Annotated in this window: 410 protein-coding genes, 2 tRNA genes, 3 pseudogenes and 1 riboswitch (1 of these 416 cut by a window edge); of the genes and pseudogenes, 170 read left to right on the top strand and 245 right to left on the bottom strand. The window is 41.7% G+C overall.

Annotated elements, in window-relative coordinates; genetic code table 11:
* Positions 1-55: 55 nt before the first annotated feature.
* Entirely contained in the window at positions 56-718 is a 663-nt protein-coding gene (locus VCA1004_RS13850) for a hypothetical protein (RefSeq protein ID WP_086981027.1), read from the bottom strand.
* 456 nt (positions 719-1,174) lie between these two features.
* On the opposite strand from VCA1004_RS13850, the gene VCA1004_RS13845 reads away from it, so the two are divergent.
* The 3 genes from VCA1004_RS13845 to VCA1004_RS13835 all read left to right on the top strand — a co-directional run bounded on the left by VCA1004_RS13845 (position 1,175) and on the right by VCA1004_RS13835 (position 4,810).
* On the top strand, positions 1,175-2,953 hold the full coding sequence (locus VCA1004_RS13845; protein ID WP_086981026.1) for a sodium:solute symporter family transporter: 1,779 nt from the start codon (positions 1,175-1,177) through the stop codon (positions 2,951-2,953).
* Between the two features lie 94 nt (positions 2,954-3,047).
* Positions 3,048-3,824, top strand: coding sequence for an exonuclease domain-containing protein (locus VCA1004_RS13840; protein ID WP_086981025.1), 777 nt, complete (start codon positions 3,048-3,050; stop codon positions 3,822-3,824).
* Positions 3,825-4,141: 317 nt separating this feature from the next.
* A complete protein-coding gene (locus tag VCA1004_RS13835; protein ID WP_086981024.1) occupies positions 4,142-4,810 on the top strand; it encodes a hypothetical protein in 669 nt (222 codons plus the stop codon).
* Between the two features lie 154 nt (positions 4,811-4,964).
* On the opposite strand, the gene VCA1004_RS13830 is transcribed toward VCA1004_RS13835, so the two are convergent.
* Both VCA1004_RS13830 and VCA1004_RS13825 read right to left on the bottom strand, forming a co-directional pair.
* Positions 4,965-5,558: an OmpA family protein gene (locus tag VCA1004_RS13830; protein ID WP_086981023.1), complete on the bottom strand. Its 594-nt coding sequence runs from the start codon at positions 5,556-5,558 to the stop codon at positions 4,965-4,967.
* A 9-nt stretch (positions 5,559-5,567) separates the two neighbouring features.
* A complete protein-coding gene (locus VCA1004_RS13825) occupies positions 5,568-6,881 on the bottom strand; it encodes a TolC family outer membrane protein (protein WP_086981391.1) in 1,314 nt (437 codons plus the stop codon).
* 614 nt (positions 6,882-7,495) lie between these two features.
* On the opposite strand from VCA1004_RS13825, the gene VCA1004_RS13820 reads away from it, so the two are divergent.
* Positions 7,496-8,416 (top strand): aldo/keto reductase, encoded by a 921-nt coding sequence (locus tag VCA1004_RS13820; RefSeq protein ID WP_408646926.1) that lies wholly within the window; start codon positions 7,496-7,498, stop codon positions 8,414-8,416.
* Between the two features lie 129 nt (positions 8,417-8,545).
* Here VCA1004_RS13820 and VCA1004_RS13815 read toward each other — a convergent pair whose 3' ends face one another.
* Positions 8,546-9,553: a LysR family transcriptional regulator gene (locus VCA1004_RS13815; RefSeq protein ID WP_086981022.1), complete on the bottom strand. Its 1,008-nt coding sequence runs from the start codon at positions 9,551-9,553 to the stop codon at positions 8,546-8,548.
* 109 nt (positions 9,554-9,662) lie between these two features.
* On the opposite strand from VCA1004_RS13815, the gene VCA1004_RS13810 reads away from it, so the two are divergent.
* From VCA1004_RS13810 to VCA1004_RS13780, 7 genes are all read left to right on the top strand, one after another.
* Positions 9,663-10,868, top strand: coding sequence for a multidrug effflux MFS transporter (locus VCA1004_RS13810; RefSeq protein ID WP_086981021.1), 1,206 nt, complete (start codon positions 9,663-9,665; stop codon positions 10,866-10,868).
* 233 nt (positions 10,869-11,101) lie between these two features.
* Positions 11,102-11,524: a GNAT family N-acetyltransferase gene (locus tag VCA1004_RS13805; RefSeq protein ID WP_086981020.1), complete on the top strand. Its 423-nt coding sequence runs from the start codon at positions 11,102-11,104 to the stop codon at positions 11,522-11,524.
* Positions 11,525-11,595: 71 nt separating this feature from the next.
* Positions 11,596-11,841 (top strand): DUF1294 domain-containing protein, encoded by a 246-nt coding sequence (locus VCA1004_RS13800; RefSeq protein WP_232012657.1) that lies wholly within the window; start codon positions 11,596-11,598, stop codon positions 11,839-11,841.
* A 105-nt stretch (positions 11,842-11,946) separates the two neighbouring features.
* Entirely contained in the window at positions 11,947-12,552 is a 606-nt protein-coding gene (locus tag VCA1004_RS13795; RefSeq protein ID WP_086981018.1) for a GNAT family N-acetyltransferase, read from the top strand.
* Between the two features lie 85 nt (positions 12,553-12,637).
* Entirely contained in the window at positions 12,638-13,477 is an 840-nt protein-coding gene (locus VCA1004_RS13790; protein WP_086981017.1) for a sulfurtransferase, read from the top strand.
* A gap of 147 nt (positions 13,478-13,624) precedes the next feature.
* Entirely contained in the window at positions 13,625-14,035 is a 411-nt protein-coding gene (locus tag VCA1004_RS13785; protein ID WP_086981389.1) for a GFA family protein, read from the top strand.
* A gap of 176 nt (positions 14,036-14,211) precedes the next feature.
* Positions 14,212-15,609, top strand: a complete 1,398-nt coding sequence (locus VCA1004_RS13780; RefSeq protein ID WP_086981016.1) for a class II fumarate hydratase — start codon at positions 14,212-14,214, stop codon at positions 15,607-15,609.
* A gap of 202 nt (positions 15,610-15,811) precedes the next feature.
* Here VCA1004_RS13780 and VCA1004_RS13775 read toward each other — a convergent pair whose 3' ends face one another.
* The 3 genes from VCA1004_RS13775 to clcA form a co-directional block, all read right to left on the bottom strand.
* Positions 15,812-16,837 (bottom strand): OmpA family protein, encoded by a 1,026-nt coding sequence (locus VCA1004_RS13775; RefSeq protein WP_086981015.1) that lies wholly within the window; start codon positions 16,835-16,837, stop codon positions 15,812-15,814.
* Between the two features lie 658 nt (positions 16,838-17,495).
* Complete coding sequence (locus VCA1004_RS13770; RefSeq protein ID WP_086981014.1) at positions 17,496-18,716, bottom strand: ammonium transporter; 1,221 nt, start codon at positions 18,714-18,716, stop codon at positions 17,496-17,498.
* Positions 18,717-18,989: 273 nt separating this feature from the next.
* Positions 18,990-20,435 carry a H(+)/Cl(-) exchange transporter ClcA gene (gene clcA / locus VCA1004_RS13765; protein WP_086981013.1) on the bottom strand — a complete coding sequence of 482 codons (1,446 nt, stop codon included), beginning with the start codon at positions 20,433-20,435 and terminating at the stop codon, positions 18,990-18,992.
* A gap of 606 nt (positions 20,436-21,041) precedes the next feature.
* On the opposite strand from clcA, the gene VCA1004_RS13760 reads away from it, so the two are divergent.
* Positions 21,042-22,043, top strand: a complete 1,002-nt coding sequence (locus VCA1004_RS13760) for a CobW family GTP-binding protein (RefSeq protein ID WP_086981012.1) — start codon at positions 21,042-21,044, stop codon at positions 22,041-22,043.
* 5 nt (positions 22,044-22,048) lie between these two features.
* Positions 22,049-22,444: a nitrous oxide-stimulated promoter family protein gene (locus VCA1004_RS13755; protein WP_086981011.1), complete on the top strand. Its 396-nt coding sequence runs from the start codon at positions 22,049-22,051 to the stop codon at positions 22,442-22,444.
* 187 nt (positions 22,445-22,631) lie between these two features.
* Here VCA1004_RS13755 and VCA1004_RS13750 read toward each other — a convergent pair whose 3' ends face one another.
* From VCA1004_RS13750 to VCA1004_RS13720, 7 genes are all read right to left on the bottom strand, one after another.
* Complete coding sequence (locus tag VCA1004_RS13750) at positions 22,632-23,615, bottom strand: HAD family hydrolase (RefSeq protein WP_086981010.1); 984 nt, start codon at positions 23,613-23,615, stop codon at positions 22,632-22,634.
* A gap of 145 nt (positions 23,616-23,760) precedes the next feature.
* On the bottom strand, positions 23,761-24,804 hold the full coding sequence (locus tag VCA1004_RS13745) for a tetratricopeptide repeat protein (RefSeq protein ID WP_408646908.1): 1,044 nt from the start codon (positions 24,802-24,804) through the stop codon (positions 23,761-23,763).
* Positions 24,805-24,806: 2 nt separating this feature from the next.
* The gene (locus VCA1004_RS13740) at positions 24,807-26,126 is read right to left on the bottom strand and encodes an anaerobic sulfatase maturase (protein WP_086981009.1); all 1,320 of its coding nucleotides are present in this window, start codon (positions 26,124-26,126) and stop codon (positions 24,807-24,809) included.
* A 316-nt stretch (positions 26,127-26,442) separates the two neighbouring features.
* Positions 26,443-27,927: an arylsulfatase gene (locus tag VCA1004_RS13735; RefSeq protein ID WP_408646925.1), complete on the bottom strand. Its 1,485-nt coding sequence runs from the start codon at positions 27,925-27,927 to the stop codon at positions 26,443-26,445.
* Between the two features lie 477 nt (positions 27,928-28,404).
* Positions 28,405-28,659 (bottom strand): DUF2999 family protein, encoded by a 255-nt coding sequence (locus VCA1004_RS13730; RefSeq protein ID WP_086981007.1) that lies wholly within the window; start codon positions 28,657-28,659, stop codon positions 28,405-28,407.
* Between the two features lie 105 nt (positions 28,660-28,764).
* Complete coding sequence (locus VCA1004_RS13725; protein ID WP_086981006.1) at positions 28,765-29,220, bottom strand: methylglyoxal synthase; 456 nt, start codon at positions 29,218-29,220, stop codon at positions 28,765-28,767.
* Between the two features lie 197 nt (positions 29,221-29,417).
* A complete protein-coding gene (locus tag VCA1004_RS13720; protein WP_086981005.1) occupies positions 29,418-31,787 on the bottom strand; it encodes a fatty acid cis/trans isomerase in 2,370 nt (789 codons plus the stop codon).
* Positions 31,788-32,098: 311 nt separating this feature from the next.
* On the opposite strand from VCA1004_RS13720, the gene VCA1004_RS13715 reads away from it, so the two are divergent.
* A complete protein-coding gene (locus VCA1004_RS13715; protein ID WP_086981004.1) occupies positions 32,099-32,635 on the top strand; it encodes a DUF3332 domain-containing protein in 537 nt (178 codons plus the stop codon).
* A gap of 190 nt (positions 32,636-32,825) precedes the next feature.
* Here VCA1004_RS13715 and VCA1004_RS13710 read toward each other — a convergent pair whose 3' ends face one another.
* From VCA1004_RS13710 to VCA1004_RS13700, 3 genes are read right to left on the bottom strand one after another with little or no spacing between them, the layout of a single operon-like run.
* Positions 32,826-33,176: a hypothetical protein gene (locus VCA1004_RS13710; RefSeq protein ID WP_086981003.1), complete on the bottom strand. Its 351-nt coding sequence runs from the start codon at positions 33,174-33,176 to the stop codon at positions 32,826-32,828.
* Position 33,177: 1 nt separating this feature from the next.
* Entirely contained in the window at positions 33,178-34,335 is a 1,158-nt protein-coding gene (locus VCA1004_RS13705; RefSeq protein WP_086981002.1) for a beta strand repeat-containing protein, read from the bottom strand.
* 19 nt (positions 34,336-34,354) lie between these two features.
* Positions 34,355-34,915: a hypothetical protein gene (locus VCA1004_RS13700; RefSeq protein ID WP_086981001.1), complete on the bottom strand. Its 561-nt coding sequence runs from the start codon at positions 34,913-34,915 to the stop codon at positions 34,355-34,357.
* Between the two features lie 358 nt (positions 34,916-35,273).
* On the opposite strand from VCA1004_RS13700, the gene VCA1004_RS13695 reads away from it, so the two are divergent.
* From VCA1004_RS13695 to VCA1004_RS13655, 9 genes are all read left to right on the top strand, one after another.
* Positions 35,274-35,924 carry a LuxR C-terminal-related transcriptional regulator gene (locus VCA1004_RS13695; RefSeq protein ID WP_164520887.1) on the top strand — a complete coding sequence of 217 codons (651 nt, stop codon included), beginning with the start codon at positions 35,274-35,276 and terminating at the stop codon, positions 35,922-35,924.
* Positions 35,921-36,394 (top strand): curli production assembly/transport protein CsgE, encoded by a 474-nt coding sequence (locus tag VCA1004_RS13690; RefSeq protein WP_086980999.1) that lies wholly within the window; start codon positions 35,921-35,923, stop codon positions 36,392-36,394. Before VCA1004_RS13695 ends, VCA1004_RS13690 begins: the two co-directional genes overlap by 4 nt.
* 10 nt (positions 36,395-36,404) lie before the next feature.
* On the top strand, positions 36,405-36,809 hold the full coding sequence (locus VCA1004_RS13685; RefSeq protein ID WP_086981387.1) for a curli assembly protein CsgF: 405 nt from the start codon (positions 36,405-36,407) through the stop codon (positions 36,807-36,809).
* Positions 36,810-36,825: 16 nt separating this feature from the next.
* Positions 36,826-37,659, top strand: coding sequence for a CsgG/HfaB family protein (locus VCA1004_RS13680; protein WP_086980998.1), 834 nt, complete (start codon positions 36,826-36,828; stop codon positions 37,657-37,659).
* A gap of 684 nt (positions 37,660-38,343) precedes the next feature.
* Entirely contained in the window at positions 38,344-39,636 is a 1,293-nt protein-coding gene (gene sbcD / locus VCA1004_RS13675; protein ID WP_086980997.1) for an exonuclease subunit SbcD, read from the top strand.
* Positions 39,636-43,394, top strand: a complete 3,759-nt coding sequence (locus tag VCA1004_RS13670; RefSeq protein ID WP_086980996.1) for an AAA family ATPase — start codon at positions 39,636-39,638, stop codon at positions 43,392-43,394. Before sbcD ends, VCA1004_RS13670 begins: the two co-directional genes overlap by 1 nt.
* Before the next feature lie 32 nt (positions 43,395-43,426).
* The gene (locus VCA1004_RS13665; RefSeq protein WP_086980995.1) at positions 43,427-44,041 is read left to right on the top strand and encodes a fumarylacetoacetate hydrolase family protein; all 615 of its coding nucleotides are present in this window, start codon (positions 43,427-43,429) and stop codon (positions 44,039-44,041) included.
* A gap of 238 nt (positions 44,042-44,279) precedes the next feature.
* Positions 44,280-44,468 (top strand): hypothetical protein, encoded by a 189-nt coding sequence (locus tag VCA1004_RS13660; RefSeq protein WP_086980994.1) that lies wholly within the window; start codon positions 44,280-44,282, stop codon positions 44,466-44,468.
* Positions 44,469-44,913: 445 nt separating this feature from the next.
* Entirely contained in the window at positions 44,914-46,209 is a 1,296-nt protein-coding gene (locus VCA1004_RS13655; protein ID WP_086980993.1) for an NRAMP family divalent metal transporter, read from the top strand.
* 153 nt (positions 46,210-46,362) lie between these two features.
* On the opposite strand, the gene VCA1004_RS13650 is transcribed toward VCA1004_RS13655, so the two are convergent.
* The 3 genes from VCA1004_RS13650 to VCA1004_RS13640 form a co-directional block, all read right to left on the bottom strand.
* A complete protein-coding gene (locus VCA1004_RS13650) occupies positions 46,363-49,173 on the bottom strand; it encodes an Hsp70 family protein (RefSeq protein ID WP_086980992.1) in 2,811 nt (936 codons plus the stop codon).
* Between the two features lie 114 nt (positions 49,174-49,287).
* Entirely contained in the window at positions 49,288-51,099 is a 1,812-nt protein-coding gene (locus VCA1004_RS13645; protein ID WP_086980991.1) for an Hsp70 family protein, read from the bottom strand.
* The gene (locus tag VCA1004_RS13640; RefSeq protein WP_086980990.1) at positions 51,099-51,725 is read right to left on the bottom strand and encodes a DUF2760 domain-containing protein; all 627 of its coding nucleotides are present in this window, start codon (positions 51,723-51,725) and stop codon (positions 51,099-51,101) included. Before VCA1004_RS13640 ends, VCA1004_RS13645 begins: the two co-directional genes overlap by 1 nt.
* A 309-nt stretch (positions 51,726-52,034) precedes the next feature.
* Between VCA1004_RS13640 and VCA1004_RS13635 the strand changes: the two genes are divergently transcribed.
* Positions 52,035-52,565, top strand: coding sequence for a 3'-5' exonuclease (locus VCA1004_RS13635; protein ID WP_086980989.1), 531 nt, complete (start codon positions 52,035-52,037; stop codon positions 52,563-52,565).
* A gap of 118 nt (positions 52,566-52,683) precedes the next feature.
* Here VCA1004_RS13635 and VCA1004_RS13630 read toward each other — a convergent pair whose 3' ends face one another.
* Together VCA1004_RS13630 and VCA1004_RS13625 are read right to left on the bottom strand one after the other, a co-directional pair.
* The gene (locus tag VCA1004_RS13630; protein ID WP_086980988.1) at positions 52,684-54,060 is read right to left on the bottom strand and encodes an L-cystine transporter; all 1,377 of its coding nucleotides are present in this window, start codon (positions 54,058-54,060) and stop codon (positions 52,684-52,686) included.
* 359 nt (positions 54,061-54,419) lie between these two features.
* On the bottom strand, positions 54,420-55,043 hold the full coding sequence (locus tag VCA1004_RS13625) for a LysE family translocator (protein WP_086980987.1): 624 nt from the start codon (positions 55,041-55,043) through the stop codon (positions 54,420-54,422).
* A gap of 198 nt (positions 55,044-55,241) precedes the next feature.
* On the opposite strand from VCA1004_RS13625, the gene VCA1004_RS13620 reads away from it, so the two are divergent.
* The 3 genes from VCA1004_RS13620 to queC are packed head-to-tail and all read left to right on the top strand — an operon-like array spanning position 55,242 to position 57,916.
* The gene (locus VCA1004_RS13620; RefSeq protein ID WP_086980986.1) at positions 55,242-55,721 is read left to right on the top strand and encodes a GNAT family N-acetyltransferase; all 480 of its coding nucleotides are present in this window, start codon (positions 55,242-55,244) and stop codon (positions 55,719-55,721) included.
* A 21-nt stretch (positions 55,722-55,742) separates the two neighbouring features.
* Entirely contained in the window at positions 55,743-57,224 is a 1,482-nt protein-coding gene (locus VCA1004_RS13615) for a bifunctional NUDIX hydrolase/phosphatase PAP2 family protein (RefSeq protein ID WP_126000541.1), read from the top strand.
* On the top strand, positions 57,221-57,916 hold the full coding sequence (gene queC / locus VCA1004_RS13610; RefSeq protein WP_086980984.1) for a 7-cyano-7-deazaguanine synthase QueC: 696 nt from the start codon (positions 57,221-57,223) through the stop codon (positions 57,914-57,916). Before VCA1004_RS13615 ends, queC begins: the two co-directional genes overlap by 4 nt.
* Before the next feature lie 114 nt (positions 57,917-58,030).
* On the opposite strand, the gene VCA1004_RS13605 is transcribed toward queC, so the two are convergent.
* Positions 58,031-58,381: a DUF2750 domain-containing protein gene (locus tag VCA1004_RS13605; RefSeq protein WP_086980983.1), complete on the bottom strand. Its 351-nt coding sequence runs from the start codon at positions 58,379-58,381 to the stop codon at positions 58,031-58,033.
* A gap of 179 nt (positions 58,382-58,560) precedes the next feature.
* On the bottom strand, positions 58,561-59,784 hold the full coding sequence (locus tag VCA1004_RS13600; protein ID WP_086980982.1) for a class I SAM-dependent methyltransferase: 1,224 nt from the start codon (positions 59,782-59,784) through the stop codon (positions 58,561-58,563).
* Between the two features lie 147 nt (positions 59,785-59,931).
* Here VCA1004_RS13600 and yccX point away from each other — a divergent pair, with 147 nt between their 5' ends.
* Positions 59,932-60,204, top strand: coding sequence for an acylphosphatase (yccX, locus tag VCA1004_RS13595; protein ID WP_086980981.1), 273 nt, complete (start codon positions 59,932-59,934; stop codon positions 60,202-60,204).
* Between the two features lie 5 nt (positions 60,205-60,209).
* On the opposite strand, the gene VCA1004_RS13590 is transcribed toward yccX, so the two are convergent.
* The 6 genes from VCA1004_RS13590 to VCA1004_RS13565 all read right to left on the bottom strand — a co-directional run bounded on the left by VCA1004_RS13590 (position 60,210) and on the right by VCA1004_RS13565 (position 66,322).
* A complete protein-coding gene (locus VCA1004_RS13590) occupies positions 60,210-60,539 on the bottom strand; it encodes a TusE/DsrC/DsvC family sulfur relay protein (protein ID WP_086980980.1) in 330 nt (109 codons plus the stop codon).
* 329 nt (positions 60,540-60,868) lie between these two features.
* Entirely contained in the window at positions 60,869-61,528 is a 660-nt protein-coding gene (locus tag VCA1004_RS13585) for a Bax inhibitor-1/YccA family protein (RefSeq protein WP_086980979.1), read from the bottom strand.
* 422 nt (positions 61,529-61,950) lie between these two features.
* Positions 61,951-62,700, bottom strand: coding sequence for an amino acid ABC transporter ATP-binding protein (locus VCA1004_RS13580; RefSeq protein ID WP_086980978.1), 750 nt, complete (start codon positions 62,698-62,700; stop codon positions 61,951-61,953).
* 35 nt (positions 62,701-62,735) lie between these two features.
* Positions 62,736-63,833: an amino acid ABC transporter permease gene (locus VCA1004_RS13575; protein ID WP_086980977.1), complete on the bottom strand. Its 1,098-nt coding sequence runs from the start codon at positions 63,831-63,833 to the stop codon at positions 62,736-62,738.
* A gap of 16 nt (positions 63,834-63,849) precedes the next feature.
* Positions 63,850-65,058, bottom strand: coding sequence for an amino acid ABC transporter permease (locus tag VCA1004_RS13570; RefSeq protein WP_086980976.1), 1,209 nt, complete (start codon positions 65,056-65,058; stop codon positions 63,850-63,852).
* A 241-nt stretch (positions 65,059-65,299) separates the two neighbouring features.
* Positions 65,300-66,322, bottom strand: coding sequence for an amino acid ABC transporter substrate-binding protein (locus VCA1004_RS13565; RefSeq protein WP_086980975.1), 1,023 nt, complete (start codon positions 66,320-66,322; stop codon positions 65,300-65,302).
* A 467-nt stretch (positions 66,323-66,789) separates the two neighbouring features.
* On the opposite strand from VCA1004_RS13565, the gene VCA1004_RS13560 reads away from it, so the two are divergent.
* From VCA1004_RS13560 to btuD, 4 genes are all read left to right on the top strand, one after another.
* Positions 66,790-67,725: a precorrin-2 dehydrogenase/sirohydrochlorin ferrochelatase family protein gene (locus VCA1004_RS13560; RefSeq protein WP_086980974.1), complete on the top strand. Its 936-nt coding sequence runs from the start codon at positions 66,790-66,792 to the stop codon at positions 67,723-67,725.
* Positions 67,726-67,880: 155 nt separating this feature from the next.
* Positions 67,881-68,936, top strand: a complete 1,056-nt coding sequence (locus tag VCA1004_RS13555; RefSeq protein WP_086980973.1) for a succinylglutamate desuccinylase — start codon at positions 67,881-67,883, stop codon at positions 68,934-68,936.
* Positions 68,937-69,024: 88 nt separating this feature from the next.
* Complete coding sequence (gene btuC, locus VCA1004_RS13550) at positions 69,025-70,020, top strand: vitamin B12 ABC transporter permease BtuC (protein ID WP_086980972.1); 996 nt, start codon at positions 69,025-69,027, stop codon at positions 70,018-70,020.
* Positions 70,007-70,756, top strand: coding sequence for a vitamin B12 ABC transporter ATP-binding protein BtuD (gene btuD, locus VCA1004_RS13545; RefSeq protein WP_086980971.1), 750 nt, complete (start codon positions 70,007-70,009; stop codon positions 70,754-70,756). The genes btuC and btuD overlap by 14 nt, the downstream gene beginning before the upstream one ends.
* Before the next feature lie 340 nt (positions 70,757-71,096).
* Here btuD and VCA1004_RS13540 read toward each other — a convergent pair whose 3' ends face one another.
* Both VCA1004_RS13540 and VCA1004_RS13535 read right to left on the bottom strand, forming a co-directional pair.
* Positions 71,097-71,672, bottom strand: coding sequence for a nucleoside triphosphate pyrophosphohydrolase family protein (locus tag VCA1004_RS13540; protein ID WP_086980970.1), 576 nt, complete (start codon positions 71,670-71,672; stop codon positions 71,097-71,099).
* A 69-nt stretch (positions 71,673-71,741) separates the two neighbouring features.
* Complete coding sequence (locus VCA1004_RS13535; RefSeq protein WP_232012656.1) at positions 71,742-73,025, bottom strand: MFS transporter; 1,284 nt, start codon at positions 73,023-73,025, stop codon at positions 71,742-71,744.
* A 151-nt stretch (positions 73,026-73,176) separates the two neighbouring features.
* Between VCA1004_RS13535 and VCA1004_RS13530 the strand changes: the two genes are divergently transcribed.
* On the top strand, positions 73,177-74,073 hold the full coding sequence (locus VCA1004_RS13530) for a LysR family transcriptional regulator (RefSeq protein WP_086980968.1): 897 nt from the start codon (positions 73,177-73,179) through the stop codon (positions 74,071-74,073).
* A 21-nt stretch (positions 74,074-74,094) separates the two neighbouring features.
* Here VCA1004_RS13530 and alr read toward each other — a convergent pair whose 3' ends face one another.
* Both alr and VCA1004_RS13520 read right to left on the bottom strand, forming a co-directional pair.
* Positions 74,095-75,189, bottom strand: coding sequence for an alanine racemase (alr, locus tag VCA1004_RS13525; RefSeq protein WP_086980967.1), 1,095 nt, complete (start codon positions 75,187-75,189; stop codon positions 74,095-74,097).
* Complete coding sequence (locus tag VCA1004_RS13520; protein WP_086980966.1) at positions 75,182-76,441, bottom strand: D-amino acid dehydrogenase; 1,260 nt, start codon at positions 76,439-76,441, stop codon at positions 75,182-75,184. Before VCA1004_RS13520 ends, alr begins: the two co-directional genes overlap by 8 nt.
* Positions 76,442-76,920: 479 nt before the next feature.
* Here VCA1004_RS13520 and VCA1004_RS13515 point away from each other — a divergent pair, with 479 nt between their 5' ends.
* Positions 76,921-77,253: a DMT family transporter gene (locus tag VCA1004_RS13515; protein WP_086980965.1), complete on the top strand. Its 333-nt coding sequence runs from the start codon at positions 76,921-76,923 to the stop codon at positions 77,251-77,253.
* A 163-nt stretch (positions 77,254-77,416) separates the two neighbouring features.
* Complete coding sequence (locus VCA1004_RS13510; protein ID WP_086980964.1) at positions 77,417-77,731, top strand: hypothetical protein; 315 nt, start codon at positions 77,417-77,419, stop codon at positions 77,729-77,731.
* A 233-nt stretch (positions 77,732-77,964) separates the two neighbouring features.
* On the opposite strand, the gene dbpA is transcribed toward VCA1004_RS13510, so the two are convergent.
* The 3 genes from dbpA to VCA1004_RS13495 all read right to left on the bottom strand — a co-directional run bounded on the left by dbpA (position 77,965) and on the right by VCA1004_RS13495 (position 80,301).
* Complete coding sequence (dbpA, locus tag VCA1004_RS13505; protein ID WP_086980963.1) at positions 77,965-79,356, bottom strand: ATP-dependent RNA helicase DbpA; 1,392 nt, start codon at positions 79,354-79,356, stop codon at positions 77,965-77,967.
* A 117-nt stretch (positions 79,357-79,473) separates the two neighbouring features.
* Positions 79,474-79,701, bottom strand: coding sequence for a glutaredoxin family protein (locus VCA1004_RS13500; protein ID WP_086980962.1), 228 nt, complete (start codon positions 79,699-79,701; stop codon positions 79,474-79,476).
* Between the two features lie 9 nt (positions 79,702-79,710).
* Complete coding sequence (locus VCA1004_RS13495; RefSeq protein ID WP_086980961.1) at positions 79,711-80,301, bottom strand: DUF1415 domain-containing protein; 591 nt, start codon at positions 80,299-80,301, stop codon at positions 79,711-79,713.
* A gap of 139 nt (positions 80,302-80,440) precedes the next feature.
* Between VCA1004_RS13495 and VCA1004_RS13490 the strand changes: the two genes are divergently transcribed.
* Positions 80,441-80,962, top strand: coding sequence for a DUF2058 domain-containing protein (locus VCA1004_RS13490; RefSeq protein ID WP_086980960.1), 522 nt, complete (start codon positions 80,441-80,443; stop codon positions 80,960-80,962).
* A gap of 141 nt (positions 80,963-81,103) precedes the next feature.
* On the opposite strand, the gene VCA1004_RS13485 is transcribed toward VCA1004_RS13490, so the two are convergent.
* A complete protein-coding gene (locus VCA1004_RS13485) occupies positions 81,104-81,700 on the bottom strand; it encodes a TetR/AcrR family transcriptional regulator (protein ID WP_086980959.1) in 597 nt (198 codons plus the stop codon).
* A gap of 221 nt (positions 81,701-81,921) precedes the next feature.
* Here VCA1004_RS13485 and VCA1004_RS13480 point away from each other — a divergent pair, with 221 nt between their 5' ends.
* A complete protein-coding gene (locus VCA1004_RS13480) occupies positions 81,922-82,533 on the top strand; it encodes a glutathione S-transferase family protein (protein WP_086980958.1) in 612 nt (203 codons plus the stop codon).
* A 216-nt stretch (positions 82,534-82,749) separates the two neighbouring features.
* Here the strand turns inward: VCA1004_RS13480 and VCA1004_RS13475 are convergent, their stop codons facing one another.
* Positions 82,750-83,508, bottom strand: a complete 759-nt coding sequence (locus VCA1004_RS13475) for a DUF502 domain-containing protein (protein ID WP_086980957.1) — start codon at positions 83,506-83,508, stop codon at positions 82,750-82,752.
* 157 nt (positions 83,509-83,665) lie between these two features.
* Here VCA1004_RS13475 and VCA1004_RS13470 point away from each other — a divergent pair, with 157 nt between their 5' ends.
* Entirely contained in the window at positions 83,666-84,607 is a 942-nt protein-coding gene (locus VCA1004_RS13470; RefSeq protein WP_086980956.1) for a zinc transporter ZntB, read from the top strand.
* A gap of 14 nt (positions 84,608-84,621) precedes the next feature.
* On the opposite strand, the gene VCA1004_RS13465 is transcribed toward VCA1004_RS13470, so the two are convergent.
* Positions 84,622-85,425 carry a sterol desaturase family protein gene (locus tag VCA1004_RS13465; protein ID WP_086980955.1) on the bottom strand — a complete coding sequence of 268 codons (804 nt, stop codon included), beginning with the start codon at positions 85,423-85,425 and terminating at the stop codon, positions 84,622-84,624.
* A 163-nt stretch (positions 85,426-85,588) separates the two neighbouring features.
* Positions 85,589-85,687, top strand: a riboswitch (TPP riboswitch).
* 55 nt (positions 85,688-85,742) lie between these two features.
* Between VCA1004_RS13465 and thiD the strand changes: the two genes are divergently transcribed.
* Genes thiD through thiE form a run of 3 tightly spaced genes read left to right on the top strand, consistent with a single transcriptional unit; the run spans position 85,743 to position 88,094 of the window.
* Positions 85,743-86,573 (top strand): bifunctional hydroxymethylpyrimidine kinase/phosphomethylpyrimidine kinase, encoded by an 831-nt coding sequence (thiD, locus tag VCA1004_RS13460; RefSeq protein ID WP_086980954.1) that lies wholly within the window; start codon positions 85,743-85,745, stop codon positions 86,571-86,573.
* Positions 86,574-86,611: 38 nt separating this feature from the next.
* Positions 86,612-87,412, top strand: a complete 801-nt coding sequence (gene thiM, locus VCA1004_RS13455) for a hydroxyethylthiazole kinase (RefSeq protein WP_086980953.1) — start codon at positions 86,612-86,614, stop codon at positions 87,410-87,412.
* Positions 87,402-88,094, top strand: a complete 693-nt coding sequence (thiE, locus tag VCA1004_RS13450) for a thiamine phosphate synthase (protein ID WP_086980952.1) — start codon at positions 87,402-87,404, stop codon at positions 88,092-88,094. Before thiM ends, thiE begins: the two co-directional genes overlap by 11 nt.
* Before the next feature lie 161 nt (positions 88,095-88,255).
* On the opposite strand, the gene VCA1004_RS13445 is transcribed toward thiE, so the two are convergent.
* A complete protein-coding gene (locus tag VCA1004_RS13445) occupies positions 88,256-89,137 on the bottom strand; it encodes a DMT family transporter (protein ID WP_086980951.1) in 882 nt (293 codons plus the stop codon).
* 185 nt (positions 89,138-89,322) lie between these two features.
* Positions 89,323-90,627 (bottom strand): dicarboxylate/amino acid:cation symporter, encoded by a 1,305-nt coding sequence (locus VCA1004_RS13440; RefSeq protein WP_086980950.1) that lies wholly within the window; start codon positions 90,625-90,627, stop codon positions 89,323-89,325.
* Positions 90,628-91,446: 819 nt separating this feature from the next.
* Here VCA1004_RS13440 and VCA1004_RS13435 point away from each other — a divergent pair.
* The 5 genes from VCA1004_RS13435 to VCA1004_RS13415 all read left to right on the top strand — a co-directional run bounded on the left by VCA1004_RS13435 (position 91,447) and on the right by VCA1004_RS13415 (position 94,327).
* Positions 91,447-91,947 (top strand): flavodoxin family protein, encoded by a 501-nt coding sequence (locus tag VCA1004_RS13435; RefSeq protein ID WP_025818932.1) that lies wholly within the window; start codon positions 91,447-91,449, stop codon positions 91,945-91,947.
* A gap of 149 nt (positions 91,948-92,096) precedes the next feature.
* On the top strand, positions 92,097-92,555 hold the full coding sequence (locus VCA1004_RS13430) for a GNAT family N-acetyltransferase (protein ID WP_232012683.1): 459 nt from the start codon (positions 92,097-92,099) through the stop codon (positions 92,553-92,555).
* Between the two features lie 254 nt (positions 92,556-92,809).
* Positions 92,810-93,100, top strand: coding sequence for a hypothetical protein (locus tag VCA1004_RS13425; RefSeq protein WP_086980948.1), 291 nt, complete (start codon positions 92,810-92,812; stop codon positions 93,098-93,100).
* A gap of 135 nt (positions 93,101-93,235) precedes the next feature.
* On the top strand, positions 93,236-93,868 hold the full coding sequence (locus tag VCA1004_RS15240; protein ID WP_179949587.1) for an HNH endonuclease: 633 nt from the start codon (positions 93,236-93,238) through the stop codon (positions 93,866-93,868).
* Between the two features lie 24 nt (positions 93,869-93,892).
* Positions 93,893-94,327, top strand: a complete 435-nt coding sequence (locus tag VCA1004_RS13415) for a hypothetical protein (RefSeq protein ID WP_086980947.1) — start codon at positions 93,893-93,895, stop codon at positions 94,325-94,327.
* 332 nt (positions 94,328-94,659) lie between these two features.
* On the opposite strand, the gene VCA1004_RS13410 is transcribed toward VCA1004_RS13415, so the two are convergent.
* From VCA1004_RS13410 to hxpB, 5 genes and pseudogenes are all read right to left on the bottom strand, one after another.
* Positions 94,660-94,736, bottom strand: a tRNA-Val gene (locus VCA1004_RS13410).
* A 44-nt stretch (positions 94,737-94,780) separates the two neighbouring features.
* Positions 94,781-94,857: transfer RNA gene (locus VCA1004_RS13405), tRNA-Val, on the bottom strand.
* A 146-nt stretch (positions 94,858-95,003) separates the two neighbouring features.
* Positions 95,004-95,519: pseudogene (mobB, locus tag VCA1004_RS13400) on the bottom strand (molybdopterin-guanine dinucleotide biosynthesis protein B); the annotation flags it as partial.
* A 72-nt stretch (positions 95,520-95,591) separates the two neighbouring features.
* Positions 95,592-96,173 carry a molybdenum cofactor guanylyltransferase MobA gene (mobA, locus tag VCA1004_RS13395; protein WP_086980945.1) on the bottom strand — a complete coding sequence of 194 codons (582 nt, stop codon included), beginning with the start codon at positions 96,171-96,173 and terminating at the stop codon, positions 95,592-95,594.
* A 72-nt stretch (positions 96,174-96,245) separates the two neighbouring features.
* Entirely contained in the window at positions 96,246-96,899 is a 654-nt protein-coding gene (gene hxpB / locus VCA1004_RS13390; protein WP_086980944.1) for a hexitol phosphatase HxpB, read from the bottom strand.
* A gap of 194 nt (positions 96,900-97,093) precedes the next feature.
* On the opposite strand from hxpB, the gene VCA1004_RS13385 reads away from it, so the two are divergent.
* Positions 97,094-97,978, top strand: a complete 885-nt coding sequence (locus tag VCA1004_RS13385; protein ID WP_086980943.1) for a DNA ligase — start codon at positions 97,094-97,096, stop codon at positions 97,976-97,978.
* A gap of 68 nt (positions 97,979-98,046) precedes the next feature.
* On the opposite strand, the gene VCA1004_RS13380 is transcribed toward VCA1004_RS13385, so the two are convergent.
* The 4 genes from VCA1004_RS13380 to VCA1004_RS13365 form a co-directional block, all read right to left on the bottom strand.
* A complete protein-coding gene (locus tag VCA1004_RS13380) occupies positions 98,047-99,420 on the bottom strand; it encodes an MATE family efflux transporter (protein WP_086980942.1) in 1,374 nt (457 codons plus the stop codon).
* Positions 99,421-99,556: 136 nt separating this feature from the next.
* Entirely contained in the window at positions 99,557-99,754 is a 198-nt protein-coding gene (locus VCA1004_RS13375; protein WP_086980941.1) for a CPXCG motif-containing cysteine-rich protein, read from the bottom strand.
* Positions 99,755-100,099: 345 nt separating this feature from the next.
* Entirely contained in the window at positions 100,100-100,969 is an 870-nt protein-coding gene (locus tag VCA1004_RS13370; RefSeq protein ID WP_086980940.1) for a fructosamine kinase family protein, read from the bottom strand.
* A 99-nt stretch (positions 100,970-101,068) separates the two neighbouring features.
* Positions 101,069-101,539: an NlpC/P60 family protein gene (locus VCA1004_RS13365; RefSeq protein ID WP_086980939.1), complete on the bottom strand. Its 471-nt coding sequence runs from the start codon at positions 101,537-101,539 to the stop codon at positions 101,069-101,071.
* A gap of 250 nt (positions 101,540-101,789) precedes the next feature.
* On the opposite strand from VCA1004_RS13365, the gene nagK reads away from it, so the two are divergent.
* Complete coding sequence (gene nagK / locus VCA1004_RS13360; RefSeq protein ID WP_086980938.1) at positions 101,790-102,713, top strand: N-acetylglucosamine kinase; 924 nt, start codon at positions 101,790-101,792, stop codon at positions 102,711-102,713.
* 98 nt (positions 102,714-102,811) lie between these two features.
* Here nagK and VCA1004_RS13355 read toward each other — a convergent pair whose 3' ends face one another.
* From VCA1004_RS13355 to VCA1004_RS13345, 3 genes are read right to left on the bottom strand one after another with little or no spacing between them, the layout of a single operon-like run.
* Positions 102,812-103,078, bottom strand: a complete 267-nt coding sequence (locus VCA1004_RS13355; RefSeq protein WP_086980937.1) for a DUF2960 family protein — start codon at positions 103,076-103,078, stop codon at positions 102,812-102,814.
* 15 nt (positions 103,079-103,093) lie between these two features.
* The gene (locus VCA1004_RS13350) at positions 103,094-103,981 is read right to left on the bottom strand and encodes a mechanosensitive ion channel family protein (RefSeq protein ID WP_086980936.1); all 888 of its coding nucleotides are present in this window, start codon (positions 103,979-103,981) and stop codon (positions 103,094-103,096) included.
* A gap of 1 nt (position 103,982) precedes the next feature.
* A complete protein-coding gene (locus tag VCA1004_RS13345; protein ID WP_086980935.1) occupies positions 103,983-106,334 on the bottom strand; it encodes an ATP-binding protein in 2,352 nt (783 codons plus the stop codon).
* 265 nt (positions 106,335-106,599) lie between these two features.
* On the opposite strand from VCA1004_RS13345, the gene cobB reads away from it, so the two are divergent.
* Positions 106,600-107,319, top strand: a complete 720-nt coding sequence (gene cobB / locus VCA1004_RS13340) for a Sir2 family NAD+-dependent deacetylase (protein ID WP_086980934.1) — start codon at positions 106,600-106,602, stop codon at positions 107,317-107,319.
* 72 nt (positions 107,320-107,391) lie between these two features.
* On the opposite strand, the gene VCA1004_RS13335 is transcribed toward cobB, so the two are convergent.
* The 4 genes from VCA1004_RS13335 to potA form a co-directional block, all read right to left on the bottom strand.
* Positions 107,392-108,438 carry an extracellular solute-binding protein gene (locus VCA1004_RS13335; RefSeq protein ID WP_086980933.1) on the bottom strand — a complete coding sequence of 349 codons (1,047 nt, stop codon included), beginning with the start codon at positions 108,436-108,438 and terminating at the stop codon, positions 107,392-107,394.
* Positions 108,439-108,672: 234 nt separating this feature from the next.
* Positions 108,673-109,458: a spermidine/putrescine ABC transporter permease PotC gene (gene potC, locus VCA1004_RS13330; RefSeq protein ID WP_086980932.1), complete on the bottom strand. Its 786-nt coding sequence runs from the start codon at positions 109,456-109,458 to the stop codon at positions 108,673-108,675.
* Complete coding sequence (potB, locus tag VCA1004_RS13325) at positions 109,458-110,312, bottom strand: spermidine/putrescine ABC transporter permease PotB (RefSeq protein WP_086980931.1); 855 nt, start codon at positions 110,310-110,312, stop codon at positions 109,458-109,460. Before potB ends, potC begins: the two co-directional genes overlap by 1 nt.
* A 5-nt stretch (positions 110,313-110,317) precedes the next feature.
* On the bottom strand, positions 110,318-111,475 hold the full coding sequence (potA, locus tag VCA1004_RS13320; protein WP_408646906.1) for a spermidine/putrescine ABC transporter ATP-binding protein PotA: 1,158 nt from the start codon (positions 111,473-111,475) through the stop codon (positions 110,318-110,320).
* A 258-nt stretch (positions 111,476-111,733) separates the two neighbouring features.
* On the opposite strand from potA, the gene VCA1004_RS13315 reads away from it, so the two are divergent.
* From VCA1004_RS13315 to VCA1004_RS13305, 3 genes are read left to right on the top strand one after another with little or no spacing between them, the layout of a single operon-like run.
* Entirely contained in the window at positions 111,734-112,540 is an 807-nt protein-coding gene (locus tag VCA1004_RS13315; protein WP_086980929.1) for a DUF2189 domain-containing protein, read from the top strand.
* Positions 112,537-113,328, top strand: a complete 792-nt coding sequence (locus VCA1004_RS13310; protein ID WP_086980928.1) for a glucosaminidase domain-containing protein — start codon at positions 112,537-112,539, stop codon at positions 113,326-113,328. Before VCA1004_RS13315 ends, VCA1004_RS13310 begins: the two co-directional genes overlap by 4 nt.
* Positions 113,328-113,987, top strand: a complete 660-nt coding sequence (locus VCA1004_RS13305; protein ID WP_179949595.1) for a DUF2987 domain-containing protein — start codon at positions 113,328-113,330, stop codon at positions 113,985-113,987. The genes VCA1004_RS13310 and VCA1004_RS13305 overlap by 1 nt, the downstream gene beginning before the upstream one ends.
* Before the next feature lie 115 nt (positions 113,988-114,102).
* On the opposite strand, the gene ttcA is transcribed toward VCA1004_RS13305, so the two are convergent.
* From ttcA to ccoN, 11 genes are all read right to left on the bottom strand, one after another.
* Positions 114,103-115,053: a tRNA 2-thiocytidine(32) synthetase TtcA gene (ttcA, locus tag VCA1004_RS13300; RefSeq protein WP_086980926.1), complete on the bottom strand. Its 951-nt coding sequence runs from the start codon at positions 115,051-115,053 to the stop codon at positions 114,103-114,105.
* Positions 115,054-115,212: 159 nt separating this feature from the next.
* Positions 115,213-116,151 (bottom strand): universal stress protein UspE, encoded by a 939-nt coding sequence (gene uspE, locus VCA1004_RS13295; RefSeq protein ID WP_086980925.1) that lies wholly within the window; start codon positions 116,149-116,151, stop codon positions 115,213-115,215.
* A 237-nt stretch (positions 116,152-116,388) separates the two neighbouring features.
* On the bottom strand, positions 116,389-117,135 hold the full coding sequence (locus tag VCA1004_RS13290; RefSeq protein ID WP_086980924.1) for an FNR family transcription factor: 747 nt from the start codon (positions 117,133-117,135) through the stop codon (positions 116,389-116,391).
* Between the two features lie 93 nt (positions 117,136-117,228).
* Positions 117,229-117,900, bottom strand: coding sequence for a sulfite exporter TauE/SafE family protein (locus VCA1004_RS13285; protein ID WP_086980923.1), 672 nt, complete (start codon positions 117,898-117,900; stop codon positions 117,229-117,231).
* The gene (gene ccoS, locus VCA1004_RS13280) at positions 117,890-118,084 is read right to left on the bottom strand and encodes a cbb3-type cytochrome oxidase assembly protein CcoS (RefSeq protein ID WP_086980922.1); all 195 of its coding nucleotides are present in this window, start codon (positions 118,082-118,084) and stop codon (positions 117,890-117,892) included. The genes VCA1004_RS13285 and ccoS overlap by 11 nt, the downstream gene beginning before the upstream one ends.
* Positions 118,084-120,468: a heavy metal translocating P-type ATPase gene (locus tag VCA1004_RS13275; RefSeq protein ID WP_086980921.1), complete on the bottom strand. Its 2,385-nt coding sequence runs from the start codon at positions 120,466-120,468 to the stop codon at positions 118,084-118,086. Before VCA1004_RS13275 ends, ccoS begins: the two co-directional genes overlap by 1 nt.
* A 13-nt stretch (positions 120,469-120,481) precedes the next feature.
* A complete protein-coding gene (locus tag VCA1004_RS13270) occupies positions 120,482-120,961 on the bottom strand; it encodes a FixH family protein (protein ID WP_086980920.1) in 480 nt (159 codons plus the stop codon).
* 75 nt (positions 120,962-121,036) lie between these two features.
* On the bottom strand, positions 121,037-122,029 hold the full coding sequence (gene ccoP / locus VCA1004_RS13265) for a cytochrome-c oxidase, cbb3-type subunit III (protein ID WP_086980919.1): 993 nt from the start codon (positions 122,027-122,029) through the stop codon (positions 121,037-121,039).
* Positions 122,029-122,205: a cbb3-type cytochrome oxidase subunit 3 gene (locus tag VCA1004_RS13260; protein ID WP_086980918.1), complete on the bottom strand. Its 177-nt coding sequence runs from the start codon at positions 122,203-122,205 to the stop codon at positions 122,029-122,031. The genes ccoP and VCA1004_RS13260 overlap by 1 nt, the downstream gene beginning before the upstream one ends.
* A gap of 10 nt (positions 122,206-122,215) precedes the next feature.
* On the bottom strand, positions 122,216-122,833 hold the full coding sequence (gene ccoO / locus VCA1004_RS13255) for a cytochrome-c oxidase, cbb3-type subunit II (protein ID WP_164520885.1): 618 nt from the start codon (positions 122,831-122,833) through the stop codon (positions 122,216-122,218).
* Between the two features lie 12 nt (positions 122,834-122,845).
* Entirely contained in the window at positions 122,846-124,276 is a 1,431-nt protein-coding gene (gene ccoN / locus VCA1004_RS13250) for a cytochrome-c oxidase, cbb3-type subunit I (RefSeq protein WP_086980916.1), read from the bottom strand.
* Between the two features lie 986 nt (positions 124,277-125,262).
* Between ccoN and VCA1004_RS13245 the strand changes: the two genes are divergently transcribed.
* A complete protein-coding gene (locus VCA1004_RS13245) occupies positions 125,263-125,862 on the top strand; it encodes an invasion associated locus B family protein (RefSeq protein ID WP_086980913.1) in 600 nt (199 codons plus the stop codon).
* A 471-nt stretch (positions 125,863-126,333) separates the two neighbouring features.
* On the opposite strand, the gene VCA1004_RS13240 is transcribed toward VCA1004_RS13245, so the two are convergent.
* Positions 126,334-126,606 carry a single-stranded DNA-binding protein gene (locus VCA1004_RS13240; RefSeq protein WP_086980912.1) on the bottom strand — a complete coding sequence of 91 codons (273 nt, stop codon included), beginning with the start codon at positions 126,604-126,606 and terminating at the stop codon, positions 126,334-126,336.
* A 9-nt stretch (positions 126,607-126,615) separates the two neighbouring features.
* Positions 126,616-127,932, bottom strand: coding sequence for a phage/plasmid replication protein, II/X family (locus VCA1004_RS13235; RefSeq protein ID WP_086980911.1), 1,317 nt, complete (start codon positions 127,930-127,932; stop codon positions 126,616-126,618).
* Positions 127,933-128,053: 121 nt separating this feature from the next.
* On the opposite strand from VCA1004_RS13235, the gene VCA1004_RS13230 reads away from it, so the two are divergent.
* The gene (locus VCA1004_RS13230; RefSeq protein ID WP_232012655.1) at positions 128,054-128,560 is read left to right on the top strand and encodes a helix-turn-helix domain-containing protein; all 507 of its coding nucleotides are present in this window, start codon (positions 128,054-128,056) and stop codon (positions 128,558-128,560) included.
* 504 nt (positions 128,561-129,064) lie between these two features.
* Here VCA1004_RS13230 and VCA1004_RS13225 read toward each other — a convergent pair.
* Both VCA1004_RS13225 and VCA1004_RS13220 read right to left on the bottom strand, forming a co-directional pair.
* A complete protein-coding gene (locus tag VCA1004_RS13225) occupies positions 129,065-129,337 on the bottom strand; it encodes a single-stranded DNA-binding protein (protein WP_086980912.1) in 273 nt (90 codons plus the stop codon).
* A 9-nt stretch (positions 129,338-129,346) separates the two neighbouring features.
* Entirely contained in the window at positions 129,347-130,663 is a 1,317-nt protein-coding gene (locus tag VCA1004_RS13220) for a phage/plasmid replication protein, II/X family (RefSeq protein WP_086980911.1), read from the bottom strand.
* Positions 130,664-130,784: 121 nt separating this feature from the next.
* Here VCA1004_RS13220 and VCA1004_RS13215 point away from each other — a divergent pair, with 121 nt between their 5' ends.
* Both VCA1004_RS13215 and VCA1004_RS13210 read left to right on the top strand, forming a co-directional pair.
* Positions 130,785-131,291, top strand: coding sequence for a helix-turn-helix domain-containing protein (locus VCA1004_RS13215; RefSeq protein ID WP_232012655.1), 507 nt, complete (start codon positions 130,785-130,787; stop codon positions 131,289-131,291).
* A 1,105-nt stretch (positions 131,292-132,396) separates the two neighbouring features.
* Positions 132,397-133,158, top strand: coding sequence for a DsbA family protein (locus VCA1004_RS13210; protein ID WP_086980909.1), 762 nt, complete (start codon positions 132,397-132,399; stop codon positions 133,156-133,158).
* A 365-nt stretch (positions 133,159-133,523) separates the two neighbouring features.
* Here VCA1004_RS13210 and maoP read toward each other — a convergent pair whose 3' ends face one another.
* The gene (gene maoP, locus VCA1004_RS13205; protein ID WP_086980908.1) at positions 133,524-133,868 is read right to left on the bottom strand and encodes a DUF413 domain-containing protein; all 345 of its coding nucleotides are present in this window, start codon (positions 133,866-133,868) and stop codon (positions 133,524-133,526) included.
* A gap of 172 nt (positions 133,869-134,040) precedes the next feature.
* Here maoP and hdfR point away from each other — a divergent pair, with 172 nt between their 5' ends.
* Entirely contained in the window at positions 134,041-134,904 is an 864-nt protein-coding gene (gene hdfR / locus VCA1004_RS13200) for an HTH-type transcriptional regulator HdfR (protein ID WP_086980907.1), read from the top strand.
* Between the two features lie 102 nt (positions 134,905-135,006).
* Complete coding sequence (locus tag VCA1004_RS15220) at positions 135,007-135,183, top strand: hypothetical protein (protein ID WP_164520884.1); 177 nt, start codon at positions 135,007-135,009, stop codon at positions 135,181-135,183.
* An 80-nt stretch (positions 135,184-135,263) separates the two neighbouring features.
* Here VCA1004_RS15220 and VCA1004_RS13195 read toward each other — a convergent pair whose 3' ends face one another.
* From VCA1004_RS13195 to VCA1004_RS13160, 8 genes are all read right to left on the bottom strand, one after another.
* Complete coding sequence (locus VCA1004_RS13195) at positions 135,264-135,413, bottom strand: YoaH family protein (protein ID WP_086980906.1); 150 nt, start codon at positions 135,411-135,413, stop codon at positions 135,264-135,266.
* Between the two features lie 12 nt (positions 135,414-135,425).
* Entirely contained in the window at positions 135,426-136,292 is an 867-nt protein-coding gene (locus VCA1004_RS13190) for a DUF2861 family protein (protein WP_086980905.1), read from the bottom strand.
* Between the two features lie 20 nt (positions 136,293-136,312).
* A complete protein-coding gene (locus VCA1004_RS13185; protein ID WP_086980904.1) occupies positions 136,313-136,969 on the bottom strand; it encodes a response regulator transcription factor in 657 nt (218 codons plus the stop codon).
* Positions 136,944-138,389 (bottom strand): sensor histidine kinase VxrA, encoded by a 1,446-nt coding sequence (vxrA, locus tag VCA1004_RS13180; protein ID WP_086980903.1) that lies wholly within the window; start codon positions 138,387-138,389, stop codon positions 136,944-136,946. The genes VCA1004_RS13185 and vxrA overlap by 26 nt, the downstream gene beginning before the upstream one ends.
* A 233-nt stretch (positions 138,390-138,622) precedes the next feature.
* The gene (gene pntB / locus VCA1004_RS13175; RefSeq protein ID WP_086980902.1) at positions 138,623-140,005 is read right to left on the bottom strand and encodes a Re/Si-specific NAD(P)(+) transhydrogenase subunit beta; all 1,383 of its coding nucleotides are present in this window, start codon (positions 140,003-140,005) and stop codon (positions 138,623-138,625) included.
* Positions 140,006-140,014: 9 nt separating this feature from the next.
* On the bottom strand, positions 140,015-141,568 hold the full coding sequence (pntA, locus tag VCA1004_RS13170) for a Re/Si-specific NAD(P)(+) transhydrogenase subunit alpha (RefSeq protein WP_086980901.1): 1,554 nt from the start codon (positions 141,566-141,568) through the stop codon (positions 140,015-140,017).
* Between the two features lie 342 nt (positions 141,569-141,910).
* Positions 141,911-142,192 carry an HlyU family transcriptional regulator gene (locus VCA1004_RS13165; RefSeq protein ID WP_086980900.1) on the bottom strand — a complete coding sequence of 94 codons (282 nt, stop codon included), beginning with the start codon at positions 142,190-142,192 and terminating at the stop codon, positions 141,911-141,913.
* Between the two features lie 145 nt (positions 142,193-142,337).
* Complete coding sequence (locus VCA1004_RS13160) at positions 142,338-143,321, bottom strand: Solitary outer membrane autotransporter beta-barrel domain (protein ID WP_086980899.1); 984 nt, start codon at positions 143,319-143,321, stop codon at positions 142,338-142,340.
* A gap of 134 nt (positions 143,322-143,455) precedes the next feature.
* Here VCA1004_RS13160 and VCA1004_RS13155 point away from each other — a divergent pair, with 134 nt between their 5' ends.
* Together VCA1004_RS13155 and VCA1004_RS13150 are read left to right on the top strand one after the other, a co-directional pair.
* Positions 143,456-144,907 (top strand): protein adenylyltransferase SelO, encoded by a 1,452-nt coding sequence (locus VCA1004_RS13155; RefSeq protein ID WP_086980898.1) that lies wholly within the window; start codon positions 143,456-143,458, stop codon positions 144,905-144,907.
* A gap of 61 nt (positions 144,908-144,968) precedes the next feature.
* Entirely contained in the window at positions 144,969-145,424 is a 456-nt protein-coding gene (locus VCA1004_RS13150) for a DUF3069 domain-containing protein (RefSeq protein ID WP_086980897.1), read from the top strand.
* Positions 145,425-145,591: 167 nt separating this feature from the next.
* On the opposite strand, the gene VCA1004_RS13145 is transcribed toward VCA1004_RS13150, so the two are convergent.
* The 5 genes from VCA1004_RS13145 to VCA1004_RS13125 form a co-directional block, all read right to left on the bottom strand.
* Positions 145,592-146,191: a glutathione S-transferase family protein gene (locus VCA1004_RS13145; RefSeq protein WP_086980896.1), complete on the bottom strand. Its 600-nt coding sequence runs from the start codon at positions 146,189-146,191 to the stop codon at positions 145,592-145,594.
* A gap of 37 nt (positions 146,192-146,228) precedes the next feature.
* A complete protein-coding gene (locus VCA1004_RS13140) occupies positions 146,229-146,525 on the bottom strand; it encodes a hypothetical protein (RefSeq protein ID WP_086980895.1) in 297 nt (98 codons plus the stop codon).
* 141 nt (positions 146,526-146,666) lie between these two features.
* Positions 146,667-147,200: a molybdopterin adenylyltransferase gene (gene mog / locus VCA1004_RS13135; RefSeq protein WP_086980894.1), complete on the bottom strand. Its 534-nt coding sequence runs from the start codon at positions 147,198-147,200 to the stop codon at positions 146,667-146,669.
* 99 nt (positions 147,201-147,299) lie between these two features.
* The gene (locus tag VCA1004_RS13130; RefSeq protein ID WP_086980893.1) at positions 147,300-147,584 is read right to left on the bottom strand and encodes a DUF2218 domain-containing protein; all 285 of its coding nucleotides are present in this window, start codon (positions 147,582-147,584) and stop codon (positions 147,300-147,302) included.
* 145 nt (positions 147,585-147,729) lie between these two features.
* Positions 147,730-149,667, bottom strand: coding sequence for a TonB-dependent siderophore receptor (locus VCA1004_RS13125; RefSeq protein ID WP_086981384.1), 1,938 nt, complete (start codon positions 149,665-149,667; stop codon positions 147,730-147,732).
* Positions 149,668-149,904: 237 nt separating this feature from the next.
* Between VCA1004_RS13125 and VCA1004_RS13120 the strand changes: the two genes are divergently transcribed.
* Positions 149,905-150,957, top strand: coding sequence for a helix-turn-helix transcriptional regulator (locus VCA1004_RS13120; RefSeq protein ID WP_086980892.1), 1,053 nt, complete (start codon positions 149,905-149,907; stop codon positions 150,955-150,957).
* A gap of 66 nt (positions 150,958-151,023) precedes the next feature.
* Positions 151,024-151,323 (top strand): monooxygenase, encoded by a 300-nt coding sequence (locus VCA1004_RS13115; protein ID WP_086980891.1) that lies wholly within the window; start codon positions 151,024-151,026, stop codon positions 151,321-151,323.
* A gap of 109 nt (positions 151,324-151,432) precedes the next feature.
* On the opposite strand, the gene VCA1004_RS13110 is transcribed toward VCA1004_RS13115, so the two are convergent.
* The 13 genes from VCA1004_RS13110 to nrdD all read right to left on the bottom strand — a co-directional run bounded on the left by VCA1004_RS13110 (position 151,433) and on the right by nrdD (position 165,584).
* On the bottom strand, positions 151,433-153,181 hold the full coding sequence (locus tag VCA1004_RS13110; protein ID WP_086980890.1) for a sugar phosphorylase: 1,749 nt from the start codon (positions 153,179-153,181) through the stop codon (positions 151,433-151,435).
* Positions 153,181-154,407: a glycosyltransferase family protein gene (locus VCA1004_RS13105; protein WP_086980889.1), complete on the bottom strand. Its 1,227-nt coding sequence runs from the start codon at positions 154,405-154,407 to the stop codon at positions 153,181-153,183. The genes VCA1004_RS13110 and VCA1004_RS13105 overlap by 1 nt, the downstream gene beginning before the upstream one ends.
* Before the next feature lie 43 nt (positions 154,408-154,450).
* Positions 154,451-155,287, bottom strand: a complete 837-nt coding sequence (locus VCA1004_RS13100) for an HAD-IIB family hydrolase (protein WP_164520883.1) — start codon at positions 155,285-155,287, stop codon at positions 154,451-154,453.
* On the bottom strand, positions 155,280-155,438 hold the full coding sequence (locus VCA1004_RS15215; protein WP_164520882.1) for a hypothetical protein: 159 nt from the start codon (positions 155,436-155,438) through the stop codon (positions 155,280-155,282). The genes VCA1004_RS13100 and VCA1004_RS15215 overlap by 8 nt, the downstream gene beginning before the upstream one ends.
* Positions 155,439-155,604: 166 nt before the next feature.
* The gene (modC, locus tag VCA1004_RS13095) at positions 155,605-156,711 is read right to left on the bottom strand and encodes a molybdenum ABC transporter ATP-binding protein ModC (RefSeq protein ID WP_086980887.1); all 1,107 of its coding nucleotides are present in this window, start codon (positions 156,709-156,711) and stop codon (positions 155,605-155,607) included.
* Positions 156,708-157,418, bottom strand: a complete 711-nt coding sequence (modB, locus tag VCA1004_RS13090; protein ID WP_179949594.1) for a molybdate ABC transporter permease subunit — start codon at positions 157,416-157,418, stop codon at positions 156,708-156,710. The genes modC and modB overlap by 4 nt, the downstream gene beginning before the upstream one ends.
* A gap of 50 nt (positions 157,419-157,468) precedes the next feature.
* Positions 157,469-158,233, bottom strand: a complete 765-nt coding sequence (gene modA / locus VCA1004_RS13085; RefSeq protein WP_086980885.1) for a molybdate ABC transporter substrate-binding protein — start codon at positions 158,231-158,233, stop codon at positions 157,469-157,471.
* Positions 158,234-158,322: 89 nt separating this feature from the next.
* Positions 158,323-159,114: a TOBE domain-containing protein gene (locus tag VCA1004_RS13080; protein WP_086980884.1), complete on the bottom strand. Its 792-nt coding sequence runs from the start codon at positions 159,112-159,114 to the stop codon at positions 158,323-158,325.
* Between the two features lie 47 nt (positions 159,115-159,161).
* Positions 159,162-160,637, bottom strand: coding sequence for a cobyric acid synthase (locus VCA1004_RS13075; protein WP_179949591.1), 1,476 nt, complete (start codon positions 160,635-160,637; stop codon positions 159,162-159,164).
* Between the two features lie 189 nt (positions 160,638-160,826).
* Positions 160,827-161,555: an ATP-dependent zinc protease family protein gene (locus VCA1004_RS13070; protein ID WP_086980883.1), complete on the bottom strand. Its 729-nt coding sequence runs from the start codon at positions 161,553-161,555 to the stop codon at positions 160,827-160,829.
* A gap of 22 nt (positions 161,556-161,577) precedes the next feature.
* A complete protein-coding gene (locus VCA1004_RS13065) occupies positions 161,578-162,777 on the bottom strand; it encodes an amino acid aminotransferase (RefSeq protein ID WP_086980882.1) in 1,200 nt (399 codons plus the stop codon).
* A 178-nt stretch (positions 162,778-162,955) separates the two neighbouring features.
* A complete protein-coding gene (gene nrdG / locus VCA1004_RS13060; RefSeq protein WP_086980881.1) occupies positions 162,956-163,426 on the bottom strand; it encodes an anaerobic ribonucleoside-triphosphate reductase-activating protein in 471 nt (156 codons plus the stop codon).
* Positions 163,427-163,445: 19 nt separating this feature from the next.
* Entirely contained in the window at positions 163,446-165,584 is a 2,139-nt protein-coding gene (gene nrdD, locus VCA1004_RS13055; protein ID WP_086980880.1) for an anaerobic ribonucleoside-triphosphate reductase, read from the bottom strand.
* Positions 165,585-165,846: 262 nt separating this feature from the next.
* Between nrdD and VCA1004_RS13050 the strand changes: the two genes are divergently transcribed.
* The gene (locus tag VCA1004_RS13050) at positions 165,847-166,752 is read left to right on the top strand and encodes an endonuclease/exonuclease/phosphatase family protein (protein WP_232012677.1); all 906 of its coding nucleotides are present in this window, start codon (positions 165,847-165,849) and stop codon (positions 166,750-166,752) included.
* Between the two features lie 198 nt (positions 166,753-166,950).
* On the opposite strand, the gene VCA1004_RS13045 is transcribed toward VCA1004_RS13050, so the two are convergent.
* From VCA1004_RS13045 to VCA1004_RS13035, 3 genes are all read right to left on the bottom strand, one after another.
* Positions 166,951-168,414, bottom strand: coding sequence for an FAD-dependent oxidoreductase (locus VCA1004_RS13045; RefSeq protein ID WP_086980879.1), 1,464 nt, complete (start codon positions 168,412-168,414; stop codon positions 166,951-166,953).
* A 416-nt stretch (positions 168,415-168,830) separates the two neighbouring features.
* Positions 168,831-171,311, bottom strand: coding sequence for an ABC transporter permease (locus tag VCA1004_RS13040; RefSeq protein WP_086980878.1), 2,481 nt, complete (start codon positions 171,309-171,311; stop codon positions 168,831-168,833).
* Positions 171,308-172,054, bottom strand: a complete 747-nt coding sequence (locus tag VCA1004_RS13035) for an ABC transporter ATP-binding protein (RefSeq protein WP_086980877.1) — start codon at positions 172,052-172,054, stop codon at positions 171,308-171,310. The genes VCA1004_RS13040 and VCA1004_RS13035 overlap by 4 nt, the downstream gene beginning before the upstream one ends.
* Between VCA1004_RS13035 and tesA the strand changes: the two genes are divergently transcribed.
* The 4 genes from tesA to VCA1004_RS13015 all read left to right on the top strand — a co-directional run bounded on the left by tesA (position 172,053) and on the right by VCA1004_RS13015 (position 176,629).
* Positions 172,053-172,661, top strand: a complete 609-nt coding sequence (tesA, locus tag VCA1004_RS13030; RefSeq protein WP_086980876.1) for a multifunctional acyl-CoA thioesterase I/protease I/lysophospholipase L1 — start codon at positions 172,053-172,055, stop codon at positions 172,659-172,661. The two genes, VCA1004_RS13035 and tesA, sit on opposite strands and share 2 nt — an antisense overlap.
* A gap of 226 nt (positions 172,662-172,887) precedes the next feature.
* Complete coding sequence (gene fabV, locus VCA1004_RS13025) at positions 172,888-174,087, top strand: enoyl-ACP reductase FabV (protein ID WP_086980875.1); 1,200 nt, start codon at positions 172,888-172,890, stop codon at positions 174,085-174,087.
* 175 nt (positions 174,088-174,262) lie between these two features.
* Positions 174,263-175,921, top strand: a complete 1,659-nt coding sequence (locus tag VCA1004_RS13020) for an ABC-ATPase domain-containing protein (protein WP_086980874.1) — start codon at positions 174,263-174,265, stop codon at positions 175,919-175,921.
* A 126-nt stretch (positions 175,922-176,047) separates the two neighbouring features.
* Positions 176,048-176,629, top strand: coding sequence for a M48 metallopeptidase family protein (locus tag VCA1004_RS13015; RefSeq protein ID WP_086980873.1), 582 nt, complete (start codon positions 176,048-176,050; stop codon positions 176,627-176,629).
* A gap of 108 nt (positions 176,630-176,737) precedes the next feature.
* Here the strand turns inward: VCA1004_RS13015 and VCA1004_RS13010 are convergent, their stop codons facing one another.
* Entirely contained in the window at positions 176,738-177,901 is a 1,164-nt protein-coding gene (locus VCA1004_RS13010; RefSeq protein WP_232012676.1) for a BamA/TamA family outer membrane protein, read from the bottom strand.
* A 60-nt stretch (positions 177,902-177,961) separates the two neighbouring features.
* On the bottom strand, positions 177,962-178,465 hold the full coding sequence (locus VCA1004_RS13005; protein ID WP_086980871.1) for an NUDIX domain-containing protein: 504 nt from the start codon (positions 178,463-178,465) through the stop codon (positions 177,962-177,964).
* A gap of 287 nt (positions 178,466-178,752) precedes the next feature.
* Here VCA1004_RS13005 and rbsD point away from each other — a divergent pair, with 287 nt between their 5' ends.
* The 7 genes from rbsD (at position 178,753) to rlmF (ending at position 186,002) form a co-directional block, all read left to right on the top strand.
* The gene (gene rbsD / locus VCA1004_RS13000; protein ID WP_086980870.1) at positions 178,753-179,172 is read left to right on the top strand and encodes a D-ribose pyranase; all 420 of its coding nucleotides are present in this window, start codon (positions 178,753-178,755) and stop codon (positions 179,170-179,172) included.
* Positions 179,173-179,186: 14 nt separating this feature from the next.
* Positions 179,187-180,692 carry a ribose ABC transporter ATP-binding protein RbsA gene (gene rbsA, locus VCA1004_RS12995; protein ID WP_086980869.1) on the top strand — a complete coding sequence of 502 codons (1,506 nt, stop codon included), beginning with the start codon at positions 179,187-179,189 and terminating at the stop codon, positions 180,690-180,692.
* A complete protein-coding gene (rbsC, locus tag VCA1004_RS12990; protein WP_086980868.1) occupies positions 180,689-181,675 on the top strand; it encodes a ribose ABC transporter permease in 987 nt (328 codons plus the stop codon). Before rbsA ends, rbsC begins: the two co-directional genes overlap by 4 nt.
* A gap of 75 nt (positions 181,676-181,750) precedes the next feature.
* Entirely contained in the window at positions 181,751-182,629 is an 879-nt protein-coding gene (gene rbsB / locus VCA1004_RS12985; protein WP_086981381.1) for a ribose ABC transporter substrate-binding protein RbsB, read from the top strand.
* A 155-nt stretch (positions 182,630-182,784) separates the two neighbouring features.
* On the top strand, positions 182,785-183,711 hold the full coding sequence (gene rbsK, locus VCA1004_RS12980; RefSeq protein WP_086980867.1) for a ribokinase: 927 nt from the start codon (positions 182,785-182,787) through the stop codon (positions 183,709-183,711).
* A gap of 114 nt (positions 183,712-183,825) precedes the next feature.
* Positions 183,826-184,830 carry a substrate-binding domain-containing protein gene (locus tag VCA1004_RS12975; RefSeq protein WP_086980866.1) on the top strand — a complete coding sequence of 335 codons (1,005 nt, stop codon included), beginning with the start codon at positions 183,826-183,828 and terminating at the stop codon, positions 184,828-184,830.
* A gap of 50 nt (positions 184,831-184,880) precedes the next feature.
* Entirely contained in the window at positions 184,881-186,002 is a 1,122-nt protein-coding gene (gene rlmF, locus VCA1004_RS12970) for a 23S rRNA (adenine(1618)-N(6))-methyltransferase RlmF (RefSeq protein WP_086980865.1), read from the top strand.
* A 141-nt stretch (positions 186,003-186,143) separates the two neighbouring features.
* On the opposite strand, the gene aroG is transcribed toward rlmF, so the two are convergent.
* The 3 genes from aroG to VCA1004_RS12955 all read right to left on the bottom strand — a co-directional run bounded on the left by aroG (position 186,144) and on the right by VCA1004_RS12955 (position 189,737).
* Complete coding sequence (aroG, locus tag VCA1004_RS12965) at positions 186,144-187,199, bottom strand: 3-deoxy-7-phosphoheptulonate synthase AroG (RefSeq protein ID WP_086980864.1); 1,056 nt, start codon at positions 187,197-187,199, stop codon at positions 186,144-186,146.
* Between the two features lie 990 nt (positions 187,200-188,189).
* On the bottom strand, positions 188,190-188,399 hold the full coding sequence (gene cspE / locus VCA1004_RS12960) for a transcription antiterminator/RNA stability regulator CspE (protein WP_086980863.1): 210 nt from the start codon (positions 188,397-188,399) through the stop codon (positions 188,190-188,192).
* Between the two features lie 321 nt (positions 188,400-188,720).
* A complete protein-coding gene (locus VCA1004_RS12955; protein ID WP_086980862.1) occupies positions 188,721-189,737 on the bottom strand; it encodes a lipoate--protein ligase in 1,017 nt (338 codons plus the stop codon).
* Between the two features lie 115 nt (positions 189,738-189,852).
* Between VCA1004_RS12955 and VCA1004_RS12950 the strand changes: the two genes are divergently transcribed.
* From VCA1004_RS12950 to speG, 3 genes are all read left to right on the top strand, one after another.
* Positions 189,853-191,235, top strand: coding sequence for an alpha/beta fold hydrolase (locus VCA1004_RS12950; protein WP_086980861.1), 1,383 nt, complete (start codon positions 189,853-189,855; stop codon positions 191,233-191,235).
* Positions 191,236-191,267: 32 nt separating this feature from the next.
* Positions 191,268-191,780, top strand: coding sequence for a GNAT family N-acetyltransferase (locus VCA1004_RS12945; RefSeq protein ID WP_086980860.1), 513 nt, complete (start codon positions 191,268-191,270; stop codon positions 191,778-191,780).
* Positions 191,781-192,034: 254 nt separating this feature from the next.
* On the top strand, positions 192,035-192,583 hold the full coding sequence (gene speG / locus VCA1004_RS12940) for a spermidine N1-acetyltransferase (protein ID WP_086980859.1): 549 nt from the start codon (positions 192,035-192,037) through the stop codon (positions 192,581-192,583).
* Positions 192,584-192,702: 119 nt separating this feature from the next.
* Here the strand turns inward: speG and VCA1004_RS12935 are convergent, their stop codons facing one another.
* The gene (locus VCA1004_RS12935; RefSeq protein WP_086980858.1) at positions 192,703-194,031 is read right to left on the bottom strand and encodes a glycoside hydrolase family 18 protein; all 1,329 of its coding nucleotides are present in this window, start codon (positions 194,029-194,031) and stop codon (positions 192,703-192,705) included.
* 323 nt (positions 194,032-194,354) lie between these two features.
* Between VCA1004_RS12935 and tal the strand changes: the two genes are divergently transcribed.
* A complete protein-coding gene (gene tal / locus VCA1004_RS12930) occupies positions 194,355-195,305 on the top strand; it encodes a transaldolase (protein ID WP_086980857.1) in 951 nt (316 codons plus the stop codon).
* Between the two features lie 265 nt (positions 195,306-195,570).
* Here the strand turns inward: tal and VCA1004_RS12925 are convergent, their stop codons facing one another.
* The 11 genes from VCA1004_RS12925 to VCA1004_RS12875 form a co-directional block, all read right to left on the bottom strand.
* A complete protein-coding gene (locus VCA1004_RS12925; RefSeq protein WP_086980856.1) occupies positions 195,571-197,889 on the bottom strand; it encodes a bifunctional diguanylate cyclase/phosphodiesterase in 2,319 nt (772 codons plus the stop codon).
* Positions 197,886-198,806, bottom strand: coding sequence for a transporter substrate-binding domain-containing protein (locus VCA1004_RS12920; RefSeq protein WP_086980855.1), 921 nt, complete (start codon positions 198,804-198,806; stop codon positions 197,886-197,888). The genes VCA1004_RS12925 and VCA1004_RS12920 overlap by 4 nt, the downstream gene beginning before the upstream one ends.
* A gap of 55 nt (positions 198,807-198,861) precedes the next feature.
* Positions 198,862-200,256 carry an aminotransferase class V-fold PLP-dependent enzyme gene (locus VCA1004_RS12915; protein ID WP_086980854.1) on the bottom strand — a complete coding sequence of 465 codons (1,395 nt, stop codon included), beginning with the start codon at positions 200,254-200,256 and terminating at the stop codon, positions 198,862-198,864.
* Between the two features lie 206 nt (positions 200,257-200,462).
* Entirely contained in the window at positions 200,463-202,772 is a 2,310-nt protein-coding gene (locus VCA1004_RS12910; protein WP_232012675.1) for a tetratricopeptide repeat protein, read from the bottom strand.
* 46 nt (positions 202,773-202,818) lie between these two features.
* The gene (locus tag VCA1004_RS12905) at positions 202,819-203,730 is read right to left on the bottom strand and encodes a LysR family transcriptional regulator (RefSeq protein ID WP_086980853.1); all 912 of its coding nucleotides are present in this window, start codon (positions 203,728-203,730) and stop codon (positions 202,819-202,821) included.
* Between the two features lie 236 nt (positions 203,731-203,966).
* Positions 203,967-205,238 (bottom strand): BatD family protein, encoded by a 1,272-nt coding sequence (locus VCA1004_RS12900; protein WP_086980852.1) that lies wholly within the window; start codon positions 205,236-205,238, stop codon positions 203,967-203,969.
* Positions 205,238-206,965, bottom strand: coding sequence for a VWA domain-containing protein (locus tag VCA1004_RS12895; protein ID WP_086980851.1), 1,728 nt, complete (start codon positions 206,963-206,965; stop codon positions 205,238-205,240). Before VCA1004_RS12895 ends, VCA1004_RS12900 begins: the two co-directional genes overlap by 1 nt.
* Complete coding sequence (locus VCA1004_RS12890; protein WP_086980850.1) at positions 206,958-208,013, bottom strand: vWA domain-containing protein; 1,056 nt, start codon at positions 208,011-208,013, stop codon at positions 206,958-206,960. Before VCA1004_RS12890 ends, VCA1004_RS12895 begins: the two co-directional genes overlap by 8 nt.
* Entirely contained in the window at positions 208,010-208,504 is a 495-nt protein-coding gene (locus tag VCA1004_RS12885; RefSeq protein WP_086980849.1) for a DUF4381 domain-containing protein, read from the bottom strand. Before VCA1004_RS12885 ends, VCA1004_RS12890 begins: the two co-directional genes overlap by 4 nt.
* A complete protein-coding gene (locus VCA1004_RS12880) occupies positions 208,501-209,445 on the bottom strand; it encodes a DUF58 domain-containing protein (RefSeq protein WP_086980848.1) in 945 nt (314 codons plus the stop codon). Before VCA1004_RS12880 ends, VCA1004_RS12885 begins: the two co-directional genes overlap by 4 nt.
* A gap of 10 nt (positions 209,446-209,455) precedes the next feature.
* Positions 209,456-210,442: an AAA family ATPase gene (locus VCA1004_RS12875; RefSeq protein WP_086980847.1), complete on the bottom strand. Its 987-nt coding sequence runs from the start codon at positions 210,440-210,442 to the stop codon at positions 209,456-209,458.
* 377 nt (positions 210,443-210,819) lie between these two features.
* Here VCA1004_RS12875 and VCA1004_RS12870 point away from each other — a divergent pair, with 377 nt between their 5' ends.
* The gene (locus tag VCA1004_RS12870; protein ID WP_086980846.1) at positions 210,820-212,367 is read left to right on the top strand and encodes an arylsulfatase; all 1,548 of its coding nucleotides are present in this window, start codon (positions 210,820-210,822) and stop codon (positions 212,365-212,367) included.
* A gap of 89 nt (positions 212,368-212,456) precedes the next feature.
* On the opposite strand, the gene VCA1004_RS12865 is transcribed toward VCA1004_RS12870, so the two are convergent.
* The 6 genes from VCA1004_RS12865 to norR all read right to left on the bottom strand — a co-directional run bounded on the left by VCA1004_RS12865 (position 212,457) and on the right by norR (position 220,908).
* Positions 212,457-213,521, bottom strand: coding sequence for a hybrid-cluster NAD(P)-dependent oxidoreductase (locus VCA1004_RS12865; protein ID WP_086980845.1), 1,065 nt, complete (start codon positions 213,519-213,521; stop codon positions 212,457-212,459).
* A gap of 111 nt (positions 213,522-213,632) precedes the next feature.
* Positions 213,633-215,303: a hydroxylamine reductase gene (hcp, locus tag VCA1004_RS12860; protein ID WP_086980844.1), complete on the bottom strand. Its 1,671-nt coding sequence runs from the start codon at positions 215,301-215,303 to the stop codon at positions 213,633-213,635.
* A gap of 270 nt (positions 215,304-215,573) precedes the next feature.
* On the bottom strand, positions 215,574-216,482 hold the full coding sequence (gene secF / locus VCA1004_RS12855; RefSeq protein WP_197715845.1) for a protein translocase subunit SecF: 909 nt from the start codon (positions 216,480-216,482) through the stop codon (positions 215,574-215,576).
* A 2-nt stretch (positions 216,483-216,484) separates the two neighbouring features.
* Entirely contained in the window at positions 216,485-218,347 is a 1,863-nt protein-coding gene (secD, locus tag VCA1004_RS12850) for a protein translocase subunit SecD (protein WP_086980843.1), read from the bottom strand.
* Between the two features lie 277 nt (positions 218,348-218,624).
* Entirely contained in the window at positions 218,625-219,110 is a 486-nt protein-coding gene (locus VCA1004_RS12845; RefSeq protein ID WP_126000540.1) for a hypothetical protein, read from the bottom strand.
* A gap of 301 nt (positions 219,111-219,411) precedes the next feature.
* On the bottom strand, positions 219,412-220,908 hold the full coding sequence (gene norR, locus VCA1004_RS12840; RefSeq protein WP_232012682.1) for a nitric oxide reductase transcriptional regulator NorR: 1,497 nt from the start codon (positions 220,906-220,908) through the stop codon (positions 219,412-219,414).
* A 333-nt stretch (positions 220,909-221,241) separates the two neighbouring features.
* On the opposite strand from norR, the gene VCA1004_RS12835 reads away from it, so the two are divergent.
* Positions 221,242-222,444 carry an NnrS family protein gene (locus VCA1004_RS12835; protein WP_086980840.1) on the top strand — a complete coding sequence of 401 codons (1,203 nt, stop codon included), beginning with the start codon at positions 221,242-221,244 and terminating at the stop codon, positions 222,442-222,444.
* Between the two features lie 234 nt (positions 222,445-222,678).
* Here the strand turns inward: VCA1004_RS12835 and helD are convergent, their stop codons facing one another.
* Complete coding sequence (helD, locus tag VCA1004_RS12830; RefSeq protein ID WP_086980839.1) at positions 222,679-224,826, bottom strand: DNA helicase IV; 2,148 nt, start codon at positions 224,824-224,826, stop codon at positions 222,679-222,681.
* Positions 224,827-225,104: 278 nt separating this feature from the next.
* Between helD and yccS the strand changes: the two genes are divergently transcribed.
* Entirely contained in the window at positions 225,105-227,297 is a 2,193-nt protein-coding gene (gene yccS / locus VCA1004_RS12825; protein ID WP_086980838.1) for a YccS family putative transporter, read from the top strand.
* Positions 227,298-227,416: 119 nt separating this feature from the next.
* Here yccS and VCA1004_RS12820 read toward each other — a convergent pair whose 3' ends face one another.
* Entirely contained in the window at positions 227,417-228,352 is a 936-nt protein-coding gene (locus VCA1004_RS12820) for a 5-oxoprolinase subunit C family protein (RefSeq protein ID WP_086980837.1), read from the bottom strand.
* 51 nt (positions 228,353-228,403) lie between these two features.
* A complete protein-coding gene (locus tag VCA1004_RS12815) occupies positions 228,404-229,159 on the bottom strand; it encodes a 5-oxoprolinase subunit B family protein (protein ID WP_164520881.1) in 756 nt (251 codons plus the stop codon).
* 124 nt (positions 229,160-229,283) lie between these two features.
* On the opposite strand from VCA1004_RS12815, the gene VCA1004_RS12810 reads away from it, so the two are divergent.
* A complete protein-coding gene (locus VCA1004_RS12810) occupies positions 229,284-229,943 on the top strand; it encodes a DsbA family oxidoreductase (protein ID WP_086980836.1) in 660 nt (219 codons plus the stop codon).
* Between the two features lie 185 nt (positions 229,944-230,128).
* On the opposite strand, the gene VCA1004_RS12805 is transcribed toward VCA1004_RS12810, so the two are convergent.
* Both VCA1004_RS12805 and VCA1004_RS12800 read right to left on the bottom strand, forming a co-directional pair.
* Positions 230,129-231,613: a coniferyl aldehyde dehydrogenase gene (locus VCA1004_RS12805; protein ID WP_197715844.1), complete on the bottom strand. Its 1,485-nt coding sequence runs from the start codon at positions 231,611-231,613 to the stop codon at positions 230,129-230,131.
* 85 nt (positions 231,614-231,698) lie between these two features.
* Positions 231,699-232,100 carry an ATP-binding protein gene (locus VCA1004_RS12800; RefSeq protein ID WP_086980835.1) on the bottom strand — a complete coding sequence of 134 codons (402 nt, stop codon included), beginning with the start codon at positions 232,098-232,100 and terminating at the stop codon, positions 231,699-231,701.
* Positions 232,101-232,178: 78 nt separating this feature from the next.
* Between VCA1004_RS12800 and VCA1004_RS12795 the strand changes: the two genes are divergently transcribed.
* Positions 232,179-233,027 carry an NAD-dependent epimerase/dehydratase family protein gene (locus VCA1004_RS12795; RefSeq protein ID WP_164520880.1) on the top strand — a complete coding sequence of 283 codons (849 nt, stop codon included), beginning with the start codon at positions 232,179-232,181 and terminating at the stop codon, positions 233,025-233,027.
* A gap of 17 nt (positions 233,028-233,044) precedes the next feature.
* Here VCA1004_RS12795 and VCA1004_RS12790 read toward each other — a convergent pair whose 3' ends face one another.
* From VCA1004_RS12790 to VCA1004_RS12775, 4 genes are all read right to left on the bottom strand, one after another.
* On the bottom strand, positions 233,045-234,238 hold the full coding sequence (locus VCA1004_RS12790; RefSeq protein ID WP_086980833.1) for an HPP family protein: 1,194 nt from the start codon (positions 234,236-234,238) through the stop codon (positions 233,045-233,047).
* Between the two features lie 213 nt (positions 234,239-234,451).
* Positions 234,452-235,390 (bottom strand): hypothetical protein, encoded by a 939-nt coding sequence (locus tag VCA1004_RS12785; RefSeq protein ID WP_086980832.1) that lies wholly within the window; start codon positions 235,388-235,390, stop codon positions 234,452-234,454.
* Positions 235,391-235,469: 79 nt separating this feature from the next.
* Positions 235,470-235,952, bottom strand: a complete 483-nt coding sequence (locus tag VCA1004_RS12780; protein ID WP_086980831.1) for a YehS family protein — start codon at positions 235,950-235,952, stop codon at positions 235,470-235,472.
* Between the two features lie 150 nt (positions 235,953-236,102).
* A complete protein-coding gene (locus tag VCA1004_RS12775) occupies positions 236,103-237,101 on the bottom strand; it encodes a phospholipase A (RefSeq protein ID WP_086981376.1) in 999 nt (332 codons plus the stop codon).
* A gap of 359 nt (positions 237,102-237,460) precedes the next feature.
* Here VCA1004_RS12775 and VCA1004_RS12770 point away from each other — a divergent pair, with 359 nt between their 5' ends.
* Positions 237,461-238,039, top strand: coding sequence for an outer membrane beta-barrel protein (locus VCA1004_RS12770; protein ID WP_086980830.1), 579 nt, complete (start codon positions 237,461-237,463; stop codon positions 238,037-238,039).
* Positions 238,040-238,139: 100 nt separating this feature from the next.
* Here the strand turns inward: VCA1004_RS12770 and guaD are convergent, their stop codons facing one another.
* The 11 genes from guaD to gcl all read right to left on the bottom strand — a co-directional run bounded on the left by guaD (position 238,140) and on the right by gcl (position 252,422).
* On the bottom strand, positions 238,140-239,468 hold the full coding sequence (guaD, locus tag VCA1004_RS12765; RefSeq protein WP_086980829.1) for a guanine deaminase: 1,329 nt from the start codon (positions 239,466-239,468) through the stop codon (positions 238,140-238,142).
* A 61-nt stretch (positions 239,469-239,529) separates the two neighbouring features.
* Complete coding sequence (gene xdhC, locus VCA1004_RS12760) at positions 239,530-240,387, bottom strand: xanthine dehydrogenase accessory protein XdhC (RefSeq protein WP_086980828.1); 858 nt, start codon at positions 240,385-240,387, stop codon at positions 239,530-239,532.
* A gap of 128 nt (positions 240,388-240,515) precedes the next feature.
* The gene (gene xdhB, locus VCA1004_RS12755; protein ID WP_086980827.1) at positions 240,516-242,936 is read right to left on the bottom strand and encodes a xanthine dehydrogenase molybdopterin binding subunit; all 2,421 of its coding nucleotides are present in this window, start codon (positions 242,934-242,936) and stop codon (positions 240,516-240,518) included.
* Complete coding sequence (gene xdhA, locus VCA1004_RS12750; protein WP_086980826.1) at positions 242,929-244,416, bottom strand: xanthine dehydrogenase small subunit; 1,488 nt, start codon at positions 244,414-244,416, stop codon at positions 242,929-242,931. Before xdhA ends, xdhB begins: the two co-directional genes overlap by 8 nt.
* A 318-nt stretch (positions 244,417-244,734) precedes the next feature.
* The gene (locus VCA1004_RS12745; RefSeq protein ID WP_086980825.1) at positions 244,735-245,934 is read right to left on the bottom strand and encodes an amino acid permease; all 1,200 of its coding nucleotides are present in this window, start codon (positions 245,932-245,934) and stop codon (positions 244,735-244,737) included.
* 266 nt (positions 245,935-246,200) lie between these two features.
* Positions 246,201-247,091 (bottom strand): lipid kinase YegS, encoded by an 891-nt coding sequence (yegS, locus tag VCA1004_RS12740; RefSeq protein ID WP_197715849.1) that lies wholly within the window; start codon positions 247,089-247,091, stop codon positions 246,201-246,203.
* A 13-nt stretch (positions 247,092-247,104) separates the two neighbouring features.
* Positions 247,105-247,707 carry a MarC family protein gene (locus VCA1004_RS12735; protein WP_086980823.1) on the bottom strand — a complete coding sequence of 201 codons (603 nt, stop codon included), beginning with the start codon at positions 247,705-247,707 and terminating at the stop codon, positions 247,105-247,107.
* Between the two features lie 43 nt (positions 247,708-247,750).
* Positions 247,751-248,377 carry a TetR/AcrR family transcriptional regulator gene (locus tag VCA1004_RS12730; protein WP_086980822.1) on the bottom strand — a complete coding sequence of 209 codons (627 nt, stop codon included), beginning with the start codon at positions 248,375-248,377 and terminating at the stop codon, positions 247,751-247,753.
* Between the two features lie 455 nt (positions 248,378-248,832).
* Positions 248,833-249,729: a 2-hydroxy-3-oxopropionate reductase gene (locus VCA1004_RS12725; protein WP_086980821.1), complete on the bottom strand. Its 897-nt coding sequence runs from the start codon at positions 249,727-249,729 to the stop codon at positions 248,833-248,835.
* Positions 249,730-249,785: 56 nt separating this feature from the next.
* A complete protein-coding gene (gene hyi / locus VCA1004_RS12720; protein ID WP_086980820.1) occupies positions 249,786-250,562 on the bottom strand; it encodes a hydroxypyruvate isomerase in 777 nt (258 codons plus the stop codon).
* 84 nt (positions 250,563-250,646) lie between these two features.
* Complete coding sequence (gene gcl, locus VCA1004_RS12715) at positions 250,647-252,422, bottom strand: glyoxylate carboligase (protein WP_086980819.1); 1,776 nt, start codon at positions 252,420-252,422, stop codon at positions 250,647-250,649.
* Between the two features lie 579 nt (positions 252,423-253,001).
* Here gcl and aceB point away from each other — a divergent pair.
* The 3 genes from aceB (at position 253,002) to VCA1004_RS12700 (ending at position 255,991) form a co-directional block, all read left to right on the top strand.
* Positions 253,002-254,606, top strand: a complete 1,605-nt coding sequence (gene aceB / locus VCA1004_RS12710) for a malate synthase A (RefSeq protein ID WP_408646924.1) — start codon at positions 253,002-253,004, stop codon at positions 254,604-254,606.
* A 121-nt stretch (positions 254,607-254,727) separates the two neighbouring features.
* Positions 254,728-255,159, top strand: coding sequence for a GlcG/HbpS family heme-binding protein (locus VCA1004_RS12705; protein ID WP_086981375.1), 432 nt, complete (start codon positions 254,728-254,730; stop codon positions 255,157-255,159).
* 97 nt (positions 255,160-255,256) lie between these two features.
* Positions 255,257-255,991 (top strand): GntR family transcriptional regulator, encoded by a 735-nt coding sequence (locus VCA1004_RS12700; RefSeq protein WP_086980817.1) that lies wholly within the window; start codon positions 255,257-255,259, stop codon positions 255,989-255,991.
* A gap of 151 nt (positions 255,992-256,142) precedes the next feature.
* Here the strand turns inward: VCA1004_RS12700 and VCA1004_RS12695 are convergent, their stop codons facing one another.
* The 3 genes from VCA1004_RS12695 to trhO all read right to left on the bottom strand — a co-directional run bounded on the left by VCA1004_RS12695 (position 256,143) and on the right by trhO (position 259,498).
* The gene (locus VCA1004_RS12695; protein WP_086980816.1) at positions 256,143-256,619 is read right to left on the bottom strand and encodes a GNAT family N-acetyltransferase; all 477 of its coding nucleotides are present in this window, start codon (positions 256,617-256,619) and stop codon (positions 256,143-256,145) included.
* Between the two features lie 560 nt (positions 256,620-257,179).
* The gene (gene add, locus VCA1004_RS12685) at positions 257,180-258,328 is read right to left on the bottom strand and encodes an adenosine deaminase (RefSeq protein ID WP_086980815.1); all 1,149 of its coding nucleotides are present in this window, start codon (positions 258,326-258,328) and stop codon (positions 257,180-257,182) included.
* A gap of 186 nt (positions 258,329-258,514) precedes the next feature.
* Positions 258,515-259,498, bottom strand: a complete 984-nt coding sequence (gene trhO / locus VCA1004_RS12680) for an oxygen-dependent tRNA uridine(34) hydroxylase TrhO (protein WP_086980814.1) — start codon at positions 259,496-259,498, stop codon at positions 258,515-258,517.
* Positions 259,499-259,827: 329 nt separating this feature from the next.
* On the opposite strand from trhO, the gene VCA1004_RS12675 reads away from it, so the two are divergent.
* Complete coding sequence (locus VCA1004_RS12675; protein ID WP_086980813.1) at positions 259,828-260,250, top strand: hypothetical protein; 423 nt, start codon at positions 259,828-259,830, stop codon at positions 260,248-260,250.
* Between the two features lie 253 nt (positions 260,251-260,503).
* On the opposite strand, the gene tdh is transcribed toward VCA1004_RS12675, so the two are convergent.
* Positions 260,504-261,538, bottom strand: a complete 1,035-nt coding sequence (gene tdh / locus VCA1004_RS12670) for an L-threonine 3-dehydrogenase (protein WP_086980812.1) — start codon at positions 261,536-261,538, stop codon at positions 260,504-260,506.
* A 24-nt stretch (positions 261,539-261,562) separates the two neighbouring features.
* A complete protein-coding gene (locus VCA1004_RS12665; RefSeq protein WP_086980811.1) occupies positions 261,563-262,759 on the bottom strand; it encodes a glycine C-acetyltransferase in 1,197 nt (398 codons plus the stop codon).
* A 135-nt stretch (positions 262,760-262,894) separates the two neighbouring features.
* On the opposite strand from VCA1004_RS12665, the gene VCA1004_RS12660 reads away from it, so the two are divergent.
* Positions 262,895-263,806: a LysR family transcriptional regulator gene (locus VCA1004_RS12660; RefSeq protein ID WP_086980810.1), complete on the top strand. Its 912-nt coding sequence runs from the start codon at positions 262,895-262,897 to the stop codon at positions 263,804-263,806.
* Positions 263,807-263,964: 158 nt separating this feature from the next.
* Here VCA1004_RS12660 and VCA1004_RS12655 read toward each other — a convergent pair whose 3' ends face one another.
* A complete protein-coding gene (locus VCA1004_RS12655) occupies positions 263,965-264,705 on the bottom strand; it encodes a phosphatase (RefSeq protein WP_086980809.1) in 741 nt (246 codons plus the stop codon).
* Positions 264,706-264,954: 249 nt separating this feature from the next.
* Here VCA1004_RS12655 and VCA1004_RS12650 point away from each other — a divergent pair, with 249 nt between their 5' ends.
* Positions 264,955-266,076, top strand: a complete 1,122-nt coding sequence (locus VCA1004_RS12650) for a DUF3541 domain-containing protein (RefSeq protein WP_086980808.1) — start codon at positions 264,955-264,957, stop codon at positions 266,074-266,076.
* Between the two features lie 68 nt (positions 266,077-266,144).
* On the opposite strand, the gene VCA1004_RS12645 is transcribed toward VCA1004_RS12650, so the two are convergent.
* From VCA1004_RS12645 to VCA1004_RS12595, 11 genes are all read right to left on the bottom strand, one after another.
* Positions 266,145-266,459 carry an AzlD domain-containing protein gene (locus VCA1004_RS12645; RefSeq protein WP_086980807.1) on the bottom strand — a complete coding sequence of 105 codons (315 nt, stop codon included), beginning with the start codon at positions 266,457-266,459 and terminating at the stop codon, positions 266,145-266,147.
* Entirely contained in the window at positions 266,456-267,199 is a 744-nt protein-coding gene (locus VCA1004_RS12640) for an AzlC family ABC transporter permease (protein ID WP_086980806.1), read from the bottom strand. The genes VCA1004_RS12645 and VCA1004_RS12640 overlap by 4 nt, the downstream gene beginning before the upstream one ends.
* Positions 267,200-267,349: 150 nt before the next feature.
* The gene (locus VCA1004_RS12635) at positions 267,350-268,177 is read right to left on the bottom strand and encodes a tetratricopeptide repeat protein (RefSeq protein WP_086981374.1); all 828 of its coding nucleotides are present in this window, start codon (positions 268,175-268,177) and stop codon (positions 267,350-267,352) included.
* A 128-nt stretch (positions 268,178-268,305) separates the two neighbouring features.
* The gene (locus VCA1004_RS12630) at positions 268,306-268,824 is read right to left on the bottom strand and encodes an NUDIX hydrolase (RefSeq protein WP_086980805.1); all 519 of its coding nucleotides are present in this window, start codon (positions 268,822-268,824) and stop codon (positions 268,306-268,308) included.
* A 16-nt stretch (positions 268,825-268,840) separates the two neighbouring features.
* On the bottom strand, positions 268,841-269,548 hold the full coding sequence (locus VCA1004_RS12625) for a UTRA domain-containing protein (protein WP_086980804.1): 708 nt from the start codon (positions 269,546-269,548) through the stop codon (positions 268,841-268,843).
* A 96-nt stretch (positions 269,549-269,644) separates the two neighbouring features.
* Positions 269,645-269,806, bottom strand: a complete 162-nt coding sequence (locus VCA1004_RS12620) for a YqaE/Pmp3 family membrane protein (protein ID WP_086980803.1) — start codon at positions 269,804-269,806, stop codon at positions 269,645-269,647.
* Between the two features lie 114 nt (positions 269,807-269,920).
* Positions 269,921-270,319 carry an OsmC family protein gene (locus tag VCA1004_RS12615; protein WP_086980802.1) on the bottom strand — a complete coding sequence of 133 codons (399 nt, stop codon included), beginning with the start codon at positions 270,317-270,319 and terminating at the stop codon, positions 269,921-269,923.
* Positions 270,320-270,375: 56 nt separating this feature from the next.
* Entirely contained in the window at positions 270,376-270,774 is a 399-nt protein-coding gene (locus tag VCA1004_RS12610) for a YccF domain-containing protein (RefSeq protein WP_086980801.1), read from the bottom strand.
* A 90-nt stretch (positions 270,775-270,864) separates the two neighbouring features.
* Positions 270,865-272,232 (bottom strand): TrkH family potassium uptake protein, encoded by a 1,368-nt coding sequence (locus VCA1004_RS12605; RefSeq protein WP_086980800.1) that lies wholly within the window; start codon positions 272,230-272,232, stop codon positions 270,865-270,867.
* Between the two features lie 12 nt (positions 272,233-272,244).
* Positions 272,245-272,907, bottom strand: coding sequence for a potassium channel family protein (locus VCA1004_RS12600; protein WP_086980799.1), 663 nt, complete (start codon positions 272,905-272,907; stop codon positions 272,245-272,247).
* Between the two features lie 434 nt (positions 272,908-273,341).
* Entirely contained in the window at positions 273,342-274,235 is an 894-nt protein-coding gene (locus tag VCA1004_RS12595) for a LysR family transcriptional regulator (protein ID WP_086980798.1), read from the bottom strand.
* Positions 274,236-274,546: 311 nt separating this feature from the next.
* Here VCA1004_RS12595 and VCA1004_RS12590 point away from each other — a divergent pair, with 311 nt between their 5' ends.
* Positions 274,547-274,978 carry a PACE efflux transporter gene (locus tag VCA1004_RS12590; RefSeq protein ID WP_086980797.1) on the top strand — a complete coding sequence of 144 codons (432 nt, stop codon included), beginning with the start codon at positions 274,547-274,549 and terminating at the stop codon, positions 274,976-274,978.
* A 46-nt stretch (positions 274,979-275,024) separates the two neighbouring features.
* Here the strand turns inward: VCA1004_RS12590 and VCA1004_RS12585 are convergent, their stop codons facing one another.
* Entirely contained in the window at positions 275,025-275,783 is a 759-nt protein-coding gene (locus tag VCA1004_RS12585) for a sulfite exporter TauE/SafE family protein (RefSeq protein ID WP_086980796.1), read from the bottom strand.
* 122 nt (positions 275,784-275,905) lie between these two features.
* Complete coding sequence (gene ppsR / locus VCA1004_RS12580; protein WP_086980795.1) at positions 275,906-276,739, bottom strand: posphoenolpyruvate synthetase regulatory kinase/phosphorylase PpsR; 834 nt, start codon at positions 276,737-276,739, stop codon at positions 275,906-275,908.
* A 317-nt stretch (positions 276,740-277,056) separates the two neighbouring features.
* Here ppsR and ppsA point away from each other — a divergent pair, with 317 nt between their 5' ends.
* Positions 277,057-279,429, top strand: a complete 2,373-nt coding sequence (gene ppsA, locus VCA1004_RS12575) for a phosphoenolpyruvate synthase (protein WP_086980794.1) — start codon at positions 277,057-277,059, stop codon at positions 279,427-279,429.
* 181 nt (positions 279,430-279,610) lie between these two features.
* Here the strand turns inward: ppsA and VCA1004_RS12570 are convergent, their stop codons facing one another.
* Together VCA1004_RS12570 and malQ are read right to left on the bottom strand one after the other, a co-directional pair.
* On the bottom strand, positions 279,611-281,347 hold the full coding sequence (locus tag VCA1004_RS12570; RefSeq protein WP_086980793.1) for a sodium:solute symporter family protein: 1,737 nt from the start codon (positions 281,345-281,347) through the stop codon (positions 279,611-279,613).
* A gap of 806 nt (positions 281,348-282,153) precedes the next feature.
* The gene (gene malQ, locus VCA1004_RS12565; protein WP_086980792.1) at positions 282,154-284,358 is read right to left on the bottom strand and encodes a 4-alpha-glucanotransferase; all 2,205 of its coding nucleotides are present in this window, start codon (positions 284,356-284,358) and stop codon (positions 282,154-282,156) included.
* A gap of 378 nt (positions 284,359-284,736) precedes the next feature.
* Between malQ and malT the strand changes: the two genes are divergently transcribed.
* From malT to VCA1004_RS12545, 4 genes are all read left to right on the top strand, one after another.
* Positions 284,737-287,457: an HTH-type transcriptional regulator MalT gene (gene malT / locus VCA1004_RS12560; RefSeq protein WP_086980791.1), complete on the top strand. Its 2,721-nt coding sequence runs from the start codon at positions 284,737-284,739 to the stop codon at positions 287,455-287,457.
* Between the two features lie 186 nt (positions 287,458-287,643).
* Positions 287,644-288,015 carry a hypothetical protein gene (locus tag VCA1004_RS12555; protein WP_086980790.1) on the top strand — a complete coding sequence of 124 codons (372 nt, stop codon included), beginning with the start codon at positions 287,644-287,646 and terminating at the stop codon, positions 288,013-288,015.
* 270 nt (positions 288,016-288,285) lie between these two features.
* Complete coding sequence (ggt, locus tag VCA1004_RS12550) at positions 288,286-290,091, top strand: gamma-glutamyltransferase (protein ID WP_232012673.1); 1,806 nt, start codon at positions 288,286-288,288, stop codon at positions 290,089-290,091.
* 124 nt (positions 290,092-290,215) lie between these two features.
* A complete protein-coding gene (locus VCA1004_RS12545; RefSeq protein ID WP_197715848.1) occupies positions 290,216-290,653 on the top strand; it encodes a DUF302 domain-containing protein in 438 nt (145 codons plus the stop codon).
* 124 nt (positions 290,654-290,777) lie between these two features.
* Here the strand turns inward: VCA1004_RS12545 and VCA1004_RS12540 are convergent, their stop codons facing one another.
* Positions 290,778-291,665 (bottom strand): LysR family transcriptional regulator, encoded by an 888-nt coding sequence (locus tag VCA1004_RS12540; protein WP_086980788.1) that lies wholly within the window; start codon positions 291,663-291,665, stop codon positions 290,778-290,780.
* Between the two features lie 146 nt (positions 291,666-291,811).
* Here VCA1004_RS12540 and VCA1004_RS12535 point away from each other — a divergent pair, with 146 nt between their 5' ends.
* The 6 genes from VCA1004_RS12535 to VCA1004_RS12505 all read left to right on the top strand — a co-directional run bounded on the left by VCA1004_RS12535 (position 291,812) and on the right by VCA1004_RS12505 (position 297,472).
* Positions 291,812-292,909 carry an alkene reductase gene (locus VCA1004_RS12535; RefSeq protein ID WP_086980787.1) on the top strand — a complete coding sequence of 366 codons (1,098 nt, stop codon included), beginning with the start codon at positions 291,812-291,814 and terminating at the stop codon, positions 292,907-292,909.
* A 9-nt stretch (positions 292,910-292,918) separates the two neighbouring features.
* Entirely contained in the window at positions 292,919-293,872 is a 954-nt protein-coding gene (locus tag VCA1004_RS12530; RefSeq protein ID WP_086980786.1) for an alcohol dehydrogenase catalytic domain-containing protein, read from the top strand.
* A gap of 34 nt (positions 293,873-293,906) precedes the next feature.
* A complete protein-coding gene (dkgB, locus tag VCA1004_RS12525) occupies positions 293,907-294,716 on the top strand; it encodes a 2,5-didehydrogluconate reductase DkgB (RefSeq protein ID WP_086980785.1) in 810 nt (269 codons plus the stop codon).
* Positions 294,717-295,292: 576 nt separating this feature from the next.
* Complete coding sequence (locus VCA1004_RS12520) at positions 295,293-295,784, top strand: hypothetical protein (RefSeq protein ID WP_086980784.1); 492 nt, start codon at positions 295,293-295,295, stop codon at positions 295,782-295,784.
* On the top strand, positions 295,781-296,428 hold the full coding sequence (locus tag VCA1004_RS12515) for a transglycosylase domain-containing protein (protein ID WP_086980783.1): 648 nt from the start codon (positions 295,781-295,783) through the stop codon (positions 296,426-296,428). Before VCA1004_RS12520 ends, VCA1004_RS12515 begins: the two co-directional genes overlap by 4 nt.
* Before the next feature lie 387 nt (positions 296,429-296,815).
* On the top strand, positions 296,816-297,472 hold the full coding sequence (locus VCA1004_RS12505; protein WP_086980781.1) for a DNA-methyltransferase: 657 nt from the start codon (positions 296,816-296,818) through the stop codon (positions 297,470-297,472).
* A 289-nt stretch (positions 297,473-297,761) separates the two neighbouring features.
* On the opposite strand, the gene malG is transcribed toward VCA1004_RS12505, so the two are convergent.
* From malG to malE, 3 genes are all read right to left on the bottom strand, one after another.
* A complete protein-coding gene (gene malG, locus VCA1004_RS12500) occupies positions 297,762-298,652 on the bottom strand; it encodes a maltose ABC transporter permease MalG (protein ID WP_086980780.1) in 891 nt (296 codons plus the stop codon).
* Between the two features lie 11 nt (positions 298,653-298,663).
* The gene (gene malF / locus VCA1004_RS12495; RefSeq protein ID WP_086981372.1) at positions 298,664-300,226 is read right to left on the bottom strand and encodes a maltose ABC transporter permease MalF; all 1,563 of its coding nucleotides are present in this window, start codon (positions 300,224-300,226) and stop codon (positions 298,664-298,666) included.
* Positions 300,227-300,524: 298 nt separating this feature from the next.
* Positions 300,525-301,703 (bottom strand): maltose/maltodextrin ABC transporter substrate-binding protein MalE, encoded by a 1,179-nt coding sequence (malE, locus tag VCA1004_RS12490; protein ID WP_086980779.1) that lies wholly within the window; start codon positions 301,701-301,703, stop codon positions 300,525-300,527.
* A gap of 485 nt (positions 301,704-302,188) precedes the next feature.
* On the opposite strand from malE, the gene malK reads away from it, so the two are divergent.
* Positions 302,189-303,298 carry a maltose/maltodextrin ABC transporter ATP-binding protein MalK gene (gene malK, locus VCA1004_RS12485; RefSeq protein WP_086980778.1) on the top strand — a complete coding sequence of 370 codons (1,110 nt, stop codon included), beginning with the start codon at positions 302,189-302,191 and terminating at the stop codon, positions 303,296-303,298.
* A gap of 187 nt (positions 303,299-303,485) precedes the next feature.
* On the opposite strand, the gene VCA1004_RS12480 is transcribed toward malK, so the two are convergent.
* From VCA1004_RS12480 to VCA1004_RS12470, 3 genes are all read right to left on the bottom strand, one after another.
* The gene (locus VCA1004_RS12480) at positions 303,486-303,731 is read right to left on the bottom strand and encodes an EF-hand domain-containing protein (protein WP_086980777.1); all 246 of its coding nucleotides are present in this window, start codon (positions 303,729-303,731) and stop codon (positions 303,486-303,488) included.
* A gap of 161 nt (positions 303,732-303,892) precedes the next feature.
* Positions 303,893-304,576, bottom strand: a complete 684-nt coding sequence (locus VCA1004_RS12475; protein ID WP_086980776.1) for a response regulator — start codon at positions 304,574-304,576, stop codon at positions 303,893-303,895.
* A 10-nt stretch (positions 304,577-304,586) separates the two neighbouring features.
* Positions 304,587-306,005, bottom strand: coding sequence for an ATP-binding protein (locus tag VCA1004_RS12470; RefSeq protein ID WP_086980775.1), 1,419 nt, complete (start codon positions 306,003-306,005; stop codon positions 304,587-304,589).
* A 359-nt stretch (positions 306,006-306,364) separates the two neighbouring features.
* Between VCA1004_RS12470 and VCA1004_RS12465 the strand changes: the two genes are divergently transcribed.
* The 8 genes from VCA1004_RS12465 to VCA1004_RS12430 all read left to right on the top strand — a co-directional run bounded on the left by VCA1004_RS12465 (position 306,365) and on the right by VCA1004_RS12430 (position 316,362).
* Positions 306,365-307,627, top strand: coding sequence for a ferredoxin reductase family protein (locus VCA1004_RS12465; RefSeq protein WP_164520879.1), 1,263 nt, complete (start codon positions 306,365-306,367; stop codon positions 307,625-307,627).
* Between the two features lie 31 nt (positions 307,628-307,658).
* A complete protein-coding gene (locus VCA1004_RS12460) occupies positions 307,659-307,874 on the top strand; it encodes a 4Fe-4S dicluster domain-containing protein (protein WP_086980773.1) in 216 nt (71 codons plus the stop codon).
* 1 nt (position 307,875) lies between these two features.
* Complete coding sequence (locus VCA1004_RS12455) at positions 307,876-309,648, top strand: FAD-dependent oxidoreductase (protein WP_086980772.1); 1,773 nt, start codon at positions 307,876-307,878, stop codon at positions 309,646-309,648.
* Positions 309,649-309,845: 197 nt separating this feature from the next.
* The gene (locus VCA1004_RS12450; RefSeq protein ID WP_197715843.1) at positions 309,846-310,808 is read left to right on the top strand and encodes a DMT family transporter; all 963 of its coding nucleotides are present in this window, start codon (positions 309,846-309,848) and stop codon (positions 310,806-310,808) included.
* Positions 310,809-311,210: 402 nt separating this feature from the next.
* The gene (lamB, locus tag VCA1004_RS12445; RefSeq protein ID WP_086980770.1) at positions 311,211-312,455 is read left to right on the top strand and encodes a maltoporin LamB; all 1,245 of its coding nucleotides are present in this window, start codon (positions 311,211-311,213) and stop codon (positions 312,453-312,455) included.
* A gap of 88 nt (positions 312,456-312,543) precedes the next feature.
* Positions 312,544-313,929 carry an alpha-amylase family glycosyl hydrolase gene (locus tag VCA1004_RS12440; protein ID WP_086980769.1) on the top strand — a complete coding sequence of 462 codons (1,386 nt, stop codon included), beginning with the start codon at positions 312,544-312,546 and terminating at the stop codon, positions 313,927-313,929.
* Between the two features lie 385 nt (positions 313,930-314,314).
* Entirely contained in the window at positions 314,315-315,283 is a 969-nt protein-coding gene (locus tag VCA1004_RS12435) for a DUF1852 domain-containing protein (protein WP_086980768.1), read from the top strand.
* Positions 315,284-315,330: 47 nt separating this feature from the next.
* Positions 315,331-316,362, top strand: a complete 1,032-nt coding sequence (locus VCA1004_RS12430) for a methionine synthase (RefSeq protein WP_086980767.1) — start codon at positions 315,331-315,333, stop codon at positions 316,360-316,362.
* Between the two features lie 105 nt (positions 316,363-316,467).
* On the opposite strand, the gene VCA1004_RS12425 is transcribed toward VCA1004_RS12430, so the two are convergent.
* The 3 genes from VCA1004_RS12425 to VCA1004_RS12415 form a co-directional block, all read right to left on the bottom strand.
* Entirely contained in the window at positions 316,468-316,971 is a 504-nt protein-coding gene (locus tag VCA1004_RS12425; RefSeq protein WP_086980766.1) for an RICIN domain-containing protein, read from the bottom strand.
* A 108-nt stretch (positions 316,972-317,079) separates the two neighbouring features.
* Positions 317,080-317,475, bottom strand: a complete 396-nt coding sequence (locus VCA1004_RS12420) for a DUF2391 family protein (protein WP_086981371.1) — start codon at positions 317,473-317,475, stop codon at positions 317,080-317,082.
* Positions 317,476-317,541: 66 nt separating this feature from the next.
* Positions 317,542-318,156, bottom strand: coding sequence for a LysE family translocator (locus tag VCA1004_RS12415; protein ID WP_086980765.1), 615 nt, complete (start codon positions 318,154-318,156; stop codon positions 317,542-317,544).
* A 157-nt stretch (positions 318,157-318,313) separates the two neighbouring features.
* Here VCA1004_RS12415 and VCA1004_RS12410 point away from each other — a divergent pair, with 157 nt between their 5' ends.
* Positions 318,314-319,261 carry a Gfo/Idh/MocA family protein gene (locus VCA1004_RS12410; protein WP_086980764.1) on the top strand — a complete coding sequence of 316 codons (948 nt, stop codon included), beginning with the start codon at positions 318,314-318,316 and terminating at the stop codon, positions 319,259-319,261.
* A gap of 200 nt (positions 319,262-319,461) precedes the next feature.
* On the opposite strand, the gene VCA1004_RS12405 is transcribed toward VCA1004_RS12410, so the two are convergent.
* From VCA1004_RS12405 to VCA1004_RS12395, 3 genes are all read right to left on the bottom strand, one after another.
* Positions 319,462-319,992: a GNAT family N-acetyltransferase gene (locus VCA1004_RS12405; protein WP_086980763.1), complete on the bottom strand. Its 531-nt coding sequence runs from the start codon at positions 319,990-319,992 to the stop codon at positions 319,462-319,464.
* A gap of 451 nt (positions 319,993-320,443) precedes the next feature.
* Positions 320,444-320,794, bottom strand: a complete 351-nt coding sequence (locus VCA1004_RS12400) for a hypothetical protein (protein ID WP_086981370.1) — start codon at positions 320,792-320,794, stop codon at positions 320,444-320,446.
* A gap of 713 nt (positions 320,795-321,507) precedes the next feature.
* Entirely contained in the window at positions 321,508-322,947 is a 1,440-nt protein-coding gene (locus VCA1004_RS12395; protein WP_086980762.1) for a DEAD/DEAH box helicase, read from the bottom strand.
* Between the two features lie 532 nt (positions 322,948-323,479).
* Here VCA1004_RS12395 and VCA1004_RS12390 point away from each other — a divergent pair.
* The gene (locus VCA1004_RS12390; RefSeq protein ID WP_232012680.1) at positions 323,480-324,757 is read left to right on the top strand and encodes a YjiH family protein; all 1,278 of its coding nucleotides are present in this window, start codon (positions 323,480-323,482) and stop codon (positions 324,755-324,757) included.
* Positions 324,758-324,885: 128 nt separating this feature from the next.
* Here VCA1004_RS12390 and VCA1004_RS12385 read toward each other — a convergent pair whose 3' ends face one another.
* The 8 genes and pseudogenes from VCA1004_RS12385 to VCA1004_RS12350 all read right to left on the bottom strand — a co-directional run bounded on the left by VCA1004_RS12385 (position 324,886) and on the right by VCA1004_RS12350 (position 332,669).
* Positions 324,886-325,287: a YgiW/YdeI family stress tolerance OB fold protein gene (locus VCA1004_RS12385; RefSeq protein WP_086980760.1), complete on the bottom strand. Its 402-nt coding sequence runs from the start codon at positions 325,285-325,287 to the stop codon at positions 324,886-324,888.
* Positions 325,288-325,702: 415 nt separating this feature from the next.
* A complete protein-coding gene (locus VCA1004_RS12380) occupies positions 325,703-326,941 on the bottom strand; it encodes a sensor histidine kinase (RefSeq protein WP_086980759.1) in 1,239 nt (412 codons plus the stop codon).
* Positions 326,934-327,605 (bottom strand): response regulator transcription factor, encoded by a 672-nt coding sequence (locus VCA1004_RS12375; protein ID WP_086980758.1) that lies wholly within the window; start codon positions 327,603-327,605, stop codon positions 326,934-326,936. The genes VCA1004_RS12380 and VCA1004_RS12375 overlap by 8 nt, the downstream gene beginning before the upstream one ends.
* A 97-nt stretch (positions 327,606-327,702) precedes the next feature.
* A pseudogene (locus tag VCA1004_RS12370) lies at positions 327,703-328,059 on the bottom strand (NUDIX domain-containing protein); the annotation flags it as partial.
* Positions 328,060-328,222: 163 nt separating this feature from the next.
* Positions 328,223-329,641 carry a DHA2 family efflux MFS transporter permease subunit gene (locus VCA1004_RS12365; protein WP_197715842.1) on the bottom strand — a complete coding sequence of 473 codons (1,419 nt, stop codon included), beginning with the start codon at positions 329,639-329,641 and terminating at the stop codon, positions 328,223-328,225.
* Between the two features lie 119 nt (positions 329,642-329,760).
* Positions 329,761-331,227, bottom strand: coding sequence for an amidohydrolase family protein (locus VCA1004_RS12360; protein ID WP_086980756.1), 1,467 nt, complete (start codon positions 331,225-331,227; stop codon positions 329,761-329,763).
* A gap of 202 nt (positions 331,228-331,429) precedes the next feature.
* Positions 331,430-332,263 (bottom strand): AraC family transcriptional regulator, encoded by an 834-nt coding sequence (locus VCA1004_RS12355; protein ID WP_086980755.1) that lies wholly within the window; start codon positions 332,261-332,263, stop codon positions 331,430-331,432.
* Positions 332,264-332,279: 16 nt separating this feature from the next.
* Entirely contained in the window at positions 332,280-332,669 is a 390-nt protein-coding gene (locus VCA1004_RS12350) for a hypothetical protein (protein WP_086980754.1), read from the bottom strand.
* Between the two features lie 340 nt (positions 332,670-333,009).
* Between VCA1004_RS12350 and VCA1004_RS12345 the strand changes: the two are divergent.
* A pseudogene (locus tag VCA1004_RS12345) lies at positions 333,010-333,471 on the top strand (WYL domain-containing protein); the annotation flags it as partial.
* Between the two features lie 259 nt (positions 333,472-333,730).
* A complete protein-coding gene (ylqF, locus tag VCA1004_RS12340; RefSeq protein WP_086980753.1) occupies positions 333,731-334,675 on the top strand; it encodes a ribosome biogenesis GTPase YlqF in 945 nt (314 codons plus the stop codon).
* A gap of 210 nt (positions 334,676-334,885) precedes the next feature.
* Here ylqF and VCA1004_RS12335 read toward each other — a convergent pair whose 3' ends face one another.
* The 3 genes from VCA1004_RS12335 to VCA1004_RS12325 form a co-directional block, all read right to left on the bottom strand.
* A complete protein-coding gene (locus VCA1004_RS12335) occupies positions 334,886-335,287 on the bottom strand; it encodes a DUF1090 domain-containing protein (protein ID WP_086980752.1) in 402 nt (133 codons plus the stop codon).
* A gap of 111 nt (positions 335,288-335,398) precedes the next feature.
* Complete coding sequence (locus VCA1004_RS12330) at positions 335,399-336,085, bottom strand: LrgB family protein (RefSeq protein WP_408646917.1); 687 nt, start codon at positions 336,083-336,085, stop codon at positions 335,399-335,401.
* Positions 336,086-336,098: 13 nt separating this feature from the next.
* Entirely contained in the window at positions 336,099-336,518 is a 420-nt protein-coding gene (locus tag VCA1004_RS12325) for a CidA/LrgA family protein (RefSeq protein WP_086980750.1), read from the bottom strand.
* A gap of 144 nt (positions 336,519-336,662) precedes the next feature.
* On the opposite strand from VCA1004_RS12325, the gene VCA1004_RS12320 reads away from it, so the two are divergent.
* Positions 336,663-337,553, top strand: coding sequence for a LysR family transcriptional regulator (locus VCA1004_RS12320; protein ID WP_086980749.1), 891 nt, complete (start codon positions 336,663-336,665; stop codon positions 337,551-337,553).
* A 361-nt stretch (positions 337,554-337,914) separates the two neighbouring features.
* Here VCA1004_RS12320 and arsB read toward each other — a convergent pair whose 3' ends face one another.
* The 4 genes from arsB to VCA1004_RS12300 all read right to left on the bottom strand — a co-directional run bounded on the left by arsB (position 337,915) and on the right by VCA1004_RS12300 (position 341,100).
* Positions 337,915-338,991, bottom strand: a complete 1,077-nt coding sequence (gene arsB / locus VCA1004_RS12315; RefSeq protein WP_086980748.1) for an ACR3 family arsenite efflux transporter — start codon at positions 338,989-338,991, stop codon at positions 337,915-337,917.
* Between the two features lie 29 nt (positions 338,992-339,020).
* Positions 339,021-339,356 carry a metalloregulator ArsR/SmtB family transcription factor gene (locus VCA1004_RS12310; protein ID WP_086980747.1) on the bottom strand — a complete coding sequence of 112 codons (336 nt, stop codon included), beginning with the start codon at positions 339,354-339,356 and terminating at the stop codon, positions 339,021-339,023.
* 160 nt (positions 339,357-339,516) lie between these two features.
* Positions 339,517-340,560 carry a GMP reductase gene (locus tag VCA1004_RS12305; RefSeq protein ID WP_086980746.1) on the bottom strand — a complete coding sequence of 348 codons (1,044 nt, stop codon included), beginning with the start codon at positions 340,558-340,560 and terminating at the stop codon, positions 339,517-339,519.
* A gap of 306 nt (positions 340,561-340,866) precedes the next feature.
* Positions 340,867-341,100 (bottom strand): hypothetical protein, encoded by a 234-nt coding sequence (locus VCA1004_RS12300; protein WP_086980745.1) that lies wholly within the window; start codon positions 341,098-341,100, stop codon positions 340,867-340,869.
* A gap of 652 nt (positions 341,101-341,752) precedes the next feature.
* Here VCA1004_RS12300 and VCA1004_RS12295 point away from each other — a divergent pair.
* Both VCA1004_RS12295 and VCA1004_RS12290 read left to right on the top strand, forming a co-directional pair.
* Complete coding sequence (locus VCA1004_RS12295) at positions 341,753-343,141, top strand: carbohydrate porin (protein WP_086980744.1); 1,389 nt, start codon at positions 341,753-341,755, stop codon at positions 343,139-343,141.
* Between the two features lie 68 nt (positions 343,142-343,209).
* Positions 343,210-344,094: a MalM family protein gene (locus VCA1004_RS12290; protein ID WP_086980743.1), complete on the top strand. Its 885-nt coding sequence runs from the start codon at positions 343,210-343,212 to the stop codon at positions 344,092-344,094.
* Between the two features lie 162 nt (positions 344,095-344,256).
* Here VCA1004_RS12290 and astE read toward each other — a convergent pair whose 3' ends face one another.
* The 7 genes from astE to VCA1004_RS12255 all read right to left on the bottom strand — a co-directional run bounded on the left by astE (position 344,257) and on the right by VCA1004_RS12255 (position 352,422).
* Positions 344,257-345,273 (bottom strand): succinylglutamate desuccinylase, encoded by a 1,017-nt coding sequence (gene astE / locus VCA1004_RS12285; RefSeq protein WP_197715841.1) that lies wholly within the window; start codon positions 345,271-345,273, stop codon positions 344,257-344,259.
* 9 nt (positions 345,274-345,282) lie between these two features.
* Entirely contained in the window at positions 345,283-346,626 is a 1,344-nt protein-coding gene (gene astB / locus VCA1004_RS12280) for an N-succinylarginine dihydrolase (protein ID WP_086980742.1), read from the bottom strand.
* Positions 346,627-346,785: 159 nt separating this feature from the next.
* Positions 346,786-348,258, bottom strand: coding sequence for a succinylglutamate-semialdehyde dehydrogenase (gene astD, locus VCA1004_RS12275; protein ID WP_086980741.1), 1,473 nt, complete (start codon positions 348,256-348,258; stop codon positions 346,786-346,788).
* A complete protein-coding gene (astA, locus tag VCA1004_RS12270; RefSeq protein ID WP_086980740.1) occupies positions 348,258-349,298 on the bottom strand; it encodes an arginine N-succinyltransferase in 1,041 nt (346 codons plus the stop codon). Before astA ends, astD begins: the two co-directional genes overlap by 1 nt.
* Positions 349,299-349,796: 498 nt before the next feature.
* Positions 349,797-350,828 (bottom strand): DUF2955 domain-containing protein, encoded by a 1,032-nt coding sequence (locus VCA1004_RS12265; protein WP_086980739.1) that lies wholly within the window; start codon positions 350,826-350,828, stop codon positions 349,797-349,799.
* A gap of 11 nt (positions 350,829-350,839) precedes the next feature.
* The gene (locus VCA1004_RS12260) at positions 350,840-351,898 is read right to left on the bottom strand and encodes an HlyD family secretion protein (RefSeq protein WP_086980738.1); all 1,059 of its coding nucleotides are present in this window, start codon (positions 351,896-351,898) and stop codon (positions 350,840-350,842) included.
* Between the two features lie 125 nt (positions 351,899-352,023).
* A complete protein-coding gene (locus VCA1004_RS12255) occupies positions 352,024-352,422 on the bottom strand; it encodes a MarR family transcriptional regulator (protein WP_086981367.1) in 399 nt (132 codons plus the stop codon).
* A 363-nt stretch (positions 352,423-352,785) separates the two neighbouring features.
* Here VCA1004_RS12255 and VCA1004_RS12250 point away from each other — a divergent pair, with 363 nt between their 5' ends.
* From VCA1004_RS12250 to VCA1004_RS12235, 4 genes are all read left to right on the top strand, one after another.
* Complete coding sequence (locus VCA1004_RS12250; protein WP_086980737.1) at positions 352,786-355,143, top strand: membrane-bound PQQ-dependent dehydrogenase, glucose/quinate/shikimate family; 2,358 nt, start codon at positions 352,786-352,788, stop codon at positions 355,141-355,143.
* A 308-nt stretch (positions 355,144-355,451) separates the two neighbouring features.
* Positions 355,452-356,561: an outer membrane beta-barrel protein gene (locus VCA1004_RS12245; protein ID WP_086980736.1), complete on the top strand. Its 1,110-nt coding sequence runs from the start codon at positions 355,452-355,454 to the stop codon at positions 356,559-356,561.
* 15 nt (positions 356,562-356,576) lie between these two features.
* Positions 356,577-358,832 (top strand): hypothetical protein, encoded by a 2,256-nt coding sequence (locus VCA1004_RS12240; RefSeq protein ID WP_086980735.1) that lies wholly within the window; start codon positions 356,577-356,579, stop codon positions 358,830-358,832.
* A 338-nt stretch (positions 358,833-359,170) separates the two neighbouring features.
* On the top strand, positions 359,171-359,788 hold the full coding sequence (locus tag VCA1004_RS12235) for a response regulator transcription factor (protein WP_197715840.1): 618 nt from the start codon (positions 359,171-359,173) through the stop codon (positions 359,786-359,788).
* A gap of 106 nt (positions 359,789-359,894) precedes the next feature.
* Here VCA1004_RS12235 and VCA1004_RS12230 read toward each other — a convergent pair whose 3' ends face one another.
* The 7 genes from VCA1004_RS12230 to thrS form a co-directional block, all read right to left on the bottom strand.
* Positions 359,895-361,295 (bottom strand): efflux transporter outer membrane subunit, encoded by a 1,401-nt coding sequence (locus VCA1004_RS12230; protein ID WP_086980734.1) that lies wholly within the window; start codon positions 361,293-361,295, stop codon positions 359,895-359,897.
* Positions 361,296-361,299: 4 nt separating this feature from the next.
* On the bottom strand, positions 361,300-363,309 hold the full coding sequence (locus VCA1004_RS12225) for a MacB family efflux pump subunit (RefSeq protein ID WP_086981366.1): 2,010 nt from the start codon (positions 363,307-363,309) through the stop codon (positions 361,300-361,302).
* A gap of 2 nt (positions 363,310-363,311) precedes the next feature.
* Positions 363,312-364,472, bottom strand: a complete 1,161-nt coding sequence (locus VCA1004_RS12220) for an efflux RND transporter periplasmic adaptor subunit (protein ID WP_086980733.1) — start codon at positions 364,470-364,472, stop codon at positions 363,312-363,314.
* A gap of 368 nt (positions 364,473-364,840) precedes the next feature.
* On the bottom strand, positions 364,841-365,194 hold the full coding sequence (gene rplT / locus VCA1004_RS12215; RefSeq protein WP_027695678.1) for a 50S ribosomal protein L20: 354 nt from the start codon (positions 365,192-365,194) through the stop codon (positions 364,841-364,843).
* A 37-nt stretch (positions 365,195-365,231) separates the two neighbouring features.
* Positions 365,232-365,426, bottom strand: a complete 195-nt coding sequence (rpmI, locus tag VCA1004_RS12210; RefSeq protein ID WP_086980731.1) for a 50S ribosomal protein L35 — start codon at positions 365,424-365,426, stop codon at positions 365,232-365,234.
* A gap of 128 nt (positions 365,427-365,554) precedes the next feature.
* Positions 365,555-366,106, bottom strand: coding sequence for a translation initiation factor IF-3 (gene infC, locus VCA1004_RS12205; RefSeq protein ID WP_086980730.1), 552 nt, complete (start codon positions 366,104-366,106; stop codon positions 365,555-365,557).
* Positions 366,107-366,109: 3 nt separating this feature from the next.
* A complete protein-coding gene (gene thrS, locus VCA1004_RS12200; RefSeq protein ID WP_086980729.1) occupies positions 366,110-368,035 on the bottom strand; it encodes a threonine--tRNA ligase in 1,926 nt (641 codons plus the stop codon).
* Between the two features lie 569 nt (positions 368,036-368,604).
* Between thrS and VCA1004_RS12195 the strand changes: the two genes are divergently transcribed.
* The 3 genes from VCA1004_RS12195 (at position 368,605) to VCA1004_RS12185 (ending at position 371,043) form a co-directional block, all read left to right on the top strand.
* On the top strand, positions 368,605-368,910 hold the full coding sequence (locus VCA1004_RS12195; RefSeq protein WP_086980728.1) for a hypothetical protein: 306 nt from the start codon (positions 368,605-368,607) through the stop codon (positions 368,908-368,910).
* A 126-nt stretch (positions 368,911-369,036) separates the two neighbouring features.
* Positions 369,037-369,753 carry a DUF3581 family protein gene (locus VCA1004_RS12190; protein ID WP_086980727.1) on the top strand — a complete coding sequence of 239 codons (717 nt, stop codon included), beginning with the start codon at positions 369,037-369,039 and terminating at the stop codon, positions 369,751-369,753.
* Between the two features lie 327 nt (positions 369,754-370,080).
* Entirely contained in the window at positions 370,081-371,043 is a 963-nt protein-coding gene (locus VCA1004_RS12185) for a porin (protein ID WP_086980726.1), read from the top strand.
* Between the two features lie 263 nt (positions 371,044-371,306).
* On the opposite strand, the gene ydiJ is transcribed toward VCA1004_RS12185, so the two are convergent.
* Complete coding sequence (gene ydiJ / locus VCA1004_RS12180; RefSeq protein ID WP_086981365.1) at positions 371,307-374,366, bottom strand: D-2-hydroxyglutarate dehydrogenase YdiJ; 3,060 nt, start codon at positions 374,364-374,366, stop codon at positions 371,307-371,309.
* A gap of 275 nt (positions 374,367-374,641) precedes the next feature.
* On the opposite strand from ydiJ, the gene VCA1004_RS12175 reads away from it, so the two are divergent.
* Positions 374,642-375,328 carry a DUF2786 domain-containing protein gene (locus VCA1004_RS12175; protein ID WP_086980725.1) on the top strand — a complete coding sequence of 229 codons (687 nt, stop codon included), beginning with the start codon at positions 374,642-374,644 and terminating at the stop codon, positions 375,326-375,328.
* A 168-nt stretch (positions 375,329-375,496) separates the two neighbouring features.
* Positions 375,497-375,682, top strand: a complete 186-nt coding sequence (locus tag VCA1004_RS12170; protein ID WP_086980724.1) for a hypothetical protein — start codon at positions 375,497-375,499, stop codon at positions 375,680-375,682.
* A gap of 156 nt (positions 375,683-375,838) precedes the next feature.
* Here VCA1004_RS12170 and aqpZ read toward each other — a convergent pair whose 3' ends face one another.
* Positions 375,839-376,537 carry an aquaporin Z gene (gene aqpZ, locus VCA1004_RS12165; RefSeq protein ID WP_086980723.1) on the bottom strand — a complete coding sequence of 233 codons (699 nt, stop codon included), beginning with the start codon at positions 376,535-376,537 and terminating at the stop codon, positions 375,839-375,841.
* A gap of 328 nt (positions 376,538-376,865) precedes the next feature.
* Here aqpZ and VCA1004_RS12160 point away from each other — a divergent pair, with 328 nt between their 5' ends.
* Both VCA1004_RS12160 and VCA1004_RS12155 read left to right on the top strand, forming a co-directional pair.
* On the top strand, positions 376,866-377,276 hold the full coding sequence (locus tag VCA1004_RS12160) for a hypothetical protein (protein WP_086980722.1): 411 nt from the start codon (positions 376,866-376,868) through the stop codon (positions 377,274-377,276).
* Between the two features lie 211 nt (positions 377,277-377,487).
* Entirely contained in the window at positions 377,488-378,591 is a 1,104-nt protein-coding gene (locus VCA1004_RS12155) for a phosphoribosylaminoimidazolesuccinocarboxamide synthase (protein WP_086980721.1), read from the top strand.
* A gap of 177 nt (positions 378,592-378,768) precedes the next feature.
* Here the strand turns inward: VCA1004_RS12155 and VCA1004_RS12150 are convergent, their stop codons facing one another.
* A complete protein-coding gene (locus tag VCA1004_RS12150; protein ID WP_086980720.1) occupies positions 378,769-378,984 on the bottom strand; it encodes a DUF3820 family protein in 216 nt (71 codons plus the stop codon).
* Positions 378,985-379,190: 206 nt separating this feature from the next.
* On the bottom strand, positions 379,191-379,394 hold the full coding sequence (locus tag VCA1004_RS12145) for a chromosome partitioning protein ParA (RefSeq protein WP_086980719.1): 204 nt from the start codon (positions 379,392-379,394) through the stop codon (positions 379,191-379,193).
* Between the two features lie 299 nt (positions 379,395-379,693).
* Between VCA1004_RS12145 and VCA1004_RS12140 the strand changes: the two genes are divergently transcribed.
* From VCA1004_RS12140 to VCA1004_RS12110, 7 genes are all read left to right on the top strand, one after another.
* Positions 379,694-380,650 (top strand): AAA family ATPase, encoded by a 957-nt coding sequence (locus VCA1004_RS12140; RefSeq protein WP_086980718.1) that lies wholly within the window; start codon positions 379,694-379,696, stop codon positions 380,648-380,650.
* Positions 380,650-381,636, top strand: coding sequence for a DUF58 domain-containing protein (locus VCA1004_RS12135; RefSeq protein WP_086981364.1), 987 nt, complete (start codon positions 380,650-380,652; stop codon positions 381,634-381,636). The genes VCA1004_RS12140 and VCA1004_RS12135 overlap by 1 nt, the downstream gene beginning before the upstream one ends.
* The gene (locus VCA1004_RS12130; RefSeq protein ID WP_086980717.1) at positions 381,629-382,303 is read left to right on the top strand and encodes a DUF4381 domain-containing protein; all 675 of its coding nucleotides are present in this window, start codon (positions 381,629-381,631) and stop codon (positions 382,301-382,303) included. Before VCA1004_RS12135 ends, VCA1004_RS12130 begins: the two co-directional genes overlap by 8 nt.
* Positions 382,296-383,258, top strand: coding sequence for a vWA domain-containing protein (locus tag VCA1004_RS12125; RefSeq protein ID WP_086980716.1), 963 nt, complete (start codon positions 382,296-382,298; stop codon positions 383,256-383,258). Before VCA1004_RS12130 ends, VCA1004_RS12125 begins: the two co-directional genes overlap by 8 nt.
* Entirely contained in the window at positions 383,251-385,320 is a 2,070-nt protein-coding gene (locus tag VCA1004_RS12120) for a vWA domain-containing protein (RefSeq protein ID WP_086980715.1), read from the top strand. The genes VCA1004_RS12125 and VCA1004_RS12120 overlap by 8 nt, the downstream gene beginning before the upstream one ends.
* 20 nt (positions 385,321-385,340) lie before the next feature.
* The gene (locus tag VCA1004_RS12115) at positions 385,341-387,089 is read left to right on the top strand and encodes a BatD family protein (protein ID WP_164520878.1); all 1,749 of its coding nucleotides are present in this window, start codon (positions 385,341-385,343) and stop codon (positions 387,087-387,089) included.
* Positions 387,090-387,435: 346 nt separating this feature from the next.
* Positions 387,436-388,113 carry a class I SAM-dependent methyltransferase gene (locus VCA1004_RS12110; protein WP_086980713.1) on the top strand — a complete coding sequence of 226 codons (678 nt, stop codon included), beginning with the start codon at positions 387,436-387,438 and terminating at the stop codon, positions 388,111-388,113.
* On the opposite strand, the gene VCA1004_RS12105 is transcribed toward VCA1004_RS12110, so the two are convergent.
* Positions 388,065-389,009 carry a phosphatase PAP2 family protein gene (locus VCA1004_RS12105; RefSeq protein WP_086980712.1) on the bottom strand — a complete coding sequence of 315 codons (945 nt, stop codon included), beginning with the start codon at positions 389,007-389,009 and terminating at the stop codon, positions 388,065-388,067. The genes VCA1004_RS12110 and VCA1004_RS12105 overlap by 49 nt on opposite strands.
* Before the next feature lie 247 nt (positions 389,010-389,256).
* On the opposite strand from VCA1004_RS12105, the gene VCA1004_RS12100 reads away from it, so the two are divergent.
* Positions 389,257-390,630, top strand: coding sequence for an MFS transporter (locus tag VCA1004_RS12100; protein ID WP_086980711.1), 1,374 nt, complete (start codon positions 389,257-389,259; stop codon positions 390,628-390,630).
* 152 nt (positions 390,631-390,782) lie between these two features.
* Here VCA1004_RS12100 and galM read toward each other — a convergent pair whose 3' ends face one another.
* The 6 genes from galM to VCA1004_RS12070 all read right to left on the bottom strand — a co-directional run bounded on the left by galM (position 390,783) and on the right by VCA1004_RS12070 (position 398,620).
* Positions 390,783-391,874, bottom strand: a complete 1,092-nt coding sequence (gene galM / locus VCA1004_RS12095; protein ID WP_408646916.1) for a galactose-1-epimerase — start codon at positions 391,872-391,874, stop codon at positions 390,783-390,785.
* Positions 391,871-393,037 carry a galactokinase gene (gene galK, locus VCA1004_RS12090; RefSeq protein ID WP_086980710.1) on the bottom strand — a complete coding sequence of 389 codons (1,167 nt, stop codon included), beginning with the start codon at positions 393,035-393,037 and terminating at the stop codon, positions 391,871-391,873. Before galK ends, galM begins: the two co-directional genes overlap by 4 nt.
* A 151-nt stretch (positions 393,038-393,188) precedes the next feature.
* Positions 393,189-394,253: a UDP-glucose--hexose-1-phosphate uridylyltransferase gene (locus VCA1004_RS12085; RefSeq protein WP_086981362.1), complete on the bottom strand. Its 1,065-nt coding sequence runs from the start codon at positions 394,251-394,253 to the stop codon at positions 393,189-393,191.
* Positions 394,254-394,294: 41 nt separating this feature from the next.
* On the bottom strand, positions 394,295-395,311 hold the full coding sequence (gene galE / locus VCA1004_RS12080; protein WP_086980709.1) for a UDP-glucose 4-epimerase GalE: 1,017 nt from the start codon (positions 395,309-395,311) through the stop codon (positions 394,295-394,297).
* Positions 395,312-395,693: 382 nt separating this feature from the next.
* Complete coding sequence (cpdB, locus tag VCA1004_RS12075) at positions 395,694-397,655, bottom strand: 2',3'-cyclic-nucleotide 2'-phosphodiesterase (RefSeq protein WP_086980708.1); 1,962 nt, start codon at positions 397,653-397,655, stop codon at positions 395,694-395,696.
* Positions 397,656-397,780: 125 nt separating this feature from the next.
* Positions 397,781-398,620, bottom strand: a complete 840-nt coding sequence (locus VCA1004_RS12070; RefSeq protein WP_126000537.1) for a DUF6279 family lipoprotein — start codon at positions 398,618-398,620, stop codon at positions 397,781-397,783.
* Positions 398,621-398,748: 128 nt separating this feature from the next.
* On the opposite strand from VCA1004_RS12070, the gene VCA1004_RS12065 reads away from it, so the two are divergent.
* The 4 genes from VCA1004_RS12065 (at position 398,749) to VCA1004_RS12050 (ending at position 401,385) form a co-directional block, all read left to right on the top strand.
* Positions 398,749-399,681, top strand: a complete 933-nt coding sequence (locus VCA1004_RS12065; RefSeq protein WP_086980706.1) for a M14 family metallopeptidase — start codon at positions 398,749-398,751, stop codon at positions 399,679-399,681.
* 45 nt (positions 399,682-399,726) lie between these two features.
* A complete protein-coding gene (locus VCA1004_RS12060; RefSeq protein ID WP_086980705.1) occupies positions 399,727-400,242 on the top strand; it encodes a DUF2301 domain-containing membrane protein in 516 nt (171 codons plus the stop codon).
* A gap of 81 nt (positions 400,243-400,323) precedes the next feature.
* Positions 400,324-400,770, top strand: a complete 447-nt coding sequence (locus tag VCA1004_RS12055) for a hypothetical protein (RefSeq protein WP_086980704.1) — start codon at positions 400,324-400,326, stop codon at positions 400,768-400,770.
* A gap of 78 nt (positions 400,771-400,848) precedes the next feature.
* Positions 400,849-401,385 carry a CueP family metal-binding protein gene (locus tag VCA1004_RS12050; protein WP_086980703.1) on the top strand — a complete coding sequence of 179 codons (537 nt, stop codon included), beginning with the start codon at positions 400,849-400,851 and terminating at the stop codon, positions 401,383-401,385.
* Positions 401,386-401,493: 108 nt separating this feature from the next.
* Here VCA1004_RS12050 and VCA1004_RS12045 read toward each other — a convergent pair whose 3' ends face one another.
* Positions 401,494-401,997: a methylated-DNA--[protein]-cysteine S-methyltransferase gene (locus tag VCA1004_RS12045; RefSeq protein WP_086980702.1), complete on the bottom strand. Its 504-nt coding sequence runs from the start codon at positions 401,995-401,997 to the stop codon at positions 401,494-401,496.
* Positions 401,998-402,160: 163 nt separating this feature from the next.
* Here VCA1004_RS12045 and VCA1004_RS12040 point away from each other — a divergent pair, with 163 nt between their 5' ends.
* The 3 genes from VCA1004_RS12040 (at position 402,161) to VCA1004_RS12030 (ending at position 403,429) form a co-directional block, all read left to right on the top strand.
* Positions 402,161-402,694 carry a YaeQ family protein gene (locus VCA1004_RS12040; protein WP_086981361.1) on the top strand — a complete coding sequence of 178 codons (534 nt, stop codon included), beginning with the start codon at positions 402,161-402,163 and terminating at the stop codon, positions 402,692-402,694.
* Between the two features lie 100 nt (positions 402,695-402,794).
* Positions 402,795-403,148 (top strand): hypothetical protein, encoded by a 354-nt coding sequence (locus VCA1004_RS12035; protein ID WP_086980701.1) that lies wholly within the window; start codon positions 402,795-402,797, stop codon positions 403,146-403,148.
* A gap of 23 nt (positions 403,149-403,171) precedes the next feature.
* Positions 403,172-403,429 (top strand): glutathione S-transferase N-terminal domain-containing protein, encoded by a 258-nt coding sequence (locus VCA1004_RS12030; protein WP_086980700.1) that lies wholly within the window; start codon positions 403,172-403,174, stop codon positions 403,427-403,429.
* 230 nt (positions 403,430-403,659) lie between these two features.
* Here VCA1004_RS12030 and VCA1004_RS12025 read toward each other — a convergent pair whose 3' ends face one another.
* Together VCA1004_RS12025 and VCA1004_RS12020 are read right to left on the bottom strand one after the other, a co-directional pair.
* Positions 403,660-404,481, bottom strand: coding sequence for a hypothetical protein (locus tag VCA1004_RS12025; RefSeq protein ID WP_086980699.1), 822 nt, complete (start codon positions 404,479-404,481; stop codon positions 403,660-403,662).
* A 168-nt stretch (positions 404,482-404,649) separates the two neighbouring features.
* Positions 404,650-405,558 carry a DUF808 domain-containing protein gene (locus VCA1004_RS12020; protein ID WP_086980698.1) on the bottom strand — a complete coding sequence of 303 codons (909 nt, stop codon included), beginning with the start codon at positions 405,556-405,558 and terminating at the stop codon, positions 404,650-404,652.
* A 330-nt stretch (positions 405,559-405,888) separates the two neighbouring features.
* On the opposite strand from VCA1004_RS12020, the gene nhaC reads away from it, so the two are divergent.
* Entirely contained in the window at positions 405,889-407,328 is a 1,440-nt protein-coding gene (gene nhaC, locus VCA1004_RS12015) for a Na+/H+ antiporter NhaC (RefSeq protein ID WP_086980697.1), read from the top strand.
* A 200-nt stretch (positions 407,329-407,528) separates the two neighbouring features.
* On the opposite strand, the gene VCA1004_RS12010 is transcribed toward nhaC, so the two are convergent.
* From VCA1004_RS12010 to VCA1004_RS11990, 5 genes are all read right to left on the bottom strand, one after another.
* Entirely contained in the window at positions 407,529-407,852 is a 324-nt protein-coding gene (locus VCA1004_RS12010) for a hypothetical protein (protein ID WP_086980696.1), read from the bottom strand.
* A 182-nt stretch (positions 407,853-408,034) separates the two neighbouring features.
* Entirely contained in the window at positions 408,035-408,880 is an 846-nt protein-coding gene (locus tag VCA1004_RS12005; RefSeq protein ID WP_086980695.1) for a patatin-like phospholipase family protein, read from the bottom strand.
* Positions 408,881-409,173: 293 nt separating this feature from the next.
* Positions 409,174-410,037 (bottom strand): dimethyl sulfoxide reductase anchor subunit family protein, encoded by an 864-nt coding sequence (locus VCA1004_RS12000; RefSeq protein WP_086980694.1) that lies wholly within the window; start codon positions 410,035-410,037, stop codon positions 409,174-409,176.
* Positions 410,037-410,684: a DMSO/selenate family reductase complex B subunit gene (locus tag VCA1004_RS11995; protein WP_086980693.1), complete on the bottom strand. Its 648-nt coding sequence runs from the start codon at positions 410,682-410,684 to the stop codon at positions 410,037-410,039. The genes VCA1004_RS12000 and VCA1004_RS11995 overlap by 1 nt, the downstream gene beginning before the upstream one ends.
* Positions 410,681-413,152 carry a DmsA/YnfE/YnfF family dimethyl sulfoxide reductase gene (locus VCA1004_RS11990; protein WP_086980692.1) on the bottom strand — a complete coding sequence of 824 codons (2,472 nt, stop codon included), beginning with the start codon at positions 413,150-413,152 and terminating at the stop codon, positions 410,681-410,683. Before VCA1004_RS11990 ends, VCA1004_RS11995 begins: the two co-directional genes overlap by 4 nt.
* Before the next feature lie 243 nt (positions 413,153-413,395).
* Here VCA1004_RS11990 and VCA1004_RS11985 point away from each other — a divergent pair, with 243 nt between their 5' ends.
* The 3 genes from VCA1004_RS11985 to VCA1004_RS11975 all read left to right on the top strand — a co-directional run bounded on the left by VCA1004_RS11985 (position 413,396) and on the right by VCA1004_RS11975 (position 417,978).
* Positions 413,396-414,028, top strand: a complete 633-nt coding sequence (locus VCA1004_RS11985; RefSeq protein WP_086980691.1) for a molecular chaperone TorD family protein — start codon at positions 413,396-413,398, stop codon at positions 414,026-414,028.
* Entirely contained in the window at positions 414,009-414,530 is a 522-nt protein-coding gene (gene napF, locus VCA1004_RS11980; protein WP_086980690.1) for a ferredoxin-type protein NapF, read from the top strand. Before VCA1004_RS11985 ends, napF begins: the two co-directional genes overlap by 20 nt.
* Positions 414,531-414,801: 271 nt before the next feature.
* Positions 414,802-417,978, top strand: coding sequence for a DUF748 domain-containing protein (locus tag VCA1004_RS11975; protein WP_086980689.1), 3,177 nt, complete (start codon positions 414,802-414,804; stop codon positions 417,976-417,978).
* Between the two features lie 651 nt (positions 417,979-418,629).
* On the opposite strand, the gene VCA1004_RS11970 is transcribed toward VCA1004_RS11975, so the two are convergent.
* Positions 418,630-420,999 carry a Lon protease family protein gene (locus tag VCA1004_RS11970; protein WP_232012679.1) on the bottom strand — a complete coding sequence of 790 codons (2,370 nt, stop codon included), beginning with the start codon at positions 420,997-420,999 and terminating at the stop codon, positions 418,630-418,632.
* A 338-nt stretch (positions 421,000-421,337) separates the two neighbouring features.
* Here VCA1004_RS11970 and VCA1004_RS11965 point away from each other — a divergent pair, with 338 nt between their 5' ends.
* The 3 genes from VCA1004_RS11965 to VCA1004_RS11955 all read left to right on the top strand — a co-directional run bounded on the left by VCA1004_RS11965 (position 421,338) and on the right by VCA1004_RS11955 (position 425,486).
* On the top strand, positions 421,338-421,994 hold the full coding sequence (locus VCA1004_RS11965) for a nitroreductase family protein (protein WP_086980687.1): 657 nt from the start codon (positions 421,338-421,340) through the stop codon (positions 421,992-421,994).
* A gap of 231 nt (positions 421,995-422,225) precedes the next feature.
* Complete coding sequence (locus VCA1004_RS11960; protein ID WP_086980686.1) at positions 422,226-425,072, top strand: FAD-binding and (Fe-S)-binding domain-containing protein; 2,847 nt, start codon at positions 422,226-422,228, stop codon at positions 425,070-425,072.
* A 165-nt stretch (positions 425,073-425,237) separates the two neighbouring features.
* Complete coding sequence (locus tag VCA1004_RS11955; RefSeq protein WP_179949590.1) at positions 425,238-425,486, top strand: DUF3297 family protein; 249 nt, start codon at positions 425,238-425,240, stop codon at positions 425,484-425,486.
* A 349-nt stretch (positions 425,487-425,835) separates the two neighbouring features.
* On the opposite strand, the gene VCA1004_RS11950 is transcribed toward VCA1004_RS11955, so the two are convergent.
* Genes VCA1004_RS11950 through VCA1004_RS11940 form a run of 3 tightly spaced genes read right to left on the bottom strand, consistent with a single transcriptional unit; the run spans position 425,836 to position 428,484 of the window.
* Positions 425,836-426,669 (bottom strand): ABC transporter permease, encoded by an 834-nt coding sequence (locus tag VCA1004_RS11950; RefSeq protein WP_086980684.1) that lies wholly within the window; start codon positions 426,667-426,669, stop codon positions 425,836-425,838.
* On the bottom strand, positions 426,662-427,429 hold the full coding sequence (locus tag VCA1004_RS11945) for an ABC transporter ATP-binding protein (protein ID WP_086980683.1): 768 nt from the start codon (positions 427,427-427,429) through the stop codon (positions 426,662-426,664). The genes VCA1004_RS11950 and VCA1004_RS11945 overlap by 8 nt, the downstream gene beginning before the upstream one ends.
* Before the next feature lie 11 nt (positions 427,430-427,440).
* Positions 427,441-428,484 carry an ABC transporter substrate-binding protein gene (locus tag VCA1004_RS11940; RefSeq protein WP_232012672.1) on the bottom strand — a complete coding sequence of 348 codons (1,044 nt, stop codon included), beginning with the start codon at positions 428,482-428,484 and terminating at the stop codon, positions 427,441-427,443.
* 404 nt (positions 428,485-428,888) lie between these two features.
* Between VCA1004_RS11940 and VCA1004_RS11935 the strand changes: the two genes are divergently transcribed.
* From VCA1004_RS11935 to VCA1004_RS11920, 4 genes are all read left to right on the top strand, one after another.
* Entirely contained in the window at positions 428,889-429,785 is an 897-nt protein-coding gene (locus VCA1004_RS11935) for a pirin family protein (protein ID WP_086980682.1), read from the top strand.
* 646 nt (positions 429,786-430,431) lie between these two features.
* Positions 430,432-432,378 (top strand): PTS mannitol transporter subunit IICBA, encoded by a 1,947-nt coding sequence (locus tag VCA1004_RS11930; protein WP_086980681.1) that lies wholly within the window; start codon positions 430,432-430,434, stop codon positions 432,376-432,378.
* An 84-nt stretch (positions 432,379-432,462) separates the two neighbouring features.
* Complete coding sequence (locus VCA1004_RS11925) at positions 432,463-433,611, top strand: mannitol-1-phosphate 5-dehydrogenase (RefSeq protein WP_086980680.1); 1,149 nt, start codon at positions 432,463-432,465, stop codon at positions 433,609-433,611.
* 53 nt (positions 433,612-433,664) lie between these two features.
* On the top strand, positions 433,665-434,195 hold the full coding sequence (locus VCA1004_RS11920) for an MltR family transcriptional regulator (RefSeq protein WP_086980679.1): 531 nt from the start codon (positions 433,665-433,667) through the stop codon (positions 434,193-434,195).
* A gap of 301 nt (positions 434,196-434,496) precedes the next feature.
* Here the strand turns inward: VCA1004_RS11920 and VCA1004_RS11915 are convergent, their stop codons facing one another.
* Positions 434,497-435,273, bottom strand: coding sequence for an ABC transporter substrate-binding protein (locus VCA1004_RS11915; protein WP_086980678.1), 777 nt, complete (start codon positions 435,271-435,273; stop codon positions 434,497-434,499).
* Positions 435,274-435,355: 82 nt separating this feature from the next.
* Positions 435,356-436,453 carry a histidinol-phosphate transaminase gene (gene hisC, locus VCA1004_RS11910; protein ID WP_086980677.1) on the bottom strand — a complete coding sequence of 366 codons (1,098 nt, stop codon included), beginning with the start codon at positions 436,451-436,453 and terminating at the stop codon, positions 435,356-435,358.
* A 172-nt stretch (positions 436,454-436,625) separates the two neighbouring features.
* On the opposite strand from hisC, the gene VCA1004_RS11905 reads away from it, so the two are divergent.
* Positions 436,626-437,537 carry a LysR family transcriptional regulator gene (locus tag VCA1004_RS11905; RefSeq protein ID WP_086980676.1) on the top strand — a complete coding sequence of 304 codons (912 nt, stop codon included), beginning with the start codon at positions 436,626-436,628 and terminating at the stop codon, positions 437,535-437,537.
* A gap of 43 nt (positions 437,538-437,580) precedes the next feature.
* Here VCA1004_RS11905 and VCA1004_RS11900 read toward each other — a convergent pair whose 3' ends face one another.
* Together VCA1004_RS11900 and VCA1004_RS11895 are read right to left on the bottom strand one after the other, a co-directional pair.
* Positions 437,581-438,345, bottom strand: coding sequence for a hypothetical protein (locus VCA1004_RS11900; protein ID WP_086980675.1), 765 nt, complete (start codon positions 438,343-438,345; stop codon positions 437,581-437,583).
* Between the two features lie 210 nt (positions 438,346-438,555).
* On the bottom strand, positions 438,556-438,744 hold the full coding sequence (locus VCA1004_RS11895; protein WP_086980674.1) for a hypothetical protein: 189 nt from the start codon (positions 438,742-438,744) through the stop codon (positions 438,556-438,558).
* 341 nt (positions 438,745-439,085) lie between these two features.
* On the opposite strand from VCA1004_RS11895, the gene VCA1004_RS11890 reads away from it, so the two are divergent.
* Both VCA1004_RS11890 and VCA1004_RS11885 read left to right on the top strand, forming a co-directional pair.
* The gene (locus VCA1004_RS11890) at positions 439,086-440,606 is read left to right on the top strand and encodes an EAL domain-containing protein (RefSeq protein ID WP_086980672.1); all 1,521 of its coding nucleotides are present in this window, start codon (positions 439,086-439,088) and stop codon (positions 440,604-440,606) included.
* Between the two features lie 104 nt (positions 440,607-440,710).
* Positions 440,711-441,493: a TSUP family transporter gene (locus tag VCA1004_RS11885; RefSeq protein ID WP_086980671.1), complete on the top strand. Its 783-nt coding sequence runs from the start codon at positions 440,711-440,713 to the stop codon at positions 441,491-441,493.
* Here VCA1004_RS11885 and VCA1004_RS11880 read toward each other — a convergent pair.
* Positions 441,444-442,289, bottom strand: a complete 846-nt coding sequence (locus tag VCA1004_RS11880; protein WP_086980670.1) for a LysR family transcriptional regulator — start codon at positions 442,287-442,289, stop codon at positions 441,444-441,446. The two genes, VCA1004_RS11885 and VCA1004_RS11880, sit on opposite strands and share 50 nt — an antisense overlap.
* Before the next feature lie 85 nt (positions 442,290-442,374).
* Positions 442,375-443,088 (bottom strand): UTRA domain-containing protein, encoded by a 714-nt coding sequence (locus VCA1004_RS11875; RefSeq protein WP_086981359.1) that lies wholly within the window; start codon positions 443,086-443,088, stop codon positions 442,375-442,377.
* Between the two features lie 286 nt (positions 443,089-443,374).
* Here VCA1004_RS11875 and VCA1004_RS11870 point away from each other — a divergent pair, with 286 nt between their 5' ends.
* The 8 genes from VCA1004_RS11870 to VCA1004_RS11835 all read left to right on the top strand — a co-directional run bounded on the left by VCA1004_RS11870 (position 443,375) and on the right by VCA1004_RS11835 (position 450,257).
* Positions 443,375-444,427: an ABC transporter substrate-binding protein gene (locus tag VCA1004_RS11870; protein ID WP_086980669.1), complete on the top strand. Its 1,053-nt coding sequence runs from the start codon at positions 443,375-443,377 to the stop codon at positions 444,425-444,427.
* A 13-nt stretch (positions 444,428-444,440) separates the two neighbouring features.
* Positions 444,441-445,292: an alkaline phosphatase family protein gene (locus VCA1004_RS11865; protein WP_086980668.1), complete on the top strand. Its 852-nt coding sequence runs from the start codon at positions 444,441-444,443 to the stop codon at positions 445,290-445,292.
* 104 nt (positions 445,293-445,396) lie between these two features.
* Positions 445,397-446,233 (top strand): ABC transporter permease, encoded by an 837-nt coding sequence (locus tag VCA1004_RS11860; protein WP_232012678.1) that lies wholly within the window; start codon positions 445,397-445,399, stop codon positions 446,231-446,233.
* Positions 446,234-446,237: 4 nt separating this feature from the next.
* Positions 446,238-447,056 (top strand): ABC transporter permease, encoded by an 819-nt coding sequence (locus VCA1004_RS11855; RefSeq protein WP_197715846.1) that lies wholly within the window; start codon positions 446,238-446,240, stop codon positions 447,054-447,056.
* Positions 447,047-448,093 (top strand): ABC transporter ATP-binding protein, encoded by a 1,047-nt coding sequence (locus VCA1004_RS11850; RefSeq protein WP_086980666.1) that lies wholly within the window; start codon positions 447,047-447,049, stop codon positions 448,091-448,093. The genes VCA1004_RS11855 and VCA1004_RS11850 overlap by 10 nt, the downstream gene beginning before the upstream one ends.
* Before the next feature lie 2 nt (positions 448,094-448,095).
* Positions 448,096-448,764 carry an HAD family hydrolase gene (locus tag VCA1004_RS11845; protein ID WP_086980665.1) on the top strand — a complete coding sequence of 223 codons (669 nt, stop codon included), beginning with the start codon at positions 448,096-448,098 and terminating at the stop codon, positions 448,762-448,764.
* Positions 448,765-448,905: 141 nt separating this feature from the next.
* Positions 448,906-449,415, top strand: coding sequence for a helix-turn-helix domain-containing protein (locus VCA1004_RS11840; RefSeq protein WP_086981789.1), 510 nt, complete (start codon positions 448,906-448,908; stop codon positions 449,413-449,415).
* Positions 449,412-450,257 (top strand): IS3 family transposase, encoded by an 846-nt coding sequence (locus VCA1004_RS11835; protein WP_086981067.1) that lies wholly within the window; start codon positions 449,412-449,414, stop codon positions 450,255-450,257. The genes VCA1004_RS11840 and VCA1004_RS11835 overlap by 4 nt, the downstream gene beginning before the upstream one ends.
* Before the next feature lie 106 nt (positions 450,258-450,363).
* Here the strand turns inward: VCA1004_RS11835 and VCA1004_RS11830 are convergent, their stop codons facing one another.
* The 3 genes from VCA1004_RS11830 to VCA1004_RS11820 all read right to left on the bottom strand — a co-directional run bounded on the left by VCA1004_RS11830 (position 450,364) and on the right by VCA1004_RS11820 (position 453,055).
* Positions 450,364-451,524: an aminotransferase-like domain-containing protein gene (locus VCA1004_RS11830; RefSeq protein ID WP_086981357.1), complete on the bottom strand. Its 1,161-nt coding sequence runs from the start codon at positions 451,522-451,524 to the stop codon at positions 450,364-450,366.
* Between the two features lie 158 nt (positions 451,525-451,682).
* Positions 451,683-452,123 carry a DoxX family protein gene (locus tag VCA1004_RS11825; protein ID WP_086981356.1) on the bottom strand — a complete coding sequence of 147 codons (441 nt, stop codon included), beginning with the start codon at positions 452,121-452,123 and terminating at the stop codon, positions 451,683-451,685.
* A 152-nt stretch (positions 452,124-452,275) separates the two neighbouring features.
* Complete coding sequence (locus VCA1004_RS11820) at positions 452,276-453,055, bottom strand: DODA-type extradiol aromatic ring-opening family dioxygenase (RefSeq protein ID WP_086981355.1); 780 nt, start codon at positions 453,053-453,055, stop codon at positions 452,276-452,278.
* Positions 453,056-453,317: 262 nt separating this feature from the next.
* Between VCA1004_RS11820 and VCA1004_RS11815 the strand changes: the two genes are divergently transcribed.
* Positions 453,318-454,223: a LysR family transcriptional regulator gene (locus VCA1004_RS11815; protein ID WP_086981354.1), complete on the top strand. Its 906-nt coding sequence runs from the start codon at positions 453,318-453,320 to the stop codon at positions 454,221-454,223.
* Positions 454,224-454,305: 82 nt separating this feature from the next.
* Positions 454,306-454,707, top strand: coding sequence for a ribosome recycling factor family protein (locus VCA1004_RS11810; protein WP_086981353.1), 402 nt, complete (start codon positions 454,306-454,308; stop codon positions 454,705-454,707).
* A 47-nt stretch (positions 454,708-454,754) separates the two neighbouring features.
* Here VCA1004_RS11810 and VCA1004_RS11805 read toward each other — a convergent pair whose 3' ends face one another.
* A complete protein-coding gene (locus VCA1004_RS11805; RefSeq protein WP_086981352.1) occupies positions 454,755-455,411 on the bottom strand; it encodes a nitroreductase family protein in 657 nt (218 codons plus the stop codon).
* Between the two features lie 173 nt (positions 455,412-455,584).
* Positions 455,585-456,493, bottom strand: coding sequence for a LysR family transcriptional regulator (locus VCA1004_RS11800; protein WP_086981351.1), 909 nt, complete (start codon positions 456,491-456,493; stop codon positions 455,585-455,587).
* Between the two features lie 288 nt (positions 456,494-456,781).
* Between VCA1004_RS11800 and VCA1004_RS11795 the strand changes: the two genes are divergently transcribed.
* On the top strand, positions 456,782-457,258 hold the full coding sequence (locus VCA1004_RS11795; RefSeq protein WP_086981350.1) for a GNAT family N-acetyltransferase: 477 nt from the start codon (positions 456,782-456,784) through the stop codon (positions 457,256-457,258).
* Between the two features lie 183 nt (positions 457,259-457,441).
* Here the strand turns inward: VCA1004_RS11795 and VCA1004_RS11790 are convergent, their stop codons facing one another.
* Positions 457,442-458,629 (bottom strand): DEAD/DEAH box helicase, encoded by a 1,188-nt coding sequence (locus tag VCA1004_RS11790; protein ID WP_086981349.1) that lies wholly within the window; start codon positions 458,627-458,629, stop codon positions 457,442-457,444.
* A 222-nt stretch (positions 458,630-458,851) separates the two neighbouring features.
* On the opposite strand from VCA1004_RS11790, the gene katG reads away from it, so the two are divergent.
* Positions 458,852-461,038: a catalase/peroxidase HPI gene (katG, locus tag VCA1004_RS11785; protein WP_086981348.1), complete on the top strand. Its 2,187-nt coding sequence runs from the start codon at positions 458,852-458,854 to the stop codon at positions 461,036-461,038.
* Positions 461,039-461,116: 78 nt separating this feature from the next.
* Here katG and VCA1004_RS11780 read toward each other — a convergent pair whose 3' ends face one another.
* Positions 461,117-461,373: the 3' end of an alpha-amylase family protein gene (locus VCA1004_RS11780; protein WP_086981347.1), read on the bottom strand. 1,777 nt of this gene lie beyond the right edge of the window; the window shows 257 of its 2,034 coding nt (coding positions 1,778-2,034); the start codon falls outside the window, past its right edge; its stop codon occupies positions 461,117-461,119.

Here is a 461,373-nt window from a genome sequence, read left to right as displayed (position 1 = left end):
TCCAATGGATAATCCATTGGACGCTGTACGTTAGTGTGCAGTATGACGTAGCCTATTAATGTTGAGTGATTTTAAACTCATCAATACGAACTTCGGTTTGCTTACCGATATCACCATCTTTATTAATTTGATCAGGAGCAATTATTTTTAATAGTGCAAAGAGTTCCGCAGTATTATTGCTTCCAGAATTAAAATCCAATGTTACAAGTTTAAAGCCTTTTTTGACTTCACCTTGAGGGTTGTTCATTACATCACTTACATGAATGGTTTTAGATGCAATGTCTTTTCCTGATGAATCTTTCAATCCTAACATGAGCTCACTTGGAGAATTAATCCCTTTATTATCGTAATAGTAAAAAGAAAGAGTGTAATCTGTGTTTGGCTTTAACCCAGAAATTTGTTGAGTCAATCCTGGTTGAGCCGTGAAATCATCATTAGGGCTCACAAAGCGTAATCGTGCCGATCCATCATCGCCAAATGCCGTATCTTTTGAGCTACCGACATCTCCCTGACCTGCATTTTTGTTTGCATGCTTCACCCAGTAATCACTTTTACCATTATTGCCTCTAAACTCGGTAAATTGTGGATCTTTAATTAAATCTTGGTCAGAAGTAATGGCAGAAACGGTTTGCGTTTGGGTTGATGTCGTTTGTTCTGGGGCTGATGAACAACCGGCCAGCATCGTTGCTGTAATCAAACTAAGATATATCTTTTTCATGCTTTCCTCCTTTAAATATGAATAATAAAAGTAACATCTTATTGTATTATTTAATGTGACAAAGGGGTCGCTTTTTAATTTTTTAAAGTGGAAATTTTATTCATAGGGATAAAAAATGTTCATTATTATAAATGGAATTTATTATATTAATATGTGATAGATGTATCGGTATGTATTGATTTTTGTTATATCTATGTTGTCATGTGGAGTGTTTACAGGCCGGATAATCGTAACGTGCGGTATTTTTGATCTTCTATGGGATTCTTTGTTTAGTTGGGCGTTTTTTAATCATCTGAAAATCATAAATCGCAATTTTATTGAGCTAGATCACTTGTACTACAAATTAGCTAAGCCGAAATAGGATTTGAATCACGCAATAGCAATATTGTACTACAAATAAGTTTTTCCTCGGTTATATTAGTCTGGAAATCAAAATTACAAAAAAAGGATATCACGATGGAACTTGATTTAAATACTGCCATTGTCGGAATCTACTTCCTCTTCTTAATCGCAATTGGATGGATGTTCCGCACATTTACTAGCAATACCAGTGATTACTTCCGTGGGGGCGGTAACATGCTCTGGTGGATGGTTGGTGCTACAGCCTTTATGACACAGTTTAGTGCTTGGACATTTACTGGTGCTGCAGGTAAAGCCTACAGCGATGGATTTGCTGTGGCGATTATCTTCATTGCAAACGCATTTGGTTACTTGATGAACTATGTGTATTTCGCTCCGAAATTCCGTCAATTACGTGTTATCACGGTAATTGAAGCGATTCGTATGCGTTTTGGACGTGGTAACGAGCAGGTATTCACATGGTCTAGCATGCCAACCAGCGTCATTTCTGCTGGTATTTGGTTAAACGGTTTGGCTATCATCGCTTCTGGTATCTTCGGTTTTGACATGAATACCACCATCATTCTAACGGGGATGGTTGTACTTGTGATGTCGGTAACTGGTGGTTCTTGGGCGGTTATCGCTTCTGACTTCATGCAAATGGTCATCATTATGGCGGTAACGGTGACTGCTGCAGTGGTTGCTATTGTTAAAGGTGGTGGTGTAACCAACATCGTTGAAAACTTCCCAACAGATTCATTCATTACGGGTGGCGATCTTAACTATGTAAGTATCTTCGGTATTTGGGCATTCTTTATCTTTGTGAAGCAATTTAGTATCACAAACAACATGCTTAACTCATACCGTTACCTTGCTGCAAAAGATTCAAAGAATGCGCGTAAAGCTGCACTACTTGCTTGTATTTTAATGACAATAGGTCCAATTATTTGGTTTATGCCTAGCTGGTTTATCGCTGGTCAAGGTGTCAACTTAGCGGCGCATTACCCTGATGCAGGTAGTAAAGCGGGTGACTTCGCTTACCTATACTTCGTTGAAGAGTACATGCCTGTAGGGATGGTTGGCTTGTTAATTGCAGCGATGTTTGCAGCAACCATGTCTTCAATGGACTCAGGTCTAAACCGTAACTCTGGTATCTTCGTTAAGAACTTCTATCAAGCGGTATTACGTCAAAACGCAACAGAAAAAGAATTGGTCTTCGTATCAAAAATGACTTCAACCGTATTCGGTTTGGTTATTATCTTAGTTGCCTTGTTCATTAACTCACTTAAAGGCCTAAGCTTATTCGATACAATGATGTACGTAGGTGCGTTAATTGGCTTCCCAATGACGATTCCTGCATTCCTAGGCTTCTTTATCCGTAAAACGCCGGATTGGGCTGGTTGGGGTACATTGGTTGTCGGTGGTTTCGTCTCTTACTACGTTGGTTTCGTCATCACTGCCGATCACATCTCTGCATGGTTTGGCCTAGAAGAGCTAACTAAGCGTGAGTGGGCTGACCTGAAAGTTGCTATTGGTCTGATTGGTCATATTGTCTTGACGGGTGGTTTCTTCATGCTATCAACTCTGTTCTACAAAGAGTTACCAGCACACCGTGAAAAAGATGTGGATTTGTTCTTCTCTAACTTAGCAACGCCACTTATTAATGAAAGTGATGAGCAAAAGAACCTAGACAACAAACAACGTCGCATGCTTGGTATTCTTATCAGTATCGCTGGTATCTTCGTGATGGCGATGTTCATCTTACCTAACCCATTCTGGGGACGTATGGTGTTCGTTCTATGTGGTGTGATTGTTCTAGCGGTTGGTCTATTACTGGTTAAAGCGGTAGATAACAAGGTTGAAGATGCTCAACTAGAAGCCGATTCGAAATCGTAAATATAAGACAAAGAGTGTGTATTGATTACGACTCTTGGGTATAAAATAAAAGCCAGCGGATTGATTCGCTGGCTTTTTGTCTCATTGACTCGATATGACAATGATTTTGACAAATGCAATCTATGGAGCAGAGGGCATGTTTACACATTTTAAAATACCTAAACTCACTCATCCTTTACAAAAACTGGAACAAGTCAGGCGGGATATTGTGATTCAGCAGGATTGGCCAGACAGTTTAAGGCATTTGTTATCTTACCCATTACCTAAGCCTAATAGTGCGATTAATGGTTTTCACTTTTTGGCATTAGACTTTGAAACCACAGGTATAGAAGCGAAAGATAATTCCATTTTGAGCATGGGGTGTGTCAATGTATTTGAATCGAAAATAGAATTAGACTCAGCCGAACATACTTATTTAAATACTTCCTGCGGGATCAAACCTGAAAGTGCGATTATTAATCATATCGTTCCTGAAATGTTACTTGAGGGAAATGAATTGGATTTGGCCATGGAACGCTTATTTGAAAAAATGAGGGGAAAGGCGATTTTGGTTCATGGCGCGATGATTGAAAAAAGCTTTGTCGATTTTTACGTTCATAGCCGATTTGGACTTAAAACCCTACCCATTTTATGGATCGATACTCTGAAAATTGAAAAGCATCTTGCGTTTAGACAAAACCCTGAATTTTGCCAATTACAGCTGTCTGATGTTCGTAAAAAATATCACCTTCCTGCTTATCCTTCCCATAATGCATTAATCGATTCTATTTCTTGTGCTGAATTGTTTTTAGCTCAAATGGTTAATATTTTTGGTCGTAATTGGAAACAAGAAGGTATTGGGCATCTCTATACTAAAAAAATGATCAGTTAATTTTTTGAATGTTATTTTCTAAGGTAGATAAGGCTAAGTTATGGTTTAGGACAGGACGATGGTGCTGGGCTTTTTATATTAGTATTGAGAGACGATGTTTGAAACCACTGAACGGAAGGCTTAGATTTTCTAACCAGCAAAGTGATTTATTGGGATCGGGCTTCATTTATGGCTTTTATTTAAAGATAAATCTTTCATAATTGAAGAAATTATTCTTAAACTTAGATAAGATAGAATGCATAAAATAAGAGCTAAGGTGCGCATAAGTCACTGGTGCTGTGATGCTTAATAATTTCATCGAGTTGAAGGGAAATAACATGAAAAAATTATATTTGGCTTTAGCCGTTGCTGCGGTATTGGCGGGATGTTCTTCTAATGAAGAGCGAGCCCCGGTAAACACGACTCCTGTACCTGCTATGGGCAAGGTTGCTGATGGAGCCTTTACCCGTTTCGTATTGAATAATAACAGCAGTGCAGCTTGGTTAGTTCATGCCAATCCAGAGCTAGGTGAAGGGGCTGTAGAAGCGACAGATATCACCGCGTCAGGTGACCCAGGTTCATTACGTCTTTATTATCCTTCGGTAAATGAAAGTTCGACCTTGGCAGCCATTGGCCCTGGAGTGAGCCAAATTATTCCTAATATTGAACCTGATACTGAATATGTTTTAACGGTTTATTATCGTGATGATAAGGGCGATGAATCCCCTAACGTATTAGAATTAGGCGTGAAAGACATGGGCGTCGGCTCATTAACCGGAAATGTTATTAGAGTAAAGCAATATTCAAATGAAGAGATTGACTCTGATGGCGATGAAACGAATGGATTTAGAAAAGTGACGATGGCTTTTAATTCTGGTAGTAATACCACATTAGAAGTTTATGTGATGACCCATCTTTCCAGTCTTGAAAATATTCATGTAACCGATGGTATTCCTCAACAAACGGAAGTGTTTATTGATGATATCTATTTAACTATTAATGATTAATAATGGAATATGATTAATAACAGAAAGTGATTAATAACGAGCAGCAGTTAATAAAGACAATTAATCACAGCGGGTTATTATTTAATACAAGCTTATTACTAAAAAACCACTTCAAATTGTGAAGTGGTTTTTTATCTATCAATAGCTTGGAGAATTAATCTTTTCTTTGATCGTAAATAGACCAGCTTTCTACGACATTACTTTCCATACCAACCACAGATGCCGTTACTCGACGGCTGAGTGTCATAGTTTCGGCGGTTGTTTGGGCTTGAACAGGATCGCTATCGCCATAACCTATGGTTTTAATTCGCTCTGGACTCACTCCCGCAGACACTAAAGCTTCATAGACATTAGCAGCACGACGGTTAGACAAATCGCGGTTATGCTCTGTTGGTCCAACTGGGCTTGCATAACCATTTAGCACGATATGGGTTTGTGGATATTTAGCGAGAAAAGCACTCATCTTTTTAATGTGAGCATTGTATGCAGTAGGAATAACATCAGAATCATTAGCAAAAAGTATGTGTAATTTGTTTTCTTCTTCTGAGTATTTCACAATTGGGCAGCCGTTGTTATCAATTACGGCATGTTTAGGTGTATCGGCACATAAATCTCGAGCATTAATAACACCGTCGGCATCAGAATCACTCAGATCTCGAGAATGGAATGCCGTCGGTGGTTGCTCTGTTTCTAAGCTTGAACAAGCAGTAAGAGATAACACCAATAAAGAAAATATAATACGTTTCATAATGTTTCCTTATTTAGATGATTTTGCCCATTCTTCAGGGATGGCAACACGTAGTTCATTCAATAGAAGACCTGTAGAGTTTAATAAGCGGTATTCCGCGATTAATCCTGAATAGTGTGCAGCTAAATAAGCTTTACGGGACTCAAATAATTCGTTTTCGGTATTTAAGAGATCAAGTAAGGTTCGTTTACCGATTTTGTATTGTTTCTCATAAGCAATGATTGTTTTAGCTGAAGCATCAACATGTTGCTCTAAAAATTTTTCTTGAGATTCTGCAAGCTGTTTCGCTGTCCAAGATAAACGAGTGCTTTCTTCTAAGAGACGATAAGCATTATCACGCACATTTTTAGCTTTATTAATTTGACTGGCGGCAGAGCGGCTTTCTGCGGCATCACTACCACCGTTATAGAGGTTGTAGTTCATTTTAAGCATGACTTTTAATTCATCAGTATCGCCTTCCGAACCATCAAGTTCTTCGCCGTATTTTTGTGACCCTTCAACGCTGAATGAAGGTAAAAGTGTGCCTTTGGTTTGTTCATACTGATATTTGGCAGCTTCTACGTCATGATAAGCTAAATACATGGTTGGGTTATTAGCTTTGGCTTTTTCAAGAGCATCATTCAAAGAAGTGGCAACGTAAGTGGTGTCTACTTTCGGTTTTTTCAAATCTTTTGGATAAGTACCGACTATTTTGACAAAAGCGGTAATTTTATCGTTTAAGTTGCTTTGTGCCGATAAAAGGTTGGTATTGGCTTGTGCGACACGGCCTTCAACTTGGATAAGATCGGCGGTGGAGCTTAATCCTGAATCTGTTCGTTTCTTGATGTCTTTATAAATGCGCATGTGGACATCAAAATTTGTCTGTGACAGGGTAACAATTTCTTGTGCTTGAATGACATTAATATAGGCTTCAACGGTAGACAATGCCATATCTTGAGCATCGGCGAGTAGTTGATAACGCTCCGACTCTGCTTCGGATTTTGTCCGTTGAATATCATTGTAAGTACTCGAACCATCCCATAATAATTGGCGAATACTGATTTGGGCATATCGAGGGTTAAACTCACCTTGTGTCCCTTCGCTATTATCATAGTCCTCGTAGCCAACTCCTGCTTCTAAATCGATAGAAGGTAAATATTTGCCAGTTGAAGCTCGGCTGGTTTCTTTTTGGCTAATAAACTCATTATAAGTTGATTGGATATTAGGGTTTGTTGCCAAAGCGGTGGCAATCGCTTGTTCAAGAGATTGCGCATAGCTGGGCAAAACAACCATTTGGCAACTAATGAGAATTGCTAAATGTTTTATTTTTGGAATTCTTATCATCATCATCCTCTTAATGCTACTTCCATAAGCGTCAAGGAAAAAGTAAATACATTTTGCCGAGCTATCGTTACAACACAAATGAGCGGCGAAATTTTGTTCGGTTATGGCGTTATTTTGCGTCACAATCCAGAAACGCTATTGTCAAAATTTACTGCATAGATAATGTTAATCCTAACAGGAGAATGCGTTCCATGCGAATGAATTTGTTATATTTATATTAAATTTCCTTTACTTTTATTGTGTGTATTTTAGTCAAAAAAAAACGTTTTATGTTATTTCTATCCCGTACAGTTAATAGATAGTGTTTTACTGTTGCGTATTTGTAGTTGTGTCGGTGGTTTGAGTTTTTAGTCGGTGGTTTGAGTTTTTAAATGTAAGTTTAATTTTAATAGAATGATTTTGTTGGTCTCTGTATGATTTATATCAAATAATTTTACATTTCAGCAATTTAATTATCAAAATTGATACTTGTATCAAACTGTTGGGTATCTGTATTTTATTGAGGGTGATAATTGTCTAGCAGAGTTGTGTCAGAACAAGAAAAGACCTAGTCTTCTCATAAACAAATTGAGGGTAGTGACCGATTTGAACAAAGGAAGGTATAGGTGATAAAAATTAAAGAAAAACAAGAAAAAAAGAAGGAAATAGCCCCTAATGGACCTCATTTTTCAGAATTAGTGCAAGGGTATTGGCGTTTAGGGGATTGGGGAATGTCGCCCCAACAACGGTTAACCTTTCTTAAACAGCATGTTGAGTTAGGGGTCACTACGGTTGACCATGCTGATATTTATGGTTATTACCAGTGTGAGCAATTGTTTGGTGAAGCGTTAGCATTAGATAAAAGCATGCGCGATACCATTGAAATTGTGACTAAATGCGACATTAAATTATGTGGAGAGAAAAATCCTGATTGGAAAGTGAATCACTATAACACCAGTAAAGCACATATTATTGAATCAGTTAATCGGTCTTTAGCGCGTTTGAATGTGGATAATATTGATGTTTTGCTTCTTCATCGTCCTGATGCCTTGATGGATGCCGATGAAGTCGCGGAAGCTTTTTCTGAGTTAAAACAAGCCGGCAAAGTGAATGATTTTGGCGTGTCGAATTTTACTCCTCGTCAATTTGAATTATTACAATCGCGTTTAGAAGCACCGTTAGTCACTAACCAAGTGGAAATCAACCCCATTAATTTTGAAGTAGTACACGATGGAACCTTAGATCTCTTGCAGCAGTTACGAGTGAAGCCCATGGCGTGGTCATGCTTAGCGGGAGGTTCAATCTTCCATGGTCAAGAAGCGCAATATGTGCGAGTGCGTGAAGAGTTAGAAGCCATTCGTCAAGAAGTTGGAGCAAGTACGATTGAACAAGTGATTTATGCTTGGATTCGGCGTTTACCTTCTGATCCACTACCGATTATCGGATCGGGTAAGATTGAGCGTGTACAAACGGCAGTTGAGGCATTGAGCATTGAATTGACACGTGAACAATGGTTCCGTATATGGATTGCCTCAAAGGGACATGGCGTGCCATAACGATTTGTATTTTGATAAGGCACTCGTATTTTTGATACAGCTCGTGTTTTGATAAAGAACGACACTATTTAATAAAGCCCCCAGTGTTGAATGACTCACCACGGGGGCTTTTGTTTTTCTTTATGGTGCTCATATAACGCAACGACCTCTATTTTTTGATGTTGGCAAGCTTGCTTGATAATGGGGGAGTGAGTGTTGAATGGATTGGCAGATCGTCTCTCGAATCCATTGATGCCCTTTATCTTGATTGTTTCTTTCATGCCATAACAGAACATAAGCCATTGGCATAAAATCAAAAGGTAATTCTAAGCGTGTTAGTGGGTAGAGTTTTAGTGCATGAATGGCAAAACTAGAAGGAAGCGTAAAAATAAGATCGGTGTGTGCGCATACGCTTGCTGCGCCATAAAAATCAGGAACGGTAGCATTGATTTTACGATGATGCCCCATTTCAGCCAAAAAGTAATCCAATGCCCACCATTCTTTGCCTTCACAGCGAACTTGAACATGCGATAGTTCTAAATAGCGTTCTAATGACCACTCTTGTTGTTGGATGAGCGATAGTACTGGGTGATCGTGACGGACTAAGCAAACTTGTTTATCTCGAAATAACGTTTGATGCTCTATTCCTTCAGGAAGTTTATCGATAGTTGCAGCCGATTGAAAAGGCAAATCCCGGCCGGCAATACCGAAATCAATTTGTCCTTGTTGTAAATCGTGAAAGGATTGTCCTGTCCACAAATAAGAATCGAGTTGAATGTTGGGTGCTTGATTAAGTAACGAACCAATAAACGATGGAATTAACGTTTCATAAGCACTTTCCACCATGGAAAAGCTAAATTTTCGATGACTTAATGCTGGCTCAAAAGTGGGTGGTTGAGTGATTTGATATAAGTCTTGCAATAAATTAGGGAGTTGTTTTGCCAATGCGAGAGCATGCGCTGTGGGTTTTAAGCCATGTGAGGTTCGTTGAAATAAAGGGTCTTCTAGCGTATCTCGTAAGCGATTTAAGCTTTTACTTAATGCCGATTGACTTAGATTTAAGCGGTTGGCAGCACGAGTAACACTTTGTTCTTCAATTAAAACTTGTAAGATCACTAATAAGTTCAGATCGATACGAGCCAGTTTGTCTAAATTCACTGTTATTCCTCAAAGGAAATTGTCTTTCGACATTATATCATTTCAATTCATAACATCGAAGGGTTACACTGCGCGGCATTAAAAACGCTACTTTTATCTGTGAGAATTCATGCAACGCAATTTATTACCTATGTTAATGACGATGGTTTTACTCAGTCCGTTAGCCATTGATATCTTTTTACCTTCTTTGCCAACCATGGCCCTCGAGTTTCAAGTATCAAACAGTGAAGTACAGTCGACGTTGATTTTATTTTTATTTGCGATGGGGCTTGGGCAGATCATTATTGGCCCATTAGCCGATCGATTTGGGCGTCGTCCGATTGCCTTATTTGGCATTGTGCTTTACGGCATGAGTAGTTTATTAGCGGCGGTGGCACAAGAATTTTCATTACTGCAACTTGCGAGAGTGCTACAGGGCTTTGCTGCGTGTTCTACGTCTATTGTGGTTTTTAGTGCTGTACGAGATTGTTACAGCGTGAAAGAAGGGGCCAAAATATACAGTTATCTGAATGGGGCTATTTGTGTGATTCCTGCGTTAGCACCAACGTTTGGAGGAGTATTGGCTTTGCATTTTGGCTGGCGTTCAACGTTTATTTTTATGACCCTCTATGCCTTGATGATTTTAATCATGGTGGCGTTGCGCTTTCCTGAAACACGACCAGCTAATACGGTGAATGATGGTGCCCTATACCGCTGGGGGAGATATAAACCGGTTTTAAGTGATCGTCACTTTTTATTTTATGCTTTTTGTTGCATGTTTGGTATGGGAGCCATTTTAACATATGTTTCTTATGCGCCAGTATGGCTTATTGGGCATTTAGGGTTGTCAGAATTATCCTTTAGTGGGTTATTTGGTGTAAATGCGCTTATCAATATTGCCGCGTGTTTTGCCGCACCTTGGGTGATTAAGAAGTTAGGAAATCGAACCACTGTGAAGCTGGCTTTACGCTTGTTTATTGTCTCGGCATTGTTGCAACTGCTGGTTCAAGTCGCCGATATCAGTTCACCATTGTTAGCCGGTATTGGGTTTATGTTACCTATGGCGTTGCTGTGCATCGGGTTTGCTTTATTGCTAGGGCCAGCAACCAGCATGGCATTATCTGGTTTTGGTGAAAGGGCGGGTACCGCGGCGGCCATGTTGGGCTGTATTCAAATGAGTGGTGCTTCGTTGCTGGCCGGTGTTATCCAACAAACATCATTAACTGCACCATATGCGGCGATGGTGGTCATGGCTGCTGGGGCTACGGCTTTGTTGATGGTAATGTCGATGAAAAGAATGAATGCGTGGCATATTGAACGAGTGGTTCACGATTGATGTGTCACATTTTGTTAGGTCAGCATGAAACAGGAAAGCATCCATCGACAAATAACAATGAATAGAACAATAAATAGAATATGAAGGGTGAGATCAATTTTAATACGAAAAAGTCAGTAAGTGATTGGCTTTTTTATGCTGAGTACTTATTCTGTTATTTCGTTAGGAGAACGGGTTTAGTTAAACCACATAGTTTGGTTTGGCGAAATCGCTGCACATAAGGAAGTCAGAGAATGGAATATAGAGTGAATCAGCCGATTTCAGTAGAGCAATTTATTCATTTACTTGCACAAACCAGTTTGGGTGAGCGTCGTCCGCTAAATGACCACACATTAATTCAAGGGATGCTTGATCATACCGATCTATTGGTTACCGCCTGGGATGGGGATAGCCTAGTCGGTGTTGCACGTTCTGTTACCGATTTTCATTATTGTTGCTATATGTCTGAGTTAGCGGTGTCAAAAAAAGTGCAATCACAAGGACTGGGTACGCAATTAATCATCGAAACCTTTAAACAGCTAACTCCTGGCTGTAAGTTAAATTTATTAGCAGCCCCTGATGCTGTTAAATATTATCCTCATATTGGTTTCACTCCTCATCACAGTGCTTGGATTCTAGCGGATCTGAGCCAAATTCAATCACCTCAGCATGAGTAATCTCTGCTGTATAGAAGGTCGAAAATTTAAACATGATAACGATACAACTGGGCATAATTTATTGCTTCATCATGAGTTTGATTACTTTTTTAGTTTATTGGAAAGATAAAAGGGCTGCGGTGAAAGGGGCATGGCGCACACCAGAAAAAACGCTGCATTTATTGTCACTTTTGGGTGGCTGGCCGGGGGCATTAATGGCTCAGCGGATGTTGCGTCATAAGAGCCGTAAATTTAAATTTCAATTCATATTCTGGTTGGTTGTGATTATGAATTGCATTGGCTCCGTGTTTATTTTGAATCCTGATTTTTATATCTAATGGAATGGGGGGATTGTTTATACTTTGTGCAGTGACTTTGCTATAATCAGGCTTAGATTTTCATTCATCGGTTAAGGAAGACGCAGACTATTTTAAGGTGTATCCATGTCGAATCAGCCTACTTCACAACAAATAACTCCTCCAACTCACGTTGATAACAAGTCCACTGAATATGCGACGAGCGAATTCAATATCCTATCTTTTAATGACGATACGCAAGGTGATGAGATTCCTGATCAAGCTTGGGAACAAATCGAGCAGATCCAAGATATTGCTTATCGTGATGAGCTGGCGGAAGGTATTGATATTCTCAAGATCAAAGCAGATGTGTCACCTGAGACCTGCTTTGTGTGTGTTGATGGGGAAGAGCAAGTTTTAGGCTATGTGTTAGCGCATCCATGGGAAGGTGAGCAGGTGCCTTGTATCAATCAAGACATTTCCGACAGTGAAGAACTGGTGAGCCCACAAGAGGCGTCAACGTTGTATATTCATGACCTTGCCATTACTCCAGAAGCTCGTGGTGAAGGTGTGGCTCAAGCCTTGATTGAAAACGTGATCGAACAAGCTCAATCGTTCGATATCGATAAAATATCGTTAGTTGCAGTCCAAGGAATGTCTGGCTTTTGGTCTAAATTTGGTTTTAAATCAATGAAGTCTACAAGCACCGACAGCTATGGTGATGATGCCCAATTTATGGTGAACCAACTTTAAGTTGAACTCTCCTTGTATAGCATCCTTGGCTTAGGTTGTTTGTGTTCTTTAAATGAAGATCATGTATCAACAAGGATGAATACAAATGAATTCAGCGTATCCACTGGTTTCTCCTACTTGGCTATTTGACCATTTTTCAGATGATAATGTCATCATACTCGATGCCACGACAGAACATGCCGTTGCGGGAGAGCCGTTAGTTCAACCTCGAACTTATTTACCTAACTCGCAGCTTTTCGATATTGAAAATGTTTTTGTCGACCTGACTAATCCATTACCTAATACCATGCCTACGGTTGAGCAATTTGTAGATAATGCGAGACGTTTAGGCATCAATCAACACAGTATTGTCATTTTATATGATGCGCGTGGGATGTACTCCGCCCCAAGAGCGTGGTGGATATTTAAAACAATGGGTTTTGAACAGGTTTATGTACTCGATGGCGGGGTCTCAACCTGGCAATCCATGGGATATCCTATGGCGAATACTTACACGATTAAAGATAGACCTGTTGGTAATATTCAAGCTGACTTGCAACAAGATAAGATAGGCGGTGTGAACGATGTTCTTGATGCGTTAAAAAAAGAACATTGTCTGATTTTGGATGCACGTTCGCAGGAGCGCTTTTTAGGGCAAGTCAAAGAACCTAGAGAAGGAATGCGCGCAGGTCATATCCCATCTTCCATTAATATTCCTTTCCCTGAAGTCTTAGCGGGTCATCGTTTCAAGCCGGCAGAAGAATTACAAGCGCTATTTAAACACTATGGATTGCAACATGATCAAAAAGTGATGGTGTCTTGTGGCTCTGGTTTTACCGCGTGTATTGTGATTATGGCAGCGTATCTTTGTGGTTTTAATCACTTGGCCGTTTATGATGGCTCTTGGAGCGAATGGGGGGCAAACCCTGACTTGCCAATTGAGTAATGGGCTTGTCATGCCAATCGTATTCATTACCTAGGCATCTAATTATCTTGACCATCTAATTAGTCTGATTGGCATCATTTAAGGAACTGAGTTACTAAAACGTAACTAACGGAGGGAATAATAATGGAAGAGCATCAAACCGAAGCAATAACCTACCCAGTGAAAGGGCAATGTCAATGTGGCAGTGTGTCTTTTTTATTAAAAGCGCCCCCTAAAATGGTGATTGCTTGTCACTGTAAAGAATGCCAAAAGTTATCTACCAGTGCGTTTAGTATTACTTGTATTGTCGATGCGGAAGCGATTGAAATATCGGGAGAGCTAAAAGAAACCAGCAGAGTTGCAGAGAGCGGTAATGTCAATTTAGGGAAATTCTGTCCTAATTGTGGCAATCGTATTTATCAAATCAATCCTGAAGCTCCGGAAGTGATTAAGTTTAAGGCCGCTGGCGGTTTAGACAATACCAGTATGATTGTGCCAACGACTCATGTTTGGACCAGCGAAAAGCAATCTTGGGTGATTATACCGCCAGATGTGCAACAGTTCACAAAGCAGCGTTAATTGATAAGGCAGCATAAATTTATCAAACAGAGATAATTGATTGAAGTATTATCATAGTGACGCCTTAGTGATCTGCAACTTAGGTTAGTTAGGTTTTACCTATGTATATGATTACTTGCATCTTTTATCAATAGGCTCGACACTAAAGCCATACCATCGAATCATAGGAGGATGTTATGGCTATTTCTGAGACGTTTTATCGAATTGAACAAGATAGTATGGGAGAGGTAAAAGTACCTCAAGACGCACTATACCAAGCGCAAACTCAACGAGCGGTTGATAATTTTACTATCAGTTCATTGACTCTTCCCTCATCCTTTATTCAAGCACTGGTCACAATAAAATTGGCGGCGGCTCAAGCTAATGAGCAGCTTGGTCAGTTGGAACCTATTCTTTCAAAAGCGATACAAGAGGCGTGCCTGAGCATCATTGCAGGCGAGCATTTACAACATTTCCCTATTGATGTCTTCCAGACTGGGTCAGGCACCAGTTCGAATATGAATGCCAATGAGGTCATTGCGACATTAGCTAATCAAAAACTTGAGCAGGCCGGTGAGGCTCAAAAAGTGCACCCAAATGATCATGTCAATATGGGGCAAAGCAGTAATGATGTAATTCCGACAGCAATTCAATTAAGCGCTCTTATTGCCATTGAAGATAAGTTATTGCCGGCAATGAATCATTTAAGTCAAGTATTGGATAAAAAAGCGCAGTCGTTATCTCATGTGGTCAAAACCGGTAGAACACACTTAATGGATGCGATGCCGATTACCATGGAACAAGAGTTACATGGTTGGCAAGCTCAAGTTGAGTACGCTAACACTCGAATACAACAGTTATTGCCAGAGTTTCGTCATTTAGCACAAGGCGGAACGGCAGTTGGTACGGGAATTAATACCTCTCAAGAATTTGTGCATGCATTTCTTAAAAGTATTCAGCAAATAACGGGTAAAAAGGTTATCGCCAGTGACAATTATTTCTACTCATTAAGCAGTCAAGATTCCAGTGTTGCAATGTCGGGGGCACTGAAAGCCTATGCGGCCTCATTAATGAAAATAGCCAATGATTTACGTTGGATGAACTCTGGGCCATTGACTGGAATTGCAGAGATAGAACTAGCAGCATTACAACCAGGCTCTTCTATTATGCCAGGTAAAGTGAACCCTGTTATCCCAGAAGCTGTTGCGATGGCCTCAGCGCAAGTGATCGGAAATGATTCGGCTATAACGATTGCAGGACAAAGTGGAAATTTTCAATTGAATGTCATGCTACCTGTGATCGCCCATAATTTATTACAAAGTATCGAATTAATGGCTAATAGTTCTCTGGCTTTAGCGGATAAGGCTATTGCTGATTTTCAAGTGAAAGAAACGCATATTCAACAAACGTTAAGTCAAAATCCTATTTTAGTGACGGCGCTTAACTCTATTATTGGCTATAACAAAGCGGCTGAAATCGCAAAACAAGCCTATCAAGAGCAGCGGCCAATTATTGAGGTAGCAAAAGAAAAGACGAGCTTATCACAAGTAGAGTTAGAAACGCTTCTTGATCCTAAGCACTTAATTCATAACTAACCTCAGTTGCGGATAACTAGAATTCACTCAATACCGCATTTGGGGCATCATATATCAGAAGGTTAGACTTGTTATTGTGACACTCTTATCTGCACTAAAGGTTAACTAAATGCCGATTATTGAAAGGTGAGACAGATTGAAAAGCGATAGCAATAAAAAAAGGCTGCGAGATCCGCAGCCTTTCGAGTCTTTAAAGAAGTAATTATTTATAAGTTACTTCGATACGACGGTTTTGTTCACGGCCTTCAGCAGTTGAGTTATCAGCGATAGGGTTTTCTTCGCCTTTACCTTCAACAGTGATACGTGATGAATCGATACCATTACCTGTTAGGTAATCCGCTGCTTTTTGAGCACGTTTTTCAGACAGTTTTTGGTTATAAGCTGCAGCACCTGTTGAGTCAGTGTAACCAATTACATCAACATTGACTTCAGGACGTTGCTCTAGGTAAGTCACAACAGGATCTAATGAGCTTTTCGCTTCAGTAGTCAGTTCTGTTGAGTCATGGCCGAAAGCACCTTTTGACAGTGTTGCTGCTGGTAATGGCTCTGGAGCTGGCTCAGCTTCTTGAACTGGTTCTTCTTGTAGAGAAGCTGCAGTCGCTGCTGTTGCTGCCGCCGCCGCTGCTGCCGCTGCACCATCATCTGAACTACCGAAGTAGTAGCTTAAACCAAGACTTAGGTAGTTAACGTCAGTTTGGACAAATGTTGGGTCATATTTAGAGCTACCAACATCATCAAACCATTGGTATTCAGTACGGATACGCCAGTTGTGGCTAATTTGATATTCCAAACCAGCACCTAGCATAAGTGACCAGTTGTTATCGCCTTGCTTCATATCAGCGTATTTGTGCTCGATATCGTTATAAGAAGCACCCACTTTACCAAATAGGTTCCAAGCACTGCCTAGGTTCCAGTCTAGCTTCAAGCCAGCTTCACCGTTTTGAAGGGTACTTTTTAATGAATCAGCACCGATAGTACCTTTATCGTTACCTAAATAGTTATAGCCAGCCTCGAAAGATAACCATGAGTTAAATTGATAACCACCGTAAACACTGCCACCCCATGCATCATCGTCACCTTGAGTGGTGAAGTCGGTCCAGCCTGTTTTCGCACCAAGGTAGAACTCACCTGCATTTTCAGCAGCTGCGTTTACTTGAGGCGACATTAAAAGTGAGAGTGAAATGATAGACGCAACAGTAGAGTTAAGAGAGATTTGTTTAATATTCATATAGGCACCAACCAAAATTAATTGTCCATATTAGTGAACCAGTCAACCAAAACCTTACGAACATAAAGGTTGGTCATGGTTTTGTTAGCTAGCTGTTTGAAATTTAAAAAGTTATCAAACGCTGTGTACACAATACTGCTCTAAGCGTAGTTTATCAATCTACAAGTGTGAAACTTTTGTAAATATTCATTGTCTAAAATCGATTTGATAAATGCATTAATAATCATCGGAATAGTAAGTAAGAAATAGAGGGAGACCCATTGGTATACATGCAAAGAGGGCTTTAAATATCAGTGTGTTATATATTTTTTCTTTGAGTTTTAAATCATTTGTTTTATGTATTAATTGTGAATGAGAAGTAAGTTTTGGTCAAGAATTGGACGAATAATGCTGTTTTTTTGGAATTCATTATTTTTTAAAAGTGTGACGAATATCATTATTTTTTTTCGGGTTCTGATTCCAATTTTGCATATATATTTTTTATTTCATTGGAATAAGCTGTAAGCAATATCAATAGAGGCAGTGAGTAGGGGGCAAAAGTTGAACCGCTTATTCCGATAACCACTGCGGCATGTGTTTGATTCGCAGTGGCTATTATATTCAGATCCGTGTTATAGACAAAAAATGATTATACTGTAACTGGTTGATTTGTTATCTATCAATCTTCGTTAGTCGCGCTGATTCGATGAATAGAAAGATCGGCACCGTTATATTCTTCTTCTTCACTTAAGCGTAAACCAGTAAATTTGTGAATGGCTCCGTAGACAATCAAAGAGCCGAGAACCGCGATAGTAATTCCGATCAAGGTTCCGATAATTTGTACGGTTAAGCTTACCCCGCCGATTCCACCAAGACTTGTTTGACCAAAGATACCCGCTGCAATGCCCCCCCAAGCCCCACACACACCATGTAATGGCCAGACACCTAATACATCATCAATTTTGGTTTTATTTTGCATATAGGTAAATAACGATACGAAAATGGCTGCAGCGATGATTCCGGTTAATAAGGCACCTAAAGGATGCATTAAATCAGAACCAGCACAGACGGCAACTAAACCAGCCAATGGTCCGTTATGAATAAAGCCTGGATCATTCTTGCCGATGATTATAGCTGCCAAGATCCCTCCAGCCATAGCCATTAAGGAATTCATTGCAACTAAGCCACTGATCCCATTAATTGATTGAGCGGACATGACATTAAACCCGAACCAGCCAACTGATAGAATCCATGCGCCCAATGCTAAAAATGGGATATTGGAAGGGGCAAAGTTAGTGTGTTTTCCCGCTCGGATACGGCCATTACGCATCCCTAAGAAAATGACTGCAATCAAGGCAATCCACCCACCGACACCATGTACAACGACTGAGCCTGCGAAATCATGAAAACCGACAGTAAAATGGGTTTCAAACCATGATTGTAACCCAAAATTGTTATGCCAAATCATGCCTTCAAAAATGGGATAGATAAAGCCGACAATGAAAAAAGTCGCAATTAGGACCGGATAAAACCGAGCTCTTTCCGCTATGCCGCCTGAGACAATCGCTGGAATTGCTGCGGCAAAAGTAAGAAGGAAGAAAAACTTAACTAATTCATAGCCATTGCCTGCGGCTAAGGTTGGAGCTGAGGCAAAGAAAGTATGACCGTAGGCGATCCAATATCCAAAAAAGAAATATGCGATAGTTGATACCCCAAAGTCCGATAATATTTTGACTAAAGCATTAACTTGATTTTTGTGTCTTACTGTACCTACCTCTAAAAACGCAAAGCCGGCGTGCATAAGAAAAACCATAATAGCGCCAAGCAGCAAAAAAAGCGTATCGGAGCTTTGGGTTAGCGCTTGTACTGCGCCATAAATTTGAGTACTTGACTCATCCATATTGACATCTCTCCTGTGAATAAAAATAATGTGCATTCTTTTTGGGCGGTCTTGATAACTCGGCACTAAATTGATGCATTCTAATTCTACACAGCAATTATGATGCCAAGTTTTTGGGGCTGGATTAAAAATAAATGACTAATAAAAGTAAGGGATTAGGTGGTGATGGTGGCAAGAGAGAAAAAGCGAATGCACCATATTAATGCTTGTGATTAATGATGGTGCATTGTTAATACTTAGGGTTGCTTGTATTTTGTGCAGTTTTGTTTGTGGTTAAGCATTTTCTGTTTGAGGTTTGCTTTCTTTGTCGTCTGCAGCCTTGGTGTTTTGTTGTGGAAGATCGCCTTGTTGTAGCTTGTCTTTTTTCAAGGTTCTATGTAATAACTGAGTATAGATTGGTTGACCACCAAGTAATTGTGCCACTATCGTCGCACCTAGCGTCGTAATAATTAATGGCAAAATAAGGTGGTAGTTATTGGTCATTTCAATGACTAATAAAATTCCCGTGATAGGAGCTCTTACCGTGGCCGCAAATAATGCGCCCATACCTGCAATGGCAAACATGCCTGGTGCAATATTTAGTGTTGGATCAAGGTTTAAGGCCACTTGTCCATAAAAGGTCCCAAATAGAGTACCGAGCGCTAACATTGGCGCAAAGATCCCACCGGGTGCGCCTGAGCCAAAACAAATTAGCGTAGTGGCGATTCGGGCAAGAAATAAAATGAACAATAGACTGACGCTATATTCGCCATTAGTTGCGCTTGGGATGAGTTCAATACCACCACCAGTCAATTCGGGTAAGTACAAAAGCAATAAACCAAAGATCCCACCTATGATGGTCCCTGTGATTAAATAACGTTTTTTGTCGTTACGATGAATGAGCACAAACATGTCTTGAGAGAAGGTGACTAGACGGTTAAAAATTACGCCAAATAAACCAAAAATCAAACCTAAAACAAGGAAAAGCCATAAGGTGTCTAAATCGGGGGCCGTATATTGCGGCATGGTAATTACCGCATCTTGTCCGCTGATTGAACGAAAGACAATGGTGGCGATAACCGAAGAAATAATCACCGCTTTAATAGACAATAAGTTGTATCGAAAGTGTGGTCGCATCTCTTCAACCACAAACATGATTCCGGCTAAAGGAGCATTAAAGGCTGCCGCCAAACCACCGGCGGCACCACACGCTAATAGCGAATGCCGTCCATCAGGATCTTTTAGGCGGAAAATATCAGATACCATACGTCCAATATTGCCACCCATTTGGACTGTCGGTCCTTCACGACCGAGCACCATGCCAGAACCTAAAGCGCCAAGACCACCAAAAAATTTTACTGGTAGTACTCGCCACCAACGTACAGGACGAATATCATCCATAGCCCCTTCAATTTCAGGGATACCCGAGCCGGCGGCTTCAGGGGCAAAACGGTTGACCAAGTAATAGCCAATAAAGGCTAGGGCGGCACTGACTAAAATGGCAGATAACCAAAGCGGTAGCATGGAATTTAACTCTTGTTTTAACCAGTCTGTTCGGGACTCTGAAACCCAACGGACACCGACTTCAAAAAACGTTCCCACGAGCCCTGCTAATAATCCAACGATGCTAGATAGTAGGAGGATTGAAACTGGTGTTTTATCTCTCGAGAGAATGACACCAACAAAATGTTTAGATTTGTATCGTGAGATCGAATGTCTTAAGGATTTTGTATTGGCCATTGAGTTATATTTTCCACCGTATAAATAATCAATGTGAATAAAGGAATGAATAATAAATTAGGGGGCTTGAGTTTAGGATAGGTAGCCCGGCCATAATTACATTATATGATTCAATGTGATTATTACATCAAATTGTTACGAAAAGTTATTTTACTTAGATCATGAATAGTTGAGATTAAGCGATAAACTTGAGCTTTTATTGTTTTGTGCCATGCTTATCATGAGCAGGAAAAGAAACGTTTCTATGGAGGACAAGTTTGCTGCTTGGTGTAATCTGGGGGTTCATTAATAGAGTTGAACACGATAGACATAGGATTGCATCTTTGTTTTCAGTAACACTACAATTTGGACGTACACGCAATACCATTTGAAATCCTCGACTATGATGAAAGCTAACGCAGCTTTATCCGCATACTCACGATTGAGACTCGAGGGGAAAAGCGCACTATGATTGGTGCGCTTTTTTACGTTTTAGCCTTAGAAATTTAGGCGGGATAATTTAGTTTTCAATTTAGTATCGAAACCTCAATAGCAGGTGGGTATAATCGAGCGTCATTTATAAGGCCTTTATTTTTTTAAAGGTCAGCGGTTTTTAAGGAGAAAATGATGCCACAACGAATTCCTACCAATATCATTACGGGTTTTCTGGGAACGGGAAAAACCACTACTATTCTGCATTTATTAAAGAATAAACCTGAAAATGAACAATGGGCAGTGTTGGTGAATGAATTTGGTGAAGTTGGCATTGATGGCGCAATGATGACGGAGCACGGGGCAATGATTAAAGAGATCCCAGGCGGGTGCATGTGTTGTACTGCTGGGGTTCCTATGTCGGTGGGTATCAACGCTTTATTAAGGACACAGCCTGATCGATTGATCATTGAGCCAACGGGACTGGGGCATCCTAAGGAAGTGACCGCCAAACTTTTATCCCAGCAGTTCGCCCCTTATGTTGAGTTAAAGGCCACGCTGGCTTTATTAGATCCTAAATACCTATTGAACGAAAAATATACTAAAAATCAAAATTTTAACGATCAACTTGAATCCGCTCAAGTCATTGTTGCTAATAAAGTCGACCAAGCCAGTGAGATGGAATTGGCTCAATTAGCGATTTGGTTTGAAAGCTTTAAGTACACTCACCCATTAGACGAGCATTTTTTACAATTGGTCACGGCGATTAATGGTGAAATTTCAGCCGATTTATTAGACGTTGAGCGAGCATCACAAGAGATAAGTGCGGATGCATCGGAGCCTCATCATCACCATCATGCTGATCTAGACCCTCAATTTGCTTTACCTCCGGGTGAAAAGTACGTTCGTAAAGAAAACAAAGGACAAGGGTATTTTAGTTGTGGTTGGATATTTGGTGCGGAATACCAATTTAATTTTGATCAACTGTTTTCTATGTTATCGGCTCTGACCGCCGAACGAGTCAAAGCGGTGATCAATACCGATCAAGGCTGTTATGCGTTTAATGTTTCTAATGGTGTGGTGTCGGTCAATCAAATGAGTTTAGAAGGTTTTGAATCTCGGTTGGAAGTGATTGATAGTCAATTAATGCCGTGGCAGCAATTAGAAGATGTGCTGTTGTCACTGATTATTGAGTAATAACTATGCCTGAAAACTTATTACAAGGTGCTTTGCTGACGGAGATGAAAACGGTCTCAGCAATGATTGAGCTCTATTGTCGAGCTCACCATCACAGTCGTCAGCGATTATGCACTGAGTGTGAAGAGTTAAAACATTATGCGGCGATGCGATTAGACCGTTGTCCGTATGGGGAAAGTAAACCAACGTGTAATCGTTGCCCAATTCACTGCTATAAGCCAGAACCTAAAGAAAGAATGCGGCAGGTGATGATTTATGCTGGCCCGAGAATGTTATTACCTCATCCTATTCTTGCAATTCGACATTTATTAAAAGAAAGAGCGAAACCGGTCGGAAAGCCTTCAGGCAATCAATCCAATCGAGCACAACGTTTAACGCGTGAAACAGATAAAGAAAGATAAAGAGTGAAAGAGGTAGAGAGGAAAAAAGATAAAGCAGCCATTTAATACGATGCTATGCGCGAACGTGTTCGGACGAAAGTGTTCACTTAAGCATTTAAATCAGGCCGCTTTATCGGGTTTCATTTGCTATTAATAGCGGGTTATAAAATCAATTGTTGATTAAAGAATCAATGAGTTTTTGATTCGGTTATTGCTTTGGAAAGATCTGATTCCAATCGTTTTTCATATCAATCACAGTCCATTTTTCTTGCTTTGCTAAAGGCAACGCTTTTTCTAAATGGCCGACGGCAGACTCTTTATCGTAAGCCCACTCACGCTCTGCATCGGTATGATGAACGAGTAAAGATAAGCTTGGGTAAGATGATGCTTTCGTCCATTGGAGCATTTCTAAATCACCATCTGAGTTTCCGCCCGCAATGACCGGACGAATGCCAATGTAGGTTTGAATGGTGGCGGGTTTTTGCGCTTGATCATTAAGGACGCTAATTTCAGGTAAACGCATAATTTGTGGTTTTCCATCAATGACTTTGTATTCTGTCTTCATGGAAGATCCAAAGATCTGCTCTTTAGGAATACCATAAACTTCAGGTGCCCAAGCACGCATGAAATCCACACCACCAGCTGACACGATATAAGTCTTGAATTGGTTGTCTTGTAAATAGTGCAACAACTCAATCATGGGTTGATAGACCATTTGGGTAAAAGGACGCTGGGTATCCGGATGACGTGCTGTTTTAAGCCAGTTTTTTACGGAAGCATCAAACTCTTCGCTATTCATTCCTGAATGAGTGGCATTGACTAAGGCTAAAATTCCTTTTACGCCGGACTTTTTCACTCCCTCCATATCCCCTTTTAAAACGGAAGCAAAAGGTTCAGTGTTTTTCCATTCAGGGTGTTGGCTCGCTTGGGCTTTTACTTGATCAATAGCGTAATACAGTTGGAAATACGCCGGCTTTTCAGCCCATAAAGTGCCATCATTATCAAAAGTGGCAATGCGTTCACTGACCGGAATAAACTGTTTGGAATCGGGAGAAGTGGTTTGTTGGACATATTCAATAATGCTTTTTTTGGTTTGGGTATCATTCCATGAGGGAAGGGGATCCACATTAGCCAAAACCTGGTGGCTGAGTAGCGTAATAGCAGCCAAGGTGAGAGAACGAAATATTTTCATAAGTTATCCTTAGTTTATGGGTAAATATCGTGTACTAGTGTGTGAGCTGAATAAATAATATCCTTTAGTTACTTGCAGTTAACACATTAGATAAGGGGCGTAATAAATACAAGTTACTTCATAAAAATAAGAGAGTGAGGCTGTTTTATTGTTTATTTGCTAGTTGTTTCAGCTGTTCTATCACCTGAGGAGGCGCATATTTTGCCAGCTCACTAATACATAAGCCCGTCTTAGGATTATTGTGCCGAGCATAGACCCCGCACACGGCATACAATTGCTCTGGAGCTCCTGAAATTAAATATGCTTGTTCAAATGATTTGGTTGACTCATCAACATTAAACTCTTCCTGAATAACTCCATTTAAGTACCAATAGTGGCTATTGCTTTTGGCTAATGTGGCGGCCGTTTGCATTGCTTGTGCGGCTTGCGATTTTTGTTTTAAACGTACCAAGGTCATTGCTTTTGAATAATGAATATCCGCATTGTTGGGTAGTTTCACCAGAGCCTCGTTGAGAATATCCAATGCTTTTTGATTGTGTTGTTGACGGTTTTCATTATCAGCAAGGTTGAGCCAGAGTTGTGGTTCAGTAACATCTTGGCTGAGTAGATTACGATATATCGTGTCCGCCTGTTTCCATTGATGATGCCAACGATAAGCATCGGCAAGGCGTAATTGAGAGACAGGATCGTTTTTAGGTTGTAATGTTGAGATTAACTCTTGGATTGCCGGTTCTAAAGCTTGCTGTTGAGCGTTATCAAAATGGTTATAATCTCTTAATAAATTTTCTGCAGCTACAATGCGAACATTTAAAACTTTATCTGAGAGCAACGGAGACACCATCGTCCAACGATGTTCAATTTTATAAGGCTCAGCGCCTATTAGAGCAGCCTCTCGGATCTCTGCATGGCTGTCTTTTAATGCTCTTGCGACCGCAATCAATGAGTTTTGATTTGGGTATCGTGCTAGTTGACGTAATGCTTGAGCACGTTCTTGAAGAGGCACTTTAATGTCTTGTGCAGTATAAGCTAATTGTTGGATACGCTCTTGTGTCGAGGGGGCTGACGATGATGAATTTGCTACCGGCGCTTCCACGGCGGCAGCTTGTGCAGTGATAGCCGGCATTAAAGCGATACCGGGCATTAGAATTAAGGCGGTGAATAAAGCGAGAGTGTTGTTCTTCATAATCATGCCTAAAACTTAGTTTCAAATTGTGCTCGTTGCTCGAGTTGTTGGCGCAGCACTGAATCACTGAACTTGCCATGAGCCACCGGATGACCGAGATGACGTAAAATATACGCCATGGATTGATCTACATGAGAGAAGAACTTATGCCAACCTGCGCATAAATAATTTAAACCGGGCTCACCATCTCGGGTGCTGATAAAGCGGTTTTTGGGGCATTCTCCATGACAGGCAAACTTATAGTCACATTGCTGGCATTGTGTGGTCAGGGTTCGAGATTTGGCAAATCCAAACTCTTGCTGCTTTTGGCTATAGGCCATTTCATCAATGGTGGATTCATGAATATTGCCAATTTTATAATCTGGGTAGACATAATGATCACACGCAAAGACGTCACCAGTTGGCTCCATTGCTAAGCCTTTGCCACAGATTTCACCCAAAGTACATAAGGGATTTTTACGCCCCATCCAAGCTTCGACACTGGCTTCGAAATATTGAACGAAAACCTTACCGACATCATGTAATGCCCATTCATTAAATATAGAAATCAGGAAGTTACCCCATGCAAGATCAGAAACACACCACGGTTCCATGATGGAATTTTTATTGCCCGGAATGAGTCGTTTATCCCCTTGACGTGGCTGAGTTTGCTCGCCTTTTTGTGGCGCTATCGTGCGGAAGGTTTTTTGTTCAACGATAGGAATAAATTGCATTTGTGGGGATTTCACTTCATCGCGTAAAAAGCGATATACCTCTAGAGGATTTTGACTCGTCAAATTATTCACACAAGTGAGAGTGGCAAATTTAACCTGATGTTTATGCAATAACTCAACGGCACGCATCACTTGCTTAAACGTCCCTTTACCTGCTTTATTGGTGCGGTAGGCATTATGTAAAAGCTCTGGCCCATCAATACTTAACCCCACCAAAAAGTGATTTTCTGCTAAGAATTGACACCAAGTATCATTGAGTAGGGTGCCATTGGTTTGTAAGTCATTTGAGATGGTGATTCCTTCAGGGCAGTATTGGCGTTGTAGCTCGACGACTTTGCGGAAGTAATCGACGCCTAATAAGGTGGGCTCACCCCCTTGCCAAGTGAAGATGATTTCTGGTGTATTTTGACCTTCGATATATTGGCGAATATAAGTTTCAAGATCTGAATCGTCCATTTCAGGCGAACAGCCTTTTTTATAGTCGAGTAAATCTTGTTTACTCAGGTAATAACAATAATCACAGTCGATATTGCACACCGCACCAATCGGTTTTGCCATTACATGCATACGTTTTGATGCTTTGCCGTTAAATTGAGGACCTTGAGTAATATTCATTTCAGATACCTTGTTGGTTAAATATTTCAGTCTAAACCCTGTATTACATAATATTATGTAATGACGGCAATGACTTGTTATACCTGCTATAACTGTTAGCTATGACCGCATAGGTCAAATCTTAATCAATAATAATACTGATCAGATAATTAGTACTATTGGTATAAGTTATGTTCGGGCTTTTGATTAAATAAATAAGCTAGATGATTCTGTAATCAATGAGCGTTAACTGGATAAATCTACGAGATAAATAAAAGCCTATAACATAGTATAGGCTTCGTTAGTGTCATTTCGATTTAACAATGATCAACTTAATTTATTTTGATGTTGGTGAGTCTTGTAATTTCTTCATCACGGTATCTAAGTTAAATGAAGCCGGAATTTGACTTGGTGGATATTCTTCAAATGTAGAGAGGAATTGGCCAACATAAGCTTGAGCTGGAACATATAAGTACACATGGTCCATGACCCAATCCCAGTAGGTATTTGAAGTGATATCCGCTTCTTCGTATGGATCGGAACGTAAATTAAATAATTTAGGGGTACGCAATGGCGTGAATGGGTCGGCCCAGACTTGTAACGTTCCTTTTGCTCGCTGCTCCATGAAGACAATTTTCCAATCTTCATAACGAAGGGCCACTAATTGACCATCATCGTTAAAATAGAAAAACTCTTTGCGTGGTGACTCTTTCGCTTTCCCTGTGAGATAAGGTAACTGGTTATACCCATCTAAATGAACTTTAAAGGTTTTATCGCCGACTTTTTTACCTTTAAGTAGTTCCTCTTTTACGTTGGTTTCCCCTGCTGCTGCCGCTAATGTTGGGAACCAATCAAGACCACTTACGATATCATTAGCGACACTGCCAGGCTTGATGTGTCCAGGCCAGCGGATCATTGCTGGGACGCGATAAGCCCCTTCCCAGTTAGTGACCTTTTCACTACGGAATGGGCTATTGGCCGCATCTGGCCAAGAGTTTTTATGTGGGCCATTATCGGTGGTGTAAAGCACTATGGTGTTATCGGCTACGCCTAAATCATCCAGTTTATTTAGAATGACACCAACTTGGTTATCGTGTTCGATCATCCCATCAGCATATTCAGTACGTGAGTTGAGGCCTGGTTTGTCACGGTGTTCTGCTTTGACGTGGGTTCGGAAGTGCATACGAGTAGCATTCCACCACACGAAAAATGGCTTATCTGCTTTGACTTGTTTTTCCATAAAATCCATTGCTGCAGAAGCCGTTTCTTCATCAATGGTTTCCATGCGTTTACGCGTTAGTGGACCGGTATCTTCAATTTTACCGTCAGCATAAGAGTGGATCACGCCACGCGGACCATACTTTTTCTTAAACTCTGGGTCTTGTGGGTAATTGCGTTGTTCGGGTTCTTCTTCGGCATTAAGGTGGTAAAGGTTACCAAAAAACTCATCAAAACCATGGTTGGTTGGTAAGAATTTGTCTCGATCTCCTAAATGATTTTTACCAAATTGGCCGGTTGCATAACCCAATGGCTTTAATAATTGAGCTAACGTGACATCACGATCTTGTAAACCAACGTCAGCGCCTGGCAGGCCGACTTTCGCGAGTCCTGTTCGTAAAGTGGTTTGCCCTGTAATAAAGGTTGAACGACCAGCCGTACAGCTTTGTTCTGCGTAATAGTCAGTAAAAATGACCCCATCATTGGCAATTTTATCAATATTGGGTGTGTGATAACCCACTAGGCCTTTAGTGTAAGCGGAAATATTTGATTGACCAATATCGTCACCAAAAATAACCAGAATATTGGGTTTACTCGCGGCCATCGCGGAAGCTGAGCTAACGACTAGGCCGATGCCTAAGGCAAGTTTTGTGAGCTTATCCGTCATATTGGACTCCATAGCTTTTCATTTGTAGGTTAGAGGGGAATCCCTAACTGAAGAAATATCTGTGTCAGCCTTATGTGAGTTTTACCAAAAAGGGTCAGGACTCAGTGTTTTTATTTCTGAGTAGGATGCTGTACCACGATTTAGTAAATACACGTACCCAAACTAAGTTTAAGTATTTAGGTCTGCTTCTCGATAACTGTATGGTCTGAAAGGCAAATTGTCGCTTTATAATGGATATAACTGCTGGTTATATTTTAGGGCGAATCAAGGTTACCGCCGTCACTTAAGGTGAATTATCTGACCATTTGATCGGTATAACAAAAATATGGATTCAGATTTAATAAAAAAGGCCTACAGAATATGTAGGCCATAATATGTATTTTTATTCTTAAGATGTTTGAATCAATGTCTATTTTATTGATTCTGAAGCTTTTCTTTCGCGGCTTCGACTTTTGCGTAATCTAAGCCTAATTCCTCTACCGCATCTTTAATCAGTGCTGGATTTTGCATTACTTGAGCCATCAATTGTTGTAACTGTTCTTGAGGTAAACCGAGTTGGCTGATAGTGGCCATTGCCGCTAATGGGTTAGTGGTCAGCGCTTGAAAAATCTCACGAATTTGTGCATCTTCAATATTGTTTTCTTTTAGTAATGCAAGGATTGGGTTCATAACAGGTGTACTCATAAATCTGGTTAGGTTGAACTAAATGGGTGAAACGAAAAATAAGAACGCCAAAACCATTTTGTGATTGTTTTGGCGTGAAAAGGAAAAAGATTATAGACGCTCGTTTAAATACGCTTGATAGTCAGGAATTTCAATGTCCACTTCTTGCTCTAATAGCGCGGAGTTAAACAAGAATTTTGCCGTTGCGCGGTTGGTAGCAACGGGAATATTCCAAACTGATGCAATGCGCAATAGGGCTTTCACATCTGGATCATGAGGAACGGCATTGAGCGGATCCCAAAAGAAAATCATCATGTCGATTTTACCTTCAGAAATCAATGCGCCAAGTTGTTGATCGCCACCCATTGGGCCACTGATCAAACTTTTAATCGCTAGCCCAGTTTCACGGCTAAGCATATTACCCGTTGTGCCCGTTGCGTAAAGAAAGTGACTCTGCAGTTTTTCTTTATTTTCTTGTACCCAACGCAGTAGCTCTGGTTTGTAGTGATCATGTGCCACTAGAGCAATATTTTTATGCGCAGGCATGGTACGAGTGGTTTTCTTCATTATTAGTAGTCCAAATGTTCAGTAAAATGGTTATGAATTCAAAAATTTGAAGCTCCCGACGAGGCTGTGGTGCCCGCAGGAATGGTCAACCATGTATTGTGTTCACTTTAAGTGACAGCATAATTTAATTGAAGGTAAAAAAATAGGCTTGAGATCGTATTCAAGCCTATTTTACCAAGTGTTTTTAGCTTATTGCCTTAACGGTTTTCAAAGCGATTGTAATCGAGCAAGCCAGATTCAATTGGCTGATCATTTTTATACCACTGAGAAATTTTATCACTGAATGCCCAGAAATTAGGATCACTACGGCGAACACCGTATTTATCTAAAATTGCGACATAATCTTGATTGTTTTGCATGGAAGATAAACGTTGATAAAAATCCGTGATGTCTTGTTCTTGCATCTGTAAGAAGGCAGAAGGGTAGCTACCAACAACGCCTTTAACAAAAGTGAGATCATCGTTTTCTGGATCGCGATTACTTTCCTCATCAAATAAGCTTGAAATGTTGGTATGCGAGTTATTATGGATCAAAGTAAAGACTTGCTCTTGACCTGAGTCCGTTGTGATTAACACGGTTACCAATTGAGGCAGAGACAATAATCCTTTGCCTTTAATATTATCAATTTGACGTAATACCGCTTCATAATGAGGGGCTAAACCGGTGTTTTTAATCTCATAGCGATCGCCCAGTACCGGTTGTAAGCGTTGTTTTAATAATTGATACAACTCTGCCTGTGTATTTTGAGTTTTGTATTCAATACTTGTGGGTTCTTCAAATTTTTTCACATCACGCTGAATAAAAGCACTGAGTTGTGTTGATGGATCTTGATACCAACTTTCCATCAAGCGGTGCCTATCGGCAATCGGCAGTAAGGATAAAAAGTTTTCCTCGCCTTCCATACGTAAGAAATCCATGAACATACGCGTCATCAGTTGATGGCCAAAGTTGCCATAAACATCAAAACCATCAACTAAAAGGTATTGGATTCGTTCCAGTAGCGCATAGTCAATAATCCAAGCGGTTTTAGGCGGTTGGCCAACTAAACCTTTGACAACAGAGGCACTGTCGAAATGCCTGAAGATGGTTAAAGCCGCATTATCATTTTTGCCGTTACCATCCCAGACAAGCTCAGTAGTTAAATGTTGCCCATCTTTGAACCATTGATTCATGGCTTGATTTTTTGCTTTTAGGTAGCGCGCTTGTTGTTCGGAATAGCTGACCCATTGGTAAATAGGAAGTACGTTACTTTGATGTTCGGATGGCAATTTTAAGTTGTCTGTTTGGTCATAGTAGAACTTTTTGACGCTAGGTAATTTGGATGATTTAGGATCCACAAAAAATACCCAGAAGCGATCATTGATGACATTTAATGCTAATTGACCACGACAGACCGGGCCTTTGATAAAGCTCATAATAGTGTTTTGGGCGTTATCTAGCATGAAATTGTAACGGGCTTCGACCGGTAAATCAGCAAAGGCTGTCATTGGGTTGGCTGCTACTTTTGGCGCATAGCTTGGGAGTGTCTTAACTGAATAAACCGGTTTAATGAACAGGTCTTCAATACGCGCTAACTTGTTATCATTTAATGCGTAAGGCTGGTGGGTTTTATCCACGATGGTCGCAGGATAGGCCACAAGACGGTAATACACTCGTTCAACTTTAGGGTCATCATAGGGACGACGAGTGGCAATGCGTTGCACAGGTTGTCCTGGTGGCGTTGCCGAGCGGACCAAAGCAAAAAATTGAATAGGGCTGTCTGCAGTGGCTTTTTGATGCTCGGTAAAATATAAATGGGATAAGAATAAATGTTCGTACACATAACGGCTTGTGAGTTGCTGTTTGAGCGAGTCACCATTGAAAAAAGCTTCCCATTTAGCCACTTCAGCTTGTTGTGCTGATGAAAGTGGCGCGTGGGCAGTCATGACGGCACCATCGGCCAACCAGGTCATTAAGGTGTTGTGTTCAGCAGGTGATAGCTCTGGCATTCCATAAGGCATCCCCCAAGTCGGGTAGTCTGCTTGATATTGATCTAAAGTTTCAATGGTTGGGCACTGTTGTTCACGATCGATATCAAAATCAAAACCTTCCAGCTGTTTTTGTTGTGGCAATGGGTGGGCTTGCTTTTGTGTCAGCAATCGAGCCACTAAGCCGGCCTCTAGGTTCGCTTCTGGAATTTGCGAGCGCTCATTTAAAATGGGATGAAAACCAATATCACGCCATTGTTGGGTGGTTTGTGCATCTTCAAATAGGCGAGTGGGGTTAGAAGCGGTGAGGCGAGTTCCTTGATAAACAAGGCTTTTATTAGCACCACGGTCTATGCCTTCTACTGAGGAGAGTTTCAGTTGACAAGGAGCGTCATAACACGCGTGACAAACCACACAGCGATTATCAAGAATGGGCTTTATCTCATTAACAAAGCGCTGTGCTGCTTGAGTGTTGTATTCAGGAGTACGGTCTTGAACTTCAGCTTGACCAAATAAACTGTCGTAATTTAAACCAGTATATACTGCACAACCTGAAAAAAGAGTGATAAAAAAAAGTAAGGGAAGCAGTCTTAACTTCATTGGGTTACCATAAAAATGCGAGTTAATAGAGTGATATAACAAATTTCTTTTCGATGATAAAAGAAATTATCATCGAAACCCATATTTCTTTGCTTTGAGTTTTTATTTTGTGAATGTATTGTAATTATAGGTTTTTTAGATGTTAATATCTTAATTATCGCTTTTGTCTATGAGTTTATCTGTAAAATTGATAGATCGCTGTGATCGAGTGCTAGCTTCTTAAAAAATAAGGTAAAAAATATTATTCTCTTCCTTAGTATGTGCTAGATTTATTAAGCATTTCTAAAAACATTAATAGCGAGTGATTTATTATGAAAAAGTTGAAAGTAGCAATTGTTGCAGCTCTTGGTGTAACAACATTAAGTGGTTGTATGGGACAAATGGGTGTTACTGGTTTAGTAACCAAAGTGAACTTGATGGCAGTGGATAACCGTTATGCTCGTGAAGGTCTATTCCTTCTAATGAGCCCAGTGTACGGTATTGCTTCTGTTGCTGACTTATTCATCTTTAACTCTATCGAATTCTGGACTGGCAAAAACGTCATCACTAATAAAACACCTGCTTTAGTTGATACTAGCGTTGAAGCTTGGTTGAAAGTGAACGATAAAGTAGATAGCTCTTTAACAGGCGCTCCAGTTCAAGCAAACAACGCTGATATTGAAAACACTACTATTCAGCAAATTGATAACAATACACTAGAAATGAATATTTCTTATGTTAATGGTACTCAAAAAACATTACGTGGCGTGAAAAGTGGCGATGCTGTTGCGTTTTATGCTAACAATGAGCTTATCACTACCGTTAATGTTCAAGAGTTAGAAGATTACGTAGCATCAGCACAATTGTAATTCACATTTTTAGTTTTACTGCGTTATTATCTATTATCAAAGCCACTCAATGATGAGTGGCTTTTTTGTTGGTGCTCAAATTGCGGCATTGAGAGGAAATAATCAATCTTAACTAGTTGATAGATATTTTTATCAAATATATATCAGAAGATTAGGCTTGTTATTGTGACACTTTTATCCGTAGTTGAGGCTAGTTAGAGCGTTTTGAAATCTGACAGCTTTGCTCTTTGAGTGCGATTTGATAGTGCACTTTCTGTTGGTTGGTCACGATAGTGAGGTCGAGTGGTAAATTTGATAACGAAAATTGAAATTGATTATTCGAGTGACCAGAGACTTGAGATGTCATTGTGTTGCCATTGGCACTATGGATATTGATTATCATTGATTTAGTTTGAGTGGTGCGCAAGGTAATAAAAATATTAGGCGCAGTTACTGAGCAGCTAAACTCAAAATCAGATAGAGAAACTTGATGAGTAATAGCTGAAGTGAGTGGGGGAAAAAGAGCGGCGCAAAGCGCCGCAATTATGATAAGTTTTGTCATATTAGTATTGCATTACAGTCGCTGTGTTACCCCAGCCAGATACGGTAGTACTAGAAACATTGTTATTACCGTATTGCCCAGTGAATGAAGCATTAGATAAGCCACTCACGTTGGTGTAGGCGATATTATTATCACCCATTTGTGTAGTAGTGGACACATTGCCCCAGCCAGAAGTGACTGAACCCGCGATGTTTCCGTCACCAGTTTGAGCTATTTGAGTGAAGTTATAGGCCCCTGAACCACCAATATAGGCTTCATTGCCATCACCAAGTTGGTCGATGTCAGCAACAGACATATAAGCATTTTGCATATTGATGTTAGCGGTATTTATATCGCCATTTTGATCAATGCTGGAAGAAACACCACCAGAGTTTGAGACGCTAATATTACCTGTATTCATAGAACCATCTTGATTAACAATTGATTGTATTCCACCAGATTGGTTCACATTAATAGAAGCCGAGTTTGCCACGCCATCATTGAAGTTGTTTTGGTTAATCGTCGAATTAACTAACCCTGAGCTTGTGGTCGAGATACTGGCTGAGTTATGGGCAACACTAGTGTTATGACCGTAGCCAGTTGCCGTTGCAACGGCACCTTGATTAATGCTCGCGGTGACACCCGCTGAATTACTGGTTGAAATGTTTGCGCTATTTGAGCTTATTGCGACATCCCTAAATCCTGCTACAGCAACAGCGCCTTGATTAATAGTTGAATTAACAAATGCAGAATTGGTTGTTTGAATACCGGCTGTATTTGAACTGGATGCATGACTCAAATAAGAACCTTGAGAACTCCCTGCGCCTTGGTTGATTGTTGAATTAGTTGCATAAGAACCCGCGGTGTTCACATAAGCCTGATTATCAGCACCTAAAGCTAATTGATTTACGTTGGCGTTATTATGCGCTCCACCAGTGATAGCAATACCTGAGGTACTCTTAACACCAGCTTGTGCAACACTAGCATGATTATTGAAACCACCATGAACTTGAGCATTAGACACATTACCACTGCTGTCACCAGAGCTATATTGGTATACAGTAACCGTACTACCTACACCAGAAAGCCCTACAGTTGATGTATTATCAACGACGGCGAGTGCTTGAGCACTGATTCCTGATGTTAAGATTGTTGAAATTGCGATTGCTAATTTTTTCATAATAAATTCCTTCTATTATTTATTTTAATGTCATGGTGATGTTTCGATTCATGCCATTAATTATTATCAAACCACTTTGTCCAGATTGATTAATGTTATAACCAGACATGGTTACACTGCTGTTGTCGACGATGTAGGCAAGATTGTCGTTTCCTGTCTGAGAGATAGAACCTTCTTTATTTAAACCTGACTGGCTTAACACGGCGGTATTTTCATCTCCTTCTTGCATAATCTCACCATTGTGACCTTTACCGTTTTGTAAAATAACAGCGAGATTAGCATTACCATTTTGACTAATATCGGCGCTGTTAGATGAACCTCCTTGATTTATCGATGATTTATTTGAATTTCCGTATTGCGATATGGAGGCAATGTTACTGCCTTCATGATGATTTTCTTGTTGTATATAAGCGTGATTTTTATTGCCGCTCATTAGGATACTTGCTTGGTTATTGAGCTCTGAGTATTTATTGAGCTCACTGGTTGCAAGATCTTGATTTGCATAAGCGACATTAAATGTCATGCCCATGTTAAAAATAGTTATCATGCATAAAAATTTTTTTTCTTTTATTGTAAACATTTTATGCGGTTCCCTTGTGTTTATTTAATAGAGATTATGGTGTTTAGTTATGGTTGTAGCTATAAACTTTCAGTTGATTATTGATAAATTTTATTAAACTTAAGTTATTAAACTCTTATGGTTTTGAATGTATGTTTCTAATGTTATTTATTCCGTTTAAAACAAAAGTTTATCTTATAAGTGTTTTAATTTGATATTGGTGATCTTTATTGTGCAACAAATGTTGACTATTTCTTATAAGTGAGAATGTAAAGAAACAGTTATTTTGATGAGTGGTGTAAGTGGATGTTTCAGGGTACTTGTCTACGCTTGAACATAAGTTGTTTCACTATGGATGAGGTTAATTAAGGGGGATTACATGGATGAAAAAATTTACTTGGTTACGAGTAAGACTTTACAATCATCTCTATTGAAAGAAAATTTAGAAATTAAATTTAAGAGAAAATTTGAACCCATTACATTTTCTTTTTTCATTGATTTAATTGAGGTTTACCCTTATAGAGAGTCAGTGTTTATATTAGATATGGAATATATTAAAGATGATATGGTGAATTTATATCTCAATACAGTCAATAACCATGACAGAAAAGTTAAGGAAGTATTAATTAATAATAATAGAGATATTAAGATTTCTTTTGTATTGCAGTTTTCGAATGTGGTTGGTGTGTTTTTCAAGGATGATAGTTTGGATCATATCACTGATGGTTTAAAAGGAATTCTAACGGGTAGGTTTAGCTTATCTAATGAAATAGCCCAAAAAATAATTGAATATTATAGAGAAAATGACTCTGTCTCATCGAGAGCGTATGCCGATCTTACCTCTCGAGAAGAAGAGATTTTAAAGTTGTTATTGCTTGGTTCATCTAATGGGCAAATAGCCGAAAAATTATTTGTGAGTGAAAATACCGTAAAAACTCATTTGCATCATGTGTTTAAGAAAATAAAAGTTAGGAATAGGTTGCAAGCTTTAATGTGGGCGAAGAAATATAAATTTGACGGTGCACTATGAAAATTAATCCTGTTTTATTCCTTTTGTTTTTTGTTTTTATATCTACGATTGAATTAGTTAGAGGTGAAAGTGGGAATGATGCAAAAAATATAATAGAAGAAAAAGGAAGTCTAAATGAAAGTGCAATATTACCAAGTAATGAAGGAGGGATTGATGGGATTATAATTGACCAAACCATGACAGTGCTGGGTAGGAATTTTTACTTTTACTTTAGTCAAAACTTAAATGAGCAACACGAAGATTTATCAATCAATTTAAGTGTTAAAGAAAGACCCACTGCTTTGTCTGGCAGTATTATTACTGTTTTTCATTTTAACACACCAATATATAGAACAAGTTTGTCTCCAGGGTTACAACAGGCTGAATTAAAAGCCAAACAAGCTGTTGATAATATTTCCTATTATTTATTGAAGTGGAAGTTAGAAAGGAAGTATTCCGATAAAACCGATCTCGCTCCTGATGAGCTATAAAGGTGTATTTATGAAAAGGACGATCAGAAATTTATTATTATTTAGTACGTTATCAACGATATTAAATGTCAGTGCAACAGAGCTTATCTATCAACCTGTTAATCCCAGTTTTGGGGGAAACCCTTACAATGGAACTCACCTGCTTAATATTGCGAACGCTATCAATCAATATGAGCCTGATGATGAACTTGGTTTAACTGCAGCCGATAGATTACAAACCACCTTGCAATCTCGACTACTCAACAATTTGTTAGATGATGTGAGTTCCGGAAAATCGGACGGTGGACAGCTGGAAACCGATGATTTCATTCTCAATGTAGTGGATGACGGAAATGGTGGATTGACCTTAAATATTTATGACAAAGTCACAGGTGAGTCTTCCATTATTCAAGTTAGTGACCCTTTAGGTAATTGATATGGAGTATAGAGCAATGAAAAAATTTTACTTTGCAGCCATATTGATGGTGTTGACCGCGTGTTCTAACTCTATTTCTATTCCAGATACAGAAGAAGAATCCAAACTGATGTATCGAGGGGCCGCTTATAAAGATCTGATCAGTCTTCCGAAACCCCAAGGCGTGGTGATGGTGTCGGTGTATAACTTTAGAGATCAAACCGGACAATATCGTCCGCAACCAAACAGCAACTTCTCTACCGCAGTCTCTCAAGGTGCGACATCGTTATTAACTATGTCTTTAATTGACTCTGGTTGGTTTGCGCCATTAGAGCGAGAGGGCTTACAGAATCTACTCACTGAGCGAAAAATTATTCGTGCAGCTCAATCAAAAGGGGATGCATTCAATCAGGGAAATGATCTGCCTTCATTACAGTCTGCCAATATTTTAATTGAAGGGGGGATTGTAGCTTATGATACCAATATAAAAACAGGTGGTTTAGGGGCGAGGTACCTTGGTATTGGCGCTTCAGGTCAATATAGGACAGATCAGATCACGGTAAATCTACGTTCCGTTGATGTGAGAACGGGTAAGATCCTATCGAGTGTTACAACCACAAAAACGATTCTGTCCTATGAAATGACAGCGGGAGCTTTTCGATATATTGATTATAAAGATTTGTTAGAGATTGAAATGGGTTATACCAACAATGAACCTGTTAATATTGCCTTAATGTCGGCTATTGATACCGCCGTAATTTACTTAGTGGTCAAAGGGATAAAAAATCGGTTGTGGAACCCTGCAAGTATGCAAGAGTTGGAAAATCCAGTATTTAAACGTTATGTTGATGATGCTGTTGAGGTTCTATAGCAAGCTTTTTGAGCCAGTTATGTGATGAAGTATCACCTGTATTGGATTATTTGATGAAATGCTCGCTGCGGTGGGCATTTTTATTGTATTCATTTTGTAGAAATTGACACTCACCTGTCACGAAAATGCCCCACATAATTAACGCAATTAACCTAAAGTTTTCTTTTGTGATTGATATTGTGACTGGTATCATTCCAATTAAGACAAAAATGTCATTAAATCAAAGCTATTGTCGAGTGATATCACGCTTTTGGTGACAGCTTGAGAGAGAAACGTTAGAATACTTCACGATTTTAGGGTTTATGTATGCCTATATGAATCCATAGAAATAATGAGCTGACAATGGAGTCGGCTTACCAAATGCATGAAGAGTAGAAGATAAGGCGATAATAATCCTTGGTTATTACCCTGTTTTACCCTTTATGTATGGGTAATGTAGCGCCATTAGTTACATACCTAGTGCTTGTTTAACTTTTGGTTTGGCCGCCGATCAGTTAAACCTAACAGCACACACTTACCATGGTTACGCATAGCTGGCTGTTACTTTTGTAATGGTTTTTGTAACAAGCTCAGGTTAAATTTCCTGGGCTTTTTTTATATCTTAAAATCGTCAGTGCTTGCTTTCATATTCAATTGTTTATGGCACAATCTTCCCATCTCTATTAACTGGTTTACAGGCTCGTAATGAAAATCCTGCACACTTCTGATTGGCATCTAGGTCAAAACTTTTTTACTAAAAATCGTAAAGAGGAGCATCAAGCTTTTATTGACTGGTTGTTAGACGTCGTTTTAAAACACGATATTGATGCGATAATTATTGCTGGTGACGTTTTTGATACTGGGGCACCACCTAGTTATGCCCGTGAGATGTATAACCAATTTATTGTCAAAATTAATCAACTTGGTGTGACTCTAGTGGTGCTGGGGGGAAATCACGACTCGGTCTCGATGCTTAATGAATCGAAACAGTTGCTGGCATGCTTAAATACCTATGTGATTGCTAATACCTCTGAAGAGCTAACGGATCAAGTACTGGTATTAAATGATCGTCAAGGTCAACCCGGCGTGATTATTTGCGCGGTACCGTTTATTCGTCCTCGAGATGTCGTGCAAAGTAGCGCCGGTGACAGCAGTATTGACAAGAATCAAGCACTGGGCGCGGCAATTAAACGCCATTATGAGAAATTGCATCAGTTGGCCCTGACCACACAGGCTCGTTTGCAGCAAGAAACCAATAAAACTTTACCTATTGTGGCGACGGGCCATTTGACGGCACTTGGCGTGACCAGCTCAGAATCAGTGCGCGATATTTATATTGGTAGTTTAGAAGCCTTTGATGCAAAAGCATTTCCACCGGTCGATTATATTGCGCTAGGCCATATTCATCGTCCTCAAATAGTGGCGAAGTCTGATTCTATCCGTTATAGCGGTTCACCTATTCCTCTTAGTTTTGATGAAATTAAAGGGGTGTCTATTAATGATGAATCAATGTCGAATAAACAAATTGTCTTAATAGAGTTTACCGATCAGAACAAGCGTATAGAGCCTATTTCAGTGCCGCTATTTCAGCCTATGGCGACACTCAAAGGTACGCTGGAATCATTAGAGCAACAACTACAGCAGTTTGAACATTGTCCCCAAACCGTATGGTTATGTATTCATGTTGAGCATGATGATTATTTGTCAGATTTACAATCTCGAATACAAGCAATAACAGAAGGCTATAACGTCGAAGTTTTACAACTGCGACGCAGTCGTACTCAACAGTCGCAATCTTTAACTCAACAGAGTAAAGAAACCTTAGCTGAATTAACGCCCTATGAGGTATTTAATAAGCGCCTGAGTATTGAACATTTTGAGGGTGAACAAGCCGAATTACGAAAACAAAGGATCAGCGAGCAATTTCAACAAATTGTAATGAAGCTGGAAAACGACATGACCGAAACTGAACCAAAGCCTAATGAGGATTCTAAATAATGAAAATATTGAGTGTTCGTTTTCAAAATTTGAACTCCTTAAAAGGGGAATGGAAGCTCAACTTTAGTCAATCACCCTTCATTGAAAATGGTTTATTCGCGATTACGGGCCCAACAGGAGCAGGGAAAACGACATTGCTTGATGCGATTTGTTTGGCTTTATACCATCAAACGCCACGACTTGGGCTGATTTCTACCTCATCGAACGAAATCATGACCCGAGGCACCGCGGAGTGTTTGGCGGAAGTGGAATTTGAAGTCAAAGGTATCGCTTATCGTGCATTCTGGAGCATGCGTCGTTCACGTGGAAAAGCGGATGGCAATTTGCAATCGGCGGTTGTAGAGCTTGCGGAAGTTGATTCAGGAAAAGTTCTCGCCAGCCAAGTGAAAAAGAAAGACGCCTTATTAAAAGAGATCACTGGTCTCGACTTTTCACGTTTCACTAAATCCATGATGTTATCTCAGGGGCAATTTGCTGCTTTTCTCAATGCCAAAGAATCTGAACGAGCGGAATTACTTGAAGAGTTGACCGGCACTGAAATTTACGGATTGATTTCTGAACAAGTACATGAACATTTTAGCGAAGTAAAACAAAAGCTTGCAGAGTTGGAATCGCAAGCTAAAGGCGTACAGCTTTTAAGTGATGAAGAAATACAGAACTTTGAAGACGAATTGCAACAATTGAAAACATCTATTGCGGATAATAAAACCAAGTTGCAGCACTGGGAGCAACACAGCCAATGGTGGCAACAATGTCAGGCGGCAGAGAAAGAACTCATTGACGCAAAACAGGCTTTGAATGTCGCGTTAGAACAGCAAAAGATAGCTCAGCCTAAGTTAGAACAGTTAGCGGCAAGTGAGCCAGCGGAACAATTAAAATCGGTGTTTCAACAATGGAAAGAGTCAGACGCTCAGGTTGCGGCTATTGAAAAACTCATTAGTGAGAAACGTGATGCGTTTGTTAAGGTGCAGACTGAAAAGTCAACCAAGGAACAGGTATTGGAGCAAGCCGCTCTTAGCTATCAACAGCACAAAAAATCGCACCATGATTTATTAACGTTAATTGATGACAAAGTGCAGCCTTTAGATAACCAAATTCAACATATCACAACGAAAGTGAATGAATTAACCGAGCGTTATCAACAAGCAAGCCAAGCCCATCATGATAAGCAACAAGAAGTCGTCAAGATCACGCAAACCCTTAAGCAAGAACAAACTCAAAAAGCAGACTGTGATGCGTACTTAACGGCGCATGCGAATGATGAACAATTGACGCAGCACTTAAATAGCTGGGGCTTGCAAGTCCAACAGTTAGCTCAAAAAGGTGAGTTGTTAGCTCTACAACAAAAAGCCTTGCAGCAGCAACAAACTGATAAAACTAAGTTAGAACAAACGTTTCAATCAGAAACTGCTCGTGTTAAACAACTTGATCTTGATGTTGCGACCAAGCGCAGTGTGTATGAAGCGGCACAGAAAAGTACCAACGAATTTAAAGACAGCATTGCTCACAATGAAGAAGCTTTAAATACCGCTTTAGAGCAAGCCAATACGCAGTTACACATTTGTTATCAATTAAGGCTTAAACACGATTCGTGGTTGAAATTGTCTTCTAAAATTACAGAAGAAGCGGAACTGTTAACCTCGAAAAAGCAATTACACCAAAAGCTGACCGAGCAGTGTGTATTATTGCGTCAAGCTTATAAAGCCAAAGAAGCACAAATACAAAGTTACACTAAGCTGATTGATCATGACACTCAGTTTGCTGACTTTCGGGCGCAATTGGCTCAAGGAGAGGCGTGTCCGTTGTGTGGCTCATTAGAGCACCCGATACTAGAGCAAGGTCTGCAGGTTAATCGTTCACAAATTATTGTAGACAAAGAACAAGCGCAGGCTGAAAAACAAGAGATTGAAGCTAATGGTATGAAAGCGCGTACTCAGCTTGATTCAGTGACGCGTTATCTTGAAGAGTTGAGCAAGCACCAAACGCAAGATACACAAGAGTTAGCGTTATTAAAGCAACAATGGGCACAACTTTTTAGCGACACAGGCTTAACTGTGTTTACGATTGACGATGCAGTGAGTTTGCAACAGCTTGAAGTCACACTACCAGTCACCATTGAGCGTCTTAAATTACAACGTCAACAATTGCTCACACTAGAAAAGCAATGTTATGAGGCAAAAGAAGCCTTACACGTGGCGACTAATGACAATAATAAAGCTAAAGCTGCATTAGAAATAATGACGCAGCAACTGAATGCGTTAAGTCAACAAGATCATCAACAAGCTCAGCGTTTACAAGATGAGAAAAAAGCGCTCGTGGCAAGTTATGAACAATTAGTACAACACTGGCTATCGTTAGGTTATGGCGTACCAGAATATGATGTGGAAAATCATCCTCACCAAGTAAGTCATTTACAACAATGGCTAGAACAAAGAAAGCAAGCTTTAGCACTTTGGCAGCAAAAGCAACAATTGCACACCGAGCTAAAACATAAACTAGAGCAAAACCAGCAAACATTAACACGTTTAGAAAAAGAGCTGGTCAACGTAACCGATGGGCTAACCACCACTCAAAAAGCCTTAACCAGCGAAACGGAATCTTTAGCGCGCCTAAAACAACAACGTCAAGCGCTGTTTGGCACCAGACATGTTGCTGATGAACGCATGGCTAGCCAGCAAGCATTAGAAAATCAAGAAAAGCGGCAAACCGATGCACAACAAGCGTTTTATCAATTGCAAACTTTGTTAGAGAAATTGACAGGGGAATTAGAAAGCTTCACCACACAACTTACTCAGCAAAAGCAATTACAGCAACGTTACTATCAAGCTTGGCAAGAAGCATTAGAGGCAAGCCCATTTAGCCAGCAAGAGGATTTTGAACAAGCCTTATTAGCGCCTGAAACGCGACAAGAATTATTGACTCTGAAGCAAGGGATTAATGATCAATTGCAACGAGCTCAAGCGCTAGTCGAGAAGGCACAGCAGCATGAGCAAAAAGTAGCGGCGCATCCGAATGCGGAATCTTGGCAGCGAGTGCCTTTAACTGAGGTGCAAATGCAGCAACAGCAACTGTTGAAAACCTTGGATACACAGGCTTATCGTACCGGACAGGTTGAGCATGAACTGCAATCGAATCATAGCCGCAAACAAAATCAACAGGCTTTATTTGAAAAAATCACACAGGCGCGCCTGCAATATGATGATTGGCAGTATCTACATTCACTGATAGGCTCGAAAAGTGGTGATAAATTTAGAAAGTTTGCCCAAGGTTTAACGTTAGATAACTTAGTGTATTTGGCAAATAAACAGTTAGAGCGCCTGCATGGACGATACTTATTACAACGAAGTAGCATTAACCAAAATGGCTCGCGTGACGATGTCACTTTTTATGCAGACGGTTTAGCGTTATCTGTCATTGATACCTGGCAAGGTGATGCGTTGCGTGATACGAAAACATTATCGGGTGGAGAAAGCTTCTTGGTGAGCTTAGCATTGGCCTTGGCACTCTCTGATTTAGTGAGTCACAAAACCAGCATTGATTCTTTATTTTTAGATGAAGGTTTTGGTACTTTAGATGCTGATACGTTAGATATCGCACTGAATGCATTAGATAATTTAAATGCGTCGGGTAAAATGATTGGCGTGATTAGCCATATTGAAGCCATGAAAGAACGGATCCCAGTACAAATAAAAGTACACAAACGCAATGGCTTAGGGATGAGTGAGCTTGATGCTTCATTCCGTATTTCGAAGTCTTAATAATTGAATGCAAGCGCATAGAGGGAAGAGAGATGTCAGTAATATTGGTTGATGATAAAAAAGTAAAACCATCAAAAGTGGTATGTGTTGGACGAAATTATGCCGAGCATGTTAAAGAGCTCAATAATGCCATGCCGGATCAAATGGTGGTATTTAATAAGCCAACGACCTCGATTACCAACAAATTGCATGCTTATCATCAGGAACCTCTGCATTATGAAGGTGAAATTTGTTTTACCATCAAAAATGGCGACATTGATGCGGTGGGCTTTGGCTTGGATTTGACTAAGCGTGAATTGCAATCCACGTTGAAGGCCAAGCAATTACCTTGGGAACGCGCGAAAGCCTTTGATGGATCAGCCGTATTAAGTAAATTTGTCACTTTGGTTAATGGAAACTGGCAAGGCATTTCATTGGAATTGCTGATTAACGGTGTGCGAGTGCAATCTGGTGGCGTCATGAATATGTTGTATTCACCGCAAGATATTTTAAATGAAGTGAAATCCTATACCACGCTCAATAATGGTGATGTGCTTATGACTGGAACACCCAGTGGGGTAGGCGTCGTTCATGAAGGGGATATCTTCACGGCAAGAATAAAGCAATATGATGATGTCTTAATCGAAACTCAATGGATAGCGCAATAAATAACAGAATAAAATGTTTCTTAGATGTTAATGTGGCTGGCGTTATCTTGAGTTGATGGCAGCGAATTATTTTAACTGATTGTTTTTATTTAATAATATTTTTAGAAAGTCATTACTTTTTTTACGTTATTATTGATTAGAAAAACTAATCTGAATGCAGGATATTTTTCATTTCTATAACCTCAATCTCAACGTTAATATGCACGAAAATTGAACGTTAAATAGAGTGAATACCGCGATGACACAAGCAATTTTAGAATCAGTTGCAAACCCATCAATGGAGCAAAAAACCTACTCGGTTAACGTCAAAGGATTGATTATGCACATCGTTGATGTGTTGTTTGGCACCAGCAAACAGGTTTCTAACGCCGCTTATGATGCTTCAACACTTTCTTCTCATATGAAAAAAGACTTAGGTTTATATTAAGCGCAGCCCAATGTATTCTTAATTGAGTCCATTGACTGGCATCAAAATTTCTTTCAAAGCTGGCTTAGTAAGTCAGCTTTTTTTTATGCCTTTTTTCCGCCTTTAAACAAGCCACTCCTTCTGTTGCACTGTGCATTGTAAATGATCTTACCAATATTGTTACTAATGGCAGAATATCATTCTGAATTGAAGTTTTGAACTCTTGTTTATTGGGCTTAAAGACAGCAGAATGTTCTAAAACTGAGTGTTAACGCTCTGTTATTTCTTTGTTCGTTGAGGCGGTTACTCGCGAATGATGAATCCAATATTATAAAGCCAAATTGAGCAGTTATGCTGGTTCATTTGCATCAATGAACCAAATAGAAAATAACTGACATGGAAGGCACACAATAAAAAGTTGCAGAACTTGTATTGCGATTTTCTGACAACTTAATAAGGACAGAATATGGAAAATACGGCCACACTATCACACCCTCGCTCGGGGGCATCCAATCAAAAAACGTCTTTAATGAAAGCTTTGGGACCCGGCATTATGATGGCGTCTGCGGCGGTTGGTGGTTCGCACTTAGTGTCATCTACGCAAGCTGGAGCCACTTATGGTTGGCAACTGGCTATGTTGATCCTGCTGGTTAACTTATTTAAATACCCATTTTTTAGAGCAGGTGTTCAATATACGGTAGGAACCGGTCAAAGTTTAGTTCAAGGTTACCATCAAATGGGGATTGGCTATCTTTGGTTGTTTAATGTGCTGAATTTTATTTCAGCGTTCGTCAATATTGCAGCCTTATTGATGTTTAGCGCCAGTTTGATGGGGTACTTTTTACCGGTTGCACTCTCACTACCCGTGATGGCTGGTGGAATCTTAGTGGTTTGTCTATTGATTTTAATGGCCGGGCATTTCAAAGCATTAAGCACTCTTTCTAAACTGATCATGTCAGTGTTAGTGATTACCACGGTATTGGCGGTGATGATCGCAGCCAGTAAAGGGGCTGTGGCTCCTGCTGATTATCAAAGCCCATCACCTTGGACGTTAGCGGCTTTTGGTTTTATTGTGATCATGATGGGCTGGATGCCTGCACCAATTGAAATTTCTTGTTTTAATTCTTTGTGGTTAAAGTCGCAAGCCAAAGAGCAAAAAGTGACACCACGCTCTGCGTTGTTTGATTTTAATGTTGGTTATATTGGGACGGCAGTTCTAGCCATCGTCTTTTTATCTTTAGGGGCGTTGGTATTAAACGGCAGTGGTGAAACGTTGAAAACGTCAGGAATTGGTTTTTCTCATCAATTAGTTAGCATGTACACTGCGTCAATAGGTGAATGGTCACGCTATTTAATCGCTGTTATTGCTTTCTTTTGTATCTTTGGAAGTACCATTACTTGTATCGATGGCTACTCACGTGTCTTGACCGAAAGTACCTTGTTACTTCGTGGTAAATCGGAAGATGCCCAGCCTGAGACAGCAAAATCAACATTGAATGTCTGGATGGTAGTTGTCAGTTTGTTGGCGTTTGCGGTTATTTTATTCTTCACGTCTTCATTAATGGCAATGATGCACTTTGCAATGATCCTTGCTTTTATGACGACGCCGATTTTTGCTATTTTAAATTATCGTTTAGTGACTAAAACGCATTTACCCGATGATTTGAAATTTACTGGTAAGTTAAAGGCGTTATCTTGGGTTGGTTTTGTTTACTTATTTGGTTTCTTAGCGGCCTTCATCTGGTGGAGCTGGTTGATGTAACCTGCATGCTCAATAATACCAATCATCTTGATTATCTGAGCCGCTAATAGAGTGTTCGGTATAAGATAAACATCATAAAAGCATAATTGATGAAAGCCTAAGAGATGACTCTTAGGCTTTCTTTTTACTCACAAATTGACTAACAAAGTAAGATCAGTTCAGCATCTGTAAACCAGCAGGAATGGAATCGCCAAAAATCTTTTTCGATTCATCGTCATTGAGTTGGGTAACGTCGCTGACCAATTCAATCCAACTTGCTGTTGCTCTAGAGGCTTGCAGTTTTTCAATGACTTTATTTCGTACATCTTCAGCAATATCTAAGCTGCGATCCCCGGTTTTACGAGCCATCATAACGGCGGCAAATCCAATCATAGGTTCTTGTTTCCAGTCGAGATCCAGCATTTTCAACAACCATTGATTCACTTGAGCGGCAGGAACAATATTGTGTTGGCTGCCATACATTTGCGAACGAGAGGCTAGGCGGCCTAACGCCCACCAGTGTGCTTGAACATGATCGGGCGATTTTTGCGCACGGCTTAAATACCAATTTGATAACAGCATTTTATCTTCACTGTCTAAATGCTCTAAGGAGGCCGATAAGCGGACCATGGCTTCATAACCATGTTCATTTGCTTCTTTGCTACTGCCTTTAGCACGATGTGCGCCAGGGTGAAGGTATTTAGCAATACCCGCTAAAATGGTTTCTTGCTGTTGTTGGTTTAAACCGCCCGCTATACGTCGCCAAAATACCCACCAATCAGACCAAGTTTGATGTGATGGAAATTGGATGCCTTGCTGATAAAGCGCCCAGGTTTGTTCAATGCGCCATTCATCGGTGGGATCACCAAAGCCAGGACGTAAAGCAAAACCGGCTAAACGTAGCCATTGTTTTTCATGTGCTTCTGAACGACGGCGGCGTTTTTTGCCTAAAGAGAAGGTATCAAATAATTGGCGCAGAGTTGGAAAATCCCATTGCTCACGCTTACCTAATTGCTTTTCAAGATCTTTACTTAAGGTTTTGATCAGTTGGCTATTATCGGCTTTTTTATTGGCAGAATAGGCCGAGGAAATTAATGTCTTGGCCTGTTCTAGGCGAGGGTGTGCTTGAGCTTGTTCAAATTCTTCATGTTTTCGAGTATCAAATTCTAATAACCAACGCTGATTATCCTGTTGGGTACTCACACATTCGATTTTCAGTGTACCCACTTCGGTTAATTGACACGCTAACATGACTTCTACGCGATCTTTTTGGTTGGCCTGTAAGTTCTCGCGCGTTTGACAGCCTTCCAGTGTTGCAATGTAAGGAGGCAAGGGTTTGAAGGCTGCACGCTCTAGGTTATTTTGCACATTGAGTAAGAGGCTATTTTGTGGTCCAGTTAGCGCCCCAGAGGCGTTAATAAACTGCTCTTGAGTCGAGGTGAGCAAATCAATTTGGATTGGCTCGCCTAAGGTGAGTAAGAACTGGCGTCCATTAAGGCGTATTTCTTGGCCGGTTTCGGTGCCTTTAGCTAAGACACACAAGGCTTTAGATTGAGCGGTATTTTTTTGTTTTAAGTGTAGAAAGTAAGAGCGAGCCGACCCGCCACCAATTTTCAATTGCGCTCCATGGCGAGCTTTAGCATACGCCACGGCGCCATAGGCAACTGATAAATCGGGAGTTGGGTTGTCTAATAAAGTGATAGGAGAACCGTGCCATTGGCTTAATAATTCGACCATGCGGCTTTCGACTAATTCGCTGTTAAACACACCACCATTTAATAGTAACCCAGTCGGGGTCTGTCCATCAGGAGAATGATGTTCGATAAATTGGGCTAAGTGACGACTGATAGCGGCATCGGCGGCATACGGTAAGCCAAATTCTACGACAGCGGTGCGTCGTTGTTGTGGCATTTCTGAGCGTGCTGTCAACGGGAAAAAACCATCTAACACAATTTGGTGAATTTCTTGTTTAGTTATCGGAGCACTTTTAGTTCCGCCAATTAAACGAGAGCCACTGCCTAAAATGGATATTTTAGCTTGTTCGGCCGCATCTGGGCGCAGTAGGTCTTCTTTTACTTTACGTGTTTGTTGAATTAGCTTCATCAAAGAGGCGGCATTGAGCTTCTTATTTTGGCTAAGACGTTGCTCTGCAAGGTGTGCTAAGGCTAAATCAATATTGTCTCCACCCAGCATTAAGTGATCGCCGACTCCAATACGGTTTAAAGATAATTGTTCTTCATGGTGTTGTGCGGCAATCAAACTTAAATCCGTGGTGCCGCCACCGACATCACAGACTAGAATGGACGGAATGTCTTGGAGTTGCTCGGAGGCGCTGTTTAAGTGGCGACTATACCAGTCATAACAAACAGCTTGAGGTTCTTCGAGTAAATGAATGTGTTGTAAACCAGCAAGTTCTGTTGCTTTTAAGGTCAGATTACGGGCGGTTTCATCAAAGGAAGCAGGGATGGTGACCACAACGTCTTGGTCGGCTAATTTATCGCTCGGGTGGTGGTAGTCCCAACTTTGGCGCATGTGATTAAGGTAGCTCGCACTGGCTAATAGTGGTGAGACTTTATCAACGCTTTCCGCAGCGGACCAAGGCAAAATGTCTGATTCACGATCAACGGCATCATGGGATAACCAACTCTTGGCACTCGACACTTGGCGACCTTCCACTTGAGCGCCTAATTCTCGGGCCCATTCACCGATTATCACCTGATCAATTTCTCCAGCCATTGGTTGACTTGTCCACGGCAGTGTCATATCGCTGGCTTGGAATTGGCCTTGTGCTGGATGAAAACGAAAAGAGGGTAATAAGGGCTTACGCACTACTTCACCAGGGCCCACCAATTGGTCGATGTCAAAGATCTGGACGGCACTTTGGGTTAAGTCATCTTGAATTTCACAATAGGCTAATACGCTGTTAGTGGTGCCTAAGTCGATTCCGACTAAATAGCGTGCTTTGGATGAGTGTGATGAAGTCATGAATATTCCTAATTACGAAAAAGGCATTGAACGTCATTTTAGAGTAATTCAATGCCTTGTGGTTTCGTCAGTGTTAAGCTGATTATTTATCGAGAACGAGGTCTCTCGAGTGTGTTATTGACGAACACTGAACTCAACTTGCCATTTCTGACCGTTATCTTTGGCAATAGCTTCCAGCTCTAACGTGCCAATTTCAGTAATGGTGGCGGCGAGATTGACGACCACAACTTCACCAATACTGCGACCTGATTGTGCATCTAAAGTCACTTGAATTTCTGGTAATTCTTCCAGCTCTTCGGGGGTCCAATAATCAAGATGAGTGCCGACGTTATCTTCGCGACGAGTCGTTGAGCCGTAGAATTGGAATTGTACTGGCTGGCCAATAACTAACCCAAACTCTTGGCTCGCAAGTTCAACATGGCTGCCTTCTTCCATTCCAAATGGTGCGACACAAATGGCTTCCATCGGTGGGGCCATTCCTGGAATTGCTGGCATGGCACTTTCGATCCCCACATAATAGCTGCTGGCGATACCACCACGAATACGTACTCCGCTATTACCCGTTTCCATATTATGACGAACATAACCGTAATAACTGGCGCCACGAGCTACCGCAAGGTCAAGATCCACACCTGTTAACGCTTGAGTTGGCGTGCAATATTCTTGTGTTAACCATGAGTTAATAATGCCTAGCAAACGATCTGAGATCAGAGGTGATTTTAATACACCGCCGTTAAAGAGTACTTTAGTCGGTTTAATAAAGCTGGCATCTTGCTCTTGTTTTTGACGAGATAAGAACGCCGCAATATGACGAGTAATGCCTGCATCTTGGGCATAAGGAAGGCCCAGTTGCGTTAAGGCACTGCGTGTTGATTGAACCGGATGCTCGTCAATCGTTACCGATGGGAAAAAGCCTTCGAGTAAGGTTTGTTCGACATCTTGCTGCGTCAACTCTGTTTTCAGAGTACTGCCGATAAGTTTAGAACCACGGCTCGGGACGACGATAGGAACAGACGTTAAGCTGCGATCATTGAGTAACGCTTCTTTGGCATCACGGCATAAATGGGCCATGGCTTGAACTTGCCAAGGTTGTAAGGATTTGCTTTGTTGCGCTAAGTTCATTTTTAAACGATAGGCAAGGGCGAGATCCATGTTGTCGCCGCCTAATAAAATATGTTCACCAACCGCAATACGCTCTAGTGATAAGTTGCCTTCTTGTTCGGTAACAGAAACCAAAGATAAATCGGTAGTACCACCACCAATGTCAACCACTAGCACTAAATCGCCAAGTTCAACTTGTTCACGCCAAGCTGAGTTATTGCTATCAATCCAGCTATAAAGCGCCGCTTGAGGCTCTTCTAATAAGGTCACATGCTGGAAGCCTGCATTGCGTGCAGCTTCGGCTGTCAGTTCTTTAGCGGCAGGATCGAACGAGGCTGGAATAGTAATGGTGACTTGCTGTTCGCGTAAGGGAGCATCTTGGTGTTGATGATCCCAAGCCGCCATTAAATGCTCTAAATACACTTGTGTAGCTTTTAATGGGGAGACCTTTTGCACTTCCTCATCACTGCCTTGTGGTAAGAAAGCGCTGCGACGGTCTACACCACCGTGACACAACCAACTTTTGGCACTAGCCACTAAGCGCATAGGTGTTTTATTGCCCATGTTACGTGCAATGCTACCCACTAAGGTATTGCTGGTTGAGGTTGCCCAAGGCAGTGCATTGTTACCTGAGGCGATTTCATTTTCATGTGCTTGATATAAGAATGAAGGTAATTGATCGAGAGACTGAACCTGTCCTTGGGCAATTAATTGTGAAATCGGAAAAACATTAACTTGTGGTTCGTCTGCTCCCATTGGGCAGTAAGATAAAACACAGTGGGTAGTACCTAAATCGATACCGATAAAATATTGACTGTTAGACATTAAAGCTCAACCTCTGCCGGTGCGAGTACGTTTGCATCGTAGTTTTCAGATAGTTTAGGCAAGGTAATGGAATCGGCTTTCCATCCTTTATGGATCAGCGTGCCAGTAAACGGAGCTTGACCCGATACGTTACCCGTTAAGCGAATTTCTTGTGCATTAAAGCCATCTTCAATAGTAATGCGAGACTCTTCCTCTTCTGAGCGAATTTGGCTGAGCGTGACATGATCGGCTAAAACTTTTTGACCACCAGTGTGAATCACACGAGCTGCTGCGCCTACTTCTTCATCACTAAAGCCGGTTAAGTCTTCAGATAAGAAATCAATTAAGCGGGCTTCTTGTTGGAAAATCGCCAATAATTGTAGTGCAGAATCGGTAGGCGCTGTTTTTAGTTTAGATTCCACTTCGACGATTTTTTCAACGACTTTCTCTACTTCGATGACTTTTTCGACTTCCACGATCTTTTCAACGGGCTTTTCAATTTCAACAATTTTCTCAACCGGTTTTTCGACCACTTTCTCTATGGTTTTGGTTCTTAAGCTAAGCAGTAAAAAAATAACGGTGGTGGCCGCTAAAATGACATGTAATAAGTCAAAGGTGGTTGGAAAAACCGATAGGTCAAAATTCATGGTTTAATCTCTTGGTTAAAAATCTTTTATAAGCGTCATCCTAAAAACAGGATATTAGGGCATGATAGGGGATTAACAAGGCCCAAGCGCTGAGTTTTGATGCCGATTATTTTAACATAAGCAAATGAAATTCCATTAAACAATCGTGATTTGCCGTAATTGTTGCTGGAAAAGTAGACATTTCAACGTGATTTTACGGCAATGAGGGCAATTTGAGGTCGAGAATTGAGGCGAACTTGGTTAGAATCGCAGGCTGATTTTTAATAGTTACAATGAAGAAGCGAATTAAAGCGCACAGGTAAAAGAAACATGAATTATAACAGAGTCGTCTGCTTTGATTTGGAAATGTGCTGCTGGAATGTCGATGGTGTCGGCACCACTGGTGAGATTATTGAAGTGGGTTTGGCGGAAGTCGATTTGTCGCGTGGTGAAATCGTGAAACGAGCTCAGTATTATGTGCGCCCTGAACAAGATGAAATCTCCGCTTTTTGTTATGAACTGACAGGAATAACACCTAAGAAAGTACAAAAACAAGGTCGTCCTTTAGAACAAGTGATCAAATCAATGATCAAAAACTTTGGGGGGCCGAATAAAATTTATGCTTCCTGGGGGCGAGACGATGAAATTTTGCGTAAAGAGTGTCAGCAAAAAGGACTCGAATTTCCATTTAGTGAATTTTTAAATCTTGCTACCTTATATCGCATTAAATATCGCTTAAAAGACAAGCGTATTGGGCATAAAGCAGCGCAAGAACAATTAGAAATTGAATGGGAAGGACGTCAGCATTCCGGCTATGTTGATGCCTATAACTTAGCCAAGTTAGCCATCGCCATATTGTAGAGCTCGGTTGCCTGTTAACTCTGTATTTTTGAGTTAACAAAAATTATGTGAGTTTATAAAAAATGCCCATCAACTTGAGTGATGGGCATTTTTATTAGTGTCATATTGGTATTAAGGCTTAGGCGGTGACATCATTAAATTGTTTGTTGATGTCTTTTTTATTACCCAGCAAACGTGAGGTAATCGTGCCGGCAGTCATTGAACCACTGACGTTTAATGCGGTACGAGCCATATCAATTAATGGTTCAATAGAAATCAATAATGCGGCAATAGTGACAGGCAAGCCCATGGCTGGTAACACGATTAGGGCAGCAAAAGTTGCACCACCACCGACACCGGCAATACCGAATGAACTAATGGTAATGATCGCCACTAAAGACAAAATGAAGTTCACATCCATCGGGTTAATGCCGACGGTAGGAGCGACCATCACCGCTAACATCGCTGGGTAAATACCGGCGCAACCATTCTGGCCAATGGTGGCTCCAAAGGTTGCGGCTAAGTTGGCAATAGCCGGTGGAACTTTCAGTTTGGTGATTTGCGCTTCGACGTTCAACGGAATGGTGGCGGCAGAGCTGCGTGAAGTAAAGGCAAAAGTCAGTACCGGCCAGATACGTTTAAAGTACTCTTTTGGGCTTACGCCAACAAAAGACACTAATAGACCATGAACTAGGAACATTAAGAAAATGGCAACGTATGACGCGACGATAAAGCCGATCAAACTTAAAATGTCATTGAGGCTTGAAGAGGCCACCACTTTTGTCATTAATGCTGCGATGCCATAAGGTGTTAAGGCAATGATCATTTTAACTAAACGCATCACAATCGATTGAACCGCTTCAACAAAAGTACGAATCGGCGTTTCTAGCTCTTGTTTTTCTTTCATGACATGACGAGCTGCAATACCAACCAAGATACCAAAGATCACTACGGCAATGATTGAGGTTGAACGAGCGCCAGTCAAATCAGCAAATGGGTTGGTTGGAATGAAGCTCACCAGCATTTGCGGAATCGTGAGATCAGCAACACTTCCTAGGCGATTTTCCAGTACCGTCATACGTGCGGTTTCACGAACTCCTTCCGATAATCCTTCTGCGGACAAACCGAAGCCATGAGTAACTGCAATCCCAATTAGGGCTGAAATCATGGTGGTAAATAATAGGACACCAATTGTTAAACCGCTGATTTTACCTAATGAGCCGGAATTATCGAGTTTAACCACAGCGGAGATCATTGAGATCAATACCAAAGGCATGATCACCATTTTTAATAGGCCAACATAACCACTGCCGACCACATTAACCCAATCTAGGGTCTCTTTGATGACAGGGTTTCCTTCACCATAAAAAACATGAATCAGTAGGCCATATGCGCTACCAAAGATAAGTCCTAATAAGACAAGGCGAGAGAGGGTGCTTGATTTTCTTTGTTGATTAAATAGAAAGAAAAGGATGCACACAAATATCGCTAAGTTGGCGATAACGGCAAGTGACATATTTTAATCCTTAAAATGTGTTGTATAAAAGATGGAAGGAAAAAGTTTGTGCTATTAACAAAAATACTATCAAATAATTTACAAGTAACTTTACCGTTAGGAAAGATGAATATGCTATCTATTATGATGTTTAGTTATATTCATTCAGCTGATCAATAACAAGCTCAAGTCATGCCTCTAAATAGAGGGTGAGCGCCTTGAGCTCGGCATAACTAACATAATAGGCAAGGGCGGGGCTAAGATGAAGTAGTCAATAGGCTGATAGATTGGTGGATTTATAAACTAGTGACCGAATAAAGTGGTGAGCTCATACATTGACAGAAAATGGCGGTAAGCCTAAACGAAACGCGATAGAAAAGTTAATCTAGCAAAGCTAACCATAAGCCCACTCCAATCATCAGTGTGCCGGCAATACGATTTAAAAACTTAACGTTATCCCCTTTGGATAAAAATAAGCGCAGACTTTTACCTCCTGAAGCATAAGCCATCATCGAGATAAATTCGGTGCATAAGATAATCCCAATCAAGACTAACATTTGATGAGGCACCGATTTATCGACATTGATAAAAGGTGGTAGTAACGAGACCATAAAAGCCCAACCTTTAGGATTGGCAATCGCCGTGATAAAGCCTTGGCTTATTAGCTTTAATCGATCGGATTGATGACCGGAGAGTTCAAGCTGTAATGACATTTTGCCTTTATTACGCCACATGTTAATACCTATCCAAACGAGATAAGAGCCGCCAATCCATTTTAAGGCGATAAATAAACTAGGATAATTAAGCATAATGGCCGCCACGCCAATGACCGCTAAGCTTGCCACTAAAGCAACACCTGCCAGTTCCCCAATCATCATCCACATTGTGCGTTTGATACCAATGCTCATCCCTAAAGTGAGCGCCAGTGTCATGCACATTCCGGGGGTGATGGAGACAAAAAAGAAAGTTGGGATAAACGCAGAAAGCAAAGCATAGTCAAGCATGGAGATTCCCAAAAGAAATAAATAAAGTAGTGACAAGCATTCACTCTAAAACAAAAATGAGCTTGTGGAAAGATGCCAATGGAGTAATTAACAAGGTGTTATTGTCCGCTAAAAGTCAAAAACAGCTAAATACAAGCGTACAACATTCAAGTAAAATGCAGAACGATACAATCAGACGGGTAGACCACTAATTAGACTATGAATATTCAAATCCGAGCGGCGCAAACTCAAGATCTACCCAAGTTAGATGAATTGATGTTTTGTTTGCATCAAGAGCATCATTTGGCCAGCCCCGATTTATTTAAATCGCCACAAGACATTGAACAAGAAAAAAGCGTCGCTCGTTATTTACAAGCGCCGGATTGTTTAGTGTACATCGCTCTCGATCTCTCAACTGGAGAGTTGGTCGGTTTTGTGACTGGACATTTTGCAGAATTGGTTTCAACCGTAAGTAAGCCTGTTCCTATGGGAAGTATTGATGAGCTCTATATTGTCCCTTCGTATCGACAAGCCGGTTTGGCGAGCCAATTACTGCGTAAGATTGAACAAACCTTGATAGATTATGGCGTCCAGCAATTGTTTGTTGAAGTCTGGGATTTTAACCAGGCAGCGAAAACCTTATACAACAAAATAGGTTATAACCACCATATACATTGGCTGAGAAAGTCGGTGATTTAATGATTTGGATATCGATATTACGTGAATAAATTTCTCTTTATTATACTGCTTTTGATGTTGCCACTGACTTCAATGGCGCAATCCACCTCGCAATCAAACATAACCCCAAATTCAAACATAAAAGGGGCGCTGTGTTTTATTCAGGCAGATGACCAAGTGGTTTTTGTGGATGAGATGTACACCAAGCGATTGTCATTACCGGGAGGTACGATTGAAGCGGGCGAAGACCCTGCAAAAGCCGCTGAGCGTGAAACTTGGGAAGAAACCGGTTTGGTGGTTCATGCTAAAGAGCGATTAACTCAAACTGATACGGCGGTCGTTTATCATTGTGAGCCGGCTTCGGGTGTGATTGCATTTTCAGCCAGAAATGTCAGAGGATTCCATCCATTACCTTCTTGGTTTGCTCCTAGTTTCTCCGTTGAAGTCAAACAGGTTTTTCTTGGCTACCCGGATGCTATTGATGCTCAAGAATATCGTTATCCTGAGCAGTTCTTACAACAAGTTCTCAACCATGACGTCCCGAACGCACCTATTCAATATATTCATTCGGCACAAACTGCGGCGTCGATGATGCATCAAGCACAATTTCCCTGGTTGGAACAGATTCAGCGTGTGGTGTTTTCATTGCCAGAGCCGCTGAATCAACATGTGATTCAACTACTGAGTTTTTTTAACCATGCCTTTGCGGGATTGGTTTTCATCTTTTTAATTCCCTTTTTGATGCATTTTATTGGTGGGCGATATTTCAATCGCATGATGCTGTTAATAATGGTGACAGGCTTTATTTGTTTATTGATGCAATTGGGTTTGAAATACCCTAAACCTTATATTTATCAGCCTAATTTACAAATGATAGAGTCAACGGGATTTGCGACTCCAAGTTTAAGTTCAACATTAGCGATTGTTATTATTGGGTATTTTTTCACAGCTTGGCGGCGAATCCATCAGGATGAATCCATTACTCGTCCTTTGATGTTAGGTATTGTGATCGTTTTACTTCAAGGAATGATCAGTGTTATTTTAGGTGAGCACTTTTTTACGGATGTATTGCTTGCTTATGTGCTGGGGTTATTTGCCTTATGGCATTTTGTGAGAATGGAACACGCCTTAGCGATAAGAAAAAAAGATCCTTTTGCTCATCCGATCCTGTGGTGGTTAGTGGCGCTAGGCTTAGGGGCTGGTGCGTTTGTACTGCATTCATTATCGATGACAAATATCACAGCAATGGCGCTTGCACTGGCGTTAGTGCACAAGCCTTTACTTGCCACTCAGCCTCAATCACGGGTTCTATTTGGGGTAAAATTGCTCATTTGCTGGAGTATCAGTGCCGGCCTTATCGAATTACAAGGCCAATGGTTTGAACACGTTCACTTCGGGTCGGCTAAATTAAGTTATTTTATGCAAAGTGGGCTGTGGTTTGTCCTAACTTATCTAAGCATTAAAATCAGTAGTATTCATATTAAAACATCGACGAATGTTAAAACAAAAGAGATATCGGAATGACTTCAAAAGCGGTTGTAGTATTTAGTGGTGGCCAAGATTCAACCACCTGTTTAGTAAAAGCCTTAAAAGAATATGACGAAGTCCATGCGATCACTTTTGACTATGGGCAAAGACATAAACTAGAAATTGACATTGCCCAGAAATTGGCAAAACAGTTAGGCGTAGCCGCCCACAAAGTCATGGACGTTGGCTTATTGAATGAGTTAGCGATCAGTTCATTAACTCGTGATGACATTCCGGTTTCCAATGAATTGCAAGAGAATGGTTTACCCAACTCGTTTGTACCTGGTCGAAATATTTTATTTTTAACCTTAGCAGGTATTTATGCTTATCAAATTGGCGCACAAAGCGTAATTACCGGTGTCTGCGAAACGGACTTTTCAGGTTATCCAGACTGTCGAGATGAGTTTGTAAAATCGATCAATCAATCTTTAGTGTTAGGAATGGACCGTGAGTTTAAGATTGAAACGCCATTAATGTGGTTAAATAAAGCGGAAACGTGGGCATTAGCAGATCAATATCAGGCACTTGATTTAGTCCGTAATGAAACGTTAACCTGTTATAACGGCCTTATTGGTGATGGTTGCGGAGAATGTCCTGCCTGTCAGTTACGTTCAGTGGGGCTGAAAGATTATTTAGGTAACCGAGAGTCGGTGATGGCCTCGTTGCAGGATAAACTCACTGCCGAATAAAGCTGTGCGCTTATAATCGCTAGATACATAAGATACAAATTAGCCCTCGAATATGAGGGCTAATTTTATGGCTGATCAAAAAGAATCGGCCTTTATTCATATAAATGAATACAATTAAAGATACAGCTTCGCTAAATCGCTAGGCTCGATCTCTTTGCCTTCTAATTCGGCATTCCAGTTGGTGCCAATTAACACGCCATCTTCAGCTAGTGTGATTAACCAATCTTCAACAAAAATATCCAATGGAATTTCGAGTACTTCAAAATCCGCCCATTCTTCAACATTATGCATTACGGCATCTTCTTTGGATGACCAAAATGGCATAACTTCACTATTTTCAAACTCTGAAGAATCGCAAGCTAGCCAACCATCTTCGTTTTTAAGTCCCCAAACTAATTTGGTTTCTTGAGTTTCTTGTACGAATAAATCTAAATTCGCTTGAGTGTCGGATGTTAACTTTGACATATATTTTTACTCTCTCGTGTGAGTACGAATGATTCGTTGAAACGCCTAATAGAATACTCAGCAGTATACACCTTAAGTATTTGAAAGCGCAGTGTTGTTCTTGATGAGCTAACACTGCGGCTCGTTATCAGTTCATTTCACCATTACTTAAAGTTGGTAATAAGTTAATTTGTGCGAGCTTATCGTACGTGGCAGGCAAATCCTTTAAGATAAAAACCTTCAGGGTAAGCACTATCGACTGGATGATCGGCGGCTTGGCTGAAACGCTCAACAAATTGCACCTTACGGCCCGCATCTAAGGCGGCATCGGCTAGGATTTTTTGGAATAAGTTTTGTTCCATTAGACCTGAGCATGAATAAGTCAGTAGGGTGCCACCAGGTTTTAATATTTGCATTGCAAGCATATTAATATCTTTATAGCCACGACAAGCGCCATTGAGCTGAGCTTTTGACTCGGCAAATTTAGGTGGGTCCATGATAACCACGTCAAATTGAGTGCCATTATCACGGTATTCGCGTAATAACTTAAAGACATCGGCATTCAGAAATTCAGCTTTGGTAATATCAAAGCCGTTCAGTTCAGCATTGGCTTTCGCATTATCTAAGGCTGGTTGCGAGACATCAGCGTTAACCACATGAGCAGCGTTACCTTTTAAGGCGTATAAACCAAAACCACCAGTATAAGAGAAGCAGTTTAAGACACTTTTGCCTTCGACATACTTCATGGCTTGCTGACGACTGTCTCGTTGATCAAGATAAAAGCCAGTTTTATGGCCTGATTTAATATCGACTTGAATTTTGACGCCATTTTCTTCAATGACAACGACATCAGGAGGGGTATCACCGTGTAAAACACCTTGACGTTCTTTTAAGCCTTCTTTTTTACGCACTGACACATCAGAACGTTCGTAGATACTGCAGGTCGGGAAAACTTGTTTCAAAGCGGCGATCAGCTCTTCACGTTTGGCTTCTGCTCCGGCGCTGAGTAGTTGGCACACGAGAAAATCTTGATAGCGATCGATAGTAATACCAGGAAGACCATCAGACTCACCGGCAATTAATCGGTAACCAGTCAGTCCATCACGCTTGATGATTGCTTCACGCATAGCTTGAGCATCCATCAGACGTTGAACAAAAAATGATGTATCGATGGGCTCTTGTTCAAAGCTCCACACACGTGCACGAATTTGTGATTGAGGTGAATAAGCAGCTTTGGCTAACCATTGTCCTTGATTTGAATACACATCGACAGTTTCTCCTAATTGAGGTTTTCCATCGACTTTTTGAATGCCACGAGAAAAAATCCAAGGATGGCGGCGCAATAGGGACTTTTCTCTTCCTTTAACTAGATAGATTGCAGCGGTAGGAAGGGTTGATGAAGAGTCGGTTTTTGGTGAAGACATAAGTTGAAATAGCCTGAAATGAATATAATGGGCTATTCTCATGGAATGTGAACTTGAAAGCAAATGAATCTGACAAATGTTTAATCTAATGGCCTATGTCGCTAAGATGAAGGTTACAACAATCGCTAAAGTTAAGGAGGTCGGGGAATGACGCATCATAGCCGGATGTTTATTGTCTCTGGACACGTACAAGGCGTGGGTTTTCGGTATCAAACGGCCCATCAAGCGTTAACGATGGGGTTAACTGGGCATGCCAAAAATCTTAATAGTGGGCAGGTGGAAGTGTTGGCTTGTGGTCAGCCTCATACATTGGATGAATTTTATCAGTGGTTGAAGCAAGGACCAAGAACGGCTCACGTTGAATCCGTTCTTGAAATTGAGACGACACAGTATGCGCCTAGAGATTTTGCGGTGTTATAGGCGTTTTATAAACACTTGGCGGGTTTAGGTAGCCCTGCGAGTTTGGTGGCTTGTTTGGCTGGGCCTTTTCTAAATAAAGTGAAAAGGTATTTGCTATTGCCTTTTTCTGGGCCATGCTCTTTTTCCATGGCTTTTACGAGCATGCGAACCGCAGGAGAGGTATTGAATTCCATATAAAAGTTGCGAACAAATAAGATGACTTCCCAATGCGCATCAGTCAGTTCAATTCCTTCATCTTGAGCGATAACCGGCACTAAACCTTCTTCCCATTGTGTGTGGTCTAACAGATAACCTTCTTTATCGGTTTCAATGGTGTGGTCATTAAATAAATACATGATGTTATTCCTATCAGCGAGTAGCTGAATTCATTGAGTGTTGTGGCATGTGTATCCAAAACGATGGCGTAATGATAATAGGAAATGGATGAACGATCGAATATTATCTGGGTGAGCGGCGGCCTGGTATGAGAATCTCAAGATAATAGGCGAGAGATTCATCATTTTTACGAAGTTAGACGGCCAAAGTGCGGTATTGAGTGACTTCTAGTTATCCGCAGCTGAGGTTAAATGCATAACAATAAACGTATAAATATAAGAAAAGCCTGAAAGTCTCCCTTCAGGCTTAATCATTAGGCTTAGTCATTGATCGAGAGTAATTTAAGCGATTAGTCTCGGCTTGCCCCTAAGATGCTTAGCAAGCTGATGAAGATATTGTAAATCGATACATACAAAGTGATGGTCGCTGAGATGTAATTAGTTTCACCACCACGAACAATGTTTTGTGTTGTTAGCAAAATCGCACCGGTTGAGAATAGGATAAACATGGCACTTAATGCTAGATGGAACATTGGCATTTGGATAAAGAAGCTTGCAATGATCCCGACGATTAATACGATAGCCCCTGCCATCATCACACCGTTTAAAACGGATAAATCGCGTTTTGTAGTCAAAGCATAAGCGGAAGCGGCCATGAAAGATAAGGCTGTTCCACCAAGAGCTGTCACGATGACATCGCCCATGCCTGCACCGACATACATGTTCAAAATTGGACCTAGGCTATAACCTAAGAAACCGGTAAATAAGAAGGCAAATACGAGACCTAAGCTTGAGTTACGGTTTTTTTCGGTTAAGAAAAGTAAACCGTAGAAACCGACTAGCATTAAAATGATCCCTGGACGAGGTAAGTTCATTGCCATAGACACACCGGCGACGACGGCAGACCAGAGTAGCGTCATGGAAAGTAAAAAATAAGTGTTACGTAGTACTCGGTTAGTTTGTACAACGCTTTCGCTTCTTGCGGAGCGTGATGTCAGTGGACTGTTCATAGCTTTCCTCATTAATACAAGTCACTTAAGGTCATATAAAGAGCATAAGTGTTAGTAAGTACATTTATTGTGTTTAAAGTTCCCTTTTTCAAGGGTGAGCACTTAAATTTAATAATAATTCATTGTACTGAAGTTAATGAGTATCACTAAAGCTAAGTTGTAACACGGTATTAAAAAGAGAATAAAAAGCCTTAGCAACAGAGCTAAGGCTAGGAGTGAGCAGGGCGTGTTGATGAGCCGTAGCGTCACTATAGTGATTAAAGATAAAGATAAAGATAAAGATAAAGATAAAGATAAAGATAAAGATAAAGATTAAAATCACTAGGCTTTAATTCTTCAGTTGCAATGATGATTCAACGGCAATTACTCAATGATAAGTAACTGCCTGACTATTCATTTATCGCAACCCGGTAATCTTGACATTAGTGATGCAATATCTGACTTAAGAAATTAATGGTACGGTCCGATTGCGGATTTTCGAAGAATGCTTTAGGGCTATTTTCTTCAATAATTTCACCGGCATCCATAAAGATAACTCGGTCTGCCACTTCTTTTGCAAATCCCATTTCGTGTGTGACACACAACATGGTCATGCCTTCACCGGCGAGTTCAACCATTACATCCAATACTTCACGAACCATTTCAGGGTCGAGGGCAGAAGTTGGTTCATCAAATAACATCACCTGTGGATTCATGCATAAGGAGCGAGCAATGGCGACACGTTGCTGTTGACCTCCCGATAATTGGCCTGGGTATTTGTCGGCTTGATCAGGGATTTTTACTCGTTCGAGATATTTCATAGCCACTTTTTCTGCTTCTGCTTGTGGCATTTTCTTGACCCAAATCGGCGCTAAAGTACAATTTTCTAATACAGTTAAGTGAGGGAACAAGTTAAAATGTTGGAAACACATTCCTACTTGTTTGCGGATCGCTTCTATATTTTTCAAGTCTTCAGTGAGCTCAGTGCCCGCGACATTAATACGGCCTTGCTGATGCTCCTCTAAATGGTTAATGCAGCGGATCATGGTGGACTTTCCAGAGCCTGAAGGCCCACAAATCACGATTTTCTCGCCTTTTTTTACATTCAAATTGATGTTTTTGAGTACGTGAAATTCACCATACCATTTGTTCATACCTTCAATTTGAATCATGTAATCTTGTTGTTGAGTCATAATACTTCCTTGAATTGTTATCTATCCCAATAGCGTCATCTTTTATGACCCGTGTGGAGTTTGTTTTCTAAGTAAATGGAGTAACGAGAAATCCCGAAACAAAATACCCAGAAGACCAGCCCAACAAATACATAGCTTTCGGTTGAATATCCTAACCAATCCGGGTCGTTATTGGCGGCTTGCCCGATGCCTAATACATCATACATACCGATGATGAGCACTAAACTAGTGTCTTTTAATAACGATAAAAAGTTGTTAACAATCGATGGGATAGTGATTTTTAAAGCTTGAGGCAAAACAATCAGTCCCATTTTTTGCCAATAAGACAAGCCAAGCGAATCGGCAGCTTCATATTGTCCTTTAGGAATGGCTTGCAAACCGCCACGAACGACTTCAGCCATATAAGCCGAATAGAACATGACGACCCCGATGAGTGCCCGGATTAATTTATCGGTCTGAACCCCTTCGGAAAAGAAAAGCGGCAGCATGACGGAAGCCATGAAGAGGACCGTAATTAATGGCACGCCACGCCAAATCTCAATATAGGCAATGCTGAGCTTACTGATGATCGGCATTTCAGAGCGTCGGCCTAAGGCTAAAACAATCCCAATAGGTAACGAGACCACAATACCAATCGTTGATAGGATCAATGTAACTAATAAGCCGCCCCATTGATGGGTATCAATCACGGGTAAACCAAACATCGAGCCTTCAAGTAGCCCTGCCATTAAAATAGGGTAGAGGCTGCCAAAAAAGATAAATATCCAAGTACGTTTGGGCGTTTTCTCATAAGCTAATAAGGCAACCAGAATCGCTAATGTCCAATAAAACAGTTTAGGTCGCCATAACTCTTCGGCAGGGTAGAACCCAAACATGAATTGATCCCAGCGTACGCTAATAAATACCCAACAAGCCCCTGTATCAGAACAGGCATCTCGGGTGGTGCCTACCCAGTTTGCATTGATGATCCCCCAATCTACGATTGACCAAAGAGTGGTGATCGCGATATAGGCCATAAATAAAGTCACCACACTATTTAAAGGGGTACTAAATAAGTTCTTACGTAGCCAGCCGATAACACCAACTGTGTTGGCCGGTGGCGGTAAACTTGGTTGAAATTGATGTGTTTTCATCTACATTCTCCGCCTGTTATCTTTCTACTAACGCAACTTTGCGGTTATAGATGTTCATAAGCCACGAGGTTAATAAACTTAACCCCAGATACACTCCCATCGTCATGAAAATGATTTCAATGGCTTGCCCGGTTTGGTTGAGCGTGGTGCCGGCAAACACAGAAACAAGGTCTGGATAACCGATCGCCATAGCAAGAGAGGAGTTTTTGGTGAGGTTGAGGTATTCACTAGTTAGTGGCGGAACAATGATGCGCATTGCTTGTGGAATGACTACCAACTTGAGCGTTTTTGAGCGAGAAAGCCCAAGAGCTAGCGCAGCTTCGGTTTGACCATGGCTAACCGCATTAATGCCGGAGCGCACGATTTCTGCAATAAAAGCAGCGGTAAAAATCCCTAACGCTAACCATAAAGCAAACAACTCAGGCAAAATACTGATGCCACCTTGAAAGTTGAATCCTTTAAGTTGTGGATAATCTCCTGAAATCGGCATACCAGCAGCAAAATAGGCGATAAGCGGAAGTCCCAAACATAATCCTAATACGATTCGTCCGACCGGCGTCTGCACCCCTGTAACTTTTTGTTTATTGCGTGCCCAAATATACACGCCAATGCTCAGTATTACCGCTACAATAGCGGCCAGTAAAATGATAATACTGCCGTCCTCAAATACAGGTTTTGGCATATATAAGCCACGTATATTTAAGAAAATGACTTCACCGAGACTTAAACTTTGTCGTGCAGAAGGTAGGGCTTGTAGAACGGCAAAATACCAAAACAGAATTTGAATGAGGGGCGGGACATTACGAACAATCTCAATGAAAACCGCAGCAAGGCGATTCACCATCCAGTTAGAGGATAAACGCGCGACACCAACGGCAAAACCGAGAATAGTCGCTAAAATAATACCTAAAACCGAAACCAAGATGGTATTGAGTAGACCGACGACAAAGGTTCTTCCAAAAGAATACGTTTCATCATAGTCGATTAAACTTAAACTGATCCCAAAGCCAGCTTGTCGGTCTAGAAAACCAAAACCAGTCGAGATCCCTCGGTCATTTAGGTTGGAAATCGTATTATTAATAATAACGTAAAAGAAGTAACCAAGAACTGCCACCGTAATCAGCTGAAAAGCGATGGAGCGAAATCTTGGACTATAAATTAGGCGAGAGATAGAGCTATCAGACGACGAAGGGCTGATCCTCTTCTCTGATTCATTGGGTTTCATACTTCGTAACCTCAAAATCTTTTGAAAAAGGGCAGCCGACACCGCCCCTATTTTATACCTATCTAGAGAGATTGAAGCATCGTGTGTAAATCGATAAGACACCCAGTCAATTCGTTACTATGTGTGCCGATCTTTAATAAAAGACCTTAGTAACGGTTGCTGTATTTAAGGCGCCTTACCAATTTACCATTTTCAACAATATCAATAGGTTGAGATATAGTTTACTAAGAAGTTAGATGTATTAGCGGATTGGTGGAGCATATTGGAAGCCGCCAGCATTCCAAAGTTTGTTTACACCACGGTCAACTTTTAATGGTGAACCTTGACCCACAGTGCGTTCAAACATTTCACCGTAGTTACCGACTTGTTTAACGATTTGGTAAGCCCAGTCGTCTTTTAAACCAAGACCTTCACCTTTAGGTCCGTCTAAACCTAAAATACGTTTCACATTCGGATCGTTGGATTTTTTCATTTCATCAACGTTCTTTTGGGTAATGCCGTATTCTTCTGCATTGATCATGGCAAATAATGTCCACTTCGTAATATTGAACCATTGGTCATCTCCTTGACGAACAACAGGGCCAAGTGGTTCTTTCGAAATGATTTCAGGCAATACGGTGGCTGAACTTGGATCTTTTAAGTTTAAGCGTAATCCGTAAAGTTGAGATTGGTCAGAGGTGAGGACATCACAGCGACCAGAATCAAAGCCTTTAGCGGTTTGATCCATGGTATCGAACACGACGGGTTTATAAGACATGCCTTTTAAGCGGAAGTAATCGGCAAGGTTAAGTTCGGTAGTGGTTCCTGCTTGGACACACACGGAAGCGCCGTCGAGTTCAGTTGCGCTTTTCACGCCAAGATCTTTTTTCACCATAAAACCTTGGCCGTCATAATAGGTTGTACCGACAAAGTTTAAGCCAAGTGAACCGTCACGTTGTAACGTCCAAGTAGTGTTACGTGAAAGAACATCAACTTCACCAGATTGTAAGGCAGTAAAACGTTCTTTAGCATTTAATGGAACGTATTTGATTTTGGTTTTATCACCCAGTACTGCCGCGGCAACGGCTTGGCAATATTCCACATCAAGGCCTTCCCATTGACCTTTTGAATTGGGGTTAGAGAAACCAGCGAGGCCAGTACTCACACCACACTTTAATTCACCTGCTTTTTGTACGTCTTCCAAAGTACCTGCAAAAGCAGAGTTAGCCATCATTGCCGCTGAAACTGCTAGCGCCGAGGTGAGAAGTTTTATCGATTTTTGCATATGAATCCTTCCTGTATGCGTCCATTAAATCAGTGAAAACTGAAGATAATTGTCTGTGATTATGTAACTAACTAATGTTGTTTTAATTTATATTTATAAGGCCAATAACATACTGTTGTATGCGATTGGTTATTCTTAAGAGTAGGAAAGAATATGGATTACACAACTCAATATTACGATTATGTCCTTGAGTCAGTTCACAAATCTTTCATTAAAAATAGAATGTATAAATGTCAGCCCAAAGTAAATAGTGCAATGTTGCACCAAAAAGTAGCGATTCAGTTTTTATTCTAAAAAAGTGGCTTATTGCGATATAAAGTAAATAAATTGGGTAGGCTGCTTGGCGGATAAATAAAAGCTTTCTCGATAATTCGAAGTAAAATTGTTCACGTTATTGATCTTATGTTTTCTATCTGCACAAATTTGGTAATATCAAGATTGAGTCAGACATCACAAAAAGGAATTCAATGCGCTATTTCCCCGTTTTTTTAGATTTAAGTAACAAGGCTGTTTTAGTGGTAGGTGGCGGTGAAGTGGCTTGCCGGAAAGTTGATATGTTGTTACGTGCTGGTGCGAAAGTGACCTTGGTCTCTCCTAATGTTCATCCGCATTTGCTCGATTTAGCACAACAAGAAGCTTTGCTATGGGTAAAGGCCTTTTATCATAGTGATATGCTGCAAGATTATTTCCAAGTTTGGGCGACTACAGATAACCCAGAGCTCAATCATCAAGTTCACCAAGATGCTAAACAACAAAACATCATGGTAAATGTGGTTGACGACAAACCTTATTGTGACTTTATTACTCCTTCTATGATTAACCGAGGTCGCATTCAAATTGCCATCTCAAGTGGTGGGGCGTCACCGGTTTTAATTCGTTATTTACGCGAAAAGTTAGAATCTATTTTGCCGCAAAACTTGGCGTTACTGGCCGATTTTGGTGCTTCTAAACGTAATAGTATTAAGGCTTCATTAGCAACCGTTGATGAGCGGCGTAAATTTTGGGAGCGTTTTTTCTCCTCGCCTCAATTAGCCACCATTTCTCAAAGAGAATCATTGGAAACTCTATATCACGAGATCCTGGAGCATGCCATTGACGTTGCCCCTGTTGCCACTTGGATTCAATTTGGCGATGATGTAGAAAACTTATCAATAAAAGGTTTACGTTTGATGCAAGAATCGGAGTTGGTGTTATATCCACAAGAGTGCCCATTCGAGTTTGTGGATTTATGTCGACGAGATGCCGATCGAAAATGTTATAGCGATCTTCATCATCTTTCGGTGTTAATGGATGAGGCAAAACAAGATAATTTACGAACTTGCATCTTTATTCCTAAACACGATGGTTCGCCGCAATTAAAATTATTGATTGGCAATGATCAGTATATTCCGATTGTGAATTAATACTTATCACACTCATTAAATGAGCGGATTTTTAGTACAATAGGGAACACCACAACCGAATCTAGCAACGTAGTCTAAACTGATAATAGTCTAAACTGATAAAGAGTAAGTACGATTATTCACAGTATGGGTTGTCTCTGTTTGTCGGGGGATTTATGGGGTATCAACATTTTCATAAAGAAAACCCGTTTGTTCGCGAGTTATTGGATAAAGGGTTTTCTTACACAACGCTTTATCATTTGTCTTGGCCTCAACAAACCTTGACCTTGGAAAGTGGTTTAGTGCTCCGTTTGTATCATCGAGGCATGTTGAGTATTACTCCAGCTAAGCACTCCTCGACAAATCGCAGCGCCACGGTTCTTTCTGCTGGTATTTATGGTGATGAAACCGGGCCTATCGAATTGATGGATGCATTAATTACCCGAATTTTAAAAGGCCAAGTTCAAATAAGTCATCCTTGTTTATTTATTTTTGCTAATCCTGATGCGGCCTTGAAAAAAGTGCGCTTTATTGAGCATAACTTAAATCAAATGTTTGAAATGACTCGGATGCCAGCGCGTGGTGTTGAAAGTGCGATTGCCGCAAAAATGAAAGATGTGGTGGCGTTGTTTTTTGAACGCTCCGATCCGCATTATCGCTGGCACTTAGATCTGCATCATTCTCAGCGACCGTCGCAATATCCCATTTTTGCTATTCGTCCCTTTACTCGTCATCAATCCGCTGAAGTAGATCTCGCGTTAATGGGGTTTTCTCAAGTGGCGGATATCCAAGCCTTTTTAGTCTGTCAGCATCCTGATTTCACATTTAGTTGGTATACCAGTGAATATTTTCAAGCCAAAAGCTTGGCGATAGAGCTGGGACAATGGCAAACCTTAGGTCAAAATCACTTAGCGTTGTTTGCAGGTTTTGTGAAAGGAATGGAAGACTTATTAACGAGAGACCTAACTCAAGTCTTTATCGCTAAACCTCATGCGCGAATGGCTGTTTATCAGGTGATTCAAGAAATAAGAAAGCACTCTTCAGATTTGAGTTTTATAGCCAAACAAGCTCTGATTAACTTTGAACCTTTGTATTTAAATCAAGAATATGCCATACAAGGTGGGGTGCCTATGATATGTGAATCGGGACGACATGCGCTGGTCTTTGCCAATCAGCAAGTTGAGATTGGTCAGCGTGCCGCCTTGCTAGTCGAAAAAGTCCATACTTCCTAATTCCTCGTTAAAAATCATGCAAGTTTACTTTTCAATTGCTGTGTAACTGGTTAAGGTAACCAAAACTTTCAAAGTGATATAGCCCTAGATGCAACTGCAACGATTAATCCAAGCCAAACGTCAACATTGGACCATTCCCTTTATTGTGATTTCACTGTTTTTATTGATGATAAGCCTGGTGTATTTGTCGGTAGGGGATCTCTCCATCTCCATTTTTCATCCATTGACAGAACTACAACAGCAAATCATGGTGAATTTACGCTTACCACGTTTATTGGCTGCCATCTTATTAGGTGCATCATTAGCGGTGGCCGGGGCGACATTGCAAGTTTTATTAGGTAATCCATTAGCTGAGCCAGGTATTATTGGGATTTCGGGAGGGGCAAGCCTTGCGATGGTGATCGCTTTATTTTTCTTTCCGGCCTTAATGTCGCCTTATGGTTCCATGCTGGTGGCAATTATGGGCGCGCTTATCTTTACATTAATGATTGTCGGTTTAGCGAAAGCAATGCGATTAACGACAGGAAAGCTATTGCTTATAGGGGTCGCGCTAGGCATTTTATCTAGCTCGGTTGTGACTTGGGCATTTTATTTTAGCGATAACCTTAACTTACGCATTTTAATGTATTGGTTGATGGGCAGTATTAGCGGCGTGTCTTGGATGCAAATCTCGTTAGGCTTATTGATGCTACCTTGTATTGTGTGGCTGTGTATTAAAGGTAAATCATTGGATCTATTGATGGTTGGAGAGTTGCATGCCAAACAATTAGGGCTCGATGTTCTATCTTTACGTTGGAAGTTGATTCTTTATGTGGCTATTTTAGTCGGCTGTTCCGTGGCAATTGGTGGTGTGATCAGCTTTATTGGCTTAGTGGTTCCCCATCTTATTCGTTTGACTTTAGGAAGTGAGAATCGTTATTTGTTACCTATGTCAGCATTATGCGGCGCTACGTTATTGGTGTTTGCCGATTTGTTGGCGAGGGTGGCTTTATCCAGTGCAGAATTACCACTAGGGGTGATGACCACGACAATTGGCGCTCCCGTATTTATTTGGATGCTATTACGACATCATGATCACCATTAAAGACCTTAGCGTAGCTCAGCGCTTATTACCTGTGAGTTTGCAAATTAACGCAGGTGAAAAATTGCATATTATCGGCCCAAACGGCAGTGGTAAAAGTACATTGTTATCGGCATTAGCGGGATTATTGCCATACCAAGGACAGATTGAATTAGCGGGTAGCGATTTAAAGCACTATGACTTATCTGCGCTGGCAACTCTACGAGCGTTTTTATCTCAATCAGAACGTCCAGCCTTTACTATGCCGGTATTTCATTATTTATCGTTAGCCATTCCCACTACCGCTCGTACTGAGGATGTGGAGCGCGTGGTCGAGATTATTACCACGCAGCTGTCGATTCAAAATAAATTGTCTAAGAGTATTCATCATTTGTCTGGTGGTGAATGGCAACGAGTTCGCTTGGCTGCTATTTGTTTGCAAGCTTGGCCTGAACTTAATCCACATGCGCAAGTGATGTTATTAGATGAACCCGCAGCGCCATTGGATGTTGGTCAACAAACCATCTTGTATCAAATGATCGATATGATGTCTGAACAAGGTCTTGCGGTGGTGGTGGTCAATCACGATCTTAATCGGACCTTGCGCCATTCCGATAAAGTCGTGCTGTTAAAAGGAGGCGTCATTAAAGGTTATGGGGTTACTCAGCAGGTCTTAACCGAAACACTTATTTCCCAAGTGTTTGATAGTGAAATAAAGCGAATTGAGCATCAAGGGCAACCGTATCTGATTTTTGAATAATAGCTTTTTGCATGAAAATTTGTGGATTGATAGCGTGATCGAATGTGGAGCACGTCACACCAAAGTTGTGCAAGCTGTATGAGTTTACACCATAAGTCGTATTAGCTGTTGAGAAATTGTTAGTCGCGACGGAAAGGTGGGTTAATTATTTTATTTAAATTCAACAGGTTAAGTTTATTGTTAATGGTTGGTAAAAGTTGGCACGCAATTGGCATTAGTTAGAGTGATACATTCTCGTCCTAACTTGTGTTAATTGAGAAAGTCCTTATTGAAAAATAAGCTTTACTTCTAACACACATGCCTGCCTCAATGCGCTGAGACAGGCTTTTTTTTATCTGGCTTATTGAGTCAAAGAAGCAAGATCGGCTGGACGGTAATAAACAGACTTTAACACCTTGCCTTTACGAATGGTTTTACCTTGCATTTCAACATCTTTAGCACATTTTGCAATGATGTATTCACCTTGTTGAATGGCGTCAAGTTCAACCCCTTGCTTGGCATAGAAAGCCTGAGTTTCAGTAAATTCTTGTTGATTACGGCAAACTTTGCTCATATTGCTTGAATGCACTTCATCCCAGCAAGGTAAGAAATCAATATCACGATTTTTAGCCACGTGTAGGAGTAGCTCAATCAAGTAGCTGATACCAAGATTGCTGTGTACGCTGTGATCACCACGATGAACTAGACGGCCCATTAAGACATAAATGGTATCGACGATGGCATCGGCTTGCTCGGTTTTACAATCGGCTTCAGCCAGCTCGGTCAATTCTTCAATCGCCAATGAGGTGTGTAATGTATCGGCTTTATCATCAAGAGAGCTGAGATCGGCAACAGGCAAGTCGAAAGTGGTACGAAATTCAGTGATGTCACGATAGAGGTGTTGGAATAATTGCTCAGAAAGTAGAGTCAGTTGCATGGTGAGATCCAGTGGATAATGAATAATAGCCGCGGATGATAACAAAATAATACCAGAGTTCCGAGGCTATCAAGTGCATTGATTGGTCTCGTGGCTGAGTTTGTTCACTCGCTTTAATTGCCACACCAAGCCTAACATAGCGATATACAACACGGTCCCGCCCAAAGCGACCATGTTCCAGCCACCATGTTGCCAACAATAAATTAGATAAAAACCACCTAAACTACCACCGGCATAATAATGAACAAGATATAAGGCCGTCGCACTGGCTTTGGCTTGTTGCGCTTTAGCACTCACCCAAGCATAAGCTAATGAATGAGTAAAAAACGCGCCGCCACTGATCAAAATGAGCGCTGTAAACATGGCATATAAATGCGGAATAAGCGCCACCATCATGCCGATAAAACTGACTATTGTGCCTAAAATCATGCCATTGGTAGAAGGGTAACGTAAGCTCCATTGACCGCTGAGTTTTGAGGTGAGCGTTCCGGTTAAATAACATAAGAAGATCAACGACACTAATCCGACGGGTAAAGAAAATGGCGCAGCGACTAACCGAAAGCCCATCACCGTATAGAGGTTTACAAATAAGGCAAAGTTAAGCCCGCCAATGAGCATAGCAAACCATAAATGGGGAGTTTGCAGGTGTTGCATGGCATCTTTGATGTGACGGCTCAATCGGGTATCTTTGGCTTGAAAATGTTGTTGCGGTGGCACCCACAGAGTAACCCATACTGCAACGAGTAAGCTCAATAATGTCATTCCAAGTACCGCGCTTTGCCAACCTAGCCATTCGCCAATGATCCCTCCATAAATTCGACCAGTAATGCCGCCCAATGAATTGGCGCCAATATAAGAACCAACCGCCATTAAGAAAACTTTAGGGCTAAACTCTTCTGCCATATAAGCGACGGCGACCGAGATATAACCGGAGAGGGCGATTCCCATTAAGGCGCGTGAGGCGATCAGAAGAGGCAGTTGGTCTGACACTAAAATGGCTAAACCTGCAACAGGTGAAGCGTACAAACTTAATAACATGATTTTGCGACGGCCAATTTTTTCAGAATAGATTGCCCAAGGTAACAAAGACAATGCCAACGTTAATGTGGCCGCGGCGAGCACCCAATTGACGTGAGTGGCACTAACTTGATAGTGAATGGCAATTAATGGCAATAAAGGCTGGAAAAGGTATAAATTACAAAATGAAATAAATGAACCAATAAATAAGCCAAAAGTCACTTTTTTCAGTGAAGAAACCGTTTCAATTGGCTGCTTGTGTGCCTTTGAAGGTGCAACGCTTTGTGTCACTGATTTGGAGAAAGATGACTTGGGCATAAATGGTCTTGTTAGCATGTTGTGACAACCTATGTGATTTTGTTGTCCAAATCATAACAAGTGCTCAAATATATATAAAATATATTAATTTTATAGTATGTATCTATTATTTAGATGGGGGTGGCAATCTTATAGAGCGAGCCTCTCAAAGATTTATCTAGGGAATAAAATGAATACTAAATCCTTGCATTACTTTGTTGTGGTTACTGAGATGGGGAGTTTTAGCCGTGCGGCTGAATCCTTGCATATTGCCCAATCGGCTTTGAGTGTTTCTATCAAAAAATTAGAGTCATCGGTTGGGCTGACCTTATTGCACCGGCATGAAAAAGGGGTGCAATTGACCGACGAAGGTGCGCGTTTATATCATCATGCAAAAGGCATTTTACAAAAAATAGAAGATGCAACGCTGGAAATGCAAGAGCTGAATGGTTTGATTAAAGGCGAGGTGCGTTTAGGCGTACCAAGCATGATGGGCTCGTACTTTTTTCCTGACATTCTCATGGCCTTTAAGCAGCAATACCCAAATTTGAAGCTCACTATTATCGATGCAGGTACACAATCGATTCGTAAAATGCTCTTGGATGGAGAGTTAGACCTTGGGGTGATTTTAAATGAAAATGTTCCAGATTCCCTAGAAATTGAACCATTAATTGAAGATGACATGCTGGTGGTGGTCAGCCCTGAGCATGAATTTGCTCAACGTCGCAGTGTTTCGATTCATGATTTCTTTTCACAAGAATTAATCATGTTTAAAAAAGGCTACTTTCATCGTGAAATGGTGGATAAGTTATGTGCCGAACATGGCTTAACTCCGAATATTTCGATTGAAACCAATTTAATACCGATGATTTTAAAAGTCGTGCATAAGGATTTTGCGATTGGCGCACTGTTAAGGTTGGTGACGGAGCATGAAAAAGGTATCGTCGGTATTCCTTTTGAAACCCCGATTAAGTTAAAAATAGGGATGGCGTGGCGAAAATCAGGCTATTTGTCGGTGGCAGATAAAGCTTTTATGGAATTTACCAAGCAAGCTTTACCTGCGTTAACCGGACGTAATAAGCGTTAACCGGGCGTAATCAGCGCTGAATTAAAAGTTATGGCTCTCATCTTGGTATTCTTTACGTACACGGCGGGTAATGCCTGTAAAGAGTGTATACGCAATCGTGTCGCAATAACGGGCAACTTCAGCCGCTAATAAATGTTTACCCCATAACTCTACTGTTGAACCGATTTGTGCCTCTGGAATGTCGGTAAGATCGACCATTAACATATCCATGGAAACTCGTCCCACTAAGGCCGTTCGTACGCCATCGACCATTATTGGTGTGCCATCTTTGGCATGCCGCGGGTAACCATCGGCATAACCCATGGCTACCGTGCCAATACGCATGGCTTTAGTGGCGTGAAAACGTTCACCATAGCCAATAGTTTCACCGGCTTGGACTTGCCTGATTGCGATGATTTTTGAATGTAAGCTCATGACCGGAATTAACGCTTGAGAAGCAGAATTAGCTTGTGATAAAGGATCGCTTCCATACAGCATGATACCCGGTCGAATGTAATCCAAATGGGCGCGAGAGTGGGCGAGTGTCGCAGCACTGTTGGCGAAGCTAGCAGAGGCTGGTAGAGTCGACAATACCTCTTCACTGAGGCGCAGTTGCTGGTGGGTTTTGGGCTGATCCAGCTCGTCGGCACAAGCAAAATGTGTCATGTGCACAATCTGGGCGACTTGTGGTAGTGATGATAATTGCGAAAAGGCAGCTGAATATTCTTGTGGGGAAAAGCCTAACCGATGCATGCCGGTATCTAATTTGAGCCATACTTGAAAACGAGATGACTCAGGCTGTTGCGCTATCGCATCAATTTGTTGTTGATTATGCACTGCTGTCCATAATTGATAATGCGCAATTAATGGCAGTTCCGATGTCTCAAAAAAGCCTTCTAATAGTAAAATGGGTCGCTGAATGCCCGCTTCTCGTAGTTCAATCGCTTCTTCGATGCAGGCCACACCAAAGGCATCGGCTTGATCATCTAATGCCTGAGCAAGTTGAATCGCCCCGTGACCATAACCATCGGCTTTAATAATGGCGATCGCTTGTGAATGGGGAGCAAGGGATTTTGCTAAGGCGTAATTATGTTTAAAGGCGGCAAGATCGATGCTTGCAGTTGCTGGTCTAGCCATAATAACGCTCAATCGATAAGCCTTCAGGGTCGATGTCAGGCTGTTTATTATTGATGATATCGGCGACAAACTTGGCAGATCCAAGAGACATGGTCCAACCTAATGTGCCATGGCCAGTATTCATATAGAGATTGGAATATTGGGTACCACCTAAAATTGGCGTACTATCGGGCGTCATTGGGCGTAAACCACACCAAAATTCGGCTTTCGCAACATCGGCTGCGCCAGGGAACATATCTTGAATGACAAAATCGATACTGGCTCGGCGCTTTAAAGGTATCTCTAAATTAAATGAGGCGATTTCTGCGGTGCCGCCTACACGAATACGATCCTCAAAACGAGTTACCGCGACTTTATAAGTTTCGTCCATAATTGTTGATTGGGGGGCACGGCTTTCATCTTCAATTGGAAGGGTGAGTGAATAGCCTTTGATAGGGTAAATGGGTAACTCAATCCCTAATGGTTTCATCAATTGTGGAGAATAGCTGCCTAGGGCACAGACAAAAGTATCAGCTTTAATCGGGCCTTTATCGGTTTTCACGCTCACGATCTTGCCATTAGATTGCACCAAATGTTCAATATTGGTATCGAGCATAAATTGCACGCCAAGCGCTTCACAATGTTTTGCTAACTCGGTCGTGAATTTATAACAATCGCCAGTTTCATCTCCGGGTAAACGTAACCCACCCACAAATTTATCTTTTACATGCGCTAATGCAGGTTCAAATTGTAAACAGGCCTTCATATCTAGGGCTTGATGTTCAATCCCAAGTTGCTTGAGAACGTGAATATCTTTCTGTAAAGCTTCAATTTGCTTGTGTTTGCGGAATAATTGCAATGTACCTTGTTGACGTCCATCGTAATTAAGATCAAGTTCTTTACGTAAAGCGACAAAACAATCACGACTGTATTCAGCAATGCGTAGCATCCGAGCTTTATTGGTTTGATAGCTTTTGGTATTGCAGTTCGCCAGCATTTTGGTCATCCAAGATAAGGTGTAGCCATCCAGCTCTTTCATATTGATCATAAAAGGGGAAAGGTCTTGCATCATCCAACCAATGGCTTTAAATGGCACGCCAGGTGCCGCCCAAGGTGAGCTATACCCTGGTGAAATCATTCCCGCATTGCCATAACTGGTTTCTTCTGCAACGTGAGGCTGCCTATCAATCACGGTAACTTCGTGACCAGATTTAGCCAAGTACCATGCGGTTGCCACTCCTAACACTCCACCACCTAAAATTGCTACTTTCATGATCATCCTTAATCTGATATTTAAACAATGGATATAACTAATTCTATTCTAAATTAAGGAGAATTGAGCTTTGAAATTTTGTAAACTCTAGGTTTAAATTCTGTGAAATTTGCAAAAATTGGGGTTGAAAATGATTTAATTTCAATCAATGTTTCGCCTGTTTTTTTGTTCACTGATTCAAAATGATGGCGAGAAGCTGATTTCATTTTCCTTTTATGAGAGCAAAAACTAAGCTGAAAGAATGAGAATAGGCGTAAATTAACCTTACTACTGGTGATTTCCTTATGATTTTTATCATTCTGCCACTAAAATTATAGCCATAGATACATAGATACATAGATACATAGATACATAGATACATAGATACATAGATACATAGATAAATAGCATGCGTACTTTTCCATGGTTTATTACTTTTTATGTTCTTGCTCTTTTATGTGATTGCGAGGTAAAGAAATGTGTTTAAAGATTGAGGCGTTATGAAGCACTGGGTATTTTTAGGGATCGCTATTGTTTCTGAAGTCATTGCGACTTCGGCGATGAAATCCAGCGAAGGGTTCACCAAGCTAGTGCCATCCATCGTGGTGATTAGTGGCTATGTGATAGCCTTTTATTTTTTGTCTCTCACGCTTAAAACCTTACCGGTTGGTATTGCTTATGCGATATGGGCAGGGCTAGGGATTGTGTTAATTACCGCAGTAGCCTGGTTTGTACATGGACAGAAATTGGATTTACCAGCCATGTTAGGCTTAGGTTTGATCATAGCGGGCGTAATCGTCATCAATATGTTTTCTAAGGCGGGTGGCCATTAACTCGCCAATCAACATGAAAGCTACTGCCTTGGCATGCCCAAATCAATCACACCAATAGAGAACTTTTCGTTACAACCTTATCTTGGCAAGTAGTATGAAATTGCTCGCTTAGAATGTTGAACGAAGGCTTTTGTATATAGCTAAATATTTAAAGAGAAAGTAAATGCTCCAGATAATACTTAATTATTTTTTTGGGATTCCCACTTCAAGACAATTGAAAATTGCTGAGAAAGTATCAATACATTTAGAAAAGGAAACTAATGAGTTAGTCGAAAAAAATCGTAAAGAGCGTGAGTTTATTGAGCGTTATGATTTATTGAAATTAAAGTGTGACTTAAAATATGCACGAGAGTATGCACTAGATTTTGGCCTCAGTTCAAAAGAGCTTAAAATGAAAATATCCCACATTAAAGAGGAATATTTTAAATCGCATAGTAAGCATCTTGAAAAATATTTACGTACTAAAGATTGGTATTAGAGTTGATGAATATATCGATATAAATTAAGTAGCATTTAGTACGGTATTTATTTTTTGTTTCGTAGCTGGATGACGGTTCAAACCGTCCATTAACAATACTGCATCAATTTGGTTAAGCTTCAGTTCGCTACTATCAAATACTTGTAATGATATTTTAGATTGAGTAACAAAAACCTTGCCTTAAATTTCGCCAAGGCAAGGTTTATTGTTTCAAATCTAGCGACGATTAACGTCTAGATAATACGGGCACGGAAGGTTTTGCCTTTCATTTTGCCGTTAGAAATTTTCTTCAATGCTTGTTTGGCTATGCCTTTTTCAACCGCAACATAAGCGCGCATGTCGAATAAATGGATTTTACCTACTCGTTTGCCATCTACGCCGTTATCACCGCCCGTTAATGCACCTAGAATGTCGCCCGCGCGCACTTTTTGTTTTTTACCGCCATCAATTTGAATGGTCGCCATTTTTGATTCAAAAGGTGGCTCAGATAGTACGCTGTCATCTGGTAGAGTTGATGGTGAAATGGCGATATCCATATACTCATCAATTTGCGCAACTTTGAACATTTCTTTATCTGCAAATAAGCTAAACGCCATGCCTTTACTACCAGCGCGACCAGTACGACCAATGCGGTGTACGTGAACTTCTGCATCACGAGCGAGTTGGAAGTTGATTACCGCATCTAGATTTTCAACATCAAGGCCACGAGCGGCAACATCGGTGGCAACAAGGATGGATGCGCTCTTATTGGCAAAACGAAGCAAGGCTTGGTCGCGGTCACGTTGTTCAAGATCGCCATGCAAAGCAATCACATCAAAACCTTTGTAATGCAATTCATCCGCCACTTCTTGCGTTTCACGCTTAGTGTTACAGAAGATCACTGATGATTCTGGTTTATGTTTTAACAACAAGATTTGTGTCGCTTTTAAACGGTCGTCAAACGAATCGGTTTTGTAGAAAAACTGCGAAATGCTGGAATGATTGTGTTGGCTTTCTACCTTCACAAGTTCAGGGTTGCGCATGATTCTATTAGCGATGCTCTTGATTTCTGGCGGGAAGGTTGCACTGAATAACAATGTTTGACGTTGGGTTGGGGCTTGTTCAATGATAGCATCCAATGCGTCTTGAAAGCCCATGTCTAGCATGCGGTCGGCTTCATCAAGCACTAAGGTGTTCAATTCCGATAAATCAATACGCCCTTTATCTAGGTGATCCAAAATACGCCCGGGTGTACCAACCAGAATATGCGCGCCGTGTTCTAATGAACCAATTTGTGGACCAAATGGCATGCCGCCACATAAAGTCAGCACTTTAATATTATGAATACTACGTGCTAACTTACGAATTTCTTTAGCAACTTGGTCGGCTAATTCGCGCGTTGGGCACAGCACGAGAGATTGTACCCGAAAGCGTTTTACATTTAAGTTTGCCAGTAAGCCTAGGCCAAAGGCAGCGGTTTTGCCTGAGCCGGTTTTACCTTGCCCAATCACGTCTTTACCGGCAATCATCAGCGGTAAACTGTCGGCTTGGATAGGAGTCATAGATTCATAACCTAAAGAGGTTAAGTTTTCGATCAATGCCGGATCTAAAGCAAGGCTAGAAAAGGCGGTATTGGTGTTAGTCAAAATAATGTCCTTAAAGGAAGAGCAAATGCTCGGGCAAACCTTTTGATTAGCCAGCTCGCATTGGCTTAAAAATAGTGGCTCTAGATTAGGCTAGGCCATAAATTGGGTTTAACAAGATTAGCTATTGTAGATTTTATCAAAGTTAGCGGCATTCCAGCCTGCCATCATGCGATCACCAATTTTTAGAACTGGTACACTGCGAGCGCCAATGGCTTCTAATTCTTTACGACCACGTTGCATTTTAGCATTGCACAAACGGTACTTAATGCCTTTGGAGTCGAGATACATTTTGGCCGCTTTGCAGTGAGGGCATTTATCGGCAACGTAGAGGACAACTCGTTTCATAATAATGTTCTATTTCTTTGTTTCAGTTGAGCGAAGATTAAAAAGGTAAGGAAATAGCTGTTGCTTTTCCTCTGTGGTTAAGCTTTCAACCCGAGCAATGTTGATGTCTGGAATGGCTTCTGGGTTAGGGTAATGTTTTACTGCGCGTTCCATACTTTCTTCACGAATAAGATGAAGCACAGGATATGGCGCGCGGTTGGTTAGATTTTCAGCATCTTCCGGTTGCGCACCTGCAAAGCAGTAATCTGGATGGAAGGTTGCCACTTGAAATACGCCTTCCCAGTTTTCTTGTTTGATCAGCGCATCAATCCAATCTAAGAAGAAATTATAGTTATCAAAATCTTCTAGCATGTTTGGGATCACCACCAGCGTAGTTTCAAGTTCAGAAACCGGGGTGTTCACCAAAGTAGTCAGTTCTTGAAACACATCTTCAAGTAATTGTTCTTCCACGGTTGCTTGAGAGACAAAAATCTTGATTTGTTTGTTACGTTGAGGCTTTGCAGCAAACGGACACAAGTTCAATCCGATCACCACATCAAGTAACCATTGTTCAACTTGAGATTCTATTTCAGTGATGGAAAGAAGGGAGGAAGAGGGCATTGGCATACTCATGTTAGTTATTTATCTGATAACGAATGGGTGAAATCGCAATTTGCGGCAGATTCTAGCATATATCCGTCTCGCAAATTGGATCTTTTTAAAGGTATAATTACCCCAAACTAGGCAGTAAGAGAACCTCATGGCAAAACTAACATTACAAGAACAAATGCTGAAAGCAGGACTGGTTAGCAGCAAAAAATTAGAGAAAGCGAAGAAATCGTCAAAGAAATCTCGTGTACAAGCGCGTGAAGCAAGAGAAGCGGTAGAAGCCAATAAAAAAGCACAACTTGAACGTGATAAGGCATTGAGTGCAGAGCAAAAACAACAAGTTTTGAGCAAAGAATTGAAGGCACAAGTTAAGCAATTGATTGAAATGAACCGCATTGAAATCGCCGACGGTGAGATTGGTTATAACTTTACGGATGGTTCTTTAGTCAAAAAGCTGTATGTAGATAAGCCGACTCAAGACCAACTGACCAAAGGCCGTTTGGCAATTGCCCGTTATTTAGAGGGTTATGCGATCATTCCTGCCAGTGTGGCTGATAAAATTTATCAGCGAGATGAAGACAGTATTGTATTGAATAATGTATTGACTCAAGAAGAGCAAGATGAAGACGATCCGTATGCTGACTTTGTTGTACCAGATGATTTGATGTGGTAATTCACACCATCACGATGAAGATGTAACAACACTATCAGTGTACAAACTTTAACGTACTAGTATTAATCTATAAAAAAGATAGTACGAGCAAAGAGAGTACAAACAAAGATAAGCGGTGGGGCGAGATGGCTCACCGCTTTTTTAATGGATTGAGTCTAGTTTTTGAGACTTTAATAAGCCGAACAAGGCTTGTGTGGCCGTTTCTAAATAACCATATTGCGCCGCTTTACCTAGTACACGAATGCCTTGAATGTGAGTGACAATAAGAGAGACTAAGCCACTAAGATCAGCTTGCGGATGAAGCTGTCCAAGTTTTATTGCATTGCTTAAACAATGAGTGACGCCGTCACTTAAATGCAGCATGAGTTTGTTGCCCACACCTTGTACGGATTGATCGCGTGGGCCATGTTCAAGTAAAGCGTTTTGAATAAAGCAGCCAAATTGTTGTTGTTTTTGTCGCTCAACAAAAGCTAATAAGAAGCTTTCCAGAGTATGAAGATCTGCTTCTGGATAAAATAGCATTTGAGCGGCAGGTTTGCTGGTATGTTCGAAATAATATTCTAACGCTTCTTGGTAAAGGGCGTACTTATCTCCAAAGGCGTTATAAATACTGAAGCGATTAATGCCTAAATGTGCGACGAGATCGGAAATCGAGGTATTGGCATACCCTTGTTGCCAAAAAAGCTGCATAGCTTCAATCAGTTTCTCATCTCTATCAAAATTGCTTTTTCTAGCCATATTTCTCACTTAATTGAAGTTGACCTCGGCCTTTGTCTTTGGTTTTGTTGATTATTTTATTTAACAAATCAACTTAACGGCCTGTTAATCGTTGGGAGGAGTTACCCACAGTGGTCATTCAATGTAGCAAAAACCGTTCACGACTTAAACTAATTGTTGACTGATCGTTTAGTTATTGGTTAGCTTATATCTAAACGAACGTTCAGAAAAGGAAATCAGTCATGAAAATATATGAGTTTGCTACCAACCCAAGTTCTCTTCGTGTGGGGATCTTTCTTAAAGAGATGGGGATTGAAGTGGAAAGGGTGCAGCTTAATGTCCGCGATGGTGAAAACTTAACTCCTGAATACCTTGATAAAAGTGTCAATGGTAAAGTGCCGATGCTAGAGCTAGATGATGGAACCAACATTAGTGAAAGTATTGCAATTTGCCGTTATTTTGCTGAAGCAACCAATAATAAATCTTTGTTTGGTGAAACACCGGCCGAGGCAGGTAAAGTCGAAATGTGGCAACGCATTGTGGAATTAGATGGTTTATATGCGGGCTTCCAAGCATTTCGCAATTTATCGGGCGTATATAGTGACCGTGAACGTTGTGTGCCGGAGTGGGGACAAGAGTCTAAATTACGTGTACAAGAGTTCTTACCAAAGCTCGATAAGCAGTTAAGTCGTCATGCTTTTGTGGCCGGTGACAAACTCAGCGTTGCCGATATTACTGCTTTCTTATTGGTGGGCTTTGTTTGTGAACGTGCTTTAGAGATCAAAGCGTTACAAACGTATCCAAATATTAACGCTTGGTATGAAAAACTTGCGCAGCGTCCAGCCTTTCAATAACCCCTCGATTAAGTTACGTCTGGCAGGCTATTTTTAAACGCTATGGTTAATTTAAATACTCATGGTTAATTTAAAAGCTATGGTTAATTTAAATACTCATGGTTAATTTAAAAGCTATGGTTAATTTAAAAACTATAGTCAAATAGCTTGCCGTTAATGAGCTTAGAGTCGGTTAAGCCTGAAATATGAACGGCTCTTAATAAAACAACGGCGATATTATTTGTTTTTAGATTCCTGCTTGGAGGTAGGATTAGACGCTTGTTGTTTCCATTCGGCTAAAGCTTGTTGCATTTCTTGCTCATTTTTCAAGACCTTACCTAAAGCATCATTCGGTTGTTTCGGTAAGGTTAAGCCACATGAAATCAACGTTGCAGTCAATTGTTCAACCGATAAATGCGGCACATAAAGTAAATCTTCTTGTTTTTCAAAGCGTACATAACCATTAGAAAGGTTAATCGCTTGAGGGACAAAAACCACATGATAACCTTCTTCTGGAACTGGATAAAATTGACCATCTGGCCCCATAAACTTCTCGCCATTTTGAGTTGGAATCATCCAAGTCGGCCCCAAATCAAATACTATTTCTTTCGAATTCTCGCCGGACCAAGAGCGTGCAAAAGCCGGTTTTTTAAACGGAGACTCTTCCGAGGTTAAGGCTTCCATGATTTGCTTGGTGGAGTTATGGATAATGCCAAAGCCAGGAATCCGGTTAATGGTTTTATCTGAGAGCCAAGTATAAAAACGTTGCTGTAAGTGACCATCAAAAATGATTCCGATAATGAGCATTAGCAACAAGGCAGCAAAGAGCCCAAAGCCCCAAATACCACTTAATAATTGATGCCAGCTATCTGGTAGAAAGTACGCCGCCGTTTTATCCATAAAGGTTACGATTGCATTGACCACCCAGCCAGCAAAGACCAAAGGAATGACAAATAACATCCCGATCTTAATTTTCTTGATAAGCAGTTTCTTCATTGAAGGTCATCCTTGATGGAGTGATGATAATCATCTGTTAGTGATAACTTTTTAATATTGTAACGATAATCATCATTAATCATAACTATTTCTTGAACCGTAAGGTTTCCTCTGCCTAAATAGGACGTAGTATTAATCGAAGAATAGAGTACACACTATGTCGCATAGCTTTTTGATTGAATCTTGGGATTTTTCTACCTTTCCTGCCAAAAGAGTGGAACCCACAGAGCCACTTGGTTTGCTTCAAGAGCATCATTGGTATCATTGCCAGCGTGAAGCCAAAGAATTACGCCATTGGCTGTTGGCAAATGATTTTGAAACAGGGGTAGTGGATAGCTTGCTTGCCGATGATACCCGACCTCGATTTGAGTTATTTGAAGATCAGTCATTTTTGCTCATCATGCGAGGCGTTAATCTCAATGAAGGCGCGATGCCAGATGATATGCTTAGTGTTCGTATTTTATGGCACAAAGGCATTTTAATTTCGACACGGAAGATATCTTCAAAAGCGATTACGGAAATTCGTCAAGCACTCGATGAACAACGCGGACCGAAAACCACGGCTCGGTTATTATTGGCGATCATTGATGGGTTAAATCAAAACATTGCACACTTTTTAGATACGGTGGAAGATCAGCTGTTTGAAATTGAAGAAGGCAATGGTAACCATCATGATCTGCATGTCATTCATAAGCGATTACTCAAGTTACGTCGTTTTATGAAACCACAGCGTTATGCGCATGATGATTTTTTGGAAGTCCAGCATCCAGAAATGGAAGATGTTGAATTAAAAATGCGTAACTCATTGGATACGGTGATTCGAATTAATGAATCAATCGATTTTTATCTTGAACAAATTCAACTGATTAAGGCGGACATCGAACAAGACCAAGCGGAAAAAATGAACCGTAACACCTATCTTTTTACGGTGATTGCAGCCATTTTCTTACCGGTAAGTTTTTTAACCGGGTTACTTGGCATTAATATTGGCGGCATCCCTGGGGTCGATAATCCGATGGCCTTTATGGTCTTTTGTGTCGGGCTTGTGGTGACGTTTATTTTTGAGTTTATCTTATTGCGTTGGTTGAAGTTCTTTTAGTGACACGGTCACGATTAGCGATCTCGGAACGGCTGCGTCAGCATCTTGAGCAGCCCTTGTTCTTTCAATGAACGGAATCGATTAATCCCAATTTGCATATTTTGATGTCCTGCTTTGGGTTGCGCTATGTAACTCCCAAAAACACGATCCCATAAGGAAAGACAAAAGCCGTAATTACTATCCGTTTCGTTGCGGTAGACAGAGTGATGAACTCGATGCATATCTGGCGTCACAATGACACTTCTTAACACTTTATCGAGTTGAGGAGCGATCTTGACATTACTGTGATTAAACATGGCGCAGCCATTCAAGATTATTTCAAATAAGAGTACAGCAATCACCGGGATACCTAAGCCGAAAATGATCGTTATTTTCAAAATCATGGATAACCATATCTCAATAAAATGAAAACGTGCACCTGTGGTGACATCAATATCTTGGTCTGCATGATGAACTCGATGTAAGCGCCATAATAGCGGTACTTGGTGGAAAATACGGTGCTGCCAATAAATACACATATCCAATAATATGATGGATAAAATCACTACTGGTAGTTTCGGAAGTGTAAATTGATTCAGTAGCCCGATACTTTGTGATTGAGCGATAGAGGCTGCCATAATCGCGAGGAAAGGTAAGGAGAGTGGTAACAGAAGGCTATTGATGATCACTAAACCTAAATTATTACACCAACGATACCATTTGGGCTGACTGAGCGTTTTTCTGGGGTGAACCGCTTCCCAAGTCGCCATAAGAGCAAAAATGATGAGAAAGACACTCATTCTGAGGATATGTTGAGATTCTAAGAGTAATCCATCCATGATTGTGTTGTTTCCGTAATTATACAGCCAGCCTTGATGAGAGATAAGACGTTAACATGTTCGCAGTGAAATTGCTTTTATAATGATAGAGCTAGCATTCAATAGAATAATCATATCGAATAAGGTAACGCTTTACTTTACCCAGTTTGGCCTTTAGATTAACCAATATTAGTCGGGGAGCCATTAGGCTGAGATCACCAAGGTGAGACCCGTTGAACCTGATCCAATTAACATTGGCGTAGGGAACTAATGTACGTGTCTCCTGGAGAAAGCTTTTCGCTACACGTCTATTACTTCCATGCGCATAAGGAAGTAATATGTCTCATAATAACTCATCCTCTAAGATTCCAAATATTCTTACCATTGCGGGCTCTGATTCTGGTGGTGGAGCAGGTATTCAAGCCGATATAAAAGCAATTTCTGCGACGGGGGGATATGCTTGTTCGGCTATTACCGCTTTAACGGCGCAAAATACACAAGGCGTACAGTCAATCTTTCCAGTATCACCATCATTTGTTGCTGAGCAATTAGACGCGATTTTTAGCGACATGGATATTGCTGCGGTTAAAATCGGCATGTTGAATGATAGCCAGATTATTGAAGTAATCGCACAAAAGCTAAAGCACTATAACTTAATGAATGTTGTGTTAGATCCCGTCATGGTCGCCACTAGTGGAGACCCCCTTATTCAACCCAAAGCCATTGAAACGCTTAAGCAATGTTTAATTCCTTTAGTAGATGTTCTAACTCCTAACTTACCAGAAATTGAATTGTTATTAGGCAGTCAAAAATCGCATACTGAAGCGCAAATGTCGGAGTTAATTGAGAAGGTTCAATCTTGTCCAACATTTAACGATGTCGATGTGTTGTTAAAAGGTGGGCACTTTCAAGGATCACAAAGTACCGATTGGTTGATTCGAGCGCATCAAGTTACCTCGTTTTCTCATCCTCGAATAGTCACTCCAAATACGCATGGTACGGGGTGTTCGTTATCTTCGGCCATCGCTTGTTACTTAGGGCAAGGTGAAAATTTAAATCAAGCGGTTGAAAAGGCCAAAGCCTATCTCTCACAAGCACTACAAGCTTCCGATCAATTAAGTGTTGGCAAAGGTTCTGGCCCCGTTCATCACTTTTATGCTTTTCATTAATCATGACCTTGATTATCGATTTTACCTAGGAGTTACCCATGCATGCGATCATTTCTCAGCGATTACAACAGCTCCGCTACACACAGCCTTTGATTTTGAATGTGACCAACTATGTCGTGATGAATAATACCGCGAATGCCTTACTGGCTATTGGAGCTTCACCCATCATGGCGCATAGTCGTCAAGAAATGGCTGAAATGGTGAATATTGCTAAAGCGGTAGTGATTAACCTTGGCACATTAGACTCACTTTGGGTTGAGCGTATGCGCTTTGCCATTATTCAAGCTAATTTATGCGGTAAACCAGTCATTCTCGATCCTGTCGGATGTGGTGCTAGTCAGTTAAGAACTCAGGTGGCTCAAGAGTTTAGTCAATTAGCCGATAAGCTTATCGTGCGAGCCAATGCTTCCGAAATCATGGCTTTGGCGAATGTAAAAAGCCAAGTCAAGGGTGTCGATGCTTTAGATGCCAGTGAAAAGGCGATACTTGCGGCGCAACATCTCATTGATCATTATGGTGCGCGGCAAGTGGTCATTTCTGGCCAGTTAGATTACGTAGTTACGAACCAGGGCATCCATCAGTTTAACAATGGTCATGAATGGATGCCTAAAATTACGGGGATGGGGTGTACCCATACTGCTTTAACGGGGGCCTTTGCTGCCATAGACCTTGATTGTGCAGGTTTATGCTCCACTGCGATTTTGGGCGTTTGTGGTCAATTAGCCGCTAAACACAGTCAAGGGCCGGGTTCAATGCAGGTCAATATTTTAGATAAACTTTATGGCTTAGATGCCCAAGCAATTGAATATACTTTAGAGAGTGCTATTTATGAGCTTTAATCGCGATTTTAACTACCCATTGTATTTGGTGACGGATGAAGGGACCAGCGGCGAGGCTTTGCAGCGATTAATTCATCAAGCTTTGTTGGGCGGAGTGTCTATCGTGCAAGTTCGCCACAAAAATAATAACGTTCGTCAATTTATCGAAAGGGCACAAATTGTAAAAACCCTCATTGATGCTTTTAATGCTGATTCTTTAGTGGACGTTAAGCAAGCAACGTTGAAAAACAATAAAGTTCCTTTAATTATCAACGATCGTGTCGATGTCGCATTAGCCGTCGAGGCTGATGGCGTGCATCTTGGGCAATCCGATATGCCAGTTGAAATAGCAAGGCGATTGATGGGTAATGATAAAATAGTCGGTCTTACGGTAGAAAGTCCTGAGCAATTACAGGCAGCGCAAACATTGGATGTGGATTATGTAGGCATCAGCACCATTTTTAATACCGCAACTAAACTCGATACCCAATATCAATGGGAAATAGCAGGGCTAAGTAACGCAGTGAAGCAAAGCAATAAGCCACTAGTTGCCATTGGTGGAATTACCGATACCAATATCGCTGAGATTGCTCAGACGGGCGTCCCTAGTATTGCCTTAGTGTCTGCTATTTGTCAGTCCTGCGATCCGACTAAAGCCGCTCAAGAGCTCAAACAGCTCATGCTAAGCCATAAAAGCCTTTAGCCTTTAGCCTTTAAAAGAAGTATTGACGTTCACAAAAGACAGTTAAAACAGGGCACTCAAAAAAATCGATAGTTCAAAATCGTTCCAATCCACGAAATGATGGTCAAGTTTTGTGGGTTGAATCGCCTTTATTGTGGCTTGTTGAATTAATTTTAGCTGAGTTAAGATGAGCGGAGTCGCCTTTCTAATAGTTTTGCGCCCCCTCGATAAACGAAAAGTGACCACAAAATTAAACCACAGCCAATAATCTTTCCAGCAGGCATATCATCACCATAAAATACCACACTCAATGAACTCGCCCAGACAGGTTCTAAAATCATAATAATTGCCGCATTGCCTGATGTCGTTAATTTTTGTCCAATGGTTTGCATTACGTAGCGTAAACTTGTTGCGACTACGGTACTAAGTCCTACCCACAGCCAAGTAATATTGGATATCTCTGTTGGCCATTGTTCCAAAAGTAATGAGGCGATAGAAGCCACCACACCCACTACAAAAAGCTGGATACACGCAAGAACTAAGCTTGGCACGCTTTGCGCATACTTAGCATTAAAGTTGAAATGAAAGGCCAATAACACGGCTGAAATCAGAAACCAAATCTGGCTTGGGGATTGATGGTAGCCATTAGAGAGAGATAAAAACCCTAAACCAAGAATCGCAAAAGGTAATGAAACCCAAAACATACGAATAGGTTTTTGTTTGAAAAGCAACCAGCCTACAAAAGGTGCAAATAACATCGCAAGACTGGAAATAAAAGCGCCTTCCGCCAAGGTGTCGGTAACGGAAATGGCGGTTACCCAAGTCAATAACGCACCAGACATAATAAGGCCAACGCTCGCCGCATTTAAACATTGTTTACTAGTGAGCGTGAGCAGTTGTTTATAACAAAACGGTAAAATGAAACACGAGGCAGCAATAAAGCGTATACCAATGAAAGCAAAAGGGGGAAGACCCGCTATCGATTGCTTGGAAAATATCCAACCTAGACCCGCTAAAATCGTCGTTATAATGAGGAGAATAGTGGCTTTTAATTCTTGATTCATAGTGAAAAACATCTGAATAAAAAGGAAAGGTCAGGGTAGCACGTGAGTGACGATATTGTCGCGATCTTGTTACAGGTTTAGGCGTGTGAATGTATTTTTATGAGCGTAAAAGATGAGTGAAAAAACAAGCCCCCAATGAGCATCGCAATAGAATGTCATCAGGGGCTTATGTTATTAAGAAAGTATTATGCAGAACGTTTTAGTGCTAATTCTATTTCGCCTGCATCTGGGTTATTGAAAGTCTCAATATCCAGTTCATTTTCAGATTTCGCCACAATACAAGTGACCACGCTGTCACCAGTAATATTGACCGCGGTTCGAATCATATCAAGTAAACGGTCAACGCCCATGATCAGTGCAATACCTTCTAAAGGTAGGCCAACTTGATTTAGAACCATCGCCAGCATTATCAGACCAACACCTGGAACCCCAGCTGTACCAACAGAAGCTAATGTCGCCGTTAAAATGACGGTCATGTAATCGCCAAGAGTTAAATCAACATTGAAAGCTTGAGCAATAAACGCCGTCGCAACGCCTTGCATAATGGCGGTACCATCCATGTTGATGGTCGCGCCTAGTGGAACAGTAAACGAGGCAATTTTGTTACTGACACCCAGACGATGTGTGGCTGTTTCCATCGTAATTGGAATCGTCGCATTAGACGATGCGGTAGAAAAGGCAAACATAATCGCGTCTTTCATTTTCTTCCAAAATGCAACTGGGCTTAATCCTGATAAAGCTTTTAGCAATACGCTATAAGTAACGAATGCGTGAATCAAGAGTGCCGCAACTAAAACTAAGAAGTAAGCAGCTAAGTTCGCGATGGCTTCTAATCCTAAACCGGTAAACAGTTTTGCCATTAAGAAGAAGATACCGTAAGGAGCCACTTCCATTAAAATCGTCACTAATTTCATGATGACTTCATTGACGTCAGAAAAGAAATCCGCAATACGTTGCCCCGGTTTACCAGCAAGGCTGACCGCAATACCAAATAATACAGCGAAGACAATCACTTGTAGCGTATTACCCTGAGACATTGCTGCCATTGGGTTGCTTGGGAACATGCCAACAATAACTTGTCCTAAAGATGGGGCACTTTGTGCGCTGAAAGATGCTGCAGAAGTGAGATCAGCACCAGAACCTGGCTTTAAGAAGATCCCCATTACAAGAGCAAGGGTGATCGCTATCGCGGTTGTAGTAATATAAAAGGCCAGTGTTTTACCACCTAGGCGGCCTAGGGTAGTAATGTCTTTTAATGAGCTGGTACCACAGACAAGGGATACAAACACAAGAGGGATCACTAGCATTTTTAAGCTAGCAATAAAGATTTTGCCACCTACATCAAATAAACCATTAACTAAATAGTTATTAATGAATTCATTAGTAGATAAAAAGTTTTGAATGATAAACCCGCATAAAATACCGGCAAACATACCGATAAGGATTTTACTCGTTAGTGAGCGTTTTTTCTTGTTGTTATCGTTCTTCATGAACTTATCTCCATATAAAATACTTTGTACAACCTTCAAAGTGATCAGGAGAGTAGCAGATTTAAATAAAAACGCGGCTTACTTGTAACAAACTATGATTTATTGGTGTGATGGTTGTCACATAAATGCTAACAGTTTGTCATGTTGTAAGTAATATGTTAGCCAGCTTGTATTGGTTGTGTGGCGGGTTGGTTAAAACTATTCTCCTTTATATTGCAAAGTAAATAGTATTTTTTCCTGTTTGAGGGGAGGGTTGGTAATAATTCTTCGAGAATAAATTAGGTTGGAAATGTCACTGACAATTAACAATAAAAGAAAGCCTACTTCAAATGAAGTAGGCTTTCTTTATATGGTGCGTCCGAGTGAACTCGAATCACCGACCCCTACCATGTCAAGACATATATTATTAAAGTTATAACATAAATAAATACTTGCTAACCCTTAGGATTTTATATAAATCAAATATTTACATATATCTAATGATGTCTTTTTAGATGTTAGTCGCAAATAATGAATGGAATTATTAAACAAGTTTGATCAGACATTGTTTGATAAAGTCATTTGGAAAAAATTGGCTCGTTTTTCTAGAGAAGATAACAGAAACTTGTTATATATCAGCAAGGTGTAAGCTAGGGGTGTTAAAATAACATCCCAAAGCAGCCCGAACTTTCGAGCCGGCTTGTTTTTCTGGAGGTTGGTCAATATTATTTTAATGATTATTTAAAATAAAACAGTCGGTTACAGGTTTTTGGGGTGGTAAACCTGACCAGAAAAACAAGCCGGCAGGTTATTAACAATGTTATGTAACATGGAGGTTTAGTGAATATTGCAGTCATATTAGGTACTTCTAAATCTGACGGAAATACCCGAAAATTAGCAGACTCTTTCGTTGAGCAGTCTGGTGCAAAGTTGTTTGATCTAACTAATTTCGACGTTAGTTTTTATGACTATTCGCATGAAAATAAAAACGATGATTTCCTTCCCATAATCCATGAACTACTTAGCTTTGATCATCTGGTGTTCGCTTCTCCTGTGTACTGGTACTCAATGTCAGCTCAGCTAAAAGTCTTTTTTGACCGATTATCTGACCTTTTAACGATTGAAAAGGAATTGGGACGTAAGCTAAAGGGTAAGTCTATTTCAGTTCTATCTACGGGTTACAACTTGGAACTGCCTGATTGTTTCGTACAGCCATTTGAGTTGACAGCTAAGTACATGCAACTTGAGTTCAAAGGCTGCGAATATCTTGCTATACAAACAGAGTCTGATTTAGGTAAAGTTACTGTTAGCGCAGCACAAGCCATTGAAAATGTTACATAACAAAGCGTTCAAGAGGGACAGTCAACGCGTGGCGAATTTGGCTCAAATCTTGGTATTTGTGTTTACGGTGGTAAATTGAAGTTTGGTGGTAGCGCGTTGCTGCCCCTTAACGCGGCGTTATGCCTTTTCCTCAAAAATCGACAAGGAGCGTGATTTTGAAAATAGAAAAAGTAAATAAATCGTATCTTGAAGTTGTAGCTCAACTATTTGATTCATATCGTCAGTTTTACGGGCAAGAGCCTAATTTAGCTGGTTCGAGAGCCTTTATTGAAGACAGACTAAATTGTTCGGACTCTGTCATCTTTCTTGCACTCGGTCATCAAGATAAACCGTTAGGCTTTGTTCAGCTTTATCCATCTTACTCCTCGGTTGCAATGAAGCGTATGTGGTATTTAAATGACTTATTTATCGCTGAGTCGGCAAGGCAGCAGGGGGTTGGTAAAGCGTTGCTACAGCATGTAAAAACTTATGCTTTAGAAACCGATGCCCTTACAGTTAAACTGGCTACAGCAGTTGATAATGAAAATGCCAAAAAATTATATATTTCTGAGGGTTACTCAAAGGTTGCTGCATTTGAGCATTTCACTCAGAAAGTAGTACAGGCATAACAAACGCTTCAAAACGGATTCGCCTCTTAGTTGTTGTGGTTTCAATAAGTTAAGTGAATAAGGTGCAAGCGGATGCTTGGTGATCGGGGCTCACCGTTTAAGTGGGCGTTATGTTTATGGGGCAATCATACGATTTTACCCATACATCTCTCTAAATCTGTTTCATATTGAGTTAAGTCTATGTTTTCTATGTTTTCTATGTATATGATGTGCCATGCTATAAAAATATGTCATAAGTTTAATATGGAGTGATTATGATCAAACTTAGAACAGTTCTTACAGTTTTTTCCTTAAGTGTCGTTTTGGCAGGCTGTAACGGGCAAAAGAGTGCGTCTACAGGTGTTGCGTGTATGGGGCCTGACAATGACAGTTTAGTTGAGGGATTAGGAAAGCAGTGCAAAGCTGGTGACTCGATTGCAACAAAGCATCCAGCACATTTCTGTGACTTTGATTTTGCTATTGCATACAACGATTATAATACTGCTTTTTGCATTTACTCAGGTAAACAAGCTGAAGAACGAACAGTTTTAGCTAACGCAAAATAAACATAACAAAGGATTCCCAACGAATGGTACTTCTCATTCCATCGTTGGGTTTTGTGTTTACGGTGGCATGGTTCAGTTCGGTGGTAGCGTTGCTCACTACTTAACGCGGCGTTATAACTCAGGGAGATATTGGCGATGCCGTCATGGGAACAAGACATAATTCAAGCACTTGAAAATCTAGGTGGAGTTGCCAGTTATGATGACATTTATTCAGAAGTGTCAAAACTAAGAAGTGACCTTCCCAAAACTTGGAAAGCTGTAATTCGCCGTAGAATTCAAGATTTGTCATCAGATTCTGATGGCTTTAAAAACGGTCAAGACCTTTTCTATTCGGTTAATGGCTTAGGTGCAGGAATGTGGGGGCTCAGAAACAAATTATCTTACACCCCTAAAGCAGCAGATTTACCGGCAGGTACCAAAGAACCAGAGCGGGAATATACAGCGACATACCGCGTTTTACGTGATACAAACTTAGCTAGAAAACTAAAGTTACTCCACAACAACTCATGTCAAATTTGTGGCCTTCAAATTCAGCTCCCAAATGACAGATTGTACTCGGAGGCTCACCATATAATTCCATTAGGTGATCCACACAATGGATCTGATACACCAGAAAACATAATTGTTTTATGCCCAAATCATCATGTGATGTGCGACTATGGTGCAATCGAGTTAACACTAAAAGAAATTAAGCAAGTATCAAGTCATCGTATTTCTCAAAAAAGCATCGATTATCATAACAAGGTAATCCGTGAAGCTGAGTTATAACAATGTTAGGCATCACGAGGAATTATGCCAAGATTAGACACAAGGCTTGAGGCTGAGGGCGCGGAATTTTTAGTGCTAGGGCAATTGCTATTAAATAAAATTGCGTCGTATAAAACCTATACGAATATGCCTGGTTATGATTTGGTGGCAACAAATCCCGAGTCAAATAAATCCGCAATGGTGCAGGTGAAAAGTAGGTGGCAAACAGGAGCTAGGGGGTTTCCTATCAAAAACTTTGATTGTGATTTTGTAGTGGTTGTTCTGCTAAATCGAGGCTCTAAAGATGGAAGAAAGGAGGTTTTACCTCCGGTATATTATGTATTTCCTGTCTCTATCGTAGAGCAAGCGCCTCGGACGAAAGATTGGGGAAAAGTAAATCTACGAGACATTCCTAACTATGAGTCATACGAAAATTCATGGGGTTTGGTAAGTGATTTTCTTAGAGTGAAAAATGCCTAACAAAGTTATTAACCTGACATTTTGGGCTACGCTTCGTTCTGAGCATTCGCTTCGCTCATTATTGCACAGTACTACACTCCACCCAAAATGCAGGTTATAACGGCGTTAGCAGTCAAAAATATAGTCAGCAACGAGAAAGAGAGTTTGAATTGTAAACATGGTCACCGAATGGTCACAAAATCATTAAAAATATAGTAGTCGATTTGGTCACTGGAATAATTATTCAATATAGAAACGTAGGATAACAATAAAAATGAGTAGGGTGGAAATTTAGAAAGGTCACATGTTAGAAACAACAAAACCCGCATAAGTTGCGGGTTTTGTTAGGAATATGGTGCGTCCGAGTGAACTCGAATCACCGACCCCTACCATGTCAAGGTAGTACTCTAACCAACTGAGCTACGGACGCATAATTTGTTTTCAAATGAACTTACATTCAAATCATTTTGAAAATGGTGGGTCCGGGCGAACTCGAATCGCCGACCCCTACCATGTCAAGGTAGTACTCTAACCAACTGAGCTACGGACCCAATTTGCAAAATGACTTATGTCTTGAGAACGAGGAAGATATTACCCAGCGGTTTTAAAGGTTGCAAGCATAAATTGCATAGTTTTAGATTGTTTGCTGACTTTATGCGCTGAGTGTTGTTTTTTTGCACTTAAACTCGACTTGTTACCTTAAAAAATCCATCACAAAGTCGGCAATAGCGTCTAAGTCATTAATATTGAAATAAGGTAACTCAGTTTCTGGACAAGTATCTGCGGCAATTGCAATCACACTAGAGTCTTGAGTATAGAGCCACGGCTTATTAAGTTCAGAACGATGTAACTCAATTTTAGGAAATACAATATCTTTACAGCCTTCCACTAATATAAGGTCAAGTTCTGCAGTATTAAATTGACTCAATAAGGCTGCAAAGCTTGGTTCTTGTTTTGGTGTTTCACTAATAAAAGCAAAACGTTGTGGTGAGGCGATCAGCATTTGTTCTGCACCGGCTTTACGTAAGCGAAAACTGTCTTTTCCTGGAGTATCAATATCAAAATCGTGATGGGCATGTTTAAGCATTCCGACACGGATACCTCGCTGATTAAGCCGTGGTAGTAAGGCTTCAAGTAGGGTGGTTTTACCCGTGCCACTATAAGCTGCAAAGCCGAGAACCGGAATAGGAAATGGTGTCATGTTATTCCTCATTTAATGTCAGATTTGTACAGTGGTTGTAGCAAGATCTATGGTTGTAACAAGATCTATAGTTGTAACAAGGTCTCACAACGAATGATGCTGAAGATCTTCAGGTGTATTGAGGTTAATAAACATCTGAGGATATTTTTGAAAATCAACGTATTGAACTGCACAAGATTTAAAAAATAGCTGGATTTTACGATCGCCATTATTTAAAAATGCATCAAGTTTGGGCAACACATCACGACGATAAAGTGCAAATACGGGTTGGATATGCTGGCCATCAAAAGCGACCAGTATTTCGGCATCTTCGGGATCTTGTTGTAAAAATAGATCAACAAATTCAGCGGGTAAGTTTGGGCTATCACATGGGACAACGCCAACCCATTCGTAGTCTTTAGAATGCAATAATGCTGAATGAATACCCGCTAATGGCCCCATATATCCAGTTTTTTGATCTTGGAAAGTCGGGGCATATTGTTGATAGGCCTCAATGTTTCGATTAGCAATGATCATCAAGTTTGATATTTGAGGGCGGAGTGCCTTAACAATGTGCTCAATTAACGGTTTATCATGAAACTGAATTAACCCTTTATCTTGACCACCCATGCGGCGAGCTTGACCGCCAGCTAATATCACCCAAGTTACTTTTGCTTTATCTATCACAACTATCGACCTATATCTCAATTCTCTACACAAGTGTTTACCTAGCTTGAGGCAACAATGTTGCGTTATTTATTATAACGTTTGCAGCAAGGCTTCTGAAATATGCTCTAAGGAGTCGAGTTTATAATCGGCAATCACAAAACGTGCTTGTTCACGATGACTTGCCTCTGGAATCACAATCGTTTTCATTTGTGCTGATTTTGCTGCTAATAAACCTGTAAATGAGTCTTCTAAGGCAACACAATCAAGAGGAGAAACCCCTAACGCTTGCGCCGCATTTAAGTAGACTTCTGGGTGCGGTTTACCGTACGGTAAGCCTTCAGCAGATAACACGGCTTCAAAAACATCTTCTAATTCCAGCGCTTGTAAAACCGCTTGAATTAGAACCATTGGAGAGGAAGAGGCCAGCGCAATCTTCAGTCCCGATTGTTGGCAAATTTCTAAAGCTTGATATAAGCCTGGCATCATAGGTTTATGAGTTTTAACCAGTTCAATCACGCGTTCAAGGATCAGATCGCAGACTTGTTGACAGCTGTAATTTTCCCAAGGGGTTTGGCGGTAATACTGCTCTACAATTTGATCGATGCGAATCCCTGTGGTCGCAATTGTATCTTGCAAAGTGACTGACACATTGACCTTTGGAAATACTTCTAATTGAGCTTGTTGCCAAAAAGGTTCCGAGTCAATCATTAGACCATCCATATCAAATACAGCCGCTTTAATCATGTCATTTCTCTCTTATCAATATCAAATAGAGAGTGAGTCTAACATGAGCTAAAGCCAGTGCAATCAAATATGTAATTGATGTGTTTATCACTTTATTTTTGAGTCTTTTTCCTCGCAACAACGATGTGAATAAATCCATAAACGCCGCACAATCGTTTAGCTTAATCATTTTTATTGATGACTAAGAGCTTCCAATGGCATACGAGTTAAAACCTTCATTATCAATTTGCAGCAGTTTATGCTCTGTGACGTTATTGTCTAACGCGGTACAGGCTGAACCACTCTCTGAACCAGACCTCCACGCTAATTCATCTTTAAAGGTGATGCTAGCGAATGATTATCAAGACGGAATGTCATTAAAGCATTATTGGTATAGTGAAAAACTTGATGGGATTCGTGCTATTTGGACCGGAGAGCAATTGATCTCCAGAAATGGTCATCTTATTCAGGCTCCAAAATGGTTTACTGAAGCATTACCTAAGCAAGCATTAGATGGCGAGCTATGGGCAGGAAGAGGGCAATTTCATAAAGTACAGCAAACGGTGTTAGATGCAGTACCTCGCTCTGAAGATTGGAAATTAATACGGTTTATGGTGTTTGATAAACCACAATCAACCCTGACTTTTGAACAGCGGTACCAGCAATTAACAACACTACTTCAGTCACTTAATTCAAGCTTTGTCCAGCTTGTTACCCAACAGCCGTTAAACAATGAAACCGACCTTTATCGTTTATTAACCCAAGTTGAGCAACAGCAAGGCGAAGGTATTATGTTAAAAAATAAGCTTAGCCGCTATCAAGCTGGACGAAGCGATGACTTGATCAAAGTGAAATCCTACCAAGATTCAGAAGCCGTGGTCATTGGATACAAACCGGGCAATGGTAAGTACCAAGGAAAAGTGGGGTCATTGTTAGTCAAATGGCAGGATGAGCAAGTATTCTATATTGGCTCTGGCTTAAGTGATGAAGATAGAAACAATCCACCGCCATTAGGAGCTATTATTACGTTTCGCTATAACGGGTTAACTTATCAAGGCGTTCCCAGGTTTGCGCGTTTCAGTCATGAGCGAAAAGAGTAACCAATCAGAGCATAAAAAGGGCTCTTAATTTCAAGAGCCCTGAGTCTTCATTTTAAAATTTCGAGAAACTAACGCGTTGAAAAGTTTAGCTGAACATCATCATCTTGTTTATGCAGCCAGATCAATCGTTTCGTGAGTAACACTGCCGCCGTCGTTAAACCAAGAATGATACCGATCCAAAAGCCAGTAATCCCCATCGGTTTATCCGTCACCCATGCGGTCATGCCAAGAATATAACCAATAGGCATACCCACTCCCCAATAAGAAATCAAAGTCCGGCTAAAAATAGAGGTGGTATCTTTATAACCACGAAGGGCGCCTGCGCCAACCACTTGAAGAGCATCACTACATTGATAAATTGCCGCCATGACAAGTAAGTTAAGTGCAATCAATGTCACTTCTTGGTTGTCGGTATAAAGCGCAATAATAGAATCACGGAATATGATGGTCAGTAATGCAGTGATAATGGCAGTTCCAAAGGCAAATAATAGCCCCACATGAGTAGAAATTTTAGCTCCTTCAATGCTCTGCTCACCAAGTTGATGTCCGACTCGAATACTGACCGCCGCACCAATGCTCATCGGTAACATAAAAATTAATGATGAGAAGTTGATTGCGACTTGGTGAGCGGCTACCACCAATGGTCCTAAAGGTGCCACTAATAAAGCGACAACGGCAAATAGGGTAACCTCAAAAAATAATGCAGCCGCAATAGGAAAGCCTAATCGAAATAAGCGACGTAAAGAATGTAAGTTCGGCTTGTGAAATTCACTAAATATATGAATATTTTTAAAGCGGCGTGCGACTAAAACATAACCAAGCATGGATAAAAACATTACCCAATAAACGATGGCGGTTGCCACGCCACAACCAACGGCACCAAGTTCAGGCAAACCAAACTTGCCATAAACAAATATCCAGTTAAGTGGAATGTTCAGCGCCAGCCCTATAAAGCCTAAGATCATGGCAGGTTTAGTTAACGACAAACCATCCGATAAACTGCGTAGCGTTTGGAATAATAAAAATGCCGGGACCGCAAAAATCATAGCAAACATATAACCATTGGTTTTTGAAGCCATAACCGGTTCAATATGCATGATTTCAAGAATATGTCGGGTTTGTGATAATACCAAAACGATCGGGATCGCAACCAAAAAAGACAAGTAAAAGCCCTGTTGGATTTCATGTGCGATACGAACTTGTCGGCCTGAACCATTAAGTTGCGCCACCACAGGAACGAGCGCTAGTAACAGTCCGATACCAAATAAAATAGAAGGTAACCAAATACTAGAAGCAACGGCCACCGCGGCCATATCGGTTGCACTTACACCACCAGCCATCACGGTATCGATAAAGCCCATTCCTGTTTGAGCGATAGAGGCAAGTAATACAGGGGTTGCAAGTTTAATAAGTGTTAAGCCTTCTTTACGATAACGATGCACATTACCTCCTAACTGCGTGAAAACTCGGAAAATTATTATATCCGGTTGTATACAATTAGCGACTTGTTTTTAACACTATTGAAATAAAAAGCTCCCATAGTCAGGGAGCTTTCAGTTGTCTTCTTTTGATAAGAACTTAAAAGGTAGGGTGGTCTTCAACACCAGCGGTAAGTAAGACTTTCGCATTGTCTACTTTTAGTTCTAAATGAATGGCATGATTACAAGAAGGACAATCATCATAAAATTCTTGGTTGCCTAATGTGGAATCTACCGTCATTCCTATTTGATGCCCACAATGGGGACACGACACTCTTTTTTCAGTATATTTTATCATTGCTTTCCTCATTACAACGTCCCAGTATCAAGCTAAATGAACAACAAAATAATCAGATCTAGACATTAAATCGACTTGTTGAATCTTTTTAAGGGTAATCATTAAAGTTAGTTTTTGGTTTAAAATAAGCAAGAACATTGAATTACCGCAAAATAATGTTCAAAAAAAGCCCAATACTATGATGTGACCTTGAAAAATTGAGTCTTTTTTTAATTATTGCTTTCAAGTGAATATTCTTTTCAAATAACCACTGTAATGTTAAGTACTTAGTTACATATAAATTTGATGAGTGTATAAAAATTCACTCAATGTTAATTAAGCTTATGAATTAACAATAATAAAATATTACGCGTCTTGGCTTAATACTTGAACCATATGGTAGCTTTCATCTAAAAACTCACCGCCGTATTGATTGCAATGACATAAAAGATAGTAAAGTTGATAAACGTGTTTTCTTTTTTGGTAGCCTACTTCTAAAGGGGTCACACTCTGATAACCCTCAAAGAAGCTATCGCCTAAATCACTAAACTTTTCAATAATGGCCAAATCACATTCAGGATCTCCCCAATAACTTGAAGGATCATAACAAACCGGCCCGTTAACCGAGAGGGCGTAATTATGACTACTTAAATTGCCATGCAATAAAGATGGTTTAGGGTTATGTGCACCGAGCCATTGTTTTACTTGTACCACAATTTGATCGATATCACCCAGTTCGATACCTTTTTCTTTTAGTAATTGCAATTGCCAACCAATACGGTGCTCGGAAAAGAAAATACCCCATTTTTTATGCCAAGCATTAGGTTGAAGGTTGAGGCCAACGTAGGTTTCAGCATCATAACCATATTCTTTTTGCTCTCCCCATTGATGAAGATGAGCCAATTGTTGGCCTAATACATATTTATCTTGATTTGACTCTACCGGTTTGGTGGGTAAAAAATTTAAGATTAGAAATGCTTTATCTTTTATCAAGCCAGAGGTGACAGGTTGTGGGACGGTTAAGGTACGGGTTTGTAATAACAAGGATAAATTTTCGATTTCCGATTCGAATTTATGAAGATATTCTCGATCGTTGATTTTGACAAAGTAACGCTGTTCTCCGTCAGAGATCATATAGCATTCGCTGCAATCGCCTCCGTGAATCACTTCTCGCTCTTGAATTAAAAACTCAAATGCCAGTACTTCAGATAGTTGTTGAGCAATACCATGCCACATAATGACCTCCAGTACCCAATGGTTATCAGTCTATGACATTATCTTAGTTGAAGTTTTAAAGCAGAGAGCTAAACCGCAAAAATAACCATCACTTTTTGTTTATTCAAGGGCATCCATACGACGAAATTGCCAAAATTTACTCGCCCAATAAGGATTATCTAAACGTGAAATAATAACGCCTTTCGAGGTGGAAGCATGGACAAATTGTTTATTACCGATATACATGCCCACATGACGTTGATTCCAACCGGTTTTAAAAAAAACTAAATCACCAAAAGCAGCTTTTGACTCTGGAATATAAATGCCTTGTTCACTTTGTAATTCTGTTGTTCGAGGTAAGTTGAGTTGGTAAATTGCCGCCATGGTGACTTGCATAAAAGCCGAACAATCAATACCTAATTTTGAGCTGCCACCAAATTGGTAGGGCACACCAGCCCAAGATTGATAAAGGTGATTAAATTCATTTTTTTGTGATGATGTAGCGGGTAATGGTGCTGTTGGTGGCGGTGAAGTCGAACAGCCTGAGAGCCCAAACACAGCGATACATAACAAGGAAATAACCTGCTTCATTGATACCTAACTATTTAAACGTTCATGTCTAACATTTATGTTGATGAATAATCATGCTAGTTGATTATCGTTAATGAGTAAATATTAAGCTTAGTTATCTAACGGTATGACATAAAATCGTCATAAAATGCATGAAAAATCAGCATACAGTTTCAATGTGGAAGTAAATCCATTATATATCACAGTTTGTGGAAGACCTTTGTGGATAATAACGGTATTTTTAACATTGACTATTTTGGGGAGAGTTTAAATGTTTTACGGATTTGATGTCGGAGGCACCAAAATTGAGTTTGGGGCATTCAATGAAAAATTGGAAAGGGTGGCAACTGAAAGATTACCAACGCCGGGTGAAGACTATCAAGCGTTACTTACAACTCTAGCCAGTTTAGTAAAAAAATACGATGAACAGTTTAATGTAAAAGGATTAGTTGGTCTTGGTATTCCTGGCATGGAAAGTGTGGATGATGGTTCGTTAATGACATCGAATGTCCCTGCAGCCAAAGGCAAGTTTTTACGTAAAGATTTAGAAGCATTGATTGATCGCCCGGTAAAAATAGCCAATGACGCGAATTGTTTTGCTTTATCTGAAGCTTGGGATGAAGAGCATCAAGGACAAGAAACGGTACTTGGTCTAATCCTTGGTACTGGTTTTGGTGGCGGCATTGTGGTTAACGGCCATGTGATCTCAGGGGGCAGTCACGTGGCTGGCGAATTAGGTCACATGCGTATGCCAGTAGATGCTTGGTTTTATCTCAATGAGAGTGCGGATAATAAATCTGCGCCGCTACTTGATTGCGGCTGCGATAGAAAAGGCTGTATTGATAACTACCTTTCTGGGCGCGGATTTGAGCTGCTTTACCACCATTACTATGATGAAAAAGTGAAAGCGGTCGATATCATTAAAAATTATCAAGCACAAGAACCAAAAGCGGTCGAGCACGTTAATCGTTTTATGGACTTTCTGGCGATTTGTTTGGGTAATATTTTTACGGCCTTGGACCCAAATGTAGTGGTGCTTGGTGGTGGGTTATCTAACTTTGATGCTATTTATGAAGAAATGCCAAAACGAATCCCACAGCATTTATTATCAGTAGGTAAAGTGCCTAAGATTTTAAAAGCAAAACATGGTGATTCTGGTGGGGTACGTGGTGCCGCCTTCTTAAACATTGCTTAAAATTGGTTATATAAATTAAAACGGCTTTATAAGTGCACTGAAGTGACTCCATAAAGCCGTCTTTTATTTTAATATTTGTTAAGCGATAGCAATGTGTATTACTTTTTCTTTTGACCGATTCCTATATTTTCTTTTGGCATTAATGTGATTTTGCCAAATCCTAATTTTCTAAAATGCGCATCTCGATAATTTCTAACCGTTTTGGTATCAGAAACCGCTTCAATCGCTTGTTCCATTTTTAAATATTCAGATAAATCGATGCCTTCTTGCGCGGCAACTGCTTCGTGAATAGTGTGGAAATCACGATAGCTAAACGCTAAGGTTTTTTCTTCATTTTTATAGGTATACAAAATTGTACGTGACATAACAGCCTCAAGCGTTTATTGCATTGTGGAACGAACCGCAATCATGGGTGGATTGATATTATGACGCTTAAATTCTTTCATTACACGTAAAGTAATATCGGTTTCGAAAAGTTTTTCATAAACCGTATCAACAACGTAAGCTTTACAGGTCAATTTTATCGCTAAATAATTGTCAGCGATTTCTTGATTCACCAACACGACGACGGGTTTCGGAAGATGAATATAGCGGCTAGATGATGCGGCCTCTTGAATTAAATCACGCGCGAGATTGATGTCTTGATCCATTCCAATATAAAAGGGGATGACACATTGCATATCCAAAGCCCCATAGTTACCGCTCATGGTGACTTCACTTAAGAATTTATTGTTTGGAATAGTGATAATGTCATCGGTTAAGGTTCGCATACGCACTGAGCGTAAACCAATAGTAATAATATCTCCGTAATTCCCCTCAAAAGTGACGCGGTCACCCACTTGAAAAGGACGGTCAATCATCACGGTTAACCCCGCAATGAAGGAGGCCGCCAAATCTTTTAAAGCAAAGCCGATGGATACCGCTAAAGTACCTCCGATCAAAGTAAGAATTTGATCGTTGATTCTAAAGCTCATCATAAAGACCACTATACCCGCGGTCATATACACCAAGAATTGGAAGAACGACTGCAACTTTTGCAATATCATCCGGTATTGCACGAATTGAGCACTGAAGGTTTCAACTAACTTATTGGTAAAGCGTAATAATACCCACGAACCAAAAATGATAACAAAAGAAAAGAACACGCCTCCCCAGCGGATAAGGCTAGTGAACTGTGTGATATTTTCTAAATGCTCGGCGGTCTCTTCCGTAGCAAACACAGAGGAAGAGCAGACCAATAAAAAAATAGAGAGTAATAATTTATTCATTCTATTTCACCAATAAATGCTGACGGTGTAATGCGTTGGTAATAAAGCGATACCAATGGTCTGAAATGCGGGCTTTATCTCCCGACCATTCAATGTAGTCACGACTTTCGAAATAACGTAACGTTCCGATAACTTCCGGTATCGTTAACTGAGTACACTCCGATAGTTCCTCTGGGGTCGAAATTTCAAGTTGTACAATAGAGCGTAAAATCGCGAGCATAGGTTTCGGCATTTTTTCCAGTTCATCGGAGTGTGGCGCTTGGAATAAGCGTACCACCACTTTATCGGTTTGCTGATCTTTACGTAGTGATAAACGGAAGAAGCGCAATGCTACCGTAGGGTTGCCGTCTGCATAGTGCCAAAGAATACGATAAAAGCCTTGTTTTGCTCGTTCCTCTTCGGAAATATCATCTTGATCCCATTGTTTCGGTAGATTCAAGTCATCAAAAGACACCGGATTTTCAACGTTTTGATTTAATCGAGAGTCGAGTAATTGAGTAATTTGCGTCTCTGACCAACGTGGCAAAAATGTCACTAAGTCAAATAACAAACGTTCACCACGAGCGCGATCTACAAAACGCCAACTGGACTTTTCAATCGCCAATAAAACCCGATGGTTTTTCTTTGAGCGACGAAGTAGGTTGGCAAATTTCATTAAACCAGATAACCCACCCACCATAGGTTTAACTAGGCGTTGGGCATTATCTACGGCCAATAAATAACAGGTTTCACTTTTACGTAAGTGAGCGAGCACTTGAATGTCGGTTGACTCACGGCTCAAGCCGAGCTGTTCGGCAAACTCAGCGATAAGCTCAGGATAGCCAGAATTAGGGCAGTTTAAGTAAATAGGTTGGGCATTATTGACGCGATAAAGTAGCTGATTTAAAAGCGTGGTAGTGCCAATACCACGTTCACCTGACACCACACACATGGCAGGGCTATCAGCTAACACATAGCGTGATAACTGTTTGATTTCATCAGTAGAGTAACCGATTAATTCACTATCTTCATTACCTGGTAAGACATATTGATAAATGTCATCGCCTTTTAATTTCAGTAGATTGGAATTACTGCCGCCAGTATCACCTTGTTTAGCTACTTCGATACGGAATAAATACGCAAGAGCTTGGCTGAAGAAGGCATAGTTAGATAAGCTGGAAATGATCATGTGCTTGATATTACGAGACAACAACCAAAACGTCATGATGGCAGTTGAAATGGTCGAGAGACCAAAACTGTTCTTATGATTAACCGCCCAATGCGCCCAAACTGGCAGTTCTAAACTTTCATTATTTTCACTAAAGACATAACACTTCCATTTTCTTAACACAATAATAGTAATCACAATGAACCACAAAAACATTAAGCTAGACACCCAATGATAAATGGTACCTTCACCGACGGTCGTTTCAGTTATCTGCAGTAAAACTCCTGCACCGATCACACTCCACACATAATAACGAATAGTCGATAAACGGATGGCAACAATATCTTTAGAAGTACTACGGCTATTACGGTAAACAAATTCTAAAATAAACTTCACCGCAATGGAGCCACCTAATACCCACCAGGTGAAAATATCGAGAAACTTCACATGCTGTAGACTTTGTAAGTTTGATAAAATATCTAGCGATACCGTAATGGCAATCAGCCAAGCTATCGGTTTATTAGCTTTACTGATATACCAAATCATACGGATCCAAATAGGAGGCGGGGTCGTGGTTTCTAATTTAGTTTGGCGGAAATGCTTTACCATGTCTGGGCTATTACGCAGCCACCAAGTTAATATTAAGTACACTAAAAATAGCTTAACCACCATCGCGATAACCGGTACTGGTGAAATAGCTAAATCTTCAATGAATTGTTTAAAACTTTGAATTTGAAAATAAATTAGGAACTGAGCATTGAGCTGAGTAATGTGGATTTCATTTTTAAATTGGGTAACACCAAAAGGGCCAAATCCAGTCAACTTATTGTAAACGTGACTATCAACGAGTTTTAATAGATTTTGTTTCGAACGATTAAAACTATGTAGTGTTAAATAATACTCTTGAGTCGTCATCCAGTTTTGATCATTGTTATGATGGCGATAATCTTTAAGAGCTTGTTCAAATCCTTTGGTATTAGTGTCAATTTGATACAGCGTTGCTGACAGTAATTCATCTACTTTGGCATGATCGGCAGAGGTCATAAAAAGGGGGTCTGGCAACTGGGAAACTTGCTCTGCAATTCGTTGTGCGGCATCCGATACTTTGGGCTTCTTATCTTGATGAGATGGCTCCCATTCGGCATGAGCACTAAGAGAGAGAAGCAAAAAGATTGTTGTTATCAATGTTTGGTAAAATTTACCCATAGATTTCACTTATAAATAATTGATAGGCTTAAACTTTGCCTAAGATAATTGATTACCAGACAAAATCATAGCTTATAACTTGATAGATTGTCATTAATGATGAAAACAAATGCCTTTATGTGAAAGGAAAAATAAATTTCAAATCCACATCAATGTTTCGTATATCGATGTTTTTCTTCATGACAAAAGAAAGTAAATTAACAATTGCCCGCGATGGCTTTACACTAACACCTTACTCGTCTTGTTTATTAATCAGGGAATGACTATGTATTTTCCATATCAAAAAATTGTTGTCCTTACCGGGGCGGGAATTTCAGCAGAATCCGGCATCGCTACCTTTCGAGCTCAAGATGGCTTATGGGAAAATCATAGTATTGAAGATGTTGCGACCCCTGAAGGCTATGCTGCCAATCCAAAACGGGTACAAAATTTTTATAATCAACGGCGTAAAAGTTTGCAACATCCGACCATTTCACCAAACCCTGCACATCAAGCATTGGCTGAATTAGAAGCCAAGCTTGATGGAAGTTTAACGTTAATTACTCAAAATATTGATAATTTGCATGAAAGGGCAGGAAGTCACAATATTATTCACATGCATGGAGAACTATTAAAAATCCGTTGCCCTGAATCTAATCAGGTCTTCAACTGCGAGCATGACGTGAACGTACGAGATCTTTGCCATTGTTGCCAAATTCCTAACCCACTAAGGCCTCATGTTGTTTGGTTTGGTGAGATGCCACTGCAAATGGCCGAAATCTATGCGGCGATTGAAGAAGCCGATTTATTTATTTCAATTGGAACATCAGGGGTGGTGTATCCTGCTGCTGGTTTTGTTCATGACGCCAAAATGCATGGCGCGCATACTATCGAAATTAATCTCGAACCGAGTGCTGTTGAAAGTGAATTTGCAGAAAAGCGTTATGGTAACGCCAGTGTTGAAGTTCCCAAATTGGTCGCCGAACTTCTGAATCTACAAGAGTGATAGAACATTATAATCACAACCAAAAAAACGCCGAATATCGGCGTTTTTTTGGTTTAATCAATCAGTGAAAACTTAGTTCATGTCGACTTTTAACTTTTGGAAGTACTCTTCATAAAGAACGTTAGCATCACCCACATCATCTTGCCATTCACCAGAGTCTAATACTTTTTGAGGAGGGAAGACGTTATCGTCATTAGCAAAATCTTTTGGCAATAACGGATACGCGGTTTTCACTGGAGTTGGGTAACCAATGGTCATCGCAATTTTAGCGGCATTTTCAGGGCGTAATAAGAAATCAATCATCTTATACGCCGCTTCTGTATTTTTTGCTCCAGAAGGAATAGCAAGGCTGTCCATCCAGAAAATAGTACCTTTCTCCGGCCAAATGATATGAATAGGAGCCCCTTCTTGACGCGCCATGTAAGCGGAACCATTCCAAAGCATACCTAATGAGGTTTCACCTGCTAAATATGGGTTAGCAGGGAAGTCTGAATTGAAGACTAATACATTGGGCATGAGTTTTTTCAATTCTTCGTAGGCCGCTTTAATTTGTTTTGGATCAGTCGTATTACCTGAATAACCCAATTTAGTTAAAGCAATTTGGAATAACTCACGTGGATCATCCATCATCATCAATTGGCCGACCCATTTAGGATCCCATAAATCATCCCATTTGGTTATGGTCGACTTGTCCAACATATCCGTGTTGATACCAATACCTGTCGCCCCCCAAATATAAGGAATGGAATAATCATTACCTGGATCAAAAGGTTTATTCAAATAATTAGGGTCCAAGTCAGCAAAATGTGAAAGTTTGGATTTATCCAATTTCATCAACATGCCTTCTTTACGCATTTTAGATACAAAGTAAGTAGAAGGGACGACTAAGTCATAGCCTTGGCCTTGTGTTTTTAACTTTGCGTACATGGCTTCGTTAGATTCATAGGTTGAATAGATAACTTTAATGCCAGTTTCTTTGGTAAAGTCTTGTAAAACATCACTTGGGATATATTCAGACCAGTTATAAAAATAAAGCTCTTTATCTTCAGCGTGAGCTAGACCTGTCGTAAATGACGCTGCAATGGCTGCACCGACAAGAAGCTTAGACCATGTCTTCATTGAGTTCTCCCAGAGTGAAATGGTTAGTATTTATAGATTTCGCAAGCACGTCAAAATGACGATAAGCATTCATTTTAAAACAGAGAGAGTATAGTCATATAAATTGATTTTTAAAGCATTTAAGACCATTTTCTCGATATTTCCAATTTTTCTCGATATGTCCAATAATGAGCGATCAATAGATAAAAGCCTGTGATCAACACAGGCTTTTAGAATGCTCATCTTAAGCTTGATTTACTTTACTTTGTCTCGAGCTAAGGCTTGAGAAATCATCACTAGAATTAATGACACTACCAACATTACCGTGGCGAGTGCATTCACTTCTGGAGAAATCCCCACTTTTACCATTGAGTAAATTTTAAGCGGCAAAATTTCATAACTTGGCCCGGTAACAAACGAGCTGATAATTACATCATCAAGTGATAATGTGAAACTCAATAGCCAGCCCGCCGCAACAGCAGGTTTGGCTAAAGGAAGAATGATACGCTTTAAAATAATCCACTCATTTGCGCCGAGATCTTTCGCGGCCTCGAGCATTTTGACATCAAACCCTTTTAAGCGACTATACACCGTCACTACCACAAAAGGTAAGCAAAACGTAATGTGTGAAATCAATAAAGTGATTAACCCTAGTTCAAACCCAATCACTAAGAAGAGGGCAAGTAATGAGATGGCCATAACAATATCAGGAGACATCATTACTATAAATAACAAGCCATTTACCGCGCCTTTTCCTTTGAATTGATAGCGAAAGAGGGCAACTGCGGTCAAACTACCAATAATAGTAGCAGCCGTGGCAGAAAAAACCGCCACCGTAATGGAGTGACCCGCCGCTTGGATTAAACTGTCGTTATTGAGTAATTCACTGTACCATTTTGTGGTAAAGCCTCCCCATTTAATACCGAACTTACTCGCATTAAATGAGTTCACAATTAAAACAATGATTGGTAAATACAAAAACAAATACACAAGACTTAAAAAGCTAGACTTGGCAATGTTTCCACCATAAGACTTATTCATTAGTCCAATTCCACCTTCTTATTCAGTAGTTTACCCGCACGATAATAGGCATAAAGCATTAACGCCATCACCATAGTCAGTGCAATACTGGTTGCCGCACCAAATGGCCAATCACGCGCATTTAACACTTGGCTCTTAATCACATTACCAATCAACAAGTTCTTAGCACCGCCTAATAAGTCGGAAACATAGAACATTCCAAGGGCAGGAAGTAGAACCAGCAAGCAACCGCCAATGATGCCCGGCATGGTTAAAGGTAGAACCACACGTAATAAGGTTTGAATTTTATTCGCCCCTAAGTCACGAGCAGCTTCAATGTAGGTGCGGTCTAACTTCTCAATGGCTGAATACAAAGGCAAAATCATAAATGGCAGCAGAATATACACTAAGCCGATCATGACGGCAGTTTCAGTGTACATAATGCGAATAGGGTGCTCGATCAACCCAATAGCCATTAAGCTTTTATTGAGAATACCTTGCGTGCCTAACACGATCTTTAATCCATAAGTACGAATCAAAGAGTTCGTCCAAAATGGCACTATCACCATAAAGAGCATGAAAGGGCGCACTTTTTCAGGCATTTTTGCCACAATATAAGCAAAGGGATAACCAATGATTAAACATAGGCCTGTCGCTACAATCGCCATATAAAGAGAATGCAGCATAACCTTGGCATACAGTGGATCTACCAATCGGGCGTAATTGCTTAACGTGAATGTCATATCAATCAAATTGGCTTCATCACGAGTTAAAAAGCTCGTGATGATGATCATGACATTTGGGATAAAAACAAATAGCATCAGCCAAGAAACAATCAAGAGTACAATGCTATTTTGAAGATTTAATTTCTTCATTGCGTTTACTCAGCTTGTTTTAGCGATGGGCTAACTTCAACATCTTTTGGTAAAACCACTTCCCAGCTTTCTACCCAAGTTATTGAAACTTTCTGTCCAATGGAGTGATCGACATCAGGATCATCTTCATTGAAAAACTCACTGACCATGACACGCATGCCAGATTCTAGTGCCACGACAGAATCTAAAGTCATCCCTTTATAGGTCCGCTCTGTTACGTGCCCGACAATGCCAATATCTTCAGATTCTTTAATTTCTTCGATTCGAATATCTTCAGGGCGAAGAAGAACGTTAAGATGTTGGCCAGCCGTTACAGGGCCTTTGTAATAGATAGAGCATTCTACGCCATCAATATTTGCAGAAATAGTATTGTCATCATTACGTTTAATGACTTGTGCTTCGAAGGTGTTAATTTCACCGATAAAGCTAGCTACAAATAGGTTTTTAGGCTCTTCATAGATCTCACGAGGGGAGCCATCTTGCTCAATCACACCATCGCGCATCACGATAATACGATCGGACATTGAAAGGGCTTCTTCTTGATCGTGAGTAACAAAAATGAAGGTAATACCGAGTTTGCGTTGTAACTGTTTGAGTTCCAACTGCATTTGTTTACGAAGCTTGTAATCTAAAGCAGAGAGGGATTCATCAAGTAAAAGAACTTTCGGTTTGTTGACAACAGCGCGTGCAATCGCAATACGTTGTTGTTGACCGCCGGATAATTGATGAGGATTTCGTTGGGCCATGGTTTCAAGTCGAACCATTTTCAAAGCTTCATCGACACGTGTTACTATTTCAGCTTCAGGCACTTTTTGCATTCTAAGACCAAATGCCACATTTTCGTACACTGTCATGTGAGGAAAAAGCGCATAACTTTGGAAAACCGTGTTTACATGTCTTTTTTCTGGAGCTTGATCTGTCACATTCTCATCAGCAAGAAGAATTTCACCAGAGTCCACTGATTCAAATCCAGCAATCATCCTTAATACTGTTGTTTTACCACAGCCAGAAGGCCCTAAGATGGTTAGGAATTCGCCGTGATTTACCGTTAGATCCAGGTTATCAATTATCGATTTCCCATCGAAACTTTTACTGATACCGGTAAGTTGAATAACGGTTGAGTTGTGAGTCGGTTCAACTTTCAATTTCTGTATTTCCCCCAAGTAATAACCGCAATGTAAGACACAAAAATTTAAGGGAGGATCATAGTCGCCATTAAAGGAGATTCCTAGTATTTTTTGCCTTAAAACATCGTAATTATCATATATTAAGTTTTGATGTTCAAAAATAAATGCGTACAGGGTAACAAGAAAACCAGTTACATAATGAAATGGTTAAAAAAAGAGACAAACTCGCATATTGAAACCGCATGAGTATAATGGCCCAGAATTTATAGTGTAATTATCCTGAGTACCTATTTTATGAGTGATAATGTAGAAAAAGAATTTAATGTTGGAGGCAAGCTTGAAACGGCATTGTCTGGACAGTATGAACTAAAAGCCAGCAATATCATAAAAGAAGCGTGGCACTTGACCTTGAAGAACTTTTGGTCTTTCTCGCCAACTATTGTGGTGCTCATCTTATTGCAAGTGGCTATTTTTATCATCGCACTCAAAATGCAATTAGGTGATATTAGTGTTTTGTTTGCTTTATTCGATGGCAATGCAAGTGAACTGCAGTTACAAAGTGTCATTCAATCAGTGATGGTCGCCAATTTTAGCTACGAAATCGTTAGTGCTCCACTTTATGCTGGTGTCTGTTTAATGGCGATGAGTCATGCCACAGGTTTTAAAACGCGCACCAATCATTTGTTGAAAGGCTTTCACTTTACTATTCCTGTCATGCTCGTCACGTTGATGGGATTGGTTTTACAAGGATTGTCTGGACTGTTATTGCCTTTCTTATCCATGTATTTATCCATGGCCTTCAGTAATTCGGTCTTCTTGGTTTGTGAAAAACGCATCACTCCCATAAAAGCATTATTCTTATCACTACGTGCCATCAACAAAAAATTGTTGGTGGTGACCCCAATCTATTTATTGATTGTCGTCATGTTTGTTGCTGCGGCGCTGTTTTACGGGATTGGTTTTATCTTCGTCCTGCCTTTCTTTTTCCATGTGAAAGGTATCATCTATCGTGATATGTTTGGCATCCGCATGCGAGTGGTGAATTCAGCAGGCAATTCATCGGATGATAACAATAAGAACTCACAGGTATTTGACGCATGAAGAAAAAAATCATAATGACCGCTATCATTCTTGCATTTTGGGCCGTTTATTACTTCCAAAATCATTATGATAAAAGCACCCAACCGTCTGAAGACAAAGCCAAGGTGACGCAATCAAAGCCATCATCACCAGCTGCTCCGGATCTGAATACCAAAAAGCAAAACTTTTTTAATCAGTTACGCCCAGGTATGCAACAAGAAAACAAACGAGTCCAAGCCGAACGTAAAACCCTTTTAGCTCTGCAACAACAATTTAAGAGTAAAGGAGTCATTGGTTCAGTATCGAAAAAAATTCAGCAGCTTGCGCAACAATACAATGTTGATATTCCTGCCGAAGGGATTAATCAAGAGTGGCTGGATACCATGCTTAACCGCGTTAATGTGCTTCCTCAAGCGCTAGTCTTAACTCAAGCTGCCAATGAATCAGCTTGGGGTACATCGAGATTTGCCAAACAAGGTAATAACTTTTTCGGGCAATGGTGTTACGTAGAAGGCTGCGGTCTTGTTCCTTTAAAAAGGGTCGAAGGGGCAACTCATGAAGTGGCAAAATTTGATTCACCCCAAGATTCCATCCATGCCTATTTCATGAATGTTAACCGTAATGATGCTTATAAAGCCTTAAGAGATATTCGTGCGCAATTAGCCGCTAAAGGGCAAGATTTAAAATCACAAGAAACGGCAATTGCCTTGACCAATGGTTTATTAAGTTATTCGGAAAGGGGCCAAGATTATGTTGATGACCTACAAGCTATGATTAAACATAACAGTGATTATTGGACGGTAAAATGATCAAACGTTCTTCATTGATCTATTTAGGGCTCAGCGTCATTATTGGCCTTATGTTGATTAAGCCAGCATTGGCACAACAATATCGCTTTAACTATTCAAAGCTCTATACGCAGATGAAGAATAATCTTGAAGAAGGGCACCCTGACGTCAAAGTGGCCTTTTTCTTTCAAGAACATCAAAGTTCAACCATTTGCAGAATTGATAAAGCATGGATGGAAAAAGATAAACATTATGAAGCGTTAGCTATTCCGCCTTCACAAGAGCTGATTGTGCCACTTGATGATAACTTGCGCCAAGTGGGTCCATTGGTGTATGTCGATGCAGAACAAGGCAAAGTTTGTGATTTTTCGATGGTAGTGATGACAAAAGCGCCTTTATCGAAACAAGTGTCTTATCAACAAATCGAACATTTAATGCCACAAATGAGTAAGATGCTTGATGATCTTGGTGGCATGTTTTCAAGTTGGTTCTCACCTAAAGTGATAGGTCTAACACTTGAGTTTCAAGATCTCGAACAAGGTCTGCTCACAACAAGTAAGCATCAACAAATAGAGATTGTTGCTGGCAAAGCCCGCGTGAATTTAGCGAACCTAGAACCGGATGAGCTTGTGTATTTGCCTCAGCCAACTTTCCGAGTGTTACCTTTGCTGGACAAGTAACGACCAATAAATCATACCGAAAAGAAGATGATGATAAAAAGCCGAACCATCGATGATGTGTTCGGCTTTTATTCGTTTAATATTTAACCTCAGCTGAGGTTATTTAACTCAATGCTTATAGATTGGTGACATCCAATTGTAAGCTTGGGTCAAACTCAATCGCATCTGTGGATGTTTCCATTTGAGGCATTGGCTCTTTATCAAATCCAATATCTCCACCATTAATCACACCAGACTCACGATTAATTGATTTAAAATCAAAGAGTTCATAATCAGCTAAATGACTTGGCACGACATTTTGAACAGCTTTAAACATGGTTTCTATACGGCCAGGGAAACGTTTATCCCATTCATTCAGCATTTGCTTGATGTTTTGGCGTTGTAAATTAGGTTGAGAGCCGCATAAATTACATGGAATGATAGGGTAATCGCGTATGGCGGCATATTTGATGATGTCTTTTTCGCGGCAATACGCTAATGGACGAATCACCACATGTTCACCATTGTCTGACACCAATTTAGGTGGCATCGCTTTCATTTTCCCGCCATGGAACATATTTAAGAATAGGGTTTCCAAAATATCATCACGGTGGTGACCTAATGCAATTTTCGTCGCACCCAGTTCTTTTGCCGTGCGGTATAAGATCCCACGACGTAAACGAGAACATAAAGAACAGGTGGTTTTACCTTCAGGAATTTTATCTTGAACGATAGAATAAGTATCTTCTTCCACTATCTTATACTGAATGCCTAAAGACTCTAAATAAGCGGGTAGGATATGATCAGGAAAACCTGGTTGTTTTTGATCTAAATTGACGGCGATTAATTCAAAGCTGACAGGAGCACTCTTCTGTAAACTCATTAAAATATCCAGCATCGTAAAGCTGTCTTTACCACCAGATAAACACACCATGATACGGTCACCGTCTTCAATCATATTAAAATCAGCGATCGCTTGACCTGTATTACGACGAATGCGTTTTTGTAATTTATTGAAGTTATACTGCGCAGCTTTGTTCTGTGCTTGTTCAGATTGCTCCGTAGTCGTAGTCGGATTTGAGCTCATGATTATTACCTTATTGGCCAAAAGCGGGCCGGATATGTTGCTACCCCAATGGGTGTATAACAGTGCTTGATAAATAGAGGGCGTATCATACCGTCATATAGCAAAAGAGCAACACTCGAAAAGGTTGCTCTTTGATTAGGAATGGATAGAAGTTATCGATTAATTAGGCGCTAACGGGCTAATATAACCTTCTGGTTTTAACGCCAGTACATCACAATTAAGCTTATCGATAACGTTTTCAGCCGTATTACCAATAAAGACAGCCGAAAGACCTGTGCGTCCACTGGTGCCTAAAATCACTAGCCCAGCATCCAGTTCTTTTGCGGTTTTAGGGATAACATCTTCCGGTAGTCCTTCATCGACATAAGTGTGCTCTTCATCAATACTGTATTTTTGACGTAAGGCTTTCATCGCCGTTAAATGAAACCCTCTGACAGCATCGGTATAAGAGGTCGGGTCAAACTCGGGAAGTTCTACTGTAATATTCGCAGGTGTGACAGGATAGGCATTCACTAAATACAATTCTGCATTGAGGGATTTAGAGAATTTCAAGCCTTGCTCTACCATAGAGTCATTAAGTGCTGTGTGAGTGGTATTTTCAGAACCAACATGCACCGACGCAATTATATTACCGTTAATTGGCCAATCTTGGTTTTTAACTAATAGAACCGGGCATGGGCATTTTCGTAATAAGTGCCAATCGGTTGGGGTGAAAAAGACAGATTCTAAAACATCATGCTTACGCGTGGCTTTTAATAGTAACCCATGGCCACCGGAGAAAACTTCCGAGATGATCGCTTCATAAGGACGATGATGCCAAACCACTTTCACATCAAATTGAACACCTTCTGTTAAGTAAGGTTCAGCCACTTCACGCATCCACTCTTCACGCTGTTGAATAACCCCACGACGCATAGCATCTCTTTCTTCAGAAGAAAGCATGGAGGTCATATCATAAGAAAAATCATAGATGGAAAGAAAAAAAGTGATGGGGGTTGGGTTGGGAAGATTTCGTACAATTTGGAAGGCACGCGCTAGCGCCGATTGCTCCACATTATTGACATCAGCAACCACTAAAATACTTTTGTATGAGTCCATAGCAAGCTCTCCCTTTTTGAACTTATCTAAAACCATTTCAACAAGTTAACTATACTAAAAATAATACAATCCTAATCAATACAAGCTCACAAGTTGGACAAATTATCTTTAGCACTAACTTAACTTTAGCTGAAATTACGCCGAATTATTAGTGACCTAGACGGTATTTTACAAATAAAAAAGGCCGCTATTAGTAAGCGACCTATTAATCAGTAAAAAGTAAATAAGTGAAAGAGGTTACTCCTCAGAGAAGCCTGCCAGTTTTTGTAAAGCATCATGATCGGTAATCGTGATGTATTTTCCTTTTACACTTAAAATATCACTTTTTTGGAAACGACCTAATAGTCGACTGATGGTTTCAACGGTTAAACCTAAGTAGTTGCCAATATCACCACGAGTCATTGTAAGACGAAACTCTCTTGGTGAAAAACCACGTTGAGAAAAGCGAGTCGATAGGCTGTATAAGAACGCCGCTAAACGTTCTTCGGCATTCTTCTTCGATAACAATAAGATCATGTCTTGATCGCCTTTAATCTCATTACTCATTAAACGCATAATTTGTTGACGAAGCTTAGGCATTTGCCCTGACAGTTCATCTAAAGTTTCATAAGGGATCTCACAAACCATTGACGTTTCAAGTGCTTGTGCAAAACTTGGGTGAGCATTACCATTAATGGCATCAAATCCAATTAAATCACCTGCAAGATGAAAAGCGGTAATTTGTTCATCACCTTGTTCTGTAATGGTGTAACTTTTGATCGTACCAGAACGGATGGCATACAAAGATTTTAACTCATCACCAGCTTTAAAGATTTCTTGACCTTTCTGAACGGGTTTTTTGCGCTCAATGATTTCATCTAATTGATCTAATTCAGAATCATTTAGAGTAAACGGAATGCACAATTGGCTAATACTGCAGTCTTGACAATGAATTGCACAACCACCAGATTGGACACGTTTTGTTTTTGCGTTATCAGAAATCATAAAATACCGAGCAGTTTAAATTGATATACATCAAGATTTTAGCATCTCATACCACTAAAGGACAGCATAAAATTATTCAAGCCAACCGTTATATTACAGTAGTCTGACAACTCCTTGATACAATTGAAATAACGCATAAATCATCAACAATATGGCGCCAATTTGTTTAAAAACAGGTCGTTTGACAAGCGACTTAAACTGAGAGGTGCCAACTCCCACAAGTAACATTGCAGGTAATGTGCCAACCCCAAAGGCCAACATCACGAAAGCGCCATCTAAAGATGTGCCTGCAGCGGCAGACCAGGTCAACATAGAATACACTAAACCACAAGGTAACCAGCCCCAGATAAAGCCAAATGGGATGGCGTAAAGAGGGTGTTTCAGTGGGAGTAATTTTTGCCCAAACGGAGAAAGGTATCGCCAAATATGTTGCCCGGCTTTTTCAATGACCAATAAGCCTTGCCACCATTGACCTATATATAAAGCTAGAAGCAACATGAAGATGGCCGATATCAAACGTAACCAACTCAATGACGAATTAAAACCTGAATAGGTCGCGACAGAAGCAACCGAGCCACCGATCACCGCTCCCGCAAGCATATAAGTCAGTAGACGGCCAAGATTATAAAATACAGGAATAAACCACGCTTTTTTATTATTGGCTTGGCCTAGGTTCATTAATGACGCAATGCCACCACACATTCCCATACAATGGCCGGAACCTAAAAGACCAATCAAAAAAGCCGCTAACCAATCAGGATTCATCGCCACTCTCTGTTTTAGATTGAGCTTTTTTCACTTTCACTTCATCATTATCATCAAATAAGATGCTGTGTCCTTGACGATCTAGATCATCAAATTGATCGGTTTTAACGGCCCAAATGAAAACGAAAACGGCAATGCATACAAACATGATCGCAATAGGAATTAATAAATATAAGCTAGCCATTATTTGAGCAACCTTAGAGAATTTGTCACCACAATGATTGAACTGGCTGACATTCCTATCACCGCAAAGTAGGGAGCAATAAATCCCATGACGGCTAAAGGTAAGATCAAGGCGTTATAACCCAGCGCCCACGCAAGATTTTGGTGAATGATTTTACGTGTTTGTAATGCCAGAGTTCGAGCTTCCAACACTTTATCAAGTTTATCACCTAATAACACCATATCCGCCGACGCTTTAGCAATATCAGAACCACCACCCATTGCTACAGATAAGTGCGCACCAGCTAAGGTAGGCGCATCATTGATGCCATCACCAATCATTAGTGTGACAGTGTCACTATTTAACTGTTGTAAATACGCCAATTTATCTTGAGGTTTTAGTCCGGCTTGATAATGTTCAATTCCGAGACTACGACAAACACGCTCTGCATTTAAAGGCGAATCGCCAGTTAACACAGTGACTTTAATATTGGCTTTGGTTAAATGATGAATAAAATCACGACTTTCTTTTCGGATGGGATCGGAATATTCGAAACGTGCAATTAATTGATTGTCGCATGATAAATAAACCGAGGATGGGGCAGGCTCCGTTGCATCAGCATGATCAGTAACATAAGTCAGCGTACCAATACGCCATGTTTGGGTTAAATATTCCCCAGACACCCCAGAACCAATAACATTGTTTACATTTTGCATCTTAATGTTCTGATGTTGGTGCTCTGCAAAAGCGTGAGCAATAGGGTGATTAGCATATTGCTCTAGAGCGGCTGCTATCTGTAATACCTCATTTGAAGAGTATTGCGCATCGAACAATTCAATGTCACTAATGGCAATATTTCCTTGAGTTAATGTCCCTGTTTTATCCAGTACAATATGATTCACTTTACATAAGGTTTCAAAAGCATGACCTTTACACAATAAGATGCCAAGTCCCCCTAATTTAGAGGTTGAGCAAGTGATTGCGGTGGGCGTTGCTAACGAAAGCGCACATGGACAAGTCGCGACTAATACCGATAACATAATCCAAAATGCTGATTCTGGTTGATATTGGAGCCAATACACCCAAGTTGCGGCAGCAATGACTAAAATAATAGCGACGAAGTATTTTGCAACATGATCCGCCACTTCCGCAATTTTAGGTTTAGACACCTGAGCTTCATCTTGTAAACGCACGATACTTGAAATGACCGTATCGGCTTTATGACATGCCACCTTTAATTCAAAGGATTCGCCAGAATTTATCGTTCCTGCATATACATAATCAGACACACCTTTTTCAACTGGCAGCGATTCACCGGTTAGCATCGATTCGTCAACTTGCGTATTGCCTAACACAATTTGGCCGTCAGCAGGGATATGCTCTCCAGGCAACACTCGTATGGTATCGCCAATGTTTAAGCTGCGAACTGGAACTTGTTCTCCTGTGACTTTGGTCGCCATCGCTGGCACCAATTTTAATAAATTAGCGCTGGCCGCAGCGGCTTTGCGGCGAGCACGCATTTCTAAGAAGCGCCCAACCAATAAGAAAAAGGTAAACATTGAGATGGATTCAAAGAAAACTTCACCCGTACCCGCGACAGTTGCCCATAAACTGGATAGATAAGCAAAAATGAGCGCGATAGAAACCGGGACATCCATTCCCAAGGTGCGAGCTTTGAGACTGCGCCAAGCATTAATATAAAAGGGCTGGGCAGAATAAAGCAAAACAGGAGTGGCGAAGATTAAACTAACCACACGTAAAAATTGTTTAAACTCTGGGTCAAGATCAGAAAAAACTTCAAAATATAGTGCCACCGCTAGCATCATTACTTGCATGGTAGCTAAGCCTGCTACCCCTAACCGATAGAGGTATTGCTTCATCATTTTATGATAGCTTTCTTCTTGTTGGTTGGGTTCAAAAGGGGCTGACTTATAACCAACTTGTTGAATCTGTTTAATTAGTTGGCTTAATTGAATTTGCGTATTATCCCAAACGACCTTGGCTCTTTGGGTCGTAATATTAACTTTAACTTGTTTAATGCCAGAGCAAGAGGCCAGTTGCTTTTCGATCAGCCAAGCACAAGCCGCGCAAGATACACCTTCAAGTGACAGTGTCACCTCACTTAATTCCTTATCATGACGCACAAACTCTCGTTGCACGTCTTCATTATCATAATGAATAAGTTTTTGGAGCTGCTCAGGAACTAAGTCTACTTTTTCTGCAGGCGCAGTACGGTATTGATAATAAGAAACTAGGCCACTTTCCACGATAGTTTGAGCAACCGATTGACAGCCAGGGCAACACATTGCACGAGATTGTCCAAGGATATCAACGTGAAAAACTGCATTAGTTGGAACTTCATCACCACAGTGATAACACGGATGTTCAGCCGATTTTTCCGACATCATTGCGCCTTAATTAATCAAGTAAAACAGTTGGAGTGTGGGTTGGGAAAGTCACTCGACCTTGAATTAACCATTCTTTGTTATGGGGTTCTACTTTAACGAACCATGGACCCTGTATAGGTTGTGGTAAATTAAATCGATAATTTCCATTCGCATCAGAGCTTAATGTGCGTGCAAAATCACGATCAGGAAGGGTTCTATGAGTAAACGTGATGGTTAAGGCGGGGTATAAAGATAGTTTGCCTTTATCTAAGCTGACGTTGATACCTTGTGGCGTAGAAACCACGCTCGCCTGCAACTTAAAGCCCTTTGCTACATGTATTTTCGATAAATCAACATTAATGCCTTTACCTTGCTTGTAATAATCTTCAGACACGAGATCGACGCTATTTTTAGTAAAAACACCTAATGTGACGAAACTGCCAATAACGGCACACATTGGGAGAAAAATTAAGAACCAAGGCCAAAACTGTTTATACCAAGGAGTTTGCATAGTCTTCTCACAAATAAAACGAAGTAGATACAAGAAAAAACAGCCCCAAGCTAGGGGCTGTAAACCACTTTATTATCAATCAGATGTATTAGATGGAGTTGGGTTACTTAAACTCCACACATAAGCACCAACTAATTGGATTTTATCTTCACCTAGTATGTTTTCCCAAGCGGGCATGACACCTTGGCGTCCATATTGCACGGTTTCTGTCACATCGGCGCGAGAGTCACCAAATAACCAATCGTTATCCGTTAAATCCGGTGCACCAAAAGCAGGGTTACCCTTACCATCAGTACCATGACAAGCAGCACAAGCAGCAAAGCGAACTTTACCAGCCGCCGCTTCACGTGAGTTCACTTTACGTCCAGATAAATGCAGAACATAGCTCACTACTTCTTCTACTCCATCCGCACCAAACGTTTCTCCCCAACCAGGCATAGCGCCAACGCGGCCATGCTTAATCGTCGTGAGGATTGCTTCAGGCTCACCGCCATATAACCAAGCCTGATCAGTTAAGTTAGGGAAACCTTTTTGACCACGAGCATCCGAGCCATGACATTGTGAACAGTTTTGTAAAAACAAATTCTGACCAACGCGTAAAGCCGCTGGATCTGCTGCAATTTCAGGTAACGACTTATAACCACTTCCATCGGCATGATTTGCTAACTTTTTAAACGATTGGCCGTAAAATTTCTCAGCGTCATCAAGTTCTTTAGCATATTGGTCGAGCTGCTTATTTTGTTGCGCATTTTTGATGGAGGCTTCCATTTCACCAACAGATTTAACTTGCTGAGGTGAGCTGGTCCAACCTAAAAGCCCTGGATAGTTTCCTAATCCTGGAAATAAGGCTAAATAGATGGCAGAAAAAATAAAAGTCGAGAAGAACAAATAGGTCCACCATTTGGGAAGTGGGTTATTGAGCTCACGAATACCATCGTATTCATGCCCCATATCCGCACCTTCTTCTACTCCCATTTTATCTTTAAGACACCAAATTAAAATAGCAGCGATACCAAAGATCGTTCCTAAGGTAATTACTGTTATCCATACACTCCAGAATGTCGTCATTACTTCATTCCTCCCTGATCTTTAGCTGACTTGACTGGCTCATCATCAAAGATAAGGTTTGCAGCTTCATCAAAACGAGATTTGCGGCGTTTACTGCCATAAGCCCACCATACAACTCCACAAAAGCTGATGAACAGCACAAGTGTCCAGATACTGTGAATCGTTGCGATATCCATATCTTTCTCCTTATTTCATCGCGTGGCCAAGAGATTGTAAATAGGCAACTAGAGCATCTAACTCCGTTTTTCCTTCTACATTTTTCTTAGCGTTAGCGATATCTTCATCAGTATAAGGTACGCCGAAATCGTCTCGGAATAACCTTAACTTTTGCTCCGTGTATTCACCGGTTAGCTTATTATCAGCCAACCACGGATAGCCGGGCATAATAGATTCAGGCACCACTTCTCGAGGGTCAATCAGATGGACACGATGCCATTCATCAGAATAACGGCCACCCACACGAGCAAGATCAGGGCCAGTACGTTTAGAGCCCCATAAGAATGGATGTTCCCATACCGATTCACCCGCGACAGAATAGTGACCATAACGTTCGGTTTCTGAACGGAAAGGACGGATCATTTGGCTGTGGCAAACACTACAACCTTCGCGGACGTATATATCACGACCTTCCATCTCTAGCGCAGTATAAGGTTTTAAATCCTCTACCGGCTCAGTCGTTTGCTTTTGGAAAATCAGTGGCGTGATTTCAACTAACGCGCCTAAACTGATCCCAAATGCCATCAAAATAGCCAATAAACCGACGTTCTTCTCGACTATTGAATGGCGATTCTTTTCTGAACTCATACTCATCGTCTCCTACATTGCCGGTTGAGGAATCGCTTTTAAGCTATCCTTTGGTGAAGTGACGGTCTTATAAACGTTATAAGCCATGAGCAACATGCCTGACACGATAATGACACCACCAATAAAGCGCACTAAATAGAATGGATGAGACGCTTCAACACTTTCAACAAAGCTATATGTTAACGTGCCATCGGCATTAACCGCACGCCACATCAAACCTTGCATCACACCTGAAATCCACATTGCAACTATGTATAAAACCGTACCAATGGTCGCTAACCAGAAGTGCACATTGATCAGTTTGATAGAATACATGCGCTCTTGACCAAATAATTTCGGAATTAAGTGATACATAGAGCCAATGGTCACCATCGCAACCCAACCTAATGCACCAGAATGCACGTGACCGATAGTCCAGTCGGTATAGTGAGAGAGGGCATTTACCGTTTTAATAGCCATCATAGGGCCTTCAAAAGTCGACATCCCATAGAATGACAAAGACACAATGAGGAAACGTAAAATAGGGTCATAGCGTAATTTATGCCAAGCACCGGAAAGGGTCATGATCCCGTTAATCATGCCGCCCCAAGATGGGACAAACAAGATAATAGACATCACCATACCTAATGATTGAGTCCAGTCAGGCAACGCAGTGTAATGTAGATGGTGAGGACCTGCCCAAATATACAGAGAAATCAATCCCCAAAAGTGCACAATGGATAAACGATAAGAATAAACTGGACGTTCAGCTTGTTTCGGCACGAAATAGTACATCATCCCTAAAAAGCCAGCGGTTAATAGGAAACCTACCGCATTGTGTCCGTACCACCATTGCACCATCGCATCGACGGCACCTGAATAAATAGAATAGGATTTACCCATAGAAACAGGGATAGCCATACTATTAACGATATGCAGAACCGCAACCGTTAATATAAAGCCACCAAAGAACCAGTTCGCCACATAAATATGAGACGTTGTTCTTTTTATCAAAGTTCCAAAAAAGACAATGGCGTAAGCAACCCACACAATTGCGATCGCAATATCAATAGGCCACTCTAATTCGGCGTATTCTTTACTGGTTGTATAGCCCAAAGGTAATGAGACAACTGCTGCCAAAATAATGGCTTGCCACCCCCAAAAAGTGAACGGTACTAATAAACCACCAAATAAACGTGTTTTACAGGTTCGTTGAACCACGTAATAGGAGGATGCAAATAGGGCACTAGTCCCAAATGCAAAAATAACTGCATTAGTATGCAATGGACGTAAACGACTGTACGTCAACCACGGCGTATCGAAGTTAAGCTGTGGCCAAACTAATTGAGCTGCAATTAAGACCCCCACGCTCATCCCAACAATTCCCCACAATATCGTAACCATGGCAAACTGACGGACAACCGTGTAGTTATAATTATGCTCAAGCTGATGTTCCTGGCTCATCTTGAATGCTTCCAATCTTATAATTAACTACCTAGCATCAACACTGAAATAGTGTTGTAATGTTACCCAAACGCACACCAAGACCTAAAACAGCAGGAAGTAGCAATGGTTTTAAATAAAAGTAACATTTTCGTTGCTTACTATACCTGACATACCAATAGGTTATATAAGTTAAATAGCAAAAGTTTGAAGTAAGTTACATAGGATGAAACTCAATGGCTGGAGAGAAACTCACAAAAGCGAGACTTGTACAAATTATCATCATATTCATTGTCTTATTAAGCGCATTTATCTGGAGGACAATAACACATGATAACCAACAAGATAGCACGGCTCTTTATCAATTTAATCTCCCTAATAATATAGAATCAACCAATTTAGTTTTGGACTCTTAACCAAAGAATTAATCAATCTGTTTTCATTTTAATAAGGGCTTTTGACTTAAACACATCACCTTAATAATAAGGTTTACTGACACAAAATGAATTAATGAAAAACAGCATTCGTTAACGAACAAGCTACATTTTTGACCAATGACATCCTTCATTGAGTTCGAATTAAAGTCATGAAGTGGTTTTTAGTTCATCCGAAGCTGAATTCAAGTACAAAAAATCAACCGATAGTTCACGAACCTCAATCTCCGTTTTCATGGTTCACTTCAAGCACGTTCTTAAGTATCTGTCTGGTTGGTCACATTACTCAGGCTGCTCTCGATAAGAAGAATGAATATCTAAGGAGTGAAAGGAGGCTCAAGAAAAAATACAATGAAGAAAACAAGAGCTTAATTTCAAAACAGGAACTTTGGGCTGCGCAGATTGGGAACCTTACGATGGCTCTACACAATGAACGTAGGCAGGTAAATTCAGCAAGCGAAGTAATCCAACTCCCTAAACGCGGAAGACCGCAAGATACTGAAAAATAGTGTTTGTTTATACACCAATTACAGTTTAAATTTCTGTTTATTGTTAATATTTGGGCTTAGGAAAATGAAAAAGATAATCATCGCATTTGCATTACTTGGAGCAACATCTACGAGTCAGGCTGCATTCCGCAGTAACGATTGGACTGATCAAATGACTGACACAAAAGTCTATTCTCAAATAACACATACAAAGATTGGTCGTGATTATCAGTACATTGGTTTTGAATGCAGAGTAACAGGCGGCAAACCAGACGATATTGTAATTGCTTTTAATGGAGATGATGCAATTGCAACACCTAGTTCAAGAGTATTGTTACAGATGCGAGTGGACAAAGGTAAGGTGTATGAATTGAATGGTTATACTTACAACAATTCTTACCGTGGCGGCACAGCAGGTAATGTTCCACCGTCATTACTAGATGAGATTAAAGCGGGTAACAAGCTACATCTTAATATTATACACGGTAGAGAAACAGAAGTTATGGCAACATTCAGTCTAAGTGGTTCGACAGCAGCACTAAATAAGATGGAGAAAAACTGTGGTGTAACTGTTGGCGAATCACCTGAGATGATAGCGAAGAAAAAAGAGATTAATTTCAAGTATGATAAATTAATCCGTGACTTAGAAAAAAAGCGACAATTAGAAATCCAAGCTCTTAAATAACATACTGGTTTCAGTAGACAAAAGCTAGTTCGAACATCAACGTTGACGGCATGCCAGATTGGGCGAGCTGTGCCGATACTAATAGATATGTCTACAAGCATCTTGGGATAAGTCGTTCAACGCTGGCAAAGGCTCTAGCTGGGCATGACGGCATGGTAAATGAGTCGTTATTTCAGTGATCATTTACCAGCGTTTTTAGGAAAGGTACTTTGCTGAGTAACATGTGTCACTAAGAAGCCGTGACGCACATTAAGCTATTGATAATATTTATGGTAAATCAGAATACTGTTAAATACACTTATGACCCAAGCACTAAACCTAGAACATGAGTTCATGAACTCAGCGTAAACGCAAAACAGTTTTTTTGTAAAGAGTAGAAGGCAGGGCTTAACTCATTGATTGTTGGTTTTCATGAACCTAGGAATAAAACATTGATATTTAACATAATATATATAATGCGAACTATCTGTATTACTGGTAAGTATCTAAAACCATGCCAAAACGCTTTAGTTCTAATCCTCCATAATTGTTAACGACAAAGCTTGAACTATGCGGTGTATATAAACCTGCTGCGTATGGTTCTTGTCCTTTCTCAAGTTGAACTTTCATTTCTACTGGAAACTTCCCACCTAAATGAGCGTAAGCGATTTGTTCGTAAATGGTTCGCCCTGGCTTGTCGTCTTTTGGTGCTGTCTGACGAATTTCAACTCGCTCGTTTTCTGGGAATATTTCTACTTTTAACATATTTTATCCTTATGCTATTAATCTTGGTTTTGTGTGAATTTGATTAACATCATCACGAGTAAACCCATATAGGTTTGATATATACCCAGATGACGGTTCGACATAATCAAGTGGTCTTTGGTGATTAAAATCAATATTGATTACCTGCAATAAAGGAATGACATTGTCATTCCCATACCCATGCAAATTCTGTAGTTGAGCCTTAGAAAACCCAATAACCATTAAGTCATTAAGGTGACGTGCGAATGTCGCCCTCGATGAAAATGACTCATACACAGCGGCGTATCCATCAGCAACTAATGAGCGATAAAACCTGAAAATACGATCTGCTTTTGAATAGCTGACATTACCTTTTGGTGTCATTGTAAAATGGACAGCTTTTAACTTTTCATGGATTTCATCATCACTAAAGACTCTCATCTCTTGCCCCTTCAATGCGTTTAATAGTGGTGTAAATGCTCTTTTCCAAATGTCTGTGATTAAGCAGGCGCCCTTTTTTTCATAGTCTTTTTGGTATCGTATCGCATCAAATAAATTTTTAGGGATACCCATATCATTCAAATATCGTCTGTGCGCTGAAGCTTCAAATCTAACTAAATTACGAGCAAAATTTCTTAATTTTGGGTCTGACATAACGTCTATAACTCGATCTTGCTTATGATCACCTTTCTTCTGATTTTCAACTAATCTCTTGAATTGATTGTTAAATTCAAACTCTTTTAAATAAACCTTTCTATCGACATGCCTTGAACCTTTATTGAAATAACATGTAGTTTCATGCCTTTGTTCAACAGCTGTACGCATCTGACCATTTGAGACATTTTTTAACTGTTGAATAACTTGTTTTGCCTGTAATTGATTTTCAACACGGGCTGAAAATGTACAGTCAATAAGATCCAAGGTGGTGTTAGGAAGATCTAACATTTCAAAAAAGTCTGGATAGATGTTGTATAGAGCCATAATCATTTCCATCGAACCTAGCTCAATAGATGTTGACCCATATACGTTATGTCCTTGAATAATTTTGGCTGGAGAACACTTAAGTTCGATGCACGGGTAACGATTTTTCGTGCCTTGATAAATCTTGATCGCAAGCCCAGTAAAATGAGTGGGAATACTTTCAAATTTATGTCTTAGATCAGAAACCTCATATTGCTCACTTCCCTTTTCACCAGTGCAATAAATTGAACGAGCCTCTAACTCAATGCCACGTTTTGAACACTCTTTAATATCAACATACGAAACACACTCACCAGAAGAATTCTGATGAGAATGAAACGTAAACTCCTCATTAAAAGGAATAGATATCTTGAGCAAATCTATCAACGCAAAACCCTGTCAAAACATTTTTTATACATATTTGTTTATTTACACATACATTAAAGTATGGGTTAATAATTATCAACATAAATATGGGTGTAAACTTAAACTAAAGTAAGGTTTTGATATGGAAAATGTAAACATGAGTATTGGTGAAGTCTTAAAAGAACGTCGAATTGAACTATCTATAAAACAAGAAGATCTTGCAGAAAGAATGGGAGTAACAGTTCAAACAGTGAGCAAATGGGAAAGAGGCATAACAGAACCTAAAGCGAGCCAAGTAGCCGATTTAGCTAAAGAATTAAAAATGAATGAGAAAGAAATCTGCCAAGGACAGCGTATTCTCGCAGAAGATATCGACCACCATGAATTTATAAAGACAGTGAGCTCCTGCATACACTATATGCCTGAAATCGATCTAATTCTTACCATTTATGATGAATTAGATAATCCACGACATTTTGCCCAATCTCTTTTGGAAGCAGCTAATCTGCCTGTATTTACAAAGGAAGAGGCACAAAAAGAGCAAGCAAAAAACCTTATCGCTATGTATGAAAAAGGCACACTAAAGTTTGATGATGAAGCAGAAAAAGAACAATGCTTATCCTTATGGAACTCCATCATTAACAAGTAGGACGTTTCAAAATGAAACAAGAGTACACTATTAAAGATAGTGTACTCAGGACAAAAAAGGCGCTATCGTTTGCCTCCTTTTCCATCCCTCGCCTATAAATTGTTGCCCCTGTATCGGGGGCACTCCGCACCCCCAACACAGGCTCAACAATTCAAAAAGCATTCTAGAGGATGTGAAGTTTATACGTAGCGCTTTTATGAGGGATAAAGATCAATAGACCCGCTTTGTCGCGGTTCGTGGCGGATGTCCTCCGCGAACTATGAAAATGTAATTACTATGCAGTAGCTTTAGAATTCGGATGGGCTGATAATTCGCATTATCCGACATTATGTTACGGGCTTTCATTGAAAAACGATTCTCCCTCCTATCATGTACGCAACAAGTTGCGACAATGAGAAAGTCGCTCTCCCACGTTTTACGGCTTCAAGGTCGCCAGTGCTGCGCAATGGTACTGACGACAAACCCTCAACATAATGACGTACCATATAATGCGAACTATCTGTATTACTGGTAAGTATCTAAAACCATGCCAAAACGCTTTAGTTCTAATCCTCCATAATTGTTAACGACAAAGCTTGAACTATGCGGTGTATATAAACCTGCTGCGTATGGTTCTTGTCCTTTCTCAAGTTGAACTTTCATTTCTACTGGAAACTTCCCACCTAAATGAGCGTAAGCGATTTGTTCGTAAATGGTTCGCCCTGGCTTGTCGTCTTTTGGTGCTGTCTGACGAATTTCAACTCGCTCGTTTTCTGGGAATATTTCTACTTTTAACATATTTTATCCTTATGCTATTAATCTTGGTTTTGTGTGAATTTGATTAACATCATCACGAGTAAACCCATATAGGTTTGATATATACCCAGATGACGGTTCGACATAATCAAGTGGTCTTTGGTGATTAAAATCAATATTGATTACCTGCAATAAAGGAATGACATTGTCATTCCCATACCCATGCAAATTCTGTAGTTGAGCCTTAGAAAACCCAATAACCATTAAGTCATTAAGGTGACGTGCGAATGTCGCCCTCGATGAAAATGACTCATACACAGCGGCGTATCCATCAGCAACTAATGAGCGATAAAACCTGAAAATACGATCTGCTTTTGAATAGCTGACATTACCTTTTGGTGTCATTGTAAAATGGACAGCTTTTAACTTTTCATGGATTTCATCATCACTAAAGACTCTCATCTCTTGCCCCTTCAATGCGTTTAATAGTGGTGTAAATGCTCTTTTCCAAATGTCTGTGATTAAGCAGGCGCCCTTTTTTTCATAGTCTTTTTGGTATCGTATCGCATCAAATAAATTTTTAGGGATACCCATATCATTCAAATATCGTCTGTGCGCTGAAGCTTCAAATCTAACTAAATTACGAGCAAAATTTCTTAATTTTGGGTCTGACATAACGTCTATAACTCGATCTTGCTTATGATCACCTTTCTTCTGATTTTCAACTAATCTCTTGAATTGATTGTTAAATTCAAACTCTTTTAAATAAACCTTTCTATCGACATGCCTTGAACCTTTATTGAAATAACATGTAGTTTCATGCCTTTGTTCAACAGCTGTACGCATCTGACCATTTGAGACATTTTTTAACTGTTGAATAACTTGTTTTGCCTGTAATTGATTTTCAACACGGGCTGAAAATGTACAGTCAATAAGATCCAAGGTGGTGTTAGGAAGATCTAACATTTCAAAAAAGTCTGGATAGATGTTGTATAGAGCCATAATCATTTCCATCGAACCTAGCTCAATAGATGTTGACCCATATACGTTATGTCCTTGAATAATTTTGGCTGGAGAACACTTAAGTTCGATGCACGGGTAACGATTTTTCGTGCCTTGATAAATCTTGATCGCAAGCCCAGTAAAATGAGTGGGAATACTTTCAAATTTATGTCTTAGATCAGAAACCTCATATTGCTCACTTCCCTTTTCACCAGTGCAATAAATTGAACGAGCCTCTAACTCAATGCCACGTTTTGAACACTCTTTAATATCAACATACGAAACACACTCACCAGAAGAATTCTGATGAGAATGAAACGTAAACTCCTCATTAAAAGGAATAGATATCTTGAGCAAATCTATCAACGCAAAACCCTGTCAAAACATTTTTTATACATATTTGTTTATTTACACATACATTAAAGTATGGGTTAATAATTATCAACATAAATATGGGTGTAAACTTAAACTAAAGTAAGGTTTTGATATGGAAAATGTAAACATGAGTATTGGTGAAGTCTTAAAAGAACGTCGAATTGAACTATCTATAAAACAAGAAGATCTTGCAGAAAGAATGGGAGTAACAGTTCAAACAGTGAGCAAATGGGAAAGAGGCATAACAGAACCTAAAGCGAGCCAAGTAGCCGATTTAGCTAAAGAATTAAAAATGAATGAGAAAGAAATCTGCCAAGGACAGCGTATTCTCGCAGAAGATATCGACCACCATGAATTTATAAAGACAGTGAGCTCCTGCATACACTATATGCCTGAAATCGATCTAATTCTTACCATTTATGATGAATTAGATAATCCACGACATTTTGCCCAATCTCTTTTGGAAGCAGCTAATCTGCCTGTATTTACAAAGGAAGAGGCACAAAAAGAGCAAGCAAAAAACCTTATCGCTATGTATGAAAAAGGCACACTAAAGTTTGATGATGAAGCAGAAAAAGAACAATGCTTATCCTTATGGAACTCCATCATTAACAAGTAGGACGTTTCAAAATGAAACAAGAGTACACTATTAAAGATAGTGTACTCAGGACAAAAAAGGCGCTATCGTTTGCCTCCTTTTCCATCCCTCGCCTATAAATTGTTGCCCCTGTATCGGGGGCACTCCGCACCCCCAACACAGGCTCAACAATTCAAAAAGCATTCTAGAGGATGTGAAGTTTATACGTAGCGCTTTTATGAGGGATAAAGATCAATAGACCCGCTTTGTCGCGGTTCGTGGCGGATGTCCTCCGCGAACTATGAAAATGTAATTACTATGCAGTAGCTTTAGAATTCGGATGGGCTGATAATTCGCATTATCCGACATTATGTTACGGGCTTTCATTGAAAAACGATTCTCCCTCCTATCATGTACGCAACAAGTTGCGACAATGAGAAAGTCGCTCTCCCACGTTTTACGGCTTCAAGGTCGCCAGTGCTGCGCAATGGTACTGACGACAAACCCTCAACATAATGACGTACCATATAATGCGTACTAAAATTTATGAGCAACAACACCGTTAATTGTCTGTAGATACGATGATTATCAATATTTTTTCAGGTATATCATATTTTATCTTCTTCGATTTATAGCGATTAATTTCTGATGTTGCCGCCTTGCAAACTTGATGAGTGCCTATCGTCCTAATTCGTTTTAATGTCGCATAACGCTGATCAACATGATGCATCGTTAATGTGAGTCTGCATTCGCCCTTGAACCTTTGATCACTTTTATCCAAAGCTCGTTGTACTTTCTTTTTATAAAACTGAGCTGCTTGGTATCGGCCCGCATCATCAGCCTGAATAACAAAAGATACAAATAGCAGAAATATGATGAAAATACATGGCATATAAAACCCTCTTAACTCAATAATGATGCAAACAAAAGTAGGATCCTCTTAGGTTTGTTATGTAGAATCAATATATGTCGTTACTAACATAATGGCTGTATCAATTGTGCGGCTTGCCTTGCAATGACTTCCTTAATATGTGACGGTGCACGTTGAGTTAACATCTTAATTACTAGGAAAAATACGGAACTTTTTTGTGAATTGAATTTCTTATTCTATTCACAACACATACCAATCCACAATTTTAGGATACCTATGAAAAAACTTATTCTTACGCTGGCTGTGTCCTCAATTTCAGGTCAAGTCCTAGCAAGTGACAACGTCACCTTCACACCAGAGCAAGAAGCAAAAATTGGTGAAATTGCAGCACAATATTTAGTGGACCATCCTGAGTTTTTGATTAAAGCAAGTCAAAAACTTCAGCAAAAACAATTAGAAGAACAAGCTAATGCCCAGAAAGCTGCTGTTCTAGCCAACAAGAATATTTTATTGAATGACAAAGAGACACCTTTCATCGGGCCTAAAACTGCGAAAGTCAATGTCATAGAATTCTTCGATTATCAATGCATTTACTGCTATAGAATTTCTTCAACGATCGAATCACTACAAAAGCAATACCCGAATGTGCGGTTTATATTTAAAGAAACCCCTATTTTTGGTAGCCGTTGGGAGCCATCTAAATATGCCGCTCAAGTTGGTTTAGAAGCCTTTGCTCAAAAAGGTTCTTCAGGTTATGAGCACTACCATAATGGTATTTATTCAACGGGGTTAAATGAAGGAAAACTGACCAAAGAAGTCGTTGAAGCGCAAGCCAAACAAGCTGGCGTGGATTTAAGTCAATTTAAACCAACAGAAAACTACCAACGTAATTTACAATTATTCTCTCAGCTTGGTTTTAAAGGAACGCCCGCCCTTATTGTTATGCCAACTGATGGTGCTACCACATCAAATACATATGTTATTAATGGTGCTGATGTTGCAGCGCTTACTAATGCAATCCGTACATTAAGTAAATAACTTAAATTTTATAGCGACCAAACTAAGGTCGCTTTTTTTAAATCATAAAATAGTTACAGCGTAACCTTAAAAACGAAAGGTGTCATGGAAATTTAGGTATTGTAATAAACTTACATAGCACCTAAAACACCTCGAAAGGCAAGGTAACAAAATGACGAATTGTTTATAGTATGTGGATAACTCCAATCAATAGAATAAATTGTCGGTGACCACAAAAAATCATGATTCTAACTTACTGATATTTATTAATTTAAATGATAGTTACAATTATCCAGTTTGTCACACTGTATAGCTATTCATAAAGTGACACGTACAAAAAAAGCCCATCTTATAGATGAGCTTTCAGAATATTTCGTTATTGGTTATTAATCTTCAATCAGTAAATCGTCACTATCGGAATCATCATCATAAGATGAAGCCCCTGTTTTTACTGTGCTGCATAAGGTGTAAGTTCTTTTACGTTGTGTTTTTGAAAGATACTTTTTCCAACACTGTGCGTATTTACTCACAACGCCCTCTCCTCCTTCTTGAAAAGCAGCAATAAAATTATGCTCTTCTTCCGTTTCAGGAGATAAGTGCCCTTCAAATAGACCTTGCATGGTCTTACCGTAATTTTCAAGGACTTGTGCTTCGTTAATAGTAAACTCACCAGAGCGGCTAAAGCCTCGAGCAAAGTGTTTATTATCAAAAAACTTTCCTAGATTTCTCATGTTTCAACTCTTTTACTGTGTTACTTGTATTTGTGCGAAAATAGGTGTTTATTGTCTGTCTGTACAACAAAAGATTTTGTTTATTTTAATAAAAACTTTTTATCATTTAGAGTATGATTACTTTCATATTAGTCAAAGAATATAAACAATTTCAAATCCTTTGAGGTGAGCTTTGGATACAGAACTATTAAGGACATTTTTAGAGGTTGGTAAGACTCGTCATTTTGGACGAGCCGCAGAAAGTCTTTATCTTACACAATCGGCAGTAAGCTTTCGAATTCGTCAGCTTGAGTCGCAATTAGGCAGCCCTCTATTTTCTCGTCAACGTGGCAATGTTCATTTGACCCCAGCCGGTGAAAGGTTACTTCCTTATGCCGAATCAATCTTACAAACCTGGGGGCGTGCTCGCCAAGATGTGTCTCTTAGTGAAAACTATATGGAGCAAATATCGATCGGAGCATCAGCAGGTATATGGGAGCTCAGTGGCATCTCCGATTGGATTAATGCAAGCCATAACACTCTTCCAGAAGTTGCGTTTAGAATTGAATCGGTAAGCCGTCAGGATATCGTACGTGCTTTACTTGAAAAAAGTATCGACTTGGCTTTATTAGGTGATCCCCCTAAAGTTGAAGGCTTTCGACTCAAACAAGTTGCCAGCTTTGAATTTAAACTCATCGCAACTCAACCAGATATTAAATTTTCAGAGTTACCCTCTATACCTTTAACTTATCTTGATTGGAGTACGCGTTTCTCTATCGAACATGCCAGGATCACTGAATTACAAAAAACCCCTTTATTGCACGCCTCTTCAAGCAGTGTTGTAGTCAATTTTTTAAGTGCGAATCAAGGGATGGCGTATTTGCCAGAACCTGTGGTGTCTAAACATATTGATTCCAATAAATTATTTTTGGTCGAAGATGCACCGGCAATGGAACAATCTTTGTATTTATGCTGGAATGAAGATAATGAAAAATCAAATATTATCAGCCAATTATCTGAAATCCCTTTTGAATTAAGGACCGCATCGGACGATTAATAACTTTCATCTTAACCTAAAAAAAACTTCGTTTTACTGTCACATAGTTATTACATAATCTCTGTTATGTCTCATAACAATTTAGACGTTTGGATAGGAAACATGAGTAACTGGGATAAGTGGTTAAAGAATGATGGTTCTCGTTTATCAGGTAAGAAAAATAAACGAGGTTTTGATGATTATGATGGCGAGCTAATAGAAAAAAGTAAATCGAAACGCAAGTCTCATAGAGAAAGACATAATCCACGTTCAGAGGACTTCGAAGACCGTTTATATTGATATGTTAGAGGGCACAAAACGCCCTCTTTATTTTTGTTAAAATAATTTAGTTATAGTGCCTTATGATTATAGATTAATGATCATTCAGCCTTTGATTTTTCATTACGGATTTTTTCAGCGACGATTTTAATTGCTTCTGCTGTACTGATACCTTGTTGCATAAGCTTTTGAATTTCTTCTACCGCTGCTTGTTGTTCCGCATGTGTCAGTGTTGGTAAATCATCAAACATCTTTTTTCCTATTCATTCTTCAGTAATATCATAAGCCTTGTTGATAACTTGCTTATCTTCTATCGCGATTTCACCCTGCCATCGCTTATGGGTAATGGATACCCCTAATAAATATCGATTCGCTGGCAAAGTCGTATTCGGTACTGTGGTCGGATAATCGGATTCATAACTTTGAGTCCACGCTTCTTTATAGCCACCATCTAAATTACCATATAAGGCAACGTTCATTACGGGTAAAGGACAAAACTTATTGAGTAAAGCTGTTTTATCTACCACCCACGAATCTTTTGAGTTCCAACGTACCGTTTGTTTATGGTTAGGATGAGCAAGCAATACCCAGCTTTCCCATTCTTGCCCTGCTTCTGTTGTTAACTTTATTTTGTACAAGCCGCTTTCGAGTTGAGCATTGAGATCGGATCGTTGGCTGTATTGCCAATATGTTTCTTGCTCACTCGAAACAATGTTAGTGTTTGACATCAATATATTATCTGGCCACCTTATAAACTCAAATTCCGACAACTCTACTTTTGATTGAGCATCGATCTCCAAGCGATAATTCACTCGCCCAGGACTTTGAATCACTTGCCGTTGTATGGCCAGTTTATCCAACCAAGTTGGAAATGGTGATTGATCGAAAGAGCGGCCACAGTCTTTATCTAACGACTTTAGCAAGAGTTGGTCTAAGTGATCTTTAATATGATTTTGCGGTGCTTTTTGCCAAACTTGAACCATTGAGTCAAAGCTTTGGTTTAACTCACCTTCGAGCAAAAATTTATGTGCATTGCTTAATGCTGTTTGTTCATAGAACCAGTTAGTATTGGCCGCCCACGTTTGGGCAGCTAATAGTGACGCGGTAACAAAAAGAAAATTAAACTTCAAACCAGTCGTCCTACACTAAACTAGGCTTTCATTTTATAGCCGACACCACGAAGTGTTTCTATTTTAATTGTCGGAATTTTTTGTCTTAATTGTAGAATGTGCGTATCTACCGTTCGTGTAGTCGGAAAATGATTGTAGCCCCAAACATGATCTAATAATTCATCACGCGTGAATACACGGCCTAGATTACTGGCTAAAAATACCAATAAATCAAACTCTGTCCTTGTCATTACGACCATATCTTCACCGTGTTTAACTTCACGAGTAGTTTTATCAATAACAATGTCACCAATGGTAATTAAATTCTCATTTTCTTCCGTATCAGGAGAACGTAGTTGCGCACGAATACGAGCAAACAGTTCGGCTTCTGCGAAAGGTTTGGTTAAATAATCATTTGCACCTGCATCTAAACCTGACACTTTATCTTTTACTGAGACTAATGCCGTCAGCAAAATCACAGGCACAGATTTAATATTCTTCCATTCATTTAAGAAAGTCACAGAGTCACCGTCTGGTAGTTGGCGATCTAAAATAACCAGATCAGCTTTACCCCATTCGGCGGCAACATCCGCGGCACGCTCAACATGCAAACACTCATAACCTGCTTGCTCTAAGCTGACTAATAAGCCATCAGCAAGGTTGCGATCATCTTCAACGAGTAGCAATGTCTGTTTCACAGGGAATCTCCAATTTAAATGTTGTTGGTGGGCCACTTAAGTTCATGGTACCTCCCATTCGTGCAACCATAGATTCAACAATGGTTAAGCCAAGTCCGAGGCCGCTTTTGCTTACGAATGGTTTGCGTAATTTAGCCCAATCCTTTTTAGTCAGTTGACCTTGGTCTATGATTTCAAGAACCAACTTATTTGAATACGTTGTAGCTTTTAATTTGACTGGCGCAATGCCATATTTACAGGCATTCCTGACCAAGTTATCGACACAGGTCCCAAGCCAATAAATATTTACTTTTACCGCTAGGTCTTCATTAAGTTCAATATCGATATTAAATTCTTCTTGGGTATAGCGATATTCTAACCACTCTTCGACAGAGGGGATCCATTCTGTTGCCAGTATTTTAGTATCTGATTGCAAGTAGTCTTTACTGGCTTCGGCAAGTTGCCTCAAACGTCGAGTGTCTTCACATAAACGCCGAAACTCATCATAAACCGTATCTGGCAAATGTTCGAATTCTCTGCGAAATCCTTCTACCGTCAATGACAAACTCGCGATCGGTGTCCTTAATTCATGGGTAAGTATTTGTAACACCAGCATACGACTGCGTAACTCTTTTCGCTTATTCACCCAACGCGAATAACCCCAACCACAAATTAAGATAATATTGGCAATGCCAAGCACTAATATGCTGTAAAACAAAGCATCTGAATTACTTTTTACATCCCAACACACGTTGCCACTTTTGACATAACAATGCTGAGTCGCAGTACTAGAAGTGGCGATTAACTCAACTTTATTGAGTAAGTCATCAAACGTATCTTTATCAAACACATAATATAAAAACCCTTTACGCAACCAAAATTCATTATCCGTGACAATCGTCTCTGAGCCTGAAATCAATGCTGAAATAGCATCATAAGGCATTCTTTGTAGATGTCCGAGTAATACATTTTGATCGGCAAGCGGTCTTTCTTGAATATGCATATAAGGCAATAATTGCTTATAACGCTCAGGATGAATTTCTGCATACCTCGCCGCATAAGTGCCACCGCCAGGGTGAATTAACCCTGAACGAACAAACCACTTGATTGGCAAATAAGTTTTATTACATATCGCTCGTGAAAAAACTAATGGCTCTGTGACGGTAGGACTTAACGGGTACTTTCCTTTACACGTGGTGGCTAATGTGTATAAACGTTGCATATCCTGAAGTGGATATTTGCTTGTTTGCGGAAGTAATGAATCTGGAGACAACAAACTGGTTGGAAAATCCGTTTGTATCACTCGCAAGTCATAAATACCTACAGCTTTAGAATCATCAAAGAGATTTTTAAACTCATTAATACGCTCGGGCAAGGTTGCAGCCACCGCTACCTTACCTATAAAGCACGTTAATAAAATTAAAAATCTACTCGATTTCAAAGGTTAACTACCTTAGTATTCATCATGATTGCCGCATATCATACTACAGTTAATATAATGACAAGCCACTTCCCATGTCATTTTTCGGTCATTATCATCGATTAAGTAATCAAACTGTTAATTATTTTTTAATTAACATTGACCTCGCTGATATTTCAAGCTTTTTTATACTAACAGAAAAAAACCAGTTACTTCTCAGCAACTGGTTTTTATTGATTTGATGATTGAATTAATTACAGTGCTTTTGCAATCGCATCAACACTGGCTTTCGCATCACCAAATAGCATTTGCGTATTTTCTTTAAAGAACAATGGGTTTTGCACACCGGCATAACCGGTATTCATTGAACGTTTAAAGACAATCACATTCTTAGCATTCCATACTTCCAACACAGGCATACCCGCAATTGGACTGTTTGGATCTTCTTGCGCCGCTGGGTTAACGGTGTCATTAGCACCAATGACTAATACTGTATCAGTTTCAGAGAAGTCATCATTGATTTCATCCATTTCTAATACGATGTCATAAGGTACTTTTGCTTCTGCTAACAATACGTTCATGTGGCCAGGCAGACGACCCGCAACTGGGTGAATACCAAAACGGACTTCAACACCTTGAGCACGTAACTTTTCAGTGATTTCATACACAGGATATTGAGCTTGAGCAACCGCCATGCCGTATCCTGGAGTAATGATCACTTTCTTAGAATCTTTCAGCATTTCAGCAACGTCTTCTGCCGTAGTTTCACGGTGTTCGCCTTGCTCTTCATCACTTGATGTTGATGTTGGCGCAGCGCCGAAACCACCAGCAATTACGCTGATAAAAGAACGGTTCATTGCTTTACACATGATGTAAGACAGAATCGCACCAGAAGAACCGACTAGAGCACCCGTGACGATAAGCAGATCGTTTGCCAGCATGAAACCAGCCGCCGCTGCCGCCCAACCAGAGTAAGAGTTCAGCATAGAAACCACCACTGGCATATCCGCACCACCGATAGAAGACACTAAGTGGTAACCGAATACTAAGGCAATCGCCGTCATCACAATCAAGGCTAACATGCTGCCGTCATTGTTAACGAAATAAATCATCAACAAAACAGAAGCAACGATCGCCAATAAGTTCCACTTATGTTTGTGTGGAATATTCATCGCTGATGAAGACACTAAACCGCGCAACTTACAGAATGCTACAATGGAACCACTGAAGGTAACGGCACCGATGAAGATCCCAAGGAAAACTTCAACAAGATGAATAACGTGCTCAGCATGGTTTAGAGTAAATGACCCCATATCCAAGTAGCTGTTATAACCAACTAACACGGCGGCCATACCCACAAAGCTATGTAAAATAGCCACTAATTCAGGCATTTCCGTCATTTCTACTTTCTTAGCGTAGAAAATACCAATCGCCCCACCAATCGCCATCGCTAAAATGATCCACACAAGGCCACCGGTTTCAGGGCCAAAGATCGTTGCGATCAAAGCGATCGCCATACCAGCGATACCATAATAGTTACCCGCACGAGCTGAATCTTGCTTCGATAGACCGGCAAGGCTCATGATAAAAAGAACAGCAGCAACAATGTATGCCGCTTGTACTAATCCTGCAGACATGTGTTACTCCTATTTCTTACGGAACATTTCAAGCATACGTTTGGTCACAGTAAAGCCACCAAAAATGTTAATGCTTGCAATTAATACAGCGATGAAAGACAGGAATGACACGACACCATTACCTTGTCCAATTTGGAGCAATGCCCCGACCACAATAATCCCCGAAATGGCATTAGTTACTGACATCAGTGGTGTATGAAGAGAATGTGAGACATTCCAAACCACGTAATAACCAACAACACATGCTAGTACAAATACCGTAAAGTGAGATAAGAATGCAGCTGGAGCCACACTCGCTACCCAAGCAAATGCACCTGCCGCGACTACCATGCCAATTACTTTTTTCGTTGGCGAGGCAGGCTCTTCAACTTTAGGTTCGGCTTTAGGTTGTACTTTTGGCGAAGCTTGCGGTTGTGCAGAAACTTTAATCGGTGGCGCAGGCCAAGTGATTTCACCTTCTTTAACCACGGTCACACCACGCAGCACAACATCTTCAAAATCGATATTGATGTTGCCATCTTTTTCTTTGCATAACAGTTTTAAAAGGTTAACAAGGTTCGTACCGTATAGCTGAGAAGACTGAGTCGGTAGACGGCCAACCATATCCGTATAGCCAATCACGGTGACACCATTTGGCGTAGTAATCACTTTATCCGCTTCAGTGTAAGCACAGTTACCACCATTAGCCGCGGCAAGGTCAACGATCACACTGCCCGCTTTCATGCTATCAACCATTTCTTTAGTGATAAGCTTAGGAGCTGGACGACCTGGGATCAGAGCTGTCGTAATGATGATATCAACGTCTTTTGCTTGAGCAGCATAAAGCTCCTCAGCTTTCTTGTTAAATTCATCTGACATTTCTTTTGCATAGCCATCACCAGCGCTGGTGTCTTCTTGGAAATCAACTTCTAAGAATTCAGCACCCATTGATTGCACTTGTTCTTTAACTTCAGGACGAACGTCAAAAGCTCGAACGATAGCACCTAGGCTACCTGCGGCACCAATAGCAGCCAAACCAGCAACCCCAGCGCCCGCCACTAAGACTTTCGCCGGTGGCACTTTACCTGCTGCGGTAATTTGACCGGTAAAGAAACGTCCAAATTCATGAGCTGCTTCAACAACCGCGCGATAACCCGCAATGTTAGCCATTGAGCTCAAGGCATCTAGAGACTGAGCGCGAGAAATACGCGGCACTGAATCCATCGCCATCACATTGATGTTTTTGGTCGCAAGTTTATTTAATAAGTCTTCATTTTGAGCAGGCCAAATAAAGCTCACTAAACTTGCCCCTTCTTGGATCAGGTCAAACTCATCCACACCAGTATCATCATTAACACGTGGTGCGTTGACTTTTAAAATAAGCTCCGACTTCCAAACTTCTTCGGTATTCACTACCGAAGCTCCGGCAGCTTCAAAAGCGGCATCATCAAAACTCGCAAGAGCACCTGCTCCTGATTCCACTGCGACGGTAAAGCCCAGTTTCAAAAGCTGCTCAACCGTTTTCGGCGTGGCAGCAACTCGCGTTTCACCCGCAAGTATTTCTTTAGGTACACCAATCTGCATAGCTATTCCTTGAACATTGGCACAATAAATTTGTCGTTTACTTCTGATTTCTCATTCACTGTAAGTTATTCAGTTTTCACCGTTAACAAAATGAAAAAAGAAAACAAGATAGTAACCATAAGTTGCACGTAATAAAAAAACATTTTTATATGACATATAACTCTAAGTAAGGTGATTCTCACCCTTATGCAGTAAAAAAACAACACATTGAGAGTGAAAACAGGTCATACCTGATATGACTTAAACGCATTTGTGCTCAAACTTCATACATGTCATCAATAAATGGAAAAAATTCGTTTAAAAAACCGCCTAAATGCTTATTTTTAGCGAGTATGGGCTAGGTTAAAAAATTTTACCCGATGATTGATCAATGAACATTTGCGACTTTTTAACCATTAATTCACAGGCATCGGCTTTCGAAGATAAAACATCCGAACGAATAAAACGGTGCTCTTGTAACTCACCATCAACTTCTTTCGTGATCTTACCAGCGATGCGGTATTGCCCCCCTTCCGCAATAGGGTCTGGATAAATTAGAAAACCATTATATTCGATTGGTTCAATTTCTTGTTTTGCGGTGGGTTTACTACCACCAAAACCAAACAACTTAGACAAAAAACCCACGCTCTACCTCACCTTTTATTCAACTGACTGGTTATCAAACCAACTGATTAAACTCATTATCCAACTCAATGATTTAACTTATCAATGAGCAATAGGTTCAATTCTGCTCACAACGGCCACTATTTTGACCATGAAAATATGCCGCTTATTCATTAAAAAACAGCATCAAACTTCCCCCTTTTAGGGCGCTGCCATAGTTCATATTGATACCGATGCCTATATTATCAATATAATCACGGAAAATCGGTGGCGTCAGGAGCAATCCGACAGAAAACTCATAATAATTATCCGTCCCAAGCGATTGGACCGGATCGCCACTCAGGTCAATTCGTTTAAAACTCGCATAAGCAGAGGGAATATAGCCCCCCCAGTTGACCAGGTTATAGTTCGCTTTCAACCCATTGACCATATACCAACCTTTAGGATTACCAAATTCGTACTCACGACTCTGCTCCCAAATCTTGCCGTAAAAATAATTAATCGAACTGGTGTATTTCCAATATCCCCATTTACGATACAACTCATAATTAAGTTCTAAATTTGGCTCAGCAATGTAAGCACGGCTCGAGACATTATAAATATACCCATCCAATTGAGACTGCAGCTGCTGGCTTTCCGTACTGTTGTAAGAATGACTATTTTTAAAATACATCAAATGATTACCTAGCCCATATTTGATGTTCCAGGTATCGGTAATATTAAAAATCAAACGATATTGAAAAAACGCATCAAAGACTTCATTTTCATCATTATCAGCAGGTAAATCTGGGCGGTCTTCCAAACTCACATCATTCGAAAAGTGAACGTATCCACCCCGCACAGAAAACTCATGTTGAAAATACGGACTTGGGCTATCGAGCAACCAAGAATAAGGCAGAGTCAAAACGGATACTCGATTTCGCAAATCTAATGAGGTTTCATCGCCAAGATCCCCTTCTTCCAGAAAATGAAAAGAGCTCGGATTAAAGTCTTGAATCCCAAAACTGATTGCATCACTGTCCGTCAATACAATTGAAGTCGATATACTCTCTTGAGCGCGTGAAGTTCCCTTTTTCGCAGCATAAGAAGAAAAAGAAGCCAAAAAAACAAGCACACTAACGGCAACATTTGTCGTTATTGGATATGCCATCAGTAACCCTTAATGAACAAAATAATCAAACCAAGCCTTTATATAATCGGTAAGTAAATACCCTTAGTTTCACTTGGTATTTCAATAACGGTAAGTATGCTAATTTATAGACATAAAATAAAGAGGCTTCCATTATGTCACCTTGGTTTAAAGCAAAATTTAGCCATCATTTTCACACTTTATCTCCTTTACTTCATCAAAGTGTGCAGCCAACTCCTTTAGAACATCCGCAATGGGTGCATTGGAATGATCAATTGGCGCTTGAACTCAACCTGCCAGACCAACCAAACCAAGCGATGTTGCAAGCTTTTTCAGGTCATGAATGTCCAAATCCTTTTCGCCCTATTGCCATGAAATACGCTGGGCACCAGTTTGGTTATTACAACCCTGATCTAGGAGATGGCCGCGGACTGTTATTGGCAGAAATTCATGCAATACAAGGTGAGCGTTACGATATTCATATCAAAGGTGCAGGATTGACGCCCTTTTCCCGTCAAGGGGATGGACGCGCGGTGTTGCGATCCAGTATTCGCGAGTATCTCTGTTCTGAGGCATTATTTCATTTAGGTATTCCAACCACTCGTGCTTTGGGCTTAATCAACAGCGACACTCCGGTGTATCGAGAAAAAACCGAAACAGGGGCGATTTGTATACGCCTGGCACACAGTCACATTCGCTTTGGTCACTTTGAACATTGCTTTTACACGGGTCAACATGACTTATTAAAACAGTTACTCGATTATACGGTGCAGCATCATTTTCCCGATTGCCACACTCAAGAAAAACCTTACCTCGCGATGTTGCAGCAGGTGGTATTAACAACCGCACAATTAATCGCTAAATGGAATGCTTTTGGTTTTGCACATGGCGTGCTCAATACCGATAACATGTCTATCTTAGGCGAAACCTTTGATTTCGGTCCTTTTGGTTTTCTTGATAATTACCAGCCCAACTTCATTTGTAATCACTCGGATTACCAAGGTCGATACGCTTTCGCCAATCAACCCAATATTGGCTTATGGAATCTCACCGCCTTAGCGCATGCTCTTTCACCCTTCATAGAACGTGCCGACTTAGATCAAGCATTGGCGCTCTATGAACCTACATTAAACCAAGAATTTAGCCTGTTGATGCGCCAGAAAACCGGACTGCTCAGCCAGCAAGAGGAGGATCAGGCTTTATTTTCTGATTTATTCCGTCTTTTATCGGATAACCAAGTGGATTACACACGCTTTTTCCGCCAACTCTCTCAACTGGATAATCAAGGTACTCAACCTGTGATTGACTTGATCCTAGACAGAGATGCCGCTCAAGGTTGGCTAACACGCTATCAACACCGCTTACAACAGGAAACCCAAACCGATCAACAACGTTGTCAGGCGATGCGTCAACATAATCCGAAGTACATTTTGCGCAACCACCTTGCTCAAATTGCCATCGATAAAGCAGAAGCTGGCGATTATTCTGAAGTCGCTCGCTTATTCCAAGTGTTAAAAAAACCGTTTGATGAACAGCCAGAGTTTGATCATTACGCCAATTTGCCGCCTTCTTGGGCACATGAGCTTGAGATCAGTTGCTCTTCGTAACAAGCTTATCCATAATGCAGGCTGTGTTGCACCGTTGTGCAGAATTAATTGAGGTTTCCTTATGTCAGAACAAATAGAAACAAGCGTTACCGAAGAATCAATGGAAGCCGTTGATTTAAGCACTTACTCACCAGAACTTCGTCATTTAATTGAATTTGAACAAGTTCCAGAACAAGCCATACCAATGGTGACCTCAATTCACGACGTCTCTGAAGAAGCGGTTCGTGATGTATGGGATGATTTACCCGCCAGTGCACAGAATATTTTAGATAATTTCGAACAATTCCACGCCTTAATTTCAGTCGGCCAAACTTTTGCCGCGATTGATTTTATGCAAGAGTTTGAAACGTTAAAAATGCCTGCAGATATGGATGAAGAAGCACAACAAGAATACCGTGCAAGCCTGCTTGATAAAGTGTTGCAAAACTGCATTAAAGATATGATCAAACAGCTGAAGAAGGCGCGTCGTGACCCTATCTTAAAACGTGATTTTATGGAAATTTTTGCTGAGAAGTAAGACTCAAGCAATCACCTTATAACAATACCGCGTAAGGCTCCTGAGACCTACGCGGTATTTTTTATTCAATGAAACGATTATTCAAGAAGCGATATATCAATAACACTCATTAGATGGTCACATCATTAAGAACGTATCAGTGCGAGCGCATCAGTGCGAACACATAGTCATGAACGCATCGGCACATAGCCAGTTTGCTCACTGATTCGTTTACACCATGCTTGAATTGCTGGGTAATCAGCTAAATTAAAACCCCCTTCATCGGCCACATGGGTGTAGCCATATAACGCAATATCGGCAATGGTGAGTTTTTCGCCGACCAAATAATCATTTGTTTTGAGGGCATTTTCCATAATCGATAAAGCCTTAATGCCACCTGCTTGTAATGAATGATATTCTTCCACTCGCTGTGGTGGCATCCCTTGGTATTGTTGAATAAAACGTCTTACAGCAATAAAAGGTTCATGGCTGTATTGCTCAAAGAAAAGCCATTGATACACGCTTGCTTTCAGGAAGCGATCGTCGGGGATCAAGTTCGTCCCATCAGCAACATACCCTAAAATAGCATTCGATTCGGATAAAATACGGCCATCATCCAGGAGCACTGTCGGCACTTTCCCATTTGGATTTATCGCCAAAAACTCTGGCGTTTGAGTCTCTCCGTTTAAAATATCCACGTGTTGCCATTGATGTTCAATACCAAGCAATGCCAGTATTAACTTCACTTTATAACAATTTCCCGAGAGCGTATCTCCATATACTTTCAATGTCTTACTCCTTTAAATAAACGCGGTACTGGCTAAGTTAAAGTATCCGTGCTGTCAATAATGCTAATACCCCAACAGACACTAATTTTGTTGTGACCATTATCCACAAACAATCTTTAAAATCGGCATGAGCAACCGTCTTAAGTAAATAGAACCACGCTATCAAGCCAAGAACCCAGCCGACTGTTGGTATTAAAGAAATCAACGCCACCAGCAAAGTGACCACCAGTAACGAGGTAAAATCTATCGTTAAAAATGATAACCGTGATGCGATATACATACAACAAGCAGTCACTAGCCCATCAACTATAAAGGCTAAAGCTTCTAAACCCATGATCGATACTCTTAATGAACAGGCTACATTTTACTGTACCGGTAAAAAGAAAAAACGCCAGCACGGTATTATGCCGACTGGCGTTAAAGATAAAAATGTTGCTAAGCCTGTGACTCTTTAAAGCCAACAAACACGCTCATTTTATTTTGCTTTAGGACGAAATGGTTTTATCACGTTTTCGTCACATTCAAGGAATGGCCCTTCCATCAAATCAATGCAGTATGGAATCGCAGGGAAAACCGCATCTAAACATTCACGAATTGATTTTGGCTTACCGGGTAGGTTTACAATCAAACTGCTGCCTCGTAAGCCTGCCGTTTGACGAGATAAAATCGCAGTAGGAACAAACTTGAGTGATTCAGCACGCATTAACTCACCAAATCCTGGCATCATACGATCGCATACCGCCTCAGTGGCTTCTGGCGTTACATCACGCTTCGCTGGACCAGTTCCACCGGTTGTGACGACTAAACTACACCCATCTTCATCGACCATTTTTTTCAACATGGCTTCGATTTGATCTTGTTCATCTGGAATAATTTGGTAAACCGGTTGCCATTCAGAAGTCAGATACTCATTTAAGGTATCAATGATCGCTTGCCCAGAAAGATCGTCATACACCCCTTGGCTCGCGCGATCACTAACAGTCACAATCCCGATTTTAGCTTTACTCATTCCAACAAACCTCTTTTATCTAAAAATCAATTTCTAGGCGCTAAGATACCTGTTCACACATTAAATGAACATAGTTACCGCTGAATTTGATGAAAGCTATCATGGTAACTGCTGCCATTCTAAGTTTAAATTTTCTCGATGGGTAAATTGATAAAAATGACTTTCTAATACCGCTTGTACCTTTGCAAGTTTTTCAGCAGTCTCCCCTTCACAACGAAGTTGCAGATGATGAGTTGTCACCGTTAAATACCCCATTCCAGTTGGAAAATACACACGCGCTTCATTTTCATTCCAACTCACCTCCACCTTACGTTGAAAGTGTCTTGCCATTACCGTTTGATATTTTTCCGCTTTGGTTGTCTCAACCGTTGCCACCAGCTTCATAGTTCTTTTCTCTGTTATTATGATAAATAAAGAGGTAACGAAATCTCTCGTTACCTCTTGGTTTTCAATGTATTGAGCTTTCAACGTTAGTTATTGTTCGCCATCTTTTATGTTCGCGATAACCAATATTCACAATAACCGTGCTTTAAAATTGATAAGCCGCTGAAATTTTATAATTACGCCCAGGTTCATAGTCGGTTAAATCAATGCCTCGTGCATATCCAGTCCGAGACGCATGAGAAGCATATTCTTCATTAAAGAGGTTATCGATCCCCACCGTAATGGTTAACCCATCAATATAGTTAGGAACCCATTGCGCATAGATATTATGAACATCGTAACCATCTTTAATTGGTTCGCCGTCTAACACGTTGTCTTCATCCAGTACCCATTGTGAAGTCCACCCAAACAAGGTATCGATATCCACCGCAAGGTAATCTAAATTAAGCGCAATGCTGTCGCCCATGTCAGAACTGCGTCCATTAAATAGGATTGGGGTGTCATTGGTTTTGTTTTTATTATCAGACTTCGAGTAGGATAATTTTGAATTGAACATGTCATAACCATAATTGACACTCGCTTCAAAACCTGTGATTTCAGCATCACCATCATTGGTAATTAAATAGCCTCCCGTCGATGCTTGATATTCTTGCACCAAGTAATCATCTAATTGAGTTTTAAAGACCGTAAAGTTAGATCCAACAAAATGTTTACCGGCTTGATAATGGAACTTAAAGCCACCTTGCGTGTTGATTCCGGTTTGCGGCTTAACATTGTCATCTAAGGTCGTAACATCTTGGTATTTTACAAAGGTTTCAAGTAATTCAGGCGCTTCATATAAGCTTCGAGAAGAGGCAAATAAGGTCCAGTGTTCTGTCACTGCCCATTCCGCGCCTAATCCCCAGCCCAGTTTATCGAATGAATCATCCCCGGTGAGCGCATCTCGTTGGCTATAGTCATAACGTAACCCAGCCGTTACCGAAAAGCTTGGCACTAAATACAGCTTTTCTTCGATATAGACCGCCGAAGTGGTCATCTTTTCGCTCATGCTATAGCTGCTGCCATATTCACTTTCACTTTTTTGTTGATTGTATTCGCCGCCATAAGTCAATTGGCTTTGCATACCCAACAAGACAAAGTCCAATTGTGCTTTCACATTGGCACCGGTATTGGTGTTGGTTGCGGTATTATCCGTTAACCGGTCTGAAGGCCAACTCACTGCAATATTGGATTCATCACGATTAATTTCCGTTTGGTTATAATACAAGGTGGAATCTAGCTTGAAACCATGACCATTATTGGTTTGATAACCTAATGTATAGGTATTACGCGTGTATTTGGTTGGCAATAAGGTTTGGTCTGATAGTCCTTGGTTAGCCGAGCCGGACATATCTGGACGCGGGCTATAATCGCCTTTATCTCGGTAATAATCGTAACTCAACTCTAATCGGTTGGTATCGTTAATATCCCAACCAATTTTAGCTAACATATTGCCAATGGTGCCGTCTGAACCAATGGTCTCGACACCATTACCATCTTCAAAGTTGTCGCGATCGATACCATAGACATAGACCATCCCATCAAGGTGATCACTCAGCAATCCATAAACGGTTAAAGACCCTTGTGAATAAGCATTGCTTCCATATCCGCCAAAGATCCTGGCGCCGTATTGCTCTCCTGGACGCAATAAGTCTTTGGCATCTTTGGTTTCAAAATACACTGAGCCGCCTAAACCACCAGAAGTGACCGAGTTAGCACCAACTTGGATATCGGCCGACTTAATGATGTCAGGGTTAATGGTGAGATTACCGATATGGTGGAACATATTGGCGTGCTGCGATGCACCATCTAACCGAATATCCAAATCGGACTCATTTAAGCCACGAATGTTGATACGTTGGTTCACTGAGTGTGTCCCGCCGACATCGACTCCTGGTATATCACGTAATAAATCAGAAAGATGATCCGCTTGTTTTAGCGAAAGATCATCCGAGGCTAACTGCTGACTACTACTTGATACTTTTGCACCCCATACCGTGACTTCTTCAAAATGGGTTTGAGACTCTGAATCAACTTCTTTCATCTCTGCGGCTTGAGCGCCGTAAATGATACTGAATCCAAGGGAGGTGATGCCTAAACTCAATGTTGTTGCCTTGAGTTTGAATTTGGTTTCCATGTTTAAAATTCCTTCATAGAGAAAACAATCAAATGATAATCATTCGCAAGGATGATATAATGAATGCCGCTGAATGAAAGAAAATACACTTATGCGAAATCGCATTTGATTTATGAGGAAGACAGATTATGAAGGATTCATACCATGGCTGAGCATAGAACCCGCCCTCGTCCACAATTAGCGCAGCCAAGCCATGTGGTTTTTACTCAATTAGTCACCAAACACGGCCAAGATGCCGTTATCTGCGAACGTCACTCGCGCCCTTTAGTGACCGGAAAGTTTTTATCCTATCGCTCACCTACTGGCTTTGTTCTGCATGGTGGAAAAACTGATGAATGTATTGAAATGAATACCATGTCAAACGCGCCGGCGGGGGTAATTTTCACTTTACTTTTAGACGGAAAATTAGAGTTTGGCTATGATGATCAAGCATTTACGCTTTCAGCTCAACCTCATTTCAACCCAACAGGCATTGGCTTAGTCGTGAATTTAAAGCAAGAATCAACTTTTCATCGTCATATTAGTAAACACAACCACATCGAAAAGTTAAACATTATTATTGACCCTAAATGGTTTAAGCAACGGGCTTATAAACCACAAGAGCATTGTGATGACGATTCCCGATTAAACCAGTTTTTAAACCAACATTTAGCGCACCAATCTTTTACCTTAAACCACGATATCCTCTATGCCGCTCAACAATTAATTTCAACACCGCCGCCGGAGGATTTCTTAGGTGCTCAACTATTCGACTTACAAGCGCAAACCTTGATTCATCAGCTGTTTGAAATATTACTCCCTCAACTAAGTACACCAACAAACGGCAACAACCAATACCCTGTTGCCCATCATTTTCAAGATGAAATGAAAACGATATTGCAATACATCAATCGCAACCTTAATGACGAGCTTTCATTAGAGCAGATTGCCAAACATTGCGCCTTAAGCGTCAGTAGCCTGCAAACGAAATTTAAGCAACAACTGGGGATGACGGTATTAAACTATGTGCGCCAAAAGCGTCTAGAATTTGCAAAGAAACAACTTCAATTCACCGATTGTACGGTGACTCAAGCCGCTTACGATGCTCAATATCACCACCCCGCCAATTTTACTATCGCCTTTAAAAAAGCCTTTGGAATGACGCCAAATCAATGGTTAGAAAAAGCACGGAATGGAGAACAAGGTAAGCAATTATAAAGATGGATTTTACGTCAAAACCCTGCTATTAATACGGGCAAATTACACCTATTAAGGGATAAAACGATGACCACATTACTACAAGTACATTTTGCGTTTGAAGGCCCGTTCGGCAAAGAAATGACCGAAGCACTACAAGGCTTAGCCGAGTCGATTAACCAAGAACCTGGTTTTATCAGCAAAATCTGGACTGAAAGCCAAGAGCAAAAAGAAGCTGGTGGTATCTACCTATTTGAAGACAAAGCTTCTGCCGCAGCCTATCTAGAGATGCACGCCGCGCGCTTAAAGCAATTTGGGGTAGAAGAAGTACATGCCAAGTTCTTTGATGTGAATCAGCCATTGTCTAAAATCAATCACGGCGTATAAGCCACTGATTAAAAAGTCAAACGTCATTCACTCCGCCGCCTCTCCAGCGGAGTGACTTTTTACCAATGACCCCCATCTAGGCTTTATTTGTCATGACTCTCACCTGAGGTTAATTGGCTATCCATACCGTTTGATAGGGTTTCAATTCTATTGAGGCAATCGCATCGGTAATCTCTTGTCCGCTTAACAAATCTTTCCAATGATCTGTTTGAATTAAGTTCATATCGCCTAACTTTAGCGTTTGTGGTTCAAGACTGATATTGCTCACACAAAAAATGCTTTGCCTTCTATCGATGCTTTGACGCCAAAAACCAAACAACTGATCATTCAAATGCAACGTAAATTGCACTGCATTGGGATGAAAAGCGGGTTGTTGGGTGCGAATTTGCAACAGCTGAGTCATGCGCTCTAATACTTGATGATGTTGTGAATGCTCCTGTGATAACGCATTTTGTAACTCCGCATAATCCCAACGGTGGCGATTGATGGAACGATTATGATTGGTATTTTCGACCTTATCATAATCATTACGTGTGCCAAGCAAGCTGTGAATATAAAGACCGGGGATCCCTTCCATGGCAAACATGATCGCATGCGCACAAATAAAACGGTCTATGCCATATTTATCTGGGCCTTGAGCGGTTCCTTGTAAGGCATCAAATAAAGCAATGTTGATTTCATAAGGTTTTCGCTCACCCTGCTCAGTCGTACGCCAAGAGACTAAGCCGCCAAAAGATTGCATGGTAGTGACTAAATGATGGATCTCGCTCTCTTGTAGCAGCCCTTCTGCTGGGCGCAGCCCAATCCCATCGTGTGAGGCAATAAAATTAAAGTATGTGGTGCCTTGTTGGGCGGGCGGCATGCCCATCATCCAGCGTTTAAGCGCATCTCCCTTACCTGAAATTAAGGCATTAACCAATAATGGTGGCAGAGAAAAATTGTAGATAGCGTGCGCTTCATTGGCATTACCAAAATAAGTGAGGTTTTCGTGGTTGGGAATATTGGTTTCGGTAATGATGATCGCTTGTGGACAGGCTTGTTCAATCAAACTTCTTAACAACCGAATTACTTCATGAGTTTGTTCTAAGTTAATGCAATTAGTACCCACTTCTTTCCATAAAAATGCAACGGCATCCAAGCGGAAGGTTCGGATCCCATGGTCTATATATTGACGAATAATCTCGACAAACGCTTTTAACACTTCAGGATTGCGAAAATCAAAATCGACTTGATCGTGGCTAAAGGTACACCAAACATATTGAGTACCGTCTTGCGTTTCGACTTCTTTCAGTAGCTCGGACGTTCGAGGGCGAGTAACGGCTGAGGTGTCCACATCAGGGGCTACGGTATAAAAATAATCATGCCCCACACCGTCGCATTTGATAAAGTTTTGAAACCATGCGCTACGAGCCGAACAATGATTGATCACTAAATCCGACATCAGATTCCATTCTGAGGCAATCGCTTCAATATCTTGCCAACTGCCTAGCCCTTCGTTGACACTAGAATAATCTATCACCGAAAAACCATCATCTGAACTGTACGGAAAAAACGGTAAAATATGCACACCATTGATGTGAGGATGGGCGTATTGATGCAAAAAAGCGCGTAATGTGTGTAACGAAGATTCCCCTTCTTGATACACACTATCTCCATAAGTGATTAAAATAGTGTCTTTTTCACTCCAAAGTGCTTGCGAAACCGTCATAGGGATCGAGGTATCAAGCTGAGGCGATAAGCGCATTGTCGAGAGTAACTCGTAGGCTAACGTGGGTAGCGTAACCTCAAGTTCAATGCCTTTATAAATCACCTCAAGATGATGAATCATTTTATCGATTAATAAATGCGATGGTGTCATTACTCACCCCCAAATTCTTGATAATCCAACTCCACCGCTTCTTTAAGTCGCTGCATCACATCAGGCATCGCACTGACTACCCGATTCCAACTGGGTATAAATGGCGTTTCCATTGGGTTATCTAAGAAGCTTTGGCCTGCTCGCATAATATTTTGCGCAAACATTTCAACGGCTTTTTCTTCCATATGAACGTCTAATGACAAACCGTTCATTAATGCATCATTATGATAAGCTTCAACAAAATCGAGTGCGATTCGATAATAGGTTGCTTTTAAAGAGCGAAAGCGTTCGTTATTAAAGGTTTCACCTTGTGTGGCTAATTTTCTTAATAATGACTTGGTGATATCAATCGACATTTTTGATAAACCGCCATCAGTCGAATGTAGTGACAAGTCTTGATGCTTGTGATCATAGGTTTTCGCAATATCGACCTGACACAATCGATTACTGGCGTAGTTTCGGTGCATTTCAGACAAGACGCCAATCTCTAACCCCCAATCACTGGGAATACGAATATCATTTAATACATCTCGTCGAAAAGAAAACTCTCCGGCTAAAGAATATTTAAAACTGTCCATGTAATCTAAATACACACTTGGTCCGGTTACGCGCTTCAAGGCTTTTAATAGCGGCGTCACGAGCAGACGAGCAACACGGCCATTCATTTTGCCATTAGCCACACGAGCGTAATACCCCTTACAAAACTCATAATTAAAGCGAGGATTCGCCACGGGATAAAGTAAGCGAGCCAGTAAATCCCGCTCATAAGTGACGATGTCACAGTCATGCAATGCGACAGATTCAGCTTTGCCCGTCGCCAAGACATACCCCATGCAATACCAAACATTACGTCCTTTACCTAACTCTTTTGGTGCTAACCCAAGCGCCGCGAGTTCTTTATCTAATGCTTGCAATCGTGGCCCATCATTCCACAAAATACGGTGATGCTGAGGTAAGCTTTTAAAAAAAGACAAGGCGTGTTGATATTGGGCTTGATCTGCCCGATCAAGGCCGATCACAATTTGTGAAAGATAAGGCACTTGAGTTAACTGTTGCACAATATTCGGTAAGGCTTCGCCTTCGAGTTCAGAATATAAAGACGGTAGGATCAACCCCATGGAACGTTGATTAGAGAAAGACACTAACTCCGCTTCCAGTGCTTCAATGGGTCTTTCTGATAAATTATGTAATGTCGTGACTATGCCATTTTGATAAAAATCCGCCATGATGCCTCCTGCATGTCAAGCTTAATGGTAATATTTCAGATGATTAGGTTACATGCCCTGCCAATAGTTGCTGAATACACTCCACCCAACCACTTGGCCCATATTGATGACTACTCAGTACCCTTTCTTGACGCTTTAAGTCTGGTAATGGATGGTGTTTAGAACGGATGCGCACTGCATAATCCGCGCTTTCTAACATGCTAATATCGTTATCACTGTCACCTAATGCGATGCTATACCAGTCTTTATGTGGTTGAATTTGTTGATACATCATTATTAGCCACTGCATGGCGGTTGCTTTTTGAGCGCCGCCACCCACATGCAAAAATCGCCCGCCTTTTAATACGCTTGCTCCATGGTTTTGTATAAACTCAATAAACGCTTGTTGTTGCACCTCACTGCCTAACCATTGAATTGGTTCACCATATTGACGCTGCTGCGCTTGTTGCGCTTCATCAAAGCTGAGCCCGGTCAAAGCAATCAATTGCTCAAGCAACATTTCACCCATCGGAATAAATATCGGGCCAAATTCTGCTTTTGCTTGTTCGATATAAAATAGCCAGTGCGCCCGCGGGAGAGTAAATGACTTTACCCAATAATCACCATCGGGCTGAGTTTGCGGTGGTGCTTGTTGAAATAAGGCTTTGGGTAGATACACCGCCGCCCCATTCTCCACAATAAAAGGGGTAGTTAATCCTAATTTAGGCATTAAATGATGAAGCTCAGCAGCGGTTTTACTGGTCGTGGGGATCACACTAACCCCTGCTTTATTGAGCTTTTGTAACCAAGGTTTAACCGCATCAATACTGTAATCATCATGATCCAATAAAGTGCCATCAAGATCGGTAAAAATAAGTGGCTGCCTAGGTAATTTATGCATAAAACGACTCAATGCACTGTGATGGGTGCTTGGCATTACTTGCATCAACTTGGTGCAAAATAATGGGCATACCATAAGGACTTGCACTGTAAAAGGTAATGTCGTTCACCTTTATGTCATTGGATGAGGGAAAAAATAATGCTAACCACATAACAATCACTCCTTTATTTTTCATTCACCTCAAAAGTAATTCAAGAAGCATGCCAGTGACGGGAAATAACGGATTAAAGCTGAAGCGGCCCTTTCATACTTTCCCCTATTTTTGGTAATCATCTCTATCAATCAAATAAACATGATGACCGATAAGATAAGCCCTATTACTTACGTGAAGCCATTTCTTGATTGGTCATCTTCACCCCTTTTATTTGTGCATAAACAGGCAACCCTACACACAAATTAAGCTCATCACGCGCCCAAGCAGTAACAGTAGCCCATAGCGTTAAGGGAGCATCAGAGTCTCCGATAGACAAACGTATCGCCACTGGTTGTGTATCATCCTTGGTGGTTTTTATCTCTGCGACAATTGCTGGAATAATATTGCGTATTGAGCTATCCGTAGCCTGAGTTAAAGTAAGCGACACATCATTTGCATGGATTCGCACTCGAACCCGCTCATTAAGTTGCGCTTCCACATTACTCATCCACACTCCTGTGTTAGGCGCTATCTCGACATAAGTTAATGCATATTGAGGATGATGCTTTTTCACTTGCCCTTTAAATAAACTGGTTAATTGATGTTGTTGTTGCCAAGGTTGGAATGCCTCAGAGCACCAAACCTGTTCAATATCACCCGACTCAATGACCTGTCCCTCTTGCATAAGCAACATATGATCAGCTAAATGCAAAATTTCATCCAAACTGTGGGTAACGTACAAGATAGGAATGTGGATTTGTTGGGCTAAATTTTCTAAAAATGGCATCACTTCTTGTTTTCTCGGCAAGTCGAGCGAGGCTAAAGGTTCATCCATTAATAAAATTTTCGGCTCAGATAATAGTGCACGGGCAATCGCACACCGCTGCTTCTCCCCACCGGATAAATCCGCAGGATAACGTTCAAGTAAATGCTCAATCCCCAATAATTCAATCACTTGTTTAAAGTGACAAGGTAACCCTTTTCCAGAATAACCATACAATAAGTTGCCTTTCACTCGATAATGAGGAAACAAACGCGCCTCTTGAAATACATAACCAATATGGCGCTTTTCAATCGCAAGATTCAGCTTGTTTGCCGAATCAAATAACACCGTATCATTAATGGCAATAACCCCAGAATCAGGACGCTGTAAGCCACTGATGGCATTGATAATGCTAGTTTTTCCAGCGCCGGAACGACCAAAAATCGCCGTAATTCCCGTATCTGGAATTTGCGTATCAATATCGAGACAAAAAGAAGGGAACTGGTGCTTGAAGTGTAATTCAATCATTGATTCGCTCCGTTGTGTGTAGTCACCCCTAATCGTTTTTGGGTTTTCTGAGTCAACCATTCAGAACACAGCAATGACAGTAATGCAATGACAATCGAGATCACACATAGCCGGCCAGCTTGAAACTCTGCCCCCGGTGTTTGAATAAAATTATACATCGCCAAAGGCAAAGTTTGGGTTTGATTGGGAATATTAGCCACAAAGCTAATTGTTGCGCCAAATTCGCCCAAGCTACGCGCAAAAGACAACATGGCGCCAGTGATCACGCCCGGTAAAACCAAAGGCAACGTAATGGTCATGAACACTTTAAAAGGTGAGGCCCCAAGCGTACGCGCAGCCTGCTCTAACTTAGGATCGACATTCATCAAACTGAGACGAATCGAGCGTACCATCAAAGGTAACGCCACCACGGCCGAAGCTAAAGCCGCCCCTTTCCAATTAAAGCTAAAGACTAAGCCAAAGGTATGATATAACCATTCGCCCACCACGCCTTTGCGTCCCATGGTGAGCAGCAATAAATAACCTATCACCACCGGCGGTAACACTAAAGGTAAGTGAATCACACTATCTAAGACCTTCTTGCCCCAAAAGTCTTTCTTTACCAACAGCCACGACAAAAATATCCCTATCGGCAATAGCCATAAGACGGCAGTAGAGGACACTTTGAGGCTCAGCAACAACGCACTGATTTCATAGTCAGATAATATCACTCATTCTCCTTTTCTCTTTCATCACTCCCCCTTGGTAATACAGGCAATTATTGAGCAATTAACGGCGTAAAACCGTATTTGATAAAGGTTTCACTCGCTTGCTTACCTTTTAAAAACTGAAAGAAAGCTTGGCTGGTTTGTTTATCATTTAACGCCACCGCAGGATAAATGATCGGCGAATGTGTACTGTCAGGGAAGGTTTGAATGATCGCCACTTTATGACTCATTAAAGCATCAGTTTTATAGACAATCCCAAATGGGGCCTCACCACGTTCCACAAGCGATAAAGTTAAACGCACATTGCTACTCGGTGCCGTTTTATCGGCGATGGCATCCCATAAGGCAAGGTTTTTTAAACTTTCTTGAGCATACATTCCCGCTGGCACACTTTGAGGCTCACCGATCGCTAAACGATGTTCTCCTAATAAGGTAGGCAGCTCCTTAAATGTTCCGGCATTCACTTGGGCATTTTTATGCTCTTTTGAGCCAATCAACACTAAGCTATTCCCCACTAAATCAGCGACTTTATCTGAAGTCGTCATTCCTTGATTAACTAAATAGGTCATCCACTTAGGGTTAGCAGAAATGAAAATATCCGCAGGTGCGCCCTGTTCTATCTGACGCGCTAAGGTTGATGAACCAGCGTAAACGGGCACGATAGTGTCACCGGTCACCGAGTGATATTTATCCCCCAGCTCTTTCATCACATCGGTCATGGAGGAGGCTGCATACACATTGATATTTGCAGCAAAAGCTTGAATAGATGAGCATAAAGCCGTGAGGCCTAGAGAGCATAATAAGAGTTTTTTCATGGCATCCTCAATCAAAAAATTAAAACGCTATATACTTATGTGCATAACGATTTGAACGATAATACCCCATCTGAGGCTTCATTCAAAGATCAAATACAGGTCACGAGTATCTGGTTTGGATCGAAAGTAGCGTAATAATGCTGATCTAATTGTAAGACTAAACCTTGTAATGCAGGATGACTTACCGACGCATACAACAACTGGCCTTGGCCTATATCGAGAAAAACTTCACTGCTTTCTTCACCTTGCGTTAAATGAACCAATTGTCCAGCAAGTTGATTTTTTTCGCCACGTTCTTTGGGAGTAACCGGCTCTGTCGAAATGGTCACGGAGGGCGCTTTAAAGAGCAACAGCACTTCTTTTTCTGGAGTGAGCTGTAACTGCTCCGTGCTCACACGAGTAATAATCGCCGCAATTTCACTGCCACTTTCTAGCTTAACGATGATCTTATCTTTCACATCACGCGGCTCAATCGCCACCACTTGACCTTTTAATTGGTTACGGGCGCTGGTTTTCAATGTGAAATGACTCATAACATCCAACAAACTTTCAGTGGTGACGGAGGTATCCATAAGTGCTTGCATTACCATAGTTTGCATTTGATGCATGAGACGATAGACCTTAATTAAGCGCCCCCCAAATTCTGTCAGTGCCGCGCCGCCGCCACCTTTACCACCCGTTTCACTCACGACGACAGGTTGGGGTGATACTTGGTTCATATCATTGATAGCATTCCATGCCGCCCGGTAACTCAACCCAGCTAATTTTGCGCCTTGAGAAATAGAACCGCAGACCCCAATCTGTTCAAGCAACGCCATCCTCTTAGGATTCGCGAACAGTTTTTGATTGGTGTTTAATGTTAATAATGCTTCTAATTCCATTGAAAAACCTTAACGAAAGCATGAATAAAATAGCTTGTTCTACTCGATTATAAGTTAGGCCATAATACACTCAGATTTAACTCTTGTTCGATGACATCGGCTAAACGATCTAATGATTTAAGCTGCTGTTTATCGCGACTTTCCATCAGCGATAACGTATTCACCCCCGCCCATTTCATAATATGAGCCAAAGCGTATGGATCATCAAAAATACCATGACAATAGCTGCCAAAGATGTGTCCATCCTCGGAAAGTGCCCCTTCTGGCTGAACCTGTTGAGCCTGGTCGATTAACTCAATCGGTTGTTGCTCCGATACATGTGTAATGCCCGCATGAATTTCATAACCTTTCAACGTAGCCGTATGTCCCGTGATTAAACTTATCTTGCCAGCCACTTGAGTCAACGCTTTATTTGGCGCTAAGGTCGTCTCAAGTGCTAAATAACCTAAGCCACGAGTCTCACCCGCTTCACCTTCTAGCCCCAATGGGTCTGAAAGGGTTTGTCCGAGCATTTGATAACCACCACAAATCCCCATTAATTTACCGCCATAACGCAAATGACGTTGGATCTGTTGCTCCCAGCCTTGTTCACGTAAAAACTGCAAATCAGCAGCTACCGATTTACTACCAGGTAAAATAATCAAATCGGCCCCTAACAAAGATTGCCCTTGATAGCGAAACTGAAAATTAATCTCCGGATGGGCACGTAAGCTATCAAAATCGGTGTGGTTACTCATGCGTGGTACCACTGGCACGTAGACGGTCAATTTAACTTCATCTCGTGTGGTTTGTTGCGTCTCTACCGCATCTTCCGCATCTAACTGTAAACCATGCAAATAGGGTAATACCCCAAGCACTGGCTTCCCGGTTTTTTGCTCTAACCATGTGAGTCCCGGTTTCAATAGCTCAATATCACCACGAAAACGATTGATCACAAACCCCAACACTCGATCTTGCTCTGAGGGTGACAGTAATGCCAACGTGCCATATAAATGGGCAAATACGCCACCACGGTCAATATCGGCCACAATTATCACCGGCACATCCGCCGCCTCCGCAAAGCCCATATTGGCAATGTCATTGGCACGTAAATTAATTTCCGCAGGGCTGCCCGCGCCTTCAATAATAATGGTTTGGTATTGAGCACGTAATTGAGCAAAAGAATCCATCACATACGGCATGGTGTATTGTTTATAGCTCGCATTCCCTAAACTGGCTGATTGCGGCAAGGCTTGACCTTGTACGATCACTTGCGCTTTCATATCCGTGTTGGGCTTGAGCAAGATAGGGTTCATGTGAACACTCGGTTCAATCCCACATGCAAAGGCTTGTAACGCTTGAGCACGGCCGATTTCGCCGCCTTCTTTTGTGACGGCGCTATTTAACGCCATATTTTGTGATTTAAAGGGCGCAACACGTCGTCCTTTACGTTGCAGCACACGGCACAGCCCCGCAACCAAGACACTTTTACCCGCATCCGATGTTGTGCCCTGCACCATTAAGGCTTCATTCGGTGTTAACATACCGTTGATTTCCTACCAAAAACACTCAAAGTTGCCCCTTTCAATCTTATGTTTCTCATCTCGTCACGTCATACGATAAGTAAACAAGTAAAGAGGCCAATAGACAGCTTATTTTATAAACAGTTTTTTTATAAAACAGATAATAAAAAGCCTCCCACACAGGAGGCTTTACAGAACCCAAAATGCCCGTTATTTAGGTTGATCTAACTTGGATTTTGGTTGTACAAATTCACGGCTGACATCGACAATCGCGACATCACGGAAGAAACTACGGCCAAGCAATAGTCCATAATCCATGTGAGTACGGTCGGCTAAAGTAAATGGGGTTTTCACTTTTAAATCACCCACTTTAATCCAACCTTCAATCACATAACGTTCAAATGTCTGATCAGAGCCTGATTGACGAATAAACTTAATCGAAACAACCGGTAATTCAATTTCTTTAGATTCGTGGCCATCGTGCGCTAATTTGAATTTCACCCATTTCTTGCCATCTCGTTCAAAAGCCACAATATCGATAGCACTCACTGACGATGTTGTCGCACCAGTATCAACACGCGCTACCACGTTGACATCCAAACCTTCAATATGAACCCACTCTTTTTGCCCTAAAATCAGTTTACCATCGGCACTCTTCTCACCTGTCGTCACCGTTTCAGGCTTAGCCGGTTTAGCTGGCTTGACCGGTTTTACGGTTGGGATCGGCTTAGGCTTAACATTTGGTTGCTTTTCTGTTGCAGCAACATTGCCATCTGCTTTCGTTTCCGGCAGAGTGGGTTTCGCGTCTTTTTCAACTGCAACCGGAGTGGTTGTATCGGTTTTATTTGTAGCAGTCGAATCCGTTTGCTCCGGCGTAGTAGAACAACCAACGATCACCATCGACATTAAAGCGGGAAAGAAAAAACCCCATTTTTTCATGTTAATAACCTTTTATTTGTCTCTATTTAAGATTAGTACGCGTAGAGAGAGTGTTTATTGCATTCGCAACATATTGTATGTCTTTTTCTTGAAGACCTGCAATGTTAATACGGCCATCACCAACACCATAAATGCCATATTCTTCACGTAATTGCGTCATTTCATCGCTAGAAAATCCTAACACAGAGAACATGCCTTTGTGTGATTTAATAAACTCAAATTGTTCATTATTATAGCGACTGACCAATTCTTGACATAAGGCTTGCCTTAAACCAACTAAACGTTGTTGCATCTCCACCAATTCTTGCTGCCACACTTGGGTTAATGCGGAAGATTGTAATACGGTTTTGACTAAATCTGCTCCATGATCGGGCGGCATCGTATACGTTGCTCGAGCCAAGGTCAGTAACTTACCTTTGGCATTATTGGCTTCTTGTATATTTTTGCCAATAACAATCGCCGCTCCGGTACGTTCTCGATATAAACCAAAGTTTTTCGAGCAAGAAGTGGTGATCAGCATTTCTTCTACATGATTAGCCATGTGCTGCAGCCCTAAAGCATCTTGTGCTAACCCATCACCAAAACCTTGATAGGCGATATCAACAAAAGGAATAAAGCCATTTTTCTGAGCCAGCTCTGTGATTGCACGCCAATCGTCAAAACTGATATCAGCCCCAGTCGGGTTATGGCAGCAACCATGTAATAACACCACATCTTTAGGCCCGGCTTGCGCCAGATCTTGCAACATTTTATCCGAATCAACTTGGCGAGTTTCAGGATTAAAATAATGATAGTACTTAACTTTCAGCCCTGCTGCTTCCATCACCGGACGATGGTTAACATAACTTGGATTACTGATCCAAACCGTGGTCTCCGGCTCAGCAATTTTCAATAAATCCCCAAGCATTCTTAGCGCTCCACTCGCCCCCGGCGTTTGAATAGCCGAGACACGAGAATAAGCCGCAGTGCCTTTCAGCAATAAATCCACCATACATTGGTTGAATTCTTCACATCCCGCCAATCCGACATAAGCTTTAGTGGTTTGTTGTTCGGCTTGCTGTTGTTGAGCTTGTTTAATCGCGGCCATGATTGGCGTTTGGCCTTGGCTATTTTTATATACCCCTATACCGAGATCGACTTTTTCAGCACGAGGATCATTACGATAAGCCACGGATAATGACAAAATGGGATCTTGTTGAGGCGCAGAAAGATGAGAAAGCATGAATACACAACCCTGTGATAATGAACGTTCTATCAAGGCATAACATTGAATGAATACCTCCACGAGAACATTGATAAATAAAAACTCAAATTATCATTAACCGAAACTAAGCTCCATAAAAAAATCGATGAGATCTCACGAACTCATCGATTTCAATAATAGTGTATTGTGCGTTGGCTTATTTATCCGTCAAATAATGAACAACTTGATTGCTGCTGCCACGCCATTGCAAACTTGGATCGGCTAAGGCTTGTTCAAATTTACCATCGACTAACACATCAATATATTGCACCACTTGTTGTTGCGCCGGTGACAACTCACTCAATGTGTACCCCGTCCACATCCAAATATCTTTGCTTGGACATTCCGTACGAACCCGCTGAACCAGCTTCAATACCGCTGGTACATTACTCGGATGCAGCGGATCGCCACCCGATAACGATAAGCCGCGACGAAATATTCTACTATCTTGCAGATCTCGAATAATGGCATCTTCATACTCCTGAGTAAATTCTACCCCAGAGCGTAAAGACCAAGTACTTTTGTTATAGCAACCTTTACATTGATGAATGCAACCAGACACAAACAAAGTACAACGAGTACCTGGGCCATTAATCACATCAACAGCATAATATTGAGAAATATTCATCGAGACGGATTCACCAACTTTATAAATGCTTAACGCGACGTTTTACTTCTTCTTGCTTACCATCATTAAATGGGCGCGCATCAGGGCTCCCTAAGTAACCACATACACGACGAGTCACGGACACTTTGCTTGAGTCATGATTACCGCACTTAGGACACGTAAAACCTTTACTGGTGCATTCAAACTCTCCAGTATAACCACATTCATAGCATTCATCGATCGGCGTATTGGTTCCGTAATATGGCACACGGTGATAGCTATAATCCCAAACGTTTTCAAGGGCTTCAATGTTATGTTGCATGTTTGGAAATTCACCATAACAAATGAAACCACCACTTGAGATTTCTGGATACGGCATTTCAAAGTCAATCTTATCGTATGGCGTGACTTTCTTTTGTACGTCAAGGTGGAAACTGTTGGTGTAGTACCCTTTATCCGTTACATTTTCAATCACACCAAATTGTTTCGCATCTAAACGACAAAAACGACTGCATAAGTTTTCACTTGGCGTGCCGTATAAGCTAAAGGCATAGCCAGTTTCCGCCGTCCAAGCTTCAACATGTTGCTTCATAAAATCAATGATCTTAATCGCTTTGAAGCGCAAGGTTTCATCATCATAAACGTGCTGTTCCGTGCCAAATAAAGCACACACGGTTTCGTGGATCCCAATATAACCAAGAGAAATCGATGCACGGCCATTTTTAAAGATTTCAGCCACATTATCGTCAGCATTTAAGCGTACGCCACATGCCCCTTCCATATACAAGATAGGAGCGACTCGAGCCTTAACGTTTTCTAAACGATTAATACGCGTATCTAAAGCACGACGAGCTAACTGCAGTTTTTGCTTCAAAATCTCATAGAAACGGGCTTCGTCACCTTGCGCTTCAATTGCCACGCGCGGTAAGTTCAAACTCACCACACCTAGGTTATTTCGGCCATCATGGATCAATTTACCATCTTCTTCATAAGTATTGAGGAAGCTTCGACAACCCATTGGTGTTTTGAACGACCCAGTCACATCCACCACTTTGTCGTAGTTAAGAATATCTGGGTACATACGTTTAGAGGCGCACTCTAAAGCCAATTGCTTGATGTCATAGTGAGGATCACTTGGTTTATGGTTCAAGCCATCACGGATCGCAAACACTAATTTGGGGAAAACTGCGGTCTTACGGTTTTTACCTAAACCGGCAATACGGTTACGTAAAATAGATTCTTGGATCAGTTTACAGGCCCAAGTGTCTCCCAAACCGAAACCAAAGGTCACAAATGGAGTTTGGCCGTTCGCCGTATGCAACGTATTCACTTCATACTCGAGTGATTGGAACGCGTCATAACACTCTTTTTCCGTTTGTTTACGGGCAAATTCTTGTGGGTTTGAAATATCCCACTCTTGCGCTAATTTCAGTTGCTTTTGATGACTCGCTAACACGTAAGGTTCGAGAATTTCATCAATACGGTTAATGGTAGTACCGCCATAGATGTGGCTAGCCACTTGCGCAATAATTTGTGCCGTCACTGCTGTGGCCGTTGAAATTGATTTTGGAGTATCAATCTCAGCATTACCCATTTTAAAGCCACGAGTTAACATCCCTTCAAGGTCGATTAACATGCAGTTGAACATAGGGAAAAATGGGGCGTAATCTAGATCGTGATAATGAATATCACCCGACTCATGTGCATGTACGATATCACGCGGCAAAATGTGTTGTTTTGCATAGTGTTTAGCTACGATACCCGCTAACAAGTCACGCTGAGTTGGGATCACTTTACCGTCTTTATTGGCATTCTCATTCAATAAATCGGTATTGTTTTGTTCAATTAAACCTTCAATTTCTCTGGTCAATGCGCTGGATTTTTCACGCGCAACATCACGGTCATGACGATATTCAATGTAATGGCGAGCCAGTGATTTATATTCACCTTGCATCAAGTAGTTTTCTACCATCGTTTGAATATCTTGAATGTGGATACCTTCAGGATAGTCAGTCTCGCTTTCCGCTAAACGTTGCTCAACACAGCCAGCTAATTGTTGGGCGTATTCTTTCAGCTTTTCATCGACCGTATCAGAGGCACTTAGTACCGCTGCAACAATTCGATCTTGCTGAAATAAGGCTTTAGAACCGTCCCTTTTTATAACAATTAAATGACTCATCCTAACCTTGCCTCCAAAAAAAATTCATGATATAGACAAAAAAAATGCCGTAGACACAATATATTGTGCCATTATGAATTTTCCACACTATTCAATATTGATCTAAATCAATAGATCTCAGGGGAGACAAAAGATCTTTTTTTGCAAGTATTTTCTCTCACAATTTTGCAAGTAATGTGTGAAAGAAAAACGCAAATCCCGCTCGCTATGTTAAATTTTATCTTCATATTAAAAACATTATTAACGAAATGATGAGACCGTTATGCGAATGAAAAATAAGTGGTATCAATTACTCTTGTTGGGCGCGTTTATCTTGCTTTCAGCGCGGGTTTCTGCTGAGCCAATTAAGGTGGCTAGCTGGAATATTGAATGGTTGACGACTTCCCCTTCTTCATCCATTACCGCCAGTCAGCGTACTGCTCAAGACTTTCATTTACTGAATCAAAAATTTCGTCAAATCGCACCCGATATTTTGGCTTTTCAAGAAGTCGATTCAAAAGCGGCCATCGAACAAGTCGTGGGCTCGGGTTACCAGATTTACCTTTCGGATCGCTCTTTAACCCCTCACAAACAATTTAACGATTTGAATCAATACACCGGGTTTGCAATCTCTTCTGATTGGCACGTTAGCGATCCACAAGATATTGAATTATTACCCAACTCTAAATTACGGTTTGCCAGTTATCTCATTGTACGTAAATCCACTGGCCCGGATATTCATTTACTTGCAGTCCATTTAAAGCAAGGATGTGCTGCGGCCAAAAAACGCAGTCGAAGCTGTCGTCAGTTAGCACAACAAGCTCAACAATTAAATCAATGGATGCAACAAAGGTTATCTCGTCAACAGGCTTTTATTGTCTTAGGCGATTTTAATCATAATTTAGCTTATCCAGGTGATTGGTTATGGCAACAACTTCAACATGGCATTGAACATCAACTTGAATTGGCAACCCGCACCACCAAAGCACGATGCCAAGTTCAATCCAATCGAGATCCCAAGCGTTTATATCGTTACCCGAATCTCATTGACCATATTATCGTGAGCAAACCCAGCCTCAGCCGAGACACCGAGCAAATTTTATTCACTCAAGAAGAAGCCTTACACCATCATCTTAGTGATCATTGCCCTGTGGTTAGCCAAATAGAATTCAGAAAGTCATCGAAATAGGTGCATGACAACCATTGCAAAGAAAAAGCAATGACAGAGATGAAAATGCGAATTACAAAAAACGAGAAACGAGAAACAAAAAACGAGAAACGAGAAACGAGAAACGAGAAACGAAAGATTAAAAACCCAAAACCCAACGCACGCCACCTTTCTTGTACGTGCGTTGGTCGTTATTTAATTAACCTCAGCGGTAGATAACTAGGACGCTTTGTTGACACCGCCGACTTTAGCCAGCGCAATAGGATAATGCCTTTGTTGCGCTAACTGGCACGCCACCTCAACCACCTGTTGAGGCTCCAGTTGATGCGTAACACGCGATGCTGTGCGTTCTCGCGGCTCAAACCAACCTTTATTGCGCAGATCTAACTCAATTTGTTTAGCTGCTTCTAACGCTGATGAAGCTTTTACAATTTCCATACGCGCGTAATTACCTTTGGCAAATGACACACTGGCCGCACGTAAAGTTATGTCCGTTCCTGGAATTTGTTGAGCGCCAAACAAAGGTTTACCACCAATGGTTGCCGATGCAAAACTGGGAATAAATTGCGCCATGTGATGAATCGCTTTCTGGGTGCGTTCACTTTGTTGCTGCTCACTCCAACCATGAATAATCTTATTGACCAAATATTCCGGTAACTTAGGTTGAGAGCTTTCTTGGGTTGATGCTGCCACCCCATCATCAAATAAAGTAATATTTTCTGTCATTCCATGCAGTTGGAAATAACCATCAGGATATGGCGTTAGCTGTGCCATGCCTTGTGGGGTTCCTCGCTCGCCATGAAAAATCACTTCAGGCCATAATGCGCTCCCTTGTGCCCAATGCGTAACATACGCGGCTTTAAATTCGACTAATCGCGAACGGGGAGCTTGAACCCAATCATCAATTACACCGGTTTGATAGCCAGAGGCATTAATCAAATAATCGACCGTCGTGGTATCCGTTTGAGCACTATCTGAAAGTTGAGATTGCTCGTATGGTTGAGAATGGATTTGCCATTGCTCGCCATGTTGAGAGACTCCCGTAACTTGCGTTTGAGTATGTACATGGCAATGTGAAAGCTGCGCTAATGCCAATTTCACAGTGGCGGAGAGGCGAAAAACACTCAATCCATATTCTTGAACTAAGACCACTGGGAACTTCAACGTCTCGAGATCCACATTTCGTGCAAACGGTATCATCCATTCGTCTAAACTTTTTGCCGTTAACGTGCTTGGATCAGGCTCATTAAATAACGCTAATTCTTCCAATTCAGACTTTGAATAAAGCTTAAAATAGTGATTCGGTTCACCCAGAACTTGATTACTAGCATCTTGAGCCACTAACTCTTGGTAGGCTTGACGAATAATTTGTAAACGCGGTAATAATTCTTCCGGTTGCCCTTTATCTTGAATCGGTACCGCAATCACCGTTGGTCGCACATTCATGGTGTGTTTATACAACTTAACTGTCTCAATCGACTCTTTAAGCAACTGAATACATTGTTGTTGTGAAATTTCACGGTATAAATTCCCCCCTGCGTGCAAATGACAAATAGGCGGACCATCCACTAAGCTGGGACCTCGTTCAAAGATAGAGACCTGAAAACCTTGTTCGGCGAAATGAAGGGCAGCGGTTGAACCTGCGATTCCACCGCCAATGATACCGATATGAGGAGAAGTCATACGCTTTTAATACTTCCTACAACTATTCAAAACTGAGTGGATAACGGACTCCCACTCTTGCATCTACGACTAAAGTCTTAATACCCTAGCATTTTGGTCAAATATTTCGAGTAAAATTTCCATTACCCCCGTTAATTGATTAAAAAAATATCAATCGCGAGACCGATAAAAAAGCGAAATCTTCCTTTTTAAGCATGACGCCCAATATTCACGTCCTAGATTCAAAAAATCACAAAAATCACTTGACTGAATCTATTCACTTTTAGAAAAAATATTCAATGTGAATAACCGAATTTCGCTAAGCAAACTCTGTTGTGGCTTACAAGCGAATCAAGCATTTTCTTAACTTAAGTTATCCCGATATTTATCCACCGTTTTTGTGGATAACTTAATTTGTTTTTCTGATTTTTATCGCTTCAACTCGCCTTATTAACAGGGATGAGTAACTGCTTTATCAAGGTTTGTAATACCAAGCCTAATATCATAAAAGCAATGACAGGTAAGCCTATCCATAAACCAAAATGCCAAGTAGGTTCTAATTCAAAGCCCCACTTCATTAAACTTGCGACGCTAGATTCCGCCCCGAAGCTGGCGACTAACCCGGCGATCAACGCCATGATACCGTATTCATACCATACGGTTTTGGTAATGCGCTTTTTACTTGCGCCTAAGGTTCGGTATAGGCGAATTTCATCTTGTCGTTGTGACAGGCTTAATCGTAACAAGGTAAAAATAAGCAATAGTCCCGCTACGACCGCCAACCCCGCCAACACAGTAATAGACCATACGATTTGCGTTAATAGCACTTGGATTTTACTGGCCATAGTACGAATATCCATCAAGCTCACGGTAGGGAAATCTCGCGCTAACTGGTTCAAAAATGCATTCGTTTGTTGGGCATTGCCGGCTGGCGCTTTAAAACTCACCAACCAGGTACCGGGGATGTTTTCCAACACATCAGGAGTAAAAATAAAATAAAAGTTAGGCTTCATTTCACGCCAATGTACTTTACGGATAGTGTTAACTTTTGCGGTAACCGTTTGGCTACTGATCACAAACGAAAGCTCATCTCCAATTTGTAGGCCCAAGTCTTGCGCGACATCCGATTCCACCGAGACACTGCCAGTTGCTCCCCATTGCCCAGCTAACACTTCATTCGTTTCTGGCAAATGATTGGCCCAAGTAAAGTTAAGTTCTCGTCGTAATGAATCGCTGCTGTCTTCCCCATCGGCATACTCTTTGGCCGCCACTCCATTGATGTCACTTAACCGGCCACGAATGATGGGATAGGCTTCCGAGCGCACTAATTGTTGTTTATCAAGGTGTTGTAAATAACGATCTTTTTCATAAGGTGCAATATTGATAGCAAACACATTTGGCGCATCCTTAGGTAAGGTTTGTTGCCAGTCACTCAATAAATCACTACGTACTAACCAAATAATCGAAATGAGCATTAAAGACAGCGCCAACGCCCCAAATTGAATACCACTGGCAACCGATGAGCGATTAATCCGACTTAAAGCTAATTTCAACGCCGGTGAGGCCGGTAAAAACTGCATGCCGCGCACTAAACCTAAGCTAAGCCCGCCTAACACCACAAATAAAGCTAAGATACTGGCCAGTATTATCCAAACTAAAGTATTGCTGCCATACACCAGCATTAACAAACTCACTGGCAATAACACCAACAACCAAGCTTTACGAGGAATATTGCCACTCGTTGGCTGCATGACGGAAGCGGCTGAGGTATTGAGTAATCCGATTAAAGGAATACCCAACGCAGGAATGCCAATCGTTAGACACGTTCCCACCGCCAGTAAAAACGGTGCAAACCCATAACTTGGTAGTGGATCAGGAAGCACATCGGTTAAAGGGATCCTCAACAGCATTTCTAACAACACGCCAATCAGAGAGCCAAAAACAATACCTAAAGCAAATAAACTGGTGATTTGGATGGTTAACCAACGACGTAGCCAAGCCTTTTGTGCTCCTAAGCTTTTTAACATCGCGATAGTTTGTCGACGACTGGACACATAATGCTGACACGTCAAAACCAAGGTGATCGCAGCCATTACAATAACAATCGCTACAGTTAGCGATAAATATTGCTTGGTTTTATTAAACACTTCAGAAGTGCGGCTTTGCGAATCTTCATCAACCCAGCGGTCACTAGGGGTTAAGGTTACAGCTTGTTTTAATTGTGCAATTTGTTGTGTATTACCATTAATAAATAAACGAAAGCTGACACGACTGCCCACTTGTACAGCACCGGTTTTTGCGACATCGGCTTGATGAATATACACGCTGGGCATTTGCTGGAATGGATTAAAGGCTAAGCCGGGCTCTTGCAGCACTTCTCCTGACACTTTGAAATCTGCACCCCCAATAGTGACATTGTCACCAATTGTCACTTGTAATTGTTGCATCACTCTTGGCTCAAGCCATAATTGATTGCCCTTTACATGAGAAAATTGACCTTGCGCGCCTTTTAAAAGCATATCGCCACGTAATGGATAAGCACTATCCACCGCTTTCACTGTCACTAGCTGCATGCTTTTATCGCTAAACGCCATGGTGGCAAAACGGGTTAATGTGGCGGTTTGCAATGACTGTTTTTTGGCCGATTCGAGTAAAGTGTCTGGCAAAGGGTTGGACGAGCGAAATACGGTGTCGGCTGTTAAGGCATTTTTCCCTTGAGTCTCGACCACCTGATCCATTCGGTCAGCTAAGGCGGCTAACCCAAACACACACGCAATAATTAAGGTGAGCGCAATCGCAATCGGCCATAGTTGCCCAAAGCGAATTTCTCGCCACCCCCACTTTAATAAGGCTTGATTGGGTAATGTGGCCCGCTGGTGTGTGCGCTCTTGTGAGGCAACGTGTAACGCTTTCGTCATGCCTGTTCCTCCAACTCACCCGCTTGCATGTGAACAATACGGTCACAACGTTGGGCTAACTCATTATCGTGCGTCACTAAAACTAAGGTGGTGTTATGGGCTCGATTCAACTCAAACAGTTGCTCTACGATCTTAGCGGCGGTGAGTTGGTCCAAGTTTCCGGTTGGCTCATCAGCAAACAAAATCGTCGGTTTAATCATGAAAGCGCGCGCTAATGCCACTCGTTGTTGTTCTCCTCCGGACAATTGCGCTGGAGTATGGTTCAAGCGCTCCTTCAAGCCAACTTCAGTCAACAAATGAGTGGCTCTTTCTATATTTTCTTTTTCACCACGCAATAAACAAGGCAAGGTGACGTTTTCTAAAGCGGTTAAGGTTGGGATCAATAAAAAACTTTGAAACACAAAACCAATCGCTTCACTGCGTAAGGCCGCTCGCTGTTCATCATCCATCGAAGAAAGAGATTGCCCTAACAAACTAATCTCTCCGTGGCTGGGTGTATCTAATCCCGCTAATAAAGTCATCAAGGTCGATTTCCCCGCCCCAGATGTACCGACAATTGCCACGCTTTCTCCTGCGCAAATGGCTAGGTTCACGCCTTTTAATATGGTTAAATGCTCTTTAGCGGTAGAAACGGATTTTGAAACCGATTGGGCGTGTATAACGATATCGTTTGAGAGCACGCGATTATCCGATGCTGCCTGAATGTTATCCGCTACAGTGTGTTGAATAGGTGATTGAGTCATGATGAGAATGTTATCCTTAATTTTTGTATTGTGTTTTTCTTCCATTCCACAAGCCGCTTCAAAAACCACTATTTTGATCTTAGGTGATAGCTTAAGCGCTGGCTACCAAATGGCGATTGAACAAAGTTGGCCCTCTCTTTTACCCCAAGAGTTAAAACAAAACGGCATAGAAGCTCAAGTCATCAATGGCAGCATCTCTGGGGATACCACTGGTAATGGTTTACAACGTTTACCGGCACTTTTAAAACAACACCAGCCAGATTGGGTTGTCATCGAGCTCGGTGCCAATGACGGTTTACGTGGATTCCCTCCCGCGACCATTAAACAAAATTTGCAGCAACTTATTCAACAAAGTAAAGCTGCTGGCAGCCAAGTGGCTTTAATGCAAATCATGGTGCCGCCCAATTATGGTAAACGTTACACCCAAGCCTTTGCTAATGTATACCCAGACCTAGCGAAGCAGCAAGATATTCCCTTGTTACCGTTTTTTCTTGAACAAGTGATCGTAAAAAAAGAGTGGATGATGCAAGATGGATTACATCCAAAGCCCGAAGCCCAACCGTGGATCGCGCAATTTATAGCCTCTGAGTTAACTTTGATTCTCTGAGCGTGCAGCCTTCTTAATTTAAAACTCTTGCAAAGTGGTGAGATATCCAACAATTCTGGATATTTTTGTGCGGTATATCACATAAAAATTCATGATCTGAAACAATTTTTTTTTAATTAACCACAACAAATCGCCCTTTATACCCTGTCAGCTCAATATTTTTAACTGCAACAATCCTTATCCTAGTCATTATTCGATCATGACAATAATTATTAAAGGATAACGTATGGTCATTGAACCTATCATTAAAGGCGTGGTTGCCCGTAGTGCCCATCCATACGGATGTGAAGCATCAATCCAGAACCAAATCCAATTTGCTAAAAACGCGTCTCAAATCAAAAATGGTCCAAAACGTGTATTAATTTTAGGCGCTTCTTCTGGTTTTGGTCTCGCGGCACGTATTGCTCTAACTTTTGGTGGCAGCCAAGCCGACACGATCGGTGTCTCTTTTGAACGAGGCCCTTCTGATAAGGGCGTAGGGACCGCAGGCTGGTATAATAATATCTTCTTCAAACAAGAAGCGGAAAAAGAAGGCCGTACCGCCGTCAATATCATTGGGGATGCTTTCTCGCAAGATACTCGCGATCAAGTTATTGAAGCGATTGAAACCTATTTTGAAGGTGAAGTCGATTTGATTATCTATAGTCTTGCCTCGGGTATGCGCCCTAACCCAAATACTGGCGAAGCGTGGGTATCAAGCATTAAGCCTATTGGTGACAGCGTCACAGGTGCAACCATCACATTGGAAAATGACGAGTGGGTTGAAACACAAATCGAATCAGCGACACAACAAGAAATTGAATCAACCATTAAAGTGATGGGTGGTTCAGATTGGGAATCTTGGGTCGATACTTTAATCAACGCTGAATCGATTGCTGAAGGCTGTAAAACCATTGCCTTTTCTTACATTGGCTCAGAGGCAACCTTCCCGATTTATCGTGATGGCACCTTAGGCTGGGCAAAGGTTGATCTCCACCAAGCCAGCCATTCATTAAACTTAAAATTAGCCAACTTTAACGGCTCAGCTCATGCTACTGTGTGTAAAGCACTCGTGACTAAAGCCAGTGTTTTCATTCCAACCTTCACCCCTTATATCATCGCCCTTTACAAAGCGATGAAAGAAGATGGGACTCATGAAGGCTGTATTGAACAAATGCAACGTCTGTTCAGTGACAAATTGTATAACCACGAGCCTATTCCGGTTGATTCAGAACGTTTGATTCGTATGGATGATTGGGAAATGAAACCAAGTGTCCAACAACGTGTGGCGGAATTGATGGCTCAAATGAATGCCAGCAATTTCAAAGAAGTTGGTGACTATCAAGGTTATAAGCAAGAATTTATGCAACTAAATGGCTTTAACATTACCAATGTTGACTACCAACAAGACATTGATATCGAGCAGTTAAGCACTTTACAGCCATAATTAGAGGGTTTGAATTACCCCTCTCCAACCGCAAGTCAACTCTTCTCCTTTGCTCTGAATATTAAATCAGAGCAGAGGCGTTTTTTATCGCGGCGTGAAAACTCGCATCTTGAGGTGACTTGAGTATAATCCCCCTATTCGCAAACCTTCTCATCATAAGCAGTACTGGAATTCTATGGATACGCTGATCTTCAAACTGAAAAATATCGAAAAACAAAATTATCGTGCTTACCAACAAATCAAAGGGCAGTATGATTTTACTGATTTCGACCTTTTCATTGATACGGTTCAAGCCGATCCTCATGCCACCGCCTCACGATTACGAGCTCGTCGTGCTTGGTCGCTCACTGACCTGCAATGGTTACGCGAAAAATCGGAAGATTATCAACGCGCGGCTCGTGATTATATTGCGCGATATTTTTCACAATTGGCTCAACCAGAAGCCTCGGTAGATATGGCCTTTAATGGGCAAAGCGTACTTGATCATACTGCCGTGATTTTTGATGAAGAAGGAATTGAATTACGCTTTCGAGTCAATTTACCTGCCGATGGTCGACAAATTCTTGGCAAAAAAGCCATTAACATCTTAACCTTCCATTTACCGAAATTTATCCGTCGTTCAACTATTGCTCGTGAAATCGATATGGAAGCTTTACAACGTCACTGTGAGGTTGTGGAAGACCAAGTCGCGTTACGTCGTCAGTTAGCTAGCCATAACTTAGTGGCATTTGTCGCAGATGGCAGCGTCTTACCTCGCGTTTCTGGTGATTGCGATTTACCAATGAAAGAGGCCATCGCCGTTTCCGCACCCGATTCACTCGCCATCACTCTAGACACACCGCATCAAGGCAAAATTCGCGGTCTTGGCGTCCCGAAAGGTATCACTCTGATTGTTGGTGGCGGATTTCATGGTAAATCAACACTGCTTACCGCTATTGAACGTTCGATCTATGATCATATCCCTGGCGATGGTCGTGAATACATTGTCACCGACCCACAAGCAATGAAAATTCGAGCTGAAGATGGGCGTAGTGTTCATCATTTGAACTTATCCAATTACATAAATCATCTTCCTATGGGTAAGGACACGGCTGATTTTTCCACGCAAGATGCGTCAGGTTCAACCTCTCAAGCGGCTTGGCTACAAGAGTCACTAGAAGCGGGTGCCTCAACCCTATTGATTGATGAAGACACTTCGGCAACTAACTTCATGATCCGTGATGAACGTATGCAAGCCTTGGTGAGTAAAGGTGATGAACCCATTACCCCATTAGTTGATCGTATTGGGCAGCTACGCGATGAATATGATGTGTCTTCCATCATTGTGATGGGCGGTTCTGGTGATTACTTTGATGTGGCCGATACCGTCATCCAAATGCACGATTATCAAATTTTAGATGTGACCGCGAAAGCTAAAGATGTGGTGAAACAACACCCTAGCCAACGCCAATCTGAGTCAGAAACCCCTTTAATCATGCACCCAGCTCGCGCCTTTAATAATGCTTGTTTGCAAAAAATTCTCGCGGAAGGAAAATTCCGAATCCAAGGTAAAGGCACTCATACTCTACGTTTTGGTAAAGAGCATGTGGATGTAACGGCGTTAGAGCAAATTGAATCCACCAGCGAACTCAATGCGATTGGTTGGTTATGGTTCCAATTATCACAACAACCTGGCTGGAGCAACGATCCTGCGAAGATCTTTGAGCAAGCCTTGAATGGTAACTGGCATCAAAGCATGCCTAATAATGGTGATTTAGCTAAGCCACGCACTTTAGATGTCATGGCGGTATTAAATCGTTTACGCAAAGCGCAATTTAAAGGCGAGTCTAGCTAGTTAAAGATTCAACATTAACCTTAGGTTTCCGCTTGTATATGAACCACTTGTATATAAGCGGCCTATCTATGAACTGTCTGTATATGAGCTATCTGCATACACCCCGTGTGCGATAGCGGAGTCACTATGTCATCATCTGGAAAACAGCGGCCAGGAAAGCAATTACCTGAAGAAAAATGGCTTGAAAAGCACAGGTCTGAAAAACAAAAGTCTGAAAAATTGAAATATTTACAAGGCTATCCCGATGCCGTGTTAAGCCAAGTGGACACCTTGATTCAACAGGGTAAACTGGCAAAATGGGTCGAAAACAAATACCCACAACGACATACTATTCAAACCGAAAAAGCCTTATATGACTACACTATGGCGCTAAAAAACCGCTATTTGAAAAAGTCATCGCCGTTATCCAAAGTCATTTATGATCCCAAAATTCATGTGGTCAATCATGCGCTGGGTCTGCATAGCTTTGTATCACGCAATCACGGTGGCAAACTTAAAGCCAAAAATGAAATTCGTATTGCTTCCATTTTTAAAGATGCTCCAGAGCCCTTATTGCGAATGCTGGTGGTTCATGAACTGGCGCACATTAAAGAAAAAGATCACAATAAAGCATTTTATGCCCTCTGCTGCCACATGGAGCCGGATTATCATCAGTTGGAATTTGATGCCCGTTTATATTTAACTTACAAAGAATTATTGGTGAAATAACCTCCGCGTACTTAAACACCTCTAAGCGTTAAGCTTCTTAAGCATTCAGCGGGTTAGACTTATTATTGTGACACTTTTATCTACAACTCAGGTTAGTTAAAGACTGGCTTAGAACCCAGAGCCAACATTAAAATAAAATGCCGTATCTTCATCACTAAAGGCTAAATCAATACCTGTGTGTAGCCCAAAGCGACGTGCGATCAAATAACGAAAGCCCGTTCCATAGGCAAATTCAGTCTCTTTATATAAGTCGTGCGCCTCTTCAGCCACACTGCCAGCCCCTACAAATCCATGCAATGACCAGCGAGGAGTGACTTGCCACATAAGCTGAGTTTGTGTCGTTAATACGTAATCGCCTTGATAACGATAACGAGAAATTCCTCGCATATTAATATATGGCCGTGCTAGTGGTGGTAAATTTTTATCGGCATGAGTTAAAGACTGATAGTTACCCGCCACACCTAATGTCCATTTATCCGCAAGAGGAAAAAAGTAATGGCCATCTAAGGTTAACGTATTAAAATGGTAATCACTGCCAAACCCATCTCGATACCAAAGATATTCAGCTTTCGCCGTTCCACCTTGAGTTGGATAAAATAAATTATTACGTGAATCGTATTGCGCAATCATTCCTAACGCCGATGAAGTACTGGAATCCCCTAAGACTTGATGTAATGCATCATTAATTAGTGGCTCTTTAGCGCCAATCTTAGTATGAAACCACAATTGTGATACCCCTAAATACAGATGAGTATTGGCCACTTTAAACTGCAACTTTTGCACCCCGCCATAGCCTTCGGTTTGACTCTGAAAAGCCAGGTTCCTATCGGCCGAAAGGTGGTTAAAATCATGAAATATATCGATATTAATATTGGCATAACCCAATGCACCTAAATAACGAATGCGGTCATTGAGCCAGGTATGACGATGAGCAGCCCCTGTAAACCAAGTGCCATTTTCGGTAGCCGCTCCCCCCACAACGGTAAAATTAGGCGGAATAAGGCTCACGCCACCATCCACCGCTTGCAACGCCATTTGCTTACGCTTTTCACGTGCCGCTTCGGATTCATGCAAAAACATACCAAAAAAGCCTCCACCATAACCAATCGCCGGTTCCGTTAAAATAATTGGGACTGGCAAAAAGGCATAGGGATTATCAGCAATCACTTCACTCATATCCAATTGCCCATCTAAAGGGTCCATAAAGGATGCGGCGAATAAAGAAGACGGAAAACAAAGTGAAGCGAGTAACCAAAGTGTCTGTTTAGGCATCATGTATCCTTATGATGTCGTTTCATCGTGCAATCAATTCATTAGATTATATAACCTCAACTAAGTAAACTGATTTAGGGTTTCTGAAGGCCCTTGGACATAACTGCCTAGGTGCACACTGGCTTTTTTCTCTTGGGCTAGCCTCACCACCGCTAATAAATCACTGGGAAAGGTGCGTAATGTAGCAAGGCGCTCAATCGCAACCCATTCAACCGCTTGGATAAAGGCTTGATCGTTGAGCCCAGCTAAATTATCGAGATGCGGTTGCCCTTTCAGCGCCTCAATAGAATAAAAAAATTCAGCATGATAGCGATGACTGGTGGTCTCTAAAAATTCTCTAACACACAGCAAATCCCCGACTTGAACCTCAATCCCCGCTTCTTCATAACATTCTCGTTGCACACAATCTTTGGTATGACGATCACTCGCTTCTAAACCTCCACCCGGCGGGATCCAATACTCACCCGAACGGTCTTGCACTTTTAATAACAACACCGCTTGCTGATTAACGATAATGCCAGCGGCGCGAATACGATGTTGCGGAGCGGTTTTACTTACGGTCATGTATGTTCCTTATCGATGCATGAGCGGCGACCAATCCTTAATCGCGCTGTCGCTAATGAACAAAAATCATACACAACGCAATGGGGGCTTCTCAACCATCACAACCCTGCTTACTGGTTTGCCGTGATAAAGATCACTCGAATTCCACATCATCGAAACGTTTCGATGATCGATTTCACAAAACATTCATACGGCCAATGCATAAATCAAGAAAGCGACTATTATTCATCGAAACGTTTCGCTGCGAATAATAAAAACAAAAAAAGATCCTAACAAGGTTATCCATTATGAAAAAAAGCCCGTTGCTGCACTCAGAATTGTCTTACCTTATCGCCACTTTAGGTCATACCGATGAAGTGACTATTTGCGATGCAGGTTTGCCTATCTCTGACGAAACTACACGTATAGATCTTGCTTTAACCCTTGGCGTTCCTACGTTTGCTCAAACTGTTGATGTCTTTTTAAAAGAAGCACAAATTGAAGGGGTTGTGCTTGCCGAAGAGTTTAAGCAAGTCAGTCCAGACCATCACGCGACCCTACTACAACGCATTGAAGTTGAGAAACAAACCACCGGTAAAAACATCACAATCCAATACGTTAGCCACGAAGAATTCAAAGTTCGTACTCAATTAAGCCGTGCCGTGGTTCGTACCGGGGAATGTACTCCTTATGCCAATGTCATCTTCCAATCTGGCGTTACTTTCTAAACGAGGCACTGATTATGTCACCAGCCATTTTAGAGCTAAACCAAATAGAAAAAGCTTTTCCTGGCGTGAAAGCGTTAGATAAAGCAAGTCTGAATGTTTATCCCGGTCGAGTTATGGCCTTGATGGGCGAAAACGGAGCCGGAAAATCAACCTTAATGAAAGTGCTAACGGGGATCTATTCGTTAGATGCTGGCAGCATTCATTACAAAGGTCTGCCCGTTACATTTAAAGGCCCAAGAGAATCTCAGCATGCTGGGATCAGCATCATTCACCAAGAATTGAACTTGATCCCTGAAATCAGCATTGCTGAAAATATCTTCTTAGGTCGTGAAATCACCAATGCCTTTGGCCGTATTTTATGGAATCAAATGCATGAGAAAGCCGCAAAGCTGCTGGCTCGACTCAACGTAAAAAGAGATCCTAAAACGCCATTAGGTGAGTTAAGCCTCGGCGAACAGCAAATGGTCGAAATCGCGAAGGCATTATCTTTTGAATCTAAAGTCATCATTATGGATGAACCTACCGATGCCTTAACTGATACCGAAACAGAATTTCTGTTTAAAGTCATCAATGAGTTACGCGACCAAGGTTGTGGCATTGTGTACATTTCTCACCGCTTAAAAGAAATCTTTGAGATCTGTGATGACATCACCGTATTACGAGATGGCAAATTCATTGGTGAATGCACCGTCGCAAGTACCAACGAAGATGCCCTAATTGAAATGATGGTGGGACGAAAACTCGAAGAACAATATCCTCGAATTACTACCCCAGCTGGTGAGACGCGTCTATCCGTCAATAACTTAAGTGGTAAAGGCATCGATAATGTCAGCTTTGAACTTAAGCGCGGCGAAATTCTGGGCATTTCAGGCCTGATGGGGGCAGGACGCACCGAATTAATGAAAATGATTTATGGTGCTCTACCGTCTCATTCAGGCTCTATTTTACTAGAAGGCAAAGCCATTGCACCCAAATCACCTCAAGAAGGTTTGGCATGCGGTATTGCTTATATCTCAGAAGACCGTAAAGGCGATGGGCTGGTGCTTGGATTGTCCGTCAAAGACAACATGACGCTATCGGCATTGCAACATTTTAGTAAAGGCATGCAAATTCAACACAATCGAGAAGTGATGGCTGTGGATGATTTTATTGACTTATTCAATATCAAAACCCCGACACGTCATCAAATCATTGGCAACTTATCTGGCGGGAATCAACAAAAAGTGGCTATCGCTAAAGGCTTAATGACTCGACCTAATGTGTTGATTTTAGATGAGCCAACTCGAGGGGTGGATGTCGGTGCTAAAAAAGAAATCTACCAACTAATTAATAAATTTAAAGCAGAAGGGATGAGCATCATTTTAGTGTCATCCGAAATGCCTGAAGTACTCGGCATGAGCGACCGCATTTTAGTAATGCATGAAGGTCACATCAGTGGCGAATTTAACGCAAACGACGCAAATCAAGAATTATTACTGGCTTGTGCAGTCGGTAAAAAAGTAAGTAAGGACGTAGCATGAGCAAAACCATTAACCCATCAAATGCACCAGAAAAACCAAAGAAACCATTGATCAGTAAAGAATGGTTGATCGAGCAAAAGTCATTAATTGCGTTGATTTTCTTGATCGTTGTTGTGTCATTTTTAAACCCGAACTTCTTTACGGTTGATAACATTCTCAATATTTTGCGCCAAACCTCAGTTAGCGCCATTATTGCGGTGGGTATGACCTTAGTAATTTTAACCGCAGGTATCGACTTGAGCGTAGGCTCGGTATTGGCATTATGTGGCGCGTTTGCGGCCAGCTTAATCGCTTTAGAAGTGCCGGTAATCATTGCCGTTCCAACCGCCTTATTCGCTGGTGCGGTTTTAGGGGGAATTAGTGGACTGATTATTGCCAAGGGTAAAGTGCAAGCCTTCATCGCTACTTTGGTCACCATGACCTTGTTACGCGGTGTCACTATGGTGTATACCGATGGCCGCCCTATCTCAACTGGCTTTACCGACATTGCTGATAGCTTTGCTTGGTTTGGTACCGGTTACACTCTAGGCATTCCAGTTCCAGTGTGGATCATGGTTATCGTGTTTGCCACCGTGTGGTACTTACTCAACCATACTCGCTTTGGTCGCTATATTTATGCTCTAGGTGGTAACGAATCTGCGACACGTCTATCAGGTATTAATGTCGACCGCGTTAAAATAGGGGTGTATGCCATTTGTGGTCTACTATCTGCGCTTGCCGGCATCATTGTAACCTCTCGCCTATCGTCTGCTCAGCCAACTGCAGGTATGGGATATGAGCTTGATGCGATTGCCGCCGTGGTCGTAGGTGGAACCAGTTTGATGGGTGGTCGTGGCCGCATTATGGGAACCTTAATTGGTGCGCTTATCATCGGCTTCTTAAATAACGCCTTAAACCTATTGGATGTATCTTCTTACTACCAAATGATTGCTAAAGCAGTGGTAATTTTATTAGCCGTTATGGTTGATAACAAAAACAAATAATCTTATTGCGATAAACAAAACCAACAAGAGCTACTTGATAGACTCGCCCTACATTAAAGGAATAACAACATGAAAATGAAAAAACTCGCTACTTTGCTGTCCGCTGCCGTATTAAGCAGTACAATTTCGGTTGCCGCACAAGCTCAAGATACGCTCGCGATCGTCGTATCCACTTTGAATAACCCATTCTTCGTGAGTATGAAAGATGGTGCGGAAGCAAAAGCAAAAGAGCTTGGCTATGACTTGATTGTGTTGGATTCGCAAAACGATCCAAGTAAAGAGCTATCGAATGTTGAAGATATCTCAGTTCGTGGTGTTAAAGCATTATTGATCAACCCTACCGACTCTGATGCCGTATCCAATGCCATTCGTATTGCTAACCGTGCCAAATTGCCAGTCTTAACACTCGACCGCGGTGCTAGCCGTGGTGAAGTAGTTAGCCATATTGCCTCAGATAACGTGGCAGGCGGCGAAATGGCCGGCAAATACATCATTGAAAAAGTAGGTGAAAACGCTAAAGTCATCCAACTCGAAGGCATTGCCGGAACCTCTGCCGCTCGCGAACGTGGTGCCGGTTTCATGCAAGCAGTGAAAGGTTCTCAGCTTGATCTTCTTGCTAGCCAACCTGCTGATTTTGACCGCACTAAAGGCTTAAACGTAATGGAAAACCTCCTTGCAGCCAATAGTGATGTGCAAGCCGTCTTTGCCCAAAACGATGAAATGGCCTTGGGCGCATTACGTGCGGTGCAAGCGTCAGGTAAAGATATCTTAATTGTTGGTTTTGATGGCACCGATGATGGGATTGCCGCAGTAAAACGTGGCATGTTAGGTGCAACGATTGCTCAACAACCTTCGCTTATTGGTGAATTAGGGGTAGAAACTGCCGATAAATTGCTTAAAGGGCAAGCAGTTGAAAAAAATATCCCAGTTCCATTAAAAGTCATTACAAAATAACCCTGAATGTGGTGAGAGAATCTGACTCTCACCACTTCTTTTGATGTATTATCGCTATATAAATCAACCTTTAACTTATTGTTTATTTATATAGCAATAATGTCATTTTATAAACACATCGCAATTTTCTGCGCTCATCAACGAAGGATTTACCAATGAACAAACTGATGGTTTTAGGCAGTGTTAATGCGGACCATGTTCTTCAAGTTCCCTTTTTCCCGCGTCCAGGGGAAACTTTAATGGGAAGAAATTATCAAGTAATCGCGGGCGGTAAAGGGGCGAACCAAGCGGTTGCCGCTGCTCGTTTAGGTGCTGACATTGGTTTTGTCGCCAGTGTGGGCGATGATGCTTTTGGTCTTAACATCATCGACGCTTTTAAAGCTGATGGCATCAACACCGATTTCATCAGCATTACGCCGAATACTCCAACTGGCATCGCGATGATTCAAGTGTCGGACGCCGGTGAAAATAGCATTTGCCTTGCACCTGAAGCGAATAATGCCTTAACCACCCCATTAGTGGAAACTCATGCACAAGCGATTCAACAGTCACAATATTTATTGTTGCAACTTGAGACCCCATTAGAAGGCATTGAAACGGCGGTGAAACTGGCTAAACAAGATAGCCATAACCCGGTTCAAGTTATTTTGAATCCTGCGCCAGCAAAAGCCCTCCCAGAATCATTATTAAGCCAAGTGGATATCATTACTCCAAATGAAACCGAAGCTGAAATTCTCACCGGGATTGAAGTGGTGGATGATGCAACGGCACAACAAGCGGCTGCCGCCTTACATGCTAAAGGGATCGCCATTGTCATGATCACCCTAGGTTCAAAAGGTGTTTGGTTAAGTGAGCAAGGCCAAGGTCAAATCATCCCAGGGTTCAGAGTCAAAGCGACTGATACCACGGCCGCAGGCGATACCTTTAATGGTGCGTTTGTAACCGGGTTATTAGACGGCATGAGCACTCAAGAAGCGATCCGGTTTGCGCATGCAGCCGCCGCAATTTCAGTGACCCGTTTTGGCGCTCAAACTTCTATTCCAACTCGACAAGAAGTCGATAGTTTTCTTCAGGATCAATAAGTCGTTATACCAATCTCACCAATTAGATGGTCAGAAATTGCATAAGAATCAAGCTGTAACAAGCAAGGATAACCAGATAAGAAGTACGATTGGTATTTTAGGGAGAATGAACACATGGCAACAATGAAAGATATTGCGCGGCTAGCTCAAGTATCCACCTCTACCGTGAGCCATGTGTTAAACAAAACCCGCTTTGTCAGTGAAGATATTGAAAAGCGGGTAAAACAAGCCGCTAAAGATCTCAATTACTCCCCTTCTGCTCTCGCCCGTAGCTTAAAAATGAAATGCACCAAAACCTTGGGCATGCTCGTGACTACCTCAACTAATCCTTTCTTTGGGGAAGTATTAAAAGGGGTCGAACGGCGTTGCTATGAAAAAGGCTACAACCTGATTTTATGTAATACCGAAGGCGACAGCGAACGTATGAAAGCATCGATTGATACCTTGCTACAAAAGCGAGTGGATGGGTTAATGTTGATGTGCTCGACCCTTGAAGGACAGGAGATTGAGATCTTTGAACGATATCCAAATGTCCCGGTTGTCGTTATGGATTGGGGCCCAATGACGTATGCCAGTGATAAAATTCAGGATAACTCTTATAAAGGTGGTTACCTCGCCACCCAATACCTAATCAAACATGGTCATACCACACTAGGCTGTGTAACTGGCCCACTTCACCGCCATCAAGCCATCTCTCGTTTTAACGGCTTTAAACAAGCGCTGCAAGATTCCAACTTAATCTTAAACCCTGATTGGATTGTCGAAAGTAATTTTGAATGTGATGGTGGCTATGAGGCTTATCATCAACTCAAAGCCACTAAGAGCCTGCCTTCAGCGCTGTTTGTGTGTAACGATATGATGGCTATGGGGTTAATTAATGCCGCCATTGAAGATGGGGTGAGCATTCCCAAAGAGTTGTCGGTGATCGGTTATGATGATATTCATTTGACCAAGTATATGGCTCCGTCTCTGACGACTATCCACCAGCCTAAACATCAATTAGGCAACGTTGCCGTCGATACTTTACTCAGCCGCTTAGCTCAACCGCAAGCTCCACAACGAATTATTCAACTAGAACCCAGCTTAGTCGAACGTAACTCGGTATATAAAATCGTTTAAATACGTTATTATCCTCCGGTTTTTACGATTGATAATTTTCGGAGCTATCTATGCCTGTTGGGCCAAAACGCAAACCATCCACCTCTTCTCGCTCGACTGGTAAAAAATCGATACCTCAAGCTAAACGCCAATCTACTCAAAAGCCGCAGAATAAGCGCCATCCGCATCGTCAAGCGGGGAGCAAAACCACCGCCAAACCGACGGGATTACACCCTCGCAATTTACATCATGGCCGCTATGATTTTGCTAAGTTAGAAAGTGCTGCACCAGCCTTATCACAGTACGTTATCATGACGCCACGCGGCGAAAAATCCATTAATTTTAGTGATCCTCAAGCAGTCTTAACCTTAAATGAAGCCTTATTAAAAGCTTATTACGGCCTGGAGTTTTGGCAAATCCCCGCGGGTTATTTGTGCCCACCGATCCCTGGTCGCGCTGACTATATTCACTATCTAGCTGACTTGATGAGCATGACCAAAACCAAAGTTGAGCAATTGGAAGTCGATGAAACGGATGAGATTAAAACTGGCTCAGCCAATCATAAACACACCGTGTTAGACATAGGGACAGGGGCGAATTGTATTTATCCGATCTTAGGCTCTACTCTGTATGATTGGAATTTTGTGGCGTCTGATATTGACCCGATTTCAGTTAAAACTGCGCAACTGCTTATCCAAGCCAATAAAAAGTTAAATGGAAAAATCAAAGTACGCCAGCAAACGCATTGTGAACGTATTTTCCATGGCGTCATTAAAGCTAATGACCGCTTCACCGCAACGGTTTGCAACCCACCCTTTCATGAGTCTCTTGAAAAAGCCCGTGAAGGTAGCTTACGTAAAGTAAATAACTTAACTCGTGGAAAGGCCGCACCACTTAACAAACGCGAGCAACCCGTATTAAACTTTGCTGGTACGGCGAACGAATTATGCTATCAAGGAGGGGAAATTGCCTTCTTAAAACAAATGGCAATCGAAAGTAAAGATTTCAGCCAACAAGTTTGTTGGTTTACTAGCCTGGTTTCTAAAAAAGAAAACGTACCGTTATTACAGCAGCAATTAAAGAAATTAGGTGCAACTAATATTAGGGTTATCGGAATGGCGCAAGGGCAAAAATTAAGCCGCTTCGTCGCTTGGACTTTTTTAACTAATCAACAACAAAAAGCCTTCTTTTAATTCCAATAAAAATGCCTAACCGATATTTGTCAGTTAGGCATTTTAATACCACTCGTACTAAGATTAGTAAGCGAAAAATAAAGAACTCGTGGCGAGTTATCGCTGCTAAAGTTAATTATGGATACTTAACCACAATTGAGGTTACTTAGTTGAGCGACGCACAGCCACAGCATCAGCCAATTGACGTAGCACCTTTTCCGTATCTTCCCAGCCGATACACGCATCAGTAATACTTTGCCCATAATTGGCGGCTTTGCCATCCACTAAATCTTGGCGACCTTCATTTAAGTGACTTTCAATCATGACACCAAAAATGGCATCTTCACCAGAAATCAGTTGTTGAGCAACATCGTCTGCCACGACCATTTGACGTTGAAACTGCTTCGAACTATTCGCATGGCTAAAATCAATCATCACTTTTTGACGTAACCCTTGGCCTGCCAGCTCAGCTTTTACCGCTGCAACATGTTCTGCACTGTAGTTTGGCTCCTTGCCACCACGCAAAATAATATGACAATCTGGATTACCTGCGGTTTCCACAATGGCAGAATGACCATATTTCGTCACCGATAAGAAGTGGTGAGATGCCCCTGCTGAACGACAAGCATCGGTAGCAATTTTAATATTTCCATCCGTACCATTTTTAAATCCAACCGGACAAGATAAGCCAGAGGCAAGTTCGCGATGTACTTGCGATTCGGTAGTACGCGCCCCAATAGCCCCCCAAGAAATCAAATCACCAACGTATTGAGGGGTGATCATATCTAGGAACTCACTGGCTGTCGGCATGCCTAAATCAGTCAAGTCCAGCAATAATTTACGCCCCATACGTACACCATCATTAATTTGATAGCTATCATTTAAATAAGGGTCATTAATTAAGCCTTTCCAACCGACTGTAGTACGCGGTTTTTCAAAATAAACTCGCATCACCACTTCTAGGTTGTCTTTAAGCTCATCACGTAAGACTTTCAAACGCTTACCGTACTGAATTGCCGCTTGTGTATCGTGAATAGAACAAGGACCGATCACCACTAATAAGCGATCATCCTGACCTTGCAAGATATTGTGAATACTTTGGCGGGACTCAAATGTCGTGTTGATCGAGGTTTCTGTTGCGGGAAATTTCTCTAAAACAGCCACAGGGGGGAGAAGTTCTTTAACTTGCTTAATTCTTACATCATCGACTTGTTGCATAACGACATTATCCTTATCTTATGTCCATCTTGAGTCATTCTCCTTGAAAAAATCTAATGAGAGAATGCGCAAAACTTATGAAAATTAGCTTCCTTACCGTTAAGTTATCCTTACAAAAACAGAACTTCAATCATTAATTGATGCAAAAAAGGATATTTTCTGTATTTTCAGCTTTATGCGATTCGTTTCATTCACTTAACTATCTAAAATACAAAAACAATTTAAGGGGTTATACCGAACACACTAATGAGATAACCATAAATGACAAATAACGGTTCAAAAATGAAGCGAATAGACTCTGCTACGGCGGCAGAATATCGGAACGTCAGAAACTAAAAAGCACACCATAGAATTAGGTGTGCTCATCATATTTATCGGCAAAAAGCCAACTAGAGGCGATGCCGCTTTTTCATTGCTTAACAGACTTACGCTTTAAGTTCGTGATGATGTTAACTAAACTTTATCGCGCTTTACTGTTTAAGCTATAGGGTCTTTGCTCAAGCACTTTCTAAAGTACTTGATATAAAACTATTTTTTTACTTGAGATTGGTTGCGTTTGTGTTGGAACCAAAAACGCTTACGACCATTTGAACGAGTCATAGTTATCCTTCTTATTTTCGTGTCTATCCACTTACTCAATATAGAGTATAAATGTGACAGATTTATATAAGCAGTTAATAACCTATTTATCTTGGCGTTAAGTTCGAGTTTGCGGTCAAACAAACCGAGATCAATATCTCACAGAGAGAGATCTATATCGAAAAATACGGTGAACAGAATTACAACAGGACTTGAATGCTAACGCAGGAGGGTCAGGTGGTTAATTTTTCACACTTCATCATCGGTGAAGTTTTATAAATGAGTTACTTATGCTTTCTTATTACGCAAGCAACCTATTTGCTTACGTTGATACAAAACAAGCGTCAACTTAAGTCAACGCTTGCTGATTTCTAGCTCTGATTTTGATCTCAGAAAACTAAAAATGAATTATTAAGCAGGAACAACGTTCGCAGCTTGAAGACCTTTTTGGCCTTGTTCTACTTCGAAAGAAACTTTTTGGCCTTCTTTCAAAGTTTTGAAACCTTCAGAAGCGATTGCACGGAAATGTACGAATACATCAGCACCACCGTTGTCTTGAGTAATGAAGCCGAAACCTTTTTCTTCGTTAAACCATTTAACGATACCAGTTGTTTTAGACATATTATGTCCCTTATCTTGTGTGCAATAAATGCAGTTCATTAATAATGCCGCGATATGCGACGGGTGCTGCGTTGAACGATTTAATGTTTTATTAAGCGAAGGGAAAATCTAAGAACAAAAACATAACTGTATTTGAGGATTCTACTTTTACTAAATTGTTGCATTAATCACTCTTATCAACAGAGCGAGGTAGATATTACAGGGTTTAATTCAGATGTACACCTATTTCGTGAAGAATATTAAAAATAAATTAAAAAAAGGTGACATAGGTGGCAAAAATCTTTATGAATCAGCCACCTAAAAACTATTTTTCGTCAAAAATTAAGCCAGTTGTTGCAAAAGCCAAGCTTCAACTTGTTGAAGTTCTTCATGTTTATCGACATGTTTGTTTTTAACTTCTTGTAAAGCTTCTTTAATCCCTTGAGCATTGTAAACTTTTCCCGATAACGCTTGTTGCAAATCCTCCAACGGCGCAGGATCAAGACTATCCGTAAACACTTGCACTTCTTCAATATGCGCTTTCTTTATATTGAAATGCAGCTCTACCCCACCCCAAACAAAGCGCTCATCAACTTGATGGCTAAATTCCGGTGTATTGCCAAAGTTCCAATGCCAATCCTTCTGTTTGTGATAAGTGGCTTCAAAGTTTGGTAAATCCGGCATCGCCTGTTCGGAGATAAACTCAGCTTCCACTTGTTCACCATAATAAGCAAAAAAAGCATTCTGAATGGCATCGCATAGCACTTCATGAGTAATGCTTGAGTCGATATCATTCAAATTAATCACTCGAGATCTGACAGAAGTAATGCCTTTGGCTTGCAGTTTTTTCGGATCAGGATTTAAATAATCGGCCAAACGCGTCATATCCGCATTTAATAAGATCGTCCCATGATGAAAACCACGATCCATTGCTTCTCGATAGGCTGAGCCAGAAAACTTACGCTCGCCTTCATCGGTATCGACCACGAGATCATTACGACCTGTCGCTTTTCCTTTAATACCAAGTTGAGTTAATGCATCAAGTACAATTTGCGTTGATACAGATTTATCGTATCCCGGCTTACCCGCCATAAAGGTAAAGTTACTGTTTCCTAAATCATGAAACACCGCACCACCACCACTTTGTCGACGTGCCAAGGTGATCCCATCTTGTTCCATACGCTGCGTATTACACTCTTTCCATGGGTTTTGCGCACGACCGATAACCACCGTATTGTCATTACGCCACAAAAACAGCACTTTCTGTTCTGCACTCATAGAACGAAAAATAGTGTCTTCTACTGCTAAGTTAAATAAAGGGTTCGTTGACGTTGAATACAATAATCGAAGAGATGACATGGTAACTCACTCAAGAAAAACAAAAGGATAAAGCAAATTTATACAATTCTAGACTCGATAGCCAATTATTTACTTATCTGTATTAATTTACTTTACAAAATTTCTGGAAACTCTAATGATAAGCTCGTATCGCCAATATAAGACCATTGCCAAGGAGCTGATTGTGCCAATCTTACCTGAGTTATTGACCCCCTTTATTGACCAAGGGGTAAGCTATCAACCTCATCAATTTGATATTCCTTTGGATCATAACGACCCACAAGGCAAGGCTATATCGATTTATGCTCGAGAAGTGGTACGTCTTGATAAACAACATGCCAATCTACCTTGGCTCGTATACTTTCAAGGTGGCCCCGGCTTTCCTTCCCCAAGAGCCGATGCACAATCAGGCTGGTTAAAAGCGGCATTACTGCAATACCGCGTCTTATTACTTGATCAACGCGGAACCGGCTTCAGTACTCCTATCACTCATCAAACATTAGCGAATATGAGTGCGGACGAACAATATCAATATCTGCAACATTTTCGTGCTGATAGCATAGTTAAAGATGCCGAATGGATTCGTCGCCATTTTAACGTCGAAAAATGGGCAATTATTGGTCAAAGTTTTGGTGGGTTTTGTTCACTGACTTATTTATCCTTTTACCCACAAAGCCTATTAAAATCCTATATTACCGGAGGCATTCCAGATCTTTGTGGTCATGCAGATCAGGTCTATCAAGCCACCTATCAACGAGTAAAACAAAAAAACCAACGCTTCTTTCAGCAGTTCCCACAAGCCCAAATGTTATGCCAACGCATTGCAGATCACTTACTGAATCATCATGTGACTCTACCTAATGGTCAACATTTTACCGTTGAACAATTTCAAACCATTGGTATCAACCTAGGTCGAGGGCATGCCGCCTTGCCGATGTACTATTTATTAGAAAGTGCATTTGTCGAGGTGGCTGGACAGCCCACATTAAGTTACGCATTTTTACAGGCGATGCTCAATGAACAGAGTTATCAAACCAATCCTATTTATGCCTTGCTGCATGAATCCATCTATTGTCAACCGTTTGCTAAAAATGAACAACAACAAACGCAATCAGCGTGGTCGGCCCAACGAGTTCGCCAACACTATCCCGAATTCAATTATCAATCAGGGCAAGAGTTTTATTTTACAGGAGAGATGGTTTACCCATGGATGTTTGAACAAATGGCCTGTCTTAAACCACTACAATCTGCTGCCGAAAAACTGGCGCAAAAACCAGATTGGCCAGCCTTGTATGATTTAGAGGCCTTAAGCCATAACCAAGTCCCGCTCGCCTGCGCCACTTATGTGGAAGATATGTATGTCGAATTTGATTATTCTCGTCGAACACTGGCCATGATACCCAACAGCCAAGCTTGGATGACCAATGAATATGAACATAACGGTTTGGGTATTGATGGCGAAAATATATTTGAACGCTTAGATCAAATGCTTCAACAACTGGAACAGCAAATACAATAATAAATACTGTGATTGTAAATAAGGATATCGCGATGCACACCAAAGTATTATCAAACCTTAATAACCACATGGCCGTCCTCGTTGAGCTCTTACAAGATTGCGTAACGAGTGGCGCCTCAGTGGGCTTTTTACCACCAGTCGATACGCAAACTGCTCAAGACTATTGGTTAAGCGTTGAAAAAGATCTCCAATCCACTCCTTGTTCACGGACTTTAATTGGCGCGTTTATCGAGGAACAACTCGTCGGTTGCGTGCAATTGGCTTTCACGAATAAACCCAATGCACAACATCGAGCTGAAGTTGAAAAATTAATGGTACACACTCGCCACCGCGGTAAAGGGATCAGCAAAGCGTTACTCAATCATTTAGAGGAAGAGGCCCGTGTAGCACAAAAACATCTGTTAGTGCTCGACACTCGTGTAGGAGATTTAGCCGCCGACTTATATCGAAAAATGGACTTCACTGAAGTGGGGCAAATCCCCGACTTTGCTTTAAGTGCAAGCGGTCAATTGGATGGTACCATTTATTTTTATAAGATGTTGTAGGGTGAGCCTTCGAACTACTCCCCATACAAATGGCGACATCTGCGTTCAAGAATCACCGCAGTTATTAAAATGCTATTTGTTATTAAAGCACCATTTGTTATTAAAGTGCCATTTTGTTCATTCATTTTGGCACTTTGCCTTCAACTCAAACAATAACTCTTATCGTTAAAGGCGATTTTTTTCATTCTTCAAAGCAAGTCAAATCTCTTATACTCAATTTAACTGATTGTTATTTAGTATGATAAGAGTTAATTATGTCTGAAAATATTCGTATCCGAGCTTTAGAAAAAGATGACCTTCGATTCATTCATAGCCTCAACAATAATCGTAGTGTTATGTCCTATTGGTTTGAAGAGCCATATGAATCCTTTATGGAACTCGAAAGCCTGTACGTTAAACATATACATGACTTAAATGAACGTCGTTTTATTGCTGAAAATAGCGATCGTGAGCATGTAGGGTTAGTCGAATTAGTCGAAATTAACTACATTCACCGTACCGCAGAGTTTCAAATTATCATCGCCCCTTATTTCCAGGGGCGTGGTTATGCACGAGAAATGATCGATCTGGCCGTGAATTACGCTTTCAAAATATTGAATGTGAATAAATTATATCTGCAAGTATCTGATGAAAATGAAAAAGCAGTGTATTTATATGAAAGTTACGGTTTTAAACGTGAAGGGTTACTCATTGAAGAGTTTTTCATGAATGGTCAATATCGTAATGCGATTCGTATGTATATGTTGCAGCGAGATTACATTCAGCGCCAACAAGAACCAAGCGCGATCAATGCCGTAGAATAAATCTTACACTAGATTATTTGTATGTAATGCGCATCTTGAGCAACCAGATGCGCATTCTTGTTTAAGCCTCAATAACTATTATTTTATACCTGAATATCTATTATTTCATACATCAAGAGTTATTGTTTCATGCCTTCATACATGGCGTTGACTAAGGCATTATCATCCGTATCTCCTGTTAACTCCCAAGCAAAAATACCCGCTAATCCATGTTGTTTCACCCATTGCGCTTTTGCTTTTATTGAGCGTGCATTGTCATAAGAGATATACACTTTCTTTTCAGGGTTCCATAAAAATGGCGCTTCGGATGCCTGATCATAACCTTGTTGATAGCCTTGTTGCTTAGTGTAATTTTTCATGAGATCCCAATACATAAAGTAACCTGGCTCAGCGGTTCCAAAGGTTGCCCCTTTCTCCGATATTAAATCCGAACTAGGAAGCTTGCCGTCAAATTTTTGTGTCCCCTCCCAACCTCGACCATAAAATGCTGCGCCCATCACTAATTTATTGGCAGGAATACCTAATTCCATCATTTGGTTTAAGAAAACATCGGCGCCCATTCCCCACCAACTGCGATCAGTGGCATGTAAATTGGTTAAATGGCCCGTCTGTTGGCCCCAACCACCGAGGAAGTCATAGGTCATTGCAAACATATTTGTCATATAAGGTGATACCGCTTGCCAATCAATTTGCGCCGCTTTGGGCCCTACCCCAACTGCCGATGATAACTCGTATTGACGTTGGGTTTGTTGAGTCAAGGAGTTCAACTCTTGGCGAATCGCCTTAATTAAATAAGTAAAAGCTTCTTTTTCATCGGCTTTCTGTTTATCGGTTAATTTAGTTTCCTCATTCCAAGGAGACGTTGTCAGCCCGCCACCACCGGGGTACTCCCAATCAAGATCAATACCATCAAAAAAATCATATTTTGCGATTAACTCAACGGCAGTTTTCGCAAAATGATCCATGGCTTGTTTACTTTGGGCCATTGCATGGAAGGGTTCCGACATGGTCCAGCCACCAAAAGAAGGCAATATAGTCAAATGAGGGTGTTCCGATTTGAGTTGAGCTAACTGCGCAAAGTGACCTTTGTATTCAACCGGGACTTTAACCGCTCCAAAATCGACTTCTAACGCCGATTTCTTGTCCACCACAATGGCTGTGAAAGGCTCTTTATCTTTACATTGCTCATTCACTTGTGCGATGACAGACTCTCCAGCACCAGTATGGGGCCCGCACATACTTAAAAAGGCGTAAATAATGTGAGTCAGTTTATCTGCCGGAATATCTTTTACGGTATACGGGTGTGCTTTGTTTTCATATTGCCAGTCTGCAAAATAGCCAGCCACGACTGAGGTCTCACTGACTGGAGTCTCACTGGCAATTGAAAAATGACTGACACCAACCGCCAAATAAGAGGCAATCAATAGTGATATCGTTTTTCTCTTCATTGCTCATTCCTTTTAAAGTACATGACCACACTAAAATAATCTAAATTTAGAGGGGGGATTGTAGGAAAAATACATTTTATGAATGCACTTCAAAGAAATATTGCTCCAACGTAAGAAGTTCTTTAACGATTACGCAATCGTTTAGCAAAAAAAAAGTGAGATCCAAACGTCTTTTTAAGCAGTGTAAGTTGACTTAGCTCGGTTATATTTCGAAGATGAATAAACGCTCAAGCCATAAATGGCAACGCTTGCCATTCCATTACAATTAAGCTTGAGTGCTTTTCAAAATATCATTTACCTTTCATTATTAAATAGGGTTATACATGAGTAGTAAATTAGAACAACTTCGCTCGCTGACTACCGTTGTTGCCGATACAGGTGACATTGATGCCATTGCTAAATATCAACCACAAGATGCCACCACTAACCCGTCGTTAATTTTAAAAGCTGCTCAAATTCCCGCTTATTCTGCTCTTATTGAGCAATCGATCGCTTACGCCAAAACCCAAAGCAATCAACCAGAGCAACAAGTTCAAGATACTTGCGACATGTTAGCCGTCACGATTGGTAAAGAGATTTTAAACGTTGTCCCAGGACGCATTTCCACTGAAGTCGATGCTCGATTATCTTATGACACCGAAGGCAGCGTTAAAAAGGCTCGTCAATTAATCAAAATGTACAATGAAGCGGGTGTTTCTAATGATCGTATTCTGATCAAACTGGCTTCAACATGGGAAGGGATTCGTGCTGCTGAAATTCTAGAAAAAGAAGGCATTAACTGTAACCTAACGTTGTTATTCTCCTTTGCACAAGCAAGAGCGTGTGCTGAAGCAGGTGTCTACCTTATTTCACCATTCGTTGGCCGTATCATGGACTGGTATAAAGCAAAAGAAGGCCGTGAGTTTAGTGCCAGTGAAGACCCTGGTGTGAAATCAGTGACCAGTATTTATAACTACTACAAACAACATGGCTATAACACCGTGGTTATGGGCGCAAGCTTCCGTAATACCGGTGAAATTTTAGAGCTTGCAGGTTGTGACCGCTTAACTATCAGCCCACAGCTTTTACAAGAGCTTGCTGACAGCGAAGGCAAAGTAGAAGCAAAATTAGTCCCTACTCAAGAAAAAGTCACACCGCCTGCGAAAATGACTCACGCAGAATTCCTGTGGGAACATAATCAAGATCCAATGGCCGTTGAAAAGCTGGCAGAAGGTATCCGTGCTTTTGCGGTTGACCAAGGAAAACTAGAAGAGATGATTTTAGCAAAACTATAATTTTCTCTTTCCTTTAAAACTATAAGCCTAACACTGAAATACACACTCGCTATGTCTCTATTCAGGTTGGGCTTATTTTTAACATCTTGTTTTGCTCGCCTTATTAACGTTATAAATCCACGATACTAATTACACGACCAAACACATCACTCTTCAATGGTTCTACTTTCTATCTAACCTCAAATTTCTATTTATTTTCAAATTTCTATTTATCTTCAAGTTTCTATTTAATCTTAAGGGTAGATTAGAGCTATCTCGTTGCTGTTTATACGCCATGATGACCATTATCATGCTGTTGGTCAGCTAAAAGCAGTTGAGTAAATTCGTCTACCGGTATAGGACGCATAAACAAATAGCCTTGGCCATATTCACAATCACGCTCAGCTAAAAACTCGAACTGTTCCTGTGTTTCAATGCCTTCTGCCACAACGTGTAAATGTAGAGCCTTCGCCATCGCAATAATCGCACTGACTAGCTCTCTATCTGATTTTTCACGACCAAGATTGCAAGTAAAAGTCCTATCGATTTTTAATCGATCAAATGGAAATTTTTGTAAATAACTTAAAGCGGAATAACCCGTTCCAAAATCATCAATGGTTAACAATGTGCCCATTGAGCGTAATTTTTCTAACATTGCTAGCACGCCATCGTCATGATCAAACAATAAGCTTTCAGTAATTTCAATATCCAGCTTTTCTGGAGGTAATCCAGATTGCGCCAACGCACTATTGATTAACTCAAAAAGCTTGTCATGATATCGAAATTGTACGCTCGAAACGTTAATTGATATATGAATCGGTGAAATCGACTGCCATTGCGCCGCTTGAAGGCATGCTGAATTCAGAGCAAACTCACCTAATTGATGAATTAAGCCATTTTTTTCCGCAAGGGGAATAAACTCATCAGGGGCAACAAAACCAAATTGCTCATCATGCCAACGCATTAAGGCTTCAGCACCAACGATCTTTTGAGTCTTCAAATCTATAATCGGTTGATAATAAAGTTGCAATCGCTCTGCGGTTAATGCTTGTCTCAAACGGCTATCTAAGGCAAGTGAACGCTCAAGATCAATATTCATCTTGGCACTATAAAAATGAAAAGCATTCCGCCCACTTTCCTTTACTTTATACATTGCTGTATCAGCGTTAGCGAGCAATTGATGGCTATTTTCAGCATCATCTGGGTAAATAGAAATGCCGATACTAATAGAGATAAAAAATTCTTTATTACCCCACGAAAAAGGCAAAGAAAACACATCTAATATCTTTTTCGCAAACTCACGAGCCCATTCCATTGAGATTAAGTTCGGCTTTATCAATAAAAATTCGTCACCACCAAACCGTGAAAGAATGTCAGCCTCATCAATCAAGGACAAAATTCTTTTGGTACTTTCACGTAAAACCTTATCACCAGCCAAATGCCCTAATGTATCGTTGATTTGCTTGAAACTATCGAGGTCGATAAACATAATCATCAGCTGTGAGCCATGGGCTTTGGCATTCATTAATTCTGATTCTAAGAGCTCATTCCCCACTTTTCGATTGACTAAGCCAGTCAATGCATCATGGGTGGCTTGATAGGCCAATAACCTTTCTAACTCTCGTCGTTTATCGATTTCAATAAGCAGCTGATTATTTTTCTCTTCTAATACTAATTTTTTCTTATTATTTTCTGCAATCGTGGTTCTTAAAACTAAATTAGTACTGTTGATTTTGAAGATATAATACAAACCCGCAATAACAGGCACGGATAAAAACGCCAACGCAACCACAAACCAGCGAGAGGTAAATACATCTTTGGCTTCCAAAGATTGTACCCACGTTTTTAGCTTAAAGTTAGTTTTTGCAATTGGAATCTCAAAACTAAGGCTGTTATCTAAATAATTACGAATATAACCGAGGTTATCCGAGAATGAATCCCAAATAAAAAGATCACCTAAATCCGTTTGTAAAATCATGCGACTATAGGTATCGGAGTATTCTTTTGATGTCGCTAATTCAATAATAACCGAGTTATTCACATCAACCAGAAGAAAGCCCACCGTGTTGTACTCATATTGTATTGGGCGCACTAATTTTAAGTACACACCACGACGACTTTTCACTGGATAAAATTTGCTTTTACCCATTGAAATACTTCGATATTCAGACACATCCATCATTTGTGGATGGTGCTTTTCCGTGGCGGTGATCACCTTACCAGCATAATCGGTCAGTATAAAGTTGGAATAAATAGGTTGTTCATTGACCTTTGCATTAAGCACTATGTTCGATAAATCACGAGTTAACGTATTTAAGCTGGCCCCTAAACCATATTTATATGACATCCCTGCCGCCAAATTAGCAAAAAAGGTTTGCATTGACTTACCCTTTGCAAGGTAATCAATTTGTTCTTGAGTGCTAGTAAAAAAATTATCTAAATCGGTAGCGTAACTTTCAATTTTTAGCTGAATTTCTCTTTGCTGAGATTCCTTTAGACGCGTTTGTCCCAAGCTTGCCACGGTAAGAATCAGGGCTAAGTAACACCCAAGGATCACCGCACCTATAATTAATAACTTTTGGCTAGAGAGCCTTTTTTCATTCATGATGTGGAAAGAATTCCATTAAAATAATCTTGGTAAAAATCAAATACCGAGGGATAGTATTTTTCAACCAACTTCTGGTAACGCCCATCTTTTTTTATGATTTGCAGATACTCATTAAATGCGGCTCTAAGTTTAGGAGAATCTTTACGAAATGCAGCAGCCATCGTTTGCTCCTCTGAAACAGGCCCAATCACTTTGATTTTCCCAGGCCATTTTTCTAATGCAATTAAGGTGTCAGGCACATCAAGCAAGGTGCTTTCTGCATCGTTATTTAAAATCGCAGGAACCATTTCATTCAAGTTACGCTCTTCTGACGGTAAAACAACATTCGCCTCAGTTTCATATAAATTGTAAAGATTCGGGTCTAAACAAGAATACTCTAGCGCTAATACATCCCTACCCTTGATTAAATTTCTAACAGTTTGGATATCATCTTGTAATGAACCGGAAGGTTTTATCGGCCTTAAAGTCGAATTAGTAACGGACACCAACCAAACTGCTGAAGGAAAATAATCGTCTGAAAAATCAATTAATTGAGAACGCCAATCTAAAATTGTCATTCCATTCGCTATAATATCACCTTCAATATCAACTTTATCTCCAATATGAAATTGATTATTGAAATATTGAATATCTTTACCGGTTAATTTACCAATCGCATTATTCCAAGTTGCAGGAACATATTGGTATCTAACCCCAAGCCATTGGGCAAAACCTTTTACAAGATCAACATCTAAACCTGAGACAGATTGGTAGTCATTACCATGAATATAGGCAATAAAATTAGCATAAGGTACACCTATATGTCTTAATACGCCTGATCGTTTAATTTCATCGAGATCTTGAGCAAAAGAAAAAGGACTTATACTAAATATAAGTATTAAAAATAACTTGGATAACTTGCGTCTATGATACATCTATTTCCTATCCGCGATTAATGAGCTTAGGGGCTATAAAATAGCCCCATACTACTTATACCATCTCTAAGTATAACTCTTTTATTGATTTAACTAGACCAACCACATCATCTTGATCATTGTAGATATGGGTTGATATTCTGAGTGCATGGCTATCTTCTGTATCATCTTTGTACAGTTTAAAGTCTGTTGTCCTAATGGTATAGCCATATTCATTACGTAAACGATCTCTAAATTCAATTAAACGCTCATTATCCGTCAATTCAAATGGATTAAAAGAAGTAATGCCACTACTTAATTCCGTTTCATCTGGTGAGAAAATGTACGCATCTGGTAGCGCTTCTTTTAACAATTGCTTACATAGAGATGATAAATTTAAAATGCGTTGCTCAATATACTCACGACCAATCTCATCCCATAATGCACAACTATCCGTCAACGCTTGCTTAGCAGGATAATTATCGTTCCCTACATATTGTAACTGGGTCTGCAATCCATAAGCCGTGACTTCAGATAAAGAGGAATTAATCGGCCAAAATGGATTAACACGATCAGACCAATATTCACTTAATCGCTGCGCATTATCTCTGACATATAAAATCCCAGTAGCCCCGGCTCCACACTGCCATTTATGACCAGATGCCGCATAAAAATCACAATCAATATCATGCAAATCGAGCGCTAACATGCCCAGTGAATGAGCACCATCAATTAAAGTTGGGATAGCATATTGCTTCGCCAACTGACAGATTTTTTTTGCAGGGAGTCGAGTGCCGGTTTTATAAGTAATATGAGAAAATGTGATTAACCGCACCTGGCTGTATTGATTTAAAGCAGCTCTAAAGGCATCAAGGTAATCCTCTTCCGTAACTGATTCGCTTCCGGTATAAACCGGTAACTGAACTTCAACAACTTCAACTCCATAACGTTGTTTTACGACATTCAACGGAGAGGTTGCTGCGACATGCTCATGATGAGTCGTTAAGATCACATCCCCCTCTTCAAATTGCAGGCCATTTAATATGGTACACATTCCATCTGTCGTATTACGACTTAACACAATTTCAGAAGAGTAGGCACCAATACCAGGCGCTATCGTTTCTACCATCTGAGAAACATAAGGCCATGATCCAAACCGCTCATCCATATCCCAAGGGTATTTGGCGACTGTTTCATTATTTTTTTCGTATTGTTCTAACACAGACTGAGGCATCGACCCCGTTGTACCGGTATTCATATAAGTGGTACGCTTATCCAATACAAATTCTTTTTTAATCTTATTCCAAAATTTCTCATCAGAATTTTTTGATTGACCTTTTGACCACGAGTGGTTTGAAGCATTGGCAGATAAAGGAGCCAACCCTAATCCGGCCGTTATCGCCACTCCAGCTGTTGCCTGAATAAATTGACGTCGATTAATTCCATTCATTTTAACTTTTTGATTATCCATTTTCACTCCATGTTATACATATTAATAAAACATTAAAACCAAATTCATCCTATTCGAATTTAATATGTGAATAATACAAAAATAAGTATTTTTTATTAATTGAAATTTTTCCACTTTTAAAGAGATATTTCGCTTTAAAAACACCAAAAACTCATAAAATGACCAAAGAACATTTTAAAAATCTGGTAACCATATTAATAAAGCGGTTATGGTACGGCGTCTTCAATTTGATTAATAAGCTGACTTATTTGAGGGTTATTAGGTAATAACCTTTGTAATTCTTTTGCATAATATAATGCCAATGGATAATTGTTTGTTTCAAGATAATTTTGTGTAATTGCATAGGCTAAATCAGGACGGTCTTGATTAATGGCATACGCCTCTCGTAATACTTTTAACGCTTTTTCCTTTTGCCCTTGATCTTTTAACAATAACGAATAGGTATAACGGTAATCGACATTATCAGGTGCCAATTGAATGGCTTTTTCTAATGTAGGAATAGCTAACGGTTTTTGTTTGTTACGAACGTAACTCATTGCTTGCGCATAATATATTGACGCATTTTCTGGTGCAATGTTCAGGGCTTGAACTAAAATATCTTGCGCTTTTTGTTCTTGCCTTTTTTGGCGATAAACATCCGCTAAATTGACATAAGCAGGAATGAATATTGGCTCAATCTCAATCGACTTTTTAAAATGCTGCTCGGCTTCATCTAAGCGATTTAAGTTAATAGCTAAATTCCCCAAAGCGACATGAGCAAACCCTCGATCAGATTGATATTGTTGTACCTTCTTATATTCATTAAGCACTTCATTTAATTGAGAACGTTCTTGGGGTGTTAGTTTAGCAGAAGCGGCAAGATCAGGAATGACGGGGGCCAATGTGCGGGCGGCTTCGGTTCTTACTGACAGATTGTTATCTTGCAATAACGGGCTTAACATCTGCCATTTTTGCATGATTGGAAAGTTCTGTGCTGCGGCAATCGCTCCTAAGCGTTTTAATGGCTCCGTCTCTTTAATTGCACGAGTGATTGCTACCATGGCATTGTTATCGGGCAACGTAGCCATACGTTCTAGAGCCGATGCTCTGACAATATCTGGATACTGATTATCTTGAGCTATTTTGGATAACTCCGCACTGGTGGATAATGCACCATGATCGGCTTGATGGAAAATAGTTGCGTAATGAGGTGCGTTTATGTATGCGCTCTGTGGATACCACTTTTTCAATTGCTCAAGACTCCATGCTGCATCATTATCTTGATGACAAGCATTACAAGCATTCGGTGAACCGGTTGACAAGGTTAAATCTGGTCTTGGTACTTTAAAACTATGATCTCGTCTTGGATCGACTTGCATATAGGTTTTTGCCGGCATATGACAGTCGACACATTGATTGCCTTGAGTAAAATTGCCATGTTTATGATGGGCATCACTATCATAATCACTCGCCGTATGACATTGCGTACAGGTTTGATTTCCTTGTAATTTCAGCTTTCCAGAATGTGGATTATGACAATTGGTACAAGTTACCCCCTGTTCATGCATTTTACTTTGCATAAATGAGCCCCATACATACACTTCATCTGAGATTTGACCATCAGGGTAATAAATATCAGCACTTAATAGGGATGGCATGAAGGCATTGACGATATCTTGAGGGGAATGTCGATCCGCTAATTGTGAACGTCGAGCATGGCAAGTCGCACAAGTTTCAATTTGCTTAGAAGCCACCAAAGGTTGAACTGGCTCCATCTTGCCATCTTTATTTTTATGAAAAACTGGCGTTTGCTGTTTAATATTCACGTCATAGCCTTTATTGGCAATGCTATGATCACCTTTTGCCCACTGGATATGTTTTGACTCATCTCCATGACAGGCATTACAGCTAACATTTAATGCTGAATATTGAGGCTGATAACGCTTAGTTTTATCATCGTAATTCTTTTGGTAATCCGTAACATGGCAATCGGCACACATTTGGTTCCAATTTTGCCCCGGTTGCGTCCAGTGAAACGTATCGTTTGGCGCTTGATCAGGATGGACAACAAACCAACGTTGTCCACCATCTTGTTGAGCACGAGAGTCCCACGCAAAAGGAATGAATTGCCAACGGCCATTGCCAGCATCAAAAAGATATTGTTGTAAAGGTTGATAACCAAAGGTATAGAGGATATTGAGATGATGATGTTGGCCAGATTCATCAATGAAGTCCACCCACAACCTGTGTTCACTGTCCGTGCTGAACTTAGCTTGATGTCCTAAATAATCGATACTCGAACCATCAAACTTTCCTAGACTGGTTTCCACTGTCGCGACTTCCATCGCATGAAAATGATCCGATTGCTGCCAATCAGCCACTTGCTGTTGATGACAACTGGAGCATTGTTCATCAGGTGTTGAGGCATGGGCGCTCGCCAAAAAAAAGCCGCTGTTAGCCGTAAAAAACTGGCTACTCGTAACCAATAAAAAGCCCAAAAATATCATGATGAACCAAGGGTGTACTGTTTTTATCATGTAAAATCCATTTAGAGTATTGGCTAAGAGTACTCAATCCGATGAGTTATTCTGTTTTACGACGCTCCACCGCAATCTTTAATTGTTTTCGTAACCATTGATGAGCCGTATCGTTGGTTCGACTCGGGTGCCATATAATGCAAAACCCAAAATCAACGTTATCAAATGGCAATGGGGCAATTTTTACTTTATATAAAGATTTAAAATAATCGACCGTCGACTGAGGCAAAAGTCCAATACACTCCGTTTTCTCTATGACAGAAAGCATTTCAGGTGCGCCAGGCACTCGGTGGATAATTCTACGTTCATCAATATTATGTATATGATCGTTATTCAACAAACTTCTACGCACCTGCCAACGAGAAATCGCAATATGCTCTTCATTAAAAAACGCCTCTTTATCTAAATGTTGATGATTTAATCTTGGGTGAGTGTCACTATACACTACGCACCCCTGCTCTTTTACCAATAATTCATGTTTCAACATCGAACGAGAATGCGGAGCAATGCCTATAATCAAATCATAGCGTTGTAATCTCAAATCGGTTTCATAATCTTGGGTAAATAAAGGGTGGACTTCTAAAGAAATAAACGGCGCGGTTTGCTGGATAAGTTCAATTAAATCACTTAACCAATTAAATCCAAGGACGGATAAGCAAGCGATAGAAAAGGTTTTATTCGATGTTTTAGGGTCAAAGTTACGTGAAGAAGATAAAGTGCTATTAAAATTTGCCAAGGCGGCTTCAAAAGCAGGATAAATATCCATTGCAAAGGTGGTTGGTTCCACACCACTAATAGAACGATTAAATAACGGATCTTCATAGACTTCACGTAATCGCTTTAATGCTTTACTGACCGCGGGTTGACTAATAGATAATCTCTTCGCCGCTTTCGATAAGCTTTGCTCTTCATAAATGGCAACAAAGATCGGGATAAGATTCAATTCTGTATTTTTCATAGCCAACTTCAAAATAAAAATGCTTTCCTCATTGTACTGAAACTATCCAAACATAAAAGAACCGATTACGGTTTGTTGTCATGGTTTAATAAACATCAACGATAAATTTAATCTTCTTCACAATTATTCGTAATTATTTGTCATACCTATTTTTAATCTATTCACTATCAATATATTAGACGATAAGCACTGGTTGTTTTATCACCACCTTTAATTCAGATACTCTCAACAAGATCTTAATGCTTTGAGAGCTCTTTTAATTTTTTATCCAACTCTAATGGCGTCAATATCGATGAAGAATGTTGATGGTTAGGCTTTATTTTTCGCCATATTGACCGCCAATTCAAAGTTGCTGCATCATGCACAAGAGTTTCACCAATATCAGCCACCCCCTCATTAGCATTAAATGTATTACTCTTAGTTTCACGTTTTAATTTGATGTATAAAATCAATCGTGAACGAGCATAGTCTTTTTGTCGCACAGCACGTTGAAACTGCAAGAATAACGGTATTTCATGATGACGTAAGTAACGACGAATCATCAGCAATATCACGCAAAGCCCAATGACGATGAGCAAAAGGTAGGCCATCACTGGCCAATACGCTTTAATAAATGAGCTTGGTGTATGGGTTACATGAAAAGTCTTACCAGCTAATACCACAGTTTCTACTTTTTGGGTTTTGGTATTCCACCATTTGATAGTAAGTGCTGGAAAGCGAATATCGCCGCCCTGTTGAAGTACATAAACCACTTTATCCTGACGGCTGGAGAGATATTCTCCACGCTCACTGGTATCGGATAATTGCGCAGGGTCGGCATAGGCTTGGTACTGCGAACTAGAAGTACTGTTCAATGCTTGAGGCAACAACATGGATAACGCATTTTTCGCTTCAATATTAACAGTGCGAGTGATGGCATCTCCTACTTTCACTTTTTCGTTAGAAGTGAGCCATGTCTGTTTAATGCTGGCATCGGTAGCCGAAAACCATTGCTCTTTATCTGTTAAGGTTCCATCGGGTAAACGAGCATCAAAGGTCAATTTACTTGTCCAGATCGTCCCTTTGACTTTTTTAGCCTGATTTCCGGCTATATGGGTAGTCACAGGTAATGCAGGGATCGTATATTGTCCAGAATGTTGAGGATATAAGGTGATTTCCCAGCGTTGATGTGCCCAGGTTTGTCCATCACGTAAAGACGTATAATTTGTCGCTGAGGTTTGACGTTGTTTAGCGACTAAATTTGGTACATCGATATGACCAATGGTCGTTGAACCGACAAACCAACGTGGGGTGCTCACATCGATAATCAGTATGATTTGTTGGTTAACTGCAAACTCCTTTTGAACATGGTCAGCATCCGCACCTAACCACGTTTTTACTTCCACGACCTGATCGCTAATTTTATGGGTCTGTATTGCGCTCACTTTCTCAGATTGCGCCTGAGCCAATGAAGTTGTCAGCGCCATCATCAAAAGGCTTATCACCACCAGCCAACGAGATCTCTTCATTATTGTTCTCCTTGTGATGACGACGAAGCAGATTGGGTATCTGACGCCGACTTGGTGACAGTGTCACTGACTGCCTTTTGTTGCAACTGTAAGGCAAACTTACGACTCAAAAAGAATTTAGGATCCGCATCCACTTTTTTAAGCCATTTATTGGCTAACTCATCACTGCCCAAGATTTGCTCTGCAGTCAATTTTTCTTGTACCGTTTCTTGGGCTGAAGCTTGCTCATCGGCACCATCTCCTGTCTGAGGTTCATTACCAAGCTCCCGACTCGCTCCCGGCCCATCCGCAGTTCCCACTTGGCTTTTACTCATTCGGTTAATATCCTCAACAATCTCTTTGACGACGGCGAGGTTATGTTGCACCTTTTTCAGTAACTCTGGGGATAAATCCTCTTTTTGAGATAATTGAGTTAACAACCCTCTCGCGGCCACATATTCACGTTGATGCGCTAAAGCACTTGCCGCGTAATACAATCCCAAGTCCGATTTAGCTTCAATAAATTCGCTCTGAGCCAGTTTAAATTCCGCAGCATAATAGTAGGCAATCCCTTTTTTCATTGGATCCTCAAAATGCTTAGCAGCCTCTAAATAGTCTAATTGATTGAATAAACGCTGACCTTGCTGCTCAGGAGTAAGCCAAAGATCCATCCAAGATTGCGAAATTTTATCCCATAAAGATAATTCCACCACAGGGCTATTCTCTTTCGCTTTTAGATACACCGAGGCATGAGCTGAATGAGGAAGCATGCCAACGGTCAACGTGGCAATCAAACACCATTGCACTAACCAGCCTTTACGGAACCAAAATAAAATCAATACAGCAATCACAATAATGAGAGGATGACTCATATCTTTCCACGGCATTGCTGACTCACCATTAATTTGCATATTTCGCTCAATCTCATTATTCAAGGTTTGAATATCGCGATTATCCACGGTCACTTCAACCACCCGGCCGTGAGTTTTATCGGCTAATGTATGGAGTGATTTCATATCAATCGGGTTATTTGTGGCGACATCAGGATTCCCTGCCGCTAGAATCAATAATTGATATGGCTTTTCTTGAAAGAATTGTGCAAATTCCTCGATTGCTTTAGGCGTTACGCCATCGGTCACTAATAAAATGGTGCCGCCCAGAGCTCCATCCAATAAGCGGTCAACTACCGGTAAACTGGTCTCCGCAAATTTTCCGGCGGTCGGCATAATATCCGGTGAAATTGCCGCTAAAAATGGAGCAAACACTGCGCTATCTTGAGTTAAAGGCATGGCGGTATGAGCGGTGCCTGCATACACTACCAACCCGGTTTTTCCTCCCGCTCGTAAGGTTAATAGGTCACGAATTTTTTGTTTCGAACGTTCAAGACGACTGGGAGCTAAATCGCTTTCAAGCATCGATTCAGAATTGTCTAATACCACCACCATTTGGGCTTTATCTTCACCAAAGGGTGAGGCTTCTCTTTGCCATGTCGGTCCGGCACAAATGACAATCCCAATGGCAATCGAGATCGCGAGTAATTTAAGCGGCAGCTGTTTTTTCCATCCTTGCTCACCTATGGTCAAAGCACGTCGTAAATGTGGCGGCAAAATATCCGAAAACTCAGATTTTGCATCGTAATACCAACGTAAAAAAACAATGATGCCAAATGGAATAAAGCTCAATAACCACCATGGGCGAATGAAGTGAAACTGACTCAATATTTGTTGCCAAAGCAGTGAATCAAACATGCTCACCTCCTTTGGATGAGGCTTGAGACGCTCTATCGTGTGACTGGCTACGAATACGCTTTATTGTCATTAGAGTAAAGGCCAGTAAATACAACACCATGACGACAGCCATAAAATAATGTTGCAACGAAACCTTGGGACGATAAGTGGTACTTTCATACAATTTAGGCTCAAGCTGATTAATATCATCATAAGCTTTTTGTAAGCCATTGCGGTCTTTGGCTTGGAAAGCTTGTCCTCCGGTATCTTTTGCAATTTTATTAATCACATCCATATCCAGTGCTTGCTCCCCAACGGTAGTAGGATCTCCCATGGCAATAACATGAATACGCACACCTTTTGCCGCTGCTACTTTGGCTGCATCAATCGGTTCAACAAAACTGGCCGTATCATTGCCATCGGTTAACACAATCACGACTTTCTCCCTTTGAGCCGCCCCAGCCTCTTGAGAACTTTGTTCAAATGTTTTAATCGCCAGCCCTATTGCATTACCTAATGCCGTACTTTCACCGGCCATTGCCACTTCTGTTTGATCTAATAATGTCAACCATGCTTCATGATCTGCGGTGAATGGTGTTTGTACAAATGCCGCATCACCAAACAAAATCAAACCAAGCCGATCGCCTTCTCGCTCTTTAATGAAATCTTTTAGTACCGATTTAGCCGCATTAAGGCGATCAATACTTTTGCCATTGGCATCAGTAAAATCTTGTTCTGACATCGAACCTGATAAATCGACCGCCACCATCACATCTCGCCCCATACTTTTACGCACTTGTGGTTCACCAAGCATTTGTGGCTGAGCTAAGGCAATGACCACACATAACCAACTGACCAATAAAATGATTCGTTGCCACCAGCTAGGCTTCAACTGAGTTGCCCCTTCTGAAGGCTCTTCACCCAAAGCGTTAATCAATAAATCAAAAAACGGCACTTTAATGGCGGTTCGCTTTGTTCGATAAGCCGGAACGAACCAATAAACCAAAATGGGCAGCGGTAATACCCAAAACCATTGTGGGCTGATAAAATCTAACGAAGAAGTGATCATTGACCTCTCCCTAAATGGTGATACTGAAGCCAAGCTAAGCAATAATGTTTGAGTGCTTGTTTATCCGATTCCGTCAACGCATATTGAGTCGAGGTCAACGAGGCCAGCCAAGCTTGTGCTAAAGGCGGCGCTAATTGAATCGGGCTACGCATTGGATAAGTCGTCAAGGCCATCACAAATTGCTCACCATAAAGTGCTTGATGCTGAGCATCTAAATGCCCCATGACCCGTTTAATAATGATAAATAATTTATATTCGAATTTAGGATCATCAAGAGGTAGTGCGGTGGTGACTTTTAGTGCTTCCATACGATAACGATTAAGCCACCAAGAACGCGCTTTTTTATAAGAAAAGTACATCACGACCAACAACAAAATCATGGCTAGAATTTTCCAACCCAGAGTTTGAGGAAACCAGCTAACATGGTCGGGTAAGCCGACTTCTTCTAACCCTTTTAAAATATAAGACCTTGGTGGTTCAGGTTGTGTCATGCTGGACCTCCAATTGAACGCTTAAATTGTTTAACGTGCTCACCGCTAGTGTCCAGTTCAATCACAGGCATGGCATTCATGGCCATAATTTTAATCAACTGGTCACGCTTTAAATTCGTTTGAGTTGTTAAACTTTGATTGGCAGCGCTAACTTTATGATGGGTATCTAAGCTTAATTGATAATGTCCATCACCAATCACCCAGCGATTTTTAGCAATATTTTCCGGTAATGACGCTTCCATAGGGTCCGCTACTAAAATGCTTAAGACATCATTATGTTGCTGTAAATGCTGCAAACGTTTGATGTCCTGCTCTGTCGTGTCATGCCAATCACTGATGATTACAATCGTTGCGGCTTTAAGCTTTAATTGAGCCAGACTTTTAATCCATTCGCTAAAAGTGACTTGTTGAGTATTTTTTGAATCGACATTTAAGGCTTGGTTACGTTGCGCTAAATAACGAAGTTCGCGTAATAAATCATTTTGCGAACGCTGCGCTTTGTGATAAATCAAATGTTCGGGCGTTGCAAAGCTAAATCCCACTCGGTCGTTGTCTTTAATCACTCGCCACCCGGTCAGTGCAGCAATTTCAGCAGCAACCACCGACTTCATGACATTCACCGAAGAAAAAAACATCCCACTGCGTTGATCGACCGCAACAATCACATTGCGATCTTTTTCTTCGGTATACATTCTAACGTGTGGCTTACCAGTTCGAATGGTCACTTTCCAATCGAGATTTCGAATATCATCACCTAATTGATAATGGCGTAATTCTTCAAAGTTCAACCCTCGCCCACGAAAACGTGAATTATGCCGCCCCGCCAACGCCGTCCCCGCATTCATTTTGGGTAAAAAGCTAAACGAATGAACTTGGGCTTGTAAGCGAACCAAACGCGAAAATTCACAATATATTCTTGAGTCAAGACCTTGCGTTGCCATAGCGCCTCTCTTAACCGATCGTGACTGTATTCAATAATTCATCAATGACTTGCTGATGAGTCACACCGTCGGCTAGCGCATCATAAGAAAGGATAAAACGATGTCCCATGACCATAGGTACTACGGCGCGAATATCATCCGGAATAACATGATCACGACCGGCAAGCCAGGCCTGCGCTCGGGCACATTTGTCTAACGCAATAGAGGCGCGGGGACTCGAGCCAACTTGAATCCATTTTGATAGAGAAGCATTGGGGTAATCACTTGGTGAACGGGTCGCCATAATCAAATTAACGATATAATCTTCCGCCATATCCGAGACTTCCACCTTAGCAATTTGCTCGCGAGCATCAAATACCGATTGGATATCAAACGGGGTAGCGATTATCGAATCTGATTGAGACTGTTGCGCTCCCTTTTCTTCATGACGCACCAAACGAATGATCTCTTTTTCTGCTGAAGCGTCAGGGTAATCGACGTCGACTTTTAATAAAAAACGGTCCATTTGAGCTTCAGGTAATGGGTAGGTTCCTTCTTGCTCAATCGGGTTTTGCGTGGCAAGTACCATGAATAATTCAGGTAATTGATGCGTTTTGTCACCGACGGTGATCGTTCCTTCGGCCATCGCTTCTAATAATGCCGCTTGAACTTTTGCTGGTGCACGGTTTATTTCATCGGCAAGGACAATATTGTTAAAAATCGGCCCTGCTTGAAAACGCAATTGATGTTTACCCTCAACTTCTTGATAAAGCTCGGTGCCGGTCACATCCGACGGTAGTAGATCCGGAGTAAATTGAATGCGGCCAAATTGTGTTTGTAACACATTGGCTAGCGCTTTGACTGAGCGAGTTTTAGCGGTGCCCGGCAATCCTTCCAACAAAATATGCCCACCAGTCAATAACCCCAATATTAACGAATTGACCACATGGGATTGGCCTACAACGGATCGTTCAACCTGATCCTTCAGTGTTTGTATTGAATCATGTGTCGTTGTCATAAAATCCTCATCATTATGATCTACCAATAACTAAGATATGTACCAATAACTAAGATATGTACTATTAATTAGTATATGTCTAAATTCACATTACCAAGGGTTATATTGCTTATAAACTTCATAGAGTTATGGTCACTATCATACTTATAGTAATAAGTATTCCATGTAGAAAAGCTTCAAAATAACAACAGAAGTTAGCTCTAAGCCACAAATTGAACAAATAAAGGACAAAAGTTCATAACTATTTAATATCAACCACTAATATTTCGTTAACGGATACATTACACTGATAAATGGAATTAAATATCAAAGTGTTAGTTGATATTTGTACCTAGAGTTTAACTCTACAATTTATGGATAAATGCTCAGGAGGATTCATGCATCCTATCTTAAAGAGAACATTCACCCTCGGGGCGGTACTCGCCTCATGTAATGCTTACTCAGCCACAGACAAACCAAATATCTTAGTAATATTTGGCGATGATATTGGTCAATCCAATATTTCTGCTTACACCATGGGACTGGTTGGCTATCACACTCCAAACATCGATAAAATTGCCAATGACGGGGTAATATTTACCGACTACTACGCCGAGCAAAGTTGTACTGCGGGTCGTTCAACCTTTATTACTGGCCAAACAACCTTGCGAACAGGGCTCGCAAAAGTTGGTCTTCCCGGGGCTGATGTGGGTTTACAAGACCGTGATGTCACTATCGCACAAATGTTAAAACCTTTAGGTTATGCGACTGGTCAATTTGGTAAAAACCACTTAGGTGACCGTGATAAGTTCTTACCAACCAATCACGGATTTGATGAATTTTTTGGTAACCTTTATCACCTCAATGCCGAAGAAGAACCCGAGCAACGTAACTATCCACAAGATCCAGAATTTAAGAAAAAATATGGCCCTCGTGGTGTCATTCACTCTTATGCTGACGGTAAAATTGAAGACACTGGTCCATTAACACGTAAACGTATGGAAACCATTGATGAAGAAACTGTTTCTGCAGCGATGGATTTCATGGAAAAACAAGTAAAAGCCGATAAGCCTTTCTTTGTATGGTGGAATGCCACCCGCATGCACTTCCGTACTCACGTCAAAGCCGAGCATCGTGATAAGCCTGGCCTAAACTCTCGTACTGAATACGCTGATGGCATGATTGAACATGATGGCCAAGTTGGAACCATCTTGAAAAAATTGGATGACCTAGGTGTTGCCGATAATACAATCGTACTTTACACCACCGATAATGGTCCGCATAAAAACTCATGGCCAGATGCAGCAAATAGCCCATTCCGTAGTGAAAAAGTGACTAACTGGGAAGGCGCTTACCGTGTACCCGCTATGATCCGTTGGCCTGGTCATATAAAACCAGGAAGCGTAGCTAATGGAATTGTCAGTGGTCTTGATTGGTTCCCAACTATCCTTGCCGCAGTAGGTCAAACCAATGTCAAAGAAGAACTACTTAAAGGTAAAAAAGTTGGCGACAAAACCTTTAAAGTACACCTTGACGGTTATAACCAACTTCCTTACTTAACAGGTAAAGCGACTGAATCACCACGTAAAGAGTTCTTCTACTTCAATGATGATGGTCAACTGGTTGCCCTTCGTTATGAAGATTGGAAAGTGGTCTTCATGGAGCAACGAGCAAAAGGAACCTTATTAGTCTGGGCAGAACCATTCACTCCATTACGTACACCTAAACTATTCAACCTACGTTCAGACCCATATGAAGAAGCCGATATTACTTCTAACACTTATTGGGACTGGGTATTGGATCATGTTTATCTATACGTACCAGCACAAGCTTACGTGGCAAAATTCTTAGAAACTTTCAAAGAATTCCCGCCAAGCCAAAGCCCTGCATCATTTAACCTTGATAGTGTAATGAAAAAACTTCAAGAAGCGCCAACGACGAAATAATAATTCGTTGTTTAAGAACATTGAGACAAAAAGGTCATGATGAATATCATCATGACCTTTTCTTTTATCGATAAATATAGGAATAATGATTAATTCAGCGCCACTTCGACATCCGAGCCAATTTGACAAGAACAGGCCAAGACAAAGCCTTGCTCTAATTCTTCTTCGGTTAAGGTCGCGGTACTAGTGCGAGTATATTCCCCTTGCGTAACTTTACATTTGCATGAGCCACAAATCCCACTACGACATGCCGCAATTACAGGTACTTTAGCCGCTTCCAAGGCATCAATCAGGACACTACCCACTTTGACTTCGACTTGCGCATCAAATGTTGGAACAAAAACACTCGCTTGGCTCAATGCCTGTGCTTTGTCAGCTAAACCTTGTTGTGTGACTTCGGGTTGCTCAGATTCGGCCGGAGTAAAACTTTCTTGATAGAAATAGTCCATGTTCATACCCAGCGCTTGGAGATTTTCTTGCATCGCCGCCATAAAACCAACTGGCCCACATAAGAATGCACTGCGATCTGCAATATCCGGGCAATATTGTTTGAGCGCTGCTTGAGTTAAACGCCCTTCGAGGTAATGACTACCTTTGGCATCTTCAAGCATCACATCTAAATGAAAACGCTCATGTGAGGCCGCCATTTCAAGTAATTCTTGATGATAAATCACTTGATCCAATGCCGTAGCAGCATGGATAAAGTGAATATCAGTATTATCATTGTCATCGGCAAGCAAAGTCTTTGCCATTGACATAACCGGAGTGATCCCACACCCGGCACTTAATAAGACAATACGCTCACCGTGTGGTTGCTCTATATGAAACTCACCTGCCGGCTTTAATACTGATACAACGTGCCCTTCTTCTAGGCTATCGACAATATAATTAGATACTTTGCCATCAACAACTCGTTTGATGGTCAGTTGTAATTCGGTTTGATTAGGAATGGAGCTGAGAGAGTATGCGCGGTATTCCATTTTACCGTCAATCTCAATCCCCAAAGTAATGAACTGGCCAGGAATGAAATCAAAGCAAAGTGGCTCACCGCTCTCTGGCGCTAAGGTTACACTGACACTGGTTGAAGTCTCTGCCCATTTACGTTTGCAGATTAAAGATACAGCGCCATTGTCAGGCCATTGGAATGGATTCATTTTTCTCTACCGTTTGCTGTTTTTTTAATTTTAAAAACCACTCTAGAAAGCTTAATTATCAGGAGGTTCCCGTAATCTTGCTCCTAGAGTGGTATTAGCGCTATTTAAGAATTAGGCTACTTTCTCACCCAAGATAGTTTTTAAATCCGCTTCAACTGTTGAGATCCCACGTAGATCGAACTTCTCTTGCATGACCGCCATTAGGTTATCAGTTAAGAACGCCGGCTTAGTTGGACCGGTGTAAATACCTTTAATACCTAGCGCAAGAAGAGTTAATAGAACCACAATCGCTTTTTGCTCGAACCAAGAAAGCACTAAAGTAAGCGGAAGATCATTCACACCACAATCAAACTCTTTGGCCAAGGCAAGTGCTAATTGAATGGCTGAGTATGAGTCATTACATTGACCCACATCTAATAGACGAGGGATGCCGTTGATTTCACCGTGTTGTTCTTTATTGAAACGGAACTTACCACAAGCCAGAGTGAGAATTAGGCTGTCGTCTGGCGTTTGTTTAGTAAATTCATTAAAGTAATTACGTTCTACTTTGTCACCATCACAACCGCCCACTAGGAAGAAGTGGCTGATGTTGCCTTGCTTCACTTGATCGATAACCGCAGGCGCCGCTTCCATTAGGGCATTGCGACCAAAACCAACCGTGATCATGTGTTCAATTTCATCATGCTTGAAACCTTCTTGCGCTAATGCACAATCAATCACTTCAGAGAAATCATCACCCACAATGTGAGTCACATTTGGCCAGCCGACAATGCTACGTGTAAAGATGCGATCGTTGTATTGACCGACTTCTGGGTTAAGCAGACAGTTTGATGTCATTACGATTGCGCCAGGGAAGTTAGCAAATTCTTTTTGCTGATTTTGCCATGCGCTACCGTAGTTACCCACTAAGTGAGGGTATTTATTTAATTCAGGGTAACCGTGCGCTGGCAACATTTCACCATTGGTATATACGTTGATGCCTTTGCCTTCAGTTTGTTGCAAGATTTTTTCTAGATCATGCAAGTCATGGCCAGATACTAAGATACATTTGCCTTTTACGGGTTTAACGTTCACTTGAGTTGGCGCTGGGTGACCAAAGGTTTCGGTTTCACCACGGTCTAAAATTTCCATAATTTTGTAGTTCATCAAACCAATTTGCATAGAGCAATCAAGTAGTGCTTGAAGATCTTGCGGCTCAGAGCCTAACCAAGCCATGATTTGATGGTATTCAGCAAAAATTGCTTCATCTGTTTGACCAAGTACGCGTGCATGCTCCATATAAGCTGCCGCGCCTTTTAGACCATATAGAGATAATAAACGTAATCCCATTACATCTGGGTCAACCGTTTCATGACCGCGGTTTACTGCAGCAAGAGGCGCGTATTTTAATAATTCTTCACGCTCAGTTGGTAATGCAAATTGAGCCGCAGGGGTTAACTCAGGTAACGCTTCATTGGCTAAGGTCGCTGCCGCACGTACTTTTTCTTCTAGACGTAATTTGTATACATATGCTTGATTTGAAAATTCAACGATACGGTCTGCATCGAAGTTCACGTTAGTTAAGGTTGAGAAGAAAGCTTGTGGTGCCCACTCGTCCACTTCAGAATCAACGATGTCAAATTTGCGACCAAGTTCCGCCCAAAAAGACACACCTTGCAAAACATAGACTAAGATATCTTGCAGATCAGATACCTCACTTGTCTTACCACACATACCTTGTGCATAAGAACAGCCATCGCCAGCAGGGGTACGGATTGTTTGTTCACATTGAATACAGAACATAGTTTAAAGCTCCAGTGATTTATAAAAATACGGCCTACAAATTTAAGGCCAATAAAAACTTAATCACTATAAAGCACATACCGTGCCAACTTTTAACCTGTTGATATTTAAAGAAATATGTAAAAGCATAATGGATTGATTGATGTAGATAACACAACATTTCGATGTAAAAAAAACATCACGGAGAATAATAGGCATAAAAAAGCGCCTTTAGCCTGTAACAACAACAAGATAAAGGCGCTCATTGATTTAACACTAATTAGTTCAACACTATGGCGTTTCGGCGATCGCCACCACTTTATAATGTTCTGGTTTTAAGCCTAATATTTCTGGCAATGAAGTTCCTACCGCAATCGATGACCAAGTACCAACTATAATCCCGATAAACATGGCAACCGAGAAACCTTCTAATGGTGCGCCCCCAAGTAACCATAAGGCTGACACCGTCATTAATGTGGTTCCCGAAGTGATCATGGTACGGCTAAACGTCGCAGCAATGGCCTGATTGTTAATATCTGCGGTTTTTTCATCCGGCTTCAGACGTAATAGTTCACGAATACGGTCGGCAATGATGATCGAGTCATTCAATGAGTAGCCTAAGATCGCAAGCACCGCCGCTAACACCGTAAGGTTAAACTCCATTTGGCTCAGCGCAAAGAAACCTAAGACAAATACCACATCATGCAACAAGGCAAGCAAGGAGCCCAAAGCCAAGCGCCATTCAAAACGAACACTTAAATACCCCATGATGCAAAGCAGACATACCAATAACGCCAAACCGCCCTGATCCGCTAACTCTTGACCAACTTGCGGACCAACCACACTGGTATTAAGTACTTGAGTGTCACCATTTAATGGCGCTAACAAGCTTTCAATGGATACATTAGCGGTTTCCATATTGTCAGGAATGCTATAACGAATCACCCAGCGCCCCGGGCCTTCACTGGCCACAACACTGACTTTTTGTCCTAATCCGGCTTCAAGTAACGGTGTTAATTCACTGCTGGTGATGCGATGATCAACTTGCACTTCACTCACGACCCCACCGGTAAAGTCTAGCCCCCAGTTCAATCCTCGTGAGAAGATAAAGAACACCGCAAGACACATGACTAAAATTGATACTACACTGGTTCCATAACGCCATTGGCTAGCATTACGCATATTCATTAATTTACTCATGATTAAATTCTCACATTGCGACGGTTATCTTGACCCCATAACCAGTTAATAATGGCGCGAGAAGCAAAAATACCGGTAAACATACTCGTTACTAACCCAAGACCTAGTGTTAACGCAAAACCTTGGATTGGACCATTACCAATGTAATACAACACTATCGCGGTAATCATCGTGGTGAAGTTGGCATCCAAAATGGTGCTAGTGGCGCTACTAAAGCCACTGTTAATCGCCATTGCCAGACTATTCCCTTCTTGTAACTTGTCTCGAATACGTTCAAAAATCAGTACGTTAGTGTCAACGGCCATACCAACAGTCAATACCAGCCCTGCAATACCCGGTAAGGTCAACACCGCGCCAGGAATTAAGGCTAACAGGCCAAATAACATCACCATGTTGCCCAACAAGGCCACGTTGGCAATCCAGCCTAAACGACGATACCAAACCGCCATAAACAGCAAGGTCATGCCTAAACCTAACGCTAAAGCAGAAAAACCATTGGTGATATTTTCTGCCCCTAATGTTGGGCCAATGGTGCGTTCTTCCACAATCGTCACTGGTGCGGTCAACGAACCGGCACGTAGCAATAACGCCAAGCTTTGAGCATCTTGAATAGAGCCCGCTCCGGTAATACGGAACTTAGAGCCTAATGCCGATTGAATGGTCGCCACGCTAATGACCTTATTGGTTTGCACGACTTCACCACGTTCATTGCGAGAATACTCACTGTAGGCGGTTGCCATTGGCTTACCAATATGACCACCAGAGAAATCCGCCATCATCTTGCCGCCTTGAGCATCCAAAGTAATGTTGACTTCCGGCATACCCATTTCACCAAAGTTAGCGCGAGCATCGATAATATGTTCACCGGTGAGCACTGGCGATGAAGCCACTTTAACTAAGGTGCCATTTTCATCTGGGATGTTTTTGCCATTCAGCGCGGTATTATTCAGTACTTCATAAAACGCCAAACTTGCGGTTGCCCCAATCACATTTTTTGCTTGAGCAGGGTCTTGAACACCAGGTAATTCAATGCGAATACGATGTTCACCTTGTCTTTGTACCGACGCTTCGGTAATACCCAACTCTTCAATACGACTACGCATGATCTGTAAGTTTTGCTGTACCGTAATATTACGTAAATCCACACTTTCCGATTCTAAACGGGTCACCGAAAGATGACGTCCATCCGTATGAATTTTCCAACCGTTATATTCTTTACTAATAAAATCATGCAATTGTGAAGCTTGGTCGGCGCTCGTTAAAGTGACCGTTAACCCTTCAGGTGAAATACCACTAAATTTAGCGCGACGCATTTTTTGCTCAAACAGAAAATGACTAATGTCTTTTTTCAACTGATCCGTTTGCCCTTGATAGACAGATTGCATATCCACATCAAGTAAGAACTGCACCCCACCACGCAAGTCTAAGCCAAGCGAAATGGGTTTAAAGCCAAGATTGGTAAGCCATTGTGGAGCATTCGCCACTGACGCTAACGCCACTTGCACACCATTGCCTTGCCCTTGTTGGCCGAACATTTCCAGTAAGAGGTTTTTCGCCACTGGCATTTGATCTGGGTTGTCCAAAATCACCCAAGTGGTCGTATCATCTTGCTTAATTTCTTTTAACGCGATGCCTTGCTGGGTTAACTCGTGTTGCAGTCTTAATGGCTCAAGCTTTTTCTTTTGCGCCACTTCCAAACGGTTATCAGTGCCTTGATTGATTTGTAAGGCTGAGGACTCACCAAACCAAGAAGGCAAGGCGCTCAATAACATAATCACTAAAGTGACAATCAGTACTGCATATTGCCAGTAACCGTATTTATTTAAGGTACGCTTCGTGGTCGTACGTTTATGTTGTAAATTCATACTATTTACCTAGAAGAAGTTACTCATTGGCAACCAAAAGCCAATGAATTACTCATTTGTCGTGCCAAGACACCTTGAGAATATTAAATATATTCTTTAAATATCAGAAAGATATTAAGGCTATTGAGCAGCGACCTATTGATAGAACACTTTTATCATCATCAATGGAAACTCTATTTTCCGACGTCAAAACCATTGAGAACTGATGAAAAAAATGAGGATCATTTCAGCCAGCTTGAGCGAGTTTCCTCAGCGCCAAGCCGGGTTTGAATAAGAACTAAGCGTGGGAGTATTGCTGGGGAATGTATTGCAAATTGCTGTCCTTCCAACCGGAAAGACGCGATGATTGAGGATCGTACTTAATCATCCAATCAGATTGTGGTGCAAGGGTTTCATGTTGATGAAACGCCATAGAAGACCAAGAGATTTCAGTGAACTCAAACACTTTGACATAATCAGGTGTTAAAGCCTCATTATTCAGCGTGGCATGAGCCAGTCTCAAGGTAAAAGAATTCACATAGATGTCGTGGCTTAAATCAAACAATGACGCCCACTCAGTAGAGGGCACAGAGGATGACCCAAGCTCACAGGAAATAGACACATCATTGGATACAGATAACGAACATGCCTCATCGCTGATGTTGGTCCACATCACCGATGAAGTTGAAGAAGGAAGTATTGGATTATTTGAGATGTGCTCAGCCTTGGCATGGGATGCGCCAATAAGACAGAAAAACAATAAGATAAACTGAATGAATCTCACGCCGAGCTCTTTATAAATAAATTTCGCGTATCATGCGACGTCATCCATAAAATATCAACATGATTTTTCAGTTTATTTTGTATTGCAAATCACATATTTATCCTCTTATACCCACTCTTGGGTTTTCCTTAGCCATCAAACTAGACCATCCAGTCTTAACTAAGCCTAAATAACCTCAGCTGCGGATAACTAGAAGGTTAAACTTGTTTTTGTGACACTCTTATCCGCAATTGAGGTTAAATAGTAAGTTATCCGTAACGCAGATTAGCTGTAACTCAGATTAGCTATTAACTCAGATTAACTATAAACCCAATTTTTTGCCCATTTTATAGAGGTTGCCACGGTCCATTTGTAAAAATTCTGCCGCTTTGGCCCACACACCGCCCGATTGCTGTAAAGCGTGTTCAATCAATTGTTTTTGATAGGCTTCAACCGCAGTACGCATTGGCGTAGGCTCGGTAGGCAGTAAGGCGAGCACTCCCCGTTCTGACTCCTCTGGCATAGCCGTTGGTGTTGAGCCTATAGATAAATCGGCATTAAAATGTTGCCATTCAATCAATTTAGCTTGCTCTTGCATCGCTCTTAAACCGGCTCGCATTAAGGTATGCTCTAATTCACGCACATTACCGAGCCATTGTTGTTGTTCTAACTTTTGTAACGCTAGAGGATGAATGTGCAGAGTCTTTAGCTGAAATTGCGTCCGTATCGTATCGAGAATATGTCCAATTAAGACCGGAATATCGCCTTCACGCTCACGTAATGGCGGCACCGCAATCGGAAACACATTTAAGCGATGGAAAAGGTCTGAACGGAAACGGCCTTCGCGGACTTCTTTATCTAAATCACGATTAGTTGCAGCAATAATTCGTACATCAATCAGGCTGTTTTTATCCGCTCCTACTCGTTGCACCTCACCTTGTTGAATCACCCGCAACAGTTTGGCCTGTAACAAGAGCGGCAATTCACCGATTTCATCTAAAAAGATAGTCCCGCCATCGGCTAATTCAAATTTCCCCGCGCGATGGGAAGTCGCCCCAGTAAACGCGCCTTTAACGTGGCCAAATAGTTCACTTTCAGCAATCGATTCGGGTAATGCTGCACAGTTCACATACACCATAGGCTTATCAGAACGTAAGCTTTGTGCATGAATTTGATGCGCCACTAATTCTTTGCCGGTACCAGTTTCCCCACTGATTAACACCGCATAATTGGATTGCGCCACCATTTTAATATTAGCAAGCAGGCGTTTAATTTGCGGGCTGACCCCGACTAATTTCCCGCCACGACTGCGCGCTTCATCTATCAGTAGTTTATTAATTGATTGTTGTTGATGATTGGCCTTACTTAACGCTTCAAACAAGCTAATATTGCGTACGATACCCGCCGCTAATGCCGCAAAAGTCTCAACGGTTGAATCATCTATTTTATCAAAGGCACCAGAAGCTTGCGCATCTAAGGTTAGCGCCCCCACTAAGGTATCATCCACATACAAGCTACACCCCATGCAAGAATGGACATCGATCTTATGATGCAAATCAGCGCTCAAATGGCCATCAAATGGGTCGGGAAGGCTTGAATCTTCAGGAAATCGAATCGGTTGGCGACTGTTTAAAATCATCTCCAATCGTGGGTGTAAATTAGGCAAAAAAGTGCGCCCTAATACTTCATTCGACAACCCATTCATCGCCACCGGAATCAATTGCTGTTGATGGTCTAAAATAAAGATCGCACAAGCATCACAAGGCAAAACGAGTTGCAATGCATCAATTAACTTTTGGTAATGCTGCGTCGTGGGCATGCCTGCATTCAGCTCCAAAGCAATTTGTAACAGAGCTTGCTCTACCGAAGGCGTGCGGCGCGATGTATTTTTAACCACAAATATGCCCTAAAAAAAGAATAAAAAATAGCCATGGCGAGTTTTTGCTAACCCTAGCACCTATAAAACTACCATATTGATGTATAAAAAACATCAATGATTTTTACCTTTTTAATTATTCATTTAAAAACAACGACTTAAAAATTGGCACGATTTCTGCTTAATCTAGAATAGCATCAAAATTATACCCATTATTTATTGCCTGTTTGGTTTTCCTTTTTAAACCATCACAACTTGTTTTAGGAGCCATCTTCCATGATGAACATCACTGATAAAAGTGTTGAAGATAAAATCACCCCATTGCTGCGTTTAGGATTTCGCCCATTTTTCTTATTAGGCGCAATCTATGCCCCTGTTGCCATTGCGATCTGGGTGTATGCTTTTCAATATGGTCAACCAAACCAGTTGCACGTTCCAGCATTATGGTGGCACGTTCATGAAATGATTTTTGGCTTTGCGATGGCGATCGTCGCAGGTTTTCTTTTAACGGCAGTACAAAATTGGACTGGTATCAATGGCACTAAAGACAAATGGTTGGCGGTGATCGTCAGCTTATGGATATTGCCTCGAGTGCTCTTTTGGACGAGTACGCCATTGTGGTTCACCGCCCTTATTGAAGCACTGTTCTTAGCCTTAGTCGCGTATGAAATCTCTGGTCGGGTGATCAAATCGCATAAATATCGCAACCTTATTTTCTTACCCTTTTTTATTTTAGCGATCGGGGCAAACTTTGCCGCCTACGCCACCATAAAAGGAATGGCCCCTTTTCCAGCGGCCGCCGTTTGGGAAGCGATGATTTGGTGGTTTGTTCTACTGATTTCCATTATGGGGGGACGTGTTATTCCTTTCTTTACCGCCCGTCGCATCAACTTTGAGAAACCCAACCCATTGTTATGGCTAGATATTGGCGCAAACTTGCCGTTGGTTTTGTTATTTTTATTGAGCTTTTTTCCATTAACCGCGGCCACCGTTAGCCCAGCATTAATGGTATTTGCAGCGGTCATGCAAAGTGTTCGTTTTTTCCGCTGGAAACCATGGACCACTTGCAAAGAACCTTTAGTGTGGTCTTTACATACCGCTTATGCTTGTGTCCCTGTCGGGTTACTCATTAAAGGTCTTGCCTTGATGGGGCTAATTGCCAATGGCTACTTTGTCTCACACAACATGATTCATGTGTTAGCCATTGGTGGCATTGGTGGTTTGATTTTAGCCATGATTGCTCGTGTAACAATGGGACACACTGGGCGTAAGATCTATGAAGGTCCACGTATGTGGCACGCCTTTATCGCGATTTTACTCGCTGCAATTTTACGTGGCGTTGGGGTGGCTTTCTGGCCACAACACATTCTGACACTGATCCAAGTGTCGGCTGCGCTATGGATTTATGCCTTTATTCTTTTTGTCGTAAAATTTGGTCCAATGCTAATGAAACCAAGAAGCGATGGTCACCCAGGATAAGCGATTGTTTGGGTCACATTCACGCGAAAAGATTTAGCGTCACTGAGCGATACTGAGGAGTATCGCTCATTGCGTTTTGGGGCTGGCGACTCTTGTCACTCACGATTCTAGCCACTAACGCTTATTCGTCTTAACGCTTATTCGTCTAACACTTATTGGTATTTACGACTCTTAGTTTTAACGGCACTTGGTATTAACGGCTCTCGATATACTGCGTCTAAACCTTTAGCAACATTAACGCTTTTTGATCACCATCGGATAACGGTTCGCTTTTAACTCACGGATAAACGACGATGGATTGGCGTTATGTAAAATCCACACCTTTTCTTTAGCACGAGTCATTGCGACATAAAATAAACGGCGCTCTTCTGCATTCGGGAAAGGATCATCACTGGCTAACAACGCATCATGCAAATGTTTATGCCTTTCAACAGCGGGAAATTGCCCTTCGTCAACCGAAACAATAATGACATAATCCGCCTCTTTACCTTTACTGGCATGACAGGTTTTAAACTCAATATCTAAGTGCAAGTTCAATTTTTGCAATGTACGTAAATTTTCAGGCTCATGGTAATGATTGCGCCCTAATACCAACACTTTTTTACGCGCTTTATTTTGACTATTTAAGTCTGCCAAAATGGCTTCTAAAGTATGCATTGGAGCAATGGTGACGGCTTTTTGTTTTTGATGCTTATGGCTATTTAGCGTTTTTTCAAGCTGGTAAGGGTTCGCTTGAATGAAGCGATTGGCCACATCACCAATTTGATTATTAAAACGATAAGTGGTGTCTAAATAATGAATTTGAGCATGAGGGAAACGCTGCTGAAAGCCCGTAGTTAAATTCACATCCGCGCCCGCAAAACGATAAATCGCTTGCCAATCATCACCAACGGCAAATAACGAGCACTGCTGCTGAGATTGAGTCTCACCCAATAACACCTTATGAATTGACGCCTGACAAATACTGGTCAATAAGTCCAAACGGCTTGGCGAAATATCTTGATATTCATCCACCATAATAAAACGCCATTGTGGTTTGAACTTGCCATTTTTCGCATACTGAGTGGCTTTAGTGATCATACTATTAAAATCAATTTGATGATCCTCTTTCAGCATTTTTTGCCAAGCTTGATAACAAGGCCAAGCGAGCATTAACTCACTGTTTAATTGCGGATAATCTTCTCGTTCAATCAAGCGCTCTTGTAATTCTTTTTTAGGCAATTGTAATGCTGACAACTGATCTACTTGTTGTTCAAGCCAGGCTAATAACTTAGGGTTTTCAACTTGCGAGCCTAAATCGACATCCCCTTTCAAAAAAGCAATGGGCCATTCAGCTAAATGTTTTTGCCAACGTTTAAAATTGGTTTCTGTCATCCAATGGGTTTTCAACCATTGAGAGAACCATGCGGTTTTCTGGGCAGGTGTTGTGGCTAACGGTGAAATTTCCACTTGCGAGCCTTCCACAGAGCGAATGATCTCTAAACCCAATTGATGGAAAGTCTGTACTTTAATGTTTTTGCCTAATTGCCCAAATTTTTCCTCAATGCGTTGCTGCATTTCTTTGGCGGCCTCGCGTCCAAACGCCACTAACAACAACTCTTCAGGTTGAGCTTGTTGGCTTTTGAGTAAATACCCGACTTTTGCCATCAAAACGCTGGTTTTACCAGAACCGGCTCCTGCAAGGATCAAACTATGATCATCGTTTAATAATACCGCTCGCTGTTGCGATGGGTTAAGAGGTGAAGACTCACATTCTTGAAAATACGTTTGCCACTCCACTTCTTGGTTGATGAGCCAAGTTTTATTGCGTTGTTCAATTGAGGCTTCTGGGTAGGTTAACCAGCGCTTTAAACCACTGGCAAGCGATGGGGTCGAATAGTGAATCTCATCATGCTCTCCCGGTTGCTCATGAGATGGGAAAATATTGATCACTTCGGCTAACGACATATCTTTTTTGGTTAAATCGCGTTCAATCCCTTGCACCCAATAATCAATCGCAGAATGCGTCAAGTATCCGGTTTGATTGACCAATTCATGCAATTGCTTTAACCAACTTGGTAATAATTCGGTTAACGCTTCACTTTGATTTAATTGCCAACGTCGATATTCCCCCACCACACTCTGAGCAAAGCCACGACATTCTAGCCACGGCAACCCTTGTACTAGCCAACGTATTTGTTCTTGCTCTTCTTCATAGGCATGAAAATACAAATTGCCCCAAACTAAACCACGCTCAATTGTGATCTCACCATTCCAAGCTGCAAATGGAATTTGAATTTCATCCGTCGGTGACGACAAAATAATGGTTTGATCTTTGACTTCAACTTGTCGATATTCATCTTGGATAAAAAATTGAGCTAAACGGCTGGCGCTTAATTGCATGAGGCTTCCTTTACAAGCAGCGATATTAGGGAAATAGACGGATTGCCAACATTCTAACGGGTTTTTTAGTGATTGAAAGCACTGCGGTGAAGCCTGCTTTTAAATCGAGCAATTCACGTCCATAAATGGCAAAAGATTGGCTTAAAAATTGCTTATAATCAAATGGATTGGAAATATTTTACTGTTATCACAAACGGATATAGTTTGAAGCAATAAAGGTCATTATACTAACCGCGACTCATTGACTCAGGAAATAATAAATCAGTATGACAAATACGATGCAAAAAATACGACATTATTGGTCAGATAAAACCATTAACTACTGCATTCGGATACTGATCGCCCTCCTTGGAGTGGTGTTACCTTGCTGGTATTACAACTATGTCACGGAAATTACGCCATTAATTTTAGGGATCATCGCTGCGGCCTTGGCGGAAACCGACGATAACTTTATGGGCCGTATCCGCGCGATCATTCTCACCTTCATTTGTTTTGCTATCGCGTCGGTTTCAATCGAAGTCCTCTTTCCGTACCCGCCTCTGTTTGCGATTGGCTTATTCATCAGTACCTTTGGCTTTATTATGCTCGGTGCGGTCGGGCCTCGTTACGCTAGCATTGCGTTTGGCTCCTTATTGATTGCCATCTACACCATGTTGGGCTACTACTTGTATGAAAGCATTTGGTTCCAACCTGTGTTGTTACTGATTGGTGCTGCTTGGTATTACCTTATCTCAATGATTTGGCAAATTTTTTGGCCGATGCAACCAGTACAACAAAGTTTGGCTAATGTGTTTGAAGAAATAGCCGATTATATGGAAGCCAAAAGTGCGCTTTTCCATCCGGTTTCAGGTTTGACGCCACAACCGTATCGTATTTTGGAAAGCCAATTAAACGCTGCGACCGTGAATGCGCTGAATCAATGCAAAAACACCTTATTAACTCGTTCTAAACGTGGTCATGTGGATGGCCCGAGTGACCGTTATTTACAATTATATTTTCTGGCGCAAGACATTCATGAGCGCATCAGCTCAACCCATTATCGCTATCAAGATCTGGCCGACCATTTTTCTCGCAGTGATGTACTGTTTCGCTTTAAGCACCTCATGCTAACCCAAGCGAAAGCCTGCCGTGATATTGCCGATGCGTTAGAATCTAGCACCCATTATCAATATGATGGTGACTCCATTCTGGCCTTGGATGAATTACAATCGTCCATGCAATTTTTAAAAGATCAAAATAGACCCGAATGGAAATTACCTTTAGCGCAGCTTTTTTACCTTTTCAATAACCTGATCACGGTAGAAAAACAGCTCTCTAACGTTAGTAATCCAGACGCCTCAAAATTCATTCCTGAAAATACCAGCAATGAAGCAAACGACTTTGCTTTACACGATACTACGGCGCATACTCCTAAACTGATGTGGCAACGAATTCGTAATAATTTACACCGTGATTCGATGTTATTTCGTCATGCACTGAGAATGTCGATTGTTCTGACTATTGGTTACGGCATCATACAAGGCTTTGGACTCGAACGTGGTTATTGGATCATGTTAACCAGCCTCTTTGTATGCCAACCAAACTTCAGTGCCACCCGCCAGAAACTCACCGCTCGGGTCATTGGTACTTTAGTCGGTTTATTGATTGGTGTGCCTTTGTTGACCTTATTTCCATCGACCGAAAGCCAACTGGTGTTTTTAGTGTTATCTGGTACTTTATTCTTTGCTTTTAGAATGAATAACTACGGCTCAGCCACCGCCTTCATTACGTTATTGGTACTCTTTTGTTTTAGTCAATTAGGCGAAGGGTTTGCAGTGATTCTGCCTCGCTTAACCGATACCTTAATTGGCTGTGGCTTAGCGGTCTTTGCGGTGCGTTATATTCTGCCCGACTGGCAAGCGAAGAAATTGCATAAAGTGATGTCTGAGGCGATTCAAGCCAACAAAAACTACCTCGGGCAGATTATTGCGCAATATCGCGTCGGTAAACGAGATGATATGAACTATCGCCTAGCCAGACGTAACGCGCACATCATGGATTCTACTTTGAGTACCACCATCAGTAACATGTTGGCAGAACCTGATAAATACAAGAAAGCCATTGATGAGAGTTTTCGTTTCTTAACCCTTAATCATGCCATGTTAAGCTACATTTCAGCATTGGGTGCTCATCGTAAACGTATTGATGATCAAGAAACGCACCTACTCATTCTTGAGGCGCATAAAGGGATTCATGACAATTTAGAACAACTAGAACAACAACTTCATGACCAAAACTGTGAGATTACTCTAGACTCGTTTAATACCGAGTTGGATAAGCGTCTGAGTGAATGGCGTGAAGGCGATGAAGAAGCGGTACGCTTGATCTTGCAACAGCTTCATCTTATTTATCGCATGCTGCCGGAAATGTATTCCTTAGCTAATAAGTTTTCCGTGCGCGTTCCTAAAGCGATGGCACTAAAACAACAATAAGTCTCGAGAACAGCGATAGGCAACGAGAACAACAATGAGCAACTAAAGCAAAAATAGGTAACGAAAGCAAAAATGCGGAACTTGAGCAAAAATAAGCATCTAACCGCAAAAGGAGGCGATTAACGCAGGTTGAAAAACGTTAATCGTTGTCGATATTGCGCCTCAGCTTGCTCACGCTCAATCAATTGAAAGCGAACTTGGGCGTTCGGTGGGCATTGCGCCAGTTTACTAACACTCATTCGAGTTAAACAACCTATTTTCGGATAACCGCCGATGGTTTGGTGATCGGCCATTAACACAATCGGTTGACCATCTGCGGGAATCTGAATCGCCCCTAAAGCAATGCCTTCAGAAATCAGGCTAGCACCATCATAGTGAATTGCCTTACCTGAAAGGCGGTAGCCCATACGATCACAACTTGGCGTTACATCGTAAATTGAACGAAAGAATTGTTGACGACTCGCGATTGAAAAAGCAGCGTATTGATAACCCGCTAACACATCTAACACACAAGGTGCTGAACCTGGCGCCCAATAGTGAGGAATAAATCTCATGGGTACTTGTCGTAATAATCCTGATCCCGCCGCTTGATAATCAATGACATCACCTTTTTTAAGTGCTTGCCCATCACCCTGTAATCCACCGAGCTGATCTCGCACGACAGTTGCGCAACTGCCGAGAATGTCAGGGGCCACAAAGCCACCTTGAATAGCTAAATAAGCCCGTACTCCTTGCTTGGCCATCTGACAGGTTAAGACAGAGCCAGCGGGTACATGGTAACTGGCCCAAGGTTGGAGCGGGGTTTCATCCAGTTTCGCGTGCATATCAGCACCAGTCAGCGCAATTTGTGTTGCTTGAGTAAATTCAGCTTGAAACCCACCTAGCGTTATTTCAATTTGCGTGGCCTGTTGGGCATTCCCTAATAAATGATTCGCCCACCGAAAAGCATGCTCATCCATCGGTCCGCCCACCGTGACACCAATCCCTTGATACCCGATGCGTCCCAGATCTTGTAATAAACTCAGTGGGCCAGCCTTTATAATGCGTAACGTCATGATTCTCTCCTTGCTTTTAGCTCAACCCTTTTTTCAGCTCAACCCTTGCTTTTAGAGCAATACAGGCTCTAAGTGTCCTCCTAAATCGAGATAATCTTGCCGCGAAATCGCTTGAAAGCGTACTCTCGCTCCTATTTGAAATAACGACAAATTTTCACGTTCAAAATCCACAATAGAGATAGGCGTGCGGCCGATAATATGCCACCCGCCCGGAGACGATTTAGGGTACACCGCCGTTTGTCTTCCCGCTATTGCCACACTGCCTTTAGGCACCCGTGCACGTGGTGTGGCTTTGCGTTCAAGCGACAAGGCATCAGGCAAATGTCCCAAATAAGCAACCCCCGGCGCAAAGCCAATAGCATACACTCGATAGCTTTCTTGAGTATGTAATTCAATAATTTGTTGCCAATTTAAGCCCGTTTGTACACAGACCTCTCGAGCATCTAACGCCACTTCTTCTCCATAATACACCGGGATCTCAAGCAGATTCTCAAAAGTAGCTAATGCCGGAATGTCTCCTTGTTGCTGTCTTTTTTCGCTCACGGCCTTTTTAATCAGTCGTTTTTCAAATAGTTGCTTTTCAAACAAAAGGTTTTCAATCTGGGCTTGGCACTCTGTCATAGAAATTTTTAAGACATCAATAGTGAGCAACATTGAGCAATAAGAAGGAACGGCATCCAATAAATACTGCCCTAGTTGCTGTTGTAAAATCGACAGCGTGGCTAAAAGGCGGTCAGACAAGTCAGGATCAATCCGATTTGAATAAGAAATCATTAAGGTATTTTCGCTGATCTGCTCGATTTTCATCCTGTTTATTCCTTCTTCATACACGAAAATCCCACACAACGAACAAATTGATGGTTGCTTCTTGACTATGATATTTTCGCTTCCATAATAAGTGGTCTTTAAACATATTCGACAAGGTAGTGGTATGTCTAACCCTAAACTTAAAATAGATATTATTTCCGACGTGGTTTGCCCGTGGTGCGTCATTGGCATAAAACATTTGAAAGACGCGGTAGTGAAAAACAACTGGCAAGATCGCATTGATATTGAATGGTATCCGTTTGAGTTAAATCCAGATATGCCACCAGAAGGCGAGAATCTACGCGATCACATTATTCGGAAATACGGCGCAACACCAGAAGAAAGCGCAGAAAACCGACAACGCTTGATTGAATTTGGCCAATCGGTTGGCTTTGAATTTAACTTCACTGATGATTTTCGGATCTACAATACCCGCCAATGTCACATCCTATTAGATTATGCCCACTCGGTTGGTTTACAAACTCAATTAAAAATCGCCCTCTTTACCGCTTACTTCACTGAAGGGAAAAATATTTCCGACATTGATGTACTCATCAATATTGGTGAAGGCGTCGGCTTAGACGTTGATGAAATGATAGCCTACCTACACGACACCGCTGAACACGATAAAATTGATGTGATTGAAGATCAATGGCGCGAAATGGGCATCTCTGGCGTACCAACCGTAGTCTTTAATAATGAGCAAGCTTTGACTGGCGCTCAAAGTGTCGAAAGCTATGAAGAAATGCTGAAACACTATTTACAAGATGAAACCCAAAACTGAGAAGATTAAGCGGTTATATTTCCTCACTTCACCATAAAAATGGGCGCTGAATATTCAGCGCCCATTTTTGCTCTCTTTGTGCTTTGTCGAACTAAATAACCCCAGTTGCGGATAACGAGAAGTCACTCAATACCACCCTGCATTATCGACACTCGTTGAGTCTTGCCGCTTCTGGTTACGCTTTCCTAAGCTTTTATTTTCAGCATCCAATTCATCAATTTTGTGGCAAATTTTCCATAAGGAGGCGCCATCAACTTGATGCTTGAAAAATTGGCCTGATAAAACACAGGGCGTAATTTAGAAAAGGTCAAAAACCCTTCATAACCATGATAATGCCCCATTCCGCTGCCACCAATTCCACCAAATGGCAGGTCGTGTTGCGCCACATGGAAAAGGGCATCGTTTACACACACACCACCCGATAACACCGATTGAATATACCGTTCCACCAAGGCTTTATCATGACTAAATGGATAAAACGCTAACGGACGGTCATGGGATAAAATAAAGTCGATCACCTGCTGCTCTGACTGATATTCTTTCACCATCAAAATCGGGCCAAAGGTTTCTCGTTGCTCTAACACCATCTCTGGTGTGGTATCTAAAACTAATGTTAGCGGTAATTTACGCGTAGTGGCATCTGCCTCTTGTTCCTGGAGAGGGATCACCGTCGCCCCTTTCTCTTTGGCTTCGGTTAAGGTATCTAATAAACGCTGAAAAGCCTTATCATCAATAATCGACGTGTAATCTTGACTATGAATATCGGGACAATGTTTGGCCGTCCATTGTTTCACTTCCGTGATAAAAGCTTCACGTTGTGATTGATGAACAAACACATAATCCACATTGGTACAAATTTGCCCAGCGTTGAACTGCTTCACAAACATGATCCGCTCAACGGCTTTCGCAAGTGGATAATGAGGATCAATCACTGCCGGCGATTTCCCGCCTAATTCTAAGGTGACCGGTGTGAGATTTTCAGCACACGCCGCCATGACTTTGCGCCCTGTTTCTCCTGAACCGGTAAACATCAGATGATCGAACGGTAATTTCGAAAACTCGATGCCAACCTCGCCAGTTTCCATAAAAAATTGCAGCTTATCTTCATGAAAGTACGCTGGTGTAATTTGTTGCAGAAGCTGCGTCAGGTGACGTGAGTTTTCAGACATTTTAACCATGGCACGGTTGCCAGCCGCAAACGCAGCCGATAAGCCAGCAAAGCTCAAATTAATAGGAAAATTCCACGGAATAATAAACCCAATCACGCCTATTGCTTGCGGAATGACACGGTTCTTGGCACCAAAATAGACCAAATGGTCAACGTGGCGTTTTTGGACTTTCATCCAACCTTTAAGGTGTTTAATCGTACTTGAAATATCATCAACCACGGTGATCATTTCAGCAAACAAGGTTTCATGGCGAGAACGATGCCCGTAATCTTGGCTGATGGCATTGATGATCGCTTCTCGGTTTTCGAGTAATAAGGTTTTAAGTTGAAGAAGATGCTGTTTACGCTGCTCATAACTTTCTTGCCCATACAGGTTAAAGGCTTCTTTTTGTCTTGATAATGCAGCATTAAGCCGATGACGGACACTCTCAGCGTCCTCTGGCGGCACTGTACTATGAATGGCTTGCTGATCTTGCATTGGCGAAGGGTCAAGGTGAGTCATACGGTGGGTTCCTTAATCTGATGTCGGCAAGCGCTTTAGGCTTTAGGCTTTAGGCTTTAGGCTTTAAATAATAAAATCTCATTCTTTATGGTTGCCAGTTAGCTTTCATTTTCTCGATAGTTTGCGGATCAATCTGATGAATACTACCAAATTGGTCTTGGCATACTCGAATCTCAAGCGGAATATTCAGTTGCTTAGCAATGGTTTTATAGGCTTTCATTTCCCAATGACGAACAAAAGTATTAGACACAATCACACTGCGCCCTTGTGATAAATGCAGCTTGGTTTGGCGCTGACACCATTGATGGGCAACCGATAAGTTCTGAGGAGCAAAACGATACACCCCATCCTCAGCGACAAAAAACATATCAGTTTCTAAATGTATCGCTCCGGTTTGAGTGGCCAATCGCTGTGCTAAGGTCGATTTACCCGAGCCCGGTAAGCCTCGAATCAAGGTCAGTGTTACTGAATTATTTAAATTATTCATGCTGTTATTTTTAGATTGATTGCTCACCCTACATATTGCCGATAAGATGATATCAATTCAACTTTGATGATGAACATTATGAATCAACAACAAATAACCGTCTGTGGTTGTGGGTGGCTAGGATTGCCCCTTGCTCGTGAGCTCGTACAACAAGGCTTTACCGTTTTTGGCACTAAACAATCAGCACTAGAGGCGAATAACTTAACCGCATTTGGCATTCACGGTCTGCCATTAGTCTTACCTAGAGAACATACCGAACACATTAACCTAGAGTTATCTCAAGCCTTTCAATCTGCTTGTGTGATCATTAATATTCCACCAGGCCGTCACCCTCATAGCGCAGAGCACTTTAAGCTTAAGGTACAAAGCGTCTCTGATTTAGCCAAACAATCTGGATGTAAAAAAGTCATTTTTATCAGTACTACGGGCGTTTATGCAAACTGTGACGGCGAAATTACTGAAGACACCCCAACTGCGCCGAATACAGAATCGGGTCACGCCCATGTGTGGTTAGAAAACTGGTTGCAACAACAATGGCAAGATAATGTGGTGATTCTGCGCTTATCCGGTTTGATTGGCACCGACCGTCACCCTACTAAGCATATTGTGAAACGCTTCGAGCACACTCAACAACCACTAGACAATGGCTTAACGCCGATCAATTTGATCCACCAGCACGATGTCATTCAAGCAATCTCCAATATCCTTTCCCGTTGGCCTTCACGTAAAGTACTGCATCTTGCGGCATCGACTCACCCTAGCCGCGCGGAATATTATCAAGCGATGGCGAACGAACTACGCTTAACGCCGCCACAATTTGTTATGAATGGCTCAGACAGCAAGTTGATCAACGCGCAACTCAGCTGCCAAGAATTAGGTTTATCGCTCAAATACGATGATCTGATGGCCTTTGCGCCGTATCAGTAAAACTTTAACCTAAAGCATTAAGGTTTCTGATTGACTGAATACAGCGCGCCAATTAAGTCAGATTGGGTGATGATGCCACACAACTTTTGGTCGCTGTCTAATACTGGAATGTGATGCAGGCCAATATCCGACAGTAATGGCACCAAGGCAACAATATGGTCGGTATCTTTCACCGCAATCACATCGGTTACCATAAGGTCTTTCACTTGGTTATTCACTTCTTTGCGATGCTTACGCTTCACCAACATGAGGTTTAAATGCTTGAGTAACCCAGAATAGCTCGGTACGGTCAGGTTTTTCAAAAAATCGACACTGGAAATTACGCCTAATAACTCTCGCTCATCATTCACCACCGGCAACATGCTGATTTTGTGTTTATGCAATAACTTCCACGCCATTCCAAGCGGCATATCGGCTGATGCGGTGATCACATCCGAAGACATAATATCGCGGCTTAGAATCTCCCCACTGCGACGTTGATATGCCAGTTTTTGCGCTTGTTGGTAGATGGTTTCCAGCTCTTCTTGGCTCACCGCTAATACGCTATCAAAACTATTAATGGCTCGGCGTAAATCATCGGTTTGTAAACCTAAGCGCTTTAATGGTGTGTGATCATTATGCAGATGAACAGGATCGTAATTTGGCGCAGGTTTTAACCAGCGTCTCTTTAAAATCAAACGAGTCAGTAGCTGACTAGCAAAGAAAAATACCACAATATTAATTAAGATTGGCACCATAATCTCAAAGCCAATAGGCCCATGTTGGCTGGCTAAAACTGGCACCAGCGCGGTTGCGGCTGCCGGAGGATGCATACACTCTAAGATGTACATCATCATTAATACACAGGCGATGGTCAGTGCAGCTAATAACGCCAACTCAGTGAAAACAAGACTCAGCGCCAAACCAATACCAGCAGACATAATATGCCCCACTAGAAATGGCCAAGGTTTTGCTAATGGGCTAGACGGTAAAGCGAATAAAATCACCGAAGACGCACCCATTGAGCCAATCAATATCATCTTCGCTTCTTGGCTTTGTACCGATTGACTGATCAGCACCACCAAAAATAACGCGCAAAACCCCGTAACCGAGACTTTGATTCTTTCAATCAACGGAATCGCAGAAATGACTTGCCCACCCGCATGGGCGATACCTAGCTGGAGCAATAACTTGGAGAACAGCTTTTGAGAATGCTTGATGATAAGTTGCATTAAGAATGTATCAATTTATGAACAAAGCATGATTGTATACATCATTGCAACATAAGAGAAACAATTAACCGGTAAAAGATAAACCAGAACGCAAGTAACATGGATATCACGTAAAAATCGAAGCCGTTCTGCAAAACTATAAAGTATGAACTGAGCTAATTAATTTAAGCGTTTAGCTTGCTAGATCTACACCGAAAACCTTAGCCTTAAACCTCAAAAAAACGCTTTATTGGGATCGTTGTCTTCTGCCCACGTTACATCTTGTCTGGCTTCAAAATACAACTGCAACCCGTAGTAGTTCATGTAGCATTGTGGGCCGCCGAGATGAGCAAATTCATCGAAAAAGGCATCTTCTTGTTCACACAAAGCGGGCAAATCAACAATTCCATGATTGAGCGCCCATTGAATTGACTCTACCGTGGCAACGCCATCGCCAACTTCGACTGCTTCGATATCCGTAAATTCGCCAGCCGCTTGTGCTTGACGTTCTATCTCTTGCTGATCATCAATTTGTTGACGCACTTCTGCTAAGATTCTGTCACGTTGATAAGGAATGATCGCTTTATTCAACTTAGCAATTTTCAAGGCATAATCTAACCGTTCAGGCCCAAGTATATCGATTAACTCTGGTAAAAGTTCTTTGTCTAAACGCAGTGATTTGATGAGATGATCAATGCAGGTATTTAATGAGATATAACGCACACCATCGAACTCAAATCCATAAGCTTCACTTTCTCCTTCAACCGGAATGCTGTCTAACATCAACGACCAACCTTGATAAGAAATACGCTGTTTCGCTATCAGGTACATTTGCCAAGCACTTTCACCAAACCCGCCTAATAACGCGCCCGAAAACTCGCTTTGTTCAAGCTCTTGCTGTGTCCAGTTTTGACCAATGGCAAGGTGATCACCATATTTATTCATTAAGGCTTGTTTTACGTGATCGCGCACCGCCCAAATGGTTGCCGTATCAGAGGCTACATTCACAGCTGCACATTCAGAGCACGCCGGCAAAGTCATTGGATCATGTTGTAAATAATGCACATGCTTAGGGTTTTTAGGAAAATCAAAGACTCGTGACGCAGGCTCGCCACAAAACCAACAAGTATGACGATAATTAAATGGAATATCGATGAAGGTATATTGAGACATACACGCCCCTGCAAGGTTTAGTTCGATGAAGATTATAGGGCCAAGATTATCAGCCCTTTTATTGAGATTCTAGCGAGGATCAGTCTTGAAACTGCTGCGTGTCTTGTGGACGTAATTGACATTGCACGCCAAACAAGAAGTTACGCAAAATTTGGTCTTTACATTCACGATAATGCTTATTATCAGGTTTACGGAAAAAAGCGCTGAGTTCATGCTTACTCAGATTAAAATCAACTAACTTGAGCGTGTCTAAAATATCTTCCGCTTTCATATTAAGGGCAATACGCAGCTTCATAAACACCATATTATTAGTTAGACGATTTTCGGGTTGAGGTTGTTCACCTTCACGACGACCACGTTTTGTATTGATTAAACCATTGAGAAAAATCGCTAATTCCTTATCGCTGCACTTTACGCTATCCGTATCGTCTTCTTTCTTTAACCAAGCCACAACTTGTGACCGCGTCACTTCATGATCGGCAGCAGCGTAAATCGCTACCATCTCAGCATCTTTAAAATCAAAGGTATAGCGAATACGGCGTAAAATGTCGTTATTAGTCAAAATAGGTCCTAAAATGAGTAAAGGCAGCGCGAATGGCTGCCTTATTTAAATGAGGCCTTACTCTAACAGAGTTATCGATCAGCACCTATTGATTTCAACGGTTTCTCTTGATGAGCCCCAAGGGCCTCCATTGATGTAACATTTAGCCGATTAGAGAAGACCCGTAATAGCGATCCCCAATCCCACTCGTTGCTGGTTCTGGTTATAATCAATCATACTGCTACCATAACCTGTAGAATACTTAGCATAGCCCCGCACCTTCCCCCAAATAGGGAAAGTTAAGCCAAGCTCACCATAACCTTTATGGGTGGCAAAATTTTCACGCCCTAAAAAAGAAAACTCCAAATCATTCCACTTGTAAGCGCCGCTGAGCTCAAAATGTCCCATGTAATCTTCGATATCCGGATTATCATCACCACTGGCATCACTAGGATCCGCTTTTTCACTTTCGGGTATTCGCCACCATGGTTGAAACTTCATCACGAAATTCTCTTTGGCAAAATAAAACTGCGCATACACTCGGTTCCAACTGCGAGATAAATCTTGTCGCTGCCCATTTGACTCATGTTCCACGCCAATCCCTAACCCAGTACTACCATCAAGTGGCTTCCACGCAGTCGGAGCAACATAAAATAGCTCCGGGCGATAATTGGTTTCACGAAAAGGACGAGAAATATCGGCAGCATACACTTGCCAAAACGATTTCAAGGTCATGCCAAAGAACAAGCCATCTCCTTCAATCATCAAATCAGAATAGTTTAAAGGCACTTTAAAACTGATTTGAAACTCAGCTTCTGCATGCTCCAATCCTTCTGACCAATCTGTGCCGGCATAAGCTTGCTCATTAATTTTATTACTGTATGTGACCGGCAAAAGGTAGTTGAGATGGTGCGCCGTCATCACAAAAGGTTCAAAGGCCGTTTTACGTTCGGTTTGTAGCCGATGTTGTGCCAGACTTTCTCCTTTTGTTGCGCTGTAATTGGTTTGAGTCACACTGTCTAGCTGACACTGTTGCTTAATAGATTCAATAGTTTGCTCATCATTGGGTTGCTTTATTTTCTCTAACAAGCACAAATCATAAGCACTCGCCACACCGGAAGCTTCTTGATAAGTTGCAGATTCAGATGGCGCAGTCTCTTCTTGCGGCATGCTATTGGGTTGTTGCGCATAGCCACTCACCGGTAGCCAGCAAGCTTGCAATAACATAAGGCGAATAGGGGTTATCTTCATTAACGTTCCTTGCTCGATGGCAGATAAATAAGCCGCTCCATGACACACTGTTTTGATAAAAATATCAAGATATGAGCGTCACTTTACAAAACATAAGCCTTTAATCTGTAAACTCAAAATGACGAGTTGAAGTAAAGTTCACCTCCCACCTTATGAGACCTCTTTTACTCAGTGTGTTTTATTTTTGTTGGGTCTCGCATTTTGATGTGCCGCCGCTATACATCAAGCGGGTTTTTATGCACATTCTTATCGTACTGTTATTGATAAGGAGCATCAGTATGTACAGGTTTTGCGCCCTCTTATTCATGGGAATGACTTCTATTGCTCACGCCGAGATGATTGTTACGCCGATGGTGGGATATACCTTAGGTGGTGAGGTAAAAGACAACAACGATAACCGTTATGACGTACAAGGTGATGCCAACTACGCCTTATCTATTGAAGTTCCAGTGGAAAAGGGTCAGTTAGGATTATTTTATTCTTATCAAGCCAGTGAATTGGAGCAATTAAGTTACTCTTCTTCCATCCAATATTTGATGTTTCAAAGCCGTTTAAATACCAAGATTCAGCAAGATGTCGTCGGTTATTTAGGAGTGGGGATTGGTGGCTCGTACACCGATGTTGATTGGGCTGACAACAAATATGGCTTTGCTGCTAGCCTTTACGCGGGATTAGAATATAACATCACCTCAAATTTGGCACTAACCGGGCAGATCCGCTGGCTGGGTACGGTTGTCGATAGCGACTCCCAAACCGCTTGTTACTCCAATCAAACCAGCAACCGTTGCTACATTCGATTTGAGTCGGATTGGATGAATCAATTCCAATCCAACCTTGGGATGGTTTTTCGGTTTTAATTTCGACATAGAATCGGTTTATGATTCTTATTTTTGCTGTTCAATCTAAGCTTTTAGTTTTTAGCTCTTAGCTCTTATTTTGCTTTGATAATATTAACATTTAAGCTTTGTAGGCGAGATCACCATAAATATAAGTGGCATGAACGGTACGATCATCTCCCAAACTCATCAACACAAACAATTTCTCTTCCAATGTTTTGGCTTGCTGCATGCGAAATTTCATCAATGTGGTGGCATTGGGTTCAAGCACCACGAAGTCCGCTTCTTTACCCACTTCTAAGCTGCCAATTTTGTCATCAAGATAGAGGGCTTTCGCTCCGCCTAATGTCGCTTGATACAAAGATTTTAGCGGGTGTAATTTCTTTTGTTGCAACTGCATGATTTTGTAGGCTTCGCTCATGGTTTGCATTAACGAAAACGACGTACCTGCGCCAACATCGGTGCCCATACCAACACGAATCCCAAAGCCTTCAATGCGGTTTAAATCAAATAAGCCTGAACCTAAAAACAAATTCGAAGTTGGGCAAAACGCTATTGCCGAGCCCGTATCAGATAAACGCTGGCATTCGCAATCCGACAAATGTACCCCGTGAGCAAACACCGATCTTGGATGTAATAAACCGTGATGATCATACACATCCAAATAGCCTTTTTGTTCTGGAAAGAGCGATTTTACCCATTCAATTTCTTGTTTATTTTCAGAAAGATGGGTATGCATGTACACGCTTGGATATTCACGCAATAGCTGCCCGACTGTATCTAATTGCTCAGGGCTACTCGTCGGCGCGAAACGTGGCGTCACCGCATAAGAAAGACGCCCATTGTTGTGCCATTTTTCAATTAATTCTTTGGAATCATGGTAGCCACATTCAGGCGTATCGGTGAGGTAATCTGGTGCGTTACGATCCATCAACACTTTACCAGCGATCATACGCAAATTTCGGCGTTTGGCTTCTGCAAAAAAGACATCCACCGATTGCTTATGGACCGTACCAAATACCAAGGCAGTGGTTGTGCCGTTTGTGACTAACTCATCTAAAAAGATTTTCGCTACTTTGGCGGCGTATTCCGGATCTTTAAAGCGCTCTTCTTCTGGAAAGGTGTAGTTTTCAAGCCAGTCGAGTAGCTGCTCACCATAAGACGCTATCATGCCGGTCTGAGGGTAATGAATATGAGTATCGACAAACCCTGCGCTGATAAACTTGCCTTGATAATCAACCACATTAAGGTCGCCATCTTGCTTAGCTAAGGTGTCAACATAATCGCCAACATCAACAATCATGCCCTGTTCCACCACCAGTAAGCCATCTTCAAAATAACGATAGGCTTCATTTAGACCGACCTCACTCGGGTCAGCCACTAACTGAATAATTGAGCTGCGGTAGGCCGTTTTTTGTTTTGAGAGTGTTGATGTTTTAGGTTGCGACATGAATGTATTCCTTTTCTTGCGAATCTTATGTTGATACCAAATCGTTGCTTTGCGATTCGACTTAACCGGCTAATTGATTGTGTTTGAGGGGACGTTTTTGCTCCAGTTCTTGTCCTTGATAATGAGCAATTAACTCCCCAGCTACCGACACTGCAATTTCAGCAGGATGTTTACCTTTCACCATCGCAATGCCAATTGGACACTGCATCTGGTCTATCATCGCTGGTTCAAAACCACGGTGAGCCAGACGTAAATCGAATTTCTTCCGCTTGGTTTGTGAGCCAATCATGCCGAAATAACAAAACCTGTCTTGAGTTAAAATCTCACGAGCAAGGTCAAAATCCAACTGGTGATTGTGAGTCATCACCAAATAATAACTATTGGCTGGTAAGTGTTTAATTTCCCCCACCGGATCATCACTCAGCACTTTATTCACATTGGGGGCAAGATGCTCAGGAAACTCTGCTTCACGCTCATCTATCCAAGTGATTTTAAACGGCAAGGTTTGCACAATATTAACTAATGCTTTGGCAACATGCCCTGCGCCAAATAACACTAAATGATGTTGATTAAAACCAATGGGCTCAAAGCTTAACGTCGCCATGCCACCGCAGCATTGCCCTAGCCGCGCACCTAGGTTAAAACGTTCGATATGGATTTTATTATCCGTTTGCCCATTGCCAATCTTCATCAACATTTCACGAGCCATTTGCGTAGCAAGGTGCTCTAAGTGACCGCCGCCTATCGTGGCATAAAGCTCTTTACGAGTGACGATCATCTTAGTCCCAGCATCACGAGGCACTGAGCCTTTGTCTTCCAATACGGAAACCAAAATACATTCTTCACCTTGTTGCTCTAACAAGGCAAGTTGTTGAATCCAGGAGAGTTGGCTGGTTGGGTTATGAGATTTATTGCTCATACTGCATCCTTACAAATATTGATTCCAAAGCACTGGGTTACGGGAGCTGAGGACGCTATGCTCGGGAGCCGAAAAGACATCTAGACACCACGCCTACCGTAGGCAAAATTTTCTCGGCTCTCGGCTTTTTAGGCCTGCACTCGAACGCGATCGTTCACGTACTCTTTGGCTTCATCTTTACAGCCTGAACGCGCCTTCTCCATTGCCCATAGCACTCGCTCTGGTGTGGCTGGTGTATCAAGGTGTACCGTCACTCTTTCGCCTTCTTGAGCATTTACCAACGCCACTGTATGTACAGCATCTTTCAGTGCGCTCCACACCGACATGCCTAACATGAATGGTGGCTCACCCACGGCTTTCGAATTAAATACCGTATCTTCAGGATTACTGCGGTTTTGCACTATCTCCGTTCGAAAATCGATCGGCATATCGGCTATCGCTGGGATTTTGTAGCTGGCAGGACCATTGGTCATCAAGCGCCCTTTTTCATTCCACACCAACTCTTCCGTCGTCAACCAACCTACGCCTTGAATAAAACCACCTTCGATCTGTCCAATATCAATGGCAGGGTTCAGTGACGCGCCCACATCATGCAAAATATCAGTCCGCAAGATTTTGTATTCACCGGTTAAGGTATCGACAATCACTTCGGAACACGATGCGCCATAAGCAAAGTAATAAAACGGACGACCACGCGCTTTTTCATGATCATAGTGAATTTTCGGCGTGCGATAAAAACCGGTGCTCGAAAGCGACACTTGGTTGAAATAAGCTTGTTGAATGAATTCAGCAAACGGGATCAATTGATCGCGCACTTCTACTACGCCATTGTTGAAAATCACTTCTTCTGGCGTAACTTTGTAATGATGGGTCGCGAACTCAATCAAACGCGCTTTAATGGTTAATGCCGCATTTTGCGCCGCTTTACCGTTCAAATCGGTACCTGATGACGCCGCCGTTGGCGAGGTATTGGGCACTTTATCGGTATTGGTCGCAGTGATTTGAATTTGATCGATATCAACACTGAATTCTTGCGCCACAATTTGTGCCACTTTAGTATTCAGCCCTTGCCCCATTTCGGTTCCGCCGTGGTTTAAATGAATACTGCCATCGGTATAAATATGAATAAGTGCCCCCGCTTGGTTTAAAAACGTCGCGGTAAAAGAAATGCCAAATTTTACCGGCGTCAGGGCAATGCCTTTTTTCAAGATTGGACTCTTGGCGTTAAATTCAGCAATCTCTTGGCGACGCTGTTGATAATCGCTGGACTTTTCTAGCGCTTCGGTGATTTCAAGCAGGCAATTATCTTCCACTTTTTGGTAGTAATGAGTCGTGTCACGCCCTTCACCGCCGTAATAGTTAGCCTTACGGATCTCCAGCGGATCTTTACCTAAATAATGGGCAATTTCATCCATCACATGTTCAATGGTCATCATGCCTTGCGGGCCACCAAAACCACGATACGCCGTATTCGATGCAGTATTGGTTTTACAGCGATTACCGACCACTTTGGCATCACCTAGGTAGTAAGCGTTATCCGAGTGGAACATAGCGCGGTCAACAATTGAATGGGATAAATCAATCGAATAACCACAATTACCTGATACCGTAATCTCAACCCCTTGAATGACCCCATTATCATCAAAGCCCACACGATACTGATTATAAAATGGATGACGTTTGCCCGTCATGGTCATGTCATCATTACGCCACAAGCGAATTTTCGTCGGCTTTTGCGTTAAGCTGGCAATCACGGCGGCAATACACGCAGGAGCATTGGCTTGGGTTTCTTTACCACCAAAACCGCCGCCCATACGACGCATATCCACCACCACTTTATGCATTGCCACACCCAAAACTTCCGCCACCACTTTTTGAATTTCGGTCGGGTTTTGGGTTGAGGTATACACAATTACCCCACCATCTTCGGCGGGTACGACGCTACTGGCTTGAGTTTCTAAGTAGAAATGTTCTTGCCCACCAACATGCAAATCCCCTGCAATTACATGTTTTGCGGTCGCCAGAGCGGCTTGGTAATCACCACGTTGCTGCACATGAGCTTCATGCACAAAATGCTTTTTAGCTAAGGCTTCTTCGACATCTAAAATTGCTGGCAACGGTTCTAATTCAATCTTAGCGGCCAATGCGGCTTTGCGCGCAGTTTCCATATCGGTGGCCGCCACTGCAATGATTGGCTGGCCGTAATATTCCACCACGCCATCAGCTAATAGAGGATCGCCCGGAAACACCGCGCCGATGTCCAATTCACCTGGGACATCTTTACTGGTAATTGCAATCTCTACCCCATCAAATTCATAACAAGGTGTGGTATCAATACTGATAATTTTAGCGTGCGCTTCAGTGCTCAATCGACAATACACATGCAATTGATTGGGAAACTCTAAGCGGTCATCCACATAAATTGCTTCACCAGACACTTGTTTCTCTGCGCTGTCGTGTTTTACCGACTTACCCACTCCAGTTTTAAGATCTTGTTTATATTGAGTGAGCAGCTCGTCATAGCTTAATTTTGGAGAATGATTAGACATAAGACGTGACCCTCGTTTCAATACTGGTTTGTTTAAAATTCTCACTATTTTGTTGTGATTGGGCTTGCGTTTGTTGCTCTAAGAAAAAGCGCAATAACATATTGCAGGCGGTTTTCGAGCGGTATTCTTTACTCGCCCGAAAATCCGATAATGGCTCGAAATCTTGTGCCAGTTGCGTCATGGCAGCCTCTACAGTTTGCTTATTCCACACTTGACCTAATAAGGCTTTTTCACACAAATCTGCACGTTTTGGGATCGCCGCCATACCACCGAAAGCAATGCGAACGTCTGTTATGACATCATTTTCAATCGTGAAATTAAACGCCCCACACACCGCCGAAATATCATCATCAATTCGTTTGGATAATTTGTACGCGCTGAAATATTGCGTGTTCTTTGAATCTATTGGCTTAGGAATAATAATTTGTTCAATAAATTCTGAAGGCTGCTGAACCGTTACTTTGTAATTAATGAAATACTCATCAATGGCAATTTCACGCACCTTCTGCCCTTTTCTTAATTTGAGCCGAGCATTGAGCGCAATAAGAAGCGGGGGCGTGTCACCAATAGGAGACGCATTGGCAACATTGCCCCCAATAGTGCCTTGGTTTCGCACTTGTAACGATGCAAAGCGATGCAACAAGTGGCCAAAATCTGGGTAGTGTTTTGCTAGTGTGGCGTAACAATCGCTGATCGGCATATTGGCACCAATCACAATATCTTGTTCGGTTTCACGGATGGTTTTCATATCCATCACGCCAGTCACATTAATTAAAGTTTCAATTTCACGGTGAAATTGCGTCACTTCAAGTGCTAAATCTGTGCCGCCCGCCACCAGCTTAGCGTTTGGATGACGTTCGTATAATTCGGCTAACTCATCGGTTGTGGTTGGTGAAAAACTGGTGAGATTATCCAATACCAATGGCGTGGTTTTGGCATCAATTTTTTCAAGTTTCGCAATGGTTTGTTGTTCAAGTTCCGCAAATTGATCCAATAAAGGCTGCTCGGAACTTAATGATAAGGCCGCATCAACAATCGGACGATAGCCTGTACAGCGGCACAAGTTACCTGCCAAAGATTCCATCACATCTTCTTTATTGGCTTTCGGTTTATTTTTACTCAAGGCAAACATTGACATGATAAAACCCGGTGTGCAGTAACCGCACTGTGAACCATGAAAGTCCACCAAAGCTTGTTGTACCGGATGCAACGATTGTTTATTTTTAAGGTCTTCCACCGTGATCAATTGCTTGCCATGCAAGGATGACACAAAAGTTAGGCACGAATTGACGCTACGATATTGCAACTGACCATCAACCAGTTCACCTAAAACCACAGTACATGCACCGCAATCTCCAGAACCGCAACCTTCTTTGGTACCCGTTTTATGTAATTGGGTACGCAAATAATTTAACACCGTCATATTCGGTGAAATGTGACTTTCACGCTTTAGTGTTTGATTGAGTAAAAACGTAATCAAAGGGCTTCTCCTATCCACTCATTGCTATCGCGCTTATTTTTATTGTAGGCAGTTTTTTGACCGCTCATTAAGCTATAGCTGACTTCCTGTACAATGAGTATTGGATTTCTTGACTCATAGGTCAAGTTTATTTGTATACAATTTTGCAACAAATTCACAACACTTTGTTTTGGCAGCGATTTTAATAACAATCATATGAATAAAATGATCGGAAAAGGAATATGATGGGGGTTAATGAAGATATTTTGTCATTGGCAAAAAAACTGCCCACATAAAGTGAGCAGTTTTCTGAATCATCAGATCAAGAGAACAATTGGCTTAATTGAAGAACCAAGAAATGAGAATAAATAAGCCGAAGAAAAACGACGCAATTAACGCCAATGTGCCCCCTTCTGCAGTATAGGCTTTATCTAAATTCAACACCTTATAGCTTGGTTTACGGACATTGATAACCATAGCCAGTGGTCCCCAAATGGCTAAGAACACTAAAGTGATGCCGGCATATTCCAACATATTCAAGAACTTGTTTGAAAATAAACTCGTCACCAGTAGTGGCAGAATAAAGGTCAAAGCAAAGACCAAAATAGCCGTCACTTTTCCTTCTTCTAATTGAGTGCGCTTTACTATCCCCATGATCGCATCTTTGTTTTGATCAAATAACGCCATCGACACGCCCAAGAAAGAGGTGATCAACGCTAATGCTGAGAAAATTGAGATGATCGTTTTTAATGCACCAGACGAACCACCAAAGGCTGCAATTAATTGCGAGATATTATCAAACTGGCTGATCTCTTCGGTGCCTAAGTTACCGATAATGGCAAATAACCATGTCAGATAACAAATAAGCGGGATCACTGAGCCTAATAACACCATGTTGCGAATTTGCTTTGGTGTAGCTTCTTTGTTGTACATCACCAAAGAAGGGATCACGACCATAGAGGCAAAACTGGTAAAGATCGTAGTACTGTGTTTCACCACATTTTGCCACTGAAAGTCTGGGGTTTGCGCAAGGTAATCAAATTGAATATGCGTAAATAAGGTCGCTACAACCGTCAATAGCATGGCAATCATTAAAATGAATAACACTCGATTTAAGCCATCGATATACGACTTACCGGCAATGATCACGACTGCCATTAAAAAGCTAAATACGGTATAACAAACGGGTTGTGAAACATTAAAACCCATGCCTGACAACAAGTTATGAAACAGGTCACCGATGCCAAGAATGTAAGCGACTAATATACAAATCAACAACATATAGAAAAAGAAGTTGATAAAATATTTTCCGCTGGTTCCAAGAGACAGTTGAGCGACACTATTCATACCACCATTTTGAGGCGTTTTAGTACAAGCTTCTGCCAATAATAATGCGCCATAAGTGGTGCCAATAAAAATCACTAACATCAAAACCAGGCTGACAGTAAAACCAAACTGTGCCAATGCCATTGGAATGCCCAACATCCCTGCGCCTAATGCTGTCCCCGACAAAATCAAGGCACTACCGAATAACTTCATATTCAAAATATCGGTCCTTTTATTATTCATTCTTTAAAGGTGAGCCGACAGTATTATTCACTACATTTATATGATTATTATATATACTGTCATTTTTAAGATGCGCAGTGTAACAGAATATCTCGGATTTGAAGTCTAGAATTGACTCAGGATAGAATTTAACACTATTTAACTACGATAATTAGAAATAATAGAGCATAGAACTGACATAATTTCTCATGTCAGTATTTATCATTATATTTTTAGGAAAAATCAGAATTACTACGCTAGATGATCGGGGAATTTTCCGGAAGCACTAATGAAATCGCCTTCGGCACCACTTCAAAGCGGATGCGCTTTCTGGCAATGGGTTCTCCATCTAAGTTAATTGGCATCTCAGAATCGGAACACCATTCAACCCAAGGCACTCGAAATCGCTTAATGTATTCGCCACTCACTTCCGAATCAAACATATCTTTAATTGTGGTGATCAAGCTTTCTGCTGGTGTTTCAAGCCAAGCAACGACATCCATAAGACCATCATTAATTTTGGCATTGGGGGCAAGTTGTTGGCCTCCTCCCGCTAATCGTCCATTACAAATAGCACTCACAATGACACGACCACTGATCGTTTGATCCGGTGTCACCAGCTTTCCTTGATTGGGTTTAAAATCTAACGTTCTCAATAAACCATGTAACGTATAAGCCCCACCGCCAAGGAAGTTTTTCAGCTCAGTGGGGGTATTGGCTGTCACATAAGCGCCAAAACCACCACTGGCTACATTCATAAAATATTGGTCATCGGCTTGAATACAATCGACTTTAACGGCCTCACCTTCCAAAGCGAGTCGTAGGGCTTTAGCATAATCATCTGGAATCAAACAAGCTGTTGCAAAATCATTCGCCGTCCCCAAAGGCAAAATTGCCAGTTCCGGTCTTTGCGATTCTTCTATTTGCATCAAAGCATCCACGGCTTCCTTAACTGAGCCATCACCGCCGCCAATCATCAAGCGCTGGCAGTTATCTTGATGAGCTTCTTGCACTAAACGCTCAACATCGCCCGACTCCCAAGTGACACGAACTTCAATATCACCCAGCTCTCTAGCTGCAATAATCGCTTCTCGTAATGGTAAAAGACCGGCTTTTTTGCCATTTAAAATCAATCTCATCGCCTTGATTACCTCAACTCTATTATGTGAAGAAAAATGTTTTCACTCCAGAAAGCGTAAATTGTGCACCCATAGCAATCACAATGACTCCCATATAACTGGTGACCATTTTTTTTACCATTGTAGGTTGTTGCTGTTTTTTAGAAAAAGCCACAAATACCATTAACACCAAAAGTAAGACTAACATAGCCATCAAGACGCCAAATACCGCCGTATATGGGATCAAAGAATCATGATGAGAAGCCGCAACTGTAATGACTCCCGTAATCGTACCGGGGCTCGCTGCAAATAATATCAATCCTGTGGTGGAGGTAGATTTTGCCGCCACCGGTTCAAACGTTGCGGGACGCTGCACCGAAATGATCATTTGCACCCCAATCCAAATCAAGATCCCGCCTCCTGCACATGAAAAGGCTGGCAAAGAAATCCCAAAAGCTTGTAATACAGACGTTCCAGCAAACGCAGCAATCAATAAAACAATGGCAATTGATAACACCGACTTCATCGCCTCTTTGTATTGTTGCGGTTTATCTTGATTACACGTCGCCTCAGCAAACATTTGAGCGCAAATCGCCGGGTTGACTAAGGCTAAAATGGTAATAATGGCTTGAGTATAATGTGGCATAGTCACGCGTTCTCTGCATTAATGTGATGAGTAGTCGGTATCTCTAAAGCGAATTGTCATTTATCGATTTAACGCCACAACCTTTTAAAATCATCGTGGTTAAAAACTCAGCCGCATCGGAATAGTCTTGCTTGGTGAGCTTGTTCTTTTTCATGACTCGACAAATCTGCCAGCCGAAATCCGCATAAGTTTGCGTCGCCGCCCAAATCGTAAACATTAAATGATGGGATGACACTGCCTCCATTCTGCCTTGTGCAATCCAAGAATCAAATTTGGCGATGATCATTTCAGACTGTTGTTGCAACTCTTGCTCAATATCTTTGGGAAGCGATTGCCCACCCGACATGACTTCATTGGCAAACACTTTAGAAGCATAGGCATGATCCCGTGAGATCATCAACTTGGCTTGAATATACGCGGTTAAGGCTTCAATCGGGTCATCCAGCTCTTGGATAGGTTTCGAGGCTTGCAATAGCGGTTCGGTGACGCTTTCTAATACGGCACGATAAAGGTTATCTTTGGAATTGTAGTAATAATAGATATTGGGCTTGGGAATATTCGCTTGCTTTGCGATGTCTGCAACCTTAGTCGCCGCATAGCCGAACTGGGCAAAATACTGGCTGGCGGCTTCAATAATGGCCGTTTGATTGCGCTCTCTTACTCTCGCCACAAAGACACTCCTTGTTTATCATTATTTTCAAGATGATAGTTTCCTTAAGTAGTGTTGTAACATAGTCGATAATAAATTCACCATTTTTTCTGTCTATTTTTATCATTGCACCTTAATTCGACCTTTCTCAAACGCCAAAAACAAGCACAAAAAAACCCGAATCGTTCTGAGACTGCTTGTACTTATGTTGCACACAAAACATAAGTCACTCATCAGAACCATTCGGGGCGCACCTAAAGGAGACAAAAAAGTGCGGTAAAAACTGAGTTATTGCGACGTGATACCCTCATTCCCAAATATGACAGCACCACGCAAGTCCAGTGCAATCACTCAGCTATAACGAAAAGTGAAATCGATGATAGATACCCATCATGATTAAAGTTGCTTGATTAACATTGCCATAAGGCGAACGAATAATGTCAATCACGCAGCCACTTCAACCAGGTAAGGAATCATTATTCACCGCGAATATTGTGATTACCACGTGCCTCAATCGCTTTGATCAACGCAGAGTGATCCCAACTTGAACCGTCCATTTCAGCACATTCAGTAAAGAGTTGCTGCGCTGTCGCGGTATTAGGCAAATCCAAACCGAGTTGTTTGGCACCCGTTAGCGCCAGATTCAAATCTTTTTGGTGTAATGCAATTCTAAAGCCTGGATCAAACGTACCTTTCACCATGCGCTCACCATGCACTTCTAAAATTTTAGAATTGGCAAAACCACCCATGAGTGCATTACGAACTCGCGCCGGATCGGCACCCGCTTTTGAAGCAAACACGAGCGCTTCCGATACTGCTTCAATATTCAGCGCCACAATGATTTGGTTAGCGACTTTACAGATTTGCCCTGCGCCATTTTCGCCCACCAGCGTAATGTTTTGACCCATCACTTCAAACAGAGGTTTCGCTTGCTCAAACGCCGCTTCGCTGCCACCGACCATAATGGTCAGCGAGGCATTGATCGCCCCAATTTCACCACCCGATACTGGTGCATCAAGATACTCTGCTCCGCACTCTTTGATTTGCTTGGCGAACTCTTGCGTTTCAATCGGCGCAATCGAGCTCATATCGATCACTAACTTGCCTGCTGATAGCCCTTGAGCAATGCCATTGTCGCCAAATAGCGCATCGGCAACATCTGGTGTATTCGGTACCATAGTGATAATAATATCCGCCACTTGAGCGGCTTCTTTACCACTGTGTACCACGGTTGCGCCGCCATCGACTAGCTCTTGAGGTGGAGCCACAAAGTGATCGGAAACCACCATTTGATAACCCGCTTTTTGTAGATTAAGCGCCATTGGTTTACCCATGATGCCTGTACCAATAAATGCAACTGTTGGTTTAGTCATAATCTCATCCTTAAAATACGTTTATTCTTAGTCTTGTTATCTTTTGTTATCTCTATTTAGGCTAACGCTTTCATCCAACCTAAGCCTTCAAGAGTGGTGGTTTTGGGCTTATATTCACAGCCGATCCAACCGTCGTAACCAATGCTGTCTAAATGCTTAAACAAAAATGGGTAGTTAATCTCCCCCGTCCCCGGTTCGTGACGTCCTGGGTTATCAGCCAACTGAACATGTTGAATTTGAGACAAATGCTCACTTAACGTTGGGGCCAAATCCCCTTCCATGATTTGCATGTGATAAATATCGTATTGCACTCGTAAATTATCACTGCCTACTTTGTCGATAATGTTTAACGCTTGTTGGGTGGTATTTAAGAAAAACCCAGGAATATCACGCGTATTAATCGCTTCAATAATGAGGCTAATGCCATTTTCTTTCAGTGCCGCCGCCGCAAAGCGTAAGTTACTCACAAACGTCTCTTCCGCTTGTTGTGGGTTAACACCGTCTGGCACGATACCGGCTAAACAATTCACTTGTTGGCAATCCAATACTTTGGCGTATTGAATTGCTTTGGTGACACCTTGTTGAAATTCATCGACACGTTTAGGGTCTACCGCAATACCACGGTCACCATCTAGCCAGTTACCCGCAGGTAAATTGAACAGCACTTGTTGCAAGTTATTATCGTCTAATACTTGCTTAATGGTGCTCGCTTCAAAATCGTACGGAAAGAGATATTCCACACCTTGAAACCCTGCTTCCGCTGCTTGTCCAAAACGTTGTAAAAAATCAACTTCGGTAAAGAGCATTGATAGATTTGCCGCAAACTTAGGCATTGTCTTCTCCTTCTTATCCATACCTTGACTCTTCGATGCTGCCAATACAGCAGCACCGACTCTTTAAGGTATTTCTCTCTTTAATTATTGGTTAAAGGTAATCGCTGTTGGGGCATCACCTTCTTCATTTGCAAGGCTTTCAAACTCATTGATGCCGTCAATTTCAACGCCCATCGCAATGTTGGTAACGCGTTCTAAAATGAACTCAACCACCACAGGAACACGATGTTTTTCCATCAGTTGTTTCGCTTCTTCAAAGGCGGCAGGAGCATCTTCAGGGTGACGCACTCGAATTGCTTTACAGCCAAGGCCTTCAACTACAGCAACATGATCCACCCCATAACCTTCCATCTCTGGTGAGTTTTGGTTTTCAAAAGCCAACTGGACACAATAATCAATATCAAATTGACGTTGCGCTTGACGAATCAAACCAAGGTATGAGTTGTTAACGACGACGTGGATATAAGGCAGGTTAAATTGCGCACCTGCGGCCAATTCTTCAATCATGAATTGGAAATCATAGTCACCAGAAATCGCCACAATTGGACGGTTTGGATCGGCCGCGCGTACACCTAAAGCCGCCGGAATTGTCCAGCCTAATGGGCCGGCTTGACCACAGTTAATCCAGTGGCGTGGTTTATACACATGTAGGAATTGCGCCGCGGCAATTTGCGACAAACCAATGGTGCTGACATAACAGGTATCTTCACCAAACGCTTTGTTCATCTCTTCATAAACACGCATTGGTTTCATTGGGACTTCTTCAAAGTGTGTTTTGCGTAATAATGAAGCTTTACGCTCAATACACTCGCCAACCCAGTTCGAACGATCTTTTAACTTGCCAGCGGCTTTCATTTCTTTGGCCACTTCAACAAACAAATTCAAAGCAGATTTAGCGTCTGATACGATGCCAAGGTCTGGGCAGAACACACGACCAATTTGCGTTGGTTCAATATCCACATGCACAAATTTACGGCCTTGGGTATACACATCCACCGAGCCGGTATGACGGTTTGCCCAGCGGTTACCAATACCCAATACAAAATCAGAAGCCAACATGGTGGCATTACCATAACGATGTGACGTTTGTAGCCCCACCATACCTGCCATCAGTTCATGGTTATCCGGAATACTGCCCCAGCCCATTAAGGTTGGAATAACGGGAACATTTAATATTTCAGCCAATTCTTGCAGCTCAGCGCTCGCACCGGCATTAATCACCCCACCACCAGAGACAATCAGAGGTTTCTCTGACTCCGTTAACATGGTTAAAGCTTTTTCAACTTGTCCACGAGTTGCACTCGGTTGATACGGCTCTAAAGACTCATAAGTATCGATATCAAACTCAATTTCAGCTAATTGCACATCGATCGGTAAATCAATTAATACCGGTCCTGGGCGACCTGAGCGCATAATATGGAAAGCTTGTTGGAATGCACGTGGCACCAAGGCCGGCTCTAAAACAGTTGTCGCCCATTTAGTGACAGGTTTGGCGATCGATTCAATATCCACCGCTTGGAAATCTTCTTTATGTAAGCGAGCGCGAGGAGCTTGACCTGTGATACATAAAATAGGGATAGAATCGGCAGAGGCGGAATATAAGCCAGTAATCATATCCGTACCCGCCGGGCCAGACGTACCGATACACACACCAATATTTTTATCATTAGTACGGGTATAACCTTCCGCCATGTGAGAAGCACCTTCCACATGTCGAGCTAGAACATGGTCAATCCCGCCAATTTTTTTCATTGCAGCATAAAATGGGTTAATTGCCGCGCCTGGTACGCCAAAGGCAATATCAACCCCTTCCTTTTTTAGTACTTCTACAGCGGCTTCGATTGCTTTCATTCTCGCCATAATCCAATTCCTTTTATTATTGTATACAATTAAAAATACACTACAGAGTCTAGACTGTCTTTATAAAATTGTGCAAATAAAAAACAAAAATAATTGGATTTTTTTACATAATTTTAAGATAAGTAATTAATTTCAAATTATAAAATCCTGATCCAACCAGTAACTCAGCAATCAGTGGTAGCGCACAAAACGTTAAATATTCTTTGATCTTTTGTAAAAACGAGGATATACATAGACAAGAATTAAAACATTAATGTACACAATCTTGTTTAAGAAACATGTTGTTTAAAACCGTTAATATTTAAAACGGTTAGTATTTAAAACTGATTATCTTTATGCCTGAGAATGTTGGCGTTGAAGGAAAGCACAGAGTCAAGACGACCTTATAAGGTGAACCCACTATTCGGTCGCATGCGGTGACTCAGCAGAACTGCAGCTTCAAGTTTTAAAGGCGTACGTACGAGAGACCAAATTTAAAGTATGAAAATACCCCAACCTTTTTATACCTCTCGTATTCAATGCTCGTAAATGTTCATAAAGGAGACGATTATGCACAGCACTGAGGACCGTGAAACAGCGATGCAAGCCCAACAATCAAGAGCCATTGAAGTGGTTGGAGAGCTGAAATCAGAACAACAAAAAGCCATTCTTTCTGAAGAAGCGTTAAACTTTTTAGATGCTTTAGTGACTACGTTCACTGCACCATTGAATGATGCGCTGCAATTGCGTCGCCAGCGCCAAGCTCAGTTTGATGCAGGTGAATTACCAGGCTTTCGCGATGACACCAAGGCCATTCGAGAAGATAAATCTTGGAAAGTCGCTCCGATCCCTAAAGTTTTACAAGATCGCCGCGTTGAAATTACCGGTCCTGTTGAGCGTAAAATGGTCATTAATGCGCTCAACTCTGGTGCTAAAATCTTCATGTGTTGTTTTGAAGACGCCTCAGCGCCAACTTGGGACAACATGCTAGATGGTCAAATTAACTTACGAGATGCCAATGATGGCACCATCAGTTATTTTGATGAAAAGAAGGGAAAACAATACGATTTAGTCGCAGAGCCTGCTCAACTATTAGCTCGCCCACGTGGTTTACACCTTCCTGAAAAACACATTCAATATCAAGGCCAAGCTATTGCCGGTTGCTTGATGGATTTCGGCTTGTACTTCTTCCATAACTATCAAACCCGCGCGCAAAAAGGCGAAGGAGTTTATTACTACATTCCAAAACTGGAAAGTATGGAAGAAGCCAAGTGGTGGGATGATGTCTTCCGTTTCACTGAAGAATACTTCAAGGTCGAGATCGGAACCATTCGTGCCACTGTCTTGATAGAAACCCTGCCTGCTGTTTTCCAAATGGAAGAGATGCTGTACGTCATGCGTGATCACATTGTCGCCATGAACTGTGGTCGCTGGGATTACATTTTCAGCTACATCAAAACACTGAAAAATCATAAAGATCGTATCCTGCCAGACCGTCATAGTGTGGGCATGGATAAACCTTTCCTCAACGCTTATAGCCAATTATTAGTCAAAACCTGTCACGCTCGTGGCGCGTTAGCAATGGGCGGAATGTCAGCCTTTATTCCAAACGCCGACCCACAAGTAATGCAACAAGTATTGGCTAAAGTAGAAGAAGATAAAAACCGTGAATCATCGAATGGACACGATGGCACATGGGTTGCGCATCCAAAACTTGTCGATGTTGCGATGGGTATTTTTGAAAACAAACTTGAGGGCAAAATTAACCAAGTCGATTTTGACAGCAGCTATGTCGGTGACATTACTGCCGAACAATTACTCGAGCCGTGCCAAGGCCCTCGTAATGAAGAAGGCTTACGTAAAAATATTCGTATTGCGCTTTATTACATTGAATCTTGGATCAGCGGTGTAGGTTGTGTGCCAATTTATGGCTTGATGGAAGATGCAGCAACGGCCGAAATTTCTCGCGCCAGCATCTGGCAATGGATCAAGCACGGCGTACAACTTGATGATGGCCAAGTGGTAACAGAGGACTATTTCCGTACTCTGTTGGCAGAAGAACTAAACACTATCAAGCAAGAAGTTGGCGAGCCACGTTATGCTCAAGGACGATTTGAAGAAACGGCCAAGATGTTCGATGTTTTATCGACCCAAGACGATTTTGCAGAGTTCTTGACACTACCAAGCTATCCTCTTCTTCGTTAATAACCCAGCTTACAAGAACACTCTGTTTCAACGAGCCAAATTTGCAACAGAGCGTTCTTAGTAAGCTGATACCAACGTCATCCATATTAATCATGGCGTTGGTATTTTAATGAGGATCCTAATCATGAGTTTGACACTGCAACAAGCATTAAGTATTACCCAAGGTGCGTTTAGCGCCGCCTTAGACTTAAAAAGCGCCCCACTCACTGTGGCTGTTTTAGACAGTGGTGGCAAACTGGTTTCCCTACAGCGGCAAGATGGTTCAAGTATGATGCGACCCGATATTGCCATAGCCAAAGCTTGGGGAGCACTGGCATTAGGATGCTCATCACGTAAGCTCGCCCAAGATGCGGATGCCCGACCTGCATTTATTTCTGCAATTAATGTACTCGCACATGGCAATATGGTTCCCGTCCCTGGTGGTGTTTTGGTTCAAAATGAATTAAAACAAGTATTAGGTGCCGTTGGGATCAGTGGAGACCTCTCAGATTTAGATGAAAAGTGCGCATTAGAAGGTATTTTGCATGCAAATTTGTATTCATCTGACACTTAGATAAACTAAGGTCTATAATGTACAATCTAAGGGCGATTCTTTCACATCTTGAACGCCCATTTATTTTCAGCAGATTAGGTTTTTAGCAGATTAGGCCATGACAAAACTCAGTAAGTTATCCAATACTAAAATTCAGGCGAAAGCCAATAACCAAACTCAAGATGATGTGGTGTACTGCCACATCTTCGATGCTATTCTAGAACAACGCCTCCCACCGAGTACCAAATTAAATGAAGAATCATTAAGTGAAATCTTTGGGGTGAGCCGCACCATCATTCGTCGTGCATTATTACGTTTATCGCTTGAACAAGTAGTTGATATTAAACCTAACCGTGGCGCAACGGTTGCCGCACCAACGATAGAAGAAGCCATTCAAATCTTAAAAGCCCGTGAAATTGCTGAATTAGCGGTCACTGAGCTGGCGACTGAAAACTGTCATCCTCAACAGATGCAAGTCTTGCGTAACCTAGTAACCAGTGAAGATGAAGCCATTGCTAACGGGGATATTGGCCGCGGTATTCGCTTATCCGGTGAATTTCATATTGAGTTAGCTAAGATGGCAAAAAATGGCCCCTTACTGCATTTCTTACGCAGCTTGGTATCTCAAACCTCGCTATTAATTGCGCAATATGAAGGGAGTAACAACAGCAACTGCTCTCAAGATGAACACAGTAATTTACTTAATGCGATTGAGTCAGGTGATAAAGCGAAGGCGCATGAGCTGATGGAGCACCATTTACAGCACATTAAAGCGAATTTGAACTTAACCGATGACGCTACCTCTAGTGATTTACATGTAGTGTTCTCAAACATCATTCGTTCACGCGCATAATCGAGCATTTGCTTAGCAATATTCAATAGAATGACTAAAGGCAGTGTTTAATCACTCTGCCTTTCTGATTTTGTGGGAGTAGTATAAGGAATCATGGTAATTATCTTGATCACTTCTCAAACTCGTTGTTGGGCAAAACCTTAAGTGTTTGTTATAACCATCTTTCCATACATAAAAGGTCCCAAACCTCACCGTCGAAAGAACGAGAGCCATTTTCATGCGCTGTAACGGTAAAACCAAGCGATTCATAGCAATTTCTCGCAACTATGTTTCGTTCGAATACAGCTAGTGATAGCAAGCTAGCGCTGTATTTTTCTTTTGCTAGATCGATTAATTGACCAAGCATGCGCTTTGAAATGCCCTTTCCACGAAAGCTGTCCGAAACAAATACGCGGCAAATCCTAAAGTGCGACTCTGAAACTTTGAATAGTTCAACATAGCCAGCGCTCTGACCAGAGACAACAAAGATAAACGGAAACACTTGCGCTTGGGAACAGTGTTTAGAAATTTGTAATGAATCCAATGGAAACTCAAAGTTTGGACCACCCCATTGATAATTCAATTTATCCGAGTCGATCCAACCGATAAGCAGGTCATGATCTCCCTTTTCAAATGCTCTAAATTCCATTTTTCCCTCTAAGGTTATAACGAGGCTGTAGGGTTTCCACCACCTCTTTTGTTCTTTATTTCACCACAATATCAGCTTGAAGGCATTATTTGGTTATGATCTAATCTAAATTATTCATAAGAGCATACCGTTATGCCCAATTTCAAACCTGAACACTCAAATCAAAATAGGTTTGTGCCTATTATCATTGATGAACAACTAATACCAGGCACTATCGAATATGTGATTTCCCATATCGTAGATCGTAGATAACCACCTTAATTTATTCATAAAATATGAACTTATCTCATATTCACTCAGCATAAAATGCGGAAATAATCCGTATAGTTCACCAAAGCCAACTCGTGATAAAGAACTGTGTATTGAACCAGCCCCTAAAAGTTGTTTACAGGAGTCAACATAAGGGAAGCGGAGGTGGGGTTAGTTAGGCCAAATAACTTTTGGGATAATATTGAGAAAAAGGCAGAGTACCAATGTGAAGTGGTCTCTGCCTTTTTGGTAGAAGAGTTTATTACTCTCCGTCGATTGTTATTATGTTTTTTATTATAGCTGGCGCGGTATTACTTATGATGTAACCGATTTTGTAAGCGTGATTTTAATGCACCATCGGGTAACGCCGCAGCGTGCATTTCCAACTCATGCCAATCTTCTTCACTAAAGCATTGGTATACCTGAGCGATCAGCGCTTGTTTTACTTCATCTTCCACAAAAGCAGCTTCTAAACCACACAGGGTGACATCAAGTAGCTCTACTCGAGAAAAACCAAAGACTTGTTCGGCAATGCGGTACTCTTTCGCCACATCGGTGCCAAATAAGCCGGCATCATCGGTATTGATCGATAAACGAATCCCTTTTTCGTACAAACGACGAAGTGGGTGATGATCCAACTTCTGTCCAAACTCGGTAACCAAAATGCGGTTACTGGTTGGCGCAACTTCTAAAGTAATGCCATCTTGAATCAATTGTTCAATCAAGGCATCGTCTTTAATGGCGGCAATACCATGCCCAATACGTTTAGCCCCAAATTGAATCGCTTCACGAATACTTTCTGGGCCACGAATTTCACCGGCATGATACGACTTTGGTAACGGAATATTGTCGACTAATTCATGCACATAGATGAAATCGGCAAATTCTCCAGCTCTTTCATTTCCGGCAATATTAAACCCAGCAATGCTGTCTCTTGGGTTTTGTGCGATAAAATCAACGCTCAAATTTAAATGTTCAAGGCTCAAATGACGAACGCCACACGCCTGCAAACGCGTTTCGGTACCGTATTCAGCTTTCACTTCGCGAATGGCTCTTTCGATACCTTCCATGAAATCGTGATATTGAGCGGCATTTAACGTGACCTTCCCTTGCTCATCTTCTTGTGAACACAAGTGAAAGGCCGATGTGATCATTTCACAATAAATCATGCCTTGAGCAGCATTACGGCTTAAGTAATCTTTCATGATCAGATAATAATCATCCGCATCACGAACCAAATCTGCCACTACATCATAAGCCGTTACAAACTCACCAAAATCGGTTTCATCGTATTGATAACGACCATTAGGAAACTCATTTTTGTCATAGCTACCTTCCGGGTATAAAAAATCATCCGGTAAGCTAACATTGTGTTTTTTCGCTAAGAGTAAAGCCATTTCAGGCGTCACTGAACCTTCAATGTGCTCATGCAAAATGACTTTAGGGAGAAGACTGCCCATTGTTTTTTCCTTATATCTCGTTTAATCGGTGCTACTTTACTGTTTCCGCCATTGATGACCAATCATTATTTTACTTACTGATACACAGCAAACGTTTACTTAAAATAAAAAAGCTTAGGCGTCTACCTAAGCTTTACATTTTGATGAATGACACAGTATTTCGTAACCGAATATCATGAAAATAGACTATTTTTGGCGACTTCGTTGGGACTTTTTACGCGCCAGTTTTTGCAAACGCTTTTCTTCCATTAGCTTGACGGCATCGCCACCAACATGCACTTCACCACGCAACTTTGCCAATTGAACTTGTTTTTCACGCTCGCGAAATCGCCCTATTTGCTCTTCATTATGATGACCAAAACAATGTGGACAACTGACTCCTTGCTCAAATTGTGGTGTCGCTTTATCGGCCGCAGTGATAGGTAAACGGCACGCATTACAAAGCTCATAATCACTTTTTTCTAAGCTGTGATTTACCGCAACCCGACCATCAAATACATAGCAATCCCCTTTCCAAAGGCTTTCTTCTTCAGGGACTTCTTCTAGGTATTTTAAAATGCCACCTTCTAAGTGATACACCTCTTCAAAACCTTGTTCTTTTAGATAAGCCGTCGATTTTTCACAACGAATTCCCCCAGTGCAGAACATGGCAACTTTCTTATGTTTTTGCGGATCCATATTCTGTTTTACGTAATCAGGAAATTCACGGAAAGTATCGGTTTTAGGATTAACCGCGCGTTCAAACGTTCCTAATTCAATTTCATAATCATTGCGGGTATCCACTACAAATACTTCTGGATCTGAAATTAACTGATTCCAATCTTTCGGCTTCACATAAGTACCGACTACTTGTTTGGGATCGATACCTTCAACCCCCATAGTGACAATTTCTTTTTTCAATTTCACTTTAGAGCGATTAAATGGCATCACTTGATGATAAGACTCTTTATATGACACATCCGCTAAGCGTTCATCTTGTCCAAACCAAGCCAAGAGCGCATCAATTCCCTCTCTCGAAGCAGCAACAGTACCGTTAATTCCTTCCTGAGCCAGCAATAGCGTGCCTCTAATCGCATGCTTTTCCATCAACGCAATTAATGGTTCTCTTAATGATTGATGATGATCCAGTGCAACAAACTTATATAATGCGCACACAACAAACTGACTCATGAACTTCCTTAATAACAATGTAGAAACAATTGCCTGCATTGTACTTGAGAAATTTCTCAACAAATACTCACAGTTTGTATGCTTATTCAACTCAAAAACCCAATAACGGGCCGCCAAGTAAAATCATCGTCATAACTTGTTATAAATGCGTTAATTTATCCATCTGAGCATCGCAATAATTTATAAACCAGCTAAAGTTAATAAGTGCATCACATTTTGTATTTTTAAACGTTGAATTTCCCCCTCATTCTTTAGGGGCTCAAACTGGGCTAACATTGCTGTTGTTTTAGCACCTAAGGTTTACATATCTCACACATTAAGGAGTGAATATGACACAACAAACTTGGATAAAACCATTCGCACTTGCTTCATTTTTTGCCTTAGCTCTTGCGGCCTGTGATAATAACGCCGCAGATACCGCGCAAGACAAAATGGATACCGCGGTAGAACAAACTCAGCAAATGGCTGATGATGCAGCTCAAAAAATGGATGATATGGCTAACGATGTTCAAGATTCCGTCTCTGATGCCTCTGACCAAATGGGCGAACAACTTGATCAAGCGAGCGATGCCATGTCCGATCAAGCCGATGCGGCCGCCGATAAAGTAGATGATATGACCAATGAGATGTCGGATCACGCCAACGAGGCTCAAGATTCAATGAACGATATGGCCACCGATGCCGGTAACGCCATTGAAGATAAATGTGAAGAGATTAAAGAAGGCATGAACGCTGAAGATACCAACTGTTAATCGTTCTACTCCATGCCATTAAATAAAAACCACTGATTCGTTCAGTGGTTTTTTGTTATGAGAAAATATGATTAATCTCATCTGCAGATAGGTTAACGCTTATATACGTACTATTCGGTCATCCCCATTTACGCATAACGCTTATTAGACGGCGAAATACCGCTTTTCCTGACAATCTTTACCTGTTTGTTTTTATAAGCAGTGTTAAGAAAATAAAAAAGCGCACCCGAAAGTGCGCTTCTTTGATGACGAATTACTTAGTCCAATCTAGGATAACTTTCCCTGAAAGCCCGCCACGCATAGTATCGAAGCCCTCTTGGAAATCATCAACGCTGAAATGATGCGTGATAATTGGGGTTAGATCTAAGCCTGATTGAATGAGGCTTGCCATTTTATACCAAGTTTCGAACATTTCGCGTCCGTAAATGCCTTTGATCACCAAGCCTTTGAAAATCACTTTGGTCCAGTCGATAGCCATGTCTGAAGGTGGAATACCTAAGAGAGCAACACGACCGCCGTGATTCATGCCTTCCAGCATCGCGTTGAATGCTGATGGCACACCTGACATTTCAAGGCCAACGTCGAACCCTTCAGTCATGCCAAGTTCGCTCATGACATCTTCCAGCTTTTCATTAGCAACGTTAACAGCACGTGTTACGCCCATTTTGCGAGCCAAGTCTAGACGGTATTCATTAACATCAGTAATCACCACATGGCGCGCACCAACGTGTTTTGCGACAGCCGCCGCCATGATACCAATAGGGCCTGCGCCTGTGATCAACACATCTTCACCCACTAAATCAAACGATAATGCGGTGTGTACCGCGTTACCAAATGGGTCAAAGATCGAAGCCAAATCGTCAGAAATTTCATCTGGAATCTTAAAGGCGTTAAAGGCTGGAATCACTAAGTATTCAGAGAACGCACCGGTACGGTTGACACCAACGCCAGTAGTATTACGGCATAAATGGGTACGTCCACCACGACAGTTACGGCAATGCCCACAAGTAATATGACCTTCGCCAGATACGCGATCACCGATTTCAAAACCTTTCACTTCTTGGCCGATTCCGACAACTTCACCAACATACTCATGACCAACAACCATTGGGTATGGAATGGTGTTTTGTGACCATTCATCCCAGTTATAAATATGTACGTCGGTACCACAAATCGCGGTTTTACGGATTTTAATAAGAATATCGTTATGCCCCATTTCTGGCATATCAACTTCGGTCATCCAAATGCCTTCTTCAGGCTTTAATTTTGAAAGTGCTTTAATTTTCATATTCGTCGCTCCTGAATAGATGGCTTACGCGATAATGCCCATGTCTTTACCCACTGCGATGAACGCATCAATCGCACGGTCTAATTGCTCACGGCTATGCGCAGCAGACATTTGAGTACGGATACGTGCTTGGCCTTTTGGCACCACTGGGAATGAGAAACCCACGACATAAATGCCCTTTTCAAGTGCGCGCTCTGCAAACTCTGCCGCGACTTTGGCATCACCTAACATAATAGGGATGATTGCGTGGTCAGCACCCGCTAAAGTAAAACCGGCGTCAGTCATACGAGTGCGGAAATGAGCAGCGTTTTCCCATAATTTGGCGCGTAAATCATTACTTTCGGCCAGCAGATCAATCACTCGAATAGACGCAGCCACAATCGCAGGTGCCACAGAGTTTGAGAATAGGTATGGACGAGAACGCTGACGTAACCAATCAATCACTTCTTTTTTGCCTGATGTGTAACCACCTGATGCGCCGCCCATGGCTTTACCAAGCGTGCCCGTGATGATATCAATACGGCCCATCACATCGTTGTATTCATGCGTACCACGGCCATTTTCACCCATAAAACCCACGGCATGAGAATCATCAACCATCACTAGCGCATCGTATTTATCCGCTAAATCGCAGATAGCGGTTAAGTTTGCGACCACACCATCCATAGAGAATACGCCGTCGGTCACAATCAATTTATGACGAGCGCCCGCTTCATTGGCGGCAATTAATTGTGCTTCTAATTCTGCCATATTGTTATTGGCATAACGGAAACGCTTCGCTTTACACAAACGCACCCCATCAATGATGGATGCATGGTTTAACGCATCTGAAATAATGGCATCTTCTGCATCTAAAATCGTCTCAAATAAGCCCGTATTGGCATCGAAACATGAGGTATAAAGAATGGTATCTTCCATTCCTAAGAAGTTCGACAGTTTGCGCTCTAATTCTTTATGCGCATCTTGAGTCCCACAAATAAAACGCACTGACGCCATACCAAAACCATGCTCATCCATCCCTTGTTTCGCCGCTTCAATCAGCGCAGGGTGATTCGCCAAACCTAAATAGTTATTCGCACAGAAGTTTAAAACTTCTTCCCCAGTGGAAATAGACACTGCAGCCGCTTGAGCTGAAGTAATAACACGTTCAGATTTGTACAAACCTTCAGACTTAACATCTTCAATTTGTTGGTTTATTTGACTGTAGAATGCAGAAGACATGAAATTTCCTTTTAAAAATCCATCATGAATTGATTAAAACTATTCTAGTCTATGCTGATCCATACTATTATCCCTTCACATGGAAAAACATTAGTGAATTAAATTCACAAATTACCGTTAATTTGGAGTGTCCACATGCTCAATTCTCGCCTGATCGCGCTATTACCTGACCTTGCTACGTTTATCTTGGTGGTAAATAAGGGAAGTTTTACTGCCGCAGCCAAAGAGCTTGGCGTAACGCCATCGGCATTGAGTAAATTGATCACTCGCTTAGAAGCCTCTTTGAATGTCAAACTGTTTGAGCGCACTACCCGTACTTTGCAAATTACCCAGTCGGGAGAAAAAATTTATCAACAGTCGATTGCCATGGTGAATGCAGCGCAGCAAGCGGTTGATATCTCCAATGCGGAACACGAAGCGCCTGTAGGCACCATTACCATTGCAGCCCCAAAAGCTTTTCTGAGTATCATGCTACAACCCATCGTCACTCCTTTTTTGCAGCAATACCCAAATATCGAATTAAAGCTTAAAGTCTCTGACGGGGATATTGATATGCTCGAACAAGGCATTGATATTATGTTTCGCTTAACTGATAAGCCGTATGAGAATTTGATTTCAAAAGAGCTCGGAAAGGTCAATTTATCTTTATGTGCCAGCCCTGACTATTTAGCCTTAAAAGGCACGCCGTCTCACCCAACAGAACTGCGAGATCACGACTGTTTATACCTTGGTGAAACCAAAACCGATCATATTTGGGATTTTGTTAAAGGAAATGAAACCCACACCATTCCCGTTTCTGGGCGTTATGCGGTAAACCACTCGCAAATGAGGTTAAATGGCGTAAAAGACGGTTTAGGGATTGGTATTTTCCCTGACTTTGTCATCAAAGAAGCGTTAGCCAATGGCGATGTGATCCAAGTATTAAATGATTGGACCATAAAAGGAAATTATCACGGTGTGATCGCCATGCAATACGCGCCAAGCAAATACATGCCGACGCGTTTAAGAGTGTTCATTGAGTATGCGCTAAAGCATTTGCCGGTATAAGTTTCGAGTTTCGAGTTTCGAGTTTCGAGTTTCGAGTTTCGAGTTTCGAGAAAAAGTAAAACGCTTGATATAAATAACAGCCAACTAAACTTAATTGAGTGGTATTAAATATCAAGCAGTGACCAGCAAGGATAATGAACTAGGGTCTCATCACCTTATCATTCTTTGAATTCAGCAATTGGCGCGCGGCCTCTTAATGCTAAAAATTCCAGAAACTGTTGCGGGGTATGAGTGATCACTTTATCGCTTGGCATAGCCACTTTATCCAGCAGTGCACTGACTTTTTCAAACTTACCTAAATCATGACAAAAGTGGGCATCTGAACCTGTGGTAATAAAACCACCCACGTCTTTGACTACACGAGCGATGGCTTCACAACGTGCTTCGCTGCCAGCGCGACTTCCCCCCTTTAAAGAAGAGTTGTTCAGCTCAATCGCAACATGATGTTGTTTTGCACATAAGGCGACCTTTTCAAAATCAAAATCGTAATTAGGATTACCTAAATGACCTAAAGCATCGACCTTACCACTTTTAATAATATTTAATAATGCTTCAGTATGAGCGCGTTTATCACTTGGACGGAATACCGCCTCATGAAAGCTGGCAATCACCCAATCTAAATATTCGTAAGAACTTGGGTGCAGATCCACCTCGCCTTGTTCATTCATAATATTGGTTTCCACCCCGCGTAACACGGCAACGCCTTCTAAAATCCGTGGGATGACACGTTGATTATTAAAGAACCAATAATGTGGTGCACCAGGCATCGCGGAGGAATGGTCGGTGGTGCAAAACATTGCTAAACCATGTTGCTTCGCTGCTTGAGCATTTTCAATCAAGGTACTGTAAGCATGGCCACTGGCGTAGGTGTGGGTATGAGTATCAACAAGTATCTGCATGTTCCATTCCTCTATAAACTATCGTTGCGCCATTTTATCACTTTTGTTTTATTTCTATATGATAAATAAATGAAAGTACTCATTATTTAAATCGCAGGGTTGCTTGGTTAGCGTATTGTCAAATTTAAGAGTTACTATCAAATAATGAGTGCATCCCCTCCAAACAAGAGTAAGTTATAGAGAGCCATCACGCTCGCTCAATGACCATTAAGCTATCATTTATTTAAGTGGATTAAGAGGGATCTCTCTATGTTAAAGCGTAAACTGAACGCACTGACCATCACGGCGTTATTCTTTGTCTCACAATTAACTTTTGTTACACCCACTTTTGCTGAAACAACGCCTTATTCAACACCATCAACTTTAAGCAATACTCGATATCAACAAGATGCAGAGAGCATCAAACAGACTTTTGAAAGCCAGCTTTATACTTTAAATGCCACCACCGCCGGACATTATGGTTTACGCCTTTTCCGCCAAACCTTAGATCCCAAATACTCTGCGACCATTTGGTCTGACATGGCTCGAGTTGCCAGCACCTTAAATCAAATTGCGACGGAAATACAAACCCCAAAACAAGCAAAAGCTTACGGTGAAAATAGGTTAAAAGCCTATGCCAACACTGAAAAAGTTCGCCGTCAAATGCGTTTTGAAGCGACTAAAGATCACCCAGAGTATTTATTTCTTGGCATTGATTTATTAGGCAGTATGGCTCGCGCCGATGAATATGGTTTAAAACATAAATACGATAAACATTTACGCAATTTAATTCGTCAATTTGATTTCAAAACCTACGCAACAGACCCGGATATGATCAAAGCGTGGGCAGCTCAATTAGCGAATCAAGTTTACTGGTTGCGCCAACTTGGTGAGCAAGATGTTGTCAATGATTTCATTGAAACCTTTAAAAAAACCTACCCTGACAATCAAGATAAGCAATTAACCGACCAGCAATTTGCGAACAAAATCTATGGATTAACTCACATTATTTTTGCGGCGTCTGAATATTATCAGCACCCTGTTGATGCCAAAGAGTTTGCTTGGATTTATGATTATTTTGATAACAATATTGAGCAAATTCTAACTCGAACCAAAGAAGATGTGATTGCAGAAGTGGGCATCAGCTATTTATTAGCACAAAAATATCGCGCGCCAACGTTAGCCGATACACAAGCAACTATTGCCCATGCCATCGACCCCAAAATGAAGATGATTCCATCGACGGACGGTGATTTTGAATTAGCGAGTGGTGAGCATCGAAACGTACTAGCCATTATGTTGCTGCATTGGCAAGGTACTCATGAAGCTCCTACTATCACTGACCAGCCTTCCCTCTTTAAGGACTTACCTTATGGCTTAGTCAAAAAATAACTTTCGCTGCCTCTGAAGTAACCCCATAAACTATGGCTTCATTCGTTATCGTGCTCAATCCAATGGAATTAAGAGAGAAAAGCGTTTAAAGCAAAGAAACAGCCCATACTGATCACAGTCGTTGCAATCACGTTATGGGTTTTCCAAGCAATCACAGCGGCCAAGATGGCAGCGACTAAATAAGGATTTAACCAAGAAATAGCCAATGACTCATCATGAATAAAGACGATTGGGGCCCAAATGGCAGTCAAGACGGCAGGGCTAGAATAACTCAGCAAACGTTGTGCATTATGGTTTAACTTCACCGGTAACCTTGGAGAAAGAAACAAATAACGACTCAAAAACACCACCGCTGTCATCGCTAAAATAGACAATATAATCATGCGCCCTCCTCTGATTTTAATGTTTGAGAAGAGGAGCTATTATCCATTCCTGCTTTTTCACATAAGTAACCCGCCACCATCGCCAATAAACTGGCAATGATCAAACTCCCTTCTATTTGCCAGTAACTGAGTAATACCGACGCCACCAATGCGACCACCACTGCAACTAAAATGGGAATATTTTTAATGGTTGGAATCACAATGGCAATGAACGTCGCCGCGACCGCAAACTCTAACCCCCATTGATCAAGATTTGGGATTTGTCTGCCAGCCACAATACCGACTAAACTGGCTAAATTCCAAACGAGATAAAAACTCAACCCCGCCCCCAGTGCATACCAAGGTTCAAATTCTTTTTTACTTTGATGACCACACACTGCAAATAACTCATCGGTCAGTAAAAACCCGAGAGGTAAACGCCAGCGTAACGGTAATGGGCTGATTTTTTCACGCATCGACACGCTATAAAGAAAATGACGTGAGGTAATAAAAAACGTCGTTAATAGCATGGTCCATAAACCAACCTGCGCATCAAACATCCCGGTTGCAACTAATTGCGCAGCCCCCGCAAATAAAATCGCTGACAAAGCCTGGGCTTCAATTGGGGTTAAACCAATATCAATCGCGTATGAGCCGGCCAATAACCCCCATGGAATAACAGCAAAACTCAAGGGGGAAATGGCTAACATGCCACGCCACAAAAGGTGTGTACGAGATATTGATTGAGAAGAAATATCCATATAATACCACTCAACTACTGATAAGGTTCATGTAATAAACCTCAGCTGCGGATAACTAGAAGTCACTCGATACCGCAGTTGAGGTTAATAAGGTTTCATACCGACAACGGCACAATATGGCTTAACGAAACTTAACTAAAAATCCTCACATTAAGAGAAATCACTATCAATCAGCACCTCAAAACGAGGGTTTCCTCTTAGCATTTCAAAGTCTGTTTCATCGGCGGCGAGCTCTCTTAATGAGGCACTCGATTCAATCGCTAACACTAAATCATTGATTGCTTGTTCTTCTGCACCAAGACGAGAATACGCACAAGCACGTTGGTATAACGCATGCGCATTATTATCATCCACTTCCAATACCCGGTTACAGATACTTAACGCCCAGTGGTATTCTTGGATATCCATCGCCGCATCCGCTTTATGAGTTAACGCTTCAAGATCACCAGGACGTATTTTTAAAATTTCATCATAGGTTTCAATTTTTTGCTCTGGCGTTTGAGCACTTTGCGCCCGCAGCCATAAATTATGCACTTCGTTAATGATTTCAATTTCGCGGTTATTTTCCGTGATAATGCGAGTTTTACGTTTCAAATCACGCTCTAATGCACTGAATTTTTTCTCATAAGACAAGGTGATTTCGTTAAGACGTTTATCCGCCATTTCCTTGGTATTATGTTTGATTTCTTTAAGTGACTGCCAGCCAACTAACGCCACGAGAGAAGCCACACCAGCAATAATGTAGAAGAAATAGGTCACCGTAATATTGGAGTAATTTAAAGATTTATCCGCCACTTCCAACTCTCTGTCCGTAATCTGGATGGTGAGACGACGCTCTAAATCTTGTTGATCTATGCGTAGGGCTTTTAATTCATCGAGAATATATCGCTCCATCAAAGGTCGGTCGAGCATCTGCTGCTCTGAGTATTTCTGAGGCTCCTCCGCTATCGCTTGGCACGACATCAAGGTAACCAGCATTATCCATAACCACTTCATATGTTCGCCCTTTTTTATATTGAACCTCAGGCAATAAACCTTAACATAAATCCAACAGATTGATAGTTGCCCATTTAATGTGTTCGGAAATATTCATCCAATTTTTGAATTCAACATAATTGTTGTGCAATTAATTGCAGTAAAAACGTTTCACGTTCAATTGAGAGCCCTTTTTTAGGACTTTCTTTCATGGTTTTTATATTGTGTTCGATCGCGGTATGAATATTTATCCAAACTGGTTTCATACCATTTTTTATTTCATACGCTTCAAATCGTGTTGGCCCTAATTCACGGTCAACTTGGCAAGTAAAGCAATACGACAACATGTGAATGACATTCGCCTGATCTTTATGCCAAGGACGATATTCTTCATAACATCCAAAAGGTTGAATATCACGAATATGTTGCGCACCGGTTTCTTCTTGTAGCTCACGAATTAAGCCCGCAATGTGATCTTCGCCTTCATCAAGCCCACCACCAGGCAAGCTATAATCATGATAACGCTCGGTGTATAGCAACAAGATATCTTGCCCATGCATCGCAATCGCGCGAGTCGCCAATCGTTGAATAATTTGTTTAGATTCGATGTGCTCAACATCAGGGTGAACATGACAACAGAGTAATTTCATAAAATGCTTTATTCGCTTAATCTTGTTTTAAAGAAACAACAGACTCAATACACATGGCATCATGACGCCAATATTCAAAGGCGCAATCAATCTTTTCAGCTTGTTCATTGAAATGCACACGCTCAATTAAAGTAGAAGGACTCCCTGAGGTTGCACGCAACATTTGAGCCATTTCACCGGATAAAGAAGCCGCAGCCAGTCGGTAATAAACCTGTTGATAGTGTTGCTGATAATACCGTCGATAAAGCTCAGCAAGAGGCACCTCTAAGTTTTGTTTTAACAGTTCAGGAAAGCGATCGGCTCGAACATACTGAACGACATAAGCAACCGGCCTTTTATCTAAATGTAAGACACGCTGAAAACAATACACCTGGCTAAAAGGAGGCAAGTCTAAGAGTGTCGTGGCGGATTTCGTTGCCAACATTGATTTAGCGCTCAATAACTGAGTCGTTGCAACTCGACCTTGAGTTAACGCCATTTTTTCAAAATCAAAACCTTGCTGAGGGTCATAACGCAATGGTTCAGGTGAAATGAACCAACCTCGTCGGTCTTCTCGGTATACAACCCCTTCGGCTTCCAACAAAGAGAGCGCTTCTCTTAATGTCACACGCGTGGTCGCAAATGATTCCGCAAGTATTCGCTCCGAAGGCAATTTTTGACCAGGAAGTAACTGACCAGATTCAATTTGCTCAACAATCGACTCTTTAATTTTTATGTATTGCACAGTCTTCCTTTCAAAACACGTATCACTAAAGTATCTGGTGAAATAAAAACGCCTCACACAGAAGTATGAGGCGTATGAATAAAGTTTGTTGAAACGCTACTTAGTCACTACCCATAAAGCATGAATCATGGCAGGGAAGAAGAATAAGAAACATAAAACAATGTTAATAAGTAAATCTTTACCTACACCGCATTTCAAGAATACTGCTACCGGTGGAAGTAGCACAGCCAATATAATCGCAACCAGTTTGTTGTCCATAAGGGTTTCTCCAATCATCCAATAAAGTATTACTATCAAACATTTAAATAAAGATATCTACTAAAATCAACTCTCCAGCAAAGTTTTTTTCTCTTTCTGAATAAAGTTAACTTTTTATGCAATGCTCCAACTGTGCGTCATGGTTACGCCAGCACCTAACATTAGACAAACTGAGCAATATTTTTCAAGTGATTCTGAGACCGCTTTTTCAATGGCCTTTTCATCAAGCTCTTCACCGGTTAACTCAAAGTGAATATTGATCGCTGTGAATAATTTTGGCGCGGTGTCTCGGCGCTCAGAAGTCAGTTTGGCAACACAAGAGTGCACTTTTTGACCACTAGATTTTAGCCCATCCACCACATCAACAGAGCTGCAGCCACCAGCTGCCATCAATACCATTTCCATCGGACTTGGAGCCGTTTTACCACCATTACCATCCATAATGACAGAATGACCAGATTGAGATTCCCCGATAAATTGAAACCCATCAACCCATTTAACTTGTGCTTGCATATTAACCTCTTAGAGCATGCCGCTGATTAAATACTATCGCTTTTAATAATTGAATATTATGGCTTTTTAATAATAGTTTGACCGATCGGAGCGAGTGATATTAACGCCAATTTGATATGTTGAATACCAAAAGGGATCCCGATAATGGTCACAAAGCAGGCAACAGCAGACGTTAAGTGTCCGATTGCCAACCAAATACCAGCAAAGATAAACCATACGATATTGCCGAGCAATCCTAAAAAGCCGGTTCCAATATCATCTTTAAAGGTTAGCTCATTACGTTTGACCGCTTCTTTACCAAATGGAAAAAACGTAAATTTCCCAATCACAAAACAGGATTTCGCCCATGGAATACAGATGATACTAACGATACAAAGTAGACCCGCTAACCACCAGCATAGCCCCATAATGACGCCACCTAGCAGAAACCATATAATATTACCTATTGTGCGCATTTATTACCTCGTTAATAGCGTTGAGCAATTTTGTTCAACCTTTACCCTTTAACGTTTTATTATCAATGACTTGAATCATATAAAACGCCATTATCCCGTTAAAACGTTATCTTCAGGGTATTTCAATAATGTGGGTTGTGGTTTGGCTAACATATAAGCCAGTGTCAAAGGCCCAATACGCCCAATAATCATCACAACCACCATGATATATTTACCGGGCTCAGATAATTGAGCAGTCAATCCAGCAGAAACGCCCACCGTAGCAAAAGCAGAAATAACTTCAAACATCACTTGGCTAAAGGTTGCTTTTTCCGTCAGCATCAATATAAACATTGAGACGGTTAAAATGATGCCACTGACAACAATAATCGCTAAAGCTCGAGTGACTCTAGGCCAACCTATGGTGCGCCTAAATAAAACCGCATGTTGTTTTTGTCTTAAAAAAGCCCAAGTAGCCACAACGGCCACAACGAATGTAGACACTTTAATCCCCCCCCCGGTAGAGGTGGAACCTGCACCAATAAGCATCAGGACGATCATGATAAGTAATGCTGGCTGAGTAAGGTGTGCAATATCAACGCTATTAAACCCTGCGGTACGTGCCGTAGCTGATTGAAAAAATGCCGCTAACCATTGTCCACCTTCAGATAAATTGGCCATCGTTTCTGGATTATTATGTTCCAATAACCAGAACACCACCGTACCAAAAAGCAGTAACAGTGGTGTCGCCGTTAACATAATTTTGGTATGTAAATTGAAATAACGAAAACCGCGACGCCAATTTGTCGCAACATCCATCACCACAGTGAAACCAATACCACCAATAATAAACAAACCCGCAAGTGGCACCACTACCGCTGGAGCTGCCACATAACCCATCATGCTATCGGAAAAGAGTGAAAACCCTGCGTTATTAAAGGCTGAAACCGCATGAAATAAAGAATAATATAAGCCTTTTGTCCAGCCCAATTCGGGAACCCAAGTAAAAGCCAAAATGATCATGCCAATTAATTCCGCAATACAGGCAAAAATAATGATTCTGGTCACTAATTTTTTCAAATTGACGGTTCTATCTTGTCCTAAAGCCTCTTTTGCTACCGCTTGCTGTTTTAAACTTAAACGAACGCCAAAAAGATACAATAAGACGGCAGACAAGGTCATTTGTCCTAAACCACCAATTTGCATCAATAACATCAGCAATATTTGACCTTCTAAGGTAAAATGTTGCCCTGTATCGACAACCCCTAACCCTGTCACACTAATCGCAGAGGTTGCAGTAAAAAGCGCATCAGAAAAAGACAAACCTGATACCGAAAATACCGGTAAAGTCAATAAGATAGCCGCTGGAATTAAAATGGACATGAAGCTGCCCAAAATGATCTTAGGCTCTGACCATCCTTTCTTCTCACCATCTTGCTTAATCGTAAAGACTGAACCACGCGTTTCTAATAGCTTCATGAGCTCAACCCATTACATTGATTTCATTCTATGGGCCATCGCATCTTGTGGACCAATGATAAAGAGAATATCGCCCATCTCTAATGCGGTGTCATAATCGGGTGAATCCAAAATTTCAGAGCCTCGCTTAATCGCAAGCACTTTCATATCGGGGTCTTTACATAAAGACAAATCGCCCAACTTTTTCCCCATATTTTTCAGCGCAATAACAATTTCGCTGATCGCTAACCCACTACCAATATCGTGAAAGTCAAACACGCGTCTATCTAACATTTTACGAGCCACTCGAACGCCCATATCGCGTTCAGGTAAAATCACATGGTCCGCACCGATTTTTTGTAGAATCTTGGCATGAAATTTATCATTCGCCTTTACCCAGACGTTTTTTGCTCCAAGTTCTTTAATCACAAGAGTCGTCAAAATACTGGCATTGACATCCGAACCAATAGCGACCATCACCATATCGTATTCTTCAAGTTTCAATTCTTTCGCTGTTTCTTCATTAGTGCAATTAGCCACAACCGCATTAATGGCTATATTAGAAACCGCTCGTACCCTTTCTTCATTAATATCAACAGCAAGCACTTCTGCTCCCGCATCGCATAACTCTTCACAAACTGAACGACCAAAACGACCTAAGCCAATTATTGCAAATTGCTTATTAGAAGATTTCATAACAAGATAGCCTTTAAAAAAATAAAATGCCCTAGCACAACCAAATAAACGAAAAGTTCAGCAAACCCTATCAAGTATTTTGTTCAACACCAAATCATTATTAACCAAAAGATAAGAAAATGTAGGGAAAAACCTCTATTTTTAAAATATTTATCACGAAATTGTTATTAAACTTAAGACTGGCTCCCCCATTTGATTAATCCATAGAGCGGGTGAATCTATTGCCTTCATAGTAGAAAATGATTCAGCGCATCACTTCATTCATGATTGGTTGAGAGACTCGTCAAATTAACGATGCTATTCGAGCCTATTTTCAGCAAGAAAAACCATCAATTTACAATGTAAACTCATCAACCCAACCGTTAAAAAATAAAGTAACCAACTGATTTTTAAATATTTTAATGAATAGGCATTATGAGTAACATTGACTAGAATTAGCCTTCTTCTTTCAAGTGAACTTGTTTTATTTTTTCTAATAATGTTCGGCTGGCTTGCCCTAACGGATGCTGTGTAGACCAAATAAGATCAATACCTTGTTGCCAAGCTTGAGATTCAAACCCGAGATCCAAGCGCTTGAGCTGTTTCGAATGTACTAAATCACGCACCATATCTGCTGGTAACGATGCCCACCCCAAGCCACGTTGTAAAAGAGGAATAGTGGAATAAGCGCTTTCCGTTCTCCAAACCAAATCAGATACTCGCCAACGTGCGGTGTCTTTACCATATCGGCCTGATACTAAAAACTGACGTTGTCGCTCTAACATTTGCCAGGTGATTTTGGTTTCTTGCGCTAACACATGCTCCATGCCTGTCACACACCAAAACTCCAGCAACCCTAAGCCATGCACTTCGATTTCACCAGGATAGAGAAACTCTAACTGTTGCATAATGGCTAATTGTGCTCGCCCTTGTCGGATAAATTCCAACACTTCACCTTCATGGACATGTAAAATCTCCACTTCTACGAAAGGATACTCTTTTTCAAAATTGGCGAGGGCTTGTGCCACTGAGTAAGTCATTGCCATCGATTCAACCACCAAGGTTATTTTTTCTTCTAACCCCGTTTGATAACCGTCTGCCGCGGCTAGAAAAATACCGCATTCATTCAATATTCTTCTCGCTTTGACCAGCAACACTTCTCCATGCACAGTTAACTTAGGAGAGCGACTCGTGCGATTAAATAGCATGAGGTTAAGATCCGCTTCTAAATTCGCAACTGCAGTACTCACCACCGATTGTGCTTTGCCTAAATGACGCGCAGCGGCAGAAAACGATCCTTGTTCGGCCGAAGCCACAAAAGCTTGTAATTGTTCAATTGAAAATCGCACGGTTATTCCTTTTTATTGACTCAGGCTGTTGGTTCGCTCTCTAGCTTGTTCTCTCTAACGTGTTCTCTCTGATCTGGTTTTTATCTTCTTTCTTAGTTGCTGTTTATCTTGTGTGTTCTTTTATCCAAGACCTTACTTAGCCTATAAAATCCACCCTTCTATTTAAAACCCACCATCCTATTTAAAATTCATCTTTCCATCTAAAATATAGATAGTTAATAACTACCATATATCCAAATAAACATTAATAATAGCGGGATATGTCTCATATCAGACAATAAACGTCACAATGAAAAAGGTCAGAGAAAGTAATGCGCACTAAATTAGACAGAATCAGACACACAGTAGGCTTTGAATTATTAGGATTAATCATCTTAATCTTTGGTGTGAGCAAACTATTGGATATGGATACCGGCAAAATTGGTGTGCTGGCGGTGCTGTTTTCCATTATCGCAACCGTGTGGAATTATTTTTACAACATCCTGTTTGATAAAGTGATGGTAAAACGCACCGGTCACTTACATAAAAGTGCCAAAGTGCGCGTTCTGCATGCCATCTTATTTGAGTTTGGTTTGCTATTTATCACTATACCGATTATGGCTTGGTGGCTAAACATCACCATGATAGACGCTTTTATTCTTGATTTAGGAATGGTGGTTTTCTATCTGGTTTATGCGTTTGTTTATAACTTAGCCTACGATAAAATTTTCCCAGTACCACACAATAAATCGGCGGCTTGTTAACATCTATAAGCTTGTTAACATCTATAGGCTTGTGAATTTGTATCTATTAAGCGTTAAAAAAGCTCCAAATTAAATTAAATGCTATCAGCGATAATGCCAGTTTAAGCACAACATGGAAGTGCTTATTCGACACTCGATCGAGGACTTTTTTGCCTAGGTAAGTGCCAACAAACCCGACCACAATCATAAGCCCAATCACACCTAACCATTCTTGATAAGCAAACCCCAACAGCCCAAACACGACGGCTTTAATCACATGTTGAATCGACATAAAACAGGCCATCGTTGCGCCAAGCTCTCGCCGATCAGGCAGAATATTCTTTACCGTAGCAATCAAAAATGGTCCGGTCGCGCCCACAAACATAGTAAGAAATGCGGTAAACAGCCCAACTCCGATTAAACCATTACGCCCACGAAAACTAAGATTGATAGGAACCCAACTGCTGATCAAAATGAAGACGGCAAGGATCAGTTCTAAATATCGGGTAGGTAAATTCAACGCCAGGTTACCGCCAATCACAGCCCCAACAACACTACCGACAAAAAACCAACCTAAGAATTGCTTTTGTATATAGCGGCGCATTAATACGGCTCTTCCCGCATTTGAACCAAGTTGCACAATCGCATGAACGGGGATCACCGCAGCGGCCGGCATCATGGTGATCATAAAAGCAATGAGCGTCGCCCCTCCCCCTACGCCAATGATCACATTAAGCATTGAAGTCATACCGCTAAGGCCAATTAATGAGAAGAATTGAACCGTAGTAACGGAATCAGGCTTTAACTGCAACAATAAATCAATCATAACAACGCATCATAGCAACGGAAGACCGGATGAAAAATAGGAGGCGATTATAAACGATTTCAGCATCGAAAATAGGCCATACTGAAGCCTCATTATATACTGGTTATCACTCAAGCCTTTGATTACCACATACTGCGCTTCAGGCCACTAAGTTCAAGCAAGCGCGTCGATATTTCTTCAACCGATAATGTGGTGGTATTTAAATATGGAATGGCTTCTCGGCGAAATAACGATTCCACACGATTGAGCTCTTTTTCGCACTGTTGCTGGCTGGCGTATTCACTATCGGCATATCGCTCATGTCGAATCGCCATAAGCCGCTCGCTATCAATCGTTAAACCAAAGGTCTTAAAGCGATATGGCTCAATTTCTTTGGGTAAGGTTAATTTCGTCATATCATCTTCTATAAATGGGTAATTGACCGCTCGAATACCAAATTGCATCGCCAAATATAAACTGGTCGGGGTCTTACCACAGCGCGATACGCCTAATAAAATAATATCGGCTTGTTCTAAATTAGAGAGCGAGACTCCATCGTCATGTGCCAAGGTGTACTCCACCGCTGCAATTCGGTTTTGATAGCTGGCCAAATCTTTTTCAATACTGTGTGAGCGATGTAATTGCGGGCTAGGTTCTAAGCCTAAGTCACGTTTTAACGGCTCGACTAACGCATTCAATACGTCATATAGCAGCCCTTCTGATTGTTCAATAATGGCTTTAACTTCTGGCAGGACAATAGAAAAAAACACTAAAGGACGTTGTCCGCTTTGTTGATATTTTTGGTCAATCAAGTTTTTGACGTGCTCTGCCCGAGCCTCACTCTCGACAAAAGGTAAAGTTGTTTGTGAGATCTGTAATGGAAACTGACCAAGTACCACATGACCCAGAGTTTCCGATGTGATCGCTGTCCCATCTGACACATAAAAAACATCACGATATTCACTTCCCGATTCCATAACAAACTGATCCTTAAAGTCATTTACGGTTTCTAATGTCGCTCAAATTATTTTTGTAAATTTTTACAACTATAATTTCACAAGAACTTCTAATAAGGTAATAGCAACCGTATCTATTGTGCAGTAGTCATGAGCTTCACTCTAAAAATAACATCAATAATGAGACATCAGGCTACAATTCTTGTGATACCTCAAGTCATTAAAGTCGCAATGAGACGAATCATTACCGCCAACAAACTGCTACTTCAAATACCTAAGGTTAGGCACAATAAGTACAAACGCTTTTAATCCAATACAATAGGTCTAGGAGACAAGCCGTGGTTCAAAATGTGATTTGGTATGATGCTTTATCGATGAATGATGTTGATAAAGTCGGGGGTAAAAACGCCTCTCTTGGTGAGATGGTGGCCAATCTGTCTAACGCTGGGGTGAAAGTCCCAAATGGTTACGCCACAACAGCGTATGCTTTTAATCAATTTTTAGAACACAATCAGCTTAACCAGCGCATTTATGACTTACTTGATCAGCTTGATGTTGATGACGTCAATGCACTGAAAAAAGCCGGTGAAACCATCCGACAATGGGTATTTGACGCCCCTTTCCCTAATGACTTAGAACAAGGCATTCGCGATTACTATCAACAACTCGGTCAAGGCGACGAGCAACTTTCGGTTGCAGTGCGCTCCTCAGCCACCGCTGAAGACTTGCCCGATGCGTCCTTTGCTGGCCAACAAGAAACCTTCTTAAACGTGCGAGGTATTGACGCCGTATTAGAAGCCACTAAGCATGTCTTTGCTTCTCTCTTTAATGACCGAGCCATTTCTTATCGTGTTCACCAAGGCTTTGACCATAAAGGCGTGGCCTTATCAGCTGGGATCCAGCGCATGGTTCGCTCAGATAAAGCCGCTTCTGGCGTGATGTTTACACTGGATACCGAATCAGGGTTTGATCAAGTTGTCTTCATCACCTCTTCTTGGGGACTCGGTGAAATGGTCGTTCAAGGTGCGGTTAACCCCGATGAATTCTACGTTCATAAACCGACGCTACAAGCCGGTCACCCTGCCGTTGTGCGTCGCACCTTTGGTTCAAAACAAATTAAAATGATTTACGCCGATGGTAAAGAAATCGGCACCCAAGTCGAAATTATTGATACCACACCACAAGAACGCAGCCAATACTCTCTAACGGATGATGAAATCCAAGAACTCGCCAAACAAGCCTTAATCATTGAACAGCACTATGGTCGCCCTATGGATATTGAATGGGCCAAAGATGGTTTAACAGGCGAACTACTGATTGTCCAAGCTCGCCCAGAGACGGTACGCTCTCGTGATGATCAACAGGTTATGGAACGCTTCCAATTAAATGGACAAAGCCCAAGCCTGATTGAAGGTCGTGCGATTGGTCAACGAATTGGCTCAGGCGTCGTGCGTGTAGTGAAAAGCCTAGATGAAATGGATCAAGTACAAGCTGGTGATGTACTAGTCGCCGACATGACTGACCCTGATTGGGAACCGGTGATGAAAAAGGCCGCAGCCATCGTCACTAATCGTGGTGGCCGTACTTGTCATGCAGCCATTATTGCTCGTGAACTGGGGATCCCTGCGGTTGTTGGATGTGGTGATGCCACCCGCCAACTTAAAGACGGCCAAAAAGTGACAGTATCTTGTGCGCAAGGTGAAACTGGCTACGTTTTTGAAGGCGAACTGGATTTTGAAATTAAACGTTCTTCGGTCAACGACCTGCCAGACTTACCTTTGAAAGTAATGATGAATGTTGGCAACCCTGATCGCGCCTTTGATTTTGCCTGTATTCCCAACGAAGGAGTGGGGCTTGCACGTTTAGAGTTTATCATCAACAAAATGATTGGCATTCACCCCAAAGCCTTACTCAACTATGATGAGCAGCCTGCTGAACTTCAAGCTGAAATTGATAAACGCATTGTTGGTTATCCTAGCCCAGTTGAATTTTATATTGAAAAACTGACCGAAGGTATTTCTACCTTAGCTGCTGCATTTTGGCCCAAACGTGTGATTGTGCGCATGTCAGATTTTAAATCCAATGAATATCGTAACTTGCTGGGCGGTCTTCATTTCGAACCAACCGAAGAAAACCCGATGTTAGGTTTCCGTGGTGCCTCTCGTTATATTTCGCCCAAATTCCAAGATTGTTTCGAATTAGAATGTGAAGCCATTAAACGGGTACGCAATAAAATGGGCTTAAGAAACGTCGAAATTATGATCCCATTTGTGCGAACCACCAATGAAGCAGCTTCAGTGATCGACCTCCTTGCCAAGTTCGATTTGCGCCGCAGTGAACATGGCCTAAAAGTCATCATGATGTGTGAATTACCATCCAATGCCATTTTAGCCGAAGATTTCTTGAAGTACTTTGATGGCTTCTCCATTGGTTCAAATGACATGACCCAATTAACACTGGGCTTGGATCGCGATTCTGGTGAAATTGCTCATATGTTTGATGAACGTAACGCTGCCGTCAAAGCTATGCTCGCGATGGCGATAAAAGCGGCCAATAAGGCTGGGAAATACGTCGGGATTTGTGGTCAAGGGCCATCCGATCATGATGACCTCGCCCAATGGCTAATGGAACAAGGTATTGATTCAGTATCACTCAATCCTGATACCGTTCTCGAAACCTGGTTACATTTAGGTAAAAAAGTGTCGGCTTAACTCTTTTATAGAAAAGATCAGCATACCTTTTATTGAAATAAAACGCTTGAAACGGACTGAATTGACCGCTTCAAGCGTTTTTCTATCTGCCTTATTTATCATACCAATCGGACTCATTATCTGAGTATTTAATTAATGTGATTGGTATAACATGACTTATGGCGTTGTATTTTTTAAATGTTTATTTTGTTTCAGCACTTTTTTTCAATAAATAGCCCATTAATAATATCGAAGCAGCACAAGCAAAGAATAAACCTCGTCCCCATAGTGGGTTAGGAATAAGCACCATACCAAATAAACCAATGCCCATTATGACCACTAAATTACCTAATTTTTGACGCTGCATTTTATCAACAACATCTTGTCCTTCTTCTGAAATACATTCAATTTCGAACTCTTTAAAGAACTCTTCTTGTATTTCTTTGCATGGATTTTTCTCTTCTTTATAAAATAACGTTGTCATCCAGAAGAAACCTGCGGTAAAGATCAAGTGCGCAGCAATCGTGATGGTGGTTCTCAATTCAGACACTTCACGACCCGTTAAATTGTCAATACCAAACCAACTTGCTACCCATTGAGGGGTAAATAATTCAATGGTCAAATAAGAAATAAATGCACCAAATACAACCGTAGCCCATGGAGCCCATTTTGGTGTTTTACGAATAAAAATACCAAAACATAAAGGAACTAAAATAGGACTTTGTAATAGCGTCGTCACTTGCATCATTAAATCAAATAAGCTGATTTCTTTGAGTGAAGTAAAGAATTGCGCCACTAAAATCACTAATAAGCCATTGATGACACAAGCAACTTGGCCTGCACGTAATTGTTCACGGTCGCTCGCATTACCTTTACGAACAATATTGGCGTAAAAACTACGAACAAAAATACCTGAGTTACGATTTAATGCTGAATCCATCGAAGACATCGTGGCCGCAAATAACCCCGCCATAAGCAAGCCTACCGTTCCTAGTGGCATCGCTTCACGAGCAAATACAAGATACACGGCATCACGCGCTTTATTTCCTAAGTTAGGATATTGCGATGCAGCATCTGGGTATAATATTGCGGACGCCCATGGTGGAATAAACCAAATAACGGCACCAATTAACATCATCAAACCTGCAAATAACGCCGCTTTACTGGCATTTTTAGAGTCTTTCGCATTTAAAAAACGATAAGAATCTTGCATGTTATTAATGCTTTGGAACTGTTTCACCACAAAGAATAAGAATGAACATACGATCAATAATGGGTAGTTCATATCCGGCCCAATAAAGAAATCAGACGGGAATTTGGTGATGATCTCAGTTGGTCCACCGACCATAAAAATCGCCACTACCGCACATGCAATCGAAATCACAGCAATAACTAATGCTTGGATAAAATCGGAAGCCACTACCCCCCAAGCACCACTTAGTAATGAAATGATCAATACGGCTAAGCCTGTCACCCAAATGGTCAACACGATATCGGCATTAAACACGGCCGAGGCAAACACACTAAGACCATTTAGCCACACACCACCACTGATAATACTTAACGGAATAATTACCCAAGTAAAGAATTGTTCGTTGGTAGGGTCAAAACGACGACGAATGGCTTCTGTTGGTGTATCCACTCGCATTTGGCGAAAGCGTTTTGCAAAATATAAATAACTCACAAAATACGCCAGTGTATTAGCAATAAATAAACCAATAACAGCAAAGCCGTCAGTAAAAGCTTTACCAGCTGCACCGGTAAATGTCCAAGCCGAGAATTGGGTCATAAACGCGGTAGCCCCAACCATCCACCACAACATTTTACCACCACCACGAAAATAATCGCTGGTGCTGTTACTCGCCATTTTTTTAAATATCACACTGATGAGGATCATCAGGATGAAATATCCAACAATCACAAGGTAATCATAATTCATAGTTGCCTTCTTAATTTAAGCTCTGTTGTTATCAAAAGTTTTAGAAAGTGTTACCAAAGAGCAATATTCGGCGCTTATTCGTATGATTAATTTTTCCGGTAATATATCTTTTTTAAACAAAATAAATATGACAAAGCTCTCATTTTTATGTACTTAAATGAATACCAAGCGAAATAAATTGATAATTAAATAATACAAATTTGACTAAAGTCATTTTTATAAAAAATCTATATTGTCATACAATTTATTTATTTCACCACCTAGATTGATGTGTTAACAAATTCATTGATTGCTTTAATCTATTTATTCTCTCTTTGTAAGTGAGTTATATTTAACCTTTCTGAGTAAATGCCCTTCTATTGGTGATTTAATTTTGTACAAAAAATCATCCAAGAAGGTCGTCACTCAACGACGAATTATCGCTCAACAGAAAATAACCGAAAAAATATCACGAGCAGCAACAATAGAATGGCGAGATAGAGCATCATGGCATCATGGCTTAGGGATAACTCGATAGGGATAAGGCTATTCACACGTCCATTTAGCCTATTTTAGATAAAAAAAACCGAGCACTTCCTGGCCGGGAAGTTGCTCGGATAGGTAAAGGATTAATACAACGCTATGTCCTAGTCGATGTATTAAGTGCATCAGATGATGCGACCTAACAATGAATTTTTATAACACTTTTGGAATCTTGATAACTCTTTAGAGCCTTGATAACAGATTGATTTTAAAGAAACCATTTCAAAATCAAGTGCGAAAACAAGGCTGCATCACGCGTCAAGCTCTTGTACTAGTCGTCAAAGCTAAAGACGACGAGCCGCAGTTAACTTCGCTTCTAGCTGCAAGATATCTTCTCGTGCAAACATTTCTTCTAAAGTAGACAACAATTTTCGTCTCCAGTTCGGATATTCATCCATTGTGCCGGGAATATTAACTGGCGTGTCCATTTCTAGCCAATCTTCCAATTGTAAGCTCAACAGCGCACTAGAACCGGTTGCCATATGAATTTGCATCGCTTCACTTAACGCTTGGTTAATCATGATCTCACCTGCCTCATTCCTTTCGAGTTCTGGCAACTGATTATGCTGAGCTAATGTTTCAATAATATGTTTTCTTCGTGACTCTCGATCTTGCATTAAGACCTCAAGTTGCGCTTCATCGGGATACAGACCAATTTCTTTTCCTAAGGTTAAATCGGCACTGTTCCAAAACCCTCTCAATGTTGGCATATCATGAGTACAGAGCGCGGTCATCGACTGCTTCTTATAACTTTTCGGTGCAATGTATTGACCATCTTGTTCGGTTTCAAAAAAGAACACCTTATAAGAATGAATGCCCGCATCGTTCAGTTTCTCAACAATTTCTTCAGGAACCGTCCCTAAATCTTCTCCGATCACAGCACATTGATGTCGGTGACTTTCTAATGCCAAAATCGACATTAACTCATCCACGGGATAGTAAATATACGCCCCATCTTTGGCAGTTTTCCCTTTCGGAATCCACCATAATCTTAATAAGCCCAATACGTGGTCAATACGTAACGCGCCGCAATGACGCATGTTGGCACGCAATAAATCGATAAAGGGTTGATAGGCACGTTTGGTCAATTCATAAGGATTGAGCGGCGGCAGCCCCCAGTTTTGCCCTAAAGGACCAAAAATATCCGGTGGCGCACCAATACTGACATCTTGACATAGTGCCCCTCGGTCAGCCCAAGTTTCCGCACCGGAATCGCACACCCCAACCGCTAAATCACGGTACAAACCTAAGGCCATACCTTTTTGTTCTGCTAAGGCTTGCACTTGGGTTAATTGTTGATCCGCTAGCCATTGTAAGTACATAAACAATTGAACTTTCTGCGTATTTTTCTTGATGTAACTTTGAACCTCTGGCGAGTCAAAATGTTGTAATCCTGACTCAAATACAGGCCAACCCCACATGGATTGGTCTTGCGCTTTTAAATCTTGGTGTAATGCATCAAATGCCGCTTGGTGCAATAAGCTTTCACCACCTTGTTCAACAAATTGCGCAAATTGCTTAGCTCGATCGGTATCATGACTGATTTCTTGATCTATAAAAGTCGTAAACAGGTGTGGCAATATCGCCATTTTAAGCGCCGAAACTTCGGTATAATCGACCCATTGTTTTTGTCTATTGTCAGCCAAACGCTGTTGAAATGCCGCCTCATTTACTATGGTTTGTGCGGTCTCACAATGGGCAAATTCTGGCACAGCTTCCACATCGATATACATGATGTTTAGCCAGCAGCGTGATGAAGGGCTGTATGGACTGGCCCCTTCTGGATTAGCCGGAAATAAAGAGTGAATCGGGTTAAGCCCGACGAAATCACCACCACCTTCGGCAATCTTATGCACTAAATATTTTAAATCAGAGAAATCACCAATGCCCCAGTTCGTCTTTGAAGTGACAGAATACAACTGAATACTTGGTCCCCATAACCTCTCTTCATTCATCAACTTGGGCTGCTTATAACAGGAAGTTGGGGTAATGATTAAGCGCATGGTAAAGGGTTTATTGCGACGCTTACGGAACAAAGTCACTTGGTGATAGCCTAGCGGTAAATCATTCGCAAGACGGAAAACCAAAAACCCTTTTTGTGCTCGTTCATCTTCTACAATTTGGGATTCAAGATAGCCTTCAAAACGCTCGCCTTGTTCAGTGTCAAGTTGCCATGAGAACTCGCTAATTCGCGCAGCAGGGCTAATATGCAGCTTAATTAATACCTCTTTACCAGCATGCACCACTTGAACCGGTGCCAATACATCCACTTTATGGCGTAATTCCGCTTGAGCCAGTAACTCAGCATCGGACACAGCAGTGTCATAACCTAAAGCTTGTAATAATTCTTCAATAATATGTTCACTCACGTACGCAGGTTCGCCCCACGCACTGATATAACGATCAACGATACCTTCACGGCTTGCGACTTGCTTTAACACCGAGGAATGGCTATTTAAATCTGTTGTTGCTCGCGTTGCATGTTCCATAACCTTCCATACTCCATAACACGTTGCTGATAGGCTTTTAATCAATGATATCGGTTGATCACAATACTGCCGCGCTCCTTCTATAATCACATCCTCCTTTATTTCGCAGGATAAGGAGTAGAGGAAGGGCGTAGGCGGTCAAAAAGCCCAACAAAATGAGATCTAGAGCAGCATTTACAATATAAACCGGAGTAAGATCACACACGTTTTCAAGAGGCGTGGTATTTTAAAAACCAATAACAGCTCGTCATTTCTAAAAAAAACATCTAAAAGTATGAGCTTGATAACAAAATAAAGTCGTTTTTATTTTGGCTAAAACATCTAATTATTCGAGTTAATTTACATTTAACAATTTATTAATCAGAGACTTACGCTGCCATGTGGATACCATCCAAACTCAATCGCCCCGCTCGTCTGCACAACGCCATTTTACGCTCACGTTTACTCGACGCTCTTACTCATGCCCCCTATTACAAGTTGGTTTTATTTCGCTCTCCAGCAGGCTATGGCAAAACCACTCTGGCAGCACAATGGCTAAATAATCATCCGAATTTAGGCTGGTTTAACATTGATGAAAACGATAATGATTCTTTTCGTTTTGCCAATTACTTCTTACAAGCATTCAATAAAGCCACAAATAACACTTGCCCCAATACTCAGGCATTAGCAGAGAGCCGGCAATTTGCTAATTTAACCAGTTTATTCAGTGAGTTATTTGGAGAGTTTGGCTTCAATGACACTCAAACCTACTTGGTGCTAGACGATTACCACCTGATCACCAACGATGAAATCCACGATGGCCTGCGCTTCTTCCTCAAACACATGCCTGATAACATTACCTTGGTGATCACTAGCCGCACTCATCCTCCTCTGAATACCGCCAATTTACGTGTGCGTGATTTATTGATTGAGGTGGATAACAATTTATTGGCGTTTGACCAAGAGGAAACCGAACGATTCTTCCATAAACGTATCGCTGACCGTCAATATGCCAGTAGCATCTTAGAATCGTTACGCACTCAAGTAGAAGGTTGGGCCTCTGCTTTACAACTTATCGCTCTTCATGCTCAACAATTCCCTGGGGCGCTTGAGCAATCGGCCAGTTCCATTTCTCATTTCAATCAAGATCACATCTGGGATTATTTAGCCGAAGAAGTGTTTGATCAGCTCACCCCAGATTTACAAACCTTTTTATTGCAATGCTCGGTACTCGATATGTTTAACGCTGAGTTAATTGCAGAATTGACGGGGCGAGACGATGCTCTGGCTATGCTAGATTCATTAAATCGCTTTGGCTTGTTTTTGCATCCAATGGAAGGGGAAGATAACTGGTTTCGTTTTCATCACCTGTTTGCCGATTTCTTGCGCCATCGTCGTTACAGTCAAATACCAGAACAAAGGGCAAAGCTGCACTATAACGCTGCCAAAGCCTGGCTAAAACAACCAAGACCAGAAACCGCATTGATGCATGCTCGAAAAAGTAATGACCAGCAACTGATCAGCGAGATTCTTTCACAGCACGGCTGGCATATGTTTAATAATGGTGAATTGCAAGAGCTCGAAAGTACCATCAATGCGCTGGATCCAGATGTGTTATTTACTTCCCCTCGCCTTTGCTTATTACGCGCATGGTTAGCACAAAGCCAACACCGTTATAACCAAGTTTCAGATTTAATTATCGAAGCTGAAGAAAAGCTATCTCAACATAATATTGAGCTCACCGATGCCCAAATTGGTGAGTTTAAAGCGCTTTCTGCTCAAGTTGCGATTAACCAAAATAACCCAGCCTTGGCACTGGAAACAGCCGAATTTGCCTTGCAACAATTACCAGTATCGAGCTTTCGCAGTCGCATTGTGGCAACCTCAGTGATTGGTGAGGTCTATCATGTGATCGGTGAATTGGATAAAGCCTTAGAAACCATGCAACAAACTGAAGTGATGGCTCGCGAAGATGGCGTTTATCATCAAGCGTTATGGGCGATGTTACAACAAAGTGAGATTCAGTTGGCTAGAGGCTATGGACAAGCGGCTTTTGAACTGGTCAATAAAGCCGAACAATTTAGTAAAGACAATCACTTACAGCAAGTCCCTTTACATGAGTTTATGTTGCGAATTAAAGCACAAATTTTATGGTGTTGGCATCGTTTAGATGAGGCGGAACAATGTGCTCATCAAGGGTTAGAGGTACTTGCTCCTTTCAAAACATCACGTTCGTTACACTGTTATTCGATGTTATCGCGTATTGCGCTCGCTCGTGGTGAACTGGATAAAGCCGCCCGTTATCTAGACACTTGTAACCAACTCAAAGCCAATAATCACTATCATATTGATTGGCGGGCTAATGCCGATTTCTCAAACCTTCTTTATTGGCAAGTCACTGGCGATAATGAGGCGGTTAAAACATGGCTACACGATTGTGAGGAGCCTCGCTCTGCGGTAAACCATTTCCAACAGTTACAATGGCGAAATATTGCTCGTGCAGCGCTGCAAGTTGATGATCTTGACCGAGCTGAACAGGTACTTAACTTCATTCAAGCGCAAACCCAACAGTTACACTTAGTCGCAGACAGAAACCGTAATTTAGTGCTAGAAGCCGTCCTAGCGGTTAAGAAAAAAGATCACTCTCAAGCGTTATTGCACCTTAAAGAAGCTCTCATCTTAACCAATAGTACCGGAATGATTGGTAACTTCCTGTGCAACAGTGAAATCATAGCCCCATTATTGCAAAGCTTATTACGGAACAAACAGTTAGCCGAATTAGAAAGCCATCGCGCTCAACATTTATTGCAATTGATGTCCAACAAAGAACGTGCCCGTTCGGTGCATTTTGATGAAGATTTTGTGGCAAAGCTTTTATCACTTCCTGAACTTCCAGAGTTGATTCGAACCAGCCCGCTGACCCAACGAGAATGGCAAGTACTTGGTTTAATTTATTCAGGGTTAAGCAATGATCAGATTGCCGCTGAATTTGATGTCGCCCCGACCACCATCAAAACTCATATACGCAATCTCTACCAAAAAATGGGCTTAGATAATCGTCAACATGCTATCAAAACCGCAGAACACTTAATTCAATTGATGGGATTACAAGCACATTAATCTTTTTCGCTCCCATCAACCACTCAATGCATGGGAGCGAGTATCCTCGAATAGACAAAGCGTGACCTTAATACAAGCGTTCAGTTTTGTGACATGGTATAAATAATCATTAAAGACATAGTTTATATTGAAAAAAGATGACATAAATAACACAAGGTAACCTGCCTACTGATTAAGGATGATCACATGGCCGTATTTTTAAAAAAGAAACGCAAATCAACATTACTTCTCAGCCCGACGGAAGGACGCCTCTTTGCCGTTTTCACCTTAATTCTCTTATTAACGCTCTTATGGCAAATTAGTGACGGCTCTCATCAAAATCAAGCTATAAAACCACTCAAACAATACCAATACTTATTCAATCTTGCGTGTCAACAAGCCTTAAACCAAGGCAGTGAACGCGATAGTGCGTATTGTGTCCATGCTCAATCTTATAACCAAATGTTTACTGTTTCGGTTAAAGATCAAAGGATTGTCGCCTCTGAAATTTTAGCGCTAGAAACTTATTTTGAGCGTTATTATCGCCCATTTAATGAACCTTCCACGATAACTCATTAACTGCATAATATTTTTCATTAAAAACTATCGTAATTGTCAATTATCAACCACACTCAATAGGTCAGTTACTCATCAATGACACTGACGCAACACAAGCACAACCTAGCTTTTATACCAATCACACTCATTAGATAATCAGCTAATGAATACGGTTGGAATTACTATACCTTTAATAATCTCGGTTGCTCTGCTTGTTTATACTTCTTGGCTTTAGTTGCACTCCTCCCCATTTTGCAACTAAAGCCAATTTTTCGTTGCTGAGGGATCCCAATGATAAAAACATACTTTAACCACTATTTGTTCGTTCAATCATCATCACGTCATCGAAACCAAACACCACTGAAAAAAGTCAAACACCTTCTCACGCTCACCGTCATCACCGCAATATCCAGCGTCATCAGCCAAACCAGTTTTGCGCAAACGCCCGCCATTTATTCTAGCGAAAGTATCTTCCATCCCGTTTGGGCTGAGCACGGCATGGTGGCGAGCCAAGAAGCGCTAGCCTCTAAAATTGGCGTTGAAATCTTGCAAAAAGGCGGTAACGCAGTCGATGCAGGTGTGGCAGTTGGCTTTGCTTTAGCCGTCACCCTTCCCCGCGCCGGGAACCTTGGTGGTGGCGGTTTTATGATGATTTATGATGCAAAAAAGAAACGCACTTTTGCTCTCGATTATCGTGAAATGGCCCCCGCAAAAGCTTACAAAGATATGTATCTTGATAAAGACGGTAACGCAGTTGAAGAGTTATCGCGCTTTCATGGCTTAGCGGTCGGAGTACCGGGTACGGTAGATGGTTTAATTACCGCCTTAGAAAACTATGGTACTTTGGATCTCAAAACCGTCATAGCTCCTGCCATCAAACTGGCCGAACAAGGCATCGTTGTAACACCGGATTTATATACCTCTTTGCAAAGCGCAAAAGAACGGTTGCAAAAATGGGACAGCAGTAAACCGGTTTTCTTCAAAAATAACGGCCAAGCGGATTATCAAATTGGCGATAAATTCATACAAAAAGATCTTGCCCACTCACTTAAACTCATAGCTGAACAAGGCCGTGATGGTTTCTACCAAGGAGCCACCGCCAAGGCTATTGCCGATTCAGTCACCGCTGCTGGCGGCCTAATGAGCATTGAAGATTTAGCAAGTTACAAAGCAGTGATTCGTGAGCCAGTGATGGGAAATTATCGCGGTTACAGTATTGCTTCTATGCCTCCTCCCTCCTCTGGCGGCATTCATATCATCCAGATCTTAAACATTTTAGAAAACTACCGCATCGGTGCCATGGGACACAATACCGCTGATACCATTCATGTGATGGCCGAAGCAATGAAATTGGCCTACGCTGACCGAGCCGAGTATTTAGGCGATCCAGATTTTGTGAAAGTGCCAATGAAAGGCTTAACCAGCAAGGACTATGCGCATTCCTTATTTGAGCAGATTTCCAAAGACAAAGCTCGCCCAGCGAAAGACATCAAACATGGGCAGCCAATGCCTTATGAAAGTGACCAAACCACCCATTTTTCGGTGATGGATAAAGATGGTAACGCCATTTCCAATACTTACACCTTAAATTTCTCGTATGGCACAGGCATGGTCGCCAATGGCACTGGCATTCTTTTAAATAATGAAATGGATGACTTTTCTGCCAAACCGGGCGTCCCCAATGGTTATGGTTTAATTGGTGGCGATGCTAACGCGGTAGCGGGTGGTAAGCGTCCCCTTTCGTCAATGAGCCCAACATTGGTGTTTAAAGATGGCAAACCAATATTGGCAACCGGTAGCCCTGGTGGCAGCCGTATCATTACCACGACGTTACAAATCATCATGAATGTCATTGATCATAAAATGAATATTGCTGAAGCCACCAATGCAGTGCGAGTACATCATCAATGGTTACCAGATGAACTGCGCATTGAAAAAGGCTTAAACCAAGATACGATTAATTTGCTCAAAGCCAAAGGACAAAACGTGGTAGAGAAAGAGGCCATGGGCAGTACCCAATCCATTATGCATAATGAGGGTGGTTTCTTTGGCGCTTCCGATCCGAGAACGCCAAGCGCTTTAACGACTGGATACTAAATTGAATACTGATCGCTCAACTATATTTTAGGAGATGAATATGAAGTCATGGAGCCCCCTATTACTCGGATTCTGCACTCTAGTGACTGCCAATGTGACATGGGCAAATGTTTCAGAGGTAGATATGTCAGAGGCTGATATGTCAAAGACCAGTATGTCGAACACAACCGGCGATAATGGACTCATCCAGGTTAAAAGCCAGCATAGTGTTCAAGCGACGACAGATAAACTGGTAAGCACTTTGAAAGCCAAAGGAATGACTGTGTTTAATCGCATTGACCACGCTCAAAGCGCCAAAAATGTCGGTATTACTTTACGTCCAACTCAATTGGTGATCTTTGGTAACCCGAAAGTCGGCTCCCCCTTAATGGCCTGCCAGCAATCTTTTGCTATCGATTTACCACAGAAGGCTTTAATCACCGAAGATGACGGTGGCCAAGTTTGGCTAACTTATAACGATCCACAGTATTTAGCCAAACGACATAACCTAAGCGGTTGCGATGAGGTGCTCAGCAAAGTGAGCCAAGCGTTAGCCAATTTTGCCAAGGCGGCGACTCAATAACCTTTCCTACCTATAAAGACAAAGGGCTTCATTTTAAGAGCCCTTTTTGTGTCTGCACGGCTGATTTAATCCCACTTTATAGGTTTAATTCTACCTCATTAATTTCACCTTCTATCACGAGAAACTACGGCTGTAATTTCAGTTTATCTTGAATAAAATCTAGAAACAGTGAAATTCTTGAAGCCAACGCACTTTGTTTGTAATACACCGCTTGTATTGATTCACGTCGATTAGGATGAATAATCGCCTCAGGCAGTACTTCCACTAAGAGGCCGCGATCTAGTTCTTTATGGATCATATAGTAAGATAACGCGCAAACCCCCAATCCATTTAAGCACAGTTGCTTAATCACCTCGCCACTACTGGCTTTAAGCGAAAAATTCGGCACTTCATCCACCTCTTTTAAATACCAATGATTCAAATGTGAAGAATGGGAAAAACCGATCAATTTATGCTTAAACAATGCCTCAACTGTCTTTGGCTCCCCCGTGTGGTCTAAATATTCTGGGCTTGCCACCAATTTAAGTGGACTACGGCCTAACGAACGTGCATGCAAGGTTGAATCTTTTAAATCCCCAATACGAATAGCAACATCCACTTTGTTATCCAACAAATCCACCACCGTTTCATTGGTGGTCAATTCTAATTCAATATTCGGATACAAACGCTCAAACTCCGCTAAATGCGGTACGATTTGATGCACCATAAAAGGAAATGCTGAATCTACCCGTAATTTTCCAACCGGCTCAGTTTGCTGAGAACGTAAATGCTGCTGACCCAATTCGAGTGTTTGTATCGCTTTTTGAGCGTACGTTTTAAAGACCGCCCCTTCTTCCGTCATGACGAGTTTTCGAGTGGTGCGATTAAACAAAGTCGTCTCCAGCTGTTTTTCCAATCGAGCCACCGCACGAGACAGCGTCGCAATTTGAATATTCTCTTTCGCCGAAGCTTTAGAAAAACTTTCATTTTCAGCCACAGCCAAAAACGCGAGTAAATCTTCTGTTTTAATCATGTTGTTTCATTTCCTTTTAAGTCCTCTCATCATCATAATTCTTTTGCAGTTTAATCAAAAGTTATTTGTCTTTATTGATATTAATGAAAAACAAAGCCTCTGTTACCATGTACAACATCATCATGAAAATGACTTATAGGATTCTTATGCAAAACGATCTATTTACCCCCGTACAATTAGGCAATCTCACCTTAAACAACCGTATTGTTATGCCACCAATGACTCGTTCACGTGCAAAAGATGGCTGTGCTAATGCCATGATGGCGGAATATTACGCACAACGTGCACAAGCCGGACTTATCATTTCTGAAGGCACACAAATCTCCCAACTTGGCCAGGGTTATGCCTGGACTCCTGGTATTCATACTGCCGAACAAATCCAAGGTTGGAAACTCGTCACTGATGCGGTACACGCCAAAGGTGGTAAAATTTTTGCCCAGCTTTGGCACGTAGGCCGAGTCACTCATTTAAGCAATACCGGTGGCGTGCAACCGATTTCATCCAGTGACCTTGCTGCTGAAGGCGTGAAAGTCTTTATCGACGAAAAAGATCAGCCAAATTTTGTGCCATGTTCTACACCAAGAGCCATGACTCATGATGACATCGAGCATGTGAAAGCTGAATATTATCAAGCGGCACTAAATGCATTAGAAGCAGGTTTTGATGGTGTTGAACTGCACGCAGCTAATGGATATCTCATTAATCAATTTATCGATTCTGAAGCAAATAACCGTACGGATGAATATGGTGGCAGCACCGAAAATCGTCTGCGCTTTTTAGGTGAAGTGGTTGATCAATTAGTGGCCGCGGTAGGTAAAGAACGGGTTGGCGTCCGCCTTGCCCCATTCACTTGCTTAAATGGCACCGTAGATTCCGACCCTGAAGTCACTTATATCGAAGCGGCTAAATTGCTTAATCGCAAAGGTATTGGTTACATTCACATTGCGGAAGTTGATTGGGATGACGCTCCAGATACCCCTATCTCATTTAAGCAAAACCTACGTCAGGCTTTTGATCAAACCATCATTTTAGCGGGTAAATATAACCCAGAAAAAGCCCAACAAGCGTTAGAACAAGGTTTTGCCGATATGGTAGCGTTTGGTCGTCCATTTGTGGCAAACCCAGATTTAGTTACTCGAATCAAACACCAATATCCACTCGCCGAGCATAACCCAGACACACTATTTGGCGGCGCAGAACAAGGGCTTACCGATTACCCTACTTATTCTGCGGCAAACCAATAAGGTATGAATATGAATCAAACCTTTGACACTCAAGCTTGGTGTGTACAAACAAAAACGCATGATTTGCAGTTAACCGACAAAGCCCTAGCTCCCCTAGCGGATAATGAAGTTCGCATAGAAAATCGAGCCATTGGATTAAACCCTGTGGATTACAAAGTGATACATGGCGGCGTATTATCCGATGGTCAGATTGCCGGTGTTGATGGCGCAGGTATTATCACCGCGGTAGGCTCATCAAGTTTAGAGCATTTACTGGGCGCTCGCGTGGCTTACCATCAAAATCTAAAACGTGATGGTAGCTTTGCCAAGCATATTCATCTGCAAGCAAAAGTGATTATTCCGATTCCAGAAGAGATGGATTTCATTACCGCAGCCAGCTTACCTTGCCCCTTGCTAACCGCATGGCAAGCCGTTGAAAAAGTCCCCGCCAAAGCAGGCCGTGAGGTATTAGTCAGTGGCGCATCAGGCTCGGTAGGACGTTACTTAATCCAATTACTGTCTCAAAAAGGTTTTCAGGTTTCTGTGACCGCGAACCCGAACCGTCATGAGCAGTTGGCCGCACTGGGAGCTAGCCATTGCTATGCCATGGATGCTCAATTTAATGAACGTCAATTTTTTGCCATTTTTGACACTCGCTCTAGTGACAGTGCGCAACAATTAGCGCCAGCATTACAGGCAAATGGTCATAGTGTAAGCATTCAAGGTCGGCTCAATACACAGCCTCTTGCCGCTTTCGGGCGTTGTATTTCCTTGCACGAAATTGCCCTTGGTGCCTTACATCAAGAAGGGTTAGAGATAGATTGGTTAGAATTAACTCAAGCGGGCCAATCGTTACTGGCTCAAATTGAAAGCGGAAGCTTAATCGCCAACCCTGTTCATACCGTCAACTTCGATCAGCTCAGTGAGGCTTTATCAGAATTTGAACATCGTCGCAAAGCCCTTAAGTACGTTGTACAGTGCTAGTTATCTGACATTTATTTATAACAAGGAGATCGCTATGTCTTCCCATTTAATGCCCGCTCTTGGCGCTGGTACGTTTCGCCTCAAAGGTCAAGATGCTTATCAATCGGTTGAAATGGCTCTAAAACTTGGTTATCGCCATATCGATACCGCGCAAATTTATGGTAACGAAGCCGAAGTGGGTCAAGCTATCACTGATAGCCAGCTTGATCGTTCAGAGCTGTTTTTAACCACAAAGATTTGGATGGATAAATTTGCCCAAGCCGATTTTTTACCAAGTTTAAAAGAGAGTTTACACAAGCTACAAACGGAATATGTGGATCTGCTTTTGATCCACTGGCCATTAAAAGATGAATCCGTTTCTATGACCGAATACCTAACTGAACTGAAAAAAGCAAAAGACCTTGGCTTAGCCCGTCACATTGGAGTGTCTAACTTCACTACTGCGCAAATGACGCAAGCCATTGAGATTTTAGGTGACGGTGAGATTTTCACTAACCAAGTGGAGATTCATCCTTACTTGCAAAATCGAGCCGTAGTTGAGTTTTGTCAGCAACACAACATTTTAGTCACCGCCTACATGCCTTTTGCTTACGGTGATGTGCTAAAAGATGATGTTATTTGTTCCATTGCAAAAAATCATCAAGCAACCCCCGCTCAAGTGGTACTCGCTTGGATTATTCAACAAGGGTTTGTCACCATTCCTTCCAGCACCAAGGAAAAGAACCTGGCTAGTAACTTAGAATATTCAAAAGTGACACTCAGTGAAGATGACATGAAACAGATCGCCACGCTCGATCGTAATCATCGTCTTGCGAATCCAGATTTCGCACCTAACTGGGATTAAAATTGACAACATGATATAAGGCTCGACAAGGGCCTTATTTTTTCTCTGATATGCCAAGTAATAAAACTTAATACTGAGTATTAGAGCAGCATACTAAAATGGCAGTGATCGCAGTCGATACGCTGCTATTTCTAAAACGTTTTTGCCCCGAAAAGATCCCTCTCCCCCAAAAAGCACAAATCAAGCGTCACTCAAAATCATTATTCTGGAAACGAGGGACGAGTTATCCGGAATCTCTCACACCAATGAAACTAACGTGAAAACGAGTAAGAAAGTATCAGCATAAGTGCCACAATAATGAACTTATCCATATATTTTCTCATGCTAAATACTCCTGTTTTCGGTTAGTTTTAGATACTGAGTAAATTCACAATCTGTCATCATGAATTGCCTTAAATGAACTATACGGATTATTTCCGCACTTTATGCTGAATGAATATGTGATAAGTTCTACTTTATTAATAAATTTAGTGAGTTAGCTTGCTGATCTAAAAAGTGTCTGAGAAGATAGACGGAAAAACTAGACGGATTTTTTCCGTCTATTAAATTGTGAGCTGTTACTTGAGGGATCGATATATGGAAAGTGTTTTCGTAGATGTATTAGCAACCATTATTGGTGGCTGTATTTTAACATTTTTATTCTTTTTGATAAGGGAGAAGTGTTTTCCTTTACCTAACATTAACGGTATGTGGCACCTAAAAAACATTACAAAGAATAGTGCATATAATCCATATAAAGGAATGACATTGGGCTATACCGCTATTTTATGGTGTGAAGGAAACAAGGTTTCGGGTACTACTGAAAAAGTTTATGAAAATTCAGTCAATGGAGAGCGGGACTTTATTGGTACTAATAGGTGTCGTGGTGTTATTGATGGCTATATCCAGAAAAATTATTTCTCAAAGGACAAAATTTTTTTGCATGTAGTAGAAGACGGATTTGGCCGCGAGTCTACATACTCATACGAACTTACAGTTCAAAATAAAACACGCACACTCGAAGGAGTATTTTCTACTCTGGTTGCCGATCAAGATGGAGATACGACTTGGAGTAGGGAAAAAATTTGAAATTATTATACTTGCTTTTGTCCTTACCTTATCTGTTAGCTTCTTCTTTGCTTTATATTTTCAGCTCTAAGTTCAGGCGGTTAAATCGAGAAGTGACGAATAAAATAATAGATCTTGAACATCACTTTCCTACTGAATATAAGTATTATTTACAACTGTCAGAAGACCATCGAGGTAATGTTCATTTCGGTGTTGATCAACTATCTTTCTTTCGAGTTGTGTATGTCTATTTAATCAAAGGAACCAAACAAGGTGCTAGTACTATTGAGCAGCAACTGGTTAGAACTATCACCGGACGCTACGATTTGACGCTAAAAAGAAAGTTGTCTGAGCAGCTATTAGCTATATCAATTTCAAGAGAATTTGATAAGAACCAAATAACATCAGCATATATTCAAACTGCATATTTGGGTGCTAATATCAAAGGGGTTTTTCAGTTAGCTAAACATTTGGGTCTGGACTTCTGGCACGATAGCGAGGCTCTTTCTATAGAACTCTCAATTCGTTTAAAGTACCCAGAACCATCAGCACATACAGTTTTGTGGTTAACAAAATATCATCAAAGAAAGGAGCACATCCTAGCACTAGCAAACAAAAAGCATACAAGGCGCTCAAGCAAGAATGAGCTAACGCGCGTCACTTAGCTTGATCTTAGGTTACTAAATTGGGTGCATAGATCGCAGTTTACCTATGATTTTTATCTTATTATCACTTTGCATAAGTCGTTGATAGGAGATACAAAATGGCATGTAATTGTTGTGGTAAACGGTTAAATATCGGTATGATTCACAAGATAGATCCAGCAACTGGTCAAAAATACAAATCTTGTCCTCATTGTTCTGACGCTAATGGAGGAGAACATGTTTTCCATCCATATCCGTTTAACTTTGGGAAAACACCGGCTCGCAAAACTGCACGTAATCCCGATGGCTACCAGAGTTACTGTATTGATTGCCGCAGGCTTGCTAAAGGTGTAGCCTCGAATGTCTATCGTAATGGAAGAACATGTAGCAGTTTAATATAGAGGTTCAATGCAAGTTTTTAAAGAAGATGCCGTTGAATGGCTTTCAACGTTAGCTGACGCTAGCGTTGACTTAGTTATCACTGACCCACCATACGAATCATTGGAAAAACACCGGAAAATTGGGACAACGACAAGATTAAAGGTAAGTAAGGCATCAAGTAATCAGTGGTTTCAAATCTTCCCAAATGAGAGGTTTGAAAGTCTTTTACAAGAAGTGTTCCGAGTCCTAAAGAAAAACTCTCACTTCTATTTGTTTTGCGATCAGGAAACAATGTTCGTAATTAAGCCAATAGCTGAGAGAGTAGGGTTTAAATTTTGGAAACCAATCGTTTGGGACAAGGTCACTATTGGTATGGGCTATCACTATAGAGCTCGGCACGAATACATACTTTTCTTTGAGAAAGGTAAGCGTAAGCTCAATGACTTAGGTGTGCCTGATATACTTCAATCTAAAAGGGTCTATAGAGGCTACCCAACTGAAAAACCCGTAGACTTACTTGAGGTACTTATTTCTCAAAGTAGCACTGAAAATGAGTTAGTTATGGATCCATTTTTTGGTTCTGGTTCGACACTCATTGCCGCTAGGAAATTAAATCGAAACTACATCGGTTGTGATATTTCAGATGTAGCTCATGAGCATTTTCAAGATAGAGTAAAAAAATAGTAACCTAAGAAACGTTCAAGGTTTCAACATACTTTTCTTAATCGGATAAAAATGGTTTAGTTCAATAACCCTAAATAAATTACTATCCTACCGATCATCTAAAAGCTCTTGAATAGCACTATTTAGCGCCCTCTTTTGATTCTTATGCCGATTTTTAACAGCCTTTTTGAACATTGGTATTTGCAGAACCGGAGTGATTTTTGTCAAACTAATCTGCCTCTATATAGATAAAAAAATGCCGCAGAATCGATGCACTCTGCGGCGCTTCCTTTACGCTAAGCGAAGTGAATTACCCTTTCACCCCACCAGCAGTTAAGCCCCCCACCAAGAACTTCTGAGCCAGCAAGAACACTATGGTGATTGGTAATGCTGACAACACAGCGGCGGCGGCAAAGTCGCCCCATAAATAGTTTTGTGGGTATAAGTATTGCTGCATACCCACCGCCAAGGTGTAAGAATCGACATCACGCAGCAGTAATGATGCGACTGGTACTTCGGTCACTGCGGCAATAAATGACAAGATAAACACCACCGCAAGAATTGGCACAGATAATGGCAACAAGACTAAGCGGAATGCTTGCCAAGGGGTTGCACCATCAAGGGCCGCTGCTTCTTCTAGTGAGTTATCAATCGATTCAAAATAGCCTTTAATCGTCCACACGTGCAGTGCAATACCGCCCATGTAAGCAAACACCACACCGCCGTGAGTGTTGAGGCCTAAGAATGGAACGTAAGTCCCTAGACGATCAAACAATGCGTACAATGCGACAAGAGCAAGAACCGCTGGGAACATTTGGAAAATCAGCATAGAGCGCAAGATAACGGTTTTACCTTTAAACTTCATACGAGCAAACGCATAAGCACAGGTAGTCGAAAGCACCACAATACCAATTGCGGTTAAGCCCGCGACTTTTACTGAGTTCCACAGCCATAGCAAGACTGGGAAAGGCGGTTTAGTGACTGTGCCATCAGCATGTACCACATCAAAGCCTAGTGCCAGTTTCCAGTGTTCTAGTGAAGGATTACGTGGAATCAAATCCCCTGCTGCATAGTTACCTTCACGGAAGGAAATCGCAATCACCATTAATAGTGGGAACATCATTAATGCTAAGAAAACCCACATTCCAATATGCGTTACCCAAACACGGTACTTCAAAGATTTAGGTTGAACCATAGCCATGTTAAATCTCCTTATTCTGTTTCTAACTTAGTGAACTTCATATTCAGTAGCGATAAGCCGCCCACTAATAAGAAGATTAAGGTTGCAATCGCACCGGCTAGGCCGAAGTCTTGACCACCTGCGCCTTCAAACGCAATACGGTAGGTGTAGCTCACTAATAAATCGGTATGACCGGCAGGAACACTGGTGCCAATCATATCTGGCGCACCGTTGGTTAATAGTTGAATCAGTACAAAGTTGTTGAAGTTAAAGGCAAAACTGGCAATTAATAACGGCACCATAGGTTTAACCAATAACGGCAGGGTAATTTTCATAAAGTTATCAATCGGGCCTGCGCCATCCATTGCGGATGCTTCATACAAATCATCAGGAATCGCTTTTAACATCCCCATCGCTAAGATCATCATGTATGGGTAACCTAGCCAAGTATTGACAATAATGATCATGGTTTTAGCAAGGAACGGGTCGGTAAACCAAGCCGGGCTTAAACCGAACAAGCCTTGCAATAATTGGTTGATCTCACCAAAACTTTGGTTAAAGAGACCTTTGAATATCAAGATGGAAATGAATGCCGGCACCGCATACGGCAAGATAAGCAATACACGGTAAACGCCACGGCCTTTCAACGCTTCCCAAGACACGATTTGCGCTAAAATTACCCCTAGACCGAGAGTAAGCGCAACCGTTGCCGCGGCAAAGACCACAGTCCAAACGAAGATCTTAAAGAATGGTCCTTGGATCCCTGGGTCACTGAAAATACGAGTAAAGTTATCAAAACCAATGTTAACGATAAATCCTGGGGTGATGGGCTCACCAATAAACTGCCCATCGGCATCCACCGCTTGATAATAACCAATCTCGTGATTAGGTTTCAGGACTTGTTCAGTCTGATTGTTAACTAAGGTTTCACCATCAGCATCTAAATGATATAGCGGTTTCACCTGAGCAAACTTACGCAACCCAGACATAATCAAATCCACACCCTCGGGCGTTTCAACTGCCAATTGACTCAATACGGCACGATGTTTAATCACCTCTTTCAAGGGCGCTTTTTTGCCGGGTAGTTCACTGACCGGCATTAAGGCAATGTGCCCTTGTAATTGCTTAACTGAATCGTCAGACAAAGAAATCGGTTGAGAGGCTAACCAATGGTCACCTTGTTGCAGAGCAATCGAATACACATCATCATATTGGCGTAGTTCAAATTTGTAACTCTCACCACTTTGAAAGCTTTGCTCTAACAAAACCCCTTGCGCTCGCTGAAAGCTCAATTGGTTCGCACCACTGTAGTTGGTAAAGGCTAAGCCAATGGTGTAAATAAGAGGAAAAATAATGAACAGCACCATCCCTGCCACACCAGGATAAATATAACGGTGTGCGTAAGTGCGTTTACGTGAAAAAACGTAAATCCCCATGGAGGCCAACACCAAGGTCAGCAAGGCAAAGGCAAACTCACCACGAGCGTACATCAAGACAATCGCATAGCCATTTAATAGACCAATCGCCGAGAGAACCGCCGTTTTTAACCAAGGAAATGGGCGTGACTCAGATAAAGCCGCCGCATGAGAAGACATAATATTCGATGACATAATAAATTCCGTTTCTATATCGATATTTTACCGACAGCTTAAATAAACCTAATAAAGTAAAAATCGAAAGCGCTGGAAACTGCACAAATGTTAATCATATTAAAATGCAAACTCTCTAAAAAATCTGATTTTACAAAAAGATAGGATTAACACTCTTGATGGAAAAAGGATAAATTTCGTAGAAAAAAGAAACCTTAACCCAAAATAAAGCAGACGGATAATAAAGAGTGCAGACCTTAAAATAGGGAGGCACTTCCTCCCTATTTCACATAGATAAATAACCTTATTTGGTCATGCGCTCAGCAACGGTATCTAATGCTTCTTTCACACTTTGACGACCATTTACCACATTACCAATGGCCGCTTTTTCTGCGTACCAGAACGCTGACATTTGCGAAATATTTGGCATGATTTCACCAGTTTCGGCGTTTGCCATGGTCGCGGCAATACGCGGGTCTTTGGCTAACTCAGCTTGGTAAGCTTTCAACGCCACGGCACCAAGTGGAGTATCATCATTCACTTCTTTCAAGCCTTCTTTGGTTAACATGTAGTTTTCAATGAACTCGACAGCAAGATCCTTATTTGGCGACGCCGCGTTAATACCAGCCGTCAAGACACCAACAAAAGGTTTTGAAGGATGACCATTAAACATCGGCAACTTAGCGACGCCATAATTAATGCCCGCTTTATCAATGTTCGCCCAAGACCACGGGCCATTAATGGTCATCGCCACTTCGCCTTTATTGAAGCCTGATTCTGCAATGGTGTAGTCAACGTCAGGAGAAATGACTTTTTGATCGACTAAGCCTTTAACAAAGCTCATGGCATTTTGCGCACCTGCGTTATTCACACCAACATCTTTGGTGTTATAAGTGCCATTTTCAAATTTGAAGGCATAGCCCCCATCTGAAGCAAGGATAGGCCAAGTAAAGAAAGGTTCAGATAGGTTCCACATGATGGCGTGCTTGCCTTCTTTTTGTAGAGTTTTATCCAAAGCGGCAATGTCTTCCCAATTTTTAGGCGGAGTCTTAATAATGTCTTTATTGTAGATAAGAGAAAGAGACTCAACCGCCACCGGGTAACCGATATATTTACCGTCGTAACTCACTGCATCCCAAGTAAAATCCGCAAATTTAGCTTTAAAGCTGGTAGAAGGTTTCACTTCAGCTAATAAACCAGCTTGAGCATAACCACCAAAACGGTCGTGAGCCCATAACACAATATCAGGTCCATCACCGGTTGACGCCAATTGTGGGAATTTTTCTTCCAACTTATCTGGATGCGCCACCGTGACTTTAATGCCCGTATCGGCTTCAAACTTTTTACCTACTTCAGCAAGACCGTTATAACCTTTGTCACCATTAATCCAAATGGTTAACTGGCCTTCTTCGATAGCTGCCTGGGCACTCACACCCGTTAAAGCAAGACTACATAATATGGCAGTATTGAGGATTTTACTCATGTCCGTGATCCTTTCTCTTGTTATTATCAAAGTGCTACCAGTCTGTAGGGCTATAGCACCAATGCTACCGTTTGGTATGTAAAAATATTGCGAGAATTAGAAGACTAATACATCCTCCTAACTTCTACGCCCCCCAGCACCAAGCTAATTTTTGTGAGCTTGATTAACAATATTCTTCTTCCACGGTAAAAAACGCTCATCAAATGTGAACAAGCGCACATCATACTCCGTTAAAAAGCAGGGTTTTCTCCAAAAAGAAAAAAGTGTGATCTAGGCACTCCTCCCCCTTGATACCCCAATAAATTCATTGCTTAGGAGGAGGTAAAAGCCGGTGTTTTAGGTAAGATAGTTTCCACAGTCGCAATTTATGTTAGTTTCAGTAATATAAATAACACATTGATATATAAAAAATTTAGATGATAAGTTCACTGCCTATATCATCCAAAATCAAAATGAATAAGAAAGATAATCAGAAGGAAAGTCAGATGACGAGTGTGACTCTGCGAAAAGTATGTAAAGCGTATGGAAACAACCTCATATCGAAAGATGTCGATTTAGACATTCATGATGGTGAATTTGTCGTATTTGTTGGGCCTTCTGGTTGCGGTAAATCTACCTTATTGCGCTGCATTGCCGGCTTAGAAGATATTACCTCCGGTGAATTATTCATCGGTGAACAAAAAATGAATGACGTACCGCCTTCAGAGCGTGGTGTTGGCATGGTCTTCCAATCGTATGCGCTTTATCCGCACCTCAACTTATTCGACAATATGTCGTTTGGCTTAAAACTCGCGAAAGAAGATAAAGCCAAAATCAAATCTCGCGTGGATCAAGCCGCTGACATTCTACAACTTGGTCATTTACTAGAACGTAAGCCAAAAGCACTTTCAGGCGGTCAGCGCCAGCGTGTCGCCATAGGTCGAACCTTAGTGGCACAACCCGAAGTATTTTTATTAGATGAACCCTTATCTAACTTAGACGCTGCACTGCGTGTTCAAATGCGTATTGAATTGGCCAAATTACATAAAAAACTAGGCTGCACTATGATTTACGTAACCCATGATCAGGTGGAAGCCATGACTATGGCCGATAAAATCGTCGTCTTAGATGGTGGTAGCGTCTCTCAAGTGGGTAAACCTTTGGAGCTTTATCATTACCCACAAAACCGTTTTGTGGCTGGCTTTATCGGTTCACCTAAAATGAACTTCATCAACGTACAAGTGAAAGAAGTGGAAGCTGAACGCGTCAAAGTCGAACTGGCGAGCCAAGCCTCTTTTTGGATTCAAGTTGATGGCTCAACCGTAGAACAAGGCTCGCGTATGTCACTCGGTGTCCGACCAGAACACTTATTGCCAAGCGGTGAGGGTGATGTCGTTATTGAAGGTAAGGTACAAGTGGTCGAAAAACTGGGGAACGAAACTCAAGTTTATTTAAACCTTGATCATGTTGATGCCGATTTCATTTATCGTGAAAGTGATACGCTCGATGTAGAAGCCGGTGATAAATTTAAGATTGGCATTCCTGCTCATCGTTGCCATTTATTCCACAGCGATGGCCGTGCCTGCCAACGTTTGTTTAGGGAAAGAGGGGTATAACCGTCACACGAGTACAAGCTTAGTACCGATATCCACTCTGTTTATGCCTCAAGTACCCTATTTCAGCTTGAGGCTTTTTTGATCCTACAAAGTATTTTTATTGCCCAAACGCAAAAACAGCGCCAAACATCCTATTGAGCGCTGCTTTTTCTAGCTATCGAATTTTCTAGTTATCATCGTGCTAAGTTTATTGACGACCTTGAGGTGGTTCAGGCAGTTCGTCTTCTGTTAACGTGCCGCTACCGTCTTTATCAAATTGATCAAAATCGTCTAATAGCGGGCCTTTTACTTCGTCTTTGCTTAATTCACCGTCACCATTGGTATCCATCTGTTCAAAACTTGGTGGTCGCTGTGGTCGATCGTTATCTGCCAGTGCAGAAAAGCTATAAGCAGAAAACAATAAAGCTGACAACGTAATTATATATTTTTTCATTATCCATTCTCTTTCAAAATGATCAGGGGAATTGAAATGCTAAATTCAAAAAGTTTCTGTTCCAATCGCCTTTGGAACGGGAATCATTATCAAAAGAAAAAGTGAGGAGAATATGGATAAATTATGAATATAACGCCTCTACGTTCACTCTTATGGTGATGTTAGAGTTCGAGTTTGTAGCCCACCCCGTAAATTGACTTGATGCAATCTGATTCTGAATCAATCGCTTGCAGTTTTTTCCTTAGGTTTTTGATATGACTATCAATGGTTCTATCGATAACAATACGATTATCAGGATAAATATGATCCATCAATTGCTCACGATTAAATACCCTTCCTTGACGAGCAAAAAGTAAAGATAATAATTTAAATTCGGCTGGGGTCAGAGTTAAAGGCTGTTGATGATAATGAGCGGTCATCGTTTCTTCATTGATCTCTAAAACCACCTGAGCGGAAGCGTCTTCATGAGCGGCGGTGGTTCGCCTTAATACATTTTTAACTCTCGCCACAACTTCTCTGGCACTGTAAGGCTTGCAAATGTAATCATCGGCACCAAGTTCCAGCCCGAGAAGGCGATCAATTTCATCAACTTTTGCGGTCGCCATCATGACAGGGACATTGGAAAATGTTCTCAGCTCACGATAAATATCGAGCCCATCTCGATTAGGTAACATCAGATCCAATACGATTAAATTAGGAGAATGCTGTTTAACCCAATCAATAACGTGAGCGCCATCGGCAATAATATGAGTCTGAAAGCTCGATTGCTGCAAATATTCAGCTAGGATTTGAGCCAGCGTAGGTTCATCTTCTACAATCAAAATCGTCGCTTGATTAGAGGGCATGGTGTTTCCTTTAATGGTTATTCTGTTTATTGAGCAAGACTTCAATGGCGATTCCACCTAAATCAGATTGATAGGCCCTTATCTTACCTTGATGTCGCTCCACAATATTTTGGCAAATCGATAACCCAAGCCCAGAGCCACCTAACTCACGACTACGCGATTGATCCACTCGATATAAACGATCAAATAAGCGAGGTAATTGTTCAGTATCCACTGACGGTGCGCTATCTTCAACCACTAGTGCCACATGCTCGGATGACTCAGTGATGGAGACCGCAACTTTCCCTGGGCTATGGGTATAACGTAAACTGTTTTCCAACAAATTCACCATCAATTGCTGCAAGGTCTGAGTATCGCCAAGCAACATGACTTCAGCACTTGGATCATAATATTTTTTCAGTGATAGCCCCTGCTCTTCCATTCGATAGGCAAAGTTATCAATTACTTGGTCTATGGTAGCGATCAAATTTAAGTTTTTCGTCACCACTTCTAAAATACCAGAATCAGAACGAGAAAGAAGATACAAATCATCCACCAGTTTAGCTAAGCGCAAGACTTGATGATGCATAGAGTCAATGTATTTCGCTTCCGGTTGACGGATCCCATCTTGTATTGCTTCAATTTCACTTCGCAGCACTGCAATGGGGGTACGAAGCTCATGGGATATATCGGTAATCCATTGTTCTCTGGTTTTTTTCTGCTCTTTTAAACTTAGCGCTAAAGAATTAAAGGCATTGCCCAGCTCAGTGAATTCATCTTGACCACCGAGTATGATTTTCTCATCATAGCGCCCTGCCGATAACGATTGTGCCCCTCGATGGAGCTGCTTGAGTGGGCGTAAAAAATAGCGGACTAACAGCGCTGTCACGAATAAAGAGAACAAGCCTGCGACAGACACTATCCAATAGAGATTTTTTTGCTGTTGTTGATAAAAGCTTTCTACTAACGGGCCACTGAGACTATTTTTTTGTTCTATTTCCAGCCAACCAATACTCTTACCATTTTTCATCAAAGGTAGACGGGTAAATTGTACATTCTCTTGCTGCCCCTGCAACCGAGGGCCAAACACTAACGAACCATGATTATCCACCAAGGCAACTCGATGACTCAATGGCGTTAATAAATCCTCTTCTTGCTTTTGATTCGGCGCGCCTCTTTCTAGCGGAGGTAAAGCAAATTCACCAATTGAACGAAACATATCTCCCCAAATTCTGGGATGCTGTTTAAGTTCATCCCAACCGAACTTGTCACTGTAATAAGGTTGCAGCTTTTCCCCCAATACCACCACTTTTCCTTGCTCAATGTTATTCAAATAAGATTGAAAGCCGGTTTTAAAACTGTAGTTCACCAATAATGACATCCCGACAATTAATAGGATGCTGAGGCTAAATAAAGACACAAAGAGCTTAGTAAAAATAGTTCGTCTCATAATAGTCCGTCTCACAAGGTTTTTTCTCAATAGATTATATTTCAATGGGTTACTTTCCAAAAAGAAAGCAATAGGCGAAGCATTAACCGTGACATATTAGACGATGAGTTTGCAGGAAAAATGGAGAGATGAAAGCTAAAAATCCATATTTCCTCCATATTGACGCCATGATGCTTTTTTAAATTAGAGTTATTGATTTTCATAGGCATTAAAACATGAACGCATCTTCTCAAAATATTCCAAATTCGGAAAGCACAAGCTCTTATCTAAGAGAATTTCTCCATAATAAAAAGGTTAAATTGAGCCTAAGCTATAGTCTTTTGTTAATTACGCTGTATGCGGTTTCGTGGGTTTCTCCAATGGATAACAAAGGGCTGTATGTGCAAGCCATTATTCTGCTTAATCTCATTAGTATCACGGCATTTTATTTACAGTTTCCATTAGTTGGACGCCTTAAACATTTGCCGCTTTTTAACCAAATAGATTGGAGTGTGGCGAAGCATAAAACGGTGGGCTATTGGATTGGTGGGATTTTCTTTTTACATCCATTTTTAATTATGGCGCCAAAATTATTATTATCCCCGTCCGATGGCTGGTTAGCGCTTCGCACCACAATCACCGCGCCTGAATTATTAACCGGCTTGATTGCTTGGGTATTATTAGCTGTCTGGGTAATCTTTTCAGCATTAAAAAATAAACTTGCTATGCGTTATGAAATTTGGCGCTTTTTTCACAGCTTAGGCTTTATTGTGATCACCATTTTAGCCACGATTCATATCACTTCCGTGGGCAGTCACGGTCAATTACAACAAGCCTTTAATACCGCCTTTTGGGTGCTATGTGCCTTGTCTATTTCCGGCACTATTTATAACTACGCCATTAAACCGGCTAAATTAAGTCAATCTCCTTTTGAAGTCACCGCGCTTAAAAAAGTCAGCACTACCGATTGGCAATTAACCATTACACCCAAAAACAACACTGACTTTCATTTTGAAGCGGGCCAATTTGTGTGGATAAACACCCACCCATCGGCCTATCACCTTGATTATCATCCATTTTCAATCGCATCGAGTGTTAATGAGCTTCCTAATCTCAGCTTTATTATTCGCGAGCTAGGAGATTACACCCAACAACTTGATACGCTTTCTGTCGGACAAACTGTTTATGTCGATGGCCCTTTTGGTCAAATGAACCTGCGTCAAACTCACACACAAAAAGCGATTACCTTGATTGCAGGTGGCGCAGGTATCGGCCCCATGCTCAGCCTTTTAAGACAACTAGCCGCTAACCAAGATCCGCGCCCAATTCGCTTAATTTATGGCAATACTCGGTTTAACCAGATCAGCATGCAAAATGAAATTAAACAATTAGAAGCCACTATGCCTAACTTTAAACAAATCTTAGTGTGTAATGAGCACGTACCTGATGAAAACGTTCATCAAGGCGTGATTAGCCAAGCACTTATCCATCAAACGCTATTCCAAGAAGATCTCGGCATTAACAATAAAGATTGGGGCATTTATTTATGTGGCCCCCAAGGCATGATTGATTGTGTTTTAGAAGATCTTCTGCAATTAAACATTGCCAAAAATCATATTCATTTTGAGCAACTGTCATTCTAATTGTCATTGATTAAATATTGAGGAGGCAAGCATGCCTATTCATCAAATTTCTGGTTGCATTGGTTGTGAATCTTGCATTAAAAGCTGCCCTACCGATGTGATTAAGCTAGATAAAAAAACACAAAAAGCGGTGATCGCTTACCCAGAAGATTGCCAAATTTGCCATTTATGTCGTCTTTATTGTCCAGTTGGGGCCATCACCATCACCCCGGAAAAAAGTATCCCTGTTATGGTTTCGTGGAGGTAACATGAGCGATAAAAATCAAGATAAACTCGGTGTTTCACGTCGTCAATTCATGGGGATAACTGGTGGTGTCATGGGGGCGGCGTTAGGAGCCTATGCACTTGGATCGCACTTTTTTGGTCAGCCACCCGAGGTCAATCATCGAACCTTGGAAACCAGCCGTTTTACTACTGAAAACCAAACCACGGATGTACTTGTGATTGGCGGCGGCATGGCAGGGTTATTTGCCGCCGTAAAAGCTCATGATGCCGGTGCCAGTGTGACCATGGTATCAAAAGGTCGCTTAGGCAGCTCTGGCTTGACTCCATTTGCAAAAGGTATTTTTAGCTATAACCCTAAAACCAGCAAAATGACGATAGATGATTTTCTCAACCAAGTCGCAGAGTCCTCTTTAAACACCAATAATCCGGTATTTACTCGTCAACTGGCTGAACATTCACAAGACCGAGTCAATGAACTCAAATCGTGGGGATTTTTTGACTCTCCACTATATAACGAATCTTTCATGCGTCCGATTAACGAGCGGCAAATTCCCTTGCATGAACGCATTATGATCACGCAATTAGTCAAACAAGATGGCCGTGTGGTTGGTGCATCAGGGTTTAGTTTAGATGAGCCTAAAATCATTCACTTTCATGCCAAAACTGTCGTGCTTTGTACTGGCTCAGGTGGTTTTAAACCAAATGGCTTTCCGGTTTGTGATTTAACGCATGATGGCAGCATTATGGCGTATAAAATTGGTGCAAAAATCACCGGTAAAGAATGGAATGACGGTCACCCTGGCTCAGCAAAAAACTCAGGGTCGAGCTATGATAACTGGCATGGGCAAGTTGAAGAAAAGCCCAGCGTTACTGGTGTTGAAGTCCGTCACGATTTAGGTATGGATCTTAACTATCAAGCCTATCGCCTAGGTGGTCCGGTTAAAATGGCCCCTCCCGGCGCGGGTGATAACCCCGATCTTACCGGCGGCCCATTCATTCCAGAGCAATTCAAACGGGCAGGCGGACCACCACCGCAACCCGAAAATAGTGGTTTGCGTGGTTTATTCCAAAAAGATCAACATCAAGGTCCTCCTGGCATGGGAGGAGAACAAGTTGGCGGCTCAAGTGCGGGTATGGCGATTCATAAATCTGAAGGGCTAGTGCCTATCGACGAAACCGGATTAAGCACCATCCCTGGTTTATACGCCGCAGGCGATGCATTAGGCTCTCACATGGTAGGTGGTATTTATACACAAATTGGCTCGTCCTTAGCTGGCTCAGCAGTACAAGGGGCGATTGCGGGTGAAGCGGCGGCAATACAAAGCCGACAATTATCAAATTTACCGATCAGCGCTGAAAATCAACAATCCAATGAGCAATACATCTTAGCTCCACTTGCTCGTGAGCGAGGGTATAGTCCAGCTTGGGTAACACAAGTATTACAAGGCATCATGATCCCTAACTTTGTCTTGTATATTAAGAAAGAACGTATGTTGCAAGCTGCGTTAGCGTACATTGAAGAATTACGAGATCATCATGCCCCGATGTTAATGGCTGAAGATTTACATAAACTGCGGATTGCTCATGAAACAGAAAATATGATCATCACTGCTGAAATGAAGTTAAAAGCGTCACTCATGAGAAAAGAAAGCCGTTGCAGTCACTATCGCTTAGATTACCCCGAAGTGGACAGAAAGAACTGGGATGCTTGGTTAAATATTTGGCAAGATGAGCAAGGCAATATGCAATTCGAAAAACAACCGTTTTCATTATGGCCACATTTTGCCTCGGCATAACTATGAAAACCTAAATTGACCCCAATTGCGGATAGGTATATCGGTTTTTCTTTATCTTTTTCGTAAGTTGGGGTTATTTACCATTTATTGGCTCTACACGCCCCCCCAAATAATGGTGCACCGCGAACGTTAACTTGCTCACTTGGCTAAAAAATTTGTTATATTAGGCCACTCTTTCTAACGCTCTGAAGGCTCTAATGAATAAGGTTTCCATGCCCTCCTCCTCTGAACCGTATTTTACCCGCTTACCCGTTGTTTTTTCGCTAGCCATTTTGTGCACCTTTTTATGGGGCAGTGCCTACCCGGCGATCAAGACGGGTTATGCTCTATTGCATATCGAGCAACATGATATTGCCTCTCAAATGGTGTTTGCTGGTCAGCGCTTTTTATTGGCAGGACTTATCTTATTGGCTCTGGCACGTTTGTTAAAAAAACCATCCATTGCTTTTACTCGCACCACCTTAGCTCAATTAACCGTGCTCGGGCTATCTCAAACCACGGTGCAATATATCTTCTTTTATATTGGGCTAGCGTATACCACTGGTGTGAAAGCGTCGATTCTCAACGCAACCGGCACTTTTTTTAGCGTTTTACTTGCGCATTTTATCTATCAAAATGATCGGCTCACACACCGTAAATTCCTCGGCTGTACCATTGGCTTTACAGGAGTGTTCCTCGTCAATTTTAATCATTCATTATTAGATTTTCAGTTTACGCTTGCTGGTGAAGGCTCGATTGTATTAGCAGCCTTCTTCCTCGCTTCTGCGTCTATTTACGGTAAGCGTCTATCTCAAAGAATGGATGCGATGCTCATGACCGCGTGGCAACTTGCTATCGGTGGCGCAGCATTATTGGTGATTGGTTATTTGTCTGGCGGTCACAGCGGTGAATTCGATTTATCTAGCGTGCTATTACTGATCTATTTGGCGCTACTGTCTTCCGCCGCCTTTGCGCTTTGGAGTATTCTTTTAAAATATAACCCTGTTGGCATGATCACTATCTTTAACTTTTTGATCCCAATCTTCGGTAGCTTATTGTCTGCCCTATTCTTAAATGAAAATATTCTGGAGTGGAAAAATCTCATTGCTCTCGTCTTCGTTTGTTCTGGTATTTACTTAGTGACTCGACGCCAATTAGTAACTCGACGCCAAACGCACTGACTTTTTAGTCTCACCACGATATTCACCCCAATATTTTCAGCGACAGCATCTGGCATTTTAACCCATAAGATTAAAATGCCAGCCCGGTCACACATTCAGCTTAATTGTGCGTTAATTCTCAATTTTTAGGCTTAATCCCATCACCAATGGTTCAAGATCACATTCGGTTTTAAAAATCCTGCCACCAACCGTGATCATCGCACTCATCCTTTATTTCTACTCCCCCTACTCCCTTATATCGGGAGGATGTGACTTTGCCTTACTTCTCGCAAAATTGCTTCATCGCTGAATGATTCAAATAAAAGCTCACTAAAAGCCGCCACACATTCAGAGATCCAATCGCTTCACTTGGTTAATCAAACGACCGGTGAACAAGATGAAACAATATAAAGGATTAATAACATGAAAAACCTCAAGGTCTGTTTAACGGCTGCTGCTGTGTCCTCTGCTTTACTCGCTTCTAGTGCAATGGCTGCTGGTGTTGATTTCCATGGTTATATGCGCGCAGGAACTGGTGTTAGTGCTCATGGTGGTGCCAACGAATCTTATGAAAAAAACAAAGTTGGTCGCTTAGGTAACGAAAACGATGTTTACGGTGAGATTCAACTGGATACGACGCCTATTAAAGCCGGTGACAGCGCAGAGTTCCTGATCAGCTCGATGGTAGCTTATGGCTCCGATGGTTCCAACGGTTGGGAATCGGTACGAGATGATGATAATGGTAATGACATTACGTTGGCTCAATTTAACGTACAAGCAAAAGGTTTATTCGATTTCGATAAAGAAGCCACACTTTGGGCGGGTAAACGCTACTACCAACGTCAGGACATCCACATCACCGACTTCTATTACTGGAATACCTCAGGTGGTGCAGGTGGCGGTATTGAAAATGTCACCGTTGGTCCTGGTAAATTATCGTTTGCCTTCATGCGTGATGATTCGTTAGGCGCAGACATCAATGCCAGCAACCCCAATATTAACGTCAATAACTTTGATTTACGTTATGCCGGATTAAGTTTATGGAATGATGCATCTTTAGAGCTTGGTTTGAACTACTACATGGTCAATGAGTCTGATGAGCAAGAAGCCCATAATTTAGATACCAAAGACAGTGTGATGGCAACCGCGGTATTAACTCAAGGTAACTTCTTTGGCGGCTTTAACAAGACGGTTTTCCAATTTGGTACAGAAGGTGCCGCGACTGCCATGGCGGGTCTAGGTTCAGGTAGCTGGGTGCCTGCTATCTCTGATGGCGATACTGGTTTCCGCGTGATTAACTTTGGTGTGGTCGATTTAAGTGAAAACTGGGACTTTGGTCACCAAGTAATGTACGCACAAAGCTCTTTTGAAGATAACCGCGACGATCACACTTTTGCTAACCTAGTGATTCGCCCTGTCTACAACTGGTCAGAAACCATGAAAACAGAATTAGAAGGGGGTTATTACACCGAGGATAATTCAGGTATCGACCAAGCAGGAGCTAAATTTACCGTTGCTCAAGCATGGTCTGCTGGCTCTGGCTTCTGGGCTCGTCCTGAAATCCGCGTCTACGCTTCTTATGTGAATGACTTTGAAGATGATAACCGCTTCGGCAGTGACCAATCTGATGAAGTCTCTGTTGGTATTCAAGCAGAAGCATGGTGGTAAGCCTAAAGGTTTAAGCTAAAACACAACGCCGGCCAATGTTGCTGGCGTTGTGCGTTTCAATAATTCTTATTATTTATAAAGAGGCATTATGTCTGTATTCACAAATCAATCTGTTACTGCTCAAACAGCAGCATCTTCTGCCGATGTGATTTTACATGCCTTTGATTGGTCCTATCAAAAAGTGGCCAGTGAAGCCGAGCGTATTGCTCAACTAGGCTATGATTCCGTATTGGTTTCTCCTGCTATGACATCCCCCAATCATTGTGAGTGGTGGAATCGCTATCAACCTCAAGATTACCGAGTGATCAACAATCCATTGGGTAATACGCAAGATTTTATTAACATGCAACAGGCGTTAGCCGCTCAAGGTATTCGGTTGTATGTCGATGTGGTGTTCAATCACATGGCTAATGAATCGCATGAACGCGATGATCTCACTTACCCAAATGCGCGGACCTTAGCGCAATATCAAGCTCAAGCTGAGCATTTCAACGCATTAAAGCTGTTTGGTGATTTATCACAACCTTTATTTACCGAACACGATTTTGAGCCCGCCTTCCCTATCACTGACTGGCTAAATGCCGATGAGGTACAAAAAGGGCGTTTAAGCGGCAGTGACACCGACCCAGGTTTACCCACTCTTGCGCCAACCGAGCATGTTATTGCTCAGCAACAAGCTTATATTCAAGCACTGAAACAACTGGGGGTAAATGGATTTCGAATTGATGCTGCCAAACATCTTTCTCCACAACATATCGCCAAAGTTTGGACAGATGAATTGTGCCAAAACGTCAAGGTCTTTGGTGAAATCATCACCGATGGTGGCGAAGGGAAAATGGAATACGAGATCTTTTTAAAACCCTTTATTCAAAATACCGGCTTTGATGCTTATGACTTTCCCCTGTTTCATCAACTGCTCAAGGTTTTTAAATACAATAGCAGCATGAGCAACTTGCAAGACCTTGAAGCGCAAGGGCAATGTTTAGAGGCTAACCGAGCGATCACCTTTGCGGTCACTCATGATATTCCCAACAACGATGTGTTCCGTAATCAAATGTTGTCTCCTCAACAAGAACAGTTGCTTTACTGTTATCTATTAGGTTGTTGTGATGGCGCTCCGCTTATCTACACCGATCAAAATACCAGTAACGATCTTGATGCACTCGGCTACCCACGTTGGGAACAAAGCTGGCATGACAACAGTTTGGTTAAGATGATCCAATTTCACAAACGTGTACATGGACAGCCTGTTCATATTTTACAAGCGAGCGATGACCTGTTAGTGGTATTGCGAGGCAATGAAGAAAACCCAATCGGCATTGTTGCCATTAATAAAGGCTCGCACGATCAACATATTGAACTTCCTCATGGTGCATTCAGTTCCAAGCAATTTAATGTCTGGTTAGGAGGCGATGACCTGTTACGCCAAACCTTAACTTTACCGGCGCAATCTGGGGTGATGTTATTAGCGTGATATTATTAACCTAATGGAATCGCTCACTTAACTAATATTAAAAAGCCTCATATTAAAAAGCCCCCAATAATAGGTATCCAATGATTGGGGGTCACTGCATTGCTACTGGCTTTTTATTTCATAGGTATCTTTCAAATCAAAAAAATGTCCCCGTTATTACTCCTCTTATCTGCTTAATTCCCTCTTGTCTGCTTATTCCTACTTATTTGCTTATTTGCTTATTTACTTATTCCCATTTGACCTCAACAATTCAGCCATCCGCATCATGAATAATTTTCATAATGCACATTAACGAATACCAATATCAATCATGTTAATCACGAGTTATAAATTGATCATGGATTTAACAAGGGATGTTTATCTCAAGCCGATAGGAATCATACCCATGACTCAACCTTTAACTTTTACCATAAAAACCACTCGCCTTGATGAGCATTATCGTCCAGCGGAAAACACCCGTATCACCACTAACTTTGCTAACTTAGCGCGTGGAGAATACCGTCAACAAAATTTACGCAATGCGCTCAATATGATTAACCAGCGTTTCAATGAGCTAGCGTGTTGGGATAACCCAACAGGTGAGCGTTATTCAGTCGAATTGGAAATTATCTCAGCAGATATTCAACTAGACAACGAAGCGATTCCGTCGATTGAAGTGCTCAAAACCTACATCCTGGATAACCAAAGCCAGCAGCGTATTGAAGGCATTGTTGGCAACAACTTTTCTTCTTATGTACGTGATTATGATTTTAGTGTGCGATTATTAGATCATAACCATGGCCAAGAGCGATTTTCGGTGCCAGATGATTTTGGCGTATTACATGGCAATTTATTTAAAGCTTTTGTCAGTTCAGATACTTATAAGCAAAACTTTGCCAAACCGCCCGTGATTTGTTTGAGCGTATCAGACAGCAAGGTGTATCACCGAACTCACAACCAACACCCGATCCTTGGCTTTGAATACCAGCCAAACGAATCGTCATTAACCGAGCAATACTTCCAAAAAATGGGCTTGCAAGTTCGTTATTTTATGCCCAAAAACAGCGTCGCTCCTTTCGCCTTTTTCTTCTTTGGTGATCTATTGAATGATTACAGCAACTTGGAGTTGATCAGTACCATCAGCACCATGGAAACTTTCCAAAAGATCTACCGCCCTGAAATTTACTTTGCAAATACGGTCGCCGATGAGTGCTACCAAGCCAATTTGCAAAGTCAGGATCATTCAGTCACTGATATTGTGTATGACCGTGAAGAGCGCTCAAGATTGGCAATTGAACAAGGTAAATTTGCTGAAGAAGTCTTCATCAAGCCTTATCAATCCTTACTTGAAAAATGGTTGGTGCAATACGCTTAACCCTTAACTAAACAAACTCAAACTAAACAAACACAGCGGCCTATATTATGACAAAATTATTCCCCACTTCGACTGCCGGTAGTCTTCCGAAACCGACTTGGTTAGCTCAACCAGAGGTGCTCTGGTCACCTTGGAAATTAGAAGCACAAGAGCTTAGCGACGGCAAACGTGATGCACTGCGTATCGCACTACAAGAACAATTATTGGCAGGGACCGATATCGTCAGCGATGGTGAGCAAACTCGTCAGCACTTTGTCACCACCTTTATTGAACATTTAAATGGTGTGGATTTTGAAAATCGACAAACCGTAAAGATCCGCGATCGCTACGAAGCCAGTGTGCCGAGTGTCATTGGCCCGGTTTCACGCCAAAAAGCCGTGTTTGTGGACGATGCCAAGTTTCTACGCTCACAAACCGACAAACCGATAAAATGGGCGTTACCTGGGCCTATGACCATGGTCGACACCCTGTACGATGCGCATTATCAATCTCGTAAAGAATTGGCGTTTGAGTTTGCTAAAATCTTAAATGAAGAAGCCAAAGAGCTCGCCGCTGCCGGTGTGGATATTATTCAATTTGATGAGCCTGCTTTTAACGTTTTCTTTGACGAGGTGAATGATTGGGGAATCGAAGCCCTTGAGCGTGCGATTGAAGGTGTAGAATGCGAAACCGCCGTCCATATCTGTTACGGATACGGAATCAAAGCGAACACCGATTGGAAAAAAACTTTAGGTAATGAATGGCGTCAATATGAGGAGGTTTTCCCTAAACTTCAACGCTCGAATATCGATATTATTTCTCTTGAATGCCATAACTCGCATGTCCCGATGGAATTATTAGAGCTAGTTCGCGGCAAAAAAGTCATGGTCGGTGCAATTGATGTAGCAACCAACGCCGTAGAAACACCAGAAGCGGTCGCCCAAACCCTGCGTAAAGCGCTTAACTATGTCGATGCTGATAAGCTCTATCCATGCACCAACTGCGGCATGGCCCCACTTTCTCGTGACGTGGCTCGCGCTAAGCTGCAAGCTTTGTCGGCAGGAGCGGAAATCGTGAGAAATGAACTAAAGAAAAAATAACCTCTCTAGCAAATGAGCGGCCATTATTAGGCCGCTCATTCTCAGGTTCTCTCACAGATTTATACTAATCATTGAGGTATTCGGTAATAAGCGGTCACTTGTGGGCTATTCCGCTTTCCAAGTCATCAGTTTTTGGTCATAACTATCGCAAGATTGTAAACTCGCCACTCGCCATAAATGACTTGGACCAGAAGCTTCTTGGCTTTCCTTTCCCGATGCCACGCAAAGAGAGGAGTCATCCATCATGATTTTTCCAGATGAGTGAAGTGTAAAATGTTGTACTTTACTGCCATCACATTCACGTAAAATAAGCGCACTGCCCGCTAAGGCACTGTCACCGGAAGCAGTCGCCGTCAAGCAACGGTTATATTCCGGCATTTTAAGTGCATTACCTGCTACCTCAAAAATCTGATCAGGGGATTTCGCTTTACACGTGTGTACTTGTAATGGATCGTCGATTTTTAAATGATCGCCCCAACCAGTCACATCTAGGCAATAAGATTCAGGCTCATCTAATTGATCAACAAGTTTAAGGGTGAAAGTATCGGCCGCATTCGCTGTCGCGGATAATAAGGCAAAAGACAAAATGGGGTATAAAAGTTTGTTCATCTCTTTATTCCTCAGACGTTAAATTCCATGTAACGGTTTTTTATAGTAATAAACCGATTTACTTTCACAAGTTTCTTTACAAACTTTACAAAACGCTACCAAAGTACCCTATTCTTTATCAAAACTATCCACCACAATCGCTCCCATTGAGGCCGGCATAGCAATCAAAATTAGGCGCTTAAAGGCTAATAATGGTTCACTTTCTAACGGAAATTTATCCAAAGTGAAGAGCACTAATGCCACCACAAACAGCGTTAATAAATAGGCAATAATGATTCGGAGCACAAAGGCCAAAACACGCCGTTTTACATCACTTTGAAACACACTTTGATAAGCAAAAAAGCCTAGGAAAATGATGGAAATCACAAATAACATCACAACATTTTCTAATGGTAATGTTTTGCTGAGATCCCAAGCTTCTTCAGAAAATGAAATCGGCACCGCCAAGGTAAATGCCCCAATAATGACTTGGCTGGCATCTTCCCAGTTAAAATTTAGTCGGATCAAACGCTCTTTGAGTGAGGTCATTATTGTTTCCTTTCATTATTGCTTCCTTTCATAATTAACCCATTACAATGTCCAAACCACGCGAATCGCCAATGCAATTAACACCACTCCAGAGAGTCGATCAATCCAATGAGCTTGGTTGCGTAAAGTGGCCAGTAATAATTGACTCGACAGCATGAAAGTGATCAAGGTGTACCATAAACCGTCGACCAGAAAAGGCGTCATAACAATAATAGCTTTGCTACTGGTTTCTGCACTAACGGCAACAAATTGACTGAATAAAGCCGTAAAAAAGATCGCAATTTTGGGGCTCAAGATCGAAATCAAAAAGCCTTCTTTGGCAGATTGTGCCACCGAACAAGTTTGTCCTTTAGCTAAACGCTCCGCGATGCCACCTTTTGATTGAATGGCATTAACTCCTAACCAAGCAAGGTAAGCGGCTCCCGCATAAGTGATAATTTTAAACACCAGCGGAAATTGATGTAATAAAATCGCTAAACCTAAAATGGTAAATAACGCATACAAACCAATACCTAAGGCATGCGCCCATGCGGTGGCTAATCCATTTTTTCGCCCCCCAGCAAGGCTATGTTTGGCAACCATTGCCAAGCTTGGCCCCGGAGACATAGCGCCAAGTAAACAAATCACTAATAATGACAACCACACTGTCAACGTCATATTCAACCTTATTGTTTTAACTGTTTTTATTGATTTCCCCCACTATTTTACTCATAAAAACTTAAGGAAAGATCAACAAAATTAAAAATATCCCCGTATGATAGGTTAAGCCTATTTGGCACACGCACACACTGCGCAGCAGATTAACAGGATTGGTATGAAAATAGCTCTCATTGGACTTGGTGATATTGCTCAAAAAGCGTATTTACCGTTTATTACTCAAATTGAAGGGGTCGAATGGGTTTTCTGCACTCGACAATCAGATTGCTTGCAAAGACTCGCGCAACAATATCATGTCCGAGAAACCTACACTGATTATCGACAACTCATTCACGCCGATGTGGATGCGGTCATGATCCATAGCGCCACCAGCAGTCATAAAGAAATCGCCCACTTTTTCTTATCCCACCGCATTGCGACTTTTGTTGATAAACCCTTAGTTAATAATGGTGCGGATTGTGAGCTCTTGTACGAATTGGCCGAGCGTAACGGTACGCCTCTGTACATTGGCTTTAATCGCCGCCATATTCCTTTGTTTAATCAACATTTGATTGGTGTTCAGTCAGGTATGCCACAGCAACCTTTATTGTCTTTGCGCTGGGACAAAAATCGGTTTAATCAACCTGGTGATGTACGCACTTTTATTTTTGATGACTTTATTCACCCTTTAGATAGCGTGAATATTTTTGCCAAATCCAACATTGATGAAATGCAAATCATCCCACAATGGGATAGCAATCAACAATTAGCCAGTATCAATATCCAATGGCAACAACAAGGCAGCTTATTAAATGCGTCAATGAACCGGGTGTTTGGTCAAACTCAAGAGCGAGTCACCGCAAGCTTTGAGAACCAATCGTATGAATTTCAAAATTTTATGCAAGGAATCCATTGGAAGAATGACAGTGCGCACCGCCTAGCCACTAAAGACTGGATGCCAATGCTTGCTACTAAAGGTTTTGATAACATGATCCAAGAATGGCTCAGTATCGTAAAAACCGGCCAAATTCCAAAGGCAATTATCGAAAGAAATCTGGCCTCTCATCTGTTAGCCGAACACATCTGTCAGTATGTTTTGACGCAACAAAAACGAAAGATTCATTAAAGTTACCTCATTGCATGAGACTATTTTGCCGAAGCGGTATTCTCAATAAATGGGCTTTTTAGAAAGTACTATTTCATGAAGCGATGCTTTAAGCAAACACTCTCTTCAGGCCCCTCGCCAGGCAATAAAACGCCCCTAATCACCGTCATTGATTAGGGGGCTTGGATAATTAAGGGACGTAGATTAGGCGAAAAGTCTGATCATTGCGTAGCATCAAGTAATTGCTGAGGGGTTTGCCAAGCATAGCGATGACACGGTACTGGCGTTCCACACGGAGCATCCCAAATAAAGTCTTCTTGATTATGAGGATTTAAGGTGAGGTAAAAAGCTTTCGCCTTATCATTCCCTTGTAATACCTCAAGATACATCCCCATCTCTGAGAAATGCGTGGTTGCCCATTGTGCTGCGGAGGCTAATAGCGCTTTACCATAGCCTTTACCGCGCTTCCCTGCTACTACGTGCAAGTTATCTATCATGGTGCCTTGTTCAAAGCTGTGATTCCCATATAGGCACACGAAGCCACATAACTGGCCGTCATCTTCTAACACTAACACCCCCTGATTTAGCGCAGGGTGCGTTAACCGCGTTTGCCACATCGCTAAATGTTCATCCGCGACTCGATGCTCTAAATAATCGGGGGCTAATAACCCTTGATACACTTGCTGCCAACTTTTGGCATGAATTTGGGCGATTTGGGAATAGTCTTGAAATTCTGCTTCTCTAACGAACATCCTTGCTCCTTGAAGTAAATAATACCAACCGCACTTATTCTCTGTTCATTCTTACGGGTTAACAGGCTTGATAACGGCATTAGGGTTTTCGTTTGCCACTTTCGCTGATAAGTAAGTGGTTGGTATAAAATCCATTTTGTCTTGTTATTTCAACCTACTTTCACCTTAGCTGTAGAGACTTTACTGAGGTTGCACTCTAATGTATCGAAAAACAGACCGAACATTGCACTTTTTTTACTAGAAAATTCAGCATGATTGTATAGGTCCTCCAAACTAAGCCTGATGACATCACGCTCACTTAGGTCCAAAAACAAAATACGCACAAAATAAAAAAGCCAACATCAATACTGTTGGCTTAATAATTAAAGTGATTAACTTTCTATTCTACTAATTAGCTTTCTCTGCAACTAATTCGCTTTCTATTCGACTAATCAACTATCAATTTGAAAGACTAGCTGCGCTTTGGTTGCGTATAGGTTTTGCCAGCCGCGGTGTAGGTTTCTTTGTTTTTAACATCGAACATAATATCGAAGAACCAGGCCACGAAACGAATAATATCATCGCCTTCATTCATGATATGTTCAACAAACTCTTGCTCAACACCATTATCGTCTAGCTGAGTACTCACGTGATAAATTCGGTTTTGGCCTTCTACTTCAGCAATCGCAAATTGACCAGATAGCGATTTAGCCGCCTCTGCTACGTTGCTATCGCTGTTCATTTGCAAAAATTTTAATGCGGTAGGAACAGAGTCCAAAGTGCAAAGAGTTTTTACCAGTGTTTCAAAATCGCTTTGTTGCATGTCATTAACCTTTTCATTCAGTTGCATCACTAAGGTGAGCTGAGGCGGCATCTTACACTAATTTTATCTCGATGGGGAATTTTGCCATGATGACCCCGCATCGCTCAGATTGTACACGCTAGAACAGGGGCAGCTAAAAAAGAAAAACCCCGACACTTTCGTATCGGGGTTATAGTCTTACTCGCAGCAATCCGGCTACTATTCGTTGCTCCATGCATCGAATCCTTGATAGTACTTATCCTAAGCCATTCCCTACATCGCCATCCGAGCGGTGTCCAAAGCCGTCCATGCAAGCCAATCTTCCTGATTAGCGCTCATCACTTGTTCCTTGAGCGGTGTTCCTTCCTCAATCTAGAGGGGTCCATCACATCCTTTTTAAGCCGCATCCTGCCACTTAGTTTAATCCGTTATTGTCCTGTGCTTCCTGCTGATGATTATCCTAACCACCACACTTCATCCTGAATAAAACCATCATGGTTTTGCTTAAATCCTTTGTCGCATCCCTGTTGACAAGGTAAAGATTACGCTTTTACTGAAATTCATCAAGCACTCAAAATGAAAAATGCATCACAAAAACAAAAACCCACCGTAAACATAACAAAAAAGCCATATTTAACAGTAGGTTATTTTTATTTAATTCTAATTTATTGATACTAAAAACGTCATCACTTACAAACTCTGTAAGCGATCTCTCACACAATGGGTCCTATATTTTACTTCACCGATTGGGAGGTAAAGTTACGGCCATTATTTTTTGAGTTGCGTTGCGCAGAATGAGGCTTGCGTCCACTTGTTGGGCTAGCTTTTGTCGCTTCTTGCTGGCCGCCCTCTCGTGACGCTGCTGCGGGTTTCGGCGCCCCAGTGCGACGACGATTACTTGCTGGTTGATGACCACGTGCATTCTCGTTAGAACGTTGCCCATCATTACGTTGCCCATCATTGCGTTGAAACGTTTTCTTTGGCTTTTTAGGTTTCTTCGGCTTAATTGGTCGAGTGTCTAACTTTGATTCAGGTAAGGTATTAACGACTGGAAAACCATCCAATTCCATACGAGGTAACACTTGTTTGATTAAGCGTTCAATCGAAAATAAATCATGCGCTTCATCGACGCAAACCAGTGAAATCGCTTTACCCGCCGCCCCAGCACGGCCAGTACGACCAATACGGTGAACATAATCTTCAGAGACATGTGGTAAGTCAAAGTTCACCACTTGAGGCAATTGTGCAATATCGATGCCGCGAGCTGCAATATCCGTGGCAACTAACACGCGAACTTCACCGGTTTTAAAGTTTTCTAATGCTTTCGTCCGTGCACCTTGGCTTTTATTACCGTGAATAGCGGCTGACGTAATGCCCTTTTCATCTAAGAAACGACTTAAACGGTTGGCCCCATGCTTGGTTTTACTAAAGACCAATACTTGCTGCCAATCATTGTCTTGAATTAATTTTAGTAGCATTGGCGCTTTCTTACGCTGATCCGCAGGATAGATACATTGTTCGACAGTCGTGGCCGTTTGGTTCGCAGGATTCACCGAAATTTCAACAGGATTATTCACTAAACCTTTTGCCAAAGCGCGAATCTCATCCGAGAACGTGGCAGAGAAAAGTAGGTTCTGCCTTTTGGCTGGTAAAAACGCTAGGATCTTACGAATATCGCGGATGAATCCCATATCCAACATGCGGTCAGCTTCATCTAACACCAACACTTCTAGTTGTGAAAAACGCACTGCATTTTGATTATACAAATCCAATAAACGACCCGGCGTAGCCACAAGAATGTCGGTGCCTTGACGGAGTTTCATCATTTGTGGATTAATTTTCACCCCACCAAAGACCACATTCGATTTTAAACGCGTGTATTGGCTGTATTGCTCAACATTTTTTTGCACTTGAGCCGCTAATTCTCGGGTTGGCGTTAAAATTAAAGCACGAACTTGATTAGGTTTGACACGCTCACCTGACAACAAACACTCCAGAATAGGCAAGGTAAAACCCGCCGTCTTACCTGTACCTGTTTGTGCTGCCGCCATAACATCTTGCCCTTCAATCACCGCAGGAATTGCTTTGGCTTGAATGGGAGATGGTGTGGTATAGCCTTGTTCTTCCACCGCTTTAAGTAAAGGGGTAGATAGTCCTAAAGAGGAAAAACTCATAGATATTGATCTCGATAAAATAGAAAAGCCCAAGGGCTTAGGGACATGAATATCAATATCGTATTATGAGGGGTACTCGGCTTTCAGGAGGTTTCGCTGGAAGTGATATTAATAATCTTGATTGAGCGAGTATTCTGACCACTTTATTCAAAAGCGCAACTATTATCGTGATTTTTATCACATTTCAGTTTTAATTAGGTGTAGAATGAATGACTTACCTCACTCGGCTATCGATAAAAATCAAGGATAATCTCTTTTTAATTCAATGATTCTGTGCTGTTCGACAATAAATTGCCTTTTTACTATTTCACTTTGATATAAAAATCGGTATTCTTGCCCGCTTTGAATAAATCAGGGATTGATAGTGAATAGTTATGCGAAGGATTACGCACATTTTTAAGCATTGTTATTTGAGAGCATAATGAAAAACACACCACAATCATCGGATAATCATCAAATAGACAAAACGCATTACCCGCTAAAAACTTACCTTACTTTTATTATCCCCTCTTTCATTGGTTTGTTTTTATTCATGGCACCTTTGAGTTATCAAGGCTCATACACCATTCCGGTGGCCATCTTAGCGAAAGCATTACAATCCACGCTCAATGCTAATATTGTGGATATCATTACCTTGGTTATCGCTTTTATGGCGGTCATTACCACTCTCTATCAAGTCGTAAAACCTAACTTCATTCGTCACAATACCTTCCTGCATGCTTTATTATCCCCCACCCCGGTTTGGCTTATCGTTCGCCTATTTGGCGGGGTTGCGGCTGTCATGGCTTATTACCAAGTTGGCCCCGCGATGATATGGGAAGATAACACTGGCGGTATGGTTCTCAGCGGCTTATTACCTACATTGTTTTGTGTTTTTATCTTTGCGGGAATCCTCCTACCTTTATTGTTGGACTTTGGATTATTAGAATTATTTGGCACGTTATTAAGTAAAGTGATGCGCCCAATTTTTAACTTACCGGGCCGCTCAGCGATTGACTGTATGACCTCTTGGCTCGGTGATGGCTCGGTGGGGATTTTACTGACGAGCAAACAATACGAAGACAAGTTTTATACCCAACGTGAAGCCGCGATTGTCGGCACCACTTTTTCTGCCGTATCGATTACCTTTAGCTTGGTTGTGATCGCCCAAGTTAACCTTGAACATTTATTCATTCCATTTTATGGCGCTGTGTGTCTCGCCGGTTTGGTGGCCGCTGTTATTTTGCCGCGCATTCCACCACTACGTTGGAAAAAAGATGTCTTTATTGATGGCTCAAAACCCGATAGAAAGGCCGATGACCTGCCGCAAGGTTACACCAACTTTACTTGGGGAATGCACTTAGCGTTAACCAAAGCTCATCATGTTGGCTCGCTCAATAAAGTGCTTGTTGAGGGAATTAAAAATGCGATTGATATGGTTTTTGGTGTCTTGCCAGTAGTCATGGCTCTGGGAACGGGCGCATTAATGATTGCCGAGCACAGCTCATTATTTGAGATCCTTGGTCAGCCTTTCATTCCTTATCTCAAATTATTAGGCTTGCCAGAGGCGGTCGCGGCGTCACAGACCATTGTGGTGGGCTTTGCTGATATGTTTATCCCTGCTATTTTGGCGGCGCCTATCGACAGCGATATGACTCGATTTGTGATTGCTGCCATGTCGGTCACTCAGCTAATTTATATGTCTGAAGTCGGTGCTCTATTACTTGGCAGTAAGATCCCTGTCAGTATCATTGAATTATTTGTGATCTTTATTTTACGAACTTTAGTCACCCTGCCCGTGATTGTCGGTGTGGCGCATTTAGTCTTCTAAATCGCTGAAGAAGCCGCGAGAAATAATAAGAGGATAAATAAACGCAATCGTCCTCGTTATTTGACCATCTTATTAGTGTGATAGATATAAGCCTGCAATGCTCTCATGCAGGCTTATTTTTTATTACGTTATTGAACCTCTAAACGATCGACATCAATGGTGAGATCATTCCAATCTTTATCCACTTCACCATGTAACACCACTGTATGCTCTGTTGTGATCGTACGGCCCTGCCAAATATCATCATCAATCTCAACGGTAATTTCACCGCTCTTATCAGCAAAGACATAATCTTCATGCCCTAGTGAACTTTTAATCTGTCCGGTTAACACCACTTTGTCATCATCATTGGCATTTTGGGCTTCTGCTACCGAAGTCAATATTGTCACACCTTGTTGTGGTCCTTCAAAACCACCTTGCGTGTGAGATGCTTTCGTTGCTGGTACGGTTGGAGAAACAACTTGTGGCGCAGCCATTGCTGACATTGAAAATACAGCAGTAAGCGAAATTATTGTGAATGTTTTTTTCATGGGGTCACCTTTATTTTATTTGACCTCAACTGTGGATAAGAGCGTCATAATAAAAACCCTAACCCGCTAATATATAATTGATAAAAATATCCATCAGGTCCATTGGGGTGATTACTTTCTCTCAATGCTGAAATTTGGGATGGATAACAAGGCAAAATCATCAGTCAATAGCTGGGCTATTGTGTTGATTTTAACGAAGTTAGACGCCCAAAGTGCTGTATTGAGTGACTTCTAATTATCTACTGTTGAGGTTATTTAGTGTCATTAGCTGTTGGTTTCAGTGACTATTAGTTTTAGTAGCTATTAGTGTCATTAACTATATGCAACATAAAGCCAACTTACCCTTGATGATGTGAAGAAAATGTGAAAAATAAATTCCTTTTACCGCGTCTTAGCGTTTATGTTGCAGCACCTTTTAATGCACAACGTGAGATGGCTGCCCCTCAAACACCACTTTGGCGACAAAACTCTGCCCGTCATTATGAGTCTCAAATTGCCACGCCATGCGGCTGCAAATCCGTTCAATAATGGCAAGACCACAACCATAACCTGAATTATGCAAATCATTACCTTGGTGGTGATTCATGACCGTTAAAGTTTGCCTATCTAATTCCACCTGAATATCACCGATACTGTAACTAAACGCATTTTTAATTAAATTTACCATCACAATATCCACAAAGCTGGAAGGCGCTTCCACGCAACCCGCTTCTCGCTCTTGTAATTGATAAGAAATATTCTGTTTCGCAAAATACTGCACCATTGTTTCTAACGCTTGATGAATATGACTCGACAATGGCTCATTGGAAAAGTGGTGTGGCTCAATCTCTTCTTTACCTAATAATAAAAAGGCTTCGGTTAATATCTGCATTTGATGCCCTGCTTCATCGATTCGAGTCACTGCTTTACTCGCAATCCCCGGCATATTAGGTACTTTTTTTAATAACTCCGTTGAGCCTTTAATCACCATAATCGGCGTTCTTAATTCATGAGAGGCAAAGCGACTAAATTCTTGTTCACGTTGAAAATAAGCGGCAATTTGTGCTTTGTTATTCAATAACGTGTGTTCAATACTTTGCGTTTCTTTATACTCAGTATCCACCGTAAACGCAGGCTTATTGGGAGCCATAGCATCAATTTTATGTTCAATCTCAATTAAAGGTCGGGAGATCAAACGAACAAAATACATACCATAACCAATCACAGCGATCAGAAAAATCGCGCCTACTAAAAAAGTAATCAGATGCAATCTATCTTCGTATTCATCTAAATAATCATCGGCATCGTCTTGATAAACAACGTATAACCAACCTTGGCCTGAAGGGTGTTTAGTGACTAAAAAGTGCTTATCTTCTTGGCCGAGTTGCTCTTCAAAAAAGCCCGCTTGCTGATAGGTTTGCAACCATTGAGGCAATTCTTCTTTTGACCAATAGGTATCAAGTTCTTGTGGGTCCGGTTTATCTGCGCGAAATCCATAACGCTTATAGTTTTTGACGTATTCTTTTGTCTCCGTCGTTAAGCGATGCTCCAAACTGATCACTTCTAACCTATCTTGAGCAAAATAAATTAAGCCCCAAAATAAGAGAAACATTAAGCTGGTGAGAACCAAAAAATTCATGCGGATTTTTCTGGCAAAACTGGGAGCCTTAGTCATGTTTTAAACGATACCCTTGTCCATGTAAGGTTTCTAATCGACTGCTATCAAAACCCTTATCTAATGCAGTTCTCAGACCATAAATATGGCTACGTAAGGAATCAGAAGACGGTGAATCCTCTCCCCACACCTCAGAAATCACGGCCTCTTTTGAAACTACCGCCGGCGCATTTTTTAATAACAATTTAAAGATGGTTCGTTGAATTTTACTGAGCTTAATCCGTTGACCTGAACGTAAGACTTCATTGGTTTGTAAATTCATCGACAAATCAGCAAAACTTAATTGCCCAACATCCAAACGAGGGCCGCGACGATGTAATGCCTGCAAACGTAAGCATAATTCTTCCATCGCAAAAGGTTTATTTAAAAAGTCATCCCCTCCAGCCTGAAAAGCCTCAATTTTATCAGCTAAAGTATCTTTGGCGGTCAAAAATAAAATTGGCGTATTGCAAAAAAAGTCATCACGTAATTGTTTGACAGCGCTGATACCATCCAACTTGGGCATCATGATATCCATGACAATCACATCATAATGATTTTGTTGGATCAGTTGTAAGGCGCTTTCGCCATGGTAAGCACAATCAGCCGTAATACCTTCTAATTCCAAATAATCCATGATGGTTTCCACCACGCTATGAGTGTCGTCAACAATCAAAACTTTCATACGCTTCCTACTATTTTCACCATTAATTTGATTTCTTCACGTTTACTTGACGCTTTCATCTTTACCATACCTATAAATCATTAATTACCACAATATCGATTTTTACCCATTCAACAGATTGAATAAAATCCTCATCATTTAACCCTTGCAGATTATTGAGATGCGGCTGACCCGTAAAGTGAGGAATATGGTAAAAGAATTCTGCATGATAACGATTCACCGTGGTTTCTAAAAATTCACGAACACACAGTAATTCCCCTACTTGTGCCTGTATTCCAGCCTCTTCATAACATTCTCTTACCACACAATCTTTAGTATGCGCATCACATGCATCCAAACCACCACCCGGTGGTATCCAATATTCACCACTACCATCTTTAACCCTCAATAAGAGTAAGGCATCATTTTGTATGATGATCCCAGCAGCGCGAATTCGATGTTGCCTAGTATTCATAAATATTTCTCTTGATGAAGATCTCAAAAAAAAAAGTCATATACTACTCATCGTAATATATGACCATAAAATAAACGAATAATATCACTTTACTGAGTTGAACAATTTTACTGATTACCTTTTCAACTCAATCATACTGCTACAAAACTGTTGTTTATTTTGTTTAAGATTTGAGAACGGTATGTGGCTTATTTAATTTAAAGGCTAATATTAAAGCAATAAAACCAAAAAATAATAATAAATAAAAAACGGAGTGAGCGCCTAGCGCTAAGGCAGTAATTTCTTCTTTTACTCTTCCATTCTTCAATACATTGTCATGAGTATTAGTCATTATAGTAATCGCTATTGAAGAACCTGCCGCACCTGAAACTTGATAAAATGTATTCCAGACGGATGAACCGTCAGAATATAATTCTTTAGGTAAAGCGCTGAGGGCGGCCGTTTGTGCAGGCATAATAATACAAGTAACCCCAATACATAAACACATAAATGCAATGGTAACCTGCCACGGTAAGGCTGCTTGATTCATTAGCAATAGAAAAGCTGACGCGCTGATCAAGATAAACACGGCTCCCAAACCTGCAAGTAGCTTGGAGTCATAACGGTTATATAGTATCCCAATTAAAGGCGAAAATAAGACATTCAAGAGATTTCCCGGTAGTAAAAACATCCCCGCCAAAGCCGCTTGTAATAATAATACTTCTATTAAGTAAAGTGGCAAAATAATAGCCGTGGCAAGTATGCTCATCATACATATCATCATAAGAAGCAGTCCGACTATGAACGTTTGATTATTAAATACTTGTAAATTTATCATTGGTTCTGTGATATTCGATTGTCGCCATACAAAGACACCAAGACTAATGATCCCTATTGCAAGAGGTGCCCAAACAGTGACGGATGAAAACGAATTTTCGGCCAACGTTGCAAAGCTATAGATTATGCCGCTAAATCCAATTGTAGAAAGTACAATAGATATAATATCAATCTTAGGTCGGGTAATATCTCCTATATTTTCAACCACTCTTATCGCTAAAATAAAAATAATAAAATAAATTAATGCGCTTATCATGAAAATCGCACGCCAATTTATAAATGTGATAATAAAACCTGATAATGTAGGCCCAAGTGCGGGTGCTAATGTAATAGCAATCCCCACAATTCCCATGACAGCGGCACGTTTTTGCATAGGAAAGATGAGTAAAGCACAGCTTATCAATATAGGTAATATAATAGCCGTACCCACAGCTTGTACTACACGCCCTAACATTAGAGTCGGTAGCTCTGTCGAGGCGACTGCAATCATGCATCCTGCAAAAGAAATGAAAATGGCACTGACAACCAAGCTCTTTGTATTAAAACATCGCATCAAAAAAGCCGAGATAGGCATAAATACCGCTAATGTTAATAAGTAACCAGTAACTAACCATTGTGCAATGCCAGAAGTAATAGAAAACTCATCCATTAAAGTAGTCAGAGCCATGTTTAACGCTGTTTCTCCAAATAAACCGGAAAAGGCTCCTATCATTAAAACAGTTAACATTAAATATGGTGAGTTAACACTTTTTTGAGCTAATTGCATTTATTTTTCCCCTTTCATAAAATTACGCCACTTACTTAAAGTGATATATAAATATCCAATTAAAAATAACCGTCATCAGACAATATCTGATGACGGTTAGCGCCTATCAACTTGGAATTTTATTTCATCATTTTTTCGAAATAATCATCGTTATACGCTTGGGCAAAGTGATATGTTGCCTTACGCTCGGCGAGTTTGAAGAATTTTTCAACATCTACAGCTGAAAGTGAAGTAAAGGATTTTGCTTTATGTTTAAGCATATTAAATGCTGTCTGTGATAGGTTTTCTATTTTTTTCAGATCATAACCCACTAACATACCATGACGTTTTCTAATCACCCCGTCAGCAATAACGGTGTCTATATCCGTACTTTTCGTCATTTGGGCTACACTACCTGCCACATTCATCGTAGGTACAAATCCTTCCGTGTGTCGGATAATAATAATATCTGCATTTTTCCCGACACTCAGCGAACCAATTTTATCTGCAAGACCCATAACTTCAGCCCCCCCCATCGTTGCCCAATAAAGCGCATCACGCACAGTCGGTGTGATCTCAAATGGCATCGTGTCACGCTGATGTACCTTATCGTTTGCCTGTGCACGTTCAATTTGTAGTGCAATATTCATTTGTGTGAACAGATCATCAGTGGTAACACCGGTAAGATCCGTACCAAGGCCAAAGGGAATATCGTGTTCAACACATGGTTGATAAGGTAAATACCCCATCCCCATTTGCAGTTCACTTGAAGGGGTACTAACTACATAGCCTCCTGTTTTCGCAATCAACTTCCAGTCTTCACCAGTTAATCCGTTGCTGTGTGCATGCAAATGACCCGGTCTCAACAGTCCATGGTCATCTAATTCTCTCAAACCGCGTAAGAGTACAGAAGTTTTTGCGGCCCCAGTATGAGAAACACATTTAATACCTAATTTATCAATGAGATTTATTTGCGTGGCAGTATAATCAAATGGGACAGTTCCAAGATCAGAAATTAGCATCCCCATACTGAGGCGATCTTGACCATTAAATTCTGTATTCGCTATTTCTGTAGCGTTATTCAAACGCTCATCTTGTGTTTTAAATCCTGCTGGTTTGAAATCATAAACTTGCATACCATAAGCATAAACACCTCTAATACCACTATCTTTCATGGCTTGGATAGCGCTGCTTGCATGTTCAGGGGAATTAACACAATCATTAATTTCATAGACAGTGGTTGTTCCAGCGTTAAGTGCGCTGATATTTCCTGAAAGTACAGCGGCATACATATCATCAGCGGTTAATACGCTTCCGAAAGCATAAAATGTGTTGACTAAGAATGCTGGTAACGATTCTTCTGTTGAGACACCACGGAAAAGAGACATCCAGTTATGACGATGAGCATCCACCATTCCAGGCATGACAATTGCGCCTTCTGCGTCAATGAATTCAGCATCTTCGTGATGATCAAATTCATGAAGATTAGCACTGATGTCGCTTATTATATTATCTTCTATTAATAAGGCACCGTTAATAACGTCACCAAGGTTTTTATCCATGGTTAATAAAGTACCGCCACGAATAACCTTTTTATTATGTTTCATATTCATCTCCTAATATTCATGAGAATTTACAATGTTGTTTAAAATTTAAATAAATAACCTAGATTGATTAAATTTAATTAGAATAAAATTACAGGCGTACGCCTACCACGACGAAAATATTGACTTTCATCAGATATAATATTTTTTTGGATTGCCGGCCAGAACCGCACTTTATAGTGAGCCTGGCGTTATAAGAAATTAATTAATATTCATAGAATCCGGCCTCTGGCACGTTCAGAGGTGTATGTACGTTAGCCATACGATCGGTAATAAAACGTTTGGGCGGAGTTCCGGTAACTTTACGGAACATCGTGACAAAGGATCCGGAGCTTTCATAACCAAGTGTCTCAGCAATATTTTGGATTGATTCTCCTTGTTCAAGTAAAGGTAAAGCCTTTACAACATGCATCTGCCGCCTCCAGCGATTAATGCTCAATCCTGTTTCGAGTGTAAAAAGTCGAGACATATTCCGCTCACTCATGTTTATGCGCCCAGCCCATTGTTCAAGTGTGACTCTCTCAGAAGGTGATGCAAACATAGCATCAACCATCTCACGTAAACGCATATCTGAAGGCATTGGTAGGTTAAACAATTCAAGAGGCGCTGATATAATTTCATCAAGCAAAACAGCAATCAGACGTGCAGCACTTCCTTCATGCTTATCATCTAGAGGAAGCACAGCTGTACGTTCAAGTAGCGCGCGCAGAAATGAAGAGACCGAAATGGTACTGCATTTCTCAGGCAACCCTTCGACGATTCCCGGTTCGACAAACACAACAAAACCTCTCGGACTGCCACTACATTTTGCTCGATGTTCCACGCCCCCGGGAATCCATACCGCTCCTTGAGGCGGAACAACCCATAAGTGATCTTTTGTCTCTACCGTGATCAAACCAGTATCAGCGAACAATAATTCCGCTTTACCATGGGTATGGAAAGGCAGTTCCCACTGCTCTGTTACCATTCCAAGACCAATAACTACGACTGAATGTGTTATATCTTCAACGGATTGAGGATCAACCTTAGTTATGAACATTAATGTTCCTTAAATATCAGCTAGCGAGTAACGTAAATGCCTTAAGATAGGCTTTTTGCTCTGTTGTAGCAGTAAACATTGGATAGCCCCAAAAACGTTCAAATAATTCAGAGAAAGCGTCAATACTTGCTTGTTGATTAGTGTCACTAACGATCTGAATATTAGCCTTAATAAACTGATGAATATCATGCTTATTCTCCTTCTTCCAGACAGCAACCTTATGACGGTCTTCCTTGCTTTCCTGATTTGAACTGTCGCCCTCTGGAAAGCTTCGACTAATAAATACGAATGGTTCATTCCTATCTAGAAGCCCTCTTATCTGCTGCAAAACCTCATCTACGGGATCGTCTTCTAACGGCATATAGTCCATCCAAACAAACGGAAATTCTGATATATCAAGTTTCATCTCGGCTCCTACAAATTGCTTTCGAGTTCTGAGATCCATAATAGAACTAGCCTATTGGTATGTCATTGGTATGGACAGACAAAAAATTCATCATTTCAGCCAAAATTATACTTTTTCAGAAAAGATCGACACAATAACAACATAGCTTTGTTGTTAATTAGTGAGTTTCCCTACGACAGGTAAGAAGCCAATTATGGAATATGGCGTTGATTGCGACTTAATACCAACACACACTCTAACACAAATTATCAAAGCTTTTACTCGTCACAAAGTCACACATATGGCCCCTTGAACTCATAAGGCGACTGAACAAAAACCACATCTAGCAAAGTATGATTACGATAAAAAACGTGTAGATATAAGCTACACATCGCTTAAAGAAGGAATCGAAGTAGAACGGATCATTTCACCCCACACGCTAATTTGTACCCCACTACGTTGGCATGTTCGAGCTTACTGTGAACATGCAAAAGATTATCGGGACTTTGTATTGAGTCGAATTCGCAGTATCCCCAGCCTTGAAGATAAACAAGTAATGGGAAAAGGCAGTGACGAACTATGGAATAGTGCACTTCACGTCGAATTAAAACCAGATCCACGCTTGACCGAGGCTCAGGCTTCAGTTATTGCCTGTGATTACGGTATGGAAGGAAATATCCTCCAAATACAAGCCAATGCAGCCTTACTTCGCTATGTTTTGGACGCTTACAACATCGACATTAATGTGCTTGATTCCAACCCTAAAAGTCAGCAGATTATCATTGGGAATTTTGAAGAATTGAAACCATATTTATTCTTCTAGATATGCGTAAATACTTCAGAGTGCATACACGTGATTAATCATTAAGCCTATATAGACTCCCTAGGCTAAGCAAGAAAACAAACTTCATCAATTGACAAATTAGATGTTTTTTAAATCGACTAAAATTTTCGTCCTAACGGTTAAAGTGTTAAAATGCTCACAACAATGCTGTCATACCTTCAGGTGATATTAAAAGTACTTCTGGTACATCACTTGATAACCACCAGCTTAACAATAAAAATAAAAGGTTATTTTTCAAATGGTTAATGGCAATATCCAATGGTTTCCCGGTCATATGCACAAAGCTCGCAAGGAGATCGAAGAAGTCATCCCAAAAATCGATGTCATCATTGAAGTATTGGATGCCCGTATTCCATTTTCAAGTGAGAACCCATTAATATCAAAGCTTAGAGGAGATAAGCCTTGTATTAAAGTTCTTAACAAACGAGATCTCTCGGATCCTGAGTTAACTGAGGTTTGGATTGAGCATTTCGAGAAAGAGCAAGGCGTAAAAGCCATGGCTATCACTACCGAAAATCCTCAAGAAGTGCATAAGATCATGGAGCTATGTCGTAAGCTTGCTCCACATCGTACCGATATTGGTAAAGATATTCGCACCATGATCATGGGCATCCCCAATGTTGGTAAATCTACTATCATCAATACTTTAGCAGGCCGTACTATTGCCCAAACGGGTAACCAGCCAGCCGTTACTCGTCGTCAACAACGTATCAATTTACAAAATGGTATCGTGTTGTCTGATACGCCCGGAATTTTATGGCCAAAAGTAGAAAACCCACACAGCGGCTTTCGTCTGGCGGCAACAGGTGCAGTAAAAGATACGGCAATGGAATACGATGAAGTGGCGTTTTATACCGTGGAATACCTCGCCGCTCATTACCCGGAGTTACTCAAAGAACGTTATAGCATTGACCAACTGCCTGACACTGAAATCGAGCTGATGGAAGAAATTGGTCGTAAGCGTGGCGCATTACGTGCAGGGGGCCGAATCGATCTCCATAAAGCCTCTGAGATTCTCTTACATGAATTGCGTAATGGCACACTCGGTCAAATTACTTTAGAACTGCCGGAGATGATCACTCAAGAATTGATTGATGTAGAAATTCAGGCAGAGAAAAAAGCCGAAGAAAAAGCGAAAAAGAAAGAAGAGCGTCGTAAACGTTATTTGCGTAATAAACGTTAATCTTTTACTTAATAATGACTTAATGCTTCATTATTAAAGAAAATATACAATTAAATACCAAAAACAAAAGCAGCCTAATCCGCTGCTTTTGTTTTTTACCAACGCGCTAATTTACTAACGAGCTAATTTACCTACTAGATAAGATCGCTCAAACCAGCTCATCAAATCTGAAACATTAAGTACTTAACCTCAATGCTTTCATGATCTCAGTTATTTCAATTTTTGTAACTCTGCCTGTAGCGTTGTTAATTTCTCTTGATCTTCTTCGATTTTTTGTTGGTATTTATCAATTTTTTCTTGGTCATGATCTTCCATAGCTTCAGCCAAATCATCTTGGTGCTCTGCTATATCATCTTTTATATCGGCAATGTCATCTTGTAGGTCAGATTGCAAACCACCTAATGAGCAGTTGTCTTTGGCATTTTCTAATGCTTTATTCAAGCCTTCAGCTTTTCTGGTGTGGTTATTTTGCTTAGCCATATCAAGTTGCTTTTCAATATGACATATTTTAGCTTCACAACCTTTTAAATCTTCACAATTTTGTGCAGCATTAACATTAAAACCAATCAATAAACCTACTGTTGCCGTTATCGCCATTATTGCTTTCATCATCAGACTCCTAAAAAGATTAAGCCCTTACACTATAAAACAAAAACCCATAAAACGAACCTTATATTTACCATCATTTATGTCAGAATTTTCTGTAAAGTTAGCTTACATCACTTACCAAAACAGCGGACTAATCCATGGAGCAATTAACACCGTCACAACACCAGCAATCATCATAACCATACTGGCAACCACGCCTTCTGAACTGCCTAATTGATACGCTTTTGCCGTCCCAGCACCATGAGCAGAGGCACCCAAACTGGCTCCTTTTCCTAAATGAGAACGGATCGATAAACAAGCTAGAATCGACTCACCGACCGCCATTCCAATGACCCCTGTGATCACCACAAACAAAGCGGTTAAATCCACCTGCCCTCCAACGGATTTGGTTGCCTCTACCGCAAAGGGTGTGGTGATGGAACGCATAGCTAAGCTTCGTTGTAACACTTCCGATAAGTGAAATAACTTTGCCATCATAACAGTACTGCCAATTGCCACGATCACAGAAACACCAACACCAATCGACATCGACAACCAATGGCGTGCCACTAATTTACGATTATCATAGACCGGAATGGCAAAGGCGATTGTTGCAGGGCCTAACATCCACAATAACCAATGCGCATCACTCATATAGGTTTGATATGGAATACGAAATGCCACCACTACCAAAATCAACAACACTGGAGCGAGCATTAACGGCATCAATAAAATACTCGGCTTACGCTGATAAAAATACTTACTCAAGTAATAAAAAATGATGGTCATGAATAAGCATGACACGCCCAGAAGGTAACTCATAAAGGCACTCATATTAGTTTACTCGCGCAGCTTCATTTTGCATTTTATTGATGGCTTTGCGACTGGCTAACCTAAATTCTAAGCGATATACCCTATCCACCACTAAAGCGGTGACTCCAATCACCAAAATGGTACTAAAAAATAACACCGCAAGAATTTTTAATCCTTCATGTAGCATAAGATCAGGGTAATTCACTACAGCCACCACTGCAGGCACAAAGAACAACAACATTTCAGACAATAACCATGTTGCGCCACTGCGTAACCAGTCGCCTTTTATCACTTTGGCAAACAAGAGCATTAATAGCAGTAACATACCGGTTAAATTGGCGGGAATAGGCAAATGTAACCCCTTGACCATCCAATCGGCCAATAACCAAATAAAAGAAAAAATAACGATTTGAAATGCAGTCACTAAAACACGCTTTAACATTGATAAGAGTCCATTAAAAATAATAGAGGCAGTATATTCCTGTTCAAAACCATCAAAAAATGAATTTTTATTATCAAATTTATGCCAAAATGGAATACTTCAAATCATTAATTATTGCGTTTAGAAATAGTTGATAGAGAGTTTATGGATATCAAAGCATTACGCTATTTTGTTGAATTAATAAAACAAAAAAGCTTTACCAAAGCATCAGAACGGTTATTCGTCACCCAACCCACCATCAGTAAGATGATCAAAAATTTGGAGTCATCGATTGGTCAACCGCTAATTTATCGTGAAGGTCGACGGTTTTGGCTCACGGAGGCGGGTGAGATCGTCTATCAACGTGCCATCACACTCTTGGAATCACTAGAGCAAATGCACGCTGAACTTGAAGATTTAGAGCAACTTCAACGCGGGCATTTACGCTTGGGTATCCCTCCTATGGTCGGCCACTTATACGCCGCATTAATCCGCCGTTATAAGCAACAATATCCTAATGTCGAACTCACTATTGTTGAATACGGGGGCAAAAGAATTAAACAAGCCTTAATGGAAGGTGAAATCGATGTGGCATTGACCATGCTAGAAAGCCAGCGAGATAATGACTTCTCTAAGCTCGCATTAGACAACTACCCCGTTCATGCCATCGTTCCCAATACTTCTAAATGGCGAGGGATTGATGTCTTAACCTGGGAGGCGTTAGAGCATGAACCTTTTTATATTTACACCAAAGAATTTACGTTAAGTGAATTTATCGATCAACGTTGTCAGCAAGCAGGATTTCGCCCCCAAGTGTCAGCTCGAAGTAGCCAATGGGACTTTTTGGTGGCCTTAGTAAAAAGTGGCAATGGCGTCACTTTTTTACCTCAACCTTTATGCCATCGAGTCAAAGACGATGGAGTATTAGTAAAACCAATGGCGCAATCAATGCAGTGGTCATTGGGGTTAATCTGGCATACCCAACGTTATATTCCAAAAGCAGCAGAAGCTTGGATAACCTTATGTCGAGATGCCACCCCTACCAGCGCTGCTTAACCCTTTTCTTTGATCCTAAAAAACAGCTCGGTGAAAGATTGTCACTTTCCACCGAGCTGGCTATTTGAATACTAATCAATATGGATTAATAGTACTCATTATCTGACCATTTAATTAACCTCAACTGCGAATAAGAGTGTCACAATAACAACTCTAACCTATTGATATATAATTGATAAAAATATCTATCAGGTACTTAAGGTTGGTTACTTTCTCTCAATGCTGCAATTTGGGATGAATAACAAGGCAAAATCATAAGTCAATAGCTGGCCTATTGAGTTGATTTTAACGAAGTTAGACTCCCAGAGTGCGGTATTGAGTGACTTCTAGTTATCCGCGGTTGAGGTTAATTAGTATGATATTATTTTTCCGTTGGCGCGTAATATTTCATCTTCATACGCAATGCAACATTTACCAACGCAATTAATACCGGTACTTCGACTAAAGGCCCAATAACACCTGCAAACGCCTGATCAGAATTCAAACCGAATACCGCAATCGACACCGCAATCGCCAATTCGAAGTTATTCCCTGATGAAGTAAAGGCAATTGACGCATTTTGATCATAAGGAATACCCATTTTCTTACCAATATAAAAACTTGAGAAGAACATCAGTAGGAAATAAATCACTAAAGGAATCGCCACTCTTAACACATCCAATGGCAGTTCAATGATCATTTCACCTTTTAAGCTAAACATTAGAACAATAGTTGCGAGTAAAGCAATCAAGGTAATAGGTGAAATACGAGGAATAAACACATCGTTATACCATTGCTCGCCTTTTGCTGCGACTAACCATTTACGACTTAAAAAACCAGCTAAAAATGGAATACCTAGGTAAATCAGCACACTTTCCGCAATGTCTAAAATCGTGATATTAACTTCAAAACCTTCTAATCCGAAATAAGGAGGCAATACCGTGATAAATAACCATGCCATAAAGCTATAAGTCACAATTTGGAAAGCACTGTTTAATGCAACTAAAGCCGCCCCATATTCTTTATTACCACCACTGATATCATTCCAGACCAATACCATCGCAATACAACGCGCTAAACCAATCAAGATTAAGCCCGTCATGTAACCTGGATAATCACGTAAAAATATGATCGCTAAGGCAAACATTAAGATTGGCCCAACAATCCAGTTCATGATTAAAGACAGTGTGATGGCTCTTTTATCTCGAGTCACTTCACCCAACAAACTGTAATTTACTTTAGCCAGAGGTGGGTACATCATTAAAATTAAGCCAATAGCCAATGGAATATTCGTTGAGCCCACCGACATGCTTTCATTCCATTCACCAACTTGTGGGAATAACACCCCAATTCCCACCCCAATAGCCATGGCTAAGAAGATCCATAGCGTTAAATATCGATCTAAAAAGCTCATTTTTTTAGATGCTGATACTTCAACTGATTCAACCGTATTACTCATCGTTTTGATTCCCAATTCATGATCTCAAACTATAACTTTGCATCGCTATTACATTGCCCTTTGCAAATACTCGATAACTCTTTATCAATTAATGACGCATTATTTTTCAGCGTAATTTGCAAGATATCTTTTACCCACTCAGGTAAATTAGGGTTGATTCGATAATGTACCCATTTGCCCCGACGTTCATCGAGTACAATGGCATGCTTCCTCAATTCGGCTAAATGACGCGATACTTTAGGTTGACTTAACTCTAGTGCTTGCATCAAATCGCACACACAAATCTCGCCCAATTGTTGCATCATCAACAATGACTTTAAACGAGTCTCTTCCGACAGCGCTTTATATAAGGTTAATGGTGACATAAGTAGATTCTTTTGCTCTTTAATATACGGAATATCATATATATGAAATTTCACATGTCAAACAATAAAAAAATAACCGCTTTAAAACGCCTACAAAGCGTGTCAAAACGGTTACTTGATAAATAGGTCTTTCTATAAGGCTAGGGTTAAAACCATCCGCTTATTCTTTACCGTACACGTTATTTTCTTGCTCTTGTACACGGATAAAAGTAGTACGCTTAGTTAGCTCTTTAAGCTTGGCCGCGCCAACGTACGTGCAGGTTGAGCGTACGCCACCAAGGATGTCATTGATGGTGTCATGCACAGTGCCACGGAATGGAATTAATACGGTTTTTCCTTCTGCTGCGCGGTACTTGGCAACACCACCAGAATGCTTGTCCATCGCTGACTGAGATGACATGCCGTAAAATTTCATGAACACTTTGCCTTCTTTCTCAATGCGCTCACCGCCAGATTCTTGGTGACCAGCTAACATGCCGCCTAGCATCACGAAATCTGCGCCGCCCCCGAAGGCTTTAGACACATCTCCGGCACAAGTACAGCCGCCATCGCCAATAATCATACCGCCTAAACCATGTGCGGCATCGCCACATTCAATAATGGCAGAAAGCTGAGGATAACCCACGCCTGTTTTTACGCGCGTTGTACACACAGAACCTGGGCCAATACCCACTTTAACAATATCGGCTCCAGCAATGATCAACTCTTCAACCATATCGCCGGTTACTACATTACCCGCACTGATCACTTTATCAGGAAATGCCTCACGTACTTTCATCACGTAATCAACAAGGTGCTCAGAGTAGCCATTAGCAATGTCGATACAAATAAAAATTAAATCATCGGTCATTGCCATGATGTCTTTGGTCTTTTGAAAATCCGCTTCTGAAGTACCCGTTGAAACCATCGCATTGTTTAATACGCTTGCATCGTTAGCTTCAATGAAACCTTTCCAGTCTTCCACCGTATAATGTTTATGTACTGCCGTCATCACACCATGCTCTGATAGCGCTTTCGCCATATCAAAACTACCCACAGAATCCATGTTAGCGGCAATAACCGGTACACCTGACCATTGACGTCCGCTGTGCTTAAACGTAAAATCTCGCGTTAAATTTACTTGAGAGCGACTTTTTAGTGTTGAACGCTTAGGGCGGAATAACACATCTTTGAAGCCTAACTTAAGTTCTTGTTCGATACGCATAATGCAAATTTCCTTTATTACATAAAATGTATGTGCCCAAGAGGTACAAGCAGCAATGTATCTATTGTGCAGGCGATACAAATTCTTTGGCAGAAGTATTTATATCTTTCGGACACAAAAAAACCGGAGCGTTGGCAGACGCTCCGGTTTTCAGCATTATAGGCTGTGATTTTTTTCTTACTAGTCTGATATTTTAAATTTTTTTATGATACTTTATGTCAGATAGCATCCATAAACTGACTGTAAAGTCAATAACACATCTAGTGAAATCCCATAATTATCATTGAGTTATCATCAAACCTATCATTAAGGCCATAAGGTTAAAACGCCGATCCTTAAGATAACAGCAAAGACCAATAAACTGACGCCAAATTTATAAAACTTGAACTCGTTCACGGTCATATCTACCCGTTTATAAAATACCGTGATAACACCTTTCCAATCTTGGCTACGCTTTCCGTATTCCAGCAAACTGAACAGCACACACCCAATTCCCACTAATAAGATGGATTTTTCTAAGACCAACAATACCATTTCCATCGCCTTTCCTCTTTTGAGAATCTTGTTTTTGGTTCGATGTATTTACTATGAATGTCTGCCATTAAAAAATCTGTAGTACTTAGGTCGAATCCTGATTAATTTGAGAACACGCACCCAAAAATCATCATTAAAAAACAATATGACACGGTGAATTAAGTGGGCTGCCAAGCATTAAGATTACGATAAAATGTAAACTCCAATACGTAGTTTCTGATTTTCTTGTAATAAAAAAGAAGCTAAATATTAATGCATTGTGATTCCTTGTTGTTAAATATAGTCGATTTACGTTGAGAGAAAATTACAATATATATTCTTATTTTCTTGAGTGAAGGGCTGAAGAAAATATTAAAGCTATTCTCCATCAAAGAATTCAGGGCTAATTCCATTTTTGTTGTGCTCCTATTCACAAAAAAGATCTTTAACCTAGCCAACAAGAATTTAACAATCAACATTAAAATAGTTCAAAAAGACTATTAATCTTAAAAATTAAATTAATTTAAACTCCAGATTATAATGATATAAAAAATACTAATATCATTGATATTTAAATCAATTTTCACTCATAGATACTTCACTCCATCATAAGAAATAGAAATTGTAATGCTTGTAAAAATCGAGCATGGATATTTAATTTTCTGATTAGGGGTTAGGTATGATAAAAGTAAATACAATAGCGGCTACAATTGTATCAGCTTTAATAACTGGTAGCGCTTTTGCTGAAACTGAAGTGGCATTAGATGTACTATCTGGCGATGAAGCCACGCCTACTGTAGAAAAAATTAACGATACTGATGTTATCACTGATGGTTGGGACATTTTTGGTTATGCATCAATGAACTTTAGAACTGTCGATGGTAAATCGGTCGATACAGAGTTTGGTAAACCAGATTACAAAACAGCAGGAACACATGGTAAAAGTACTAATCAGGTCGAATTTGTAATAAAAAAACATACCGAGCACGCAAATGGTGTATGGTCTGATTTTATCATTCGCTCCGAATATGGTAACGGTAACTCTTATGCTTATTCCTCAGCAGGAAGTCAAAAAGATAATACAACTGCACAATTTGAAGTAAAAGAAGCATTTGTAGAAATAGGTGCGTTACCTTATTTAGGAGAGGAAACCTCTATTTGGGGTGGGCAACGTTTCTTAAATCGTGCTTCTGGTATTCTATCTGGGGAGTTTTGGAAACAGTCATCAGGTGTAGGCGCAGGCCTTCAAACTAGGTATGCAGAAAATACTATGGGTATAGCCTATGTTATTGCTGATCCTGATGCCGGAGCACCAGATGTCTTAAGTTGTGAAAATAATAGTGATGCATCAACTTGTAAGATCGTTAAAACAAATACTCCGCGTACAACTCTTTCAAGTCTAGACCTTTATTATTATGATGTCGATATTGGTATTGGTAGCTTAGATTTTGATCTTAAATATATGCAACAAGAAGGTAAAGATAATAATTCTGATGATGGATTTGGAGCTGCAATTACTTTTAATAGTAGTTATTACGGCTTAGATGGGTGGACACAAACAGCGCTTGCTTATGGTAACGGTGTTGCACAAAACCGTGGTGTAAACTTCGGAGGGTGGTCTGGTGGTGATGATAAAGCCGAATCACTTTTCTTCACCTCCTATGGTGTATTAAACCTTTCTGAAAAGTGGCAGATGGGTTCCGAGATGACCTATATGGGAGCTTTAGATCAATTATTTGGCGCTGATAATTTGAAACGTTACCTTCTTGCTGTTCGTCCATCCTACAAAGTTAATGATAATTTCCGCCTCGAGCTCACCGCTTCTTATGGTCATGAAGAGGGAGCAGACGGATACTGGGGGCGTACTGGTGATGATCTTGAAAGTGATATTTATAATATTGAATTAGCGACAGCATTTACTGTAAATGCCGATTATTTTGGTCGACCTCAGATAAAACCTTATGTAAGTTATATTAATGCAGATGATGAAGCGAGTGCTCGTCAAATTGGTATAGAAGATGGTAAAGATGAAATCGTAATTGGTATTCATACTGAAATTTGGTTCTGATCAAAAAATAAGGCAGCAGAGATGCTGCCTTCTATATATTAATTATTAAAATATATCCAAACCATAAAATGAAAAAAATCCATATTATAATAATTCTAACTTTAAATTTAATGCTTATCGCATGTGCGCATACATCAAAATCAAATCAAGATCCAACAAACATCACAGCTAAAGAATTAATTTGTTGTGATAATTATTCTGAGTTTCCTTGGATGCTTCTTGATATCAATGAAAGATTTGAAATAAAAATTAATAAAGAATCCCCCTTAGGTCACTTCACTGAAGGTAATAGTTATTTTGCTTCTTTTAAGTTGCCCTACCTCTCAAATAAAGCAAATATTAAGATTACTAGCAAAATGATAAATGGTGAATTTTTCGCACCTAAATTAATTACTTTAGATAAAAGATTTAATATTGTAAAAACCAATAACAACGATAGTTTTAAAATAATAGAAGGTGGTATATTTCAGCCTCCTCAATATCAAGTGAATTTTACTCTGGATGTTCGAAAAACACCTTATTTTATTATTTATACTGATAATAAAAAATTAGGTAATTCTATCACCCTCCCCCATCCAGCGAAGAAGAGAGCAATAGAGCTAGGCCAGCCAATACCAATGGTGATTGACCCCAAATATACATTTCACCGTTTTGGCTCATTAGTATTTGAAATTAAAACTACTTCTTTATCAAGAATATTGTTAAAAAGTAAAAAAAATATGACTAAAACTACCGTTAAACCTGAAAGCGTTCCATGTTCCATAACAAATACAATACCAGAGTCTTTAATGGTGACAGTTCATAGTGATACAAAAAAATATTATTTTGAATCTATCAAGTATGCTGTAAAAAATAAACAAACCTTGAAAGCTATGATGCTATTGAAAGAAGCTGAACAACTAGGAATAGATGGTGCACAACGAGTTTTTATCAACGCTATAGATAATAGATAATAGATAAAATTAACAAGATATTTTCATGGCCTTTTTTAAACGATTCCTTAAAATGAGAACTGCGCCTCAAAATTTCAGTTTCATCTTGAACGATAAAAAATATAATATCTGGATAAATCGGTGCAAATCTAAACTGCATACTGAAAATAAAAGGAAACTCACTCACCCCAACTCAACATCTGTTCTTATTAGCATCAAACCAGCTCTTAAACCGGGCCTTACTTTGGCATTAGGAAATAACACCCACTCTTGAGCCTGTGCCACTGTATAGGTGGTATCGCCATCGGTAGCTAACACTTCACCTTGATGAAAAGTGGTAAAGTTTTTCACCGAATCTGGAAAATTCAACGTAAAATTTTCTGTCAATTTCGTTAATTGCTGCGTGACTTGATAAACCAAAATAGGCGGCTTCTTGGTGGGTGAAACGTCTTGAATCCCTTGTTCGATTAAATGTCTTAATGCGAGATCAACCTGAGCAAATTGGCTAAGATCATTGTCACCAAAGGGTTTGGCTTTTCCAAGCTCTAAAGTACAACTGTCTGCGCCGCAATAATGGCTAGTAAAATAAGAAAAGGTGCCACTGGGGGCTTGGTTTAATACCGCCGCTTCTATACCTGCCGAGTCTAGCCAGTAAAATAACGAACGACTAAATGATTGAGATTCTTGAAAAGGCAGGACGGCAAAACGCACATGATGAGATCCACGAATAGCGGTGTGTAGATCCAAGTGCCATTTTTTACCGCTCGATTGACTACCTTGTGTCGAGGCAGAAAAAAATGCATGGATTAATGACTCAAGTTGTGCGGCTCTTTGCGTTTCTATGCTAGCTTCATAATGGCGATGCTGGCCGCTAAATAAACGGTTCAAATCGATTTGCTGATAGCGCTCTCCCGTTTGCATGGCACTTGGGTGACCCAATAACACTAACAGGCGCACATTTAACGTTAAAACGCCACGGCTGAGATCTTGTAAGAGGCTTTCAAGCAACTCAATTGGTGCAGTTTCATTGCCGTGTATCCCTGCTGAAATTGCAATATGATCACAGCTATCCAGTGGCTGATTCGGCTCTAACAGCACCACACCATGCGCTAGCCACTTCCAAGTAAAACCAGAGGCTGCCCCTTCACATTGTGGAGGAATTTGCTGCGCTAAGGTAAAAGTCAGGAAATCTTCAATCATGGCGATATCCTATATCTGTTGAAATGGATAGAGGCTACCCAAGTTCAAGATTTGCGTTAATTCATCCAAGGCTTGGCGATTTTCCATCAGCAATTGCGGATCAGCCAAATCACTCTCTCGTAATCGGTCGCGATAAAAACGCTCAATCCAAGCATTTAAGCTCGTAAATAAGCTCTCAGTCATAAGTACTTGAGGCGTAATCGCGTTGAGCTCAGATTGAGTTAACACTACCCGTTGACGCAAGCAAGCCGGCCCCCCGCCGTTACGCATACTTTCACGTAAATCAAAGACCTTCACCTCATCAATCGGGTAATCACTGCTGATTAAATCACTCAAATATTGCCATACGCGCGGATGTTGACGTGACTCTTCAGGCACCACCAGCAGCATCTTCCCATTGGCTTTCGTCAATAACTGACTATTAAACAGATAAGTTTCGACCGCATCTTGGACTGACACTTGCTTGCTAGGCACTTCAATAGGAATAAAGTCCGTATTCAGTTCGGCTAATTTGCGGCCAATCTCAGCAAAGGCTGATTTGGCATCTAAAAATGCCGCTTGATGATAAAAAAGCACCGGACCATTACTCACACTAATCACATCATTATGAAACACCCCCTGATCGATAACATCTGGGTTTTGTTGAACAAAGACGGTTTGCTCTGGGGTTAAGCCATGTAAACGGGCAATCGCTTGACTGGCCTCTAAGGTTTGTCTGGCTGGATAACGAGTTGGCTCAACTCCTGAGCTTAATGCTTGTCGTCCATACACAAATACTTCGACGCCTTTATAGCCATAATCAGCACATAAACGGTTATGATTAGCCGCCCCTTCATCCCCCCAGAGTGCTTGTTGTGGCAAAGCATCATGATGAACAAAATAATCGTCGTGATTAAAGATGGCTTTGAGCGTCGCACTGGTGGTGTCTGCTTCAATTGCGCGGTGGAAGTTATTATTTAAATTCGCCACCGTAAAATGCGCACGCCCATCGTGAGTATCAGCTGAAGGCGACATGGTGGCAGCATTGGCAGTCCACATCGATGAAGCAGAACTGACTTGTGATAAAAGTTGGGGGGAATGCTTAGCAACTGCGGCCAATACTTGTTGATCGCTGCCAGAAAATCCTAACTGACGTAATAACGGGAGATGGGGGCGTTCTTGAGGAGGGAGCACCGCTTGCTTAAACCCCATATCACTCAACGCTTTCATTTTTAGTAATCCTTGCTGGGCCGCCAATTTAGGATTGGACTCCATATTTTGATTACTGGTAGAGGCAACATTACCAAACGATAATCCCGCATAATGATGGGTCAGACCAACTAAACCATCAAAATTGACTTCATAGGCTTTCATATTTACTCCTGCCTCCTTGAAGAGTCTTCTTGTACCGTAGACGCGGCTGCGTTCTTGAGACGACTTTGCTTTTGAAACGACTGTACTTTTGAAATAATCAAGCCATTCACAGTGCCGCATCAATGAAGGCAGCAATGTAAGCCGCCTTAACGATTACACTTACTTAAAGAATAGCCCCGGTGATAAGGCTTCTGGCAATGAAATAGTCTCGCTTTCCAATGACGCCATCGGCCATGCGCAATAATCCGCGGCATAATAAGCACTTGGACGATGGTTACCCGATGCACCTATGCCACCAAAAGGTGCCGCACTTGACGCTCCAGTAAGGGGTTTATTCCAATTCACAATCCCCGCTCGCGCTTCAATCAACAGTTGCTCATAATGTTCACGATGAGGCGAAATTAATCCCATTGATAGCCCATAACGAGTGTTGTTGGCTATCTGGAGAGCTTGTTCAAAGGTTGAATAACGGATAACCGTCAGCAAGGGGCCAAAATGCTCTTCATCGGCAATTCCTGACACGCCGGTGATATCGATAATCCCTGGGCTTACAAAGGCAGCCTCGGCAGAAAGCAGCTTCATTTCCAGCAGACTTTTTGCGCCTTTATCCAATAAAGCTTGCTGTGCCGTTAGCAATTGTTGGGCGGCTGGTAATGAAATCACACTACCCATAAAAGGGGCCGGTTCGCTATCCCATTCACCCACTTTAATCGCTTGAGTGATCTCAACTAAACGCTGCATAAAGGCATCACCTTGCGCCCCTTCTTTTACCAACAAACGTCGTGCACAGGTACAGCGCTGCCCAGCGGAAATAAACGCAGATTGAATCGTCAGGTGAACGGCGGCGTCCAGATCGTCGATCTCTTCCACGATCAGTGCATTATTGCCGCCCATTTCCAGTGCCAACACTTTTTCAGGCTGCCCCGCTAATTGACGATGTAATTGATAGCCGGTATTGGCGCTGCCAGTAAATAACAAGCCATCCACATCAGCATGAGAGGCTAAAGCTTCACCAGTTGCGCGACCTCCTTGAATCAGGTTGATCACACCCTCCGGTAAACCCGCTTGTAACCATAATTTTAAGGTTTCTTCTGCCGTCCACGGTGTCAGCTCACTGGGCTTAAACACGACCGTATTTCCTGCTAATAAAGCTGGGACGATATGCCCGTTAGGCAAGTGCCCTGGGAAATTATAAGGGCCGAATACCGCTAATACCCCATGTGGACGATGGCGTAATATCGCTTGTCCATCCGGCATATCCGTTCTTTTTTCACCAGTTCTTTCTTCATAAGCTTTTAAAGAAATTGCCACTTTACCGATCATGGCGGCCACTTCGGTTAACGTTTCCCAATGAGGCTTTCCAGTCTCCTGTGAAATAACGGCAGCTAGTGCGCTTTTCTGTTCCGTTAACAATTGAACAAAACGCTCTAACAAAGCAATACGCTGCGCAATTGGGGTTCTTGCCCATACCGGAAAGGCTTGGCGTGCAGCCTTGACCGCTTTATCTACTTCGGTGGCGGTCGCTTCATTGCCTTGCCATAACATTTGATTAGTGGCTGGATTTGTTTTGTCAAACGGGCTCCCTGTTGCCACTTGCCAACGTCCGTTTATCAATAAATTAGAATGAGACATTATGCTTTCTCCTCTGGAAAGAGTGTTACGGCGCGGATCACATCGCCCGGTTTGACTTGTAAGGCATCGGCTAACGCTTGGGGAATCCCGATCTCTGACGATTCAAAGATCACGTTCCCGAGCACCGCGCGATAATTTAAATAATCGGTATTAGACAAAATAAAACACGGCCCATCATTGGGTATGACTTGTGGATTTGTCACAATCTTGACGCTCCATAATTCACTTTCTCGTACAGCGCGAATCTCTTCCACTTTCGCTTCTAACGTTGGCCCCGCATCAAAAATATCGATACAGCCTTCATAGCGCAGACCTTCACTATTTAAAATAGCAGCCGCAGGCTCAGTATGTGGATGCACTTTACCAATCACCTCTTGGGCTTCTTGTGTCAGAAATTCAACATACATAGGGTGCTTAGGCATCAGTTCTGCGATGAAACTTTTTTTGCCCATTCCCGATAAATGATCCGCTTCGGCAAAATCCATTTGAAAAAAATGGCGGCCTAAACTTTCCCAAAATGGTGAACGCCCCTCATCATCTGAATAGCCTCGCATTTCCGCGATGACTTTATCGGAAAATCGATCTTGGAAATTCGCCATAAATAAGAAACGAGCTTTGGATAATAAATAGCCGTTTTGGCTGTGACGATATTCAGGGTCGAGAAATAAGGTGCATAATTCGCTAAAGCCGGTGTGATCATTACTCAGAAACAACGCCTGCATATTGCGATAAACGTTTAATTCTTTTGAAGCATGAACGACCGTGCCAACTCGGTAGTTATACCAAGCCTCATCAAGACCAATCGCCACTTCAATACCACTGATCCCAACTACTTGTTGGGTCTCAGTATCTTCTAAAACGAACAAATACCCTTGCTCTTCGAGAGGCGCTCGTTGATGCCAAGTGTTCACCATGCGTTCAACGCGCTGAGTAACGCGCTCTTCATTTAATGGTAAAGACGTAAATCCAACCCCGGTTTTACTCGCGAGTTCAATAATAGTTGCTCGGTCTTCTATCCTGACCGGACGAATTATCATCATATAAAAATCCTTTTCTGAAGATATTCCCTTTCAATATACAGAGCACTTTAATAATGTTTTATGTTGACCTTCCTTTTCAATTAAAGCCTCTATTGCTTATTTTACAATGCACTCATTGATAGCCGATTTTTTAGTCATAAATAACGCATAAAGAATCAAAGTTTACAATTTATCCTTTAATTAACCGTAAACTTAGACAATTAAACATATTTATAACATCTTTTGGGCTGGGATGAATTTTAAAACATGATCGAAAACACAGTTCCGACATTTAAATTATGGACAAGAAGATTGAAATAGCGTCATCACACGCCACAAAGTGGATAACGATAGGATTGGCTTCAGAATGTGAGACCTTTGAATCCAGCTTTTGGCATGGTGGCGCCACCTTGCTCAATCGCACCATTCTAAGCCAAAATGGTTAAGCAAAAATGATTGAGCAAAAATGGCTGTTTAAAAATGCTTATGCAAAATGGAGCGGAAAAATCGCCTTCTAAGCTAAGCACCAAAACGCGTCGCTTCAAATCGATTCAGCAATTTATGTAAACAAAAGCACACCATTAAAGTGATCACTATCGCCACAGCAATACTGCTCATTCGATATAACGCACTGAAAATTAAATCATCATTCGGTTGCAAATATTGGCCGAATAAAATTCCCAAGGTCGTCATAGCACCAAATCCAGCCCCTGACCCGCTAGCTTCTTTAACATGAGCATGACTAAACATCATTAGCCCAATCCACAGTAACGGCATGACCAACACCAACATATTTGACCAATCATATAAAATCATTTGCACCATAATGCCAAAGCTCACACCGAGAATAGTCCCGATGGCACGTTTTCTGGCATAACCTAACATGCCATTCCAATGCATTGGAAATAACAACAATAAACTGGTGGCTTGCGCTGACATGGAATCTTGTAAATCTAGTGTTTGAAACACCACAAATGATAAGGTTGCCATCACAGAGCCTAACAAGGCTTCATGACGCATTCGGTTCGCATTTTTCTCAACAACAGGTCTGGCTGGCCTTGCTTCCACATCAGGCCATAAGTACATCATCAATGTGGCGATCATTAATGAAGTACATGATGACACTACATTATCTGAAATCAGAATACCGATATTGGTTGCTGGATAACTGGCGAAGTGCAGCATAATACTGAGGTTAATCACGCCGGTTGCGCCAAACAAAAATAAACTGCCTTTGCTCATTGCAATAAAACGATAAAGGAACATAAAAAAGGCCATCATGGTCATAATGGCAGGATGATCCCCGAACATTCCAGCAATCAAACCCACTTCAACCGCAGAAACCGCCGCCGAGGCTAACACTTGACGCGCCACATGTCGGTTTACTTGCGGTACCAATCCCAATAATAAGATCGGCGTGACCGTATAAAATACCCCATTTTGCCAACCAAAGAATTTACAGATAAAAAATCCAAGCGTCGCACCAGTAGCGATACGCAGACATTGTCGATATTCATTGGCTGTCAGCGGTTGATGACGAAGTAATCTCATTCACCCTCCGCTTAATAAATGTAATGCAGTAAACTGATAAACTTAATTTGCAGCTTAGCGATATAAGCAAATAAACCATGACTTGGGATCAACTGAACTGTCGTGCGCGCGCCAGTGGCAACCGAGAAATCCAGTGGTTCAACCAAAGTTAAATGCAAGCGTAAACGCTGAGCATCTCGCACCCAACGATCCGAAGACGTCGGAGTGGCTAATTGTCCATTAGCATCAAATTGTCCTGAACTCACCCCCGCATCAATGCTGTCCACTTGCGCTTTAAATAATTGCCCTGGGCGACCATCAAAGGCCACATAGGCTGTATCTCCGGCTTGGGTATAAGCAATATTCTTTTCTCGAAAATCGGCAATGATATCCACTTGTTGCGATACTAATGCCAACGCCGAGCTACCCGCACTTTTAAAACTGCCCTGTTGAAGATGCACATTCGTTACAATGCCATCTTTTTCCGCAGTGACTTGGGTATAAGATAGGTTCAATTCGGCCTGCTTTAAATGGTTTTGTGCTTGGCGAATGGTTAAGTTCTCTTCCCCAGCTAACCCTCGAGCCACTTTTAATTTGTCTAATTCTGCCCGCGCAGCTAATAAGTTGGCTCTCGCCGATTTAGCATTACTGACCGCAGTATCACGCTCTTGTTGTGAAACACCATGATGACCAAACAAGTTAACCAGACGTTTAGCTTCTCGATTGCGCTGCTCATTGAGACTTTCCGCAGCATTCACATTGGCTTCTGCTGCCGCTAAACTCGCATCCAATTCTTGGTTAGTTTGCCTTGCTTGTTCTAATGCTAATCGCGCTTCTTCGACCGCTAACTCATAAGGGCGGGCATCAAGCTCAAACAACACCTCCCCCTTTTTTATGGTTTGATTGTTGTGCACATTGACCGTTTCAATACGACCACTGACTTGAGGGGCAATTTTGGTAATGGATCGTGTCGCCATGGATTCTGTGGTGACAGGCATTTTTAGATCGGCAATTAAAAAATAGATGAATATAAAAGCAAAGCCGAACATAGCGATTCGCACTAATCGTGCAAATTGTTGATCTGATGACATAAATCTCTCTAAATGAAGGTGAAATTTTCTGATTGGTTTAGCCGTAACCCTAATGCGTTAAATGACGCACCTCTTTAGGTCACAGCTTAAGGGAATATCATTGCCGACCTGATAAGGTAGCAACACTAACGCTGGTGCAATTGTTCGAGCGCATTTTGCGTAATGAGCTCAACCATAGCTTCAAACTCTTGCAATTGCTGCTCTGATAATCCAGACAGGACTTTTCTGCGCACATCAAAAATACGCGTTTCCATCTGCTTTAAAATGGTCTTACCTTGTGGGGTTAAACACACCAATCTTGCACGTTTATCATTAGGACAAGGTTTACGCACAATCAAATCTTGCTGCTCTAACTGGTTTAAAGTTCGCATCAATGAGGCCAATTCGATTTCTAGCCCTTCAGCTAAACATTTTTGACTAATGCAATCGCCTAATTGACGTAACTTCCACAGTGCACTCCACCTCGGGTGAGTCAGGCCTAATGGCGTCAGCTCCGCATCAGCAACCATTCGCCATAAACGCATCAAACGGCCTAAACGTTCTGCCAACGGTAAATTTTGAAGATGTTGCTTATCTAATTGCTCCACGCTGATCCCTTATTTTTACAATGATGGGTACTATTTACTTAGTAAGTTGACCTTTTACTTAGCAAGTTGACCCTTTACTTAGCAAGTTGACCCTTTACTTAGCAGGCTAACTAATTGACAGGTGTTATTATAATTATTTAGCCTGCTAAGTAAAGCAAAGTGATAAAAAAATCATATAACTCATTAACAACTACACTACATTTAAAAGGGTTAACCATTGACAGTGGTCACATTTTGTTACAGGTTATCAGAGAGCAAAGGCGAACCTTTTTACCTTTTCCTTACATACAAGGAGTGTTTATGCGACTTTTTTCCGCGATTTTATTATTACTCGGGATCGGCTTAACCGCAGGGGGTGGCTGGTTAGTAGCGTTAGGAGGCAGTGTCTATTACCTGCTGGCAGGTTTAGCATTTCTTGCTTGTGCCATCAGTATTTGGCAACACAACCGAACCTTCTCTCATTACCTTTTTGCCGTCTATTTATTATTCACTATGGGGTGGGCATTAACTGAATCTGGGCTGGATTGGTGGCCGTTAGCAACTCGAATGGGACTCCCTCTTTTGCTCGCTATCCCTTTGCTTGTCACATTTAAACGTGCGAGTCGCTCTTCAAACTTAGCCTTATTCTCCATTTGGATTATCAGCAGTGTGTTGACTTTAGGCTCCATACTAAACACCACACACGATATTCAAGGCACGTTATCCACCGATATAGTCGAAGCCAATCCCGATATGGGCGGTATTGCCGATGAGGCGTGGACCAGCTATGGACGCAGCAATTATGGGCAACGCTATTCTCCACTAGATCAAATCACACCAGATAACGTGGCTAAGCTCACACCGGCTTGGCAAATTCAAACTGGTGATATCAAAGGCCCCAATGATGTCGGTGAAACTACCTATCAGGCGACACCACTTAAAATTGGCAATACGTTGTATTTATGTACGCCACATAACTGGCTAGTCGCTTTAAATGCCGATACGGGAGCGAAACAGTGGATTTTTGATGCTAAAGTTCCTGCAGAAAGCCAGCGTCAGCATCAAACTTGTCGCGGGGTATCTTACTTACCACCACAAGATCCCTCTAATATTAGCGGTGCATCTTTAGTTGATAGCAAAACAAACATGAGCACACAAGAGCTACCTAGTATGCAATGTGATGCTCAATTATTCCTACCTACCTCCGATGCGCGCCTGATCGCCATTGACCCTAAAACTGGGGCACGCTGCAATAACTTTGCAAAAGATGGCGTGTTGGATTTAATGCAAAACATGCCGTACAAACAAGCCGGGTATTATTATTCCACCTCACCACCGATCGTGACTAATGGAGTTGTGGTGGTCGCCGGTGCGGTCAATGATAATTATGATATCAATTCTCCCTCTGGCGTGATTCGTGCTTTTGATGCTCAAACAGGTCAGTTAGTCTGGAATTGGGATTCCGCTAACCCTGATGACACCTCCCCTATTGCCGATGGTAAGACTTACACAGTCAGTTCGCCAAATAGTTGGTCTGTTGCCAGCGCCGATGAAAAACTGGGATTAATTTATTTTCCAATGGGCAACCGAACTCCCGATCAATTGGGTATGTACCGCAATGACAATGAAGAAAAATATTCAAGCTCGGTGGTCGCGCTGGATGCCAAAACCGGCCAAGCACGTTGGGTGCAACAGTTCGTTCATCATGATTTATGGGATATGGATACGCCAGCACAACCTAGCTTGATTGATTTAAAAACTCCGACCGGTGTGCAACCAGGCTTAGTTGTTCCGACCAAACAAGGCGATGTCTATGTCCTCAACCGCGCTACAGGTGAGCCGATCCACCCCATCACTGAAGTCCCTGCTCCCCAAGGGGCGATGCAAGGTGATTATGCGGCTAAAACTCAACCGGTATCGGCGCTAAGCTTTAACCCACCTGAACTCAAAGAATCTAACATGTGGGGAGCGACCTTACTCGACCAATTGATCTGTCGTATTGAATTTCGCTCATTACGTTATGAAGGCCGTTATACTCCACCATCAGAGCAAGGGACGATTGTCTATCCTGGCAATTTCGGGGTCTTTAATTGGGGCGGCGTGGCCGTCGATCCTAAACGTCAGGTTATGTTTGGGATGCCTTTAAATCTGGCGTTTGTTTCTACCGTGGTCGACAAAAAAAGCGCTAGATTTAATGATGCAGATAGCAATAAAGGTGAACACGGCGTTAATGCCAACCACGGTGCGCCTTACGCGGTAGAACTCAAACCTTTCTTGTCGCCATTGGGTGTCCCTTGTCAGCAACCGCCTTGGGGTTATGTGGCTGGCGCAAACTTAGTGACAGGTGAAACGGCGTGGCAACATAAAAACGGTACCATTTATGATATGACGCCCCTACCACTGCCTATCAAAATGGGGGTTCCTGGCATTGGTGGACCAATCATTACCGGAGGCGGTGTGGCATTCTTAGGAGCCACTGTCGATAACTACCTAAGGGCTTATGATGTCACCACAGGAGAAGAGCTTTGGAAAGGTCGTCTTCCTGCCGGTGGACAAGCAACCCCTATGACTTATCTCAACAGTCAAGGAGAACAAATGGTGGTGATTGTTGCTGGAGGACATGGCTCTATTGGCACCAAACCAGGTGATTATGTAATTGCTTACAAACTTGAACCATAAGTGTTTGATATGGATTAAACACCGTATAAATATTAAAACAAGCAGTCCATGTGGCTGCTTATTTTTTATTTTTTATAAAAAGTGTCTTTCATATCCTTCTTTCAATATTTATTGCTCAAATAAACTCATATTTACCTTATCCCCATTTACAGCAAGACAAATAAATATCGTTAACAAACCTGTAGCTTCAAGTGTAAATGATATAAGCATTTTCCTATTAAAATGAAAGTATAGCCTGCTTATAAACCCCCTTCTAATCGTTCAACATCACCAACTACTTAATAAATAGTTTCTAAGGTGAGAACACGATGAGGTTATTCAAATTTACCCTAATTACCAATGCACTTCTTTTTCAAGCAAGTTTTGCCTTCGCTAACCCCGCGATACACCAGGCAAGTGAATTCTATGCTGGTGGTAAAGTTGGAGCTGCAAAATTCAGCAGCCCTTGTGGTGAACAACATGAGTCTTGTAGTGATGAGACTGGTATTGCTGCAGGGTTATACGGTGGCTATCAGGTACTAGATTGGCTAGCAATAGAAGGCGGTTATATTTATTTAGGCGGCCCATCGGCTACCTACCCGACTATGGAACAACCAACAAGCTTGGTGGATTACAGCAGTACAGTACAAGGTTTGGAGTTGGGGCTAAAAGCAGATTACGCGCTAAGCAAGCAACTTTTGGTGTTTGGTAAAGGTGGAGCACTCTACTGGAATGTTAATACTGACGCAGATGAACCTAGCGCAAAAGATATGGATGATTCCGGTTTCTCTCCCATGCTAGGGGGCGGTTTGGAATACCGATTATCCCAACACTTAAGTGCCCGTATGGAATACCAGTATTTCTATGATGTGGGTGATTCAAAAACCACAGGATCATCAGATGTGCATTTTCTTGGCTTTGGGCTGGATTACCGCTTTGGTGGCACAACGCCGCTACAAAACACGATATTACCTATCGTCGAAAAAGAAACGCAACCTTCCGAAAAGAAAGTGGAAACCTCACAGCCAGTCATCATTAAGCAGCAAGTTCAAATATTGCGAGATTGGAGTGGCTTCGATAGTAAAAGCAGTGGCTTTGGCAGCAACAGTACAGAACTGTCTCCTGTGATGAAAACAGAGTTAGCAGCCACCATTCAGCGTTTGCAGCGTTACCCACAAGCAACAGTTGAAGTTATTGGCCATACCGACAGTGTGGGCCGAGCGACATACAACCAACAGCTATCGGAAGCGCGTGCGCAACGTGTGGCGGATTACTTAATGTCACAAGGCATCGAGCGTGATCGTATCACTGTTAAAGGTTATGGCGAGTTTCGCCCTATCGCCTCGAATGATACCGCACAAGGCCGCGCTTTTAACCGTCGAGTAGAAATTATCTCACCAGAGGTGATCCAACAACCTATCACTTCTGAGTTTCAATAAAACAGGTAGTATTTTATGAATAAACGTATTAATAACATGAGTAAAATCTCAGGAAAATTGCCCGCTGCTGCGTTGCTGGCCTTGATTTTAGCCGGGTGTGGCTCTGATGACGATGGCTTACCTAACCCGATTAGGAGTCCAATTACTGACCCTATTGGTTCATGCACAGAGTTTATATGTGACAGCGATGGCGATGGCATTTCTGATGCCGATGAAATTCGCAATGGCACCAACCCAAATGACCCGAACGATCCAGTACCTGGTGGCGATAAAGACAGTGATGGCGACGGCATTCCTGATGGTCGTGAAATCGTAGAAGGTTGGGACCCAAATGACCCAAACAGCCCAGTTCAGGGTGGCGACCAAGACAGCGATGGTGATGGTATCAGAGACGGTCAAGAACACGCGGAAGGCTGGGACCCTAATGATCCTAATGACCCTGTTCACAATGGCAACCAAGACAGTGATGGTGACGGTATTCCTGATGGTCGTGAAGTGGTGGAAGGTTGGGATCCGAATGACCCGAACAGCCCAATAGAAAATGGTGATCAAGACAGCGATGGCGATGGCATCACTGACGGCCGTGAGCACGCAGAAGGTTGGAACCCGAACGATCCAAATAGCCCAGTACAAAATGGCAACCAAGACAGCGATGGTGATGGCATCACTGATGGGCGTGAAGTCGTTGAAGGCTGGGATCCCACTGACCCTAATGACCCTGTGCAAAATGGCGATCGAGACAGTGATGGTGACGGCATTCCTGATGGGCGTGAAATCGTGGAAGGTTGGGATCCAAATGACCCGAATAGCCCGGTACAAAATGGCGACCAAGACAGTGATGGTGATGGTATCAAAGACGGTCAGGAGTACGCTAAAGGTTGGGATAGAAACGATGCTAATGACCCAGTGACAGATGGCCATAAAGACAGTGATGGTGATGGCATTCCTAATGGCCGTGAAGTCGTCGAAGGCTGGGATCCGAATGACCCAAACAGCCCAGTGGTGGGTGGTGACCAAGACAGTGATGGTGATGGCCTCAGAGATGGTCGAGAATTCATCGAAGGTTGGGATAAGAACGACCCGAATAGCCCAGTGGCTGGTGGCGATCAAGACGAAGATGGTGATGGATTCCCGAAAGGTCAGGAAGTCATTGAAGGTTGGGATGACAATAATCCAAACATTCCCATCTCTGCCCCGACTGTAATGAACCCTGAATTGGTATTGGACAATAGCAGCGTGTTGCCAGACATGAACTTGCAGGCAAGTATCCGTTTTGAGGTAAGTACAGAGCCAGGCAGAGTATTTAGTACGCTCGATGTGCCGGATGCCAACCACGTAACCTGGGAAGTACTGGATGCCGACGGCAACGATCTCTCTAGCGAAGGGTTTACAGTCAATACTGAAGGGCAAGTAAGAATTCCACCAGTTACACAAGCCTTCCCTTACGTGGATGAGCCTCTAAGTATTCGAGCTTCGTATGTAAATGAAGGTTGGTTTAATAATTTAACCGGTCCAATAGAAAAGACGTTCAAAGTCACTTTAAGCAAACCGTCTGAAACCACGGTGACTTTCTTACTCGCTGGTAAAGTCACAGCACCTATTATCTACAAACAACAACAAAGTTTTAAAGCGCAAGCAAGTGTTATGTTGATAAACGGTAATGTCATTGTAATTCCGGACGACAATAAACTAGGAGCATGGAGTCTAGACTCTACAGGGAACAATTTGGGTATTACTATTAATCCCGCAACAGGCGAAATTGATGCCAGTAAAGTAGATGTCGATTCAACACAAGACTTTGAAAGGGATTTTAAAGTGATTTGGACAGGTGCTGGTAGTTTTGACGGTGTAGTGCAAGAAGAAACATTGACTATGAAGTCTGGACTAAGATCCTATTTTATTAATGGTTATGAAATAATGCCGCCACTAACTCTTGAGCAAATACGTAATGCTGGATTAGCAGTTGATGATATAAGAAACTATGATGGCATTGAATACGCTATCTACGACCTAACTCCAGGGAGAGCCACGTGTGAAGCTTTAGGGTTCGGGCTTGCGACTGAAGAGAATTATCTTGACCTAAGAGCTAGTTTAGGTAGTAATAATGCCGAAATTTTGGTTGAGTTGCAAAAGAATGGATGGCCTGTGGGAGATTATTGGACCAATGAGACCTTCAGCCGCACGAAATTCTCTTTTGTAGATGGACATATCTGGTCACCTATAAACTTCATATTGCCATTTTATATCAGTTGCCAAAGGCCTATAGATTAAGGTGTTTAAAAAGTCAGTAGTTTGACTTTATACAAGACAAACTACTGACATATTTTTATGCTTTAATCAAACATTTCATTCTATTCACTCATTGCCTTTTATTATCACTGCATTTCATAATCTTATAGCCTCTCTCAACGCACCCTTTCTGCTATAAATAATAATAAAAATACTATGACCAATAATAAAAAATTGACCTAGATAGGTGGTTAGCTTTTGAGATAAGTAAATACTTATAATGCGAACAAATTATCAAGCAAAGTTGGTAAGTCTTTCCTTATCTGTAATAATTGCATGAATTATTAGTGCTTAAATTAGCTTGATTAAGGAAACACACATTGATAAGAAAAAAGGTAATTGTTGTTGACGATCACCCAGTGGTTCGCTTTGCTGTTAAAACATTGCTTGAAAAAAACGACATGCAAGTGATTCTTGAGACTGAGAGCGGTATTGAAGCTATCAAAAAAGCCAATCAAGCGGATCTAGTCGTCCTTGATATCGGCCTACCACAAAGTGATGGTTTTCAAATTCTAAAGCGAATTAAATCCATGAGTAACCCTCCAAAAGTTTTGATATTGTCGACTAATGAAAGCGCTCATATCGTACAGCGCTGTCAACAAGCAGGAGCAGATGGTTATGTCACCAAAAGTGAAGATTTTGATTCACTCTTTGAGATCGTTCGATTGATATTACGTAATTATCGTTTTTTTCCTCAACTAGAACAAGCCGCCGATTCTATGACTAAGGGTTCAAACCCTCTTCTCAATACGTTAACTCCACGAGAATTAAGCGTACTCATATTAATCGCTCAGGGCCTTGGCAATAAACAAATAGGAGAGAAACTATTACTCAGTGAAAAAACCATCAGTACCTATAAACACAAGCTAAAGATAAAGCTCAATGCCAACTCAGTGTTAGAGCTTATCGATTTCGCGCGTCATAATGAATTGGTGTGATTGTTGAGTGATTGGTATTACCCTACCGCTATAACAACTAGAATTACTGAAAAAGCAAATTGAAAGCACCTTTATAAGTCGCGCACGAAAATCGCCTTCAGGGAGATCATCCATTCTCTTTCATCTCCATTTCAGTAATTTTAGGTGCCACGTCTTGCCCACCTAAGGATTGATAAAGTGCCACTTGCGCGACAAATTGGTTATAACGATTTTCTAATAATGCGGCTTTGGCATCACGTGTATTTTCTTGCGATTCCAATAATTCCATAATGGTAATGGAACCGTATTTATAGCGCGCAATGTAGATTTTCTCGGCTTGTTCCGCCGCATCGTATTGCTCTTGTAAACGCGCACGCTGATAGATCAATTGCTCACGAGCAGACAAAGCATTTTCCACATCTTGAAAGGCACTATATAGCACTTGACGGTAACTGACGATCGCAGATTGATACTCCACATCAGCGATTGCTTTGTTATTTTGCATGTCATTCCATTGCAAAAATGGCAAGGTTAAATCTGCGCCTAAGCTGCCGATCGGATCGGATAACAGATCTTTTAAAGCCTCAGACGATCCCCCTAATGCCCCCGTTAAGGTGAAGGTAGGTAAATATTCTAAGTCTGCTGAATCTTTACCTGCTAACGTGGATTTAATATCGTAAATTGCCGCTTTGACATCAGGGCGACGAATCAATAAATCCGCAGGAATGCCAGAAGCAACGTTAGGTAACTCTAAATCTGGTAATTGTTCAACCTTGCTGCTCATGTCCATTGGCGGCTGATTAAACAAAATAGCAAACGCATTATTTGCTTCGATTAATTGCTGCTGATACTGGCTTTGTTGCGCTTGCAAACTGGCTAAAGTGCGCTTAGCTTCCAACACATCAAGTTGACTCACCGCTCCTAATTGATACTGACGAGCAATCAAGTCCAAGGTTTTTTGCGCATCAGCCACATCCGAATGGCTCAACGCAATACGCTGTTTTAAATAGCCGATTTGCCAATACAAGGATGCGGTCGTTGCCACTAGACTTTGTGCGGTGCTTTCACGGTCTTCTAAACTTGCCAGTGCTGACCAGCGAGCCTCATCCACATCGGCAGAAATTTTTCCCCATAGATCAAGTTCATAGCTGACAGATAACCCCGTACTATAGCTCTCTTGAGAGTCACCACCGTTCAGAGGCTTCGACACCCCGGCAGAAGTGGTAGAACTAAATTGTGGATATAGATCATCCTTAGTTAATCCCATTTGTAAGCGCGCTTTTTGTACTGTAAAAGTGGCTACGGCTAAATCATTGTTGGTCTGTAAGGCTTGATCAATATAATGGTTCAAAGTGGCATCATGAAAGGCATGCCACCACGGGTCCATTTTCACATCGCCCGCAACGTGTTGCTGCTGCCATTGTTCTGGCACTTGAACCGGGGGAGCTTCATAATCGGTACGAGTTAACGCACCACAGCCGGTTAGTAACAGCGCGCTTACGACTAGACTTAAAAGTGTTTTGTTCATCGTATTAATCTCTTGCTAACGCATCAACAGGATCGAGCTTGGCAGCATTTCTAGCGGGTAAAAAGCCAAAAACAATACCGATTAACGTTGAGCAAACAAAGGCCCACACAATCGATGCAGTTGAATAAATCATTTGGAATCCGCCATCCACATTCGCCAAGATTGCTCCTAAACCAAAGGCTAATGCGATACCTGCAATGCCACCACATAAACACACTAAAATGGCCTCAATTAAAAACTGACGTAAAATATCAATTTGCCTTGCACCAACCGCCATCCGCACCCCAATTTCTTTCGTGCGTTCCGTCACCGAAACCAGCATGATATTCATAACGCCAATCCCGCCGACCACTAAGGAGATCACGGCAATAGACGAAATTAGTAACGTCATCATCGCAGTGGTTTTTTCAATATTTTGTCGAATGGTATCGGTGTTAATCGTAAAGAAGTCTTCGGTACCATGACGCATTTTTAATAAACTGATGATCCCTTGCTCAGCAGCGCTACTAGGCGCATCTTCATCAATGCGCACCGTAATACTATTTAAGTATCGCTGCCCCATCATACGACCCGACATCGTGCTAAATGGTACCCATACTTTGAGGCTATCATTATTACCAAAAGCACTTTCTTTCGGCTGCGTTACCCCAACAATACGCACTGGTAAACGGCCAAGGAAAATCACCTGACCTATCGGATCACTATTGGCAAATAAAGACTGGCGAGTGTTATCATCTATCACCGCTTCTTGCGCAAGCCCATCCACGCTGTCTTGTTGCCAAAACTGCCCTTGAGCAATCTCATAACCTTTTACGCGAAAGTAATCGGCCCCCACTCCTTCAATCGAAGCAGTTACCGCCTCATTAGCATAACGAATAGTGAGACTGTTATTAAGTGACGGTGTCACGCTATCAACATAAGACAATTGCTTAATCGCATTCGCATCATCAGCGGTTAAAGTGCGGACTCGGCCTGAACGTCGATCACCAAAACCTGTACCAGGACGAATATCAATGGTATTAGTTCCCATAGAAGCAATATTGGACAAGACTTGCTGTTGGGTACCATTACCAAGCGCCACTACCGAAACCACCGATGCAATACCAATAATAATGCCTAACATGGTTAAAAATGTTCGCATTCGATGGCTCGACATTGCCAATAAGGCCATTTTTAACGCATCAATAAAACTGTCCCAATGCCACCATTTTGCCGCAGATTGATTTGTAAATTGATTCGTAGATTGCGTTTTTTCAAGTTCAGTGTCAGAGGCAACTTCTACCTGATGGAGCGGAGTTAGTACTGAGTCAGACTCTATTTGTGCTTTCGGTGATGGATTATCCGCAATGATCTCACCATCTTTAATTTCAATAATACGATCGGCAAAATGTGCCACATCCATATCATGTGTTACAAGAATGATGGTATGGCCTTGCTGATGAAGCTCTTTGAGCAGCGCCATCATGTCTTTACCACTTTGACTGTCGAGTGCACCTGTCGGCTCATCCGCCAAGATCACATCACCGCCATTCATTAAGGCACGTGCCACACTGACTCGTTGCTGTTGTCCACCACTCAGTTGATTGGGTTTATGATCAAAACGTTCTTCTAACCCTAAACGTGTCAACAAATGCTGAGCGCGTTGTGCTCGTTGCCCATGAGCTACCCCCGCATACACCGCAGGCACTTCGACATTGCCAACCGCGGTTAAATCACCTAATAAATGATAGCGCTGGAAAATAAAACCAAAATATTCGCGGCGTAATTGCGCCAGCTGATCTTTATCCATCTGTGAGGTATCTTGGCCATTAATCCAATATTGCCCCGAAGAGGGTTGATCCAAACAACCAAGAATATTCATTAAGGTTGATTTACCCGAGCCTGACGCACCAACAATCGCCACCATTTCACCTTGCTGGATCTCAAGGTTCACCTGATGAAGTACAGTGAGCGATTCTTCTCCGCTGATAAAACTACGGCTTAAGTTTGAAATTTTAAGTAGAGGATTCGCCATCATTAAAATCTCATTGGTGGCTTACGGCGACTAGAAAAGCTTGAATCCGATGGCATACCAACCACAATGCGATCGCCTTCTTCTAGTCCGGAAATAATTTCAGCATTCACTTTATTATTGATACCGACTTTGACCGGTTTAAATACTAGGCTATCGCCTTCTAACACTGGCACTTGGAAGCCTTTCTTAGTGCGTTTTAAGACTTGTGCTGGTACAAATAACACATCTTTAGCTTGCTCTAACACGATCGACACTTGCGCCGTCATCCCGATACGTAAGGTCCCATTAGGGTTATCGACATCAAATAGCGCGTTGTAATAGATTGCGTCGCTGTCACTGACAGTTAATTTACTATCATCACCGGTCATGATGGTAGGCCCAGGCTCAATCGCTCGGAGTGTGCCTTTATATTTTTTATTCGGCTGCCCCAAAATTGTAAAATACGCCACCTGCCCCGGATGAACATGAATGACATCCGCTTCAGAAATTTGCGCTTTTACCGTCATGGTATCTAACTGAGCTAACTCAATAATAGTAGGAGTCGTTTGATTGGCATTGACTGTTTGTCCAGCCTCTACTGAGGTGTATACAACTGTACCATCCATAGGGGCACTGATCGTGGTATAGCCTAAGTCGACTTTCGCACTATCAACGTTGATTTTCGCTTTCTCAATCTCAGCTTTTAATTCGGCTAAATCAGCCTGATAAATGGTTAAGTTCGCTTCGGCACTTTCATAATCTGCTCGCGAGCTGGCTTCTGCTGCAAGCATGCCTTTTTGACGTTGATACTCATAATTTGCTTGCTTAATTTGTGCTTGCTTCGCTCGGTATTGAGCATTCAAGCTATCAAGAGAGGCTTGGGCTTCTTTCAAACTATTTTGTTGGGTGAGGCTATCAATTTGCGCAATCAAATCGCCTTGTTTGATTTCATCTCCAAGATTAACGGCTAACTCTTGGATCTGTCCGGATACCTGAGCACCGACATTCACTAGTTTAATCGCTTGCAACATGCCATTAGCAAGCACCGCATTCTCTATGTCCCCTTTACCAACGGGCTCCGTTGCATACGTTGCTACCGGTTTCGCTTGCCCCCAATACATCCAAGCGCCTACCCCAATCACAGGTAACGCCGCCAATAATAGCCATTTTGTTTTAAATTTCATGTCAACAGCAAAAGTTATAAATGATGATTAAGTTATACCGATTCTTCACTCAATCGCCTAGAGCTCGGCGTGTAAAGAAAAGTAAAAGTCATGCCAGATGCCTTTATCGGACCTAAAAAGTCACAAATTTGTGCATTTAACGTAACCACAACCTCACTTATCACTTATCACTTATCACTTATCACTTATCACTTATCACTTATCACTTATCACTTAAATAGCACGCTATTATCTAGCCTTTTAACAAGCAAGGATGATCAGATCATTAGTACGATGGGGGTAAATACGGGGGATCAATATAACCCTAAAAATTGACATAAAAAAAGAGAGCCGAAGCTCTCTTTTTATTTATCTCTAAAACGTTCTAATTAAAGAGCAGCTTTTGCTTTTTCAACTAGTACTGCGAATGCAGCTTTGTCAAATACAGCGATGTCTGCAAGGATCTTACGATCGATTTCAATTGACGCTTTCTTAAGACCGTTGATGAAACGGCTGTAAGATAGACCATTTTGACGTGCAGCAGCGTTGATACGTGCAATCCATAATTGACGGAATGTACGTTTCTTGTTGCGACGGTCACGGTATGCGTATTGACCAGCTTTAGTTACTGCTTGGAAAGCTACGCGGTAAACACGTGAACGTGCTCCGTAGTAACCTTTAGCTTGTTTTAGAACTTTCTTATGACGTGCACGAGCTTGTACACCACGTTTTACGCGAGGCATTATGTCTCTCCTAAACTATTAAATAAACTATAAAGAATTAAGCGTATGGAAGCATACGAACAACTGCAGCCACTTCACATTTAGGAAGGATTGCGTTTGGACGAAGCTGACGCTTGTTCTTAGTAGTACGTTTAGTCAGGATATGACGCTTCGTTGCGTGCTTAAATTTAAAGCCGCCACCAGTTTTTTTGAAACGCTTTGCAGCGCCTCGGTTTGATTTCATCTTAGGCATGATGAATAAACTCCGCATTGTATGTATTAAAATATGTTAATAAACATACTGGTTAATATTATGTAATTAGGGCGAATAAAACCCCACCACCCGAAAGCGGCGAGGTCTATTACTTGCAAAGCCTGTAATTACTTCTTCTTAGGGGCCAACACCATGATCATTTGGCGACCTTCTATACGCGTTGGGAAAGATTCAACCACTGCTAACTCATCAGTGTCCACTTTCAAACGGTTTAGAACGTCTACGCCAATTTCTTGGTGAGCCATTTCACGGCCACGGAAGCGAATAGTTACTTTCACTTTGTTGCCGTCTTCAAGGAAACGCGTCAGGTTGCGTAGTTTTACCTGATAGTCTCCGATATCAGTTCCAGGACGGAATTTAACTTCCTTAATCTGAACCTGCTTTTGCTTTTTCTTCTGCTCTTTAGCAGCTTTGCTCTTTTCAAAGAGGAATTTACCATAGTCCATCACACGACAGACTGGTGGTTCAGCATTTGGACTGATTTCAACTAAGTCCATACCAGCTTCAACAGCCGCTTCCATCGCTTCGTTAATGGTAACGATACCAACGGCTTCGCCGTCTGCACCAGTTAAGCGTACTTCTTTAACGCCACGAATTTCATCGTTTAAACGATGCTGGTTTTGCTTGGCCGGTTGTTGGCCTTTTCTTCCGCCTTTAATAGGTTATTCCTCCAGATTGAGCTTACGGCTTGAAACGTCGGCGTGAAGATAAGAAATGAAATCTTCAACTTTGAATTTACCTAAGTCCTTGCCTTTTCGTGTACGTACTGCAATTTCGCCGGCTTCCATTTCTTGGTCACCACAGACAAGCATGTAAGGTACACGTTTTAAAGTGTGTTCGCGGATTTTAAAGCCAATCTTCTCATTTCTCAAGTCTGCTTTTACTTTAAAACCAGATTTTTGTAGTTTTTGAGTGATTTCCTGAACATAATCCGCTTGTTTATCGGTAATTCCCATGATCACAGCTTGCTCAGGTGCTAACCATGTTGGGAAGAAACCGGCATATTCTTCGATTAAAATACCGATGAAGCGTTCTAATGACCCTAGAATAGCACGGTGAATCATAACTGGCACTAAACGTTCGTTATTTTCACCTACATAAGTTGCACCTAAACGGCCTGGTAGGTTGAAATCAAGCTGAACAGTACCACATTGCCATGCACGGTCTAGGCAGTCATGTAGAGTAAATTCAATTTTCGGGCCATAGAATGCACCTTCACCTTCTTGGATTTCGTATGGGATATCCATCGATTCCAAAGCCAGTTTTAAGTCACTTTCTGATTTATCCCAAATTTCATCTGAACCAACACGTTGTTCTGGACGAGTCGATAATTTTACGACGATGTTGTCAAAACCAAAGGTATTGTACACGTCATAAACCATCTTGATGCATTGCTTCACTTCATCCTGAATTTGGTCTTCAGTACAGAAAATGTGGGCGTCATCTTGAGTAAAGCCACGAACACGCATGATACCATGTAATGCACCCGATGGCTCATTACGGTGACAAGAACCAAACTCAGCCATGCGTAATGGAAGATCACGGTACGATTTCAAACCTTGGTTAAAGATTTGTACGTGACCTGGACAGTTCATTGGTTTAATTGCGTATTCACGGTTCTCAGAAGACGTTGTGAACATTGCTTCAGCGTATTTATCCCAGTGACCAGAGCGTTCCCAAAGCACGCGGTCCATCATCAGCGGACCTTTTACTTCTTGGTAATCATATTCGGTCAGCTTTTCACGAACAAAAACTTCAAGTTCACGGAAAATAGACCAACCATTATGATGCCAGAACACCATACCCGGTGCTTCTTGTTGCATATGGAATAAATCTAAATGTTTACCAATTTTACGGTGATCACGCTTTGCGGCTTCTTCTAGACGAACAAGATGCTCTTTTAATTGCTTCTTATCTGCAAAGGCAGTGCCGTAAATACGTTGCAGCATTTTATTGTCGCTGTTACCACGCCAGTAAGCACCTGCTACATTTAACAAAGTAAAGTGTTGGCAGAAACTCATGTTTGGGACGTGTGGACCACGACACATATCGATATATTCTTCATGATGATATAAACCTGGGCGATCATCGCGCGCCACATTCTCATCAAGAATTTCAATTTTGTAGCTTTCTCCACGTGATTCAAAAGTATCACGCGCTTCTTGCCAGCTTACTTTCTTCTTAACAACTTGATATTTGGTTTTCGCAAGTTCTTTCATGCGCTTTTCAATCGCATCCAAATCTTCTTGCGTTAAAGAATGCTCAAGATCGATATCATAATAGAAGCCTTTATCGATCGTTGGACCAATCGCCATTTTCGCTTCAGGGAAAAGTTGCTTAATCGCATGACCTAGCAAGTGAGCACAAGAGTGACGAATGATTTCTAAACCATCTTCATCTTTCGCAGTAATGATTTCTAAACTCGCATCATTTTCAATTAAATCACACGCATCAACACGGTTGCCATCCACACGACCAGCGATCGTTGCTTTAGCAAGACCAGGACCGATAGATAAAGCTACATCCATAGTTGATACAGGGTTGTCGAATTGGCGAGTACTGCCATCAGGAAGAGTAATTACAGGCATGATAAATCCTATTTCCAGTGGTGCCACATACCAAGTAGCACATGAGAGTAGAACTTTTACTTACATCAGGGTAAATAAAAGGATAAAAAATATTTCAACTTTAACGAGCATTTCGGTACTAATCGACATGTCATCGTCAAAGAAAGGAGGTTATTCTAAAGAAATTGAACAAAATTGAAAGGCATACTGGCAAATAATCTCAATAAACCACATTGAAAGACCCATTTTTTATAAAACCATGCCAGTGACAAGCTCTGAATCGTCTAGAAATATTCATATCTTTCTGAATAAATTGTATTTAATTTAAAGACTCAAAGAGCCTCGATATAAAAAAATTCAATATAAACAATAAGAACACTGGAGAAGGTGAGATTCATTGTCTAAAGTATAGAGTAGATGAGCTTTTAATATTTTCAGCGCTATCTACTGTCTATCCTGGTTAAACCTAAGAATAAATGAATAATCATAGTACCTACCCATGAAATCCAACGAAACATAATGGCATGGTAACAAGGATAAGTGAAAGTCGTTCAACTCAAGGTTCGTTCGATAACGCAAGGAATGTAATTATGGTCAGCGCTAAAGAGTTCGCCATATGGCTAAAAGATAAGTTTTTACATGAGAGGCAAGGCATCACCCTGACTCGTCGTGATATTAATAAATTGACGGGTAGGCAAGGTTTTAGCCTTAGTTTTGTAAATGATACCCATTATGAGCTCATGCGCTATGGGATTGCTTTTGTCACCGATACCGCTCGAGAAAACTTCTATCTCATTCCTATCAAAGATTGCAAACATTGGCGTGCTGCATTGGACAGTCAATTCGAGAAAGAGCTGTACTGCAACATTTACCCTATCGAACGTTCATCTGGCTAACTTACTCACATAATTGAATAAATTTTTATTATTTTAGATATAGATAGTATTTATTTTCACTGGACTGACCAATTAACCACGATTGTCATATATAATCGCGGCTGTTTTTTCTATTAATAGTGACTTATGTTTTTATCATCATACTACTCAAGCCAAGATAATGCGTTTCAATTCACTCGCCAACAAGCAAGTCATTTTGCTAAAAAAGTCGCGAAGGATTTCAATCATATCCACGATGAAGACAGTAAGCGTTTCTGTGTTCCAGGCGATCTTTTGTTTGCGGTTTTACTGCAACAAGAAGGCATCAGCCAAAAAATGAGTTTCCGTTTTTCGGGTATGGTGTCAGAAGGCATCTCTTTATCTATTGAAGAAAAAGATTCGCACAATAGCGCAGTGATTGATGAAAATGGTAAAGAATACCTACACATGCAACATGAAGGTGAAGTGAATCAAGACCAAAACTTCATTGAACACGTCGTCACCAATTATGTTCAATTTTCAGGTATGAACTTCCCTCACATCATGGTTCCTCTCATGCAAGAGAAACAAATGATGATCAATACTCAACGTCCTCTGGTTATTTATGAAAGCATGGATATCGAGTTTTGCCGTATGAACCTGACCCACCCAGAAGTAGCGTTTACAGGAGCGACATTTGATATTACGGGTAAACGTGGTGTGGTGACGCTCAACTTTGACTTTAAAGAAGATGGCGAAGTCGTCGGTAAAGGTGTGAAGAAAATGGTCGCGAGCGGATTACGTCCATACGTTCAAGAAGACGTTGATGATTTAGTCTACCGCTTTAATGCACGTAAAGAAGCGTTTCTTGCTCAGCATAGTTAGTCACCACTACATTATTGATTAATCATACCGCTTGAAAGCGTCAATAGCCCCTATTGGCGCTTTTCGTTTATAAAAGAAGTTAATTGTAGAATAACTATTTATCGAAAATTTTAACCTTGTTCCCAGCCTTTTTCCTACGCACTTTCTGAGCATTTCATTAGCATATTGATATAATTTTAAGTGACTTATATCACACTTTTTAAGCAACAATCTTCATTAACTAAAACGTCACACAACAGACACTTATTTTTCATATTTCTATCCTAGAGTACTTCCAACACCAAGAAGACACGTAAGTCTCTAATTTAAAATAATAGGATTTAAACAATGAAAAAAGCAGTTATCGCGACATCCATTTTAGCCGCAATGGTATCGACATCTTCTCTGGCAGCAACAGTCTATAAAGATGACTCTTCTGAGCTAAAAATTGGTGGCCGTGCCGAAGCACGTTTCAATATTTCTGATAATAATGAAAAATATGATGACAGTGGTGAGAAAACTGATAGTGCTTTTGACGATAAAAGTCGTGCGCGTCTCAGCATTTCAGGTGACACTAAAATTACTGATAGCCTAACGGGGTTTGGTAAATACGAAAACGAAGTAAGTGATAGCACAGATATTAAAACTCGTTATCTATTCGGTGGTATCGGCACTAAAATCGGTGATTTTTCTTATGGTAAGCAAGATACTGCTTTAGTGATGATCACCGATTTCACCGATACCATGGCAACATTTGGTGCTGATGCTGATGGAGCTATGAATGATATCGTTCGTGCAGGCGCAGACAAACAAGAAAACAACTTTGCCTACTCAGGTGCATTTGGTGGCCTAACAGTCGGTGCCAACTACCTTGCAGGCGAAGATGCCGATTCAGATCAATATGCTATTGCTGGTAAATATTCTCTTGATTTTGGTTTAGACCTAGCGGTGGGTTACGCTGGTGGTAAACAAGATAATGTGGATGTAAACCAAGTTGATGTGGGTGCGCAATACGCGATTTCAAACTTCACTTTCGGTGCCTTATATGAGTGGACATCAAGCGATGATGACACTGTTGGTGATAACGATGGTCTAGAATTCTCAGCACAATATAAGCTCGACCAGTGGACATTCGTTGGTGTGTATAACTACGCCACAACAAACGACGGTGAAGATGATGCCGTTGATAACGTAGCCGTTGAAGCCGTGTACAAGTTCAACAAGAACCTACGCACTTACGCTGGATACAAATTTGAAATGATTGATGATCAAGATGACCAAGTTCAAGCGGGTATCCGTTACGACTTCTAATCTCAGTTGATGCACTCTTCAACGAAATAGTGCAAAACGAATAAACAAAAAGGCCTAAATCATTATGAGGATTTAGGCCTTATTATTTTCTCAGCGATTGTGACTGATTTGACGGTTTGTTTTATAGTTAACGGCTTTTTTTATGATTAACGACTGATTTATCGCTAATGGTTCAGATCATATATCTAAACCTTATGTCCCATCAAATTAGAATAAAGCCATAAATTCGAGAGCAACCAATACACTAGGTGTAATCTAACCGCTTAATATTCATCAAGTAAACTCAGCAAAGCTTGTAATGGATGTTTAGGCTTTATACCTTCAAAACGTTTCACTTGGCTACGGCACGAATAGCCTGTCACCAAACAACGTTCTTTATCCAGTCGGTTTAAATTTGGCTGCCAGCTCAGCTGATAAATCCCTTGTGACATCTCAAATTTATCCGCTTCATGGCCAAAGGTGCCCGCCATGCCACAACAGCCTACCGGAATTGAAGTCAATGTCGCTCCAAAGTGGCTGAAGATCGCTCCCCATTGCTTCTCCGAGTTAGGCAACTTCGTTTTCTCAGTACAATGTGAAAACAGATACCAAGGAGAAGAATCTGCTTTGGCTGAATATTTAAACGATGATAAGTTCGGTTGCAGCCATTCATGTACGCTCAACACCTCAAAACTCTGCGCTTTTTCACCTAACACTTCGCGATATTCATCGCGGTAACAAAGTACTGTCGCCGGATCAACTCCCACCATAGGGATCTTCAAATCGGCAATTTGGGTGAGAAACTCAGCGGTTGAAGTGGCAGTTTGAGCAAATTGTTTTAAGAAGCCTTTAATATGTTGTGCTTTTCCATTCGGTTTAAATGGCAATACAACCGGTTTCTTACCTAGTTTCACCGCTAAGTCGACAAAGTCATAAACCACATCAGCATCATAATAGGTGGTAAATGGATCTTGTACGATTAACAAATAATCTTTGCGTTTTTCATCCGATAAAGATTGCAATTGAGACAAGCTGAAACGGCTATCCCACAATTGATCGCTTAACGCCTGTTTTAACGTCGGTACCGATAATAACGGAGTATCAATATAGCCAATTGTCTTTTTCGTGAGTGACTGAACCCAGCGCATTGCCAATATGCCATTGACTACTTTGGGAGCGGTTGCCATCAGCGGTAGCAAGCTTTCAATATTGCCCACTAAATAATCTTTCGCCGGACGTTGATAGCGAGTGTAATAAACATTTAAAAAGCGAGCACGAAATGATGGGACATCGACATTAATCGGGCATTGACTGGCACAAGCTTTACAAGCCAAACAGCCATTGAGCGCTTCAAATACTTCATGGGAGAAATCGTATTCATCTTTTTTGTTTAAGCTATGGCGGATGCGGTCAATCATGGTTTTGATCGAGGTTGATTGATGCAAGGCGGTTTCTTCTAAATCCAGAATATCCACCCCACTGGCGGTCAATTGACGTAACCATTCCCGAACTAAGCCCGCACGGCCTTTTGGCGAATGGCGGCGATCGGCGGTGATTTTCATCGATGGACACATCGGAGAGTTCACATCATAGTTAAAACATAGGCCATTACCATTACATTCCATTGCTTGTCTAAAGCTATCACGTACCGTGACTGGAATTTGACGGTCATAAAACGCTCGTTTGGTATCCGACACTTTCACCAATTCATCTTGACTCTCTATTGGCGTACAGATCTTACCTGGATTCATTTTATTTAAGGGATCAAACGCTGCCTTCACACGGCGCAATTGGGTAAATAACTGCTCACCGAAAAATTCAGGGCCATATTCAGAGCGATAACCTTTACCATGTTCGCCCCACATCAAGCCGCCATATTTAGCTACTAATTTAACGACTTCATCAGACACTTGATGCATCATTTTTTCTTGTTCAGGATCACATAAATCCAAAGCAGGACGTACGTGCAATACACCGGCATCCACATGGCCAAACATGCCGTAGTTGAGCTGTTTTTCATCTAATAACGCACGGAACTCCACAATAAAATCGGCCAAGTTCTCTGGCGGCACACAAGTGTCTTCAGCAAAAGCAATCGGCTTAGCTCGACCTTTAGCTCCGCCCAATAAACCCACCGCTTTTTTGCGCATGTTATAGATTTTATTGATGCTATCAAGATCATGACACACTTGAAAGCCGATGATTCCACCGTCTTCTGTTTCCAATTGCTTATCTAGTTGCGCGACCAACGCCTGTACTTGTTGAGTTACTTCATTGGTGTCTTGCCCAGCAAACTCTACAATATTGATGCCCTGCATTTCTTTACCAGGAACATCGGTAATAAGATCGCTAACGGTATGCCAAACGATATCTTGTTTAGCTAGGTTCAATACTTTCGAATCCACGGTTTCTACCGATAAGGCTTGCGCTTGCACCATCAAAGGCGCACTGCGCAATGCTGAATCAAAAGAATTGTATTTAATATTTACCAAAGAACGGGCTTTCGGGATCGGAGTCAAATTCAACTTAGCTTCGGTAATAAACGCTAAGGAACCTTCGGCCCCACATAACACCCGTCCCAAGTCAAACACACCATGTTCATCTTCAGTAAAAGATAAGGCATTTTTGAGATCATAACCGGTTAAAAAGCGATTCAACGGTGGAAATTTAGCTTCTATTGCCGCGCGATTTTCTCGACAAATCTGCTCGGTCATTTGGTAAGCGTGTAAGGCAAAGCTGCCTAATTCAGGCTGACCTTGAGAACCATCAGTTTCGTACATTGATCCATCAGCAAACACCGCTTGTAATGACAGAACATGATCCGAGGTTTTACCATATTTTAAAGAACCTTGACCTGACGCATCGGTATTCACCATACCACCAATGGTCGCGCGGTTACTGGTCGACAAATCGGGTGAGAAAAAGAACCCATAAGGACGTACTGCATCATTCAGTTGATCTTTAACAACCCCAGATTGCACCCGAACCCAGCCTTCCGCTTCATTCACTTCGAGTACTTTATTCATGTGGCGAGACATATCCACCACAATACCTTTCGTTAAGGATTGACCATTTGTGCCCGTACCGCCCCCACGAGGTGAAAAGGTAATGGTGGCGTATTTTTCTTGTGAACCAATACGACCAATCAGTTGAACATCTTGATTATCTTTAGGAAGTACAACGGCTTGAGGAAGCTGTTGATATACACTGTTATCCGTTGCAACCGCCAAACGACTGGCATAGGTTTGCTCAATATCACCACGAAAGCCCTGAGCTTGTAGTTCATCAAGATATTGGCTGACTAACGTATCAACATCATATCTTTGAGGTAAACTAGGCAAAATGTGACGAGATGAAGAAGTTTTCGAAGGTGGGTTATTTGATATCATTCGTTTCCGTGCCCTTAAAACGCCGATCCCTCAGCTAGCTATATTTCATTTGAATCCCATCACTTTACCTTATTTCAATCAGGCTGAGGAGTAGAAAATGAGGCTTACTTCAGTACAAATCTTCAAATTTATTTTGTGAAGCTCACCACTATCGTTCTCCTTTCTAACCAACCCGAAAAACGGTAGAATACGCGGCTCACTATTTTACTCAGTAGATTGTCAGAATATTAATGGATAAACAAAAAGCCCTTAAAAAAATTGCTAAATGTCTAGAGCTTGGTAGTTCAGCCAATGTCAATGAAGCGGCGCAAGCTATCAAAATGGCTCATCGCCTCATGTTGAAGTATGGCCTAGACAAGGACGATATTGATTTCATTAAACTGGGTAAAACACAATCAAGCCACTTACTCCCAGCCAATATTAGCTCGAATCTCTTGCGCGTCATTCGCGGTATTAATACCCGTTTCGGGGTAGAGGCAGTGTTACTTAATCATAAAGGCTTAAAACGGGTTGAATTTATTGGTGAGGCCGATCGCGCGATTTTTGCCGCTTTTGCCTTTGATATCATTTATCGTGAAATGAACGAGCAAACCGGCCAATTCCGAAATAGTTTTTCGGGCACAGGCACCTCCAGCGCAGAAGTCACTCGCCGGGTAAATTCATTTTTATCTGGTTGGATTGAAGGCGCACTTGAAAAACTACCGTTGATTGCCCCTGATGATAACTCGGCACAAAAGATCAATAACTACATTGATAAAGAGTTTCAAAATGTCGACCGAGAAACCTTTAAACAACAACTTCGTGAAGCCATGAAAAACTTTACCGACGATTATGAAGTAGGTTTAAAGAAAGGCCGCCGAGTCTCTGTAAACCGCCCTATTGATGGTGAAGCAGAAAGAAAACGTCTGAAAAAATAATCATGTCATTGCCTGAATTCTTTTGAACATTCAGGCAATCGATTACGCTTATTTTATTATTTAAGAATGTGAACAAGCCCACATTCCCCCATGTAATTCCATTCGAAAGTCTTGCTGTTGTTAGCTAAACTGCTTGCGTTAAAACTCTGATTAATCATAGGAAACAAAATGGAAAGTACACATGGTACTTGCGATTGGTGTAAACAATTTGCAAGTCAGTTAGTTAAATTTGAATATCTCGACGGCGTTAGCCATCATTCTTGCCCTCAATGCCATGATTTTGCACGTTTAGACGTAAGACAATTTAACCTTGCAGAACAAGCACTAAGAGATAAGCAATCCAAATTGAAATAACGACCTTTCCATTATCTTTTTAGACTCTTCCCTTTGAGATAAAAAAAGGCGCTGAATATTTCAGCGCCTTTCCTTTTATGAACAACTATTATATCAATCACACTACTTAGATGGTCAGATAGTTAGTACGACTGGTAATAGTTAGTACGATTGGTATTAGGCATTTTCTGCTTTTTCACAACCAATAAAACGGTACGCAATAGCGCCTAAAATTGCACCAATAATCGGCGCAACCCAGAATAGCCATAATTGAGAGGTTGCCCAATCACCTACATAAACCGCTACCGCTGTACTACGTGCAGGGTTAACCGAAGTATTGGTAACTGGGATAGAAATTAAGTGAATCAAAGTCAAACATAAACCAATCGCAATAGGTGCAAATCCGGCAGGTGCACGTTTGTCAGTTGCACCAAGAATAACGATCAAGAACATCATAGTCAGTACCACTTCCGTGACTAAAGCGGCAGTCATGGAGTAACCACCTGGTGAATGCTCACCAAATCCATTCGAAGCAAAGCCCGCCGACACATCAAATCCAGCCTGACCAGAAGCGATCACATACAGCACACCACCAGCGATAATCCCACCTACTACTTGAGCAATAATGTAAGGTAAAAGTTGATTAGCAGGGAAACGACCACCAGCCCATAAGCCGATAGAAACCGCAGGGTTTAAATGACAGCCAGAAATGTGCCCAATCGCAAAAGCCATGGTTAATACAGTTAAACCAAACGCTAGGGACACACCAACAAAACCGATACCTAGATCCGGAAAGCCAGCAGCAAGTACCGCACTACCACAACCCCCAAGAACTAGCCAAAACGTACCGAAACATTCCGCTAAATATTTATTCATGTTTTCATTCCTATGAATTTATGACTCAAAGATCACATCACCTTTGAGAGACCTAAGTTAGAAACGAGCCAGAACTCGTTACCAACAGGAGTTGCATAAACGAAATACTACCTTATTTATGCTTTTCTTCTTATTGCTTTGCCCTACTCATTAAATCTCTATTTTTTAACAAGTTATGAACCATTTAATCTTACAACAGATTTTTTAAACGGCAAATGAAAAGTGATGACAATCACAGTAGATAATAATTTAATCAATAAATGCTTGAACTATCGCCACAGAAAAACTACTGTATATGCACACAGTATGGATGTATGGACAGTTATTTATGTTTATTCACAATGTCGCTTTACCTCAGCAATCGCATGCACCACACGCTTGTAATGACGATACATTCTCAATAAGTCACCCACTGTTTTCACGATTATCAATGCTATCTCAGCGTCCAAGTTGGTTATTATTTACCGCGGGGGCGACATTACCGACCACCTTAGAGTTAAATGCCTATGGCATCGACCCACGCAAAGTTGTCAAAATAAAAGCATCTAACTCAATGACGGAAAAAGAAATCATCATCAAAGCGCTGTACGCTCAAAATGCCAGCGCTATCGTCGCTAGCGATCAATTTTCCATCCGCGACAAACAAGAATTGAGCGACCTAGCTAAACAAAGCCAGTGTGAGCTGTTCTTTATGAGCCATTCAATACAACAAACGTTAATGCGCCGTCATTTACACTAATCAATCTCGCTTAACGCATTAGCTGATTTGCCGATGAGAACACAAAGAGGCTGCAATGAGCTATACCTACTTCGCTTATTTATGCAAAATAAAGTTTATGGCAAACGTTTGCTTTTTCTCTGGAAGGCAGTGAGTAAGTTCTGCTATTATGCCACTTTCTAGCATGAAAGGCGTTCATGCCACGTTAATATAGCCTAGTAGGAAAATGGAAATGAGCATTGCAAATCAAGTTCTTGCCGTGAATGATGATCTTCCCATCCGTACTGATAAACCCGTTCATAGCGGTAAAGTACGTTCTGTATATTGGTTAACCGCAGAAGACAGCCGTCGACTGATCCAACAAAAAGGCTACGATGTTGCAGAAGATGCGCCTCTCGCCATCATGGTGATCAGTGACCGCATTTCGGCCTTTGATTGTATCTGGCATGGCGAAGGTGGATTACAAGGCGTACCAGGTAAAGGCGCGGCACTCAATGCTATTTCAAACCACTGGTTTCAACTCTTTAAAGACAATCACCTTGCCGATAGCCACATCCTTGATATCCCTCATCCATTTATTTGGATCGTACAAAAAGCTCGCCCAGTCATGATTGAAGCGATTTGCCGTCAATACATCACTGGCTCAATGTGGCGAGCTTATGAAAAAGGCGAGCGCGAATTTTGTGGCATTGCTTTACCTGAAGGTTTAGAAAAAGATAAAGCTTTACCTGAGTTACTGATGACCCCCTCCACCAAAGGAATTTTAAAAGGGATTCCTAATGTCCCAGAAGCCGATGATGTCAATGTCTCTCGTCAGGATATTGAAGCCAATTTTGCGGCGTTTAATTTTTCTAAAGCCGCCGATATTGCTCATTATGAAAAGCTTTTAAAAGAAGGCTTTAAAGTGATCAGCGAAGCGCTTGATAAGGTTGATCAAATCTTCGTAGACACCAAGTTTGAGTTTGGTTATGTCAACGATGCCGCCGGCAATGAAAAACTCATCTACATGGATGAAGTAGGAACGCCAGACTCTTCACGTATTTGGGATAAGAGCGAATATCAACAAGGCCGTATAGTTGAAAACTCAAAAGAAGGCTTCCGTCAATTCTTGCTCAACTACTTCCCAGACCCGGATATTCTGCTCAACAAAAACCTCATGGATGAACGTTTTGCCTTAGCCAAAAATAACGCCTTACCACAACAAGAGATTATGAAAATATCAGAAACTTACTTAGGTATTGCTGAAAAGATTACTGGTAAAAAAATCGAATTAAGTGCTAATCCTAAGCAAGAAATTATTGATATTTTACGCCAAGATTACGACTTAATTGTCTAAGTTCGATGCTGGCTCAAAACTGATGTGTGGTCTCCACGCTGAACGAACCTAACACTGAGCCAAAATAAGAATTGAGCAAACATAAAAAAAGAGTGCCGCCCTTTAATCGGCTTCACTCTTTTTTACATAACGCATTTTTACATAACTCTTTTTTATATCGTTTGTTAAACACCCGGCTCAACGTTTTAATGGTTTCACCAAGCTGTCTAATCCTTCAATTTTTAGCGCCAAACACAGTTTCAATAAATCCCCCAGCTCCCCTTTGGGAAACTCAGCTTTATTTTGAAACCACAACAAATACTCTTCCGGCAAATCGATTAACATTCGCCCTGCATACTTCCCAAAAGGCATCGGCGTTCTGGCTAATTTGATTAAATTTTCTTTTTCTAACATCCGTATATCCTACGCCTTACATTCAAAACGGTATAATTAACATCAGCTGCGGATAACTAGAAGTCACTCAATACAGCTATCACTGTAAGAAAGCGATAATCGTAAATAAAACGACAACCGTGAATAAAATTAGCGGTAAAAAAACGCCTGCAACAGGGCAGACGTTTATCTATTCAAACGATGAGTTATCTTATCCACTCAGCCGATTAATGTACTGGGCGAGCTTCATCGTCATTAAATTTGCCAAAGTGCTCTTCTAAAACCTCAGGGGTAAGTTTTCCTTCTTGTTCTAGTTTTTTTAGCTTAGCAACGATAGCTTTTTGCTCTTCAAGGCTCGGTAATGGCGTTTCTGGAGCTTCTGTCATTTCGGCTGACATGGCTTCCAGTTCTTTTTCGATATCTTGACTCATGTGTATATATCCAACATCTAATTTAAAAATCTATTGTCATTATTCTAGCGACTTTACTGGGTAACTGCCACAAAAGCCGCCCAATCGTGACCAACAAACAAACCAATGTATAAAACTTCATCAAACGCTTCCCCAAACTCTCGGTTTTTATTCCATTTTTTACTGCATTGATGAACTTTTTACCCTCAAACTGGTCTTACATGGCAAGTTACAAATTGTCACATTTGTGAATTTTAGAATTTCATATATATTTCATCGATATACAATCATTATCTGAGACTTCAGGAGATATTTTGACCATGCATTCGGACGCTTTTGCGCAACTTCAGCAATACTTAAATTCTCAAGTAATTGGCCAAAATGAATTAGTAAAACAACTCTTAGTCGCCCTTCTTGCTGATGGTCATATTTTAGTAGAAGGTCCTCCGGGCTTAGCCAAAACCCGCGCCGTCAAAGTATTAGCGGACTGTATTGAAGGGGATTTTCATCGCGTACAATTTACTCCCGACCTGCTTCCTGCCGATTTAACGGGCACGGATATTTTCCGCCCAGAGACAGGTGAATTTACCTTTCAGGCGGGACCGATTTTTAACTCATTGATTTTAGCCGATGAAATCAACCGAGCTCCGGCTAAAGTGCAAGCGGCCATGCTCGAAGCGATGGCGGAAAAGCAAATTACCGTTGGCCGACAATCTTACCCATTACCAGAGTTATTCTTGGTCATGGCCACTCAAAACCCGATTGAACAAGAAGGGACCTACCCTCTTCCTGAAGCACAATTAGACCGATTCTTATTGCACCTTGAAGTCGATTATCCTGACGCTCACAGTGAATTAGATATTTTGCGCCTAAACCGTGGTGAAGCCCAAGGCCAACATGCCTCTCAACCAATCACATTGTCGCAACAGACTATTTTTGATGCCCGACAAGCGGCTTTGTCTATTCACATGGCCGATAATGTTGAGCAATACATCATTCGTTTGATCATGGCAACGCGCCAGCCTTCACAATACAACGCTCTGCTTGGTGAATGGCTACAAATGGGAGTCAGCCCTCGCGCAACCATTGCTTTAGATCGCTGTGCGCGTGCGCATGCTTGGCTGGCTGGTCGTGATTTTGTGAGCCCTGAAGATGTTCAAGCCATGGCATTTCCGGTATTACGCCATCGATTATTATTAAGCTATCCAGCACAAGCCGAAGGCATCACCGCCAATCGTGTAATTGCTGAGTTATTAGCACAGGTTGGCAGTGCATGATGACGCAAAAGTTACCTCCTTTTGCAACTGGTGCGACATTAGATCTCAAGGAGTTGCTGTACTACAAAAATCATACGGTCCATTGGCAGCCACCGAATAAAAGCTTGTGGTCGCAATTAAATGGCAGCCATAACAGCAATCAAAAAGGTCGCGGCATGAACTTTGCTGAAGTTCGTCAATATCAAGCCGGCGATGATATTCGCTCAATAGATTGGCGGGTTACGGCGCGCACCGGTAAAGCCCATACTAAGTTATTCACCGAAGAGCGTGAGCAGCCGGTTATTTTATATATTGATCTCAGTAACGGTATGCGCTTTGGCTCACAGCTGCTGTTTAAAACAGTGCAGTGTGCGCATCTTGCTAGCTTATTGAGTTGGCTAACGGTGGAGCAAAAAGATCGCATCGGGGCGCTGATTGATCTGGGTGATAAATTGGTTGAAGTCAAACCCACCGCACGCCAACAAGGTGCGTTACAGATTAATCATCAATTGGTTCAATGTAATAACCAAGCGATTGCACAATTACAAGCCCAGCAAGCCCGCCCAAACTTAATCACGCCTACGCTGGATTTTAAGCAAGTGATGCAAACCTTACATCGCATGTCTCCTAAGGGCAGCGATATTATTTTTATCAGTGATTTTAAACGCTTAGATTTACATGCTAAACCATTACTCAATCAACTGCGTCAACATAATCGATTACAGTTTGTGCACATTTACGATCCTCTAGAAATGGGCAATACCACCTTTCGAGGCAGTGAATATGTCACCAATGGTGAGCAAACTTATTGGCTGAATTTTGGCAAAAAAAACACCCGTAATCAGTTGAAAAATCGCTACACTGAACACCTCACTCAATTAGAAAAGATTTGTAAAAGTATGGCTATTCCTATGCGTTCATTGTCTTGTGCTGAACCTTTATTATCACAACTTGGTGCGGCCTCCACACTCACAACAGCCTCTCAAATAGGAGGTCTTCATGAGTAATGCTTCTTTGGCAACCGCCTCTCAAGCTCAACCTAGTCTCCCGTTAGCGCCATTGCATTTACCGGCTGAACCCGGAGCTTGGCCAATTGCTTGGGGATGGTGGGTTTGTGCCGCTCTCCTCGTGGCGCTCATCCTGTTGGTCTGGGTACTGATCAAACGCCATAAAAAACGTCATCGCGCTAAAAAAGCAGCATTACGTCTCTTAAAACAAAATGAAGTTCGCTTGCAAGGTCAAAAAAAGGTCGCAACGGCCAACGATCTTCTACGCCAAGTTTGCTTGTCATACTATCCAAGACCGATGCTAGCCAGTCTGCATGGCGAACGTTGGTATCAATTTTTGGATGAACTGCACCCAACGAAAGCCGCGAACTTCCAAACTAATTCACAACAATGGCAAACGGCGCTCTACCAAAAACAACCCGTGAGTGATGAGATCGCCGATAACCTGTATCAACAAGTGGAAACCTGGATAACCCAAGCCTTACCACCGAGTAAAAAACAACTCAAAGCGGCGCAACAAACTTTTAAACAACAGGCTTCTGATCTTAGTGATGGCGTCGTGTCAGCAGCTCGTCCAGCGCAATCTGCACCGAAAGCACTCATCGAAAAAGAGCGAGTCTTAAATCAACTTGAACAAAAAGTAAAAGGATCTCAAGACGATGTTTGAGTTTCAGTGGTTATGGGTATTTTTGTTGTTGCCTTTGCCTTTACTCGTCTATTTTTTCGCCCCTGCCCATAAACCAAGATCGGCGATTATGCTGCCAACCTTGCCAACTGCAGGCAATGTGCAACAACGTCAGCATATTGGATTAAAGATAATGGCCATCATAATTTGGCTATTACTCGTGACCGCCACCGCAAGACCGGTGTGGTATGGAGAGCCAATTGAAGTGCAACCAAAGCATCGAGATATGATGTTAGTCGTGGATCTTTCAGGCTCAATGGCACAAGAAGACATGAATACCGCTTCCGGATTCATCGATCGTTTAACTGCCGTCAAACACGTTCTCAGCGACTTTATCGCTAAACGTAAAGGGGACCGATTAGGCTTGGTTCTGTTTGCTGATCATGCTTATTTACAAACCCCTTTAACTTTAGACCGTACTACTGTGTTACAACAGCTTAATCGCGCCCAGTTGAATATGATTGGGAGTAAAACCGCTATTGGTGAAGGGCTTGGCATTGCCACCAAAACCTTGATCAAAAGTGATACCAAACAACGCGTGATTATTTTACTTAGTGATGGCAGCAATACCGCCGGCGTCATTGATCCCATAGAAGCGGCGAACATTGCCAAAGAAAATCAGGCCATTATTTATACCGTTGGTATTGGAGCCGGTGAATTACAAGTAGGCAGCTTTTTTGGTACTCGTACCGTCAATACTGCGCAAGATTTGGATGAAAAAACCTTAACCGAAATTGCTAACTTGACTGGTGGTCAGTATTTCCGCGCGCGCGATCAAAAAGAATTGGATCACATTTACACGACTATTAATCAATTACAGCCGGTCAGTAATGCCACTCAAACTTGGCGACCACAAACCGAATGGTTTACTTATCCACTGGCATTAGCCCTTATTCTGTCATTTATCCTTGCCGTATTCAGGAGACAACATGGCTGATTTTCAATTCCTGCATCCCACTTGGTTATATGCTGCCATTCCCGCTATTTTGCTCAGTATTTGGCTGTATCGTAAACCCAAATCTACCAGCCTGATTGCCCATCATTTAACTCAGCAACTCGGCTTAGATCAACACCAGTCGCACCATTCTGTCGTCAGTGTAGTGCTTGCCGCCTGGCTCATTGCCGTCTTCGCCTTAAGTGGCCCTAGCTTGCACAAACAAACTGTACCCAGCGTTGATGTCAATAATGCGCGTGTGATCGTGATGGACATGACGTTATCCATGTACGCCACCGATCTTGCTCCTAACCGATTGACTCAAGCCAGATATAAAGTGTTAGACCTGTTACCCGCCTTAAACGAAGGAACCACAGGCTTGGTGGCCTATTCTGCCGATGGCTATATGATAAGCCCGCTGACTCATGACACCAAAACACTGGCCAGCTTAATTCCGAATTTATCACCAGCCATCATGCCAACCCAAGGTAGCAATGCCAGTGCGGGTGTGAAAAAGGCCATAGAAATGCTCACTCAAGCGGGCCATCAGCAAGGTGATATTATTCTCGTCGCCGATGGATTAAGTGACCACGAATCAGATGCCATTCAATCACTACTCAAAGACACGCACTGGCAGCTTTCTGTCTTATCCGTTGGTACCGCACAAGGTGCGCCGATCCGTTTGCCAAATGGGGAACTGTTCACCCATAACGGCAGCACTGTTGTCGCCAAAACCGATCTCAAAGCGCTGCAACACATCGCTCAAATAGGGCACGGTATTTATACTCCACTGCGTAATGATGACGGTGACATTCAACAGTTATCACAAGCTTTGCATCATGTGGAATTGAAAACCGACAAACAAAATAAAGACACACCTGATTTGGAAGTACCTATCAATAATGGTTTTTGGCTCCTGCCTATTTTGCTGGTGCTCGCACTAGGTGCATTTCGCCGCGGTGGCATTTTCAGCCTAGCCCTACTCGCCGCTTTGCCTGTGCTGCACCCTCAGTCGGTCTATGCTTCACAGCCACAAACAACAGCGACTCAATCCATAGTCGCTCAACCCAGAGCCGCTCAAGTAACGCAAACTCAAGCAAGTGCCTCGTCATTATTGGCATCAGCTTTTAAAACGCCCGATCAGCAAGCTTATGATGCTTATCAAGCTAAACAATACCCACAAGCGGCTAGCCAATTTAAAGACCAAGCATGGAAAGGCGCAGCGCTGTATCAAGCTGGCAATTACCAAGCCGCCATTCAAGAACTGCAAGGGCTAACCGATGAAGATGCTCGCTACAACTTAGCCAATGCGCAAGCCCAAGCAGGCCTGCTAGAACAAGCAAAACAAGGCTACCAAGACATTCTGAAAACCAACCCAACGCATGCTGATGCAAAAAAGAACTTAGCGATTGTGAAGCAAGCACTAGAGCAGCAAAAACAGCAACAGCAACAGCAACAGCAACAGCAACAGCAACAAGATAAACAGAACAATAAGAAGGACAATAAGAAGGACAATAAGAAGGACAATAAAGATCAAAGCAATCAGAGCTCATCCGAGCAATCGTCTCAAGAGAAACCCTCACCAGACGATCAAGCGCAACAAAATTCTGAACAGGTAACTCAGTCCGATCAGAATCAGAGCTCGAATTCAGATAAGAGCCCCCCAAGTTCAGATAAAAACAATAACCACAAGCAAAACTCAGAACAAGCAAACGGGCAACAATCTGATGATGAACAGCACTCACAACAAGATAACGATAAGGCCAACTCAGCCAAGCAACGATCTGAGCAACAAAAATCAGCACAGCAGAAACAAGAACAACAAGCTCAAGCTGCTCAAAAAAATAAAGATCAAGGCCCGTCACAAGATGATGAAAACAAAGCCAAGCCAATGAGTACGGCGACGACGGAGACAGGTCAATCTACAGGCAATACTGTGGCGTCAGACCCAAGGCTCAACAAATTAGAACAGATTCCAGATAACGCTCAACGTTTATTGCAAGCGCAAATGGTACTGGAAGCACAACAAAATCCACAACCGAAATCCAACGGTCAAATTTGGTAATGGTAACCATGGAACGTACGATGTATTCACTTTCTCAACGGCTAAAAACGCGTTTAGCCGCACTTTCACCTCAAGGTTTAATGGTCATTTTAGCCTTGTTCACTTCACTCGTTTTTAGCCAAGTCAGTCTAGCGAATGAGGCGGTTGCTACGGCCTCAGTCTCCCAAACTCGTCTCAGCACGAATGAAGTATTCAATCTACAAATCGTGTATTCCGATGTAGCGCACCGAGAAGATTTTGATCCTAGCGTTCTCAATCCGGAGTTTACTCAAGGACGCTTACAGTTTGGCACGTCACGATACAGCATTAATGGCAAAGTCACGATTCGCAGTGAATGGAATCTGACACTGGCCACCAAAAAAGTCGGTGAGATTACCATTCCAAGCTTTGAGATTAATGGCGCTAAAACTGACCCGATTACGCTGCATGTCAGCACCGATCCTAGTGCGCCAAAGCAAGATGATTTAATCGCTTTTGACGACAGTATTTCGAAGACCACACTTTACCCTAAAGAAACCGCGACCTTTATTTCGCGGTTATTAGTCAAAACTGACCCTCGCGGTTTACAAAATACCCAACTGACGCCACCTTCCGGCGAAGGACTCAACCTCACACCCATTGGAGATGCCAACCAGTATCAAAAAATCATTAATGGCATTGAAACCACCGTTGTGGAACAAAAATACCACGTCAGCGCCGAGCAAGCGGGTAACCATCAATTGATCCCTGCGCGCATACAAGCCTCGGTGATCAGTATAAGTCCGGCGACTGGAGCACGCCGTATCGTACCTGTGGATGTGCAAGCAAAGCCAATTCAAATCCACGTTAAAGCGAAACCAAGTAGCTTCAAAGGCGCTTGGCTACCGACGCAATCTTTAACGCTCCAACAAGGTTGGCAAGACAGTAATGGGGAGACTCTGACCATATCTAAAGGCCAAGTAGAGGCCAAAGTTGGACAGCCGATCACCCGAATGCTGGCACTGGTTGTCCAAGATGTCAGCGCCGAAAATCTGCCTGAAATAAAAATTGATTACCCAGCCTCAGTACGTGTTTACAGTGAGAAACCTAAATTTGGTCAAGATAAAGCGGGCAATACCGTCATGACATTAAAACAAGTCATCATGCCCAAAAAATCGGGTCAAATCACCCTGCCCTCAGTGACGGTTCCTTGGTGGAATTCACAACTGGGGCAAACCGAAACCGCGCAGGCCGCAGGTTTAATCTTAAACACCAAGATGGATGAAAATGCGCCGCCAATCGCTGCTGGGTCTAATGCCTCTCATCAGGATGAGGCACCTCTCAACACCGATTCAGCGCCAGATATAGCAACCAATCATGAGGCCTCAACTCAAACCATCACGACGGCGGGATATTGGCCATACCTGACCGCCTTATTTGCCGGATTGTGGTTAATCACACTGCTTTTGTTCATTCAGCAAAAACGTCGCCAAGTAAAAAATACACACACTCATGCAGCTCAAGGCGCGGCAGCTCGTACGGTGCAAGCATCTGATTTGGTCAGTGCATTACACGGCCAAGATGGCGTGAAAATTCAATCGGCGTATCGACAATGGCAAGCACAGTATTCTCATCTTGAGACAAACCTACAGCAACAAATTGAAACGCATATGCAGCGCTTAATGGCCTGCTTATACGGTGCGCAACAACACGATTATGACGTCAAAGACTTGATCACGTTAATTAAGCAAGCGGAAAAATCCAGCCGGAAAAACCAAGGCTCAACGGCGGATACGATCGCCAAGCTTTAGTGCTTCGTTTTTCTAGGCCCGCCTTCATCTGCTCAGTTTTTTATTCACTGAATTGATGAGGGCGGTTTGCTTTAAGTTGCCCTCGCAGCGCCAGTCAACCCACATCAAAGAATTTCTTTATCCAGCTTGCTAGATCATCTCATCTCATCTCATCTCATCTCATCTCATCTCATCTCATCTCATCTCATCTCATAATGAATTGAATCGATTGACTTAATCAGAAACAATAAAAGTAAAGTTGCTTGTATAACACTCAGATTGGTGTAGTTTAAAGACTCGACTTATGTTTTGTCATTTATCGCTCTTCAATATATGACTTAGCGTTGCTCATCAACGGAAGGCCTATATGACTAGCCCAATACGTGTTCGTTACCAAACCATTGAGATTGGTAATAACGATATCCACCTTTGTACGTTACGCGATAATCAACAATTTTCAGACCCTAACCATACCGCACTTGATCTTGGGATCTCGTCAGCCACTTGGCCTATATTTGGGGTCGTTTGGCCCTCTAGTATTGTCCTTGCTCACCACATGCTAGAGTTTGATACCAAAGAAAAGCGGATATTAGAAATTGGCTGTGGCATGGCGCTCACTAGCCTGCTATTAAATGAACAACACGCCGATATTACTGCCACCGATTACCATCCTGAAGTCAAAGCCTTCCTCGATAGAAATACCAAATTAAATAACGATAAAGACATTGCCTTTGAGCGAGTAGACTGGGCTAATGATACCAGCGAACTCGGCTTATTCGATGTCATCATTGGCAGCGATTTATTGTATGAAGACATACACGTTTCACTTTTAGCCTCCTTCATTCAAAAACATGCTCACGATAAAAGTGAAGTCATTATCGTGGACCCAGGTCGAGGCAGGAAGAATAAACTCAGCACCAAAATGATCGAGTTAGGCTTTACCAGCGAGCATATCAAACCCGAACATACCGAATACTTAGATCAAACGTTTAAAGGTTACATCTTGCGATTTTCTCGTAATATGTCACCCAATTTGGTCGAGTAGCAAAGCGTATGGATAACCCCAATACTTAAGCTGCTGATTAGGGCAGCTAAACAAGTCGAAACCAGCACATCTTGTGACCAGTGCATACCAAGGATCATACGGCTAATCCCCATCGCCGCTCCCCACAGAAAGAGGCCAATATTAAGACCAATCGCGCCAGAGAACAGCAAATAATAACTGGCCGTTAACACTAAGGTGGTTGCAAAAATGGTATGGCCAGACGGAAAAGCATAGCCCACTTCATGAACCCAATGTTGCAATAGATGACTCGAAACCGCCACTGGAGGCTGAGAGGATAAAGTACCCGTTTGAGATTGATACTGCTGTATGGTTGCCGCCATCAGCTCTCGACGTTGCGGCTCGTTATGCTGATAAAAATGGGTTAAATCAAGCGTCGAGTTTGGCTGCTGACTTAACCAAGTCACATTAGGGCGAGGCTCTGCAAAATAAGATTTTAAACTGTGATTTAGCGATACACTGATCACTAAACTAAGCGTAATTGCCGCTAGCATTTGTTTCCACAGACTTTTCCGGCGATTCAGATCTGGGTGACGAGTTTGTGCTTTATTTTGACTTATCCGCTCTTTGTTTATCCGCTCTTTGTTTACCCTATCTTTGCTTCTCCAGTCGTTACATAAGCATACATAACTCATCGCAAAAAATACCAGTACTGTGGCGATAGCATAAGGCGCGGTTCCTGTAGAAGTTAACGCAAATAAACCATCTGCAAACCAAGTATCTAACTGAAAATAAGGAAAAAGTGCTTGCTGGGTAATCCATAACCAAGCAGGGGTGGCGGCAAGTCCCAACCAAATAAATAGCAAACTAATAAACACCTGACGTTTCGACACTCTAACCTCTTGATGATAGACAACTAAAAAGATAAATAAGGTCATATTTATCCATTAAAAAACCGGATTAGGCTATCGTGCAAATGGCTCAGAAGCAACGCATAAATGGTGAGATAAATTCACAAAAATACGGTTAATTTAAGTTTTGCTCGATTTGCTAGCCTCCTCACTCACTAATCGAGAATACCACCAATATTCATCGCAATATATTTTGTTGATTGCTTTATTTTCCTTCACTTGGTAGCTTGTCTGTTACAAAATATTTCCTACTACTTTTGGCCAGTTAATCATTATGAATACGCCTTATTCCGACGGCCTCCCTCGCCCGCAGCGGCTGGGTGCCATCTTAACTATTGCTTTTGGTATTACGATGGCGGTCTTAGATGGCGCTATCGCTAATGTGGCTCTTCCAACGATTGCTACGGATTTAAACGCAAGTCCAGCTGAGTCTATTTGGGTCGTCAATGCTTACCAAATTGCCATCATAGTGTCATTGCTCTCTTTATCTTTTATTGGCGATTTGATTGGCTATCGACGTGTTTATCAAATCGGCCTTGCGGTGTTCTGTCTTACCTCTTTACTATGTGCCTTATCAACCAGCTTAAATATGCTGACCCTGGCTCGGATCTTACAAGGCTTTGGTGGTGCGGCGCTAATGAGTGTCAATACCGCCTTAATTCGTTTGATTTACCCCAAACGCTTTTTAGGGCGAGGCATGGGCATTAACTCATTTATCGTCGCCGTGTCGGCCGCCGCAGGCCCAACCGTAGCCGCAGCAATTTTATCGGTGGCCTCTTGGCAATGGTTATTTTTAGTCAATGTGCCAATTGGCCTTATCTCTCTTATCTTGGCCTTGAAATTTTTACCCCCCAATCAAGAAAAATCAGTTGGACAAAAATTTGATATTCCTAGTGCGATTATGAACGCGCTGACTTTTGGATTATTAATCTCAGCGATCTCAGGCTTCTCGCAAGGGCATTCCAACACCGTCATTGCGGCAGAATTAATAGGTGTAGCGGTTATCGGGTACTTTTTTGTACGTCGTCAATTAACGCTTGCCGTACCATTATTGCCAATTGATTTGCTACGCATTCCTATTTTTTCACTGTCTATGTGTACTTCTGTTTGTTCTTTCTGTGCACAGATGCTGGCCATGGTCTCACTGCCGTTCTTCTTACAATCGACATTAGGTAAAACCGAAGTAGAAACTGGTTTGTTACTCACTCCGTGGCCTTTAGCGACAATGGTGATGGCGCCTATTTCAGGCTATTTAATCGAACGGTTTCACGCCGGATTATTAGGCGGGCTTGGCATGGCGATCATGGGACTCGGGTTATTTGCTCTGGTGATGCTGCCACCACATCCTGCCGACATCAACATTATCTGGCCCATGATGTTATGTGGCGCTGGATTTGGTTTATTCCAATCCCCCAATAACCACACCATTATTTCCTCCGCCCCACGTAACCGAAGCGGTGGTGCAAGTGGCATGTTAGGTACAGCACGTTTACTTGGCCAGAGTACCGGCGCCGCATTAGTCGCGTTAATGTTTAATATGTTCCATGACAATGGCACTCACGCCTCTTTAATTCTGGCAGCCAGTTGCGCCATCGCAGCGGCAATCATCAGTTGCCTCCGTCTATCGCAACCACGAGTGCAGTCTTAATTCATCACACCGTGATCAAGCTTTCTATACGCAAGAAAGAGCTACGAATAAGTGCGGTGGGTAAAGCGCCAATAAAAATAGCAACGTTATATGAAGTGACCCCATTGAAGTGATCCCATAAAGCGTTGCTATTTTTTAAGCTTAAATGAAAATTAACTCACAAATCGATAAGCGGTTTTGTGTTGATAGGTCTGGCCAGCTTTTAATATAGGATGACCTAAATTTAACGCTAACCACTCGGGATGATTAGGCCCATCGGGTAAGCCTTGAGTTTCTAAAGCAACCCCATGATAGTTCGGATAGCGTTGACTCACACCATTAATGCCTGCCAAATAGTTTCCCGTATAGAGTTGCATCGCCGGTTGTGTGGTCGCAACTTGCAGCACAATATCCTCTTGTGGTGCAGTTAATTGCGCCACCCATCGGCTGCCATCACAATAGACAGTATCAAAAATCATCGCATGATCGTATCCACCTGCAATCTTCTGATCTTGATCGGATAAAAAGTCTTGGCCAATAAGCTTACTTTGGCTAAAGTCAAACGAGGTGCCCGAAGTCGCTTTTACTTCACCGGTCGGGATCATGCTATGATCTGTAGGTAGATAATGAGTGGCACACGTTTGCAAACAATGATCTTTGGCTGCTGCCTTTGCCCCTTCACCCGCTAAATTAAAATACGCATGATTGGTTAAATTAACCGGACAATCTTGGTCTGTTGTTGCCCAATATTCAATGTCCAGTTGATTCGCATTAGTCAGTTGATAACACACTTCAATGTGCATATTTCCTGGATAACCTTGCTCCCCATCAGGCGAAAAAAGTGCAAATGTGACCGATTGTTGAGTCTGCGATTTAACCTGCCAGCGTCGTTTATCAAAACCAACCTCACCGCCATGTAATGAATTTTCACCATTATTAACCGGTAGTTGATATTGGTGGCCATTTAACTCAAAACGACCCTGTGCAATTCGGTTACCAAAACGGCCAACAACCGCACCTAAATAAGCCGTTTGCTCAAGATGAGCCGACATATTTTTAGCCCGCAAAACCACCTCACGCCACTCATCTTTTACTGGTACACGAGCGCTTAACCAAGTTGCCCCAATATCCATGAATGACACACTCATACCATTATCATTACTAAGATGAATTAACTGAGCAGGTAAACCATCAAGCCAGTTGATTTCCGTCATCTGCTCAGTTAATTGCTGTAAATAACGGTCATAATTCAAACCGTTTTTCATAGGATTTCTCCTGCTCCATCCATGGCTTTACAGACATAAATGGTTTCTTTTAACCCAGTTTTTGCTTGGTATTGCGTTTCAACAGCTTGGATGACCGCATCCACTAAATGAGGGGGAATTAACGACACCACGCAGCCACCAAAACCACCGCCTGTCATTCGTACCCCACCTTGGGTACCAATCACCGCTTTTACTATCTCAACAATCGCATCGACTTCAGGGCAGGTAATATCAAAATCATCGCGCATAGAAACATGGGATTGCTCCATTAATACTGCTAAGCGAGCCATATCATTATTGCGTAACGCTTGAGCCGCTTCTACCGTACGATCATTCTCAGTGATCACATGTCGAGCACGCTTTGCCACTACATCATCCAGTTCGGCTTGACGTTGCTTAAACGTGTCAAAGCTCACATCACGCAGCGCTTTGACGCCAAAAAATTTCGCAGCCACTTCGCACTGTTGACGGCGCGTATTGTATTCACTATCCACCAGCCCACGTTTTTTATTGGAGTTGATGATCACAATCGCCATATCTTCAGGCATCGACACCGCTTGGGTTTCTAATGAACGACAATCAATCAATAACGCATGGTTTTGCTCACCTTCAGCTGAAATCAATTGATCCATAATGCCGCAATTACAACCCACAAATTCATTTTCAGCTTGTTGACCATTTAAGGCGATTTCTTGCTGTGAAATATCAAGTTGATACAAGGTCTTGAACGTTTGGCCGATCACCACTTCCAAAGCGGCCGAAGAACTGAGCCCCGCCCCCTGTGGGACATTACCGCTAACCGCAATGTCTGCTCCATTAAATTGGTAGCCGCGTTTTTGTAAACAATCAAGCACACCTCGAATGTAGTTCACCCACATAACATCGTGATCAAATACCAATGGTTGAGCAAGGTCAAATTCATTCACTTGGTTATCATAATCTACCGCAATGACACGCACTACACTGTCATCACGTTTCGCTGCGGCCACTACGGTTTGATAATCAATTGCGCATGGCAGCACAAAGCCATCGTTATAATCGGTATGTTCGCCAATCAAGTTCACACGGCCTGGTGCTTGAATAATATGTTTTGCCGCATAACCTAAAACGCTTTCAAAAGCATGGCTGACGGCTTGAATAAGTTGTTGAGTACGTTCTGTCATAATAAGACCTTATCGTTTCTCGTGGCTCGCTTTTTGAAGAGCCACGTCTTCACCATTGCAAACGCATGATGACCTTAAATTAAAATGGATCCAGATGAATTAAATGCTTCAAACTCTCCCTCGAGTTCCGAGCGACGAGCAGCGTCCTTTTCTATCCCTTATAATGCTCTTCACTTTGCGCTCTAAGGCGCTCTGCCGCTTGCTCTGCGGTAAGATCACGTTGACTTTCGGCCAACATTTCATAGCCCACCATGAATTTTTTAACGCTCGCAGAACGTAATAACGGCGGGTAGAACAACGCATGTAATTGCCAATGTTCGGTACTTTTATCTACTTGTTCACTGTCATTGTCGAAAAATGGTGCATAATGCCAGCCCATTGAATAAGGGAATGAACATTGGAATAAATTGTCGTAACGACAAGTGAGCTTTTTAATCACTAAAGCTAAATCGTCACGTTGTGCAGCGGTTAACTCATTCATACGCTTAATGTGCGTTTTAGGTAATAACATGGTTTCAAATGGCCAGGCAGCCCAATAAGGCACCACCGCTAACCAATGCTCCGTTTCAACCACAGTACGAGCACCATCGTTTAATTCCGCTTGGACATAATCCAACAACAAATTGCGACCTTGTTGCTGATAATAATCACGTAAGTTTTTGTCTTTACGCTCTATTTCATTGGGTAAGAAACTGTTTGCCCAAATTTGTCCATGGGGATGAGGTTGTGAACACCCCATAGCTTCACCTTTATTTTCAAATACTTGCACCCAAAGATAGGTTTTACCTAACTCTTCAATTTGTTCATTCCAAGTGTCCACAACATTGCGAATTTGACTCACTGGTAATTCTGGCAACGTTTTGCTGTGATCCGGAGAGAAACAAATAACACGGCTTAAACCGCGCACCCCTTGAGTTTTAAACAATGGATTCGTGGATTTAGGTGCATCGGGAGAATCTGGCATTAACGCAGCAAAATCATTTTGAAAAACGTACGTGCCCTGATAATCCGGATTCACATCTCCTGAAATGCGTGTGTTCGTTGGGCATAAAAAACACCCTTCTTCATACGACTTAATACTGGTAATGACCGGCTTTTCATCTTGCCCACTCCACGGACGTTTTGCACGATGTGGTGACACTAAAATCCACTGACCAGTTAAAGGGTTGTAACGTCGGTGTGGATGATCTACTGGGTTAAATTCTGTATTCGACATAATCATTTATACTCATTTCACGGTGCCAATTGCGACCTAGATTAATCTTGATAACCACTTGGGTTGTTTGACTGCCAGCGCCAAGTATCTGCTGTCATTTCATCGATATTCCGTGTCGCTCTCCAACCTAAATCTTGTTCAGCTTTTGCGGTACTTGCCCAACATTGTGCAATATCGCCGGGACGACGCGGCTGGATCTCATAAGCCACTGGGTGCCCACACGCTTGAGAAAAGGCTTCGACCATTTCAAGTACACTGCTGCCCCTACCCGTTCCGAGATTGTAAATGTGTAAACCCGCTTTGTTTGTAAGCGTGTTAAGCGCCGCAAGATGACCATCCGCAAGGTCCATCACGTGGATATAATCTCGCACCCCAGTACCGTCTGGCGTAGGATAATCATCTCCAAATACGGCAAGCTTTTCACGACGCCCTACCGCCACTTGTGCAATAAATGGCATTAAATTGTTTGGCATACCTTGTGGATCTTCACCCATAGTGCCAGAAGGGTGGGCTCCAACTGGATTGAAATAACGTAGTAGCGTAATACTCCAATCCTTCTCTGCTGCAAATACATCACTCAAGCATTCTTCAACCATGTATTTACTGCGACCATACGGGTTGGTAGTGGCCCCAGTTGGGGAACCTTCAGTGATTGGTACCTGTTGTGGGTCACCATAAACGGTGGCAGAAGAGCTAAAAATTAGATTTTTCACCCCAGCTTTACGCATACAGCGCGCAAGCACTAATGACCCATTGACGTTGTTATCATAATACTCCAACGGCTTAGCGACCGATTCTCCTACCGCTTTTAAACCTGCAAAGTGGATCACCGCTTGAATGTCATGCTGTGCGAAAATCGAATCAATGACCGCTTCATCTCGTACGTCACCTTGATAAAAAACCGGTTTTACTTGAGTTAGGTTTTCAATACGATTGAGGACTTGTCGCTTACTGTTGGATAAATTATCCAGCACAATCGGTTGATGACCATTGTTGATCAGTTGCACACAAGTATGGCTACCGATATATCCCAAGCCACCTGTCACTAATACTTTCATTTCAGCTCCCACGTTGTTCGATTCTGCTTAACACTAATAAGAAAACGATTACAACCATTAATAATGCCATTTACGGCCTATATACTAACTATTATCACCACTTACTTTCTGTGATCTAACGCAAAATGTGTAAACGTTTACATTATAGAAAATAAATATTTCAATGCAGCCAAGAAAAACCATCTCAGGGCAAGGAATAAAACACACAAGTAAAAAATAAAGAAAGGGGGAACCAAAGAGTCTGGTACTGCGATTTGAACAAACAGACCGAACCATAAACTAACCTGCAATAAACGAAAGCATGATAAAGCTCGACTCATCGCCAAGCTTTATCATTTTTTGTCAATGCAGGTCTTAATTTATCAGTATTGACCTGTCACCATTATGGTTTTAAATCAATTTGATACACGGCAAAACCGACATCATCTGTGCCCACTTTTTTCATTGGGTATTGGGCTTTATCTTGAATAAATTCGGCCGCCAGTTCGCTAGGCGAGGTTTCAAATTGAACCTGTAAATCAGCTTGTGTGTGAATCGGTGCAAAAGACCAATTATTGTCAGCGCTTGGGGTTACTTGTCCTTTTTCTTTACTGACTCGGCTAATGTAATCGGCCACAATAGTGCGGTTTTCATCAGGCGAATCAAAGGCGACGTGTTTTGCGCCCGTTCCGGCAAACTTACCGCTATAAGCGCGATAGTTATTAGTCGCGACTAAAAATTTTTGTTTTGCTGTCACCGGTTTGCCTTGGTAGGTGAGCCCGACGATACGGTGGGAGTTTTGATTAATTAACTGACAATCTCCGTCATAACGAGCTGGTTGAGTCACGTCGATCTGATAATTAACACCATCAATCACATCAAAATTATACGTTCTAAAGCCATCCCAATTAATCAGCGATTGTGCCTGATTACTATTCAGATCAATTTGATTAAACTGCCCTGCTGAACATTCTAGCCATTCACGAACTTGTTCACCGTTGACCTTCATCGCCACTAAAGTATTAGGGTATAAATATAAATCGGCGGCGTTACGGAAAGTCAGCTTACCCGCTTCAACTTCGGTATAATTGCCAGGGTCATTTTTACGGCCACCCGCTTTAAAAGGCGCAGCAGCAGACAGAACCGGCAACCCATCTAAATCAGGGTCGCCTTGGATAAAGCGTTCCACATAATCTCGCTGTGCCAAATTGACAATTTGTACCGTTGGATCGTCTTGCACTAAAGATAAGAAACTGTACATCACATCATTAGCTTTACCGATCGGCTTATTCACAAAGGAACGAGTCGCTTCATGATCATGAGCAATCACTTTTTTAATCTCTTTATCTTCAGCGGCTAAAGAATGCTGATGATTAGCATCATAAATTGGGCGAGCGACTGATTGACTATCAGTGACAAGCCATTGGCCTTGCTGTTCTTCCAGCACTAAATCAATAACACCAACATGGCTTCCCCAGCGCCCCGGCATCACTGACGGAATACCATTAATGGTTCCTTTCACCAAATTGACGCCCGGTACTTGTGAAAACTCTTTACTTGGGAATACCGCATGCGAGTGACCAAAGGTAATAGCATCAATGCCTTTTACTTGCGTCAGGTAATACACTGAGTTTTCGGCGCCTTGTTGATATTTATCGGTCGAAATACCGGAGTGAGGGATAGCCACAATTACATCCGCCCCTTCTGCGCGCATTTTAGGAATGAAGGTTTCCGCAGTTTGCTTAATGTCATTGACGGTGACTTTACCCGTCAGATTCTTTTTATCCCATATCATGATTTGTGGCGGTACAAAACCAATGTAGCCCACTTTGATCTCATGGGTTTTGCCTTGAGTGTCTTTAAATTGGTATGGTTTAATAATGTATGGATTAAAGTAATTTTTACCCGATTGTGCATCGATGATATTGGCATTGATATAGGGGAATTTGGCATCATTGGTGGCTTCTGCAAGAAAATCTAAGCCATAGTTAAACTCATGGTTACCTAAATTAGCCACATCGTATTTCAATAAATTCATGGCTTTATAAGCTGGATGAACTTCACCAGGAGTCAAACCTTTAGCGGCAACATAATCTCCCATCGGGCTACCTTGAATTAAATCACCATTATCCACTAACACGCTATTTGCCACTTCACTACGCGCTTGCTTCACCACAGTGGCGGCACGTACTAAACCAATTTTTTCAGATGGCTTATCTTTGTAATAATCATAATCCATCACATTGGCATGAATGTCGGTGGTTTCAACAATGCGCAGATTAATCGTATCGGCAAAACTAGGATGAGCAATGCTGATCATGCCAACAAGCACGGACAGAGATAAAGGGTGACGCACAATATTCATTTAGCACTCCAAACTGAGATAAAAAGGTTAATAGTGAGTAAAAATAAATGAGATCTATAAAACACAATGATGGCAATAATATGATCTATGAAGTAAAAATTATGTGACATGAGGCTCAATAAAACTCAGCCTTGAGCGTGTAACTCCTCGAGTATTGTTTTCCAATCACGCAATTTGTTGTGGTAATGCTCAAGTTGTTTGGGAGTCATTAATTGGATCACTTGACTGACCATCTCGAAGGTCAACTGACGATTACGCTGCACTTTTTCTGCAAATTCCGCCGTGTATAAACCTTCAAGATTTTGCAGGCTGGAAATGAAACGAGACTTAAATTCGTTCGATTGATTACGCTGTAAATACAACACTTGCAGCTCGGATTTATTAATTTGTTGCTGCTTAATCCAATCTTGTCGCATCGCTGGCCGTTGCTGGCTCCACTGGCGAATCAAAGCTTGTTGTGATTCAGAAAGATCGCCCATCCATTTTTCCAATGTTTCTTGCATTCGCTCTGTAGACTTCTCTTGGCGCTGTCGTGGTGACAAGGCTTGATCTTCTAATAATTCTTCTTGGTATTTCTCACCAAGGTGCTCAAACAGTTCATCGGCTTGAGCAGGCGCTAAACTCATAAAAAGAGGGTACAATTCAGGAATAACCTGATGCGCAACTTGCTGAGAGAAATGGCGGAAGCTCAAAAATTCCGCCTCAACCTGTGAGGGGCTCACCTTGGCCGGATTAACCAATAACAACCGATCAATGGTGGCAATATAAAGAGGGATTTGTTGCTTACGATGCCAATGACGAACCTTCACCACTGCTTGTTTAAACAAGGTTTGTTGTGCATCATTCAGACTAATATAGCGATCAACATATTGCGCCGCGAACCAATCTAGTCGATTATAGAAAAACTGAGTCGAGCACCCGGTTAATAACAGCACTATGATCATCACTAACCATCGTTTTTGCATCACTTGCCTCAAATCCATTTAACGCATTTACATAGTGTATACGGTTGTGACGAGAAAAATAGAAATGGTGAGCAATTAATATGATGAACTTCACCAGACGCATCAGCACATTAATGTAAGGATATTTCATGACATTCAGCAATGCCTTTCCAATTGGGACACCCGGTCAAGCATGGGGTCATCAAGAAAAACGTCAATGGTTAGAGCAAACACAAGTCAAACGCTCTTACTTCGAACAAGTGGTTCCTAAAATTACCGCACTCGCAACCCAATTTGACGTGTGCCAATATGGAGAGTTGCAGTATGACAATAACCCAGTTGGTGCGAGTCGCTATCCCCTATTTGTGCTAAAAACAAAACATTGGCAAGCGGATAAACCCACCATTTTAATTACTGGCGGCGTACATGGTTATGAAACCAGTGGCGTACATGGTGCTTTACTTTTTGCCCAAACTCACGCCGAGCATTATCAAGCACAGTTTAATTTTTTAATTGCGCCTTGTGTAAGCCCTTGGGGGTATGAAACCATTAACCGTTGGAACCCCGAGGCACTCGATCCCAACCGTAATTTTTGTGCCAATAGCCCAGTACAAGAATCCGCAGCACTAATGAAGATGGTCGTCGATAGTGGGTTATCAATTCTAGCTCATTTCGATTTGCATGAAACCACCGATACCGATGAGCTAGAATTTCGCCCAGCGTTAGCCGCGCGGGATGGGGTTGAATATCAAAAAGGTCTCATTCCGGATGGTTTTTACACCGTGGGTGATACGGAAAAAGACGATGATGCGCTACAAAAAGCGATCATTGATTCGGTTCGCCACGTCACTCATATTGCGCCTGCCGATGATAATAACCAAATTATTGGTTCAGATGTCACACAAGATGGGGTGATTAATTACCCACTAGTACAATTAAACTTATGCGCCGGATTTACTGATTGCCAATATTGCACCACCACCGAAGTCTACCCTGATAGCCCAAGTGTCAGCGATGATGAATGTAATCGTGCTCAAGTGGCGGCAATTATTGGTGCGCTCAATTACATCCAAGCGCAATAAAAAATACGATACGTAACAACATTACTCTCATTAGGAACTTATACGATGGCTGACATTCACCACCAAGAAACACTCGACCGTATTGACTACCTTACGGTCGCGGTCTACCGTTCGTGTTTTTTACTGGCGGCCATCGCCATCGTCTTGATGAGTTTAAATCACTTAGCCTTTGGCATGCCGTTGTTGGTGCTTAGCGCTTTAATCGCCGCTAGTTGTGTACATATCTATGACAAAACCATCCGCTGGTTTATTCAGGCCAGTGGCTTATTGGCTACCTGCTTATTGGTCGCTCAGTTGCTACCAACCATCGCCCTGGGGGCAGCTATTGCCGTATGGTGTGGGTTGTCGATAAAAGAATATTATTGCTTTCGGATTCGCTTAATTAAGATCACACCTTTAATGTTGGTCTTCTATTGGTTGTGTGTGGCATTACCCATTTGGCAACCGCTGTTGTATCTCAGCGCCGGGCTATCCGCATTATTACTTTTCAGCATTGGTGTGGCGAAATTCCGTCAACCTTTCCATTTCGATATTGGGGATAAAAGCAAGTTCCAAATTTAACCCTCAAGTTGCACGAATTACTTGACCTTCCCCTAACAGGAAGCTTTATAATCCTGCCATCTTTTATGCGCAGGTTTTAGGATGCTTCACTTTAAATTTCAACACTCTAGGTTATGGCTTTTTACCTTGACCGCTTGTTTGCTTTCAAGTGTTGTCGCCTATTCGAATACCAGTGTTGCTGCACCTGTGACTTCGCTAAATCAATTTCAAATCAACCAATTTCACCTAAGCCAATCAAAGACAAACCAAACCTCAACGGATGCCAGCCAAGCTCCACCTTGCGCTCAATTTCATGCCGGAACTCAAATTTATGCAGGTGCATCTCTCATAAGCTTCGACTGTGGTGACACTGACCATAACAAGGTGCATTGCGCCTCTTGTCTCTCCATGCCCGCCACCCTACCAACAAGCTTGACCATGGAAGCCGTTAGCTCATCGGCTATCCAACACAGCCACCAGCAAAAGCGTATTGCCGCTATTACCTTAGCCAATTTGTCACGCCCTCCGATCTCATCTCTTTGGTTTTAACTCAGAATTAATCGCAATAACACCAATAGAATTAGACTCATCACAGCCAACGTTAAGCTGTGACATGGAGAACAAACGATGACATTATTTCCAAAATTAACCGCCATTGTGGCGACCACATTAGCCATGACTTTTTCACTATCCACTCAAGCAGCGGAAGCCGATAAGTTCAAAGGGTTAACCGCAGAACAAGCGTTAGAAAAGTCCCACCAATATCACCGTACTGGCACCGCATCAGTGCAAGTTATGCCTGATGTGTTAGTGGCTAAATTTAAAGATGGCAGCCAAATTCAAATCCCTACTCATGACCAACACTTATTGTCTATTGCACCGTATGAATTTCGCACTCACCCTTGTGGTTACCATGTACCCACCGGATGCCAAGGTGAGATGGTTGAAAAAAGTATGATGATTAAGGTGGTCGATTTAGACAGCAAGCAAGTCTTAAAATATGGCACCGTTACCACTCAAAAAGACGGTTTCATTGATTTATGGATGCCAAAAAACCGAGCGAACTTAGAAGTGACTTTTACTTATCAAGGAAAAACCAGCACTGAGATATTGAGTACTGAAGGGGAAGCGAGAACCTGCATTACCAGTATGCAGCTCATATAATGGCTTGAGAGCATTATTGAGATCATTAATAACTAGCTAACGATGTTATTACCACAGCCTTAACATCTACAAAAACTGGATGTTAAGGCTGTTTTTGTCTTTACAGAATCAATCTAAATAGCCTTCTAAGCGCAGCAATTGGCGTTTCATAGCCAAACCGTGGGCAAAGCCCGTTAAACTGCCATCTGCGCCCACCACCCGGTGACAAGGAATAATAATTGGGATCGGATTACGTCCAATCGCCGCTCCGACTGCCCGTACCGCTTTCGGATTATCAATTTGATCGGCAATATCCTTATAGCGGCACGTCGCACCGGAAGGGATTTGCCTTAACGCTTGCCAGACACTTTGTTGAAATACCGTCCCTTGAGGCTCTAATGGCATAGAAAAATTAAAGTCGCAGCGCTTGCCTAAAAAATACGCCTCCAGTTGTTGTTTCACCTCAGCAAAGCGAACAGAGTCCTTTACCCAATCAGGGGCAACCTGAAAGCCGTCCTTTTTCCCTTCTCCCGTCTCAAGGTGTAAGAGGTGCAACCCGTACTCGCTGCCCATGAGCGTGACTTCACAAACCGGTGTTGTAAAGGTGTCAAAATAATAAGTTGGGGTTGCCATCGGTGTCTATCCTCTACCATTGAATACTCACAATGTAGCGCATGCCATCACTGGTCGCCACGCTTGTTTTCATCAGCTTGTTTTCGTCTGCTTAGCGTTTAAGATTGGGCTTAACGCATTATTCACGTACAATGCGCCTTCTTTTGATTACTCTTGGTTTCTCATGGCTTTAAAACCGACTATTTATAAATTTCGTATCGCGCTTACCGACATCAACCGTGATTATTACGATTCTTTCAATTTAACCGTGGCCCAACATCCTTCTGAAAATGAAGAGCGCATGATGGCCAGAATCGTGGCTTTTTGCCTTAACGCTCACCAAGACTTGCAATTTACTAAGGGGCTCTCCAGTATTGAAGAGCCCGATATTTGGCTTAAAACCTTAGATGACCAAATCGAGCTTTGGATTGAAGCCGGCGAGCCTGATCCAGAACGAGTTAAAAAAGCCACTCGCCTCGCCAAGCAAGTCAAAATCTACAGTTTTAACAATAAATCCGATGTGTGGTGGAAACAAAATCAATCCAAGTTGTCTGCATTAAATGTCAACATTGTGCGCCTCGACTATCAAGGTATCCAAGCATTTAGCCAAATGATCGCTCGAACGCTGGATCTTGGGATCATGCTCTCAGGTAACACCGCTTATGTTTCTAGTGATGATAAGCAATGTGAGATTAGCTGGGAAACCTTACAAGAATAACCTCGACATTTACATTACGCGGTTCTCAGCGTAGTGTTTCTGTGAGGTTATTTGTTATGATGCAATTAAGATTGAACTCCATTCAGGTAAAGGAACATAAATGCTTCGCTTGTTAACGCTATGCTCAATACTTCTCATGTCTTTTGTGAGTCAAGCAGCCACCACGGATACGCCCCCTAAAACCTTATCCGATGCAGAAATCACTCGTTATTTTGTCTGCAGTTATTTACATACTGAAGACAGCTATAAAATAGGTGCTTACCTCAGTAACAACTACGAAATGCAGTGGTACACCTATAATGATAAATTTAAAGCCTTGGTCAACAGCCGTTTATCCGACATTTCTCGTGAGCAAGGTGTCTCTAAATTTAAAGCCGAAGATGAGCTTTCTGAAAAATACCAATGTAATGATGCTTATATCGATCTGATTGGATTAAGCAAATTTAAAATTTAAACGCAACGCCAAAGGAGAACACCATGGCAGAACACACGCTTCAAGGACTCGCTTTATACCACTTTGAAAGCTGCCCATATTGCCAGAAAGTACGCAGAGCAATGGCAGAGTTAGGTCTAGCTATTGAACTACGCGATACACGTCAAACCCCCGCTTATCGTGAAGAGCAAATTTCTGGCGGTGGTAAAGGCCAAGTCCCTTGCCTACGCATTGAAAAAGAAGGTCAAGTCACTTGGTTATACGAATCGGATGCCATTATCGATTACATCAAGGCGCTATAAGTTATCACTGGCACTGACTCGATAAACGCAGGCTATCGAAATACAGACAGCTTAAATAAGTGAGACGTATCATTGCGTTTCACTTTTTATTACTCTTCTTTATCTTGCCTTATCGCTTTCTAATTGCATGTGTAGTGGTACAATAACAAGGCTCTATCACTCGCATTACAATCTCCTGTCATACAACAACCGCCTATCACCCCCATTGCTAGGCCGTAATACCCACAATGTCATATCACACCGTTGATGGGAGCAGGCTCTAGTTCTGGATCTATCACAAACCATTCACTTTCTACCTCTGCACCACAATGAATGACTTTCGCCAAATTAAAACTCGGCACTTCCACCAAATATAAAGCTTCGCCGAACTCTTTCATGCCCGAATGACAAAAGTCTTGGATGAAACTAGCTGGTTGCCCACTCTCTAAGGCACTGGCTGGTTGCATATCAGGAAAGGTAAAAACTAAAATTGGGGTTTGTTGATACCAATCGATATTGCAATGAAATTGTGCTGGATATTGTTTATCCCAACGTTGGCAACGCTCAATAAATTTAATGAAAGGGGAATGTAGAGGCGTCGAGACCGTCTGCCACTCGGCCCAGTTTTGAGTGACGCAATCATAGCGCCTTTGAATTTGTGTCGCGAAAATTTGTACTACAACCTGCCCTTGTGCTTGATCAGACGACACCGCCTGACAATAAGGCGCAATCAAGTGCTGCGAGAGGGATAATAAGTACAAACGAGAAATGTCATAATGACTAAATGATAAAGCCAACTCATATTCACCTTGATGAGTATTAAATTGGCAATAAACGGGTAATTGGGCGGCAACATCAATCAATTGACAATGCCTCGCGATTATTTGCATGGATGAGTCTTGAGGCGAGGCAAATGAAACCGCTTGTAAAACAGGCGCAGGTTCTACTTTTGGCGGCGTGGTAGATGAACTTGAACACGCACTGAGTAATAGCACGCCACCTAAGCTCACCCACCCTAGGTAATGCCGCGCCACCCCAACAATACCGCTCAGAGGCGCGATTGACCATTTCATTGCGCACTCCTCAATAGGACATGAATGAAAATAAAAAAGGCGCTTATCCATGATCGTATCGATGAATAACCGCCTTCATTAATAAGCCATCACTGGTCTAATCAAGTATAGTGTTAAATTCAATTATCGTATTCAATTCAAACGTACTGTGACATCGCCAAGTGAGCATCACTTCCCTTTCAGCGTGCCAATCACAGTAAAAACACCGACCAAAAGGCCACCCGCTAATAACCCCAATAAGCCGGTCACCACAACCGGTAATACTGAACTCACGACAGGCAGTGTGCCGGCCATGTGTGTCAGCCCTTCCGTAACATGATGCACCGCAGGAATGGTGTGCTCAATAATGCCGCCTCCAACTAAAAACATCGCAACCGTCCCAACAACCGTTAGCACTTTCATTAATTTAGGCGCTGTCGCAACCAAGACATTGCCCAGTCCATTCATCAGGCCTTTGCCGCCACTTTTACGCTGTAAATAAAAGCCCAGATCATCAAGCTTCACAATTCCGGCAACCAACCCATATACGCCACAGGTCATTAAAAAAGCGATCAAGCTAACCACCACAATCTGAGTCACTTGTGGATGCCCTTGTACTATGCCTAAGGCAATCACAATAATTTCCAAAGACAGAATAAAGTCAGTCCGGATCGCCCCATTAATTTTTTGTTTTTCATAAGCGGCGATATCTTGTGGGGCATCACTTTCGGCTTCTGTTGCCACATCATGATGAGGCGCATGAGGTAAGTATTTTTCTAAGACTTTTTCAGCCCCTTCATAGCATAAATACAAACCGCCAAGTAATAACACAGGCATAATAAGCCAAGGTGCTAAGGCACTGATGATCAATGCAGAAGGCACTAAAATCAACTTGTTACGAAATGAGCCTTTGGCCACGCCCCATACCACCGGAATTTCACGCTCAGCGCGCACCCCTGTTACTTGCTGAGCATTTAGAGCCAAATCATCACCCAACACCCCAACGGTTTTTTTCGCCGCTACTTTTGACATCACTGCCACGTCATCTAAAACCGAAGCAATATCATCTAATAACGTTAATAGACTTAAGCCTGCCATGCACTTACCTTCATTTCTTTTCTTTAATCATTTACTTTAGCACTGAATGATATAAAGAGACTAGCCAAGCCTGAAGCGGTAACATTTTCGCCACAGCGCGCTCTACATCGACACATACACAAAGCCAACAATTCACCCACATTAGCTCATTAATTCGACACCAAATATCATTCTGCATTTTAAATACAGATAAATATCACAATAAGTTCGGTTATCTTAGATGAAAACCAAGATTTCATGTAAAGTAGCCCCCCTTCAATTAACCGAACTATTCATTGCCCCAAACAGGATACAAATATCCTTAGAGCAAACATTAACTAGAGGCTATTGATGAAGCATCAGGCAACACGTTTACCCAGTCTTATACAGGTCTTTATTTCACTAGGACTCTTTTTGTTACTGGCATTTTCATTTACTGCTAAATTCGATCTTCCCATCCAACTGGCATTGTATATTGGCTGGTTCATAGTGATCACTTTAGGCATTCAATTAGGCCATAAATATAAAGCGTTAGAGAAAGCCGCCTTAAAGGGTATTTCAAATGGATTAGGCGCTGTTCTAATCTTATTAGCCGTTGGCGCTCTGGTCGGAACTTGGATTTCCGGCGGGATCGTGCCCACGATTATTTATTACGGATTGAAAGCCATCCATCCCTCCATTTTCCTATTAGCAACCATGATCATCTGTTCTTTGACGGCGCTAGCAACTGGCACCTCATGGGGCGCAGCAGGTACTGCAGGCATTGCGATGATGGGGATTGGTCAAGGTTTAGGGGTTCCTGCGCCAATCACGGCAGGTGCGGTCCTTTCCGGTTGTTATTTCGGTGATAAAATGTCGCCACTGTCTGACTCAGTGATTTTGGCGTCTTCCATGTCTCAAGTTGAAGTCATGGAGCACATCAAAGGTATGCTGCCGATCGCTCTCATCAGTTACATCATCACCGGGATCTTGTTTACTTTATTTGGCTTCCATTACGCAGGTAAAGTCGACATGTCTCAAGTACAAGGTGTGATTGAAGCCATGGAGCAACAATTTACCATTACCCCACTGTCGTTTATCCCTGTGATCATCGTGTTGAGCTTATTAGCCATGAGAATGCCATCATTCCCTGTGATTAGCTTTGGTTCATTATTAGGGGTGGTTTGGGCTGTTTTCGTGCAAGATATCGACTTTTTAACTGCATTTAACACCGCTTGGGCACCTTACAGCATCAGCTCTGGTGTGGAATTTATTGATGCCATTCTTAACCGTGGTGGGATGTCGTCAATGCTGGGCTCTGTGGCTGTGATTGTGTTTGGTTTAGGTTTTGGTGGCCTGTTGGATAAAGTTGGCATCCTAGAAACCGTCGCGAAACTCTTTGAAAAACGCATTCAAAGCGCAGGTTCATTGGCCTCAAGCACCATTGCAACGGCCTTCATGGGGAACATCTTCGGTTCTGCAATGTATGTGTCTTTGATCTTAACGCCAAAAATCTGTGCCAAAAATTATGATCGCTTAGGTTACCAACGTAAGAACCTTTCTCGTAATGCGGAATTTGGTGGCACATTGACATCAGGCATGGTGCCTTGGAGTGATAACGGTATTTACATGGCGAGTATTTTAGGTGTTGCAACGCTTTCATATGCGCCGTTCATGTGGCTGACCTTTATCTGTATCTTTGTCACTATCTTATGTTCTTACATGGGCTGGTTTGTCGACAAATGTGAGCCAATCCATGTTGATGAAGCAGAAGCAGAAGCTGCACCATTACAAACACAAGTGACCCAATAGAAATGATGCGTTGCTAACTTAGCAAAAACATCATAAAAAATGCCGCTTATCTTCCTTCTCCATTGAGATTGAAATAAGCGGCATTTTTGTCGGTCTATTTTAAGCGCAACTTGGTTTTTCACTAGTTGACAATATTAACCATGGTTTCAGTTAACTAACCTCAACAATAACTATTATTAATTTTCACGCTGAGACCATTATTATTGGCGTTTATTGTTTAAAAACACCTTATCTGAAATACGGTTTCCCTGATCATCTTGCACAGTGAACGTATATCTCACACCCGATCCAGCAGCATTGCTAACGGTAAGCTGACCATTTTCATCGGTCATTTTTGTTTTACTACCTGGACCTTGAATTTCTACTGGGTAGTTAGCCAACGGTTGACCATCCTGAGTCACCTTAACCACCGCTTGATCGCTAGCGTGCATCACATCTAGCTTAATTCCTGATGAAGTAGAAGCCATTGCAGCTGAACTTAAGACTAATGAAGTCGCGAGTATGGCTGAATAAAATATTTTCATAATTAGCTCCTTTCTGAAATCAGTTCAGGATTGAACTCATTTACTAAGTTCATAATAGCGTGACCAAGCTCACATTAAAGTAGGGAGATTTGTACGATATCATCTAAATTTTTGAAGGAACTCGCTGGCAATATCAATGACAAGACACCTTTCCTGCCATTGATAATAAACAAATCAAGAGGTTACTTTTTTAAGGTCATCGAGCGATGAGATAAATGCAGCTCACCCGATTTTAATCCCATTTCATAGCCTTCTTCTAACATGTGTTTTTTCATAGTTAGGCGCTTAACGGCAAAGTTTTCTGGCGGCGCAATCACTCGAATCACCGCATCTTCTGGAAAGTGTTTAATAAAATCGAGTGACTTATTATAGTTACGAGCCCTTAATAACATGGAACGCGCGATATGAGGGTGACGAGCAAATAACTTTTTGGTAAGCCAGGTTGTTTTAGGTGATTGCATTTCATAACTTAATGGATGCGATAAAATGACTGTGATATCACGTGCACCACGACGATAAGCTTCAATCACGGGAATGGAATCTGATACCCCACCATCGGTATAACACTCACCAGAAAAACACGGCGTTTGTTTATAGGCGATAGGGAGTGCCGCGGTCGCTTCTAAAGCTTTAACATGGTTTTCAGCGGTAATGCGATAGTAATCCGCTCGTCCTGTCTCTACATTGGTCGCAGCGGCATAAAATGGCACACGTTGAAAGACTTTATCTTTATCAAACGGATATTGACGATTCGATTCATCAATTAACCATTTTACATCGACTAAGTCGCCACCTTTCATAAAGCGCAGCGGATTAAAAAATTGTCGACTCGTGGCTAATTCAGTGATCACGCGAAAACTTCTTTCCGGTTGTTCCGCCAAATAGCCTACTAAGTTGGATGCTCCAGCTGAAACGCCCATCACAAAATCAAACGGATTATAATCATGATGAAGAAAGCTATCTAATACCCCACTGGCAAAAATACCTCTCATTGCCCCACCTTCAACCACTAACGCTTTTTTCACCATGTTTTCCCCCGTATGCAAATAAAAAAGATCAGAAGGTGCAGACTTCTAATCTCATCCATTATTTTACGCTCTTAGCCGTCATCGAAAAGTCAGTTTTATTGATAATTGTTATAGGTAAAAACTATCAAATGGAACCTTTCGCTCACTCTATCACTCTAGAACAACTATTTTGAGGTCCACTATGGTGTACACACTCATCAGATGATCAGGCAATGAGTACAATTGGTATCAGCATAAAAAAAGCCCGAACTTTTCAGCTCGGGCTTGAATGACTTAGATTCAATCAATCAGGATTAAATCAAACCATAAGTGAAGTGCAAACCATAGAACACCGCACGACTGAAGATTTCCGCAGCGATCAGTGCAACAACCGCCAAAATGCTATAAAAACGCACTTTATTATTAGTTTGATGAGCAGAAACCGCCCACAAAACTGCGGCAATCAACATCAATACACATTGCGTCATGATCATGCTTGAGTGAGCTTGTAACTCGGTCACACCTTGATGCACAGACGTCACCACAGTTGAGAAATCAAGTACTTGTGCAATCAACACAATGTAATGAACCGCAATTAATAGGATGCCCACGATAGCAATGATTTTATTGGCTTTAATGGTGCTGCCATTGAACGCATTCAACAACACGTAACCAAACAGTAGCCCCGCCGTGATCACGGTAAAGGTGAAGTTCAGTGGTGTATAAATGGTATCCCATAACGGCACAGTATTGATTAGGTACACCTTAATCATAGCGGCCATAAAGATCACACCAGAAATCGCACCAAGATAACGTAAAGCAGTACGGATGGTTTTGCCAAACCACGCTTTACCTAACGCGGTAAGGACTTCGGCAAGCCAGTACATTCCGGCTAAACCAAAGAATAAAGAACCGGTTAAGATCTCGTTAGATAACCCAGAAGCACCAACACGGTTTAATGAGTTAAATGCACGTAACGGGCTCCCTAAGTGAGAAGTCGACGCACCAAAACCAATCGCCATAAAACCTAATACAAAAAATAGGCTTTTGATTGCAATATCATTGAGTTTGGCTTCATCGTTCACACAAGCTAAACGGGTCGTGATCAATAAATAAGCGCCAACTGCACACTGAGCTAAGACAGTAAAGACCACTAATGGTAATTCAACAAAATGCATTAGATTACCTCCTTCGGATTTTGTAAGAAGCCAGAGGTATCGCCTAATGGCTTAGCATTGGGGTTTAACTTAACGATCAAGTTCGGGCTGGTTAAACGAGAGTCAGGTAATGGCGCACAATCGGCGTTGTTACCGTATTTAGCACGCAACTCGTTAATGTCACCAAATTCAATCGCACGTAATGGGCATGAATCGACACAAATTGGCATCAAGCCTTCAGCAACGCGCTCATGACAACCATCACATTTGGTCATGTGACCTTTTTCTTCGCTGTATTGTGGTGCGCCGTATGGGCAAGCCATGTGGCAATATTTACAACCAATACAAACATCTTCGTTGACCACAACCAAGCCATCTTCATCACGCTTATGCATGGCACCTGATGGACATACTTTGGTACAAGCCGGATTTGAACAATGGTTACACGCAATCGATAAGTAGTAAGAGTACACATCTTGACGATAAACGCCGTTGTTCTCAGACCAATTACCACCAACGTATTCATAGATACGACGGAAATTACGTTTCACGTCCAAATCTTTATTGTCTTTGCACGAAAGCTGGCAAGTTTTGCAGCCTGTACATTTGCTTGAATCAATATAGAAACCGTATTGTTTCTTGACTCCAGTCGATGCTGCTACACTCATGCTTTTACTCCCATGCTTTTCAATAGCTTAATTTCTACAAGGTTAGTGTGTGATGGATTTCCTTTTGCTAAAGGCGTTGGACGAGCCGTCGTCAACACGTTGATAGAACCGTTCATGTCCGTACCATCGCGGTTAGGGGCATACCATGCGCCTTCACCCAATGCCGTGGTATTTGGAATAATGCGTGGTGTCACTTTGGCACACACTTGCAATTGACCAAATTCACTGGTGACTAACACTAAATCGCCGTTCTTGATGCCACGAGATTCTGCATCAATTGGGTTCATCCAAATTTCCTGAGGCGCAGCTGCTTTCAACAACTCTACGTTACCGTAAGTGGAGTGCGCGCGAGCTTTATAGTGGAAACCCGTCATTTGTAGAGGGAATTGTTTACGTTTTGGTGAATCCCAACCATCAAAAGTTGGATGATATTCTGCAATCGGAGTGATGTATTCATCGTCTCCTAGTACCCATTCTTTCGCAATCTCAGCCAATTGTTCTGAGTAAATTTCGATTTTCCCAGACGGCGTGGCTAATGGATTGGCTTTTGGATCTTTACGGAAGTCTTCATACGCCACATGTGGACGCTCAAATTGCTTCTTATAGATACCTTGTTTACGCATCGCATCATAATCCGGTAAATCAGGATCATTATTTTGCTTAACGGTTTGCTCGTACATCCATTGCAGCCACTCTTCTTGCGTGCGGCCTTCTGTGAACTCTTGCTCCAAGCCTAAACGCTTCGCCAGATCCGACATCATGTCGTAAATTGGGCGACACTCGAAACGCGGTTTAATCGCTTGGCTAGCAAAAATGAAGTACGGCATAGAACCTGCGGCACCATCCATACAGAAATCCGATTGCTCAGACGTAGTACAGTCCGGCAGAATAATATCAGCGTATTTAGCAGAAGAGGTCATGTGGTTATCAATCACCACAATCATTTCACACGCTTTTTCATCTTGTAGGATCTGATGCGTACGGTTGATGTCAGAATGCTGATTTATCAAGCAGTTACCCGCATAGTTCCAAATGAACTTGATTGGATTTTGTAGACGCTCAACCCCACGAATGCCGTCGGTTTTGTCGGTCATTTCATGAGCGCGGTAAATCGCATCCGTCCACAAGAACATTGGGATAGACGCTTTCACTGGGTTCTCAACACGAGGGAAACGTTGGAATGGGTAACCGTGGCTACCTTCACGCATGCCCGTACCGCCACCTTGTAGACCTACTTGGCCACGTAAAAGTGATAACATACCAATGGCTTTACACGCTTGCTCACCGCTGGCAGCACGTTGTAAGCCCCAACCTTGAGTAATGTAAACACGGTTTGCATTGCCGATCTCACGACCTAACTTGATAATGTCTTCCGCAGGAATCCCCGTGATCGGTGCCGCCCACTCAGGTGTTTTGGCAGTTTTATCGTTACCATTACCTAAAATATAATCTTTGTAGCTCGCATTTTTAGGTGCTGAAGCCGGCAAAGTGCTGGCGTCATAACCGACACAATAAGTATTTAAGAAGTCTTCGTCTGCTTTGCCTTCGGTAATGATCACATGCGCCAGAGCAGCACATAATGCGGCATCAGTACCGTGACGCAATGGAATCCATTGATCTTCACGACCGCCTGCAGTATCAGTATAACGAGGGTCAATGATGATGGTGCGAGTGTTACTTTTTTGCTGCGCTTCAACCAAGTTATGCACTTGACCACCGCCAGACATACGAGTTTCTGCTGGGTTATTACCAAAGAACACCGCTAAGTCAGCATTTTGGATGTCATCAATGCTGTTATTATCCATCCAGCCGCCGTAGAAGAAATCGCCCATACGCGCGATCGCTGCGGTTGAATAGTCACCATAATGGTTTAAGTAGCCACCATTGAGATTCATTAAACGCGCGATCAGCGTCGCACCTGGATCCCAACTTTTCGTCACGGTGCCACCTAATGTGCCTGTACCGTAGTTCAGGTAAATAGCATCGTTACCGTAATTTTTGATCGTATCATTCAGACTGTTTGCAATGGTATCTAGCGCTTCATCCCAGCTAATACGTTTGAATTTACCTTCACCACGTTTACCTACACGTTTTAGTGGGTATTTCAAACGGTCAGGATTATAAACACGACGACGCATTGAACGGCCACGTAAACAGGCACGTACTTGGTGGTGATCATTGAATTTGTCTAGACCAGTGTTATCGGTTTCAACCCATTTAATTTCTCCATCGACTACATGCATACGCAATGGACAGCGACTACCGCAGTTTACCGTACACGCTGACCAAACGATTCGTTCGTCAGTTTTAGCTGGAGTTTCTTTAGCAACCGCTTTTTTACTAAATGGTAGCGTTAATCCACTCGTGACAGTGGCTAATGCACCTAAAGCTGCACTACCTTTCACAAAGCCACGACGAGTGACTTCAAATGCGTCGTTGTTATTTGTCTGTTTGTTATTAACTGACACGACATTACCTCATTTTTTATGCTTCGAGTTATGGCGGCAATTATGGACGTACCTCTATCGGGGTACCTTGTTTTAAATCAAAGTAAAGCGGTTCTATCCACCGTATATTACGTGCTAGTGATTCAGGTAACTGCCTGAATTGAAATACGAAAGTGATAATGATTCTCACAACCATCTAGCTCATGTTTGACGTTGTTCTAAAATGAATCGAAAAAATCAATAATAAAGAAAGAGTTAAGAATTATGCCTTATCAAGAACACGCTTTAATTTCTAAAGTCCTTGGCGCATTGCTGTATTTTCACCCTTCTGAATACGCCGCTCATGGCATTGACCAAATCTTAACCTTTACTCTGCCAAATCAAGAAAATAGTCCTCTACTTGTGACCTTTTCGCAGCTAGTTGAGCAATTTAGAACCACAAACTCCGCCTCATTAAGCGAAACTCATGATGAATTCTTCTCAGGAATTGCTGATATGCCGGTGCCACCTTGGGGCTCAGTGTATTTAGATCGTGAATGTGTGTTATTTGGTGAGTCCACATCTGAATATAAACAATTTCTTACTCAGCATGGTTTTGAATTTGAAACCCAAAAAAATGATCCTTTGGATCACATTGGTTTAATGATGATGACATTAGGCGAAATCCTAGCGTCACAAGAAGACGAAACGCCCTCAGATGAATTAACGGAGTTATTAGGCACGCACATGTTGCCTTGGACACAACATTATTGCGCTCAAATTCAGCCTTTACTTAAAGACACCGCTTATGCCTCCGCCATGGCCTTAACGCAATCGTTGTTAGTACAATTAACATCCAGCTTAGCGATCCAAATTAAACCAAGACAGATTTATTTTAATGTCAATATCTCGCAATAAAGACCAACAGCCGCAGCTGAGCCGGAGAGCCTTATTCACCGGCTTAACTCAGCGTGCTCAGCAATCGCTAGAAGTGCAAGAGACGGTACAAAGAACCATCCCTCGCCCGCCGAATGCCGTCGATGAAGATATTTTCACCCGCTTATGCAACCAATGTGGTGAGTGCGAAAAATCGTGTCCAGAATCGGTCATTCGCCTTGAACATGGCTTTCCAACTCTCGATTTAGAATACTCACATTGCAGCTTATGTGGCCAATGCCAAAACGTATGCCCCACCCCGGCGCTGAGTCATACCCAGCAAGATATTGGATTGCGGGCAAGGGTTGCTGAAACCTGCATCAATGCTTACGGCTTTTGTGATGCCTGCCAAAACAGCTGTCCTTCCCAAGCTTTAGAATGGCGAGATGGCCAGCGCCCAAGCATTAACAATGATCAGTGTTCTGGTTGTGGGGTATGTCAATCTGATTGTTATCTTGGGGCAATTCACCTTATTCCTCGTTGAATTTATCACCACCTTGCCATCATAAACGACATGACCTTGATGTGAACGGCCCTTAGCTGAACACCTTGCGTCATGCCAATGTGCAAAAAAAACTAATATAATCATTGATTATCAATCAGTTAAAAACATCTATTCGACCTATCGTTTTTCCCTACAAGACAATCAGAAAAAACTCACGCTTTAGCGTTTTTAAATCCTTACTACAGCGTATAATAAGAACAAGATTATTTTTTGTTTGCCCTTTTGCAAACGGCTTTGAGGTCTCTGTTGTATGCCACTCGCTCTAAAAAATGCTTATGCGAAATTTAAGCAAGCTCCACTCGCGCTACGAATTACCAGCTATTTATTACTCGCCTATGGTTGCTATGCCATTATTCTTGGCCTTATCGTTCCCGCAACCCTTCAATCACAAGCTCCAAAACAATTAAGTGCTTTACTCGGCCGTGATGTCCATATTCAACAAATTCGTATTAACCCATTTTTATTGCGTGTTCGAGTCACAGGGTTTGATATTCAAGAGCAAAACACAACTGATGCCTTTGTAAAGTTTGACAAATTAGACCTTCAAATTGGCTTCTGGAAAAGCTTGTTAAGCCTTGCGCCCACTATTGAGCATTTTTACTTAGTGAAGCCTCACGTCACGATCGCTCGTCTTAATAATCAATCTGAGTTCAATTTTTCAGACATCATTAACACACTGGCGGCCAATGCAAGCCAGCAACCAGAAACAGTGCAAACCACAGAAGACAAACCCGGCCTACCTGCTATTCATGCCCAAGATATCCAACTCACTCAAGGACAATTTGAATATCGAGATCAACCAACTGGGGCTCATTTACAATACCAAGGCTTAGACCTTCACCTACCACAATTAGACTCTCAAGCGCTCACGATTATTAAGCCGGCCGCGACATCGGATACACAGCAAGCTAATGTTCCACCAACCAAGGCGCAGCAAAGCGATATCACCCAATCAATTAACCAATTTGATTTAAAATTAACCGGCCCAGATAACGGCGCACTGAGCTTAAAAGGTCAATTCCAACTGGCACCGTTTGCCCTTCAAGGTAAGCTGGATTTAACTCACATTACGTTGGCGCGCTTTTGGCCTTTTGCTGAAAAAGAACTCAAAGCGAAGCTGACTCATGGTCAATTGGATTTCTCCACTCAATTTGAATTAAAACAAGACGATCAAGCACTTAACTTTTCAACGCAACAAGGCCAATTTGCTCTACGTCATCTAGAGTTTAGTGACCAACAAGCGCCTAAAATCAAGCTACCTTTATTAAGCGTCAATAACATTGCTTTAGATAGCCAGCAACAAACCATCAATATCCAAAGCCTTCAATTAGATGGTTTATGGATTGACAGTGTGCTCACCAAACAAGGTCTTGATCTGCAAGGGTTGTTTGTGCCAACCACAGCGGCCACTTCCACTCCGACTGACAACTCCACATCAACAAAAGCAGTGGCAAGCAGTGACTCCGCTTCTGATGCCTCAAGTAAAGCCGCCACCGCTAACGATAAAACTATTGCGAGCTCTCCCGCGCCAGCCACAGCGCCAACCTGGGTTGTTCACTTGCATCAATTTGATATGCAAAATACCGATATTCATGTGAATGAACGCATGGTGAGTAATGGCGTGAACTGGCGAATTTATCCGTTGTCCTTGACTACGCAAGATATCTATAGCGATTTACGCTCTCCAATTGATTATCAAGTGGATGTGACCGTCAACTCTTGGCTAAAAGCAGAGCCTAAAAATACCCGTGGTTCACTGAGCAGCTCAGGAAAAGTCGATGCCAAAGCGCTAACTGCCCAAGGACAAATTGCACTGACAAATCTCGATTTAAGCCAACTGCAAACCTATCTTGACCCATATTTAAATGTACAATTACGCAGTGGTAAATTAAGTACAAAGGGTGAGTTTAGTGCCGATAGCAAAGGCCACGCGCTTTATAAAGGTAGCGCTCAATTAAGCAACCTAAACATTCGCGATAAAGTGGAATATCAGCCATTGGTAAAATGGTCCAACATGGCCATCAATAGCCTGTCGTTTGATCAAGCGAAGAATGCTCTGAACATTAATACCATCACTTTTACCGCCCCTTACGGAAAAGTCTTAATTGATAAAAATCGTCAAACCAACATTGGTAACTTGGTGAAACCGCAACCAGCAAGTTCATCCAAAGCAACTTCTCGTCAACCTGCCAGCAAGCCGATGAAAGTTTATGTTGGGCAAATTCGCATGAATAATGGTTCCGCCTACTTTGCCGATTACTCTCTTCCTACAAGCTTCCAATCAGGCATTGAATCCATTTCAGGTTATGTGCGTAATATCTCATCAACCCCAGGCACCAAAGCCACGGTTGATATCAAAGGTAAAATCAATAAATACGCACCCGTAACCTTAAAAGGTGCAATTAACCCATTGATTAAAAACCCATATTTAGATTTGGATTTAATCTTTAAGAGCGTTGAATTGACCTCGGTTAACCCTTATTCAGGCACCTATGCTGGTTACTACATTGATAAAGGCCAGCTCTCACTGGATTTAAAATACCAATTAGAAAACAACCAATTAGTGGGCGATAACCATTTAGTGATCGACCAATTACAACTTGGCGAACCGAGTGATTCTGATCTCGCTACAGGCTTACCTTTAAAACTCGCCATTGCCCTATTACAAGACCAAAACGGCGTGATTGATTTAGGTATGCAAGTCTCTGGCGATGTCAATGATCCCGATTTCAGCGTCGGTGGGATTGTCTTAAAAGCCTTAACTAACGTGATCACGAAAGCCGTAACGGCACCGTTCTCATTATTAGCAGGTCTAGCGGGTAGCGATGAAGAACTCAACCATGTTCCTTATGCCGCTGGTCATTCCGATTTATCACCTAAAGCCAAAGAGCAATTAGCCACCTTAGCCAAAGCACTCTTAGATCGCCCACAACTGACCATCAGCATCACCGGTGCCGTCGATGCGGCTACCGATAGCCGAGCTTTAGCAGAAACTAAACTACAGCAACAGCTTTTATTAGATAGTGGTTTAGATGCGCTTCCAGAAGAGGCCTCAGCCAGTACCATAGCTAAAAATGAAGATTTAACCGACAGCCTTGAAGATCTTTATGAAGAGCAACTGAAAAAAGACGTTGGAGATGAAGAAGATAAAATTGAGCAACAACTCAAGGCAGAAAGTGCCGATGGTAAAGTGAATTCAGAGCAACGACAAACGGCGCTCCACATCAGCCTTTATAACCAACTAGTAGATGCACAAACCATCAGCCAAGACGATCTCGGTAACTTAGCTGAAGAACGTGCTGGCAATATCAAAGCTTACTTAGTAGATGAACAGCAATTAAACCCTGAACGCTTATTCATCTTAGACAGCAAAACCAAATTGATCACGGATAGCCAAGGCGCCGAATTAACCATTGATGCGAAGTGATTGCCATTATTGATGCCAAGTAATTCACATTTAAGTCAATAGAGTCATTAGTTTGCGGCATGAGTTTTAACGCTCATGCCGCTTTTATTTAAATAACCTCAACTGCGGATAAGAGTGTCACAATAACAAGTCTAACCTTATGATATATAAAAGATAAAAAATCTATCAGGTACATAGGGTTGATTACTTTCTCTCAATATTGCAATTTGGGATGGCTAACAAGGCAAAATCATAAGTCAATAGCTGGCCTATTGCGTTGATTTTAACGAAGTTAGACGCCCAAAGTGCTGTATTGAGTGACTTCTAGTTATCCGCAGCTGAGGTTAAATACTTACAGGTAAGGGTTAAATGCAAAGATTCACCTCTTACTCAGCAGGTAAACTTGATGAGTGAAATCCATTACCCGAAAAAGATCACCAGCAATAAAACCACCAACGCAATAGCGCCGAAGACTTTCAATGCCAGTTTAAAATCACCACCACCATTTGGTGCTTGATTACAGCAGCCCATAGACCCTCCAATAAGGTATTTCTCTGTTAATAAAGAAATCATAAAATATAGAGCTCATAGCATAAAGCTTCCCGCTACAGGAAGGTCAATGGACGCACACTCATCGCACATCAATAAGAATCGCACATCAATAAGAGTGAATTAACGTCGTAACGCATTCAATTTAGCTTGTGTGATCCCAAAAATACTACCAACCGGGTAACAGGCATCCTCTGCCAATTCTCCTGCCGGCTTATCCATAAAGATTTCCAACGCTTGGGTCACATGCTCAATTGCCCAAATATGGAATTCACCTTTGTGCACCGCCTCAATAATATCCTTACGTAACATTAAGTTATGTACATTTGACTGCGGGATAATCACCCCTTGGGTTGTGCTGCGACCTTTGATTTTACAGACATCAAAAAAGCCTTCGATTTTCTCATTCACTCCGCCGATAGGCTGCGCTTCACCAAATTGGTTCATGGAGCCGGTGATAGCAATATCTTGACGTAATGGCAATGTTGAAAAAGCCGACACAATCGCGCACACTTCGGCCATAGACGCACTGTCACCATCAACCCCACCGTAAGACTGTTCAAAGGTGATATGGGTCGTAAGTGGAATTTTAGCGTTACGACCTAAAATCGATGCCAAATAGGCCGACAATATCATCACCCCTTTAGAGTGAATACTGCCGCCTAAATCCACATTGCGTTCGATATCGAGGATCTGCCCATCTCCAAAGGCGGTAGTAGCCGTAATGCGATTTGGCGCACCAAACATGTGGTCGCTGGTCGACAGAACGGATAAGGCATTCACCACCCCAACCGCACAACCTTCAGTTTTAATTAAAGTCGTCCCGTTGGTGAAGGTTTCCATCACGCTGTCTTGCAAGCGATTCACTCGCATTTCTTGATTAATTAAGGCCTGTTCAACATGTGAGGCTCGAATGAGGCTAGATTTTGCCCCACGTGCCACATAATTAGACTCGCGCAATAAATTGGCAATATGCGCCGAATGCAGCGACAACTTATTTTGATCGCCGGCATTACGCGAGCTATGTTCAATGATTTTCGCGATGGCTTTTTTATCGCAATGCAACATGCCGTTATCATGCACAATGCTGGAAATAAAACGTGCGTAATGCATTTCCGATTCTGGTGTGCGCTTCATTTCATCTTCAAAATCTGCGGTTACTCGGAACAACTCGCTAAATTCTGGATCGTAATGTTGCAACAATTGATAAGTGCGATAATCACCAAACAAGATGATTTTAACATCGAGTGGGATCGGCTCAGGGTCAAGAGACACCGCCCCTGTTAACGTCACTTCTTTTTCTAACGAAGTTAAGCTGAGTTGACGAGCACGCAGCGCACGTTTAATGCCATCCCACACATAAGGTTGTTCCAGCACTTTAATCGCATCCATCAATAGCACACCACCATTAGCTTTATGCATGCTACCAGGACGAATCAAAGAAAAATCAGTGAAGACGGTGCCTTTATAGGTCGCAGTTTCCACGCAACCAAACAAACTGTGATAATTAGGATTATCCTCCACCACTATAGGAAAGGTATCTTCAGGCTGGCTCACCAACACATTAATGCTATAGCGGCGTGGCAATTTACTGTCTAAAGAGGCCGATGCAATCTCATTTTGCTCATTACTCTCTTGTAAGAACTGGTCAACATTTTCAACCACATCTTTTTGTACTTCGGTTAAATACTGCTTAATCTCAGGGTATTTAGAATAGTTTTTTTTAAGATCTTTAATCAGATGAGCAAATACTTCGAGCGCCGTTTCATCATTGAGTTTTTTCATTTTTTCGCTGAAGGCTTCTTCCCATTCTGTCAACTGACGGATCATGCCGCGTAACTGGATTTCAAGCTCATCAATGGTTTTATGAAACGTCTCTTGCTCTTTCTGAGTCAGCTCTAAAAACGACTCCTCTGTGTGCACTTCTTCCTCATTCTGCATGGCGATAAATTCGTAATCGCCCTGCAAAGTAATACTTAAGCTCACGCCTTTTTGTTTGGCTTGTTTACTGATCTCTTCTAATGCCGATTGTTGTTTCTGATTGAGCTGAGTTTTCAACTTTTCCGAGCGCGAAAAATACACTTCGTTATCAAATGCCAGCGGGATCGCTTTCACTAATTTGGTTAATAATTTGTCCATATCCAAGCGAAAGGCTTTCCCTACTCCACTTGGTAATCGCAATACCTTTGGACGACGGATGTCTTCAAAATTGGCGACATAACACCAATCAAACACTTGCATATCATCCGGTTTATGCCGATTTAAATAGCGCAGCACCATGGTTCGCTTGCCTAAACCATTTTGCCCAGTCGCATAAATGTTATAGCCCTTGTCTCTGATCGACATGGCAAATTCCACGGCTTTTTGCGCACGTTCTTGGCCGACAATTTCATCAATAGGAAGAATGTCTTTGGTCGATTTACAAGGCAGCTGTTCCAGATCAGCAGGGTGATAAAGCTTGTCGCTCGATAAGCGAAGGGGGGAAGAATACATCGTCATAAGCAATCCCTACTTAATTAGTCTTTGTGATATCAGATTTACTTGAAAGGTGCTCATTTCGCATAAATCTTTTCTTGCCTAAGGACTTGGATGATAGATATGAAGTCTGCATCTTTAGGCCACTTGGGTATAAAGAATAGCTGAAATTCATTTTTATTAGAGTGATTTAAGTTCTTTTCTTGTTCAAGTGTTCATTAATTAACCACCCGATTTGGCTTGAACAAATTTTTCGAACAAAGCCATCAAATAAATCACAGTGTGAACTTGATCACGCTTGATACAATAGTCATTATCAAAAAAGCGCTTATTTTGCTGCTCATTAAGGAATAGACATGACAAACCAAATTATTAAAGACTTAGAATCTCGCTACACTGCAAAACGTTACGACTCAAGTAAAAAAGTCTCAACAGAAGACATGCAAACATTAACCGATGCGATCCGTCTATCGGCGTCTTCGATTAACTCGCAACCTTGGAAATTTGTAGTTTTAGAATCCGATGAAGCTAAACAACGCTTCCACCAAACTTTTGCAAATAAATTCCAATTTAATCAGCCGCATGCAACAACTGCCTCGCACATTATTTTGTTTGCTCACAAGCTGCAATACACCAAAGCCGATTATGAAAAAGTGATCGATAAAGGCATCGCCGATGGCCGTAATAAGCCTGAAGAAAAACAACAAGCCTTTGGGGCCTTTGCTTTCGTCGATTTAAACACCAATGAACAAGGTTTTAATGACGGTTGGACTAAATCTCAAACCTACCTTGCTTTAGGAAATGCACTGCACACTTTGGCGCGTTTAGGCATTGATTCCACCACTATGGAAGGCGTTGACTCCGAGCTAATAGGGAAAGAATTTGCTGCAGAATTAGATGGTTATGAATGTCATGTTGCTCTAGCAATTGGCTATCATGACGCCGTGGAAGACTACAATGCTAAGCTGCCAAAATCTCGTTTAGCCGCAGAAGACGTGTTAATTACGCTATAAATTTTGCATAACTGATGACAACAAGGCAGCCGTGTGCTGCCTTTTTGTGTTATCTCGCTACCGTCATGACACACGAATTAATGACGCACCAATGTTGCTGGATAAACAGACATTCACGACAAATTATCCGCTCATGACTTTAGGTTATATTCAACACGCTCTATACTGAATTCAATTCGATAATATATTGATAATAAAGATCTCTTACTGAGACAATGAGAAGCAGGAAGTATGGATATTTACTCGCAACTAGCGCACGCCTTGGCCAAGAGAATCGACGCCTCTCGTATCATCACTCAACACGATCAATGTTTAGCTTATGGCACAGATGCCAGCTTTTATCGCTTAATACCCAAAATCGTATTACGGCTCAAAGATCTTGAAGAAGTGCTCTATACCATGCGCTGCTGCCGCACATTAGAACTGCCATTTACCTTCCGGGCAGCAGGCACGAGTTTATCCGGGCAAGCAATTTCTGACTCAGTATTAATCACCTTAACCGATGATTGGCGTGACTATCATATCCATGAAAATGGACAGCGTATTTCTTTACAACCTGGGGTCATAGGAGCAGATGCTAACCAATATCTTGCACCATTCGGACGAAAAATCGGCCCCGATCCAGCGTCCATTAATGCCTGTAAAATTGGCGGAATTGCCGCTAATAATGCCAGTGGCATGTGTTGCGGGACTGCGCAAAACTCCTATCAAACCGTAGAGAGCATGAAAATTGCGTTTTCTGATGGCAGTATTTTAGATACCGGTAATCCAAGCAGCATTCAATCGTTTAAAAATCTGCATCCTAAATTCCTTGCGCAAATTGCCGAACTGGCAGAACAAACCAAAGCCGATCACGAACTGGCACACTTAATTCAGCACAAATATCGCCTCAAAAATACCACAGGCTATGCCATTAATGCTTTGGTCGATTTCAGCGATCCTATTCAGATCATTCAACATTTGATGATCGGCTCTGAAGGCACATTAGGCTTTATTGCCGACATCACTTATCACACCGTTGAAGACCACCAACATAAAGCGTCTGCCTTGCTGGTGTTTGCAGATATTGAACAAGCCAGCCAAGCAGTGAGCGCACTTGCCAATACCCATGTGGCTGCGGTTGAGATGATGGATGGACGTTCTTTACGCTCGATAGCCAACAAGCCGGGCATGCCCAGTTTTATCACACAACTCGATCTCGAAGCGGCGGCGTTACTCATTGAATCTCATGCCACCGATGAGCACGCACTGCACGCTCAATGTGATGCGATTTTAGCGCGAGTTCAACCATTCAATATTATTCAGTCGGTGTCTTTTACTCGCGATCCAAATATCGTTGCGAACTTATGGAATATTCGTAAAGGGCTTTTTCCGGCCGTTGGCGCAGTACGAGAAGCAGGCACTACGGTCATTATTGAAGACGTGGCCTTCCCCGTCGAACACTTGGCGCAAGGCGTGCGCGAATTACAGCAACTCTTTGAGCAATATGGTTACGATGAGGGCATCATTTTTGGTCATGCGTTAGATGGCAACCTGCACTTTGTCTTCACTCAAGGCTTTGAAGACCCAAAAGAAATTGAGCGTTATGGCCAATTTATGGATGACGTCACTCAACTGGTGGCGGTCAAATATCAAGGTTCACTGAAAGCCGAACACGGCACGGGCCGCAATATGGCCCCTTATGTGGAATTGGAGTGGGGTAAACAAGGCTATCGCTTAATGCAAGAAATTAAGCGCCTGTTTGATCCACAAGGTTTGCTCAACCCAGGCGTGATCATTAATAACGATTCGGATGCCCATTTAACCCATCTCAAACCGATGCCACAAGCCGATGACTTGGTTGATCGCTGTATCGAATGTGGCTTTTGTGAAGCGGTATGCCCTTCTCGCACTTTAAGTCTCTCGCCTCGCCAACGCATTGTTCTGTATCGAGAGTTACAACAGCAAAAACGTGACGGCAAAGCCAGTGCCTCAGAATTAGAAAAGCTCTTTCATTACCAAGGTATTGAAACATGCGCGGCAACAGGACTGTGCGAGCAGCGTTGTCCGGTCGGCATTAATACCGGTGACTTAATCAAAAAATTGCGCCGCCAACAATACCCACAAGCCCCTTTAATTGCCCGCTGGACACACGAACACTTTGCTCGCACCACCAGCACCCTTCAAACGGGCCTCAAGATCAATCATATTCTGCGCAAATTGGTAGGACCGCGGGTTCTCTCTGGTGTCAGCACTGGGATTCGTCAACTCAGCAGACAGCGAGTGCCACTTTGGCTTCCTGAAATCCCCGATGGTAATCACCATAAACTGCCGATGGACACCCAAAAAAGAGCCGCCCAAGATCGTTTCAAAATTGCCGATGTCCAGCATCGCAAAGTGGTGTATTTTCCCTCTTGCATCAGCCGCACTGCCGGCTCCAATAGTGGCGCCGCCGAGCTCACCAAAGTAACCATGTCGCTACTCAAAAAAGCTGGCTTTGATATCATTTTGCCTAAAAATTTAAGCGCTCAATGTTGTGGTATGCCTTATAAGAGCAAAGGGTTTGACGAATTAGGTGATAGCAAAGCCAATCAATTAGAAGAGAAACTTTGGCAAGCCAGTCACCAAGGTTTGTACCCTATTTTAATGGATACCAGCCCGTGCGCTAAACAAAGCTTAGAACAATTTAGTAAGCCTATGTCGGTGTTTGAGCCTTCTGAATTTGTGATGAAGCATCTCACGCCTTATCTCCACTTCACGCCACTTAATGAAACCGTCATGCTGCATATTACCTGTAGCACTCGAACCTTAGGTCTCGCTGATACCATGTTAACGCTGGCGAAGCAATGTGCTAAAACGGTAGTGGTGCCACAACACATTCAATGTTGTGGCTGGGCAGGTGACAAAGGGTTTAATACTCCTGAGCTCAATGCGGCGGCGCTGGCCCCACTCAAACCACAAGTGCCAACTCATTGTAGCCGTGGATTTAGTAATAGCTTAACCTGTGAAATTGGCTTATCACATCATAGTGGTATTCCCTATCAATCCATTTTGTATTTGGTGGATGAAGCAACCTCACCTTTACCACCTTCACAATAGGAAACGCATGAAATTATTGCTCTTAAAGGCGACGGAGTCGGGTTGGTATGAGCACTTGATGCCGTCTTTCAGTGTAAGGCATCATTTCGACCTTGAGCCAACCGCTTCCCTTGTCTACAATGGCGCTCTTTGATTTCCCTTTATAATAAAACATAGGCAATGACCATGAGCGAGACTAACCAAAAGCCAGCATTACCGGATCACCTAGCAGGCAATCCACGCAGCCCACACTATGTGGCTGAATGCTTTGAATACCCAATCGGTATCCGTTTTAACGGCAAAGAACGTACCGATGTAGAAGAATACTGCATTAGCGAAGGTTGGGTAAAAATTGCCTCTCCAAAAGCAAAAGATCGCTTTGGCAACCCAATGCTGATCAAACTTAAAGGCACAGTAGAAGCGTATTACCAATAATCGTTACTGACTAAAGCTAACATGTTAAAGAGGCCACATCTTGTGAAGTGGCCTCTTTTTTATCGCTTGAATATTCCCGTTCAGATAAAGAAAGTTATTAACCTCAACTGCGGATAAGAGTGTCACAATAACAAGTCTAACCTTATGATATATAAAAGATAAAAAATCCATCAGGTACATAGGGTTGATTACTTTCTCTCAATATTGCAATTTGGGATGGCTAACAAGGCAAAATCATAAGTCAATAGCTGGCCTATTGCGTTGATTTTAACGAAGTTAGACGCCCAAAGAGCTGTATTGAGTGACTTCTAGTTATCCGCAGCTGAGGTTTATTAACCTCAGTTGAAGTTTATCGCCACTTCAACAGGTGCTTTTCTATTTGCGTTATGATGAAACTGATCATGACACCTAAGAGCGATAAAATTGCCACCCCTGTAAATAAACGTTCTAAGTCATACAGAGAACCCGCCTCAAGAATATACGCTCCAATGCCGTATTCTGCGCCCAGCATTTCTGCAGCGACCAATAAAATAATGGCGATGGCAAGACTCACTCGTAAGCCTGATAAAATTCCCGGCATGGCTCCCGGCAATACAATTTTGCGCACAATCGAAAACCACGACATGGAAAAGCTTTGCCCCATGCGAATCAATGAACGATCGACATTATCTACCGCGCCATAAGTTGCTACTACAGTTGGGGTAAATGTTCCAAAGGCAATTAAAGCGTATTTCGACGCTTCATCAATACCAAACCAAATCACAAACAGTGGCAATAACGCAATTTTAGGAATCGGGAAAATCGCCGAAATCAAAGGCACCAAACCGGCTCTTGCCAATGAGAACAAACCAATCATGATGCCTAAGCTGATCCCCAAGAATACACCTATGGTCGCGCCGACCGCTAAGCGGGTTAATGAGGGGATTAATTGTTGCCACAGCTGACCACTTTGATATAAATCAACAAAGGTATGCCAAACATTAGAAGGTTGAGGTACGGTCAATGAAGAAATGACACCGCTTCGAGTCCCCATTTCTAACAGTGCAATCAAGGCAACAAACACCAAAAAGCCAACCCAAGGTTTCGCTTGCGGGGCAAAACCACCACCACGAAATGGCACTGGGGTTTGGTTGTGTACGTGAGATTGGTCAGCCTCAACGTGTCCTGCAGAAAGCTTATCCATCAATTAACTCTCCTTCTGCCGCCATGGCTTCTTCACGCATCAATTGCCATAAGTAAGCTTGTTTTTCTGCTAATGCCGGATCACTGTTGTGTCTTTCATTTAATGGCGTCTCAATATTAACGACTTCATGAATGCAGCCCGGCCGACGAGATAACACCACAATTTTATGCCCTAAACGCACCGCTTCATTGAGATTGTGAGTCACATAGACTGCGGTAAAAGGCGCATGACTCCACAGATTCACTAAATCGTCCATTAACAGCTCACGAGTTTGGCTATCCAGTGCTGAAAGCGGTTCATCCATTAACATCACTGCCGGTTTAACCGCCAACGCACGCGCAATCGCCACTCGCTGCTTCATGCCACCAGACAATTGTTTGGGCAGAGCTTGACGAAAATCCGTTAAATTCGTGCGACTCAATACATCGGTAATGATCGACGCTTGTTGTTGTTTATTCAATTTATGATCTTCTAACACTAGACTGATATTGCCTTCCACCGTACGCCAAGGCAGCAGAGCAAAATCTTGAAAGACATAAGTCAGCGGATTTAAGCACTCTTGTGGAGGTTCTCCCACTTGTAAGATCTGCCCTGAGCTGGCCTGCTCCAAGCCACCAATCATGCGTAATAATGTGGATTTTCCGCATCCTGATGGGCCGACAATACACACAATTTTTCCGGTAGGAATATCTAATGAGATGTCTTGCAATACCGGCATCTCGCCATAATGGTGACTGAGATTTTCAATGATTAAATTCATTCACTTAAACCTTATTTTTCAGCGCCTGAATCGTTCACTGTTTTGACATAGCTGGTATCAACAATATCGCTCAGTTGAATATCTGCTTTGACCATCTTCTCTTTTTGTAACCAATGCAGTTGGCTTTGTAGAGAGCTCATATTGAGATAATTACCGGCATTTAAGCGCATCGAACCATTAATAATGCTAGGAGCGGCTTTTTCGATGGGTTGATCGGTATAAATATATTGATGAATTAAGCTTACCATTGCTTGCGGGCTGTCCGTTTTATCAATCATGGCCGCATTATAATCTGCCGCTCCTTGCGCTAAGGCGGTTAAAAACGCTTGAGTTTGTGCCCGTTCTTCTTTGGCATTTTTGGTCGAGGTAAAGATGGTAGTCACTTGATAATGGGGTAAGAAATCCGACACATTACCAATAATATGAATAGCGCCGCTTTCGGCTAATGGTTTGGCAATATGAGGCACGATAGACCAAGCATCCACTTGCCCAGTTTTTAGTGCACCAATAATGGCACCCACTTTCTGTAATGGCTTGTATTTTAAAGTGATACCTTCTTGCTGCTCAAGTTGTGAACCCACATAATGAAATGACGAACCGGATTGAGAAATCGCCCAGCTTTTACCATCCAATTTCGAAGGATCGGTTAAACCTGCCTCATAAGCTTTATTGGAGACCACAATTTTCTGACCGTCAATATTGGGATCTTCTGACAAAGAACCCCCAATCACTTTGATTGCCCCTTTATCAGCTAATGAAATCAATCCACCCGACATAGCGGTTACGGCGTAATCCACATCTCCTGAAGCCACTGCGACTGCCATAGGTTGCGCTGCTTGGAAAAACTTCAGCTTAACATCCAAACCTTGTTGTTTGAAATAGCCTTTTTCAACCGCTACAAACGTGGCCGCATGGCTCGTAAAGCGCAATGCTCCTACGGTGATTGACTTCTCTGCCGCATCAGCAACACCACTAGCAAGAGTGGCGATTAACGCGAACGAAGTCAGCGCCTTACAAACAGGCATTTGGGGGTTGGCAGCTTGAATAATCGACATGGCAATTCCTTTTGATACTTTATTATTCTCGTTTATTTCCAAGATTGCGTTACGAATGACGCTTTGGTGAAATCCTTCACACCTTATTAATTAACGGCTTGACTGGTTTATCTGGTGATAGACCTAGAATGTTTCTAATGGTTAAAAACGCTCACAAGCTATTAATACAGGAGAGTTATCTCTTGTTAAACTATGTCATTTCTATTACTGAATCAATGGTCAATAACACATCTCTTTAACATTGCCTTTTCATGGCCTACCTGCACTCATTCAAATTTTTCGAACAAGTTGATGTACCGCTGTCGCTCTTGTTTACGATTATCTTGGTTACACTCCTTACATCACAGATTAAACGGTGACACAGATTAAACAGTATCACTGCTAACACAATGAGCGAGGTGACTATGACTGCAACAGCGATTCGTGAGGTTCGTCTGGTGATGCAATCTCAACCCACATCCGATGGCGATGGGGTGAAAATTCAACGTATTGCGGGTTTTAATAATCGGCATTTTTCTCCCTTCCTTATGATGGACGAGTTGAAGGCTGACGATAAAAAAGATTATGTGGGTGGTTTCCCTCCTCATCCTCACCGTGGTATTGAAACCTTAACTTATATGATGAATGGGCATTTTCAGCACCAAGATCACATGGGCAATATCGGAGAGTTACGCAGTGGTGGAGCGCAATGGATGGCAGCCGGACAAGGTGTGATCCACAGTGAAATGCCAATTATGGAAGAAGGGCAATTGCATGGCTTTCAGATTTGGATAAACCAACCGGCACGCGACAAAATGCAACCGGCTAAATATGTGGATTTTCAGCCTGAAACAATAACAGAAGTCACGCTTGAGCCACATAACCTAATCCGAGTAATGGCAGGTGAACTCGACATCAATGGTCAGGTTTGGCAAGGCCCACTCACCGATACAGGGGTTCCCGCCACCGTTGCCGACTGGAAAGCGCAATTAGGTAGTCAGATCCAGCTGAAGGTGCCTTGTCAGCATAATGCCATGATTTATGTGTATAAAGGCAGTGCAAAGGTGTTGGGTAAAACGCTCAAACAATCGGACTTTGCGCTATTACCTGCAACAAGCCCTAGCTCAGTAACCAGTCATAATCCAGTCAGCTATCACGACGAACTGCTACTTGAAGCGACAAGCGAAACCGGATTGTTGATTTTTGCCGGGCAGCCGATTGATGAACCCGTTGTTCATTATGGACCATTTGTCATGAACACCATGGATGAAATTCATCAAGCGATAAACGATTACCAAAGCGGTAAGTTTCATCAATATTGATCACGATACCAATCCCATAAGGTCACAGAATATTCACATCCACAATTGAGCAACTCGTTCTACAATTTAAAGAGTCGTTAACCTAAGTGTTATGACTTTTGTGCTTCTGATTCGCATCATAATAAGCCACTCCCTGCTTTTTCCCTAAAGAGCAGGGATTTTTTTATGCGATATACACTGCCAAAATCACGCTTATCAACATATTCATCTCAATAATCAAATTGAAATAAAACTACACTTTATAAACCACATTTGTTCACAAATTATTTCACTATGTAAAATAAATTAACCATAGTGACGCAGATCACCCTAAAATTTAGCCGGAGGTTAGTTAATAGCTAATTAGTGATGTTGATCACAAAATATATAATGCTGGCTTCGAGGTGTTTTGTGATTCAGATCACAATAAAAATTGACGTTAAATTGAAATTAACGATTTGTAAGGAAATTACAGTGAATTAATGCAAAGTAGATCGCATAAAATTGAACAAAACAGGGGTAAATCGTGATCTTGCTCACAAAAAACCCGTCATCAGTTCTTATTTAAAATTGTGTGGTAAATTGATTGGGTACTAAGCAACTAAATACGGTTTTCGCGGACCGTTACCACAAAAAAATAAATTAAGAACATCAGACGGGAGTCGTTATGATATCACCAGATGCTAAGATCAAGATACAAAATTTTGGTCGTTTCCTCTCTAACATGGTAATGCCTAACATCGGTGCGTTTATCGCATGGGGGTTTATTACTGCCTTATTCATTCCAACTGGCTGGCTACCAAATGAAACGCTAGCTTCAATGGTTGGCCCGATGATCACGTACCTCCTACCGTTACTGATCGGTTATACCGGTGGTAAATTAGTCGGTGGTGAGCGTGGTGCGGTTGTTGGTGCCATCACAACAATGGGTGTGATTGCCGGAACCGATATTCCAATGTTCATGGGTGCCATGATTGTTGGTCCTATGGGTGGCTGGGCAATCAAAGCGTTCGATAAACGTGTTGAAGGCAAAGTCAAAAGCGGCTTTGAAATGTTAGTCAATAACTTCTCAGCCGGCATTATCGGTATGATCTGTGCGATCATCGCCTTTATGCTGATTGGTCCTTTTGTGAAAGTATTATCAACCACGTTGGCGTCTGGTGTTCACTTTTTAGTTAACGCCCATTTATTACCACTGACATCTATCTTTGTTGAACCTGCGAAAATCCTATTCTTAAATAACGCTATCAACCACGGTATTTTCTCGCCACTAGGTATTCAACAAGCGGCAGAAACTGGCCAATCTATCTTCTTCTTAATTGAATCAAACCCAGGTCCAGGCTTAGGCATCTTATTGGCTTACATGTTCTTTGGTAAAGGTACGGCAAAACAAACCGCAGGTGGTGCGTCTATCATCCATTTCTTTGGTGGTATTCACGAGATTTATTTCCCATACATCTTGATGAACCCGCGTTTAATCTTAGCTGCAATTGCTGGTGGTATGACAGGTGTATTTGTTCTCATCACCTTTAATGCCGGTATCGTTTCTCCTGCATCTCCTGGTTCTATCTTCGCAATCTTGTTGCTGACTCCAAGCAGCTCTTTGCTTGGTGTGGTGAGCTCAGTATTAGCCGCTACTCTCGTGTCCTTCGCCGTTGCCGTTGTCTTAATGAAATCACAACGCACAACTGAAGAAGATGGTGATGAAGCCGCTCTAGATAAAGCCACCGCAGAAATGCAAAACATGAAAGCCAATGCGAAAGGTCAAAACGCAAGCTCTTCAAACAACCAAATTGATATGGCCAATGTAAGTAGCATTATCGTGGCTTGTGACGCTGGTATGGGCTCAAGCGCAATGGGCGCAAGCTTACTACGTAAAAAGGTTCAACAAGCCGGTCTGGATATCCAAGTGACCAACCTTGCTATCAATAATTTGCCAGAAGGAGTCGACATCGTGATCACTCATAAAGATTTAACTGACCGTGCTCGTAAACACGCGCCAAATGCACACCACATCTCACTGGTCAATTTCCTCGATAGTGAAATGTACAACCAACTGGTCACTCAACTGCTTTCGGCACAACGCCCAGACGCAGCCAATGACAACCAAGCCGTTAAAGTCTCTATCTTAGCGGCCAATGACGACAGCTATGAAGAACAAAACCCATCCGTTTTCAGCATTGAACGTAAAAACATCTGCTTAGGATTAACCGCAGCCAATAAAGAAGAAGCGATTCGCTTTGCGGGCAACAAATTGGTTGAACTGGGTTATGCCGAACCAGAATACGTCGATGCGATGTTTGAACGTGAAAAATTAGTTCCAACTTACCTTGGTGAATCCATTGCGGTTCCACACGGTACAGTCGAAGCGAAAGATCGCGTCATCAAAACAGGCATCATTATTTGCCAATACCCTGCCGGTGTTCAATTTGGCGAAGATGATGATGAAGTTGCAAAACTCGTTATAGGTATCGCGGCTAAAAATGATGAACATATTCAAGTAATCACTACGATCACCAATGCGTTAGATGACCCAGAGGCCATTGACAAGCTTACTTCAACGACCGACGTCGAAGAAGTACTCGAGATTTTGCAAAGCAATCAAGCCGCCTAATTTGTGGAAAAAGAGGTTTGGTGTTCCCTATAACATCAAGCCTCACCTAACCCAGTTTTTAATTGATAATCGTAGGAATTTATTATGAAAAATGCAGTTCATTTCGGTGCAGGCAATATCGGTCGTGGCTTTATTGGCAAACTACTTTCTGATGCCGATGTCCAAGTTACCTTTGCGGATGTTAATGCCCCATTAGTCGATCAAATCAGCCATAAGCAAGAATACAAAGTCAAAGTTGTTGGCGCAAATTGTCAAATAGATACAGTTAGTCATGTGACTGCGGTAAACTCTGCCAGTGATGATGTGATTGACCGCATTGTGCATACTGACTTAGTGACCACAGCCGTTGGCCCTAACGTCTTAGATATCATTGCAAAAACCATTGCGGCCGGCATCACAAAACGTTTTGAAAGCGGCAACGAAAAACCACTAAATATCATCGCTTGTGAGAATATGGTACGCGGCACCACTCACCTAAAAGGCGAAGTGTATAAATATCTAGATGAAAGTCTGCACAGCAAAACCGATGAGCTAATTGGCTTTGTAGATTCAGCCGTTGACCGTATTGTTCCCCCTGCTGAAGCGGCGAACGATGATCCACTTGAAGTAACCGTAGAAAGCTTTAGCGAATGGATTGTGGATGAGAGCCAATTTAAAGGCGAAGTGCCTAATATTGAAGGCATGGAAAAAACGAACAATTTGATGGCTTTTGTTGAGCGTAAACTGTTTACCTTAAATACGGGTCACTGTATTACGGCTTACCTTGGTTGCTTAAAAGGACATAAAACCATCCGTGAAGCCATCGAAGATCCAGAGATTTATTTTGATGTAAAACAAGCGATGTTTGAGAGTGGTGAAGTATTAATTCAACGCTACCAATTTGACCGAGAATTGCACGCCGCTTACATCAATAAAATTCTAGGCCGCTTTGCCAACCCATATTTAGTCGATGAAGTGGATCGCGTTGGACGCCAACCACTACGTAAACTAGGGGCTAACGATCGCTTAATCAAGCCTTTACTTGGCACCATCGAGTATGGCACTGAAAATGGCGCGTTATTAAAAGGCGTTGCAGCCGCTTGTAAATACCGTAATGATACCGACCCTCAAGCGGTTGAGTTACAAAAGGCTATTCAAGATCAAGGCATTAAAAAAGCATTAGCGCATTATACTGGCCTTGACGAAAATAGCGTTGAAATTCAAAAGATTGAAAAACTATACCAACAATTATAAACGCCCCAATTTAGGAGCCTAACCTTAGGCTCCTAAAACAATTAGAAGACGTAATGAGCGAAGAATTAAACGAAACAGACATTCTTGAACGATTGCAACAATCCCCAACCGTTCGAGGTTTTTTTATCCAGACCGTCGAGATTTTTAATGAGTCAATAGATGCACTCATTAAAAGGATCTTCCGTAAGGATAATTTTGCTGTGCAATCGGTCGTAGGCCCCTTATTGCAAGACTCAGGCCCACTCGGTGATATCACCGTGCGTCTAAAATTATTGTTTGGACTGGGTGTGCTACCTGACGATATTTATCATGATATTGAAGACATCATCAAAATCAGAAACAAACTCAATAGCGATGGCTCTGAGTACGAGTTTACGGATCCTTCCATCATTGCCTACTTACAAGGGCTCAAACTCATCAAACGAATGAATATGGTTTCTCTGCATGTGGCAGAGCCGGATGATGATATCGACCTAAGTTTCTATCAAATGCAGCTACAACGCCAACAACAAGTCATCAAATCAGGTCTTTCCTTGGCCATTGTTGAGATTTGTAATGAACTTAAAAAAGACAGCCCATTTTAAGATTGTTGCGCTATTTTATCCCCCTCCGTATCAAAACGACACTATCAACTCATCACACCATTGGGCAGTTTAAGCCCCGAATAACACACTGATAAAAAAGCGACTGAGATAAACGCTCAGTCGCAAGTTATTAAGATGATTAAGTAGCCTTAGCTGGAAAAGACCTAGAAGTCCCTCAATACCGCACTCTGGCCATCTCACTTCGTTAACATATCACTTTCGTCAGCATCAATATCATTGGGCTATAGGACTATAAGGCCATGGCCAGTCCGCAGCTGAAGTTAAAGTGCCTCAAAGTCAATTAATCACCATAAATATCAAAGTTAAAGTATTTGCTGGCAATCTGCTCATAAGTACCGTTTTGACGAATCGTTTCAATCGCTTGGTTAAAAGCATCGGCTAATTGCTTATCTTGTTTGCGCAGCGCTAAAGCTGTGCCTTCCCCTACATACGCTTTATCGGTTACCGGCGCACCTGCAAGCTCAAACTCTTTACCCAGAGGCTTATCTAAGAAAGCCAGTTGTAATTGATCGGCATTACTAAAAGCGACATCTAAACGTCCACTTGCCAAATCGAGATACACTTCATCTTGACCTTTATAACGCTTAATATTAGCGACATCACCAAATTTTTCAGTCACATAAGTGTCGTGGATAGTGCCAAGCTGTACCCCAATATTCTTACCCGTTAAGCCTGCTTTATCCATTTGATAATCAGCATTCTTTTTGGCGACAAAACGCGCTGGCGTTTGATAATACTTATGCGTAAACAAGACCCGTTTTTTACGCTCTTCAGTAATGCGCATCGAAGCCATGATCACGTCGGCTTTTCTGGCTAACAAGGCTGGGATCAACCCATCCCAATCTTGTGACACCCACACACATTGAAAATTGGCTTCTTTGCATAACGCATCAGCAATTTCGATATCAAAGCCCGTTGGCTGCCCTTGTTCATTTTTATAATTAAACGGTGGATAGGTAAAATCGGAAGCCAAACGCACCACTTTTTGCTCTTGTGATTGAGCCGCTCCAGCGAACATCAGCATACACATAGAAGCGAGAGTCAGTATTTTTTTCATCATAAGTCCTTTTATTTTTTCATTATTCTGCAAGCAAAATTTAAACCCGCGTATCAAATCACACGAAGGTTAATTCTATGTATTAATAATTCTGTAAAACGCGTAACACGGTATCCATGCTCTCTGCTGAGCCAATGGAAATTCTCACGCACCCTTGCACACTTTCTTCATGGGCAGGGCTGCGAGCCACGACACCATGATCCAGCAAATATTGATAGAAATTGTCATTCCCCTTAAAACGAATCAACACAAAATTGGTGCTCGATGGGTAGATTTTATCGACTATCGACAATTGACTTACGGCATGGATAAACTCATCTCGAATAGCTATCAGTTGCGTGGTTTGTTGCTTCATTTGCGCCACGCCAGAAGCCGATAAAGCTTTTAACGCAATCTCAGCACTCGGGTCGGCGATGGGATAAGGGGCAACTAAACGCGCGACATAAGACATCACACTTGAATCAGCAATTAAAAAACCCACTCGAATGGCGGCTAACCCAAAGGCTTTTGATAAGGTTCGGATCACCACAAGGTGTGGATACTGCGCCATTAAATGCAATACACTCGTGTGTGGCGCAAATTCAATATAAGCTTCATCAACCACCACCAGAGCTTGTTGTTTGGTCGCTTCTAATAAAGTCACCACATCCTGCTGGTGTAACACATTACCGGTTGGATTATTCGGCGAGCACAAAAACACAATGCTGGTGTCCGGCAACTGCTTTGTTATTTCAGGTAAGTTCAATTGAAACGATTCGGTTAACGGAACAACCGCCGTAGTGATACCGATAGAATCGGCGCAAAACTCATACATTCCATAAGTAGGTGGGCACACCAGAATTTGGTCATTACCCGGCTGACAGAAAGTTCTCACTAACAGATCAATCGCTTCATCTGCACCGCGCACTGCCATGATTTCACTTTGGCAACCTAAGGTAGCTGCGCCATATTCACGATACGCTACCGCTAAATCGGTCGGTAAGTAATCTGGATAACGATGATAATGGGAATTGGCACCGTCTTGTCGTTCACCATATTGGCAACAAGTTTCTAATTCATTGGCATTAAGCCAAATTGTATTTTCCGTTTTGTCCATGTCACGAGCGATACGTCGAGCCGATTGATAAGGTATGAGTTTTTTTATCGAATCTGGAACCAACTTTTCTACCAATGCCGTCATGCCCTTTTCTCCAATCGAATACAATAATGAACTTAAACCAATTAAATGAATTTAAATTCAAGTTTTAAGCATAAATAATTTATTTCTTTATACTATATAAACAATGGTTGAAATAAAAAGCGAAATGAAATCATACTAGTCATGATAAAAAATCATAGCTAATGGATGAGATATGTACCAAAAACTTCCGTCAATGAAAGAACTGCATGCCTTTTTCGTCACTGCCGAAACACTGAACTTTACTGCCGCGGCCAATCGTTTGAATGTGACACAAGGAGCGGTCAGCCGCCAGATCCTGTCCCTTGAAAACCGGCTAGGAGTAACCTTATTCCATCGTCATGCTAGAGGGCTGAGTCTCACCGCTAAAGGAGCGGAATGGCTTCCCTTTGTCGAACAAACGCTGAGTTATCTGCAACGTTCAATCGAACACATTGCGCATGATAAGCAAAAAATAAAACTCAAAGCGCCCAGCTGCATTACAACTTGGTTATTACCCAAGCTGATGAACTTTCAACAAAATCATCCTGATGTCGATGTCGAACTCACTTCATCTATCAAACATAATGTGAATTTTTCCTCAGAGCCTTTCGATGCCGCGATTGGTTATGGCAACCTAGATGCTCTCCAAAACCAAGGTCATGATTTACGCTTTAGCAAACTATTTGATGAAGTCTTAACGCCAGTTTGTACGCCCAGTATGCTGAATGAACACGGCACTCTCGACACGTTAGCACAGCAAACTTGGCTCCATGCCACACCGGAACAGTCCGACTGGCGCTTATGGTTAAAAGCCTTGGCTCAGCAACAGCAAGACCCAAGTCTTGGGCAATTAAAAGGCAAAAAAAATCAACATTTCGCCACCTTGGATCTCTCTGTTAATGCTGCGATACATGGCTTCGGTCTTGCCATTGGTGACATCACCTTAGCCTCGCAAGACCTCAAACTAGGTCGTTTAGCAACACCTTATTCACTCCACGTCCCCTCAGGAAAAGCTTATTACTTTATTTGCCCTAATGCTTCACATAACCATAAAGGCAATCTTCTTAATATTGAGTATTTATTGACAGCCTTATTAGCCGATTAGTACAGATGATTGAGTGCAGACAGCCAGCGCCTTTGCTGGTGTTTTAAGCCCGCCACAATACACTGGGTAAGGCGAGCACAAACCACCAGCCCATTGAGAGCAACGCCGTGATCAGAATAAAACTGGAGACATTCACCGACCAATTAAACGCTGCCAGCATCCATTGTTGGTGAAATAAATTGCAATATAAAGACACAGCCCACAAGAGTGAAATCAATACACTCACCATCACCGCCCCTTTTAAAGCATTCTGAAAATCGGTACGACTTGGAATGCAATGAAAGCAAATCAACGAGGCGAATAATACGCTTAAAATGTAGCGTTGAGAGCTGAGTACTTGTTGTAAGAACCATTGGCAGGTCTCCCAAAAATAAGATAACGCCGCCCTACTCACCGTATACACATTCGCAACATCAACATCGAGCACAAATTGTGGTAAACGCGGGATCGCCATGTAATGGTAAAGAGCAACAATCACAGCAAAAGCACTGCCGAGCGGCGCTAACGCAATAAAAATCCCCCCAAGAGATTGATAGAAAGAACGTCGATTCCAATTATGTTCAACATACCCTAATCGACCATCTTTACCGACTTGAAACCAACAAATCTTATGAATTTTATGCCCAAAAATCAGCGCCATTATTGCATGAGAAGCTTCATGAATTGGGGTACCAATAACCGCTGAGAGGTAAAACAAAGATTTAGAAAGCGGATTGCCGAAGATCTTCGACACAAAAAGCCGGGTAAAAAGGTGATGAACACCAATCACAGCACTAATAACAGCAAGCAATACCCATAAACCAATCATAATATTCTTCAAATTGAGTCACGAAAGTCGCTATTCTAACGTAAAAGTACGATTCATGGGGGAGAGAAAAAGCGACCAGCCACTTTATCCGTAGCTTATTTTAACGGTACATCCTTGCAGCTGCGCATCGCTTTTATTAGTTTTGTTGGGTCGTTTTTTGAGTTTCGGGCGCTTATCTGTTGGCCTTGCGAGAGATTAAAACCAATCGTACTAATCATCATCAATAAACACATGCCCTTCCAATGAGTAAGGTTCGCTCAAATGTTCTTGATGTTGCATTGACTGGCCTCGAATGCTCTTCAGCTTTTTTTCAAGCTGGGTGGCTTGTTGATAATCACCTTCGGCATACGCAATATAAATTTGCTGCTCAAGATCCTCGATGCGGTCATTCACGGTCATCTTAACCTCCTCTCTAGCGACTACTCTACCTATATTTAGCCTACTTTGTTGCCTTGCTTGCAGAGTGTAGTCCAAACTGGTCAGCCTTGCTAAATAGGCTTTTTTCCACTATAACCAAAAGAAATAAACGGTATAACTGTCTACTTTTTGATCATTGTGAGACCATTGTGACTGTTCATATATAAGCCTTTGACCGAAATGATAATTAAAAACATACACAGAACTATCTAGCCATAAGCCATAAGCCATAAGCCATAAGCCATAAGCCATAAGCCATAAGCCATAAATTATCATTACTCACTTAACTTCATGTCGCTTGTTACTAAAAAGATCACTCACTAATGTCAAATTCATCACTCACTCCAAAAGCTTTCCGTAAAGTTGTGTTTACTTTTTTAATCCCCTTACCCATCATCTTAATGATTGGTTTTTACCTCAGTAAACTTAGTATTAAAAAGGAATTACAATACATTGCAAACTCGTCGATTCATCATATCGAAAAGTTAATTAATGAGCTGCGAGACGAAAATAAACAAGCACTTTATGACGCAGAAAATTGTCAGCAAATTCAAAAAGATCTTTTGTTTGAAACCTTTTTAAGAGAAATGCTCCTCGTCGAAGAGGGTAAAATTGTTTGCTCATCTAAACGCCTAACCATAGATTCCACACTCGCAAATATTTTACTGCCGAATCACATTCTCCATTCAGGTGAGTACCTATATGCTCTGCCGAAACCCTCCACACAAAGACGAAATTTATTTGTCGTTGATCAAGATATAAAGGCGTACCAGCGTTCGGCTATCTCGATCATCGATCATAACTATCTCGATGTGGCATTAGGACTCAGAGATGATGACCGTTTATCAGCATCACATTTAACCGTTACCGGCATCACTTATCCAGAAATTGATAGTCGTGTAGACCATTCTTATGCCGTGACCGCCGACTCAAAAGATCTCAATGTCAATATCACCGTTGAGCCTAGTGACAAACTTATCAAAGAGAAGCGTGCGATTTATATGCTCGGTGGTGTGCCTATTTCCTTTTTTCTTTCCATCATTTTGTACCTAATTAACTTTTGGATAAAAGGAAGAAGTTCACTGATTGAAGATATCAAGAAAGCCTTAAAAAATGATGAAATGTTTGTGGTTTACCAACCTTTGGTCGACAGCCAATCACAAAAGATTCATTCCGTTGAAACATTAATTCGTTGGAATCACTCACGAAATGGCATGATCCAACCGGATATTTTTATTCCACTCGCTGAGCAGCATGGGTTAATTAACGATGTTACGGATTTTGTCTTAAATAAAGCCTTAAGTGATTGGAAAGATTACATTGTCCCACACAGTAACTTTCATGTCGGGATCAACATTCCGCCACAATATCTGTCTAAACCAAACTGTGTTAAAAATTTACATGATATTGCCCAACAATTTGCCCAACGTAATATTCATTTGTGTATTGAAATTACCGAAAGGCAATTGTTAAATGCGCAAGACAGAGAAGTGCTAACTGACATCAGAAAGTTGGGCATTACTGTTGCCATTGATGACTTCGGTACTGGCTATACCTCCTTGTCAGTTTTGCAAGACACCGACTTCGACTATTTGAAAATCGACCGCTGTTTTACTAATACTATCGGAGTTGAATCAATCAATGCGCCAGTGCTCAATAATATAATTAAACTGGCCCATGACCTGAATACTCAAATTACTGCAGAAGGTGTCGAAACCCCACAACAAGCGGAATATCTCAAAAACCAAGGCGTTGAACTGCTGCAAGGGTTTTATTTTTATAACCCTATGTTGATTGACGAGCTACTTGAACAACTTCAATATACTGCACTGACAGATAATTAATGAATTATAGGAATAGATTAAATTCCTAGCTTTTGCTAATCCTACCTAAAGCGCGGTGCTATAGTGACGCATCTTCTTTCATCCTTTAGGTAAATAACAAGCAAATGGAACTTTCTTTTGAGATCATGGCATTATTGGTGGCAGTGGCCACATTGGCGGGCTTCATTGATGCCATGGCTGGCGGCGGCGGTTTATTAACTGTCCCGGCCCTGCTCGCCGCCGGCATCCCTCCTGCTCAGGCTCTCGCTACCAATAAATTACAAAGCTCTTTTGGTAGCTTTTCGGCCAGTTTATATTTCATTCGTAGTGGTACGGTGCAATTAAAATCCATGTGGTTAGCCATCACATGCACCTTTATTGGCTCAGCATTAGGAGCAGAAGCGGTTCAGTTTATAAAACCTGATGTCTTGATGAGTATTATTCCGATCATTTTGATTGCCATCTCAAGCTACTTTTTATTTTCCAGCTCTGTGGCCCCACAACCGGATGAAAAAGCTAAGCTCTCAGATGCCGCCTTTGCTTTTCTCATTGGCACCAGCGTCGGCTTTTATGATGGTTTCTTAGGCCCTGGAACCGGCTCTATTTTTGCCGTTTGCTTTGTGGCTATTGGCCGCTGTAGCTTAGTCATCGCCACCGCCAAAACCAAAATATTGAATTTCACTTCCAACATTGCAGCCTTGGCATTCTTTATCTTAGCTGGGCTGCCAATTTGGAGCCTTGGATTAATGATGGCAGTGGGCAATTTTGTGGGCGCACGGCTAGGAGCCAAAGTGGTGCTAGGCAATGGTCAAAAAATTGTCCGTCCATTAGTGATTATTATGTCGATGACCATGGCAACTAAGCTTCTGTGGGAACAGCACCAGCAATGGCTGTTATCAATCTTTTAACTCGCTCATTACGATAAATATTGGGCCGACAACAAAGATGTACCGGGCGAAATAAGGGTTGCAACTCGGCAAACCGAAAGCAGTATTTCGCCTCAATTTTTAGTGTTTTCACAATCGATAATGGCACTAAGGCTGGAGCGACACCGGCTAAAGCCAATTGCGCCGTAGCTGTATAAGAATCCATTTCCATTAAAGGCTCTATCCCTAATTGACTGAGAATGTCTAATTGATAACGGTTGGCAGGGTTGGTTAAATCGTTAGTTAATAAATATTGAGGCAATTGCGATAACGGCTGTTGGCTGACCAAAACAAACGGCTCTTCACATAGACGTAATGCCTTCAAACCATGTTGACGCGGTAAGTCACCAGCACAAAACCCTAACGTGGCCTGCCCTGATTGCACCCGCTCAACAATACGAGGCGTATGATGGGTGCTGATTCGGATTGCGGAATCAATTTGAAAATATTGCCCCATCATGTCCGAAAGATAGCCAGCCACTAACGTCTCAGAACAATCCAAACGTATTACGGTCTGATCTTGCAGGTCATGCTGTTCATAAATCTGCCCTTGCAGCTCATGAAAGGTCGGGGCCACATTCGCAATCAACTCTTTGGCCGCAGGGGTTAAACGAACATGACGCCCATCCGGCACAATTAACTTTTTACCCAGTTTTTTTTCTAATAAAGCAATGCGTTTACTGACCGCGGATTGGCTAATATATAATTGGCTGCCCACTCGACTCATGGTTTTTTCGCGTTCAAGCATCAATAACGTTTCAATTCCTTCTAACAACATGACAATCCATTCTAATTAGGAATAGGTATCTCTAGGCTATCGGAAATGGGTTTGTTCTACGAGTGTTTATCGCAATAAATATCGATTAAAGGCAACTGTCGATACGGATCATTACGGAATCTGGCCGCCAGTATTCAAATTCACAATCCATGAGTTGACCGTCTTGTTTATAGTTAATACGACAAATTTTTAAAATCGGCTGCCCTTCGGTAAGACCAAGATAGGTCGCCACATGCTTTGGCGCAGCCGTTGGGATCACCTCAAAACAAGAACGCTGAGTGGTGTAACCATAATGTTCGATAAATAAGTGCGTTAAAGAGGTGGCCAAATTATGCCGCAAGATATTGGGAAAGAGCGCCACACTTAGACAGTTTTCCACAAATAAGACCGCGCGCTCATCAATGTATCTGACTCGTTCAATAATATGAATCGGTTGCAATGAATCAATTGCCAACGCTTGTGCATATTCGCCATGCGCAATCTCTGTCTTCACATTCACAAGCTCAGTGCGAGCCTGACGTTGTTGATCGGTGATCATTTTTTCAAAATGGCTGCGAGACAAAGGGTTATAACGTACCCGAGGAGGGGAAACAAACCAACCTTTACGCCCTTCACGATAAATCAGTCCCTCGGTTTCTAACGAAATCAACACCTCTTTAATGGTGATTCGAGTGGTGTTGAATAAGTCGCTTAACTCACGCTCCGAAGGCAATTTACTGCGATAACTCATCGCGCCAGAAACGATCCTTTCTTTTAACCTAGTTCTAATTTGTCGCAAACGAGTGGTGGGTTTATCCATCGAGTATCCTACATGCTCTTTATGTTGGCTTTTTTTATTAGCTTCTTTCGTACTTGGTGCCAGTGCCGAGATCATCCTGACCTAGTCCACGGCTGTCGTTCCTAATCTAAAGCGCTTTTATAACAACTCGATGACAATCAAACTGCCTTTTCACTAGACATTATCACCGTCATGGTTCTGCCATTAAAGCGACTTAAAACTGCAAGATAACTGAATTTAAAGCGTCATATTGGCTCTCTAGGATAGTGCGTGAACTTACTGACCTAGTCCAAAGGAAGCGACTTATATGAAACGTTTGTTATTAAGCACCACCTTAATCACGACCTTATTCTCTATTTCTACGTTTGCTCAAGAGACCAACACTCAAGCATTGGTGACGGCAGCGCAAAAAGAAGGGGCGGTCTATAGTGTCGGAATGCCAGATTCGTGGGCAAACTGGAAAGGCACCTGGGCTGATATGTCTAGCCACTATGGTATTAAGCATCAAGATACCGACATGAGCTCGGCGCAAGAAATTGCCAAATTTGCCGCTGAAAAAAATAATGCCACAGCAGATATTGGCGATGTGGGTTTTGCCTTTGCTCGTGTTGCTGTCCAAAAAGGCGTCACTCAGCCTTACAAACCAACCACTTGGGAGAGCATCCCTGACTGGGCAAAAGATAAAGACGGTCATTGGGCGCTCGCTTATACCGGTACTATTTCATTTATTTCCAATAATAATCTCGTCAAAAATCCGCCAAAATCTTGGAGTGACTTATTAAAAGGTGATTACAAGGTTACGGTTGGTGATGTAGGAGTGGCCGCCCAAGCAAATAATGCTGTCCTGGCAGCGGCTTATGCGATGGGAGGAAATGAAGCGAACCTGAAACCGGCGATCGATTTCTTCGGCAAATTAGCCAAACAAGGTCGTCTGTCATTTACCGACCCCAGTGTTGCGAACTTAGAAAAAGGAGAAATTGAAGTTGCGATCATGTGGGATTTCAATGCTCTGAATTACCGAGATCAAATTGACCGTAGTCGCTTTACTGTCAGCATCCCACAAGATGGTTCGGTGATTTCTGGTTACACCACCATCATTAATAAATTTGCTAAACATCCCAATGCCGCAAAGTTAACGCGTGAATATATCTTCAGCGATAAAGGACAAATCAACCTTGCCGAAGGATATGCGCGCCCAATTCGTAGTGATGTGACACTGCCTGCCGACATTCAAGCCAAACTCTTACCCAATTCGGAGTATGCCAATGTTCATCCAATTAAAGATTTTAATGCTTGGCAAAAATCGGCTAGTCAATTACCACGCCAATGGCAAGAAAACGTATTGATTAACCAACAATAATTAGGTGAAAGCCATGAATAACAAGGTCATCTTAATTATTCTTGATGGCCTCAATTACCAAGTAGCCCGTCAGTGTATGGGCTACTTACAAGGATTAATTGAGCATCAACAAGCCTCCTTTTTTAAATTAAGTTGTGAGTTGCCTTCTTTATCTCGGCCACTCTATGAATGTTTATTAACCGGAGTACGCCCCATTGACAGCGGCATCGTCCACAATCATATAGTGCGTCTATCTCATCATGACTCCATTTTTAGTCTCGCCAAGCAGCAAGGAAAAGTCACTGCAGCCTCGGCCTATCATTGGATGAGTGAGCTGTATAACCGAGCGCCCTTTGAGGCTGCGCGTGACCGAAATACTCATGATACCTCGCTCAACATTCAACATGGCCGTTTCTACCATTGGGACCATTACCCAGATGAAGCCGTGTTGTTAGATGCCAATGACTTGATTAAAGCTCATCAACCTGACTTTATGTTGATTCATCCGATGAACATTGACGATGCTGGGCATCAAAGCGGATTAGACTCAGCCCATTATCGTAATACGGCTCGTCAGGCGGATATTTTATTATCAAATTTTCTTCCTGATTGGCTTCACACTGGCTATCAAATCATGATCACCAGCGACCATGGCATGAATAATGATTTATCCCATGGTGGCACCTTGGCAGAAGAGCGAGAAGTCCCGCTGTTTTTACTCGGTCCAGCCTTTCAAGGGGATCAGGTAACCGAAAGCAATCCTTTTGCGATTGAAATAAACCAAACCGATCTTTGCGGTACCTTATGCCAAGTATTAGGGCTCAAACATGACAAACCTTATTGCGCGGCATTACTCAATCCAGAGTACCTCAGCGTCTCCAACTAACCTTCACATTCGGTAACATAATGAATTTCATGGCATTAAACAGAATGAATACTCAAGCATCGACCGTTTCAAAACGACAATCAAGCTCGCAAAGTGCGCTTTTTATGCAAACAGTACGCAAATTAAAACCTCTTGTTTGGTTATTGCCATTTATTTTGGTGTTCTATTTATTCCAAATTGCTCCAATGATGTGGGTCGTCATTAACAGCTTTTTAGATAATGGTCACTTTTCATTGCGGCATTATCACGAGGTATTAACCTCAAAGTTCATGCTACAAGGCTTTCGTAATAGCTTATCGGTGTCTATCTGGTCGAGTATTTTTGGGCTCGCGATTGCGACAGTACTGGTGTCCTCATTGCGTCATGTCGACAGCAAATTGCGCGATCTGATCGTCGCCATTACCAACATGTGCAGCAACTTTTCCGGCGTGCCTTTAGCCTTCGCCTTCATCATCATCTTAGGCACCAATGGCGCTATCACCTTATTTCTACGCCAGCATGGCTTAGTCGGAGACTTTAATCTTTATGGCGAGTCAGGGTTATTAGTGGTGTACATCTACTTTCAAATCCCATTGGCGGTGCTGCTGCACTACCCTGCTTTTGATCAACTCAAGCTAGATTGGAAAGAGGCCTCAGCACTACTGGGAGCCAACACTCTTCAATATTGGTTAAAAATAGGCTTACCGATCCTAGCTCCGGCTTTATTTGGCACCTTCATCATTTTAATTGCGAATGCCATTGGCGCTTATGCCACGGTCTACGCCTTAACTGGGGGCAATTACAATATGATCACCATCCGCATTGCGAGTTTGGTCTCCGGTGATTTGTTCCTTGAGCCGAACCTTGCCGCTGCGATCTCCGTATTGCTACTGACACTGTTAGCCTTTATTACGCTGATTAACCAATGGCTGATCACAAGGAGTTTCCATGCAAAACGCTAATTCAATGCCTTCACCAAGCGGAGTGTCTTCGAAGCTATCATCATCAACACTGCACAAAACCATTGTGTACACCATCGTCGCTATCATGTTGTTACCTATCATAGCCACACTAGTGTATTCCTTGGCCTCACAGTGGGGAGCCACCATCTTGCCGGATGGCTTTTCACTGAAATGGTATGTGCAATTGTTTAGCGATGAACGATTCATTGCCGCCTTTGGCCGCTCTATTCTGTTGTGCCTTGGCGCATTGATCTTTAGTTTAGCGCTCATTACCCCAATGATTTTAGTGGTGTTCTATTACTTCCCTAAACTAGATAAGGTCATGAATCTACTAATATTACTGCCCTTTTCTGTTCCACCCGTGGTCTCTTCAGTCGGTTTATTGCAACTCTACTCTGACAGCCATATTCGACTGGTTGGCACGCCTTGGATATTAGTGGGCACCTATTTCACCATTGCGCTGCCTTTCATGTACCGCTCGCTCGCCAATAACCTGCAAGCGATTCAATTGCATGATTTAATGGATGCCTCTCATTTACTCGGTGCAAGCAGTAGCAAAGCGTTTTTATTGGTGATCTTACCAAACTTAAAAAAAGGGTTACTGTCTTCGCTATTTATTTCGTTTTCCTTCTTATTAGGTGAGTTCGTATTTGCCAACATATTAGTCGGCACTCGCTTTGAAACACTGCAAATCTACCTTTACAACATGCGTCAAACCAGCGGTCACTTTACCTCTGCGTTAGTGATGACATATTTCTTCTTTATTCTGATTTTGACTTGGCTTGCCAGTCGTTTTAGCCAAGGGGCGTCCTCATGCAAATAAATACCGATCCACAATTCGTCAATGTCACCTCACTGAGTAAATCGTTCGGTCACAATATGGTGTTTGACAATATTGAGTTTTCTATCCAACAAGGTGAATTTATTACCTTACTCGGACCTAGTGGTTGTGGTAAATCCACCTTATTACGAAGCCTTGCAGGGTTAAATAATGTTGATGGCGGCCAGATTTATGTTGATGGTCAAGACATCACCCATCATATTCCTCAGCAACGAGGCATTGGGATGGTATTTCAATCTTATGCTTTATTTCCCAACATGACGGTCGAAGACAATATTGCCTTTGGCTTAAAAATGAAAAAGATCGCGAAACAGACCATTCAGCAAGAGGTCTCTAAAGTCATTGAATTGGTCGATTTACAAGGTCGTGAACAGCATTATCCGCATCAATTATCCGGCGGACAGAAGCAACGAGTGGCATTGGCAAGAGCTTTGGTCGTCAAACCTCGGATTTTATTATTAGATGAGCCATTATCTGCATTGGATGCCAAAATTCGTAAACGTCTGCGCCAACAGATCCGTGACATTCAAAAAGAGCTCAACTTAACCACGATTTTTGTCACACACGATCAAGAAGAAGCGATGATCATGTCTGATCGCATCTTTGTTATGAACAAAGGCAGCATTGTTCAACAAGGCACGCCAGAGCATATCTATACTCAACCGGCCAACGAATTTGTTGCTGCATTTATGGGTCACTACAACCTGATTAATGCCGAGCAAGCCCAGCAGCTCTTTCACATTCAAACCGAACATAAAGTGGCCATTCGACCTGAATCTATCTATGTTCAAGAATCTGGTCGACATTATGATGATCACATTTCCTCACCTCATGAAGCCACCATTAAAAGCCACCAGCTACTGGGCAATGTGATTCGTTATCAAGTGGAATTAAATGCTTGTCAGGCGTGTTCATTGACCGTCGATCTATTAAATCGTTCGTCAGAAAGGCTACTCGAAGCTGGTCATCAACTGCAATTGCGGTTTAATCTTAATGAAATTCAACCCGTGGGAGCCTAACAATGGATCAGCCATTATACGTATTTGATATGGATGAAACCCTCATTAACGCTGATTGCGCCATGCTGTGGCATCAATTTTTGGTGGAACGCCATATCGCAACCGATCCTAATTTTCTCACTGAAGACCAACGCTTAATGGCCCTGTATGCCAAAGGTGAGTTAGATATGGCGGATTATTTAACTTTTTCTATTGAGCCCATTCGTCATTTATCAGTAGAGCAGGTGAACCAATTAGCTGATCAATGCGTGGTTGAAAAAATCCTGCCACGGTTATTCCCTCAAGCTAAACAGTTAATTGAAAAGCTCCACCAACAAACTTGCACTATGTTAATCATCTCCGCTTCGGTCAGTTTTCTGGTGCAAGCCGTCGCCAAAAAGATTGGAATCAAACAGGCCATTGGCATCGATTTAGTCACAAAAAATAACCGCTATACGCCTGAAATATTAGGCACACCCAGCTACCAACAAGGTAAGGTCATACGCCTACAACAATGGTGTGAACAACATCAAGAACGCTTTTCAGAAGTGCATTTTTATACCGACTCGATCAACGATTTGCCTTTGTGTGAATTTGCGGATCAGGCTTATCTGATTAATCCTTGCCCTCGTTTGCTTAAACACGCGCAAAATAAATCGTGGCAGATACTCGCTTGGGGGGCAACTATTTAACTTCAGCGGTGGGTAAAAGCATCACGCCACTAAAACAAAATCAGCACGGAATAAAACAGACTACGTTAAACGACACAAAAAAATGGCAGAGAACATTGAACTGACCCCCAATAGTTGGACACCAACATTGGGGGTTATTTTATGTCTAAGTACATCAGAGAATTAAAGCTGTGCATTGCTCAGCGTTGCCTTGATGGCGAATCATCGACATCTCTTGCAAAAGAGTTATCTATTCCTGCGAACCAAATTCGTTATTGGACTTCTGTTTACAGGATCCATGGTTCATCTTCATTTTTACCTCTTGATTATGAAAATTCCGCAGATTTTAAATTCTCGGTATTAAAATCAATGTGGGAAAATAACTGGTCTATAAGCCAAGCGAGTGCTGAATTCAATTTTTCTTCTAACGGGACTATTTCTGTTTGGTTAAAGCTTTATAATCAGTCGGGATTCCAAGGCTTACATTCCCGACCTAAAGGCAGACCATCTATGAAAACTCAATCAAATAAGCGTCCGACTAAACCTGATGAAGACATGTCACTTGATGAACTCAGAGAGGAACTGGCTTATTTGAGAGCGGAGAATGCTGTTCTAAAAAAGTTAGAGGAGCTGGACAAGTTAAAACGTCAAGCAGCAAAGAAAAAGCGTTGACTGTTCAAGCTCTAAAACACCAACACAAAATCCAGCATTTATTGCAATCCATTGGATTGCCCAAGAGTGTGTATTACTACCAATGCCAAGTGTTGAGCACTCCCGAGCCTTACGCGAATGAGATAGCGAGTATTGAAAGAATATTTCATAAGCATAAAGGTCGATATGGTTATCGACGCATTCATTATGCTTTACGTAGAGAAGGCATCTACTTAAATCATAAAACGGTTCAGCGCTTAATGGCAAAACTAGGGCTAAAATCGACCGTAAGACCGAAGAAATATCGTTCTTATAAAGGTGCGATTGGGCGTATTGCCCCGAATATTCTGAAGCGAGACTTTAAATCGACGAAACCAAATGAAAAATGGGTGACCGATGTGACGGAATTTAAAGTGGCAGGTGAAAAAGTCTATTTATCTCCTATCATCGATTTATTTAATCAAGAAGTCGTTAGTCATACTGTAGCGAGCTCACCTAAATTACATCTCGTGACCGAGATGCTAGAGAAAGCGACGAGTAAGTTAAGTCAAGCGTCCTCGTTAACTTTACATAGTGACCAAGGGTGGCAATACCAACACCGTGATTATCGTAACAAGCTAAAAGAGAAAAGAATAAATCAGAGTATGTCGAGAAAAGGAAACTGTCTTGATAATGCTGTGGCTGAAAACTTCTTCGCACTTTTAAAAACAGAAATGTACCATGGTTACCACTTTGACAGTGCTGAGCAACTTATGGCATGCATTGATGAATATATTGATTATTACAATAACGATCGGATTAAGGTGAAATTAAAAGGCCTAACTCCGGTAGAATACCGAAATCAGGCCTTAGAAGCCGCATAACAGAAATGTCCAACTTTAAGGGGTCACTTCACATGCGCTCTCTGCCCGTTTAATCGCCAATACATGATTATTTAAGCAAATGGTTATTTAAGCGATACCATTTTCTTTAAGCAATGCCACATTCTTGTTTGATCACCTCAACCAAGCGATCGACTGCAATCACTAACTCTTCTGAGGTTGCATTCGTGAAATTCAAACGCAGCGCCGGCGTTACTTTCTCGCCTTGCTTATAAAATACGGAACTCGGCACCACTGCCACTTTATGAGTTAGCGCTTGTTTCGCCAAAGCAAAATCATCGCACGGCGGCAAAGTTAACCAAATAAACATCCCACCTTCGACCGGATTACTATGACAACCTTGTGGCAATTTAGCTTGTAATTGCTCGGCTAAGCTGGTGTAGCGCTCTTGATAAAGCGCTCGCAAAGTAGCTAGGTGCGCTGGGAACTCATCATGAGTTAAGAGATCCAGTAACACCGCTTGCATCGGAATGCTTGAGTGCAAATCAGCGCTTTGTTTCACTTTAACCAAAGGCGCAATCCAGTTGGCTTTACCACTTACCACCCCAATACGCATTCCCGGTGTTGCGATCTTGGAAAAAGAACGTAACACCAACGCGTGTTCAGGGCAAAAGCTCGACACTAAAGGCAATAATTCCCCACTAAATCGCAGCTCACGATACGGCACATCTTCCACTAACGTCACTTGATATTGCTGACAAAGTTGCGCAACTTTTTGCCGAACCGGCACACTCCAGGTCACTCCGGTTGGATTATGAAAATCCGGTACCGCGTAAAATAGTTTCGGGGCTTGTTCAGCAAAACACGCCTCTAATTCAGCTAAGTTAGGGCCGTCCGCTTGTTGAGAAACACTTAAAATATTCGCTTGTGCTAAACCAAAAACTTGTAGCGCGCCTAAATAACTTGGGGCTTCCATCACCACTTTGTCATTCGGGTTCACATAGGCTCGAGCAATCAAATCTAAGGCTTGCTGGGAGCCAGTACACACCAAAGAGTCATGATGTTCAGGTAACTGAAATTGAGTGCGGAAATAATCAAGTAATGGACCGTAACCTGCGGTTTGACCATATTGAAACAAGTCTGGGCGTTGCGCTAAAGAGGCTAAAGACGAAGCCATTAATTTAACTGGAAAGTGCTGACCATCAGGCAAACCACCCGCTAATGAGATCACCCCTTCAGATTGGGCATCTTTTAAAATTTCACGAATATAAGAAGGTTGGATTTGTTTGAGGGCGTGCGTTAATTCCATGTTTCAGCTCAATAATAAATGAATAAGTGATTTTCATTGTACGCCTTCTTTACTTCTGGGCAATATACTTGATACAAAATTATCCCAAACAAAAAAGGCCCAATCTCTTTATTGGGCGCTCTTTATTATCGTAGTTTTAGTGCCATTTTATTGCCGCTTTATTGATACTTTTTAGCCAATAGATTATCGAAACCGAAACGACCAGCCCCTGACGCTAACAACGACATGGCCATGGCTAATAACGCCAATCCAAACTCATAACCCCCATTGGCTAAGAACAATCCATTATCAATATGCACCGATAAAATAGCTACCAGCATCGTAAACGCGACCACTAAAGCCGATGGCCGAGTCAGTAAGCCAAGCAATAAGAATAAGCCACCAAAAAACTCTCCCGACCCTGCTAATAACGCCATCAAGACTCCCGGCTCTAGGCCAAGTGACGACATAAATTGACCCGTGCCTTGTAGGCCGCCGCCGCCAAACCAACCAAATAATTTTTGTGCGCCATGAGCCATTAATATAATGCCTAATGGGATGCGTAAAATGAAAGGAGCATAGCTAGGGGATGATTTTAAAACTTGTTGAATTACGGACATAAATATTTCCTTATGTGTTCATAAACGAATGTTGAAATTTATAGGTGAAACGAGGCTGTATCGTTGAACCAAGACTGGCTCTTTTCACAAAGTCACAGTGATAAACACTAAATCACAGCAAGAAACACCAAACTACAGTGAGAAACACAGAATCAGTGCCATACATACGACTCCATCGAGAGCGCATGATGTTGGACCCCGCCTTTTAATATCGTCAATTGATCACGAGGCTGGCTTGCCCCTAGTGCCATCAATAACGGTAAATAGTGCTCATGCGTGGGATGGGCCCGAGCAAAATCTTCTTGTAATGTCGCTACCTTGAGCAGCGCTTGCACATCTCGATTCACGATTTGCTCACGTATCCATTGTTCCAATTTCACAACATAATCCGCCGCCTGCTGAGAACCTGGAATCACATCACGCAAATTATGAGTAAGCGAGCCCGAACCGATGACAGCGACTCCCTGTTCGCGTAACTGGCTTAATGTTTGTCCTAATCGATACACGTCTTCCTCGCTGGAATAGCGATTAAGCGAAACTTGAATCACAGGAATATCAGCCTTCGGGACTAAGTGCAGCAATGGCACCCATGCCCCATGATCTAAGCCACGTTGAGATTGCAATTGCGCTTGATAGCCAGACTGCAGTAACTGTTGCTCGATTGCCTTAGCTAAACTCGGTTGACCGGAAGCGGGATAACTCAATTGATATAAGGCTGCAGGAAAACCACCAAAATCATGAATCGTTTGAGGAGCTTCATCATAAGTCACGCCGGTATAGCCATCCGTTACCCAATGAGCAGACACCACCACAATCGCTTGTACTCCAGAAAACTCAGGCTGTTGCTGTTGTAATAACTCACGGGCTAAACTCGCTTCAATGGCAAACATTGGAGAGCCGTGTCCAACAAACATAACGGGGGCCAATTTCATACTCACTCCTCATTCAAACCGGTCAATACAGGGTATTACTTTGCTTAAATCGACCTTGTGTGTTGATGACATTAAGTGTGTATCTATTGTTTATATTTGACAATACGACTAATAATGAACACATTGTTTAGAAATATTTAACAGCTTAATCATTTTGAATCGTCTGTACTTTTTCAGTATGAGATAGCAGATTGTGAGATAGCGAACTGTGAGATAACAAATCTCGGGATAACAAATCTCGGGATAACAAAGGAACATCAGTGTGGATAAATTGAATTTGATGAATAGTTTTGTGCACATCGCAGAAAAAGGCTCTTATACCGCTGCGGCGCATCATTTGGGTAAGACCAAAGCCTTAATGAGCACCCATGTGTCACAGCTCGAGAGCATTTTAGAAGTGAGGCTCATTCACCGTTCAACGCGCGGATTACAGTTAACCGATGCCGGGCGAGCCTATTATGAACAAGCCAAAAGAATATTAGACGATATTTCCATGGTCGAAATTGGAATGAAAAGCGATCAAAAACAAATTGCCGGTCGCCTTCGTATTAGCGCCCCAACTACGTTTGGTGAGTGCGTGCTTATGCCATTTATTGCTGAGTTTACCCAGCAACATCCTGAGTTGGCGATCGATGTGGTGCTAAATGATCGTTTTGTTGATTTGGTCTCTGAAGGGTTCGATATTGCCATACGTATTGGACACCTTCAAGATTCTGATTTAATTGCCGTTTCAATTGGCTATATGACCTTGAAAGCTTGTGCATCACCTGCATTTATTGAGCAATATGGGCAACCTAATCACCCTAGCGAGCTGGCCCAGTTACCCGCCGTGTTTGACAGCAACCATAAAGGCCCAAAACTAAGACAATGCTTTAAACAGGGCGAAACCGTGAGTTTTTCCATTCAGGCAACGATTTCAGTCAATAATGCTTTGGCCTCGGCAACCTTAGCCGCACACGTCCCAGTTTTAACCATTAGCCCTGATTTTGCCGTTGATCCTTATATACAATCTCAACAATTAGTCCCGTTATTGGCCGATTACGATTTTGGGGCATACCCAGTAAATGCAGTTTACAGCCACCGTAAATACCTTCAACAAAAGGTCAATGTATTTAATCAAGCCTTAAAAGCATACATGAGTCGTTCTTGCCCTCGTCAAGATTCGTAATTCTTCGATGTTTTAATTAAAATAAACGTTGAACTTAAAGCAATCTAGCCAGCGCTTTCACCGACCTAACACTGAGATTTCAATGAGCAACTCTCATCTTCTGATCATTACGCTCCCTTCACTCATTCATCGAATTGGTGGAGAGCCCTGCCAACATGCAAAAAGCCTTGCGCATTCAATGCATTGTCAATTAAAGCGTATTCGTCGCTCTCGACATTGGCAGATCACCGGTATTCCAGAAGATTTACACGCCTTTCAAGAGGTGTTGCAACAAGAGCCGAACCCCAAGTTTCATTATCTCATTACGAAACTGCAACAAGGGTTAGCCCAAGCAAGCCCTGAACCTGACTCAAAAGCCAAGCAATTAGCCACCCTAATTGAGCAGCAACCTGATATCACGTTAAGTGAATTGATGGAAAAAACGAAATGTACGCTGAGCGAGGCAAGAATAATCAGAGGGCAAGTAGAAGCCAGTCAATTTTAAGCTTCTACGCATGCTCTCCTAATTCGATTAATTACCCTAGCCTAGGATTAAAGCGTGGTAATCACTTGCTCCATCGCAAGTCGTGCTTTAGGTAAGCCATGATTATAATCTTCACTCTCTTTGTGATAACCGATTGCCAAGGCAACTTCACACACATGACCGTCTAATTCTTGCTTAAACTCTTCACCAATCAATTGTGAATCCACACCTTCCATTGGGGTAGAGTCAATACCTAAACGCGCCAATGTATGCAGCAGATTACCTAATGCGATGTACATTTGCGCCTTGGTCCAGTGGCCATTAAACCCAGTTTCATCGGTATTGGCTTCCGCAAAGGCATAAGCCCCCATAAAGGCTTCATACATATCTGCAGGTAAATGGCCTGAGGTCACCTCTGCATCCACGCGTTTAGCAAACTTTTCTTTTGTAAAATTAGGATCATAAGCCAGTAAAATCGTGTGTGACGCCGCTTTGGCATGAGGTTGATTAAATTGATGCAGATTAGCAAAAGTATCATGAAAGCGTTGTTTCGCCTCATCACTTTCTAGCACGATAAATTTCCATGGCTGAGAATTGATCGATGAGGCCGACAAACGAATCGCTTCTTTAATGATCGACATGTCTTGCTCAGAAATGCGCTTGTCCGCGTCGTACTTTTTGGCTGTATAACGCTTGTTTAAATCTGTAATAATTTGATGAGACATTGTATACCCTTAAATTCGATTAGATATGGTCCATTTAGCTCACTCGTTAGAAACGAACCTTGGAAATGCTCATATCATATCAGCCAATTTAAAATTGATAATAACCTTAAATAAATAATCAGTTTATAGATTTTGTTGAAAATAAAACTTCACTGCAAAAACACGAGCCAGCCTTACCCATTGAAGTATGACCTATTCCAACACGCCGATTGGTTAAAATATTCGATATAAAAATCGATAAAAGCCCTTACCTTTAAAGCCATCAAACGAGAGCTTGGGTATACTGCCCAAACATTCGAGTCACTCGCCAGAGGATAGTCGGCTAACACTTCCACTAACTCACCGCGTTGTAGTTGCTGATACACACTCCAAATAGAGTTAATGGATAAGCCTAAACCTTCAATGGTGGCATCTCGCATGGCATCACCATTATCACAACGAAAGCGACCGGCGGTTTTAATGTTGACGACACCACTTTCGGTCTTAAATCCCCAGTGTTCTAAACCCGTTAAATTAATACATTGATGGTCAATCAGTTCTTGAGGATTTTGGGGCGCGCCAAATTGTTCAATATACGCAGGGGCCGCCGTCACAATCCGGCGATCTGAAGCTAATTTTCGAGCAATCAATGATGAATCTTTCAACTCAGCGATTCGGATTGCTACATCAAATCCTCCTTCCACCATGTCAATAATCGAATCTGAAAAACGAAAATCCACCGTTAATTCAGGGTACAAACGCATAAACTCTGAGAGTGCAGGCATAAGATGCAAACGACCAAATGAGGCCGGAGCCGTCACCCTTAATGTACCGGTTGGTTGAGTATGCCCCACCCCAATCGCCCCTTTCGCCGCCTCCACCGATGACAACACCTCTTCAGCATAAGGTAGAAAGGTTTGACCTTCCGAAGTCAGTGACACTTTACGCGTGGTACGATGAACCAAACGCACACCTAATAGCTCTTCCAATTTAAGGATATAAGAACTGGCTACTGCGGGCGATAACCCCAGCTCATGACCGGCTTGACTAATTGTTTGACTGGTAGCCAGCCGGACAAATAACTTTAGATGTTCGATATTCATGGTATTCCATTTCAATTGAGGCTACGTACGATATTACCCAAGACCGTGCCAAGATGTCGTCTATTTCGTCTTTGTTTATTCTACTTTTTATCTATTCTACTTCAGGGTCTTCGTCTTTTAGTTATTTAGCTTCTAGTTATTCAACTTCTTGGCTATGCAATGTTTCTGTCTATCCAATAAAAACATGGCTTCACTCTCTGTTTAGCCCCAATTCACTCAATAGCCATTGCATTTCAAGCAGTAAAACTTACACTGTTGCCTGTTATTTTCTCATAATAGTGGATTCGAATGACCATCAACATCCGCCAATATACTCACCATGACGCTCACCATTTGCGACAACTGTTTTTTCATACCGTGCGACAAGTTAACGCTAAAGATTACACACTAGCGCAACTCGAAGCTTGGGCACCGGATGAATATGACCAAAGTACTTGGGCGCAACACATGGCAAATTTGCAGCCCTTTATCGCCGAAATAGACGGTAAAATTGTAGGTTATGCAGACTTGCAACCTGACGGGCTGATCGACCATTTCTTTTGCCATTATCAGTATCAAGGTTGTGGGATAGGTCGTGCGCTGATGCAGTCAATTGTCGCACGTGCTGAGCAACAACATATCCATACCCTATATTCGCATGTCAGCCAAACCGCAAAACCTTTTTTTGAGCACTTTGGATTTGAAACGCAGCAAGAACAATCTGTGGCATTAAGAGGCCAACAGCTCCGTAATTTTAAAATGACACTCAATCTTTCGGGCAATTAAAAACTAATCAGCGACTGAGACCATCAATAACTCTTTACGTTGTCGCTAATATTGATATCGATCTGATGGCAATCATACTTATCTACTCCATTCAAAAAACATAAAGCCCCCAAAGTAGTTTATTCACTCTGGGGGCTTAAATTTATAGGCTTACAAGCTTAAGGTATTGCTAGCAATGACGGGCTATTGTTCGCGTTTATGCTTAGGCACGTAATTTAAGATCGAAGTCGGCACTGGCTTTCTGGGTTCGAACCCTTCAACCACTCGGCGTTCGATTAAATGTCCTAAGCGACTTTCAATCATACATAAGTTTTTAAAGTCATCTTTTGAAAGCAAGGATACCGCTTCACCTTGCGCACCAGCACGGCCAGTACGACCAATGCGGTGAACATAATCATCGGCTGGATAAGGTAAATCGTAGTTGATCACACAAGGCAGATCATCAATATCAATCCCCCGCGCTGCAACCCCTGTCGCTACTAAGTATTTCACTTTACCTTGCTTAAACTCGTCCAATACTCGTGCACGTGAAGCTTGGTTACGGCCACTGTGGATCGCTTCGGCTGCAATGCCACGTTTTTCTAACTGAGCCACTAATTTAGCCGCGCCATGTCGAGTTTCGATAAAGATAAGCACTTGTGGCCAAGGGTTTTCATTAAGTAAATGAGCCAAGAGAGACGATTTCATGTCTTTATCTACGGTCACTAACCACTGACTAATATTCGATTTTGACGCGCTGTGCTTAGCAATACTGATTTCTTCAGCTTCATCAATCGCTGTACGTGCTAATTCACGCACAGGGTTAGATAAGGTGGCAGAAAACAATAGGTTTTGAATGTTCTCCGGCAAGCGAGCGAGGATCTTATTGATGTCTTCAATAAAGCCCATGTCGAGCATACGGTCGGCTTCATCCAGAACTAACGTTTCCACTTCTTCAAAATGCACCGCGTGTTGACCATACAAGTCAATCAAACGCCCTGGAGTCGCCACCAAGATGTCAACACCCTCAATCAAGGCTTGTTTCTGTGGCGCGTAATCAACCCCACCGAACATGGCCATTGATTTAAGATTCAAATGCTTACCATAAGCTTTGATATTTTCATCAACTTGAATAGCAAGTTCGCGAGTAGGGACTAAAATTAAGGCTCGAATACGTTTTTTACGTTGAGTTTGCCCTTGGCTCAATTGCTGCAAAATCGGCAACACAAAGCTGGCGGTTTTACCCGTACCCGTTTGCGCCGCAGCAATTAAGTTTTTGCCATTAAGAATAATTGGAATGGCTTTTTGCTGAATAGTCGTTGGTTTTTCATAACCTTGCTCAGCCAATGCTTGCAAGATTAAAGGGCTTAAACCCAGTTTGGAAAATGACATTGTATTTCTCAAAATGTGAAATAGATGGCGCATTGTAACGAATTCAGCACCATGTCTGTAATAAATAATCCAAATAATGGAGCCACATTCATTTAACCTTTAAATTTACAAGGTAATATCTATGAATATTATCGGTAATTCCGATTAGTCAGCTTGAGGAAATTCGCGTAAATTTTCAACCAACAAATCAAACTATTATCACACTTCACAAGGAGACGGTTTATGTCTAGTGAGTCTAAATGTCCTTTTCACAACAGTGGAAATACTGCTGCAACAGGTACACAAAATAAAGATTGGTGGCCAAACCAACTGGATCTATCCATTCTGCATCAACAAGACCAAAAATCTGATCCTATGGACCCAGATTTTGACTATGAAAAAGAATTCTTAAGCCTTGATTTAAAAGCGGTTAAAAAAGATTTACATGATTTAATGACCAATTCTCAAGATTGGTGGCCTGCTGACTTCGGCCATTACGGTCCATTATTCATTCGTATGGCATGGCACAGTGCGGGTACTTACCGCGTACAAGATGGTCGCGGCGGCGGCGGTACAGGTCAACAGCGTTTTGCGCCTCTAAACAGCTGGCCAGATAACGTTAACCTTGATAAAGCTCGTCGTCTAATTTGGCCTATCAAGCAAAAATACGGCAAAAAAATCTCTTGGGCTGACTTGTTTATCCTAACTGGTAACGTCGCACTAGAATCAATGGGCTTTAAAACCTTTGGCTTTGCTGGCGGTCGTAAAGATGTTTGGGAACCAGAGCAAGACGTATACTGGGGCCAAGAAACTACATGGCTTGAAGATAACAAACGCTATACAGGTGAACGTGATCTAGAAAATCCATTAGCGGCCGTTGAGATGGGCTTAATCTACGTTAACCCAGAAGGTCCAGGTGGTAAGCCAGACCCTCTACTTGCAGCAAAAGACATCCGTGACACCTTTGCACGTATGGCAATGAATGACGAAGAAACCGTTGCACTTATCGCGGGTGGTCACACCTTTGGTAAAACACACGGTGCTGGCGATGCCGCAAACGTAGGTGCCGATCCAGAAGCGTCAGATCTTGAAGCACAAGGTTTAGGTTGGGCGAACAAATTCGGTACAGGTAAAGGTGGCGATACCATCGGTTCTGGCCTTGAAGTTACTTGGACACAAACCCCAACCAAATGGAGCTACTACTTCCTAGATAACCTATTCAAATACGAATGGGATCTAGTGAAAAGCCCAGCGGGTGCATGGCAATGGGTAGCGAAAACAGATGACAACAGTGTTCCTGATGCGCATGACGCTTCGAAAAAACACAAGCCAACCATGTTGACTACGGACTTATCACTACGTTTCGATCCTGAGTATGAAAAAATCTCTCGTCGTTTCCTAGATAACCCACTTGAATTCCAAGAAGCGTTTGCTCGCGCTTGGTTCAAACTGACGCACCGTGACATGGGGCCAAAAGCACGCTACTTAGGCCAAGAAGTCCCTGCTGAAGATTTAATTTGGCAAGACCCAATTCCAGAAGTGAAACACCCTCTGATTGATAAAGCCGATGAAGCCGAACTGAAAAAACAAGTACTTGAATCTGGCCTATCGGTTTCAGAACTTGCCACAACGGCATGGGCAGCAGCTTCTAGCTTCCGTGGTTCAGACATGCGTGGTGGCGTAAACGGCGCTCGTATTCGTCTTGCTCCGCAAAAAGATTGGGAAGTCAACCAACCAGAACAACTTGCAAAAGTACTGGCAAAATTGGAAGAAATCCAAGAAGCGTTCAACCAAGCACAATCAGGCGGCAAACAAGTTTCTCTTGCTGATTTGCTCGTACTTGCAGGTAACGTAGCAGTAGAACAAGCAGCGAAAAATGCTGGTGTAACTGTCGAAGTACCGTTCCACGCAGGCCGCGCTGATGCAACCCAAGAGCAAACAGAAGTTGAATCATTTGAATACTTGAACCCTGTAGCGGATGGCTTCCGCAACTACGACAGTGGCAAAACTAAAGCCCCTGCTGAGTTCCTGTTAATCGATAAAGCGCAGTTGCTAACACTTACAGCTCCTGAAATGACAGTACTCATTGGTGGTCTACGCGTTCTAGGCACCAACTACGGTCAAACCGAATACGGCGTGTTTACTGATAAGAAAGAAACATTAAGCAATGACTTCTTTGTTAACTTACTCGACATGTCAACGGAATGGAAAGCCACCAGCGATGATAAGAAACTGTACCAAGGTACTGATCGTAAGTCTGGCGAAGTGAAGTGGAAAGCCACCCGTGCTGACCTTGTTTTCGGCTCAAACTCTCAACTACGTGCAGTCGCAGAAGTATACGCTTGCGCTGACGCCAAAGAGAAGTTCGTAAAAGACTTCGTGAAAACTTGGACCAAAGTAATGGAATTGGATCGCTTTGATCTTAAATAAGGTTTAAGAATCCTAGCCTAAAATAATGAAATCCCCAGCTCAATGAGTTGGGGATTTTTTGGGGGGATTCAATATGACTTAATATTCCATAACTAAAGCAGTATGCATTCTAAATTCTGGTATGATTGCTTCTAATCCACCGTTTTTATATTCAAAATTAACGGGTTGACCATCAGGTATACAGTAAACCTTTTTAATAGGCTTCGGTAAATTTAATTTGATTAGCGTGTTGTATATTGGTAATAAGTCTTCAATCACTTGCGCCTCTCCACGCTGATGTGGAGTACCATAAAGCACATGTGCGACATAGCGGTTATGGTTTGGTTGATGTAATA

It is taken from the genome of Vibrio aphrogenes (genome assembly GCF_002157735.2).
GTDB classification, from domain to species: Bacteria; Pseudomonadota; Gammaproteobacteria; order Enterobacterales; family Vibrionaceae; genus Vibrio; species Vibrio aphrogenes.
The sequence above is the reverse complement of the archived record's forward strand: the minus strand, read 5'-3'. Positions and strand labels throughout refer to the sequence as shown.

Excerpts from the sequence above, each read along its gene's own strand:
- VCA1004_RS13850 (WP_086981027.1), bottom strand. The coding sequence starts at position 718 with ATGAAAAAGATATATCTTAGTTTGATTACAGCAACGATGCTGGCCGGT.
- VCA1004_RS13845 (WP_086981026.1), top strand. The coding sequence starts at position 1,175 with ATGGAACTTGATTTAAATACTGCCATTGTCGGAATCTACTTCCTCTTC.
- VCA1004_RS13840 (WP_086981025.1), top strand. The coding sequence starts at position 3,048 with ATGACAATGATTTTGACAAATGCAATCTATGGAGCAGAGGGCATGTTT.
- VCA1004_RS13835 (WP_086981024.1), top strand. The coding sequence starts at position 4,142 with ATGAAAAAATTATATTTGGCTTTAGCCGTTGCTGCGGTATTGGCGGGA.
- VCA1004_RS13830 (WP_086981023.1), bottom strand. The coding sequence starts at position 5,558 with ATGAAACGTATTATATTTTCTTTATTGGTGTTATCTCTTACTGCTTGT.
- VCA1004_RS13825 (WP_086981391.1), bottom strand. The coding sequence starts at position 6,881 with ATGATAAGAATTCCAAAAATAAAACATTTAGCAATTCTCATTAGTTGC.
- VCA1004_RS13810 (WP_086981021.1), top strand. The coding sequence starts at position 9,663 with ATGCAACGCAATTTATTACCTATGTTAATGACGATGGTTTTACTCAGT.
- VCA1004_RS13805 (WP_086981020.1), top strand. The coding sequence starts at position 11,102 with ATGGAATATAGAGTGAATCAGCCGATTTCAGTAGAGCAATTTATTCAT.
- VCA1004_RS13800 (WP_232012657.1), top strand. The coding sequence starts at position 11,596 with ATGAGTTTGATTACTTTTTTAGTTTATTGGAAAGATAAAAGGGCTGCG.
- VCA1004_RS13795 (WP_086981018.1), top strand. The coding sequence starts at position 11,947 with ATGTCGAATCAGCCTACTTCACAACAAATAACTCCTCCAACTCACGTT.
- VCA1004_RS13790 (WP_086981017.1), top strand. The coding sequence starts at position 12,638 with ATGAATTCAGCGTATCCACTGGTTTCTCCTACTTGGCTATTTGACCAT.
- VCA1004_RS13780 (WP_086981016.1), top strand. The coding sequence starts at position 14,212 with ATGGCTATTTCTGAGACGTTTTATCGAATTGAACAAGATAGTATGGGA.
- VCA1004_RS13775 (WP_086981015.1), bottom strand. The coding sequence starts at position 16,837 with ATGAATATTAAACAAATCTCTCTTAACTCTACTGTTGCGTCTATCATT.
- VCA1004_RS13770 (WP_086981014.1), bottom strand. The coding sequence starts at position 18,716 with ATGGATGAGTCAAGTACTCAAATTTATGGCGCAGTACAAGCGCTAACC.
- clcA (WP_086981013.1), bottom strand. The coding sequence starts at position 20,435 with ATGGCCAATACAAAATCCTTAAGACATTCGATCTCACGATACAAATCT.
- VCA1004_RS13760 (WP_086981012.1), top strand. The coding sequence starts at position 21,042 with ATGCCACAACGAATTCCTACCAATATCATTACGGGTTTTCTGGGAACG.
- VCA1004_RS13755 (WP_086981011.1), top strand. The coding sequence starts at position 22,049 with ATGCCTGAAAACTTATTACAAGGTGCTTTGCTGACGGAGATGAAAACG.
- VCA1004_RS13750 (WP_086981010.1), bottom strand. The coding sequence starts at position 23,615 with ATGAAAATATTTCGTTCTCTCACCTTGGCTGCTATTACGCTACTCAGC.
- VCA1004_RS13745 (WP_408646908.1), bottom strand. The coding sequence starts at position 24,804 with ATGATTATGAAGAACAACACTCTCGCTTTATTCACCGCCTTAATTCTA.
- VCA1004_RS13740 (WP_086981009.1), bottom strand. The coding sequence starts at position 26,126 with ATGAATATTACTCAAGGTCCTCAATTTAACGGCAAAGCATCAAAACGT.
- VCA1004_RS13735 (WP_408646925.1), bottom strand. The coding sequence starts at position 27,927 with ATGGCCGCGAGTAAACCCAATATTCTGGTTATTTTTGGTGACGATATT.
- VCA1004_RS13730 (WP_086981007.1), bottom strand. The coding sequence starts at position 28,659 with ATGAACCCAATCCTTGCATTACTAAAAGAAAACAATATTGAAGATGCA.
- VCA1004_RS13725 (WP_086981006.1), bottom strand. The coding sequence starts at position 29,220 with ATGAAGAAAACCACTCGTACCATGCCTGCGCATAAAAATATTGCTCTA.
- VCA1004_RS13720 (WP_086981005.1), bottom strand. The coding sequence starts at position 31,787 with ATGAAGTTAAGACTGCTTCCCTTACTTTTTTTTATCACTCTTTTTTCA.
- VCA1004_RS13715 (WP_086981004.1), top strand. The coding sequence starts at position 32,099 with ATGAAAAAGTTGAAAGTAGCAATTGTTGCAGCTCTTGGTGTAACAACA.
- VCA1004_RS13710 (WP_086981003.1), bottom strand. The coding sequence starts at position 33,176 with ATGACAAAACTTATCATAATTGCGGCGCTTTGCGCCGCTCTTTTTCCC.
- VCA1004_RS13705 (WP_086981002.1), bottom strand. The coding sequence starts at position 34,335 with ATGAAAAAATTAGCAATCGCAATTTCAACAATCTTAACATCAGGAATC.
- VCA1004_RS13700 (WP_086981001.1), bottom strand. The coding sequence starts at position 34,915 with ATGTTTACAATAAAAGAAAAAAAATTTTTATGCATGATAACTATTTTT.
- VCA1004_RS13695 (WP_164520887.1), top strand. The coding sequence starts at position 35,274 with ATGGATGAAAAAATTTACTTGGTTACGAGTAAGACTTTACAATCATCT.
- VCA1004_RS13690 (WP_086980999.1), top strand. The coding sequence starts at position 35,921 with ATGAAAATTAATCCTGTTTTATTCCTTTTGTTTTTTGTTTTTATATCT.
- VCA1004_RS13685 (WP_086981387.1), top strand. The coding sequence starts at position 36,405 with ATGAAAAGGACGATCAGAAATTTATTATTATTTAGTACGTTATCAACG.
- VCA1004_RS13680 (WP_086980998.1), top strand. The coding sequence starts at position 36,826 with ATGAAAAAATTTTACTTTGCAGCCATATTGATGGTGTTGACCGCGTGT.
- sbcD (WP_086980997.1), top strand. The coding sequence starts at position 38,344 with ATGAAAATCCTGCACACTTCTGATTGGCATCTAGGTCAAAACTTTTTT.
- VCA1004_RS13670 (WP_086980996.1), top strand. The coding sequence starts at position 39,636 with ATGAAAATATTGAGTGTTCGTTTTCAAAATTTGAACTCCTTAAAAGGG.
- VCA1004_RS13665 (WP_086980995.1), top strand. The coding sequence starts at position 43,427 with ATGTCAGTAATATTGGTTGATGATAAAAAAGTAAAACCATCAAAAGTG.
- VCA1004_RS13660 (WP_086980994.1), top strand. The coding sequence starts at position 44,280 with ATGACACAAGCAATTTTAGAATCAGTTGCAAACCCATCAATGGAGCAA.
- VCA1004_RS13655 (WP_086980993.1), top strand. The coding sequence starts at position 44,914 with ATGGAAAATACGGCCACACTATCACACCCTCGCTCGGGGGCATCCAAT.
- VCA1004_RS13650 (WP_086980992.1), bottom strand. The coding sequence starts at position 49,173 with ATGACTTCATCACACTCATCCAAAGCACGCTATTTAGTCGGAATCGAC.
- VCA1004_RS13645 (WP_086980991.1), bottom strand. The coding sequence starts at position 51,099 with ATGTCTAACAGTCAATATTTTATCGGTATCGATTTAGGTACTACCCAC.
- VCA1004_RS13640 (WP_086980990.1), bottom strand. The coding sequence starts at position 51,725 with ATGAATTTTGACCTATCGGTTTTTCCAACCACCTTTGACTTATTACAT.
- VCA1004_RS13635 (WP_086980989.1), top strand. The coding sequence starts at position 52,035 with ATGAATTATAACAGAGTCGTCTGCTTTGATTTGGAAATGTGCTGCTGG.
- VCA1004_RS13630 (WP_086980988.1), bottom strand. The coding sequence starts at position 54,060 with ATGTCACTTGCCGTTATCGCCAACTTAGCGATATTTGTGTGCATCCTT.
- VCA1004_RS13625 (WP_086980987.1), bottom strand. The coding sequence starts at position 55,043 with ATGCTTGACTATGCTTTGCTTTCTGCGTTTATCCCAACTTTCTTTTTT.
- VCA1004_RS13620 (WP_086980986.1), top strand. The coding sequence starts at position 55,242 with ATGAATATTCAAATCCGAGCGGCGCAAACTCAAGATCTACCCAAGTTA.
- queC (WP_086980984.1), top strand. The coding sequence starts at position 57,221 with ATGACTTCAAAAGCGGTTGTAGTATTTAGTGGTGGCCAAGATTCAACC.
- VCA1004_RS13605 (WP_086980983.1), bottom strand. The coding sequence starts at position 58,381 with ATGTCAAAGTTAACATCCGACACTCAAGCGAATTTAGATTTATTCGTA.
- VCA1004_RS13600 (WP_086980982.1), bottom strand. The coding sequence starts at position 59,784 with ATGTCTTCACCAAAAACCGACTCTTCATCAACCCTTCCTACCGCTGCA.
- yccX (WP_086980981.1), top strand. The coding sequence starts at position 59,932 with ATGACGCATCATAGCCGGATGTTTATTGTCTCTGGACACGTACAAGGC.
- VCA1004_RS13590 (WP_086980980.1), bottom strand. The coding sequence starts at position 60,539 with ATGTATTTATTTAATGACCACACCATTGAAACCGATAAAGAAGGTTAT.
- VCA1004_RS13585 (WP_086980979.1), bottom strand. The coding sequence starts at position 61,528 with ATGAACAGTCCACTGACATCACGCTCCGCAAGAAGCGAAAGCGTTGTA.
- VCA1004_RS13580 (WP_086980978.1), bottom strand. The coding sequence starts at position 62,700 with ATGACTCAACAACAAGATTACATGATTCAAATTGAAGGTATGAACAAA.
- VCA1004_RS13575 (WP_086980977.1), bottom strand. The coding sequence starts at position 63,833 with ATGAAAACACATCAATTTCAACCAAGTTTACCGCCACCGGCCAACACA.
- VCA1004_RS13570 (WP_086980976.1), bottom strand. The coding sequence starts at position 65,058 with ATGAAACCCAATGAATCAGAGAAGAGGATCAGCCCTTCGTCGTCTGAT.
- VCA1004_RS13565 (WP_086980975.1), bottom strand. The coding sequence starts at position 66,322 with ATGCAAAAATCGATAAAACTTCTCACCTCGGCGCTAGCAGTTTCAGCG.
- VCA1004_RS13560 (WP_086980974.1), top strand. The coding sequence starts at position 66,790 with ATGCGCTATTTCCCCGTTTTTTTAGATTTAAGTAACAAGGCTGTTTTA.
- VCA1004_RS13555 (WP_086980973.1), top strand. The coding sequence starts at position 67,881 with ATGGGGTATCAACATTTTCATAAAGAAAACCCGTTTGTTCGCGAGTTA.
- btuC (WP_086980972.1), top strand. The coding sequence starts at position 69,025 with ATGCAACTGCAACGATTAATCCAAGCCAAACGTCAACATTGGACCATT.
- btuD (WP_086980971.1), top strand. The coding sequence starts at position 70,007 with ATGATCACCATTAAAGACCTTAGCGTAGCTCAGCGCTTATTACCTGTG.
- VCA1004_RS13540 (WP_086980970.1), bottom strand. The coding sequence starts at position 71,672 with ATGCAACTGACTCTACTTTCTGAGCAATTATTCCAACACCTCTATCGT.
- VCA1004_RS13535 (WP_232012656.1), bottom strand. The coding sequence starts at position 73,025 with ATGCTAACAAGACCATTTATGCCCAAGTCATCTTTCTCCAAATCAGTG.
- VCA1004_RS13530 (WP_086980968.1), top strand. The coding sequence starts at position 73,177 with ATGAATACTAAATCCTTGCATTACTTTGTTGTGGTTACTGAGATGGGG.
- alr (WP_086980967.1), bottom strand. The coding sequence starts at position 75,189 with ATGGCTAGACCAGCAACTGCAAGCATCGATCTTGCCGCCTTTAAACAT.
- VCA1004_RS13520 (WP_086980966.1), bottom strand. The coding sequence starts at position 76,441 with ATGAAAGTAGCAATTTTAGGTGGTGGAGTGTTAGGAGTGGCAACCGCA.
- VCA1004_RS13515 (WP_086980965.1), top strand. The coding sequence starts at position 76,921 with ATGAAGCACTGGGTATTTTTAGGGATCGCTATTGTTTCTGAAGTCATT.
- VCA1004_RS13510 (WP_086980964.1), top strand. The coding sequence starts at position 77,417 with ATGCTCCAGATAATACTTAATTATTTTTTTGGGATTCCCACTTCAAGA.
- VCA1004_RS13500 (WP_086980962.1), bottom strand. The coding sequence starts at position 79,701 with ATGAAACGAGTTGTCCTCTACGTTGCCGATAAATGCCCTCACTGCAAA.
- VCA1004_RS13495 (WP_086980961.1), bottom strand. The coding sequence starts at position 80,301 with ATGCCCTCTTCCTCCCTTCTTTCCATCACTGAAATAGAATCTCAAGTT.
- VCA1004_RS13490 (WP_086980960.1), top strand. The coding sequence starts at position 80,441 with ATGGCAAAACTAACATTACAAGAACAAATGCTGAAAGCAGGACTGGTT.
- VCA1004_RS13485 (WP_086980959.1), bottom strand. The coding sequence starts at position 81,700 with ATGGCTAGAAAAAGCAATTTTGATAGAGATGAGAAACTGATTGAAGCT.
- VCA1004_RS13480 (WP_086980958.1), top strand. The coding sequence starts at position 81,922 with ATGAAAATATATGAGTTTGCTACCAACCCAAGTTCTCTTCGTGTGGGG.
- VCA1004_RS13475 (WP_086980957.1), bottom strand. The coding sequence starts at position 83,508 with ATGAAGAAACTGCTTATCAAGAAAATTAAGATCGGGATGTTATTTGTC.
- VCA1004_RS13470 (WP_086980956.1), top strand. The coding sequence starts at position 83,666 with ATGTCGCATAGCTTTTTGATTGAATCTTGGGATTTTTCTACCTTTCCT.
- VCA1004_RS13465 (WP_086980955.1), bottom strand. The coding sequence starts at position 85,425 with ATGGATGGATTACTCTTAGAATCTCAACATATCCTCAGAATGAGTGTC.
- thiD (WP_086980954.1), top strand. The coding sequence starts at position 85,743 with ATGTCTCATAATAACTCATCCTCTAAGATTCCAAATATTCTTACCATT.
- thiM (WP_086980953.1), top strand. The coding sequence starts at position 86,612 with ATGCATGCGATCATTTCTCAGCGATTACAACAGCTCCGCTACACACAG.
- thiE (WP_086980952.1), top strand. The coding sequence starts at position 87,402 with ATGAGCTTTAATCGCGATTTTAACTACCCATTGTATTTGGTGACGGAT.
- VCA1004_RS13445 (WP_086980951.1), bottom strand. The coding sequence starts at position 89,137 with ATGAATCAAGAATTAAAAGCCACTATTCTCCTCATTATAACGACGATT.
- VCA1004_RS13440 (WP_086980950.1), bottom strand. The coding sequence starts at position 90,627 with ATGAAGAACGATAACAACAAGAAAAAACGCTCACTAACGAGTAAAATC.
- VCA1004_RS13425 (WP_086980948.1), top strand. The coding sequence starts at position 92,810 with ATGATCAAACTTAGAACAGTTCTTACAGTTTTTTCCTTAAGTGTCGTT.
- VCA1004_RS15240 (WP_179949587.1), top strand. The coding sequence starts at position 93,236 with ATGCCGTCATGGGAACAAGACATAATTCAAGCACTTGAAAATCTAGGT.
- VCA1004_RS13415 (WP_086980947.1), top strand. The coding sequence starts at position 93,893 with ATGCCAAGATTAGACACAAGGCTTGAGGCTGAGGGCGCGGAATTTTTA.
- hxpB (WP_086980944.1), bottom strand. The coding sequence starts at position 96,899 with ATGATTAAAGCGGCTGTATTTGATATGGATGGTCTAATGATTGACTCG.
- VCA1004_RS13385 (WP_086980943.1), top strand. The coding sequence starts at position 97,094 with ATGGCATACGAGTTAAAACCTTCATTATCAATTTGCAGCAGTTTATGC.
- VCA1004_RS13375 (WP_086980941.1), bottom strand. The coding sequence starts at position 99,754 with ATGATAAAATATACTGAAAAAAGAGTGTCGTGTCCCCATTGTGGGCAT.
- VCA1004_RS13370 (WP_086980940.1), bottom strand. The coding sequence starts at position 100,969 with ATGTGGCATGGTATTGCTCAACAACTATCTGAAGTACTGGCATTTGAG.
- VCA1004_RS13365 (WP_086980939.1), bottom strand. The coding sequence starts at position 101,539 with ATGAAGCAGGTTATTTCCTTGTTATGTATCGCTGTGTTTGGGCTCTCA.
- nagK (WP_086980938.1), top strand. The coding sequence starts at position 101,790 with ATGTTTTACGGATTTGATGTCGGAGGCACCAAAATTGAGTTTGGGGCA.
- VCA1004_RS13355 (WP_086980937.1), bottom strand. The coding sequence starts at position 103,078 with ATGTCACGTACAATTTTGTATACCTATAAAAATGAAGAAAAAACCTTA.
- VCA1004_RS13350 (WP_086980936.1), bottom strand. The coding sequence starts at position 103,981 with ATGAATAAATTATTACTCTCTATTTTTTTATTGGTCTGCTCTTCCTCT.
- VCA1004_RS13345 (WP_086980935.1), bottom strand. The coding sequence starts at position 106,334 with ATGGGTAAATTTTACCAAACATTGATAACAACAATCTTTTTGCTTCTC.
- cobB (WP_086980934.1), top strand. The coding sequence starts at position 106,600 with ATGTATTTTCCATATCAAAAAATTGTTGTCCTTACCGGGGCGGGAATT.
- VCA1004_RS13335 (WP_086980933.1), bottom strand. The coding sequence starts at position 108,438 with ATGAAGACATGGTCTAAGCTTCTTGTCGGTGCAGCCATTGCAGCGTCA.
- potC (WP_086980932.1), bottom strand. The coding sequence starts at position 109,458 with ATGAATAAGTCTTATGGTGGAAACATTGCCAAGTCTAGCTTTTTAAGT.
- potB (WP_086980931.1), bottom strand. The coding sequence starts at position 110,312 with ATGAAGAAATTAAATCTTCAAAATAGCATTGTACTCTTGATTGTTTCT.
- VCA1004_RS13315 (WP_086980929.1), top strand. The coding sequence starts at position 111,734 with ATGAGTGATAATGTAGAAAAAGAATTTAATGTTGGAGGCAAGCTTGAA.
- VCA1004_RS13310 (WP_086980928.1), top strand. The coding sequence starts at position 112,537 with ATGAAGAAAAAAATCATAATGACCGCTATCATTCTTGCATTTTGGGCC.
- ttcA (WP_086980926.1), bottom strand. The coding sequence starts at position 115,053 with ATGAGCTCAAATCCGACTACGACTACGGAGCAATCTGAACAAGCACAG.
- uspE (WP_086980925.1), bottom strand. The coding sequence starts at position 116,151 with ATGGACTCATACAAAAGTATTTTAGTGGTTGCTGATGTCAATAATGTG.
- VCA1004_RS13290 (WP_086980924.1), bottom strand. The coding sequence starts at position 117,135 with ATGATTTCTGATAACGCAAAAACAAAACGTGTCCAATCTGGTGGTTGT.
- VCA1004_RS13285 (WP_086980923.1), bottom strand. The coding sequence starts at position 117,900 with ATGAATCCTGATTGGTTAGCGGCTTTTTTGATTGGTCTTTTAGGTTCC.
- ccoS (WP_086980922.1), bottom strand. The coding sequence starts at position 118,084 with ATGGCTAGCTTATATTTATTAATTCCTATTGCGATCATGTTTGTATGC.
- VCA1004_RS13275 (WP_086980921.1), bottom strand. The coding sequence starts at position 120,468 with ATGTCGGAAAAATCGGCTGAACATCCGTGTTATCACTGTGGTGATGAA.
- VCA1004_RS13270 (WP_086980920.1), bottom strand. The coding sequence starts at position 120,961 with ATGCAAACTCCTTGGTATAAACAGTTTTGGCCTTGGTTCTTAATTTTT.
- ccoP (WP_086980919.1), bottom strand. The coding sequence starts at position 122,029 with ATGACGACATTCTGGAGTGTATGGATAACAGTAATTACCTTAGGAACG.
- VCA1004_RS13260 (WP_086980918.1), bottom strand. The coding sequence starts at position 122,205 with ATGGATATCGCAACGATTCACAGTATCTGGACACTTGTGCTGTTCATC.
- ccoO (WP_164520885.1), bottom strand. The coding sequence starts at position 122,833 with ATGAGTTCAGAAAAGAATCGCCATTCAATAGTCGAGAAGAACGTCGGT.
- ccoN (WP_086980916.1), bottom strand. The coding sequence starts at position 124,276 with ATGAGCCAGGAACATCAGCTTGAGCATAATTATAACTACACGGTTGTC.
- VCA1004_RS13245 (WP_086980913.1), top strand. The coding sequence starts at position 125,263 with ATGAAAAAGATAATCATCGCATTTGCATTACTTGGAGCAACATCTACG.
- VCA1004_RS13240 (WP_086980912.1), bottom strand. The coding sequence starts at position 126,606 with ATGTTAAAAGTAGAAATATTCCCAGAAAACGAGCGAGTTGAAATTCGT.
- VCA1004_RS13230 (WP_232012655.1), top strand. The coding sequence starts at position 128,054 with ATGGAAAATGTAAACATGAGTATTGGTGAAGTCTTAAAAGAACGTCGA.
- VCA1004_RS13225 (WP_086980912.1), bottom strand. The coding sequence starts at position 129,337 with ATGTTAAAAGTAGAAATATTCCCAGAAAACGAGCGAGTTGAAATTCGT.
- VCA1004_RS13215 (WP_232012655.1), top strand. The coding sequence starts at position 130,785 with ATGGAAAATGTAAACATGAGTATTGGTGAAGTCTTAAAAGAACGTCGA.
- VCA1004_RS13210 (WP_086980909.1), top strand. The coding sequence starts at position 132,397 with ATGAAAAAACTTATTCTTACGCTGGCTGTGTCCTCAATTTCAGGTCAA.
- maoP (WP_086980908.1), bottom strand. The coding sequence starts at position 133,868 with ATGAGAAATCTAGGAAAGTTTTTTGATAATAAACACTTTGCTCGAGGC.
- VCA1004_RS15220 (WP_164520884.1), top strand. The coding sequence starts at position 135,007 with ATGAGTAACTGGGATAAGTGGTTAAAGAATGATGGTTCTCGTTTATCA.
- VCA1004_RS13195 (WP_086980906.1), bottom strand. The coding sequence starts at position 135,413 with ATGTTTGATGATTTACCAACACTGACACATGCGGAACAACAAGCAGCG.
- pntB (WP_086980902.1), bottom strand. The coding sequence starts at position 140,005 with ATGTCTGCAGGATTAGTACAAGCGGCATACATTGTTGCTGCTGTTCTT.
- pntA (WP_086980901.1), bottom strand. The coding sequence starts at position 141,568 with ATGCAGATTGGTGTACCTAAAGAAATACTTGCGGGTGAAACGCGAGTT.
- VCA1004_RS13160 (WP_086980899.1), bottom strand. The coding sequence starts at position 143,321 with ATGGCATATCCAATAACGACAAATGTTGCCGTTAGTGTGCTTGTTTTT.
- VCA1004_RS13155 (WP_086980898.1), top strand. The coding sequence starts at position 143,456 with ATGTCACCTTGGTTTAAAGCAAAATTTAGCCATCATTTTCACACTTTA.
- VCA1004_RS13150 (WP_086980897.1), top strand. The coding sequence starts at position 144,969 with ATGTCAGAACAAATAGAAACAAGCGTTACCGAAGAATCAATGGAAGCC.
- VCA1004_RS13140 (WP_086980895.1), bottom strand. The coding sequence starts at position 146,525 with ATGGGTTTAGAAGCTTTAGCCTTTATAGTTGATGGGCTAGTGACTGCT.
- mog (WP_086980894.1), bottom strand. The coding sequence starts at position 147,200 with ATGAGTAAAGCTAAAATCGGGATTGTGACTGTTAGTGATCGCGCGAGC.
- VCA1004_RS13130 (WP_086980893.1), bottom strand. The coding sequence starts at position 147,584 with ATGAAGCTGGTGGCAACGGTTGAGACAACCAAAGCGGAAAAATATCAA.
- VCA1004_RS13125 (WP_086981384.1), bottom strand. The coding sequence starts at position 149,667 with ATGAAAGAAGTTGATTCAGAGTCTCAAACCCATTTTGAAGAAGTCACG.
- VCA1004_RS13120 (WP_086980892.1), top strand. The coding sequence starts at position 149,905 with ATGGCTGAGCATAGAACCCGCCCTCGTCCACAATTAGCGCAGCCAAGC.
- VCA1004_RS13115 (WP_086980891.1), top strand. The coding sequence starts at position 151,024 with ATGACCACATTACTACAAGTACATTTTGCGTTTGAAGGCCCGTTCGGC.
- VCA1004_RS13110 (WP_086980890.1), bottom strand. The coding sequence starts at position 153,181 with ATGACACCATCGCATTTATTAATCGATAAAATGATTCATCATCTTGAG.
- VCA1004_RS13105 (WP_086980889.1), bottom strand. The coding sequence starts at position 154,407 with ATGGCGGATTTTTATCAAAATGGCATAGTCACGACATTACATAATTTA.
- VCA1004_RS13100 (WP_164520883.1), bottom strand. The coding sequence starts at position 155,287 with ATGCATAAATTACCTAGGCAGCCACTTATTTTTACCGATCTTGATGGC.
- VCA1004_RS15215 (WP_164520882.1), bottom strand. The coding sequence starts at position 155,438 with ATGTGGTTAGCATTATTTTTTCCCTCATCCAATGACATAAAGGTGAAC.
- modC (WP_086980887.1), bottom strand. The coding sequence starts at position 156,711 with ATGATTGAATTACACTTCAAGCACCAGTTCCCTTCTTTTTGTCTCGAT.
- modA (WP_086980885.1), bottom strand. The coding sequence starts at position 158,233 with ATGAAAAAACTCTTATTATGCTCTCTAGGCCTCACGGCTTTATGCTCA.
- VCA1004_RS13080 (WP_086980884.1), bottom strand. The coding sequence starts at position 159,114 with ATGGAATTAGAAGCATTATTAACATTAAACACCAATCAAAAACTGTTC.
- VCA1004_RS13075 (WP_179949591.1), bottom strand. The coding sequence starts at position 160,637 with ATGTTAACACCGAATGAAGCCTTAATGGTGCAGGGCACAACATCGGAT.
- VCA1004_RS13070 (WP_086980883.1), bottom strand. The coding sequence starts at position 161,555 with ATGAAAAAATGGGGTTTTTTCTTTCCCGCTTTAATGTCGATGGTGATC.
- VCA1004_RS13065 (WP_086980882.1), bottom strand. The coding sequence starts at position 162,777 with ATGCTTTCTCATCTTTCTGCGCCTCAACAAGATCCCATTTTGTCATTA.
- nrdG (WP_086980881.1), bottom strand. The coding sequence starts at position 163,426 with ATGAATATTTCTCAATATTATGCTGTTGATGTGATTAATGGCCCAGGT.
- nrdD (WP_086980880.1), bottom strand. The coding sequence starts at position 165,584 with ATGAGTCATTTAATTGTTATAAAAAGGGACGGTTCTAAAGCCTTATTT.
- VCA1004_RS13050 (WP_232012677.1), top strand. The coding sequence starts at position 165,847 with ATGCGAATGAAAAATAAGTGGTATCAATTACTCTTGTTGGGCGCGTTT.
- VCA1004_RS13045 (WP_086980879.1), bottom strand. The coding sequence starts at position 168,414 with ATGACTTCTCCTCATATCGGTATCATTGGCGGTGGAATCGCAGGTTCA.
- VCA1004_RS13040 (WP_086980878.1), bottom strand. The coding sequence starts at position 171,311 with ATGACGAAAGCGTTACACGTTGCCTCACAAGAGCGCACACACCAGCGG.
- tesA (WP_086980876.1), top strand. The coding sequence starts at position 172,053 with ATGATGAGAATGTTATCCTTAATTTTTGTATTGTGTTTTTCTTCCATT.
- VCA1004_RS13035 (WP_086980877.1), bottom strand. The coding sequence starts at position 172,054 with ATGACTCAATCACCTATTCAACACACTGTAGCGGATAACATTCAGGCA.
- fabV (WP_086980875.1), top strand. The coding sequence starts at position 172,888 with ATGGTCATTGAACCTATCATTAAAGGCGTGGTTGCCCGTAGTGCCCAT.
- VCA1004_RS13020 (WP_086980874.1), top strand. The coding sequence starts at position 174,263 with ATGGATACGCTGATCTTCAAACTGAAAAATATCGAAAAACAAAATTAT.
- VCA1004_RS13015 (WP_086980873.1), top strand. The coding sequence starts at position 176,048 with ATGTCATCATCTGGAAAACAGCGGCCAGGAAAGCAATTACCTGAAGAA.
- VCA1004_RS13010 (WP_232012676.1), bottom strand. The coding sequence starts at position 177,901 with ATGCCTAAACAGACACTTTGGTTACTCGCTTCACTTTGTTTTCCGTCT.
- VCA1004_RS13005 (WP_086980871.1), bottom strand. The coding sequence starts at position 178,465 with ATGACCGTAAGTAAAACCGCTCCGCAACATCGTATTCGCGCCGCTGGC.
- rbsD (WP_086980870.1), top strand. The coding sequence starts at position 178,753 with ATGAAAAAAAGCCCGTTGCTGCACTCAGAATTGTCTTACCTTATCGCC.
- rbsA (WP_086980869.1), top strand. The coding sequence starts at position 179,187 with ATGTCACCAGCCATTTTAGAGCTAAACCAAATAGAAAAAGCTTTTCCT.
- rbsC (WP_086980868.1), top strand. The coding sequence starts at position 180,689 with ATGAGCAAAACCATTAACCCATCAAATGCACCAGAAAAACCAAAGAAA.
- rbsB (WP_086981381.1), top strand. The coding sequence starts at position 181,751 with ATGAAAAAACTCGCTACTTTGCTGTCCGCTGCCGTATTAAGCAGTACA.
- rbsK (WP_086980867.1), top strand. The coding sequence starts at position 182,785 with ATGAACAAACTGATGGTTTTAGGCAGTGTTAATGCGGACCATGTTCTT.
- VCA1004_RS12975 (WP_086980866.1), top strand. The coding sequence starts at position 183,826 with ATGGCAACAATGAAAGATATTGCGCGGCTAGCTCAAGTATCCACCTCT.
- rlmF (WP_086980865.1), top strand. The coding sequence starts at position 184,881 with ATGCCTGTTGGGCCAAAACGCAAACCATCCACCTCTTCTCGCTCGACT.
- aroG (WP_086980864.1), bottom strand. The coding sequence starts at position 187,199 with ATGCAACAAGTCGATGATGTAAGAATTAAGCAAGTTAAAGAACTTCTC.
- cspE (WP_086980863.1), bottom strand. The coding sequence starts at position 188,399 with ATGTCTAAAACAACTGGTATCGTTAAATGGTTTAACGAAGAAAAAGGT.
- VCA1004_RS12955 (WP_086980862.1), bottom strand. The coding sequence starts at position 189,737 with ATGTCATCTCTTCGATTATTGTATTCAACGTCAACGAACCCTTTATTT.
- VCA1004_RS12950 (WP_086980861.1), top strand. The coding sequence starts at position 189,853 with ATGATAAGCTCGTATCGCCAATATAAGACCATTGCCAAGGAGCTGATT.
- VCA1004_RS12945 (WP_086980860.1), top strand. The coding sequence starts at position 191,268 with ATGCACACCAAAGTATTATCAAACCTTAATAACCACATGGCCGTCCTC.
- speG (WP_086980859.1), top strand. The coding sequence starts at position 192,035 with ATGTCTGAAAATATTCGTATCCGAGCTTTAGAAAAAGATGACCTTCGA.
- VCA1004_RS12935 (WP_086980858.1), bottom strand. The coding sequence starts at position 194,031 with ATGAAGAGAAAAACGATATCACTATTGATTGCCTCTTATTTGGCGGTT.
- tal (WP_086980857.1), top strand. The coding sequence starts at position 194,355 with ATGAGTAGTAAATTAGAACAACTTCGCTCGCTGACTACCGTTGTTGCC.
- VCA1004_RS12925 (WP_086980856.1), bottom strand. The coding sequence starts at position 197,889 with ATGAATGAAAAAAGGCTCTCTAGCCAAAAGTTATTAATTATAGGTGCG.
- VCA1004_RS12920 (WP_086980855.1), bottom strand. The coding sequence starts at position 198,806 with ATGTATCATAGACGCAAGTTATCCAAGTTATTTTTAATACTTATATTT.
- VCA1004_RS12915 (WP_086980854.1), bottom strand. The coding sequence starts at position 200,256 with ATGGATAATCAAAAAGTTAAAATGAATGGAATTAATCGACGTCAATTT.
- VCA1004_RS12910 (WP_232012675.1), bottom strand. The coding sequence starts at position 202,772 with ATGATAAAAACAGTACACCCTTGGTTCATCATGATATTTTTGGGCTTT.
- VCA1004_RS12905 (WP_086980853.1), bottom strand. The coding sequence starts at position 203,730 with ATGAAAAATACAGAATTGAATCTTATCCCGATCTTTGTTGCCATTTAT.
- VCA1004_RS12900 (WP_086980852.1), bottom strand. The coding sequence starts at position 205,238 with ATGAAGAGATCTCGTTGGCTGGTGGTGATAAGCCTTTTGATGATGGCG.
- VCA1004_RS12895 (WP_086980851.1), bottom strand. The coding sequence starts at position 206,965 with ATGTTTGATTCACTGCTTTGGCAACAAATATTGAGTCAGTTTCACTTC.
- VCA1004_RS12890 (WP_086980850.1), bottom strand. The coding sequence starts at position 208,013 with ATGATCACTTCTTCGTTAGATTTTATCAGCCCACAATGGTTTTGGGTA.
- VCA1004_RS12885 (WP_086980849.1), bottom strand. The coding sequence starts at position 208,504 with ATGACACAACCTGAACCACCAAGGTCTTATATTTTAAAAGGGTTAGAA.
- VCA1004_RS12880 (WP_086980848.1), bottom strand. The coding sequence starts at position 209,445 with ATGGCAACGCAAGGTCTTGACTCAAGAATATATTGTGAATTTTCGCGT.
- VCA1004_RS12875 (WP_086980847.1), bottom strand. The coding sequence starts at position 210,442 with ATGACAACGACACATGATTCAATACAAACACTGAAGGATCAGGTTGAA.
- VCA1004_RS12870 (WP_086980846.1), top strand. The coding sequence starts at position 210,820 with ATGCATCCTATCTTAAAGAGAACATTCACCCTCGGGGCGGTACTCGCC.
- VCA1004_RS12865 (WP_086980845.1), bottom strand. The coding sequence starts at position 213,521 with ATGAATCCATTCCAATGGCCTGACAATGGCGCTGTATCTTTAATCTGC.
- hcp (WP_086980844.1), bottom strand. The coding sequence starts at position 215,303 with ATGTTCTGTATTCAATGTGAACAAACAATCCGTACCCCTGCTGGCGAT.
- secF (WP_197715845.1), bottom strand. The coding sequence starts at position 216,482 with ATGAGTAAATTAATGAATATGCGTAATGCTAGCCAATGGCGTTATGGA.
- secD (WP_086980843.1), bottom strand. The coding sequence starts at position 218,347 with ATGAATTTACAACATAAACGTACGACCACGAAGCGTACCTTAAATAAA.
- norR (WP_232012682.1), bottom strand. The coding sequence starts at position 220,908 with ATGCCCACGACGCAGCATTACCAAAAGTTAATTGATGCATTGCAACTC.
- VCA1004_RS12835 (WP_086980840.1), top strand. The coding sequence starts at position 221,242 with ATGATGAACATCACTGATAAAAGTGTTGAAGATAAAATCACCCCATTG.
- helD (WP_086980839.1), bottom strand. The coding sequence starts at position 224,826 with ATGCAATTAAGCGCCAGCCGTTTAGCTCAATTTTTTATCCAAGATGAA.
- yccS (WP_086980838.1), top strand. The coding sequence starts at position 225,105 with ATGCAAAAAATACGACATTATTGGTCAGATAAAACCATTAACTACTGC.
- VCA1004_RS12820 (WP_086980837.1), bottom strand. The coding sequence starts at position 228,352 with ATGACGTTACGCATTATAAAGGCTGGCCCACTGAGTTTATTACAAGAT.
- VCA1004_RS12815 (WP_164520881.1), bottom strand. The coding sequence starts at position 229,159 with ATGAAAATCGAGCAGATCAGCGAAAATACCTTAATGATTTCTTATTCA.
- VCA1004_RS12810 (WP_086980836.1), top strand. The coding sequence starts at position 229,284 with ATGTCTAACCCTAAACTTAAAATAGATATTATTTCCGACGTGGTTTGC.
- VCA1004_RS12805 (WP_197715844.1), bottom strand. The coding sequence starts at position 231,613 with ATGACTCACCTTGACCCTTCGCCAATGCAAGATCAGCAAGCCATTCAT.
- VCA1004_RS12800 (WP_086980835.1), bottom strand. The coding sequence starts at position 232,100 with ATGAATAATTTAAATAATTCAGTAACACTGACCTTGATTCGAGGCTTA.
- VCA1004_RS12795 (WP_164520880.1), top strand. The coding sequence starts at position 232,179 with ATGAATCAACAACAAATAACCGTCTGTGGTTGTGGGTGGCTAGGATTG.
- VCA1004_RS12790 (WP_086980833.1), bottom strand. The coding sequence starts at position 234,238 with ATGCAACTTATCATCAAGCATTCTCAAAAGCTGTTCTCCAAGTTATTG.
- VCA1004_RS12785 (WP_086980832.1), bottom strand. The coding sequence starts at position 235,390 with ATGTCTCAATATACCTTCATCGATATTCCATTTAATTATCGTCATACT.
- VCA1004_RS12775 (WP_086981376.1), bottom strand. The coding sequence starts at position 237,101 with ATGCCGCAAGAAGAGACTGCGCCATCTGAATCTGCAACTTATCAAGAA.
- VCA1004_RS12770 (WP_086980830.1), top strand. The coding sequence starts at position 237,461 with ATGTACAGGTTTTGCGCCCTCTTATTCATGGGAATGACTTCTATTGCT.
- guaD (WP_086980829.1), bottom strand. The coding sequence starts at position 239,468 with ATGTCGCAACCTAAAACATCAACACTCTCAAAACAAAAAACGGCCTAC.
- xdhC (WP_086980828.1), bottom strand. The coding sequence starts at position 240,387 with ATGAGCAATAAATCTCATAACCCAACCAGCCAACTCTCCTGGATTCAA.
- xdhB (WP_086980827.1), bottom strand. The coding sequence starts at position 242,936 with ATGTCTAATCATTCTCCAAAATTAAGCTATGACGAGCTGCTCACTCAA.
- VCA1004_RS12745 (WP_086980825.1), bottom strand. The coding sequence starts at position 245,934 with ATGAAGTTATTCGGTAGTGCCTTGATTTTGTCGGGGACAGCATTAGGC.
- VCA1004_RS12735 (WP_086980823.1), bottom strand. The coding sequence starts at position 247,707 with ATGCCACATTATACTCAAGCCATTATTACCATTTTAGCCTTAGTCAAC.
- VCA1004_RS12725 (WP_086980821.1), bottom strand. The coding sequence starts at position 249,729 with ATGACTAAACCAACAGTTGCATTTATTGGTACAGGCATCATGGGTAAA.
- hyi (WP_086980820.1), bottom strand. The coding sequence starts at position 250,562 with ATGCCTAAGTTTGCGGCAAATCTATCAATGCTCTTTACCGAAGTTGAT.
- gcl (WP_086980819.1), bottom strand. The coding sequence starts at position 252,422 with ATGGCGAGAATGAAAGCAATCGAAGCCGCTGTAGAAGTACTAAAAAAG.
- aceB (WP_408646924.1), top strand. The coding sequence starts at position 253,002 with ATGCAAGCCCAACAATCAAGAGCCATTGAAGTGGTTGGAGAGCTGAAA.
- VCA1004_RS12700 (WP_086980817.1), top strand. The coding sequence starts at position 255,257 with ATGACAAAACTCAGTAAGTTATCCAATACTAAAATTCAGGCGAAAGCC.
- VCA1004_RS12695 (WP_086980816.1), bottom strand. The coding sequence starts at position 256,619 with ATGGAATTTAGAGCATTTGAAAAGGGAGATCATGACCTGCTTATCGGT.
- add (WP_086980815.1), bottom strand. The coding sequence starts at position 258,328 with ATGGGCAGTCTTCTCCCTAAAGTCATTTTGCATGAGCACATTGAAGGT.
- trhO (WP_086980814.1), bottom strand. The coding sequence starts at position 259,498 with ATGAGTCAGTTTGTTGTGTGCGCATTATATAAGTTTGTTGCACTGGAT.
- VCA1004_RS12675 (WP_086980813.1), top strand. The coding sequence starts at position 259,828 with ATGACACAACAAACTTGGATAAAACCATTCGCACTTGCTTCATTTTTT.
- tdh (WP_086980812.1), bottom strand. The coding sequence starts at position 261,538 with ATGAAAATTAAAGCACTTTCAAAATTAAAGCCTGAAGAAGGCATTTGG.
- VCA1004_RS12665 (WP_086980811.1), bottom strand. The coding sequence starts at position 262,759 with ATGTCTTCTGCATTCTACAGTCAAATAAACCAACAAATTGAAGATGTT.
- VCA1004_RS12660 (WP_086980810.1), top strand. The coding sequence starts at position 262,895 with ATGCTCAATTCTCGCCTGATCGCGCTATTACCTGACCTTGCTACGTTT.
- VCA1004_RS12655 (WP_086980809.1), bottom strand. The coding sequence starts at position 264,705 with ATGCAGATACTTGTTGATACTCATACCCACACCTACGCCAGTGGCCAT.
- VCA1004_RS12650 (WP_086980808.1), top strand. The coding sequence starts at position 264,955 with ATGTTAAAGCGTAAACTGAACGCACTGACCATCACGGCGTTATTCTTT.
- VCA1004_RS12645 (WP_086980807.1), bottom strand. The coding sequence starts at position 266,459 with ATGATTATATTGTCTATTTTAGCGATGACAGCGGTGGTGTTTTTGAGT.
- VCA1004_RS12640 (WP_086980806.1), bottom strand. The coding sequence starts at position 267,199 with ATGGATATTTCTTCTCAATCAATATCTCGTACACACCTTTTGTGGCGT.
- VCA1004_RS12635 (WP_086981374.1), bottom strand. The coding sequence starts at position 268,177 with ATGCTGGTTACCTTGATGTCGTGCCAAGCGATAGCGGAGGAGCCTCAG.
- VCA1004_RS12630 (WP_086980805.1), bottom strand. The coding sequence starts at position 268,824 with ATGAAATTACTCTGTTGTCATGTTCACCCTGATGTTGAGCACATCGAA.
- VCA1004_RS12620 (WP_086980803.1), bottom strand. The coding sequence starts at position 269,806 with ATGGACAACAAACTGGTTGCGATTATATTGGCTGTGCTACTTCCACCG.
- VCA1004_RS12615 (WP_086980802.1), bottom strand. The coding sequence starts at position 270,319 with ATGCAAGCACAAGTTAAATGGGTTGATGGGTTTCAATTTATCGGGGAA.
- VCA1004_RS12610 (WP_086980801.1), bottom strand. The coding sequence starts at position 270,774 with ATGCGCACAATAGGTAATATTATATGGTTTCTGCTAGGTGGCGTCATT.
- VCA1004_RS12605 (WP_086980800.1), bottom strand. The coding sequence starts at position 272,232 with ATGAAGCTATTAGAAACGCGTGGTTCAGTCTTTACGATTAAGCAAGAT.
- VCA1004_RS12600 (WP_086980799.1), bottom strand. The coding sequence starts at position 272,907 with ATGAAATCTTCTAATAAGCAATTTGCAATAATTGGCTTAGGTCGTTTT.
- VCA1004_RS12590 (WP_086980797.1), top strand. The coding sequence starts at position 274,547 with ATGCGCACTAAATTAGACAGAATCAGACACACAGTAGGCTTTGAATTA.
- VCA1004_RS12585 (WP_086980796.1), bottom strand. The coding sequence starts at position 275,783 with ATGATTGATTTATTGTTGCAGTTAAAGCCTGATTCCGTTACTACGGTT.
- ppsR (WP_086980795.1), bottom strand. The coding sequence starts at position 276,739 with ATGGAATCGGGAAGTGAATATCGTGATGTTTTTTATGTGTCAGATGGG.
- VCA1004_RS12570 (WP_086980793.1), bottom strand. The coding sequence starts at position 281,347 with ATGAATTATGATTACCTTGTGATTGTTGGATATTTCATCCTGATGATC.
- malQ (WP_086980792.1), bottom strand. The coding sequence starts at position 284,358 with ATGGAACATGCAACGCGAGCAACAACAGATTTAAATAGCCATTCCTCG.
- malT (WP_086980791.1), top strand. The coding sequence starts at position 284,737 with ATGTGGATACCATCCAAACTCAATCGCCCCGCTCGTCTGCACAACGCC.
- VCA1004_RS12555 (WP_086980790.1), top strand. The coding sequence starts at position 287,644 with ATGGCCGTATTTTTAAAAAAGAAACGCAAATCAACATTACTTCTCAGC.
- ggt (WP_232012673.1), top strand. The coding sequence starts at position 288,286 with ATGATAAAAACATACTTTAACCACTATTTGTTCGTTCAATCATCATCA.
- VCA1004_RS12545 (WP_197715848.1), top strand. The coding sequence starts at position 290,216 with ATGTCAGAGGCTGATATGTCAAAGACCAGTATGTCGAACACAACCGGC.
- VCA1004_RS12540 (WP_086980788.1), bottom strand. The coding sequence starts at position 291,665 with ATGATTAAAACAGAAGATTTACTCGCGTTTTTGGCTGTGGCTGAAAAT.
- VCA1004_RS12535 (WP_086980787.1), top strand. The coding sequence starts at position 291,812 with ATGCAAAACGATCTATTTACCCCCGTACAATTAGGCAATCTCACCTTA.
- VCA1004_RS12530 (WP_086980786.1), top strand. The coding sequence starts at position 292,919 with ATGAATCAAACCTTTGACACTCAAGCTTGGTGTGTACAAACAAAAACG.
- dkgB (WP_086980785.1), top strand. The coding sequence starts at position 293,907 with ATGTCTTCCCATTTAATGCCCGCTCTTGGCGCTGGTACGTTTCGCCTC.
- VCA1004_RS12520 (WP_086980784.1), top strand. The coding sequence starts at position 295,293 with ATGGAAAGTGTTTTCGTAGATGTATTAGCAACCATTATTGGTGGCTGT.
- VCA1004_RS12505 (WP_086980781.1), top strand. The coding sequence starts at position 296,816 with ATGCAAGTTTTTAAAGAAGATGCCGTTGAATGGCTTTCAACGTTAGCT.
- malG (WP_086980780.1), bottom strand. The coding sequence starts at position 298,652 with ATGGCTATGGTTCAACCTAAATCTTTGAAGTACCGTGTTTGGGTAACG.
- malF (WP_086981372.1), bottom strand. The coding sequence starts at position 300,226 with ATGTCTTCTCATGCGGCGGCTTTATCTGAGTCACGCCCATTTCCTTGG.
- malE (WP_086980779.1), bottom strand. The coding sequence starts at position 301,703 with ATGAGTAAAATCCTCAATACTGCCATATTATGTAGTCTTGCTTTAACG.
- malK (WP_086980778.1), top strand. The coding sequence starts at position 302,189 with ATGACGAGTGTGACTCTGCGAAAAGTATGTAAAGCGTATGGAAACAAC.
- VCA1004_RS12480 (WP_086980777.1), bottom strand. The coding sequence starts at position 303,731 with ATGAAAAAATATATAATTACGTTGTCAGCTTTATTGTTTTCTGCTTAT.
- VCA1004_RS12475 (WP_086980776.1), bottom strand. The coding sequence starts at position 304,576 with ATGCCCTCTAATCAAGCGACGATTTTGATTGTAGAAGATGAACCTACG.
- VCA1004_RS12470 (WP_086980775.1), bottom strand. The coding sequence starts at position 306,005 with ATGAGACGAACTATTTTTACTAAGCTCTTTGTGTCTTTATTTAGCCTC.
- VCA1004_RS12465 (WP_164520879.1), top strand. The coding sequence starts at position 306,365 with ATGGATAACAAAGGGCTGTATGTGCAAGCCATTATTCTGCTTAATCTC.
- VCA1004_RS12460 (WP_086980773.1), top strand. The coding sequence starts at position 307,659 with ATGCCTATTCATCAAATTTCTGGTTGCATTGGTTGTGAATCTTGCATT.
- VCA1004_RS12455 (WP_086980772.1), top strand. The coding sequence starts at position 307,876 with ATGAGCGATAAAAATCAAGATAAACTCGGTGTTTCACGTCGTCAATTC.
- VCA1004_RS12450 (WP_197715843.1), top strand. The coding sequence starts at position 309,846 with ATGAATAAGGTTTCCATGCCCTCCTCCTCTGAACCGTATTTTACCCGC.
- lamB (WP_086980770.1), top strand. The coding sequence starts at position 311,211 with ATGAAAAACCTCAAGGTCTGTTTAACGGCTGCTGCTGTGTCCTCTGCT.
- VCA1004_RS12440 (WP_086980769.1), top strand. The coding sequence starts at position 312,544 with ATGTCTGTATTCACAAATCAATCTGTTACTGCTCAAACAGCAGCATCT.
- VCA1004_RS12435 (WP_086980768.1), top strand. The coding sequence starts at position 314,315 with ATGACTCAACCTTTAACTTTTACCATAAAAACCACTCGCCTTGATGAG.
- VCA1004_RS12430 (WP_086980767.1), top strand. The coding sequence starts at position 315,331 with ATGACAAAATTATTCCCCACTTCGACTGCCGGTAGTCTTCCGAAACCG.
- VCA1004_RS12425 (WP_086980766.1), bottom strand. The coding sequence starts at position 316,971 with ATGAACAAACTTTTATACCCCATTTTGTCTTTTGCCTTATTATCCGCG.
- VCA1004_RS12415 (WP_086980765.1), bottom strand. The coding sequence starts at position 318,156 with ATGACGTTGACAGTGTGGTTGTCATTATTAGTGATTTGTTTACTTGGC.
- VCA1004_RS12410 (WP_086980764.1), top strand. The coding sequence starts at position 318,314 with ATGAAAATAGCTCTCATTGGACTTGGTGATATTGCTCAAAAAGCGTAT.
- VCA1004_RS12405 (WP_086980763.1), bottom strand. The coding sequence starts at position 319,992 with ATGTTCGTTAGAGAAGCAGAATTTCAAGACTATTCCCAAATCGCCCAA.
- VCA1004_RS12400 (WP_086981370.1), bottom strand. The coding sequence starts at position 320,794 with ATGCAACAAAGCGATTTTGAAACACTGGTAAAAACTCTTTGCACTTTG.
- VCA1004_RS12395 (WP_086980762.1), bottom strand. The coding sequence starts at position 322,947 with ATGAGTTTTTCCTCTTTAGGACTATCTACCCCTTTACTTAAAGCGGTG.
- VCA1004_RS12390 (WP_232012680.1), top strand. The coding sequence starts at position 323,480 with ATGGCACCTTTGAGTTATCAAGGCTCATACACCATTCCGGTGGCCATC.
- VCA1004_RS12385 (WP_086980760.1), bottom strand. The coding sequence starts at position 325,287 with ATGAAAAAAACATTCACAATAATTTCGCTTACTGCTGTATTTTCAATG.
- VCA1004_RS12380 (WP_086980759.1), bottom strand. The coding sequence starts at position 326,941 with ATGACTAAGGCTCCCAGTTTTGCCAGAAAAATCCGCATGAATTTTTTG.
- VCA1004_RS12375 (WP_086980758.1), bottom strand. The coding sequence starts at position 327,605 with ATGAAAGTTTTGATTGTTGACGACACTCATAGCGTGGTGGAAACCATC.
- VCA1004_RS12365 (WP_197715842.1), bottom strand. The coding sequence starts at position 329,641 with ATGCAATTAGCTCAAAAAAGTGTTAACTCACCATATTTAATGTTAACT.
- VCA1004_RS12360 (WP_086980756.1), bottom strand. The coding sequence starts at position 331,227 with ATGAAACATAATAAAAAGGTTATTCGTGGCGGTACTTTATTAACCATG.
- VCA1004_RS12355 (WP_086980755.1), bottom strand. The coding sequence starts at position 332,263 with ATGTTCATAACTAAGGTTGATCCTCAATCCGTTGAAGATATAACACAT.
- VCA1004_RS12350 (WP_086980754.1), bottom strand. The coding sequence starts at position 332,669 with ATGAAACTTGATATATCAGAATTTCCGTTTGTTTGGATGGACTATATG.
- ylqF (WP_086980753.1), top strand. The coding sequence starts at position 333,731 with ATGGTTAATGGCAATATCCAATGGTTTCCCGGTCATATGCACAAAGCT.
- VCA1004_RS12335 (WP_086980752.1), bottom strand. The coding sequence starts at position 335,287 with ATGATGAAAGCAATAATGGCGATAACGGCAACAGTAGGTTTATTGATT.
- VCA1004_RS12330 (WP_408646917.1), bottom strand. The coding sequence starts at position 336,085 with ATGAGTTACCTTCTGGGCGTGTCATGCTTATTCATGACCATCATTTTT.
- VCA1004_RS12325 (WP_086980750.1), bottom strand. The coding sequence starts at position 336,518 with ATGTTAAAGCGTGTTTTAGTGACTGCATTTCAAATCGTTATTTTTTCT.
- VCA1004_RS12320 (WP_086980749.1), top strand. The coding sequence starts at position 336,663 with ATGGATATCAAAGCATTACGCTATTTTGTTGAATTAATAAAACAAAAA.
- arsB (WP_086980748.1), bottom strand. The coding sequence starts at position 338,991 with ATGAGTAATACGGTTGAATCAGTTGAAGTATCAGCATCTAAAAAAATG.
- VCA1004_RS12310 (WP_086980747.1), bottom strand. The coding sequence starts at position 339,356 with ATGTCACCATTAACCTTATATAAAGCGCTGTCGGAAGAGACTCGTTTA.
- VCA1004_RS12305 (WP_086980746.1), bottom strand. The coding sequence starts at position 340,560 with ATGCGTATCGAACAAGAACTTAAGTTAGGCTTCAAAGATGTGTTATTC.
- VCA1004_RS12300 (WP_086980745.1), bottom strand. The coding sequence starts at position 341,100 with ATGGAAATGGTATTGTTGGTCTTAGAAAAATCCATCTTATTAGTGGGA.
- VCA1004_RS12295 (WP_086980744.1), top strand. The coding sequence starts at position 341,753 with ATGATAAAAGTAAATACAATAGCGGCTACAATTGTATCAGCTTTAATA.
- VCA1004_RS12290 (WP_086980743.1), top strand. The coding sequence starts at position 343,210 with ATGAAAAAAATCCATATTATAATAATTCTAACTTTAAATTTAATGCTT.
- astE (WP_197715841.1), bottom strand. The coding sequence starts at position 345,273 with ATGATTGAAGATTTCCTGACTTTTACCTTAGCGCAGCAAATTCCTCCA.
- astB (WP_086980742.1), bottom strand. The coding sequence starts at position 346,626 with ATGAAAGCCTATGAAGTCAATTTTGATGGTTTAGTTGGTCTGACCCAT.
- astD (WP_086980741.1), bottom strand. The coding sequence starts at position 348,258 with ATGTCTCATTCTAATTTATTGATAAACGGACGTTGGCAAGTGGCAACA.
- astA (WP_086980740.1), bottom strand. The coding sequence starts at position 349,298 with ATGATGATAATTCGTCCGGTCAGGATAGAAGACCGAGCAACTATTATT.
- VCA1004_RS12265 (WP_086980739.1), bottom strand. The coding sequence starts at position 350,828 with ATGAGATTACTTCGTCATCAACCGCTGACAGCCAATGAATATCGACAA.
- VCA1004_RS12260 (WP_086980738.1), bottom strand. The coding sequence starts at position 351,898 with ATGTCATCAGATCAACAATTTGCACGATTAGTGCGAATCGCTATGTTC.
- VCA1004_RS12255 (WP_086981367.1), bottom strand. The coding sequence starts at position 352,422 with ATGCGTTTATGGCGAATGGTTGCTGATGCGGAGCTGACGCCATTAGGC.
- VCA1004_RS12250 (WP_086980737.1), top strand. The coding sequence starts at position 352,786 with ATGCGACTTTTTTCCGCGATTTTATTATTACTCGGGATCGGCTTAACC.
- VCA1004_RS12245 (WP_086980736.1), top strand. The coding sequence starts at position 355,452 with ATGAGGTTATTCAAATTTACCCTAATTACCAATGCACTTCTTTTTCAA.
- VCA1004_RS12240 (WP_086980735.1), top strand. The coding sequence starts at position 356,577 with ATGAATAAACGTATTAATAACATGAGTAAAATCTCAGGAAAATTGCCC.
- VCA1004_RS12230 (WP_086980734.1), bottom strand. The coding sequence starts at position 361,295 with ATGAACAAAACACTTTTAAGTCTAGTCGTAAGCGCGCTGTTACTAACC.
- VCA1004_RS12225 (WP_086981366.1), bottom strand. The coding sequence starts at position 363,309 with ATGGCGAATCCTCTACTTAAAATTTCAAACTTAAGCCGTAGTTTTATC.
- VCA1004_RS12220 (WP_086980733.1), bottom strand. The coding sequence starts at position 364,472 with ATGAAATTTAAAACAAAATGGCTATTATTGGCGGCGTTACCTGTGATT.
- rplT (WP_027695678.1), bottom strand. The coding sequence starts at position 365,194 with ATGCCTCGCGTAAAACGTGGTGTACAAGCTCGTGCACGTCATAAGAAA.
- rpmI (WP_086980731.1), bottom strand. The coding sequence starts at position 365,426 with ATGCCTAAGATGAAATCAAACCGAGGCGCTGCAAAGCGTTTCAAAAAA.
- thrS (WP_086980729.1), bottom strand. The coding sequence starts at position 368,035 with ATGCCTGTAATTACTCTTCCTGATGGCAGTACTCGCCAATTCGACAAC.
- VCA1004_RS12195 (WP_086980728.1), top strand. The coding sequence starts at position 368,605 with ATGGTCAGCGCTAAAGAGTTCGCCATATGGCTAAAAGATAAGTTTTTA.
- VCA1004_RS12190 (WP_086980727.1), top strand. The coding sequence starts at position 369,037 with ATGTTTTTATCATCATACTACTCAAGCCAAGATAATGCGTTTCAATTC.
- VCA1004_RS12185 (WP_086980726.1), top strand. The coding sequence starts at position 370,081 with ATGAAAAAAGCAGTTATCGCGACATCCATTTTAGCCGCAATGGTATCG.
- VCA1004_RS12175 (WP_086980725.1), top strand. The coding sequence starts at position 374,642 with ATGGATAAACAAAAAGCCCTTAAAAAAATTGCTAAATGTCTAGAGCTT.
- VCA1004_RS12170 (WP_086980724.1), top strand. The coding sequence starts at position 375,497 with ATGGAAAGTACACATGGTACTTGCGATTGGTGTAAACAATTTGCAAGT.
- aqpZ (WP_086980723.1), bottom strand. The coding sequence starts at position 376,537 with ATGAATAAATATTTAGCGGAATGTTTCGGTACGTTTTGGCTAGTTCTT.
- VCA1004_RS12160 (WP_086980722.1), top strand. The coding sequence starts at position 376,866 with ATGTTTATTCACAATGTCGCTTTACCTCAGCAATCGCATGCACCACAC.
- VCA1004_RS12155 (WP_086980721.1), top strand. The coding sequence starts at position 377,488 with ATGAGCATTGCAAATCAAGTTCTTGCCGTGAATGATGATCTTCCCATC.
- VCA1004_RS12150 (WP_086980720.1), bottom strand. The coding sequence starts at position 378,984 with ATGTTAGAAAAAGAAAATTTAATCAAATTAGCCAGAACGCCGATGCCT.
- VCA1004_RS12145 (WP_086980719.1), bottom strand. The coding sequence starts at position 379,394 with ATGAGTCAAGATATCGAAAAAGAACTGGAAGCCATGTCAGCCGAAATG.
- VCA1004_RS12140 (WP_086980718.1), top strand. The coding sequence starts at position 379,694 with ATGCATTCGGACGCTTTTGCGCAACTTCAGCAATACTTAAATTCTCAA.
- VCA1004_RS12135 (WP_086981364.1), top strand. The coding sequence starts at position 380,650 with ATGACGCAAAAGTTACCTCCTTTTGCAACTGGTGCGACATTAGATCTC.
- VCA1004_RS12130 (WP_086980717.1), top strand. The coding sequence starts at position 381,629 with ATGAGTAATGCTTCTTTGGCAACCGCCTCTCAAGCTCAACCTAGTCTC.
- VCA1004_RS12125 (WP_086980716.1), top strand. The coding sequence starts at position 382,296 with ATGTTTGAGTTTCAGTGGTTATGGGTATTTTTGTTGTTGCCTTTGCCT.
- VCA1004_RS12120 (WP_086980715.1), top strand. The coding sequence starts at position 383,251 with ATGGCTGATTTTCAATTCCTGCATCCCACTTGGTTATATGCTGCCATT.
- VCA1004_RS12115 (WP_164520878.1), top strand. The coding sequence starts at position 385,341 with ATGTATTCACTTTCTCAACGGCTAAAAACGCGTTTAGCCGCACTTTCA.
- VCA1004_RS12110 (WP_086980713.1), top strand. The coding sequence starts at position 387,436 with ATGACTAGCCCAATACGTGTTCGTTACCAAACCATTGAGATTGGTAAT.
- VCA1004_RS12105 (WP_086980712.1), bottom strand. The coding sequence starts at position 389,009 with ATGACCTTATTTATCTTTTTAGTTGTCTATCATCAAGAGGTTAGAGTG.
- VCA1004_RS12100 (WP_086980711.1), top strand. The coding sequence starts at position 389,257 with ATGAATACGCCTTATTCCGACGGCCTCCCTCGCCCGCAGCGGCTGGGT.
- galM (WP_408646916.1), bottom strand. The coding sequence starts at position 391,874 with ATGAAAAACGGTTTGAATTATGACCGTTATTTACAGCAATTAACTGAG.
- galK (WP_086980710.1), bottom strand. The coding sequence starts at position 393,037 with ATGACAGAACGTACTCAACAACTTATTCAAGCCGTCAGCCATGCTTTT.
- VCA1004_RS12085 (WP_086981362.1), bottom strand. The coding sequence starts at position 394,253 with ATGTCGAATACAGAATTTAACCCAGTAGATCATCCACACCGACGTTAC.
- galE (WP_086980709.1), bottom strand. The coding sequence starts at position 395,311 with ATGAAAGTATTAGTGACAGGTGGCTTGGGATATATCGGTAGCCATACT.
- cpdB (WP_086980708.1), bottom strand. The coding sequence starts at position 397,655 with ATGAATATTGTGCGTCACCCTTTATCTCTGTCCGTGCTTGTTGGCATG.
- VCA1004_RS12070 (WP_126000537.1), bottom strand. The coding sequence starts at position 398,620 with ATGCAAAAACGATGGTTAGTGATGATCATAGTGCTGTTATTAACCGGG.
- VCA1004_RS12065 (WP_086980706.1), top strand. The coding sequence starts at position 398,749 with ATGACATTCAGCAATGCCTTTCCAATTGGGACACCCGGTCAAGCATGG.
- VCA1004_RS12060 (WP_086980705.1), top strand. The coding sequence starts at position 399,727 with ATGGCTGACATTCACCACCAAGAAACACTCGACCGTATTGACTACCTT.
- VCA1004_RS12055 (WP_086980704.1), top strand. The coding sequence starts at position 400,324 with ATGCTTCACTTTAAATTTCAACACTCTAGGTTATGGCTTTTTACCTTG.
- VCA1004_RS12050 (WP_086980703.1), top strand. The coding sequence starts at position 400,849 with ATGACATTATTTCCAAAATTAACCGCCATTGTGGCGACCACATTAGCC.
- VCA1004_RS12045 (WP_086980702.1), bottom strand. The coding sequence starts at position 401,997 with ATGGCAACCCCAACTTATTATTTTGACACCTTTACAACACCGGTTTGT.
- VCA1004_RS12040 (WP_086981361.1), top strand. The coding sequence starts at position 402,161 with ATGGCTTTAAAACCGACTATTTATAAATTTCGTATCGCGCTTACCGAC.
- VCA1004_RS12035 (WP_086980701.1), top strand. The coding sequence starts at position 402,795 with ATGCTTCGCTTGTTAACGCTATGCTCAATACTTCTCATGTCTTTTGTG.
- VCA1004_RS12030 (WP_086980700.1), top strand. The coding sequence starts at position 403,172 with ATGGCAGAACACACGCTTCAAGGACTCGCTTTATACCACTTTGAAAGC.
- VCA1004_RS12025 (WP_086980699.1), bottom strand. The coding sequence starts at position 404,481 with ATGAAATGGTCAATCGCGCCTCTGAGCGGTATTGTTGGGGTGGCGCGG.
- VCA1004_RS12020 (WP_086980698.1), bottom strand. The coding sequence starts at position 405,558 with ATGGCAGGCTTAAGTCTATTAACGTTATTAGATGATATTGCTTCGGTT.
- nhaC (WP_086980697.1), top strand. The coding sequence starts at position 405,889 with ATGAAGCATCAGGCAACACGTTTACCCAGTCTTATACAGGTCTTTATT.
- VCA1004_RS12010 (WP_086980696.1), bottom strand. The coding sequence starts at position 407,852 with ATGAAAATATTTTATTCAGCCATACTCGCGACTTCATTAGTCTTAAGT.
- VCA1004_RS12005 (WP_086980695.1), bottom strand. The coding sequence starts at position 408,880 with ATGGTGAAAAAAGCGTTAGTGGTTGAAGGTGGGGCAATGAGAGGTATT.
- VCA1004_RS12000 (WP_086980694.1), bottom strand. The coding sequence starts at position 410,037 with ATGCATTTTGTTGAATTACCATTAGTGGTCTTTACTGTCTTAGCTCAG.
- VCA1004_RS11995 (WP_086980693.1), bottom strand. The coding sequence starts at position 410,684 with ATGAGTGTAGCAGCATCGACTGGAGTCAAGAAACAATACGGTTTCTAT.
- VCA1004_RS11985 (WP_086980691.1), top strand. The coding sequence starts at position 413,396 with ATGCCTTATCAAGAACACGCTTTAATTTCTAAAGTCCTTGGCGCATTG.
- napF (WP_086980690.1), top strand. The coding sequence starts at position 414,009 with ATGTCAATATCTCGCAATAAAGACCAACAGCCGCAGCTGAGCCGGAGA.
- VCA1004_RS11975 (WP_086980689.1), top strand. The coding sequence starts at position 414,802 with ATGCCACTCGCTCTAAAAAATGCTTATGCGAAATTTAAGCAAGCTCCA.
- VCA1004_RS11970 (WP_232012679.1), bottom strand. The coding sequence starts at position 420,999 with ATGTATTCTTCCCCCCTTCGCTTATCGAGCGACAAGCTTTATCACCCT.
- VCA1004_RS11965 (WP_086980687.1), top strand. The coding sequence starts at position 421,338 with ATGACAAACCAAATTATTAAAGACTTAGAATCTCGCTACACTGCAAAA.
- VCA1004_RS11960 (WP_086980686.1), top strand. The coding sequence starts at position 422,226 with ATGGATATTTACTCGCAACTAGCGCACGCCTTGGCCAAGAGAATCGAC.
- VCA1004_RS11955 (WP_179949590.1), top strand. The coding sequence starts at position 425,238 with ATGAGCGAGACTAACCAAAAGCCAGCATTACCGGATCACCTAGCAGGC.
- VCA1004_RS11950 (WP_086980684.1), bottom strand. The coding sequence starts at position 426,669 with ATGGATAAGCTTTCTGCAGGACACGTTGAGGCTGACCAATCTCACGTA.
- VCA1004_RS11945 (WP_086980683.1), bottom strand. The coding sequence starts at position 427,429 with ATGAATTTAATCATTGAAAATCTCAGTCACCATTATGGCGAGATGCCG.
- VCA1004_RS11940 (WP_232012672.1), bottom strand. The coding sequence starts at position 428,484 with ATGTCGATTATTCAAGCTGCCAACCCCCAAATGCCTGTTTGTAAGGCG.
- VCA1004_RS11935 (WP_086980682.1), top strand. The coding sequence starts at position 428,889 with ATGACTGCAACAGCGATTCGTGAGGTTCGTCTGGTGATGCAATCTCAA.
- VCA1004_RS11930 (WP_086980681.1), top strand. The coding sequence starts at position 430,432 with ATGATATCACCAGATGCTAAGATCAAGATACAAAATTTTGGTCGTTTC.
- VCA1004_RS11925 (WP_086980680.1), top strand. The coding sequence starts at position 432,463 with ATGAAAAATGCAGTTCATTTCGGTGCAGGCAATATCGGTCGTGGCTTT.
- VCA1004_RS11920 (WP_086980679.1), top strand. The coding sequence starts at position 433,665 with ATGAGCGAAGAATTAAACGAAACAGACATTCTTGAACGATTGCAACAA.
- VCA1004_RS11915 (WP_086980678.1), bottom strand. The coding sequence starts at position 435,273 with ATGAAAAAAATACTGACTCTCGCTTCTATGTGTATGCTGATGTTCGCT.
- hisC (WP_086980677.1), bottom strand. The coding sequence starts at position 436,453 with ATGACGGCATTGGTAGAAAAGTTGGTTCCAGATTCGATAAAAAAACTC.
- VCA1004_RS11905 (WP_086980676.1), top strand. The coding sequence starts at position 436,626 with ATGTACCAAAAACTTCCGTCAATGAAAGAACTGCATGCCTTTTTCGTC.
- VCA1004_RS11900 (WP_086980675.1), bottom strand. The coding sequence starts at position 438,345 with ATGATTGGTTTATGGGTATTGCTTGCTGTTATTAGTGCTGTGATTGGT.
- VCA1004_RS11895 (WP_086980674.1), bottom strand. The coding sequence starts at position 438,744 with ATGACCGTGAATGACCGCATCGAGGATCTTGAGCAGCAAATTTATATT.
- VCA1004_RS11890 (WP_086980672.1), top strand. The coding sequence starts at position 439,086 with ATGTCAAATTCATCACTCACTCCAAAAGCTTTCCGTAAAGTTGTGTTT.
- VCA1004_RS11885 (WP_086980671.1), top strand. The coding sequence starts at position 440,711 with ATGGAACTTTCTTTTGAGATCATGGCATTATTGGTGGCAGTGGCCACA.
- VCA1004_RS11880 (WP_086980670.1), bottom strand. The coding sequence starts at position 442,289 with ATGTTGTTAGAAGGAATTGAAACGTTATTGATGCTTGAACGCGAAAAA.
- VCA1004_RS11875 (WP_086981359.1), bottom strand. The coding sequence starts at position 443,088 with ATGGATAAACCCACCACTCGTTTGCGACAAATTAGAACTAGGTTAAAA.
- VCA1004_RS11870 (WP_086980669.1), top strand. The coding sequence starts at position 443,375 with ATGAAACGTTTGTTATTAAGCACCACCTTAATCACGACCTTATTCTCT.
- VCA1004_RS11865 (WP_086980668.1), top strand. The coding sequence starts at position 444,441 with ATGAATAACAAGGTCATCTTAATTATTCTTGATGGCCTCAATTACCAA.
- VCA1004_RS11860 (WP_232012678.1), top strand. The coding sequence starts at position 445,397 with ATGCAAACAGTACGCAAATTAAAACCTCTTGTTTGGTTATTGCCATTT.
- VCA1004_RS11855 (WP_197715846.1), top strand. The coding sequence starts at position 446,238 with ATGCCTTCACCAAGCGGAGTGTCTTCGAAGCTATCATCATCAACACTG.
- VCA1004_RS11850 (WP_086980666.1), top strand. The coding sequence starts at position 447,047 with ATGCAAATAAATACCGATCCACAATTCGTCAATGTCACCTCACTGAGT.
- VCA1004_RS11845 (WP_086980665.1), top strand. The coding sequence starts at position 448,096 with ATGGATCAGCCATTATACGTATTTGATATGGATGAAACCCTCATTAAC.
- VCA1004_RS11840 (WP_086981789.1), top strand. The coding sequence starts at position 448,906 with ATGTCTAAGTACATCAGAGAATTAAAGCTGTGCATTGCTCAGCGTTGC.
- VCA1004_RS11830 (WP_086981357.1), bottom strand. The coding sequence starts at position 451,524 with ATGGAATTAACGCACGCCCTCAAACAAATCCAACCTTCTTATATTCGT.
- VCA1004_RS11825 (WP_086981356.1), bottom strand. The coding sequence starts at position 452,123 with ATGTCCGTAATTCAACAAGTTTTAAAATCATCCCCTAGCTATGCTCCT.
- VCA1004_RS11820 (WP_086981355.1), bottom strand. The coding sequence starts at position 453,055 with ATGAAATTGGCCCCCGTTATGTTTGTTGGACACGGCTCTCCAATGTTT.
- VCA1004_RS11810 (WP_086981353.1), top strand. The coding sequence starts at position 454,306 with ATGAGCAACTCTCATCTTCTGATCATTACGCTCCCTTCACTCATTCAT.
- VCA1004_RS11805 (WP_086981352.1), bottom strand. The coding sequence starts at position 455,411 with ATGTCTCATCAAATTATTACAGATTTAAACAAGCGTTATACAGCCAAA.
- VCA1004_RS11800 (WP_086981351.1), bottom strand. The coding sequence starts at position 456,493 with ATGAATATCGAACATCTAAAGTTATTTGTCCGGCTGGCTACCAGTCAA.
- VCA1004_RS11795 (WP_086981350.1), top strand. The coding sequence starts at position 456,782 with ATGACCATCAACATCCGCCAATATACTCACCATGACGCTCACCATTTG.
- VCA1004_RS11790 (WP_086981349.1), bottom strand. The coding sequence starts at position 458,629 with ATGTCATTTTCCAAACTGGGTTTAAGCCCTTTAATCTTGCAAGCATTG.
- katG (WP_086981348.1), top strand. The coding sequence starts at position 458,852 with ATGTCTAGTGAGTCTAAATGTCCTTTTCACAACAGTGGAAATACTGCT.